This window comes from Albimonas pacifica, from assembly GCF_900113695.1.
GTDB lineage: Bacteria > Pseudomonadota > Alphaproteobacteria > Rhodobacterales > Rhodobacteraceae > Albimonas > Albimonas pacifica.
On record NZ_FOQH01000004.1, the window covers coordinates 218,908 to 581,268 of the forward strand.

Annotated in this window: 336 protein-coding genes, 2 tRNA genes, 1 pseudogene and 3 riboswitches (1 of these 342 only partly in view); of the genes and pseudogenes, 165 read left to right on the plus strand and 174 right to left on the minus strand. The window is 72.2% G+C overall.

What is annotated here, in order from left to right; translation table 11 throughout:
- Positions 1 to 411, plus strand: partial view of an AAA family ATPase gene (locus BM064_RS26835; RefSeq protein WP_143103294.1) — the final stretch only. It extends 2,175 nt beyond the left edge of the window; only the last 411 of its 2,586 coding nucleotides appear in the window; its start codon lies off the left edge, out of view; its stop codon occupies positions 409 to 411.
- A 318-nt stretch (positions 412 to 729) separates the two neighbouring features.
- Here BM064_RS26835 and BM064_RS09395 read toward each other — a convergent pair whose 3' ends face one another.
- Together BM064_RS09395 and BM064_RS09400 are read right to left on the minus strand one after the other, a co-directional pair.
- Entirely contained in the window at positions 730 to 1,707 is a 978-nt protein-coding gene (locus tag BM064_RS09395) for an MDR family NADPH-dependent oxidoreductase (RefSeq protein ID WP_092859507.1), read from the minus strand.
- Positions 1,708 to 1,790: 83 nt separating this feature from the next.
- The gene (locus BM064_RS09400) at positions 1,791 to 2,843 is read right to left on the minus strand and encodes an amidohydrolase family protein (RefSeq protein WP_218160991.1); all 1,053 of its coding nucleotides are present in this window, start codon (positions 2,841 to 2,843) and stop codon (positions 1,791 to 1,793) included.
- A 377-nt stretch (positions 2,844 to 3,220) separates the two neighbouring features.
- On the opposite strand from BM064_RS09400, the gene BM064_RS09405 reads away from it, so the two are divergent.
- A complete protein-coding gene (locus BM064_RS09405; RefSeq protein ID WP_092859509.1) occupies positions 3,221 to 4,012 on the plus strand; it encodes an IclR family transcriptional regulator in 792 nt (263 codons plus the stop codon).
- 83 nt (positions 4,013 to 4,095) lie between these two features.
- Here the strand turns inward: BM064_RS09405 and BM064_RS09410 are convergent, their stop codons facing one another.
- The 4 genes from BM064_RS09410 to BM064_RS09425 all read right to left on the minus strand — a co-directional run bounded on the left by BM064_RS09410 (position 4,096) and on the right by BM064_RS09425 (position 8,559).
- Positions 4,096 to 6,783 carry a sensor histidine kinase gene (locus BM064_RS09410; RefSeq protein ID WP_245779107.1) on the minus strand — a complete coding sequence of 896 codons (2,688 nt, stop codon included), beginning with the start codon at positions 6,781 to 6,783 and terminating at the stop codon, positions 4,096 to 4,098.
- Positions 6,784 to 6,793: 10 nt separating this feature from the next.
- Positions 6,794 to 7,195 carry a hypothetical protein gene (locus BM064_RS09415; RefSeq protein ID WP_092859510.1) on the minus strand — a complete coding sequence of 134 codons (402 nt, stop codon included), beginning with the start codon at positions 7,193 to 7,195 and terminating at the stop codon, positions 6,794 to 6,796.
- 24 nt (positions 7,196 to 7,219) lie between these two features.
- Positions 7,220 to 7,591, minus strand: a complete 372-nt coding sequence (locus BM064_RS09420) for a response regulator transcription factor (protein ID WP_092859511.1) — start codon at positions 7,589 to 7,591, stop codon at positions 7,220 to 7,222.
- Between the two features lie 314 nt (positions 7,592 to 7,905).
- A complete protein-coding gene (locus tag BM064_RS09425; protein ID WP_092859512.1) occupies positions 7,906 to 8,559 on the minus strand; it encodes a glutathione S-transferase in 654 nt (217 codons plus the stop codon).
- A 182-nt stretch (positions 8,560 to 8,741) separates the two neighbouring features.
- Between BM064_RS09425 and BM064_RS09430 the strand changes: the two genes are divergently transcribed.
- Positions 8,742 to 9,956, plus strand: coding sequence for a polyhydroxyalkanoate depolymerase (locus BM064_RS09430; RefSeq protein ID WP_092859513.1), 1,215 nt, complete (start codon positions 8,742 to 8,744; stop codon positions 9,954 to 9,956).
- A 719-nt stretch (positions 9,957 to 10,675) separates the two neighbouring features.
- On the opposite strand, the gene BM064_RS09440 is transcribed toward BM064_RS09430, so the two are convergent.
- From BM064_RS09440 to ubiE, 4 genes are all read right to left on the minus strand, one after another.
- Complete coding sequence (locus tag BM064_RS09440; protein ID WP_092859515.1) at positions 10,676 to 11,779, minus strand: alkene reductase; 1,104 nt, start codon at positions 11,777 to 11,779, stop codon at positions 10,676 to 10,678.
- Positions 11,780 to 11,857: 78 nt separating this feature from the next.
- Positions 11,858 to 12,487, minus strand: coding sequence for a TetR/AcrR family transcriptional regulator (locus BM064_RS09445; protein WP_092859516.1), 630 nt, complete (start codon positions 12,485 to 12,487; stop codon positions 11,858 to 11,860).
- Positions 12,488 to 12,906: 419 nt separating this feature from the next.
- The gene (gene ubiB, locus BM064_RS09450; RefSeq protein WP_092859517.1) at positions 12,907 to 14,451 is read right to left on the minus strand and encodes a 2-polyprenylphenol 6-hydroxylase; all 1,545 of its coding nucleotides are present in this window, start codon (positions 14,449 to 14,451) and stop codon (positions 12,907 to 12,909) included.
- A 2-nt stretch (positions 14,452 to 14,453) separates the two neighbouring features.
- Positions 14,454 to 15,260, minus strand: coding sequence for a bifunctional demethylmenaquinone methyltransferase/2-methoxy-6-polyprenyl-1,4-benzoquinol methylase UbiE (gene ubiE, locus BM064_RS09455; protein WP_092859518.1), 807 nt, complete (start codon positions 15,258 to 15,260; stop codon positions 14,454 to 14,456).
- 37 nt (positions 15,261 to 15,297) lie between these two features.
- Between ubiE and mutM the strand changes: the two genes are divergently transcribed.
- The 5 genes from mutM (at position 15,298) to dnaA (ending at position 20,137) form a co-directional block, all read left to right on the plus strand.
- Positions 15,298 to 16,158 carry a bifunctional DNA-formamidopyrimidine glycosylase/DNA-(apurinic or apyrimidinic site) lyase gene (gene mutM, locus BM064_RS09460; RefSeq protein ID WP_092859519.1) on the plus strand — a complete coding sequence of 287 codons (861 nt, stop codon included), beginning with the start codon at positions 15,298 to 15,300 and terminating at the stop codon, positions 16,156 to 16,158.
- 123 nt (positions 16,159 to 16,281) lie between these two features.
- Positions 16,282 to 17,058, plus strand: a complete 777-nt coding sequence (locus BM064_RS09465; protein ID WP_092859520.1) for an enoyl-CoA hydratase — start codon at positions 16,282 to 16,284, stop codon at positions 17,056 to 17,058.
- Positions 17,059 to 17,315: 257 nt separating this feature from the next.
- The gene (gene rpsT / locus BM064_RS09470) at positions 17,316 to 17,582 is read left to right on the plus strand and encodes a 30S ribosomal protein S20 (protein ID WP_092859521.1); all 267 of its coding nucleotides are present in this window, start codon (positions 17,316 to 17,318) and stop codon (positions 17,580 to 17,582) included.
- A 432-nt stretch (positions 17,583 to 18,014) separates the two neighbouring features.
- Positions 18,015 to 18,467 (plus strand): rhodanese-like domain-containing protein, encoded by a 453-nt coding sequence (locus BM064_RS09475; protein WP_245779108.1) that lies wholly within the window; start codon positions 18,015 to 18,017, stop codon positions 18,465 to 18,467.
- A 113-nt stretch (positions 18,468 to 18,580) separates the two neighbouring features.
- Positions 18,581 to 20,137: a chromosomal replication initiator protein DnaA gene (gene dnaA / locus BM064_RS09480; RefSeq protein WP_245779109.1), complete on the plus strand. Its 1,557-nt coding sequence runs from the start codon at positions 18,581 to 18,583 to the stop codon at positions 20,135 to 20,137.
- A gap of 342 nt (positions 20,138 to 20,479) precedes the next feature.
- On the opposite strand, the gene BM064_RS09485 is transcribed toward dnaA, so the two are convergent.
- Positions 20,480 to 22,738 carry a methyl-accepting chemotaxis protein gene (locus tag BM064_RS09485; RefSeq protein ID WP_177236199.1) on the minus strand — a complete coding sequence of 753 codons (2,259 nt, stop codon included), beginning with the start codon at positions 22,736 to 22,738 and terminating at the stop codon, positions 20,480 to 20,482.
- Positions 22,739 to 23,029: 291 nt separating this feature from the next.
- On the opposite strand from BM064_RS09485, the gene dnaN reads away from it, so the two are divergent.
- The 5 genes from dnaN (at position 23,030) to BM064_RS09510 (ending at position 30,839) form a co-directional block, all read left to right on the plus strand.
- Positions 23,030 to 24,148: a DNA polymerase III subunit beta gene (gene dnaN / locus BM064_RS09490; protein WP_092859523.1), complete on the plus strand. Its 1,119-nt coding sequence runs from the start codon at positions 23,030 to 23,032 to the stop codon at positions 24,146 to 24,148.
- Positions 24,149 to 24,278: 130 nt separating this feature from the next.
- The gene (recF, locus tag BM064_RS09495; RefSeq protein ID WP_092859524.1) at positions 24,279 to 25,427 is read left to right on the plus strand and encodes a DNA replication/repair protein RecF; all 1,149 of its coding nucleotides are present in this window, start codon (positions 24,279 to 24,281) and stop codon (positions 25,425 to 25,427) included.
- A 270-nt stretch (positions 25,428 to 25,697) separates the two neighbouring features.
- Positions 25,698 to 26,450, plus strand: a complete 753-nt coding sequence (locus tag BM064_RS09500) for an HpcH/HpaI aldolase family protein (RefSeq protein WP_092859525.1) — start codon at positions 25,698 to 25,700, stop codon at positions 26,448 to 26,450.
- A gap of 121 nt (positions 26,451 to 26,571) precedes the next feature.
- On the plus strand, positions 26,572 to 29,028 hold the full coding sequence (gyrB, locus tag BM064_RS09505; protein ID WP_092859526.1) for a DNA topoisomerase (ATP-hydrolyzing) subunit B: 2,457 nt from the start codon (positions 26,572 to 26,574) through the stop codon (positions 29,026 to 29,028).
- A gap of 317 nt (positions 29,029 to 29,345) precedes the next feature.
- Positions 29,346 to 30,839, plus strand: a complete 1,494-nt coding sequence (locus BM064_RS09510) for a carboxypeptidase M32 (RefSeq protein ID WP_092859527.1) — start codon at positions 29,346 to 29,348, stop codon at positions 30,837 to 30,839.
- A gap of 7 nt (positions 30,840 to 30,846) precedes the next feature.
- Here BM064_RS09510 and BM064_RS09515 read toward each other — a convergent pair whose 3' ends face one another.
- Positions 30,847 to 31,794, minus strand: coding sequence for a DMT family transporter (locus BM064_RS09515; protein ID WP_342741362.1), 948 nt, complete (start codon positions 31,792 to 31,794; stop codon positions 30,847 to 30,849).
- 451 nt (positions 31,795 to 32,245) lie between these two features.
- Here BM064_RS09515 and sucC point away from each other — a divergent pair, with 451 nt between their 5' ends.
- The 14 genes from sucC (at position 32,246) to BM064_RS09585 (ending at position 48,018) form a co-directional block, all read left to right on the plus strand.
- The gene (gene sucC, locus BM064_RS09520; RefSeq protein WP_092859528.1) at positions 32,246 to 33,439 is read left to right on the plus strand and encodes an ADP-forming succinate--CoA ligase subunit beta; all 1,194 of its coding nucleotides are present in this window, start codon (positions 32,246 to 32,248) and stop codon (positions 33,437 to 33,439) included.
- 34 nt (positions 33,440 to 33,473) lie between these two features.
- Positions 33,474 to 34,526, plus strand: a complete 1,053-nt coding sequence (locus BM064_RS09525) for a glycosyltransferase family protein (RefSeq protein ID WP_092859529.1) — start codon at positions 33,474 to 33,476, stop codon at positions 34,524 to 34,526.
- 51 nt (positions 34,527 to 34,577) lie between these two features.
- Complete coding sequence (gene sucD / locus BM064_RS09530) at positions 34,578 to 35,462, plus strand: succinate--CoA ligase subunit alpha (RefSeq protein WP_092859530.1); 885 nt, start codon at positions 34,578 to 34,580, stop codon at positions 35,460 to 35,462.
- Between the two features lie 55 nt (positions 35,463 to 35,517).
- Positions 35,518 to 36,300 (plus strand): sulfotransferase family 2 domain-containing protein, encoded by a 783-nt coding sequence (locus BM064_RS09535; protein ID WP_092859531.1) that lies wholly within the window; start codon positions 35,518 to 35,520, stop codon positions 36,298 to 36,300.
- Between the two features lie 187 nt (positions 36,301 to 36,487).
- On the plus strand, positions 36,488 to 39,445 hold the full coding sequence (locus BM064_RS09540) for a 2-oxoglutarate dehydrogenase E1 component (protein ID WP_092859532.1): 2,958 nt from the start codon (positions 36,488 to 36,490) through the stop codon (positions 39,443 to 39,445).
- Between the two features lie 15 nt (positions 39,446 to 39,460).
- The gene (gene odhB, locus BM064_RS09545; protein WP_092859533.1) at positions 39,461 to 41,002 is read left to right on the plus strand and encodes a 2-oxoglutarate dehydrogenase complex dihydrolipoyllysine-residue succinyltransferase; all 1,542 of its coding nucleotides are present in this window, start codon (positions 39,461 to 39,463) and stop codon (positions 41,000 to 41,002) included.
- Positions 41,003 to 41,012: 10 nt separating this feature from the next.
- On the plus strand, positions 41,013 to 41,507 hold the full coding sequence (locus BM064_RS09550) for a hypothetical protein (RefSeq protein WP_092859534.1): 495 nt from the start codon (positions 41,013 to 41,015) through the stop codon (positions 41,505 to 41,507).
- A gap of 16 nt (positions 41,508 to 41,523) precedes the next feature.
- Positions 41,524 to 41,937 carry an MAPEG family protein gene (locus BM064_RS09555; RefSeq protein ID WP_092859535.1) on the plus strand — a complete coding sequence of 138 codons (414 nt, stop codon included), beginning with the start codon at positions 41,524 to 41,526 and terminating at the stop codon, positions 41,935 to 41,937.
- A gap of 47 nt (positions 41,938 to 41,984) precedes the next feature.
- Positions 41,985 to 43,385: a dihydrolipoyl dehydrogenase gene (lpdA, locus tag BM064_RS09560; RefSeq protein ID WP_092859536.1), complete on the plus strand. Its 1,401-nt coding sequence runs from the start codon at positions 41,985 to 41,987 to the stop codon at positions 43,383 to 43,385.
- A 198-nt stretch (positions 43,386 to 43,583) separates the two neighbouring features.
- Entirely contained in the window at positions 43,584 to 43,970 is a 387-nt protein-coding gene (locus BM064_RS09565; RefSeq protein WP_143103295.1) for a PaaI family thioesterase, read from the plus strand.
- Positions 43,971 to 44,172: 202 nt separating this feature from the next.
- Positions 44,173 to 44,661, plus strand: coding sequence for a GNAT family N-acetyltransferase (locus BM064_RS09570; protein WP_092859537.1), 489 nt, complete (start codon positions 44,173 to 44,175; stop codon positions 44,659 to 44,661).
- Positions 44,658 to 45,608 carry an ABC transporter permease gene (locus tag BM064_RS09575; RefSeq protein WP_092859538.1) on the plus strand — a complete coding sequence of 317 codons (951 nt, stop codon included), beginning with the start codon at positions 44,658 to 44,660 and terminating at the stop codon, positions 45,606 to 45,608. The genes BM064_RS09570 and BM064_RS09575 overlap by 4 nt, the downstream gene beginning before the upstream one ends.
- Entirely contained in the window at positions 45,605 to 46,423 is an 819-nt protein-coding gene (locus BM064_RS09580; RefSeq protein ID WP_425426154.1) for an ABC transporter permease, read from the plus strand. Before BM064_RS09575 ends, BM064_RS09580 begins: the two co-directional genes overlap by 4 nt.
- Positions 46,420 to 48,018, plus strand: coding sequence for an ABC transporter ATP-binding protein (locus BM064_RS09585; RefSeq protein WP_092859539.1), 1,599 nt, complete (start codon positions 46,420 to 46,422; stop codon positions 48,016 to 48,018). The genes BM064_RS09580 and BM064_RS09585 overlap by 4 nt, the downstream gene beginning before the upstream one ends.
- Before the next feature lie 90 nt (positions 48,019 to 48,108).
- On the opposite strand, the gene BM064_RS09590 is transcribed toward BM064_RS09585, so the two are convergent.
- Positions 48,109 to 50,400, minus strand: a complete 2,292-nt coding sequence (locus BM064_RS09590; RefSeq protein WP_092859540.1) for a penicillin acylase family protein — start codon at positions 50,398 to 50,400, stop codon at positions 48,109 to 48,111.
- A gap of 115 nt (positions 50,401 to 50,515) precedes the next feature.
- Here BM064_RS09590 and BM064_RS09595 point away from each other — a divergent pair, with 115 nt between their 5' ends.
- On the plus strand, positions 50,516 to 51,349 hold the full coding sequence (locus BM064_RS09595) for a polysaccharide deacetylase family protein (RefSeq protein WP_218160993.1): 834 nt from the start codon (positions 50,516 to 50,518) through the stop codon (positions 51,347 to 51,349).
- Here the strand turns inward: BM064_RS09595 and BM064_RS09600 are convergent.
- The 3 genes from BM064_RS09600 to BM064_RS09610 all read right to left on the minus strand — a co-directional run bounded on the left by BM064_RS09600 (position 51,346) and on the right by BM064_RS09610 (position 55,759).
- Positions 51,346 to 52,020 carry an HAD family hydrolase gene (locus tag BM064_RS09600; RefSeq protein ID WP_092859542.1) on the minus strand — a complete coding sequence of 225 codons (675 nt, stop codon included), beginning with the start codon at positions 52,018 to 52,020 and terminating at the stop codon, positions 51,346 to 51,348. The genes BM064_RS09595 and BM064_RS09600 overlap by 4 nt on opposite strands.
- A gap of 49 nt (positions 52,021 to 52,069) precedes the next feature.
- A complete protein-coding gene (locus tag BM064_RS09605; RefSeq protein ID WP_177236200.1) occupies positions 52,070 to 53,284 on the minus strand; it encodes an MFS transporter in 1,215 nt (404 codons plus the stop codon).
- Positions 53,285 to 53,482: 198 nt separating this feature from the next.
- On the minus strand, positions 53,483 to 55,759 hold the full coding sequence (locus BM064_RS09610) for a primosomal protein N' (protein WP_092859544.1): 2,277 nt from the start codon (positions 55,757 to 55,759) through the stop codon (positions 53,483 to 53,485).
- Positions 55,760 to 55,909: 150 nt separating this feature from the next.
- Between BM064_RS09610 and fsa the strand changes: the two genes are divergently transcribed.
- Genes fsa through BM064_RS09625 form a run of 3 tightly spaced genes read left to right on the plus strand, consistent with a single transcriptional unit; the run spans position 55,910 to position 58,223 of the window.
- Complete coding sequence (gene fsa / locus BM064_RS09615) at positions 55,910 to 56,560, plus strand: fructose-6-phosphate aldolase (protein WP_092859545.1); 651 nt, start codon at positions 55,910 to 55,912, stop codon at positions 56,558 to 56,560.
- Positions 56,560 to 57,291: a DUF484 family protein gene (locus BM064_RS09620; protein WP_092859546.1), complete on the plus strand. Its 732-nt coding sequence runs from the start codon at positions 56,560 to 56,562 to the stop codon at positions 57,289 to 57,291. Before fsa ends, BM064_RS09620 begins: the two co-directional genes overlap by 1 nt.
- 41 nt (positions 57,292 to 57,332) lie before the next feature.
- On the plus strand, positions 57,333 to 58,223 hold the full coding sequence (locus tag BM064_RS09625; RefSeq protein WP_092859547.1) for a tyrosine recombinase XerC: 891 nt from the start codon (positions 57,333 to 57,335) through the stop codon (positions 58,221 to 58,223).
- Between the two features lie 354 nt (positions 58,224 to 58,577).
- Here BM064_RS09625 and rfbD read toward each other — a convergent pair whose 3' ends face one another.
- From rfbD to BM064_RS09655, 6 genes are all read right to left on the minus strand, one after another.
- The gene (gene rfbD, locus BM064_RS09630) at positions 58,578 to 59,462 is read right to left on the minus strand and encodes a dTDP-4-dehydrorhamnose reductase (RefSeq protein ID WP_092859548.1); all 885 of its coding nucleotides are present in this window, start codon (positions 59,460 to 59,462) and stop codon (positions 58,578 to 58,580) included.
- Positions 59,459 to 60,481: an NAD-dependent epimerase/dehydratase family protein gene (locus BM064_RS09635; protein WP_092859549.1), complete on the minus strand. Its 1,023-nt coding sequence runs from the start codon at positions 60,479 to 60,481 to the stop codon at positions 59,459 to 59,461. The genes rfbD and BM064_RS09635 overlap by 4 nt, the downstream gene beginning before the upstream one ends.
- A 78-nt stretch (positions 60,482 to 60,559) precedes the next feature.
- A complete protein-coding gene (gene rfbC / locus BM064_RS09640; protein WP_092859550.1) occupies positions 60,560 to 61,111 on the minus strand; it encodes a dTDP-4-dehydrorhamnose 3,5-epimerase in 552 nt (183 codons plus the stop codon).
- Positions 61,112 to 61,225: 114 nt separating this feature from the next.
- The gene (locus BM064_RS09645; RefSeq protein ID WP_092859551.1) at positions 61,226 to 61,642 is read right to left on the minus strand and encodes a globin domain-containing protein; all 417 of its coding nucleotides are present in this window, start codon (positions 61,640 to 61,642) and stop codon (positions 61,226 to 61,228) included.
- Between the two features lie 138 nt (positions 61,643 to 61,780).
- Entirely contained in the window at positions 61,781 to 62,476 is a 696-nt protein-coding gene (locus BM064_RS09650; protein ID WP_092859552.1) for a nitroreductase, read from the minus strand.
- 120 nt (positions 62,477 to 62,596) lie between these two features.
- Entirely contained in the window at positions 62,597 to 63,418 is an 822-nt protein-coding gene (locus BM064_RS09655) for a galactosyl transferase (RefSeq protein WP_143103296.1), read from the minus strand.
- Positions 63,419 to 63,661: 243 nt separating this feature from the next.
- On the opposite strand from BM064_RS09655, the gene lepA reads away from it, so the two are divergent.
- Positions 63,662 to 65,461 carry a translation elongation factor 4 gene (gene lepA, locus BM064_RS09660; RefSeq protein WP_092859554.1) on the plus strand — a complete coding sequence of 600 codons (1,800 nt, stop codon included), beginning with the start codon at positions 63,662 to 63,664 and terminating at the stop codon, positions 65,459 to 65,461.
- On the opposite strand, the gene BM064_RS09665 is transcribed toward lepA, so the two are convergent.
- Both BM064_RS09665 and BM064_RS09670 read right to left on the minus strand, forming a co-directional pair.
- Positions 65,458 to 66,039 (minus strand): ImmA/IrrE family metallo-endopeptidase, encoded by a 582-nt coding sequence (locus BM064_RS09665; protein WP_092859555.1) that lies wholly within the window; start codon positions 66,037 to 66,039, stop codon positions 65,458 to 65,460. The two genes, lepA and BM064_RS09665, sit on opposite strands and share 4 nt — an antisense overlap.
- Positions 66,029 to 66,400, minus strand: a complete 372-nt coding sequence (locus BM064_RS09670; protein WP_092859556.1) for a helix-turn-helix domain-containing protein — start codon at positions 66,398 to 66,400, stop codon at positions 66,029 to 66,031. Before BM064_RS09670 ends, BM064_RS09665 begins: the two co-directional genes overlap by 11 nt.
- A gap of 382 nt (positions 66,401 to 66,782) precedes the next feature.
- On the opposite strand from BM064_RS09670, the gene BM064_RS09675 reads away from it, so the two are divergent.
- The 3 genes from BM064_RS09675 to BM064_RS09685 all read left to right on the plus strand — a co-directional run bounded on the left by BM064_RS09675 (position 66,783) and on the right by BM064_RS09685 (position 69,969).
- Positions 66,783 to 68,381 carry a bifunctional metallophosphatase/5'-nucleotidase gene (locus BM064_RS09675; RefSeq protein ID WP_092859557.1) on the plus strand — a complete coding sequence of 533 codons (1,599 nt, stop codon included), beginning with the start codon at positions 66,783 to 66,785 and terminating at the stop codon, positions 68,379 to 68,381.
- Between the two features lie 109 nt (positions 68,382 to 68,490).
- Complete coding sequence (locus BM064_RS09680; RefSeq protein ID WP_092859558.1) at positions 68,491 to 69,030, plus strand: hypothetical protein; 540 nt, start codon at positions 68,491 to 68,493, stop codon at positions 69,028 to 69,030.
- Between the two features lie 408 nt (positions 69,031 to 69,438).
- On the plus strand, positions 69,439 to 69,969 hold the full coding sequence (locus BM064_RS09685; RefSeq protein WP_092859559.1) for a hypothetical protein: 531 nt from the start codon (positions 69,439 to 69,441) through the stop codon (positions 69,967 to 69,969).
- Between the two features lie 3 nt (positions 69,970 to 69,972).
- Here the strand turns inward: BM064_RS09685 and BM064_RS09690 are convergent, their stop codons facing one another.
- Complete coding sequence (locus tag BM064_RS09690; RefSeq protein ID WP_092859560.1) at positions 69,973 to 71,217, minus strand: MFS transporter; 1,245 nt, start codon at positions 71,215 to 71,217, stop codon at positions 69,973 to 69,975.
- 824 nt (positions 71,218 to 72,041) lie between these two features.
- On the opposite strand from BM064_RS09690, the gene BM064_RS09695 reads away from it, so the two are divergent.
- Positions 72,042 to 73,451, plus strand: coding sequence for a hypothetical protein (locus BM064_RS09695; RefSeq protein WP_245779110.1), 1,410 nt, complete (start codon positions 72,042 to 72,044; stop codon positions 73,449 to 73,451).
- A 221-nt stretch (positions 73,452 to 73,672) separates the two neighbouring features.
- Positions 73,673 to 74,245, plus strand: a complete 573-nt coding sequence (locus BM064_RS09700; RefSeq protein ID WP_177236201.1) for a GNAT family N-acetyltransferase — start codon at positions 73,673 to 73,675, stop codon at positions 74,243 to 74,245.
- A gap of 36 nt (positions 74,246 to 74,281) precedes the next feature.
- On the opposite strand, the gene BM064_RS09705 is transcribed toward BM064_RS09700, so the two are convergent.
- The 4 genes from BM064_RS09705 to BM064_RS09720 all read right to left on the minus strand — a co-directional run bounded on the left by BM064_RS09705 (position 74,282) and on the right by BM064_RS09720 (position 78,463).
- Positions 74,282 to 75,628 carry a sensor histidine kinase gene (locus BM064_RS09705; RefSeq protein WP_092859562.1) on the minus strand — a complete coding sequence of 449 codons (1,347 nt, stop codon included), beginning with the start codon at positions 75,626 to 75,628 and terminating at the stop codon, positions 74,282 to 74,284.
- Positions 75,629 to 75,631: 3 nt separating this feature from the next.
- Positions 75,632 to 76,291: a response regulator transcription factor gene (locus BM064_RS09710; RefSeq protein WP_092859563.1), complete on the minus strand. Its 660-nt coding sequence runs from the start codon at positions 76,289 to 76,291 to the stop codon at positions 75,632 to 75,634.
- Positions 76,292 to 76,869: 578 nt separating this feature from the next.
- Positions 76,870 to 77,157, minus strand: a complete 288-nt coding sequence (locus BM064_RS09715) for a DUF2842 domain-containing protein (protein ID WP_092859564.1) — start codon at positions 77,155 to 77,157, stop codon at positions 76,870 to 76,872.
- A 10-nt stretch (positions 77,158 to 77,167) separates the two neighbouring features.
- Positions 77,168 to 78,463 carry an adenylosuccinate synthase gene (locus tag BM064_RS09720; protein ID WP_092859565.1) on the minus strand — a complete coding sequence of 432 codons (1,296 nt, stop codon included), beginning with the start codon at positions 78,461 to 78,463 and terminating at the stop codon, positions 77,168 to 77,170.
- A gap of 152 nt (positions 78,464 to 78,615) precedes the next feature.
- Here BM064_RS09720 and BM064_RS09725 point away from each other — a divergent pair, with 152 nt between their 5' ends.
- Positions 78,616 to 80,124, plus strand: coding sequence for a DNA recombination protein RmuC (locus BM064_RS09725; protein ID WP_218160994.1), 1,509 nt, complete (start codon positions 78,616 to 78,618; stop codon positions 80,122 to 80,124).
- Between the two features lie 81 nt (positions 80,125 to 80,205).
- On the opposite strand, the gene BM064_RS09730 is transcribed toward BM064_RS09725, so the two are convergent.
- The 4 genes from BM064_RS09730 to BM064_RS09745 all read right to left on the minus strand — a co-directional run bounded on the left by BM064_RS09730 (position 80,206) and on the right by BM064_RS09745 (position 85,816).
- Positions 80,206 to 82,293, minus strand: coding sequence for a calcium-binding protein (locus BM064_RS09730; RefSeq protein WP_092859566.1), 2,088 nt, complete (start codon positions 82,291 to 82,293; stop codon positions 80,206 to 80,208).
- A 234-nt stretch (positions 82,294 to 82,527) separates the two neighbouring features.
- Positions 82,528 to 84,120 carry a phosphoglycerate dehydrogenase gene (serA, locus tag BM064_RS09735; protein ID WP_092859567.1) on the minus strand — a complete coding sequence of 531 codons (1,593 nt, stop codon included), beginning with the start codon at positions 84,118 to 84,120 and terminating at the stop codon, positions 82,528 to 82,530.
- Positions 84,121 to 84,130: 10 nt separating this feature from the next.
- Complete coding sequence (locus tag BM064_RS09740; protein ID WP_092859568.1) at positions 84,131 to 84,616, minus strand: hypothetical protein; 486 nt, start codon at positions 84,614 to 84,616, stop codon at positions 84,131 to 84,133.
- A 21-nt stretch (positions 84,617 to 84,637) separates the two neighbouring features.
- The gene (locus BM064_RS09745; protein ID WP_092859569.1) at positions 84,638 to 85,816 is read right to left on the minus strand and encodes a phosphoserine transaminase; all 1,179 of its coding nucleotides are present in this window, start codon (positions 85,814 to 85,816) and stop codon (positions 84,638 to 84,640) included.
- Positions 85,817 to 86,052: 236 nt separating this feature from the next.
- Here BM064_RS09745 and BM064_RS09750 point away from each other — a divergent pair, with 236 nt between their 5' ends.
- The gene (locus BM064_RS09750; protein WP_092859570.1) at positions 86,053 to 86,517 is read left to right on the plus strand and encodes a hypothetical protein; all 465 of its coding nucleotides are present in this window, start codon (positions 86,053 to 86,055) and stop codon (positions 86,515 to 86,517) included.
- A gap of 109 nt (positions 86,518 to 86,626) precedes the next feature.
- Positions 86,627 to 87,091 carry a YbaN family protein gene (locus BM064_RS09755; protein ID WP_218160995.1) on the plus strand — a complete coding sequence of 155 codons (465 nt, stop codon included), beginning with the start codon at positions 86,627 to 86,629 and terminating at the stop codon, positions 87,089 to 87,091.
- On the opposite strand, the gene BM064_RS09760 is transcribed toward BM064_RS09755, so the two are convergent.
- From BM064_RS09760 to rsmI, 6 genes are all read right to left on the minus strand, one after another.
- Positions 87,069 to 87,344, minus strand: coding sequence for an HU family DNA-binding protein (locus tag BM064_RS09760; protein WP_177236202.1), 276 nt, complete (start codon positions 87,342 to 87,344; stop codon positions 87,069 to 87,071). The genes BM064_RS09755 and BM064_RS09760 overlap by 23 nt on opposite strands.
- A 122-nt stretch (positions 87,345 to 87,466) precedes the next feature.
- Positions 87,467 to 90,124 (minus strand): DNA mismatch repair protein MutS, encoded by a 2,658-nt coding sequence (gene mutS, locus BM064_RS09765; RefSeq protein ID WP_092859573.1) that lies wholly within the window; start codon positions 90,122 to 90,124, stop codon positions 87,467 to 87,469.
- Between the two features lie 356 nt (positions 90,125 to 90,480).
- Positions 90,481 to 91,998 (minus strand): YifB family Mg chelatase-like AAA ATPase, encoded by a 1,518-nt coding sequence (locus tag BM064_RS09770; protein WP_092859574.1) that lies wholly within the window; start codon positions 91,996 to 91,998, stop codon positions 90,481 to 90,483.
- Positions 91,999 to 92,133: 135 nt separating this feature from the next.
- Positions 92,134 to 93,087: a glutathione synthase gene (gshB, locus tag BM064_RS09775; protein ID WP_092859575.1), complete on the minus strand. Its 954-nt coding sequence runs from the start codon at positions 93,085 to 93,087 to the stop codon at positions 92,134 to 92,136.
- 128 nt (positions 93,088 to 93,215) lie between these two features.
- Positions 93,216 to 93,617 carry a YraN family protein gene (locus tag BM064_RS09780; protein WP_092859576.1) on the minus strand — a complete coding sequence of 134 codons (402 nt, stop codon included), beginning with the start codon at positions 93,615 to 93,617 and terminating at the stop codon, positions 93,216 to 93,218.
- A gap of 54 nt (positions 93,618 to 93,671) precedes the next feature.
- The gene (rsmI, locus tag BM064_RS09785; RefSeq protein ID WP_425426161.1) at positions 93,672 to 94,493 is read right to left on the minus strand and encodes a 16S rRNA (cytidine(1402)-2'-O)-methyltransferase; all 822 of its coding nucleotides are present in this window, start codon (positions 94,491 to 94,493) and stop codon (positions 93,672 to 93,674) included.
- Between the two features lie 215 nt (positions 94,494 to 94,708).
- Here rsmI and BM064_RS09790 point away from each other — a divergent pair, with 215 nt between their 5' ends.
- From BM064_RS09790 to murJ, 3 genes are all read left to right on the plus strand, one after another.
- A complete protein-coding gene (locus BM064_RS09790; protein WP_092859578.1) occupies positions 94,709 to 95,986 on the plus strand; it encodes a penicillin-binding protein activator in 1,278 nt (425 codons plus the stop codon).
- Between the two features lie 87 nt (positions 95,987 to 96,073).
- Complete coding sequence (locus BM064_RS09795) at positions 96,074 to 98,899, plus strand: [protein-PII] uridylyltransferase (protein ID WP_092859840.1); 2,826 nt, start codon at positions 96,074 to 96,076, stop codon at positions 98,897 to 98,899.
- Between the two features lie 111 nt (positions 98,900 to 99,010).
- Positions 99,011 to 100,588: a murein biosynthesis integral membrane protein MurJ gene (gene murJ / locus BM064_RS09800; RefSeq protein ID WP_177236213.1), complete on the plus strand. Its 1,578-nt coding sequence runs from the start codon at positions 99,011 to 99,013 to the stop codon at positions 100,586 to 100,588.
- A gap of 13 nt (positions 100,589 to 100,601) precedes the next feature.
- Here the strand turns inward: murJ and BM064_RS09805 are convergent, their stop codons facing one another.
- Positions 100,602 to 101,255 carry a rhomboid family protein gene (locus BM064_RS09805; protein WP_092859580.1) on the minus strand — a complete coding sequence of 218 codons (654 nt, stop codon included), beginning with the start codon at positions 101,253 to 101,255 and terminating at the stop codon, positions 100,602 to 100,604.
- A 135-nt stretch (positions 101,256 to 101,390) separates the two neighbouring features.
- On the opposite strand from BM064_RS09805, the gene trpS reads away from it, so the two are divergent.
- Complete coding sequence (trpS, locus tag BM064_RS09810; protein WP_092859581.1) at positions 101,391 to 102,467, plus strand: tryptophan--tRNA ligase; 1,077 nt, start codon at positions 101,391 to 101,393, stop codon at positions 102,465 to 102,467.
- Positions 102,468 to 102,668: 201 nt separating this feature from the next.
- Positions 102,669 to 103,247, plus strand: a complete 579-nt coding sequence (locus BM064_RS09815; protein WP_092859582.1) for a septation protein A — start codon at positions 102,669 to 102,671, stop codon at positions 103,245 to 103,247.
- 27 nt (positions 103,248 to 103,274) lie between these two features.
- Here BM064_RS09815 and BM064_RS09820 read toward each other — a convergent pair whose 3' ends face one another.
- The 4 genes from BM064_RS09820 to ccmC form a co-directional block, all read right to left on the minus strand.
- Positions 103,275 to 103,517, minus strand: coding sequence for a hypothetical protein (locus BM064_RS09820; RefSeq protein WP_092859583.1), 243 nt, complete (start codon positions 103,515 to 103,517; stop codon positions 103,275 to 103,277).
- 95 nt (positions 103,518 to 103,612) lie between these two features.
- Positions 103,613 to 104,179, minus strand: a complete 567-nt coding sequence (locus BM064_RS09825) for a DsbE family thiol:disulfide interchange protein (RefSeq protein ID WP_092859584.1) — start codon at positions 104,177 to 104,179, stop codon at positions 103,613 to 103,615.
- Entirely contained in the window at positions 104,176 to 104,352 is a 177-nt protein-coding gene (gene ccmD, locus BM064_RS09830; protein WP_245779112.1) for a heme exporter protein CcmD, read from the minus strand. Before ccmD ends, BM064_RS09825 begins: the two co-directional genes overlap by 4 nt.
- The gene (gene ccmC, locus BM064_RS09835) at positions 104,352 to 105,119 is read right to left on the minus strand and encodes a heme ABC transporter permease CcmC (protein WP_092859585.1); all 768 of its coding nucleotides are present in this window, start codon (positions 105,117 to 105,119) and stop codon (positions 104,352 to 104,354) included. The genes ccmD and ccmC overlap by 1 nt, the downstream gene beginning before the upstream one ends.
- 175 nt (positions 105,120 to 105,294) lie before the next feature.
- On the opposite strand from ccmC, the gene BM064_RS09840 reads away from it, so the two are divergent.
- Positions 105,295 to 105,993, plus strand: coding sequence for an aspartate/glutamate racemase family protein (locus tag BM064_RS09840; protein ID WP_092859586.1), 699 nt, complete (start codon positions 105,295 to 105,297; stop codon positions 105,991 to 105,993).
- A 265-nt stretch (positions 105,994 to 106,258) separates the two neighbouring features.
- Positions 106,259 to 108,754, plus strand: coding sequence for a GcvT family protein (locus tag BM064_RS09845; protein WP_092859587.1), 2,496 nt, complete (start codon positions 106,259 to 106,261; stop codon positions 108,752 to 108,754).
- Positions 108,755 to 108,889: 135 nt separating this feature from the next.
- Here BM064_RS09845 and BM064_RS09850 read toward each other — a convergent pair whose 3' ends face one another.
- The 5 genes from BM064_RS09850 to BM064_RS09870 all read right to left on the minus strand — a co-directional run bounded on the left by BM064_RS09850 (position 108,890) and on the right by BM064_RS09870 (position 114,215).
- Positions 108,890 to 109,495: a pyridoxamine 5'-phosphate oxidase family protein gene (locus tag BM064_RS09850; protein ID WP_092859588.1), complete on the minus strand. Its 606-nt coding sequence runs from the start codon at positions 109,493 to 109,495 to the stop codon at positions 108,890 to 108,892.
- Between the two features lie 312 nt (positions 109,496 to 109,807).
- Complete coding sequence (locus BM064_RS09855; RefSeq protein WP_218160996.1) at positions 109,808 to 110,785, minus strand: threonine ammonia-lyase; 978 nt, start codon at positions 110,783 to 110,785, stop codon at positions 109,808 to 109,810.
- 28 nt (positions 110,786 to 110,813) lie between these two features.
- Positions 110,814 to 111,686, minus strand: a complete 873-nt coding sequence (locus BM064_RS09860; RefSeq protein ID WP_092859590.1) for an alpha/beta fold hydrolase — start codon at positions 111,684 to 111,686, stop codon at positions 110,814 to 110,816.
- Positions 111,680 to 112,366 (minus strand): haloacid dehalogenase type II, encoded by a 687-nt coding sequence (locus BM064_RS09865; protein ID WP_092859591.1) that lies wholly within the window; start codon positions 112,364 to 112,366, stop codon positions 111,680 to 111,682. Before BM064_RS09865 ends, BM064_RS09860 begins: the two co-directional genes overlap by 7 nt.
- Before the next feature lie 517 nt (positions 112,367 to 112,883).
- On the minus strand, positions 112,884 to 114,215 hold the full coding sequence (locus BM064_RS09870) for an ATP-binding protein (protein ID WP_092859592.1): 1,332 nt from the start codon (positions 114,213 to 114,215) through the stop codon (positions 112,884 to 112,886).
- An 88-nt stretch (positions 114,216 to 114,303) separates the two neighbouring features.
- Here BM064_RS09870 and BM064_RS09875 point away from each other — a divergent pair, with 88 nt between their 5' ends.
- From BM064_RS09875 to BM064_RS09895, 5 genes are all read left to right on the plus strand, one after another.
- Positions 114,304 to 115,266: an MBL fold metallo-hydrolase gene (locus BM064_RS09875; protein WP_092859593.1), complete on the plus strand. Its 963-nt coding sequence runs from the start codon at positions 114,304 to 114,306 to the stop codon at positions 115,264 to 115,266.
- 398 nt (positions 115,267 to 115,664) lie between these two features.
- Positions 115,665 to 117,209 (plus strand): 2,3-bisphosphoglycerate-independent phosphoglycerate mutase, encoded by a 1,545-nt coding sequence (gpmI, locus tag BM064_RS09880; protein ID WP_092859594.1) that lies wholly within the window; start codon positions 115,665 to 115,667, stop codon positions 117,207 to 117,209.
- 47 nt (positions 117,210 to 117,256) lie between these two features.
- Positions 117,257 to 118,420: a murein hydrolase activator EnvC family protein gene (locus tag BM064_RS09885; RefSeq protein ID WP_143103297.1), complete on the plus strand. Its 1,164-nt coding sequence runs from the start codon at positions 117,257 to 117,259 to the stop codon at positions 118,418 to 118,420.
- Positions 118,417 to 119,766: a S41 family peptidase gene (locus BM064_RS09890; protein ID WP_092859596.1), complete on the plus strand. Its 1,350-nt coding sequence runs from the start codon at positions 118,417 to 118,419 to the stop codon at positions 119,764 to 119,766. The genes BM064_RS09885 and BM064_RS09890 overlap by 4 nt, the downstream gene beginning before the upstream one ends.
- A 14-nt stretch (positions 119,767 to 119,780) precedes the next feature.
- Positions 119,781 to 120,290 carry an RNA pyrophosphohydrolase gene (locus BM064_RS09895; RefSeq protein WP_245779113.1) on the plus strand — a complete coding sequence of 170 codons (510 nt, stop codon included), beginning with the start codon at positions 119,781 to 119,783 and terminating at the stop codon, positions 120,288 to 120,290.
- A 94-nt stretch (positions 120,291 to 120,384) separates the two neighbouring features.
- Here BM064_RS09895 and BM064_RS09900 read toward each other — a convergent pair whose 3' ends face one another.
- Both BM064_RS09900 and BM064_RS09905 read right to left on the minus strand, forming a co-directional pair.
- Entirely contained in the window at positions 120,385 to 120,867 is a 483-nt protein-coding gene (locus tag BM064_RS09900; protein ID WP_092859597.1) for a GNAT family N-acetyltransferase, read from the minus strand.
- A gap of 60 nt (positions 120,868 to 120,927) precedes the next feature.
- Entirely contained in the window at positions 120,928 to 121,563 is a 636-nt protein-coding gene (locus BM064_RS09905) for a glutathione S-transferase family protein (RefSeq protein ID WP_092859598.1), read from the minus strand.
- 232 nt (positions 121,564 to 121,795) lie between these two features.
- Between BM064_RS09905 and BM064_RS09910 the strand changes: the two genes are divergently transcribed.
- Together BM064_RS09910 and BM064_RS09915 are read left to right on the plus strand one after the other, a co-directional pair.
- On the plus strand, positions 121,796 to 122,233 hold the full coding sequence (locus tag BM064_RS09910; RefSeq protein WP_092859599.1) for a DUF805 domain-containing protein: 438 nt from the start codon (positions 121,796 to 121,798) through the stop codon (positions 122,231 to 122,233).
- 5 nt (positions 122,234 to 122,238) lie between these two features.
- On the plus strand, positions 122,239 to 122,925 hold the full coding sequence (locus tag BM064_RS09915) for a VOC family protein (protein WP_143103298.1): 687 nt from the start codon (positions 122,239 to 122,241) through the stop codon (positions 122,923 to 122,925).
- An 82-nt stretch (positions 122,926 to 123,007) separates the two neighbouring features.
- Here BM064_RS09915 and atpC read toward each other — a convergent pair whose 3' ends face one another.
- The 8 genes from atpC to BM064_RS09955 form a co-directional block, all read right to left on the minus strand.
- Positions 123,008 to 123,403: an ATP synthase F1 subunit epsilon gene (gene atpC / locus BM064_RS09920; RefSeq protein ID WP_092859601.1), complete on the minus strand. Its 396-nt coding sequence runs from the start codon at positions 123,401 to 123,403 to the stop codon at positions 123,008 to 123,010.
- 21 nt (positions 123,404 to 123,424) lie between these two features.
- Positions 123,425 to 124,840 carry a F0F1 ATP synthase subunit beta gene (gene atpD / locus BM064_RS09925; RefSeq protein WP_092859602.1) on the minus strand — a complete coding sequence of 472 codons (1,416 nt, stop codon included), beginning with the start codon at positions 124,838 to 124,840 and terminating at the stop codon, positions 123,425 to 123,427.
- 15 nt (positions 124,841 to 124,855) lie between these two features.
- Positions 124,856 to 125,737, minus strand: a complete 882-nt coding sequence (locus tag BM064_RS09930; protein WP_092859603.1) for a F0F1 ATP synthase subunit gamma — start codon at positions 125,735 to 125,737, stop codon at positions 124,856 to 124,858.
- A 30-nt stretch (positions 125,738 to 125,767) separates the two neighbouring features.
- On the minus strand, positions 125,768 to 127,306 hold the full coding sequence (atpA, locus tag BM064_RS09935; RefSeq protein WP_092859604.1) for a F0F1 ATP synthase subunit alpha: 1,539 nt from the start codon (positions 127,304 to 127,306) through the stop codon (positions 125,768 to 125,770).
- Positions 127,306 to 127,866 carry a F0F1 ATP synthase subunit delta gene (locus BM064_RS09940; RefSeq protein ID WP_092859605.1) on the minus strand — a complete coding sequence of 187 codons (561 nt, stop codon included), beginning with the start codon at positions 127,864 to 127,866 and terminating at the stop codon, positions 127,306 to 127,308. The genes atpA and BM064_RS09940 overlap by 1 nt, the downstream gene beginning before the upstream one ends.
- 367 nt (positions 127,867 to 128,233) lie before the next feature.
- Positions 128,234 to 129,259 (minus strand): quinone-dependent dihydroorotate dehydrogenase, encoded by a 1,026-nt coding sequence (locus BM064_RS09945; RefSeq protein WP_092859606.1) that lies wholly within the window; start codon positions 129,257 to 129,259, stop codon positions 128,234 to 128,236.
- Entirely contained in the window at positions 129,256 to 129,636 is a 381-nt protein-coding gene (locus tag BM064_RS09950; protein WP_092859607.1) for a DUF952 domain-containing protein, read from the minus strand. Before BM064_RS09950 ends, BM064_RS09945 begins: the two co-directional genes overlap by 4 nt.
- A gap of 259 nt (positions 129,637 to 129,895) precedes the next feature.
- Entirely contained in the window at positions 129,896 to 131,275 is a 1,380-nt protein-coding gene (locus BM064_RS09955; protein ID WP_092859608.1) for an aminotransferase, read from the minus strand.
- Positions 131,276 to 131,559: 284 nt separating this feature from the next.
- On the opposite strand from BM064_RS09955, the gene BM064_RS09960 reads away from it, so the two are divergent.
- The 13 genes from BM064_RS09960 to moaE all read left to right on the plus strand — a co-directional run bounded on the left by BM064_RS09960 (position 131,560) and on the right by moaE (position 142,296).
- Positions 131,560 to 132,756: an MFS transporter gene (locus tag BM064_RS09960; RefSeq protein ID WP_092859609.1), complete on the plus strand. Its 1,197-nt coding sequence runs from the start codon at positions 131,560 to 131,562 to the stop codon at positions 132,754 to 132,756.
- Positions 132,757 to 132,847: 91 nt separating this feature from the next.
- Positions 132,848 to 134,050 (plus strand): MFS transporter, encoded by a 1,203-nt coding sequence (locus BM064_RS09965; protein ID WP_092859610.1) that lies wholly within the window; start codon positions 132,848 to 132,850, stop codon positions 134,048 to 134,050.
- Positions 134,051 to 134,153: 103 nt separating this feature from the next.
- Positions 134,154 to 135,410, plus strand: coding sequence for a bifunctional phosphopantothenoylcysteine decarboxylase/phosphopantothenate--cysteine ligase CoaBC (gene coaBC / locus BM064_RS09970; protein WP_092859611.1), 1,257 nt, complete (start codon positions 134,154 to 134,156; stop codon positions 135,408 to 135,410).
- Entirely contained in the window at positions 135,410 to 135,889 is a 480-nt protein-coding gene (gene dut, locus BM064_RS09975) for a dUTP diphosphatase (protein ID WP_092859612.1), read from the plus strand. Before coaBC ends, dut begins: the two co-directional genes overlap by 1 nt.
- Positions 135,889 to 136,338 carry an RrF2 family transcriptional regulator gene (locus BM064_RS09980; RefSeq protein WP_092859613.1) on the plus strand — a complete coding sequence of 150 codons (450 nt, stop codon included), beginning with the start codon at positions 135,889 to 135,891 and terminating at the stop codon, positions 136,336 to 136,338. The genes dut and BM064_RS09980 overlap by 1 nt, the downstream gene beginning before the upstream one ends.
- Positions 136,339 to 136,460: 122 nt before the next feature.
- Complete coding sequence (cysK, locus tag BM064_RS09985) at positions 136,461 to 137,471, plus strand: cysteine synthase A (protein ID WP_092859614.1); 1,011 nt, start codon at positions 136,461 to 136,463, stop codon at positions 137,469 to 137,471.
- Positions 137,472 to 137,705: 234 nt separating this feature from the next.
- Positions 137,706 to 138,257 carry an acyl-CoA thioesterase gene (locus BM064_RS09990; protein WP_092859615.1) on the plus strand — a complete coding sequence of 184 codons (552 nt, stop codon included), beginning with the start codon at positions 137,706 to 137,708 and terminating at the stop codon, positions 138,255 to 138,257.
- A gap of 137 nt (positions 138,258 to 138,394) precedes the next feature.
- Positions 138,395 to 139,588, plus strand: a complete 1,194-nt coding sequence (locus BM064_RS09995; protein ID WP_092859616.1) for an acetyl-CoA C-acyltransferase family protein — start codon at positions 138,395 to 138,397, stop codon at positions 139,586 to 139,588.
- A 236-nt stretch (positions 139,589 to 139,824) separates the two neighbouring features.
- Complete coding sequence (locus BM064_RS10000) at positions 139,825 to 140,139, plus strand: glycine zipper domain-containing protein (protein ID WP_092859617.1); 315 nt, start codon at positions 139,825 to 139,827, stop codon at positions 140,137 to 140,139.
- Positions 140,140 to 140,213: 74 nt separating this feature from the next.
- Positions 140,214 to 140,735 (plus strand): hypothetical protein, encoded by a 522-nt coding sequence (locus tag BM064_RS10005; RefSeq protein WP_092859618.1) that lies wholly within the window; start codon positions 140,214 to 140,216, stop codon positions 140,733 to 140,735.
- Positions 140,736 to 141,021: 286 nt separating this feature from the next.
- Positions 141,022 to 141,579 carry a CDP-diacylglycerol--glycerol-3-phosphate 3-phosphatidyltransferase gene (gene pgsA, locus BM064_RS10010; protein WP_092859619.1) on the plus strand — a complete coding sequence of 186 codons (558 nt, stop codon included), beginning with the start codon at positions 141,022 to 141,024 and terminating at the stop codon, positions 141,577 to 141,579.
- Positions 141,576 to 141,824, plus strand: a complete 249-nt coding sequence (gene moaD / locus BM064_RS10015; protein ID WP_177236214.1) for a molybdopterin converting factor subunit 1 — start codon at positions 141,576 to 141,578, stop codon at positions 141,822 to 141,824. Before pgsA ends, moaD begins: the two co-directional genes overlap by 4 nt.
- A gap of 1 nt (position 141,825) precedes the next feature.
- Positions 141,826 to 142,296, plus strand: coding sequence for a molybdopterin synthase catalytic subunit MoaE (moaE, locus tag BM064_RS10020; protein WP_092859621.1), 471 nt, complete (start codon positions 141,826 to 141,828; stop codon positions 142,294 to 142,296).
- Between the two features lie 147 nt (positions 142,297 to 142,443).
- On the opposite strand, the gene BM064_RS10025 is transcribed toward moaE, so the two are convergent.
- The 7 genes from BM064_RS10025 to BM064_RS10055 all read right to left on the minus strand — a co-directional run bounded on the left by BM064_RS10025 (position 142,444) and on the right by BM064_RS10055 (position 149,620).
- Entirely contained in the window at positions 142,444 to 143,415 is a 972-nt protein-coding gene (locus tag BM064_RS10025; protein WP_092859622.1) for an NAD(P)H-dependent flavin oxidoreductase, read from the minus strand.
- A gap of 16 nt (positions 143,416 to 143,431) precedes the next feature.
- Positions 143,432 to 145,042 carry a carboxyl transferase domain-containing protein gene (locus BM064_RS10030; protein ID WP_092859623.1) on the minus strand — a complete coding sequence of 537 codons (1,611 nt, stop codon included), beginning with the start codon at positions 145,040 to 145,042 and terminating at the stop codon, positions 143,432 to 143,434.
- A complete protein-coding gene (locus tag BM064_RS10035) occupies positions 145,042 to 145,599 on the minus strand; it encodes a lysozyme inhibitor LprI family protein (RefSeq protein WP_092859624.1) in 558 nt (185 codons plus the stop codon). Before BM064_RS10035 ends, BM064_RS10030 begins: the two co-directional genes overlap by 1 nt.
- Positions 145,600 to 145,732: 133 nt before the next feature.
- Positions 145,733 to 146,263 carry a lysozyme inhibitor LprI family protein gene (locus BM064_RS10040; RefSeq protein ID WP_092859625.1) on the minus strand — a complete coding sequence of 177 codons (531 nt, stop codon included), beginning with the start codon at positions 146,261 to 146,263 and terminating at the stop codon, positions 145,733 to 145,735.
- A 69-nt stretch (positions 146,264 to 146,332) separates the two neighbouring features.
- A complete protein-coding gene (locus tag BM064_RS10045; protein ID WP_092859626.1) occupies positions 146,333 to 147,103 on the minus strand; it encodes a MauE/DoxX family redox-associated membrane protein in 771 nt (256 codons plus the stop codon).
- A gap of 238 nt (positions 147,104 to 147,341) precedes the next feature.
- Entirely contained in the window at positions 147,342 to 148,505 is a 1,164-nt protein-coding gene (locus BM064_RS10050; protein WP_092859627.1) for an isovaleryl-CoA dehydrogenase, read from the minus strand.
- Positions 148,506 to 148,783: 278 nt separating this feature from the next.
- Positions 148,784 to 149,620: a flagellar motor protein MotB gene (locus BM064_RS10055; RefSeq protein WP_092859628.1), complete on the minus strand. Its 837-nt coding sequence runs from the start codon at positions 149,618 to 149,620 to the stop codon at positions 148,784 to 148,786.
- 308 nt (positions 149,621 to 149,928) lie between these two features.
- Between BM064_RS10055 and BM064_RS10060 the strand changes: the two genes are divergently transcribed.
- The 21 genes and pseudogenes from BM064_RS10060 to puuE form a co-directional block, all read left to right on the plus strand.
- Positions 149,929 to 150,897: a flagellar motor switch protein FliM gene (locus BM064_RS10060; RefSeq protein WP_092859629.1), complete on the plus strand. Its 969-nt coding sequence runs from the start codon at positions 149,929 to 149,931 to the stop codon at positions 150,895 to 150,897.
- A 100-nt stretch (positions 150,898 to 150,997) separates the two neighbouring features.
- Positions 150,998 to 151,594: an STAS domain-containing protein gene (locus tag BM064_RS10065; protein ID WP_092859630.1), complete on the plus strand. Its 597-nt coding sequence runs from the start codon at positions 150,998 to 151,000 to the stop codon at positions 151,592 to 151,594.
- Positions 151,591 to 151,950 carry a response regulator gene (locus BM064_RS10070; RefSeq protein WP_092859631.1) on the plus strand — a complete coding sequence of 120 codons (360 nt, stop codon included), beginning with the start codon at positions 151,591 to 151,593 and terminating at the stop codon, positions 151,948 to 151,950. The genes BM064_RS10065 and BM064_RS10070 overlap by 4 nt, the downstream gene beginning before the upstream one ends.
- A gap of 26 nt (positions 151,951 to 151,976) precedes the next feature.
- Entirely contained in the window at positions 151,977 to 154,103 is a 2,127-nt protein-coding gene (locus BM064_RS10075) for a chemotaxis protein CheA (RefSeq protein WP_092859632.1), read from the plus strand.
- A gap of 5 nt (positions 154,104 to 154,108) precedes the next feature.
- Positions 154,109 to 154,627 (plus strand): chemotaxis protein CheW, encoded by a 519-nt coding sequence (locus tag BM064_RS10080; RefSeq protein ID WP_245779127.1) that lies wholly within the window; start codon positions 154,109 to 154,111, stop codon positions 154,625 to 154,627.
- 145 nt (positions 154,628 to 154,772) lie between these two features.
- Positions 154,773 to 157,784 (plus strand): methyl-accepting chemotaxis protein, encoded by a 3,012-nt coding sequence (locus tag BM064_RS10085; protein ID WP_177236203.1) that lies wholly within the window; start codon positions 154,773 to 154,775, stop codon positions 157,782 to 157,784.
- A gap of 4 nt (positions 157,785 to 157,788) precedes the next feature.
- Positions 157,789 to 158,694, plus strand: coding sequence for a CheR family methyltransferase (locus tag BM064_RS10090; RefSeq protein ID WP_092859634.1), 906 nt, complete (start codon positions 157,789 to 157,791; stop codon positions 158,692 to 158,694).
- Positions 158,691 to 159,287: a hypothetical protein gene (locus BM064_RS10095; RefSeq protein ID WP_092859635.1), complete on the plus strand. Its 597-nt coding sequence runs from the start codon at positions 158,691 to 158,693 to the stop codon at positions 159,285 to 159,287. Before BM064_RS10090 ends, BM064_RS10095 begins: the two co-directional genes overlap by 4 nt.
- Positions 159,287 to 160,480, plus strand: a complete 1,194-nt coding sequence (gene cheB, locus BM064_RS10100) for a chemotaxis-specific protein-glutamate methyltransferase CheB (RefSeq protein WP_092859636.1) — start codon at positions 159,287 to 159,289, stop codon at positions 160,478 to 160,480. Before BM064_RS10095 ends, cheB begins: the two co-directional genes overlap by 1 nt.
- Before the next feature lie 11 nt (positions 160,481 to 160,491).
- On the plus strand, positions 160,492 to 160,872 hold the full coding sequence (locus BM064_RS10105) for a response regulator (protein WP_092859637.1): 381 nt from the start codon (positions 160,492 to 160,494) through the stop codon (positions 160,870 to 160,872).
- 412 nt (positions 160,873 to 161,284) lie between these two features.
- Positions 161,285 to 162,586 carry a flagellar hook protein FlgE gene (locus BM064_RS10110; RefSeq protein WP_092859638.1) on the plus strand — a complete coding sequence of 434 codons (1,302 nt, stop codon included), beginning with the start codon at positions 161,285 to 161,287 and terminating at the stop codon, positions 162,584 to 162,586.
- A 62-nt stretch (positions 162,587 to 162,648) separates the two neighbouring features.
- Entirely contained in the window at positions 162,649 to 164,109 is a 1,461-nt protein-coding gene (gene flgK, locus BM064_RS10115) for a flagellar hook-associated protein FlgK (protein WP_092859639.1), read from the plus strand.
- 55 nt (positions 164,110 to 164,164) lie between these two features.
- On the plus strand, positions 164,165 to 165,169 hold the full coding sequence (locus BM064_RS10120; RefSeq protein WP_092859640.1) for a flagellin: 1,005 nt from the start codon (positions 164,165 to 164,167) through the stop codon (positions 165,167 to 165,169).
- A 250-nt stretch (positions 165,170 to 165,419) separates the two neighbouring features.
- On the plus strand, positions 165,420 to 166,487 hold the full coding sequence (locus tag BM064_RS10125) for a flagellar basal body P-ring protein FlgI (RefSeq protein ID WP_092859844.1): 1,068 nt from the start codon (positions 165,420 to 165,422) through the stop codon (positions 166,485 to 166,487).
- Positions 166,488 to 166,899: 412 nt separating this feature from the next.
- Positions 166,900 to 167,907 (plus strand): ligase-associated DNA damage response exonuclease, encoded by a 1,008-nt coding sequence (locus BM064_RS10130; protein ID WP_092859641.1) that lies wholly within the window; start codon positions 166,900 to 166,902, stop codon positions 167,905 to 167,907.
- Positions 167,908 to 169,488, plus strand: a complete 1,581-nt coding sequence (locus BM064_RS10135) for a cisplatin damage response ATP-dependent DNA ligase (RefSeq protein WP_092859642.1) — start codon at positions 167,908 to 167,910, stop codon at positions 169,486 to 169,488.
- A gap of 259 nt (positions 169,489 to 169,747) precedes the next feature.
- A complete protein-coding gene (locus BM064_RS26840) occupies positions 169,748 to 170,521 on the plus strand; it encodes a PhnD/SsuA/transferrin family substrate-binding protein (protein ID WP_143103299.1) in 774 nt (257 codons plus the stop codon).
- Positions 170,522 to 170,628: 107 nt separating this feature from the next.
- Positions 170,629 to 171,612: a glutathione S-transferase family protein gene (locus BM064_RS10145; protein ID WP_092859643.1), complete on the plus strand. Its 984-nt coding sequence runs from the start codon at positions 170,629 to 170,631 to the stop codon at positions 171,610 to 171,612.
- Between the two features lie 130 nt (positions 171,613 to 171,742).
- Positions 171,743 to 172,447: an SOS response-associated peptidase gene (locus tag BM064_RS10150; protein WP_092859644.1), complete on the plus strand. Its 705-nt coding sequence runs from the start codon at positions 171,743 to 171,745 to the stop codon at positions 172,445 to 172,447.
- Positions 172,448 to 172,556: 109 nt separating this feature from the next.
- On the plus strand, positions 172,557 to 174,551 hold the full coding sequence (locus BM064_RS10155; RefSeq protein ID WP_092859645.1) for an acetyl-CoA carboxylase biotin carboxylase subunit: 1,995 nt from the start codon (positions 172,557 to 172,559) through the stop codon (positions 174,549 to 174,551).
- A gap of 352 nt (positions 174,552 to 174,903) precedes the next feature.
- Positions 174,904 to 175,809 (plus strand): annotated as a pseudogene (gene puuE / locus BM064_RS10160) (allantoinase PuuE); the annotation flags it as partial.
- Between the two features lie 92 nt (positions 175,810 to 175,901).
- On the opposite strand, the gene BM064_RS10165 reads toward puuE, so the two are convergent.
- On the minus strand, positions 175,902 to 177,236 hold the full coding sequence (locus tag BM064_RS10165) for an amidase (protein ID WP_092859647.1): 1,335 nt from the start codon (positions 177,234 to 177,236) through the stop codon (positions 175,902 to 175,904).
- A 103-nt stretch (positions 177,237 to 177,339) separates the two neighbouring features.
- On the opposite strand from BM064_RS10165, the gene BM064_RS10170 reads away from it, so the two are divergent.
- Positions 177,340 to 178,569 carry a UbiH/UbiF/VisC/COQ6 family ubiquinone biosynthesis hydroxylase gene (locus BM064_RS10170; protein ID WP_092859648.1) on the plus strand — a complete coding sequence of 410 codons (1,230 nt, stop codon included), beginning with the start codon at positions 177,340 to 177,342 and terminating at the stop codon, positions 178,567 to 178,569.
- On the opposite strand, the gene BM064_RS10175 is transcribed toward BM064_RS10170, so the two are convergent.
- From BM064_RS10175 to BM064_RS10190, 4 genes are all read right to left on the minus strand, one after another.
- Positions 178,505 to 179,083 (minus strand): response regulator, encoded by a 579-nt coding sequence (locus BM064_RS10175; RefSeq protein ID WP_092859649.1) that lies wholly within the window; start codon positions 179,081 to 179,083, stop codon positions 178,505 to 178,507. The genes BM064_RS10170 and BM064_RS10175 overlap by 65 nt on opposite strands.
- Before the next feature lie 147 nt (positions 179,084 to 179,230).
- Positions 179,231 to 180,619: a glutamine synthetase family protein gene (locus tag BM064_RS10180; protein ID WP_092859650.1), complete on the minus strand. Its 1,389-nt coding sequence runs from the start codon at positions 180,617 to 180,619 to the stop codon at positions 179,231 to 179,233.
- A gap of 79 nt (positions 180,620 to 180,698) precedes the next feature.
- Entirely contained in the window at positions 180,699 to 181,040 is a 342-nt protein-coding gene (locus BM064_RS10185) for a hypothetical protein (RefSeq protein WP_092859651.1), read from the minus strand.
- On the minus strand, positions 181,037 to 183,100 hold the full coding sequence (locus BM064_RS10190; RefSeq protein ID WP_092859652.1) for an OmpA family protein: 2,064 nt from the start codon (positions 183,098 to 183,100) through the stop codon (positions 181,037 to 181,039). Before BM064_RS10190 ends, BM064_RS10185 begins: the two co-directional genes overlap by 4 nt.
- 237 nt (positions 183,101 to 183,337) lie before the next feature.
- Here BM064_RS10190 and thrC point away from each other — a divergent pair, with 237 nt between their 5' ends.
- From thrC to BM064_RS10205, 3 genes are read left to right on the plus strand one after another with little or no spacing between them, the layout of a single operon-like run.
- A complete protein-coding gene (thrC, locus tag BM064_RS10195; protein ID WP_092859653.1) occupies positions 183,338 to 184,732 on the plus strand; it encodes a threonine synthase in 1,395 nt (464 codons plus the stop codon).
- Complete coding sequence (locus BM064_RS10200; protein ID WP_092859654.1) at positions 184,729 to 186,006, plus strand: M16 family metallopeptidase; 1,278 nt, start codon at positions 184,729 to 184,731, stop codon at positions 186,004 to 186,006. The genes thrC and BM064_RS10200 overlap by 4 nt, the downstream gene beginning before the upstream one ends.
- 7 nt (positions 186,007 to 186,013) lie before the next feature.
- The gene (locus BM064_RS10205; RefSeq protein ID WP_092859655.1) at positions 186,014 to 186,622 is read left to right on the plus strand and encodes a GNAT family N-acetyltransferase; all 609 of its coding nucleotides are present in this window, start codon (positions 186,014 to 186,016) and stop codon (positions 186,620 to 186,622) included.
- A 153-nt stretch (positions 186,623 to 186,775) separates the two neighbouring features.
- On the opposite strand, the gene BM064_RS10210 is transcribed toward BM064_RS10205, so the two are convergent.
- The 7 genes from BM064_RS10210 to ccrA all read right to left on the minus strand — a co-directional run bounded on the left by BM064_RS10210 (position 186,776) and on the right by ccrA (position 194,251).
- On the minus strand, positions 186,776 to 187,741 hold the full coding sequence (locus BM064_RS10210) for a cation diffusion facilitator family transporter (RefSeq protein ID WP_092859656.1): 966 nt from the start codon (positions 187,739 to 187,741) through the stop codon (positions 186,776 to 186,778).
- Positions 187,742 to 187,804: 63 nt separating this feature from the next.
- Positions 187,805 to 188,464, minus strand: coding sequence for an acyl-homoserine-lactone synthase (locus BM064_RS10215; protein ID WP_092859657.1), 660 nt, complete (start codon positions 188,462 to 188,464; stop codon positions 187,805 to 187,807).
- 95 nt (positions 188,465 to 188,559) lie between these two features.
- Positions 188,560 to 189,285 (minus strand): helix-turn-helix transcriptional regulator, encoded by a 726-nt coding sequence (locus BM064_RS26845; RefSeq protein WP_143103300.1) that lies wholly within the window; start codon positions 189,283 to 189,285, stop codon positions 188,560 to 188,562.
- 322 nt (positions 189,286 to 189,607) lie between these two features.
- Positions 189,608 to 189,850 (minus strand): hypothetical protein, encoded by a 243-nt coding sequence (locus BM064_RS26850; protein WP_143103301.1) that lies wholly within the window; start codon positions 189,848 to 189,850, stop codon positions 189,608 to 189,610.
- An 865-nt stretch (positions 189,851 to 190,715) separates the two neighbouring features.
- A complete protein-coding gene (locus tag BM064_RS10225; RefSeq protein ID WP_245779114.1) occupies positions 190,716 to 191,252 on the minus strand; it encodes an acyl-homoserine-lactone synthase in 537 nt (178 codons plus the stop codon).
- 186 nt (positions 191,253 to 191,438) lie between these two features.
- The gene (locus BM064_RS10230; RefSeq protein ID WP_092859660.1) at positions 191,439 to 192,170 is read right to left on the minus strand and encodes a helix-turn-helix transcriptional regulator; all 732 of its coding nucleotides are present in this window, start codon (positions 192,168 to 192,170) and stop codon (positions 191,439 to 191,441) included.
- A gap of 788 nt (positions 192,171 to 192,958) precedes the next feature.
- Positions 192,959 to 194,251: a crotonyl-CoA carboxylase/reductase gene (gene ccrA / locus BM064_RS10235; RefSeq protein WP_092859661.1), complete on the minus strand. Its 1,293-nt coding sequence runs from the start codon at positions 194,249 to 194,251 to the stop codon at positions 192,959 to 192,961.
- Between the two features lie 325 nt (positions 194,252 to 194,576).
- On the opposite strand from ccrA, the gene BM064_RS10240 reads away from it, so the two are divergent.
- Complete coding sequence (locus BM064_RS10240; RefSeq protein ID WP_092859662.1) at positions 194,577 to 195,635, plus strand: glycosyltransferase family protein; 1,059 nt, start codon at positions 194,577 to 194,579, stop codon at positions 195,633 to 195,635.
- Positions 195,636 to 195,778: 143 nt separating this feature from the next.
- On the plus strand, positions 195,779 to 197,761 hold the full coding sequence (locus BM064_RS10245; protein WP_092859663.1) for a protein meaA: 1,983 nt from the start codon (positions 195,779 to 195,781) through the stop codon (positions 197,759 to 197,761).
- Between the two features lie 45 nt (positions 197,762 to 197,806).
- Here the strand turns inward: BM064_RS10245 and BM064_RS10250 are convergent, their stop codons facing one another.
- The 7 genes from BM064_RS10250 to BM064_RS10280 form a co-directional block, all read right to left on the minus strand.
- On the minus strand, positions 197,807 to 198,868 hold the full coding sequence (locus BM064_RS10250; protein WP_092859664.1) for an endonuclease/exonuclease/phosphatase family protein: 1,062 nt from the start codon (positions 198,866 to 198,868) through the stop codon (positions 197,807 to 197,809).
- Positions 198,869 to 198,953: 85 nt separating this feature from the next.
- The gene (gene bluB / locus BM064_RS10255) at positions 198,954 to 199,631 is read right to left on the minus strand and encodes a 5,6-dimethylbenzimidazole synthase (protein WP_092859665.1); all 678 of its coding nucleotides are present in this window, start codon (positions 199,629 to 199,631) and stop codon (positions 198,954 to 198,956) included.
- 48 nt (positions 199,632 to 199,679) lie between these two features.
- A riboswitch (cobalamin riboswitch) is annotated at positions 199,680 to 199,856 on the minus strand.
- A gap of 24 nt (positions 199,857 to 199,880) precedes the next feature.
- Positions 199,881 to 200,678: an SHOCT domain-containing protein gene (locus BM064_RS10260; protein WP_092859666.1), complete on the minus strand. Its 798-nt coding sequence runs from the start codon at positions 200,676 to 200,678 to the stop codon at positions 199,881 to 199,883.
- A gap of 205 nt (positions 200,679 to 200,883) precedes the next feature.
- On the minus strand, positions 200,884 to 202,713 hold the full coding sequence (gene ilvD, locus BM064_RS10265; protein WP_092859667.1) for a dihydroxy-acid dehydratase: 1,830 nt from the start codon (positions 202,711 to 202,713) through the stop codon (positions 200,884 to 200,886).
- Positions 202,714 to 202,825: 112 nt separating this feature from the next.
- Positions 202,826 to 204,094: an MATE family efflux transporter gene (locus BM064_RS10270; protein ID WP_092859845.1), complete on the minus strand. Its 1,269-nt coding sequence runs from the start codon at positions 204,092 to 204,094 to the stop codon at positions 202,826 to 202,828.
- A 64-nt stretch (positions 204,095 to 204,158) separates the two neighbouring features.
- On the minus strand, positions 204,159 to 204,662 hold the full coding sequence (locus BM064_RS10275; protein WP_092859668.1) for a PaaI family thioesterase: 504 nt from the start codon (positions 204,660 to 204,662) through the stop codon (positions 204,159 to 204,161).
- Positions 204,659 to 205,105 (minus strand): PaaI family thioesterase, encoded by a 447-nt coding sequence (locus tag BM064_RS10280; RefSeq protein ID WP_092859669.1) that lies wholly within the window; start codon positions 205,103 to 205,105, stop codon positions 204,659 to 204,661. The genes BM064_RS10275 and BM064_RS10280 overlap by 4 nt, the downstream gene beginning before the upstream one ends.
- A gap of 283 nt (positions 205,106 to 205,388) precedes the next feature.
- Between BM064_RS10280 and BM064_RS10285 the strand changes: the two genes are divergently transcribed.
- On the plus strand, positions 205,389 to 205,790 hold the full coding sequence (locus BM064_RS10285) for a MerR family transcriptional regulator (protein WP_092859670.1): 402 nt from the start codon (positions 205,389 to 205,391) through the stop codon (positions 205,788 to 205,790).
- A gap of 80 nt (positions 205,791 to 205,870) precedes the next feature.
- On the opposite strand, the gene BM064_RS10290 is transcribed toward BM064_RS10285, so the two are convergent.
- On the minus strand, positions 205,871 to 206,473 hold the full coding sequence (locus tag BM064_RS10290) for a VPLPA-CTERM sorting domain-containing protein (RefSeq protein ID WP_143103303.1): 603 nt from the start codon (positions 206,471 to 206,473) through the stop codon (positions 205,871 to 205,873).
- Positions 206,474 to 206,751: 278 nt separating this feature from the next.
- On the opposite strand from BM064_RS10290, the gene BM064_RS10295 reads away from it, so the two are divergent.
- From BM064_RS10295 to BM064_RS10325, 7 genes are all read left to right on the plus strand, one after another.
- Positions 206,752 to 208,530 (plus strand): acyl-CoA dehydrogenase C-terminal domain-containing protein, encoded by a 1,779-nt coding sequence (locus BM064_RS10295; RefSeq protein ID WP_092859672.1) that lies wholly within the window; start codon positions 206,752 to 206,754, stop codon positions 208,528 to 208,530.
- 227 nt (positions 208,531 to 208,757) lie between these two features.
- Complete coding sequence (locus tag BM064_RS10300) at positions 208,758 to 209,912, plus strand: acyl-CoA dehydrogenase family protein (protein WP_092859673.1); 1,155 nt, start codon at positions 208,758 to 208,760, stop codon at positions 209,910 to 209,912.
- A gap of 70 nt (positions 209,913 to 209,982) precedes the next feature.
- Positions 209,983 to 210,609, plus strand: coding sequence for a glutathione S-transferase family protein (locus BM064_RS10305; RefSeq protein ID WP_092859674.1), 627 nt, complete (start codon positions 209,983 to 209,985; stop codon positions 210,607 to 210,609).
- 80 nt (positions 210,610 to 210,689) lie between these two features.
- Positions 210,690 to 211,901, plus strand: a complete 1,212-nt coding sequence (locus BM064_RS10310; protein ID WP_092859675.1) for an acetyl-CoA C-acetyltransferase — start codon at positions 210,690 to 210,692, stop codon at positions 211,899 to 211,901.
- Positions 211,901 to 212,377 (plus strand): cupin domain-containing protein, encoded by a 477-nt coding sequence (locus BM064_RS10315; protein ID WP_092859676.1) that lies wholly within the window; start codon positions 211,901 to 211,903, stop codon positions 212,375 to 212,377. Before BM064_RS10310 ends, BM064_RS10315 begins: the two co-directional genes overlap by 1 nt.
- Positions 212,378 to 212,379: 2 nt before the next feature.
- The gene (locus tag BM064_RS10320; protein WP_092859677.1) at positions 212,380 to 214,590 is read left to right on the plus strand and encodes a 3-hydroxyacyl-CoA dehydrogenase NAD-binding domain-containing protein; all 2,211 of its coding nucleotides are present in this window, start codon (positions 212,380 to 212,382) and stop codon (positions 214,588 to 214,590) included.
- A 184-nt stretch (positions 214,591 to 214,774) separates the two neighbouring features.
- Entirely contained in the window at positions 214,775 to 215,389 is a 615-nt protein-coding gene (locus BM064_RS10325) for a LolA family protein (protein ID WP_177236205.1), read from the plus strand.
- A gap of 42 nt (positions 215,390 to 215,431) precedes the next feature.
- On the opposite strand, the gene BM064_RS10330 is transcribed toward BM064_RS10325, so the two are convergent.
- Positions 215,432 to 216,208 carry an exodeoxyribonuclease III gene (locus BM064_RS10330; protein WP_092859679.1) on the minus strand — a complete coding sequence of 259 codons (777 nt, stop codon included), beginning with the start codon at positions 216,206 to 216,208 and terminating at the stop codon, positions 215,432 to 215,434.
- A 225-nt stretch (positions 216,209 to 216,433) separates the two neighbouring features.
- Positions 216,434 to 217,120, minus strand: a complete 687-nt coding sequence (locus BM064_RS10335) for a response regulator transcription factor (RefSeq protein ID WP_092859680.1) — start codon at positions 217,118 to 217,120, stop codon at positions 216,434 to 216,436.
- Positions 217,121 to 217,311: 191 nt separating this feature from the next.
- Between BM064_RS10335 and ribA the strand changes: the two genes are divergently transcribed.
- Complete coding sequence (gene ribA, locus BM064_RS10340; RefSeq protein WP_092859681.1) at positions 217,312 to 218,409, plus strand: GTP cyclohydrolase II; 1,098 nt, start codon at positions 217,312 to 217,314, stop codon at positions 218,407 to 218,409.
- Positions 218,410 to 218,459: 50 nt separating this feature from the next.
- On the plus strand, positions 218,460 to 218,945 hold the full coding sequence (locus BM064_RS10345; protein ID WP_092859846.1) for a L,D-transpeptidase family protein: 486 nt from the start codon (positions 218,460 to 218,462) through the stop codon (positions 218,943 to 218,945).
- Here BM064_RS10345 and BM064_RS10350 read toward each other — a convergent pair.
- Together BM064_RS10350 and BM064_RS10355 are read right to left on the minus strand one after the other, a co-directional pair.
- The gene (locus BM064_RS10350; protein WP_092859682.1) at positions 218,942 to 219,592 is read right to left on the minus strand and encodes a YggS family pyridoxal phosphate-dependent enzyme; all 651 of its coding nucleotides are present in this window, start codon (positions 219,590 to 219,592) and stop codon (positions 218,942 to 218,944) included. The two genes, BM064_RS10345 and BM064_RS10350, sit on opposite strands and share 4 nt — an antisense overlap.
- 121 nt (positions 219,593 to 219,713) lie before the next feature.
- Positions 219,714 to 220,742: a porin gene (locus BM064_RS10355; RefSeq protein WP_092859683.1), complete on the minus strand. Its 1,029-nt coding sequence runs from the start codon at positions 220,740 to 220,742 to the stop codon at positions 219,714 to 219,716.
- Between the two features lie 385 nt (positions 220,743 to 221,127).
- On the opposite strand from BM064_RS10355, the gene BM064_RS27415 reads away from it, so the two are divergent.
- The 4 genes from BM064_RS27415 (at position 221,128) to BM064_RS10375 (ending at position 225,848) form a co-directional block, all read left to right on the plus strand.
- Positions 221,128 to 221,649: a DUF3576 domain-containing protein gene (locus tag BM064_RS27415; RefSeq protein ID WP_177236206.1), complete on the plus strand. Its 522-nt coding sequence runs from the start codon at positions 221,128 to 221,130 to the stop codon at positions 221,647 to 221,649.
- A gap of 126 nt (positions 221,650 to 221,775) precedes the next feature.
- Complete coding sequence (leuS, locus tag BM064_RS10365) at positions 221,776 to 224,340, plus strand: leucine--tRNA ligase (RefSeq protein WP_092859685.1); 2,565 nt, start codon at positions 221,776 to 221,778, stop codon at positions 224,338 to 224,340.
- Positions 224,327 to 224,830: an LPS assembly lipoprotein LptE gene (lptE, locus tag BM064_RS10370; protein WP_092859686.1), complete on the plus strand. Its 504-nt coding sequence runs from the start codon at positions 224,327 to 224,329 to the stop codon at positions 224,828 to 224,830. Before leuS ends, lptE begins: the two co-directional genes overlap by 14 nt.
- Positions 224,831 to 224,834: 4 nt before the next feature.
- Entirely contained in the window at positions 224,835 to 225,848 is a 1,014-nt protein-coding gene (locus BM064_RS10375) for a DNA polymerase III subunit delta (protein ID WP_092859687.1), read from the plus strand.
- A 63-nt stretch (positions 225,849 to 225,911) separates the two neighbouring features.
- Here the strand turns inward: BM064_RS10375 and BM064_RS10380 are convergent, their stop codons facing one another.
- The 8 genes from BM064_RS10380 to hemE all read right to left on the minus strand — a co-directional run bounded on the left by BM064_RS10380 (position 225,912) and on the right by hemE (position 234,443).
- Entirely contained in the window at positions 225,912 to 226,775 is an 864-nt protein-coding gene (locus BM064_RS10380; RefSeq protein WP_092859688.1) for a ParB/RepB/Spo0J family partition protein, read from the minus strand.
- 29 nt (positions 226,776 to 226,804) lie between these two features.
- Complete coding sequence (locus BM064_RS10385) at positions 226,805 to 227,617, minus strand: ParA family protein (protein ID WP_092859689.1); 813 nt, start codon at positions 227,615 to 227,617, stop codon at positions 226,805 to 226,807.
- Entirely contained in the window at positions 227,595 to 228,233 is a 639-nt protein-coding gene (rsmG, locus tag BM064_RS10390) for a 16S rRNA (guanine(527)-N(7))-methyltransferase RsmG (RefSeq protein WP_092859690.1), read from the minus strand. The genes BM064_RS10385 and rsmG overlap by 23 nt, the downstream gene beginning before the upstream one ends.
- Positions 228,230 to 230,110 (minus strand): tRNA uridine-5-carboxymethylaminomethyl(34) synthesis enzyme MnmG, encoded by a 1,881-nt coding sequence (gene mnmG, locus BM064_RS10395; RefSeq protein WP_245779115.1) that lies wholly within the window; start codon positions 230,108 to 230,110, stop codon positions 228,230 to 228,232. The genes rsmG and mnmG overlap by 4 nt, the downstream gene beginning before the upstream one ends.
- A 43-nt stretch (positions 230,111 to 230,153) precedes the next feature.
- On the minus strand, positions 230,154 to 231,473 hold the full coding sequence (gene mnmE / locus BM064_RS10400) for a tRNA uridine-5-carboxymethylaminomethyl(34) synthesis GTPase MnmE (RefSeq protein ID WP_092859692.1): 1,320 nt from the start codon (positions 231,471 to 231,473) through the stop codon (positions 230,154 to 230,156).
- A 9-nt stretch (positions 231,474 to 231,482) separates the two neighbouring features.
- Complete coding sequence (gene rho, locus BM064_RS10405; protein WP_092859693.1) at positions 231,483 to 232,754, minus strand: transcription termination factor Rho; 1,272 nt, start codon at positions 232,752 to 232,754, stop codon at positions 231,483 to 231,485.
- 193 nt (positions 232,755 to 232,947) lie between these two features.
- Positions 232,948 to 233,403 carry a protoporphyrinogen oxidase HemJ gene (gene hemJ / locus BM064_RS10410; RefSeq protein WP_092859694.1) on the minus strand — a complete coding sequence of 152 codons (456 nt, stop codon included), beginning with the start codon at positions 233,401 to 233,403 and terminating at the stop codon, positions 232,948 to 232,950.
- Between the two features lie 5 nt (positions 233,404 to 233,408).
- Positions 233,409 to 234,443: a uroporphyrinogen decarboxylase gene (gene hemE, locus BM064_RS10415; protein ID WP_092859695.1), complete on the minus strand. Its 1,035-nt coding sequence runs from the start codon at positions 234,441 to 234,443 to the stop codon at positions 233,409 to 233,411.
- Positions 234,444 to 234,893: 450 nt separating this feature from the next.
- On the opposite strand from hemE, the gene BM064_RS10420 reads away from it, so the two are divergent.
- Genes BM064_RS10420 through dnaQ form a run of 5 tightly spaced genes read left to right on the plus strand, consistent with a single transcriptional unit; the run spans position 234,894 to position 238,502 of the window.
- Complete coding sequence (locus tag BM064_RS10420) at positions 234,894 to 235,763, plus strand: pyruvate, water dikinase regulatory protein (RefSeq protein ID WP_092859696.1); 870 nt, start codon at positions 234,894 to 234,896, stop codon at positions 235,761 to 235,763.
- Positions 235,760 to 236,359: a Maf family protein gene (locus tag BM064_RS10425; protein ID WP_092859697.1), complete on the plus strand. Its 600-nt coding sequence runs from the start codon at positions 235,760 to 235,762 to the stop codon at positions 236,357 to 236,359. Before BM064_RS10420 ends, BM064_RS10425 begins: the two co-directional genes overlap by 4 nt.
- Positions 236,356 to 237,192, plus strand: a complete 837-nt coding sequence (locus tag BM064_RS10430; protein WP_092859698.1) for a shikimate dehydrogenase — start codon at positions 236,356 to 236,358, stop codon at positions 237,190 to 237,192. Before BM064_RS10425 ends, BM064_RS10430 begins: the two co-directional genes overlap by 4 nt.
- 2 nt (positions 237,193 to 237,194) lie before the next feature.
- The gene (coaE, locus tag BM064_RS10435; protein WP_092859699.1) at positions 237,195 to 237,797 is read left to right on the plus strand and encodes a dephospho-CoA kinase; all 603 of its coding nucleotides are present in this window, start codon (positions 237,195 to 237,197) and stop codon (positions 237,795 to 237,797) included.
- Between the two features lie 3 nt (positions 237,798 to 237,800).
- Positions 237,801 to 238,502 (plus strand): DNA polymerase III subunit epsilon, encoded by a 702-nt coding sequence (dnaQ, locus tag BM064_RS10440; protein ID WP_092859700.1) that lies wholly within the window; start codon positions 237,801 to 237,803, stop codon positions 238,500 to 238,502.
- Positions 238,503 to 238,515: 13 nt separating this feature from the next.
- Here dnaQ and BM064_RS10445 read toward each other — a convergent pair whose 3' ends face one another.
- The 3 genes from BM064_RS10445 to BM064_RS10455 all read right to left on the minus strand — a co-directional run bounded on the left by BM064_RS10445 (position 238,516) and on the right by BM064_RS10455 (position 241,907).
- On the minus strand, positions 238,516 to 240,573 hold the full coding sequence (locus tag BM064_RS10445) for a putative bifunctional diguanylate cyclase/phosphodiesterase (RefSeq protein WP_092859701.1): 2,058 nt from the start codon (positions 240,571 to 240,573) through the stop codon (positions 238,516 to 238,518).
- A gap of 162 nt (positions 240,574 to 240,735) precedes the next feature.
- Positions 240,736 to 241,224, minus strand: coding sequence for a protein-export chaperone SecB (secB, locus tag BM064_RS10450; protein ID WP_092859702.1), 489 nt, complete (start codon positions 241,222 to 241,224; stop codon positions 240,736 to 240,738).
- 116 nt (positions 241,225 to 241,340) lie between these two features.
- Positions 241,341 to 241,907, minus strand: coding sequence for an FxsA family protein (locus tag BM064_RS10455; protein ID WP_177236207.1), 567 nt, complete (start codon positions 241,905 to 241,907; stop codon positions 241,341 to 241,343).
- 209 nt (positions 241,908 to 242,116) lie between these two features.
- Between BM064_RS10455 and BM064_RS10460 the strand changes: the two genes are divergently transcribed.
- Together BM064_RS10460 and BM064_RS10465 are read left to right on the plus strand one after the other, a co-directional pair.
- The gene (locus BM064_RS10460; RefSeq protein ID WP_245779117.1) at positions 242,117 to 242,815 is read left to right on the plus strand and encodes a Tim44/TimA family putative adaptor protein; all 699 of its coding nucleotides are present in this window, start codon (positions 242,117 to 242,119) and stop codon (positions 242,813 to 242,815) included.
- A 66-nt stretch (positions 242,816 to 242,881) separates the two neighbouring features.
- Positions 242,882 to 243,514, plus strand: coding sequence for a Smr/MutS family protein (locus BM064_RS10465; RefSeq protein ID WP_218161000.1), 633 nt, complete (start codon positions 242,882 to 242,884; stop codon positions 243,512 to 243,514).
- 329 nt (positions 243,515 to 243,843) lie between these two features.
- Here BM064_RS10465 and BM064_RS10470 read toward each other — a convergent pair whose 3' ends face one another.
- Entirely contained in the window at positions 243,844 to 245,316 is a 1,473-nt protein-coding gene (locus tag BM064_RS10470) for an ABC transporter substrate-binding protein (protein WP_092859704.1), read from the minus strand.
- Between the two features lie 267 nt (positions 245,317 to 245,583).
- Here BM064_RS10470 and dapB point away from each other — a divergent pair, with 267 nt between their 5' ends.
- Both dapB and BM064_RS10480 read left to right on the plus strand, forming a co-directional pair.
- The gene (dapB, locus tag BM064_RS10475; RefSeq protein ID WP_092859705.1) at positions 245,584 to 246,387 is read left to right on the plus strand and encodes a 4-hydroxy-tetrahydrodipicolinate reductase; all 804 of its coding nucleotides are present in this window, start codon (positions 245,584 to 245,586) and stop codon (positions 246,385 to 246,387) included.
- Between the two features lie 156 nt (positions 246,388 to 246,543).
- Complete coding sequence (locus BM064_RS10480; protein ID WP_177236208.1) at positions 246,544 to 247,146, plus strand: cobalamin biosynthesis protein CobQ; 603 nt, start codon at positions 246,544 to 246,546, stop codon at positions 247,144 to 247,146.
- Between the two features lie 7 nt (positions 247,147 to 247,153).
- Here BM064_RS10480 and BM064_RS10485 read toward each other — a convergent pair whose 3' ends face one another.
- Positions 247,154 to 247,486 (minus strand): DMT family transporter, encoded by a 333-nt coding sequence (locus BM064_RS10485; protein ID WP_092859706.1) that lies wholly within the window; start codon positions 247,484 to 247,486, stop codon positions 247,154 to 247,156.
- Between the two features lie 72 nt (positions 247,487 to 247,558).
- The gene (locus tag BM064_RS10490; protein ID WP_092859707.1) at positions 247,559 to 248,428 is read right to left on the minus strand and encodes a LysR family transcriptional regulator; all 870 of its coding nucleotides are present in this window, start codon (positions 248,426 to 248,428) and stop codon (positions 247,559 to 247,561) included.
- A gap of 120 nt (positions 248,429 to 248,548) precedes the next feature.
- Here BM064_RS10490 and BM064_RS10495 point away from each other — a divergent pair, with 120 nt between their 5' ends.
- Positions 248,549 to 250,051 (plus strand): CoA-acylating methylmalonate-semialdehyde dehydrogenase, encoded by a 1,503-nt coding sequence (locus tag BM064_RS10495; protein WP_092859708.1) that lies wholly within the window; start codon positions 248,549 to 248,551, stop codon positions 250,049 to 250,051.
- 13 nt (positions 250,052 to 250,064) lie between these two features.
- On the plus strand, positions 250,065 to 250,463 hold the full coding sequence (locus tag BM064_RS10500) for a RidA family protein (RefSeq protein ID WP_218161001.1): 399 nt from the start codon (positions 250,065 to 250,067) through the stop codon (positions 250,461 to 250,463).
- A gap of 24 nt (positions 250,464 to 250,487) precedes the next feature.
- On the opposite strand, the gene BM064_RS10505 is transcribed toward BM064_RS10500, so the two are convergent.
- The gene (locus BM064_RS10505; protein ID WP_092859709.1) at positions 250,488 to 250,679 is read right to left on the minus strand and encodes a hypothetical protein; all 192 of its coding nucleotides are present in this window, start codon (positions 250,677 to 250,679) and stop codon (positions 250,488 to 250,490) included.
- A 90-nt stretch (positions 250,680 to 250,769) separates the two neighbouring features.
- Here BM064_RS10505 and BM064_RS10510 point away from each other — a divergent pair, with 90 nt between their 5' ends.
- The 4 genes from BM064_RS10510 to mmsB are packed head-to-tail and all read left to right on the plus strand — an operon-like array spanning position 250,770 to position 254,509.
- The gene (locus tag BM064_RS10510; protein ID WP_092859710.1) at positions 250,770 to 251,915 is read left to right on the plus strand and encodes an acyl-CoA dehydrogenase family protein; all 1,146 of its coding nucleotides are present in this window, start codon (positions 250,770 to 250,772) and stop codon (positions 251,913 to 251,915) included.
- A 17-nt stretch (positions 251,916 to 251,932) separates the two neighbouring features.
- Positions 251,933 to 252,997, plus strand: coding sequence for an enoyl-CoA hydratase/isomerase family protein (locus BM064_RS10515; RefSeq protein WP_092859711.1), 1,065 nt, complete (start codon positions 251,933 to 251,935; stop codon positions 252,995 to 252,997).
- Complete coding sequence (locus BM064_RS10520; RefSeq protein ID WP_092859712.1) at positions 252,994 to 253,608, plus strand: glutathione S-transferase N-terminal domain-containing protein; 615 nt, start codon at positions 252,994 to 252,996, stop codon at positions 253,606 to 253,608. The genes BM064_RS10515 and BM064_RS10520 overlap by 4 nt, the downstream gene beginning before the upstream one ends.
- Positions 253,609 to 253,639: 31 nt before the next feature.
- Positions 253,640 to 254,509, plus strand: a complete 870-nt coding sequence (gene mmsB, locus BM064_RS10525) for a 3-hydroxyisobutyrate dehydrogenase (RefSeq protein ID WP_092859713.1) — start codon at positions 253,640 to 253,642, stop codon at positions 254,507 to 254,509.
- Positions 254,510 to 254,636: 127 nt separating this feature from the next.
- On the opposite strand, the gene BM064_RS10530 is transcribed toward mmsB, so the two are convergent.
- The gene (locus BM064_RS10530) at positions 254,637 to 255,107 is read right to left on the minus strand and encodes a cupin domain-containing protein (RefSeq protein WP_092859714.1); all 471 of its coding nucleotides are present in this window, start codon (positions 255,105 to 255,107) and stop codon (positions 254,637 to 254,639) included.
- 156 nt (positions 255,108 to 255,263) lie between these two features.
- Here BM064_RS10530 and BM064_RS10535 point away from each other — a divergent pair, with 156 nt between their 5' ends.
- The 4 genes from BM064_RS10535 to BM064_RS27765 all read left to right on the plus strand — a co-directional run bounded on the left by BM064_RS10535 (position 255,264) and on the right by BM064_RS27765 (position 258,014).
- Positions 255,264 to 255,824, plus strand: a complete 561-nt coding sequence (locus BM064_RS10535) for a prolyl-tRNA synthetase associated domain-containing protein (protein ID WP_092859715.1) — start codon at positions 255,264 to 255,266, stop codon at positions 255,822 to 255,824.
- Positions 255,825 to 256,130: 306 nt separating this feature from the next.
- Positions 256,131 to 257,054, plus strand: coding sequence for a thioredoxin (gene trxA / locus BM064_RS10540; protein WP_092859716.1), 924 nt, complete (start codon positions 256,131 to 256,133; stop codon positions 257,052 to 257,054).
- 4 nt (positions 257,055 to 257,058) lie between these two features.
- Positions 257,059 to 257,715: an LON peptidase substrate-binding domain-containing protein gene (locus tag BM064_RS10545; RefSeq protein WP_092859717.1), complete on the plus strand. Its 657-nt coding sequence runs from the start codon at positions 257,059 to 257,061 to the stop codon at positions 257,713 to 257,715.
- A 143-nt stretch (positions 257,716 to 257,858) separates the two neighbouring features.
- The gene (locus BM064_RS27765; protein ID WP_092859850.1) at positions 257,859 to 258,014 is read left to right on the plus strand and encodes a Trm112 family protein; all 156 of its coding nucleotides are present in this window, start codon (positions 257,859 to 257,861) and stop codon (positions 258,012 to 258,014) included.
- A 29-nt stretch (positions 258,015 to 258,043) separates the two neighbouring features.
- Here BM064_RS27765 and BM064_RS10555 read toward each other — a convergent pair whose 3' ends face one another.
- From BM064_RS10555 to fliF, 6 genes are all read right to left on the minus strand, one after another.
- On the minus strand, positions 258,044 to 259,624 hold the full coding sequence (locus tag BM064_RS10555; protein ID WP_092859718.1) for an OpgD/OpgG family glucan biosynthesis protein: 1,581 nt from the start codon (positions 259,622 to 259,624) through the stop codon (positions 258,044 to 258,046).
- A 368-nt stretch (positions 259,625 to 259,992) separates the two neighbouring features.
- On the minus strand, positions 259,993 to 261,087 hold the full coding sequence (locus tag BM064_RS10560; RefSeq protein WP_092859719.1) for a flagellar motor switch protein FliG: 1,095 nt from the start codon (positions 261,085 to 261,087) through the stop codon (positions 259,993 to 259,995).
- On the minus strand, positions 261,084 to 261,815 hold the full coding sequence (gene fliP / locus BM064_RS10565) for a flagellar type III secretion system pore protein FliP (protein WP_092859851.1): 732 nt from the start codon (positions 261,813 to 261,815) through the stop codon (positions 261,084 to 261,086). Before fliP ends, BM064_RS10560 begins: the two co-directional genes overlap by 4 nt.
- A 112-nt stretch (positions 261,816 to 261,927) precedes the next feature.
- The gene (locus BM064_RS10570) at positions 261,928 to 262,254 is read right to left on the minus strand and encodes a FliM/FliN family flagellar motor switch protein (protein WP_092859720.1); all 327 of its coding nucleotides are present in this window, start codon (positions 262,252 to 262,254) and stop codon (positions 261,928 to 261,930) included.
- Positions 262,247 to 262,975: a FliH/SctL family protein gene (locus BM064_RS10575; RefSeq protein ID WP_092859721.1), complete on the minus strand. Its 729-nt coding sequence runs from the start codon at positions 262,973 to 262,975 to the stop codon at positions 262,247 to 262,249. Before BM064_RS10575 ends, BM064_RS10570 begins: the two co-directional genes overlap by 8 nt.
- Entirely contained in the window at positions 262,972 to 264,543 is a 1,572-nt protein-coding gene (fliF, locus tag BM064_RS10580; protein ID WP_092859722.1) for a flagellar basal-body MS-ring/collar protein FliF, read from the minus strand. Before fliF ends, BM064_RS10575 begins: the two co-directional genes overlap by 4 nt.
- Positions 264,544 to 264,777: 234 nt before the next feature.
- On the opposite strand from fliF, the gene BM064_RS10585 reads away from it, so the two are divergent.
- From BM064_RS10585 to BM064_RS10645, 13 genes are all read left to right on the plus strand, one after another.
- Entirely contained in the window at positions 264,778 to 265,284 is a 507-nt protein-coding gene (locus tag BM064_RS10585) for a flagellar basal body-associated FliL family protein (protein WP_092859723.1), read from the plus strand.
- Positions 265,285 to 265,351: 67 nt separating this feature from the next.
- The gene (locus BM064_RS10590) at positions 265,352 to 266,119 is read left to right on the plus strand and encodes a hypothetical protein (protein ID WP_092859724.1); all 768 of its coding nucleotides are present in this window, start codon (positions 265,352 to 265,354) and stop codon (positions 266,117 to 266,119) included.
- Positions 266,116 to 266,820: a MotE family protein gene (locus BM064_RS10595; RefSeq protein WP_245779118.1), complete on the plus strand. Its 705-nt coding sequence runs from the start codon at positions 266,116 to 266,118 to the stop codon at positions 266,818 to 266,820. Before BM064_RS10590 ends, BM064_RS10595 begins: the two co-directional genes overlap by 4 nt.
- Before the next feature lie 259 nt (positions 266,821 to 267,079).
- Positions 267,080 to 267,943 (plus strand): flagellar motor stator protein MotA, encoded by an 864-nt coding sequence (motA, locus tag BM064_RS10600; RefSeq protein WP_092859725.1) that lies wholly within the window; start codon positions 267,080 to 267,082, stop codon positions 267,941 to 267,943.
- The gene (locus tag BM064_RS10605; protein WP_092859726.1) at positions 267,940 to 270,636 is read left to right on the plus strand and encodes a hypothetical protein; all 2,697 of its coding nucleotides are present in this window, start codon (positions 267,940 to 267,942) and stop codon (positions 270,634 to 270,636) included. The genes motA and BM064_RS10605 overlap by 4 nt, the downstream gene beginning before the upstream one ends.
- Positions 270,637 to 270,729: 93 nt before the next feature.
- A complete protein-coding gene (locus tag BM064_RS10610; RefSeq protein WP_092859727.1) occupies positions 270,730 to 271,446 on the plus strand; it encodes a flagellar hook-basal body complex protein in 717 nt (238 codons plus the stop codon).
- Between the two features lie 175 nt (positions 271,447 to 271,621).
- Entirely contained in the window at positions 271,622 to 272,407 is a 786-nt protein-coding gene (gene flgG / locus BM064_RS10615; RefSeq protein WP_092859728.1) for a flagellar basal-body rod protein FlgG, read from the plus strand.
- Positions 272,408 to 272,412: 5 nt separating this feature from the next.
- A complete protein-coding gene (flgA, locus tag BM064_RS10620) occupies positions 272,413 to 272,931 on the plus strand; it encodes a flagellar basal body P-ring formation chaperone FlgA (RefSeq protein ID WP_092859729.1) in 519 nt (172 codons plus the stop codon).
- A complete protein-coding gene (flgH, locus tag BM064_RS10625; RefSeq protein WP_092859730.1) occupies positions 272,928 to 273,671 on the plus strand; it encodes a flagellar basal body L-ring protein FlgH in 744 nt (247 codons plus the stop codon). Before flgA ends, flgH begins: the two co-directional genes overlap by 4 nt.
- A 16-nt stretch (positions 273,672 to 273,687) precedes the next feature.
- A complete protein-coding gene (locus BM064_RS10630) occupies positions 273,688 to 274,233 on the plus strand; it encodes a hypothetical protein (protein ID WP_092859731.1) in 546 nt (181 codons plus the stop codon).
- A 111-nt stretch (positions 274,234 to 274,344) separates the two neighbouring features.
- Positions 274,345 to 275,139 (plus strand): enoyl-CoA hydratase-related protein, encoded by a 795-nt coding sequence (locus BM064_RS10635; protein ID WP_092859732.1) that lies wholly within the window; start codon positions 274,345 to 274,347, stop codon positions 275,137 to 275,139.
- Positions 275,140 to 275,251: 112 nt separating this feature from the next.
- On the plus strand, positions 275,252 to 275,635 hold the full coding sequence (locus BM064_RS10640; RefSeq protein WP_092859733.1) for an MbcA/ParS/Xre antitoxin family protein: 384 nt from the start codon (positions 275,252 to 275,254) through the stop codon (positions 275,633 to 275,635).
- The gene (locus tag BM064_RS10645) at positions 275,595 to 276,353 is read left to right on the plus strand and encodes an RES family NAD+ phosphorylase (RefSeq protein ID WP_092859734.1); all 759 of its coding nucleotides are present in this window, start codon (positions 275,595 to 275,597) and stop codon (positions 276,351 to 276,353) included. Before BM064_RS10640 ends, BM064_RS10645 begins: the two co-directional genes overlap by 41 nt.
- A 34-nt stretch (positions 276,354 to 276,387) precedes the next feature.
- On the opposite strand, the gene BM064_RS10650 is transcribed toward BM064_RS10645, so the two are convergent.
- From BM064_RS10650 to BM064_RS10690, 8 genes are all read right to left on the minus strand, one after another.
- Positions 276,388 to 279,561 carry an efflux RND transporter permease subunit gene (locus BM064_RS10650; RefSeq protein ID WP_092859735.1) on the minus strand — a complete coding sequence of 1,058 codons (3,174 nt, stop codon included), beginning with the start codon at positions 279,559 to 279,561 and terminating at the stop codon, positions 276,388 to 276,390.
- 3 nt (positions 279,562 to 279,564) lie between these two features.
- Positions 279,565 to 280,716, minus strand: a complete 1,152-nt coding sequence (locus tag BM064_RS10655; RefSeq protein ID WP_092859736.1) for an efflux RND transporter periplasmic adaptor subunit — start codon at positions 280,714 to 280,716, stop codon at positions 279,565 to 279,567.
- Positions 280,717 to 280,876: 160 nt separating this feature from the next.
- A complete protein-coding gene (locus BM064_RS10660; RefSeq protein ID WP_245779119.1) occupies positions 280,877 to 281,872 on the minus strand; it encodes an alpha/beta fold hydrolase in 996 nt (331 codons plus the stop codon).
- A 57-nt stretch (positions 281,873 to 281,929) separates the two neighbouring features.
- On the minus strand, positions 281,930 to 282,817 hold the full coding sequence (locus BM064_RS10670) for an MBL fold metallo-hydrolase (RefSeq protein WP_092859739.1): 888 nt from the start codon (positions 282,815 to 282,817) through the stop codon (positions 281,930 to 281,932).
- Between the two features lie 66 nt (positions 282,818 to 282,883).
- Positions 282,884 to 283,867, minus strand: coding sequence for an alpha/beta fold hydrolase (locus BM064_RS10675; protein ID WP_218161002.1), 984 nt, complete (start codon positions 283,865 to 283,867; stop codon positions 282,884 to 282,886).
- Between the two features lie 256 nt (positions 283,868 to 284,123).
- Positions 284,124 to 285,737, minus strand: a complete 1,614-nt coding sequence (locus BM064_RS10680; protein WP_092859740.1) for a sensor histidine kinase — start codon at positions 285,735 to 285,737, stop codon at positions 284,124 to 284,126.
- 25 nt (positions 285,738 to 285,762) lie between these two features.
- Positions 285,763 to 286,134: a response regulator transcription factor gene (locus tag BM064_RS10685; RefSeq protein ID WP_218161003.1), complete on the minus strand. Its 372-nt coding sequence runs from the start codon at positions 286,132 to 286,134 to the stop codon at positions 285,763 to 285,765.
- A gap of 75 nt (positions 286,135 to 286,209) precedes the next feature.
- Positions 286,210 to 286,851 carry a response regulator transcription factor gene (locus BM064_RS10690; protein WP_092859741.1) on the minus strand — a complete coding sequence of 214 codons (642 nt, stop codon included), beginning with the start codon at positions 286,849 to 286,851 and terminating at the stop codon, positions 286,210 to 286,212.
- 256 nt (positions 286,852 to 287,107) lie between these two features.
- Here BM064_RS10690 and BM064_RS10695 point away from each other — a divergent pair, with 256 nt between their 5' ends.
- On the plus strand, positions 287,108 to 288,421 hold the full coding sequence (locus BM064_RS10695) for a replication-associated recombination protein A (RefSeq protein WP_092859742.1): 1,314 nt from the start codon (positions 287,108 to 287,110) through the stop codon (positions 288,419 to 288,421).
- Between the two features lie 16 nt (positions 288,422 to 288,437).
- On the opposite strand, the gene BM064_RS10700 is transcribed toward BM064_RS10695, so the two are convergent.
- Complete coding sequence (locus BM064_RS10700; protein ID WP_092859743.1) at positions 288,438 to 289,052, minus strand: TetR/AcrR family transcriptional regulator; 615 nt, start codon at positions 289,050 to 289,052, stop codon at positions 288,438 to 288,440.
- A gap of 147 nt (positions 289,053 to 289,199) precedes the next feature.
- Entirely contained in the window at positions 289,200 to 289,637 is a 438-nt protein-coding gene (locus tag BM064_RS10705) for a carboxymuconolactone decarboxylase family protein (protein ID WP_092859744.1), read from the minus strand.
- Positions 289,638 to 290,108: 471 nt separating this feature from the next.
- Between BM064_RS10705 and BM064_RS10710 the strand changes: the two genes are divergently transcribed.
- Entirely contained in the window at positions 290,109 to 291,074 is a 966-nt protein-coding gene (locus BM064_RS10710) for a homocysteine S-methyltransferase family protein (protein ID WP_092859745.1), read from the plus strand.
- 36 nt (positions 291,075 to 291,110) lie between these two features.
- Here the strand turns inward: BM064_RS10710 and BM064_RS28325 are convergent, their stop codons facing one another.
- The 6 genes from BM064_RS28325 to BM064_RS10740 all read right to left on the minus strand — a co-directional run bounded on the left by BM064_RS28325 (position 291,111) and on the right by BM064_RS10740 (position 300,525).
- The gene (locus tag BM064_RS28325; protein ID WP_281244859.1) at positions 291,111 to 291,923 is read right to left on the minus strand and encodes an ABC transporter ATP-binding protein; all 813 of its coding nucleotides are present in this window, start codon (positions 291,921 to 291,923) and stop codon (positions 291,111 to 291,113) included.
- Positions 291,920 to 292,933 (minus strand): FecCD family ABC transporter permease, encoded by a 1,014-nt coding sequence (locus tag BM064_RS10720; protein ID WP_092859746.1) that lies wholly within the window; start codon positions 292,931 to 292,933, stop codon positions 291,920 to 291,922. Before BM064_RS10720 ends, BM064_RS28325 begins: the two co-directional genes overlap by 4 nt.
- Positions 292,930 to 294,036 (minus strand): ABC transporter substrate-binding protein, encoded by a 1,107-nt coding sequence (locus BM064_RS10725; RefSeq protein WP_177236210.1) that lies wholly within the window; start codon positions 294,034 to 294,036, stop codon positions 292,930 to 292,932. Before BM064_RS10725 ends, BM064_RS10720 begins: the two co-directional genes overlap by 4 nt.
- A gap of 14 nt (positions 294,037 to 294,050) precedes the next feature.
- On the minus strand, positions 294,051 to 296,063 hold the full coding sequence (locus BM064_RS10730) for a TonB-dependent receptor plug domain-containing protein (RefSeq protein WP_092859748.1): 2,013 nt from the start codon (positions 296,061 to 296,063) through the stop codon (positions 294,051 to 294,053).
- Between the two features lie 185 nt (positions 296,064 to 296,248).
- Positions 296,249 to 296,453: riboswitch (cobalamin riboswitch) on the minus strand.
- Positions 296,454 to 296,750: 297 nt separating this feature from the next.
- Complete coding sequence (gene metH, locus BM064_RS10735) at positions 296,751 to 299,480, minus strand: methionine synthase (RefSeq protein WP_092859749.1); 2,730 nt, start codon at positions 299,478 to 299,480, stop codon at positions 296,751 to 296,753.
- Complete coding sequence (locus BM064_RS10740) at positions 299,473 to 300,525, minus strand: homocysteine S-methyltransferase family protein (RefSeq protein ID WP_092859750.1); 1,053 nt, start codon at positions 300,523 to 300,525, stop codon at positions 299,473 to 299,475. The genes metH and BM064_RS10740 overlap by 8 nt, the downstream gene beginning before the upstream one ends.
- Positions 300,526 to 300,665: 140 nt before the next feature.
- On the opposite strand from BM064_RS10740, the gene BM064_RS10745 reads away from it, so the two are divergent.
- From BM064_RS10745 to BM064_RS10770, 6 genes are all read left to right on the plus strand, one after another.
- Positions 300,666 to 301,559 (plus strand): LysR family transcriptional regulator, encoded by an 894-nt coding sequence (locus BM064_RS10745; RefSeq protein WP_092859751.1) that lies wholly within the window; start codon positions 300,666 to 300,668, stop codon positions 301,557 to 301,559.
- 49 nt (positions 301,560 to 301,608) lie between these two features.
- Positions 301,609 to 301,821: riboswitch (cobalamin riboswitch) on the plus strand.
- A 35-nt stretch (positions 301,822 to 301,856) separates the two neighbouring features.
- The gene (locus BM064_RS10750; RefSeq protein WP_143103304.1) at positions 301,857 to 302,285 is read left to right on the plus strand and encodes a hypothetical protein; all 429 of its coding nucleotides are present in this window, start codon (positions 301,857 to 301,859) and stop codon (positions 302,283 to 302,285) included.
- Positions 302,286 to 303,037: 752 nt separating this feature from the next.
- The gene (locus BM064_RS10755; RefSeq protein ID WP_245779120.1) at positions 303,038 to 304,756 is read left to right on the plus strand and encodes an FAD-dependent oxidoreductase; all 1,719 of its coding nucleotides are present in this window, start codon (positions 303,038 to 303,040) and stop codon (positions 304,754 to 304,756) included.
- On the plus strand, positions 304,753 to 306,531 hold the full coding sequence (locus tag BM064_RS10760; protein ID WP_092859754.1) for a thiamine pyrophosphate-binding protein: 1,779 nt from the start codon (positions 304,753 to 304,755) through the stop codon (positions 306,529 to 306,531). Before BM064_RS10755 ends, BM064_RS10760 begins: the two co-directional genes overlap by 4 nt.
- Before the next feature lie 20 nt (positions 306,532 to 306,551).
- Complete coding sequence (locus BM064_RS10765; RefSeq protein WP_092859755.1) at positions 306,552 to 306,917, plus strand: cupin domain-containing protein; 366 nt, start codon at positions 306,552 to 306,554, stop codon at positions 306,915 to 306,917.
- A gap of 11 nt (positions 306,918 to 306,928) precedes the next feature.
- A complete protein-coding gene (locus tag BM064_RS10770; protein WP_092859756.1) occupies positions 306,929 to 307,726 on the plus strand; it encodes an IclR family transcriptional regulator in 798 nt (265 codons plus the stop codon).
- Positions 307,727 to 307,747: 21 nt separating this feature from the next.
- Here the strand turns inward: BM064_RS10770 and BM064_RS10775 are convergent, their stop codons facing one another.
- On the minus strand, positions 307,748 to 308,734 hold the full coding sequence (locus BM064_RS10775; protein WP_092859757.1) for a LysR substrate-binding domain-containing protein: 987 nt from the start codon (positions 308,732 to 308,734) through the stop codon (positions 307,748 to 307,750).
- A 210-nt stretch (positions 308,735 to 308,944) separates the two neighbouring features.
- On the opposite strand from BM064_RS10775, the gene BM064_RS10780 reads away from it, so the two are divergent.
- The 5 genes from BM064_RS10780 to BM064_RS10800 all read left to right on the plus strand — a co-directional run bounded on the left by BM064_RS10780 (position 308,945) and on the right by BM064_RS10800 (position 315,973).
- Positions 308,945 to 310,210 (plus strand): ABC transporter substrate-binding protein, encoded by a 1,266-nt coding sequence (locus tag BM064_RS10780; RefSeq protein ID WP_092859758.1) that lies wholly within the window; start codon positions 308,945 to 308,947, stop codon positions 310,208 to 310,210.
- 113 nt (positions 310,211 to 310,323) lie between these two features.
- Positions 310,324 to 311,202, plus strand: a complete 879-nt coding sequence (locus BM064_RS10785) for a branched-chain amino acid ABC transporter permease (protein WP_092859759.1) — start codon at positions 310,324 to 310,326, stop codon at positions 311,200 to 311,202.
- A 5-nt stretch (positions 311,203 to 311,207) separates the two neighbouring features.
- Positions 311,208 to 313,751 carry a branched-chain amino acid ABC transporter ATP-binding protein/permease gene (locus BM064_RS10790; RefSeq protein ID WP_092859760.1) on the plus strand — a complete coding sequence of 848 codons (2,544 nt, stop codon included), beginning with the start codon at positions 311,208 to 311,210 and terminating at the stop codon, positions 313,749 to 313,751.
- Between the two features lie 13 nt (positions 313,752 to 313,764).
- Positions 313,765 to 315,225 carry an aldehyde dehydrogenase family protein gene (locus BM064_RS10795; RefSeq protein ID WP_218161004.1) on the plus strand — a complete coding sequence of 487 codons (1,461 nt, stop codon included), beginning with the start codon at positions 313,765 to 313,767 and terminating at the stop codon, positions 315,223 to 315,225.
- A gap of 37 nt (positions 315,226 to 315,262) precedes the next feature.
- Positions 315,263 to 315,973 (plus strand): SDR family NAD(P)-dependent oxidoreductase, encoded by a 711-nt coding sequence (locus BM064_RS10800; RefSeq protein ID WP_092859761.1) that lies wholly within the window; start codon positions 315,263 to 315,265, stop codon positions 315,971 to 315,973.
- 70 nt (positions 315,974 to 316,043) lie between these two features.
- On the opposite strand, the gene BM064_RS10805 is transcribed toward BM064_RS10800, so the two are convergent.
- The 5 genes from BM064_RS10805 to BM064_RS10825 all read right to left on the minus strand — a co-directional run bounded on the left by BM064_RS10805 (position 316,044) and on the right by BM064_RS10825 (position 320,079).
- Complete coding sequence (locus BM064_RS10805; RefSeq protein ID WP_092859762.1) at positions 316,044 to 317,126, minus strand: 4-oxalomesaconate tautomerase; 1,083 nt, start codon at positions 317,124 to 317,126, stop codon at positions 316,044 to 316,046.
- The gene (locus BM064_RS10810) at positions 317,119 to 317,805 is read right to left on the minus strand and encodes a 4-carboxy-4-hydroxy-2-oxoadipate aldolase/oxaloacetate decarboxylase (protein ID WP_092859763.1); all 687 of its coding nucleotides are present in this window, start codon (positions 317,803 to 317,805) and stop codon (positions 317,119 to 317,121) included. Before BM064_RS10810 ends, BM064_RS10805 begins: the two co-directional genes overlap by 8 nt.
- Complete coding sequence (locus BM064_RS10815; protein ID WP_092859764.1) at positions 317,805 to 318,812, minus strand: VOC family protein; 1,008 nt, start codon at positions 318,810 to 318,812, stop codon at positions 317,805 to 317,807. The genes BM064_RS10810 and BM064_RS10815 overlap by 1 nt, the downstream gene beginning before the upstream one ends.
- Before the next feature lie 82 nt (positions 318,813 to 318,894).
- On the minus strand, positions 318,895 to 319,302 hold the full coding sequence (locus tag BM064_RS10820) for a DoxX family protein (protein WP_092859765.1): 408 nt from the start codon (positions 319,300 to 319,302) through the stop codon (positions 318,895 to 318,897).
- Positions 319,303 to 319,332: 30 nt separating this feature from the next.
- A complete protein-coding gene (locus BM064_RS10825) occupies positions 319,333 to 320,079 on the minus strand; it encodes a PIG-L deacetylase family protein (protein ID WP_092859766.1) in 747 nt (248 codons plus the stop codon).
- A 206-nt stretch (positions 320,080 to 320,285) separates the two neighbouring features.
- Here BM064_RS10825 and BM064_RS10830 point away from each other — a divergent pair, with 206 nt between their 5' ends.
- From BM064_RS10830 to BM064_RS10850, 5 genes are all read left to right on the plus strand, one after another.
- Positions 320,286 to 321,176 carry a DUF1932 domain-containing protein gene (locus tag BM064_RS10830; RefSeq protein WP_092859767.1) on the plus strand — a complete coding sequence of 297 codons (891 nt, stop codon included), beginning with the start codon at positions 320,286 to 320,288 and terminating at the stop codon, positions 321,174 to 321,176.
- Between the two features lie 10 nt (positions 321,177 to 321,186).
- Positions 321,187 to 322,401, plus strand: coding sequence for a LysR family transcriptional regulator (locus BM064_RS10835; RefSeq protein WP_092859768.1), 1,215 nt, complete (start codon positions 321,187 to 321,189; stop codon positions 322,399 to 322,401).
- A 132-nt stretch (positions 322,402 to 322,533) separates the two neighbouring features.
- Positions 322,534 to 323,523, plus strand: coding sequence for a TRAP transporter substrate-binding protein (locus BM064_RS10840; RefSeq protein WP_245779121.1), 990 nt, complete (start codon positions 322,534 to 322,536; stop codon positions 323,521 to 323,523).
- Between the two features lie 5 nt (positions 323,524 to 323,528).
- Positions 323,529 to 324,041: a TRAP transporter small permease gene (locus tag BM064_RS10845; RefSeq protein ID WP_092859770.1), complete on the plus strand. Its 513-nt coding sequence runs from the start codon at positions 323,529 to 323,531 to the stop codon at positions 324,039 to 324,041.
- Positions 324,038 to 325,342, plus strand: a complete 1,305-nt coding sequence (locus BM064_RS10850; RefSeq protein WP_092859771.1) for a TRAP transporter large permease — start codon at positions 324,038 to 324,040, stop codon at positions 325,340 to 325,342. Before BM064_RS10845 ends, BM064_RS10850 begins: the two co-directional genes overlap by 4 nt.
- 97 nt (positions 325,343 to 325,439) lie before the next feature.
- Here BM064_RS10850 and BM064_RS10855 read toward each other — a convergent pair whose 3' ends face one another.
- The 4 genes from BM064_RS10855 to BM064_RS10870 form a co-directional block, all read right to left on the minus strand.
- A complete protein-coding gene (locus BM064_RS10855) occupies positions 325,440 to 326,096 on the minus strand; it encodes a dienelactone hydrolase family protein (protein ID WP_092859772.1) in 657 nt (218 codons plus the stop codon).
- A gap of 81 nt (positions 326,097 to 326,177) precedes the next feature.
- Positions 326,178 to 327,158, minus strand: coding sequence for a TAXI family TRAP transporter solute-binding subunit (locus BM064_RS10860; RefSeq protein ID WP_092859773.1), 981 nt, complete (start codon positions 327,156 to 327,158; stop codon positions 326,178 to 326,180).
- Between the two features lie 61 nt (positions 327,159 to 327,219).
- Positions 327,220 to 329,130 carry a TRAP transporter permease gene (locus BM064_RS10865; protein ID WP_092859774.1) on the minus strand — a complete coding sequence of 637 codons (1,911 nt, stop codon included), beginning with the start codon at positions 329,128 to 329,130 and terminating at the stop codon, positions 327,220 to 327,222.
- On the minus strand, positions 329,127 to 330,023 hold the full coding sequence (locus BM064_RS10870; protein WP_092859775.1) for an amidohydrolase family protein: 897 nt from the start codon (positions 330,021 to 330,023) through the stop codon (positions 329,127 to 329,129). The genes BM064_RS10865 and BM064_RS10870 overlap by 4 nt, the downstream gene beginning before the upstream one ends.
- Positions 330,024 to 330,206: 183 nt before the next feature.
- Here BM064_RS10870 and BM064_RS10875 point away from each other — a divergent pair, with 183 nt between their 5' ends.
- Positions 330,207 to 331,175, plus strand: a complete 969-nt coding sequence (locus BM064_RS10875) for a LysR family transcriptional regulator (RefSeq protein ID WP_092859776.1) — start codon at positions 330,207 to 330,209, stop codon at positions 331,173 to 331,175.
- Between the two features lie 369 nt (positions 331,176 to 331,544).
- Here BM064_RS10875 and BM064_RS10880 read toward each other — a convergent pair whose 3' ends face one another.
- From BM064_RS10880 to BM064_RS10910, 6 genes are all read right to left on the minus strand, one after another.
- Complete coding sequence (locus BM064_RS10880) at positions 331,545 to 331,847, minus strand: hypothetical protein (RefSeq protein WP_143103305.1); 303 nt, start codon at positions 331,845 to 331,847, stop codon at positions 331,545 to 331,547.
- A gap of 806 nt (positions 331,848 to 332,653) precedes the next feature.
- Positions 332,654 to 333,520: a class A beta-lactamase gene (gene bla / locus BM064_RS10890; protein ID WP_218161006.1), complete on the minus strand. Its 867-nt coding sequence runs from the start codon at positions 333,518 to 333,520 to the stop codon at positions 332,654 to 332,656.
- Positions 333,517 to 335,604, minus strand: a complete 2,088-nt coding sequence (locus BM064_RS10895; RefSeq protein ID WP_092859779.1) for a prolyl oligopeptidase family serine peptidase — start codon at positions 335,602 to 335,604, stop codon at positions 333,517 to 333,519. Before BM064_RS10895 ends, bla begins: the two co-directional genes overlap by 4 nt.
- 9 nt (positions 335,605 to 335,613) lie before the next feature.
- A complete protein-coding gene (locus BM064_RS10900) occupies positions 335,614 to 336,006 on the minus strand; it encodes a RidA family protein (RefSeq protein ID WP_092859780.1) in 393 nt (130 codons plus the stop codon).
- A gap of 164 nt (positions 336,007 to 336,170) precedes the next feature.
- Positions 336,171 to 337,061: a PhzF family phenazine biosynthesis protein gene (locus BM064_RS10905; protein ID WP_092859781.1), complete on the minus strand. Its 891-nt coding sequence runs from the start codon at positions 337,059 to 337,061 to the stop codon at positions 336,171 to 336,173.
- 84 nt (positions 337,062 to 337,145) lie between these two features.
- Complete coding sequence (locus BM064_RS10910) at positions 337,146 to 338,372, minus strand: MFS transporter (RefSeq protein ID WP_245779122.1); 1,227 nt, start codon at positions 338,370 to 338,372, stop codon at positions 337,146 to 337,148.
- 108 nt (positions 338,373 to 338,480) lie between these two features.
- Between BM064_RS10910 and BM064_RS10915 the strand changes: the two genes are divergently transcribed.
- Entirely contained in the window at positions 338,481 to 339,407 is a 927-nt protein-coding gene (locus BM064_RS10915; RefSeq protein WP_092859783.1) for a LysR family transcriptional regulator, read from the plus strand.
- Positions 339,408 to 339,442: 35 nt separating this feature from the next.
- On the opposite strand, the gene BM064_RS10920 is transcribed toward BM064_RS10915, so the two are convergent.
- Positions 339,443 to 340,414: an LLM class flavin-dependent oxidoreductase gene (locus BM064_RS10920; RefSeq protein ID WP_092859784.1), complete on the minus strand. Its 972-nt coding sequence runs from the start codon at positions 340,412 to 340,414 to the stop codon at positions 339,443 to 339,445.
- A 47-nt stretch (positions 340,415 to 340,461) separates the two neighbouring features.
- Positions 340,462 to 341,208, minus strand: coding sequence for an SDR family NAD(P)-dependent oxidoreductase (locus BM064_RS10925; RefSeq protein WP_092859785.1), 747 nt, complete (start codon positions 341,206 to 341,208; stop codon positions 340,462 to 340,464).
- Positions 341,209 to 341,307: 99 nt separating this feature from the next.
- Here BM064_RS10925 and BM064_RS10930 point away from each other — a divergent pair, with 99 nt between their 5' ends.
- Positions 341,308 to 341,673 (plus strand): winged helix-turn-helix transcriptional regulator, encoded by a 366-nt coding sequence (locus tag BM064_RS10930; RefSeq protein WP_092859786.1) that lies wholly within the window; start codon positions 341,308 to 341,310, stop codon positions 341,671 to 341,673.
- 26 nt (positions 341,674 to 341,699) lie between these two features.
- Here the strand turns inward: BM064_RS10930 and BM064_RS10935 are convergent, their stop codons facing one another.
- From BM064_RS10935 to BM064_RS10945, 3 genes are read right to left on the minus strand one after another with little or no spacing between them, the layout of a single operon-like run.
- Positions 341,700 to 342,083, minus strand: a complete 384-nt coding sequence (locus BM064_RS10935) for a nuclear transport factor 2 family protein (RefSeq protein WP_092859787.1) — start codon at positions 342,081 to 342,083, stop codon at positions 341,700 to 341,702.
- Positions 342,084 to 342,108: 25 nt separating this feature from the next.
- Positions 342,109 to 343,068, minus strand: coding sequence for a quinone oxidoreductase family protein (locus tag BM064_RS10940; RefSeq protein ID WP_092859788.1), 960 nt, complete (start codon positions 343,066 to 343,068; stop codon positions 342,109 to 342,111).
- A gap of 39 nt (positions 343,069 to 343,107) precedes the next feature.
- The gene (locus tag BM064_RS10945) at positions 343,108 to 343,572 is read right to left on the minus strand and encodes a nuclear transport factor 2 family protein (protein WP_092859789.1); all 465 of its coding nucleotides are present in this window, start codon (positions 343,570 to 343,572) and stop codon (positions 343,108 to 343,110) included.
- A 19-nt stretch (positions 343,573 to 343,591) separates the two neighbouring features.
- Here BM064_RS10945 and BM064_RS10950 point away from each other — a divergent pair, with 19 nt between their 5' ends.
- Positions 343,592 to 344,242, plus strand: a complete 651-nt coding sequence (locus BM064_RS10950) for a TetR-like C-terminal domain-containing protein (RefSeq protein WP_245779123.1) — start codon at positions 343,592 to 343,594, stop codon at positions 344,240 to 344,242.
- Positions 344,243 to 344,260: 18 nt separating this feature from the next.
- On the opposite strand, the gene BM064_RS10955 is transcribed toward BM064_RS10950, so the two are convergent.
- From BM064_RS10955 to BM064_RS10970, 4 genes are all read right to left on the minus strand, one after another.
- A complete protein-coding gene (locus BM064_RS10955) occupies positions 344,261 to 346,471 on the minus strand; it encodes a xanthine dehydrogenase family protein molybdopterin-binding subunit (RefSeq protein WP_092859791.1) in 2,211 nt (736 codons plus the stop codon).
- Positions 346,464 to 347,480: an FAD binding domain-containing protein gene (locus BM064_RS10960; RefSeq protein WP_092859792.1), complete on the minus strand. Its 1,017-nt coding sequence runs from the start codon at positions 347,478 to 347,480 to the stop codon at positions 346,464 to 346,466. The genes BM064_RS10955 and BM064_RS10960 overlap by 8 nt, the downstream gene beginning before the upstream one ends.
- A gap of 3 nt (positions 347,481 to 347,483) precedes the next feature.
- The gene (locus BM064_RS10965; protein WP_092859793.1) at positions 347,484 to 348,116 is read right to left on the minus strand and encodes a (2Fe-2S)-binding protein; all 633 of its coding nucleotides are present in this window, start codon (positions 348,114 to 348,116) and stop codon (positions 347,484 to 347,486) included.
- Between the two features lie 262 nt (positions 348,117 to 348,378).
- Positions 348,379 to 349,383, minus strand: coding sequence for an alpha/beta fold hydrolase (locus BM064_RS10970; RefSeq protein WP_218161007.1), 1,005 nt, complete (start codon positions 349,381 to 349,383; stop codon positions 348,379 to 348,381).
- Positions 349,384 to 349,627: 244 nt separating this feature from the next.
- Here BM064_RS10970 and BM064_RS10975 point away from each other — a divergent pair, with 244 nt between their 5' ends.
- On the plus strand, positions 349,628 to 350,260 hold the full coding sequence (locus BM064_RS10975; protein WP_218161008.1) for a TetR/AcrR family transcriptional regulator: 633 nt from the start codon (positions 349,628 to 349,630) through the stop codon (positions 350,258 to 350,260).
- A gap of 300 nt (positions 350,261 to 350,560) precedes the next feature.
- Positions 350,561 to 353,008 (plus strand): arylsulfatase, encoded by a 2,448-nt coding sequence (locus tag BM064_RS10980; protein ID WP_092859795.1) that lies wholly within the window; start codon positions 350,561 to 350,563, stop codon positions 353,006 to 353,008.
- 72 nt (positions 353,009 to 353,080) lie between these two features.
- Here the strand turns inward: BM064_RS10980 and BM064_RS10985 are convergent.
- Together BM064_RS10985 and BM064_RS10990 are read right to left on the minus strand one after the other, a co-directional pair.
- A protein-coding gene (locus BM064_RS10985) for an IS3 family transposase (RefSeq protein WP_092859796.1) occupies positions 353,081 to 354,183 on the minus strand; the annotation gives its coding sequence in 2 pieces (ribosomal slippage) (positions 353,081 to 353,922 and positions 353,922 to 354,183; 1,104 coding nt in all).
- Between the two features lie 237 nt (positions 354,184 to 354,420).
- A tRNA-Gln gene (locus BM064_RS10990) sits at positions 354,421 to 354,495 on the minus strand.
- A 162-nt stretch (positions 354,496 to 354,657) separates the two neighbouring features.
- On the opposite strand from BM064_RS10990, the gene BM064_RS10995 reads away from it, so the two are divergent.
- Positions 354,658 to 354,734 (plus strand) — tRNA-Pro (locus BM064_RS10995).
- A gap of 52 nt (positions 354,735 to 354,786) precedes the next feature.
- Here BM064_RS10995 and BM064_RS11000 read toward each other — a convergent pair.
- From BM064_RS11000 to BM064_RS27425, 19 genes are all read right to left on the minus strand, one after another.
- The gene (locus BM064_RS11000; protein WP_177236211.1) at positions 354,787 to 355,689 is read right to left on the minus strand and encodes a tyrosine-type recombinase/integrase; all 903 of its coding nucleotides are present in this window, start codon (positions 355,687 to 355,689) and stop codon (positions 354,787 to 354,789) included.
- Positions 355,690 to 355,691: 2 nt separating this feature from the next.
- Positions 355,692 to 356,054: a helix-turn-helix domain-containing protein gene (locus BM064_RS11005; RefSeq protein WP_092859798.1), complete on the minus strand. Its 363-nt coding sequence runs from the start codon at positions 356,052 to 356,054 to the stop codon at positions 355,692 to 355,694.
- Positions 356,054 to 356,461 carry a zinc-finger-containing protein gene (locus tag BM064_RS11010; protein WP_092859799.1) on the minus strand — a complete coding sequence of 136 codons (408 nt, stop codon included), beginning with the start codon at positions 356,459 to 356,461 and terminating at the stop codon, positions 356,054 to 356,056. Before BM064_RS11010 ends, BM064_RS11005 begins: the two co-directional genes overlap by 1 nt.
- Positions 356,462 to 356,463: 2 nt before the next feature.
- Positions 356,464 to 356,757, minus strand: a complete 294-nt coding sequence (locus BM064_RS11015) for a helix-turn-helix domain-containing protein (protein WP_092859800.1) — start codon at positions 356,755 to 356,757, stop codon at positions 356,464 to 356,466.
- Positions 356,754 to 356,939: a hypothetical protein gene (locus tag BM064_RS11020; RefSeq protein WP_092859801.1), complete on the minus strand. Its 186-nt coding sequence runs from the start codon at positions 356,937 to 356,939 to the stop codon at positions 356,754 to 356,756. Before BM064_RS11020 ends, BM064_RS11015 begins: the two co-directional genes overlap by 4 nt.
- Positions 356,929 to 357,459 carry a DUF1643 domain-containing protein gene (locus BM064_RS11025; RefSeq protein WP_092859802.1) on the minus strand — a complete coding sequence of 177 codons (531 nt, stop codon included), beginning with the start codon at positions 357,457 to 357,459 and terminating at the stop codon, positions 356,929 to 356,931. Before BM064_RS11025 ends, BM064_RS11020 begins: the two co-directional genes overlap by 11 nt.
- A complete protein-coding gene (locus tag BM064_RS11030; RefSeq protein ID WP_092859803.1) occupies positions 357,446 to 357,925 on the minus strand; it encodes a hypothetical protein in 480 nt (159 codons plus the stop codon). The genes BM064_RS11025 and BM064_RS11030 overlap by 14 nt, the downstream gene beginning before the upstream one ends.
- Positions 357,922 to 358,248: a hypothetical protein gene (locus BM064_RS11035; protein WP_092859804.1), complete on the minus strand. Its 327-nt coding sequence runs from the start codon at positions 358,246 to 358,248 to the stop codon at positions 357,922 to 357,924. Before BM064_RS11035 ends, BM064_RS11030 begins: the two co-directional genes overlap by 4 nt.
- Positions 358,245 to 358,715: a DUF5131 family protein gene (locus BM064_RS11040; RefSeq protein WP_092859805.1), complete on the minus strand. Its 471-nt coding sequence runs from the start codon at positions 358,713 to 358,715 to the stop codon at positions 358,245 to 358,247. Before BM064_RS11040 ends, BM064_RS11035 begins: the two co-directional genes overlap by 4 nt.
- Complete coding sequence (locus BM064_RS11045; RefSeq protein WP_092859806.1) at positions 358,708 to 359,298, minus strand: hypothetical protein; 591 nt, start codon at positions 359,296 to 359,298, stop codon at positions 358,708 to 358,710. Before BM064_RS11045 ends, BM064_RS11040 begins: the two co-directional genes overlap by 8 nt.
- Positions 359,295 to 359,774 (minus strand): hypothetical protein, encoded by a 480-nt coding sequence (locus BM064_RS11050; protein ID WP_092859807.1) that lies wholly within the window; start codon positions 359,772 to 359,774, stop codon positions 359,295 to 359,297. The genes BM064_RS11045 and BM064_RS11050 overlap by 4 nt, the downstream gene beginning before the upstream one ends.
- A gap of 3 nt (positions 359,775 to 359,777) precedes the next feature.
- Positions 359,778 to 359,975 carry a hypothetical protein gene (locus tag BM064_RS11055; RefSeq protein ID WP_092859808.1) on the minus strand — a complete coding sequence of 66 codons (198 nt, stop codon included), beginning with the start codon at positions 359,973 to 359,975 and terminating at the stop codon, positions 359,778 to 359,780.
- Positions 359,976 to 360,234: 259 nt separating this feature from the next.
- The gene (locus BM064_RS11065; protein ID WP_092859810.1) at positions 360,235 to 360,648 is read right to left on the minus strand and encodes a hypothetical protein; all 414 of its coding nucleotides are present in this window, start codon (positions 360,646 to 360,648) and stop codon (positions 360,235 to 360,237) included.
- Complete coding sequence (locus BM064_RS11070; RefSeq protein WP_092859811.1) at positions 360,641 to 360,829, minus strand: hypothetical protein; 189 nt, start codon at positions 360,827 to 360,829, stop codon at positions 360,641 to 360,643. Before BM064_RS11070 ends, BM064_RS11065 begins: the two co-directional genes overlap by 8 nt.
- Complete coding sequence (locus BM064_RS11075; protein WP_092859812.1) at positions 360,826 to 361,161, minus strand: hypothetical protein; 336 nt, start codon at positions 361,159 to 361,161, stop codon at positions 360,826 to 360,828. The genes BM064_RS11070 and BM064_RS11075 overlap by 4 nt, the downstream gene beginning before the upstream one ends.
- The gene (locus BM064_RS11080) at positions 361,158 to 361,556 is read right to left on the minus strand and encodes a hypothetical protein (protein ID WP_092859813.1); all 399 of its coding nucleotides are present in this window, start codon (positions 361,554 to 361,556) and stop codon (positions 361,158 to 361,160) included. Before BM064_RS11080 ends, BM064_RS11075 begins: the two co-directional genes overlap by 4 nt.
- A complete protein-coding gene (locus tag BM064_RS11085; protein WP_092859814.1) occupies positions 361,556 to 361,753 on the minus strand; it encodes a hypothetical protein in 198 nt (65 codons plus the stop codon). The genes BM064_RS11080 and BM064_RS11085 overlap by 1 nt, the downstream gene beginning before the upstream one ends.
- Positions 361,753 to 362,010 (minus strand): hypothetical protein, encoded by a 258-nt coding sequence (locus tag BM064_RS11090; RefSeq protein ID WP_092859815.1) that lies wholly within the window; start codon positions 362,008 to 362,010, stop codon positions 361,753 to 361,755. Before BM064_RS11090 ends, BM064_RS11085 begins: the two co-directional genes overlap by 1 nt.
- Positions 362,011 to 362,056: 46 nt before the next feature.
- Positions 362,057 to 362,361 (minus strand): hypothetical protein (locus BM064_RS27425; RefSeq protein ID WP_218161009.1); only part of this gene is annotated, 305 nt, incomplete at its 5' end.

Genomic DNA, 362,361 nt, shown 5'->3' on the forward strand with positions numbered 1-362,361 from the left:
CGCTCCGCCGCCCGCGACCGCTGGTTCGCCCCGGTGATGGCCGAGCTGCGCCCGCTGCTCTCCCTCCTCTGGGAGGATGCGGACCTGCGCTTCGACGAGGCCGAGGTGGCGCCCGCCGCCCTCCTGCGCCGGGGCGCCGACGAGCCCTTCGACAGCCTCTCGGGCGGCACGCAGGAACAGATCGCGATCCTGGTGCGGCTGGCCTTCGCGCGGATGCTCGCCACCGGCGGCCAGCCCGCCCCGGTGATCCTGGACGACGCCCTGGTCCACACCGACGACGACCGGATCGAGCGGATGTTCCGCGCCCTCCACCGCCAGGCCCGCGACATGCAGATCCTGGTCTTCAGCTGCCGCCAGCGCGCCTTCCGCGACCTCGGCGCCCGCACCCTCGCTTTCGTCGAGGACGCCTGACGCCCGCCCCGTAGCCCCCGCGACGCAGGCCCACCCGTGAGCGCCTGTTCTCCGGAGCCGTCCGTCGCTGATGCCGTAAGAGCGAGTCGGCCGGAGCGGTCAAGGATCGCGAAGCGACCCGCGCTTGTGCGGGCTCGTCCTTGACCGCTCCGGCCGACTCGCTCAGGCATCAACAGCGACGGACGGCTGCGGAGGACAGGCGCGGGCCTGTTCTTGGGTGAGTTCCAGAAGCGCCCCCGCAGGCGCCAGCCTGCGCGCGCGGAACGCGCGCAAGCCAGGCCCGCCCGCAGGGCGCCTCCGAACCCGGGAACCCGCCCCTCAGGCTTCGGGATGCGCCGAGGTGATCAGCAGCACCTTGCCGTCCCGCGCGTCGCGGGCCGCATGGGCCACCGCCTCGGCCGCCCGCTCCAGCGGATAGCGCGCCGCGACGGGCGCGCCGATCTCGCCGGTCTTCAGCCGCTCGACGAGATAGGCGTAGGTTTCGGCCACCTTCTCCTTCGGCTGCTCGCGGAACCACTTGGTCAGCCAGAAGCCCTTCAGCGTGATGTCCCGGAACACGAGATGCGAGGGGTCCATCCGGCAGGGCTCGCCCGACAGCAGCCCGTAGTTGGCGATCACCGCGCCCTCGTCGCACAGTTTCGCCAGCGCCTCGGTCCCCCAGCCGCCGACCGCGTCGAAGGCGAGCTTCGCGCGGCCCGGCGCGGCGGGGGGAAGCCCCTCGCCGTCATGGACCAGCACCGCGTCGGCGCCGAGCGCATAGAGCCGCTCCTCGGGCCCCGGGCGGCGGACGACGTTGATCGTCTTCAGGCCCAGCGCCCTGGCCAGCCGGATCACGTTCACGCCCACCGCCGAGTTGGCCGCGTTCTGCGCCACCCAGTCGCCGGGCTGCAGCCCCACGATGTCCTTGAGCATCGCCAGCGCGGTCGCCGGGTTCGCCTTCAGCATCGCCGCCTGGTCGAGGTCCGCATCCGGCGGGATCGGCACCACGGCGGCCCGCGGCAGGGTCATCCGCTCGACCCAGGCCGGGCCGGGGAGGGGGATGGCGAGGTCGCCGACGGCGAGGTCCGTGACGCCCTCGCCGATCTCCAGCACGCGGGCCACGCCCTCGGCGCCGGGGATGAAGGGGGGCTCGGGCTTCACGCCGTAGCGGCCTTCCAGCAGCAGCAGGTCGGCGGGGTTCACCGACATCGCCAGCATCTGCAGCTTCACCTCGCCCCGGCCGGGGGCAGGGGGCTCGGGCCGGTCGGCGGGGCCGACGGCGGCGAGGCCGTCTCCGGTGGCTTCCACGACGCGCATGGTCTCTCTCCTCCTGTTCGTTGCCGCGCAGGGAAGAGGGGATCGCGCCGCGGGTCAATCCCGCGGCGCGAGGGTCCGCAGCGTCACGCGGACGGCAGCGCCACCCGGTAGACCCGCGAGGCCGTGCCGTGGAACAGCGCCGCCTTCTCCGCCGCCGAGGCGCCCGAGGCGACGCGCTTCAGGGCGTTCCACAGGGTCGCATAGGTGCAGGCGCCGCGGTCGACGGGGAAATTGCTCTCCATCATGCAGCGCTCGGCCCCGAAGGCCTCGATCACAGGCTCGATCCAGGGGGCCCAGGCCCTGGCCAGCACCTCGGAGGAGGCCGCCGGCTCGGACAGGAAGCCCTCCAGGTTGCAGAAGGACATCGCGAGGCCGCCGAGCTTCACGGTCACGTTGGGGCACTCCGCCAGCGCCTTGATCGAGGCGAGCCAGTGGGGGCGGCGTTCGTCCAGCGTGCCGGCCCAGCGGCCGATGTTCACCGGAGTGCCGACGTGGTCGAGGATGATCGAGGTCTCGGGGAAGGCCCGCGCCAGGTCGATCACGTCGCCCAGCTGCGGCTCGAACACCCAGGCGTCGAAGCTGAGCCCGAGGCGCTGCAGATGCGCGAAGCCCTTGCGGAAGGTGGGGTCGAGGTAGAGCCCCGCCGGCGCCCGGCCGTGCATGGGGCCCGAGACCGCGCGGTCCTCGTCGTTGGCGCCGACGTTGCGGATGCCGCGGAAGCGGTCGGGGGCGCGGTGCATGTGCGCCTCGAGCACCGCGCCCGCGAGGTCGCCCAGCATCAGGTCGACGCGGCTGACGATGCCCGCGCACATGCGCTTCGGCCCGAACTGGCCGCTGGCCGCCAGCGCGCCTATGCCGTTGGCGAACTCGGTCTCGCCCAGGGTGTCGAAGCCCTCGGGCGCGTCCGCGCGGTAGAAGGCGCGGCAGTCCACGAACACCGTCGCCCGCACGTCGTGGCCCGAGTTCATGTCGGCGAGCATCTCGTCGAACATGTAGTCGGGGACCATCTCCAGCACCTTGTTGAACCCGTGCACGGGCGGCTGCTCGTGCGAGGCGCGGCCGCGCCACAGGTGGTGATGGGGGTCGATGATCGGCAGGTCGGGCTCGAGGATCTCCTCGCGCGGGGCGTCGGTCATGGGCATCTCCTGGCTCCTCCCGGCCGCGGTGGATAAGGCGGCCTTGGTTTTTGCGGACATGGAAGGCAGGGTGAAGGGCGCAGGGCAAGGAGTTTCTCTGCCGGCCGGTCGGAAGCTCCGGGAATTGCTGCGCTGCAAGAGACGCGCGCTTGACAATGCCCCGGCCCTGCAGAAGTCTGAAAACAAGTCGGCCGCATCGAAATTCGATATGGTCGGGACCTGCCGGAGCCTCCGCCTCCGGCCGCGCCCGGCCCCGGAGCGTCGGTCGGCGACCGCCCCCGTCTCGCCGCCCCGTTCCCGGGCCCAGAGGTTCCGCAGGGGGCTTCCGCCTGACCGGGGCGCCGCCGCGCGCCCGAGCTCCGAGCCCGAGGACGCGTATGAGCCAGCCGCACCGCTTTCCCACGATCGACGATCGCCTGTTCCTGCAGTCGGTCAGCCGTGCGCTGGACGTGATCGAGGCCTATGCCGCCTCGCCGCGCCCGATGTCGCTGGGCGAGATCGCGGAGGCCGCAGGCATCAACAAGTCCGCCGCCCAGCGCATCGGCCAGACCCTGCTCAGCCGCGGCTACCTCGAGCAGACCGAGACCGGGCGGCTGAAGCTGGGCCGGCTGTTCCTGGACCGCAGCTTCGACTACCTGCGCTCGAACGAGCTGATCGAGCGGGCGACGCCGGTGCTGACCGACCTTCGCAAGGCCGCCGAGGAGCGGGTGGACCTGTCGCTGTTCGATCCGGTGAACGACAGCCTGTCCATCGTCTACGCGACCCGGATGCAGTCGAAGCGCGAGACCTTCTACGCCACGCTGGCCGGGCGGCGGCAGCCGACCTATGCGACCTCGGGCGGGCGGGCGTGCCTGGCGCTGCTGCCGGACGAGGAGGTGGACGACATCCTCGCGCGGTCCGTGATCACCCGGCTGACGCCCAAGACCGAGACCGACCTCGAGACGATCCGCGCCGCGGTGATGCAGGCGCGCGCCGACGGCTACTGCCTGGGCGTCGAGCAGGCGCTGCTGGGCGAGATCGCCCTTGCGGCCGCGATCCGCGACCGCAACGGCCGGCCGATCGGCGCGGTGCATATCGCGGGCTCGCTCTCGGAGTGGACCGAGCCCGACTTCCGCCGCCGCTTCGCCCCCATGGCCATGGAGGCAGCCGGCGCGCTCAGCGGCGGCTGACCCCTCCGGGAGGGCCGCCCGCCCCGGGGGCGCCCCGGACCTGATCCGGGGCCCCCGGCGCCCGGCCGGCGGCAGGCGCGGCGCTACTCGGCCGCCGCAGCGTCCGCGGGGCGCTCGGCGGCGGTCAGGCGGCATTCGAAGCGGGCGCCGGTCTCGGGCCGGGCCAGCGTCAGGTCGCCCCCGAACCGGCGCAGGATCTCGCGGCTGATGGCGAGGCCCAGGCCCGCCCCGCCCGGATCCGTGCGGTCCCAGCCGCGGGAGAACTTCTGGAAGATCCGCTCGCGGTCGGCCTCGACCACGCCGGGGCCGTCGTCCTGGATGGCGATCACCACCTGGTCGCCCGCGCGCGCGGCCTCGACCCAGACGCGGGGGCGCTCGCGGTTCGAGTATTTCACCGCGTTCGACAGCAGGTTGATGAAGACCTGCGCCAGGCGGTCGGGCTCGCCCTGCACCCACAGCTCGGGCTCGTCGATGCGCAGGTCGATCTCGGCGCGGGCCTCGCGCGCCACGCCGCGCACGGTGTCCACCGCCCGGCGCAGGGCGTCGGCCGCGTCGGTCGGCGCGACGGGGAGCTGCACCTGCCCCCGCTCCAGCACGCTCAGGTCCAGGATCTGGTCCAGCAGGCGGGTCAGGCGCAGGCTCTCGTCATGGATGATGCGCAGGAAGCGCTGCGCCTCCGGCCGGTCCATGGCGTCGGCCTCGAGCAGGATCTCCGAGAAGCTGCGCACCGAGGTCATCGGCGTGCGCAGCTCGTGGCTGACCTGGCTGAGGAAGTCGTCCTTCTGGGCGTCGAGCTCCCGCAGGCGGGCGTTGGCCTCGCGAAGCTGGGCGAGCGCGCGCTCCAGCTCGCCAGACTTGCGCTCGACCTCCTGGGAATACTCCATGATCCGCACCGTCTCGTCGGCGATGCGCATCAGCTCCGAGAGCGAGATGGTCTCGTTCCCCGCGGCCTTGGTGACCATGGCGTGCGCGGTGGCGGCGCCGACCGAGCCCGCCAGCTCCCGCTCCAGCCGCTGCACGAAATGGTCGGTGGCGGCCGGCAGCCCCTCGTCCCGGCCCTGTTCGGCGGCGGCATCGACGAAGAGGCGCCGCGCGGGCTCGGCGCCCAGGATCCGCTGGGCGAGGACGAAGAGGTCCTCCGAGGCGGCGGAGCGGCGCAGGACGCCGGCGGTGTCCTCGTCCCCGGTGCGGAACACGTCGACGAAGATCGCCGACTGCAGCCACTCCAGCGGGCTCGGTTCGCGCAGCAGCGAGACGACGGTCAGCAGGGCGACGTTGGCCGACAGGCTCCAGAAGGTGGCGTGGACCAGCGGGTCCAACCCCTCCAGCCCCAGCAGCGCCTGCGGGCGGAGGAGGGCGATCCCCCAGGGGCCGGCCTCCATCACCTCCGGCGGCAGGCCGGTGGCGGGCAGCAGCAGGGTCCAGGCCCAGGCCGCGGCGCCGCCCGCCAGCCCCGCCAGCGCCCCCAGCCGCGTCGCCTGGCGGGTGTAGAGCCCCGCGAGCAGCGGCGGCAGGAACTGCGCCGCGCCGAGGAAGGCGATCAGGCCGATGGAGGCGAGCGCCGCGTTCCCCTCCGACAGCTGGTGCCACAGGAAGCCCAGCGTCAGCACGCCCACGATCGAGCCGCGCCGCCCCAGCAGCACGATGCGCCGCACGTCGCCCGAGAACGCCTCCGACTCCGCCCGCGCCCGCAGCGCCAGCGGCGTCACGATGTGGTTCGAGACCATGGTCGAGAGCGCGATGGACGACACGATCACCATCGAGGTGGCCGAGGAGAAGCCGCCGAGAAAGACGAAGATCGCCAGCGCCGTCTTGCCCTCGGCCAGCGGCAGGGAGAGCACGAAGAGGTCGGGGTTCGCCCCCTCGGGCAGCAGGCGCAGGCCGGCGGCGGCGATGGGCAGGACCGACAGGCACATCACCAGCAGGTAGAGCGGGAACAGCCACGAGGCGGTGGCGAGGCTGCGCTCGTCGTCGTTCTCGACCACCGTCACCTGGAACTGGCGGGGCAGGCAGAGGATCGCCGCGCCCGAGAGCATGGTGATCACCGCCCAGCGCGCGTCGAAGGTGGTCTCGACCTGCAGCAGCTCCGGCGTCATGTCGGCCATGGTCGCGCCGACCCCGCCGTAGAGGCCGAAGACCACGAAGGCCCCGACCGCGGTCAGGGCCGCGAGCTTGACCAGCGCCTCGACCGCGATGGCCGCGACGACGCCGAAGTGGCGCTCGTTCACGTCCGCGGAGCGGGTGCCGAAGAGGACGGTGAAGACGGCCATGCCGGCGGCCACCCAGAAGGCCGCGACGCCCCCCTCCTCGGCCCCGGGGACCGAGAACAGGGCGAAGCTCTCGGTCACGGCCTTGAGCTGGAGGGCGATGTAGGGCGTGCAGGCGACGACGGCGAGCAGGGTGACGAGCACGGCGATCGAGGGGCTCTTGCCGTAGCGCGAGGACAAGAGGTCCGCGATGGAGGTGATGCGCTGCGAGCGGCCGATGCGCACCATCTTGCGCAGCACCCACCACCAGCCGGCGAAGACCAGCGCGGGGCCGGTGTAGATCGCCACGAACTCCAGCCCCCCGCGGGCGGCGGAGCCGACGGCGCCGTAGAAGGTCCAGGAGGTGCAGTAGACCGAGATCGACAGCGTGTAGACCACCGGCGAGGCCAGCCAGTCCGCCCCCGGCCGCCGCATCCGCCGGTCGGCCCAGAAGGCCACGGCGAACAGCGCGACGACGTAGAGCAGGCAGACGCCCAGCAGCAGGTCGGTGGAGACGCCGCTCACCGCCCCGGCCTCACGGCTCGGGGTCGTGGCGCACCAGCCGGCGGGCCAGCAGCCGGGTGGCGAGGATCATCCCCGACCACAGCAGCATCAGGAACACCAGCGCCGCGGGCGCGCCGAACAACCGGCCGTCGTGGGCGAAGATCCACACGAAGGGCGGCATCAGCGCAAGGAAGGCGGCGATGGGCACGATGGCGGCCAGCGCCTCGGCCCGGCGCCGGCGCAGGAAGCGCGGGCGCGCGGAGAGGGCGCCGGGATCGGCCGGGTCGGCGGCCGGGCCCGGGGAAGACGCCGGGTTCGGAGCGGGGTTCGGCGCCGGGTTCGGGGCCGCAGCGGCGACGCCGGCCGCGGCCGCGCCTGGGGCCGGGGCGGCCGCCGGCTCGGGCGGCGCGGGGCGTCCGGGCGCGGGGCTCACGCCCGCCTCGCCGCGCGGGGGCGCTCAGCCGGCGATGAGGCGGTGCACATGATCCACCACGTCGCGGTTGGAGAAGGGCTTGGTGATGAAGGCGTCGGCGCCGATGTCCTCGGCGGTGCGCCGGTCCTGGGCCTGGCCCTTGGCGGTCAGCATGATCACCGGCAGGCCGGTGGTGGCGGGGTCGGCGCGCAGCCGGCGCAGGACCTCGAACCCGTTCAGCAGCGGCAGCATCACGTCGAGGATCACCAGGTCCGGCCGATCGGCGGCCAGGCTGCGGCAGGCGCTCTCCCCATCGCCGGCGTCGTCGACCGTGTAGCCTTCGCGAGACAGGATGAAGCGCAGGGACTCGACGATATGCGGCTCGTCTTCCGCGATCAGCACCCGCTTCGCGTTCATCCCTCGTCCTCCCCTGGCGGCCCTCGCACGGGGCCTCGACGCGGGCTTCGCGGCGGCCCGCCGTTGGGTTCAGATTAGGGCCAGATGCCAGGTGGGGAAAGCCCGGGAGTGGACTCGCACGTCAGGAGAGTCCGCGGCGGCCCGGGCGTCCCTCGGTCAGCTCCCCGTCAGAGCCTCGGCCCGCCCCTCCGACCGGGGCCCCCGGGCCGCCCGGCGCGACGCCCGCCCCGCGCCGCGGGCGCAGGAGCGGCCCCGGGCGCGCGGCCCGACGCGGCGCCCGCGCGGGGGGTCGGGAACGCAGGCTCAGGGGCGGATCAGAACTCCACTTCCAGCTCGACGATCTCGTCGGGCTCGGCCATGGCGCCCTCGGTCCATTCCTTCATCAGGTCCCACTCGAAGACCGTGTCGCAATAGGCCTGCAGCTTGGGCTCCAGCGGCACGGCGTAGGTGCGGAAGCGGGTGCAGACCGGGGCCCACATGGCGTCGGCCATGGTCGGGCGGCCGAACAGGAACGGGCCGCCGTAGGCGTCCAGGCACTCGGTCCAGATCTCCTTCACCCGCTCCACGTCGGGCCGCGCGCCGGAGAAGATCTTGAAGCTCTTGTGCTGCGCCTTGAGGTTCATCGGCAGGGCCGAGCGCAGGTTGTAGAAGCCCGAGTGGATCTCGCCCGAGACCGCGCGGCAGTGCGCGCGCTTGGCCTTGCCCTCGGGCAGCAGCTTCGCCTCGGGGTACTCCTCGTTAAGGTAGTTGGCGATGGCGAGCGTGTCCCAGACCGTCACCTCGCCGTCCACGAGGCGTGGCACCAGGACCGAGGGGCTGAGCAGCAGCAGCTCCTGGCGCTGGTCGGGGTCGTCCATGTCTACCGGGACCTCGTCGAAGTCGAGCCCCGCCATCTTGCACAGCAGCCAGCCGCGCAGCGACCAGGCGCCGTAGTTCTTCGAGGAGATGGTCAGCGTCGCCTTCGCCATTGCGGAAGTCCTCCTGATCGCCGTCCGGCGCAGCCCCCGCGCCGGCCCGCGCCGTTCTTGCGGCGCCGCTCCGCCTGCACCATACTCCCGGGAATGACGCAGTGCAGCACAATTGTCTCGCACGCCGCGGGGGCTTGCGCTAGCGTTTCGTGAAGCCGGGGATGCGGTCTGGAGTCTCGCCCATGCTCTACCAAGCCTACCAGTTCAGCGACGACGCGCTGGCGCCCCTGCGCCTGGCCGCGCGCTGGGGCCAGGTCTGGAGCGGGTTCGCGGGCGGAGCGGCGGGGGACGAGCTCTCCCGGCGTCTCGGCGCCTCGCTGGAGATGCTCTCGCGCTTCCAGCTCACCCACGCCCGCCCCGCCTGGGGGATCTCCGAGGTGCAGGTCGGCAACCGCGTGGTCCCGGTGACGGAGGAGATCACGCTCTCGCTGCCCTTCGGCGACCTGCTGCGCTTCGCCAAGGACGTGGACGCAGCCCAGCCCAAGGTGCTGATCGTGGCGCCGCTGTCGGGCCATTTCGCCACCCTGCTGGCGGGCACCGTGCAGACCATGCTGCAGGACCACGACGTCTACGTCACCGACTGGGCCAACGCCCGCGACGTGCCGATGCGGGAAGGGAAATTCGGGGTCGAGGACTACATCGACTACCTGATCCGCTTCCTCGAAGAGATGGGCCCCGGCGCCCACGTGCTGGCCGTCTGCCAGCCCTGCGTGCAGACGCTGGCCGCCGTCGCGATCATGTCGGAGCGCAGGAACAACTGCACGCCCCGCACCATGACCCTGATGGCCGGCCCCATCGACGTGCGCGAGAGCCCGACCTCGGTCAACGACCTCGCCAACGAGAAGACGCTGAGCTGGTTCAAGGAGCGGATGATCCAGACCGTCCCCTGGCGCCACAAGGGCGGCGGCCGGCGGGTCTACCCCGGCTTCGTGCAGCTGATCAGCTTCATGATGATGAACATGGAGCGCCACAAGACCACCCACAAGAAGCTCTACGACCATCTCGAGGCCGGCGAGCTCGCCGAGGCCGAGAAGATCAAGACCTTCTACGACGAGTATTTCGCGGTCCTCGACCTGACGGAAGAATTCTACATCGAGACCATCGACCGGATCTTCCAGAAGGCCCAGCTCGCCACCGGCGAGTTCACCTGGCGCGGCAAGCCGGTCGACCCCTCGAAGATCACCCGCACCGCGCTGCTGACGGTGGAGGGCGGGCGCGACGACATCTGCGCGCTGGGCCAGACCTCGGCCGCGCACGACCTGTGCTCGTCTCTGCGCCCGCATCTCAAGCGCCACCACCTGCAGGCCAACGTGGGCCACTACGGCGTGTTCAACGGCCGCCGCTGGGAGAACGAGATCTACCCGGTGGTGCGCAACATGATCCTCGCCATGGAGTGAGGCCCCCGTCTCGCCGCGCGGCCTTTCGCGCCTGCGGGACGGTCTCCGCGCCCCGTTGATCCGCCGGAAGCCCGGACCGGAGACATCCGCTCCACGCCTCGCGCGCCACGGGGCGACGGAAGGGAGACCGCGGCCGCGTGGCGGCCGCCGGCGGATCGCGCGCCCCCGCCGACCGGCGCCACGATCAGGCTGCGCCGCCTCGCCGACCTCGGGACCGGCGAGCCGCTCGACGGCATCGTCTCGTCGATCTCCCGGGGGGAGGCGGCGGTGCGCGAGGTCGAGGCCGCCAGCCGCGAGCCGTCGGCGGGGGTCTAGGAGATCCCCCTCGCGATCGGCCGCATGGACCAGATGACCCGGCAGAACGCCACGCTGGCGGAACGCACCGCCTCGGGCTCGCGCGACCTGCTGGCGGGGGCGCGGGAGCTGGCCGACCTGCGGTCGTTCTTCAGCCGCGTCGGCCGCGCGGATGCGCGCCGGGCGGTCGCGAAGAAGACCGCCGCCTGCCGCGCCCCACCCGGGCGGGCGCGCCGGAGACCCTCGCCCGGCCGAGCGGCGTCCCCGGCCCGGGCCGCCCGGGCGCCCCGCCGCCCGCGCGTCCGGCCGGGGTCGACGGCCTCCGCGCCGGACGGGCCCCGGGCATGGGAACGCCTGCCGGGAGGCGATCCCGGCAGGCGTCGAGACGGCGCATCGGCCGCGCCGCGGGGGCGCGGCCGGCAGGCTCAGGCGGCCCGGGTCTGCGCCAGCGTCGGGTAGTCGGTGTAGCCCTCGGCCCCGCCGCCGTAATAGGTGGCGGCGTCGCCCTCGTTCAGCGGCGCGTCCGCGGCCAGCCGCTCGACGAGGTCCGGGTTGGCGATAAAGGGGCGGCCGAAGGCCACCACGTCCGCCGCGCCGCTTTCGACCGTCTTCATCGCGAGATCCCGGTCATAGCCGTTGTTGGCCATGTAGGCCCCGTCGAACAGCTTGCGCAGCGCGGGGATCGAGCGCCCCTCGGCCAGCTCCCGCGGGCCGCCGGTCTGGCCCTCGACCAGGTGCAGATAGGCCATGCCGCGCCCCGCCAGATGCGTGCCGATGGCGTGGGAGAAAGTGGTCATCGGGTCCGAATCCAGCAGGTCGTTGGCGCCCGAGAAGGGCGACAGGCGGATGCCCACCCGCCCCGCCGGGATCGCCCCGGTCACCGCGTCCACCACCTCGCCCAGCAGCCGCGCCCGGTTCTCGACCGAGCCGCCGTAGGCGTCGTCGCGCCGGTTGATCCCGTCCTTGAGGAACTGGTCGATCAGGTAGCCGTTGGCGGCGTGGATCTCGACCCCGTCGAAGCCCGCCTCCATCGCCCGCTCCGCCGCGCGGGCGTAGTCGGCGACGACGCCGGGGATCTCGTCGGTGCGCAGGGCGCGCGGGGCCGAGGTCTCGACGAAGCCGCGGTCCTTGAGGAAGGTCTTCACCGCCGCCGGCGTGGCCGAGGACGACACCGGCGCCTCGCCCCCCGGCAGCAGCTCGGAATGCGAGATCCGGCCGACGTGCCAGAGCTGGATCACGATCCTGCCGCCGCGCGCGTGCACGGCCGAGGTGATCGCCTTCCAGCCCTCGACCTGCGCCGGCGTGTAGATGCCCGGCGTCATCGCATAGCCCTTGCCGCGCGGCGAGATCTGGCTCGCCTCGGTGATCAGCAGCCCGCCCGAGGCGCGCTGGGCGTAGTATTCGGCCGCAAGCGGGCTCGGCACGCCGGTCGCGTCGTCCGCCCGGTTGCGGGTCAGGGGCGCCAGCGCGATGCGGTTGGCGATCTCGATGTCGCCGAGGCGCGTCGGCGTGAAGAGGGGATGGGTCACGGGGGGATTCCTTTTATGGACCGGACATTCCAGAATTGAGCGCGACCCTTCGTCCGGGCGGATCGCGAGGGCGGGATTTCAGGCGCCGAGCAGCCTCCGCGCCTCCCGGCGCAGGCTCTCCACCGCCTCGTCGGAGGCGCCCGACTTGCGCATCACCCCGGCCCCCAGGGCCAGGGCGTAGGCGGCGCGGGCGCGCTCGGGGGCCTCGGCCTCGCCCACCAGGGGGGCTGCGAGGGCGGCGAAGTCGTCGACCAGGCGGTCCCGGTGGCCGGCGACGATGGCCAGGACGTCGGGGTCCCGCGCGCCGAGCTCGGCCGCCGCGTCGCCGATGAAGCAGCCGGTGGCGGCCACCTCGACGTCGAAATGCCCGTCGATCGCGGCCCGCGCCTGGGCCGCGGGCGGATCCCCGGGCCGGGCCAGCGCGCGCAGCGAGGCGCGATGGCCGTCGCACCACCGCTGCAGCACCGCCAGCATCGCGCCCCGCTTGGAGCCGTAGGCGTTGTAGAAGGAGGACCGGCTGAGGCCCGCGGCCGAGATCAGCTCCTCGACGCTGGTCGCCTCATAGCCCCGCTCGCGGAACACCTGCGTCAGGGCGGCGAGCACGCCGTCGGGATCGTAGCCGCGCGGCCGCCCCGGCCCGCAGCGCCGCTCGGCGCAGGCGGCCGGCCAGGCGGCCGGGAGGGGGGATATCGGGGGCGCGTCGCTCATGAGCGGGATATTGGAACGCCCGTTCCTCAATGCAAGGCGCCCGCGCCGCGCGCCCCCGAAATCCGCCCAGCGCCTCCCGATGAGATCGCCTCGCGCCGTCCGCCCCCGGCGCCCCGGCGCGACGTCGGCCCCCCGCGAGAGCGCCTGTTCTCCGGAGCCGTCCGTCGCTGATGCCGATCAGAGCGACTCGCCCGCCCCGGTCAAGGATCGCGCAGCGACCCGGCGAAGCCGGGCTTGTCCTTGACCGGCGCGGGCGAGTCGCTCAGGCATCTTCAGCGATGGACGGATCCGGAGGACAGGCGCGGGGCCTTGTTCTTGGGTGAGTTCAGAAGCGCCCTCCGCGGGCGCCAGCCCGCCGCGCGCCCCGCGCGCGCACGCCAGGCCCGCCCGCAGGGCGCCTCCGGCCCCTTTTCCCAGGATCAGAGCGCCAGCGCCACCAGCACCGCCCCCGCAAGCCCGCCCAGCAGCCCTGCGACCACGCCCACCGCGATCGCCCGGCGCAGTTCCAGCCCCTGGTCCGCGACCCGGATCGGCTCGTCCTCGGCGAGCTTGGTCAGCAGCTTCTCGGCCATCTCCGGCATCCGCGGGCCGAAACGCGAGAGGACCTTGAAGGTCGCCTCCAGGTCGCGCTTCACCGCCTTGGGACCGATGTTGGCCTTCATCCACTCCTCGACCACCGGCTGGGCGGCCTTCCACATGTTGAGGTTGGGGTCGAGCGTGCGCGACACCCCCTCGACCACCACCATGGTGCGCTGCAGGAGGATCAGCTCGGTCCGCGTCTCCATCCCGAAGCGCTCGGTCACCTCGAAGAGATGCGCCAGCAGCCGGGCCATGGAGATGCGCGAGGCGTCCTGCCCGAAGATCGGCTCGCCGATCGAGCGCAGGGCCTGGGCGAAGGTCTCGAGGTCCTGGTCGGCGGGGACGTAGCCGGCCTCGAAATGCACCTCGGCGACCCGGCGGTAGTCCTTCATCAGGAAGCCCAGCAGGATCTCGGCGTAGACCCGGCGGGTGTAGGGGTCGATCCGGCCCATGATGCCGAAGTCGAGCGCCACCAGCGTCCCGTCCTTCGCCACCTTCAGGTTTCCCTGGTGCATGTCGGCGTGGAAGAAGCCGTCGCGCAGGGCGTGGCGCAGGAAGCTGCGGATGATGAAGCGGCCCAGCTCCGGCAGGTCCAGGTCGCGGGTCGCCAGCAGGTCGACGTCGCCCAGCGGGTCGCCGTCGACCCACTCCAGCGTCATCATCCGCTTGGCCGACAGGCCCCACAGGACGGAGGGAACGCGGAAGCCCGCGTCGCCGGCGGTGTTGGCCTTGAACTCGGCCGCCGCCGAGGCCTCCAGCCGCAGGTCCAGCTCGGTGGTGACCACGCCCTCGAAATGCCGGGTGACGGCGGTGGGGCGCAGGCGGCGGGAGGAAGGGGCCAGGACCTCGATGGTCCGGGCGATGAAGTGGAAGGCCTCGACGTCCTTGCGGAAGGCCCGCTCCACCCCCGGCCGCAGGATCTTCACGGCGACGCGGCGGCCGGTCTCGCGTTCGATCGCCGGGTGCACCTGGGCGATGGAGGCGGCGGCGACCGGGGGGCCGAACTCCGAGAACGCCTCCTCGACCGGGCGGCCCAGCTCGTGCTCGACCGTGGCGCGGGCCTCGGCGTCGGGGAAGGGGGCGATGCGGTCCTGCAGCACGCGCAGCTCGCGCGCGAGCTTCGGCCCCGCCACGTCGGGCCGGGTCGAGAGGGTCTGGCCGAACTTCACGTAGGCCGGGCCCAGCGCGGTCAGCGCCCGGACCACCGGCGGCAGGGCCGGGTCGCCCTTCAGGCCCAGCGGGCCCAGCGGCCAGCCGAGGATGCGCGCCGCCACCCGGATAGAGCGCGGGGCGTCCAGCGCGGCCAGCGCCTCCTCCATCGCGCCGGTGCGCTGGAAGGTGGCGCCGGTGCGCGCCAGCCGCCAGAGATTGGCGAAGACGCCCATGCTCAGATGCGCCAGCCGGAGTGGATCGCCGCCACGCCCATCGTGTAGTTGCGGTAGCTGGCGCGCGAGAAGCCGGCCGCCTTCACCATCTCCAGGAAGGTGTCCTGATCGGGGAACCTGCGGATGGATTCCACCAGGTACTGGTAGCTGTCGCGATCCCCCGTCACCGCCTTGCCCATCGCCGGGATCACCGAGAAGGAGTAGGCGTCGTAGGCCTTCTGCAGCATCGCGTCGGTCATCTGGGAGAACTCGAGGCACAGCAGACGCCCGCCGGGCTTCAGCACCCGGTAGGCCTCGTTCAGCGCCTCCTGCGGGCGGGTCACGTTGCGGATGCCGAAGGCGATGGTGAAGGCGTCGAAGCTGCGGTCGGGGAACGGCAGGGCCATCGCGTCGCCGACCACCCAGTCGAGCTGCTCGGCGAAGCCCTGCGCGTCGGCGCGGCGGCGCCCCTCCTCCAGCATGTCGGCGGTCAGGTCGCAGACCGTGGCGTGCCCGTCGCCCTTCAGCCGCTTGAGAAAGCGGAAGGAGATGTCGCCCGTCCCCCCCGCCACGTCCAGCAACTTCATGCCCGGCCGCGGCGCCATCCAGTCGATCAGCGCGTCCTTCCACAGCCGGTGCACGCCCCCCGACATCAGGTCGTTCATCAGGTCGTAGCGCGCCGCGACCGAGGAGAAGACCCCCCGCACCAGCCCCGCCTTGTCGCCCTCGGGCACCTCGCGGTAGCCGAAATGCGTGGTGCCCTCTGCGGCCTCCCGGGCCGTCAGGGCGGGGGGCGTGGCCCCCTTGTCATTCTCGGTCGCGTCCGTCATGGCGTTTCCCTTAGCCGAAAGGAGCGCGCGCAGGAACATGCCCGAGCTGCCCGAAGTCGAGACGGTGCGTCGCGGGCTGGAGCCCGTGATGACCTCCGCCCGCCTGACCCGCGTCGAACAACGCCGCCCGGACCTGCGCTGGCCCCTGCCCGAGCGCTTCGTCGAGCGTCTGACGGGCGCCGAAATCCTGCGCCTGCGCCGCCGCTCCAAGTACATCCTCGCGGATCTTTCGACCGGCGAGACCCTGCTGATCCACCTCGGCATGACCGGCCGGATGCTGATCGGCCAGGAGGTGCAGGGCGAGTTCGTCCACGACCCCGGCCTGCATCCGCAGCACGACCATGTGGTCTTCCACCTGTCCCTCGGCGAGCGCGCGGCCCGCGTCACTTTCAACGACGTGCGCCGCTTCGGGGCCATGGACCTGGTGGCCGAGGGGGCGGAGGCGCAGCACTGGCTGCTCGCCTCGCTGGGGCCGGAGCCGCTGGGCAACGGCTTCGACGCGCAGCTCCTGCGGGAGAGGTTCGCGGGCCGCAAGGCGCCGGTGAAGGCGCTGCTGCTGGATCAGCGAATCGTCTGCGGCCTGGGCAACATCTACGTCTGCGAGGCGCTGTGGCGGGCCGGCATCGCCCCCGCCCGCGCCGCCGGGCGCATCTCCCGCGAGAGGCTCGAGCGCCTGGCGCAAGCGGTGCGCGAGGTGCTGGTCGAGGCGATCGAGGCGGGCGGCTCCAGCCTGCGGGACTATCGCCAGGCCTCCGGCGAATTGGGCTATTTCCAGCACGCCTTCGCGGTTTACGGTCGCGAGGGGGAGCCCTGCCGGCGCGAGGGCTGCCCCGGCGTCGTGGCCCGCATGGTGCAGTCGGGCCGCTCGACCTTCCACTGCCCGCGCTGCCAGACGTGACGTGACGACCCCCGGGGAAGACCCCGCCTTGAACGCCCGGCGGCGCTCCGTTAACACCCGCCGGCCGGCTTCAAGGAGGGCGAAGCCGCCCCGCCAGAGGGACCGCAGCAACGGGAGGGGCCGATGGCCTACGCCAACCTGATCGTAGAGACCCGGGACCACGTGGGTCTCGTGAAGCTCAACCGCCCCGACGCGCTGAACGCGCTGAACCAGGACCTGCTGACCGAGCTGGGCGAGGCGCTCGCCAAGTTCGACGCGGACGACAAGATCCGCTGCATCGTGCTGACCGGCTCGGCGAAGGCCTTCGCCGCCGGCGCCGACATCAAGGAGATGTCGGACAAGACCGCGCCCGAGATGTTCAAGCTCGACTTCTTCGCCGAGGGCTGCCGCGCGATCGAGCGCACGCGCACCCCGATCATCGCCGCGGTGGCCGGCTACGCGCTGGGCGGCGGCTGCGAGCTGGCGATGCTGTGCGACTTCATCCTCGCCGCCGACACCGCCAAGTTCGGCCAGCCCGAGATCAACCTGGGCGTCATCCCCGGCATGGGCGGCACCCAGCGCCTGACGCTGGCGGTGGGCAAGGCCAAGGCGATGGAGATGTGCCTGTCGGGCCGCTTCATGACCGCCGAGGAGGCCGAGCGCTCGGGGCTCGTCAGCCGGGTGATCCCCGCCGACAAGCTGCTGGACGAGGCGCTGGCCGTCGCCGCCAAGATCGCCGACAAGTCGCCCCTCGCCACGATGGCCGCGAAGGAGGCGGTGAACCGCGCCTTCGAGACCAACCTGACCGAGGGCGTGATGTTCGAGCGCCGCCTGTTCCACGGGCTGTTCGCCTCCGAGGACCAGAAGGAAGGCATGGCCGCCTTCATCGAGAAGCGCGAGCCGCAGTTCCGCGGCCGCTGACCCGGGCCCCGGGGGCGCCTTCGGGCAACCCCGGTCCGGACGAATCGCGGAGCGGATTCGGACGTGGGGGAAGAGGGCGAGTCGGCCCGTCCCGCTCCGGGCCGTTCCGCCAGCCCTCTCGCCGGGAATCGGCCTGTGGGAAAACAGCGACGGCGGAAGGGTTTGGCCGAAGGCCGCCGCTCCGCCGTTGACCCTTCGCGGGCCGACGTGTATACGCCGCGCCTCACGTTAGAACGAGCAGAACTCGGGAATCACAGATGGCCAATTCGCCGTCCGCACGCAAGCGCATTCGCCAGATCGAGCGCCGCACCGCGGTCAACAAGGCTCGCCGGAGCCGCATCCGCACTTTCCTCCGCAAGGTCGAGGAAGCGATCGCCAAGGGCGACGCGACCGTGGCCGCCGAGGCGCTGAAGAGCGCCCAGCCGGAAATCATGCGGGGCGTCACCAAGGGCGTGCTCCACAAGAACACCGCGTCGCGCAAGGTTTCGCGCCTGGCGTCGCGCGTGAAGGCCCTCTCGGCCTGATCGTCCGGCCGGGCCTCGCCCGGCCTCCCGGACAACGAGACGTAACCGATGCCCAGGCATCGCGCCGGTCGGCATGACCGACCGGCGCGTCTTGTCGTGGCGTCATGGTTTCGACGTCCCGATGTCATGTTCCTGATTTCGTCCTGTTGCCAGCGACGGGGCCTCGCGCCTAAAGTCTAGGGGCGCTGTTCGAGGGACAGGGAACAGCCTTCAAGCAAATTCGCAGAACTGAACGCTCGGGGCGAAAATATTCGCCACGGGATGGATTTGGTTTTGCTATGCTGCACTGCAGCGAGTATCGAGGGCCGGCCGTGATGACTCAATCACTTGAGCGAAAATCCGCCGCGCGACTTGCGAGCGCCTTGCGGGACTTCGGGACGGCCGCCTACCATACCGCCGATTCCACCGGGACGGCTTGAGGGAGACACCAAGGTGACGCAGGAAACGGGCTCGATCGCGGGCATTCCCCAGCTGGCTCCGGCGCAGGCCTACGAGGTCCTGTCCGGCGGCGACGCCGCGCTGGTGGACGTGCGGACGCGGGCGGAATGGGCCTGGGTCGGCCTGCCGGACCTGTCGCCCATCGGGGCGCAGCCGGTCCTGGTCGAATGGCAGCGCTACCCCGACATGACCCGCAACCCCGCCTTCGTCGAGCAGGTGCTGGGCGCGCTGGGCGACAAGGCCCCCGCGAAGCTCCTGTTCCTGTGCCGCTCCGGCGGCCGTTCCCAGCAGGCCGCGCTCTCCGTCGCCGCGGCGCTGGCCGAGAAGGGCGTCGCCTGCGAGTGCTGCAACGTCGCCGAAGGGTTCGAGGGCGACCTCGGCCCCGACAACCACCGCGGCGGCGTGAACGGCTGGAAGGTCCGCGGCCTTCCCTGGGTCCAGAGCTGACCTGACGCGGCGCCCGTCCCGGACGGCGCCCCAACGCCGTCCGGGGCGGCCCCAAGCCGCCCCGCCCGCCGCCTGACCGTCCAGGGCGCCCCCGCCGCCCCTGAGGAGACCGAATGCCCGCCATGACTTCCCCGGATGGCCCGGCGCACGGCCGCCCCGCATACCCGTCGTTCGAATCCCCCCGCTCCTGCCCGCCGGCGCTGGTCGCCGCCTGGGACCGGGCCAAGGGACGCGTGCGCGACGAGATCGGCGAGGCGTTGCACGACAGCTGGATCGCCAACCTCGAGATCGAGGGCGCCGGGCAGGGCGTGGCCAAACTGACCGCGCCGACCGGGTTCATCGCCGAATGGGTCGACCGCTACTACGCCGAGAGCCTTCTGCGCGCCCTGCGCGCCGAGCTGCCCAACCTCCAGCGCGTCGACCTGCGCGCCGCCCCGCGCGGCGCGGCGCCCGAGGCGTCCGAGGCCCCCGCCCCGCGCCGCGAGGCCTCGCGCCCCGCGCAGGCCGCGCCCGCGGTGCGCGACGCGCTCGCCTCCGCCACGGCCGCCCGGCGCGAGGCGGAGCCCGCGCCCGCCCCTGCGCCCAGGCCCGCCGAGGCCCGGACCGCCGCTACCACCGATCCGGGCGAGTCGCCCTCGATCCCGCTGGACCCGCGCTTCACCTTCGACCGCTTCGTGGTCGGCAAGCCCAACGAGCTCGCCCACGCCGCCGCGCGCCGCGTGGCCGAGGGCGGGGACGTGACCTTCAACCCGCTGTTCCTCTATTCCGCCTCGGGCCTGGGCAAGACCCACCTGATGCACGCCATGGCCTGGCGCCTGGCCGAGTCGCGCCCCGAGGCGAAGGTGGTCCTGCTGACCGCCGAGCAGTTCATGTACCGCTTCATCCAGGCGCTGCGCTCGAAGGACATGATCGGCTTCAAGCAGATCTTCCGCTCGGTCGACGTGCTGATGATCGACGACGTGCAGTTCATCGCCGGCAAGGACTCCACCCAGGAGGAATTCTTCCACACCTTCAACGCCCTGGTCGATCAGGGCAAGCAGGTGGTGATCTCCGGCGACCGCAACCCGGTGGACATGGAGCACCTGGAGGAGCGGATCCGCTCGCGCCTGCAGTGGGGCCTGGTCGTCGACCTGCACCCCACCGACTACGAGCTGCGGCTGGGCATCCTGCAGTCGAAGCTGGACCTGCTGCAGGCCTCGCACCCCGAGGTCGTCATCCAGCCCCGGGTGCTGGAGTTCCTGGCCCACCGCATCAGCTCCAACGTCCGCGTGCTGGAAGGCGCGCTGACCCGGCTGACCGCCTTCGCCTCGCTGGTGGGGCGTCCGGTGGACCTCGACATGGCGCAGGAGTGCCTGGCCGACATCCTGCGCGCCGCGGACCGCAAGGTCACGGTGGAGGAGATCCAGCGCAAGGTCGCGGCCCACTACAACGTGCGCCTGACCGACCTGCTCTCGCCCCGGCGCGCCCGGGTGGTGGCCCGACCGCGGCAGGTGGCGATGTGGCTCGCCAAGACCCTGACCTCGAAGAGCCTGCCCGACATCGGCCGGCGCTTCGGCGGGCGCGACCACACCACGGTGATCCACGCCTGCAAGACCATCGAGAAGCTCAAGGAAACCGACAGCCAGATGGCCGAGGACCTCGAGCTCCTGCGCCGCATGCTCGAGGGCTGAGGCCCGCCGCCTCCAGAGGCGCCGCGCCCGCCGGTCGCGACGGCCGGCGCCCGTGCCGCCCGCGCGAGGCCGCCTCCGTGCAGGGGAGAGCGTCTCCCTCGCGGAGGAAACCGCGACCGCCCCCGCGACGGGTCTCGCCTCCGTGGCGGAATCCGCTCCGGCGGCAGATCCTGCCTGAGCCGTCGAAGAGGCCGCCTCCTCGGCGGCCCTGGGCCGGGCCATCCCAACGAGAGCGACCGGGCCCGCTCGACGGATGGACCGGGTCCCGCCCCGCTCCCTCGGCCCGATCCGGCTCGCGGCCTCCGCCGACCGCTTCCGGCCGGGCGCCCCGCCCGGCGCGGCTCAGGCGGCCCGGCGGGCGCGCGGCGTCTCCCCGACCTTGAACTCGGCGACCCTCGCCTGCACGGCGCGGGCCGAGTCGGTCATCCGCTCGGTCCGGCGCACGGCGTCCTGGGCCATCTCGGCATTGCGCTGGGTGGCCTGGTCGAGGCTGGCGACCGCCTGGCTGATCTCCTCGATCCCGGAGGTCTGCTCGGCGCTGGCGGCGCTGATCTCGGCGATGGTGCGCTCCAGCGTCGAGACCGCGTCCACGATCTCGGTCAGCGAGCCGCCGGCGCGCTTGGCCGAGGCGACGCCCTCGGCGACCTGCTTCACGCTCGCCTCGATCAGCCCCTTGATGTCGGAGGCCGCGTCGCCCGAGCGCTGGGCGAGCTGGCGCACCTCCGCCGCGACCACCGCGAAGCCCTTGCCGGCCTCGCCCGCGCGGGCGGCCTCGACGGCGGCGTTCAGGGCCAGCAGGTTGGTCTGGAAGGCGATGCCGTCGATCACCGAGGTGATCTCGGCGATGCGGGCCGAGCTCGCCTCGATCCGCTCGATGATCGCGACGGTGTCGGCGACCACCCGGCTGCCCGCCGCGGCGCTGCCCGAGGCGCGGCGCGAGAGATCGGCCGCCGCGCCCGCGTTCTGGGCGTTGCCGCGCACCGTGGCCGCGATCTCCTCCATCGTCGCGGCGGTCTCCTCCAGCGAGGCGGCCTGCCCCTCGGCCCGGCCGGCGAGGTCGCCGGCGTCGCCCGCCATCTCGCGGGCCAGCGCCACGATCGCGCCGGTCCCGTCGCGGGTCTCGGCCACCAGCTGGGCGAGGCGGGTCGCGGCGGCGTCGAGGTCGTCGCGAAGCTCCGCGAAGGCGCCCGAGAAGCTGCCGGTCATGCGCGCGTCGAGATCGCCCTCGGCCACCCTGGCCAGCGTCGCGCGCGCCGCGCCGACGCCGGTCTCGACGCTTGCCAGCATCCGGTTCATGCCCGAGGCCAGCGCCTGCAGCTCGGCGTCGTCGAAGCGGGCGGAGACCCGGCGCGAGAAGTCGCCGGCCACCGCCGAATCGACCACCGCGCCGAAGCTCTCGCCCAGTTCGCGCATCATCTCCGCCCGGCGCCGCGCGGCCTCGGCGGTCTGCGCCGCCTGGGCGGCTTCGGTCTCGCGCAGGGCGCGCTGGGTGTCGCGGAACACGGCCAGGGCGCGGGCCATGGCCCCGATTTCGTGGCGATGCTCGGCGCCGCGGATCTCGACCGAGAGATCGCCGCCCGCCAGCCGCTCCATGTCCGAGGCGGCGCCGCGCACCGCCCGGCCGATCGAGCCGCCGACCGCGGCGGCCACCCCGATCGCGAGGACCAGCGCCACCGCCGCGCCGATCGCGACCGCGGACTTGCCCGCGGCGGCGGAATCGCTCGCGTCGACGGCGAGCCCGGTCTGCCGGTCGACCACGCGGCGCTTGAGCTCGGCGGTCACGTCCAGCAGGCCGGGGCCGGCGACGTTCAGGCGCTGCTCGAGGATCGCCCGGCGGGCCTGGGCGGCGGCCTCCACCGGGTCGATGGCGGCGGCGGCGGCCTGCACCGCGGCGACCCCGGCCTCGGCGTCGCCGGGCACGTCGGTCTGCGCGGCCACGTAGGCGGCCCGGCGAATGGCGCGCTCCGCCGCCTCGTAGCCGGCGCGGGCGGCGTCGAGCGCCGCGCCGTCGCCGGAGGCGCGGAAGGCCGTCAGCTCCACCTCGGCGGTCAGCAGCAGCCGGCGCACCTGCTCGGTCGCCAGCAGCACCTCGTTGGCGCGCGGCTCGAAGGCGGTGCGCCCCTCGGCGCGCACCGCCAGCCCCTCCATCTCCTGCGAGGCGGCCCGGCGCGCGGCCTCGGCCGCCTCCATCGCCTCGGTCCCGAGCTGGGTCTGCACCCGCAGGTCGGCGAAGCCCGCGCCGTATTCGCGCGACAGCCGCGCCGCCTCGCCGAGCAGGCGCGTCTCCTCCGGCCGGTCGGCGAGGGCGGTCGCCAGGGCGGCGATCACCTGTTGCTGCTCGGCCACGTGGGCGACGATCGTCTCCACGTCCCCGGGGTCGCCGAAGGCGAGGTAGCGGAAGGCCGCGACGCGCATGTCCGCCACCTCCCGCACCAGGAGGTCGAGGGCGAGGTTGCGCTCGCTCGCCGCCGCGACCGAGTCCACGGCGCGGTCGATGCGCTGCATCGTGAGCCCCGAAACGGCGGCCAGGGCCATGACGACGACGATGGTCGCGGCGAAGCCGCCTGCGATGCGCTGGAAGATGCTGAGGCGGGCGAGCATGGCTTGGCTCCGGTCCGGGATGCGGAAGGGCGGCGAGGTCCGTCGCCCAGCGCATAACCGCTCCTGGTTTCCGGAACCTGAACGCGGCGCCCCGGAACGCCTCCGCCGGGCGGTTTCCGCTGCGAATCCCCCGCCGGCGCCGCGACGCGGCGCCTCCGCGGGCGTCGCGACCGTTGCGCCCGCCGCGCCAGCCGCTAGTGTGACCCTCCGAACAATCCGCGCCCTCCCGCCCCGGCGCCGCGCGCCTCGCGCGCGTCCGGCGGAGAGGGCCATCCGACCCGGCGGGGGACCATGAAGATCAGCGTCGAAAGGGCGGCCCTCCTGAAGGCCATGAGCCGCGCACAGGGCGTCGTCGAGCGCCGCACCACCATCCCGATCCTGTCGAACGTGCTGCTGGAAGCCTCGGGCGACACGCTGTCGATCCGCGCGACCGACCTCGACGTCGAGGTGCTGGAGCAGATCCCGGCGCTGGTCGAGCAGGCGGGCGCCACCACCGCGCCGGCGCACATGCTCCACGACATCGTGCGCAAGCTGCCCGACGGGGCGCAGGCGAGCCTGATCGACGACCCGGCCTCGGGGCGTCTCGAGGTCCGCGCCGGCCGCTCGGACTTCAAGCTGGCGACGCTGCCGCGGGAGGATTTCCCGGTGATGGCGTCCGCCGACTACGCCTGCGATTTCGAGGCGCCGGCGAAGGTGCTGCGGCGGCTGTTCGACAAGGCCAAGTTCGCGATCTCGACCGAGGAGACGCGGTATTACCTCAACGGCGTCTACATGCATGTCGCCGACGGGGCCGAGGGCAAGGCGCTGCGCTGCGTGGCGACCGACGGACACCGGCTGGCGCGGGTCGACGCGCCCCTGCCGCCGGGCGCCGAGTCGATGCCCGGCGTGATCGTGCCCCGCAAGACGGTGGGCGAGCTGAACCGGCTGCTCTCGGACGACGAGGCGGTGATCCAGGTCGGCGTGTCGGAGACCAAGGTGCGGTTCCGGGCGAACGGCGTGTCGCTGATCTCGAAGGTCATCGACGGCTCCTTCCCCGACTACACCCGGGTGATCCCGCAGGGGAATCCCAAGCGGATGGAGGTGGACGCGGCGGAGTTCGCCTCGGCCGTCGACCGCGTGGCGACGGTGAGCTCGGAGCGCTCGCGCGCCGTGAAGCTGGCGCTGAGCGAGGACCGGCTGGTGTTGTCGGTGAACGCCCCCGACAGCGGCGCCGCGACCGAGGAGGTGGCCGTCGCCTATTCCGAGGACCCGCTCGAGATCGGCTTCAACGCCCGCTACCTGCTGGAGATCGCCGGCCAGGTGGACCGCGAGAACGCGGTGTTCCTGTTCAACAACTCCGGCGACCCGACCCTGGTGCGGGAGGGCGACGACGAGAGCGCCGTCTACGTCGTCATGCCGATGCGGGTCTGAGGACCCGGGGACTCCATACCGACGCGCGCCCGGCGGGGGCCGGGTTCCCCGGCCCGGAGGCGCCCTGCGGGCGGGCTCGGCTGCGTCCCGCCCGTGGCGGAGCGCGGGCTTTTCCCCTCGGGCGAGGCGCATGACCCACGTCTCCACGCTGGCGCTGTCGCACTTCCGATCCCACCGCCTGGCGCGGCTGGCGCCGGGCGGGCGCTCGGTGGCGCTGTTCGGACCCAACGGGGCCGGCAAGACCAACCTGCTGGAGGCGCTGTCGCTGCTCTCCCCCGGCCGCGGCCTGCGCCGGGCGGAGGGCGAGGCGCTGGCGCGGAGGCCGGAGTCGCTCGGCTGGCGGGTGCAGGCGGTGGTGGAGACCCCCGACGGCCCCCATGAGGTCGAGACCGGGGCCGAGGCGCCCGGCGCCTCGCGCCAGGTGCGCCTCGACGGCAAGCCCGCGCCGCAGGTGCGGCTGGGCTCGCTGCTGCGGATCGCCTGGCTGACCCCCTCGATGGACCGGCTGTGGACCGAGGGCGCGGCGGAGCGGCGGCGCTTCCTCGACCGCACCGCCATGGGCTTCGATCCGGACCACGCCGAGGCCGCGCTCGCCTACGAGAAGGCGATGCGCGAGCGCAACCGGCTGCTGAAGGACGACGTGCGCGACGCCCGCTGGCTGGACGCGCTGGAGGCGCGGATGGCCGCCTCGGGCGCCGCGGTGGCCCGGGCCCGGGCGGTGGCGCTGGCGCGCCTCGCGCAGGCGCAGGCCGGGGCCGAGACCGCCTTCCCCGCCGCCGAGCTCGCGCTGGAGGGCGACCCCGACGCCGCCGTCGCCGCGGCGCTGGCGGCGGGAGAGGCGCCCGAAGGGGCGCAGGCGGCGGCGGAAGCCTCGCTCCGCTCGGCCCTGGCCTCCGGCCGGGGGGCGGACTACGCCGCCGGCCGCACGCTGGCGGGGCCGCATCGCACGGACCTGAAGGCGGTCTATTCGGCCAAGGGGATCGAGGCGCGGCTCTGCTCGACCGGCGAGCAGAAGGCGCTGCTCATCTCCCTGATCCTCGCCACCGCCCGGGCGCTGGCGGCGCAGACCGGCACGCCCCCGGTGCTGCTGCTCGACGAGGTCGCGGCCCATCTCGACGAGGCCCGCCGGGCCGCGCTCTACGCCGAGATCCGGGCGCTCGGCGCCCAGGCCTGGATGACGGGGACCGAGGCGCATCTCTTCGACGCGCTCGGCGACGAGGCCCTGCGCGTCACGGTCGCCGAGGGTCCCGACGGCTCGCGCACCACGCTGCAGGACTGAAGCGCCGCCGCCCCGCGGCCGCGGGGTCACGACGCGAGACGCCGCGGGCTCGCGCCCCGGCGCCGCCCCCCCCCGACGCCTGCCGATCCCGCGCGCCCCTCCCGTTCCCCGGGGGCGAAGCCGTCGACGGGGACGCAGGGCGGGGCGGTCGCGGCCGCGCAGCGGACGCGCCGGGGCGCCCGCGTCCTGCACGCCTCGGCGCCGGCGCGAACACCGCTCGCCTCGCGCCCGCCGCGCGCCTATCCTCCGCCGGCAGCCAGGGAGGCCCCCATGAAGTTCCGCGACAAGCTGGCCGACCCGGCCCGCGCGCTCTCGATCCAGTTCGCCACCATTCCCAGCCCGGTGGTCACGCAGGCCATCGCCGCCGCCGGCGCCGACGGCGTGCTGATCGACATGGAGCACGGGGCCGTCGACTGGGCGACCTGCCATGCCATGATCGCCGCCACCCAGGGCTTCGACTGCTCCCCCGCCGTGCGGATCTCGAAGATCGACGAGGCCGAGTGCAAGCGCGCCCTGGACATGGGGGCCGAGGGCATCTGCTTCCCCTTCGTCAACACCCCCGAGGACGCCGCCCGCTGCGTCGCCGCCCTGCGCTATCCGCCCGAGGGAACCCGCGGCTGGGGCCCGTTCCTGGCGTCGTCGCGCTGGGACGCCCCGCTCTTCGACTACCAGCCCCGCTTCGGCGACCGCCCCTACGGCTACTTCACCCTGGAGACCGCGCAGGCCGCGGAGAACGCGCAAGCCATCCTCGCCACCCCCGGCGTCGACATCGCGGTGATGGCGGCCTTCGACCTTTCCTCCGACCTCGGCCTCGCCGGCCGGTTCGACCACCCCGACTTCCTGGCGGCGGCGAAGAAGATCGAGGACGCGGCGCTCGCCGCCGGCGTGCCCCTGGCGGGCGGCGCCCGCGACGAGGCCCAGATCCGCGCCATGAAGGCACGCGGCTACCGCATCTTCGCGAATTTCGACGTGCTGATGCTCAAGGCCGCCGCCGCCGCCCAGGCCGGCTGGGTCAGGGGCTGATCCCGCCCCGAGCCCCCGCGCGCATCCGCGCCCATATCTAAAGAACGCGCGCGCGTGCGCGCGTGGACTTCGCCCCCCGCCCCGGATAAGGTGCCCGCGCCTACCAGGGAACAGGACGAGCATGAGCGACGAGGCCCAGCCGGGCGCCGAATACGGCGCGGATTCCATCAAGGTGCTCAAGGGGCTGGACGCGGTACGCAAGCGCCCGGGCATGTACATCGGCGACACCGACGACGGGTCGGGCCTGCACCACATGATCTACGAGGTCGTGGACAACGCCATCGACGAGGCGCTGGCCGGCCACGCCGACCGGGTGACCGTCACGCTGCATGCCGACGACTCGGTCTCCGTCTCCGACAACGGCCGCGGCATCCCGGTGGAGATCCACAAGGAAGAGGGCGTCTCGGCGGCCGAGGTCATCATGACCCAGCTGCACGCGGGCGGGAAGTTCGACCAGAACTCCTACAAGGTCTCCGGCGGCCTGCACGGCGTGGGCGTCTCGGTGGTGAACGCCCTCTCGGACTGGCTGGAGCTGCGCATCTGGCGCAACGGCAAGGCCCACTACGCCAAGTTCGAGCATGGCGCGACCGTCGAGCCCCTGCGCGTCACCGGCGACGCCGAGGGCCGCAAGGGCACCGAGGTGCGCTTCCTCGCCAGCCTCGACACCTTCTCCAACCGCGACTTCGTGTGGAAGACGCTCGAGCATCGCCTGCGCGAGCTCGCCTTCCTCAACTCCGGCGTCCGGATCCTGCTGACCGACGAGCGCAGCGCGGAACCGCAGGTGGAGGAACTCTACTACGAAGGCGGGATCGAGGCCTTCGTGCGCTATCTCGACCGCTCCCGCACGCCGCTGATGACCGCCCCCGTGGTGGTCAAGGGCGAGCGCGACGGGATCGAGGTCGAAGCCGCCCTGTGGTGGAACGACGGCTACCACGAGACGGTGCTGCCCTTCACCAACAACATCCCTCAGCGCGACGGCGGCGCCCATCTCGCGGGCTTCCGCGGCGCGCTGACCCGCACGATCAACGCCTATGTCGCCTCCTCGGGCATCGCCAAGAAGGAGAAGGTCTCGCTCACCGGCGACGACGCCCGCGAGGGGCTGACCTGCGTGCTCTCGGTCAAGGTGCCCGACCCCAAGTTCTCCTCCCAGACCAAGGACAAGCTGGTCTCGTCGGAGGTGCGCCCGGCGGTCGAGAACCTGATGAACGAGAAGCTCGCCGAGTGGTTCGAGGAGAACCCCAAGGAGGCCCAGAACGTCGTCGGCAAGATCGTCGAGGCCGCGCTTGCGCGCGAGGCCGCCCGCAAGGCCCGCGAGCTGACCCGGCGCAAGACCGCGATGGACGTCGCCTCCCTGCCCGGCAAGCTCGCCGACTGCCAGGAGAAGGACCCCGCCAAGTCCGAGCTGTTCATCGTGGAGGGCGACTCGGCCGGCGGCTCGGCCAAGCAGGGCCGGCACCGCGGCAACCAGGCGGTGCTGCCGCTGCGCGGCAAGATCCTCAACGTCGAGCGCGCGCGCTTCGACAAGATGCTCGGCTCGGACCAGGTGGGCACGCTGATCACCGCGCTCGGCACCGGCATCGGGCGGGACGAGTTCAACCTCGACAAGCTGCGCTACCACAAGATCATCGTGATGACCGACGCCGACGTCGACGGCGCCCACATCCGCACCCTGCTGCTGACCTTCTTCTACCGGCAGATGCCCGAGCTGATCGAGGCCGGCTACCTCTACATCGCCCAGCCGCCCCTCTATAAGGTCACCCGCGGCAAGTCCGAGGTGTATCTGAAGGACGAGCGGGACCTGGAGAACTTCCTGATCCGCGAAGGCTCCGCCGACGCCTCGCTCGAGCTCGCGGGCGGCGAGGTGCGGGCCGGCCCCGACCTGCTGGCCGCGATCGACGAGGCGCGCGCCGCCCGGGCGATCCTCAACACCTTCCCGACCAACTACCCGCGCTTCATCCTCGAGCAGGCGGCGATCGCCGGCGCCTTCGCGCCCGAGGCTTCGGCCGACCCGCAGGGGACCGCGGCCCGGGTGGCGCAGCGCCTCGACTCCGTCGCCCCCGACACCGAGCGGGGCTGGCGCGGCGAAGCGATCGCCGACGGCGGCCTGCGTCTGGTGCGCACCCTGCGCGGCGTGACCGAGACCCGGACCCTCGACGGCCCGGTGTTCCGCGCCGCCGAGGCGCGCCGCCTCGCCTCCGTCGCGCCGAAGCTCGCGGAGGTCTACGGCGGCGGCGGCACCACCGATCCCGACGCCCCGGCGCCGGTGGTGGCCCCCGTCACCCTGCGCCGGAAGGAGCGCGGCTACCCGGTCCGCGGCCCGCTGGAGCTCCTGGACCTGGTGATGGCCGAGGGCGAGCGGGGCCTGTCGCTGCAGCGCTACAAGGGTCTGGGCGAGATGAACCCGGGCCAGCTGTGGGAGACGACGCTCGACCCCGACGCGCGCACCCTCCTCCAGGTCCGGATCGATGACATGGAGGACGCCAACGACATCTTCGCCCGCCTGATGGGCGACGTCGTCGAGCCGCGCCGCCAGTTCATCCAGGACAACGCCCTGAACGTCGCGAACCTCGACGTCTGAGGCGCCCCCGCACGACCGAGAGGCCCCGGTTCCGCGCCGGGGCCTTTCGCATTCCGGCGCCCCCGCGGGCGCCCGCGGCGACCCCGCCGATCCCGGGCCGCCGCCTGCCCCGCGCCCCTGACCCGCGCCCCTGACCCGCGCGACGTCGCCGCAGCCGCCGGCGGGCACGGGTTGCGTTCATTCGACCTGTGGCAGTGTCGCGATGTGAAATCGTGCCGCCGCGTTGCGCGGAGCGCGCCGATCCTGCCCGTCGTCCCGGCGATTTCGGCCCGGACGCCTCCGACGCCGCCGCCCGTGAACCGCCCCGAAAGGACACGATGACGCCCACCGAAGCCTATGACGCCCTGCTCTACCACGCCCGCCGCATCTCGGCGCTGGAACAGGCCGCGGGCCTGCTCGCCTGGGACCAGGAGACGATGATGCCCCCGCGCGGCGGCGCGCAACGGGCCGAACAGATGGGCGCGCTCGCCGCGGTGCTGCAGGAGCTGCGCACGGATCCCCGGCAGGAGGACTGGCTGGCGACGGCGGAGGGGCTCGACGACCCGGCGCCCGACGTGCGGGCCGACCTGCGCGAGATCCGCCGCGACCTGACCCGCGCCGCCCGCCTGCCCGCCGGCCTCGCCGAGGCGCTGGCGCGCGAGCGCTCGGCCAGCCACCAGATCTGGGCGCAGGCCCGCGCCGACCGCGACTTCGCCGCCTTCGCCCCCGCGCTCGGCCGCGTGCTGGCCCTGCGGCGGGAAGAGGCGCAGGCGGTGGCCGACCCGGGCCAGGACCTCTACGACGCGCTGCTCGACCACTACGAGCCGGGCGCCAGCGTCGCGCAGATGGAGCCGGTCTTCGCCCGCCTGCGCGAGGGGCTGACCGGGCTTCTGGACCGGATCCGCGGGTCCTCGGTGCGGATGCCCAAGATTTCGGGCGCCTTCCCCGAGACGGCGCAGATGGCGCTGGCGCACGAGCTGGCCGGGCACTGCGGCTACGACTTCGCCTCCGGACGGCTGGACCGGGCGGTGCATCCGTTCTCCTCCGGCTCGGGGGGCGACGTGCGCATCACCACCCGCGTCGATCCCGCCAATCCGACCGAATGCCTGTTCGCCACCCTGCACGAGACGGGCCACGCGCTCTACGAACAGGGCATCGCGGCGGAGCTGCACATGCGCCCCGCCGGCGGCCATGCCTCGATGGGCGTGCACGAGAGCCAGTCGCGGTTCTGGGAGAACCACGTCGGCCGCTCCGCCGCCTTCGCCCCGTTCCTGCGCGACCGCATGAAGATCGCCTTCGGCGGCCTCGGCCTGCGCTCGGCCGACGCGCTGTTCGCCTCCGTCAACGCGGTGGCCGCCGGCTTCATCCGCACCGCCTCGGACGAGGCGCAGTACGACCTGCACATCCTGATGCGCTTCGACCTGGAGCGGGCGCTGCTCTCGGGCGACCTGCCGGTCGAGGATCTGGAGATCGCCTGGGCCGACCGGTTCGAGGCGGACTTCGGCCGCCGCCCGCCCCACGCCGGCCTCGGCTGCCTGCAGGACGTGCATTGGTCGGAGGGGCTGATCGGCTACTTCCCGACCTACACGCTGGGCAACCTCAACGCCGCCGCGCTGGCCGCCGCCCTGCGTCGGGACCTGCCGGATTTCGACGAGATCCTGCACCGGGGGGACCTGGCCGAGCCGCTCGACTGGCTGCGCGAGAAGGTGCACCGCCACGGTCGGGTGATCCCGGCGGGCGAACTGATGGCGCAGGCCTGCGGCGGTCCGGTGGACGAGGCCCCGCTGCTCGCCCATCTGGAGGCGAAGTTCGGCGCGATCTACGCCCTCTAGCGGGGGCTCACCCCCTCGCCGGGCGGCGGGAGAGCTGCACCAGCAGGATGCCCACGGTGACGATCCCCACGCCCAGCAGGTCGCGGGGGCCCAGCGTCTCGCCCAGCAGCAGGGCGGCGACGGCGACGCCGAGGCAGGGGTTGAGGAAGTGGAAGGCGGCGGCGTTGGTCGGGCCGATGCGGCGCACCAGCAGGAACCAGACCAGCGTCGCCAGGATCCCCGAGAACAGGATCGAATAGCCCAGCCCCAGCAGCATCGGCAGCGACCAGGTCACGTCGGCCACGCTCTCGAACGCCAGCGCGAAGGGGGCGAGGCCGACGCCCCCCACCAGCATCTGCAGGCCCACGATCATCAGCACGTTGGGCCCCGGCGAGACGCCGCGCACCACCAGCGTGGCCACCGCCAGCGCCAGCGCGCCCAGGGCCGCGAGGCCGACGAAGAGCGGGTCGGCCCCGCCCTCGATCCGCGCGCCCATGATCACCGCGACGCCCGCGAAGCCCAGCGCGAGCCCGGCCGCGCCGAGGCGCGAGGGCCGCTCGGACAGGAAGGCCCAGGCGCCGGCCGCCACGAACAGCGGCAGGGTCGAGGCGATGATCGCCGCGAGCCCGCCGTCGATCCGGGTCATCGCCAGGAAGTTGAGCCCCAGGTAGAGGCTGTTCTGGCAGAGCCCGAAGACCACCACCAGGCCCCACTGCCGGCGGGTCAGCCGCGCCGACTGCCCCATGGCCGCGGCCAGCGCGCAGGCCAGCAGGCCCGCGACCGCGAAGCGCGCGGTCAGGGCCAGGAACGGCGGCGCGTCGGCCACCACGAACTTCGCCGCGGTGAAGGCCGAGGACCACAGCATCGCGAAGCCCAGCCCCATCAGCATCGCCAGCGGATCCAGCCCTGCCCAGCGGGTCTGCGGGGCGGCCTGGGCGGCGGCGGCTTCGGGGGCGGGAGCGGGGGCGTCGGTCATCCTCTCCGCCCTAGCACTTCCGCGACGCCGCCGCCAGCGAGAGCCCGTGCGGCCGCCCTGCGCGCCGCGCGGGCGCCGGGCCCCGCGCCGCCGCCCCGCACTCGCGCCGCGACCGCCTGCAGGCGAGGCCGGTTTCCCCCTGCAACCGCCGCGGGCGGGCCTTGCCGCGCCCCAGCATCGACAGGCGGGCGCGAATCGCCCGTCAGGCGCGTTTCCGCTGCGTCTGCGAAAAGCCGTCGCCCGTTGTGATCACAGCCCTTGAGCGTGTGATCACAGACGTCGGTTTTTCGGCTTTGCGCGAAAGAGTCGATTGCGGCGGGCGCTCGGGCGCGTCTAAAAGGCGCCGAAGGCCGGATCGCCGGCGACGGGGCCCGCCCCCTGCGGGGGCTCGACCCATGCGCGCCGCCGCGACCCGGCTCCCGAGGGAGAACCGCGGAAGGGTGCGATCGACATGAACATCCACGAATACCAGGCCAAGCAGCTCCTCAAGGAGTATGGCGCGCCGGTGGCCGACGGCCGGGCCGTGACCCGGGCCGAAGAGGCGAAGACCGCCGCAGGCGCCCTGGACGGCCCCCTGTGGGTGGTGAAGGCCCAGATCCACGCGGGCGGCCGCGGCAAGGGCAAGTTCAAGGAAGCCTCCGCCGGCGAGAAGGGCGGCGTGCGCCTCGCGAAGTCGGTCGAGGAAGCGGCGGAAGAGACCGCCCGCATGCTCGGCCGCACGCTGGTGACCCACCAGACCGGCCCGGCCGGCAAGCAGGTCAACCGCATCTACATCGAGGACGGCGCGGACATCGAGACCGAGCTCTACCTCGCGCTGCTCGTCGACCGCGACACCTCGCGCATCTCGTTCATCGCCTCCACCGAGGGCGGCATGGACATCGAGGAGGTGGCCGCCCACACGCCCGAGAAGATCGTCACCTTCTCGGTCGACCCGGCCTCGGGCGTCTCCGCCTTCCACGGCCGCAAGGTGGCCTTCGCGCTGGGCCTCAAGGGCCAGGCGTTCAAGGAGTGCGTGGCGCTGGTCTCCAAGCTCTACAAGCTGTTCGTCGAGAAGGACGTCAGCCTGCTGGAGATCAACCCGCTGATCGTGATGACGGACGGCCACATCCGTTGCCTCGACTGCAAGATGAACTTCGATTCCAACTCGCTCTACCGCCAGCCCGAGGTGTTCTCGCTGCGCGACGAGACCGAGGAGGATCCCAAGGAGCTCGAGGCCTCCAAGTACGACCTCAACTACATCGCGCTCGACGGCGAGATCGGCTGCATGGTCAACGGCGCCGGCCTCGCGATGGCGACGATGGACATCATCAAGCTCTACGGCTCCGAGCCCGCCAACTTCCTCGACGTGGGCGGCGGCGCGACCAAGGAGAAGGTGACCGAGGCCTTCAAGATCATCACCTCCGATCCGCAGGTGAAGGGCATCCTGGTCAACATCTTCGGCGGCATCATGCGCTGCGACGTCATCGCCGAGGGCGTGATCGCCGCGGTGAAGGAGGTCGGGCTGAAGGTTCCGCTGGTGGTCCGGCTCGAGGGCACCAACGTCGACCTCGGCAAGAAGATCATCGGCGAGAGCGGCCTGAACGTGATCGCGGCCGACAACCTGTCGGACGCGGCCGAGAAGATCGTCAAGGCGGTCAAGGGCTGAGGCCTCCGGGGCCTGCGGGAGACGCTTCACGGCGATGACGCTCGACGTCTGCACATACGAGAACCGGCCGAACGAACTCGTGGCCCTCAAGCTCCTGGTCCTGAGCCTCGCTCGCCAGGAGCCGGAGGCGCGGGTTCACGTTCCCACGGCCGGGATGCCGCAGGCGTCCCTCGACTGGCTTTCCGGCCAGGCGAACGTGGCGCTCCATCCGGAGATCGAGCTCGACGGCAAGGGCTGGGACGTCAAGCCGTCGATCCTGATCGGCCTTCTCGAGGGCGGTCTGGAGCAGGTCGTGTGGATGGACGCCGACATCATCGCGGCGCGGCCGCTGGGGGACCTGTTCTCCGGCATGGGCCCGGAGACGCTGGGCGTCGCGGACGAGGCCTGGCGGCCCCGCCGCGTCGGCACGCGGATCCGGGCGCAGGCCCATGGCCTGCCCGGCCTGACGGAGCTGGGGTTCACCGCGAACACCTGCATCGTCCGGGCGACCCGAAGCCATCTGAGGCTGCTCGAGGACTGGCTGGCCCTGCTGAAGGGGGACGCCTACCGCGCCGCCCAGGCGGGCCACTGGGCCGAGCGTCCGTTCCACCTTCTGGGCGACCAGGACCTGCTGAACGCCGTGCTCGGCGCCCGCCCAGGGGCGGAGCGTCAGGTGCGCCGGGTCCGGAGCGGGCGCGACATCGCGCACTGCTTCCTGGACATGGACTACACGTTCGGCGAGCGGGTGCGGGCCGCGGCGTCGGGGGGGCTCCGGCTCTACCACGCCCACCGGTCCAACCCGTGGCTGCGCAAGGCGGCGGGCGTCGCGCCCGATTTCTCGCGGGCGACCTCGCCCTACAGGATCGCGGCGAAACGCTACGCGGCCGAGCTGGAGCCCGAGGAGCGGACCTGGCTGGAGAACGACGGACCGTTCGCCGGCCTGGCGCAGCGCCTGTCCTTCGGCCGCCCCGACCTGGCGGGCCTTGCGCCCGCCGCCCGCGGGAGCTTCAGGCGGGCCCTGTCCCGCGCGAAATCGAACTGGGTCCGGGCGTGCCAGGCGCGTGCGCCTCGACCGGACGCGGCAATCGCCGAACAGAAACAGATCTAGACCGTCCGTCGGCGGCGCCGACGCGGTCCAGCTTGCGAGGAAGACACGAACATGGCCGTACTCGTCGATGAAAACACCAAGGTGATCTGCCAGGGCATCACCGGCTCGCAGGGCACCTTCCACACCGAGCAGGCGATCGCCTACGGCACCAAGATGGTCGGCGGCGTCACGCCGGGCAAAGGCGGGATGGACCATCTCGGCCTGCCCGTCTTCGACGGCGTGATCGAGGCCAAGGAGCGCACCGGCGCCAACGCCTCGGTGATCTACGTGCCGCCGCCCTTCGCCGCCGACTCGATCCTCGAGGCGATCGACGCCGAGATGGAGCTGATCGTGTGCATCACCGAGGGCATCCCGGTGCTGGACATGATGAAGGTGAAGCGCGCGCTGCAGGGCTCGTCCTCGATCCTGATCGGGCCGAACTGCCCCGGCGTGATCACCCCGGACGCCTGCAAGATCGGCATCATGCCCGGCCACATCCACAAGCGCGGCAAGGTCGGCGTCGTGTCCCGCTCGGGCACGCTGACCTATGAGGCGGTGCTGCAGACCACGGTGGCGGGCCTCGGCCAGTCGACCTGCATCGGCATCGGCGGCGACCCGATCAAGGGCACCGAGCACATCGACGCGCTGGAGTGGCTGCTGGGCGACCCCGAGACCGAGGCGATCATCATGATCGGCGAGATCGGCGGCGCCGCCGAGGAAGAGGCCGCGCAGTTCATCGCCGACGAGGCGAAGAAGGGCCGCGCCAAGCCGATCGCGGGCTTCATCGCCGGCCGCACGGCCCCTCCGGGCCGCCGCATGGGCCACGCGGGCGCGATCATCTCGGGCGGCAAGGGCGGCGCCGAGGACAAGATCGAGGCCATGAAGTCCGCCGGCTACGTGGTCGCCGACAGCCCCGCCGGTCTCGGCGAGGCGGTTCTCAAGGCCATGGGTCGCTGAGCGCAAGGCGACGGGGGGCGGGATCGCCGCCCCCCGTCCCCCTGGAGGTCGCGGGATGCCGATATTCAGGCACGACGGGAAGCTGCACTACTTCGCGCATGTGCCGAAGTGCGCCGGCATTTCCGTCGAGACATACCTGGAGGCGCGCTTCGGCCCGCTCGCCATGCTCGACAACGGATTCAACCCCCGTCCGCGCAACCGACGCTGGACCAGCAGCTCCGCGCAGCATGTGGCGGTCGCGGACCGCGACACGCTGTTTCCCGCGGACTGGTTCGCCTCGGCCTTCGCCGTGGTGCGCAACCCCGTGTCCCGCTTCGCCTCCGCCTACAACTTCAACGCGCTGCGGCTGAACTGGATGCCCCCGGGCATGAGCCCGCTGGAGTGGCTCGAGGAGCACGTGGCGTTCGAGCCGATCTGCCCGTTCTACAACGACAACCACCTCCGCCCGCAGAGCGCGCTGGTCCCGCAGGGCGCGCGCGTCTTCAAGCTGGAGGACGGGCTGGAGGCGATCCCCCCCTGGCTCGACGAGATCACCGGCGAAACGGCGCCGGAGCTGTCGATCCCGCGCACCAACGAGATCCTCGACGGCGCGTCCGACTATTTCGACAAGCAGCCCCTGCCCGAGGCGGCGATCGCCCGGATCGAGGCGCACTACGCCGAGGACTTCGAGCGCTTCGGCTACGGCCGGCCCGCGAAGACCCCCTCGGTCTACGTGCCGCGCAAGGCCGCGCCGGCGGGATCGCCGATGGCGCGCCGGGGCCGCGGCCGCTCGCTGATGAAGCGCCGGGCGTGGAAGCGCCTGGTGGTCGCCACCCAAAGACCCATCTTGCTGCCATGAGCCTTTCGGCGCTTCCCAACGCCCATGGCGGCGCATACGTGGGGGCCGCAGCCGCGCGCCCCGACGCACCCGCGCAAGGCGATCGCCCTATGCGGCGTTCGCGCGAGCTGCGATACGATCGTCCGGCCAGGGGCTCGCGCTCCTGTTCCAGAAACCCAAGGGAGGGCGCGCGCGCGCCTGCACAGCCATGACGGACCAGAGCCCCAACAAGGCGTTCCACTCCTCGTCGTTCCTCCAGGGCCACAACGCGGTCTTCGTCGAGCAGCTCTATGCGCGCTACGCGAAGGACCCGTCCTCGGTGGACGAGAGCTGGCGGAAGTATTTCGAGAGCCTGGGCGACGATCCCGCGGCCGTCGAGGCCGAGGCCGCCGGCCCGTCGTGGGAGCGCGCCGACTGGCCGCCGCAGGACTTCTCCGAGCTGACCGGCGCCCTGACCGGCGAATACGGCCCCCTGCTCGACCGCTCCCCCAGGGAGCTGGGCGAGAAGATCGCCGCCAAGGCCAAGGCCGACGGCAAGCCCGCCTCGGCCGCCGAGATCAAGCAGGCGGTGCTGGACTCGGTCCGCGCCATCATGCTGATCCGCAACTTCCGCATCCGCGGCCACCTCGCCGCCGACCTGGATCCGCTGGGCCTGACCGCCCGCACCCCGCACCCCGAGCTCGACCCGCGGACCTACGGCTTCGCCGAGGCCGACATGGACCGGCCGATCTTCCTCGATCAGGTGATGGGGCTCGAGACCGCCACGATGCGCGAGATCGTGGCGCTGGCCTCGCGCACCTACTGCGGCACCTTCGCGCTGCAGTACATGCACATCTCCAACGCCGAGGAAGCCGGCTGGCTGAAGGAGCGGATCGAGGGCTACGGCAAGGAGATCCAGTTCACCAAGCAGGGCCGCCGCGCGATCCTCAACAAACTGGTCGAGGCCGAGGGCTTCGAGAAGTTCCTCCATGTCAAATACATGGGCACCAAGCGCTTCGGCCTGGACGGCGGCGAGGCGCTGATCCCCGCCATGGAGCAGATCATCAAGCGCGGCGGCGCGCTGGGCGTGAAGGAAATCGTCATCGGCATGCCTCACCGAGGGCGTCTCAACGTCCTGGCGGCCGTGATGGGCAAACCCTACCGCGCGATCTTCCACGAGTTCCACGGCGGCTCGGTCACCCCGGACGAGGTCCAGGGTTCCGGAGATGTGAAGTATCACCTGGGCGCCAGCTCGGACCGCGCCTTCGACGGCAACTCGGTGCACATGTCGCTGACCGCCAACCCCTCGCACCTCGAGGCGGTGAACCCGGTCGTGCTCGGCAAGGTGCGCGCCAAGCAGTACCAGCTGCATGACGAGGACCGCATCGCCGTCCTGCCGATCCTGCTGCACGGCGACGCGGCCTTCGCCGGCCAGGGCGTGGTGGCGGAGTGCTTCGGCCTCTCGGGCTTGAAGGGCCACCGCACCGGCGGCACCATCCACATCGTGGTGAACAACCAGATCGGCTTCACCACGGCGCCCCACAACTCGCGCTCGTCCCCGTACCCGACGGACATCGCGCTGATGGTCGAGGCGCCGATCTTCCACGTGAACGGCGACGACCCCGAGGCGGTGGTCCACGCCGCCAAGGTCGCGACCGAGTATCGCCAGAAGTTCCACAAGGACGTGGTGCTGGACATCTTCTGCTACCGTCGCTTCGGTCACAACGAAGGCGACGAGCCGATGTTCACGCAGCCGCAGATGTACAACAACATCAAGCGGCACAAGACCACGCTGCAGCTCTATACGGACCGTCTGATCGCCGACGGCCTGATCCCCGAGGGCGAGATCGAGGACGAGAAGGCGCGCTTCCAGGCCTTCCTTTCCGAGGAGTTCGAGACCGCCAAGGAATACCGTCCCAACAAGGCCGACTGGCTGGACGGCAAGTGGTCGGGCATGGGCGCGGGCGAGGGCGAGTACCAGCGCGGCGCCACCGCCGTCCCGATCGAGCGCCTGCGCGAGGTCGGCGAGGCGCTGACCACGATCCCCGACAGCGTGAAGGCCCACAAGACCGTGGCCCGCGTCTACGAGGGCCGGCGCGAGATGCTGGAGTCGGGCAAGGGCATCGACTGGGCCTTCGCCGAGGCGATGGCCTTCGGCACCCTGCTGGCCGAGGGGCACCCGGTGCGCCTCGCCGGCCAGGACTCGACGCGCGGCACCTTCTCGCAGCGCCACTCGGGCATCGTCGACCAGCAGACCGAGGAGCGGTACTTCCCGCTCAACAACATCAAGTCCGGCCAGGCCCAGTACGAGGTCGTGGACTCGATGCTCTCGGAATACGCGGTGCTGGGCTACGAATACGGCTACTCGCTGGCCGAGCCCAACACGCTGACGCTCTGGGAGGCGCAGTTCGGCGACTTCGCCAACGGCGCCCAGATCATGATCGACCAGTTCGTGAGCTCCGGCGAGCGCAAGTGGCTGCGCATGTCCGGCCTGGTGATGCTGCTGCCCCATGGCTACGAGGGCCAGGGGCCGGAGCATTCCTCCGCCCGCCTCGAGCGGTTCCTGCAGATGTCGGCCGAGGACAACTGGATCGTCGCCAACTGCTCGACCCCGGCGAACTACTTCCACATCCTGCGCCGGCAGATCCACCGCACCTTCCGCAAGCCGCTGGTGATCATGACGCCGAAGTCGCTGCTGCGGCACAAGAAGGCGGTCTCGACGCTGGAGGATCTGGCGACCGGATCGTCCTTCCACCGGGTGCTGTGGGACGACGCCGAGATGGGCGGCGGCTCGGAGATCGCGCTGAAGCCGGATGCGGAGATCAAGCGCGTCGTGATCTGCTCGGGCAAGGTCTACTACGACCTGCTCGAGAAGCGCGACGCCGAGGGCCGCGACGACGTCTACCTGCTCCGGCTGGAGCAGTTCTATCCGTTCCCCGCGATCTCGCTGACCAAGGAGCTGTCGCGCTTCAAGGACGCCGAGATCGTCTGGTGCCAGGAGGAGCCCAAGAACCAGGGCGCCTGGACCTTCGTGGAACCGAACATCGAATGGGTGCTGGGCCGCATCGGCGCCGCCAGCGGACGGCCGCGCTATGCGGGTCGTCCGGCCTCGGCGTCGCCGGCGACCGGCCTCGCCTCGAAGCACAAGCAGGAGCAGGAGACGCTGGTCTCCGACGCGCTCGGCTGACGGGAGACTGAGAAGATGGCTGTTGAAGTGAGGGTCCCGACCCTCGGCGAGAGCGTCACCGAAGCGACCGTGGCGACCTGGTTCAAGAAACCGGGCGACGCCGTGGCGGTGGACGAAATGCTGTGCGAACTGGAGACCGACAAGGTCACCGTCGAGGTTCCCAGCCCCGCCGCCGGCGTGCTGGGCGAGATCGTCGCCGCCGAAGGCGACACCGTGGGCGTCGACGCCCTGCTCGCCACGGTCGAGGAAGGCGAGGGCAAGGCCCCCGCGCCGAAGAAGGCCGAGCCGAAGCCGGAGGCCAAGGCCGAGCCGAAGGCCGAGGAGGCGCCCGCCTCCGCCGACGCCGGCGGCGAGACCGTCGAGGTGAAGGTGCCCAGCCTGGGCGAGTCCGTCTCCGAGGCCACCGTCTCGACCTGGTTCAAGCAGGTCGGCGACGAGGTCGCGGCCGACGAGATGCTGTGCGAGCTCGAGACCGACAAGGTCTCGGTCGAGGCGCCGAGCCCCGCGGCCGGCGTCCTGGCCGAGATCCTGGTGGCCGAGGGCGACACGGTCCAGGCCGGCGGCGTGCTGGCCAGGATCACCGCCGGCGCCTCGGCGGGGGCCGCGAAGCCCGCGCCGAAGTCCGACGACGCGCCCGCGGCGGCCCCGGCCTCCGGCAAGAAGGACGTCGAGGACGCGCCGTCCGCCAAGAAGCTGATGGCCGAGAAGGGCCTGACCCCCGACCAGGTCAAGGGCACCGGCCGCGACGGGCGGATCATGAAGGAGGACGTCCAGAAGGCGGCCTCCGGCGCCTCCGCCCCGGCGCCCGCGCCGCAGCCCGCCCAGGCGCCCCGCGCGCCGGTCGCGGCCTCGGACGCGGACCGGGAGGAGCGGGTGCGCATGACGCGCCTGCGCCAGACCATCGCCCGCCGCCTGAAGGACGCGCAGAACACCGCCGCCATGCTGACCACCTACAACGAGGTGGACATGAAGGCGATCATGGAGCTGCGCGACGAGTACAAGGGCGTCTTCGAGAAGAAACACGGCGTGAAGCTCGGCTTCATGTCCTTCTTCGTGAAGGCCTGCGTGCACGCCCTGAAGGAGGTGCCCGAGGTCAACGCCGAGATCGACGGGACCGACGTCGTCTACAAGAACTACTACCACATGGGCGTCGCCGTCGGCACGCCCAACGGGCTGGTGGTTCCGGTGGTGCGCGACGCCGATCACATGGGCTTCGCCGACATCGAGAAGAAGATCGGCGAGCTGGGCGTGCGCGCCCGCGACGGCAAGCTGTCGATGGCCGAGATGCAGGGCGGCACGTTCACGATCTCGAACGGCGGCGTCTACGGCTCGCTGATGTCCTCGCCGATCCTCAACCCGCCGCAGTCGGGCATCCTCGGGATGCACAAGATCCAGGAGCGTCCGATGGTCGTCGGCGGCCAGATCGTCATCCGCCCGATGATGTACCTGGCGCTGAGCTACGACCACCGGATCGTCGACGGCAAGGGCGCCGTGACCTTCCTGGTGCGGGTCAAGGAGGCGCTGGAGGATCCCCGGCGCCTGCTGATGGACCTCTGAGGCCGACCCGATGCTCCAGCCCGTCCGCCGCGCGATCGTCGCCGCCATAGGCGGCGTCGCCATCGCCTCCGTGGCGGCGGGCTGGGGCCTCTGGCTTTCCTGGGGCGCGACCGGCTGGCCGGGCCTCGACGCTTGGGCGCAGGGCGTCGACCCGCGGGACGCGCTCCTGTTCTGCGCCAACCTGATGCTCGTGGGCGGGTCTCTCGCGACGCTCGCGCCGGGGCTGCTGCCGACGACGGCCGTCCCCCCGGCGGAGGCGGCGCCGGCCGGCCCGGTGGGGCGGCGGACCGCGCTCGGGCTTCAGCTCGGCGTGGGCGCCCTCCTGCTGGCCTGCATCCTGCCCTACGCCGTCGGCGCGCCCGCGTGGTCGCCGTTCGCGATGGTCCGCAGCGTCGCGCCCGACTGGGGCCTGCTGGCGGTCGGCTCGCTGATCGCGACGCTGTCCGGCGGCCAGTGCCTCCGCCGCGCGCTGCGCGCCCCGACCGCGACCGCGGCCGGGATCTGAGACGGGAGACGCAGCCATGCCCGAAACCGTCCCCCTCGGCGGCTCCGAAATCACTGTGCTCGCGCTGGGCGGCCTGCTGCTGTTCGTCCAGTTCGTGCTGATGGCGGTTCCGGCCAACCTCCAGCTCGGCCCGGGCAAGACCATGGGCCCGCGCGACAGGCCGCTGGAGCTGACCGGCAAGGCCGGGCGGCTGCACCGGGCGCTGTCGAACATGCATGAATCGCTGCTGTTCTACGCGGTGGCGGCGGTGTCGGTGACCCTGCTGGGCGCGGCCTCGCCGCTGACGGCGGCCTGCGCGTGGATCTGGCTCGCGGCCCGCGTGCTCTACGTCCCCGCCTACGCCTTCGGCTGGACCCCCGGCCGCTCCCTCATCTTCGCGGTGGGCAACGGCGCCGCGCTGCTTATGATCCTCGTCGCGCTGCTCGGCTGAGAGCGCGCGGCCCGAACCCGCGGGCGATGACCCGCAAGGAGGACCCAATGTCCGAGACCGAATTCGACCTGGTCGTCATCGGCGGCGGCCCCGGCGGCTACTACTGCGCGATCCGCGCCGCCCAGCTGGGCCTGAAGACCGCCTGCGTCGAGGGACGCGGCACGCTCGGCGGCACCTGCCTCAACGTGGGCTGCATCCCCTCCAAGGCGCTGCTGCACTCGTCCGAGCTGGTGCACGAGACCGGCGACAACTTCGCCAAGATGGGCATCTCGGTCGGCGAGGTCTCGGTCGATGTGGCCAAGATGCTCGAGTACAAGCAGGGCGTGATCGACTCCAACACCGGCGGGATCGAGTTCCTGTTCAAGAAGAACAAGGTCACCTGGCTGAAGGGCTACGGCAAGATCACCGGCAAGGGCCAGGTCGAGGTCTCGGGCGAGTCCGAGGGGACCTACAAGGCCAAGAACATCGTCATCGCCACCGGCTCCGACGTCGCCGTCCCCCCCTTCGTGGAGCTGGACGAGGAGCGCATCGTCTCCTCCACCGGCGCGCTGGAACTGAAGGAAGTCCCCAAGAAGATGGTCGTCATCGGCGCCGGCGTCATCGGGCTGGAGCTCGGCTCCGTCTGGCATCGGCTGGGCGCCGAGGTCTCGGTCATCGAGTATCTCGACCAGATCACCCCCGGCATGGACGGCGAGATCTGCAAGACCTTCCAGCGCACGCTGAAGAAGCAGGGCATCGACTTCACGCTCGGCGCCGCGGTGCAGTCGGTCGAGAAGGGCGAGCGCCTGACCGTGACCTACAAGCTGCGCAAGGACGACAGCGAGCACACGATGGAGGCCGACGTCGTCCTCGTCGCCACCGGCCGCAAGCCCTACACCGAGGGGCTCGGCCTCGACGACATGGGCATCGAGCTCGACAACCGCGGCCGCATCGTGGTGGATCAGCACTTCAAGACCCGGCTCGACGGCTGCTACGCCATCGGCGACGTGATCGCGGGCCCGATGCTCGCCCACAAGGCCGAGGACGAGGGCGGCGCGGTGGCCGAGATCATCGCCGGCCAGGCGGGCCACGTGAACTACGACGTGATCCCCTCGGTGATCTACACCAGCCCGGAGGTCGCAGCCGTCGGCAAGACCGAGGAGCAGCTGAAGGAAGAGGGCCGCGCCTACAAGGTCGGCAAGTTCCCCTTCATGGGCAACGGCCGCGCCAAGGCGAACCTGGTGGCCGACGGCTTCGTCAAGATCCTGGCGGACAAGGAGACGGACCGCATTCTCGGCTGCCACATCATGGGCCCCGCCGCCGGCGACCTGATCCACGAGGTCTGCGTGGCCATGGAGTTCGGCGCCGCGGCCGAGGACCTCGCCCGCACGTGCCACGCCCACCCCACCTTCTCCGAGGCGGTGCGCGAGGCGGCGCTCGCCTGCGGCGACGGCGCCATCCACGCCTGACGGCCGCCCCCCTCCGCTGATCCCACGCCCCGCCGCTCCACCGCGGCGGGGCGTCCGCATTCCCACCCCCCGCGATCCGGGTGGACAGCCGCCCCGCGGCGCCCGAGGCTTCGCCCGCTCGCCCGGCGCCCCGCCGGCCGGGCGTTGCGGAGGCCGGGCCCGCGCCGGCCCCCCTCCGCCTGGAGGGAGGACCGCGCGATGACCACCCCGATGCGGCTGGAGGGCGAGATCGCCTTCGAGGTGACCTCGGTCGGCCCCGAGCGTTCGCTCGGCGAGATGCCGGTGCAGCCCGGCATCCTCAACCCGTTCGGCACCGTCCATGCCGGCGCGCTGATCTGGTTCGCCGACGTGCTCGCCACCCGCCACGTCTTCGGCGCGGGCGAGGTCGAGGCGGGCATGGCCTCCTTCCCCGTGGCGGTGACGCTGAACGCGCAGCTTCTCTCGAACCGCTCCGACGGGGTGCTGAGCGGGGAGGCGCGATGGGTGAAGCAGGGCCGCCGCGTCTCGACCGTGCGCACGCTGGTCACGGGGCCCGACGGCAAGGTCCTGCTCGATCTCACCTCCACCCACGTCTCCGCGCGCTGAGCCGCGCCGGCGCTCCGGCCCGGGGTCGGCGGGGGTGGGCGGGCGGGAGCCGACGCCGGGTCGGAGCGCCGGCGCGGCGCCCCCGCCGCTACGTGGCGTCACAGCCGCTTTCGCGCCGCATCCACGCATCGACGCGCCCGGAATTCCCTGCCATTCTCGCGCCCCGAGGCCGCCGCGCGCGCGCCGACCCGGAGACCCCGCCATGCGCCTGCGCCACGAAACCGAGGCCGACCACGACACCGTGCGCCGCGTGATCGAGGCCGCCTTCGGCCGCGAGGACGAGGCGCATCTGGTCGACCGCCTGCGCGCGGAAGGCGACGCCGCGATCTCGCTGGTGGCCGAGGTCGACGGGCGCATCGCCGGCCACGTGATGTTCTCGCCCATGCGCAGCCCCGCGGGCGCGCTGGGCCTCGCCCCCGTCTCGGTGCGCCCGGACCTGCACGGGAACGGCATCGGCGGCGCCCTGATCCGGGAAGGGCTGGAGGAGGCGCGCAAGCGCGGCTTCACCGCCTGTTTCGTGCTCGGCGACCCGCCCTACTACACCCGCTTCGGCTTCACGCCCGAGCGCGCGCGCGGCTACGCCACGCCCTTCGCCGGCCCCTTCCTGATGGCCCTGGACCTGACCCCCGGCGCGCTTTCGGGCGAAGGCGAGCTCGCCTACGCCCGCGCCTTCGACGATCTCGCCGAATGACAGCCTTTCTCCTGCAGCGCGCCTTCACCCTCGCGCTGACGCTCCTCGCCGCCACCGTCGCCATCTTCCTGCTGCTCGAGGTCGTGCCCGGCGACCCGGCGCTGACCATGATGGGCATGAACGCCGATCCCGCCGCGGTCGAGGCGCTGCGCGAGCAGCTCGGCCTCAACGCGCCGCTGGTCGAGCGCTACCTGACCTGGATGGCCGACATGCTGCGGGGCGATTTCGGCACCTCCTACACCTACAAGACGCCCGTCACCGAGCTGGTGCTCGAGCGTCTGGTGGTCACCCTGCCGCTGACGATCTATGCGCTGACCCTCTCGACGCTGATCGCCATCCCGGCGGGCATCGCGGCGGCGGCGCGGCGCAACTCGCCGGCGGATCTCACGATCATGGGCATCACCCAGATCGGCATCGCGGTCCCGAACTTCTGGTTCGCGATGCTGCTGGTGATCCTGTTCGCCTCGGTCCTGCAGATGTTCCAGGCGGGCGGCTTCCCCGGCTGGGACGCGGGCTTCTGGGCCGCGATGAAGTCCCTCACCCTCCCCGCCATCGCCCTCGCCCTGCCGCAGGCGGCGATCCTGACGCGGATCATGCGCTCCTCGCTCCTCGACGCGATGGGCGAGGACTATGTGCGCACCGCCCGGGCCAAGGGCCTGACCCGCGCCCAGGCCCTGCGCCGCCACGCGCTTCGCAACGCGCTGATCCCGGTGCTGACCATCATCGGCATGCAGTTCAGCTTCCTGATCACCGGCGCGATCATCATCGAGAACGTGTTCTTCCTGCCCGGCCTCGGCCGGCTGGTCTTCCAGGGCGTCGCCCAGCGCGACCTGATCGTGGTGAAGTCGGTCATCGTGCTGATGGTCTTCGCCGTGGTCATCGTCACGCTGCTCGTCGACATGGCCTACGCCATCGTGGACCCGCGCCTGCGGGAGGGCCGGCGATGAGGATCTCCGCCTCGCTCCTGGTCGGGGGCCTCCTCTCGGCGATGTTCATCGTCGCTGCGCTCGTCAGCTACCTCTGGACCCCCTACGACGTCGAGAAGATGGCCGTCGTCGCCCGCCTGAAGCCCCCGGGGGCCGAGTTCTGGTTCGGCACCGACCATTTCGGCCGGGACATCTTCTCGATGGTCATGGTCGGCGCGCGCACCTCGATCGCGGTGGCGCTGGTGGCCGTCGGCATCGGCGCCGTCTTCGGCGTGCCGCTGGGCCTGCTGGCGGCGGCCAACCGCGGGGCCTGGTACGACGAGCTGATCATGCGCTTCAACGACCTGGTCTTCGCCTTCCCCGCCCTGCTGCTGGCGATCCTGTTCACCGCCACCCTCGGGCCCGGCGCCGTCAACGCGATCCTCGCCATCGGGATCTTCAACATCCCCGTCTTCGCCCGCCTCGCCCGCGGCGCGGCGCTCAGCCTGTGGACCCGCGAATACATCATGGCCGCCCGCGCGGCCGGCAAACGCTCGGCCCGGATCTCGGCCGAGCACATCCTTCCCAACATCCTCAACCTGCTGATCGTGCAGGCGACGATCCAGTTCAGCCTCGCGATCCTCGCCGAGGCGGGCCTGAGCTACCTCGGCCTCGGCGCCCAGCCGCCGATCCCGTCGTGGGGCCGGATGCTGTCCGAGGCGCAGACGATGATCTACGTGGCGCCCTGGTTCGCGATCTTCCCCGGCCTCGCCATCGTGCTGACCGTGCTGGGGCTGAACCTGATGGGCGACGGCCTGCGCGACTGGCTGGACCCCAAGCTGAGGCGCGCCCGATGAACCTTTTGGAGATCGACCGCCTGAGCCTCTCCATCGGCGGCGTCCCGATCCTGCGCGACGTCAGCCTCTCCATCGCGCCGGGCGAGTGCCTCGGCCTGGTGGGCGAGAGCGGCTCGGGCAAGTCCATGACCGCGCTGTCGATCATGAAGCTCCTGCCCGGCGGCTCCGAGATGTCCGGCGCCATCCGCCTCGACGGCGAGTTGATCTCCGCCTTCGGCGAGCGCGAGATGTGCAACCTCCGCGGCGCCCGCGTCGGCATGGTGTTCCAGGAGCCGATGACGGCCCTCAACCCCCTCAAGACCATCGGCGAGCAGGTGGCCGAGGTCATCCGCATCCACGGCCAGTCCCGCGACCCGCGCGAGGCCGCGAAGGAGGCCCTCGCCCGCGCCGGCCTGCCGCCCGAGCAGTTCCCGCTCGACCGCTACCCCCACGACCTCTCCGGCGGCCAGCGCCAGCGGGTGGTGATCGCCATGGCCGTCGCCCTGCGCCCGCGCCTGCTGATCGCCGACGAGCCGACCACCGCGCTGGACGTCACCACCCAGGCCGTGATCCTCGACCTGCTGAAGACCCTGGCGAAGGAGGACGGCGCCGGCCTGCTGATGATCACCCACGACCTCGCCGTCGTCGCCGACATGGCCGACCGCATCGCGATCATGAAGCACGGCGAGGTGGTCGAGCAGGGCGAGACCGCCCCCCTGTTCCGCGCCATGTCGCATCCCTACACCCGCGCCCTTTTCGCCGCCTCCACCCACCGCCCCGAGCGCCACGGCCGCGCGCCGGGCGCCGAGGTTCTGGGCGTGCGCCAGGTGGTCCGCGACTACCGCCTCCCCCGCAAGCGCATCTTCGAGGCCCGCCGCCTGTTCCGCGCCGTCGACGGCGTGGACCTGACCATCCGCGCCGGCGAGAACGTGGGCCTGGTCGGCGAGAGCGGCTGCGGAAAATCCACCCTCTCCCGCGCCATCCTGGGCCTCGAGGGCATCCAGTCCGGCGAGATCGCCCTCGTCGGCCGCCCCTTCGGCCCCGACGCCCCCTCGGCGTCGCGTCGCGACGTGCAGGTGGTGTTCCAGGACCCCTACGGCAGCTTCGACCCCCGCTGGAAGGTCGCCGACCTGGTCGCCGAGCCCTTCCACCTGGTCGACCCCAAGCCCCCTCGCGCCGAGCGCCGCCGCCGGGTCGAGGCCCTGCTGGAGCGCGTGGGCCTGAAAGCCTCCGACGCCGACAAGTTCCCCCACGAGTTCTCCGGCGGCCAGCGCCAGCGCATCGCCATCGCCCGCGCCCTGATCACCGAGCCCAAGCTGGTGGTGCTGGACGAGGCGGTCTCGGCGTTGGATGTCTCCGTCCGCGCGAGGATCCTGGACCTGCTGGCGGAGCTGTCGGAGACGCTGGACGTCTCCTATCTCTTCATCAGCCACGACCTGCACGTGGTCCGCGCGATCACCGACCGGGTGATGGTGATGCAGAAGGGCAGGATCGTGGAGGCCGGCGAGACCGAAGCCGTCTTCTCCGCCCCCCGGCACGCCTACACGCGCCAGCTCCTCGCCGCGACGCCCGACCTCGAGGCCGCCCTCGCCCGCCGAGAAGCCGCCGCGGGGTAGGGCGCATTTCAATGCGCCGTCTGCGGGCCGCGACCCGGATGGCGCATTGAAATGCGCCCTACGGCGGCGCCCACCGGCGTTGCGCCGGCATCAGGCGGGCGTCAGCTCCACCCGGAAATCCACCGCCGCCTCCACCGCCGCGTCGGAATAGAGGAACGGCACATACTCCCCCTTCGCCCACAGCGGCGCGAGGTCGCGGTAGTGGGCCGAGCTCGGGTCCCCCGACTGCCCCGGCGCATTGATGCACACCGAGGCGTCCCAGTTCCCCACGTCCACCACGAAGCGCACCGAGGCCCCCGCGATCACCCGGAAATCCGTCCCCCGGTAGGCCGCCATCATCACCGTCGTGTAGTCCCCGCCCTTCGCCAGCGGGCCGATGTTCAGCCCCTCGTCCATCCGCGCCAGCGGATGCTCGAAGAAGCCCTGATGCAGGTCGCCCCACCGCCAATCCGCCTCCGGCCCGTGGGATTTCAGAAGGTCCGCATGCGCCGCCGCCAGCGTCTCCGCCAGCAGCCGGTCGCGGGCGGCGACGGGGTCCGCGCCGAAGCGCCCATCGGGGCTTTCCAGCGCCTGCACGATGCCCTCCACGTCGCCGGGCGCGAAGAACACCGCCGGCACCTGCGGGGCGATCAGCGCGAAGAGCCCCGCCTTCAGCCGCTTTGTCCACCACCAGCCCATCAGCAGCGCCGCCGCCGAGTCCGCCCGGAAGCCCCCGTCCCAGCCGGCCAGCAGCGCCCGGCCCGGCGTGCCCCCGGGCAGGGCTCTCACCAATTCCAGCAACCGGCGCGTGGGGCGCGAGATCACGTCGGTCTGCAGCGCCTGGCTGGCGGCGATGGAGTGGGCGGCGTCCGCGGACAGCACCGCCTCGATGCGCGAGGCGCGCGTGTTCTCCAGCCACTCGAACCCGATCTGGGTCTCGGCCTGGTCGTAGTCGTCGGGCAGGTTGAACTCGTTGGCGGAGTGGACGAAGCCGCGCTCGGGGTTCACCTCGTGGGGGAGGGCGTCGAGGGGGTGGAAGCCCTCCCATTCATTGGACCCGTCGCCTTTCGCCGGCAGCAGCCCGGTCCAGCTGCGCCGCACCGGGACCATGCCGGCGGGCTGCCAGCAGATGTCGCCCCCCGCATCCGCCCAGACATGGTTCAGCGAGGGGGTCGCGAAGCGGCGCAGCGCCTCTCGGAATTCCGGAACCGACTTCGCCCGCATGGTCGACAGCCCGCCGAAATAGGCCGCCGAGCCCGGCTCGAACCACACCGAGCGCAAGGCGAACAGCCGCCCGCCGTCGCGCAGCAGCACCGGGCCGTGAGCGGTGAACTCCATGACATGGGTCTGGGGGGCGTGGCCGGCGATCTCGAAGACCGTCTCGACCTTTTCGATCTCGGTCCAGCCCTCGGGGCCGCGATAACGGTCGCCGTCCAGGTCGTAGACGTAGACGTCTTCTTGATCCGTGCCAAAGATCGTCTGGGTGAAGGCGCCCTGGCCGTTGTGGCCCATGGAGATGCCGGGCATCGAGGGCTCGCCCGCCCCGATCACGTCCAGCCCCGGCCCCGTCAGGTGCACGAGATACCGCAGCGAGGGCAGCCCGTGCGCGCGATGCGGATCGCCCGCGCAGATCGGCCGCCCGGTCGCGGTGCGCGCGGCCGAGACCGCCCAGTTGTTCGACCCGGTCCAGGCGGCGTCGGCGACCACCCCCTCCAGCTCGTCCACCTTGCGCCACTTGCAGGCCTGCTCCAGCGGGCAGTCCATGCGGTCCTCGGGGAAGGTGACGGGAGCGGTGGCGAGGCGGAACAGGTCCAGCGCCTCCAGCGGGATGTCGGCATAGGGCGCGGCGGGTTCGCCGGCGTCGACCGGGGGCTCCAGGTTCCGGCGCAGCAGGTCCGTCTCCGGCCCCGCCTTGGCGAGCACCTGGGCGCGCAGCACCTCCGACAGCGCATTGCGGGTCAGCGCGTGGGAGCGGACGCGGACCAGGTCCTCGGGCGCGAACTTCTCCGGGCGCGTGCCGGTCAGGGCGAATTCGGGGGGGAGGGGGGCCTCGCCCGCCTCGATGGCGTCGATCCAGGCGTTGATGCCGGCGGCGAAGCGGATGCAGATCATCTCGGCGTCGTCGCCGTAGGCGGCCCATTCCGCCGCCATGTCCCCGCGATACAGGAAGGCGCGCGCGGCGCGGTCCTGCTCCAGGAAGCCCGGCCCGAAGCTCGCCGCCAGCCGGCCGAGGCCGCGCTTGCGCCACAGGTCGATCTGCCAGAGCCGGTCGCGGGCCGCGTTCGCGCCCTGCGCGAAGAACAGGTCCTCGAGGCTCCCGGCCTTGATATGCGGGATGCCCCAGCGGTCGACGCGGATCTCGGCGCGGGCCGCGAGGCCGGCGAGGACGAGGCTCTGGCTCATGGGGAAGGCCTTTCGTGGTTGCGCGGCCAGCTTAGGAGTCGACATCCGCCCCCGCAATACGCCTGAATTGGCGAGAAGGCCGCGCGAGGACGGCCGCGACAAGGGGAGTTGCATGATGAAGCACGACACCTCCGTGCCCTGGCCGAACGGCGCCCGCTGCGCGGTGATGCTGACCTTCGACTTCGACGCCGAGACGCTGTGGACCTCGCGCGACGAGCGCAACTGGAACCGGCCCGGCGTCCTCTCCCAGGGTCGCTACGGCGCTAAGCTGGGCGTGCCCAAGCTGCTGGAAATGCTGTCGGAGGAGGGGCTGCCGGCCACCTTCTTCGTCCCCGGCTGGACGGTCGAGAACCACCGCGACCGCGTGGACATGATCCTCAAGGAGGGTCACGAGATCGGCCACCACTCCTATTCCCACAAGTGGGTCGCGGACGATCCGGCGGCGGAGGCGGAGGAGTTCGAGAGGGGGCTGGCGTCGCTCGCCGCCGCGGGGGTCGCGCCGAAGGGCTTCCGCTCGCCGGCGGGCGAGGTCTCGGCCGGGCTGCTGGCGACGCAGGCGCGCCACGGGCTGCTCTACGACAGCTCGCTGATGGACGACGTGAGCCCGTATCGGCATGTACTGGCGGACGGCTCGAAGGGCCCGATCGAGCTGCCCTGGCACTGGAGCCTCGACGACGCGCCCTTCGCGCTGTTCTCGGTCGCCTCGCCGCGGCCGATCTTCCCCAACTCCAACATGCTGGAGATCTGGAAGGCGGAGTTCCGCGAGATCTACCGCTGGGGCGGTCTGTTCGACCTGGTGATGCACCCGCAGATCACCGGCCGCCCCTCGCGCATCGCGCTGCTGCGGGAGATGGTGGCCTTCATCCGCACGTTCCCCAGCGTCTGGTTCGCCACCGGCGCGCAGGTCGCCGAGGCCTGGGCGGCGCTGGAGGCGGAGGGGAAGGTCTAGAGGCCCACCGCCCGCCGGGCCAGCGCCGGCAGCTCCGCGAAATCCGAGAAGGCGGCGTCGGGGGCCAGCGCCTCGGGCGGGGAATGGCGGTAGCCGTCGAGGTGCAGCAGGAACGGCAGGCCCGCGGCGCGGGCGGTCTCGGCGTCGGTCTCGCTGTCGCCGAGATAGGCCGCCGGGCCCTCGCCCAGCGGCGCCAGGGCGGCGGCGATCACGCGGGGGTCGGGCTTGAGCACCTCCAGCCCGTCCTCGCCGCGCACCGAGTCGCCGCCGACCACGTGCTCGACCGCAAAGCCGAGCCCCTCCAGCAGCCGGCGCGCCTTCGCCTCGGGCTTCTGGGTGCAGACGGCGAGGCGCCAGCCCTCGGCCGCCAGCGCCTCCAGCGCCGCGACGGCGCCCGGGTAGGCGGTGGAGGCCTCGAGCGGGTCGTAGCCCTCCCGGAAGGCGGCGAGGAAGGGGGTGACGTCCCCGCCCGGCACGCCGCCGGAGTGGGTCAGCAGCCGTTCGACCTGCACCCGCTGGCCGCGGCCGACGAAGGTCTTGTAGGTCTCGACCGTGACCGGGGGCCGGCCCAGCGCCGCCAGCAGGCGGTTGCCCGCCGCGCAGAGGCTGGGGGCGCTGTCGGCGAGCGTGCCGTCGAGGTCGCAGACCAGGCGGGGGGCGGCGGTGAGCATGGGGCCTCCGGATGCGGGCGCGTCACCCAACGCCGCCCGCTCCCGGCGGTCAACCGCGCCCGACGACGCGCCCGCCGGAGAAGGCCAGCAGCGCGATCGCGACCAGCATCGTCGCGGCCGAGCCGAAGGGCAGCACCTGGGGGCCGAACGCCTCGTAGACCGCGCCGGCCACCGTCGCGCCCACGGCCATCCCGAGATAGACGGCCGAACTGTTGAGCGCCAGCGACAGCGGCGCGCGCTCGGGGTCGAGGGCGACCAGCAGGCTCTGCACCGGGACCATGATCATCATGCCCGCGCCCGCCCAGACCACCATCAGCGCGATCGCGCCCCAGGTCGGCCAGCCCGCCGCGAAGGGCAGCGCCAGCATGGCGAACAGGCTCGCGCACATGCAGGCCAGCGCCGCCCCGCGCGCGCCCAGCGACGAGACGGCCCGCGCCGCGAGCGCGTTGCCCGCGATGCCGCCGAAGCCGAACATGAACAGCGCGGGGGGGATCATCGCCGCCTCGATCCCGCCGACCTCCGCGAGCCACACCGCGATCAGGGCGTAGGTGGAGAACATGCCGACGACCGAGGTCCCGCAGGCCGCCACGGTCATCGCCAGGGGCCGGTTGCGCAGCACCGCGACCAGCGTGGCGATGGAGGCGCGCGAGCCCTTGTTGGCCGCGGGCAGCAGCTGCCACACGATCACCGCGCAGATCACGGCGGCCAGCGCCAGCGCCCCCCAGGCCCAGCGCCAGCCCAGCGTCTGCGCGAGGAAGGAGGCGAGCGGCACGCCCAGCACCGAGGACGCCGTGACGCCGCCGAAAACCATGGCGAGCGCGCGGGCCCGGTCCTCGGGCGCGACCAGGGTGGCGGCGGCGGCGGTCAGGAACGGGCCGGTCATCGCGGCGCCCAGCCCCATCAGCAGGCGGGCGGCGATCAGCACCGGGTAGGAGGGCGCCGCGGCCGAGATCACGCAGCCCGCCGCGATCGCGGTGAGCCCCATGGCGATGGCGGCGCGGCGGCGCAGGTGGCCGGCGACGGCCTGGGCGGCGGGGGCGGTCAGGGCGTAGACGACGGAGAAGACGGTCACCAGGCTCGCCACCGCCGCGGCGGAGACGCCGAGGCCCGCCTGGATCTCCTCGACCATGCCGACGGCGCCCAGCGAGGCGCAGCCCAGCACGAAATAGGCCCCGCCCAGCGCGAACAGCGCCACGCGCGGGAAGCCGGGACGATGGGACGTGGATGCGTTGATCGCCTCGGAGGACGCGTCGCAGAGAGACATTCGGGAGCACCTGACCGGGCGGCAGGGAGGGCCGCGGTTGCGGTGCAACATGGCGCAGGAGCGCCCGAAAGGCAATAAGGCGACCGAAGTTTACCTTGCGGCGCGGGGGGGGGGGCGGCGCGGGGGCGACGCACGGGGCGACGCACGGGGCGGTGATCGGCGCGGGAGCGGAACGGCGAGGGTCGGGTTCCCCGGCCCTCAGAAGAAGCTCTGCGGGTCGATGTCGATGCGCACCATCACCTGCGGTTCGGGGCGCACCGCGGCGCGCCAGGCGCGCAGGGCGGGCTGCAGGGCCGGGCCGCGCGGCGCCTTGACCAGCAGGCGCACCCGGAACCGCCCGCGGACCCGGTAGATCGGAGCGGGGGCGGGGCCCAGCAGCTCCGCGCGGGCCGGGGCCAGCAGGTCCTGGGCGCGGGCCAGCGCCTCCGCCGTGCGCCAGACGCGGTCCTCGTGCGGGCCGGAGACGATGGCGGCGGCGTAGCGGCCGAAGGGCGGGGCGCCGGCCTCGCGCCGGGCGTCGGCCTCGGACTGCAGGAAGCTCTCCTCGTCGCCGGTCAGCAGGGCGTCGATGGCGGGGTGGTCGGGGGCGTAGGTCTGCAGCAGCGCCTCTCCGGGCCGGTCGGCGCGCCCGGCGCGCCCGGCCACCTGGCGCATCAGCTGGAAGGTGCGCTCGCCCGCCCGCAGGTCCCCGCCGCGCAGGCCGAGGTCGGCGTCGATCACACCGACCAGCGTCAGCAGCGGGAAGTTGTGGCCCTTGGCGACGAGCTGGGTGCCGATCACCAGGTCGGCCTCGCCCGCCGCGATCGCCTCGACCCGGGCCTTCACCACCGCCGCGCTCTCGGCCATGTCGGAGCTGAGGATCGCGATCCGGGCGTCGGGGAATCGCTCCTGCGCCTCCTCGGCCAGGCGCTCGACGCCGGGGCCGATCAGGGCGAGCTTGTCCTCGCGTTTGCACGACGGGCAGGCGGAGGGGATCGGCGCCTCGTGCCCGCACTGGTGGCAGACCATGCGGCCGCGCCGGCGGTGCTCGACCAGCCAGGCGTCGCAATGGGGGCACATCACCGGGTCCCCGCAGGCCCGGCACATGGTCAGGGGCGCGTAGCCGCGACGGTTGAGGAACAGGAGCGCCTGCTCCTTGCGCTGCAGCCGCTCCGCCACCGCCTGCGCCAGCGGGTCCGAGATCCAGCGCCCCGTCTCCGGCGCGCAGTCGCGCAGGTCCAGGGCCTTGATCTCGGGCAGCACCGCGGGGCCGAAGCGCTCGGGCAGGTCCACGCGGTCGTAGCGCCCCGCCTGCGCGTTCACCCAGGTCTCCAGCGAGGGCGTGGCCGAGGCCAGCACCACCGCCGCCCGCCCCAGCGAGCCGCGCAGCACCGCCATGTCGCGGGCGTGGTAAAGCACCCCCTCCTCCTGCTTGTAGGCGCCGTCGTGCTCCTCGTCGACGACGATCAGCCCGAGGTCCGCGAAGGGCAGGAACAGGGCCGAGCGGGCGCCGACCACCACCTGCGCCTCGCCGCTGGCGGCCGCGCGCCAGCACCGCCGGCGCTCGATCTCCGAGGCGGCCGAGTGCCATTCCGCCGGCGGCGCGCCGAAGCGCTCCCGGAAGCGGGCGAGGAAGGCCGAGGTCAGCGCGATTTCGGGCAGCAGCACCAGCGCCTGGCGGCCCTGGGCCAGGCACTCGGCCGCCGCCTCGAGATAGACCTCGGTCTTGCCCGAGCCGGTGACGCCGTGGAGCAGCGTGGCCGAGAACCGCCCTTCCCGCGCCGCCGCCGCCACCTTCGCGCGCATCGCCCGGGCGCCCTCCTCCTGCGCCTCGGACAGGGCGCGACGGGGGGCGGCGGGGTCGAGCGGCGCATAGGGCCGGTCGCGCGGCACCTCCAGCGACTCGAGCGCGCCGGCGGTCTCCAGCCCCTTGATCACGGCGGCGGAGACCCCGGCCTCGCGGGCGAGCTCGGTGGGCAGCCACAGGCGGTCGGGCTCCGCCTCGACCAGTTCCAGCACCTTTTCGCGGGCGGGGGTGAGGCGGGCGGGCGGCTCCCCGCCCCGGCGCAGGGCGCGGCGGGCGCCCGGCGCCTCGCGCAGGCCCGGCGCGCGGGAGGCGAGGCGGGCCATCATCCCGAAGTCGGTCAGGGTGTAGTCGGCGGCGCGCTCGAGAAACGCGCGCATCTCGGCGGAGACCGGCGGCAGGTCCAGCCGGCGCAGGGCCGGACGCAGCTTCGCCCGGTCGAAGTCGCCGGTTCCCGGCCCCCAGCAGACGCCCAGCATCACCCGCGGGCCGATCTCGACCTCCAGCCAGTCGCCGGGCGCGCAGCCGCCGACGGGCGCGAGGTAGTCCAGCGTGCGGTCCACCGGGATCGGGACCAGCACGGCGACGGCCGCGCCCTCGCCCCAGCCGCCCTCGGGCGCGGGTCCGATCTCGGGCCCGCCGAAGAGGTCGCCCACGGGGCCCGGCGCGGGACCTTCCCCTGAGTCCGTCATGCAACGCCTCCCGCCCGGGGGCTGCGGCGTTCCGCCCGGGCGCGTGGCCTCTCCCCCGCGTCTGGGATATGGTCGGCCCAGGCTCTCCCCCCGGGCCCGGGGCGGCGGGGACGAGCGACGCGAGCCCGGGACGGAATCAGGCGCGAGCACATGAAATTCTTCGTCGACACCGCCGATGTGGACGCGATCCGCGAACTGGCGGACAGCGGCCTCGTGGACGGCGTGACCACCAACCCCTCCCTGATCGCCAAGTCGGGCCGCGACATCCTCGAGGTCACGAAAGAGATCTGCGACATCGTCGAGGGCCCGGTCAGCGCCGAGGTCACGGCCCTGAAGGCCGACGAGATGATCGAGCAGGGCCGCAAGCTGGCCAAAATCGCCGAGAACATCGCGGTCAAGGTTCCTCTGACCATGGATGGGCTGAAGGCCTGCAAGGTCCTGACGGACGAAGGCAAGATGGTCAACGTGACCCTGTGCTTTTCGGCCAACCAGGCGCTGCTGGCGGCCAAGGTCGGGGCGACCTTCATCTCCCCCTTCATCGGCCGGCTGGACGACATCAACCTCGACGGCATGGAGCTGATCGCCGAGATCCGCCAGGTCTACGACAACTACGGTTTCGAGACCGAGATCCTGGCCGCCTCGATCCGCACCGCGAACCACGTCAAGCAGGCCGCCCTGATCGGCGCCGACGTGGGCACGATGCCGCCGAACGTGCTCAAGGGCCTGGCCCAGCATCCGCTGACCGACAAGGGTCTCGACGCGTTCATGGCCGACTGGGCCAAGACCGGGCAGACCCTCTGATGGGCGGGGAGGAGGGCAAGGCCGTCGCCCCCGCGGCCGCGACCGAGGCGGACGTCGAGGCGCTGCGCGAGGCGGTGCTGGCCGCGCCCGAGGCGGTGCTGGCCGACGAGGCGATGGTGCACGCCCTCCTCCGCGCGCACGAAGTCTCGGCGGGCAGCCGCCAGGTGGTCGACCTGCGCGGCGCGCTGGTCGACCGGCTGGAGAATCGCCTGGGCCGGCTGGAGGAGACGCACCGCTCGGTCGTCGCCGCCGCCTACGACAACCTCGCGGTCACCGAGTCGATCCACCGCGCCGCGCTCGCGGTGCTGGAGCCCGACGACCTCGAGGGCGTGCTGCACGTGCTGTCGCGGGTGCTGCCGCCGATCCTGGGCGTGGACCTGGTCCGCGTGGGGGTCGAGCGCGAGGGCGCGGGCGACCCGCCGCAGCCGCCGCTGACCGCGCTCGGCGTGGGGGGCGTCGCGCGCTACATGGGCGCGGACGAGGACGGGCCCTTCCGCCCGGTGGTGCTGCGCGCCACCGGCCCGGACTGCGCCCGGCTCTACGGACCCGAGGGGGTGCACATGGGCTCCGAGGCGCTGGTGCGGCTGGAGGTTTCGGGCGATTCCGCCCCGGGCCTGCTCGCCTTCGGCGCCCGCGACGCCCAGCGCTTCGGCCCCGACCAGGCCGGCGACCTGCTGGAATTCCTGGGCGCGGTGGTGGCCCGCGCCCTGCGTCCCTGGATCCAGAGCTGAGCGCGCCGGCGGAGCCCCCCCTCGACGCCGCCACGGCCCTGATGGTCCGCTGGCTGGCGCAGGCGAGCGCCGTGCGCGGCGCCGCCCCCGCCACGATCGAGGCCTACCGGCACGACGTCGCGGGCTTCCTCGCCTTCCTGCGCGACCACCGCGGCGGCCCGCTCACGGCCGCCGCCCTCGCGCAGACCGGCCAGCCGGAGCTGCGCGCCTGGATGGCGCGCGAGCGCGCCCGCGGCCTCTCCGCCCGCTCGCTGCGCCGGGCGCTGTCGGCGGTGCGCGGCTTCCACCGCTGGCTGGGCGACGCGGAAGGGATCGAGGCCCCCGCGGTGCTCGCCGCCCGCGGCCCCCGCGCCCCCGCCCGCCTGCCGCGCCCGGTCTCCGAGGACGCGGCCCGCGCGCTGATCGGCGACGCCGAGGCCTCCGACTCCCCCGACTGGATCGCGGCGCGCGACGCCGCGGTGCTGACGCTGCTCTACGGCTGCGGCCTGCGCATCTCCGAGGCGCTGTCGCTGCGCCGCGCCGACGCCCCGCTGCCCGACGTCCTGCGCATCCGCGGCAAGGGCGGGAAGGAGCGGCTGGTCCCCGTCCTCCCCGCCGCCCGCGCGGCGGTGGACTGGTATCTGGAGACGGTCCCCTGGCCGGAGACCGCCGGCGACGGCGCCCTGTTCCTGGGCGCGCGCGGCGGCCCGCTTTCGCCTCGGCTGATCCAGCTGCGCATGGCGCAGGCCCGCGCCCGGCTGGGTCTGCCGGCGACCGCCACCCCTCACGCGCTGCGCCACAGTTTTGCAACGCACCTCCTGAAGGCAGGCGGCGACCTTCGCGCGATCCAGGAGCTTCTCGGCCACGCCTCGCTCAGCACCACGCAGGTCTACACCGGCCTCGACGAGGCCCGGCTGATGGAGATCTACGAAAAGGCCCACCCCCGCGCCTGACCGCTCCGCCGCCCGCCGAGCGCGCCCCTGGCGCCGCGCCCGCCGCCCTCGCAAAGCGCCTGTTCCCCGGAGCCGTCCATCGCTGATGCCGCAAGAGCGACTCGCCCGGAGCGGTCAAGGATCGCGCAGCGACCGCGCCCCGCGCGGCTCGTCCTTGACCGCTCCGGGCGAGTCGCTCAGGCATCGTCGGCGATGGACGGATCCGGGGGACAGGCGCGGGGCTTGTTCCTCGGTGAGTCCGGAGCGGCCTTCCGCGGGCGCCAGCCCGCCCGCGCGCGAAGCGCGCGCATGCCAAGCCCGCCCGCAGGGCGCCTGTAGACCGCCGCTGGCCGCTTGCGGCCGGCTCCCGCGCCCTCAGACGTGCCCCTTGGCCTTGAGATACCGCGCGAGGCTCTCCCGCCAGTCCGGCATCGGCGCGAAGGCGGAGGCCAGCTTCGAGGTGTCCAGCACGGAATAGCCGGGCCGCAGCGCCCGGGTGGGGAACTCGGCGGAGGTGCAGGGCGTCATCTCGGCCTCGATCCCGGCCTGGCGGACGATCTCGCAGGCGAACTCGAACCAGGTGGCCTCGCCGCCGCCGGCGACATGCCACAGGCCCGGCTCCACGCCCTCGCGCAGCATCCGCAGGATCACCGCGGCGATGTCGGCGGTGGCGGTCGGCGACATCCGCTGGTCGTCGACCACCTTCAGCGCCCCGCGCTCGCGGCCGAAGCGGATCATCGTCTCGACGAAGTTGCCGCCCTTCCCGCTCGCCCCCGCCACGCCGTAGAGCGAGGCGACGCGCAGGATCGTGGGCTCCCCCGCCAGCGAGGCCAGCGTCTCGCCGAAAGCCTTAGAGGCGCCGTAGACGTTGACCGGCGCCGTCGGCGCGTCCTCGGGCAGCGGCGTCGTCCGCTCCCGGTCGCCGCCGAACACGTAGTCGGTCGAAATGTGGATGAACCGCGCGCCCCGGTCGGCGCAGAGCTTCGCCATCTGCTGGGGGGCATGGGCGTTGACCGCCATGGCGCGGGAGCCCGCGTCCTCCACCTCGTCGGTCTTGTGGTAGCTGGTGCAGTTGACCAGCGCGTCGAACTCGACCGCCGCCAGCGTCTCGGCGATCCCTGCGGGGGCCGAGACGTCGAGCTTGTCGCGCCCGAGGGGGATCAGCTCGATCCCCCCCGAAATCCGGTCAGGCGCGGCGGCATGGGCGGCGGTCAGGTCATGGCCGAGCTGGCCGTTCGCCCCCAGCAGCAGGACCTTCATATCTCGATGATCCCGCCGTGGAGCTCGACCTCCTTGATGCGGCGGTGCCAGTCGGCGAGGGTCTTGTACCAGTCGAGCGTGATGGTCTGGGTGGTCTTGTCCAGCGCGCCGGATTCCAGCGCCGCGCAGATCTCGATCACGCCGTCCTTGGCGGTGCGCTGCGCCTTCCAGCCCAGGCTCTCGATCTTCTCGAAGCCCACGCGGTAGGAGCGGACGTCCGCGTCGCCATACCACTCGATCGTCACCTCGCGCGGCACGTAGGATGCGACCAGCTCGCCCAGCGGGCCCAGCTGGTAGTTGTTCTCCTCGGAGCCGACGTTGAAGATCTGGCCGCCGACCGTCTCCGCCGGGGCGTCGAGCATGAAGATCTGCGCCGACGCCGTGTCGCGCACATGCACCATCGGGCGCCACTGCGAGCCGTCGCGCATCAGCGGCAGCTTGCCGGTCTTCCAGGCGCCGTAGGTCATGCCGTTGATCGCCAGATCGAAGCGCATCCGCGGGCTGAGCCCGTAGACGGTGGCCTGGCGCAGCACCACCGCGGTGAACCCGTCGCCGTTCAGCGGCAGGATCGCCTGCTCGGCCATCTCGTTGGCGCGCGCGTAGGTGGTCAGCGGGTTGGTGGGCGTCGCCTCGGTCGCGATCACGCCCGGCTCCTGGAAGCCGTAGATCGAGCAGGACGAGGGCAGGACGTAGCGTTTCACGCCGGCCTGTTTCGCCAGCTCGGCGGTGCGCACGCGGCTGTCGCGGTTGATCTGCATCGTGGCGTTCTGGAACAGCTCGCCCGACGGGTCGTTGGAGATCGCCACCAGGTCGATCACCGCCTCGATCCCCTCCAGCAGGCGCTCGGGCAGGACGCGGGTGTCCTCGACCACGATCTCGAGCCCCGGCTGCGGCGGCAGCAGCTCGCGCCCGAAGAAGAAGCGGTCGACGGCCCGGACGGTGTGCCCGGCCGCCAGCAGCATCGGAACGAGCGAGGTGCCGATGTAGCCCCCGGCCCCGGTCACCAGAACATGCGTCATCGCGGCGATATCCCCAGAAAGCGTTTCACGCGCGCGCCCGACGGGCGCGCCCTCGGCGCCCCGGCGCGCGTTTCCCCGTCAGAACGGGGCGTCGATCTCGGCCAGCGTGGGCTGGACCTTGTCCTTGTCCGACAGGATCGGCCCGCCCGGAGGCAGCGGCCAGTCGATGCCCAGCGCCGGGTCGGACCACAGCAGGCCCTTGTCGTGCGCCGGCGCATAATAATTCGTGACCTTGTAGATCACCTCGACGTCCGGCGTCAGGGTGACGAAGCCGTGGGCGAAGCCGACCGGCACCAGGATCTGGTTCCAGGCCTCGGCCGAGATCTCGGCCGCCACATGCCTGCCGTAGGTCGGCGAGCCCTTCCGCAGGTCCACCGCCACGTCCAGAATCGCGCCGCGCACCACGCGCACCAGCTTGTCCTGGCCGAAAGGCGGCGTCTGGAAGTGCAGGCCGCGGAGCGTGCCGACCTCGCCGGACAGCGAGTGGTTGTCCTGCACGAAGTCGAGGTCGATCCCCGCCTCGGCCAGCGCCTTGCGATTGTACGTCTCCGAGAAGAACCCGCGGTGATCGCCGAACTTCTTCGGCTTCAGGATCTTGACGTCCGGGATCTCCAGCGCCTCGACGTCCATGCCGTCCCCCTTCCTGAACGCAGGCGCGGCCCGGCCGGGCGCGCCGCGACCCGGTTTAGCGGGCCGCCGCGGGGGAATCCAGCGCCGCCCGGGGCGTGCGGCGTCAGGACCTGTTCATCTCCCGGGGGCGGCGATCATCTCGGCCGCGGCCCGGTCGTAGAGGGCGCGCCAGGCGTCCTCGGACTCCGCGTCGAAGGCCTCGCCCAGCGAGGCGCGCAGCGTCTCGATCAGCGCCTCGCGCATCGGCTCGAAGTGGCGGGGCTTCACGCCGTAGGCGGCATGGCCGCGGCCGAGCTCGACCAGCTCGGCATGCATCGCCTCGGGATGGGACAGGCGCGCGACCAGCAGGCCCAGGGTCGCCATGAACTTCGCGCCCTGCCCGCCGATGTCCTCGTCGCGGAACATCGGGCGCAGCTCCGGCGCGATCCTGAAGAGCGCGTGGTAGAACTCGGAGGGCGCGTCGGGCGCGTCCCGGCGCAGTGCGGCGAGCTGGTCGCGCAGCAGCGCGATGCGGTCGGCGTCGAAGGCCATGGCGCGGGTCCTTGCGTCTCGGGCCCCGGAGGAGGCCGGATCGGCCCGACCCTCGCCGACCCGACCCGCCCCCGCCTTGACCCCGATCAAGCCGCCCCGCGGCCGGCGGGCGCAGGCCGCCCGCCGCGCGGCCCGCGCTCAGGCGGTCTCGGCCGGCTCCTCCCAGCCCACGAAGCGGGCCACCTGCTCGGCCGAGCGGCGGCGCGAGACGACGGCGTTGGCGGGGAACGAGTCGTCCGGCCAGCCCAGCGCCACGCAGGTCAGGATCACCTGGTCCTCGGGGATCTTCGCGACCTCGCGCACCACCGGGCTCTGCATGATGCCCTGGCCGTTGATCACGCAGCCCAGCCCCCGGCTCCACGCCGCCAGAACCAGGCCGAAGGTGACGGCGCCGAGGTCGAAATGGGCGATGGTGCCGCCCGGCTCGAGGTCGCGGTCGTAGCAGACCACGATCGAGACCGGCGCGTCGAACTGGCGGAAGCCGCGCAGCACCCAGTCCTGGCGACGCTCGGCGTCGTGGCGCTCGATGCCCATCGCCTCGAACAGCTGGATGGCGATCTCGACCTGGCGGTCGCGGTGCACGCCCTCGTACTTGCCGTGGTCCTCGATCTCGCGCGTCACCGGGTGGCCGGCGAGCATCCGCTCGGTGTTGCCCTTGCGGACCCGCTCCAGCGGCTCGCCGGTCAGGACGTGCAGGTGCCAGGGCTGGGTGTTCATCGAGGACGGCGCGCGGTTCGCCAGCGCGATCACCTCCTCCACCAGGTCCCTCGGCACCGGCTTCTTCTTGAAGCCGCGGATGCTGCGCCGGCCGTTGATGACGTCGTCGAAATCCATCTCGTTCCTCCCGTTTCGACCTTGCACGGACCAGGGATCCGCGCGGAGTTAATCGCGAGATTAAACGATCGGAAGCGGGAGGTCATCTCCCTCGCGCGCGGCGGCGGCTCGGGGCGGAGCTCAGTCCGGCGCGCCCATGAACTCCTGCCGGAAGGCGGGGCCCACGCGGTGCAGGTGGCGCAGCTGGCCCAGCGTCGCCGCCGGCTGGCGCACCAGGTTCCCGTTGAGGAAATACCGCCGCAGCACGCCGCGCGACAGGCTGTGGGCGTTGGCGTGGCCCACCAGGTAGGCCGCCCCGGGGAAGGGCAGCGGCGCGATCGGCCGCCCCTCCTGCGCGACCTGGCCCGCGACGCGCACGTGGGAGCCGAGCATCAGCTCCACCCGCTCCCAGTAGCCCGGCGTCTCGGGCTCGGGCAGGGCGAAGAGGTCGGCGCGCAGGATGTGCGAAGTGCCGCAGACCTTCTCGAAGCGCTCGGTCAGCTTCATCGCGAAGCGGCCGTCGGCGTCCAGGCACCAGCCGCTCTCGAACACCCAGCCGTTGGCGCCGTCGTTCTCCAGCACGTGGGCGCTGAGCCGGTTGCTGACCAGGTCGTCCCCGTCGACGATCATGAAATAGCGCGACGCCCCCGCCGCCCGCAGCCCGTCTGCGACCCGCCGGCCCTTGTCGCGCCGGAACACCGCCCAGGCCGCCTGCCGGTCGGTCTTCACCAGGTCGTGGCCGGGGTTGGGCGGATGGTTCACCCGCGCCACCTCGAACCCCGCCGGCAGCGGCGGCAGGTCGGCGCCCTCGTTGGCCACCACCACCGCCCGCCAGCCGGGCGCGGTCTGCCCCGCGATCGAGCGGGCGGTGCGCGCGAGGTTGGCTTTCTCGAGCGCCCAGTCCCGCGCGTTCTGCGGATGGCGGATCGGCACGACGAAGGTCAGGTGCGGCGCGGTGCTCATGTCGACGTCGAGGCCCCCCGGGACGTGCGGCGCGGCCCCCCGGGCCCGCGACGGGACGAAACGCGCCCGCCGGGCGCGCGGCACAGGCTTCCGTCGGCGGAGCGATCCGGGTCAACCCTGCGGCTTGACGCACGGCCCGCGGGCCCCGGTTCGCGACATCGTGCGGAGCGGACCCCGCGCCCCGGGCGGCTTCGACGCTCACACCGCTTGACGCGCGTGCGAAGTGGCCGCAAATGGCGCCTCATGACCGAACTTTCGCGCATCCGCAACTTCTCCATCGTGGCTCACATCGACCACGGCAAATCCACCCTCGCCGACCGGCTGATCCAGATCACCGGCGGGCTGACGGACCGTGAGATGAAGGAGCAGGTCCTCGACTCGATGGAGCTCGAGCGCGAGCGCGGCATCACCATCAAGGCGCAGACCGTGCGCCTGAACTACACCGCGCAGGACGGGAACGACTACGTCCTCAACCTGATCGACACCCCCGGCCACGTCGACTTCGCCTACGAGGTCTCCCGCTCCATGCGCGCGGTCGAGGGCTCCCTGCTGGTGGTCGACGCATCGCAAGGGGTCGAGGCGCAGACGCTCGCCAACGTCTACCAGGCCATCGACGCCAACCACGAGATCGTGCCCGTCCTCAACAAGATCGACCTCCCCGCCGCCGAGCCGGACCGGGTGAAGGAGCAGATCGAGGACGTGATCGGCATCGACGCCTCCGAGGCGGTGCTGATCTCGGCCAAGTCCGGCCTCGGCATCCCCGACGTGCTGGAGGCCATCGTCAACCGCCTCCCCGCCCCCACCGGCGACCGCGAGGCGCCGCTGAAGGCGATGCTGGTCGATTCGTGGTACGACGCCTACCTGGGCGTCGTGGTGCTGGTGCGCATCCGCGACGGCGTCCTGAAGAAGGGCGACAAGATCCGGATGATGTCCACCAAGGCCGACTACCAGGTCGACCGGGTGGGCGTGTTCTCGCCCGTCATGAAGGACTGGCCGGAGCTGGGGCCGGGCGAGCTCGGCTTCCTCACCGCCTCGATCAAGCAGGTGCGCGACACCCGCGTGGGCGACACCATCACCCACGAGAAGCGGCCCTGCGCGCAGATGCTGCCGGGCTTCAAGCCCTCGATCCCCGTGGTGTTCTGCGGCCTGTTCCCGGTCGACGCCAACGACTTCGAGGACATGCGCGAGGCGATCGAGAAGCTGGCGCTCAACGACGCCTCCTTCACCTACGAGATGGAGACCTCGGCCGCGCTCGGCTTCGGCTTCCGCTGCGGGTTCCTGGGCCTCCTGCACCTCGAGGTGATCCGCGACCGGCTGGAGCGGGAGTACGACATCGACCTGGTGACCACCGCCCCCTCGGTGGTCTACCGCCTGCAGATGCGCGACGGCACGGTGCGTGAGCTGCACAACCCCGCCGACATGCCCGACCTGACCCATGTCGAGGAGATCGAGGAGCCCTGGATCAAGGCCACGATCCTGGTCCCCGACGACTACCTCGGCGCGGTGCTGAAGCTGTGCGAGGAGCGTCGCGGCCAGCAGCGCGACCTGACCTATGCGGGCAGCCGCGCGATGGTCGTGTATGATCTGCCGCTGAACGAGGTGGTCTTCGACTTCTACGACCGCCTGAAGTCGGTGACCAAGGGCTACGCGAGCTTCGACTACCAGATCGAGGGCTACCGGGCCGAGAACCTGGTGAAGATGCAGATCCTGGTGAACGACGAGCCGGTGGACGCGCTCTCGACCATGGTTCACCGCGACCGGGCGGAGATGCGGGGTCGTGCGATGTGCGAGAAGCTCAAGGAGCTGATCCCGCCCCACATGTTCAAGGTCCCGATCCAGGCGGCCATCGGCGGCCGGGTGATCGCCCGCGAGACGATCCGGGCGATGCGCAAGGACGTGACGGCCAAGTGCTACGGCGGCGACGTGACCCGCAAGCGCAAGCTGCTGGAGAAGCAGAAGGCCGGCAAGAAGAAGATGCGCCAGTTCGGGAAGGTGGACATCCCGCAGGAGGCGTTTATCAATGCGCTGAAGATGGATGGCTAACCCTTCTTTTTGGACCTCCTGATCCAGTCGGAATAGTAAATAATTAGGCCCGCCACGTCTGACTTTACCTTGTATCGCAATTTAAGGTCCCAGGCAGTAGTTTCTTCAGCCACTGCTGGCCAAGGTATTAGCAAAGCTGCTGCAAATAGATCAGCCTCAAATTCCTGCACCTCGGTGGTTTTGTAGTGAGCGTCAGTAACCGGGACGCCCTTGTGGAAATTACGGATCTCCATACGCTTAGCGACCAAGACATGGAGAACTATATGCCCGATTTCGTGCGCAACGATCTCGCGTGCTTTCGGGTGCATATCCGTAGCGTCGTCATAAGTGCGCTGATCGATCCTCATAAAGATCTTGTCACGAATATTGACATAGGCCGGCACCTGAACATTTCCGGAATACACTTTTTCTTCAACCATAAAGTCAAAGCTGTAAATTCCAGCGAAGGGCAGCCGCTCCTCAATGTAGCCAATCGAGTCGAATGGCTCGCTGTCGGAAGCGAACTGACGACGGATGCGAAGAGCTTCATTGAAGATCCGCTCGACTCTCTTGAGCGGGATCTTGGTGTTACGTCTCATGACCCTTTTCTCCTGCGCGTTTCAGCTCTTGCGTGAAGAGCTCAAGTTGGACCGGCGTCAACATCGGGCGAACCCTCTCGTAGGCAGCAATAAGACCTGACTCTTCTGGCGAGGCAGGCGTAATCGTCACAGAACCTTGCGCACGATCAATTAGTGCACTGAGCTTTTCAGTGTCGCCCTCCGAAAGCCCAAAGAACTTTACGATTGGCTCGCGCCAGTAGCGCGGCACAGGCTTCCTACCGAACTCTACAGCAGACAAAAACGCACTCGACACCTCCAGAGCATCCGCCAAGTGCTTCAGGCGGTAGCCTTTCTTCGCGCGCGTGACGCGCAAGAACTCGCCGATTTCACTTCGGTCCATGTCTCCCTCCTCGACTTGCAGGCACAGGTTAACCCAGCGCGGTTAAGATTTGAAGCCAAATCTGGTATCCATGACGGTGCCAGGCACCATTTCTGGGGCCAACCACGAGATCGTGCCGATCTGCCGTGGCAACAGACGACAAGCGCGAGCTCTCGGCTCCGGCTTGCAGTGCGGCAACTCATTGCAATCGCGTGCGGGGGGAGGGGGAGCGACCGCGCTCGCCGTCTAGCGAATTGAAGATCTGCGGGAGCGCACCCCCTCCCGTCGCACGGAATTCACACCCCCGCCCTATCCTCCCGCGTCGCCCCGCCCCCGCATCCCCCTTGCGCGGCGCATCAAAACCCGCTCACCTGAGCGTCACCTAACCGACATGGAGCGACCGATGACCCCCCGCACCTCCGCCGGCCTGCTCAGGTCCGCCGTGGCCTCGCTGGCGCTGCTCGCGCCCGTGGCCGCCTCGGCCGACTACGCGCTCACCGTTCTGCACACCAACGATTTCCACGCCCGCTTCGAGCCGATCTCGAAATACGACTCCGGCTGCTCGGCCGAGGACAACGCGGAGGGCAAGTGCTTCGGCGGCTCGGCCCGGCTCGCCACCGCCGTGGCGGCGGAGAAGGCGGCCTCGTCGAACCCGATCCTGCTCGACGGGGGCGACCAGTTCCAGGGCACGCTCTTCTACACCTACTACAAGGGCAAGGCCGCGGCCGAGATGATGAACGGCCTGGGCTACGACGCGATGACCGTGGGCAACCACGAATTCGACGACGGCCCCGAGGTGCTCAAGGGCTTCATGGAGGCCGTCGACTTCCCCGTGCTGATGTCCAACGCCGACGTCAGCCAGGAGCCGGCGCTCGCCGACGTCCTGCAGAAGTCCACCGTCGTCGAGAAGAACGGCGAGAAGATCGGCCTGATCGGCCTGACCCCGCAGGACACCGCCGAACTGGCCTCGCCGGGCAAGAACATCACCTTCGGCGACCCGGTGGAAGCCGTCCGCGCCGAGGTCGAGAAACTGACCGCCGAGGGCGTGAACAAGATCATCGTCCTCTCGCACTCGGGCTACGGCGTCGACCAGCGGGTGGCGGCGCAGGTGGCGGGGGTCGACATCATCGTCGGCGGCCACACCAACACGCTGCTCTCGAACACCAACGAGAAGGCCGAGGGCCCCTATCCCACCTGGATCGACGGCCCCGACGGCGGCCGCACCGCGATCCTCTCGGCCTACGCCTACGGCAAGTACCTCGGCAAGCTCGAGGCCGTCTTCGACGACGAGGGCAAGCTGACCGACGCGACCCAGGGCGAGCCGGTGCTGATGGACGCCTCCATCGCCGAGGACATGCAGGTCAAGGGCCGGATCGAGGAGCTGGCCGAGCCGCTCCAGCAGATCCGCGAGAAGGTGGTCGCCCAGACCGAGCAGCCCATCGGCGGCGACCGCGCGGTCTGCCGCTCGGAGGTCTGCGAGATGGGCGTGCTGGTCGCCGACGCGATGCTCGACCGGGTCAAGGACCAGGGCGTGGACGTCGCCATCGCCAACGGCGGCGGGCTTCGCGCCTCGATCGACGCGGGCGAGGTGACGATGGGCGAGGTGCTGACGGTGCTGCCGTTCCAGAACACGCTCGCCACCTTCCAGCTGACCGGCGCCGGCATCGTCGAGGCGCTGGAGAACGGCGTCAGCCAGGTCGAGGAAGGCGCCGGGCGCTTCCCGCAGATCTCGGGCATGCGCTTCGTGTGGGATCCCGCGCAGCCCGCCGGCTCGCGCATCGTCTCGGTGGAGATCGGCGGCGAGGCCCTGGATCCCGCCAAGACCTACGGGGTGGTGTCGAACAACTACATGCGCTCGGGCGGCGACGGCTACGCGGTCTTCGCCGAGAAGGGCGAGAACGCCTACGACTACGGCCCCGACCTCGCGGACGTGGTGGCCGAGTACCTGGCGGCCAACGCGCCCTACACGCCGCATGTGGACGACCGCATTTCGAAGAAGTGAGCGGGACGTCCCGCGGTCCGCGCCCGGTTGACGGGGCGCGGTCTTGCGGGCGATGGGGGGAGAGGGCCGGCCTTCGGGCCGGCCCTTCGCATTCGCAGGGAGGGCGGGCTTGCAGGGGACGAAGGGCGATCCAGCGCCGGCGGACCCGTTCGCCCCGGACTGCCCGCGCTGCGCGGCGCTGTGCTGCGTGGCGCTGGCCTTCGACCGCTCCGACCTCTTCGCCTTCGACAAGCCGGCGGGAGAGCCCTGCCGCCACCTCGCGGGCCACGCCTGCACGATCCACGACCGGCTGTCGGAGGCGGGCTTCGGCGGCTGCGTGCGCTACGACTGCCTGGGCGCCGGCCAGGCGACAGTGCAGGAGGTCTTCGGCGGCCGGAGCTGGCGCGACGATCCCGCGCTGCTGGCCCCGATGATGGAGGCGTTCCGCGCCCTGCGCCGGATCCGGGACCTGGCCCAGCTCCTCGACGCCGCCGCGGGCCTGCCCCTGCCGCCCCGGACCGCCGCCCGCCGCACGAGCCTCGCCGCCGCCCTCGCCCCGCCCGAGGGCTGGACCCGCGAGGCGCTCGCCGCCTTCGACGCCGGCCCCCTCCCTGCCGAGATCGCCGCCTTCCTGCGCACCCTGCGCGACGCCGTCCCCCGCCCCGCCTGATCCGCCGCCGCCCAGGCGCCCTGGCGCGCCGCCGGCCGGGCCGCGCAGAGCGCCTGTTCTCCGGAGCCGTCCATCGCGGATGCCGATCGGAGCGACTCGGGGGGAGGGGTCAAGGATCGCGCAGCGACCGCGCGAAGCGCGGCTTGTCCTTGACCCCTCCCCCCGAGTCGCTCAGGCATCGGACGCGATGGACGGCTCCGGAGGACAGGCGCGGGGCTTGTTCTCGGGTGAGTCCGGAGCCCGCCGGAGGCTCCCCCTTCTCCGATCGGCCGCCGCGGCCCACCAGCCGCGCGACGCAGCCAAGCCCGCCCGCAGGGCGCCTGCGGGCCGCTCCCGCCTCCGGGACGCGACATCGGTCCGCCTGGCGCCTATATCTCACGTGACAAGGGAAACCACAGAGCCCGCCGCATGATCATCCGCATCGCCCTCGCCGTCCTGTTCCTGTTCCTGTGCTGGCTCGTCTGGCGCAACCTCGGCGCGCGCGCGCGGTTCCGCGCCGACCAGCGCAAGGCCTGGGACGAGCCGCTGCGCGAGGGCTCGGCGGTGATCCTCTCGGCCGCGCCCTCGGCCTGGTGGTGGCTGCTGGCGCTGGCCGCGGTGGCGGCGCTGGTGGGGCGCTCCCTGTTCGAGCGCATGGCCGCGGGCGAGGGCGTGGGCCCCACCTTCTGGCACTGGATCATCTTCCTGGGCCTCGCCGGCGTCGCCGCGCGCCGGGCCGTGCAGCTCAGCGAGCGGGTCACCGTCACCTGGGACCGCATCGCCTCGCGCAACATTCTCGGGCCCCGCTACGCGCTGCCGCTCAAGGACGTCACCGGGGTGACCGAGGACGACCGCACGGCCCTGATCGCCTTCCGCGGCGGGCGGGTGCTGGAGCTCTCGCCCTGGCTCGAGGGCCGCTTCTGGCTGGCGCGGGAGCTTCGCGCCCGCGTCGCCCGCTAGGCCTCAGGCCGCGACCGCCCGCGTCCGCGCGTTGTTCGCCTTCAGGATCAGGAACGAGATCAGCGCGATGTTGACCGCGTTCCAGGCGACCCCGTTGAGGAACGCCATCTTGTAGGAGCCGGAGAGGTCGTGGATCCACCCGGCCATCCAGCCCCCCGCCGCCATCCCGAAGATCGTCGCCATGATCACCAGGCCGACGCGCGCCCCCGCCTCGCGCGCCGGCAGCATCTCGCGCACGATGATGGCGTAGGAGGGGATCACGCCCCCCTGGCTCAGCCCGAAGATCAGGCTGACGACATAGAGCGGGACCAGACCGTCGAACGGAAGATAGAGCGCCAGCGAGATCATCTGCCCGACCGAGCCGATCAGCAGCGTCGGCGCCCCCCCGATCCGGTCCGCGATCACCCCCGAAGCCAGGCGCGAGACGATCCCGCCGGCCAGCATCAGCGACAGCATCCCCGCCCCCGCCGTGGGCCCGTAGCCCAGGTCCACGCACATCGCGACCACGTGGATCTGCGGCGTCGCCATGGCGAGGCAGCAGGCGATCCCCGCGATGCAGAGCAGCGCCTGCAGCCCGCCGGGCGTGAACCCGGCCGAGCGCCGCGCCGCCTGGGCCGCGGCCGCCGCCTCGCCCTCGGCCTCTGCCGGGACGCGGGCGTGCAGCAGCAGGCTCAGCGGCCCCAGCAGCAGGACCATGGCCGCGGCCAGCGTCCAGGTCGCCTCTCGCCAGCCGTAGAGCTCGACCAGCGGCGCCAGCACCAGCGGCCAGATCACGCCGGCGAGGTAGTTGCCCGCCGCCACCACCGCCACCGCCAGCCCCCGCCTGCGCCCGAACCACAGCGAGATGTCGGCGACCAGCGGCCCGAAGGTGGCCGCGCCGCCGACGCCGATCAGGAACTGCAGCCCCGCCAGCACCAGGAAGTCGCCGGTCATCGCCGAGCCCGCATAGGCCGCCGCCGCCAGCAGCGCCGAGACCCCCATCGCCGGCCCGATCCCGAAGCGGTCGACCGAGCGTCCCACGCCCAGGCTGCCCAGCGCGAAGCCGATCATGGTGGCGGAATAGGCGAGCGAGGCCTCGCCCCGGTCGACGCCGAACTCGGCCTCCATCGCCGGCAGCAGCACCACGATGGACCACATCGCCCCGCCGCCGACGCCCGCCGCCAGCAGCGAGATCCCCAGCCGGATCCACGAGGCGCGCCCGTCCAGCGCGAAGCCGGGGGCGGCGGAGGGCTCGGTCGGGCGCGGCATGGGAGGCTCCGGGGCGGAGGACGAGGAGGGCCGGGCGCGGCCCGGACGAGGCGCCGCGAGGCGCCCGCCCCAGCGTCATAGACCGCCCGCCGCGGCAGCGTCCAGCCGGCTCGCGGCCTCCCGCCGCAGGTCGTCCGGGACGACCCCGCGCCGCGCGGCGTGCCGACCGGCGGCAGGCGGGACCCGCGTCGACCGGGTGCGGCAGGCGCGGCGGGCCGGCGACGCCGCCTGCGCGCGGAGCGGCGGGCGGACCGGCCCGCCGCTCCGCCCGCCCGACCGACCGACCGACCGCACGACGGCCGCGCGCTCGACGGCCGCGACCGCGACCCGGGACGTCCCGCGCCGGCCGCCTGTCCGGGCGCCCGTCTCCGCGCCCGCCGCCGGCGCGGCCCCCCGCCGCCGCGCGCGGCCCGCCCCGGGCGACGGTCGCCCGAGGCCCGTCGCCGGGCCCGCGCCGCGGGCGCGACGCCGGCCCCGGGCGAGACGCCCGACGCGGCGCCTCCGGCCTCGGCGCGGCGCAACGGCCGGCAGGACGCGGGCCTCGGGCGGCCGGCGCCGGTCGGCCCCGTCATGCCCCGGCGCGGCGTCCGTCGAGGACAGGCGCTCCCGGCGCGACCCTGCGGCGCCTGGGCGGCGGGCAGCCGGGCCATGGGCGCCTGCGCCATGAGCGCGCGGACCGCGGCGGGGCGAATGCCGCGCCGGGCGGCCTTCACCTCGCCGCCATCGAGGCGTATGCGGAGGGGACGCGCCGCTCCCGGCGGCGCCCGCCCCCCCTGTTCGCGGCCCGCTCGCGAGCGTTTTCCGGACCCTGGACGGAACGACCGTTGCTGCTCGCCTCCCGTATCGACCGCGCCGCCGGCCTGCTGATGATCCTCGATCTGGGCCTGGTGGCCCTGGGGCGCTGGGGGGCCGGGCCCTGGGTGGAGCCGCTGGAATACGCCTGCGCCGCCGCCATCGCGGGGCTGCTGGCGGCGCGGGCCTCCCGCCAGCCGAAGGTGTTCGTGGCCATCGGCCTCGCGCTCGCCGCGCTGGCGGCGGCGACGCTGCCGGCCGGGGCGGCGCTGGTCGCCGACGGCCTGGCGCAGGCGGCCTTCATCGCCGCCTTCTTCGCCGCGCTGACCACCCTGCGCCACGCGGCCGAGACCTCGCCCGCGATCCGCGACTGCGGCCTGTTCCTCGCCTCGCGCCCGCCGGGGCAGCGCTATGCGGCGCTGACGCTGGGCGGCGCGGCCTTCGGGACGGTGCTCAACTACGGGGCCATCGCGCTGCTGGGCTCGCTCGCCACCGCCTCCTCGGACGCCGAGCCCAACCCCGAGATCCGCGAGGTGCGCAAGCGGCGCATGCTGCTCGCCACCGCCCGCGGGCTGGTGGCGATGCTGCCCTGGTCGCCGCTGAGCTTCGCCATCGCCATCACCACCGCCCTGATCCCGGGCGCGAGCTGGACCGGCGTGTTCCCCTACGCCCTGGTCTCGGGCCTGCTGCTGGCGACCATCGGCTGGGCGATGGATTCGATCTTCAAGCCCCGCCTCTCCACCCCCGCCCCCGCGCGGGCCGAGCCGGAGCCCGGCGGCTGGTCCCGCGCCCTGCCGCTGGTGATCCTGCTGGCGGTGATCGGCGGCGGGGCGGCGGCGCTGCACCTCTCCACCGGGGTCTCGATCGTGGGGGTGGTGATGGTCTGGGCGCCGCTGGTCTCGGCCGTCTGGGTCTGGCTGCAGGGGCGGGGCGAGGGGCCGGGCGCGCGCTGGCGGCGCGTGGCCGCCCGCGCCGGCGCCTATGCGGTGCGCGACCTGCCCGGCTACCGGGCCGAGGTGGTGCTGCTGATGATGGCGGGCTTCATCGGGGCGGTGGGCTCGGGCCTGCTCGCCCCCGTGGTGCGCGGCGCGGGCCTGCATCTCGAGCTCGTGCCCGCCTGGGTTCTGCTGCTCTCGGCGCTGTGGCTGATGCCGCTGGCGGGGCAGATCGGCATGAACCCGATCCTGGCCGCCTCGCTGCTGGCGCCGCTGCTGCCCGCTCCGGAGGCGATGGGGGTCAGCGCCGAGGCGGTGGTCTGCGCCTTCACCGCCGGCTGGGCGGTGTCGGGGGCGTCCTCGCCCTACACCGCCTCGACGCTGATGCTCGGCGCGTTCAGCGGCACGACGGCCCGCCGGGTGGGGCTGGTGTGGAACGGCGCCTACGCGCTTGTGTGCGGCGCGGCATTGTCGGCCTGGGTGCTGGTCATCGCCTACCTGCTCTAGCCCGCCGATCCGGCCTTCGCGGGCGATCGGCGCCGAAAACGGGGCGAAACCGGGTCGATCCCGCCCGGAATCCCGCTTCGGCGCAGTTTACCTTAGGGTTCGGGCGCCGGCTTTCACCGCAGCGCATGGCTTTCTTCATGGCCTTTTCACCCCCGGCGCCCCATTTCTCCCGCATGGAACATGTTGCGCTGCACAAGAGCCCCGGGGACGTCCCTCCCCTGATGGCGATGCGGAGAGCGGGGCCCGACGATGCGGATCGCATCTACGAGCATCTGCTGCGTCTGTCGGTCGAAGACCGCTCGCTGCGGTTCTGCGGCGCCGTGCGCGAACCCACCCTGCGCCGCCAGGCCGAGAACGTCGCCGCCGGCTACCCCGCCGGCCTGATCGCCTGCTCGCCCGAGCCGGGCGAGCCCGTGCGCGGGATGATCGAGGCCGCCCGCATCGGCCAGTGGGCCGAGGTCGCCCTGTCGGTCGAGCCCGCCTGGCGCGGCGCCGGCCTTGCGCCGAAGATGATGCTCGCCGCCGCCCGCTGGGCGCGCCTGCGCGGGATCCACGTGCTCGAGGCGCTGACCCTGCCCGAGAACGGCGCCATGCGCGGCCTCGGCCGCAAGCTGGGCGCGCGCTCGCGCATGGACGACGGCATGATCCGCCAGAAGTTCGACGTCGACACCCTGCTGCGCGACGAGCCCGCGGCCCCGGCGCTGGAGGCCGGCGTGCCGCCGGTGGGCCCCGTGGCGCATCTCGCCTCGGTCACCAACCACCGCCCCGCCGACCTGCGCCGCGCCGCGGCCTGAGGGCCGCCGCGCCCGGACCGCCGGGGCCGGCGGGGCTCAGCTCTCGGCCTTCTCCTCGGTGCGGGCGATGGGCAGACGGACGCGGGCCAGCAGGCCGCCGAGCTCCGAATCCTCCAGCGTCAGCGTGCCGTCGTAGGCCTCCACGATGTCGGCGCAGATCGCGAGGCCCAGCCCCGTGCCCGGCACCGCCTCGTCCAGCCGCCCGCCCTCGCGCAGGGCGATGGCGCGGTTCTCGGGCGCGATGCCGGGGCCGTCGTCCTCGACCACGATCTCCACCACGCCCTTCTTGCGCTCCGCCGTCACCCGCACGGCGCCCTTCGCCCACTTGAAGGCGTTGTCGATCAGGTTGCCGGCGAGCTCCTCGAGGTCCTCGCCCTCGGCCTTCGCGCGCAGGCCCGCGGGGACGTCGAGGTCGAGGTCGATGAACTTGTCGGCGTGCACCCGCTCCATCACCCGCGCGAGCCCGCCCAGCAGCGGCCCCACCTCGGCCGAGGCGCCGGGCGCGTTGGCGCCGGCGAGCCGGGCGCGGGCGGTGTAGCGCACCATCAGCGCGTCGATCCGGTCCAGCGCCTCGCGCACCTCCGGGTGGGGGCGATCCATGGCGTCGAGCTCGTTGCGGATGATCGCCGCGGGGGTCTTGAGCGCGTGCGCGAGGTCCGCGGCCTGCCGCCGCGCCGCGCCGATGATCTTGGCGTTGCGCTCCAGCAGGTCGTTGAGGTCCTCGACCAGCGGCTCGATGTCGGAGGGGTAGCGCCCCTCGATCCGGTCGGTGATCCCCTCGCGGTAGTCGCCGAAGGCCGCGCGCAGGCCGACCAGCGGGCGCAGGGCCATGCCGGTCATCGCAGCCGCCGCCAGCGCCAGCGCGCCCCCCAGCCCGATCAGGGCCGAGAACAGCGAGCGTCGGAACTCCAGCTTGTCGAGGCTCAGGCGCACCACCGCCTCGGCCGCGTAGATGCGGAACACCTCGTCGTCCGCGTCGGGGCGCACCGCGCGCACGATCACCAGGATGCGGAAGCCCTCCGGCGCGCGGGCGAAGAAGGTCTCCTCCCCCACCGCGAGGTCCGAATGCGGCAGCACCTCGCCCCCGAGGGAGGGCGAGCGCACGACCCGTCCGTCCGGCAGCTCGACCTGCCAGTAGTAGCCCGAGCCCATCTGCAGGTAGCGCGGGTTGGCGAGCCGCGTCTGGGCGGCGTCGCGCTCCAGCGCTCCGGTCAGGATCAGAGTTTCGAGCTGGTCGAGCTGCGCGGAGAGATTACGCTGGAAGGCGCGCTCCGCGATCCCGTCGAAGGCGGTCAGCAGCAGCCAGCCGCTGACGCCCAGAGCGAAGAGGATCCAGAGGGCGCCGCCCAGAACCGCGCGCGCGCGGAGCGACAGCGCCCCCAAGGATCAACTTCCGTCGAACTGGTACCCGCGGCCGCGGATCGTGACGATGATCTTCTGGCCGAGCTTTTTCCGCAGACGACCGATGAACACCTCGATGGTGTTCGAGTCGCGCTCGGTGTCGTAGCCGTAGACGTGTTCCGAGAGCTCGGTGCGGGACACCACGCGATCCTTGTTCAGGATCAGGTAGCCCAGCACGTTGGTCTCCTGCGCCGTCAGCTGCACCTGCTGGCCGTCCACCGTCACCCGGCCGGAGCGGGTGTCGAACTCCAGCCCGCCCTGCTTGAAGACCGGGTTCGGCTGGCCGGAAGAGCGGCGGATCAGGGCGCGCAGGCGCGCCAGCAGCTCGTCCATCTGGAAGGGTTTGGTCAGGTAGTCGTCGGCGCCCGAGTCGAGCCCCGCCACCTTGTCGCGCCACGAATCGCGCGCCGTCAGCACCAGGACCGGGGCCTTGATGCCGCCTTCGCGCCAGTCGCGCAGGACGGCGTTGCCGTCCTTTTTCGGAAGGCCGAGATCGAGGACGATCGCGTCGTAGGGCTCCGTCGAGCCGAGGAAGCTGCCTTCCTCGCCATCGCGGGCGACGTCGACGACACGGCCCTCGCTTTCGAGCGCCCGCTGAACCTGACCGGCCAGCACCGCCTCATCTTCCACCAAGAGAACACGCATCCCTACCTCCGGTCATCACGCTCCGGCGTACACGCAAAACGCACGCCGGAGATTATCATCAAGCTGAACGCGATTTGCCAACTGAATTTCGTGTTTGATCCGACCGAGGGTCTCGCCTACGAATCTCCAAGAAATTTAACGCAAGATGAACGGAAACACAATCCATATTCGTGGTTCATTTCTTGTTCAGAGCACAATACCCAACGTCAGGCTCGATTGCGTCTATTTTGTGCCTCGCCATCGGTGAAGCCCGACCAGCGCCGCTGTAGCGGTTCTGGAGACGGTACGTGTTCAGCATCGATTAACACTTGCCAAACCTGCGGTATGTGGCACGATCCGGTCAATTCGAGGTCCCCCAACCTCGAAGCGAGGTTCCGGGCGGTCGCATCACCCCCAGCTTGTCTCGCGCTTGCAGCATCTTTGCAGTCGCTTGACCGGCACATCCCACACACACCCGCGGAAGCCCGGAACCTCACCCCTTCACAGGGGCTGATCGTCGCGAACCTGGGGAGAATTAAGGCAGGTTTGTGACGCGCTGCGGGGATGCAGGGACGGCCCTTCCCGCAGCCTGCGACGAATCACTCCGTCGAATTCTCATCCTTGCGGGTCGGTGTGCGCTCCGATTCCGGCGACACGGCGCCGGCTTCGGGGAGAGAATCGGGGTCCTCCCGCCCCACGCCGCGGAACACGGCGCGGAACGGAAGGGCCCAGACGATTCCCAGCGCCACGTAGATCGCCAGCTCCAGCCACAGGGGCGGCCGGTCGAACCAGCCGGTCACGGTGACGGCGGCCACCACGAACAGCGGCAGCCAGACCAGCAGCAGGACCAGCGACCAGCGCCGGCGGGCCTTGTAGCTGAGCGCCATGCCTCCCCCCTCAGCGATCCGCGAACGGGTCGGTCACCAGGATCGTGTCCTCCCGCTCGGGGCTCGTCGACAGCAGCGCCACGGGGCAGCCGATCAGCTCCTCGACCCGGCGCACGTATTTCACCGCGGCCGCGGGCAGCTCGGCCCAGGAGCGGGCGCCGGCGGTCGACTCCGACCAGCCCTCCATCTCCTCGTAGATCGGCTCGCAGCGGCGCTGCTGCTCCGAGGCGATGGGCAGGTGGTCGATGGTCTTCCCGTCCAGCTTGTAGCCGGTGCAGATCTTCAGCGTCTCGAACCCGTCGAGCACGTCGAGCTTGGTCAGCGCCACGCCGGTCACGCCCGAGGTGGTGCAGGTCTGGCGCACCAGGGCCGCGTCGAACCAGCCGCAGCGCCGCTTGCGCCCGGTGACGGTGCCGAACTCGTGCCCCCGCTCGCCCAGCCGCTGGCCGTCGGCGTCGTGCAGCTCGGTCGGGAACGGTCCCTCGCCCACGCGGGTGGTGTAGGCCTTCACGATGCCCAGCACGTAGTTCACCGCCGACGGGCCCATGCCCGAGCCGGTGGCCGCCATGCCCGCCAGCGTGTTCGAGCTGGTCACGTAGGGGTAGGTGCCGAAGTCGATGTCCAGCAGCGCGCCCTGCGCGCCCTCGAACAGGATCCGGTCGCCGGCGGCGCGACGCTCGGCCAGGATCTTCCAGACCGGCTGCGCGTAGGGGAGGATCTTCTCGGCGACCTCGAGCAGCTGCGCGGTCAGCGCGGCGCGGTCGATCTCCTCCAGCCCCAGGCCGCGGCGCAGGGCGTCGTGGTGGGTCAGCAGGCGGTCGATGCGCCCCTCGAGCGTCGCCTTGTCGGCGAGATCCGCCACCCGGATCGCCCGGCGGCCGACCTTGTCCTCATAGGCCGGGCCGATGCCCCGCCCGGTGGTTCCGATCTTGGCGGTGGAGTTCTGCGCCTCGCGCGCGCGGTCCAGCTCGCCATGGACGGGCAGGATCAGGGGCGTGTTCTCGGCCACCATCAGGTTCGACGGCTCGACCGTCACGCCCTGGCCGCGCAGCTTCTCGATCTCGGCGATCAGGGCCCAGGGGTCGAGCACCACGCCGTTGCCGATCACCGACAGCTTGCCCTCGCGCACGATGCCGGACGGCAGCAGCGACAGCTTGTAGGTGACCCCGTCGATCACCAGCGTGTGGCCGGCGTTATGGCCGCCCTGGAACCGGACGATCACGTCGGCCCGCTCGCTGAGCCAGTCGACGAGTTTTCCCTTCCCTTCGTCGCCCCACTGGGCGCCGACGACGACGACATTGGCCATGACGGCTGCTCCTGGTTCCGGGATCGCAAACGGGCGCGGTTCTAGCGCATCGCCGTCCCGGTTCCCATCCCCGGTTTCGTCGCGGGCACGGGCATTGCGTGCGACGCGTATCGGCTTCATCATGTGGTAGAGAAAAGCGGAAGGACCGCAAGATGATGGAGGACGCGGTGAACGCTGGATCGCAGCTTCTCGCCTCGCTGCAGGCCTGGGCGGGCGGACCGCCGGACGAGTCGCACCTTCTGTCGGCGCTGGCCCTGGGGCTCGCGGCGGGCGCGGGGGGGCTGTGGCTCGCCCTCCTCCGCCCCCTGCGCCGCCGCGCCGAGCGGGCCGAGGGCGCGCTGATCGAGGCGCGCGAGGACGCCGCCGCGCTCGACCGCGACCTGGCCGTCTCCGAGGCCCGCGCCGGCCGCCTCGACGCCGCCGAGGCCGAGATCCGCGCCCTGCGCGAGCGCCTGTCGGAGGCCGCCGAGGCCCGCGCCGAGCTGAAGTCGGCGCTGGAGACCGAGCGTCGCCAGCATGGCGCCCGCGTCGAGGAGCTGCGGCGGATGGAGGGCGAGGTCCAGCAGAAGTTCGCCGCGCTGGCCGCCGACGCGCTGGGGAAGAACGCCGAGAGCTTCCTGGGCCTGGTCTCCGAGCGCTTCGCACAGCACAAGCAGACCGCCGACGAGGACCTGGAGCGTCGCCAGAAGGCGATCGAGGGCCTGCTGGCGCCGATCCGCGACAACCTCGGCAAGTTCGAGAGCGCCGTGGGCGAGATCGAGAAGGCCCGCCACGACGCCTACGGCGCCATCCGCACCCAGGTGCAGGCGCTGACCGAGGGCCAGGCCCGCCTCACCTCCGAGACCGGGCGCCTGGTGCAGGCCCTGCGCGCCCCCAAGACCCGCGGCCGCTGGGGGGAATACCAGCTCCGCCAGGTGTTCGAGATGGCCGGCATGATGGAGCATGTCGACTTCCTCACCGAACGCAGCTTCGACACCGAGGACGGCCGCCGCCGCCCCGACGCCATGGTCCGCCTTCCGGGAGGCAAGTCGGTGGTGGTGGACGCCAAGACCCCGCTCGACGCCTACCTGACGGCGCTGGAGGCGACCGAGCCCGCCGCCCAGGCCGAGGCGCTCGCCAACCACGCCCGGCAGCTGAAGACCCATGTCCGCCAGCTCGGCGCCAAGGACTACTGGAACGCCCTGCCCGAGACGCCGGACTTCGTGGTGCTGTTCGTGCCGGGGGAGGCCTTCTACTCCGCCGCCATGGAGCAGGACCCGGAGATCTTCGAGACGGCGCTCGCCGCCCGGGTGCTGGTCTGCTCCCCCACCACGCTGATCGCGCTGGTGAAATCCATCGCTTACGGCTGGCAGCAGGAGGTGCTGGCGAAGAACGCCCGCGAGGTCGCCGACCAGGCGCGCGAGCTCTACGACCGGCTCAACACCTTCGGCGGCCACATGGACGGCGTCGGCCGCGGCCTGCGGCAGGCGGTCGAGCGCTACAACCGCGCCGTCGGCTCGCTGCAATCGCGCGTCCTGCCGGCCGCGCGGCGGTTCGAGGCGCTGGGCGTCACGCCCGAAGGCGCCGGCATGCCCGGGCCGCAGCCGGTCGAGCACGTCCCCGCCGGCGGGCGGGAGACGGAGGAGCCGGAGCTCCCCCGCGGGGTCGCCGCAGGCGCCTAGCGCCGAAAGCCCCGGGGGGCGCGGCCGGCTCGGGGGAGGGCGTCGCGCCCCCGAAACGGCCGCGCGGGATCGGGGCGGCCCTCAGAAGACGAAATCGTCCGCCGAGAGGCCGGCGAAGTCGCCCTCGATCCGCAGGCTGAAGCCGCCGGGGCCGGAGACGATCGCGTGGTCGGCGTTCTCGACGATCGCCAGCTCCGAGAAATCGGCGACGAAGCCGAGGGCCACCGTGTCGGCGCCCTGCTCGAAGTCCGTGATCGTGTCGGTCCCCAGATCGGCCGCGCGGATGCGGAACTCGTCCGCGCCGCCGCCGCCGGTCAGCAGGTCGTCGCCGCCCAGGCCCTCGAGCCGGTTGTCGCCGTCGTCGCCGATCAGCGTGTCGGCCTGGTCGGAGCCGCGCACCCGCTCGATCGCGATCAGCGTGTCCGTGTCGCCGAACCCGTCGGTGGCCGTGCCCAGCGCCAGGTTCACCGTCACCCCCGCCGTGCCGCCGCGGGAGGCGTCGCGGTCGTAGCGCACCTCGTCCATGCCGCCGCGGCCGTCGAGCGTGTCGTCGCCCTCCATGCCGCGGAACATGTTGGCGAGGGCGTCGCCGAAGATCCGGTCGTCGTAGTCCGAGCCCCGGATCGCCTCGATCCCCGCCAGCGTGTCCGTGTCGCCATAGGTGTCCGTCGCCGTTCCGGCGGCGAGATCCACGACCGCGCCGGCGCCCCCGGTCTCGTCCCCGTAGGAGACCTGGTCGAAGCCGCCCGCGCCGTCGACCGAGTCGTCGCCCGCGCCCAGCGCGAACCAGTTGTCGTATTCGTCGCCGACCAGCACGTCGTCGAAGTCGGTGGCGATCACCTCCTCGATCGAGATCAGCGTGTCCGAGTCGCCGAAGGTGTCGGTGGCGACCCCCGTGGCGAGGTTCACCGCGACCCCGGCGCCGCCGGTCTCCTGGCTGTAGTCGACCAGGTCGTATTCGTCCCAGGAATCCGCGCCGCCGTCGATCTCGTCGTTCCCGGCGCCGCCGACGAAGCGGTCGTCGCCGCCCTCGCCGCGCAGGCGGTTGTCGCCCGCGTCGCCCACGAGGACGTCGTCGAAGTCGGTGCCGCGCACCCGCTCGATGTCCACCAGCGTGTCGGTGTCGCCGAAGCCGTCGAAGGCGGTCCCCTCGGCGAGGTTCACGTAGACGCCCGAGTCGCCGCCGTAGGTAGCGTCACGGTCGTAGCGCGCCTCGTCCACGCCGCCCCGGCCGTCGAGCAGGTCGTCGCCGGCGAGCCCGCGGAAGGTCTCGTTCGCGTTCGAGCCGCGGATCACGTCGTCGCGCAGCGTGCCGCGGATGACGTTGATGTTCACCAGCGTGTCGGTGTCGCCGTAGGTGTCGACGGCGGTCCCGGCCGCGAGGTCGACCACGATCCCCGCGCCGCCCCGCTCCCACCGGTAGGAGACCTGGTTGAAGTCCGAGCCCTTGCCGTCGACGTAGTCGTCGCCGCGGCCGAGCTCGAAGTAGTTCTCGGCGTCGTCGCCGATGATCCGGTCGTCCTTGTTGGTCCCGATGACCTCTTCGATGTTGCGCAGGGTGTCCTGGTCGCCGTAGGTGTCGCGGGCCTTGCCGGTGGTCAGGTTGACCACCACGCCCTTGCGCCCGCCCTCGGAGCCGTAGTCCACCACGTCCTCGAGCCCGGCGCCGCCGTCGATCAGGTCGCGGCCCTTCTCGCCCGTCATCCAGTCGTCGCCGTCGCCGCCGAACAGCTTGTCCGCGTGCCGGGTCCCCACGATGCGGTCGTCCGCATCCGACCCCTCGACCCGGACCTGGGTGGCGTTGAGCAGCTTGTCGAGCGACTTCCACTTGCCCTTGTCGGCGAGGGTCACCGCCTTCTCGAGCTTGGTCACCGGGATCTTCAGGCCGGAGAAGGTGGCGAGCGTGCGCCCGTCGAGCGTGAACTCGAACTCGGTCGCCTTGCCGCCGACGAACTTGTCCTGGCGCGCGTTGTACTTGATGCCCGCGCCGGAGATCTCGAGCTCCAGCCCGTCGACCGTGCCGCTCTTGAGCAGCAGGGACTTCGCGGAGATGTCCTTGCGCTTCAGCTCGCCCTGGACAAGACCGTCCTCGATCAGGTCCGAGAGGCTCACGCCCTCGAACAGCTTGAGGACCGCCTGCTTCTTGCCCTTGCCATTGCCCTTGGCCATGTGCCTGGTCGCCTTCTGCTGAGCGCGGCGGCCGGGCGGTACGAACGGGCCCGGCGCGCCGCATTCGTACTCGTCGAATGACGGCGGCGAGGGACCGCCCGGGCCCCTCGCCGCGTCTGCGCACCGTGTCCTAGCACGAGATTTCCGTCGCGACAGCGGTTTCGTTGTTAACGAATGAGAAATTCATGCTGCGGAATGCGTCGGCGGGGAACGGCGCCCGCCGACGCGGTCGCCTCAGAACTTCAGCGCCTTGGCCTGGGTGACCTGCGGCAGCGCCAGGATCTGGGCGACCATGTCCGGCGTCACCTGCTCGTCCACGCCCAGCAGCGCGATCGCCTCGCCGCCCTTGTCCGCGCGGCCCAGCGCGAAGGTCGCGATGTTGATCCCCAGCTCCCCCAGCTTGGCGCCCAGCGAGCCGATGTAGCCCGGCTGGTCGTTGTTGGTGGTGTAGAGCATGAAGGGCTGCGGATCGGCCTCGAGGTCGATGCCCTTGATCTGGATGATCCGGGGCTTGTTGTCCGAGAACACCGTCCCCGCGACCGAGCGGGTCTGCTTCTCGGTCGTCACCACCAGCCGCACGTAGGAGCCGTAGGCGCCCTGCGCGTCCTTGCGGGTCTCGGCGATCTTGATGCCGCGCTCGCGCGCCACCACGGGGGCCGAGACCATGTTGACCCCGCCCTCGCCGACCAGCGGCTTCATCAGGCAGGCCACCAGCGTGGCGGTCAGGGGCTTGAGGTTGAGCTGGCCGACGCGGCCCACGTACTCGATCTCGAGCGAGGTGATCGCGTTCTCGGTCACCTGGCCGGCGAAGCCGCCCAGCGCCTCGCAGACCGCGATCCAGGGCTTGAGCAGCGGCGCCTCTTCGGCGGTGACCGACGGCGCGTTCAGGGCGTTGGAGATCGCGCCCTTGGTCAGGTAGTCCGACATCTGCTCGGCGACCTGCAGGGCGACGTTCTCCTGCGCCTCGGAGGTCGAGGCGCCCAGATGCGGCGTGCACACGCAGTTGGGGGCCGAGAACAGCACGTTCTCCTTGGCCGGCTCCTCGCCGAAGACGTCGAAGGCGGCGCCGGCGAGCCGGCCGTCCTTCAGCGCCTGCGCCACCGCGTCCTCGTCGACCAGGCCGCCGCGGGCGCAGTTGATCAGCCGCGCGCCGGGCTTCATCTTGGCGATGCGCTCGGCCGAGAGGATGTTGGCCGTCTGCGACGTCTTGGGCATGTGCAGCGTGACGAAATCGGCACGCGCCAGCAGCGCCTCGAGGTCGTCGAACTTCTCCACCCCCAGCTCCTGCGCGCGCTCATGGCTCAGGAACGGGTCGTAGGCGATGACCTTCATCTTCAGGCCGATGGCGCGCGAGGCGACGACCGAGCCGATGTTGCCGCAGCCGAGGATGCCCAGCGTCTTGCCGGTGATCTCGACGCCCATGAACTTCGACTTCTCCCACTTGCCGGCGCGGGTGGACGCGTCGGCCTCGGGGATCTGGCGGGCGCAGGCGAACATCATCGCGATGGCGTGCTCGGCGGTGGTGATCGAGTTGCCGAAGGGCGTGTTCATCACCACGATGCCCTTGGCCGAGGCCGCGGGGATGTCGACGTTGTCGACGCCGATGCCGGCGCGGCCGATGACCTTCAGGTTGTCGGCCTTCGCCAGCAGCTCCGCCGTCGCCTTGGTGGCCGAGCGGATCGCCAGCCCGTCGTAATCGCCGATGATCTCGGCGAGCTTCGCGGGGTCCTTGCCCAGCGCGGGCTGGAAGTCGACCTCGACCCCGTTGTCCTTGAAGATCTGGACGGCGGCGTCGGACAGGGCGTCGGAAATCAGAACCTTGGGCATCTGAGGGTCCTCAGGTTGGAAGGGCGCGGTCCACGGCCAGCGCGGCGGCGGTCGTGCCTGCGTCCATGTCGGGTCCGGTCGTCCAGGCGGCCCCGAAGGGGATGCGGACGACCTGGGTGCGAGGGGAGCGAAGGCGGAGCGTGGTGCCCGCCTTCGAGTTCGCGAAGGAGACCATCTCGACGTCGTGCTTGTGCTGCAGCCAGTCCACGTCGCGGAAGCCGAAGCAGCCCGCCACGCCCTTGGTCTCGACCAGCCAGGCGGCGAAGAACTCGCCGTCGTCGGTCGTGCAGCGCACGCCGCGCTCCAGTTCGGCGGCGAAGACGAGCTCGATCACCTCCCCCGCGCCGAAGGCGATCTCGATCTCGCCCGTCACGCAGGCGTCGACCGAGAGCCCCTCGGGCAGCTCGGGGTGGGCGGGACCGATCGGTCCCACCGCTCCGACCGGCGACGACAGGGTCACCGGCCCGAACGGCGCGTCGATGCGCGCTTCGGCCATCGGATGTCTCCTTTCAGGAGGTCAGGCCGCGGCCATCTCCGACTTCGCGGCGGCGAAGGCCCAGTCGAGCCAGGGGATCAGCGCCTCGACGTCGGCCGTGTCGACCGTCGCGCCGCACCAGATCCGCAGGCCCGCGGGAGCATCCCGGTAGCCGTTGACGTCGAGGGCGGCGCCCTCTTTCTCGAGCAGCGTGACCATCTTCTTGACGAAGGCCTTCTGGCCGGCGTCGTCGAGCGCGGCCACCGCCGGGTCCACCACCTTCAGGCAGACCGAGGTGTTGGAGCGCGCCTCGGGCGCGGCCACCAGGTTCTCGACCCAGGCGGTCGCGTCGACCCAGGCCTGCAGCGCGCCGAAGTTGGCGTTGGCGCGGGCCTGCACGGCCTCCGCCCCGCCGATCTCGGCGAACCACTCCAGCGCGTCCAGCGCGTCGGCCACGCAGAGCATCGAGGGCGTGTTGATCGTCTCGCCCTTGAAGATGCCCTCGATCAGCTTGCCGCCCTTGGTCATGCGGAAGATCTTCGGCAGCGGGCGGGGGGGCGTGTAGCTCTCCAGCCGCTCGACGGCGCGGGGGCTCAGCACCAGCACGCCATGGCCGCCCTCGCCGCCCATCACCTTCTGCCAGGAGAAGGTCAGGACGTCGATCTTGACCCAGTCGATCGGCTGCGCGAAGGCGGCCGAGGTGGCGTCCGAGAACACCAGCCCCTCGCGCTCCGCCGGGATCCAGTCGAGGTCGGGGAGCTTGGCGCCCGAGGTGGTGCCGTTCTGGGTGAACAGCACGTCGGCGGTCCCGGCGCGCACCTGCGCGAAGTCCGGCAGCTCGCCATACTCGGCGGTGATCACCCGGCAGTCGTCGAGCTTGAGCTGCTTGGTGGCGTCGGTGGCCCAGCCGGCGCCGAAGCTCTCCCAGGCGAGGATGTCGACGGGCTTGGCGCCCAGCATCGACCACATCGCCATCTCGAAGGCGCCGGTGTCGGAGGCGGGGACGATGCCCACCCGGAAGCCCGCGGGCACGCCCAGCAGCTCGGCGGTCAGGTCGATCACCTGCTTGAGCTGGGCCTTGGGGCCCGAGGCGCGGTGGGAGCGGCCCAGCCACGCCTTCGCGGCGACCGCTTCAAGCGACCAGCCGGGGCGTTTCGGACAGGGACCGGAAGAGAATTCAGCGCGCGCAGGCAGCGCCTGCGGCTTTTCGGGGAACGTCATGGGACGCGCTCCAACGTCAGGGCGAGGTCGCTGAGCCCGCCGCCGCTCGCCCATACCCGGCGACTTGCCCGCAGCCCCGATACGCCTGCGCCGAGATCCGGTCAAGCCGGAAAAGAGGCCCGATCCGTCGCATTCGCGCGACGCCTCGCGGCGCAATTCGGGGCGGCCCCGGCTGGGGGCTCGCCATCCGCCCTCGCGGCGTGTTTGCTGGGCCGGTCCTCGTGACGGAGCCCCGAATGACCCGCCCCACCCCCGCCCGCCTTCTCCTCGCCGCCCCCCTGCTGGCGCTCGTCGCCTGCGCCGCGCCCGAAGCGCCGCCGGCGCCCGACGGCGGGCCGCCCGCCTGGGCCGACTTCCGCGCCGAGGGCGCGCCGGTCGAATGGGACGACGTGCAGATCCTCTCGGCCACCACGCGCGACAGCATCGGGGGCCCCGAGGTGGTGCTGGACGTGCGCTTCGCGACCGCCTGCGACGCCTCCACCTACGCGGTGTTCTGGAACGGGGCCGCCGCCCGCTCGCTGCCCCCGCAGACGGTCTTCGTGCTGCGCCGGGACGGCCAGGGCGCCGACTGCGCCGCCCCCGGGACCGCCCGCGTCGCCTTCCCCATCGAGGAGCCGGCCGAGGCGCTGGGCCCCTTCATCGGCCGCGTCACCGCCGACGGAGAGACGGGGGTCGAGTTCCGCTGGCCGCCCGAGGCCTGAGGGCCGCGCCTCGCCCGCGGGCAGGGCCGCGGCGACGGCCGCCCCCCCGCGGCGACGCTGCGCGCAATGCGGGCTCGCCCGCCGCGCGCGGGCGCCCTACATCGGGGCGGTGAAGATCTTCTGGTTCTCTCTGGGCGCGCTCTGCGTCGCCGTCGGCGTCGCCGGCGTGATCCTTCCCGGCCTGCCGGGGACGGTGTTCCTGATCGCGGGCGCGTGGTGCTTCGCGCGCTCGTCGGACCGGGCCCACCGCTGGCTCGTGCATCACCGCTGGCTGGGGCCGCCGATCGTCGACTGGCAGGCGCATGGGGTCATCCGCCGGCGCGCCAAGTGGATGGCCTCGGCGGTGATGGCCGCCGCCGTGGTCGTCACGACGACCCTTGGCGTGGCCTGGTGGGCGGTCGGCCTGCAGGCGACGACGCTCGCCTGCGTGGCCCTGTTCCTGTGGACCCGACCGGAGGCGCCCGCCGCGGCGGAGGGCCTTGCGGGTCCCCCGACGGAGACGGTCCCGGCCCCCACCCGGGCCGGAGACGCGTCCGCCGAAGGATCCGGGGTCAGCCCCGGATCGCGGACTTGAAGGTCGTCGAGAACTTGAACTTCGGCGCGGTGTGCGCCTCGGCCATCTTCTTCTCGCCGGTCTGGGGGTTGCGCACTTCGCGCGCGGGCTTCTCGACCGCCTCGAGCTTGCCGACGCCCGGCAGGGTCACCGACTTGCCGCCCTTGAGCGCCGACTCCGAGACGCCGCCGAGCGCGCCGAGCACCGCCGTCACCGAGGCCTTCGTCTCGCCGCTCGCTTCCGCCAGCGCGGTCACCAGTTCATCTTTCTTCACGAAACGCCCTCCGCTGTTGTGGTCCGTGATCGTCGTTCGCGACGCCCCCACAACACCGTGCAGCGGGCGGATGTCAACCCGCAGCGAGCCGACGGCAGGCGGCCCGCGGCGGGGTTTTCCATTCAACCCCCGGTCTCGCCGCGGCGCAGCATGGCCGCCAGCTCGTAGACCAGGTCCAGCGCCTGCCGCGGAGTCATCTCGTCCGGCGAGATCGCCCCGAGGCGCGCCTCGACCCCCGACGGCGCGGCCGGCGCCGGGGCCTTGCGCGGCGCCGGCGCGGCCGAGAACAGGGGCAGGTCGTCGACCAGCGCGCGGGCCTTGCCGCCCCCCTGGCGGTCGCCCTCCTCGAGCGCGTCGAGCACCTCGCGCGCCCGGTCGATGACGCTCGGCGGCAGCCCCGCGAGCCGCGCCACCTGAACGCCGTAGGAGCGGTCCGCGGCGCCCGGCCGGACCTCATGGAGGAAGATCACCTCGCCCTGCCATTCGCGCACCGCCATGGTCGCGCAACGCAGACCCTTCAGACGGTCCGCAAGCGCGGTAAGTTCATGATAATGCGTGGCGAAAAGCGTCCGGCAGCGGTTCGCATCATGCAGGTGCTCGAGCGTCGCCCAGGCGATCGAGAGCCCGTCGTAGGTCGCCGTCCCGCGCCCGATCTCGTCGAGGATCACCAGCGCGCCCGGACCGGCCTGGTTCAGGATCGCGGCGGTCTCCACCATCTCGACCATGAAGGTCGAGCGGCCCCGCGCGAGATCGTCCGCCGCGCCGACGCGGGAGAACAGCTGATCGACCACCCCGATGCGCGCGCGGGCGGCCGGCACGTAGGCGCCCGCCTGCGCCAGCGCCGCGATCAGCGCGTTCTGGCGCAGGTAGGTCGACTTGCCCGCCATGTTCGGACCGGTCAGCAGCCAGACCGGCAGGGCGGGGGCGTCGTCGGCCCCCTCGGCGCTCAGGTCGCAGTCGTTGGGGACGAAGCTCTCGCCTTGTCGTCGCAGGGCCTGCTCGACCACCGGATGCCGGCCGCCCTCGATCACGAAGGCCCGTCCGGGCTCGATCTGGGGGCGGGTCCAGTCCAGCTCGACCGCGATCTCGGCGAAGCCGGCGGAGAGATCCAGCTCCGCCAGCGCCCGCGCGGCGGCGGCGAGCGCGGGGGCCTCGGCCAGCACCTGCTCGCGCAGCGCCTCGAAGATGCGCTTCTCCGCCTCCAGCGCGCGGGAGCCGGCGTTGAGGATCCGCGCCTCGAGGTCCGAGAGCTCGACGGTGGTGAAGCGCACCGCGCCGGCCATGGTCTGGCGGTGGATGAAATCCTCGGAATGGGGCGGCTTCAGCAGCTTGTCGGCGTGGGCGGCGGAGACCTCGATGAAGTAGCCCAGCACGTTGTTGTGCTTGATCTTCAGGGCGTTGATCCCGGCCTTCCCGGCGTATTTCGCCTGCAGCGAGGCGACGACCCCGCGGCCCTTGTCGCGAAGCTCGCGCGCCTCGTCGAGTTCCTCGTCCGCGCCGGGCGCGATGGCGCCGCCGTCGCGGATCAGGAACGGGGGCTCGGCGACCAGCGCGTCCTCCAGCGTGATCTGGAGCTCGTCGTGGCCCTCCAGCCCCTGGCGGGCGAGCTGCAGGCGTTCGGGCAGCTCCTCCTGCCCCAGGCGCTCGGCGAGCCGCCCGGCCTGGGCCAGCGCGTCGCGGATGGCGCCGAGGTCCCGGGGGCCGCCGCGGCCCAGCGCCAGGCGGGTCAGCGCGCGCTCCATCTCCGGCGCCTGGCGCAGGGCGTCGCGGAGGTCCTGGGCAAGGGTCCGGTCCTCGACCAGCGCCTGCACGGCGTCGAGGCGCGCCGCGATCTCCGCCCGGTCGGTGGAGGGCGCCGAGATCCGCGTCTCCAGCAGCCGCGCGCCGGCGGCGGTGACGGTGCGGTCGACGGCGGACAGAAGCGAGCCCTCGCGCCCGCCGGACATGGCCCGCGTCAGCTCCAGGTTCCGCCGCGTGGCGGCGTCGATGCGCATGGCGCCGCCGGCGGGCTCCTGCACCGGGGGCTTCACCAGGGGGAGCTGGCCGCGCTGGGTCAGCTCGACATAGGCGATGGCGGCGCCCATGGCCGAGAGCTGCGCCCGGCTGAAGCCGCCGAACGCGTCCAGAGCCTTGACGCCGAACAGGCGTTCCAGGCGCTGGCGGGCGCCCTCGCTGTCCCAGGCGGCCCGCGAGACGGGGGTGGCGGCGGCGCCGGTCTCGGCCACCTGGCCCTCCAGCGCGCGGTCCTCGTCGGTGGTCTCGGGGATCAGCACCTCGGAGGGCGCGAGGCGGGCCAGCATGGGCCCGAGGCCGCTGCGCGGGCAGTCGGCGACGTGGAAATCGCCGGTGGAGACGTCCAGCCAGGCCAGCGCCCCCTCGCCCCGGATCTCCCCGTAGGCGGCGAGGTGGTTGTGGCGGCGCGCGTCCAGCAGCGCGTCTTCCGTGAGCGTGCCGGGGGTGACCAGCCGCACCACGTCCCGCTTCACGACGGCCTTGTAGCCGCGCTTCTTGGCCTCCGCCGGGTCCTCCAGCTGCTCGCAGACGGCGACGCGGAAGCCTTTTCGGATCAACTGGGCGAGGTAGCCCTCGTGGCTGTGGGCGGGGACGCCGCACATCGAGATGTCTTCGCCCAGGTGTTTGCCGCGCTTGGTCAGGGCGATGTCGAGGGCGGCGGCGGCCTGCACGGCGTCCTCGAAGAACAGCTCGTAGAAGTCGCCCATGCGGTAGAACAGCAGGCTGTCGGGATGGCGCGACTTGATCTCGAGATACTGGGCCATCATCGGCGTGACCGCGCCCCCCGCCGAGGGGTCCGCGGATCGGGTCGGTGCGTCGGTCGCCTGCGTCTTGCTCGCCATGGGAGGGCGATAGCATGAGGCCCGCGGCAGGCGGAAGACCCGGCCGAGCGCACGGGCGCGAAGGCCGCGCCCCCGCCCGGCACGCCTCCCGCCCGCCCACCCCGGCGCGCCGGGCGGGGGCGCGGCGGCGGGCGTCGGGACGCGATGGCCCGCCGCCGGCGCCGCGGCCGGCGCGCAGGGCCCCACGGGCAGGTCCGCGCCCCCTGGCGGCGGGCGGGGGCGGGCGGGTGGGAGCCCGCCGGCAGGGGGCGCGGACCGCGCCGCGCGCGCGCCCTGTCCGGTCAGGCCGCCGCCAGCGTCCGGCGATAGCCGATCGCCTCGGCCACGTGGGGGCGCCGGACGCAGGGCGCCTCCTCCAGGTCGGCGATGGTGCGCGCGATGCGGATCGCGCGGGAATGGCCGCGGGCCGAGAGCTGCAGCTTCTCCGAGGCCCGCTCCAGCAGGTCCTGCGCCTCGGCGTCCATCCCGGCCGCCGTCTCCAGCGTCGAGCCCTCGGCCTGCGCGTTCAGCCGCACCGGCGCGCCGAGCACCTCGTAGCGCTCCGCCTGCACCCGCCGCGCCCGCGCCACCCGCTCGGCGACCGAGGCGCTCGGCTCGCCCTTCGGCAGGCGCATCAGGTCGGCGGCGGAAGTGGCGGGCGTCTCCACCACCAGGTCGATGCGGTCGAGCAGCGGCCCCGAGATCTTCGACTGGTAGTCCGCCCCGCATTTCGGCGCGCGCGAGCAGGCCTTGCCCGGCAGCGCCAGGTTCCCGCAGCGGCAGGGGTTCATCGCCGCGATCAGCTGCACCCGGCAGGGATAGCGCACATGCGCCGCCGCCCGGCTGACGGTGATCGTGCCGGACTCCAGCGGCTGACGCAGCTGGTCCAGCACGCCGCGGTCGAACTCCGCAATCTCGTCGAGGAACAGGACCCCGTTGTGCGCGAGGCTCACCTCCCCCGGCCCGGCCCTGCGGCCGCCCCCGGTCAGCGAGGCGGCCGAGGCCGAGTGATGCGGGTCCATGAACGGCCTGACCCGGCTCAGCCCCTCGTCGGCGAAGGCATGGGCGACCGAGCGGACCATGCTCACCTCCAGCGCCTCCTGCGCCGACATCGGCGGCAGGATCCCGGGCAGGCACTTGGCCAGCATGGATTTCCCGACGCCCGGCGGGCCGATCAGCAGCAGGTTGTGACCGCCGGCGGCGGCGATCTCCAGCGCGCGGCGGGCCTTCTCCTGGCCTTTCACCTCGACGAGGTCATGGGTGCGCAGGGCCTGCCGGGACATCTCGGCGGGGGTGGGGCGCGACAGGGCCTGGCGGCCGGTCATGTGGTTGACCAGAGCCACCAGGCTGGCGGGGGCGGCGATCTCGGCCGCGTCGACGATGGCGGCCTCGGGGCCGTTCGCGAGCGGGCAGATCAGCGTCTTGCCCCCGGCCGCGGCCTGCACCGCGGCGGGCAGCACGCCGGGGACCGAGGCGATGCGGCCGTCGAGACCGAGCTCCCCCATCGCCAGCATCTGGGCCGCGTCCTCGGCCGGGACCATGCCCATCTCCGCCAGCAGGGCGATGGCGATGGGCAGGTCGAAATGGGCGCCCTCCTTGGGCAGGTCGGCGGGGGCGAGGTTCACCACCACCCGCTTGGTGGGCATCGCCACGCCCATCGCGGTCAGGGCGGCGCGGACCCGCTCGCGCGACTCCGCCACCGCCTTGTCGGGCAGGCCCACGACCTGGAAGCTGGGGGTGCCGGCGGAGAGCTGGCACTGCACGTCGATCTCGCAGGCCTCCACGCCCTGGAAGGCCACGCTGTAGCACCTGGAAACCATCGTCGCGCTCCCGCTTGTCGGCGGGGGCGATCAGACAGGGACAAGGTTAATCGCCGCTTAATGGCGCCGGTCGCCGCTTAGGCGGGCTGAACGACGCCGCCCGCCCGCTCGCACTCGGGCGGGCGGATGCCGCGCTCAGCGGGCCTCGGCGGCGCGGCGGGCCTCGACGGCCTCCCAGAACTTCGCGGCGATGTTGACGCCGTCGAAGCGCTCCAGCTCCTGCATGCCGGTGGGGGAGGTGACGTTGATCTCGGTCAGCTTGCCGCCGATCACGTCGATTCCCACGAACAGCAGGCCGCGCTCGCGCAGGGTCGGCCCGATGCGGCGGGCGATCTCGAGATCCGCGTCGTCGAGCGCGCATTTCTCGGCCCGGCCGCCGACATGCATGTTCGAGCGGGTCTCGCCCTTCTGCGGCACGCGGTTGATCACGCCGACGGCCTCGCCCTCGATCAGGATCACGCGCTTGTCGCCCTTCTCGACCGCGGGCAGGAAGGCCTGGGCGATCAGCGGCTCGCGGTTGATGCCCGAGAACAGCTCGTGCAGCGAGGCCAGGTTTCGGTCCGAGTGGGGCAGGCGGAACACGCCGGCGCCGCCGTTGCCGTAGAGCGGCTTGAGGATGATCTCGCCATGCCGCTCCTTGAAGGCGCGCAGGTCGGCCAGCGACCGGGCGATCATCGTGGCCGGCGAGAGGTCGGCGAAATCGAGGACCAGCAGCTTCTCGGGGCAGTTGCGCACCCAGAACGGGTCGTTGATCACCAGCGCCGAGCCCTTCAGCCGCTCCAGCATGTGGGTGTTGGTGACGTAGGACATGTCGAAGGGCGGGTCCTGGCGCAGCAGGACGACGTCGTAGGTGGAGAGGTCGACGGTGCGCGCCTCGCCCAGTTCGAAGTGGTCGCCGCGCTCGCGCCGCACGACCAGGGGCCAGCCGGTGGCCTTCACCCGGCCCTCGTCCCAGGCCAGGCGGTCGGGGGTGTAGAAGAACAGCTCGTGTCCGCGGGCCTGCGCCTCCTCCGCCATGCGGAAGGTGGTGTCGGCGTCGATGTCGACGCCCTGGATCGGATCCATCTGGATCGCCACGGAAAGGCTCATGCCCGAAGTCTCCCGGCCGGCGCGCGAGGGAATTGCGCGGGCCGGACAGTCGCCCCGCCTCCGGGCGGCGTCAAGCGCCCCCGCAGCCGGATGCCGCGACGCTCGCGCAGGCGCGAGGGGAGGGCGGGTCAGAAGAAGGCGTTCTCCACGATCTCCATGCGGCCGTGGCGGTCGAAGGCGGCGAGGTCGAAGCGACGGTCGGCGTCCAGCGCCCCGGCGAGCTCCAGGAACCGGGTCGCGGCCATCTCCAGCCGGCGGACCTGCGCCGGGCGCACCGCTTCGCCGGCTTCCAGCAGGGTGCGCCGGGACTTGACCTCCACGAAGGCGAAGGTTCCGGCGCGCTCGAGCACAAGGTCGAGCTCCCCGTTGCCATGGACGCGGCCGGCGCGCCAGTTGCGCGCCGCCAGCCGCCAGCCGGCGGCGAGGTAGCGCCGCAGCGTCCGATCCTCGGCGGAGCGGCCGACAAGGCCGGAGGTCCGTCCGCGCAGGCGGCGGCGGTCGAGCGCGGGCAGGCTGGGGATCGGGGACATGACGGCTCTCCGTTCGGCTCGTCGGAGGCTTAGGGCAAAAGGGTTGCCGAAAGGTTAGCGGCCGCGCTCCAGGGCGCGGGCGTAGACCTCCTTGCGGGGCAGGCCGGTGGCCGACTGCACCTCGCGCACGGCGTCCTTCAGGCTCAGCCGCTCCAGGGCCGCGTCCAGCATCGCGTCCAGCGTCGCCCCGTCGGGACGCGCGGAGGCGGTGGGGGGGCCGATCACCAGCACCACCTCGCCCCGCGGATCGTCCTCGCCGGCCAGCGTCTCGGCCAGCTCGCCCAGCGGCGCGCGGCGGACCTCCTCGAAGCGCTTGGTCAGCTCGCGGCACAGGGCCGCCTCGCGGTCGGCGCCCAGCGTCAGGGCCATGTCGGCGAGCGCGGCGGCCGTGCGGCGGGGGCTCTCGAGGAACACCAGCGTGGCGGGGACCGGCGCCAGCTCCTCGAGGAAGGCGCGCCGGGCGGAGGCGCGGGGCGGCGGGAAGCCCGCGAAGAGGAACCGGTCGGTGGGCAGGCCCGCGAGGCTCAGGGCCGCGAGCACCGCGCTGGGGCCCGGCGCGGCGGTCACCGGCAGGCCGGCGCGGGCCGCGTCGCGGGCGAGCTTGTAGCCGGGATCGGCGATCAGCGGCGTGCCGGCGTCGGAGACCAGCGCCACGCTTTCGCCCTGCTCCAGCCGCGCCAGGATCGCAGGGCGCGCCGCGTCGCCGTTGCGGTCGTGGTAGGCCAGCAGCGGCCGGCCGCGCAGCGGCACGCCGTGGATCTCCATCAGCCGGCGCAGGCTGCGGGTGTCCTCGGCGGCCAGCGCGTCCGCCTTCGCCAGAACGTCCAGGGCGCGCAGGGTGATGTCGGCGGCGTTGCCGATCGGGGTCGCCACCAGATGCAGGCCGGGGGCGAGCCGCGGGCCGCCCTCGTCCCCGGATCCGTCGCCGCCGGACCCGGCGATTTCGCCCGGACCGCCCTCGGACCCTGCGTCGCCTCCTCGCCGAAGCTTCGCCTTTCTTGCGCCTGTGTTTGCGCTCATAGTCCCTCGCCGTCGCCCGGGTCCGCCGCCCGGGCTTCGCACGGACGAACGGAACATTGCAGGAGGTCAACATGGGCGAGGCGCTTCGGGAGCACAACGCAGGCCGCGCGCCGGACGCGGGACGGGGCCGCGTCGGGATCACGCTGACCCGGGCGCTGGCCGTCGCCGCGCTGGCCGCGCTGGCCGCCTGCTCGAGCAACGACCGGGGCGAGCGCGCCTCGGCTCCCGGCCCCTCCCGCACGCAGACCGCGTCCCCTGCCGGGCCGCAGCCGGGCGAGGGCGGGCGGGTGAGCCTCTCGGGACCCGCCCGCGTCGCCCTGCTCGCGCCGCTGACCGCGCCCGACGCCGGCGCCGCCGCGGCCGCGCGCGACATCGAGGACGCCGCCCGCCTGGCGATCGCCGAGGGCGCGGGCGACGTGGTGGCGCTGGACGTGCGCGACACCGCCGGCGACGCCGCCACCGCCGCCTCGGCCGCGCAGGCCGCCGCCGCGGCGGGCGACGCGCTGATCGTCGGGCCGCTCTACGGCGCCAACGCCGACGCCGTGGGCCGCGCGGTGGAGTCCGCGGGGCTGAACGTCATCGCCTTCTCCAACACCCCCTCCGCCGGCGGCGGCAACGTCTGGGTGGCCGGGCTGCTGGCGAGCTCGGAGACCGACCGCATCCTCTCCCACGCCGCCCAGCAGGGCTGGCGGGGCGTCGGCCTCTATTACCCCGAGACCCCGCTGGGCCGGGTCGCGCGCGCCGCGGCCGAGCAGTCCGCCTCCCGCCACGGCGTGGCTCTGAGCCCGGTCATGGCCTACCCGCGCAGCTTCGAGGGCATCCAGGACAGCTCCCAGGCCTTCGACGCCTCGTTCGAGGGGTCCGGCGCCGCCACCGTGCTGCTGCCGGACGAGGGCCAGGGCCTGCAGGCGGCGGCCTCGTTCATGCGCTACCACGGCATCGGCATGCGCACGCCGATCCTGGGCATGGGCGGGATGGCCGACCCCGAGCTGCAGCGCGACAGCTCGCTGTCGAACGCGCTCTACGCCGGGCCCGATCCGGTCGCGATGTCCGACTTCGCCGCCCGCTTCCAGGCCGCCTACGGCCGCGCCCCGGGCCGCTTCGCCTGGCTGGGCTACGACGCGGTCGCGGCGGCGGCGCAGATGATGCGCGCGGGCCGCGCCTCGGGCGACGACCGGCCCTTCGGCCTCGAGGAGATCACCGATCCCGGCGGCTTCCGCGGCGTGGCCGGCCCGTGGCGGCTGACCCGCGACGGGCTGAACATGCGCGCTCTCGCCGTGTTGACGCCGTCGCCTTCCGGCCCGCAGGTGGTGTCGCCTGCAACGATCCCCGGCGCGCCGGGTTCCTGACGAGAGACCATGGCCTCACGCAAGCCCGCCCCCGAACCAGGCCCCGCGCCCCGCGCGGCCGCCGCCCGCGGCGCCCCCCGGCGCCGCATGGCGCCGCCCTCGCCGGAAGACCAGGGCGGCGGAACGGACGGGATGCTGGTCAGACCCGCCGCGGAGATCCTCGATCCCGCGGCGGTCCTCGCCCGCCTGACCGAGGTGGCCGCCGCCGCACAGGCCGAGGGCAAGGGCCGCGACGGCGTCCGCGCCGCCTGCGCCGAGCCGCTGCGCGACGCGCTCGACGCCGGCCACGCCGCGATCCGCGAGGCGCTCGACGCCCGCCCCTGGGCCGGCGCCTCCACCTCCCGCTCCATCGCCTGGCTGACCGACGAGGTGGTGCGCCTGGCGCTGGAAGTCGGCCTGCGCTGGCTGCACCCCAACCCCAACCCGACCGAGGGCGAGCGGCTCGCCGTGCTCGCCGTCGGCGGCTACGGGCGGTTCGAGATGGCGCCCTACTCGGACGTCGACCTGCTGTTCCTCACCCACTGGAAGCAGACGCCTTGGGTGGAATCCCTCGTGGAATCCGTCCTCTACCTCTTGTGGGACCTGCGGATGAAGGTCGGCCACTCGACCCGCACCGCCGACGACTGCCTGCGGCTGGGCAAATCCGACGTGACCATCCGCACCTCCCTGCTGGAGCAGCGCTTCATCTCCGGGGACCGCCGCCTCGCCGAGGATCTGCAGGACCGGCTCTGGGACGAGCTGTTCTCCCGCACCGGCTCCGAGTTCGTGGAGGCCAAGCTCGACGAACGCGCCGTGCGCCACCAGCGCCACGGCGGCTCTCGCTATGTGGTCGAGCCGAACGTGAAGGAGGGCAAGGGCGGCCTGCGCGACCTGCAGACCCTGTGGTGGATCGCGAAATACCTCTACCACGCCCGCTCCCCCTCGGACCTGGTGGAGAAGGGCGTGTTCTCCCCCGACGAGATGGCGGTGTTCTCCGAGGCGGAGGCCTTCCTGTGGACGGTGCGCTGCCACCTCCACTACCTCTCGGGCCGCGCCAACGAGCAGCTCAGCTTCGACATGCAGGTCGAGGTCGCCCGCCGCCTGACCTTCGAGGACCGCCCCGGCCAGTCCGCGGTCGAGCGCTTCATGCAGCGCTATTTCCAGCACGCCACCGCGGTGGGCGAGCTGACCCGCGTGTTCCTGGCGGCGCTCGAGGCGCGCCACGTCAAGAAGCGCCCCAGCCTCGGCGGCATCGTAAAGGCGTTCCGCGGGGCGGGGGGGCGCAGCTCCTCGGGTCCGTTCCAGATGCTCGACGGCCGGCTGACCGTGCCGGACGAGAGCGTGATCGTGGACGACCCGCTCAACATCCTGCGCCTCTTCGACGAGGGGCTGCGCACCGGCGCCCTGATCCATCCCAACGCCATGCGGATGATCGCGGCGAACCTCGACCTCGTGGACGACACGCTGCGCGCCAACCCCATCGCCAACCGCATCTTCCTGCACATGCTGGTGGATTCGGGCGACCCGGAGCGCGCCCTGCGGCGGATGAACGAGCTCGGCGTGCTCGGCGCCTTCATCCCCGAATGGGGCCGCATCCACGCGATGATGCAGTTCAACATGTATCATCACTACACGGTCGACGAGCACACCATCCGCGCCGTCTCGATCCTCAACGGCATCGAGCGGGGCCGCCTGGTCGAGGACCTGCCGGTGGCCTCCGGCATCCTCGAGCAGGGGGTGGACCGCACCTCGCTCTACGTGGCCCTCCTGCTGCACGACATCGGCAAGGGGCAGGAGCGCGACCACTCCGAGGTCGGCGAGGAGATCGCGCGCGAGGTCTGCCCGCGGCTGGGCCTCGACGAGGCGCAGACCGACACGGTGGCCTGGCTGATCCGCCACCACCTGCTGATGTCGGACGTGGCGCAGAAGCGCGACATCTCCGACCCGGTGACGGTGCGCGCCTTCGCCGACGAGGTGCGCACGCCCTCGCGCCTGAACCTGCTGCTGGTGCTGACCGCCTGCGATATCATGGCCGTGGGCCCGGGCGTGTGGAACAACTGGAAGGCGCAGCTCCTGCGCACCCTCCACCGCCGCACGCGCGAGGCGCTGACCGGCGGGGCCGGCGGCCTCTCGGGCGTCGACCGCCTGCGCGAGGCGCAGGACGCCCTGCGCGCCGCCCTGACCGAGGACGGCTGGACCGAGGCCGAGATCGAGCGCGAGATCGACCGCCACTACGCGCCGTTCTTCCTGTCGACCACCACCGAGACGCAGCGGATCTTCGCGCGCCTTGCGCGCGAGACGCCCGACGACCCCTCGGCCTTCGGGGCCGACTTCACCCAGGACGAGAGCCGCGACGCCACCCGCGTGTGCTTCCACATCGCCGACCATCCGGGCCTGTTCTCGCGCCTCGCCGGCGCGCTGGCCCTGGCCGGGGCGGACGTGAAGGACGCGCGGATCACCACCACCTCGGACGGCTACGCGCATTCGGTGTTCTGGATCCAGGACGGCGACGGCTCGACCTACGAGACGGCGCGTCTCGACCGGCTGCAGACCATGGTGCGACGGGCCCTGATGGGCGAGGTGGTGGCGCGCGAGGCGCTGAAGCCCAAGCGCAAGGTCAAGAAGCGCGAGAGCAAGTTCAAGCTCGCCACCCACGTGATCTTCGACAACCACTCGTCGGACATCTACACGGTGATCGAGGTCGACACCCGCGACCGCGTCGGCCTGCTCTACGACCTCACGCGGGCGCTGGCCGCGGCCAACATCTCGATCCACTCCGCGATCATCGCCACCTACGGCGAGCAGGCGGTCGACGTGTTCTACGTCAAGGACCTGTTCGGCCTGAAGATCACCTCCGCCGGGAAGATGAAGACCATCGAGACCCGCCTGCGCGCCGCCATCGAGGCCGCCGCCCCCGAAGACGGCGAGGGCTGATCCATGCCCGACCAGCGCGAGGAGGGCGCGGCTCCGCCGTCGCCCCCGGGCCCCGAGTCCGACCCGTCCTCCGCCCCCCGCGCCGGCGCTCCGCGCCCCGCGGCGCGGCTGATGCGCAGCTTCGCGACCGTCGGCGGCTGGACCATGGCGAGCCGCATCCTCGGTCTGGTGCGCGACGTGATGATCGCCGCGGCGCTGGGCGCCGGCCCCGCGGCCGAGGCCTTCGTCGCGGCCTTCACGCTGCCCAACCTGTTCCGCCGCTTCTTCGCCGAGGGCGCGTTCAACACCGCCTTCATCCCGATGTTCGCCCGCCGGCACGAGACCGAGGGCCCCGACGCCGCCCGCGACTTCGCCGAGCAGGCGATGGCGGCCCTGACCACCGTGCTGCTGGTCTTCACCGCGCTCGCCCAGGTGGCGATGCCCTTCCTGGTGCTGGCCATCGCCTCGGGCTTCGCGGGGGACGAGCGCTTCGACCTGACGGTGGAATACGGGCGCATCACCTTCCCCTACATCCTGTTCATCTCGCTCGCCGCCCTGCTGTCGGGCGTGCTGAACTCGGTGGGCAGGTTCGCCGCCGCGGCGGCCGCGCCGACGCTGCTGAACGTGATCCTGATCGGGGCGATGATCGTGGCCCAGGCCGGCGTCTTCGCGGGCCTGGCCGGCCCCGACGATCCGCCGGGCTACGTCGAAGGGCTCTGCGCCTCCTGGGGCGCGGCGATCGCGGGCGTGGCGCAGCTGTGGCTGGTGTGGCGCGCGGCGAGCCGCGCGGGGATGCCGATCCGCCTGCGCCTGCCCCGCCTGACGCCCGAGGTGAAGCGGCTGGCGATCATCGCCTTCCCCGCGGCGCTCGCCGGCGGGGTCATGCAGATCAACCTGGTGGTGGGCCGGCAGGTCGCCTCCTGGTTCGACGGGGCGGTGGCCTGGCTCTACTACGCCGACCGGCTCTACCAGCTGCCGCTGGGCGTGATCGGGGTGGCCATCGGCGTGGTGCTGCTGCCCGAGCTCTCGCGCCGCCTGTCGGCCGGCGACGAGCCCGGGGTGCGCGAGGCGATGGGCCGCTCGACCGAGTTCGCGCTCGCCCTCACCCTGCCCGCCACCGCGGCGCTGGTGGCGATCCCCTGGCCGCTGGCCTCGGTGCTGTTCGGCCGCGGCGCGTTCGAGGCCGAGGACGTGGCCGCCACCGCGCTCGCCGTCGCGATCTACGGCGCGGGTCTGCCGGCCTTCGTGCTGCAGAAGATCGCCCAGCCGATGTTCTTCGCGCGCGAGGACACCCGCACGCCCTTCAACTACGCGCTCGTCGGCCTGGTGGTGAACGCGGCGGCGGCGGTGGGGCTCGCGCCCGTGATCGGCTTCACCTCCGCGGCCGTCGCCACCACGCTGGCGGCCTGGGTGAACGTGTTCCTGCTGTGGCGCGGCGCCCGCGCCCGCTTCGGCGAGGAGGCCCGGCCCGACGCCCGCCTGCGCCGGCGCACGCCGCGCATCCTGCTCGCCTCGGTCCTGATGGGCGGCGCGAGCTGGGCGGCGGCGCAGGCCATGGCCCCCTGGCTCGCCGCGCCGGGCCTGCGCTACCTGGCGCTGGCCGCGCTGGTGCTGGGGGCGATGGCGCTCTACGCCGCGCTGGTCGTGGCGCTGAAAGGGGTGGTCGTGGGCGACCTGAAGGCCGCGATGCGCCGGGGCGGCAGGCGCTGAGGCGCGGCCGCCCTCAGGCCCGGGGCACCACGATCCAGGCCGCGACCCAGCCGGCGACGAAGCCGCCGAGGTGGGTCTGCCAGGCCAGCATCCCCCCCATCGCCACCGCCAGGATCACGTTGATCAGCACCAGCGCCCCGATGGAGCCGAGGAACGAGCGCATCGACCCTGCGCCGGGCCGGCGGGTGATGAAGGCGAACTCGGCGTATTTCAGCACCCCGATCAGCCCGAAGACCACGCCCGAGGCCCCGACCATCGGCGCGTCGACCTCCGACAGCAGCCCATAGCCCAGCGAGCCGCCGATCGCCGTGACCGCGAAGAACATCAGGTAGAGCGGCGTCCCGAAGATCCGCAGCACCAGCAGGCTCAGCCCCAGGAAGGCGGCGGTGTTCATCAGCAGGTGGGTCATGCCCCCGTGCAGGAAGGCGTAGGTCAGAAAGCTCCACCACACGCGCGAGGGCGTGGGCTCGCCCGCGATCAGCCGGTCGAACCAGGGATCGAAGAACGAGAACATCGCGTAGGTTTCGTACCGAAGCTGCGGCCCCGAGATCAGGCCCAGTTCGGCGAGCTGGAACAGGAGCTCGATCGCCACGAACACGCCGGCGATGGCGAAGGCCACCTGACGGTGGATCTGCGTCACCGGCGGCAACGGGGGAAACTGGAACATCGAACCTCTTGCTCTCGCCCGAACGCACGGGCTGCAGGCGCGGCGATGACCCGCGCGGACGCCGCGGCGCGGCGTCTTGACCCTGTCCCGTCGCCGGCCGCATAAGGCCCGCGCCGCCGCAGGAGGACAGCAGATATGACCCCGACGCAAGAGGCGCAGGGCGCCGAGACCGAAGGCCGCGTGCACCCGCGCCGCGTCTTCTCGGGCGTTCAGCCCACCGGCAACCTGCACCTGGGCAACTACCTCGGCGCCGTGAAGCGCTTCGTCGAGATGCAGGACGAGGCCGCCGAGCTGGGCGGAGAGACCCTCTACTGCATGGTCGACCTGCACGCGCTGACCATCAACCCGGACCCCGCCGAGCTGCGCAAGTCCACGCGCGAGCTGGCGGCCGCCTTCATCGCCTGCGGCCTCGACCCGGAGAAGTCGATCCTCTTCAACCAGTCCCAGGTGCAGGCGCATGCCGAGCTCGCCTGGATCTTCAACTGCGTGGCGCGCGTGGGCTGGATGAACCGGATGACCCAGTTCAAGGAGAAGGCCGGCAAGAACCGCGAGGCGGCCTCGGTCGGCCTCTACGCCTATCCGGTCCTGATGGCGGCCGACATCCTCGCCTACCGCGCCACCCACGTCCCCGTGGGCGAGGACCAGAAGCAGCACCTGGAGCTGACCCGCGACATCGCCACCAAGTTCAACCTCGACTACGGGCAGCCCGGCTTCTTCCCGATGACCGAGCCGCTGATCGAGGGCGTGGCGACCCGGGTGATGTCGCTCCGCGACGGGTCCAAGAAGATGTCCAAGTCGGATGCGTCCGACATGAGCCGCATCAACCTGACCGACGACGCCGACGCCATCGCCCAGAAGATCCGCAAGGCCCGCACCGACCCCGAGCCCCTGCCCGAGACCCTCGACGGCCTCGCCGAGCGCCCCGAGGCGAAGAACCTGGTGGGCATCATGGCCGCGCTGTCCAACCGCACGACGGCCGAGGTGATCGGCGAGTGGGCCGGCAAGCCGTTCTCGGAGTTCAAGCCGGCGCTGGCCGACCTCGCGGTCGAGAGCCTGGCCCCGATCAACGCCCGCATGCGCGAGCTGAACGCCGACCCGGGCCACATCGACCAGGTGCTGGCGAAGGGCGCCGACAAGGCCGACGCCATCGCCGCCCCGATCATCGACGAGGTCTACGACGTCGTGGGCCTGCTGCGCTCGCGCGCGCGCTGAGACCCCGGGGCGGGCGCAGGACTGATTCTCCGCGCCCGCCCCGCGCCGTTCCGAAACGCGCCGAGCGGTTTCGTTTCAGGATGTTTCCGTAAGGTCATGTTGACGCGGTTCGGCATTCGCCATGGCAAATGCGGCCGCCGCCGCCGCAATCCGGCGGAGCGGCGCCTTCACCTCGCCTTCGCCATTCGCTAGATCGTATCCATGGACACGCAGACGAAGCCGCTGAACCCGCTGGTCAAGGCCGCGCTCGAATTCGGGCCGCTGGTGCTGTTCTTCGTGGTCTACCAACGCACCGACATCTTCACCGCCACGGCGGTGTTCATTCCCACCATCCTGGCCACGCTGGGCGTGTCGTGGTGGCTCAGCCGCGACGTGCCGCGCATGGCGGTGGTGACGGCGGTGGTGGTGGTGGTCTTCGGCGGGCTGACGCTGTGGCTGAAGGACGCCACCTTCATCAAGATGAAGCCGACCATCATCAACGTGCTGTTCGCCGCCGCCCTGGGCTGGGGACTGCTGCGGGGTCGGAGCTACCTCAAGGACCTGATCGGCGCGGCGATGCCGCTGACCGACGAGGGCTGGATGATCCTGACCCGGCGCTGGGCCCTGTTCTTCCTGTTCATGGCCGTGGTGAACGAGGCCGTCTGGCGCACCCAGACCGAGGAATTCTGGGTCACGTTCAAGACCTTCGCCTCGCCGGTCATCACCTTCCTGTTCGTGATCTCGCAGTTCGGCCTGATCAAGAAGCACGGCAGCGAGGGCAAGGGCGCCGACGGGACCTGATCCCCGGACGGGCCCGGCGCGCCGGGCTCAGGCGCCGAAGAAGAAGCTCCGCGAGGGCGCGATCGCCACGACCCTGCGGGGCTCGACGGCGACGTCCCGGACGTCGCGCCGACGCCCGAAGAACAGCGTGTCGGTCCCGTTCGAGATCGCCGGCAGGTCGCCGCAGCCGTCGCCGCGCACCCCGTCGTCGCCCCCGCCCCCGCCGTCGAGCGGACCGTCGCCGCCCCCGCCCTCGGGCTTGTCGTCGCCGAACCCCGATGCGTCCGGCATCGCCGCCGGGGCGACGCCACGGCAGTCGTGCGGAGGTCGAGGTCTGCGGATCAAAAGCCGGGCCGTCGCGCGGACGTGCCGGCGGGCGGGGGAGATCAGCCCTCGGGCGGGGTCCAGCCGGCCTCGCGCATCGCGGGGAGGATCCGCTGCTCGAGGTCGTTGTTCTGGATCGGGCCGACGTGCTTGTGGACGATGCGGCCCTCGCCGTCGACGACGAAGGTCTCGGGCACGCCGTAGACGCCCCACTCGATGCCTGCGCGGCCGGTGGTGTCGGCGCCGACATGGGCGAAGGGGTCGCCCAGCTCCTGCAGGAAGCCCAGCGCCGCGTCGCGGTCGTCCTTGTAGTTGATCGAGTCGATCTCGACCCCCATCGCCTGCAGCTTCATCAGCTCGGGGTGTTCGACCCGGCAGGGGCCGCACCAGCTCGCCCAGATGTTCACCAGCTTCACGCCGGGACGCTTGAGCAGCTCGGTCGTCAGGCGCGGCTCGCCGGGGCGGAGGCTGGCGAGGTCGGTCTGGGGCACCGACTTCTCGATCAGGGCGGAGGGCAGCGCGTCCTGGTCGCGGCCCAGCATCGACCAGGCGAGCCCCGCCAGCGCCAGGAAGGCGATCAGCGGGATCAGGGCCCAGAGGCGGCGGCGCTTCGGCGCGGGATCGGTCATGGGGCGCTCCGGCGACGATGCGAGGGGCGGGAATGGCGGGCCTCCAGCCGCTCGAGCTCGCGCTTGGCGCGGCGGGAGGCGCGGATCGAGGCCCCCACCAGCAGCGCCACGATGGCCAGCGTGCCGAGGTAGGACCCCAGGATATAGGGCGCGTAGGAGCCGAGATCGGGCATCAGGCGGCCTCCCCCGGGGGCTCGGCGCCCTCGCCGGCGGCGAGGCGGATGGCGCGGGCGCGGCGCAGGCGGATCTCGGTCCGGGTGCGCAGCAGCAGCAGCGCCAGGAACAGCAGGAAGAAGCCGGCGAGCGACAGGACCAGCGGGCGCCAGAACACGTCGGCGACGTTGGTCTCCCGGTCCATCGACAGCGAGGCGCCCTGGTGCAGGCCCTGCGCCCAGAAGATCACCGCGTAGCGCGAGACGATGGCGAAGACCGAGCCGACCAGGCACAGCACCGCGGTCAGGTCGGCGGCGGCGTCCGGATCCTCGATCGCGGCCCACAGCGCGATGTAGCCGGCATAGAAGAACAGCATGATCAGGAAGGCGGTCAGCCGCGGGTCCCAGGCCCACCAGGTCCCCCACATCGGCTGGCCCCACAGCGCGCCGGTGACGATGGCGGCGAGCGTCATGCCGGCGCCGATGGGGGCCGCCGCCTTGGCGGCCAGCGCCGAGACATGGTGGCGGCGGATCAGCCAGATCAGGCTCATGATCCCCATGAAGGCGTAGACGTTGATCGCCAGCGTCGCCGCGGGGACGTGGATGTAGATGATCTTGACGGTCGAGCCCTGCTGGTAGTCGTCCGGGGTGAAGAAGAACCCCCAGACCAGCCCGCCCCCCAGCGCCAGCGCCGCGGCGGCCGAGACCCAGGGCAGCAGCGCCCCGCTCAGCCGCATGAAGCGGGCGGGGTTCGCGACGTCCCAGATCGATTTCGGCCAGATCGACATGGGGGAGTCGTTAGCCGGTCCCGGCCCTTCGGGCAATGCGGCCATGGCGCCGGACCGCTCACGAACCCGCGGGGGCCAGGTCGCCGCAGCCCGCCCCGGGTCGCCCCGCCGCGCTTGCAAGTTTGTCCGGACATGACATCGTGCCGGGACGGCGGAGCGGAGGGAGGAGCGGGGCATGGCGCGCATCGCGGTGCTGGGCGTGGGCGACGGCGGACAGGGCGGCGAGGGCGTGCCCGAGCCGATCCGGGAGCTCGCCTCGCCGGGGGTGGAGCCGGTTCTGGTGGAGCTGAAGGGCTCCGCCTTCCCCGGCACGCCCGAGGGGCGCGCCATCGCCGAACGCGCCTATGTCGCGGCGGGGATCGAGGCGGCGCGGGCGGGCTGCGACGCGATCCTGGTGAACACCGTGGGCGACTACGGCCTCGCGGCGCTGCGCGCTCAGGTTCCGGTGCCGGTGGTCGGCTGCGGCGAGGCGGCGGTGCGCGCGGCGCAGGCGCGGGGCGGGGTGCAGGGAGGGGGCTTCGCCATCGTCACCCTGTGGCCGCCGCGGATGGGCTTCATCTACCGCCACGTGCTCGCCGACGCGGGCGCGCAGGACGATTGCCGGGCGATCCGGTTCCTCTCGCGCGACGAGGACCTCGAGACCCTGCACCAGGGCGGCGACCCGATCTCGGAGTTCATGACCTGCGGCTTCGCCCCGATGCAGGAGGTGCGGAGGGTCTGCGAGGCGACGCTGGCCGAGACGGGCGCCGACGCGCTGATCACCGGCTGCACCTGCATGGCCGGGATGCTGCCGATCCTCGAAGGCTGGGGCCTGCCCGTGGTCGAGCCGATGCGCGCCGGCTGGCGCGCCGCCGAGGCGCTGGCGCGGCGCTGAGCCCCGCCCGCGCAGGCGCCGCGTCGACCCTCGCGCCCGTGTCCGCCCTTCGCCCGCGGCGCAGGGCCGGCGTCGCGCCGCCGTCCCGGGGGCCCGGGGCGCAGGGCGCTCGCCTTCACGCCCCGGTCCGCGGCGCCTGGCGACCCGCGACCCGGCCGCGCGCGTCGCGATCCGACCGGCTTGCGTCGCCCCTTCGCCCTCCCGCCCCGCGCGGGGGCGCTAGACGTGGGCGCCAGTGCAGGTCGGGCGCGAGGAGATCCCAGGCATGAAGACGCAGGCGCGGGCGGTCGTGGTCGGCGGCGGAGCGGTCGGGGTCTCGATCGCCTACCACCTGGCGAAGGCGGGGTGGGAGACGATCCTGCTGGAGCGCGACGAGCTGACGGCGGGCTCCACCTGGCATGCCGCCGGGCTGCTGCCGCTGTTCAACATGAGCTACGCGACCAGCCACATCCACAAGTACTCGGTCGAGTTCTACAAGGGGCTGGAGGCCGAGACCGGCCTGAACCCCGGCTTCTACCAGGTCGGCAACCTGCGCATGGCCCAGACCGACGCGCGGATGGACGAATACCGCCTCTACGCCTCCACCGCCGAGACCGTGGGCGTCGAGGTGGAGTGGATGACGCCGAAGCAGATCGCCGACCGCTGGCCGCTGGTGCGCGCCGACGACCTGAAGGGCGCGATCCTCCACCCCGGCGACGGCTACATCAACCCCGCCGACGTGACGCAGGCGATGGCCAAGGGCGCCCGGCAGCTGGGCTGCACCATCATCCGCAAGGTCCAGGTCGACGGGTTCGAGCGGCGCAACGGCGAGTGGGTGGTGAAGGTCGCCCACATGGTCGAGAAGGGCGGCAACCTCGTCCCCTCGGGCGAGACTTCCGAGATCACCTGCGAGCACGTGGTCACCGCCACTGGCAACCACGCCCAGCGCACCGCCGCGATGATCGGCTGCTACATCCCCGCGATGCCGGTCGAGCACCAGTACATCGTCACCGAGCCCGACCCCGCGCTCGTCGACTACCGCAAGACCGCGCCCGAGCACCCGGTCCTGCGCGACGCCGACGCCAAGTGGTACGTGCGCGAGGAGCGCGGCGGCTGGATCCTGGGCCCCTACGAGCGCAACGCCCCCGCCTGGGCCAAGTTCGGCGTGCCCGACACCTTCCGCGCCGACCTCCTGAAGCTCGACCTCGAGCGGATCGAGGAAGAGTACATGTCGATGATCCACCGCATTCCGTCCTCGGAGTCGGTGGGGCTGAAGGACGACTACAACGGCCCGATCTGCTACACGCCCGACGGCAACCCGCTGGTCGGCCCCGCGCCGGGTGTGCCGAACTTCTGGTTCGCCGAGGGCTTCTCCTTCGGCATCACGGCGGCCGGCGGCACCGGCCACTACCTCGCGCAGATGATGACCGAGGGCGAGGCCGAGATCGACATGTGGTCGCTCGACCCCCGCCGCTACGGCCGTTGGGTGAACCGCGAATACGCCGCCACCAAGAACGAGGAGTGCTACGAGCACGTCTACGTCCTCCACCACCCCGACGAGGAGCGCGAGGCCGCCCGCCCCCTGCGCACCACGCCCGCCTACGAGAAGCTGAAGGCCGCCGGCGCCCAGTTCGGCCAGGTCAACGGGTTCGAGCGGCCCAACTACTTCGCGCCCGCCGGCTTCGACGACCACGGCGCGCGGTCCTTCCGCCGCGGCGGCTGGTGGAAATACGCGGAAGCCGAAGCGAAGCTGGTGCGCGAGGGCGTGGGCCTGTTCGACGCCTCGCCCTTCGCCAAGACCCGGATCAAGGGTCCGGGGGCGGCGGCCTTCCTCGACTGGCTGACCTGCAACAAGCTGCCGAAGGTGGGGCGCATCAACCTGACCTACGCGCTGACCGACGCGGGCACCGTGCGCACCGAGGCGACCATCGTGCGCCTCGCCGAGGACGACTTCTACGTGGTCACCGCCGGCGCCGCCCAGGCCTACGACTTCGACTTCTTCGAGAAGGAAGCGGCGGCGAAGCGCGACGTGCTCGGCTGGATCGAGGTGCAGGACGTCACCACCCAGTGGGGCGTGCTCGCCATCGCCGGTCCGAAGTCGCGCGAGGTGCTGCGCGCGCTGATCGTGGACGCGGACCCCGCCACGGCGCTGTCGAACAAGCGCTTCCCGTGGCTGTCGATGCGCAAGATCGATCTGGGCATGTGCCCGACCATGGCGATCCGCGTCGCCTACACCGGCGAGCTCGGCTACGAGCTGCATCACCCGATCGAGATGCAGGCCTATCTCTTCGACGCCCTGGTCAAGGCCGGCGAGCCGCATGGCATGGGCTTCTTCGGCGCCCGCGCCCAGAACTGGATGCGGCTGGAAAAGAGCTACCGCGCCTTCGGCTCCGACCTCGGCCGGGACGCCTCGCCGCTGGAATCGGGGCTCGAGCGCTTCATCGACATGGGGAAGGACTTCAAGGGCAAGGCGGCGATGGAGGCCCGCGGCGTGCGCGCGAAATGCGTCACGATCCTGATGGACGGCCCCGAGGGCGCCCTCGCCGCCGACCCCTGGGGGCGCGAGGCGCTCTACTCCAACGGCAGGATGGTGGGCCGCCTGACCTCCGGCGGCTGGTCGGTCGCCACCGGCCGGCGCATCGGCCTGGGCTACCTGCCGCCCGAGCTCGCGGTCCCCGGCACGAAGCTCGAGGTCCTGATCATGGACGACCGTTACCCGGCGGAGGTGGTCGAGGACTCCCCCCACGACCCCGAGAACGCCCGCCTGCGCCTCGACGGCTGAGCCGGCGGCCCCGGGCCGCCCCCTCCGACCTGCAAGGCCCCGGGCGCCCCCCGGGGCCTTCGCCGCTCCGCCCCCCGGCCTCCCGGCCGGACCACCGTCGCGCCGCCCGCGGGGCGGAGGGAGCGCACCTCCGGCTCAGGGCGTCTCGCCCAGCGCCGCGAGGCGGGCTTCCAGCTCCCGGATCCGGGCGTGCAGCTTGCCGATGGCGGGGGCCAGCTCCGCCTCCGTCCAGCGGGGCGTGATGTGCTGGTTGCAGTTCCAGTCGAAGGCCTCGAGGTGGAGGATCATCAGCCGCTCGGCCTTCTCCCGCAGGGGGCCAGGGGCCAGCGCGTCGGCGAGCGCCGGCTCGGCCTCCAGCGCCACGACCTCGATCCGGGCCAGCGCCTTCAGCCGGCCCTGGCGGGCGTAGTCCATGAAGAACAGCGCCGCGCGCGCGTCCCCCGCGACGTTGCCCAGGCTGATGTACTGCCGGTTCCCGCGCAGGTCCACGAAGGCCAGCCGCCCCGGGTCCAGCGCCTGCACGAAGCCCGGCGGCCCGCCGCGGTGCTGCACGTAAGGCCAGCCCGAGGCGGAGACCGTCGCCATGTAGAAGCTCTCGCGCGAGGCGATGAAGGCGGCCTCGTCCGGGCCCAGCCGGTCGGGGGCCGAGGCCCCCGCCGACCCGAAGGCCCGGCCGTTGAGGGCGGCCTGCGCCTCGCGCACGGCGTCGGTGAACAGCAGGTCGCGGTAGCGCGCGGTCATCGGGGGTCTCCTGCGTCGATCGGAAGGGACCCTCCCGACATGAAGAAGGGACCGCGTCCCCCCAAGGACGCCGCCCCTCCTCCCTGTCCGTCCCGGTCCCCAAGACCGGGCGAACCCGCCGGATCCGCTTCCGCGCCGCCTCCGGATGCGAGGCGAAAGCGGACCCGACGCCGCCGCGTCGCCGGTCCCCGCGCCATTCCTGACTGTCTTCCCCTTGGAAAGACGCGGGCCCCGGTTCCGCCGCGAGAGCCACACACTCACCGCGTTCCGTGATCAGAGGGATGCGCGATTCGGCGTGACACGGCCGTGACTTTACCCTGCGGCCGTCTGCAGGGCGCGCAGGAACACATCGCGGTCGACGTTGCCCCCGGTGGCGAGCACCAGGACCGCGTCGCCCTCGATCTCGGCCCCCCGATGGAGCGCCGCCGCCAGCGCCGCCGCGCCGCCCGGCTCGACCACGATCTTCAACCGTTCAAAGGCTTGCGCCATGGCCCCCAGGCACTCGTCGTCCGAGACCGCCAGCCCCGGCCCGGCCAGCTTCGACAGGATCGGCCAGGTGATCTCGCCCGGCGCCGGGGTGACGATCGCGTCGCAGAGCGTGGCGCGACCTCCCGCCGCAGGGGTGCGCTCGCCGCTGGCGAGCGAGACCTGCCAGTCGTTCCAGCCTTCCGGCTCGGCCGGGCGCACGCGCAGCCCCGGCGCCTCGGCCGCCAGCGCCAGCGCGACGCCCGAGGCGAGGCCCCCGCCCCCGGTGCAGACCAGCACGTCGGCGGCGCTCACCCCCGCCTCGGCCGCCTGCTCGGCCAGCTCCAGCCCCACCGTGCCCTGGCCGGCGATCACCATCGGCTCGTCGTAGGGGCGCACCAGGGTCAGGCCGCGTTCGGCGGCGAGGCGGGCGCCGATCTCCTCACGGCTCTCGGAATAGCGGTCGTAGGTGATCACCTCCGCCCCGTAGGCGGCGGTGTTGGCGAGCTTCAGCTTCGGCGCGTCCGCCGGCATCAGGATCGTCGCCGGGATCCCGTGCAGCTTCGCGGCATAGGCCACCCCCTGGGCGTGATTGCCAGAGGAGAAGGCGAAGACCCCGCGGGCGCGGGTCTCCGGGTCCAGCGCCGAGATCGCCGACCAGGCGCCGCGGAACTTGAAGCTGCCGGTGTGCTGCAGGCACTCGGCCTTCACCAGCACGCGCCGACCGGCGAGGTCGTTGAGGAAGGGGCTTTCCAGCAGCGGCGTGCGGCGCACCACGGGGGCGAGCCGCTCGGCGGCGGCCCGGATGTCGGAGATGTCGACCAACGGGGGTTCCTTCGGCGTGTTCTGGAGCTCAGCCGGCCTTCGCCAGCAGCGCGTCGATCGCCTCGACGCATTCGGGCTCGTCCAGCAGGGGAACATGGGCGCGGTCGGGGACCGTGACCAGCGTGACGTTCGGCGAGACGGCGGCCATCTTCGCCGCGGTCTCGGCCGAGAGGATGTCCGAATTCGCCCCCCGCAGCACCAGCACCGGGACCTGCGCCAGCGCCTGGAACAGGGGCCAGAGGTCCGGCGCGGCGCCGCCCTCGGCGAGACGCGCCTCCAGCGCGGCGTTCTGGGCGGCCATCGCCTCGCCGAGCCGCAGGTCGTACTTGAAGGCGACGCCGTCGGGGGTCTCCTCGGCGACGGCCTCGGCGATGCGCGTCCAGTCGGCGCGGGTCAGCGTCGGCGCGCCCGCCCGCCCGTCTGCCTCCAGCGCGACGGCGAGCTCGTCGAGCGTCCGCGCCGCGGGCGCCTTGCCCACGTAGCCCTTGATGCGGTCGAGCCCGGCCTGGTCGATCTCCGGCCCGATGTCGTTGAGCACGGCCGCCGCGATCCGCCCCGGCGCCGTCACCGCGGCGAGCATCGTGATCATCCCCCCGCGCGAGGTTCCCACGAACACCGCCTTCTCGATCCCGAGATGATCGAGCAGCGCCACCGCGTCCGCGGTCTCGGTCGGCAGGTCGTAGGTGGCGGGATCGGCATGGTCCGAGACGCCCCGCCCGCGGCTGTCGAGGCGGATCACCCGGCGCGAGGGGCTCAGCCGCTCGGCCACCGCGGCGAAATCGGCGTGGTTGCGGGTCAGGCCCGGCAGGCACAGCACCGGCAGGGGCCCCTCGCGCGGGCCCTCGTCGATGAAGCCCAGGCGGGTTCCGTCGGGGGCGTCGAACGACTCCACTTTCACCATGAGGCGGCAAGCTCCGGGATTTCGGTCAGGTCGGAGGCGACCCTGTGGGGCCGCCAGGGCAGTCGGTCCATCGGGTCGCCGGCGCGGTTCACCCAGACGGTGCGGAAGCCATAGCCCGCCGCCGCCGCCGCGTCCCATCCGTTCGACGAGACGAACAGCACCTCGCGCGGGGTGCGCCCGAAGGCATGGCCCACCAGGTCGTAGACGACGCGCGCCGGCTTGAACACGCCCACGCTCTCGACCGAGAGCATCTCGTCGAGCAGGTCGCGGATCCCGGCCGAGGCCGCGGCCCCCTCCAGCATCGCGGGCGAGCCGTTGGACAGGATCGCCGTCTCCCGCCCGGCCTCTTTCAGGGCGCGCAGCATGGCGGGAACCTCCGGATAGGCCTCGAGCCCGAAGTAGAGCTCGAGCAGCGCCGCCCGCTCCCCTTCCGCCACGCCGCCCACGGCCTCGATGGCGAAGTCGAGCCCATCCTGGGTGACCTGCCAGAAATCCGTGTGCACGCCGGCGGTGGCGCGCAGCCAGGAATACTGCAGCTGCTTGAGCCGCCAGATCTCGGCGATGCGCGGCCACTTGGCGGCGAAGTCCTCGTGCCCCGGCCGCTCCGCCAGCCGGCGCGTGGCGGCCGCGACGTCGAACAGGGTGCCGTAGGCGTCGAAGACGCAGGTGGCGATGGCCATGGTTCTCCTCCCACCCCGCGACTGCGGGCGGCGGAGCATCGCCCGCCCCGCCCTCGCAGGCAAGCCGCCCCGCCGCCCCCCGCGCGCGCGCGTCGCCGTGGCCAGGGCCGAGTTGACAGCTGTCAACTCGGTCCCCTCCGCCCCACGCCACGCCACGCCACGCCACGCCGCGTCCCGCGCCCGGCTCCCCGCGCCCGTCCAGCGCCCGTGGCCGCCAGGCTCCCCGGGGAGCGCCTGTTCTCCGGAGCCGTCCGTCGCGGGCGCCGATCGGAGCGGCTCGCCCCCTCCGGTCAAGGATCGCGAAGCGACCGCGCGAAGCGCGGCTTGTCCTTGACCGGAGGGGGCGAGCCGCTCAGGCAGCCAAGCGACGGACGGCTCCGGAGGACAGGCGCGGGCGTCTTGTTCTTGGGTGAGTCAGGAGCCCGCCGGAGGCTCCCCTCTCCCCCATCCCTCGCCCCCCTGCCGACCGGCGCGACCCCGCCAAGCCCGCCCGCAGGGCGCCTGTAGACCGCTCGCCCTACCGCGGGATGCGCAGCACCACCCTCAGCCCGCCCAGCGTCTCCGAGCTTTCCAGCGTCAGCGCCCCGCCATGGGCCCGCGCGATGTCGAGCGCGATGGCGAGACCCAGCCCGACGCCGCCGCCCTCGTTCTGGTTGCGGCTCTCGTCCAGCCGCGCGAAGGGGCGGAGCGCGGTGTCGCGCATTTCCTCGGGGATGCCGGGGCCGTCGTCCTCGACCGACCATTCCACGAACATCCGGCCCAGCCGCAGGCGGGCCTCGACGCGGTCGCCGTAGCGGGCGGCGTTGGCGATCAGGTTGCCCAGCGCCCGGCCGATGGCGCCGGGGCGCAGGGTCACCGGCTCGGGCGCGCGCGAGTCCTCGGTCAGGGACACCGCCACCTCGGCGCCGGCGCGCCGCGCGTCGGCGGCGGCGGTCTCCAGCAGGGCCAGCGGGTCGGCCTCGACCGCGCTTTCGCCCGCCCCGCCGCGGGCGAAGTCGAGGAAGGCCGAGAGCATCCGCTCCATCTCCACGATGTCGCGCGCGAGGTCGTCGCGGTCGGGCGAGGGGTCCAGCATCTCGACCGCCAGCCGCATCCGCGTCAGCGGCGTGCGCAGGTCGTGGCTGACGCCGTAGAGCATGTTGGTGCGCTGCTCCATCGCCCGTTCGACCCGCCGGCGCATGTCGAGGAAGGCGGCGCCGGCGCGGCGCACCTCCTCGGCGCCGGCGGGGCGGAAGGGGACCACCCGGCCGCGCCCGAAGGCCTCGGCGGCGTTGGCGAGCGAGCGGATCGGGCGCACCTGGTTGCGCAGGAACAGCACCGCCACCACCGCCAGCAGGAAGGCCGTCGCCACCATCCACACCAGCAGGATGTGGGGGTTCGAGGCGATGGTCCGCTTGCGCGGGATCAGCGCGCGCAGCACGCCCTTCTCTGTCTGGATCTTCACCTCGACGTCGCGGTTGTAGCGCACCAGGTCGATGGACATCGGCCGGGCGATGTCGGCGCGCAGCCGATCGGCCAGCGCGTTGCCAGAGACGTCGTAGAACAGCTGCGCATTGTCCGGCGGCACCGCGGCGCCGGCGTCGAGCGCGAGCGTCATGCCCAGCGGCCGCGCGATGTTCTCGAGCCGGATGCGGGCGTCCTCGACGGTCTCGGCGGTCTCGACCGCGTTGACGGCGTAGATCAGCTCCAGCGCGACCGAGCCCGCCATCTGCTGGGTGACGCCGGCATAGTGGTTCTGGATGAACAGGCCCGCGACCACCAGCTGCAGCAGCACGATGGGCGCCAGCAGGATCACCAGCGCCCGCCCGAACAGGCTGCGCGGCAGGTATTTCTTGTATGCCCTCGCCATGGCGGCCAAGTTGCGCGCGACGAGGCCCCGAAGCAATGGGCCCGCACGCCCCGGGCGCGCTTTCGCGCCCGCTGGAGGAGGATCCCCGATGAGCGCAGGCCCCACCCCCGCCGACCCGTTCGACCGCCGCCCCGACGCCGACGGGCCGGTCGTCGCGCTGGAGCCCGGCCTGCGCCGCGTGACCTGCCCCAATCCCTCGCCCATGACCTTCACCGGCACCCGCACCTACATCGTCGGCCGGGGCGAGGTCGCCGTCATCGACCCCGGCCCCGAGCATCCCGGCCACCTCGAAACGATCCTGTCGGCGCTGGAGCCGGGGGAGCGCGTCTCGCACATCGTGCTCACTCACACGCACATCGACCATTCTCCCGGCGTTCCGGCGCTGAAGGCGCGCACCGGGGCGCAGACCTGGGCCTTCGGCGCGCACGGCGCCGGGCGCAGCGAGCGGATGCAGGCGCTGGCGGCCTCGGGCGCCGAGCTGGGCGGAGGCGAGGGCGGGGACCGCAGCTTCGTTCCCGATCACCTGCTGGCGGACGGCGAGCGGCTGGAGGGGAACGGCTGGGCGCTGACCGCGATCCACACGCCGGGGCATATCTCGAACCACCTCGCCTTCGCGGTGGAGGCCGAGGGGATGACGCCGGGCGCGGTGCTGTCGGGGGATCACGTGATGGGCTGGGCGACCTCGATCGTCTCGCCGCCCGACGGGGACATGGCGGCCTACATGGCGAGCCTTCGCAAGCTGCAGGGGCGCGGCGACCGGGTCTACTATCCCGGCCACGGCCACCCGATCGCGGACCCAGAGGCGATGCTCGCCCACCTGATCGCCCACCGCGAGAGCCGCGTGCGGCAGGTGCTGGCGGCCCTGCCCTCGCCGGGGATGCCGGGCAAGGACGCGCTGGAGATGGCGCGGGGGATCTACACCGACGTGGACCCGGCGCTGCTGGGAGCGGCGGCGCGCAACGTGTTCTCGGTGCTGATCGGGCTGGTCGAGGACGGGCGCGCGGAACACGAGGGGGTGCTGTCGGACAAGGCGAAGTTCCGGCATCGGTGAGAGGACCGGACTACAGGCGCCCTGCGGGCGGGCTTGGCTGGGTCCGTTCGGTGGGGGGGCTGGGGGAAGAAACTTCTGGCGGGGAAGCCTCCGGCGGGCTCCTGACTCACCAAAGAACAAAGCGCCCGCGCCTGTTCTCCGGAGCCGTCCATCGCTTCTGGCCTGCCTGAGCGACTCGCCCCCGCCGGTCAAGGACAAGCCCCCTTCGGGGGTCGCTGCGCGATCCTTGACCGGCGGGGGCGAGTCGCTCCGTTGGCCGCCAGCGACGGACGGCTCCGGAGAACAGGCGCTCTCGGGGGCGCGTGGGGCCAGGGGCGGGCGGACGGCGGGTCGCGTTTCGTTGCGCGGGCGGGGAGCCTAGGTAAGAGGGCACGTCCGACAACCGCAGGAGAGATCCGATGAGCCGAACTCCCAAGCCCGTGGTGCTGGTGATCCTCGACGGCTGGGGCCTGCGGGAGGAGGTCGAGGGCAATGCGGTCGCCCAGGCGCGCACGCCCACCTTCGATGCGCTGATGGCGGGGCTGCCGAACGCCACGCTGAAGGCCTGCGGCAATGCCGTGGGGCTGCCGGAAGGGCAGATGGGCAACTCCGAGGTCGGGCACACCAACATCGGCGCGGGGCGGATCGTGTGGATGGACCTGCCCAGGATCGACCGGGCCATCGAGGACGGGTCCTTCGCGAAGAACGAGGTGCTGCAGGGCTTCGTCAACAAGGTGCAGGCCGCCGGCGGGGTCGCGCATGTGGCGGGGCTGGTCTCGCCGGGCGGGGTGCACTCGCACCAGCGCCACATGGCGGAGGCGGCGAAGGTCCTCGCCAAGGCCGGGCTGGAGGTGAAGCTGCACGCCTATCTCGACGGGCGCGACACGCCGCCGAAGGCGGCGCCGGGCTATCTGCAGACGCTGGAGGACGACATCGCGGGGGTCGAGGGCGTGTCCGTCGCCACCGTGGTGGGGCGGTTCTTCGCCATGGACCGCGACAACCGCTGGGATCGCGTCGCGCAGGCCTATGAGCTGATGGTGCGGGCGAAGGGCGAGACGGCCGAGAGCGCGGTCGCCGCGGCCGAGGCCGGACATGCGGCGGGGGAGACGGACGAGTTCGTCTCGCCCCACGTCATCGGCGACTACGCGGGGATCCGGGAGGGCGACGGCCTGCTTTTCATCAACTTCCGCGCCGATCGCGCGCGGGAGATCCTCTCGGCCCTGGCGGCGCCGGAGTTCGACGGGTTCGACCGGGGCGAGGCGCCGAAGTTCTCGGCCGTCGCGGGGATGGTGGAGTATTCCTCCGAGCACGCGACGTTCATGCCGGCGATGTTCCCGCCGGAGGAGATCGTCAACACGCTGGGCGAGTGGGTCGCCAAGCACGGCAAGGCGCAGATGCGGCTGGCCGAGACCGAGAAATATCCCCACGTGACCTTCTTCCTCAACGGCGGGGAGGAGGTCCCGAACCCGGCCGAGGACCGCCACATGGCGCCCTCGCCCTACGTCAAGACCTACGACCAGCAGCCGGAGATGGCCGAGCCGGAGGTGACCCACCGGCTGGTGGAGGCGATCCGGCGCGGGAAACACGACCTGATCGTGTGCAACTTCGCCAACCCGGACATGGTGGGGCATACCGGGGACCTCGGCGCCGCCATCGCGGCCTGCGAGGCGGTGGACGCGGGGCTGGGCAAGGCGATCAAGGCGCTGGAGCAGGTCGGCGGCGCGATGATCGTCACCGCCGACCACGGCAACTGCGAGACGATGATCGACCCCGACACGGGCGGCCCCCACACCGCCCATACGCTCAACCCCGTGCCGGTGATCCTGGTCGGCGGGCCCGAGGGCGCGCGGCTGCGCGAGGACGGGGTGCTGGGCGATCTCGCCCCCACCCTGCTGGAGCTGATGCGGCTCGCCCAGCCGGAGGAGATGACCGGCCGCTCGCTCCTGATCCGCGCCAACGACTGATGCGGCGCGCCGGGGCCTCCACGCGCGTCCTGGGGGCGACGCTGCTCATGCTCGCCACGCCGGCGGCGGCCCAGCAGAGCGCCGCTCCGTCGGCTGCACGGCAGAGCGCCGCGCCGGCGGCGACGCAGGAGAGCGCCGCTCCGACGGCGGCGCAGGCGCTGGGAATGCGCGTGTCGGAAGCCCCGGCCGCCGAGGCGCGCGACGCGCTGGAGGCCGCCGACCGGGCGCTCGCCGAGGCCGCGGACGATTCCGCCCGCCGCGCCGCCGCCACCCGCGCCGGCGCCGCGGTGGAGGCGACGCTGGAGGCGATGCGCGAGAGCCTGCGCGGGGCCGCCCGCCTGATCGCCGCGCTGGAGGTCCGGGCGGAAACCGCGCGCGACGCCGGCCAGGCCTCGGTCGCGCGGCTCGCCTCGCTGGCGCGCGCGCCGCTGGCCGCGCAGGCGGCGCAGCCCGCGGGGCCGCTGGCGGCGGCGCGCGGAGCCTGGCTCGCCGCCGCCATGGGGCCGGACCGGGCGGGCGTCGCCGCGCTTCGCCGGCAGGAGCTGTCCGAGGCGCAGGAGCGCGACCGCGAGCGGCGCGCCGCCTGGTCGCTGGCCCGCGGCGCCGCGCTGGACCTGCGCAACGCGCGCGAGGACGTGCTGGCCCCCGGCGGCGTGGGCGCGCTGCGCGCCAGCCTGCGCGAGACGCGCCGCGCGCTCGACGCCTTCACGGCCGTGCCCGCACCCGCCGATCCGCTGGGCCTGCCGCCGCCGCGCCCGGTCCTGCCGGGGAATTGGCCGCCGCCCGCCCCGGGACCGATCGTCACGCCCTTCGGCGCGCGCGACCCCCTCGGCCAGGCGCAGACCGGCATCGAGATCGCGGTCCCCGGATGGGCCGCGCCGCGCACGCCGGCGCTGGCCTCGGTGCGCTACGCGGGCCCGCTGGGCGGGCGCGGACAGGCCGTGGTGCTGGAGACGGCGCCCGGCCGGCTGCTGATTCTCGGCGGCCTCGAAAGCCTCGCCGTCGGGGAGGGAGAGATCCTCCCGGCCGGGGCGCCGGTCGGTCAATTGCACGTCATCGACCCCGCCGCCCCGGAAATTCTCGTCGCCGCGCCCTTCCCCCGGGCGGCGTTTTCCGCTGCAATGCTTTATGTGGAAGCGAGGGAGGCCGGGATCCCCGTGGATCCCGCCCGCTGGTTCGCGCTCCCGAAAGGAGAGTCAGAGACGCCATGAAAAATATCGCCGTCGCCGCGTTGGGGGGCGCCGTCGCGGGCGCCCTGCTGACCGCGCCGCTCGTCGCGCCGCTGAGCGCGCAGGAGAACGACGCGCGCACCACCTACGAATACCTCGACCTGTTCGGCGACATCTTCGAGCGCGTCCGGACCGCCTATGTCGAGAAGGTGGATGAGAAGCAGCTGATCGAGAGCGCCATCAACGGCATGCTCACCTCGCTCGATCCCCACTCCAGCTACATGCCCCCGACGGCCTTCGACGACATGAAGGTGCAGACGCGGGGCGAGTTCGGGGGCCTCGGGATCGAGGTGACCATGGAGAACGGCTTCGTGAAAGTCGTCTCGCCCATCGACGACACGCCCGCCGCCGAGGCCGGCGTCGAGGCCAACGACTTCATCACCCACATCGACGGCGAGTCGGTGCTGGGCCTGACGCTGGCCGACGCGGTGGACAAGATGCGCGGGCCGGTCGGCTCGGACATCGTGATCACCGTGGTGCGCGAGGGGGTCGACGAGCCCTTCGACCTCACCATCACCCGCGCCAACATCAAGATCGCCGCCGCCAAGGGCCGCGTCGAGGGCGACGTGGGCGTGCTGCGCGTGACCCAGTTCACGGAGCAGACCTTCGAGAACCTCAAGGACGAGATCGAGAAGGTGCAGGAGGAGCTGGGCGGCGCGGACAACGTGAAGGGCTACGTGCTCGACCTGCGCAACAACCCCGGCGGCCTCCTGAACCAGGCGGTGGCGGTGTCGGACGCGTTCCTCGAGTCGGGGGAGATCGTCTCGACCCGCGGGCGCGATTCCAACGACATGGACCGCTACAACGCCGAGGCCGGCGACCTGACCGGCGGCAAGCCGATCGTGGTGCTGATCAACGGCGGCTCCGCTTCGGCCTCCGAGATCGTGGCCGGCGCGCTGCAGGATCATCACCGGGCCATCGTCGTGGGCGCCAAGTCCTTCGGCAAGGGCTCGGTCCAGACGATCATGCCGCTGTCGGGCAAGGGCGCGATCCGGCTGACCACGGCGCGCTACTACACGCCGTCCGGCCGCTCGATCCAGGCGCTGGGCATCGAGCCCGACATCCTGATCGAACAGGCCAAGCTCGCCGTCGAGGAGGGCGAGGTTCCGCCCCGCATGCGCTCGGAGGCCGACCTGCGCGGCAGCCTCGAGAACTCGCTCAGCGAGGACGAGCGCGAGCAGATCCAGCAGGAGCGCGCCCGCCACGAGGCGACCGCCAAGCTCCGCCAGGAGGATCTGCAGCTCGCCTATGCGCTGGACGTGCTGACGGGCCTGTCGGTCTACGGCATGGGCGCGATGCAGGCGACGCCCCCGGCCTCGAACGAGTGACGGAGGAGGGCGGCGTGGCGAAGGAGCTGAAGAGGGAGCTCTCCGAGGCGGAGATCGCCGCGCTGCCCTATCGCCCCTGCGTGGGGCTGGTGATCCTGAACCGCTCGGCCGAGATCTTCGTCGGCCAGCGGCTGGATTTCCGCTCCGACGCCTGGCAGATGCCGCAGGGCGGCGTGGACGAGGGCGAGGCGCCGCTGGAGGCGGCGCTTCGCGAGCTGTGGGAAGAGACCGGGATCACCCGCGACAAGGTCACCCTGCTGGCCGAGAGCCGCGAGTGGATTCCCTATGACCTGCCCGCGACCCTGATCCCCAAGCTGTGGAAGGGCCGCTACCGCGGCCAGACCCAGAAGTGGTTCGCCTTCCGCTTCCACGGCTCGGACGCGGACGTGAACATCGCGACCGAGCACCCCGAGTTCTCCCGCTGGGCCTGGTCCCCGCACGCCGAGGTGCTGGAGCGCATCGTCCCCTTCAAGCGCGCCACCTACCGCAAGGTGCTGGCCGAGTTCGACCGGCTGTTCGCCTGAGCGCGCCTGCGGGCCGGCGTCGGCGCGCAGACGCCCCGCGCGACGACGCTTCGCGGCCGACCTGCACGCCTCCGGGAGCGGCGCGGCGGGTCGCTCAGCCCCCGCGCAGCGCAAGGCGCCGGCTGATCCGGTCCACGGGCGTGCCGTCCTTGAGGGGCACGCCGGGGGCCACCGCGACGTCCACGAAGCCCTGCCGCGCGTAGTAGGCGAGCCCGCCGGCGTTGTCGGCGCGGATGGTGGCGTCGATCTCGCGATACCCCCGCCGCACGGCCTCGGCCCGCGTGTGGGGGAACAGCGCCGAGCCGACACCCCTTTGCGCCGTGCCGGGGGCCACGAAGCTCGCGATGATCGCGAGGTCGGGGTCCGCGTCGTCGGGCTCGATCCACTGGAAGCCGATCACCGCGCCGGCGGGGTCCAGCGCCACGTGGGCGAAGGCCGGGTCCCGGGTCTTGCCGGCGAGATAGGCCGCGTCGAGCGGATCCTCGTAGGCCGTGGTCCCGCCGATTCGGATCAGGGCGTTGAGGATCGCGGCCATGGCCGGCGCATCCTCAGGCGTGGCGCGGCGGACGTCGATCATGCGCGGGCTCCGGGCGGCGGGGGGGGGCGGCGTCTCCCGGCCCTGTCGGCCGGGCGAGCCTCACCAGGGACGGGTGGCGCGGAAGGCGGGGCGGGCCTGCATCGTCTCGAGCCAGGCGCGCAGCCGCCGACGACCGGCGAGCAGCGCGCCGCCCTCCGGCGCCTCGGCGAAGGCCGCCAGCATCGGCGCGAGGTGCAGGTCGGCGAGCGAGGGCGCCTGCCCCCCGAAATACGGCCCCTCGCCGGTCAGCCCCTCCAGCGCGTCGAGCACCGGGCGGGCGCGCGACAGGCCCTCGCGCGCCTCGGCGCGGTCGGCCTCCTCGCCCTGGCGGGGCAGGAAGACGCGGTGGGAATAGAGCATCCGCACCATCGGCCAGTAGGCGTAGGCGTCGGCGATGGCCTGCACCTGGCGCATCCGGGCGCGCGGCTGCGGGGCCGAGGGCTGCAGGGCCGGCCCTTCGAAGGCCTCGTCGACATACTGGAGGATCGCCACCGTCTCGTAGACCGCGAAGGAGCCGTGCACCAGCACCGGGACCTTGGCGAAGGGGTGGCGGCGGGCGGCGCGCTCGGGCTCGAGGAAGGGGTCGACCTCGGCCCAGTCCCAGTCGACGCCCTTCTCCGAGAGGGTCAGGCGCACCGCCCAGGAATAGATGCTGTGCTGGTAGCCATGCAGCGTCACGCGCGGGGGCGAAGTCATGCGGGGTCTCCTGGCTCGGGGCGCCGAACCCTGCCGTCCCCGCCGCCCCGACGCAACCGGGCGCCGGGCGCGACGCCGCGTCCGCCCGCCGCGGCCGGGGGGCGAGGCGCGCGCAACCCGGGGCGCGCGGGGCCTGAGGACCCGGGGGGCTCTGGCCGCGAAGCGCCGTGGGCGCCATGATGCGCCCGCCGACGCCTGCGCCGGCCCGAGGACCCCGACAGGAGCGCCCCGCATGACCATCGACGCGTCGATCTCCACCTGCTTTCGCAAGTTCGCGACCTTCTCCGGCCGCGCCCCGCGCTCCGAGCTGTGGTGGTTCGTGCTGTTCGTGGCCGTGATCCATGTCCTGCTCGCCTTCATCGAGGCGCGCCTGCTGCCCGGCCTCACGGACCCCGAGACCGGCTTGGGCCCGCTGTCGGGCCTGTGGTCGCTGGTCACCTTCCTGCCCTCGATCTCGGTCAACGTGCGCCGGCTGCACGACCGCGGCCGCAGCGGCTGGTGGTGGTGGCTGTGGCTGGTTCCGCTGGTCGGTTCGATCGTCCTGCTGGTCTGGTTCTGCCTGCGCGGGACCGAGGGGCCCAACCGCTTCGGCCCCGACCCGCTGGCGCCCGACCTGCCCCCCTCCGAGCGGCCGTGGGAGGTTCCCTCGGTCGGCCGCGACCGGGGGTGAGCGCGGTGCCCGCCCCCGCCTTCGACAGACCCGCCTTCGCCAAGCCCGCCTTCGACGTCGGCATGGCCACCAACGCGCTGGAGGCGCACCAGCGCTTCTGGAGGGAGGAGGCGGGGCTCGCCTACGACCACCTCGCCCGGCTGGGCGGGGGCTTCCACCAGCATCGCTGGCGGCAGGGCGCCTCGATCGTCAAGGTCAACCACAGCCGGGCGGCGCTGGCCGACGAGCCGCCGGGCGGCTACGTGGGCCTGACGCTCGCCGCGCCGCGGAGTGCGACGCTGGTCTCGCCCGACGGGCTGCCGGTGACGCTGGCGCCCGGGGCCCCGGCCTCGCTGCACCTGCATGTGCGGACCGCCGATCTCGACGGGTTCCGGCGCTTCTACGGCGAGGTGCTGGGCCTGGAGCCGTCCGGCGCGGACGCCTTCCGGCTGGGCGAGAGCCTGATCTCGGCGACGCCCGGCGCGGCGCCGCCCCGCGCTGACCGCTTCGCCCGCGGGCTTCGCTACATGACGGTGCAGATCTTCGACTGCGACGCCGCAACCGCCGCGGCCGAGCGGCTGGGCGCCGAGGTCGGCCAGCCGCCGCGCACCCTCGGCGCGGTGCGCTTCAGCTTCCTGCGCGACCCGGACGGAAACTGGATCGAGCTGTCGGAGCGCGGCTCGCTCACCGGGCGCGACCCGCGGCCGGACTGAGGCCGCCCCCCGGGCCCGGACGCGAAAAGGCCCCGCGCGATCGCTCGCGCGGGGCCTTTCTTCAGTCCGGGCGTCGACAGGCTCAGAAGCCGAGCGACGAGGCCAGGAACTTCATGTCGTTCAGACGCAGCGCGGCGAGGGTCTTGGCGTCGCCGGTGGCGATCTCGTGCGCCTTCTCGGCCTCGGCCATGCGGGCGGAGAACCACTCGGCCGAGACCTCCTCCTTCTTCACCGCCTCCTCGGCCAGCACCGCGGCGCCGGCCGGAGAGATCTCGGCGAAGCCGCCGGTGACCACGTACGAGGTCTCCGAGCCGCCGTCCCGCACCGTCACCACGCCGGGGCGCAGGGGGGTGAGGAAGGGCGCATGCTCGGGCATCGCCGTCAGGTCGCCCTCGGCGCCCGGGATCTGGATCGCGTCGGCCTCGCCGGAGGCGAGCTTGCGCTCCGGCGAGACGAGATCGTAGGCGAGCTTGGCCATCGGGCTACTCCAGAGTCAGGATCAGGCCGCGGCGGCCAGCTTCTCGGCCTTCGCGATCACCTCGTCGATGCCGCCGACCATGTAGAAGGCGGCCTCCGGCAGGTGGTCGAACTCGCCCTCGCAGACCCGCTTGAACGAGGAGATGGTCTCCTCGAGCGGAACCTGCACGCCCGGCGAGCCGGTGAAGACCTCGGCCACGTCGAAGGGCTGCGACAGGAAGCGCTGGATCTTGCGCGCCCGCTGCACGGTCAGCTTGTCCTCTTCCGACAGCTCGTCCATGCCCAGGATCGCGATGATGTCCTGCAGGGCCTTGTAGCGCTGCAGGGTCTCCTGGACCATGCGGGCCACCTGGTAGTGCTCCTCGCCGACCACGGCCGGGTCGAGGATGCGCGAGGTGGAGTCGAGCGGGTCCACGGCCGGGTAGATGCCCAGCTCGGAGATGGCGCGCGACAGCACGGTCGTGGCGTCGAGGTGGGCGAAGGACGTGGCCGGCGCGGGGTCGGTCAGGTCGTCCGCGGGCACGTAGATCGCCTGCACCGAGGTGATCGAGCCGTTGCGGGTCGAGGTGATCCGCTCCTGCAGCTGGCCCATGTCGGTGGCCAGCGTCGGCTGGTAGCCCACCGCCGAGGGGATGCGGCCCAGAAGCGCCGACACCTCGGAGCCCGCCTGCGTGAAGCGGAAGATGTTGTCCACGAAGAACAGCACGTCGGCGCCGGACTGGTCGCGGAACTGCTCGGCGATGGTCAGGCCGGTCAGCGCGACGCGGGCGCGGGCGCCCGGCGGCTCGTTCATCTGGCCGTAGACCAGGGCCACCTTGGACTTGGTCAGGTCGTCCATGTTGATGACGCCGGACTCGATGAACTCGTGATAGAGGTCGTTGCCCTCACGCGTCCGCTCGCCCACGCCGGCGAACACGGAATAGCCCGAGTGCACCTTGGCGATGTTGTTGATCAGCTCCTGGATGAGCACGGTCTTGCCCACGCCGGCGCCGCCGAACAGGCCGATCTTGCCGCCCTTGGAGTAGGGGGCGAGCAGGTCGACGACCTTGATGCCGGTGACCAGGATCTCCGACTCCGTCGCCTGGTCGGCGAAGGAGGGGGCGGGCTGGTGGATGGCGCGGGTCTCGGTCGCCTCGACCGGGCCGCGCTCGTCGATGGGCTCGCCCACGACGTTGAGGATGCGGCCCAGGGTGCCGTCGCCGACGGGCACCGCGATGGGCGACTCGGTGTCGGTGACTTCCTGGCCGCGGGTCAGACCCTCGGTCGAGTCCATGGCGATGGTGCGCACGGAGGACTCGCCGAGGTGCTGGGCGACCTCGAGAACCAGGCGCGTGCCGTTGTTGTCGGTCACGAGCGCGTTGAGAATGGCGGGCAGATGGCCGTCGAAGGCGACGTCCACGACCGCGCCGATGACCTGGGTGATCTTTCCGGTGGGCATGGGGGTCTCCGTCCCTTACAGCGCTTCCGCGCCGGAGATGATTTCGATGAGCTCCTTGGTGATCGCGGCCTGGCGGGAGCGGTTGTACTCCAGCGTCAGTCGGTCGATCAGGTCGCCCGCGTTCCGGGTCGCGTTGTCCATGGCGGACATCCGCGCGCCCTGTTCGGAGGCGGCGTTTTCCAGAAGAGCCGTGAAGATCTGCGTGGCGACGCCCCGCGGCAGCAGCTCGGCCAGGATCGCTTCCTCGTCGGGCTCGTATTCGTAGAGCGCCGAGACGTTGTTCTCCTCAGCGGTCTCCGGCGCCTCGAACGAGGCGGGGATCAGCTGCTGCGCGGTCGGGACCTGGGAGATCACAGACTCGAACTTGTTGAAGAACAGCGTGGCGACGTCGAACTCGCCCTCGGAGAAGCGGCCCAGCACGTCGGTCGCGATGTTCAGCGCGGTGGCGTAGTCCACCCGCTTCATGCCCGACAGGTCCACGTGGCCCACGAACAGCTCGGCGTAGTCGCGGCGAAGCTGGTCGCGGCCCTTGCGGCCCACGGTCAGGATCTTGACCGTCTTGCCCGCGGCCAGCAGCTCGCGGATGCGGATGCGGGCCAGGCGGACGATCGTGCTGTTGAAGCCGCCGCACAGGCCGCGCTCGGCGGTGGCGACGATCAGCAGGTGCGTCTGGTCGGACCCCGTCCCGGTGAGGAGACGGGGGGCCGTGGCGGGGTTGGCCCCCGCGGCGAGGTTCGCGAGAACCGCGGTGAGGCGCTCTGCATAGGGGCGGCCGGCCTCGGCCGCCTCCTGGGCGCGACGGAGCTTCGCCGCCGCGACCATCTGCATGGCCTTCGTGATCTTCCGGGTCGATTTGACCGAGTTGATCCGGTTTTTCAGGTCCTTGAGGCTGGGCATTTATGCGTCCCTGTCCTGGGCCCCCGGGGCTCAGGCGAAGCCCTTGGAGAAGTCCTCGATCGCGGCCTTGATCTTGTCCGCCAGCTCGCCCGCGACCTTGCGGTCGTTGGTCTCGATGTCGTCCAGCAGGTCCTTGCAGGAGGACCGCAGGTGGGTGACGAAACCGCGCTCGAACTTGGTGACCTGGTTCACCGGGATCTTGTCGAGGTAGCCCTCGGTCCCGGCGTAGATCACGCAGACCTGCTCGGCGTTGGTCAGCGGCGAGTACTGCGGCTGCTTGAGCAGCTCGGTCAGACGCGCGCCGCGGTTCAGCAGGCGCTGGGTGGCCGCGTCGAGGTCCGAGCCGAACTGCGCGAAGGCCGCCATCTCGCGGTACTGCGCCAGCTCGAGCTTGATCGAGCCCGCGACCGACTTCATCGCCTTCGTCTGGGCCGAGGAGCCCACGCGCGACACCGACAGGCCGGTGTTCACGGCGGGGCGGATGCCCTGGAAGAACAGCTCGGTCTCGAGGAAGATCTGGCCGTCGGTGATCGAGATCACGTTGGTCGGGATGTAGGCGGACACGTCGCCGGCCTGCGTCTCGATGACGGGCAGGGCGGTCATCGAGCCCGACCCGAAGTCCTCGTTCAGCTTCGCGGCGCGCTCCAGCAGGCGGGAGTGCAGGTAGAACACGTCGCCCGGGTAGGCCTCGCGCCCCGGCGGACGGCGCAGCAGCAGCGACATCTGGCGGTAGGCGACGGCCTGCTTGGAGAGATCGTCGTAGATGATCAGGGCGTGCATGCCGTTGTCGCGGAAGTACTCCGCGATGGCGCAGGCCGCGTAGGGGGCCAGGTACTGCATCGGCGCGGGATCGGAGGCGGTGGCCGCCACGATCACCGAGTAGTCCATGGCGCCCGTCTCTTCCAGCTTCTTCACCAGCTGGGCGACGGTCGAGCGCTTCTGGCCGACGGCGCAGTAGATGCAGTAGAGCTTCTTGGACTCGTCGTCGCCGGCGGCCGCGTTGTAGCTCTTCTGGTTCAGGATCGCGTCGAGCGCGACGGCGGTCTTGCCGGTCTGGCGGTCGCCGATGATCAGCTCGCGCTGGCCGCGGCCGATCGGGATCAGGGCGTCGATCGCCTTCAGGCCGGTCGCCATCGGCTCATGCACCGACTTGCGGGGGATGATGCCGGGGGCCTTCACGTCGGCGCGGCGACGCTCGGAGCCGTCGACGGCGCCCTTGCCGTCCAGCGGGTTGCCCAGCGCGTCGACGACGCGGCCCAGCAGGCCCTTGCCCGCCGGCACGTCCACGATCGAGCCGGTGCGCTTGACGGTGTCGCCCTCGCGGATGCCGCGGTCGTCGCCGAAGATCACCGCGCCGACCGAGTCCGCCTCGAGGTTCAGCGCCATGCCCATCAGGCCGCCGGGGAATTCCACCAGCTCGCCCATCTGCACGGAGTCGAGGCCGTAGATGCGGGCGATGCCGTCGCCGACGGACAGCACGGTGCCGACCTCGGAGACTTCCGCTTCCTGACCGAAGTTCTTGATCTGCTCCTTGAGGATAGCAGAAATCTCGGCTGCCTGGATGCTCATCACCCGACCTCTCTCATGGCGTTCTGCAGGGCGGCGAGTTTCGAGCGGATCGAGGTGTCGATCAGCTTGGACCCGACCTTGACGACCAGACCGCCGATGAGGGACTCATCGACCGTCTCGTCCAGATTGACTTCGCGGCCGAAGGCCGCCTTGAGCGCGTCGGCGAGGGACGCGCGCTGTTCGTCGCTGAGCGGGGCGGCGACCTTGACCTCGGCGGTCAGCTCGCCGCGACGCTCGGCCATCCGCGCCGCGTAGGCGTCGCAGACGTCGCCGAGCGCGAACAGGCGCCGCTTCTGCGCCATCAGCCCGATGATGTTCTTGGTCATCGCCGAGACGCCGAGCGCGTCGGCGACGGCGGCCATCGCGGCGGCCAGCTCGTCACGCTTGTAGAGCGGGCTGCTGACGGCCGTGCGCAGGTCCGCGCTGTCGTTCAGCGCCTGGCGGACGGCCTTGAGATCCGCCTCGACCTGCTCGAGGGCGCCCTGCTCCTCGGCGAGCTCCAGCAGGGCGGTCGCGTAGCGTCCCGCGATGCCGGTGGTGAGCGTTGCTGATACTGCCACGGGTCCCCTTCCGAATTCGGCTGGACATGCCAAAAGCCGGCGCGGGGCGGCTTCCTGACGGATGCCGTCCGCCCCCTCTCTCGAACCGAGGGCTAGCTAGCATAGGGGGTGGAGGCGCGCAATATCGTGACAGGCGCCCGAGGCATGGGGCGAAGTCATTGATATTTCGTGAACTCAGGGCCCGGCGACCGGCCCTGCGGCCCTGTGCAGCGTCGCCCTGCCGCGGGCGGAACCGCGGGGTTGATGAGGATTCGCATCGGATTGGAGGGATTCCCTGCCGCGCGGCCGGGATTTCCGCCCTGCGGCGCCGGCGCCGGGGCCGTCGCGGGGCCGCCCGGGCGGGCCGCGGCCGGCCCGGGCGAATCCCTCAGCCGCGGTCCAGGCCGCGCGCGATCTCGCCCGCCAGCGCCAGCCCGCCGTAGACCAGACCCGAGTAGAGCTGCACCAGCGACGCCCCCGCCGCGAGCTTGGCCTGCGCCTGCTCGACCGAGGCGACGCCGCCCACGCCGACCAGCGGCAGCGCCCCCTGGGTCAGGCGCGACAGCTCCCCCAGCACCTCGGTCGAGCGCGCGAAGAGCGGCTGGCCCGAGAGCCCGCCCGCCTCGTGCGCGTGGGCGCTGCGCAGCCCCTCGCGCGAGAGCGTGGTGTTGGTGGCCACGATCCCGTCGATCCCCTGGGCGAGGCAGACCTCGGCCACGTCCGAGAGCTCGCCCGCGTCGAGATCGGGGGCGATCTTGACCAGCAGCGGCGCGCCGGGGGCCTTCGCCTCGCGCGCCTCGAGGCTGCGGGCCAGCGCGGCGGCCAGCGCCTCGCGCCCCTGCAGGTCGCGCAGCCGCTCGGTGTTGGGGGACGAGACGTTGACCACGAAGAAGTCGACCAGCCCGGCGAAGCGGCCCAGCACCGCCACGTAGTCGGCGACCTTGTCCTCGCTGTCCTTGTTGGCGCCCAGGTTCAGGCCCAGCGGCGCGGGCAGGGGCGCGGCGGCGCGGGTCGCCTCCAGCCGCGCGGCCACGACCTCCATCCCTTCGGTGTTGAAGCCGAAGCGGTTGATGACGCCCCGGTCCTCGGTCAGGCGGAACAGGCGCGGGCGGGGGTTGCCCGGCTGCGGGCGCGGCGCCACGCCCCCGATCTCGAGAAAGCCGGGGCCGGAGGCGAGCGTCGCCGCCACCGCCTCGGCGTTCTTGTCGAAGCCCGCGGCGACGCCGACGGGGTTGGGAAAGTCGAGGTTCCAGACCCGCCGCGCCAGGCGCGGCGAGGTCACGGGCCCGCCCGGCGACAGTCCCATCGCGTGGCGCAGGTTCAGGGCCTGGATCGCCCGGCGGTGAGCCTCCTCGGGCTCGAGGCTGCGCAGCAGGGCGAGGCCCGCGCGCTCGGCGGCGACGGCGAAGCTCATGCGTCCGGCTCCCCCCAGGCGACGCCTTCGGGGAAGGCGTGGCGCCCCTCCGCGTCCCGCGGCAGGGGCCGGATCCAGCCGACGTCGGAGGCCCGGATTTCTCGGTAGAGATGGGGGAACAGGGCCCCGCCGCGGCTTTCTTCCCAGTGAAGTGATTCTCCCAGCACGGCGGTCCTCAGGCTCGCGATCCACAGATCGCCGTCCTGCGCGAAGTGCTTCGCAGCGGTGCCCGGCGCCTGGGCCGCGGTGGAGAGATGAACGAACCCGTCCCGCAGATCATGCTCCGATCCTGAAAAAACAAGAGTTTGCACCAGTCGGGAGCATTCATCCGGTCGGAGTATCTTGAACACGTCTAGAACACGCACGGCGTCGTTCATCCTGTCGTTGACATGAGCGCGCAGTTAAGGATTCCTTAACCCGTAGCCGACGTCACGTCGACGTCGGGCGTAGCGTACCAGGTGGCTCTATGATCCGAGTGGCGTTCGCAGGGTGAAGTGACTGGGGGTGGCCAAGTCTGCCGCCTACGGCCACCCCCCCTCCATCAGCACCGAGACGACCCCAGCCCCCGGCGCCGAGCCTCGGGCGAACGAAAACGGGCCGCGACGCCGTCGCGGCCCGTTTCGCTTTCGGAACGGCTCAGACGAGCCCTTCGGCCTTGGCGAAGGCGAGGGTGGCGTCGAGGCACTCCTCCATCGGCGCGAACAGGGCGTCGATCTCCTCCTCGGTGATGATCATCGGCGGGCAGAAGCCCAGCGAGTCGCCCATGGCGCGCAGGATCACGCCGCGCGCGACCAGCTCGCCCATCAGCTTCGCGCCCAGCTTGCCGGCGGGGTCGAAGGTCTTCTTGCCGGACTTGTCGGGCGACAGCTCCAGCGCGCCGATCAGGCCGACGCCGCGCGCCTCGCCGACCAGCGGGTGATCCTTCAGGCGCTGCAGGTGGCCCTGGAACTTCGGCGCGACCTTGCGCACGTGGTCGAGGATCTTGCGCTCCTGGTAGATGCGGATCGCGGCCACGCCCGCGGCGCAGCCCACCGGGTGGCCGCCGTAGGTGAAGCCGTGGCCCAGGGTGCCGATCTTGCCGGTGTGCTGCTCGATCACCTCGGCCTGCTCGCGGCACAGCGCGACGGCCGACAGCGGCGCGTAGCCGCCGGTCAGCTGCTTGGCCAGCGACATCGATGTCGGGTTCACGTTGTAGGTGTCGGCGCCGAACCACTCGCCCGTGCGGCAGAAGCCGTTGATGACCTCGTCCGAGATCATCAGCACGTCGTATTTCTCCAGCACCGGGCGGATCGCCTCGAAGTAGCCGGCGGGGGGCACGATCACGCCGCCGGCGCCCATCACCGGCTCGGCGATGAAGGCGGCGACCGTCTCGGGGCCCTCGCGCTCGATCAGCTCCTCGAGCTCATGGGCGAGGCGGGCGGAGAACTCCTGCTCGGTCTCGCCGTCGAGCGCCTCGCGCCAGTGGTGGGGAGTGCCGGTGGAGATGAAGCGGTCCAGCGGCAGGTCCCAGTCGATGTGGTTGTAGGGCAGCCCGGTCATCGAGGCCGAGGCGATGGTCACCCCGTGGTAGCCCTTCTTGCGGGAGATGATCTTCTTCTTCTCCGGCCGGCCGAGCGCGTTGTTGTAGTACCAGGCGAGCTTCACCTGGGTGTCGTTGGCCTCCGAGCCCGAGGACTGGAAGATCACGCGGGCCATGCCGGGGGCCAGCTCCTTGATCTTCTCGGCGAGCTCGATCGCGGGCTCGTGGGAGCGGCCGGCGAACAGGTGGTAGTAGGGCAGCTTGTGCACCTGCTCGGCCACCGCGTCGGCCAGCTCCTTGTCGCCGAAGCCCAGGCCCGCGCACCACAGGCCCGCCATGCCCTCGAGATACTCGCGGCCATGCTCGTCGTAGACGTAGACTCCCTTGCCGGTCTCGATGACATGGGCGCCCACCTGACGATGGGCCGCGGCGTTCGTGTAGGGATGCAGCAGCGCTTCGACGTCGCGCGTCTGCATGTTGGTGAGCTGGACGTTCATCGGAGGGCCTCGTGTCGCAAGGGATGAAAAGGGCTACGCCCGCCCCCGGGGGCGCGTCAATGGTCCGGATGATGCGGCGCGGCATGGGTTTCGCGGGCGCGCGGGCCGCCAGAGACGGCCGGGCGCGCGGGGGCGTGTGAAGGTCCCCCGGCAAGCCTTTGTCCGGACAGAGATAGGCCCGTATCGCAGACCGCCATGGACGCCGCGTCGGCGCGCCGATAAGGTCGCCGAACTTTCCGCACCCCGCGCGCCAGCGGGGGCGTTATCCTGGGAGGGTCGCGTCCATGCCCGGCATTCTCGCGCTGGGGCTCGGCTATGTGTTCAGCCAGTTCTACCGGGCCTGCCTGGCCGTTCTCGCGCCTTACCTGACCGCCGACCTCGGCCTCGACGCCGCCGACCTGGGGCGCGCGTCGGGGGCCTGGTTCCTGGCCTTCGCGCTGATGCAGATCCCGGTCGGCGTGGGGCTGGACCGGCTGGGGCCGCGGCGCACCGCGGGGCTGCTGTTCGGGATCTGCGCGGCGGGGGGCTCGGCGATCTTCGCGCTGGCCCAGGGGCCGGCGATGATCACGGTGGCGATGACCCTGATCGGGGCCGGCTGCGCGCCCGCGCTGATGGCGCTGTTCTACATCTACGCGCGCGAGTTCGACATGGCGCGCTTCGCCTTCCTCACCTCCTGCACCGTGGGCATCGGCACGCTGGGCAACATCGCGGGGACCGAGCCCTTCGCCGTCCTGATCGAGGCGGTGGGCTGGCGTGCGGCGATGGGCGGGTTCGCCGCCGTCTCGGCGTTGTCGGCGGTCGCCTCGCTGGTGCTGGTCAAGGACCCGGTGCGGGTCGACCCCGCGGCGGGCGAGGGCCGCGACCGCGGCTTCCTGGAGTATTTCGAGCTGCTGCGGATGCCGGTGTTCTGGGCGCTGATCCCCATGGCGATCGTGAACTACGCCCCCGCCGCGGGGATCCGCGGCCTGTGGGCGGGACCTTACCTGTCGGAGGTCTTCGCCCTGCCCCCGGTCGAGGTCGGCCGCGCCGTCCTGTGGATGGCCGTCGCCATGTCGCTGGGCGCCTTCTGCTACGGCCCGCTGGACCGGATCTTCCGCACCCGCAAGTGGATCGTGGCGCCGGGCAACCTGGCGGCGGCGGGCCTGTGCCTGGCGCTGGGGCTGTGGGCGGACGGCTCGGCGGCGCTGGCCACCGCGCTGCTCGCCGCCATCGGCTTCATCTCCGCCACCTACACCATCGTCATGGCCCACGCCCGGGGCCTCGCGCCGCTGCGGCTGGTGGGGCGGACGGTGACGATGATGAATTTCTTCGTGATGGCGGGCGTCGGCCTCGCCCAGCCGATCACCGGCGAGGTGGTCGAGGCCGCCCGCGCCGCCGGCGCCCCCCCGGCCGAGGCCTACGCCCAGGTCTTCATGCTCTACGCCGCCGCGATGGTCTTCGCGACGGCGGTCTACCTGTTCAGCCGCGACGCCAAGCCCTGAGACGCGGCCCCCCGCCGCCGGGGCCCCGAGGTCGCGCAGACGACCCGGTCCCGGCGCGCGCAACGACGAAAAGGGTCTCGGGAGGACCTCCATGGATCTCGCCGCGCTGATGGCGATCTACATCCTCAGCCAGTTCTACCGCACCTTCCTCGCGGTGCTGGCGCCGGCGCTGACCGCCGACCTCGGGGTCACGGCGGCCGAGCTCTCGCACGCCGCCGGCTCGTGGTATCTGTTCTTCTCGCTGGCGCAGCTTCCCACAGGGGTGCTGCTCGACAGGTTCGGGCCGCGGCGGGTGGTGGGGACCTTCCTGTGCGGACCGGCCTTCGTGGGGGCGCTGGTGTTCTCGCAGGCCCACGACGCCTTCCAGCTGACGCTGGGGGTGGCGCTGATCGGGGTCGGCTGCGCGCCGATCCTGATGAGCGGCATGTTCCTCTTCGCCCGCCGCTACCCCCCCGCCCGCTTCGCCACGCTGTCGGGGCTGATGATCGGGGTCGGGGGCCTGGGCAACATCCTGGGCGCCGCCCCCTTCGCGCTGGCGGTCGAGGCCTTCGGCTGGCGCGAGATGATGCTGTTCCTGGCCGGCACCGGCCTCGTCTGCGGCGGCGTCGCCTTCGCGGTGCTGCGCGACCCGCCGCCCCTGCCGCCGACGCCCGGGGCGAAGGACGCGGGCTTCCGCGGCTTCCTCGAGCTCTTGCGCATGCCGCTGCTGCTGGCGATGCTGCCGCTGGCGCTGACCAACTACGCGGTGGCCGGCGGCATCCGGGGGCTGTGGGCGGGGCCGTACCTCGCGGACATCCACGGCTTCGACGCGGCGGCCATCGGCATGGCGACGCTGTGCATCGCGGTGGCGATGATGTCGGGCAACTTCGTCTACGCGCCGCTCGACCGGGTGTTCGGCTCGCGCAAGCCGCTGATCCTGTCGGCGAACGTGGCGGGGTTCGTCTGCGTGGCCTGGCTGGCCTTCGGCTCGCCCGGCGCCTGGACGGCGGTGGCGCTGATGACCGCCTGCGGCTTCTTCGGGGCGACCTACGCGGTGCTGATCGCCCACTGGCGCAGCTTCGTGCCCCTGCGCCTGACCGGGCGGGGGGTCACGCTGATCAACGTCACCGGCATGATGGGCACGGCGCTCGGCCAGTTCGCCACCGGCGCGCTCTCGGACGCGCCGCTCTCGGCAGGGGACTTCGCGGCCGGCTACCACCGGGTGTTCCTGTGGTATGCCGTGACCCTGCTGATCGGGCTGACGGTCTACGCCCTCTTCGCGCGCGACGCCCGGCCCGACCAGGTGGCCGACTAGGCGCTCCGCTCGTGAAAATGGGCGATCCCCCATCTTGCGGCGGGGATGCGCGGTAATTACGCTCCGCGCACGGGAAATGGCCCCGGATCCGGGTGGAGCCGACATGCTGCACGCAAAGCGCATCCTGCTGGTCGTCGGCGGCGGGATCGCCGCCTACAAGACCCCCGAGCTGGTCCGCCAGTTCCGCAAGCGCGGCGCGGCCGTCACCTGCGTGATGACCCGCGCGGCGGAGGAGTTCGTGGCCCCGCTGGCGCTCGGCTCCGTCTCCGGCGCCAAGGTCTATCGCGAGCTGTTCGACCTGACCGACGAGGCGGAGATGGGGCATATCCAGCTCTCCCGCTCCGCCGATCTCGTCGTCGTCGCTCCGGCCACCGCCGACCTGATGGCGAAGATGGCGAACGGGCACGCGGACGACCTCGCCTCGACGCTGCTGATGGCGACCGACAAGCGGGTGCTGATCGCGCCCGCCATGAACGTGCGGATGTGGGAGCATCCGGCGACCCGGCGGAACCTGCGCACGCTGGAGAAGGACGGCGTTCTGGTCGTGGGCCCGGACGAGGGCGACATGGCCTGCGGCGAGTACGGCCCCGGCCGCATGTCCGAGCCGCCGGCCATCGTCGAGGCCGCCGCCGCCGCGCTGGGCGGCGGGCCGCTCGCCGGGCGGCGCATCCTGGTCACCTCCGGCCCGACGCACGAGCCCATCGACCCGGTGCGCTACATCGCCAACCGCTCCTCCGGCGCGCAGGGCACGGCGCTGGCGAACGCGCTGCGCGACCTCGGCGCGGAAGTGATCTTCGTCACCGGCCCCGCCGACGCGCCCCGCCCGCAGGGCGTGCAGGTCGTGGAGGTGGAGAGCGCGCGCGAGATGCTCGCCGCGGTCGAGGCCGCCCTCCCCCCGCAGGGTCCCGCCGCCGACGCCGCCGTCTTCGCCGCCGCGGTGGCGGACTGGCGGGTGGCGAGCGCCTCGACCTCCAAGATCAAGAAGCAGGCCGGCGCCCCTGCCCCGGCGCTGGAGTTCGCCGAGAACCCCGACATCCTCAAGACCGTCTCCCGCTGGAGCGAGGGCCGCCCACCCCTGGTGATCGGCTTCGCCGCCGAGACCGACGACGTCGAGGCCCACGCCTCCGCCAAGCGCCTGCGCAAGGGCTGCGACTGGATCGTGGCCAACGACGTCTCGCCCGCCACCGGCATCATGGGGGGCACGGAGAACGCCGTGATCCTGATCACCGCCGAAGGGGCCGAGCCCTGGCCCCGCCTGACCAAGACCGAGACCGCCCAGCGCCTCGCCCGCCGCATCGCCGACCATTTCGCCGGGCCGGGACGCGAGGACCGGGGGGCCGAGGACCGGGGGGCCGCGTGATGGAGATCGAGATCGCGCTGACCCGCCTGCCCCACCACGACCCCGCCCTGCCCCTGCCGGCCTACGAGACGGCGGGCGCCGCCGGCATGGACCTGCGCGCGAGCTTCCCCGACCGCGGAACCGTGAGCCTGGCGCCCGGGGCCCGGACGCTGGTCCCCACCGGCCTCGCCATCGCGCTGCCCGCGGGATTCGAGGCGCAGGTGCGCCCCCGCTCCGGCCTCGCGCTGAAGAAGGGGCTGACGGTGGCGAACGCGCCCGGGACCGTGGACAGCGACTATCGCGGCGAAGTCGGGGTGATCCTGGTGAACCTCGGCGACGCGGCGGTCGAGATCGCCCATGGCGACCGCATCGCCCAGATGGTGATCGCGCCCGTGACCCGCGGCCTGTGGCGCGAGGTCGAGACCCTGGACGAGACCGCCCGCGGCGCCGGCGGCTTCGGCTCCACCGGCGTGGGCGCGGCCGAAAGGACCTCCGGCTGATGCTGAAGCTGACCCGCAAGACCCTGCTGGCGATCGAGGCGGTGGTCGACATCGCCTACAACGCCCGCCCCGACCCCGTGCAGGCCCGCGACGTGACCGAGCGCCAGGGCATCCCCCAGCGCTACCTCGAGCAGGTGATGCAGGCGCTGGTGCGCGCGGGCGTCCTGAAGGGCGTGCGCGGGCCCCGCGGCGGCTACACGCTGGCGCGCGAGCGGCGGCGGGTGACGGTGGGCGACGTGGTGCGCGTGGTCTCGACGCTCGACGCCGAGGAGGGCGAGGCCGGCCCCGCCAGCCCGCTGGGCGTCTCGGTCGTCTCGCCGCTGTGGGAGGAGATGCAGCGCGATCTCCTCGACCGGCTCGACCGGATCACCATGGAGGACCTCTGCCGCGAGGCCCAGCGCCAGGACGTTCCGCGCGCCGACGAGACGCGCCCCGACTTCACGATCTGAACGCGGCGGGCGCGCGCGACTCGTCCCCCCCGCCGCTTGCGCGTATATAGATGCCAACCGCGCCGCGGGCCGGGCCTCCCCCCGCCCCCGCAGGCGCAGACCCCAGCGAGGGAGGACCCCGCATGACCGCCGACAGGCACGCCGCCGCCGTCCCGGAGCCCAGCCACGAACCGAACCCCGGCCGCTTCACGCCGCCGCGGGGCCGGATCTACGACGACATCACCCAGACCATCGGCTCGACGCCGCTGGTGCGGCTGTCGCGTCTGGCGGTGGAGCGGGACCTGAAGGCCGAGATCCTCGCCAAGCTGGAGTTCTTCAACCCGATCTCCTCGGTGAAGGACCGCATCGGCGTGGCGATGATCGACAGCCTGGAGCGGACCGGGCGGCTGAACCACGACACCACGGTGATCGAGCCGACCTCGGGCAACACCGGCATCGCGCTGGCCTTCGCCTGCGCGGCGCGGGGCTACAAGCTGATCCTGTGCATGCCCGAGAGCATGTCGATCGAGCGGCGCAAGATGCTGGCCCTGCTGGGCGCGCGGCTGGAGCTGACCGACCCCGCCCGCGGCATGCGCGGCGCCATCGAGCGGGCCGAGGAGCTGGCCGCCGAGATCGGCGACGCCGTGATCCCCCAGCAGTTCGAGAACACCGCCAACCCCGCGATCCACGAGGCGACGACGGCCGAGGAGATCTGGGCCGACACCGACGGCCATCTCGACGTCTTCGTGGCCGGCGTGGGCACCGGCGGCACCCTGACCGGCGTCGGCCGGGTGCTGAAGCACCGCGCGCCCCACGTGAAGATCGTGGCGGTGGAGCCCGAGGACAGCCCGATCCTCTCGGGCGGCGAGGCCGGCCCCCACAAGATCCAGGGCATCGGGGCGGGCTTCGTGCCCGGCAACCTCGACCGCGCCCTGATCGACGAGGTGCTGACCATCGGCAACGAGACCGCCTTCGACATGGCCCGCAAGCTGGCGCGCCTGGAAGGCATCCCCGGCGGCATCTCCTCCGGCGCCGCGGTCGCCGCGGCCCTGGAGCTCGCCGAGCGCGAGGACATGGCCGGCAAGCGCATCGTGGTGATCCTGCCCAGCTTCGCCGAGCGCTACCTGTCCACGCCCCTCTTCGAAGGCCTCTGAAGGGCCCGTCGACGCCTGCGGACGGCGGACGCAGGGCGGCGCCCCGGGCTTGACCCGGGGCCTCTCGCCGTCCGCCGCACGTGCGAGGCCCGGGGCCAGTCCCGCGGCGCGCAGCCGGCGCGACCGTGGATCCCCGTCTCCGGTCGCCTCCAGCCCCGGGATCCGGCGGCCCTTGCGGCCGCCGCCTCTCTCGGCCTAGGCTGACATACCCATCGGTATGTCGTGGAGCCGCCCATGTATCCCGTCGTCCGCGTGATGCGAGAAATGCGCCGCGCCGGCCGCCTGCCCGCGCTCGCCCCCGGCGAGACGCATGTGACCCGCACCCGCTGCTGGCCGCAGGACCTCGACACGGCCTGGGAGCTGAACAACGGCCGCTCGCTGACCCTGTTCGACATGGCCCGCATGGCGGTCCTGCGCCGCTGCGGCGTGGTCGAGCTGATGAAGGCCCGCGGGCTCTCGGTCGCCGTCGCGGGCTCGGCGGTCACCTATCGCAAGCGGGTGCGCCTGATGGACCGGATCGAGCTGCACGCCACCATCGTGGGCTGCGACGCGCGCTTCACCTATGTCGATCACGTGCTCTACGCCAACGGGGTCCCGGCGCACGGGCTTTATGCGCGGATGGCGCTGTTCGACGGCTCCGGCATCCGCCCGACGGCCGAGCTCTTCGCCGACCGGCTGGAGCCGGGCTGGCGCGCGCCGCTGCCCGAGCCGATCGCGGCCTGGGCGGACTCGGAGGCGCATCGCGCCTGGCCGCCGGCCGCCGCGGCCGCGCGGGCGGCCGCCTGAAGCCCGGCCCCTGACCGCTCGGTCAGGGACCATTGGACAAGCCCGGCGTCGGGCGTATGGTGCGGCGCCGCAGGGGCGGCCCCGCGGCCTTCCGCGCCGCCGCCCGCGAGACAGAACAAAACGGGAGAGACCAAGCCATGCCCAGAGACGCGCTTCCCAGGGAGATCGTGATCCTCTCCGGCGCCCGCACCGCCATCGGCACCTTCGGCGGCTCGCTGGCCGGCACGCCCCCGACCGAAACCGGCGCCCTGGTCGCGAAGACCGCGATGGAGCGGGCCGGGGTCGAGCCGGCGCAGATCGGCCACGTCGCCTACGGCCACGTGATCAACACCGAGCCGAAGGACATGTACCTCAGCCGCGTGTCGGCGATCGGCGCGGGCATCCCGGACTCGGTTCCGGCGATGAACGTGAACCGGCTCTGCGGCTCGGGCGCCCAGGCCATCGTCTCGGCGGCGCAGTCGCTGCTGCTGGGCGACGCCGACTTCGCCCTCGCCGGCGGCGCCGAGGCGATGTCGCGCGGCCCCTACATCCTGCCCGCCGCCCGCTTCGGCCAGAAGATGGGCGACATCAAGGGCATCGACATGATGGTCGGCGCGCTGAACGACCCGTTCGGCCACGGCCACATGGGCATCACCGCCGAGAACGTGGCGGCCGAGCACCAGATCTCCCGCGAGGAGATGGACGCCTTCGCGCTCGAGTCCCAGACCCGCGCCAAGGCCGCCATCGAGGCCGGCCGCTTCGACGAGCAGATCGTGCCGGTCGAGGTGAAGAAGGGCCGCGACATGGTCGCCTTCGCCACCGACGAGCATCCCCGGATGACCTCGGCCGAGGCGCTGGCGGGCCTGCGCCCGGCCTTCCGCAAGGACGGCATGGTCACCGCCGGCAACGCCTCGGGCATCAACGACGGCGCCGCCGCCCTGGTGCTGGCCGACGCCGAGGCCGCGCAGAAGGCCGGGCTGAAGCCCCGCGCCCGGATCCTGGGCTACGCCCACGCCGGCGTGCGCCCCGAGGTGATGGGCATCGGGCCAGTCCCCGCCGTCCAGACGCTGATGGAGCGCACCGGCCTGACCGTCGAGGATTTCGACGTGATCGAGTCGAACGAGGCCTTCGCCGCCCAGGCCTGCGCGGTGAACAAGGGCCTGGGGCTCGACCCGAAGAAGGTGAACCCCAACGGCGGCGCCATCGCCCTGGGCCACCCGGTCGGCGCCACCGGCGCGATCATCACCGTCAAGTGCCTCTACGAACTGGAGCGCATCGGCGGCCGCTACGGTCTGGTGACCATGTGCATCGGCGGCGGCCAGGGCATCGCGCTGGCGATCGAGCGGCTCTGAGCCCGGGCGGCCCCGGAGAGGGCGGTCCTGCGGCCGCCCGTCCGGGGCGGCCGTCAGGCGCAGGTCCGTTCCGGGGCGACCGTCATGCGCGAGTTCTTTCCCGGGCGACCGTCATGCGCTCGACGCATCCGTGACCATTTGCGGGCGGCGGTGGATGTTCCTCGCCGCTCCATTACATTTGTGGGCGTGGAATCGAGCGCCGCGGAACCGGCGCGCCTGAGTGAGGAGACCCGGCCATGGCCACCGCCCCGACCGACGACAAGTATGCGGAGCTCTCTAAGCAGATCGACGCGCTGCGCGCGGACCTGTCCAGGATCACCGAGACCATGGGCGACGTCGCCCGGATGGAGGTCGAGGACGCCAAGGGCCGCGTGAACGGCGCCGCCCGCGAGGCGCAGGCCCGCGGCCGCCGCGCCGCCCGCCGCGCCCGCGCCGAGGCCGAGCGCGACATCGAGGTCGCCCAGGACTACGTGCGCGAACGGCCCCTGACCGCCGTGGCCGGCGCCGCGGCCCTGGGCCTGGTGTTCGGCTTCCTGACCGCGCGCCGCTGACGCCGGCTGCAGGACGCCCGGGCGGAGAGGGGGAGACGATGAGGCCGAGACGCGCACCACCCGCCGCTGGCGGCATGAGCGGCATGATCCGCGGCCTGGGCGACCAGGTCGCGCTCGAGGCCGGCCGCGCGGCGAGCGTCGGCGCGGCCTCGGTGGTGGCGACGGCGAGCCCGCCGCTCGCCTTCGCCTTCTTCGCCGCGGGCGCCTGCATCTGCCTGACGGTCGCCGGCCTGATCTGGCTGGCGACGCTCTACGGCTGGGTCACGGCCCTGGCCATCGCCGGCGGCGTCTACGCCTTCGTCGCCGCGGCGATCTTCGCGGCCAACGGCTGGCGCCTGTCGGCGCCCACCATCCCGGCCGCGGCGGTGGCCCCGGTGGTGGCCGCCGCCGAGGCCCAGGGCATGGCCGAGGGCGCGGCAGGCCTGCCGCCCGGCGCGGCGCCCGCGCCGGGCCGGGGCGTGCCGCCGGACCCCGCGGTCTCTCAGTTCGAGCGGGACCTGGAGCTCGCGATGATGGCCGCCCACGCCTTCCGCGACGCCGCCGACATCGGCCGCACCCTGCGCGGCCCCGGCCGCCGCCGCCGCCGCCGCATCTGATCCGCAGGCGATCCGACGAGGGCGCCTCCGCCGACGGCGGGGGCGCCTTTCCGCGTCCCGCGCGCCCAGCCGGCGCGACGATCCCAAGGACAGCGCCGCCCGGACCGTCGCGCCGGCCGTCGCGCCGACCCCGCGCGCCGCGCGGGCCGGCGCTTCGCCGGGGCCTCTTCCCCTGGGGAAGCTGCGCGGTCCGCGGGCGCTCTCCGGGGCCTGCGCGCCGCCGCATCTCCGCCCGCCGACCTTCGCGCCGCTTGACTGTCCGCCCCGCCCGTCCGAAAGAGCGCACATGCCGTTGACCATCCCCAACCTGCTCACGCTCCTGCGCCTCTTCGCGGCGCCGGCCGTCGCGCTGGTCTTCGTCGTCCTGCCACGGCCCCTGGCGGACGCGGTCGCGGTGACGCTGTTCCTGGGCGCCTCGCTGACCGACTTCCTCGACGGCTGGATCGCCCGGCGCTGGAACCAGCAGAGCGAGTTCGGCCGCATGCTCGATCCCATCGCCGACAAGGCCATGGTGACCATCGCGCTGGCGGTGCTGATGATGCTGTTCGGCCTCGACCCCTGGCTTCTGGTCCCCGCCGCCGCCATCTTCCTGCGCGAGACCGCCGTCTCGGGCCTGCGCGAGCATCTGGCGGGGCGGGTGACGATCCACGTGACCCAGCTGGCGAAGTGGAAGACCACGGTGCAGATGATCGCCATCGGCGCGCTGTTCCTGGCGCCCTGGGGCGACTGGGCGCGCGTGGGGGGCCTGGCGCTGATCTGGCTCGCCGCGGCGCTGACGGTGATCACGGGCGTGGAATACTTCCGCAAGGCCCTCGCCAGCCCGACGATGAAGGAGGGAAGCTGATGCGGGTTCTCTATTTCGCCTGGCTGCGCGAGCGGATCGGCGCGGGCCGCGAGGAGGTCGAGACCTCCGCCCCCACCCTCGCCGCCCTGGTCGAGGAGCTGCGCGCCCGATCCGAGGGTCACGCGCTCGCCTTCGACGACCTGAGCGCGGTGCGCGCGGCGGTGGACCAGGAGGCGGCCGAGCTCGACGCCCCGCTGCGAAACGCCCGCGAGGTGGCCTTCTTCCCCCCTGTCACCGGCGGCTGAGATGGCCGCGCCGGTCCTGCACGTCTCGGTCCAGGAAGCGGATTTCGACGTCGCCGCCGAATGCGCCCGCCTGACCGAGGGCCGGGCCGACGTCGGCGCGCTGGTCACCTTCACCGGCCTGGTGCGCGACCGCGGCGGCGACGTCCCGGTCTCGGCGATGGAGCTCGAGCACTATCCCGGCATGACCGAGAAGGCCCTGACCGAGATCGCCGAGCAGGCCCTCGCCCGCTGGCCCCTGCAGGGCGCGGTGGTGATCCACCGCTACGGCCTGCTTCTGCCCGCCGACCGCATCGTGCTGGTCGCCACCGCCTCCCCCCACCGGCAGGCGGCCTTCGAGTCGGCCGAGTTCCTGATGGACTGGCTGAAGACGAGGGCCCCCTTCTGGAAGAAGGAGACGACCCCCGACGGCGCCCGCTGGGTCGACGCGCGCGAAAGCGACGACGCCGCCGCGGCCCGCTGGGGACGCGGCTGAGGATCGCCCCTTCACGGTCCCCCACACGGTTTCCTGCCTGCGCCGACGCTGGCGGCCCCGCGTGCCCCGGGCTTGACCCGGGGCCTCCTGCGGCCGGCGGCGAGCGGACCCGGCCCAACCCCGGCGCGCGCGTCGCCGCCGGCGCCCTCAGGCCCTGAGCGCAGCGGTCCGGGCGAGGACCGCCTCGGTCTCGGCGATCAGGCGCTCCAGGATCTCCGCGGCGGGCGGGAGGTCATGCAGCAGGCCGGTCGCCTCGCCGACGATGGGATTGGCGAGGGTGGCGTCGCCGGCGGCCGCGGCCTTTCCCCAGGCCTCGGCGACCTCGCCGGCCTGCGCCTTCAGGCCGGCGAGGTCGCCGTGCCAGCGGTCGGTGAAGGCGTTGCGGATCACGCGGATGTCGAAGCGGTCCGGCCAGTCGCGGCCGCGCACCACGTCCACCGTCCTGGTGCGCAGGGTGTCGTCGCCGGTCGCCTCCAGCGCGGCCTGCTTCAGGCCGGGGGCGGCGAGGGCTTCCTCGGAGGCCCAGAACCGCGTCCCGATCACCGCCCCGTCTGCGCCCAGCGACAGGGCCGCGGCGAGGCCCCGGCCGTCGGCGATCCCCCCCGCGGCGCAGAGCAGGACCTCCGGCGCGCGTCGCGCCAGCAGGTCGGCGACCTCGGGGACCAGGGTCATCGTGGCCCGCCGCTCGCCATGGCCGCCGGCCTCGGAGCCCTGGGCGACCAGGACCGAGGCGCCGGCGTCGAGCGCGGCTTTCGCGTCGGCCAGCGTCTGCACCTGGCAGATCAGGGGCACGCCCGCGGCCTCGATCGCCGGGGCGAAGGGCGCCGGGTCGCCGAAGGAGAGGAACAGGGCGCGCGGGGCGCGGGAGAGGGCGATCTCCAGCGCCTCGGGGTTCCGGGCGAGGCTCCAGGTGATGAAGCCGCAGCCGATCCCTTCGTTGCCGGCCTCGGCGAATTCGCGGGCGGTCCAGTCGGGGTCGGCGTAGCCGCCGCCGATCATGCCCAGCCCCCCGGCGCGGGAGACGGCGGCGGCGAGGCGCCCTCCCGCGGCCAGCGCCATGGGGGCGGAGATCACCGGGTGGCGAAGGCCGAACGCCTCGGTCAGGCGGGTGCGCAGCATGCGGGCCCCCTTGCGATCACATCCGGAACACGCCGAAGCGCGGGGCCTCGGGGATCGGGGCGTTGAGGGCGGCCGACAGCGACAGGGCCAGCGTGCGGCGGGTCTGGCGGGGGTCGACGATGCCGTCGTCCCACAGCCGCGCCGAGGCGTAGAGGGGGTGGGACTGCCGCTCGAACAGCTCGATGGTGGGGCGCTTGAACTCGGCCTCCTCCTCGGCCGACCAGGAGCCGCCCTTGCGCTCGATGCCCTCGCGGCGGACGGTGGCCAGCACGCCCGCGGCCTGCTCGCCGCCCATCACGGAGATGCGCGACGACGGCCAGCTCCACATGAAGCGGGGGGAGTAGGCGCGCCCGCACATGCCGTAGTTGCCGGCGCCGAAGCTGCCGCCGACGATCATGGTGACCTTGGGGACCTGGGTGGTGGAGACCGCGGTCACCAGCTTGGCGCCGTGGCGGGCGATGCCCTCGGCCTCGTATTTCTTGCCGACCATGAAGCCGGTGATGTTCTGCAGGAACACCAGCGGGATGCGGCGCTGGCTGCACAGCTCGACGAAATGCGCGCCCTTGGAGGCCGAATCCGAGAACAGGATGCCGTTGTTGGCGATGATGCCGACGGGGATCCCCTCGAGATGCGCGAAGCCGGTGACCAGCGAGGTGCCGAACCGCGGCTTGAACTCGTCGAAGCGGGAGCCGTCGATCACCCGCATGATCAGCTCGCGCACGTCCCAGGGCTGCTTCCAGTCGGTGGGCACGACGTCGAGGATTTCCTCGGGGTCGTAGGCGGGCGGCTCGGGCGTGCGCAGCTCCACCGTCGGGTGCTTGGGGCGGTTGAGGTTCGACACGATCCGGCGGGCGAGGGCCAGGGCGTGGGCGTCGCTCTCGGCCAGGTGGTCGGCCACGCCGGAGAGGCGGGTGTGCACGTCGCCGCCGCCCAGCTCCTCGGCGGTGACGACCTCGCCGGTGGCGGCCTTCACCAGGGGGGGGCCGGCGAGGAAAATCGTGCCCTGCTCGCGCACGATGATGGTCTCGTCCGACATCGCCGGCACATAGGCGCCGCCGGCGGTGCAGGAGCCGAGCACGGCGGCGATCTGGGGGATGCCCTTCGCGGACATCTGGGCCTGGTTGTAGAAGATGCGGCCGAAGTGCTCGCGATCCGGGAAGACCTCGTCCTGCTGGGGCAGGTTCGCGCCGCCGCTGTCGACCAGGTAGATGCAGGGCAGGTTGTTCTGCTCGGCGATCTCCTGGGCGCGGAGGTGCTTCTTCACCGTCATCGGGTAGTAGGTGCCGCCCTTCACGGTGGCGTCGTTGCACACCACCATGACCTCGCGCCCCTCGACCCGGCCGACGCCGGTGATGATCCCGGCGCAGGGGGAGGCGCCGTCGTACATCTCGTGCGCCGCGGTCATCCCGCATTCCAGGAACGGCGCGCCGGGGTCCAGCAGGCCCGCCACCCGGTCGCGCGGCAGCATCTTGCCGCGGCTTTCGTGGCGCTTGCGGGCGACCTCGCCGCCGCCGGCGAGCGCCGCCTGGGCGGCGGCCTTCACCACCTCGATGGCCGCCTCATGGGCGGCCCGGTTCGCCTTCGCCTCGTCGGAGGCCGGGGAGAGAGCGGAGGCGAGAACCGTCATCAGCTGTCCAATCCTGTCTGGGCGCGCAGCTGGATGGCGCGGCGCGCGAGGGTGCGCATCTCGCAGTCGGCCCGCGAGACCTCGCGGTAGGTGGAGCGGCCCCACAGCGCGGCGGCATAGGCGCATTCGGCCTGGGCGAAGCTCTCCCACGCCCGGTGGGCCTGGCGGAGCGCGTCGGCGGAGGCGGACTGGCGGTCGTCGCGCGCGTCCAGCGTCACGGTCGCGGCCAGCAGGTCGGGCCACCATTCGTCCACGGCGACCTGCCAGGCGGCGGTCTCGCGGCTGAGGCAGGCGATCTCGTGCTTCTCCTGCGCCTGGACGTCGTCGGCCGAGGGGCCGGCGTCGGTGCAGGGCAGGGCGATCAGACCGAGGCAGACCGACTCGGCCCTGGCGGTGCCGGACGCGAGCTGCGTCTCGACGCACTGGGTGAGGAACCGGGCGTCGTCCAGCTCGTCCGCCGCGGCGGCGGTCGGCGCGGACCAGGAGAGCAGCGCCGACAGCACGACGACGGCGGAGGCGGCGGCGGAAGCGAGGAGGTGAAGCGGCGCTCGGATCATGGCGGGCTCCTTTGTGACGCGGCGCGGGCGGGGCGCCAAGAGGGACGCGGAACAGGTTTCTACGGGGCGGGGGCGAGGGACGGGCGGGGATGGGGCGGCAAGGTGGCGGCGCGCGCCGCCCGCCGCGGCCCGCTCAGGGCGGCGCGCGCAGCCAGGCGCGGAACTCCAGCGCCCGCTCCGCCGTCTCCTCGAGCTGGCAGGAGGCGCCGTAAAGCGTTCGGATCGTGCCCATTCCGCCCTGGGCGTAGGCGTGCAGGCACTCGGCGTCGCGGAAGGCGATCCAGGCGCGCTGGGCGGCGAGCAGGCTGTCCGCCCGCGTCGGCAGGCCCGCCGCCTGCGGCGATTCGGCGGCGTCGGATTCGGCCGCGTCGGCCTTCAGCCGGGGCCAGAGGGCGTTGAGGAGCGAATCCCACGCCTCGGTCTCGGCGCCGAGGCAGCCGGCCATGCCGACCGTGGTCTGGCCGCCCGGCGCCTCCATGCAGGCGCCGGAGGTCCGGCCGATGCAGGCCTCCTCCCCCGCCCGGTCCGCGGCGGCGTCGAGGCAGCGCTCGATCTGCGCGCGCATCTCCGCGGCCGACGGCCCGGCCGCCTGCGCCGCGGCGGGGGCAGGGGCGGCGATCAGGGCGATCAGGGACGCGATCGCGAGGGAGGCGGCGCGGGGCATCGGGGCTCCGTTAATCTACATGATGATCTTGCCCCGAGTCGCATCGTCTCCGCAACGGCGACGATCGCGTCAAATCCCGAGGTAGAGCCGCAGCGGCATCCAGACGCCCATGGCGATCATCGCCAGGTTCTCGGTCAGCGAGACGAAGCCCAGCGGCACGTTCGAGCCGCCGCCCACGCAGGCGCATTTCAGCTCCCGCCGGTCGATGTAGACCGCCTTGAAGACCGAGACCGCGCCGATCAGGCCGATGACCAGCGCCACCGGGGCCGAGAGCCAGGTGAGCGTGCCTGCGACCATCAGAAGGCCGGCCCCCGTCTCGAGCCAGGGGTAGATGTAGCCGTAGCGGACCCAGCGCCGCGCCAGCAGGTCGTAGTTGAGGAACATGGTCGAGAAGGACTCGACGTCCTGCAGCTTCTGCAGGCCCAACAGGGTCATGGCGATGGCGACGAAGATCTCGACCGTGCGCAGGGCGACGATCTCGCCCAGCATCCAGCCGACGCCGACGGCCAGCAGGGCGGCCACGGCGAAGATCATCAGCACGGGGCGGTAGGTGGTCGCGTCCTCGTCCGGCAGCGGGTCGCCGAAATGGGCGCGCAGGTCGGAATAGCCGCCGATCCGCTCGCCGCCGATGAAGGTCTGGGGGGTGGTCTTCACGCCGTGCTTCGCCATGAAGGCGTCGACCTCGTCGCGGCGGGTCAGCAGGTGGTCGTCGACCTCGTATCCCTCGCGCTCCAGCAGGGCCTTGGACTTCAGGCCGAAGGGGCAGAGGTGGTCGGGCATCGCCATGCGGTGCAGTTCGGCGCGTTTCGCCGCGTCGGTCCGGGTCTCGTCGAAGGGCATGTCGGGCTCCTCTCGCGCGGTTCGCGAGGGCGCGGCGGAGCGCAGGGCTCTTCCGGCCGGGCCGGGCTCCGGCGCCGCGGCGCGCCCCCTTCCTGAAGGAAAGATGGGGCGATCGCGGCCCGCTTCGACCCCCCGCCCCCGACCTTCCACCCGCTGGAGCGTCGAGACGCCGCGTCCCCTCGCGCCGACGAGGGCGGGCGGGCGCCGCCCGGGCCGCCGGCGCCGCCGCGCCCTTGCGTCACGCGGTGGCCTTCAGCAACTCCCGCCCGCAGAGCATCCGCCGGATCTCGGAGGTGCCGGCCCCGATCTCCATCAGCTTGGCGTCCCGGAAGATCCGCGCCACGGGCGAGTCGTTGAGATAGCCCGCGCCCCCGAAGGCCTGCACCGCCTGCACCGCCTGCTGCATCGCCACCTCGGAGCAATAGAGCACGCAGGCCGCCGCATCCTGGCGGGTGACCTCGCCCCGGTCGCAGGCGCCGGCGACGGCGTAGAGGTAGGCGCGCGCGGTGTTCATGGCCGTGTACATGTCCGCGAGCTTGGCCTGCATCAGCTGATTCTCGCCGATCGGCCTGCCGAACTGCTCGCGCTCGTGGAGGTAGGGGACCACCTCGTCGAGCATCGCGTGCATCAGCCCGGTGCCGATGCCCGACAGCACCACGCGCTCGTAATCCAGCCCCGACATCAGCACGTTGACGCCGCGGCCCTCCTCGCGCAGGACGTTCTCGAAGGGGACTTCCACGTCCTCGAAGATCAGCTCGCCGGTGTTCGAGCCGCGCATGCCGAGCTTGTCGAAATGGGGCGAGGTCGAGAAGCCGGTCATCTCCTTCTCGATCAGGAACGCCGTCATGCCCCGGGCCCCCGCCTCGGGGTCGGTCTTGGCGTAGACCACCAGCACGTCGGCGTCCGGCCCGTTGGTGATCCAGTACTTGGTCCCGTTCAGCACGTAGCGGTCGTTGCGCTTCTCGGCGCGCAGCTTCATCGAGACCACGTCGGAGCCCGCCGTCGCCTCCGACATCGCCAGCGCGCCGACATGCTCGCCCGAGACCAGCCTGGGCAGGTATTTCGCCTTCTGCTCCTCCGACCCGTTGAGCTTGATCTGGTTGACGCAGAGGTTCGAGTGCGCCCCGTAGCTGAGGCTGACCGAGGCCGAGGCGCGCGCCACCTCCTCCACCGCCACGCAATGGGCGAGGTAGCCCATGCCGAGCCCGCCGTATTCCTCGGGCACGGTGATCCCCAGCAGACCGAGGTCGCCCATCTGCTTCCACAGCTGCGCGGGGAAGGCGTTGGAGCGGTCGATCTCGGCCGCGATCGGCTTGACCTGCTCCTGCGCCCAACGATGGGCGGCGTCGCGGATCGCCTCGATGTCCTCGCCGAGCGGGAATTTCAGGGTGGCGTGGAACATGGCGCGTCCTCCCTTGGCCGGTTCCGGGGCCACGGCTCCTGCGCGGCGCTCCGGGGGCCAAGTGGTATCCGACGGGCGGCGTCGCGCAAGGGGAGGCGGGGGCCTCGCGCGCCGTCTCCCCGGCCCGGAGGCGCCCTGCGGGCGGGCTCGGGCCTGCGGCGTCGGCCGCGCCTGGACGCCCGGCCGGAGCGCTCGCGACGCGAAACGGGCCCCGGAGCGGATCCGGGGCCCGTTCGATCGCCCGGGGGAGGCGGGGCCCGCGCCGCGGGCCCCGGGCCTCAGCGGCCGGTGCGCAGCAGGGTGATCTGCACCCGGCGGTTGCGCGGATCGTCGGCGGCGGCGTTCGCCGCCGGCTCGGTGTCGGCCTTGCCGGTGACGCGGGCCATGCGCTCGGCCTCGATCCCGGCCTCGGCCAGCGCCCGGCGGGAGACCTGGGCGCGGTCGGTCGACAGCTCCCAGTTGCCGTAGGACGCGCCGGCGGCGAAGGGGCTGGCGTCGGTGTGGCCGGTGATCGCGATCCGGTTGGTCACCAGGCGCGCCACCCCGCCCACCATCGCCAGCAGCGCCTCCATCTGCGGGGTCGGCTCGGCCGAGCCCGTGCGGAACAGCGGCTGGCCGTCGACGTCGAACAGCTCGATCACCAGGCCCTCGTCGGTGACGCGGGTCTTGATGTGCTGGAGCAGGGCGTCGGCGGCCTCGCTCTCGCCGGTCATGCCGCGGAACAGGTTGTCGAGCTCGGTCAGCTCCTGGGCCTGGCCCTCGTCGGCCTGGCGGTCCATCGAGCCGGTGTCGCCCTTGGCCTGCTCGTTGTCCATCGGCGTGTTGGCCGAGGCGCCGGTGCCGTTCTGGGACATCGTGCTCTCGGAGAACATCGAATCGCCCCCGAAGGCGCCGGTGCCCCCGCCCGAGATCTTGGCGATCGGCACGCGGGGGTCGAAATACTCCGCCAGGCCCGCCCTCTGCTCCTCGCTGGTGGCGTTGAGCAGCCACATCAGCAGGAAGAAGGCCATCATCGCGGTCACGAAGTCCGCGTAGGCCACCTTCCACGCGCCGCCGTGGTGGCCGTCGCCGCCCACCACCTTCTTGCGCTTCACGATCATCGCAGCGTCGGCCATGGCCTCGCTCCCTTGCATCCGGTTTCATCCACCCGGGATGCTGGATACGCCCTGGCCCTTGCGGCGTGGTTTCGGAACTAGGTTGCTCGAAAGTAACAGGGTTTCCACTTTGACAACGCCGCGGCCGCGGCGCGGGAGGACGGCGCGGCCCGCGCCTCTCCCGCGCGCGCGAAGATCCGGGGGACGCGCCCTGGCGGCGCGGCGGCCGCGCCGATCGCGGCTGCGTTCACGGCTTTCTAACTCTTCCCGCCGACTTTCCGCGTCGCCGGCCCTTCTGGTCGGTTCTGGCACACGGAGATTCTGGCCGCATGGACGCCGCCGCAGACAGCGCGATCCGCCGCAAGGTGGCCGGCAACCGGGTCGGCCGCGCGCCCTTCCGCGGGATCGAGGAGATCGGCGAGAACTTCGCCAAGCTCCTCGACGAGCGTCTGCGCGGCCTGATGCGCACCCTGACCTCGGCCATCGTCATCGACTGCGAGGTCAAGAAGCTCTCCTCGGTGCTGGAGGAGATCCCGGTCCCCGCGATGATCGCGGTGATCGACGTGAAGGGCTCGCAGAACTCGGCGCTGATGAACGTGGGGATGGATCTGATCTACCACGTGGTCGACCTGCGCATGGGCGGCGACCCGGCCGCCGCGCCGATGTCCGTGGCCCGCTCGGTCACCGCCATCGACTGCGCCCTGTGCGAGGAGTTCATCCGCCTGGCGCTCGAGGCGTTCGAGGCGGCGCTGCGGGTGCATCTCGGCCCCGGCATCCGGGCGGCGATGAAGCTCGACCATTTCGAGCAGCACGTGACCATGGTGCGCATCGCGCCCGAGCATTCCGACGTGCTGGTCCTGCGGCTCAGCCTCGACATGGGCGAGGCGGCGCGCTCGGGCGAGTTCGACCTGGTGCTGCCGCTGGCGGTGCTCGATTCCTACCGCGCCGCGGCGCCCGGCAAGCAGGCCGACAACCGCGCGCGCTCCGACATCTGGTCCCGGCACATGGCCAAGGCGGCCTCCGATTCGCCGGTGCGGCTGCGGGCGGTCCTGCACCGCCAGAAGCTGCGCCTGGCGGAGCTGGAGGACCTGGAGCCCGGGATGCTGCTCCCGATCCCGCGCGAATCGCGCGAGGCGGTGGAGCTGATCGTCGACGGCGACCCCGAGTCCGCGACCCTCGCGGTCGGCCGCCTCGGCGCGATCGACGGCGGCAAGGCCGTGAAGCTGACCCAGAGCCCCGACGCCGGCCTGATCGAGGGGCTGGAGCGGATGATGGCGATGGCGGAGGGCAAGGCGTGACCCGCCCCGCCCCCCCGCATGCCGCCCGGCATGCCCCGATTCGTCCCGCCGCGTGCGCCTGCCGCGCGGCCCCGTCGGTTTTCGTGGGAAGGAGCGATAGATGACCGCGAAACGCACGTCCGGCGGCAGGGCCGCCTCCGCCGAAGCGACGGAGGCCGAGCCCGGCCCGGACCTCGACCTGGCCGCGGAGGCGCCTGCCGAGGCGGCCGAAGACGCCCTCGCCGAGGACCTCTCCGCGGACGCCGCGGAGACGCTCGCAGCCGAGGACGAAGACGTCGGAGAGGCGGCGGAGAACGGGGACGCCCCCGCCCTCGCCGCCGCCGAAGCGGGCGACGCCGAGGGCGAGGATCCGTCCGCCGCGGGCGACGCCGACGCGCCGGCCGCGGACGACGCCGACGCGCCGGCCGCGGACGTCGCGGGCGAACCGATCCGCCTGCACCGCCGCGCGCGCCATGACGAGACGCAGGAGCTGCTGGACTGGCTGCTGGCCGCGCCGGCCGGGGCTCCGCTGACGCTCGACGCGTCGGAGGTCGACAACATCTCGACCCCCTACGTGCTCGCCATCGTCGCCGCCGCCCGCGCCCGCGCGGAGGCCGGCTCCCCCGCCGTCGTGACCAGCCCGTCCCCGGCCTTCGTGGACGCGTTTTCGGACCTCGGGCTCTTCGGAGACCTGATGAAGATGGAGATCCGCGCATGAGCCGCATTCTCGCCGTGGACGACACCCGTGCGCTCCTGAACATGCTCAAGGCCTGTCTGGAACGGGGCGGCCACGAGGTGTTCACCGCCAAGGACGGGGTCGAGGCGCTCGACAAGCTGCGCGAGCACCGGCCGGACCTGGTGATCACCGACCTCAACATGCCGAAGATGAACGGCCTCGAGTTCATCGCCGCCGCCCGGCGCGAGCCCGAGGGCCGGTCGCTCCCGATCCTGCTGCTGACCACCGAGACGGCGCAGGAGCTCAAGGACCGCGCGCGCGAGGTCAAGGCCACCGGCTGGCTGACCAAGCCCTTCGACCCCGACCAGATCCTGGGCCTCGTGGCCCGCCTGGCCTGACCCCGGCCGGCTCAGGAGAGCATCGAATGGACGATTCCGAAGACTATCTCGCGCTGTTCTTCACCGAATGCGGGGAGCTGCTGGGCGACCTGCAGGAGCAGCTCGACCGCCTGATGGACGGCGACCGCGACCCCGAGCTGGTGAACGCGGCCTTCCGCGCGGTGCATTCCGTGAAGGGCGGCGCCGCGGCCTTCGGCTTCGACGCCCTGATCGGCTTCGCCCACGTGTTCGAGACGGTGATGGACGGCCTGCGCTCCGGCCGTCTGGCGCTGAACTCGGAGGTGGTGAACCTGCTGATGCGCGCCGGCGACATCATGGAAGTGCTGATCGAGCAGGCCCGCGACGGCGCCCAGGTCGACGAGGGCGCCGTGGCCCGCGTCCGCCAGGAGCTGGAGGAGATGACCGGCCGCTCCCCCGCCGACGAGACCGACGACGACGGGCCCGCCCCCTCGGCCGGCGCCGCCCCGGCGCCCGCGCCCGCCGCGGCCGAGCCCGAGGCGCTCGAGCCGCGGGAGGTGGTGATCTCGCTGCGGCCGCACGACGATTTCGTCCACGCCGGCCATGACCCGCTGCGCATGATCCGCGCCGCGCGCGAGCTGGACCTGGTGGCCGCCGAGCCCTTCGGCGACCTGCCCCCCCTGTCCGACCTCACGCCCGAGGGCTGCCCGATCGGCTGGCGACTGCGCTTCGAGACCGACCGTCCCGTGGCCGAGCTGCGCGACTTCTTCATGGTCTACGAGCACATCGCCGACCTCGAGGTCGACGATCCCTGGATCGCCAATCCGCCCGCAGCCGCCCCTGCAGCCGCCGCGCCGGCCGAGACGCCCGCCTCCGGCCCCGCGCTGGAGGCCTTCGATGCGCCCCCCGCGGCCGCGGCGCCGCCTGCCGCCGCCTCGGGCGGCGGCGGAGGCGGCGCCGCGGCCGCCGGCGGCGAGGGCAAGGAAGGCGGCCGCCACGGCCCCTCCAAGACCCTGCGCGTCGAGCTGACCCGCATCGACCGCCTGGTGAACCTGGTCGGCGAGATCGTGATCACCCAGGCGGTGCTGGCCCAGAAGCTCTCCGAGACCGACGCCCACACGGCGCTGGAGGTCGGCCACTCGGTCGAGGCGATGTCGCGTCAGACGCGCGAGCTTCAGGAATCGGTGATGGCGATCCGCGCCCAGCCGGTGAAATCGGTGTTCTCGCGCATGCCTCGCGTGGTCCGCGACCTCGCCGAGAAGCTCAACAAGGAGGCCCGCCTGGTCCTCGCCGGCGAGCACACGGAGGTCGACACCACCGTGATCGAGGAGCTCGCCGAGCCCCTGACCCACATGCTGCGCAACTCGATGGACCACGGGCTGGAAAGCCCCGACGAGCGCGAGCAGCTGGGCAAGCCCCGCACCGGCACCATCCGGCTCGCCGCCGAGCATCGCGGCGAACGCGTGATCATCATCGTCGAGGACGACGGCCGCGGCGTGAACCGCGAGCGGGTGATGGAGAAGGCCGTCGAGAACGGCCTGATCGGGCCCGAGGACAACCTCCCCCCCGAGGAGATCGACCAGCTGATCTTCCACCCCGGCTTCTCGACCGCGAAGGAGATCAGCTCGGTCTCCGGCCGCGGGGTCGGCATGGACGTGGTGAAGAAGAAGATCCAGGCGCTGGGCGGGCGCATCCACATGCGCTCGGACCCCGGCAAGGGCACGCGCTTCCAGATCACCCTGCCGCTGACGCTGGCGGTGCTGGACGGGATGACCGTCTGCGTGGGCGACGAACGCTTCATCCTGCCGCTGAGCTCGGTGGTGGAGGCGCTGAGGATCGAGGGCGAGCGGGTCGAGATCCTGCCCGACCGCTCCCAGGTCCTCGCGCGCCGCGGCGAATATCTGCGTCTGATCTCGCTGCGCGACACGCTGGGCATCGGCGACGCCGCGAAGCGCGAGGAAATGGCGATCGTGGTCGACACCGAGACGCGGGGCCTCGTCGCCCTGCTGGTCGACGAGCTGATCGGCCAGCGGCAGGTGGTGCTCAAGAGCCTCGAGGCGAACTTCCAGCGGGTCGAGGGCGTCTCCGGCGCCACGATCCTGGGCGACGGACGGGTGGCGCTGATCCTCGACGTGCCGTCGCTGGTGTCCATGGGCGGGCTCGCGCGGGCCCCGATGCAGGAGATGATCCATTGAGCGACATGATGCAGACCCAGCCCGCCGCCAACGGCCTGGCCGGCCAGCTCGGCGCCCCCTCGCCGGAGGAGGCGCCGGCCGCGGGCGGACGGCTGAAGCAGTACGTCACGTTCCTGGTGGGCGACCGGGCCTACGGCGTCGACATCGTGCTGGTGCGCGAAATCAAGCAGTGGACCCCGACGACGGCCCTGCCCAACCAGCCCCACTACATGCGCGGCGTGCTCAACCTGCGCGGCACCATCGTGCCGGTGCACGACCTGCGCGCCCGCTTCGGCGGACCGCTGACCGAGGCGACCGAGACCCATGTGGTCGTCATCGTCTGGATCGGCGAGCAGACGGTCGGCGTGCTGGTGGACGCGGTCAGCGACATCATCAGCGTCGCCTCCGACGACATCCGCCCGGTCCCGCCTTCGGAGGCGGACCTGGACCAGTCGGCGATCAACGGCCTGGTGAACGCCGAATCCGGAATGGTGGCGCTGCTGGACCTGAAGTCGCTGTTCGGCGCCGTCCGCGGCATCGCCTGAGGCGCCCCGACCGGCCGCCCCACCGGGCCGGCCGCACCGAACCCGCCTTCCGGCCGCCGCGCCGGACGGATCGAACACGCGCGCCGCGATGCGCCGCGCGACCGCAGGCCGGGAACCGGCCGCGCCACGGCGAACGGAGAGCCGGATGAGCACCAGCGAGAAGACCCGGGTCCGCAGAGGCCTGTCGATCGGCCTGAAGCTGACCCTTGCGGCCGGCGGCGCCGCGCTGCTGACCGGGCTCGCGGTCGGGGCGGTGAACCTGGCCCGCTCCGACGGGGAGCTTCGCGCGCAGGCCGGCCAGCAGGTCTCCGACGGCGCGCAGCTCGCCGCGAACCGCATCGCCGCCTACCTGCGGGAGGTCGAGAACGACCTCGCCTTCATCCAGCGCTCCGAGCTCGGGACCGACGATTTCGAGGATTTCCTGAACCCCTGGGGCGCCGACGGGGAGGCCGCGACGCGGCTCTACGGGACGGGATCGACCCTGCCCGCCGGCCGCCGGGCCGAGCTCGACGACGCCGGCGACGGCTCCGAGTGGTCGGATGCGCATTCCCGCCATCACCGCACCTACCGCGGCTTCCAGGAGGAGCGCGGCTACTACGACCTGTTCCTGATCTCGACCGAGGGCGAAGTGGTCTACACCGTCGCCAAGGAAGCGGACTTCGGCCAGAACCTGCTGACCGGACCGCTGCGGGACTCGGGCCTCGCCGAGGCCTTTCGCCGGGCCCGCGCCCTGAAGCCGGACGAGACCGCCTTCGTCGACTTCTCCGCCTACGCGCCCAGCGCCGGCGCTCCCGCGGCCTTCGCCGCGACCCCGGCCATCGCCCCGGACGGGCGGGTCCTGGGCGTGCTGGCGCTGCAGCTGCCGGTCAACGAGTTCGCCTACATCCTGTCCACCGTCCGCCTTGCCCAGGACGCGACGCTGTACCTCGCCGGACGCGACGGGTTGGTGCGCTCCGACCTGCGCCAGACGCCGGCCAACGACACGCTGCTGACCCGCGCGTCCCTGCCCGACGGCGCCGCCGAGGGCTCGGTCGAGGCCACGGGCGTGCTGGGCGAGGAGGCGATCGTCTCGTTCCATCCGATCGATGCGGCGGGCCTCGACTGGGTCGCCGTGGCCGAGTCGCCCACGAGCCTGCTCGCGGCCGCCCGGGTCGACCATATGCAGGTCTCGATGCTCGCCTCGCTGCCGGCGCTGCTGGTGGCGCTGGGCCTGGGCTGGCTGGTGGCGCGCAGCTTCGCGACCCCCGTGCAGCGGATGACCGAGGCCGTGGGCGAGCTGCTGGCCGGCCGCGCCGCCGAGGTTCCCGGCGACCGGCGCGCCGACGAGCTCGGCGACCTCGCGTGCGCCCTGTCGGAGATCCACCACGCCTCCGTCGCCTCGCGCCGGATCGCCACCGCGCTGACCGCGTCGAGCGAGATGGTGATGATCCTCGACACCGAGCAGCGCGTGGTCTTCGCCAACGCCGCCATGGAGGAGGGCTTCCGCGAGATCCGCGGCGCCATGCCCGGCGTGCCCCCGGGAGCGCGCTCGATCGTGGGGCTGGAGGCGCGGATGCTCAATCAGGACGCGTCGGTGTTCCTCAGCACCGACCGCCGCGGCGCGCCGCTGCTGCGCTTCGGCGACAGGCTCTACGGCCTGGTGGTGGTCGAGATGCGCGACGACGCCGACGAGCTGATCGGCCGGGCGATCACCTGGCGCGACCGCTCCACCGCGCTGACCGTCGAGCAGCAGGTGAACGACGTGCTCGAGGCGGTCGCCATGGGCGATTTCACCAAGAAGCTCGACGAGGACGCCGAGGACCGGTTCGCGCGGCTGGTGGCCCGCTCGATCAACAAGATGGGCGATCTCTCCGGCGGCTTCTTCGCCGAGCTCGAGAAGATGGTCGAGGCGCTGGCCTCCGGCCGCCTCGTCCACCGGATGACCGAGACCCACGACGGCCGCTTCGGCGAGGCCGCGGCCAACCTCAACCGCGCCGTGGAGCGGCTGGCGGAGACCATCTCCGACATCGCCCGCTCCGCCGACGGCATGCGGGAGACGGCCGACACGATCTCCACGGACGCCTCCGACCTGTCCTCGCGGACCGAGTCGCAGGCCTCTTCGCTGGAGCAGACGGCGGCGACGATGGAGGAGATGGCCGCCAACGTGAAGACCACCGCCGACAACGCGGATTCGGCCGAGACGCTGGCCCGCGACGCCGCCGCCCGCGCGGAGGCCGGGCGCGGAGTGATGTCGAACGCCGTCTCGGCGATGGGCCGGATCGAGGAGAGCTCGGCCAAGATCTCCGACATCATCTCGGTGATCGATTCGATCGCCTTCCAGACCAACCTGCTGGCCCTGAACGCGGCGGTCGAGGCGGCGCGCGCAGGCGAGGCCGGCAAGGGCTTCGCCGTGGTCGCGGCCGAGGTGCGCACGCTCGCCCAGCGCTCCAGCCAGGCGGCGAAGGACATCTCGGCGCTGATCGAGGCCTCGTCGAGCCATGTCGGCGAGGGCGTGCGCCTGGTGCAGTCCACCGGCGATGCGCTGGAGGAGATCGCCGAAGGCATCGCCCGCACCGCCGCCACCATCGAGGACATCTCGTCGGCCGTGCGCGAGCAGAGCTCGGGCGTGCAGGAGACCTCGCAGGCCGTGTCCCACATGGACGACGCGACCCAGCGCAACTCGGCGATGGCCGAGCAGAGCGCGGCCGCCGCCCGGCGGCTGCAGAACGAGGCGCGCTGGCTGATCGAGCGGGTGGGCTTCTTCGAAACCGGCGTGAAGCAGTCCGCGCGTGCGGCCGCGACCGGCGCCGCGGCCGTCGCGCCGGCGCGCGCGGCGACCGGCGGCGGCCACGCGTCGGCCGGCCCCGCGCCGCGCCCCTCGGCCCTGACGAAGCCCGCCGCGGCCCCGCGCCCGCCGGTTGCGGCGAGCGCCGCTCGCCCGGCTCCTGCGAAACCCGTCGCCGCCCGGCCCGTCGCGCCGAAGCCGGCCGCCCCCAAGCCCACGCCGTCTGCGCCGGCCCCCGCCGCCGCGAGGCCTGCCGCCGCGAAGCCAGCGGCCGCGAAGCCCGTCGTCGCCAAGCCGGCGCCCGAGCGCGCCGCGACCGCCCGCCCCGAGCCGCAGCCTGCGGCGCGGCCCGCCGCCGCGGTCGTCGACGACCAGGACTGGTCGGAGTTCTGAGCCGATGAGCCGAACCCTCCTGCCCGGGTCCGACGGCCCGCCGCGTTCCGCCCCGCCGCCGGCCTCCGCCGCGCGCGGCAAGGATTCCGACAGCTACGGCGGCGAGTTCGTCATGTCGGATGCGGAGTTCACCCGCATCACCGCCAAGGTCTTCGACATCGCCGGCATCGTGCTGAAGGACCACAAGCGCCAGATGGTCTACACGCGCCTGTCGCGCCGCCTGCGCGCCACCGGCCTGACCTCCTTCGGCGCCTACATGGACCTGATCGAGCGGCCCGAGGGCAAGGGCGAGATGGTGCAGTTCACCAACGCGGTGACCACCAACCTCACCTCCTTCTTCCGCGAGGGCCACCACTTCGCGCACCTGCGCGAACAGGTGCTGGAGCCGCTGGCGAAATCGGGCAAGACCCGGATCCGGGTCTGGTCCGCCGGCTGCTCGACGGGGGAGGAGCCCTATTCGATCGCCCTGACGGCCCGCGCCGCGGCCCGGGCGTTGGCCAGCGTCGACTTCCGGATCCTGGCGACCGACCTCGACACCAACGTCCTCGCCACCGGCAAGGCGGGCGTCTACCCGGAGGCGCGCGCCGCCGACATCCCGGCGGAGCTGCGCTCGGGCGCCCTTGCGCGCAGCGGCGACAAGGTGGAGTTTTCCAGCCAGGTCAAGGCGATGATCGCCTTCAGACAGCTCAACCTGCTGCATCCCTGGCCGTTCCGTGGCCCGTTCGACGCGATCTTCTGCCGGAACGTGCTGATCTATTTCGACGCCGAGACCAAGGCCGAGCTCGTGCGCCGCTACGCCGAGGCGCTGACCGACGACGGCGTCCTCTACCTCGGCCACTCGGAATCCCTGCTGGGGGAGCATCCGCTGCTCCGCTCCGAGGGCCGCACCATCTACAGGAGGCGGAGATGAGCGCGCTGAACGGGCGCGCGGCCGCCCCCTATTTCGATCCCAAGATCGGGGCCCAGGCGATCTCGGTCCTGCCCGGCCACCACGCGGTGACCGACCTGCCCGAGACCGCGGTGACCACCCTGCTCGGCTCCTGCGTCGCGGCCTGCATCCGCGACGTCGACAAGGGGATCGGCGGACTGAACCACTTTCTCCTGCCGGGCGAGGACCGCAGCGACGGCGCCCGCTCGGCCCGCTACGGGGTCCACGCGATGGAGGTGCTGATCAACGACATCCTCAAGCGCGGCGGCCGCAAGGACCGGATGGAGGCCAAGGTGTTCGGCGGCGCCAACGTCATCGACGTCAGCTCCAAGGACACGGTCGGCGTGCGCAACGCCCAGTTCGTGAAGGATTACCTGCGGATGGAGGGGATCCGCCTCGCCGCCTCCGATTGCGGGGGGGAGCGGGCGCGCCGCGTCTATTTCTTCCCCGCCACCGGCCGCGCCTCGGTGCTGCGGCTGCCGGCCTCCGAGTCCCGGGTCATGCGCCGGTCCGAGACCCAGCTCGCCCAGCAGGCCGTCAAGGCGCCCGCCGCCGGCGGCGTGGAGCTGTTCTGATGACCGCCCCGGGCCTCCCCCCGTCCCGCGCCCCCGGCGCCCGCGTGCGCGCCGTGGTGGTCGACGACAGCCGGCTGATGCGCGGCATCATCAAGGCCGCCCTGGAGGCGGAGGGCGACGTCGAGACGGTCGGCCTCGCCGGCAACGTCGCCGAGGGCCGCCGCCTGATCAAGGAGACCGACCCCGACGTCGTCACCCTCGACGTCGAGATGCCGGGCATGAACGGGCTGGAATTTCTGGAGAAGATCATGACGCTGCGGCCGACGCCGGTGGTCATGGTCTCGACCCTCACCGCGGCGGGGGCGGACGCGACGCTCGCGGCGCTCTCGATCGGCGCCGTGGACGTGGTGCGCAAGCCGAACGGCCCCGACCCGATGGGCGCCTTCGGCCGCGAGTTGCGCGACAAGGTGCGCATGGCCGCCCGCGCCCAGGTCCGCCGGACCGGCCTGCGGCCGCCCCCCGCCCCGGCGATGCGCCCGGCGGAGCCGCCGCCGGCGCAGCCGCGCCGCATCGCCGCCGCCCCGCTCGATCCCGTTCCCCCGACGCCGGCTCCTGCCGCGTCGCCCCCGGCCGAGCCGTCGCCCGGCGGCTGGAAACGCGCGCTGATCGCCATCGGCTCGTCCACCGGCGGCGTCGGCGCCATCGCCGAGCTGATCGAGGGCCTGCCCCCCGACCTGCCCCCGGTGGTGATCACTCAGCACATGCCCGAGGGCTACACCGCCCGCTTCGCCCGGCGGCTGTGCGAGAAATACGGTCGCGACGTGGCCGAGGCCCGCGACGGCGAGGGGCTGCGCGCGGGCATGGTCCGCATCGCCCCCGGCGCGCGCCACCTGGAGATCCAGGCCGCCTCCGGCCGGCTGGCCACCCGCCTGGGCGGATCCGAGACGGTCTCGGGGCACTGTCCCTCGGTGGACGTGCTGTTCGGCTCGGTGGCGCGCGCGGCCGGCCCCTCCGCCGTCGGGGTGATCCTGACCGGCATGGGCCGCGACGGCGCCGCCGGCCTGCGCGCCATGCGCGGCGCCGGCGCCGCCACCCTGGGGCAGTCCGAGCGTACCTGCGTCGTCTACGGCATGCCCCGCGCCGCCCGCGACCTCGGCGCGGTCGAGGAGGAGCACGACCTCGACCGTCTCGCCGCCCGCATCGTCGATTTCGCCCGTACCGCGCCGTCCCGGCGCGCCGCCCTCGGAAGCTGAGGAGAGCCCGAATGCCCGCAGCCAAGTCCCTGAAGGTGCTGGTCGTGGACGACCAGCAGACCATGCGCGGCCTCGCCCGCCAGTGTCTCAAGCGCCTCGGCGTCGTCGACGTGACGCTCGCCGCCGCAGGCGATCAGGCGCTGGAGGCGATGATGGCCAAGAAGTTCGACGTGGTCATCTCCGACCTCAACATGCCCGGTCTTTCGGGCGTGGAGCTGGCCCGCAAGATCAAGGAGCACCCGGTGTTCAAGTCGATCCCGGTGTTCCTGGCCACCTCCGACGCCTACCGAGACCAGGCGGTGGAGGGGACGGTGGACCACTTCGTGGCCAAGCCGTTCTCGGTGGCCGACATGCGCACCGCGATCGAGACCCACCTCGGCGCCCTGACCTGAGGCCGGCGGACCCGGTCCGCCGCCCCGATCCGCGACGGCAGGACGCGCGCGCCCCGGCGCGTCGCGCCGTGCGCACGCGAACCCGCTGCCTCCGCAACGGGACGCGCTCCGGCCGTCGCCGGCCGCCCCGGCGTGCCGGGACGGGGGCGCGGGGGCGTGCCGGGACGGCTGGCGAAGGCGCCGGGACCTGCGCCGCGATCCCTAGAATGCCCGGCATCCCGCTCCGTCGGATTCACTTCCTGGAAACGAAGCCTGCGCATTTTTCACTCCGGCGACCCCGCCCGGACCGCCGGAAGCCCTCCGGGCACGACCCTGACCAGACCCAGACCGGACGACCCTGGATCAAGACCGTGGACCTCGACCGCAGAACGTGGCGCCGGCCTCGCCGGACGTCCGCCCAGAAGGACAGACGATGACGATCTCCTCCTCGCTCAACGCCTCCGTCGCAGGCCTGAACGTGAACGCCTCGCGCCTGGCGGCGATCTCGGACAACATCGCCAACGCAGGCACTTACGGCTACAAGCGCGCGCAGACCGAGTTCTCGTCGCTGGTCGTCGCCTCGGGCAACGGCAAGTATTCCGCCGGCGGCGTCACCTCGACCACCACCCGCGCCATCTCGGCCGAGGGCTCGATCGTCTCGACCGAGAACTCGCTGGACATGGCCGTGGTGGGCCGCGGCATGTTGCCGGTGACCCCGATCGACGAGATCGACGCGGCCTCGCCGGAACTGCGCCTGAAGCCCACCGACAGCTTCACGCCGGACCAGAACGGGGTGCTGATCTCCTCCTCCGGCTTCGCCCTGCTGGGCTGGCCGCTCGACCAGAACGAGGAGCCGATCACCCAGCTGCGCGACTCGGTGACCGGGCTCGAGCCGGTGTCCGTCGCGGCCTCGCGATTCGTGGCCAACGCGACGACCTTCATGGACTTCGGCATCAACCTTTCGGCGGAGGACACCCGCGCCGGCGCCTCGGGCGACCCGCTGTCGGTTCCGATCGAGTATTTCGACAATTTCGGCGCGTCCGAGACGCTGACCGCCACCTTCACGCCGACGGTCCCCGCCTCCGGCGCCTCGAACGAGTGGACCCTGACGCTGGACGACAGCGCCACCGCCGCGGGCCTGAACCCGATCGCCGAGTTCACCCTGACCTTCGACGACACCCGCGGCCTCGGCGGCGCGCTGCTGGACGTGACCGTGGTCTCCGGCGCGAGCTACGACGCCGCCAGCGGACTGGCCTCGATCAACCTCGAGGGCGGGCCGATGGACATCCAGCTCGGGCCGTACGGCGCCAACTCCTCCCTGACCCAGCTGTCGGCGGAGTTCGCGCCCTCCTCGATCACCAAGAACGGCAACCGCGCCGGCATCCTGACCTCGATCGAGGTCGACGCGGACGGCTACCTGGTGGGGATCTACGACACCGGCCTCAGCCGCAAGCTGTTCCAGATCCCGGTCGTCGACGTGCCGAACCCCGACGGGCTGGCGGTGAAGGACGGGCAGACCTTCACGGTGACGCCGCAGTCGGGCGCCTTCTACCTGTGGGATTCGGGCTCCGGACCCGCCGGCATCCTCACCGGCTACGCGCTGGAGGGGTCGACCACCGACATCGCGGCCGAGCTGACCAGCCTGATCGAGACGCAGCGCGCCTACTCGTCCAACGCCAAGGTCGTGCAGACCGTGGACGAGATGCTGCAGGAAACCACCAACATCAAGCGATGACCCCCGGCCGGCCGCGCGCCCGCCGCGCGGCCGGCCTCCCTTCGCACTGACCGGACCAGATCATGAGCATCGGCGTCGCGCTATCCAACGCCCTCAGCGGCCTCACCGCCTCGACGAAGCGGGCGGAAGTGATTTCCGACAACGTGGCCAATGCGTTGACGCCCGGCTATGCGCGCCGGTCGCTGACCGTATCGGCCGCCGTGGCGGCCGGCGAGGGCCGCGGCGTGCGGATGCACGAGGTGGTCCGCGCCGTCGATCCCCGCGCGACGTTCGAACGTCGCGCGGCCCAGTCGACCCTCGGCCGCGAGCAGGCCTTCGCCGGCCCGCAGTCGGTGCTGGCCGACGCCATCGGCGCCGCCGACCAGGTCGGCTCCCTGTCCTCGCGCGCCATCGCGCTGGAGGACGCGATCGCCCGCCTCGCCGAGACGCCGGAGGCGCCCTCTCTCCAGCAGGGCGCGGTCACCGCCGCCGGCGACCTCGCCCGGGCGCTGGTCTCGGCTTCGCGGGACGTGCAGTCGACCCGGATGGACGCCGAGACCGCGATCACGCGCATGGTCGAGCAGGCCAACGACTCGCTCGCGCGCATCGACGCGCTGAACGAGGACATCGCCACCGCCACCGCCGGCGGCCGCTCCACCGCCGCGCTCGAGGAGGCGCGGGGCGAGGAGATCGATCGCCTCGCCGAGATCATCCCGGTGCGCACCGCCCGCCGCGACCAGGGGGTGCTGGCGATCTACACCCCCGGCGGCGCCGTCCTGCTCGAGGGCCGGCCCGCGCTGCTGGAATTCGACGCCAAAAGCCTGATCACCGCGGACATGACCCTCGCCTCCACGGGCCTCAACGCGTTGATCCTAGACGGCGAACCGATCGCTGCGGGAACCGGGGACGGCCCGCTCGACGGCGGCGCGCTGGGGGCGCAGTTCGCCATCCGCGACGTCGCCGCGCCCGAGGCGCAGGCCCAGCTCGACGCCATCGCCCAGGACCTGATCCTGCGGTTCGAGGACCCGGCGGTCGACCCGACCCTGGCCCCCGGCGACCCTGGCCTGTTCACCGACGAGGGCGGCGCCTTCGATCCGCTGGACGTCGTCGGCCTCGCCGCGCGGATCGAGATCAACGCGGCCGTCGACCCCGCGCAGGGCGGCGCCGCCTGGCGGATGCGCGACGGGATCAACGCGGTCGTCGAGGGACCGGCGGGCCTCGACACCCTGTCGCGCGCCCATCTGGCGGCGATGCGCGAGCCGATGGCCACGCCCGCCGGCTCCGGAGTCAGCGGCTCGCGCAGCTTCATGGACCTGGTCGACTCGGTCGCCTCGCTGCGCGCGCGCGCCGCAGCGGACGCCGAGGCGGCCGCCGCCTTCGCCGACGGGCGCTACGCCATCAAGGCGGAGGCCGAAGCCAGCTCCACCGGCGTCGATTCCGACCGCGAGATGTCCGACCTGCTGCTGGTCGAACAGGCCTATGCCGCCAACGCCCGCGTGCTGCAGACGCTCGACGGCCTGCTGCGCCGCCTGCTCGACATCTGACGCTGCGCGCCGCCGCCGGCCCTGACCCGGCCGATGCATCCTGGGGAGACGAGGCATGATCACCGGACCGCTGCCCGACCTGGCCGCCACCCTTCGCCTGCAACGCGACGCGGGGCAGGTGCGGGCGTCCCTGGAACGCTCCGGACGCGAGCTGAACACCGGCATGAAGGCGGATCTCTTCGCCGCGTCCGGCGGCGACCCGCGCCGTCTGCTCGCGATCGAGGGCTCGCAGGCCCGCGCCTTGCGCGAAGCCGAGTCGATCACGCTCGCCCAGGGCCGCCTCGACCTCACCCAGACGGTGATGGCGGGGTTGCAGGACCTCGCCGACGGCATCGGGCCCGAGCTCGCCGCCGCCGTGGCGCGCGACGACATGAGCTCCGCCCGCATCCATGCCGCGGGGGCCGGGGACGCGTTCCGCAACGCGGTGCAGAACCTCAACACCACCTACGCCGGGCGCACGCTGTTCTCCGGCGCAGCCGTGGACCGGCCGGCGCTTGAGCATCCCGACGTGATCCTCGCCGATGTCGCCGCGGCGGTCGCGGGCGCCGCCGACGCGGCCGACGCCATCGCCCAGGTCGAGACCTATTTCGACGTCGGCGGCGGCTTCGACGCGCGCTACCTTGGCGCCGCCGAGGACGCCCCCCGCGCGGGCATCGACTCCGGGGACGACGTCGCCATCTCGCGCCGCGCCGACGACCCGGAGGTGCGCGAACTGCTCCGCGGGCTCGCCCTGGCCGCGGTCGCCGTCGATCCGGCCTATGCCGGTCCCGCCGGCGCCGAGGGGGAGCTGTTCGAAGAAGCCGCCGCCGTCACCATGTCCGCCCGCGAATCCCTGGTGCAGTCGCGCGCCCTCCTCGGCCTGTCGGAGCAGGCGCTCGAGGACGCCTCCGTCCGCATCGCGGCGCGCAAGGACGCCCTCGACCTCGCCTGGAACGCCGCCACGTCGAAGGATCCCTACGACGCCGCCGCCGAGTTCCAGGCCATCGAGCAGCAGCTGGAGCGGATCTTCCTGATCACCTCCCGCCTCTCGCGCCTCAACCTGACCGATTTCCTGAGGTGACCCCCGGCCCCCGAAGAGACGGACACGCAGAATGACCCTTCCCGCGACGACGCAGAATGCGACGACGCCCCCGGCCGGATCCCGGCGAACGCCTGCGGAGGGCGCGTCGGTCGCCCTCCGCCTTCTCGCCATCCTGGCCTGGCTCCTCGCCGCTCTGTGGGGCGGGCCGGTCGCGGCGGACGGCGGACCCGGCTCGGACAACGAGTACGCCCGCCTCGGCCCCTCCGGCGGTCCGCTCGCCCTCGGCGTGATGGAGGCGGCGCCCGACGCCCTGCGCGTGCGCCTGAAGGACCTGGTGGAGTTCGACGGCGTGCGCGGCAACGACCTGGTGGGCTACGGCCTGGTCGTGGGCCTCAACGGCACCGGCGACGGGCTGCGCAACGCGCCCTTCACCGAGGACGCGCTGACCAACCTGCTGGAGCGCCTCGGCGTCAACATCACCGGCGAACAGTTCCGCCCCAACAACGTCGCCGCGGTGCTGGTCACCGGCGTGCTGCCCCCATTCGCGCGCGCCGGCAGCCAGATCGACGTCACCGTCTCGGCCATCGGCGACGCCGACAGCCTGCAGGGCGGCACCCTGATCATGACCCCGCTCAACGCCGCCGACGGCGAGATCTACGCCGTCGCGCAGGGCTCGGTCCTCGCCGGCGGCGTCACCGTCCAGGGCCAGGCCGAGACGATCACGCAGGGCGTCCCCACCGCCGGCGTGATCCCCAACGGCGCCCGGGTGGAGCGGGAGATCGAGTTCTCCTTCGACGCCCTGGGCTCCCTCCGCCTCGCCCTGCGCGAGCCGGATTTCACCACCGCCGCCCGCATCGCCGGGCGCATCAACGAGGCCGCCGGCAGGCCCATCGCCCGGATGACCGACGCCGGCACCGTGCAGCTCGACCTCGCCCGCGCCGGCATGCCGCCCGCCCAGCTGATGTCGGTGCTCGAGAACCTCGAGGTCGCGCCCGCCCGCCGCGCCCGCGTCGTCGTCGACCAGCGCTCGGGCACCATCGTGCTGGGCGACGACGTCCGCGTCAGCCGCGTGGCGATCAGCCAGGGCAACCTGACGCTGCGCATCCGCGAGACGCCCATCGTCTCGCAACCCAATCCTTTCGCCCCGCGGGGCGCCGAGACCATCGTCGTCCCCCGCACCGACGCCGCCATCGAGGAGGACCCGGGCACGCCCCTCGCGGTGGTGGGCAACGAAGTCACCCTCTCCCAACTCGTCGAGGGTCTGAACGCCCTCGGCGTCAGCCCCCGCGACCTGATGGAGATCCTCAAGACCGTGAAGGCCGCCGGCGCCTTGCACGCCGAGTTCATCGTGCAGTAGCGCCCGGCCGAAAGCGCCGCCGGCGCGTCCAGAAGCCCGTCGCGAAAGCGCTCGCGCCGGACCGCGCGATGACGACGGGGCGTCCACGATCCCCTGCGCCCCGGGCCCGCAGGAGACGCGGGCCCCACGAAACCCGATGCGTCATGGGTCGCGACCGAAACCCGGGCCCCTTCGACGCCCGTCCCTCCTGCGGCGGGCGGCCGACGCGCCCCAGGCCTCGCCCGGGGCCAGGCGCCCGCCCGCAAGGCGCAGCGCCCTTCTCCCCGCTGCAAGTCCAGGGACGGCTCGCGCCGCCGACCGCCCCGGCGACCCGGGGTGGGCGGGCGGGAGGGTCGCCGGGGCGGGCGGCGGCCGCCCCGCGCGCGACGCCCGCCGCCTTGCCGAACCGCCTCCCGCGCGCCAGTTTCCCGCCATGCGCGCCGCGACCGACCTCCTGGAGCTCCGCCCCGAGGGCCTCTACTGCCCCCCGGCCGGGGTCTACATCGACCCCCACCGCCCGGTCGCCCGGGCGGTCGTCACCCATGGGCACGGGGACCACTGCCGCCCCGGCTCCCGCGCCCTGCTGGCCACGCCCGAAACCGTCGCCATCGCCGCCGCCCGCTACGGCCGCGACGCCTTCGCCCGCGCCCAGGCCCTCGCCCCGGGCGAGACCCTGCAGCTGGGCGACGCCACGATCCGCCTGGTCCCGGCAGGCCACGTGCTCGGCTCAGCCCAGGTGGTGATCGAGGCGCATGGCCGCCGCGCCGTCGTCTCGGGCGACTACAAGCGCGCCCCCGACCCCACCTGCGCCCCGTTCGAGCCGGTCCCCTGCGACCTCTTCGTCACCGAGGCCACCTTCGGCCTGCCGGTCTTCCGTCACCCGCCCGTGGCCGAGGAGATCGCCCGCCTGCTCGCCTCCGTCGCCGCCCACCCGGAGCGTTGCCACGCCATCGGCGCCTATGCGCTGGGCAAGGCCCAGCGGCTGATCGCGGAACTGCGCGCCGCCGGCTGGGACCGCCCGATCTTCCTGCATGGCGCCCTCGTCGGCCTCTGCCGCGTCTACGAGCGGGAGGGCGTGCCCCTCGGCCCGCTGGAGCAGGTCGGCTCCCAGGGCAAGGCGCTGGCGGGCGAGATCGTGCTGGCCCCGCCCGGCGCGCTCAACGACCGCTGGGCGCGGCGGCTGCCGGACCCGGTGATCTGCGCCGCCTCCGGCTGGATGCGCGTGCGCCAGCGCGCCAAGCAGCGCGGCGTCGAGCTGCCGCTGGTCGTCTCCGACCACGCCGACTGGGAGGAGCTGACCGCCACCATCCTCGAGACGCAGGCCGAGACCGTCTGGGTCACGCATGGCGCCGAGGAGGCCCTGTGCCACTGGTGCGCCGGGCGCGGCATCGACGCCCGCCCCCTCGCCCTCGCCGGCCGCGGCGAGGAGGAGGCGATGTAGATGCAGCCCTTCGCCCACCTGCTCGAGGCGCTGGTCCACACCCCGCGCCGCACGGCCAAGCTCGAGCTTCTTAAGGATTATTTCCGCGACACGCCGGACCCCGACCGGGGCTGGGCGCTGGCCGCGCTGGCCGGCGGGCTGGAGCTTCCGAACCTCACCCCGTCGGTGATCCGGGGGGTGGCGGAGGCGCGGGTGGACCCGGTGCTGTTCCGCCTGTCCTACGATTTCGTCGGCGACCTGGCCGAGACCACCGCCCTGATCTGGCCCGAGCCGCCGACCCCGCCCGGCCCCGCGCCGGGCCTCGACGAGGTCGTGCAGACCCTGCAGTCGGCCACCCGCAGCGACCGCCCCGGGCTGCTGTCGGCGTTGTTCGACCGGCTCGACGCCTCCGCCCGCTTCGCCCTCATAAAACTCTGCACCGGGGGGATGCGGGTCGGCGTCTCGGCCCGCCTCGCCCGCACGGCGCTGGCCGAGGGCTTCGGCCGGCCGCTGGAGCGGATCGAGGAGCTGTGGTTCGTCCTCGAACCGCCCTACGCCGACCTGTTCCGCTGGCTGGAAGGCGGGCCGGAGCCGGAGGCGGACCTCTCCCTCGCCTTCCGCCCGATGATGCTGGCGAACCCGATCGAGGGCGAGCGGCTGACCACGCTGGCCCCCGCGGACTTCGCCGCCGAGACCAAGTGGGACGGCATCCGCGTGCAGGCGGTGGCGACCGAAACCGGGCGGCGGCTCTATTCCCGCACCGGCGAGGACCTGGGCCCGGCCTTTCCCGACCTGCTCGACGCGATGAGCTGGCGCGGCTGCGTGGACGGCGAGCTGCTGATCGTCGAGGGCGGCGAGGTCCGCCCCTTCGCCGACCTGCAGACCCGGCTCGGCCGCAAGAAGGTGACCGCGAAGATGCTGGCGGAGCTGCCGGCGCATATCCGCGCCTACGATCTGCTGCACGACGGGCGGAGGGACCTGCGCGCGCTGCCCTACGACGCCCGCCGCGCGCGCCTCGCCCGCTGGGCGCAGGCGCATGGGGCCCCGCGCCTCGACCTTTCCGCCGAGATCCCCTTCGAGGACTGGCCCGAGCTCGCCGCCCGCCGCGACGCCCAGCGCGACGAGGGCGAGGAGGGGCTGATGCTCAAGCGCCGCGACGCGCCCTATACCGGCGGGCGGCCCATCGGCCCGTGGTGGAAGTGGAAGCGCGATCCGCTGACCGCCGACTGCGTGCTGATGTACGCCCAGCGGGGGCACGGCAAGCGCTCCTCCTACTACTCGGACTACACTTTCGGCGCGTGGGAGGAGACGGAGGACGGCCCCCGCCTCGCCCCTGTCGGGAAGGCCTATTCGGGGTTCACGGACGAGGAGCTGATCGAGCTCGACCGCTGGGTGCGCGCCAACATGACCGAGCGCTTCGGCCCGGTGCGCGCCGTGAAGCCCGGCCTGGTGCTGGAGGTCGCTTTCGATGCGCTGCAGGCCTCGGCCCGCCACCGCTCGGGCCTCGCCATGCGTTTCCCGCGGATCAAGCGCATCCGCTGGGACAAGCCGATCGAGGAGGCCGACCGGCTGGAGACGCTGCGCGCGATGATCCCGGGATGACGCCGCCGCCCCTCGCCGCGCGCCGCAGCCCCGGGCCGAACGCACGCGCATACGCCGTCGCGTCTTGTCCCTGCCGCCGAATTTCCGTTAGCGTCGACGGAGCAAATCGAGAAGACGGCAGGGTCCGCGCAGGGCCCTTTTCACGGAGCGGGACCAGCGTGACGCGATCCAGCCTGCCCCCGGAACCGGAGCGGCGACCGCGACCGGCCTCCGGGCTCACCCGCTCGTCCGGCGTGGCCCCCGTCGCGTCGCGCCGGCCATGACCGCAGCCGCGGCGCTGCCGCTCTTCGACTGGCCGGAACTGCGCGAGGCCACCGACGGCCTGTGGGCCGCCGTTTCCCAACAGCTTGAAAAGGCAGGGATCGAGGCGCCGCCGCTGGATCGCGAGCGGCGGCCGGAGGCGCTCTGGGCGGACCCGTCGCTGCTGCTCTCGCAGGTCGACGCGCAGGCCCATGTGGCGGGCGCCGCGGCCGCGACGCGGCTGATCTGCGCCCCCGTCTACGACGCCGAGGGCTGCGGCGCCGGCCGCGTGGCGGCGGTGTTCCTCGTGCCCCGGGCGCAGGCCGACCGGGGCGGGGCGCCGGGGCTCGCCGCGCTTTCGGGCGAGCCCTTCGCGGTCGCCGCCGGCAGCCTGTGCGGGGAGCCGGCGCTGGTCGACGCGCTGGGCCGGGCCGCGGTGGGCGAGCTGGTCGCCTGCCCCGACGCCCGCGCCGCGATCCGGGCGCTGGCCGAGGGCCGGGCGAGGGGCGCCGCGGTCGACGCGCTGAGCTGGGCGCTGGCCCGCACGCACGAGCCCGCGGCCGCCGAGCTGACCGCGATCGGCTGGTCCGACCCGCTGCCGGCGCCGCCCTTCGTGACCTCGGCCCTGACCGAGACCGGAACCCGCGCCCGCCTGCGCGCCGCCCTGGTCGAGGCGCTGGTCGATCCCGCGACAGAGCCCTTCCGCCGCGCCCTGCACCTGGCGCGCATCGTGGCCTTCGCCGATCCCGACTACGATCCCGCCCGGCGGCTGGCGACGCTGGCCCGGCTCTGACCGCGGCGTCGCCGTCCCGGCCACGGACCGTTGACGAAACCGGGGTGGGCCGGGGCCGGCCAGCGCCCTAGGTTTGGATCAGGAAACGATCAACGGAGGCGCGACCCATGGGAATGCTGGTCGAGGGCGAGTGGACGACGGGCAGGCTGACCGGCGACGACGGCGCCTTCAAGCGCTCGGAGTCGAGCTTCCGCAACTGGGTCACCGCCGACGGCGCCCCCGGCCCCTCGGGCGAGGGCGGCTTCAAGGCCGAGAGCGGGCGCTACCACCTCTATGTCTCGCTGGCCTGCCCCTGGGCGCATCGCGCGCTGATCCTGCGCGAGGCGAAGGGGCTGGCGGCGCATATCGACGTCTCGGTGGTGCATCCGGACATGCTCGAGGACGGCTGGACCTTCGCGACCGACTTCCCCGGGGCCACCGGCGACCGGCTGATGGGCAAGGCGTTCCTGCGCGAGATCTACCTGGCCTCCGACCCCAAGGCGACGACGCGGGCGACCGTGCCGATCCTGTGGGACAAGGAGCGGGGGACGATCGTCTCGAACGAGAGCGCCGAGATCATCCGCATGTTCGACCAGGCCTTCGACGCGGTGGCGGGCGAAACCCCGCGCCTGTGGCCCGAGGACCTGCGCGAGGCGATCGAGCCGGTGAACGCGCGGATCTACGAGACGCTCAACAACGGCGTCTACAAGTCGGGCTTCGCCACCACGCAGACGGCCTATGAGGACGCCGTGGTCCCGCTGTTCGAGACGCTCGACTGGCTGGAGGACCGTCTGTCGCGGTCGCGCTACCTGATGGGCGAGCGGCTGACGGAGGCGGACTGGCGGCTCTACACGACGCTGGCGCGGTTCGACGCGGTCTATTTCGGGCACTTCAAGTGCAACATCCGCCGGCTGTGCGACATGCCGGCGCTGTGGGGCTATGCCCGCGAGCTCTACCAGCGGCCCGAGGCCCGCTCGACCACCGATTTCGCGCATATCAAGCGGCACTACCACTACAGCCACGAGTCGATAAATCCCCACCGGATCGTCCCCCTCGGCCCCGTGCTGGACTGGGACGCCCCCCATGGGCGCGAGCGTCTGGAGGCCGCCTGAGGAGGCGCCGCGACGGCCGTTGCGCCCGGGGCCCGGCCCCGCCCGCGGCGCGGGGCCGGCGCGGCGCATGGGGGCCATGGGGCGGGCGGGGCGCTTTTCCGGCGGGCGGAGGCGCGGTAGGTAGACGTCCATGTGCGGACGCTTCGCCCTGACCACCCCCCAGGACTCGGTCCTGGCGACCTTCGCGGCCGAGCCCTCGCCGCGGCTGGCGGAGCGGCTTGGGAATCTCGGCCCTCGCTGGAACGTCTGCCCCACGACCGACATCCCCGTGGTGCTGAGCCACGAGGGCAGGCGCCTGCTGGCGCCGCTGCGCTGGGGCTTCATCCCGCGATGGTACAAGACCCCCTCGGGCGGGCCGCTGCTGATCAACGCCCGCGCCGAGACGATCGCCGAGAAGCCCGCCTTTCGCGACGCCTGCCGCGAGCGGCGCTGCCTGATCCCCGCCGACGGCTTCTACGAATGGACCAGGGCCGGCGAGCGCAAGCAGCCGCACTGGATCCGCCCGGCCGCCGGCGGGCCCGAAGGCTCGCTCTTCGCCTTCGCCGGCGTCTGGCAGAGCTGGAAGAACCCCGAGGACGGCCAGGTGCTGGCGGCCTGCGCCATCGTCACCACCGGCGCCGGCCCGGACCTCGAGGGTCTGCACCACCGCGAGCCGGTGGTGATCGCCCCCGACGACGTCGCCCTGTGGCTGGGCGAGGCCGGCCGCGGCGCCGCGGCGCTGATGACGCCCGCGCCGGAGGGGTTCTGGGCCCACCACACCGTCCATCCCCGGGTCAACGGCATCAAGGACGACGACCCCGAGCTGATCGCGCCCTGGGAGCCGGAGGACGCCTGACGGCGGGGACCGGCCGCAGGCCGGCGCCCTCGCCCTTGCGCGCCGCCGCGCGCCCGGCGACAACGGTCTCCGGCCGCGGGAGACGGCGTCGACACCGGGAGGACGAGCCATGTTCGCGAAGATCCTGATCGCCAACCGCGGCGAGATCGCCTGCCGCGTGATCCGCACCGCCCGCCGCCTGGGCGTGCGCACCGTCGCCGTCTATTCCGACGCCGACGCCCGCGCCCTGCACGTGGCTGAGGCCGACGAGGCGGTGCGCATCGGCCCCGCTCCCGTCGGCGAGAGCTACCTGCGCGGCGACCGCATCCTCGAGGCCGCGAAAGCCGCCGGCGCCGAGGCGATCCACCCCGGCTACGGCTTCCTGTCCGAGAACCCCGACTTCGCCGAGGCGGTGGCCGCGGCCGGGCTGACGTTCATCGGCCCCTCCGCCGCCTCGATCCGCGCCATGGGGCTGAAGGACGCCGCCAAGGCCCTGATGGAGAAGGCCGGCGTCCCCGTGGTGCCCGGCTACCACGGCGCCGAGCAGGACCCCGCCTTTCTGGCCGAGCGCGCCGCCGAGATCGGTTTTCCAGTTCTGATCAAGGCCCGCGCCGGCGGCGGCGGCAAGGGCATGCGCCGCGTCGACCGGGCCGAGGATTTCGCCGAGGCACTGCAGGGCGCCCAGCGGGAGGGCGCCTCCGCCTTCGGCGATCCCGCCGTCCTGATCGAGAAATACGTGACCCACCCGCGCCATATCGAGGTGCAGGTCTTCGGCGACGCCCACGGTGCCGCCGTGCACCTGTTCGAGCGGGACTGCTCCCTCCAGCGCCGCCACCAGAAGGTGATCGAGGAGGCGCCCGCCCCCGGCATGTCCGAGGAGACCCGGGCCGAGATCGGCGCGGCGGCCGTGCGCGCCGCCCGCGCCGTCGACTACGCCGGCGCCGGCACCGTCGAGTTCATCGCCGACGCCTCCGAGGGCCTGCGCGCCGACCGGATCTGGTTCATGGAAATGAACACTCGTCTGCAGGTCGAGCACCCGGTGACCGAGGCGATCACCGGCCTCGACCTGGTGGAGTGGCAGCTTCGCGTCGCCGCCGGCGACCCGCTGCCGCTGCGCCAGGAGGAGCTGCGCATCCGGGGCGCGGCGATGGAGGCGCGGCTCTATGCCGAGGATGCGCCGCGGGGCTTCCTCCCCCAGATCGGCCGCCTCGCCCGCCTGCGCCTGCCGCAGGAGCTGGCGCGGATCGACTCGGGCGTGCGCGAGGGGGACGAGGTGACCCCCCACTACGACCCGATGATCGCCAAGGTGATCGCCCACGGCAAGGACCGGGCCGAGGCGCTGGCGCGCCTGCGCACGGCGCTGGCGGCCTCCGAGATCGCCGGCCTGACCACCAACGTGGCCTTCCTGCGCGCGCTGCTGGCCCATGACGGTTTCGCGAAGGGCGAGATGGACACCGGCCTGATCGACCGGGAGCTTTCCGCCCTGACCGCCCCCGCGCCGGTCGCGCCGGAGGCCGCGGCGCTGGCCGCCGTCGCCTCGCTGGGCCTCGACGCGCCCGCTGCGGACCCCGCGCCCTTCGCCGTCGCCGACGGCTGGCGGCTGTGGTCGCCCGAGCGGCGCACGGTGGAGCTGACCGGGCCCGAGGGCGAGACCCGCGTCGACCTCGCCATCCTCGGTCCCGGCCGGTTCGCCTGGGCGACCGAGGCCGGCGACGTCCCCCTGCGCCTCGCCCCCGCCGGCGAGGGGCTACGCGTCACGGTCGCGGATGGGCCGGCCCGCCCCGTCTCGCTGGTGCGCCACGAGCGCAAGGTGACGGTGATCCTCGACGGCGAGGCCACCGCCTGGACGCCCCCCGACCCGATCGCCGCGGCGACCGAGGCCGGCGGTTCGGGCGACGCGCTGGCCGCGCCGATGCCGGGGCTGGTGAAGGTCGTCTCCGCGGCGCCCGGGGACCGGGTGGTCGAGGGGCAGACGCTGATCGTCTTGGAAGCGATGAAGATGGAGCATCGGCTGACCGCGCCGCGGGACGGAGAGGTCGCCGAACTGCTCTGCGCCGAGGGCGCGCAGGTCTCGGAAGGGGCGATCCTGCTGCGGCTGGCGGATCCGGAGGCCGAGGCGGCCTGAGGGGCCGCTGGCGGGGGAGCCTCGCGAGGCGGGGCTCGCTCGGCCTGCGCGCTTCGCGCGGGAAGGGGCTCGGGACTCACCAAGGAACAAGGGCGCGCCTGTTCCCCGGAGCCGTCCATCGCGTCTGATGCCTGAGCGAGTCGGCCGGAGCGGTCAAGGACAAGCCGCGCAAGCGCGGTCGCTTCGCGATCCTTGACCGCTCCGGCCGACTCGCTCTGATCGGCATCCGCGACGGACGGCTCCGGGGAACAGGCGCTCGAGCCCGAACTCCGGCGGTGCGCCGCCGCGCCGCTTCCCAACGGGGGGCGGGGCGCGTCAATATCGGGGCGAACGAGCTGCGGAGGCGCGCCCCATGTACGATCCCGACTATCCCCGCGACCTGATCGGCTACGGCGCGAAGACGCCCGATCCGGAATGGCCGGGGGGCGCCAAGCTCGCGGTCAGTTTCGTGATCAACTACGAGGAAGGCGGCGAGAACTGCCTGCTGCACGGGGATGCACAGTCGGAGGCGTTTCTCTCCGAGGTGACGGCGGCGACCAACTGGCCGGGCCAGCGCCACTGGAACATGGAGACGATGTACGAATACGGCTCGCGCGCCGGGTTCTGGCGGCTGCATCGGCTGTTCACGGAGCGGAGCCTGCCGGTCACCGTCTACGGGGTCGCCATGGCGCTGGCGCGCAACCCCGACGCGGTGGCGGCGATGAAGGCGGCGGGGTGGGAGATCGCCTCCCACGGGCTGCGCTGGATCGAATACAAGGATTTCTCGCGCGCGGACGAGAAGGCCCATCTCGACGAGGCGATCCGCCTGCATACGGAAGTCGTGGGCGAGCGGCCGCTGGGCTGGTATCTCGGGCGCTGCTCGATGAACACCGTCGACCTGGTGGCCGAGGAGGGCGGCTTCGCCTGGTGCGCCGACACCTATGCCGACGACCTGCCCTATTGGCACAGGGCGGCCTCGGGCTGGCAGCTGATGCTGCCCTACACGCTGGATGCCAACGACGCGCGCTTCATCTCCTCGCAGGGCTGGGGCAGCCCGTCCGCCTTCCACGAGTATCTGTCGAACTCGGTCGAGATCCTGCTGGAGGAGGGCCGCGCCGGCGCGCCGAAGATGTTCTCGGTGGGCATCCACTGCCGGCTGCTGGGCAAGCCGGGCCGCGCGGCGGCGTTGAAGCGGTTCCTCGACGAAGTGAGCGCCAACCCCGAGATCTGGGTCGCCACCCGCACCCAGATCGCCCGCCACTGGGAGGCGCGGTTTCCGAAACCGGAGTGAGGGCGGCCGCTCCCCCCCCTCGGGCGCAGGGGTGGGCGGGCGGGGCGACCGAGGGGGGGCGCGGCCGCCCGCCGCCTGCTTCAGGCCAGGGCCTTTTCCGCCGCGGCGCCCAGGCGGCACAGCTCGCCCTCGCCGAAGGGCTTGCCGAACAGCATCAACCCGCAGCCGGGCTCGGGCAGCGGCAGGGTCAGGGAGCTGAGGCCCAGCAGGTTGCCGATGCGGGTGTTGCGCAGCGCCATCAGGTTGATGCGCTTGTAGTATTCGTCGTCCGACAGCAGGCGCGAGACCGAGGGCGGCAGGATCGGCGCGGTGGGCATCGCCGCGGCGTCGAAGCCGGCGGCGCGCAGGGCCCATTTCGCGCGGACCTGCATCATCTTCGCCTGCGCCCGCAGGTAGGCGGCCGAGGAGATGTCGCGCCCCGGCTCGGTGCGCTGGCGGACCTGGTGGAACATGCGGTCGCCGACCGTCTCGATCTTCTCCCCCCACTCGGCCCAGGCCTCGGCGACGATCAGCGGGGCGGCGACGGTCAGGATCTCGGCGAACTCGGGGACGTCGGCCCAGGCGAGCTCGGCGCCGGCGGCCTCCAGCTTCGCGATCCCGGCCTCGAAGGCGGCCACCGGCTCGGGGTCGGCGCCGTCGTACATGGTGGCGCGGTCGATCAGGATGCGCTTGCCCTTCAGCGAGGCGCCCGAGAGATCCGGCGCCGGCGTGCCGGCCATGATCGAGGTCAGCAGGGCCGCGTCCTCGACCGAGCGGCAGAGCGGCCCCACCGTGTCGAAGCCCGCCGCCAGCGCGCGCGAGCCCTCGACCGGGATCAGCCCCAGCGTGGTCTTCAGCCCGGTGATGTTCTGCCAGCCGGACGGGATGCGGACCGAACCGCCGGTGTCCGACCCGATCCCCGCCGCCGCCAGCCCCTGCGTGACCGAGGCGGCGGCCCCCGACGAGGACCCCCCCGGCGCCCAGTCCGGATCGTGCGGGTTCGGCGAGGTCGCCGTCACCGGGTTCACGCCGAGGCCGGAGAAGGCGATCTCGGTCATATGCGTCTTGCCCAGGCAGACCAGGCCGGCCTGCGTGCCTCGGGCGAGGCAGACGGCGTCGACCGTCGCGGGCGGCGCCTCGTCCAGCATCGCGGTGCCGGCGCGGGTCTTCGTCCCGGCGAGGTCGTAGAGGTCCTTCCAGGAGATCGGCACGCCGTCCAGCAGGTGACGCCGCGTGCGGGTCCTGGCGCGCTGGGAGGCCGCCTTCGCCTCGGCGCGGGCGCGCTCGGGCGTGGTCAGCTGGTAGACGCGGTCGCGCAGGGGGTGGGCCTCGATGGCGGCGAGGAAGGTCTCGGCCAGATCCACCGGGTCGATCTCGCCCGCCCCGATGCCGCGGCCCAGGTCCGCCGCCGTCATGCTCCGCCAGCTCTCGCTCATTGGGGTCCCTCCCACCGTCCGCGCGTTCCGGCCGCACGGTAGCCGCCGCCCCGCGACGCGGCAATCCATGGACATCCGTCCCGGGCGGCGCAATTACAGGGGCATGACACAGGATGCCGACGCGCTGATCGTAGGCGGCGGGCTGAACGGGCCCGCCACGGCCCTGGCGCTGGCCGGCGCCGAGCTGCGCGTGGCGCTGATCGACGCGGCAGAGCCGGACGTCCGCATGGACCCGGGCTTCGACGGTCGCGCCTACAACCTGGGGCTGGCCTCGCGGCGCTTCCTGACCGTGGTCGGCGTCTGGGACGAGATCGGCCCCCAGTCCCAGCCGGTGCGCGAGGTGGTGCTCGAGGACGCGCGCCCCGGCGAGCGGGCCGTCGCGGCGCTGGCCCATTTCGACCATGACGAGATCGACGAGGGCCCCGCCGCCCAGATCGTCGAGGACCGGGTGCTCCGCCCCGCCCTGCTGCGGGCCTGCCAGGCGCATCCGCGGATCGCGATCCATGCGCCGGCGACCGTTCTGGCGACCCGGCGCGACGACGCGGGCGCCGAGGCGGACCTGTCGACCGGCGAGACCCTGCGCGCGCCGCTGCTGATCGCCTGCGACGGGCGCGACAGCCCGCTCGCCCGCGCCGCCGGCATCCGGCGCACGGGCTGGGGCTACGACCAGACCGGGCTGGTCTGCGCGGTGGAGCACGAGAAGGATCACCAGGGCGTCGCGCGCCAGCGCTTCCTGCCCGGCGGCCCCTTCGCGGTGCTGCCGCTGCCCGGCGGCCGGCGGTCCTCGCTGGTCTGGACCGAGCGCACGGCCGAAGCGCGGCGCATCCACGCCCTGCCCGACGCCGACTATCGCGCCGAGGTCGAGGCCCGCATGGGCGGCGCGCTGGGCGCGGTGACGCTGGCGGGCAAGCGCTGGATGTATCCGCTGAAACTCTCGGTCGCGCAGAGCTGGATCGCCCCGCGCCTGGCGCTGGTGGGCGACGCGGCCCATGCGGTGCACCCGATCGCGGGGCAGGGCCTGAACCTGGGCCTGCGCGACGCCGCGGCGCTGGCCGAGGTGCTGGCCGAGGCGAAGCGGCGCGGCGAGGACATCGGCGCGAGCCTCGTGCTCGAGCGTTACCAGACCTGGCGGCGCTTCGACGGGGTGTCGCTGGCGCTGGGGATGGACGCGGTCAACCGCCTGTTCTCTTCCGACGATCCGGCGCTGCGGCTGATCCGGGACGCGGGCGTGCGGCTCGCCACCGCGCTGCGTCCGGCGCGGCGCGCCTTCATGCGCGAAGCCGCGGGGGTCTCGGGCGACCTTCCGAAGATGCTGCGGGGCGAACGGGTCTGAGCGGCGTCGCCGGCGGCCGCCCCTCGGCCGCCTTGCGAAGCGTCGCCTGCATCGCCGCCCGCCGGGCCTGAAGCTCGGGCGAGGGGCCGGCGCGGCCGGTCCCGCCCGGGAAGCCGCGCGCGAGGCCCGGGCAGGGCGCGTCGCTGCCGCGGATCATGCTGGCCAGGCTGCGGGCCAGGGCGCCGACCTCGTCCCCGTCCTCGACCCGCTTGGCGACCACGGCCCGCACGTTGGCGTGGCTGCGGAAGATCGCCAGCGCGTCGGCTTCCTCCGAACCGGTGAAGATCAGCGCCGGGGCCTGCGGGCACAGGCGCCGGGCCTCCGCCGCGACCTCGAGGCCGCAGCCGTCGGGCAGCGTCAGGTCGATGACCAGCGCGTCCGGCGGCGCCTCCTTCATCGCGGCGATGGCCGCGGCGATCGAGGGCATGCAGACCCCCTCCACGTCATGATCCCCGATTTCGAGCCGAACCAGCTCCGCCAGAGACGTGTCGTCCTCGACGATCAGACAGCGCATGCCGCCCCTCCCGCTTCTCTCGGCCTCACCCCGTTCGCCCCCCGCGTCCCGTTGCGTGCCCGAACTCTTTACCTCGCCGAACCCCCATGGTTGAAGATTCGTAAAGTTAAAATTCTTGAAGTTGATCTTCACCCCCGGCGGAGGGGGTCACATCACCTCGAGGTAGCGGGCGAGTTCGAGGGGGGTGACCTCGCTCTCGACGATCTCCAGCTCGCGTTCGGCGTTGCGGATCAGCAGGTCGACCATCATCGGGCCCAGCGCCTCCTCGAGGAAGGCCGAGGCGCGGGCGGCCTCCATCGCCTCGTGCAGGTCGGTGGGCAGGCGGCGACGGTTGTCGGCGGCGTAGGCGTCGCCCTCGGTGGGGCGGGTGGGCTCGATCTGCTGCTCGATGCCCTTCAGGCCGGCCGCGAGCTGCACGGCCATCAGCAGGTAGGGGTTGCAGTCGGCCGCGGCCTCGCGGCTCTCGATGCGCACGATGGGGTCGTCGGCGGCGTCCTCGCCGTCGATCACCCGCAGCGCCACGGTGCGGTTGTCCACGCCCCACGACGCCGAGGTCGGCGCGTAGGAATAGAGCTTCCGGCGCCGGTAGGCGTTGGGGTGGGTGGAGCCCACCAGGCTCGATTCCCGCATCGCCGCCTGCAGCCCGCCGAGGAACCACCGCCCTTCGTCCGACAACCCGCCGTCGGTCGCGAAGGCGTTGCGCCCATCGCGCCACAGCGAGTGGTGCACGTGGAACCCGTTGCCGGAGCGGTCGTGGAAGGGCTTGGCCATGAAGCTGGCGACCAGGCCCATCGGGCGGACCATCTGCTTGATCATGCCGCGCAGCAGCAGGGTGTGGTCGGCGGCCTCCAGGGTCGGCGCATGGCGCAGGTTCACCTCCACCTGGCCGGCGGAGAATTCAGGGTTCGACTGCTCCACCGGCACGCCCATGGCGGCCAGGTTGCGGCGCACGGGGCCCAGCACCGGCTCCAGCTCCGCCGCGCGGGCGAGGCCGTAGCATTCCGGCCGGTTCTCGCGCGGGCGGCCGGTGGCGGGGTCGAGGAGGTAGAACTCCAGCTCGCCCGCCGCGCGGGGCTCGAGGCCCATCGACCGCGCCTTCTCGACCGCGCGCAGCAGCGGCTGGCGGGGGTCAAGGGGAATCGGCTCCCCGGTCTTCTCCTGCGCGCGGCCCAGGCACATCCACACGCCGTCTTCCCAGGGGATCGGGCGCAGGGGGCCGCGGGGCAGGATGTTGAGGTCGGGATAGCCGCTGTCGGCGGCGGAATAGTCGTTGGGCACCAGCAGGCTGCCCACGTCCATGGCGAAGAAGGTGTTGTCGAGGCTGATCCCCCGCCGGCGGACCGAGCGCCAGTGCTCGGCCGTCACCCGCTTGCCGCGCAGGATGCCGTTCAGGTCGCCGACGCCCAGCACGATGGTATGGCAGCCCTCGGGCAGGACCTCGGAGGGCATGTCGTCGGTGGGCTCGGGCCCCTCGATCACGCCATATCCCGCGCGCACGCCGCCCGTTTCCGTCATGCTGGTCCCCGTGAGTGCCATGTCCTGCCTCCGGGATAGCCCGGCGATGACGGGCGGGGCAAGCGCACGCTGCGGTGCAGCGAGGGGCCCGGGGGCGGCCTCAGCCCTCGCCCGTCAGCTCCGCGATCTCGCGGCGCAGGGCGCCGATGGCGTCCATCGCCGCCTCCAGCTCCGCCTCGCGCTCGTGCAGGGCGCGGGTGAGCTCGGTCTCGACCTCCTCCAGCCGCGCGGCGAGCCCGGCGCTGCGGGCTTCGGCCTCGGCGACCAGCGCATCGCGGCGCTCCTCGGCGTCGGCGAGGCGGCGGGAGAGGTCCTGGAGGCGGGCGTCCTCGGCGCCGGGGCGGCGCACGAGGCGGGCCCAGAGGGCGTGGAGCGCCCAGCCCAGCGCCGCGGACAGGGTCATCGCGGCGCCCAGCGCCAGGGCCAGCTCCAGCCGGGTCATTCGTCGAGGTCCTCCGGCGGGTCGGCCAGGGCCGCGTCCTGGAAGGCGATGCGGCGGTTGAGGGCGCGGCCCTCCTCCGAGCCGTTGTCGGCGATCGGCCGGCTCTCGCCATAGCCGCGCGCCAGCATCCGCCCGGACGGGACCCCGCGGGCGAACAGCCCCTCCAGCACCGCCTCGGCGCGGGAGCGGGACAGGGCCTGGTTGGTGGACTCGCGGCCCTGGCTGTCGGTGTGGCCGCCGATCTCGACGGTCAGGCCCCGGCAGCGCTCGAGGATCGAGGCGAGCTCGTCGAGCGTGCCCAGGCTCTCGCGCGCCACGCGGGCGGCGCCGGGGTCGAACTGGATCGGGGCGGCGTCCACCGCGCCCTGCAGGTCCTCGATGCAGGCCGAGGGCGCCAGCGGCAGGCGGCGGGCGAGCGCGGGCAGGTCCACGGTGACCTCGACCGTCGCGGGCACGCCGATCTCCCCGAAGCGGGCGGCGGCGAGCGCGGCTTCGCGCGCGGCCATCGGGCGGGTGGAGGCGCCGCGGACCCGCGCCGCCTCGCCGTCGAAGGCGAGCGTGCCGCGCTCCAGCGTGCGCATCACGTCGATGCCGGCCAGCGCCGCGCGCCGCCAGGCGGGGGGCGGGGCGGCGTCGGTCAGCTCCATCGCGTCCTGCACGCCGCCGATGCCGAAGCGGGCGCGGGCGAAGGCCGCGACCGCGTCGCGGGTGGCGGCGTCGGGGGCCGCGCCCTGCAGCGTCACGGTCTCGGGGTCGAGGCGCATGGCGAACCAGCGGGGCGGGGCGGGCTCCCCCTGCTCGGTCTGCTCGGGGCCCGGGCGCCAGGCGGGCGCGGGCGGGGGCGAGAGGCGCAGCACGAACCCCTCCGGCATCCGCTCGGCCAGCGCGCGGGCGGTCTTGCCGAACGGGTAGGAGGGGGTCTGCGGCGCGGCGACGAGGCGGGCGTCGGAGTCGATCATCTCGAACCGGCCGGAGCCGAGCTCGCCCAGCGCCTCGATCCCCGCCACGGCGGCCGCGCCCCAGCGGTCCGAGGGGGCCCCGACGCCGATCCGGCACAGCGCCCCCTCCCGCGCGGGGCCGCCCGGCAGGGCGTCGACGGCGGCCAGCACCACCGCGCGCTCGGCCGCGTCGCGCAGGTCGCAGCCCAGCAGGGTCGGCCCGTCGGGCCCCAGCGTCACCACGAAGCGGAACGGGCTGAAGGCCGGCGGCGGGCGGGAGATGTCGAGCAGAAGCGTCGCCCCCGGCGGCGCGGCGGCGCGCAGCGCCTGCTCCACGGCCTCGGCGGATTCGCCCGGTTCGGCCCCGGCGGCCGCGGTCAGCGGCGCGCCGCTCAGCGACAGCACGCCCGGCGCGATCTCGGCCCGGGCCGAGGCCAGCCGGGCCAGCGCCAGCGCCGCGGCGCGGGCCAGCGCCAGGTCCTCGGGCGAGGGCGGGCGGGTGGCGGTCAGGGTGGCGTCGTGCAGGTCCGGCGGCTCCGGCAGCTCGGCCAGCGCCGCGCGCAGCGCCTCCAGCAGGTCGGGATGCACGGCGCCGGCGACGGTGATCCCGTCGCCGTCGCGGGCCAGCGTCAGGGGCACGTCCGGGTCGGGCGGCGGCGAGATCGCGGGGCGCGCCGGCTCCGGATCGCCGGCGGCGGCGAGCAGCACCGGGGCGGCGGGGCCGGGTGCCTGGGCGCGCTCGGCGGGGCGGGCGTGGTCCTCGATCCGGGCGATGGGCGCGGCCTGGGCCAGCGCGGCGAGCGCGAGCTGGCGCGCGGCGGCCTGGGGGAACGTCCCCTCCAGCCGCAGCGCCAGGCCGTCGGCCGCGGCCCAGGCCCAGTCGGCGCCCGCGGCGGCGAGCGCGGCGTTGGCCCGCGCGCCGGTCAGCGCCTGCGCCTGGCCGGCCGCCACCCAGGCGCCGGGCCCGACGAGGACGGCGAGCCCCGCCAGCCCCATCGCGAACACCGACCAGCCTCCACGGGGCGAGACCTTCGCCGCGGGCGGCCTCGCCCGCGGGTCCTGCGCCGGCGGGCGGCGCCCGTCGGGGGTCTCCTTGCGGTCATCGTCGCGGTTCTGGGCCATGCGCGTCGCCGTCTCCGTCTCCGCCCCCCGCACGCGGCCCCTGCCGCGTCCCGCCTCTTCCTAGGACCCGGCGCGCGCAGGGGGCAAGGGGCCTCGCCGCCGCCCTCGCGCTCCTGCGCGCGTGCGCGCGCGCCCTCGGACCGCCCGGTTTTCCCTACGCCACGTTGTTCTCGGGCCCGCCATGCGCTAGGGCGGAGCGCCGATTCCGGCAGGGCGCGCAACGAGGGACCGATACCCGTGAGATACGTCAGCACCCGCGGCCAGGCCCCGGTCCTGGGCTTCGACGACGCCATGCTGGCGGGCCTCGCCCGCGACGGCGGCCTCTACGTGCCCGAGACCGTGCCGCAGATCCCGGCGCACGAGATCGCCGACCTCGCCGGCATCGGCTACGAGCGGACCGCCTTCGCGGTGATGCAGCCCTTCGTGGGCGGCACGATCTCCGACGCCGAGCTCTACGGCGCCATCGAGCGCGCCTATGCGGGCTTCGCCCATGCCGCCCGCGCGCCGCTGGTGCAGATCGGCGAGAACGACTGGATCCTGGAGCTTCACCACGGCCCGACGCTGGCGTTCAAGGACTTCGCCATGCAGCTCATCGGCCAGCTGTTCGAGCTGGTGCTCGGGCGCCGTGGGCAACGCGTCACCATCGTCGGCGCCACCTCGGGCGACACCGGCTCGGCGGCCATCGAGGCTTTCCGGGGGCTGGACGCGGTCGACGTCTTCATCCTCTACCCCCATGGCCGGGTCTCCGAGATCCAGCGCCGGCAGATGACCACGCCGACCGAGGCCAACGTCCACGCCATCGCGGTCGAGGGCGACTTCGACGACTGCCAGGCGCTGGTCAAGGCGATGTTCAACGACCACGCCTTCCGCGACGAGATGAGCCTCGCGGCCGTCAACTCGATCAACTGGGCCCGCGTGCTGGCGCAGGTGGTCTACTACTTCACCGCCGCCGTCTCGCTGGGCGCGCCGCATCGGCCGGTCAGCTTCTCGGTCCCCACCGGCAACTTCGGGGACATCTTCGCGGGACATGTGGCGAAACGCATGGGCCTGCCCATCGACCGGCTGGTGATCGCCACCAACCGCAACGACATCCTGCACCGCACGGTGACGACGGGGATGCACGTCAAGGAAGGCGTGCAGCCGACGATCTCGCCCAGCATGGACATCCAGATCTCCTCGAATTTCGAGAGGTTGCTGTTCGAACTGCTGGACCGCGACGGGCAGGCCGTGATCAACCTCATGGAATCGCTGCGCCAGCAGGGCGGCTTCGCGCTGCCCGAGACTGCGCTCGCGCGGCTTCGCCAGGAGTTCGACAGCGGCATGGCCACCGAGGACGAGACCCGCGCCACCATCGCCGCCATGCGCGAGGTGACCGGCCAGGTGATCGACCCGCACACCGCCGTGGGCGTGAAGGCCGCCGCAGACGTGCGCGGCAATGCCGGCACGCCGATGGTGGTTCTGGGCACCGCCCACGCCGCCAAGTTCCCCGACGCGGTCGGCCAGGCCTGCGGCGTGCGCCCGGTCCTGCCCGCCCGCCTCGCCCATATCGAACTCGCGCGTGAGCGCACCACCGTCGTTCCCAACGACCTCGCCGCACTGCAGGCGCTTCTGCGCCAGGAGGCCCGCCGATGAGCCGAGACGGCTCGACCCTTCGAATCGACACGCTGCCCAACGGCCTGCGCATCGCCACCGAGCGGATGGAGGGCCTCGCCTCCGCCGCGCTGGGCGTCTGGATCGGCGTCGGCGGGCGGCATGAGTCGGTGAAAGAGACCGGCGTCGCCCATTTCCTCGAGCACATGGCCTTCAAGGGCACCGCGACGCGCTCGGCGCTCGACATCGCGGTCGCGATCGAGGACGTGGGCGGGTATCTGAACGCCTACACCTCCCGCGAAGCGACCGCCTACTACGCCCGCGTGCTGGGCGAGGACGTGCCGCTGGCCATGGACCTGCTGGCCGACATCCTCACCAAGCCCCGCTTCGCGGCCGAGGACATCGAGCTCGAGCGCGGCGTGATCCTGCAGGAGATCGGCCAGGCGCTGGACACGCCCGACGACATCATCTTCGACTGGCTGCAGGAAACCGCCTATCCCGACCAGGCCTTCGGCCGCCCGATCCTCGGCGAGACCCATCACGTGAAGGGCATCGGCGAGGCGGAGCTGCGCGGCTTCGTCGAACGCTGCTATGCCCCCGAGCGCATGGTCATCGCCGCCGCCGGCGACGTCGACCACGACGCGCTGGTCAAGCAGATCGAGGGCCTCTTCGGCCACCTGAAACGCCGCGACCTCGCCCCCGCCGAGCCGGCGAAGTTCATCGGCGGCGAGAAGCGCTTCGTGAAGGACCTCGAGCAGGCCCACTTCACCCTGGCGCTGGAGGCCCCCGGCTGGAACGCCGACGACCTCTATTCCGGCCAGGTGCTGTCGGTGCTGCTGGGCGGGGGCATGTCCTCGCGCCTGTTCCAGGAGGCGCGGGAGAAGCGCGGCCTGTGCTACACGATCTTCGCTCAGGCCTCGGCCCATGAGGACACCGGGCTGATGACCATCTACGCCGGCACCGGCGCCGGCGAGATCAAGGGCCTGGCGGAACTGGTGGCCGACGAGCTGCACCGCGCCGCCTCCGAGACCACCGAGGAAGAGACCGCGCGCGCCCGCGCCCAGCTGAAGGCCGGGCTGCTGATGGGCCTCGAAAGCCCGTTCGGGCGGTGCGAGCGGCTGGCCCGCTCCCTGCTGATCTGGGACCGGGTCTGGCCGCAGGAAGAGACGGTGGCCCGGATCGAGGCCGTAGACGCCGCCGCCGCCCGCGACGCCGCGGCGCGGATGGCGGGCTCGGGCAAGCTGGCGCTGGCGCTCTACGGTCCGGTGGCGACGACGCCGGACCCGGACGCGCTGCTCGCCCGTCTCGCGGGGTGATGGGGCGGTGCTCCTGCGGCGGCGAGAGACGCTGCGGCTGGTCACGCCGCGCCTCGTCCTGCGGCCGCCGGAGATGGCCGACCAGATCCCCTGGGCGCGCCTGCGCCGCGAGAGCGAGCCGTTCCTGAAGGACTGGGAACCGATCTGGGCGCGCGACCACCTGACCCGGAGCGCCTTCCGCAACCGCGTGGTCTGGGCGAAACGGATGATCGAGGACGGCCGCGGCGCGCCGCTTTTCATCTTCGCCAACGGGGCCGACGACCTGCCCGCGGGCACGCTGGTCGGGGCCATCACGCTCGACAACATCCGCCGCGGCCCCGCCCAGGCCGGCACGGTGGGCTACTGGATCGGCGAGCCCTTCGCCCGGCGCGGCTACATGACCGAGGGGCTCGCCGCCACCCGCGACCACGCCTTCGGGACCCTCGACCTCAGCCGCATCGAGGCCGCCTGCCTGCCGGAGAACGCCCCCTCCCGCGCGCTGCTGGAACGCTGCGGGTTCAAGTACGAGGGCGTGGCCCAGAGCTACCTGCAGATCGCGGGCCGCTGGCGGAGCCACGTGCTCTACGCCGCGCTCCGCTCCGACCGCCGCGGCCGCACGGAGCCGGCCCGAGGCTGACCCCGGCCGCGCCCCAAGCTCCTGATTTCATTTGTGTTCCGCCGCCCGCCCCACGAGCGCCCCGGGCTTGACCCGGGGCCTCCGGCGCCGCGGCTGCCGCCTGTGATCACAGCCGCCGCAAGGGCGTCGATCCCTGCGGCGGACGCCTTGTGATCACACCGCCGGCCGGCCCTCCGCCGCCGAGGGCGCGCCGCCCTCGCGCGCCTCGCAGGCGTCGTCGACGTGCTCGATCTCCAGCGTCGCGTGCTTGATCCCGTGGCGTTCGTCGAGCGCCGCGCGGGCGGCCTGGCGCAGGGCCGCGAGCTCTCCCGGCGTCGCCGCATGGCTGACCAGGTGCGCCTCCAGCGACAGGCGGCGCTCGTCGAGGCGCCACAGGTGCAGGTGGTGGACGCTCGCCACCGCCTCGATCTCCGCCAGCGTGTCGCGCGCCTCCTCGGCCGAGGGGCTGTCGGGGGCGGCGTTCATCAGGATGCGCACCGTCTCGCCCATCTCCAGCAGCGCGTGCCGCAGCACCCAGGCCGAGATCAGCAGCGTCAGCAGCGGGTCGACCATGCGCCAGTCCCAGACGATCACCACGATCCCGCCCAGGATCACCGCCACCGAGGCGCCGGCGTCGGCGAGGTTGTGCAGAAAGGCCGCGCGCATGTTCAGGCTGTCCTTGGCCTGCGCGTAAACCAGCGCGGCGGTGATCGCGTCGATCACCAGCGCCACGCCGGCCACGATCACCACCGTCCAGCCCTCGATCGGCTGCGGATCGAACATCCGCGCGATCGCCTCCCAGGCGAGGTAAAGGCCCACGACGATCAGCGTGGTGAAGTTGATCAGGGCGGCGACCACCTCGGCCCGCGCGTAGCCGAAGGTCATCCGGTCGTCCGCGGGACGCCGCGCGATGCGCCGCGCCGCCCAGGCGATGATCAGCGACATCGCGTCGGAGAGGTTGTGCAGCGCATCCGCGATCAGCATCAGGCTGCCCGAGAGCATCCCGGCCACGATCTGGACGACCGTCAGCCCGATGTTCACCGCCGCCGCCCAGCCGATCCGGCCGTCGCCGGCGTGAAGGTGGCCATGGGCATGTCCATGCCCGTGGCCCTGTGAGGAATGCGCGTGATCGTGTGCCATGCCAGGCACCCTAGCGCGCCCGACCTCCCGCCGTCCCGGCGGCGCAAGGTCCCGCCCGGCGACTCAGGCGGCCGTCGCGCGCCGCGCCGGCGCCGTCGCCGGCACGGGCAGCGGCAGCGGCGCCGGGATCGGCCCCAGGTCGAGGCCCTTCGGCGCGCGGTCCAGGATCGCCCGGCGGGCCGCCTCGGAGACCTCCCACAGGCCCAGGCACAGCTTGCGTCGTCCTTCGCCCTGCTCGGCCAGGATCTCGGGCGGCCAGCCGGTGGCGCGGTAGATGCGCCGCATCGGGCTGTCGAACACCGCCACGAAATGGCTCAGGCCGAAACGAAGCGCCACCTCGCAGCCCGCCAGCATCAGCGCGGTCGAGATGCGCGAGGCCGCCGCCGCCCCCCCGGTCAGCCGGGGCGAGACGCAGAAGCGCGTGCTCTCCCACACCAGCGGCGAGGTGATCTCGCCCCCCGCGAGATGGGCGAAATGCTCGTTGACCATCGTCGGCCCGGTGGTCGGCATCAGCCGGCCGGAGCCGCCATGGCTGCCGTCGGGCAGCTCGTAGATGCAGTAGAGCGCGCGGTCGACGTCGTACTGGTCGCGCTCGCGCCCCGCGGCGTCCACATGCACCGCCCAGTCGAGGCGGGTGCGGAACTGGCCCGCGCGGTCGCGGAACATGCTGTCGGTCAGGCGGGGGAAGGACGCGAGGTCCTTTCCGTAGATGAAACGGATCATGACGACGCTCCTTGTCGGGATGCAACAAGTAAATGCGTCGATATTACTAAAACTGAGTTATAACATTTAGGCAGCGCGCGCTGCTCAAGTATTCATCATATCTTAACCGCGCCGCTTTTCACCGCCAGCGCCACCGCATGGACCGCGTTCAGCCCGCCCAGCTTGTGCCGCGCGCTGTCGAGGTAGACCCGCAGCGTGCTCTCCGAGATCTTGAGCTTGTGCGCCACCTGCGCGCGAGAGCGTCCCTCGGCCATCAGCGCCAGCGCGTCCCGCTCGCGCGGGGAGAGCGCGGGCGGCGGCTGGATCTCGGCCGCGCCGGTCATCTCGAGGGCCTGGCGGTGGACGTGGTGGGCGATGATCAGCAGATCCTGCGCGCTCTCTGCGAGCAGCAGGTTCCAGCGCCGCTCGGCGCATTGCTTGGAGACGGAGAACATCGCGAACTGGCCGTTGGGGCCGTGGATCGGAATCGTGTAGCCGTGGTTGCCGACCCGGAACTCGTTCGCCTCGGACAGCAGGCGGCGCACGGGGCGGCCGGACCAGTCCAGCGTCTGCCAGTCGATCGGGGCGAAGCCGCCGAGCGCCGCGGCGACGACGGGGTCGAAGTCGCGGTAGCGGACCTCCTCGTAGCGCTGGTGCCAGGCCTCCTGGTAGGTCATCGCGCCGAATTCCTCGCCGCCGCGCGGACCGCCGAGGTTCAACGCATAGTAGATGCAGTTGTCGAGGTCGTAGACCCGCCGCACGTGGCGGAGCAGCCTGGACAGGTCCGGCTGCGTGGTCACCGCCAGGATCCGCTCGACGATCTCGTTCAGCCTGTCCGTCATGGGTTGGGCGCCGCCCTCTCCCGGGCCGGCCTCCGGGGACACGCCTCCGCGAGGCGCGTGGGCGCGGGATCGTCCCGCGGCGCCTGCCTCCTGCGGATCCGGAGGCGCGGCCAGCCCCGCCGCTCTCTTGTCCGTCCTCCACGGTAGCGAGGCGCGCGAACTTCTCAACTTAAAATTGCATTCATCCACGCGGAAAGGCCCCGCGCCCTCTCCCGGAGCGCGGGGCTCGCCGCCGGCCTGTCCCGGGCCGGGGCAAGTAACGGCGTCGTCGCGCAAGTAACGCGCGCGGCGCCCTCCGGCGGGCCTGCCCGCCGCCGGAGCCTCAGACGGGGCCGAGAATTTTTTCTCCGCGCCCTCCGGAAAGGGGTCCGAACAGGGGAATCGGGTTCTCCGAAGCCCCCTGGAGCCGATTCGAATCGGGTTCCAGCGCCGAATCAGCCGCCCGCAGCTCGGTCGCCGCGACCAGAATCGCGTCGTCGAGCTGCTCTGCCAGGCGCATGTGGTAGTGCCGAATCGCGTACTGCCGCAGGTCGGCGAGCACGTCGATGATCCAGTCCTGAGCCATGGTCCGTCCCCTATGCTGATCCCCATCCGGGCCGCCGCCCCGGCCCTCTGAGGGGCTGTGGAGGGGCGGCGGGGATCAGAGTGCCCCTGGGGCGCCGGGGACGGCAGTCGCCATTTCCTCCTCCCCCGATCCGGCGAGGGGGACTCGTCCATCCTCCTGGCGCAGCTGAGGAATTTCTCCGCCGTTTTGCGGCCGGAGCGGCGCGGCGGGCGAGTCGCCCCGGCCTCTTTCGGGGACCGCGGGGCCCTTCGTGCAGGAAGGACCCCGCGCCCCTCGGTCGCCGCGCGGGCCATCGTGCAGGACGGCTCGCGCAGGGACCGGCCGCCGCGCGCCCCCGCCGTGCAGGGCGGAGGAGGCGACGGCGTCGTCCGGGCCGAAACGTGCAGAACGGCGCTCGGACGGTCGCCCGATCCGCCGGGGACATGGCGGGTTTCGGGCGGCTCCGGCCCCTGGAGAGACCGGAGAAGGGGGATCGCGGCGGCGGGGGCGGCGCGCGTCGCGCCGGGGTCCGCGATCCATTCACGGAATTCATTGACGTTTCACTGCGGGGGAGAGGCCGCCGAAGGGGGCGGCGGCCGGGTCCCGCGGGCTCCCGGCCCGACGCGAAGGGAACGCCGGAACCGGAGGTCTGGGCGCGCCGCGCGGATCGCGGCGCCGGGGGCGGGGTCCTGAACGGCCAGGGGGAGCCGCGTCGGACGAAGCTCGGGCGACGATCGGATCGCCCGCGCGGTCGACGGATCCGTCCGGGGGCGCCCCTCGCGGCCAGGACCCGTTGGGGCGGGTCGGCGCGGGCGGGGTTCCCGCCCCGGTCCGCGGGCGCATGCCGTCGCGGACCGGGGGGACTGTCTTCCGTCGGGGGTCCGGGTCAGGCGCCGACGGCGAACTCCACGACCTGGGCAGCCTCGGCGATCTGGGCGTGCTCCTCGACCTTGCGGGCCATGTTGTCCCGCACCTCCTGGGTGCACGGCCACAGGCCGGCGCAGATCGCGCGGCGCTCCTCGCCGGACTTGCCCATCACGTCGGGCGTGAAGTCCAGGCCCTTGTAGACGCGCAGCATCGGCTCGTCGAAAACGCCCACGTAGAACTCCAGGCCGAAGCGCAGGCCGACGTCGATGCCGGCGAGCAGCAGCGAGGAAGTGACCGTCATCGCCTCGCGGCGCGACTTCACGCTGGGCGAGATGCACAGGCGGGTGATCTCCCAGATCGTCGGCGACTGAATGACGACGCCGTCGGTCAGGTGGGAGAAGTGCTCGCCGATCATGGTGCGGCCGGTGGTGGGCATCAGCCGGCCCGAGCCGGCGTGGCTCCCGTCCTCGCGCTCATAGATGATGTAGAGCGGGGCCAGGTCATCGTACTGATCACGCTCCCAACCGTTTGCGTCGACGGAGACGTCCCACTTCATACGGTCCCTGAATTGGGCGGACCGATCGCGGAACATTTCGTCCACGAGGGAGGGATACTTGTGCAGTTCGTGAGCGTAGACGTAGCGGATCATGAGTTGGGCACTCCTCGGAAAGACAGTGCCCAATGAATTGTCATCGCCTACCTGAATAGACGATGAACGAAATTCACGATTTCTATGAAAGCATCAAATATTGATGATGCCTGTTCTTACTGCAATTGCGACAGCGTGGGGCATGTTCAGACCGCCAAGCTTGTTCCTGGCACTGTCTAAATAAACCCTCAGGGTGTTTTCAGATATTTTAAGGTTCTCCGCGATCTGATTACGGCTCATGCCGGACGAGATCATCGCCAGGGCGTCCCGTTCCCTGGGCGACAACGCGGCGAATTCCTGCTCGTTGCGAACGTCGAAAATCTCCAGCACCTTCTGGTGCATGAAGTTGGCGACGAGCAGCCAGTCGCTCGCGGTCTCGGCGATGTAGCGTTCCCAGACGCGATCGGTGCACGTTTTGTTGATGGTCAGGACCGCGAACTGTCCGTTGGGTCCCCTCACGGGAACCGTGTAGCCCTGGTTTCCAACGCCGGCGTCCACTGCTTCGAGGATCAGCTTCCGGCGTTTCTTGGGGCTCCAGTCGAGCCGCTTCCAATCAAGCGGCGTGAAGCTCTGCACAGCTCCGACGACCGTGGGGTCCGCTTCCTTGTAGTTCTCCTCCAGGTAGCGCTGCGACCAGTCCGCCCGATAGGTGATTTCGGCGAACTGATAGTCCCCGAACGTGGCGCCTCCCCCGAACGAGACGACCACGTACACGACATGGTCGACGTCATAGACGTCCCGGACAAGATCGGCGAAAAGCCGGATGTCCTCAACTTTCCGGAACTCCGGAAGGCCCTCGATGATGGATTTTATTCGGTCAGTCATCCGCGGAGTCGGCCATATCGGGCGTCAAGGCGCCGGTTTGGGGCGTTCGCCCGACCATAGCCGCGCCGCTCGCCGGACGCCATGGCATCCGCACGCTGCGAGTCGACTCGCGCGCCGACAGGCGATTCGCCCTCGGCAGAGAGGAGATGACGGCCGGGACGCGTTCACCGGATGCCGGACTTATGAAACGCTTCCCCTGGGTCAGGAGCCCCCCGGGGATTGTCCGACGAGAGAGACGCCACGCATGACGCATCCCGGCCGTAGTATGTAAATCCGACTGCGCGCGCCGGCGGGCGACGGTCCCGTCATGGGGTTGACGGTCGCCGCCAGGGCCCGATGGAGCGAAACCTGGGCGCTGGGGATCGCCCTTGGTTCCTTCGCCGGCTGGGGAATCCCGGCGTCCATCCTGACGGGGTGGGGTGCCCCCGTCCGCCCCTTGCCGGTCGCGGCCTGCAGCTCGGACCTGGCACGCTTTTCTTGTTCGGTTCGAACCCTCTCATGGTTGCGCCATGTCGCCCTTTCTAGGCGATCTGGGCGAAACCGAAATTCCCCTGAAATGGTGGGGAGGCGATTTTCAAGTCATTGATTTCGTTGAAAGTGAACATTTTCTGAATCAACCGAGCGGCTCGAATCGCGTGAATCGGGCCCCGAATCCGGCCTCCGAGTCGCCCTTTTCGGCCGGCCCCGCACCCCGCCGACTCGCCTTCCCCGCGAACGCGAAGCGCCCGGCGGAGGGGTCCGCCGGGCGCCGGGAGCTCGGGTCGAGACGGGGCCGGAGCCCCGGGGCGTCAGCCGCGCGAGGCCTCGAGCGCGTCCTCGAAGGTGCGGAGGCCGGTGGTCCTGGCGCTGACCAGCACCGCCATGTTCCCCGGCTTGTGCTCGTTGCGCAGCATCTTCATGTGCGACTCGGGGATCTGGTCCCAGGGGAACACCTCGGACATGCAGGGATCGAGGCGCCGCTCGATCATCAGCTTGTTCGCGGCGGAAGCCTGCTTGAGGTTGGCGAAATGCGAGCCCTGCACGCGCTTCTGGTGCATCCACAGATAGCGGGCGTCCATGGTCAGGTTGTAGCCGGTGGTCCCGGCGCAGATCACCACCATGCCGCCGCGCTTCACCACGAAGACCGAGGTCGGGAAGGTCGACTCGCCGGGGTGCTCGAACACCATGTCGACGTTGTTGCCCTTGCCGGTGATCTCCCAGATCGCCGCGCCGAACTTGCGCACCTCCTTGAACCAGGCCTTGTACTCGTCCGAGTTCACGGTCGGCATCTGGCCCCAGCAGTTGAAGTCCTTGCGGTTCAGGACGCCCTTGGCGCCCAGGTCCAGCACGAACTGCCGCTTGCTCTCGTCCGAGATCACGCCGATGGCGTTGGCGCCGGCGGTGTTGATCAGCTGGATCGCATAGGACCCAAGTCCGCCCGAGGCGCCCCAGACCAGCACGTTGTCGCCGGGCTTGAGGATGTGCGGCCGGTGGCCGAACAGCATCCGGTAGGCGGTGGCGAGGGTCAGCGTGTAGCAGGCCGACTCCTCCCAGGTCAGGTGCTGGGGACGCGGCATCAGCTGCTGGCTCTGCACCCGGCAGAACTGGGCGAAGGAGCCGTCCGGCGTCTCGTAGCCCCAGATGCGCTGGGTGGGCGAGAACATCGGATCGCCGCCGTTGCACTCCTCGTCGTCGCCGTCGTCCTGGTTGCAATGCACCACGACCTGGTCGCCGACCTTCCAGCGCTTCACCTTGTCCCCGACCGCCCAGACGATGCCCGAGGCGTCGGAGCCCGCGACGTGGAAGTCGGCCTTGTGGACGTCGAAGGGCGAGATCGGGGTGCCCAGCGCGGCCCAGACGCCGTTGTAGTTGACGCCGGCGGCCATCACGAAGATCAGCACCTCGTTGGAGTCGAGCTTCGGCGTCTCGACCACCTCGAGCTGCATGGCGGTGTCGGGCTTGCCGTGGCGCTCGCGCCGGATCGCCCAGGCGTACATCTTCGCGGGCACGTGCCCGAGGGGCGGGATCTCTCCCACCTCGTAGAGGTCCTTAACCGGAGCCTCGTAATCGGTGATCGTCTCGGGGGCGTCGAGCGGGGCCATGTGCGGTCTCCTTGGCGCTTGGCGAGCGGGGCGCGAAAAACGGTCGCGCAAGATTGTTGCGGATTTCGGCCGCGGCGATGCATGACATTGCTCGCCCGTCTGCGCAACCCCCGCAATGCGGCGTAGGTGTGCGCCGCATCATTTTCGCCGAATCCGGGCCCCGGGCGAAGCGAATTCGCCTGACCGGCCGGCCGGCCGCGCCGGCGTCGCGGGGCCTGCGCCGCTGGGTCGCTGGCGCGCGGGATGCGCCGCCGGCCGGCCCGCGCCATCATGCGCGCCGCGCCGACCCGACGCCGGGAGGCCGACCGCAAGGGGGGGAGCCTGCATGACCAGCCATGTCTACACGTTGCTCGTGGGGCCGGAGCGCAGGGAGACCCTCTCCCGCCCCGAGCCGCTGGCCTTCCTCGACGACGGCGACACGAAGTTCCACCGGATCACCCTCAAGGCCGGCGGCGGCTTCGGCCGTCTGCGCCAGGTTCTGGGCCTGCTGCCGCGCCTGCGCCGCGCGAAGCTGGTGGTGACGACGGAGTACATCGTCGCCTGGTCGGTGGGGCTGCTGTTCTTCCTGACCCGCGCGCCGGCGAAGCACGTGGTTGTGGGGCTCAACATCTCCGGCCGCCCGATCCAGCCGCGGCGGCGCTGGATGCGCTGGCTGGCGAATCTCGCCTTCCGCCGGGTGGACCTCGCCATCGTCGCCTCGCGGCCCGAGGCGCGGATCTTCCACCGGATGCACGACATCCCCATGCAGCGCTTCGCCTTCGCGCTGTGGTCCTTCGACCTGCCCTCGGACGAGGGATCGGCCTTCCGGCGCCCCGACCGCCCCTATTTCTGCCTGATCGGCCGCAACAACCGCGACCACGAGACCTTCTGCAAGGCGCTCGAGGGGCTGGACGCCGAGGGGGTGATCGTCTCCTCCGCGCCGCCGGCGATCCCGTTGCCGGCGAACGTGCGGGCGCTGACCAACATCCCCTTCGCGGACTGCATCGACTGCATCAAGGGCTCGGTCGCCAACGTGATCCTGGTCAACGACGCGAACCGCGGCGCCGGGCACATCACCATCGTCACCGCCATGCACTGCGCCCGCCCGCAGATCATCTCCGACGTCGACACCGCCACGGACTATTTCATCGAGGACGAGCACGTGCTGACCGTGCCGCTGGCCGACGCCGAGGCGACCCGCGCCGCCATGGCCGGCCTGCTGGCGGACCCGGCCCGCGCCGACCGCATGGGCGCGGCCTCCGCCGCCTACGCCCTGCGCTGGCTGACCCACGAGAAGCGCGAGCAGCGCCTGGCCGAGATCCAGCGCGACTGGTGGACCGGGGGCGGCTTCGCCCCGATCGACCCCGACTGGGCGGCCGAGCGGGGCGTCTCCGCGCAGCTCTGAGGCCGGGAGCCTGCCGCGGCTGGAAAAATCACCGCGATACTTTATTCTCTCCCGAACACCTCTTGCGCAATTTCATGTCGCATGACATTTCCGCGGCAGCGCAGCAAACTGCCCCGAATCCCCTGTCCGACCGGAGGCTCGTCATGACCGCCAAGGCCCAAGGCTCCAAGGATCGTCCCTGGATCTTCCGCACCTACGCGGGCCATTCCACGGCCGCGGCGTCCAACGCGCTCTACCGCTCGAACCTGGCGAAGGGGCAGACGGGGCTCTCGGTCGCCTTCGACCTGCCCACGCAGACCGGCTACGACAGCGACCATGCGCTGGCCCGCGGCGAGGTCGGCAAGGTCGGCGTGCCGGTCAGCCACATCGGCGACATGCGGGCGCTGTTCGACGCCATCCCGCTCGACCAGATGAACACCTCGATGACGATCAACGCGACGGCGGCCTGGCTGCTGGCGCTCTACATCGCGGTCGCCGAGGAGCAGGGGGCGGACGTCGCCAAGCTCCAGGGCACGGTGCAGAACGACATCATCAAGGAATACCTCAGCCGCGGCACCTACGTGTTCCCGCCGGCGCCCAGCCTGCGCCTGATCGGCGACATCGCCGCCTACACCTACCGCGAGGTTCCCAAGTGGAACCCGATGAACGTGTGCAGCTACCACCTGCAGGAGGCCGGCGCGACGCCGGCGCAGGAGCTGGCCTACGCGCTCGCCACGGGCATCGCGGTGCTGGACACGGTGAAGGCGCAGGGCGCGGTCTCGGACGAGGATTTCCCCCAGGTCGTCGGCCGCATCAGCTTCTTCGTCAACGCCGGCATCAAGTTCGTCGCCGAGATCTGCAAGATGCGCGCGTTCACCGACCTGTGGGACGAGATCTGCGCCGAGCGTTACGGCGTCGAGGAGGAGAAGTTCCGCCGCTTCCGCTACGGCGTGCAGGTGAACAGCCTCGGCCTGACCGAGCAGCAGCCGGAGAACAACGTCTACCGCATCCTGCTGGAGATGCTGGCGGTGACGCTGTCGAAGAAGGCCCGCGCCCGCGCCGTGCAGCTGCCGGCCTGGAACGAGGCGCTGGGGCTCCCCCGCCCCTGGGACCAGCAGTGGTCCCTGCGCATGCAGCAGATCCTGGCCTACGAGACCGACCTGCTGGAGTACGACGACCTCTTCGACGGCAACCCCGCCGTTCAGGCCAAGGTCGACGAACTCAAGGCGCTCGCCCGCGCCGAGCTCGCCAGGATCGACGACATGGGCGGCGCCGTGCAGGCGATCGACTACATGAAGGCGCAACTGGTCGAGGCGAATTCCGCCCGCCTGCGCGCCATCGAGGCCGGCGAGACCGTCGTGGTCGGCGTCAACAAGTTCACCTCGACCGAGCCCTCCCCCCTGACCGCCGCCGACGGCGGCATCCTGGTGGTGGACCACGGCGTCGAGGCCGCCCAGGTCGACGCCCTGAAGTCCTGGCGCGAGACCCGCGACGCCGCGGCGGTCGACGCAGCCCTGGCGGACCTCAAGGCCGCCGCCTCCGAGGGCCGCAACATCATGCCCCCCTCGATCGCCGCCGCGAAGGCCGGCGTCACCACCGGCGAGTGGGGCGCCGCGATGCGCGAGGTCTTCGGCGAATACCGCGCCCCCACCGGCGTGGCGAAATCCGCCGCCGACAACGTGCAGGGCCTCGAGACGGTGCGCGAGGCGGTCGAGGCGGTCTCGTCGCGCATGGGCCGGCGGATCAAGTTCCTGGTGGGCAAGCCGGGGCTCGACGGCCATTCCAACGGCGCCGAGCAGATCGCCGTGCGCGCCCGCGACTGCGGGATGGAGGTGGTCTACGAGGGCATCCGCCTGACCCCCGCCCAGATCGTCAACGCGGCGCTGGAGGAATCCGCCCATGTGGTGGGCCTCTCGATCCTCTCGGGCTCGCACCTGCCGCTGGTCAAGGAGGTGGTGGACCGCATGAAGGCCTCGGGCCTCGACGACGTCCCCCTGGTGGTCGGCGGCATCATCCCCGAGGCCGACGCGACCGAGCTGCGCGCCTACGGCGTCGCCCGGGTCTACACGCCCAAGGACTTCGAGCTGAACAAGATCATGACCGACATCGTCGACCTGGTCGCCGCCGAAAGCGCCGAGGCCGCCTGAGGCCGTCCCGGCCCGCCGCAGCGGCGGGCCGGCGCCCTCGGGCGTCTATCCCCGGCCGCCCGCCTGGTTGCGCGCCGCCTCGATCGTGCGCTGCGCCTCCTCGAGGTCGTCGTCCTCCAGCCGCGACGGCGTGCGCTCGGCCTCGTCGAGGCAAAGCTCGGCCAGCACCGGGTAGTGGTCCGAGCCGAAGCCCGGCAGCACCGTGAACGCGACCGTCCGCGCCCCGGACTGGTGCAGCACCTGGTCGAGCGGCCAGCGCATCCACCACGACGTCGCGTCGTAGGTCGGCTTGAAGCCCAGCGCGTCGCGCGGGTCGAGCAGGGCGCCGATGCGCTGGGCGCGCTCCATCGACCGCTCCCAGGGCACGGCGTTCAGGTCCCCCGCCAGAACCGCCGGCGCCTCGGCCTCGCGCGCCTGCAGGGCGGCCCACATCAACTGCGCGTCCCGCCCCCGGGCCGACTGGCCGGGATGCGGCGGGCGCGGGTGCAGGCCGAGGAAGCGCACCGCCTCGCCCGAGGGCAGGCGAACCGTCGCCCGGATCGCCGGCGCGTCCTGGCCGACGGGAAACAGCGCCTCGGCGTGCTCCAGCGGCAGGGTCGAGAACAGGTGCATGCCGAAATGGCCGCCGGTGATCTCGGATACGACGTGCGGCATCTCCTGCGTCAGGGGAGAGAGGCGCGCGTCCCACCAGGCGTTGGTCTCCAGCGCCAGCAGCAGGTCGGGGTTGCGCGCGCGCACCATCGCCAGCAGCGGCTCGGCGTGGCGGTTCTCCAGCCGGACGTTGGCGACCATCACCGTCAGCCGGCGGTCCGGGGCGCAGACCGCGGCGGTCTCGCTGCGGGCGCCCCAAAGATAGGGGCCGATCTTGGTCAGGTTGTAGCCCAGCGCCGCCAGCGCCAGCGCCGCGAGCCCGATGCGCAGCCCCCGCCCCGCCGGCCGCGCCGCCGCCAGCAGCGCCAGCAGAGCGGCCAGCGCGACCGCGTACTGCAGGCGCGGGAAGTCGGTCATCCGCACCCACCACGCATCGGTCTCGACCAGCGCGAGGAAGCTCGCCCCCGCCAGCGCCACGGCGACGAGCCCCAGCACGACCCTCAGCAGAACCCGCATCGACCCTCCTTCCCGGCCTCTCGCGGCCGGACCGTCGCGGCCGCCCGGGCCCACCTGTGGCGCGCGGCCGGGATGTCCAGACGGATCAGGGCCGCGCGCCCCAGCGGTCCTCGAACACCAGGTCGTCGAGGGGCAGACGCGCGCCCCAGCCGCGCACCGCCAGCTCCGGCCGGTCGTAGAGCTCGCGGACGTGGCCCAGGCACAGGTAGGCCACCGGGACCACGCGCTCGGGCAGGGCGAAGATCGCGCGCAGGTCGGCGTCGCGGAAGATCGACACCCAGCCGACCCCGATCCCCTCGGCCCGCGCCGCCAGCCACAGGTTCTGCACCGCGCAGACGGTGGAATAGAGGTCGGTGTCCAGCTGGTGCGTGCGCCCCAGCACGACCGGCCCGCCGCGCTCGCGGTCGCAGGTCACCAGCAGGTTCAGCGGCGCCTCGGCGATGCCCTGCAGCTTGAGCTCGGAATAGAGGCGCCGGCGCTCGCCCTCGAACCGCGCCTGCGCCTCGGCGTCGGCGCGCTCGAAGGCGGCGCGCACACGGGCCTTGGTCTCGGCCGAGCGCACCAGCAGGAAGTTCCAGGGCTGCGAGAGGCCGACCGAGGGCGCGGCATGGGCCGCCTCGAGGATCCGGCGCAGCACGGCGGGGTCGATGGGGTCGGGCAGAAACTGGCCGCGGACGTCGCGTCGCTCGTGGATGGCGCGGTAGACCGCGTCCCGCTCGGACGCGGCGAAGGGCCCGGCGGGGCCGGGTCGGGTGGGCTGCATGACATCTCCCCTGTCGCGAAGCCGGCGGCCCCGCCGCCGTCCGCGCGAGGGGGCCCATGTCGTCCGGCCGGTCTTCTGACTGGGCTTCCTCCCGCAACGGCGCCTTCCCGGCCTCACGCCAGTGGCATTCGCCGCCCGGTCCACCTCACAGCGTTGGGCACGTCACGGAGTTTCACCGTGTTCCCGGCCCGCCTCGCGACGGGCGCCGGACGGGCGAGAGCTACCCGAGGGCGCGACCCCCGCGCAAGCTCAGATGCGGGCGAGGAGCTCCGCCTTCTTGGCCGCGAACTCCTCGTCCGACAGCGCGCCCGCGTCGCGCAGCTTCGCCAGCCGTCCGATGGTCTCGAGGATGTCGTCGGCCGAGGCGCGCCCGCCCTCGGCCCCGCCCTGCGCCGGCTGCGCGAACGGCTGCGGCTCGGGCGCCCATTGCGGCTCGGGCTGGGGGGCGGGCTGCGCCTGGCGCATCGGCCCCGTACCGTCGGCGAAGGGGAAGGAGGACAGCGCGAACTGCCCGAACTGGCTGGAGACGGAGACGCCCAGGAACGGATCCCCCGGCCCCGACTGCTGCTGGCTGAAGCCGCCGATATGGTGCTCGCCCGTGTCCAGCAGCGCCACGGGCCGCCCGTCGCCGAAGTCGAAGGCCAGCCGCCGGGCGTGGGGGAAATACGCATAGCGCGCCTGGTTCTGCCCGCCGGTCGAGGCCGGCTGGCCGAGCCAGTCCGGCCACCAGCCGCCGGAGAAACCGCCGCCCATGCCGCTCGCCTGCGGCCGCTCGAAGAACGCGGCGCCGGCCATGGCGCTCGACAGCTCGCCGCACAGGTTCGAGACGGTCGCCTGGAGGCCATGGTTGAACATGTCGCCCACCATGGTCATGCCGCCGGCCATCCACTGGCCGGAGCCGCCCAGCTCGGGCACGTTGAACTGCGCCATGCTCCCGCCGCCGTTGGCGACCGCATGGGCCATGTGCTCGACGGCGGCCTCGGACAGCCCGTAGCGGCGCGAAAGATCGCCGATTGCGGCGCGACCGGCGGCGGTCAGGTTCGACATCGGGCTCTCCTGGCGGATATCGCAGCGGCAACGGGAACGCCGCCCTGCTCGGCGATGCGGGGCGGCGAGTCAACCTCGCCCCCTCCGCGCTCCGATCATTCCGCCGCAATCGCCCCGAAAGCGCAACGCCCCGCCGGCAGGCGGGCGGCCAGGGCGGGCGATGCCGGGGCGCAGCCCCGGCGAGTCCCGTCCCGGCCGCCGCCCGTCACAGCTTGCGCACGGCCCCCTGGGCGGCCGAGGTGGTCAGCGCCGCATAGGCCTTGAGGGCGGTCGTCACCTTGCGCTTGCGCGGCTTCGCCGGCGCCCATCCGGTCGCCTCCTTCGCCGCGCGCCGCTCGGCCAGCACCGCGTCGTCCACCGCCAGCCGGATCGAGCGGTTGGGGATGTCGATCTCGATCCGATCCCCTTCCTCGACCAGTCCGATCGCCCCGCCCTCGGCGGCCTCCGGGCTGACATGCCCGATCGACAGCCCCGAGGACCCGCCCGAGAAGCGCCCGTCCGTCACCAGCGCGCAGGCTTTCCCCAGCCCCTTCGACTTGAGGTAGGAGGTCGGATACAGCATCTCCTGCATCCCCGGCCCGCCGCGCGGCCCCTCGTAGCGGATCAGCACCACGTCGCCGGGGTTCACCTTGCCGGTCAGGATCGCGGACACGGAATCGTCCTGGCTCTCGAAGATCCGCGCGGGCCCCGAGAACGTCAGGATGCTCTCGTCCACGCCCGCGGTCTTCACGATGCAGCCGTCCTCGGCGAGGTTGCCGTAGAGCACCGCCAGACCGCCGTCCTTCGAGAAGGCGTGCGCCGCGCTGCGGATCACCCCGCCCTCGCGGTCGAGATCCACGTCGTCCCAGCGCCGGTCCTGGCTGAAGGCGGTCTGCGTCGGCACCCCGCCCGGCGCGGCGCGGTAGAAGTCGTGCACCGCCTCGGACTTCGTCTGCACCACGTCCCAGCGCGCCAGCGCCTCCTTCATCGAGGCGGAGTGCACGGTCGGCGAGGAGGCGTCGATCAGCCCCGCCCGGTCCAGCTCGCCCAGGATCGCCATGATCCCGCCCGCGCGGTGCACGTCCTCCATGTGGACGTCGCTCTTGGCCGGCGCGACCTTGCACAGCACCGGCACCCGGCGCGACAGCCGGTCGATGTCGGCCATGGTGAAATCCACCTCGCCCTCGTGCGCCGCGGCCAGCAGGTGCAGCACCGTGTTGGTCGAGCCGCCCATGGCGATGTCCAGCGTCATCGCGTTCTCGAAGGCCGCGAAGGAGGCGATGGAGCGCGGCAGCACCGAGGCGTCGTCGCCCTCGTAATACCGCCGCGCCAGGTCCACGATCAGGTGCCCCGCCTCGACGAACAGCCGCTTGCGGTCGGCATGGGTCGCCAGCGTCGAGCCGTTGCCCGGCAGCGACAGCCCCAGCGCCTCGGTCAGGCAGTTCATCGAGTTCGCGGTGAACATCCCCGAGCACGACCCGCAGGTCGGGCAGGCCGAGCGCTCGATGGTCTGCACGTCCTCCTCGGAGTAGGACTCGTCGGCGGCGGCGACCATGGCGTCGACCAGGTCCAGCGCCTGGGTCTTGCCGTTCAGCACCACCTTGCCGGCCTCCATCGGCCCGCCGGAGACGAAGACCACCGGAATGTTCAGCCGCAGCGCGGCCATCAGCATGCCGGGGGTGATCTTGTCGCAATTCGAGATGCAGACCATGGCGTCCGCGCAATGCGCGTTGACCATGTATTCCACGCTGTCGGCGATCAGCTCGCGCGAGGGCAGGGAATACAGCATCCCGTCGTGGCCCATGGCGATGCCGTCGTCGACGGCGATGGTGTTGAATTCCTTGGCGACGCCCCCCGCCGCCTCGACCTCCCGCGCCACCAGCTGGCCGAGGTCCTTGAGGTGCACGTGCCCCGGCACGAACTGGGTGAAGGAGTTGACGATGGCGATGATCGGCTTGCCGAAATCGTCGTCCGTCATCCCCGTGGCGCGCCAGAGGCCGCGCGCCCCGGCCATGTTGCGTCCATGCGTCGTCGTGCGGGAGCGGTAGGCGGGCATTCGAAAATCCTCGTTGCAGGCCGCGACGTCCTAGCGCGCCCCGCCCCCGAGTCCAAGCCCGGGATTCGCAGAAACGTCTCCGCGACGCCCCGGGCCGCAATTTTCTTTCGCGTCAGGACCCGCCCGCGACCGCCGCCCGCTCCAGCGACGGGTAGCGCAGGAACAGGGTCACCCCGCGGGCCACGAAGAACACCATCAGCGCCGCCCACAGACCGTGCGTGCCCATCAGGCCGGTCAGCACCCACCAGGCGGCGAGGTAGACCGCCAGCGACCAGGCCATGGCGTTGCGCATGTCGCGCGAGCGGGTGGCGCCGATGAAGATCCCGTCGAGCATGAAGGCCGGCAGGCCGACCACGGGGGCGAGGGCGCACCAGGGCAGGAACTCGCGCGCGGCGGCGCGGACCTCTTCGGAGGTGGTCATCAGGTCGATGACCGCGCCGCCGGCCAGCCAGAAGGCCGCCGCCAGCGTCGCCACGCAGCCCAGGCCCCAGGCCGAGCTCATCACCGCCGCGCGCCTCAGCGCCTCGGGCCGGCGGGCCCCGAAGGCGCCGCCCACCAGCGCCTCGGCCGCGAAGGCGAAACCGTCGAGCGCATAGGCCGAGATCTCCAGGAACTGCATCAGCACCTGGTTCGCCGCCAGCGCCACGTCGCCATGGTCGGCCGAGCGGAACATGAAGAAGGCGAAACCGAACTGCAGCATCAGCGAGCGCAGCAGGATGTCCCCGTTCACCTGCGCCATGCGCTTCAGGCGGACGGGGTCGAGGATCCGGGCGAAATCCCGCCACTGCTCGCCCGCGAAGGCCTCCCGGCACATCCACAGGCCCAGGCCCACGCCAGTGGCCTCGGCGACCAGGGTGGCGATGGCGACGCCCTCGACCCCCCAGCCCAGGCCCAGCACGAACCACAGGTCCAGCCCCATGTTGACCGCGTTCATGACGAGCTGGAGGACCATCACCCCGCGGGTGCGCTCCATCGCGATCAGCCAGCCGTTCAGGGCGAAGGTGGCGATGGCGAAGGGCGCGCCCCAGACCCGGATGGCGAGGTAGTCGCGCGCCAGCGCCTCGACCTCGGCCGAGGCGGGGGACATCTGGAAGGCCAGCCAGAAGATCGGGACCTGGAACAGGATGAAGCAGGCGCCCGCCGTGCCGGCGATCATCAGGGCGCGCATCAGCAGGGCCCCGGTCTCGGCCACGTCGCCGGCGCCGCGCGCCTGGGCGACGAGGCCGGTGGTCCCCATCCGCAGGAAGCCGAAGATCCAGTAGACGAAGGCGAGGATGATCGCCCCCATCCCCACCGCGCCGATCGGCTGGGGCAGGCCGATCTGGCCCACCACGCCGGTGTCCACCGCGCCCAGGATCGGCACGGTGGCGTTCGAGACCATGATCGGGATCGCGATGCGCAGCACCCGACGGTGGGTCAGCGGGACCGCCGCCTCGGTCGCCACCTCAGCCTTCCGGCATCAGGAAATGGCCGACCGCCGAGATGAAGGGACGCGAGCGCTCCTCCTGCCAGGCCTCGACCGAGACGGAGGCGTAGCGCCGCCCGGCCCGGCGGATGGTCGCGCGGGCGTAGGAATCCCGCGCCCCGCCCGGCCGCAGGTAGTCGAGACTGAAGTCGATGGTCTTGGGCAGGGCCGGATAGTCGCCCCGGTCGATGGCGGCGGCGGCGTCGCCGCCGGCCTCCATCATCTCCCACACCCGGGTCCAGCCCAGCGTCACCTGCGCGGTGATCTCGAGAAAGGCGCCCGTGGCGCCGCCGTGCAGGGCGCCCAGCACCGGGTTGCCGATCAGCTTCTCCTGGTAGGAGAGCTTGCCGGTCAGCTCGTCGCCCAGACGCTCGAAGCTCACGCCCAGCTCGTTGACGAAGGGGACGGCGTGGCTCAGCCCCGCCAGCGCCGCGTCGCGGCGCGCCTCGACCACGTGGGCCGGCTCTCGCCTCGGGGCCATCAGGCGGTCTCCTTCTTCGGGCGGGGCCGCTCGATGGTGAAGCTGCCGGTGGCGGTGGCCACGGGCTCGGGCCGGGCGCCGTCATGGGCCTCGACGCGCACGAAGGCGACGTGGCGGGTGGCGCGGTGGCACTCGGCGGTGGCGACCACGTCGCGCCCGGGCTCGGCGCCGCGCATGTAGTCGATGCGCAGGCTGATCGTGGCGGTGGCGATCGCGCCCGTGGGATGGGACATCACCGCGGCGCCCCCGCAGGCGTCCAGCAGCGCCGTCAGCACCCCGCCATGCAGCACGCCGGTGGAAGGGTCTCCCACCCAGCGGGAATCATACGGCAGTCGAAGGGTCGCTCGTCCGGGCTCGATATGCTCCAGCGCGATGCCGAGTTCGGCGTTCCAGCGCACCTGGGCCATGAAATGGCGCCCGAGTTCGAGCTTTTGGGCCTCCGTCATGCCGCTGACGTCGGGTCGCTCATCGGGTGGTCGGGTCATTCGGTGCGCCCCTCCCCAAAGGTGCGGCGGTTGCGCGCGTCGCAGTTGCATCGCATTCAGGAGTAACGACCTAGCCCGGGCCGACGCAGCGGTAAATGGCGCCGCTGCGGCGCCCGGACGCGGCGTCGCCGTGCCATCTTGAAAATGAATGGCAACCTTATTACGTCTGCGTCAACTCGGGCCGATCCAAGGGCTTATGCGGCGTTCCTGTGCCGAGGACCGTCGTATCGAGTGGAGAGAAAACGTGAGCGAAGAAACCTACACCACCATATCCGAAATGTGCGCCGAGTTCGGCGTCACCCCCCGCACCCTGCGCTTCTATGAGTACAAGGAGCTGCTGCAGCCGAAGCGGGAGGGTCAGAAGCGCCTGTTCACCAAACGCGACAAGGGCCGGCTCAAGCTGATCCTGCAGGGCAAGCGCTTCGGTTTCTCGCTCGACGAGATCCGTGAGCTGCTGGACCTGTACTACATCGGCGACCAGCGCGTGACCCAGGTCGCCCGCACCTACGAGCGCGCCGAGATCCGTCTCGCCGCGATGAAGGAGCAGCGCGCCGAGCTCGACCTCGCGATCTCGGACCTCGAGGCCGAGATGGAGAAGTCCCGCTCCTATCTCGCCCAGCACGGCGCGCGCGAAGCCGCCGAGTAAGCCGATCCGTCACGGCCGAAACAGTCAGGCCCGGGGGCGCGTCCCCCGGGCCTTTTTCAGTTCGCGGCCGGTGCAGGCGCTCAACCGCGGCGGCGCGACCGCCGAAGGCCGGCCAGCGCGACGAGGCCGCTCGCCAGCAGCGGGATCGAGGCGGGAACGGGCGTCGCGACGGGGGGCGTGTCGGCGAAGGCGACGCTCCACGAAGAGGCAAGCTGGTTCTGTTCCACGTCCTCCAACCGGACGCAGCTGGCCGGGACGGACACGCAGAAGACCTCGTTGCTCCCGTTGTTCCAGAAGCCGCCCTGCGCGTCGCCCGTCCAGGACGTCGAGACGGCGCCGGAGGGATAGCCGCCATAGACGGTCGCCGCGGTCTCGACCTCGCCCAGGGCGTTGGTGACGAAATCGCCTCCGCTGGTGACGACCGAGGTCTCGGCCCACCAGCCGTTGGCGCCCTCCACCCTGTAGAGGACGAAGTCGGCGAGCGTGAAGGTCTGCGACGCGAGGCTGGTCCCCCCGTTGTCGTAGACGAGCGTGGTCGTCACCGTCTCTCCGACGACGCCGCCGGGGACCGAAGAATCGATGAGGGTCGTGATCCAGGTGAATTCGACCGGCAGAGCGGCGGCGGCCGAGACCGAGGTCAGAACCGCCGCGGCCGAGGCGGCGGAGAGAAGAGCCATACGCATGGGGTGTTCCTGAGAGGCGCTGACTGCGAATACGCTATTCAGTCATATGAACGCGCCCTTCCGTCAAGATGGTCGCTCGGCGGGGCGTTGGGCGACCCCTCGAATGGCTCTGTCGTCGCCCTGGCCGAGGCGCCGCGTCGCCTGACGCCACGACCCCCCTTTACGCGCACGTCAACTTCCCCCATATCCCTCGCGACAGGGGCCCTCGCCCCTATATGGTTTCGAGGACGACGGCGCCGCTGCTGCGCCGGGCCCGCTCGCCTAGGGAGGACGAACGCATGCCCACCTACACTCCGCCGCTCCGCGACATGGAATTCGTGCTCCACGAGGCGCTGAAGGTGCAGGACCAGCCGGTCGAGGGCTATTCGGAGCTCGACCGCGACTTCACCGCCGCGATCCTCGAGGAAGCCGGCAAGATCGCGCGCGACGTGCTGGCGCCGCTGAACCTGAGCGGCGACCGGCAGGGCTGCACGCTCGAGAACGGCGTCGTGCGCACGCCCGAGGGCTTCAAGGCCGCCTTCGACACCCTGCGCGAGGGGGGCTGGACCGGCCTCGACTGCGATCCGGAGTTCGGCGGCCAGGGCATGCCCTACGTGCTCGCCACCGCGGTCGGCGAGATGCATTGCGCGGCCAACATGGCGCTGATGATGTATCCGGGCCTGACGCATGGCGCCTATTCCGCGATCCACGCCCACGGCTCGGACGAGCAGAAGGCGACCTACCTGCCGAAGATGGTGAGCGGCGAGTGGACCGGCACCATGAACCTGACCGAGCCGCATTGCGGCACCGACCTCGGCCTGCTGCGCACCAAGGCGGAGCCGCAGGACGACGGCAGCTACAAGATCTCCGGCCAGAAGATCTTCATCTCGGCCGGCGAGCATGACATGGCCGACAACATCGTCCACCTGGTGCTGGCCAAGATCCCCGGCGGGCCCGAGGGCGTGAAGGGCATCAGCCTCTTCATCGTGCCCAAGTTCATGGTCAACGAGGACGGCTCGCTGGGCGCCCGCAACGGCGTCTCCTGCGGGAACCTCGAAGAGAAGATGGGCATCCACGGCAACGCCACCTGCGTGATGAACTACGACGAGGCGACCGGCTTCCTCGTGGGCGAGGCGCACAAGGGCCTGCGGGCGATGTTCACGATGATGAACGAGGCCCGCATCGGCGTCGGCCTGCAGGGACTTTCGCAGGCCGTGGTCGCCTACCAGAACGCCGCCGAGTACGCCCGCGACCGCATCCAGGGCCGCGCGATCACCGGCGCGGCGGCGCCCGAGAAGGCCGCCGACCCGATCATCGTGCACCCCGACGTGCGCCGGATGCTGATGGACCAGAAGGCCTTCCTCGAGGGCGGCCGGATGTTCGTCCTGTGGGCCGCCAACCTGATCGACCGTTCGCACCGCGCCGGCGATGCGGAGGCCGAGGGGCTGGTCTCGCTGCTGACCCCCGTCGTGAAGGGTTTTCTCACGGACAAGGGCTACGCCTGCGCCACCCAGGCCCAGCAGGTCTATGGCGGGCATGGCTACATCGAGGAATGGGGCATGTCGCAGTTCGTGCGCGACGCCCGCATCGCCATGATCTACGAGGGCGCCAACGGCGTGCAGGCGCTGGACCTCGTGGGCCGCAAGCTGGCGGCGAACGGCGGCAAGCCGGCGATGGCCTTCTTCGAGATGGTGAAGACCTTCTGCAAGGCCGAGGAAGGCAACGAGGAGCTGAAGAAGGACTTCCTCGATCCGCTGAAAGCGGCGTCCAAGGACCTTCAGACGGCGGCGATGTATTTCATGCAGGCCGGCATGAAGAACCCCAACGCGGCGCTGGCCGGCTCGACCGACTTCATGCACCTCTTCGGCCACGTCTGCCTCGGCTTCGCCTGGGCGCAGATGGCCAAGGCCTCGCATGAGGCGCTGGCGGCGGGGACCTCGGAGGAGGAGTTCTACCGCAACAAGATCCGCACCGGCCGCTACTACATGAGCCGCCTGCTGCCGGAGACCGCGCTGAACCTCGCCCGCATCCAGTCCGGCCCCGAGCCGGTGATGGACCTCGCCGCCGAGGCGTTCTGAGGCGAAACGCCCGCCCCAAGGGCGCCCCGGACTTGATCCGGGGCCTCTCGCGGCCGGCCCCAGGAGGCCCCGGATCAGGTCCGGGGCCCGCCCGGCGCGATCCGCGCCAGACCCTCCCGGCCGAGGGCGCTTGACGCGAACCGCCCCCGGCCCAAGCATCCCCGCGCCCCGACCCGGACCTGACGGCCGGTCGGCAACGACGATGCGGGACGATTAGGGAGACCCGAATGACCGCCCCCATGCTGAAATCCGCCTGGATGACCGAAGAGCACGAGATGCTCGAGGACATGACCGAGCGCTATGCCGCCGACCGGTGGACCCCCAACCTCGCCCGCTGGCGCGAGCAGGGGATGATCGACCGCAAGGCCTGGAACGAGGCCGGCGAGGCCGGGCTGCTGCTCGCCTCGATCCCCGAGGAATACGGCGGCGCCGGCGGCGACTTCGGGCATGAGGCGGTGATCCACATGGTCGCCGCGAAGCGCAATTTCGCGAGCTGGGGCATCGGCGTGCACTCGGCCATCGTCGCCCACTACATCCTCTCCTACGGGTCCGAGGAGCAGAAGGCGAAGTGGCTGCCGAAGATGGCCACCGGCGAGATGGTCGCCGCCATCGGCATGACCGAGCCGGGCACGGGCTCGGACCTCCAGCGCATCCGCACCCGGGCCGACAAGGACGGCAACGGCTACAGGATCAACGGCTCCAAGACCTTCATCACCAACGGTCAGCACGCCGACCTGATCCTGCTGGCCTGCAAGACCGACGTGACCCAGGGCGCCAAGGGCGTCTCGCTGATCGTGGTGGAGACGGAAGGCGCCGAGGGCTTCCGCCGCGGCCGCAACCTCGACAAGGCCGGGATGCACGCCGCGGACACCTCGGAGCTGTTCTTCGACGACGTCTCCGTGCCGCCCGAGAACCTCCTCGGCGGGCAGGAGGGCCGCGGCTTCTACCAGATGATGGAGCAGCTCCCGCAGGAGCGTCTGTCGATCGGCGCCACCGCCATCGGCGCCATCGAGGGCGCGGTCGAGCTCGCCATCGCCTACGCCAAGGAGCGCGAGGCCTTCGGCCGTCCGATCATCAAGAACCAGGCGCTCGCCCACAAGCTGGCCGAGTGCAAGACCGAAGCGGTCGTCGCCCGCGCCTTCTTCGACAGCTGCACGGTCGCGCATCTGAACGGCGCCCTCACCGTCGAGACGGCGGCGATGCAGAAATACTGGCTGACCGACCTGCAGGGGAAGGTGATCGACGCCTGCCAGCAGGTCTTCGGCGGCTACGGCTACATGATGGAATATCCCATCGCCGAGATGTGGCAGGACGCCCGCGTCCAGCGGATCTACGGCGGCACCAACGAAATCATGAAGGAGCTGATCTCGCGGTCCCTCTAAGGTTCCGCGCACGCCCCTTCGCGACCCCCGGGCCAACCGGGGGCGCCCCCCCTCAGGAAGGAATTCGCAGATGCCCGCCTACAAGCTCACCTGCTTCGGCCAGTCCGGCAACGCCTTCAAGCCCGCCCTCTACTTCGCCCTCTCGGGGACCGAGTGGGAGCCGGCCTGGATCAACTTCTTCAAGGGCGAGCACAAGGACGCCGCCTACACCTCGAAGAACGACCAGGCCCAGGTGCCGATCCTGGAGCATGGCGACGTCACCATCGCCCAGTCCGCGGTGATCCTCGACTATCTCGTCGGCCAGATCGGCCAGTTCGGCTGGTCCTCGGAAGAGGAGCGCCGCGAGATCTGGAAGTGGGTGATGTGGGACAACTACTCCTTCACCTCGATGTTCGCCCCCTACCGGTTCTTCGCGAACTTCGTGCCGGAGGAGAAGCGCGACCCCGGCGCCATGGCCTTCATGGACATGCGCATGAAGAACGCGCTCAAGACCCTGGAATCGCACATGCAGGGCCGCGAGTGGGTGGCGCTGGACCGGCCCACGATCGCCGACATCTCCATCGCCGGCTACTGCTACTACGGCGACGAGGTGCCCTTCGACTTCGCCGACTACCCGGCGATCTCCGCCTGGAAGGACCGGCTCGCGGCCCTTCCCGGCTTCGTTCCCCCTTACGAGCTGATGCCGACCTCGGCCTGAGGCTCCGGGCCGCGCGCCCGGGCGCGCGGCCCCGCTCCACCCCCCCTCAAGCGGACGACAGGCCGCGAAAGGACCCCACGATGACCGAAGCCTACATCTACGACGCCGTGCGCACCCCCCGAGGCAAGGGCCGCAAGGACGGGGCGCTGCACGAGGTGACCTCGGTGCGTCTCTCGGCCGAGACGCTCAACGAGCTCAAGCGCCGCAACGACCTCGACACGACGCTGGTCGAGGACGTGATCTGGGGCAACGTCACCCAGGTGATGGAGCAGGGCGCCTGCCTCGCCCGCTCCGCGGTCCTCTACGCGGGCTGGGACGAGCGGACGCCCGGCCTCGCCATCAACCGCTTCTGCGCGAGCGGGATGGAGGCGGTGAATCTCGCCGCCAACCAGGTGAAGGGCGGCGCGGGGGACCTCTACGTGGCCGGCGGGGTCGAGATGATGTCGCGCGTGCCGATGGGCTCCGACGGCGCGGCGATCGCCGCCGACCCGACGCTGGCGATGCAGTCCTACTTCGTGCCCCAGGGCATCGGCGCGGACATCATCGCCACGAAATACGGCTTCTCGCGCGACGACGTCGACGCCTATGCGGTCGAGTCCCAGAAGCGCGCCGCCCAGGCGATGGCCGAGGGCCGCTTCGACCGCTCGGTGATGACGGTGCGCGACCAGAACGGTCTGCCGATCCTCGAGAAGGACGAATACCCCCGCCCCGGCACCGACATGCAGTCGCTGGGCGCCCTGCGCGCGGCCTTCGAGGCGATGGGCACGATGATGCCCGGCTTCGACAACGTGGCGAAGCTGAAATACCCCGAGCTGGAGCGCATCGACCACGTCCACCACGCCGGCAACTCCTCGGGCATCGTGGACGGCGCGACGGCCGTCCTGATCGGCTCGAAGGAGGCCGGCGAGATGCTGGGGCTGAAGCCGCGCGCCAAGATCCGCACGGCGGTGAAGGTCGGCTCCGATCCCACCATCATGCTCACCGGCCCGGTGCCGGCGACCGAGAAGGCGCTGAAGGCGGCGGGGATGTCGATCTCCGACATCGACCTGTTCGAGGTGAACGAGGCCTTCGCCTCGGTCGTTCTGCGCTTCATGCAGGCCTTCGACGTCGATCATTCCAAGGTCAACGTCAACGGCGGCGCCATCGCACTGGGCCACCCGCTGGGCGCCACCGGGGCGATGATCATCGGCACCGCGCTCGACGAGCTGGAGCGCACCGGCCAGGGCACGGCGCTCGCCACCCTCTGCGTCGCCTCGGGCATGGGCGCCGCGACGATCATCGAGCGGGTCTGATGCCGAAGGTCGACCTCTCCGCCATCCCCGAGCGCATCGGCTCGGACTACCCCCCGCCGCATGACGTCGAGGTGGGAACCCGCCGGCAGCGCGCCGTGGGCGTGGCGGGCGGTCTGACCCAGTTCGGGGTCCAGCACGTGACGCTGCCGCCCGGCGCCCTCTCCTCGCTGCGTCACTGGCACGAGGAGCAGGACGAGTTCGCCGTGGTGCTCAGCGGTCATCCGACCCTGATCGAGGACGACGGCGAGACCCAGCTCGCCCCCGGCGACTGCCTCTGCTGGCCCAAGGGCCGGGAGAACGGCCACCACCTGATCAACCGCACCGACGCACCCGTGGTGTTCGTCGCGGTCGGCACGCGCACCCCCACCGAGGTCTGCTGGTACTCCGACCACGACCTCGTGGTGCGCGACGTCGCGGACGTCGGCGACTTCACCCGAAAGGACGGCCGCCCGCTGGGCGCGCCCGAGGGAGACTGAGAATGACCGAGATCTTCCACTACTCCGTCGACGCCGACGGCGTCGCCACCATCGCCTGGGACCTGCCGGGCCGCTCGATGAACGTGATGACGCTCGAGGGGCTGGCTGAGCTCGACGCCTGCATCGACAAGGCGCTGGGGGACGAGGCGGTGAAGGGCATCGTCCTGACCTCCGCCAAGGCCGATTTCGCGGGGGGGATGGACCTCAACATCCTCGCCGGGATGAAGGCGAGCGCCGGGGACGATCCCGCCAAGGGGCTGTTCGAGGGCGTGATGCAGATGCACGCGCTCCTGCGCAAGCTGGAGCGGGCGGGCATGGACCCCAAGACCAACAAGGGCGGCAAGCCCGTGGCCTGGGCCTGCCCGGGCACGGCGGCCGGCATCGGGCTGGAGCTGGGCCTCGCCTGCCACCGCCGCTTCGTGGCGGACAATCCCAAGGCCAAGATCGGCCTGCCGGAGATCATGGTCGGCATCTTCCCCGGCGCCGGCGGCGCCACCCGCGTCTCGCGGATGCTGGGCGCCATGGCCTCGGCCCCCTTCCTGCTGGAAGGCAAGATGATGGCCCCCGCCAAGGTGAAGGCCGCGGGCCTGGTGGACGAGGTCGTCCCGGCCGACGAGCTGCAGGCCGCCGCCAAGGCCTGGGTGCTGTCCGCCAAGGACGCCGACATCGTGAAACCCTGGGACGCCAAGGGCTGGAAGATGCCCGGCGGCGCGCCCTATTCCCCGCAGGGGTTCGAGACCTTCGTGGGCGCCTCTGCGATGATCAACGGCAAGACGCAGGGGGCCTATCCCGCCCCCAAGGCGCTGCTCGCCGCGATCTATGAAGGCGCGATGGTCGACTTCGACACCGCCCTGCGGATCGAGGCCCGCTGGTTCACCCACATCCTGATGAACCCGTCCTCGGGGGCGATGATCCGCTCCCTCTTCCTCAACAAGGAGGCGCTGGAGAAGGGCGCCAACCGCCCGGACCAGCCGGACGCGCGGGTGAAGAAGCTCGGCATTCTCGGCGGCGGCGGCTTCATGGGGGCCGGCATCGGCTACGTCTCGGCCATGGCGGGGATCGAGGTCGTGCTGATCGACCGCGACGACGCCTCGGCCGCCAAGGGGGTCGAGTTCATCACCGGCCTGCTGGACGACAGCCTGAAGAAGAAGCGCATCGCCGAGGACAAGAAGGCCGCGATCCTGGGCCAGGTCACCGCCACCGGCGACTACGCCGCGCTGAAGGGCTGCGACCTGGTGATCGAGGCGGTGTTCGAGGACCCGGGCGTCAAGAAGACCGTCACCGAGGCGGCCCAACAGCACCTCGGCGAAGGCGCGATCTTCGCCTCCAACACCTCGACCCTGCCGATCACGGGGCTGGCCGAGAACTACAAGGATCCCGAGACCTTCATCGGCATCCACTTCTTCTCGCCCGTCCACAAGATGATGCTGGTGGAGATCATCAAGGGCAGGAAGACCGGCGACGCGGCCGTGGCCAAGGCGCTCGATTTCGTGCGCCAGATCCGCAAGACCCCGATCGTGGTCAACGACGCCCGCTTCTTCTACGCCAACCGCTGCATCATCCCCTATTTCAACGAGGGCGCGCGGATGGTGACCGAGGGCGTGACCCCCGCCCTGATCGAGAACGCCGCCAAGCAGCTCGGCATGCCGCTGGGCCCGCTGCAGCTGGTGGACGAGACCGCGCTCGACCTCGGCCAGAAGATCGCCAAGGCGACCAAGGCGGCGATGGGCGACGCCTATCCCGACAGCCCCTCCGACGACCTGATCGACTGGATGGTCGAGCAGGGGCGCCTGGGCCGCAAGGCCATGGCCGGCTTCTACGCCTATGACGAGAAGGGCAAGCGCCAGGGCCTGTGGGAGGGTCTAGCCGGCAAATACCCGCTGGCCGACGACCAGCCCGAGTTCGCCGAGGTCCAGCACCGCCTGGCCTTCGCCCAGGTGCTCGAGGCCGTGCGCGCGCTGGAGGAAGGCGTGCTGATGGACATCCGCGAGGGCGACGTGGGCGCGATCCTCGGCTGGGGCTTCATGCCCTGGTCGGGGGGCCCGTTCTCCTGGCTCGACATCCTCGGCGCCGGCAAGGCGGTGGAGATCTGCGACGCCCTGACCGCGAAGCATGGCGAGCGCTTCACCACCCCCGCGCTGCTGCGCGAGATGGCGCAGAAGGGCGAGACCTTCTACGGCCGCTTCGGGCCCGAGGCGAAGGCCGCCGCCTGACCGTGCGGCCCGCGCCCCCCGGTCCGGGGGGCGCGGCGGCTCACGCGACGCTCGCATTCGGGCGCCGCGATTGTTCCCCGGGGGGCCGCGGAATCGCCCTGATCGCCGCCTACCTCGACGCTGCGCGGCGACGTGCGCGAAAGCGACGTTTGGCGGCGCGCCCGAAACGGTTTATCAGGACGACATGACCCGACGCCCGATCGCAGCCCTCGCCGCCCTGGCGCTCTCCGCCGCCGCCCTGTTCGCGTCCGACGCGCAGGCGCAGAGCGGTCGCGACCTTGCGCGAATCTCCACCTATCTCAACGCCTTGAAGACCGCCGAGGGCACGTTCGTGCAGATCGCGCCGAACGGCGAGACCTCGGACGGGCAGTTCTTCATCTCGCGTCCCGGCAAGATCCGTTTCGAGTATACGCCCCCCAACCCCGCCCTGGTGATGTCCGACGGCGTGTGGGTGGTGGTGTTCGACATGCGCGACTGCTCCAAGCAGACCGCGCCCCTGTCCTCGACGCCGCTGAACATGCTGCTGCAGGAGAACGTGGACCTGCGCGCGAACGGGGCCGTCACCTCGGTCGACGACCGTCCCGGGCAGCTCCGGGTCACGGCGCAGAACCCGGACGATCCGGGCTCGGGCTCGATCACCCTGATCTTCAACGACAATCCGCTGGAGCTTCGCCAGTGGATCATCACCGACGCCGAGGGCTCGCAGACCACGGTCGCGCTGTCCGAGGTGCGGCGGGGCGTGGACATCCCGGTCCACAAGTTCCTGCCCGCCCGCGTCGAGTGCGATCCTCGTCGCTGAGATCGCCTGCGTCGGCCCCGGGTCGCCCCGGGGCCTGACCGCTCAGCCCAGCGTGGCGAAGACCGGCGCGTGGTCGGAGGGCTGTTCCCAGCCCCGCGCCGCGCGCAGCACCCGGGCGCCGTGGATCTTCAGGTCCGGCGTGGTCCAGACGTGGTCCAGCCGGCGGCCCTTGTCGGCGGCGTCCCAGTCCTTGGCGCGGTAGCTCCACCAGGAATAGAGCAGCCCCTCGGGGATCACCTCGCGCACCGCGTCGACCCAGCCGCCGGCGGCCTGCGCGGCGTTGAGCTTCTCGGTCTCCACCGGCGTGTGCGAGACGATCTTCAGAAGCTGCTTGTGGTTCCACACGTCGTCTTCGCGCGGCGCGATGTTGAGGTCGCCGACCAGCACCGCGGGCCCGTCGTGGGAGCGGAAGCACGCGGCCATTTCGTCCACGAAATCAAGCTTGTGGGCGAACTTGGGATTCGTCTCGACATTCGGCTCGTCGCCGCCCGCGGGGACGTAGAGGTTGTGGATCTGGGTGCCGTCCGGGAGCTTCGCGGTGACGTGGCGGCTGTCGCCCTTCAGGCAGAAGTCGCGATGCTCGACCGGCGTCAGCGGCAGGCGCGAGAGGATCGCGACGCCGTTGTAGCCCTTGTCGCCGCGCACCGCGAGATGCTCCCACCCCAGCTCGGCGAAGGTCTCCAGCGGGAACTTCTCGGCCGGGCACTTGGTCTCCTGCAGGCACAGGACGTCGGGGGCCTCCTCCTCCAGCAGGCGGCGCACGATGGGGGCGCGCAGGCGGACGGAGTTGATGTTCCAGGTGCAGATCGTGAAGGGCATGGGAAGCTCCGGGCGCGGACGGGAGCCGCACCATGAAGCCCGCGCCGGGCGGCTGCAACCCGAAGCCTGACCCCCGAAATACGAGCGCCCGGCGGGAGGGGTTCCGCCGGGCGCCACCTTGTTCCAAGACCTCCGCCGCGAGGGGTGACGGCGATCGCCGGAGCGATGCGGGCCTTCCAAGGTTCAACACTAGATGGGAACCCGGGGACGCCGTTCAAGACGCCCCTAGATCACCAGCCGATAGCCTCCCGATTCCGTGACCAGCAGGCGCGCTTCCGAGGGGTTGGGTTCGATCTTCTGACGAAGCCGATAGATGTGCGTTTCCAACGTGTGAGTCGTCACGCCCGCGTTATAGCCCCAGACCTCATGCAGCAGAGTATCCCGCGCCACCACCGAGTCGTTGGCCCGATAGAGAAACTTCAGGATATTCGTCTCCTTCTCGGTGAGGCGGATCTTCTTCTCCGCCTCGTCGATCAGCATCTTCATCGCCGGCTTGAACGTGTAGGGGCCGACGGCGAAGACCGCGTCCTCCGACTGCTCGTGCTGGCGGAGCTGGGCGCGGATGCGGGCCAGAAGCACGGGGAACTTGAAGGGCTTGGGGATGTAGTCGTTGGCGCCCGCGTCGAGGCCGAGGATCGTGTCCGCGTCGGTGGCGTGGCCGGTCAGCATGATGATCGGGCACTTCACGCCCTGCTTGCGCATCAGGCGGCAGACCTCGCGCCCGTCCATGTCGGGCAGGCCGACGTCGAGGATCACCAGGTCGTGGGGATTGGCCTTGGCCTTCTCGATGCCGTCCGCGCCGGTCTCGGCCTCGAACACGTCGTAGTCCTCGGTCAGGACGAGCTGGTCGGCCAGCGCGTCGCGCAGGTCGGGGTCGTCGTCCACCAGCAGGATGCGTTTCAGCGTCGCCATGGGCCTCGTGTCCTCCGTTCTCGCCCGCTCCGGGCCTGTCACGCAGATGCGAGCGGACGACGGTCGCGGAAACCGCTTCGCAATGTTTCTCACGCAGTCGTCACCCCCGGCGCCCCTTTGTTTCAATTTTCCGCCGGGCGCCCTATCTGTCGCGTGGGCCCGATCGGCCCGCGTGACGTCGGAGCCGCGCCATGGGCCTGAAGCTGAGCATCTGGGAGAACGCCGCCCGCATCCGGGCCGAGCTGCGCATCGGCGCGGCGGTGGTTCTGGTGCGCGGACAGGCCGGCGTGCTGGCCGGCGCGGCCGAGTCCCTGACCGCCGAGCGGCTGGAGGATTTCCGCGCCGCCGGCCCCACCGACATGGTCATCACCTCCCGCCGCGCGACCACGCTGAAGGCGCGCGCCTACGACGGGGACGTGGCCCGGATCATCCTGACGCCGGACTTCGACCTCGGCCGGGTGCGCGCCACCGCCGATCCGGCGAAGGACCTGGAATCGCCCCTCAAGGGCCCCTACCAGACCCGGCGCGACGGCGACGCCGGCCTGCACCGGGCGGCCGTGCGGCTGGCCAAGCAGGCGCAGCTCCTGCCCGCGGCGCTGGTCGCCGCCCTGCCCTCGCGCCGCGAGGCGGAGGCGCTGGCGCGGGAGAACGGGCTCTCGATCCTCGACACGGATGCGCTGCTGGCCGCCGAGGCCGAGGCGATCGGCATGCGCCCCGTCTCGGCCGCCCGCGTGCCGCTGGAGGCCTCCGCCGCCTCCCGCGTCCACGTGTTCCGCCCCGACGACGGGTCGGAGGAGCATTACGCCATCGAGATCGGCGCCCCCAAGCGTTCGGAGCCGGTGCTGGCGCGGCTGCATTCGGCCTGCTTCACGGGCGACGTGCTGGGGTCGCTGAAATGCGACTGCGGGCCCCAGCTTCGCGCGGCCCTGGCGGCGATGGCGGCCGAGGGCGCGGGCGTGCTGCTCTATCTCAATCAGGAGGGGCGGGGCATCGGGCTCGCGAACAAGATGCGGGCCTACTCGCTGCAGGACCAGGGCTTCGACACGGTCGAGGCGAACCACCGCCTGGGATTCGAGGACGACGAGCGCGACTTCCGCATCGGCGCCACGATCCTTCGGCGGCTGGGCTTCCGCTCGGTGCGGCTGCTGACCAACAACCCCCGGAAGATCGGGATGATGTCGAACTCCGGCCTCCAGGTCGCCGAGCGGGTGCCCCTGAAGGTCGGCGAGAACCCGCTGAACGCCGCCTACCTCGCCACCAAGGCCTCGAAGAGCGGCCACCTGCTGTGAGGGCGGGGGTGGCGCGGGGGCCTCAGGCCGCGGTCCCGCGGCCCGGCGACCTGCTGGTGACGCGCTGGGAAGCCCGGTTCCTCGGGCGCCGATTCCCCTGCGCCGTCGGCTTCGGCGGCATCGGCCCGAAGCGCGGCGAGGGCGACGGGATCACCCCGCAAGGGGTTCATTCACTTGAGTTCACCCTGTGGAGAGCGGACCGGCGCCTCCGGCCCTCCGGCCGCCTGCCGGCGCGGCCCATCGGCCCGCGGGACGGCTGGTCGGACGACCCCGCGGACCCGTTGTACAATCGCCGCGTCCCGTGGCCCTCGCGCCACAGCGCCGAGCGTCTGCGGCGGGCGGACCGGCTCTACGACCTGGTGGCGGTGGTGGACTTCAACCGCGCTCCGCCCGTGGCCGGCGCCGGCAGCGCGATCTTCCTGCACGTGTGGAAGCGGCCGCGGAAGTGGACGGCGGGCTGCGTGGCGTTCCGGGCCCCGGACCTCGCCTGGATCCTCGAGCGCTGGGGGCCCCGCAGCCGGCTGATCGTGCGCTAGTCGTAGGCGCGTTCGCCGAAGATGGCGGAACCGACGCGCACGTGGGTGGCGCCGAACTCGACCGCCGTCTCGAAATCCGAGCTCATGCCCATCGAGAGGCCCGCGAGCCCGTTGCGCTCGGCCAGTTTCGCCAGCAGGGCGAAGTGCATGGCGGGCGATTCCTCGACCGGCGGGATGCACATCAGGCCCTCGACCGTCAGGTCCATCGCCCGGCAGTCGGCAAGGAAGGCGTCGGTGTCGGCAGGGGCGATTCCGGCCTTCTGCGGCTCCTCCCCGGTGTTCACCTGCACGAAGAGGCGCGGGCAGCGGCCGGCGCTCTGCGCGGCGTCTGCGATCTTGCGGGCGAGCTTCGGTCGGTCGACGGACTGGATCACGTCGAAGAGCTCGAAGGCCTTGTTGACCTTGTTGGTCTGCAACGGGCCGATCAGGTGAAGCTCGAGGCCTTCGAGGTCGCGGCGCGGGCCCCAGCGGGTCTCGGCCTCCTGCACGCGGTTTTCGCCGAAGATGCGCTGGCCGGCGTCGATCACGGCCTGCACGCGGTCCTCGGGCTGCACTTTCGAGACCGCCACCAGGGTCACGGATCCGGGCGCGCGCCCGGCCTTCGCCTCGGCCTCCGCCAGCTGGCGCTTCACGCTGTCCAGGCTCATGCCGTCCTCCGTCGTGGTCCGGGGAATGGGTCGGGCTCGAATGGGTAGAGCGAGGCGGCGCAAAAGAAAAGAGCGGGCCAGGGCCCGCTCTTTCCGGATTTCAGATGGCTGACGCCGTCGATCAGAAGGAGACCGACATGTAGGCGCCGGCGATCAGGTTGTCGTCGACGGGGCCGGTGTCGAACTCGGTGTACTCCACGGCCAGGGTGCCGGTCACGCCGGGGGCGATCGCGTAGGTCACCCAGCCCGAGAAGGTGTCCGAGTCGTTGGCGCCGCCGGCCTTGGTGTCGAACACGCCGGCCCAGCCGCCCGCGAAGGTCCAGGGGCCGGTCTCGTAGGAGGCGCCGACCGCGATGTCGTAGCCGCCGGTGGCCAAGCCGCCCACGCCGGGGTTGTCCTTGTAGAAGGCCGCCAGGGTGAAGCCGGCGTAGCCGATGTAGCCGCCGGTGGTCCAGGTGTCCGGATCGGCGTTGGTGCCGCCGATCACGTCGGTGTCGGCGGTCTGGTAGCCGCCCGAGATGCCGAGCGAGACGCCCGAGAACTCACCCATCCACTGGGCGCCGATCGACAGGATGTCGTCGGTGGCCGAGCCGTTGTTGACCTTGAACGCCGGGGTGGCGCCGTGGCCGCCGTTGTCCGTGCCGCCCTCGGGCTGGAACGAGATCGCGGCGGTGAAGCCGGAGATCGCCGGGGTGATGTAGTAGATGCCCAGGTCGTCGCGGGCCGTGTCGGTGGCGTTGGTGGCGCCGGTGTACCTGAAGGCGTCGTAGTAGCCGACCTTGGCGTAGGGCGCGTAGATGATGCCCAGCTCCATGTACTCGGCCGCGGTGTCGTCCGCACCGATGCGGAAGTCACCGAACGAGCCGGACACCGAGGTCCAGTACTCGTCGATCTGGTCGCCGGTCGAGAAACCCTCGAGCTCGACTTCGCCCTTGAAGGTCAGGCCGTTGTCGGAGGAACCGGACCAGCGGAAGTGGATTTCGGAGTCGTGCTCGACGCCGAAGTCGCCGGAGGTGCCGGCCAGGTCGCCGTAGTACATGCCGGCGTTGACGTAGCCGCGCACGGTGGCGGTGGGCGCCTCGGCGGCGAGCAGCGGCGTGACGACGAGGCCAGCGGCCAGCGCGGTCGTCGCGAACAGCGTCTTTTTCATGGTGTCCCTCGCAGTTGAGCTCTCAGTGGAACAGGTCTTTGTCCGGCCCACCGGCGCGAACCCGATGAACCCTGATCGCGTTTCACCCGAACCCACCTTTCCGGTCAATCGACTTGGCCGGGCCCCTGCGCCCTACCGGCAAGGTTGTAGCAATTGCGCCACAAGACGGACGGCCTTCGGCGGGCCAAAGGCTTGCAAGGCGGCCTTCAGGGCGATGGAGGGCCGCGCGGCTCGCGCCCCGCGCGCGTTCCTGCATTCGCTTTGCATCGCTGCCGTGCAGCGTTTACAGATTGGCGCCGAGCAGGAAGGGCCCCGCGCGGGCCCCGATCCAAAGAGCATGAAGGCCGTCTCGACGGCGGATGAATCAGGTCCAAGGCCGACACGCATGAAACTCAGCGTCCGAATCCTCTCGGTGGTCGCGGCTGCGGCGCTTCTGGCCGCCTGCGAGAACGCCCAGCCCCCGGCGGAGCCCGTCGACCCCTTCGACTCCCAGAACTTCCGCACCCGGCCCGAGGGGTCGATCATGGACATCTTCTCCGGCGGCCCGGACAACCAGGCGCTGGACGGCGGGGCGATCCCGGTGAACGCCTACCTGTGGCGCGCCTCGCTCGACACGCTGGAGTTCCTGCCGCTGACCTCGACCGATCCGTTCTCGGGCGTCATCGTCACCGACTGGTCGACCAACGCCGCCACCCCGAACGAGCGCTTCAAGGTCACCGTCTACATCGACAGCCCCAAGCTGGAGGCGACCGCGCTGCGCGTCGCCGTCTACCGCGAGCTGCAGGGCCAGGGCGGCGCCTGGACCTCCGCCGAGGTCTCCGACGCCACGCCCCGGCGGATCGAGGACGCGATCCTGACCCGCGCCCGGCAGCTGCGCGTCGCGGCCCTGCAGGCCGAGGAAGGCTGAGCGCGCGCGGGCCCGCGGGTCCCGCGCATTGAAAACCCCGTCCCGGCGCCCTAGACGGATCGCGACCGTTGCGCGCCGGGGCCCTGCGTCCCCAGGCGCGCCAGGATTTCTTCGCCGGGGACGAGAATGACCACGCGTTACGATCACAGCGCGGCCGAAGCGAAATGGCGCAAGGCCTGGGCCGAGGCCGACCTGTTCCGCGCGAAGGTCGATCACGACAAGCCGAAATACTACGTGCTGGAGATGTTCCCCTATCCCTCGGGGAAGATCCACATGGGCCACGTGCGCAACTACGTCATGGGCGACGTGGTGGCGCGCTACAAGATGGCGAAGGGCTTCAACGTCCTGCACCCGATGGGCTGGGACGCCTTCGGCATGCCCGCCGAGAACGCGGCGATGGAGCGGGGCATCCACCCCGGCGAGTGGACCTACGCCAACATCGCCACGATGAAGGAGCAGCTGGCCCCGATGGGTCTGTCGCTCGACTGGACGCGGGAGTTCGCGACCTGCGATCCCGAGTACTACGCCCAGCAGCAGGCCCTGTTCCTCGACTTCCTCGAGGCGGGCCTCGTCTACCGCCGCAAGTCGGTGGTGAACTGGGATCCGGTCGACATGACCGTGCTCGCGAACGAGCAGGTCGAGAACGGCCGCGGCTGGCGCTCCGGCGCGCCGGTGGAGCGGCGCGAGCTGGTGCAGTGGTTCTTCAAAATCACCGCCTTCTCGGACGACCTGCTCTCGGCCATCGACGGGCTGGACCAGTGGCCCGACAAGGTCCGCCTGATGCAGCGCAACTGGATCGGCAAGTCGGAGGGCCTGCAGTTCACCTGGAAGACCCACGGCGCGCCCGAGGGATTCGAGGCGCTGGAGGTCTACACCACCCGCCCCGACACGATCTTCGGCGCGGGCTTCTGCGCCATCGCCGCCGACCACCCGCTGGCCCGCAGGCTCGCCGAGGACGACCCGAAGGTCGCCGCCTTCTGCGACGAGTGCCGCAAGGGCGGCACCTCGGAGGAAGAGATCCAGAAGGCCCCCAAGCTCGGCCTCGACACCGGCATCACCGTCGACCACCCGTTCGACGGCCGCAAGCTGCCGGTCTGGATCGCGAACTTCATCCTGATGGACTACGGCACCGGCGCGATCTTCGGCTGCGCCGCCCATGACCAGCGCGACCTCGACTTCGCCCGCAAGTTCGACCTGGCGGTGATCCCCGTCGTTGCGCCCTCGGACGCCGACCCGGCGACCTTCCAGGTCGACGACGAGGCCTATCTGGGCCCGGGCCGGATCATCAACTCCGACTTCCTCGACGGCATGACCATCGAGCAGGCCAAGGCCGAGGTCGGCCGCCGCATGGAGGAAGCCGGCCAGGGCGAGCGCAAGACCAACTACCGCCTGCGCGACTGGGGCGTCAGCCGCCAGCGCTACTGGGGCTGCCCGATCCCGGTGGTCCATTGCGGAAGATGCGGCACCGTCCCGGAGAAGAAGGAGAACCTGCCGGTTCGCCTGCCCGACGACGTCGACATCTCCAAGCCCGGCAACCCGCTGGACCGGCACCCGACCTGGCGCAACGTCCCGTGCCCCGTCTGCGGCGCGCCCGCCCGGCGCGAGACGGACACGATGGACACGTTCGTCGATTCCTCGTGGTATTTCGCCCGCTTCACCGCCCCCCGGGCGAAGACGCCGACGGACCTCGAGGCCGCCAGCTACTGGATGAACGTCGACCAGTATATCGGCGGCGTCGAGCATGCGATCCTGCACCTGCTCTATTCCCGCTTCTTCGCCCGCGCGATGGCGAAGACCGGCCACCTGCCCGAGAGCGCGATCGAGCCGTTCACCGCGCTCTTCACCCAGGGCATGGTCTGCCACGAGACCTACCAGGGCCCTGACGGCAAGTGGCTGAGCCCCGACGAGATCAAGCCCGCCGACGGCGGGTTCACGACGCTCGACGGCCAGCCGGTGACGGTCGGGCCGTCCATCAAGATGTCGAAGTCGAAGAAGAACGTGGTCGCCCCCGACGACGTCTTCGAGAAATACGGCGCCGACACCGCCCGCTGGTTCATCATGTCCGACAGCCCGCCGGAGCGGGACGTCGAATGGACCGCCGCCGGGGCCGAGGCCGCCTCGCGCTTCCTGCAGCGCGTCTGGCGCCTGCGCTCGGAGGCCTCGCTGGCGGCCCCCGGGACGCCCGAGCCGGCCGAGTGGACCCCGGAGGCGCTGGCGATCCGCCAGGCCGCCCACAGGGCCGTGCAAGGCGTCTCCGACGATATCGAGGGCTTCGCCTTCAACAAGTCGATCGCCCGCCTCTACGAGCTGGTCGGCGCCCTGTCGAAGGCCGAGGCCGCGCCCGACATGCCGCTGGCCCTGCGCGAGGCCTACGGCATCCTCGCCCGCCTGATGTCGCCCTTCGTCCCCCACTTCGCCGAGGAGCTCTGGTCCTCGCTGGGCGAGACCGGCCTGCTGACCGGCGCGCCCTGGCCCGTGGCCGACCCGGCGCTGCTGGTGGACGACACCGTGCTGATGCCGGTGCAGGTCAACGGCAAGCGGCGCGCCGAGATCCGCGTCGCCAAGGACGCCTCCAAGGAGGCGATCGAGGCGATGGCGCTGGCCGAAGAGTCCGTGAAGAAGCATCTTGGCGAGGCCGGCCCCCGCAAGGTCATCGTCGTGCCCGGACGGATCGTGAATGTCGTCGCCTGATCGCCGCCTCATCCTCCGCGCCGGCCTCGGGCTGGGCGCGGGCCTCGCCCTCTCGGCCTGCGGCTTCCGCCCGGCGCTGAAGGCGGGAACCGAGCAGCGGGCCCTGCGCGGCGACGTGGCCCTGTCGGTCCCCGAGGGCCGGCTGGGCTTCGCCCTGCGCGAGGCGCTGGAGGGCCGCCTGGGCCGCCCCGAGGGGGCCCCGGCCTACCTGCTGACCGCGGATCTGGTGATGGCCGACTCCGGCCTCGCCATCACTCAGGACAGCTCGATCACCCGCTACGTGGTCACCGGCACCTCCCGCTGGGCGCTGACCGGCCCCGAGGGCTTCCGCCCCATCGAGGGGGTGTCCGAGGGCATGTCCGCCTATTCCGCCACCGCCTCGCTGTTCGCCACCCGCCAGGCGCGGCGCGACACCGAATCCCGCGTGGCCCGCGAGCTGGGAGAGCGGATCTGGACCCGAATCCTCGCCGAGCTGGAAGCGCGGGCCTGAGGCCATGAAGGTGCCCGCCGCCCGCGTCCGCGCCTTCGCCGACCGGCCGGACGCCCGCACCGCCGGGGCTCTGATCTTCGGCGACGACGCGCTGGAGGTCGACCAGCTGCGCCTGCGCCTCTCCGCGGTCTTCCTGAAGGCCGCCGGCGAGGGCGCCGAGATCACCCGCATGACCGCGGACGAGGCGCGCCGCGACCCCGCCTCGCTGACCGACGCGGTGCGCGCCGGCGGCCTCTTCGGCGGCCAGCCCGTGGTGCTGATCGACGGCGCCGCCGACGGCTCGGCCGACGCCCTGCGCATCGCCTGCGAGGAGCTGGAGCCCGAGACGGGCCGCCTGATCGTCACCGCCGGCCGCCTCAACGCCCGCTCCAAGCTGCGCAAGCTGTTCGAGGACGCGCCGAACCTCGCCGCCCTCGCCGTCTACCCCCGCGCCCTGGACGCCGAGGGCATCGCCGCCCTGCTGTCCGAGGCCGGCAACCCGCCCCTCTCCGCCCCCGCCATGGACGCGCTGGTGGCCTTCGCCGCCATCGCGGAGCCGGCGGAGGTGCGCGGCGTGATATCCTCCCTCGCGCTCTATGCCGTGAACGCCCCCGCGCCGCTGGAGGCCGCCGAGGTCCAGGCCCTGCTCCCCGCCGCCGTCGAGGGCGATGCGGACGCCGTGGCGGACGCCACGGTGGCCCGCCGGCCGGGCGACGCGCTCGCCGCCTACGCCCGCGTGGCCGGCAAGGGCGGCGGCCCGGGCGGCGTCGCCATGGCGCTCGGGCGGGCCTTCCGCCAGCTCCACGCGCTCGCCGCCGCCCCCGACGGACCCGAGGCGGCGATGGCCCGCATGCGCCCCCCGATCTTCGGCCCCCGCCGCGACGCGCTGGCGCGGGCCGCGCGGCAGTGGAAGGGCATGGCGCTGGAGCGGGCGCTGGAACACATCCTCGACGCCGAACTCTCGCTTCGCGCCACCAACGAGATCCCGGATCGCGCGTTGGTGGAACGCCTGGTGGTCCGCCTCAGCACCCTGCGCTGACCACCGAAACCACGACGCCCCGGGCAGGACCCGGGGCGCTGTCTTCCGTAGAGTAAGCTGCGCTCAGCGCGTGATCGCCTGGCAGATCTTGTCGAGCTGATCGAGGTCCGCATAGGCGATCCGAAGCTCCCCCCCGCTCTCGCCCTTGTGCTCGATGCGCACCTTCATGCCGAGGTTCGCCGACAGGTCCGCCTCCAGCGCCACGGTGTCCGCATCCTTGCGCGGCGCGGGCGGCGCCTTGCGGGCCGGCGCGGCCTTGGCGTTGCGCACCAGCGCCTCGGTTTCGCGGACCGAGAGGCCGCGGCGGATCACCTGCTCAGCCAGCGCCGCGGGATCGTCGGCCACCACCAGCGCCCGGGCGTGACCAGCGCTCAGCCGCCCCTCCTCCAGGTGCTTGAGCACCGAGACCGGCAGGGTCAGCAGCCTCAGCGCGTTGGCGATGTGGCTGCGCGACTTGCCCACGATGGCGCCCAGACGCTCCTGCGTGTGACTGAACTCGTCGATCAGGCGCGAGTAGCCCCGCGCCTCCTCGACCGGGGTCAGGTCCGCGCGCTGGATGTTCTCGACGATGGCGAATTCCAGCACCGTCGCGTCGTCCAGCTCGCGCACCACCGCGGGCAGCTCATGGAGCTGGGCGCGCTGGGCGGCGCGCCAGCGACGCTCGCCCGCGACGATCTCATAGCCCTCGCCGGAGGGGTGCGGGCGCAGGATCAGCGGCTGGATCACCCCATGCTCGCGGATCGAGGCGGCCAGCTCCTCGATCTCCTCCTCGCCGAACCGGCGGCGCGGCTGGTCGGGGTTGGGGCGGATCAGGTCGATGGCGATGGCCTCGGCCGCGGCCTTCGCCTCGCCCTTCTCGACCTCCTCGAGGTCGCCCATCAGCGCGGACAGGCCGCGCCCCAGTCCTCTGCCCTGCTGTTTCTTCATGGTTTTTCCTTTGCCCTCAACAGGATGCCTCAAGCCGCCGCGCGGGCCCCGCGCTCCAGCAGCTCCCGCGCCAGCGCCCGGTAGGCGAGGCTCCCGGTGGAATTCGAGTCGTAGACGATGGCCGGCAGCGCATAGCTCGGCGCCTCGCTGAGCCGCACGTTGCGCGGGATCACCGTGCGATAGACCACGTCGCCCAGGTTCGCCCGCACGTCACGCGCCACCAGGTCCGAGAGGTTGTTGCGCCGGTCGTACATGGTCAGCACCACGCCCTCGATCGCCAGCCCCGGGTTCAGCCCGCGCCGGATCTCCTTGATCGTGGTCAGGAGCTGGCTGAGCCCCTCCATCGCGAAGAACTCGCACTGCAACGGGACCAGCACGGCGTCCGCGGCCGCCATCGCATTCACCGTCAGCAGGTTCAGCGAGGGCGGGCAGTCGATGACGATGTAATCCCAGTCCGCCAGCAGCCCGGGATCGCGCAGCGAGCGCTGCAGCCGCCGGGCCCGGCTGGGATCGTCGACCAGCTCGACGTCCGCCGAGGCCAGGTCTCCGGTAGCCGGGATCACGCTGAGGTTCGCCTGCGCGGTCGGCTGCACAAGTCCCGCGGCCTCTTCCTGGCCGACGAGCAGGTCGTAGGAACTGCGTTCCCGTCGCGCCGCCTCGATCCCCAGCCCGGTCGAGGCGTTGCCCTGCGGGTCGAGGTCGACGATCAGCACCCGCCGGCCCTGTTCGGCCAGCGCGGCGGCGAGATTGATGGTGGTCGTCGTCTTTCCGACGCCGCCCTTCTGGTTGGCGACGGCGAGGATGCGGCGTCGAGCGCCGTCAGGTCCGGTGGAGGGGGCCACGCGAGAACTCCTGTATCTCCAGAATGACGGCGTCAGGATCCGTCCCGGAGGGGTGAGCGCGGTGTCGAATATGCCAATTCGCAGCCGCCTCGGTCAATTCTCCAGCGGCCCCTGCGCCCTTGGGAAACAGGCAGATCGTCTCCGGTCCGGCCAGGGGCACGGCGAATCCCAGCAGTTTGTCCAGCGAGGCGAGCGCGCGGGCGGAAATCACATCGCGCGGGCCTGGCTCCACCGCCTCGATCCGGCGGGCGAGCACGCGCAGCTTCACCCCCATCTCGCCCGCCGCCGTGCTGAGAAAGGCGCATTTGCGCACGTCGCTTTCGACCAGCGTCAGGTCCAGCGCGGGGTTCTTCTCGGCCGCGATGGCCCCGATCACCAACCCCGGAAAGCCGCCGCCGGAGCCGAGGTCGATCCAGCTCCGCGCCTGCGGCGGCGCCAGCGCATAGAGCTGCGCCGAATCCGCAATATGGCGGGTCCACACCGCTTGGACCGTGCCGCGGGCGACGAGGTTGATCTTGGGGTTCCATTTGGCGAGCAGGGCGGCCAGAACCTCCAGCCGCCCGCGTGTTTCACGTGAAACACCGTAGGGGGCGAGCGCCGCCTCCGCCCCGGTCATGCGCCCGCAACCTGCGCGGCGCCCGCGCGATCCAGCCGGCGGGCATGGATCAGCAGCAGCGTGAGGGCGGCGGGGGTCATGCCCTCGATCCGCCCAGCCTGGCCCAGGGTCGCCGGGCGAATGCGCGCCAGCTTGCCACGCAGCTCGTTCGACAGCCCCGCGATGGCGTCGAAATCGAGGTCCCGGGGGAGGACCTGCGCCTCCTCCCGCCGCAGATCGGCGATGTCGCGGGCCTGACGCTCCTCGTATCGAGCGTAACGAGCGTCGATCTCGACCTGGCGAGCGATGGGCTCCGGCAGCGCCGCCAGCTCCGGCCAGATGCGGGCGAGGGCGCCAAGGCTCTCCTCTCCATGTGCGAGCAACTGCAAGGCGGTGCGGTGCTGGCCGTCCTGGGAGACGCCGATGCCATGGGCGCGGGCCTCGGTCGGCGTCAGGCTGAGGGAGTCGCCCAGGGTCCGGGCCGCCTCCAGCGCATCCAGCTTGCGGGCGAAGGCTTCGGCGCGCGTCGCCCCCACGCAGCCGGCCGCGAGGCCCTTTGGCGTCAGGCGCTGGTCCGCGTTGTCGGCGCGCAGCGTCAGACGGTACTCGGCGCGGGAGGTGAACATGCGGTAGGGCTCGGCCACGCCCCGCGTCACCAGGTCGTCGATCATCACGCCCAGGTAGCCCTCGGCCCGGTCGAAAATCACCGGCGCCTCGTCCGCCGCAAGCCGGGCCGCGTTCAGGCCGGCCACGAGACCCTGCGCGCCGGCCTCCTCATAGCCGGTCGTGCCGTTGATCTGGCCCGCCAGGAACAGACCCGGCACGTCCTTCACCGCCAGCGTCGCGGTAAGTGCGCGTGGATCGACGTAATCGTACTCGATGGCATAGCCGGGCTGGAGGATCACGACGCGCTCCAGCCCCGGGATCGAGCGGACGTAGTCATGCTGAACCTCCTCGGGCAGCGAGGTCGAGATGCCGTTCGGGTAGACGGTCGCGTCGTCCAGCCCTTCCGGCTCGAGGAACACCTGGTGGGAGGTCTTCTCGGCGAAGCGCACCACCTTGTCCTCGATCGAGGGGCAGTAGCGGGGCCCGACGCCCTCGATATGCCCACCGTACATGGCGGAGCGCGAAAGGTTCGCGCGGATGATCTCGTGCGTCCGCTCGGTGGTGCGGGTGATGTGGCAAGGGACCTGGCGGGCCTCCGGCGCGCGGGAGAGGAAGGAGAAGACCTCCGGGCTCTCGTCTCCGGGCTGCTCCTCGAGCTGCGTCCAGTCAATCGTGCGGCCGTCGAGGCGCGGCGGCGTGCCAGTCTTGAGACGGCCGAGGGGCAGGGCGAACTCGTCGATCCGGCGGGCGAGCCGGACGGAGGCTTCGTCGCCCATCCGCCCGCCCTCGATCCGTCGCTCGCCGATGTGGATGACCCCGCGCAGGAAGGTGCCCGTGGTCAGAACGACCGCCGCGGCGGCGAGCTCGGTCCCGTCGGCGAGCACCACGCCGGTCACGGCGCCTCCGGACATCCGCAGGTCGACCGCCTCGCCGGGGATCAGGGTCAGGCCCTGGCGCGCGGTCAGCGCCTCGCGGATCGCCTTGCGGTAGAGCTTCCGGTCGCACTGCGCCCGCGGGCCCTGAACCGCGGGGCCCTTGCGGCGGTTCAGCAGGCGGAACTGGATGCCGGCGCGGTCGGCGGCGCGGCCCATCAGCCCGTCCAGCGCGTCGATCTCGCGGACCAGGTGGCCCTTGCCGAGGCCGCCGATCGCCGGGTTGCAGGACATCTCGCCCAGTCGAGCGAGGTCGTGCGTGACAAGGGCGACCGCGGCGCCGGTGCGGGCGGCCGCGTCGGCGGCCTCGGCGCCGGCATGGCCGCCGCCGATCACGATGACGTCGAAGCGGTGTTTCACGTGAAACGCTCCCGGCCGTGTCCCAGAGGGGCGCCCGGCGGAGTCATTTCCCCAGGCAGAACTCGGCGAAGATATCGTCCAGAACGCGCTCGGCATCAACCCGGCCCAGGAGGATCTCCAGCGCGCGGGTGGAAAGGCGCAATTCCTCCGCCGCCACGTCCAGCGCCTCCTCCCCACGGGCGAGCCAACGGGCGGCGGCGGAGAGGTGGGTCGCGCCCTCCTCCAGCGCTCGCCGATGCCGGGCCCGGACCACGGAGGAGGCGCCGGCCGCCCGCTCGGCGAGCCGATCGCCGATGGCGGCGGTCAGCACCTCGACCCCGTCGCCCGTGGCAGCTGAGATCCGCAGGTCGGCCCGGACCGGCGCGCCGGGAAGGTCGGACTTGCTGGCGACGAGAAGGTCGTCGGGCTGCAAGAGGTCGCCCGGCGGCCCCTCGCCGCCGGGGGCCTGGAGGAAGATGCGCAGGTCCGCGTCCTCGGCCCGGCGGCGGGCGCGGGCGACGCCCATCGCCTCGACCGGGTCCTGGGTCTCGCGCAATCCGGCGGTGTCCAGCAGGGTCACGGGGAGTCCGGCGAGGTCCATGTGGACTTCGATCACATCGCGGGTGGTGCCGGCGATCTCCGAGGTCAGGGCCGCGTCGCGGCGTGCCAGGGCATTGAGAAGCGTGGATTTTCCGGCGTTCGGGGCGCCGATCAGCGCCACTTCGAACCCGTCGCGGATGCGCTCGGCGGCGGCGGCGCCGGCCAGCGCCTCGGCGATCTCGGCGGAGACGGAGGCGATCAGGGCCGAGACCTCAGGGGTCACGTCCGTCGGAACCTCCTCGTCGGCGAAGTCCATCACCGCCTCGACCAGCGCGCGGGCCCGGATCAGGCGCTTTCGCCAGCCGGCGGCGGCGTCGCCGAGCGCACCGCGCATCGAGCGCAGGGCCTGGCGGCGCTGCGCCTCGGTCTCCGCCCCGACGAGGTCGGCGAGGCCCTCGGCCTCCAGCAGGTCGATGCGGCCGGCCTCGAGCGCACGGCGGGTGAACTCTCCGGGTTCTGCAAGGCGCAGCCCGGGCAGGGCGCCCAGCGCGTTCAGCAGGGCGGAGACCGTCGCCGGTCCGCCATGTCCCTGAATTTCAAAAGTGTCCTCGCCGGTGAAGGACGCGCCGGCGGCGAAACGGATCACCAGCGCCTGATCGAGGAGCTCGCCCCCGCAGGACAGGTCCCGCAGCACCGCGCGTCGCGGTTCGGGCAGGTCTCCGGCGAGGGACAGGAGGGCGGCGTCCGCCGCAGGCCCCGAGACGCGGATCACCGCGATGGCGGCGCGGCCCCGACCGGTGGCCGGGGCGAAGATCGTGTCGCGGGGGGGAGGGACGGGGGGCATGAGCCCCCGTCAGGCGTTCATCGAGTCGAAGAACTCGGAGTTCGTCTTGGTCTGCTTCAGTTTGCCGAGCAGGAACTCGATCGCGTCGGCCGGGCCCATCGGGTTGAGGATGCGGCGCAGGACGAAGACCTTCGCCAGCTCCGACTTCTCGACCAGCAGGTCCTCCTTGCGGGTGCCCGACTTGAGGATGTCGATGGCCGGGTAGACGCGCTTGTCGGAGACCTTGCGGTCGAGCACGATCTCGGAGTTGCCGGTGCCCTTGAACTCCTCGAAGATCACCTCGTCCATGCGGCTGCCGGTGTCGATCAGCGCGGTGGCGATGATGGTCAGCGAGCCGCCTTCCTCGATGTTGCGCGCCGCGCCGAAGAAACGCTTGGGGCGCTGCAGGGCGTTGGCGTCGACGCCGCCGGTCAGCACCTTGCCCGAGGAGGGCACGACGGTGTTGTAGGCGCGGCCGAGGCGGGTGATCGAGTCCAGCAGGATGACCACGTCGCGGCCATGCTCGGTCAGGCGCTTGGCCTTCTCGATCACCATCTCGGAGACGGCGACGTGGCGCGTCGCGGGCTCGTCGAAGGTGGAGGCGACGACCTCGCCCTTCACCGAGCGCTGCATGTCCGTGACCTCCTCCGGCCGCTCGTCGATGAGCAGCACGATCAGGTAGACCTCGGGGTGGTTCTTCTCGATCGAGTTGGCGATGTTCTGCAGGATCACGGTCTTACCCGTGCGCGGCGGCGCCACGATCAGGCAGCGCTGGCCCTTGCCGATCGGGCTGACCAGGTCGATGACCCGCGCCGTCTTGTCCTTGATGGTGGGATCCTCGATCTCCATCTTCAGGCGCTGATCGGGATAGAGCGGCGTCAGGTTGTCGAAGTGAACCTTGTGACGCGCGTTCTCGGGATCGTCGAAGTTGAGCTTGTTGACCTTCACCAGGGCGAAGTAGCGCTCGCCCTCTTTCGGCGCGCGGATCAGACCTTCGACGGTGTCGCCGGTGCGCAGAGCGAATTTGCGGATCTGGTTGGGGGAAACGTAGATGTCGTCGGGACCGGGGAGGTAGTTCGCCTCGGGGCTGCGCAGGAAGCCGAACCCGTCCTGAAGCACTTCGAGCACGCCGTCGCCCGAGATCTCCACATCGCGGTCCGCCAGTTCCTTGAGGATGGCGAACATCATGTCCTGGCGGCGCAGGGTGGAGGCGCCCTCCACCTCCAGCTCTTCCGCGAAGGTGAGCAATGCGGTGGGAGACTTCGCCTTGAGCTCGGCGAGCTTCAGTTCTGAGATATCCATCTGGCGCCTGTGTGAGCCCGCTGATCGAACAAAAAGTGGGTGCCGGCGGGATAGGGGGGAAGGTGCGGGCGCGCTGAACGCGCGCCACGGTTGCAGCGTCATACGCGCAACCGATGTGAAATGTCAAACGACCTTCACGTGATGCAGCTTCTTTTCGCCGCCGGAGAGCGGGACGGCCGGGGAGTGGAGCCCTTCAGAAGGGCTCCACGATCGCCATGATGACGATGCCGACCATCAGGACGGCCGGGATCTCGTTCACCATCCGGAAGAAGCGGCCGGACCTGCGGGCAGGGTCGACGGCGAGCTCCTTCCGCCAGCGTGCGCACAGCATGTGGTAGACGGTCAGCAGGATCACAAGGGTCAGCTTCACATGCAGCCAGCCCGCCGTGGCCAGGACGTCGAAGCCGAGCGCCGTCAGCGTCAGCAGCCCGAACAACCAGGAGGAGATCATCGCGGGATTCATGATCCCGCGAAGCAGCTTGCGCTCCATCACCTCGAAGGTCGCGGCCTGTGGAGAACCCTGTGGAGCCGTCTCGGCGTGATATACGTAGAGCCTTGGCAGATAGAGCAAAGCGGCCATCCACGCGATGACGGAAATCACGTGGACAGCTTTCCACCAGGCGTAGTTCACCACGATCCAGTCCATCATCGCGTTCAACCCCTGATTGCATCCAGCAGGACGTGGACGTTTTCAGGGTCCGCGTCGGGCGTGATGCCGTGCCCGAGGTTGAACACGTGCGGCCCGCCGGCGAGATCGTCGCGGATCCGGCGCGCGGCGGCCTTCAGCGGCTCGCCGCCGGCCACCATCAGCAGCGGATCGAGGTTCCCCTGCACGCAGACACGGGGCTGGAGCCGCTCGGCGGCCCATTTCGTGGGAACATGCTGGTCGATGGCGACGCAATCGGCGCCGCAGGCGGCCGTGAAACCCTCGAGCCAGGCGCCCGCGCCCCGCGGGAACGCGATCACCGGCAGACCGGGGAAGCGGGATTTCAACTCCGCGGCGATCTTGCGGTTCGGCTCCAGGCACACCCGCTCGAAATCCAGCGCGCTGAGCGAGCCGGCCCAGCTGTCGAAGAGCTTCACGGCCTCGGCGCCGGCCTCCACCTGCCGGGCCAGATACTCGATGGTCGCGTCGGTGATGCGGTCGAGCAGCGCCTGGAAGGCCTCGGGCTGCTCGAGCATCATCTTGCGGGCCGGCTCCTGGCTGGGCGTGCCGCGCCCGGCGATCATGTAGGTCGCCACGGTCCACGGGGCGCCCGCGAAGCCGATCAGCGCGACCTCGGGGGGGAGCGCTTCGGCAAGGATCCTCACCGTCTCATAGACGGGTCCCACGGTCTCGTGGATCGCCTCGGTGGGGCGCAGGGCGGCGACGTCGGCCATGGTTCCCACGGTCGACAGGCGCGGGCCCTCGCCCTGCACGAAGCTCAGGTCGGCCCCGAGGCCCTGGGGAACCAGGAGGATGTCCGCGAACAGGATCGCCGCGTCGAAGCCGAAGCGGCGGATCGGCTGCAGCGTGACCTCGGCCGCGAGTTCGGGCGTGTAGCAGAGGTCCAGGAACGAGCCGGCCTTTTCGCGCGTCGCCCGATACTCGGGCAGATAGCGCCCCGCCTGGCGCATGAGCCAGACGGGGGGGACCGGGAGGGTCTCGCCGGCCAGCGCGCGGAGCAGCGGTTTCGCGTGTGGGCTCATGGGACCTCGAACAAGGAAGAAGGGTAGATAGGATGTGGTTAGGTGTTGGGCGGTGGATAACGGGGATCACCGCTCAGCGCGAGGGAATCCACAACTTAATCCACGGTTATCGACATCCATCCCCAGCCCGGGAAAACTGTTTGGGGACAATGTTCACAAATCTGCCGTATTTTCACGTAGCGATATCAGTAGTTTGCGAGCGTCTCTTGCGGCGGGGACTCCGATCCGTTCCGGAACGTTCCGCAGCCTGTGAAAGACGCCGAAGTTATCCACAGGCTCTGTGAGGAATCCTCGGAGTCGGTTTCCACAGTTGGATGGAATGGCGAGTTATACCGCAGGGTCTGAGGCGCCGGCGCCACAACCCCCGTTTGGAGCCGGTTATCCCCGACATCCCCCCTTATCCCCATACGTACCCCTCCCTAGAGTGCCTTCAAAACCGAATGTTCACCAATGAGGGAGGGGCGGTCCGAGGTGACGCAGCGGTCGGCTCGTCACGTTCTGCACCTTCTGTCGGATTCGACGGGAGAGACGGTGTCGGCCGCGGCCGGCGCCGTGATCAGCCAGTTCGAGGGGCTGGAGCTGACCCGGCGCATCCACGTCTTCGCCCGCTCGCGGCGCGAGATCGACCAGGCGCTCGACGCCATCGCGGCCGAGCCGGGGCTGGTCGCCTACACGCTGCTCGACGAGAAGCTCGCCGATCATCTGCGCGCGGGCTGCGAGCGGATCGGGGTGCCAGCCGTCGCCCTGCTCGACCCGTTCTTCCGCGCCCTGACCGACTATGTCGGCGCCCAGCGGGGCAAGAAGCGGCCCGGGCGGCAGCACGACGTGGACCTGAGCTATTTCGACCGCGTCTCGGCCATCGACTACGCCATGGCCCATGACGACGGCGCGACCTCCGACCGGCTGAAGAAGGCGGACGTGATCCTGGTGGGGGTCTCGCGCACCTCCAAGACGCCGACCTGCCTCTATCTCGCGGTGCGCGGCGTGAAGGCGGCGAACGTGCCGCTGGTGCCCGGCGCCTCGCTGCCCAAGGGGCTCGAGGCCGCCATCGCCCAGGGCATCCCGACCGTGGGCCTGATCGCCTCGCCCTCGCGGCTGGTGCAGGTGCGCGGCCAGCGGCTGGAGGCGATCGGCGCCGCGCCGGGCATGAACTCCGACGCCTACGCCGACCCCGAGCGGGTGCGCGAGGAAGTCTCTCAGGCGCGCCTGCTGTTCGACCGGCTGGGCCTGCCGGTGATCGACGTCACCCGGCGCTCGATCGAGGAGACCGCCGCCTCGATCCTCGCCATCCTCCGCGCCCATGGCGAGAGCCCTTCATGACCGACCCCCTCGTCCTCGCCTCCGCCAGCACGGCCCGCGCCGAGATGCTGCGCGCCGCCGGGGTGGAGATAGAGATCCTCCCCGCCCGCATCGACGAGGAGGAAATCCGCCTCGCCTTCCGCGCCGAGGGCGCCAGCGCGCGCGACCTCGCCGATGCGCTGGCCGAGCTGAAGGCGAAGAAGATCTCCGCGAAGCTCCCCGGCGCGCTGGTGCTGGGGGCCGACCAGACGCTGGCGGCGGGCGAGGCGCAGTTCGACAAGCCCCGCGACCGGGCCGAGGCGCGCGCGCAGCTCCTGACGTTGCGGGGGCGCACGCACCATCTCCACTCGGCCGCGGTCATCGCACTGGACGGCAAGCCGATCTTCCGTCATGTCGGGACCGCGCGGCTTTCGATGCGTCCATTCTCCGACAGGTTTGTCGACGACTATCTCGAGCGTCTGGGCGATGCCGTCCTGACCACGGTCGGCGGCTATCACCTGGAGGGGCTGGGGGCGCAGCTTTTCGCCCGCGTGGACGGCGATCACTTCACGGTCCGGGGGCTGCCTTTGCTGGAGGTCCTGGGCTTTCTGCGGGCGAGAGGGCGTCTGATCGAATGAGTGCGAACCGACTGCCGCTCGCCGGGGTTCTGGGCTGGCCGATCGCGCATTCGCGCTCGCCGCGGCTGCATCGCCACTGGCTCGCCCGCTACGGGATCGAGGGCGATTACATCACCCTGGGCGTCGAGCCCCGCGACTTCGAGGCCGCCTTCCGCGCCCTGCCCCTGCTGGGATTCCGGGGCGTGAACGTCACCATCCCCCACAAGGAGACGGTGCTGCGGCTGGCGACCAAGGTGTCGGACCGCGCGGCCCTGATCGGGGCGGCCAACACGATCACCTTCCGCGAGGACGGCTCGATCTACGCCGACAACACCGACGGCTACGGGTTCCTCGAGAACCTGCGCGCCGGGGCGGCCGGCTGGAAGGCCTCCGAGGGGCCGGCGCTGGTGCTTGGGGCTGGGGGAGCTTCCCGCGCGATCATCTCGGCGCTGCTGTCGGACGGCGCGCCGGAGATCCGGCTGGCGAACCGCACGCGCTCGCGCGCAGAGTTCCTTGCGGGAGAGTTCGGCGGCCGGGTGAAGGTCGTCGACTGGCTGCATATCGAGGACGCGCTCGACGGGGTGGCGACGGTGGTCAACACCACCTCGCTGGGCATGACCGGCCAGCCGCCGCTGCAGATCTCGCTGAAGCGCGCGCCCAAGACCGCGCTGGTCAACGACATCGTCTATTCCCCCCTGATGACCCCCCTGCTGGAGGAGGCGCAGAGCCGCCGGATGCGCTGGGTCGACGGCATCGGGATGCTGCTGCATCAGGGCCGTCCGGGATTCGAGGCCTGGTTCGGCGTGGCGCCGGAGGTCGACGCCGACCTGCGCGCGGCCGTGCTGGCGGAGTGAGCATGAAACTGATCGCGCTGACCGGCTCCATCGGCATGGGCAAGAGCACCACGGCGAAGATGTTCGCCGAGGAGGGCGTGCCGGTCTGGGACGCCGACGCCGCGGTCGCCCGCGTCTACGGCCCCGGCGGCGCCGCGGTGCCGATGATCGCCGAGCTGCTCCCCCACGCCGTGACCGGCGAGGGAGAGGCGAGGCACGTCGACCGCGCCGCCCTGCGCGCCGCCGCCACCGCCGACCCAACGCTGATCCCGAAGCTGGAAAAGATCGCCCACCCGCTGGTCGGCGTGGATCGCCAGGCGTTCCTGGCGAAGGCCGAGGCCGAGGGTCACGACCTCGCGCTCTGCGACATCCCCTTGCTGTTCGAGACCGGCGGCGAAAAGCGCTTCGATGCGGTCGTCGTGGTCACCGCCCCCGCCGAGGTGCAGCGCGCGCGGGTGCTGGAGCGGCCGGGGATGAGCGAGGCGACGTTCCTCACGATCCTCGCCAAGCAAACCCCCGACGCTGAAAAGCGCGCCCGCGCGGACTACATCGTGGACACCTCGCAGGGGCTGGAGCCCGCCCGCGCCCAGGTGCGCGAGGCTCTGGCGAAAATCCGGGAGAGCTGAGCCATGCGCGAGCTGGTGATGGACACCGAGACCACCGGCTTTGAGCCGAAGGAGGGTCACCGCCTGGTCGAGCTCGGCGCGGTGGAGCTGTTCAACCACGTGCCCACCGGCCGCTTCTACCACCAGTACATCAACCCCGAGCGCGACGTGCCGATCGAGGCGTTCAACGTCCACGGCCTCAGCCAGGACTTCCTGTCGAAATACCCGACTTTCGACCGGGTGGCGGATGCGTTCCTGGAGTTCCTCGGCGACGCCAAGCTGGTGATCCACAACGCCGAATTCGACATGCGGTTCATCAACGCCGAGCTCGGCTGGCTGCAGAAGCCGCCGCTGCCGATGGACCGCGCCATCGATACGCTCGCCATCGCGCGCAAGCGCTACCCGGGCTCGCCCAACACGCTGGACGCGCTGTGCCGGCGCTTCGGGATCGACAACTCGGGGCGCGAGAAGCACGGGGCGCTGCTCGACTCCGAGCTGCTGGCCGAGGTCTACCTCGAGCTGATCGGCGGCCGGCAGCCGGACTTCGGCCTCGCCGCCGCCGGCGGCGGGTCGAACCAGAACGCGGCCAACCGGGCCTACACGCCCCCGCCCCGTCCCCGCCCCCTGCGCCCCCGCCTGACCGAGGCCGAGGCCGCCGCCCATGCCGCCTTCGTGGCCGAGATGGGCGACGCGGCGCTGTGGACCAAGCTCTCCGGCGGCTCCTGATCCCGGCGCCCGCTCAGCCCGCGGCCGAGAGCCTGGCGTCGGCCTCCGCCTGCGCGCGGATCATCGCCTCGGTCGCGGCCCGGTCCGCGGGGCGGCCGAACAGCCAGCCCTGGGACGAGGCGCAGCCGGCCCGGCGCAGGAAGGCGAGCTGCGCCTCGGTCTCCACCCCCTCGGCCAGCACCGGGATCTCCAGCGCCTCGCCCAGGATCAGGGTGGAGCGGACGATCGCCGCCCCCTGCCGGTCGTCGGGCAGGTTCTGGATGAAGCTGCGGTCGATCTTGATCTTGTCGAAGGGGAACGCCTTCAGCGTGGCGAGCGACGCGTAGCCGGTCCCGTAGTCGTCCATCGCCACCCGCACGCCCGCCCGTTTCAGCGCCCCGATCACCCGTCGCGCCCGCTCGTGGTCCGCGATCAGGCTCGCCTCGGTGATCTCCAGCTCCAGCCGGCCGGCGTCGAGGCCGGTGACCAGCAGCGCGTCCATCACCGTCTCGGCGAAGTCGGGCCGGGCGAGCTGGCGCGGGGCCACGTTCACCGCGATCGAGATCGCGGCTGGCCAGCCGGCGGCGATGCGGCAGGCCTCCTGCAGGGCCCAGTCGCCGATCTCGCCGATCAGGCCGGTGCTCTCGGCCAGGGGCACGAACTCGTCCGGGCCGACCAGGCCGCGGACCGGGTGGCGCCAGCGCAACAGCGCCTCGAACCCCACGATGCGGCGGGTCTCGTTGTCGTTCTGGGGCTGGAAGAACAGCTCCAGCTCGCGGTTCGCCAGGGCCGCCTTCAGCTCCATGGTCAGGGCCGAGCGTCCGCGGCTCGCCTCGTCCATGCGGGCGTCGTAGACCATCACGGGCTCGTCCGGCGCGGCCTTGGCGCGATGCATGGCGAGGTCGGCGCGCACCAGCAGCGCCTCGACGTCGCGGCCATGCTCGGGCGCCAGCGCCACGCCCACGCTGGCCCCGACCGAAAGGCGGGCGTCGGGCCACTCCACCTCCCCGGTCATCGCCTGGTGCAGGCGGCGGGCGAAGTCGACCGCCTCGGTCCGCGCCGCGCCGACCTTGAGCGCGATGAACTCGTCCGCCCCGGCGCGGCCGAGGATCTCCCCCGGCTCCAGCCGGGCCGAGGCGCGGTCGGCCAGCCGCGCCAGCAGGTGATCGCCGGCGTCGTGGCCGTGGACGTCGTTGATCGGCTTGAAGCGGTCGAGGTCGACGACCACCACCGCGATCCCCGCCTCCAGCGCGGAAGCCGAGCGCAGCAGACGCGCGAGCGAGCGGCGCAGGTTGGCGCGGTTGGGCAGGCCGGTCAGCGCGTCGTGCAGGGCGGCGTGGGTCATCCGCTCCCCATGCTCGCGGCGGCCGGCCTCGTCGATCATGAAGCTGGTGGCGCCGACCAGCAGGATCAGCGCGGTGACGCAGACCACCATCGCCGCCAGCAGCGAGTCCGGGATCAGCTCCACCCCCGCGGGCGGCGCCTCGCCCGTGGAGACGACGGTCAGCGCGCCCATGGCGGTGAAATGCGCGACGCAGATCGCCAGCATGAACAGGCCCGCGCCCGTGCACCAGCACAGGCGCGTCCGCGGCCGCGCCACGCGGTTCGCGGCCAGCGCCCCCAGCAGCGGCCCCGCCGCCGCCGAGGCCGCCACGAGGTCGAGGTCCCAGCGCATCTCCGCCGCCATCTGCAGAGAGGCCATGCCGACGAAATGCATCGCGACGATCGCCCCGCCCATCACGGCGCCCCCGGCCTCGGCCAGGCGCGAGCCGTCGGCGACGCGGATCATCAGCTGGCCCAGCAGCACGCCCGTCATGGCGATGCCCAGCGACAGCAGGGTCAGGCCGGGATCGTAGCCATGGGGCACGCCGGGGTCGAAGCCCAGCATGGCGACGAAATGGGTGGTCCAGATCGTGGCTCCGCCGACCACCGCCGACTGCACCACGAACCAGGCGCCGCGGCGCCCCCGCTCCCGCGGGACCATGCGGAACAGGCGCGCGGAGACGACCGACCCGATCAGCGCCGTCGCCCCCGCGAGGATCACCAGGCGCAGGTCATGGCCGTCCTGGAGGCAGGCGAGGATGCGGATCACGCTGGGCCCGTCGGGAAGCTCTGTTTCTGAGCTTCGGACCCTGCCACGATTCGCTTTATGGAGCGTTTCGCCCCCGTCGGGGCCAGGCGCGGGGCGAGGCCGCCGCGCGGGACGGGACGGCGCGTCGCCGTCCCGTCCGATCAGGCGTGGATCAGGCGCGGATCAGGCGGTGCCGACCGGCTGGCCGCCCTGCGCCGCCTGGCGGCGGGCGACTTCCTGGCGGTAGATCGAGACGAAGTCGACCATGTCCAGCATCAGCGGCGGGTAGCCGCCGTCGCGGGTCACGTCGGCCACGATGCGGCGCGCGAAGGGGAACAGCTGGCGCGGGCACTCGATCAGCAGCAGCGGGTGCAGATGCTCCTGCGGGACGTTCTTGATCGAGAACAGGCCGGCGTAGTCCAGCTCGGCGATGAACACGGTCTTGTCGCCCGCCTTCGAGGTCGCCGACAGCTTCAGCGAGACCTCGTAGCGGTCGTCGCCCCGCGGCTTGGCGTCGAGGTTCACCGAGACCTGGATCTCCGGCTTGTCCTCGGGCAGCGCGCCCGACTGGGCGGCGACGTTCTCGAACGACAGGTCGCGCACGTACTGAGAAAGGATCTGGACCTGCGGCGGCGACTGCGGCTGCTGCGGCGGGGTCTGGGCGTCGGCCATTGGCGCGAACTCCGGGTGTTCCGTGGGTCGGACAGGCGAAAATTTCCGGTCGCAGCGCTAGCACGCAGGGCCCGGGGCCGCAACGTGGCCGGACGCGGCGGCGCCGGGGGCCGGGCTCAGGGCTCGCGGGTCCAGCCGCTGGCGCCCGGCGACGGGTCGCGCCGGTCCGAGGCGTCGTCGTCGGCCGTCTCGAACTCGCCGTCGATCACGTCTCCGCCAGCGGGACCGGGGCGCGGACCCGGTCGCGGACCGCCGTGGGGCCCCGCGAACGGGTCGCCGCCGGCGCGGTAGCCGCCCGAGGAGGAGGTCATCACCACCCGCCCGCTGCGCACCCCGGCGGCGAGCCGCGCGGCCCCCCAGCGGATCAGCGCCGCGCGCACCGGCGGCAGCAGCAGCGCCAGCCCGCAGGCGTCGGTGAAGAAGCCCGGCGTCAGCAGCAGCACGCCCGCCACCAGGATCATCGCCCCATGGGCGATGGGACCCGAGGGATCTCCGCCCCGCGAAAGGCTTTCCTGCAGGCGCATCATCGCGCCGCGGCCCTGCTTGCGCAGCAGCCAGCTTCCGGCGAGCGCGGTGGCGATCACGGTCGCCAGGGTCGGCCAGAGGCCGATGGCGCCGCCCACCTGGATGAACAGCGCGATCTCGATGATCGGCACCACCGCGAGCAGGATGAACAGGGGCATGTCGGCGGGTCTCCTCCGTCGAAGTCTTGGCCGTCTCGGTCCGGGCGGTCCGTCCTGGGGATCGCCCGCGCGCAGCCCCGGGTTGCGCGGCCGCGTCGCAGGCGTCTGCCCGTTGGACAGGGGCCGCCGCTGACCTTACATAGGCACACGGACGCCCGCCCGCCACGCCAGCCGCCCTCCGGACCGCAAGCCGGGGGAGCGGCGCCTGCATGAAGACGCTCGAGATGGACGACATGACCCAGCTCATCATCCTCGCCGCCATCGCGATCTTCGTGCTGTGGCGGCTGAAGAACGTGCTGGGCACGCGCACCGGCTACGAACGCATGCCCGGCGAGCGGCCGGAGCCCGCCGCGACCCCCTCCCGCCGCAAGAGCGGCTTCGAGGTGATCGAGGGCACGGCCAACGCGGACGCCGCCATCGACGCCGACATCGCCCGCGTCGCCGACGTCGACGGCGAGACCGGCGAATCCCTGCGCCGCATGGCCCGCGCCGAGCCGGGCTTCCGCCCCTCCGAGTTCGTGGACGGCGCCAAGCAGGCCTACGAGATGATCCTGATGGCCTTCGAGACCGGCGACACCCGCGCCCTGCGCCCGCTGCTCTCGGACGAGGTCTACCAGAGCTTCGTCGCCGCAATCCGCCAGCGCGAGACCGAGGGCCTGACGGTCGAGGCCCGCTTCGTGGGCGTGAAGGAGGCGCGGATCTTCTCGGCCATGTTCTCGGACGAGGACCGCGAGGCCGACATCGAGGTGCGCTTCGTGGGCGAGCTGGTCTCGGTCGTGCGCAACGCCGAGCATCAGGTGGTCGAGGGCGATCCCAACGAGATCCGCCGCCAGACCGACCTTTGGACCTTCACCCGCAAGATGGGGTCGAACGACCCGAACTGGGTCCTCACCGCGACCGGCGGCTGAGCGCGCGCGCGGGGTCCCGGCATGGCCTCCCGCCGTCGCCGCCGCCCGCGCCTGAGCGAGGCCGACTTGGGACTGTGGCGCGCCGCCATGCGCGACGCGACCCCGCTGGAGGGGCGCGACCGCGCCCCCGGCGACCTGCCGACCGAGACCTCGCCCGCCGCCATGGCCGCGGGCAAGGTCCGCCCCGCCGACCCCTCCGAGGGCCGGAGCGAGGCTCCGCCCCCCGATCCCGCGCCCCTGCCAGCGCCGCCGCCGCGCACGGTCCTGCGTCCCGTCGGCCGGCCGCGCCCGCAGACCACCGCCACCTTCCACCCGCCGGCGCTGGACACGTTCGACCCGGCCGCGGGGCTCGACCGCCGCACGGCCGACCGCCTGAAGCGCGGCCGCCGCCCGCCCGAGGCGCGGCTCGACCTGCACGGCATGACCGCCGACCGGGCGCATGCGTCGCTGTCGAGCTTCATCCGCTCGACCCGCGCCCAGGGCCTGCGCTGCGTGCTGGTGGTGACCGGCAAGGGCGGCCGCAAGCCGGTCGAGGACGCCCCCTTCATGCCCGAGCGCACCGGCGTCCTGCGCCACGCCGTGCCCCTGTGGCTCGGCCAGGCGCCGCTCGCCCACATGATCGTCGGCATCTACCCCGCCCACCGCAGCCACGGCGGCGAGGGCGCGCTCTACGTCTACCTGCGCAAGATCCGGGGCTGAGCAGGCGAGCCTCGCGCCGCCCCGGTGCTCCGGGCGCCCGGCCCGCGAAGCGCGCGCCCCGGGCTTGACCCGGGGCCGCGTGTTACAGGCGCTGCTTCCGGGCGTTGCGCGGGCGGGCGGCGTCGGGCCGCGATCATCCACGCGGCGTCCGCGGCTCCGGTCGGGGAGAGGCCCCGGATCAAGTCCGGGGCGCCCGTGGCACGCCGTCTTCCAGGCGCAGGCGCGGGGGGGACGTGGCGGCCCTCCAGACGCGAAGCGGCGGCGAGGCTTTCGCGCCCGCCGCCGCTTCGGGTGGGTGGCGGGAGGGGCCGGCCCCTCCCGCAGCCCGATCACTCGACCCAGCGGACCTCGCGCAGGTCGTTGGCCTGGGTGGGCTGGTTCTGCCACAGGCCCTCGAGGCCCTTTTTGGCCACCACGGTCTTGCCGAGCTGGAACAGGAAGCCGTTGACCGCGTCCTCGGCGATCTTGGTCTGAACCGCCTTCTGCAGTTCGATCCGCTTCTCCGGGTCGGCCTCGGCGGCGAGCTGGGTCATCAACTCGCGGACCTCGGTCCCCGGATAATTGAAGTAGTAGTTGTCGCGGGTGTAGATCTGCAGGTCGTCGGGCTCGGTGTGGGCCACGATCGTCAGGTCGTAGTCGCCGCCCTTGTAGACCTGGTCCAGCCACTGCGCCCACTCGACCGGGATGATCTCGAGCTTGATCCCGGCCTCGGCCAGCTGGGCCGCCACGATCTCGCCGCCGCGGCGGGCGTAGACCGGGGGCGGCAGCTTCAGCGTGGCCGAGAAGCCGTCGGGGAAGCCCGCCTCGGCCAGCAGGGCCTTGGCCTTCTCGAGGTCGTGGGGGTAGAGGCCCGACAGGTCCACGAAGGCGGGGCCGGAGGGCGGATAGTGGGTGTAGATCGGCTCGCCCGAGCCGAACATCGCCCCGTCGATGATCGCCTGCCTGTCGAGCGCGTGGGCGATCGCCTGGCGGACCTTCAGCTGGTCGAAGGGCGGCTTGGCGTTGTTGGTCGAGAGAATCGTCTCGCCCTCGGTCGTGCCGCGCACCACGGTGAAGCGGGGGTCGGCCTCGATCTGGGGCAGGGTCTCGGGCGACGGCCAGTTGGGGAAGGCGTCCACGTCGCCGGCCATCAGCGCGGCCAGCGCCGCGGTCGGGTCGGAGATGAACTTGAAGGTCGCCGAGTCGAGCGGCGCCGGCTCCCCCCAGTAGTCCGGGTTCTTCTCCAGCGTCACGGACGAGCCCTTGGCCCAGTCCTTGAACTTGAACGGCCCGGTGCCGACGGGGTTGGTGGCGTTGTCCGCGGCCGAGGCCTCGTCCACGATCACCGCATCGCCCCAGCCCATCTTGTAGGGGAAGTTGCCGGTGGGGCGCTTGAGGGTGATCTTCACCGTGGCGGGGTCGACCACCTCGATGCTCTCGATCGGCTCGAACAGGCCCTTCTGCGCGTTCTGGCTGTCGGGGCCCATGGCGCGCTCGTAGGAGAACTTCACGTCGTCGGCGGTGAAGTCGGCCCCGTCGTGGTACTTGGCGCCCTCGACCAGGTGGAAGGTGTAGACCAGCCCGTCCTCGGAGATGTCCCAGGACGTCGCCAGCGAGGGCTGGACCTGCCCCTCCTTGTCGATGCGGGTCAGGCCCTGCAGGACGTTCTGGTAGACGATCTCGTCGATCGCCGCGGCGGCGCCGGCGGTGGGATCGAGGTTCGGCGGCTCGAGCGCGACGCCCAGGTTCACATGCGTCTGCGCGGCGAACGCGGGGCCGGCCATCAGGGCGACCGTCGCGGCGCCCAGAAGGAAGCGTTTCATTCGTCTCTCCCGGTCGGAGGCTATGTCGGCGTCCGGCCCCGCTCTCGTCGTGTCGCGCGCTTTCCCGGGAGGGGGGTCGCGCCGCCGGCGGGGTCCCGACGGCGGCATATTCATCGCCTTGGCCCGCGACGTCCAGCGTCGCGGCGCGCCCCGGGGGCATGACCTGAGCGTCACGGGGGCCGCCGGGGGCCGTTGCCGCGGCGCGGGCGGCGATGCTATGCCCGCGCCGGGCCGCGCAAGGCCCCCGCAGCCGGAAGGAGCGCCGCCATGACCATTCCCGCGACCGTCACCGGAGTCTCCGGCCGCATGGGCCGGATGCTGGTCGAGGCGGCGAAGGAGCATCCCGAGATCCACCTGACCGGCGCCACCGAGCGTCCCGGCCACGACTGGATCGGCCGCGACCTGGGCGAGTGCCTGGGCGGCGCGCCGCTGGGCGTGATCGTCGAGGACGACCCGCTGGAGGCCTTCGCCCGCTCCCGCGCGGTGTTCGACTTCACCTCGCCCGCGGGCTCGGTCGCCCATGCCGCGCTCGCCGCGCAGGCGCGCTGCGTGCACGTGATCGGCACCACCGGCTTCGAGGACGCGCACCTGGCGAAGCTGGAGGCGGCCGCGCGCCACTCGGTCCAGATCCGGGCGGGCAACTTCTCGCTGGGCGTGAACCTGCTGTGCGTGATGACCGAGAAGGTGGCGAAGGCCTTCGGGCCGGGCTGGGACGTCGAGATCGTCGAGATGCACCACCGCCACAAGGTCGACGCGCCCTCGGGCACCGCGCTGATGCTGGGGGAGGCGGCGGCGAAGGGGCACGACTCCAACCTGTCCGAGGTGATGGACTCCGGCCGCCACGGGCAGACCGGCGCCCGGAAGGACGGGGCCATCGGCTTCGCCGCCCTGCGCGGCGGCGACGTGGTGGGCGAGCACGAGGTGATCTTCGCCAACGCCGGCGAGCGGGTGATCCTCAAGCACATCGCCACCGACCGGATGATCTTCTCGCGCGGCGCGATGACCGCCGGGGTCTGGGGGCAGGAGAAGAAGCCCGGCCAGTACACGATGACCGACGTCCTCGGCTTGTGAGCCGGCCGGTCGCCGGGCGTCGCCCGGCGCTCGCCCCTGCGGGGCGGAGAGCAGAGATGTTGCGCGAGGCCGCCCTTCGGGCGGCTTTCGTCCCTTCGGGACCCGGTCGCGCGATCAAGGATTGAGTTCCGCGGGCGGAGCGCGGAGACAGGACGGGTGAACACGCCCGCGCACCTGATCTTCGCCGCCGCCGCCTTCGCGCGTCCTGTCCCGCCGGGGCCCGGGGCTGCGGCCGCGCGCCGGCGCAACCTGGCGGCGCTGGCCGGGGGGATCGCGCCGGACCTGGGGCTCTTCGCGCTGTTCGCCTGGGCGCGCTGGGTGCAGGGCCACGACCTGCCGACGATCTTCGGGCAGGACTACGGCTCTCCCCTCTGGCAGGGGATGTTCCGGGTCGACAACTCGATCGTCCTGTGGGGCGCGCTGGCGCTGGCGGCGCTGGCCCTGCGCCGACCGACGCCGGCGGTCTTCGCGGGGGCGGCGCTGCTGCATCTCGCCTTCGACCTGCCGCTGCACCACTCCGACGCCCGGCCGCATTTCTGGCCCGTGACCGACTGGGTGTTCCGCAGCCCGCTCAGCTACTGGAACCCCGCCCGCCACGGGCACGAGGTGGCGCTGGCCGAGGGCGCGCTGTGCCTCCTGCTGGCGGTCGTGCTGTGGCGACGCTTCCGCGGGGCCTGGACCCACGCGGCGATCCTGATCCTGCTGGCGGTGGAGGCGGCGCCGACCGTGGTCTGGCCCTGGCTGCTAGCCCCGGGCTGAACCCCGCTCAGTGCTTCACCGAGCCGGAGAACAGGTTCATCACCACCACGCCTGCGATGATCAGGCTGATGCCGATCAGCGCCGGCAGGTCCAGCCGCTGGCCCATGAACACCCAGCCGACCAGCGTGATCATCACCGTGCCCACGCCCGACCAGATCGCATAGGCGATGCCCGTGGGGATCGTCTTCAGCGTCAGCGACAGGAAAAAGAAGGCGATGGCGTAGCCGATCACCACCAGCACCGTCGGCCCCAGCTTCGTGAACCCGTCGGAGGCCTTGAGGAAGGTGGTGCCGAACACCTCGCCGGTGATCGCGATCAGAAGGTAGATCCAGACCTGCATCGCCCCGTCTCCTCTGCCGGCGTCCGCCGCCCTCAGACCACGGAGGGCGGGCGAGAGGCAAGAGCGGGCGCCTCAGAGCCGCGCGCGCATCGCATCCGCGAAGGCGCGCGCCACCCGGCGGATGCGGGCGAGCTCGGCCGTGTCCTGGTGCATCACCAGCCAGTAGGCGCGGGTGATCCGCGTGACCTCTGGCATCACCGGCACGAGGCCGGGACGGCGACGGGCCATGAACTCGGGCAGCATCCCGAGCCCCGCCCCCGCCGCCACCATCTCGAGCTGCACCAGCAGCGAGGTCGAGGCGACCGCGGGCGTCGGCGCGCCCGGGATCTCGGTCAGGTAGTCGAGCCCCTTGTCGAAGATCAGGTCGGGCACGTAGCCCACCAGCCGCCAGCGGCGCAGCTCCTCGGGCGTGCGCGGGGGCCGGTCGCCCAGCAGCTCGGCCGATCCGTAGAGCTGCAGGCGATAATCCGCGATCTTGCGAATCCTGAGCCGGCCCGCGGCGGGGGGCGTGACGACGATGGCGAAATCCGCCTCGCGCTGGGACAACGAGAAGGTCCGCGGCAGGGCGACGATCTGGATCTCGAGCCGCGGATAGCTCTCCACCAGGTCGGCGACGGCGGCGGGGGCGAGGTGGCTCGCCGCCCCCTCCGGCATGCCGATGCGCACGGCGCCCGACAGCTCGTCCTGCCGGCCCCCCACCTCGGCGGCGGCGAGCATGGACGCGCTCTCCATCGCCTCGGCCGTGGGCAGCAGGGCGCGACCGGCCTCGGTCAGCGCATAGCCCCGGGGCGAGCGGTCGAAGAGCCTCGCCGACAGCGCCCGCTCCAGCGCCCCGACCCTGCGCGAGACGGTGGCGTGGTCCACGCCCAGCGCGCGGGCGGCCTCGGTCAGGCGCCCGGTGCGGGCCACCTGCAGAAAAAAGCGCATGTCGTCCCAGTTCATCGGGCCATTGTGCAGGAATGCACATCCAAAGTGGAGATTCTCCCATTGCCCTGCGTGAAATTTCGTGGAGGGTGGCGTCCGACTGATCGACAGGTCGACAAACGCGGGAGGAAACACGCGATGGTCACCGAGCTCACCCACTGGATCGACGGCAAGCACGTCAAGGGAACCTCCGGGCGGTTCGCGGACGTCTACAACCCCGCGACCGGCGAAGTGCAGGCCAAGGCGCCGCTCGCCACGGTCGAGGAGATCGACGCGGCCGTGCAGTCCGCCAAGGCCGCCCAGCCCGCCTGGGCCGCGGTCAACCCGCAGCGCCGCGCCCGCGTGCTGATGAAGTTCGTCGAGCTTCTGCACCGCGACATGGACAAGCTGGCCGAGGCCCTCAGCCGCGAACACGGCAAGACCCTGCCCGACGCCAAGGGCGACGTGATCCGCGGGCTGGAAGTGGCCGAGTTCTGCATCGGCGCCCCCCACCTGCTGAAGGGCGAGTTCACCGACGGCGCCGGCCCGGGCATCGACATCTACTCGATGCGCCAGCCGCTGGGCGTGGCCGCGGGCATCACGCCCTTCAACTTCCCCGCCATGATCCCGATGTGGAAGTTCTGCCCCGCGATCGTGTGCGGCAACGCCTTCATCCTGAAGCCGTCCGAGCGCGACCCCTCCGTCCCCCTGATGCTCGCCGAGCTGATGAAGGAGGCGGGGCTGCCCGACGGCATCCTCCAGGTGATCAACGGCGACAAGGTTGCGGTGGACGCGATCCTCGACCATGAGGACATCGGCGGCGTGGGCTTCGTCGGCTCGACCGCGATCGCGCATTACGTCTATTCGCGCGGCACCGCGGCCGGCAAGCGCGTGCAGTGCTTCGGCGGCGCCAAGAACCACATGATCATCATGCCCGACGCGGACCTCGACCAGGCCGCCGACGCGCTGGTGGGCGCGGGCTACGGCGCCGCCGGCGAGCGCTGCATGGCGATCTCGGTCGCCGTGCCGGTCGGCGAGAAGACCGCCGACCTGCTGATCGAGAAGCTGATCCCCAAGATCGAGGCGCTCAAGGTCGGCCCCTACACCGCCGGCGACGACGTGGACTACGGCCCCGTGGTGACCGCGGCCGCGCGCGAAAAGATCCTGGGCCTCGTGGACCAGGGCGTGAAGGAGGGCGCGACGCTCGCCGTCGACGGCCGCGACTTCAAGATGCAGGGCTACGAGAACGGCTACTTCATCGGCCCGTGCCTGTTCGACAACGTCACCAAGGACATGTCGATCTACAAGGAGGAGATCTTCGGCCCGGTCCTCTCGACCGTGCGCGCGAAGACCTATGAGGAGGCGCTGAGCCTCGCCATGGACCACGAGTACGGCAACGGCGTCGCGATGTTCACCCGCGACGGCGACGCGGCGCGCGACTTCGTCAACCGCATCAACGTGGGCATGGTGGGCGTGAACGTGCCGATCCCGGTGCCGCTGGCCTACCACACCTTCGGCGGCTGGAAGAAGTCCGTGTTCGGCGACCTGAACCAGCACGGGCCCGACGCCTTCCGCTTCTACACCCGCACCAAGACGGTCACCTCGCGCTGGCCGTCGGGCGTCAAGGAAGGGGCCGAGTTCGTCATCCCGACGATGGCCTGACCCAGGAGAGAGCATGAGCGACGAGCCCCTGAAGCGGCGGGAGATCGCCGCCCCCGACGCGCCCCCCGCCCCGGCGGGCTACGCCCAGGCGCTGGAGGTGACGGGCGCCACGCGAACGCTGTGGATCAGCGGCCAGGTGCCGCTGGACGCAGCCCGCAAGGCGCCCGAGGGATTCGACGCCCAGGCTCGCCAGGTCTGGTCGAACGTCGAGGCGCAGCTGCGCGCCGCGGGCTACACGCTCGACCACCTGGTGAAGGTCACCACCTGGCTCGCCGACCGCTCGCTGGCCGGCGAATACCGGGCGATCCGGGCCGAGGTGCTGGGCGACCGCCGCCCCACGATGACCACGCTGGTCGCCGAGATGTTCGATCCCGGCTGGCTGCTGGAAGTCGAGGCGGTGGCCCAGGCCTGAGCCCCGCGATGCGCGGAGGGGCGGTCAGCCGCCCTTCCGTCTCTGGTGGAACAGCCCGCCGACGAAGCCGCCCAGGCCCAGTCCGACGATGGTGGCGAGCGGCTCCGGCGGCGGGAATCCCGCCAGGATCATGAGAAGGTTGGCCGCGAAGCCGCCCACGGCGCCCACAAGCGCGTATTTCACCGGCGTCTCGAACCGGCCGAGAAACGAGAACATGCCGCGCCCCCTGCGCCCCGTTGCGTGTCGGCGGACCCTATCCGCCCCGCGACCCCGGCCGCAAGGAACCGCCCGGCGGGAGGAGGACCAATGGATTTCGCGCTGAGCGAGGAGAGCCAGGCGCTCTACGACATGGCCCTGTCCTTCGGGCAGGACCGCATCGCCCCCCACGCCGCCGAATGGGAGGCCGCCGGCACGATCCCGCGCGAGCTGCTGCGCGAGGTCGGCGCGCTGGGCCTCGGCGCCATCTACTGCTCGGAAGAGCATGGGGGGTCGGAGCTGTCGCGCCTCGACGCCACCCTGATCTTCGAGGCGCTGGCGCAGGCCTGCCCCTCGGTCGCGGCCTTCATCTCGATCCACAACATGTGCGCGAAGATGATCGACACCTTCGCCAGCGACGAGATGCGGGCGGAATGGATCCCCCGGCTCGCCAGCTTCGAGAAGGTGGCGAGCTACTGCCTGACCGAGCCGGGCTCCGGCTCCGACGCCTCCGCGCTGAAGACCAAGGCCGAGAAGACCAACGAGGGCTACGCCCTGACCGGCAACAAGGCTTTCATCTCCGGCGGCGGGTTCTCCGACGTCTACCTGGTGATGTGCCGGACCGGGGACGCGGGGCCCAAGGGCATCTCCTGCGTGCTGGTCGAGGACGGGGCCGAGGGGCTCAGCTTCGGGGCCCAGGAGAAGAAGATGGGCTGGAAGGCCCAGCCCACCGCGCAGGTGCAGTTCGACGATTGCCATATCCCCGCGAAGAACCTGCTGGGCGAGGAGGGGCGCGGCTTCGTCTACGCCATGAACGGGCTCGACGGCGGCCGGCTGAACATCTCCGCCTCGGCGCTGGGCGGCGCGCAGGCGGCGCTGTCGAAGGCGGTCGCCTACATGGGCGAGCGCAAGGCCTTCGGGCAGACGCTGGACCAGTTCCAGGCCCTTCAGTTCCGCCTCGCGGACATGGAGATCGAGCTGCAGGCCGCGCGCACCTTCCTGCGCCAGGCGGCCTGGAAGCTCGACCAGGGCGCGCCGGACGCGACCAAGTTCTGCGCCATGGCCAAGCGCTTCGTCACCGACACCGCCTTCGAGGTCGCCAACCAGTCGCTGCAGCTTCACGGCGGCTACGGCTATCTCGAGGACTACGGCATCGAGAAGATCGTGCGGGATCTGCGGGTTCACCAGATCCTCGAAGGCACCAACGAGATCATGCGCCTGATCACCGCGCGGGCGCTGCTCGCCGAGCGCGGCTGAGGGCTGAGGGAGAGACCATGACCGACCTTATCGTCACCACCGAGGGCCGCGCCGGCCGGATCACCATGAACCGCCCCAAGGCGCTGAACGCGCTGAGCTGGGAGATGTCGCTGGCGCTGGAGGCGGGCTTGAACGCCTGGAAGGACGACCCCGCGATCGACCTGGTGGTGATCGACGCCTGCGAGGGCCGCGCCTTCGGCGCCGGCGGCGACATCCGCAACATGTGGGAGCATGGCTCGAAGGGCGACTACGCCTACTCGCGCGGGTTCTGGTCCGACGAATACCGGATGAACGCGCTGCTGCGGAACTACCCCAAGCCGGTGGTCTCCTTCGTGGACGGCATCGTGATGGGCGGCGGCGTCGGCATCGCCTCCAACTGCTCGCACCGCTGCTTCTCGGAGAAGACGCTGCTGGCGATGCCCGAGACCGGGATCGGCCTGCTGCCCGACGTCGGCGGCACCTTCATCCTGTCGCGCTCTCCCGGCCGCACGGGCGAGTTCCTGGGCCTGACCGGCACCCGCATCGGCGTCGCCGACGCGATCTTCGCGGGCTTTGCGGACCACTTCGTCCCCTCCGCCGACCACGCCGCCCTGAAGGCCGAGCTGTGCGAGAGCGGCGACGTCCTGGCCATCGGCCGCTACGCCCGCGACCCGCAGACGGCGCAGGAGCCGGAGGTCGCCCCGATGCTCGTCGACCTGCAGGACGAGATCGAGGACATCTTCAACGACACCACGCCCATGGCCATCGTCGAGAACCTGCAGGCCTCGAAGGCCGACTGGGCGCAGGCCGCGGCCAAGGCGATCCTGCGGGCCTGTCCGCTGTCCGTCGCCTCGACCCTGATCGCCATCCGCAACGCCCGCGAGATGTCCACGATCGAGGAGGCGCTGGCCGAGGAATACCGCTTCACCTACCGCTCCCAGGAGTTCGGCGAGCTGAACGAGGGCGTGCGCGCCCAGATCGTCGACAAGGACCGCAACCCGCAGTGGGCCTCGCCGCGGCTCGAGGACGTGTGGCCGGACCGGGCGATGTTCATGCTCTCCGACCTCGGCGAAAACGAGTGGAAGCACGGTAAGCGGGCATGATCCTCACGGGGCTTTACGACTCCCCCTTCGCGCGGCGCGTGGCGCTGGCGCTGCATGTCCACGGGGTCGCCTTCGAGCGGGCGGCCCTGTCGGTCTTCGGCGACTTCGAGGCGGTGATGCGCGCCAACCCGCTGGGCCGCGCGCCGGCCCTGCAGCTCGACGACGGGCGCATCGTCTCCGACAGCCGGGCGATCATCGAGTGGATCGAGGACCCGGAGGCGGGCTTCGGCGGCCCGATGCTGGCCCCCGAAGGCGCCCACGCCCGCTTCGCGATGCTCGAGGCCGAAGGTCTGGCGATCGGCCTCGCCGACAAGGCGGTGGCGCGCTCGGCGGAGAACCGCCGGCCCGCGCAGCTGCAGGACCGCGAGCAGATCCTGCGGCTGGAGAAGCAGATGACCTCCGGCCTCGACTGGCTGGAGCGCTGGGCGGACCGGCGCTCCACCTCGGGGGAGCCGGACCGGGCGGATCTCGCCGCGGTCTGCGCGGCCACGTATCTCGCGCAGAAATGGCCGGGGGTGTTCGACGCCGACGCCCGCCCGGCGCTGGAGCACTACCGGGCCGGGTGGGAGGCGCGCGCGCCCTTCACCCTCGCCCCGTTCCCGGTCGACTGACCGGGACGACCACGACACGGGAGGAGACGACATGAAGATCGGGTTCATCGGCCTGGGCAACATGGGCGCGCCCATGGCCGCCAATCTCGCCAAGGCGGGTCACGAGGTGACGGGCTTCGACGTCGCCGGGACGACGGCCGAGGGCGTGACCAGCGCCGCCAGCGCGGTCGAGGCGGTGCAGGGCAAGGACGCCGTCATCACCATGCTGCCCAACGGCGACATCCTGCGCACGGTGGCGGCCGAGATCATCCCCGCCATGCGCAAGGGCGCGGTCTTCATCGACTGCTCGACCGTCGACGTGGACAGCGCGCGGGCCGCCCACGACCTTGCGGCCGAGGCCGGGCTGCTGTCGGTCGACGCCCCCGTCTCGGGCGGCATCGGGGGCGCGGCCGCGGGGACGCTGACCTTCATGGCCGGCGGGTCCGAGGCCTCGTTCGAGGCGGCCAAGCCCCTTTTCGACATCATGGGCCAGAAGGCCGTGCATTGCGGCGAGGGCGGCGCCGGGCAGGCGGCGAAGATCTGCAACAACATGATCCTCGGCATCTCGATGATCGGCGTGTGCGAGGCCTTCAACCTCGCCGACAAGCTGGGCCTGTCGCGCCAGTCGGTGTTCGACGTGGTCTCCACCTCCTCGGGCTACTGCTGGTCGATGAACGCCTATTGCCCCGCCCCGGGCGTCGGGCCGCAGAGCCCCGCGGACAACGACTACAAGCCCGGCTTCGCGGCCGAGCTGATGCTCAAGGACCTGCGGCTGAGCCAGCAGGCCGCGGATTCGGTCGGGGCCCCCACCCCGATGGGCGCGCGGGCGATGGAGCTCTACGAGGCGTTCGTGGGCGAGGACGGCAAGGGCAAGGACTTCTCCGCCATGCTCCCGCGCCTCTCGAAGATGGCCCGCCGCTGAGGCCGCCGGGCGCGGCGCCCGGCGCACGGGCGCCCCGGACCTGATCCGGGGCCTCCGGCGCCACGCCTGCCGCAGGCGAAACGGCCGCCGGGGGGATCCTCCGGCGGCCGTTCGCATGTCCGGCGGCTTATTCCGGGTGGTTGGGGTCGATCCAGCGCACCGGCTCGGGGTTCTCCACCGGGTCGATGTCGAGGTTCACCACCACCGGCTCCTGGTCGGAGCGGACCAGCACGCACTCGAGGCTCTGATCGTCGGCGGCGTTGATCTCCTGGTGGGGGACGTAGGGGGGGACGTAGATGAAGTCGCCCGCCTCGGCCTCGGCCACGTACTGCAGCTTGTCGCCCCAGCGCATCCGGGCGCGGCCGCGCACCACGTAGATCACCGACTCGAGGTGGCCGTGGTGGTGGGCGCCGGTCTTGGCGTCGGGGTGGATCGAGACGGTGCCCGCCCAGATCTTCTGCGCCCCCGCCGTGGCGTGGGTGATGGCGGCCGCGCGGTTCATGCCGGGCGTCTGGGCGGTGTTCGCGTCCAGTTCGCCGGCCTTCACGATGCGGATGCCGTTCAGGCGCCAGTGATCGGTTTCGGCGGGGTCGGACATCGGCGTTTCTCCAGAATCCTTGTGTCGTTCGGCGGCCACCCTAGGCCGGCTCCGCGCCGGACCCAAGCGTGGACGCGGACGTCAAGCGCGGGAACTTGACCCCCGCGCCGCGCCGCGCTTGAACGCGCAGGCCTGATCCCGCGCCCGGAGCCGCCCATGACCGCCCTGCCCTGCGACGCCGTCGCCGATCCGTTCGCAGCCGAGGCCGCGCTGCTGGCCCGGCTCGACGCCCTCGGCATCGCCTACGTGCGCCACGCCCACCCGCCCCTGCGCACGGTCGAGGAGAGCCGCGAGCTGCGCGGGACGATGCCCGGCGCGCATTGCAAGAACCTGTTCCTGAAGGAGAAGAAGGGCGGCTTCTGGCTCGCGGTCTGCGAGGAGGACCGCGCGATCCGGATCCCCGACCTCGCCAAGGCCCTGGGCGCCAGGCGCTTCAGCTTCGGCTCGCCCGAGGACATGGGCCGCCTGCTGGGGGTGCGGCCGGGGGCGGTGACCTCGCTGGGGCTGATCAACGACCTAGGGGGCGAGCTGCGCCTCGCGCTCGACGCGCAGATGATGGCCGCCGAGGTGCTGAACGTGCACCCGCTTCACAACGAGGCGACCGTGGCCGTCGCCACCGCCGACCTGCGGCGGTTCTTCGCGGCGACCGGTCACGATCCCGTGGACGTGGATTTCGACGCGCTGGAGGCGCTCGCCCGGGCGTCGGCCGAGGGCTGAACGGCGCCCCCGCCCCCCTGGCGGAGCCTCCCGCCCGCCCTCCCCGGCCCCGCCAGGGGGGCGGGCGCGCCTCCGGCCCCGGAGGCGCGGCGGGGCCGGCGGGGCGGGCCCCGGACGGCCCCGGCCGGACGGCGCGAAGGAATCGACTTGTCCTCGGCGCATCGGGCCCCACCTTCCGGAACTGAGATCACCGCGACCGGGAGCGCTGCCTTGCCTTGCCGCTCGGTTGCGGCCCGGGCGCGCGGCCTCTACTTAGGGGTCGACATCCGGCGGGGCGTCCGCCGGCGCGACGGAGGGACCCGAGCGATGCTGGAACTGGGCCAGGGACAGGCCGCCGCCCCCGCGGGGGGCGATGTGATCAAGGACGTGAGCGAGGCGACCTTCATGACCGACGTCGTGGAGGCGTCGCGTCAGGTTCCCGTGATCGTGGACTTCTGGGCCCCATGGTGCGGCCCGTGCAAGCAGCTGACCCCGGCGCTGGAGCAGGCCGTGCGGGCCGCGAACGGCAAGGTGCGCCTGGTCAAGGTCAACGTCGACGAGAACCAGATGATCGCCGGCCAGCTGCGCGTGCAGTCGATCCCCACGGTCTACGCCTTCGTCGACGGCCAGCCCGTCGACGGCTTCATGGGGGCGGTGCCGCCCTCCGAGCTGAAGGCCTTCATCGACAAGCTGATCGGCATGGCGGGGGGCGAGACGCTCGCCGACGCCGTCGCCGCGGCCGAGGAGATGCTCGAGCAGGGCCAGCCCGAGGACGCCGTGCAGGTCTTCGCCGCCGTGCTCGAGGAGGACCCAGAGAACCTGCCGGCCATCGGCGGCCTCGCCCGCGCCTTCGTGGCGCTGGGCCGGCTGGACGAGGCGGAGGCCGCGCTGACCCGGGTGCATCCCGCCAAGGCGCAGGACGCCGCCATCGCCCACGCCCGCGCCCAGATCGAACTGGCGCGGATGTCGGCCGAGGGCGCCGCCGACGCCGGCGAGGCCGAGGCCCTGCGCGCCCGGCTCGACGCCGACCCGAACGACCACGAGGCCCGGCTGGAGCTGGCGCAGGCGCTGATCGCGTCCCGCGACCACGAGGGCGCCGTCGAGCAGCTGCTGGAGCTGTTCCGCCGCGACCGCGAGTGGAACGAGGGCGCCGCCAAGGCGCAGCTCACCCAGCTCTTCGAAAGCCTGGGGCCGAAGGATCCGCTGGTCGGCAAGGGCCGCCGGCGCCTCGCCTCGATGATCTTCGCCTGACGCCATGGGACGCAGGTTCAGCCAGGCCGACCTTCCGGAGACGGTGCCGGTGTTTCCCCTTCCCGGGGCGCTCCTGCTGCCGCGCGGTCGGCTGCCGCTGAACATCTTCGAACCGCGGTATCTGGCGATGATGGACGACGTCCTGCGCTCGGACCATCGCCTGATCGGCATGGTCCAGCCGTTCGAGAGCGAGGAGGGCGAGGAGCCCCGCCTGCACTCGATCGGCTGCGCGGGACGGGTCATCGCCTTCTCCGAGGCCGAGGACGGGCGCTACCTGATCACGCTGGCGGGCGTCTCCCGGTTCCGCCTGCGCGGCGAGGTGCAGGGCTTCCAGCCCTATCGCCGCGTGAAGGCCGAATGGGCCGACTTCGCCCGCGACCTGGGCGGGGCCGAGAAGGACCCCGGCTTCAACCGCGACCGCTTCCTCAAGACGCTGGGCAAGTTCTTCTCGGTGGCGCAGCTCAGCTCCGACTGGGACACGCTGAAGGAGGCGGACGCGGAGATGCTGATCAACTCGCTGTCCATGCTCTGCCCCTTCGAGGTGGAGGAGAAGCAGGCGCTGCTGGAGGCCCCCACGCTCGCCACCCGGCGCGAGACCCTGGCCGCCCTGATGCAGTTCGCCATCGCCTCGGGCGGCGAGGACGGGACCACCCTGCAATGAGCGGGCCCGAGGGCGCCGAGACCCCGGGTCCCGAACGGGCCCCCGAGGCGGGCCCGGACGAGGACCTCGCGCCCGCCGCCGGGCCCGGCGCGGCCGCCCCGGCGCCGGCGGGCGCCTCGTCCCGGCTGGCGGTCGACCGGCGGATGCTGGAGGCGCTGGTCTGCCCCGCCACCCAGTCGGCGCTGGACTACGACCGCGAGGCGCAGGAGCTGATCTCGCGCCAGGCGGGGCTCGCCTACCCGATCCGCGAGGGCATCCCGATCCTGCTGGTCGGCGAGGCGCGCCGGCTGGAGGGCTGAGCGGCCCGCAGGCGCGGGCCGATCCGCGCTCAGATGCCCTGAACCAGGGTTCCCCGTTCGAAGCGGTAGGTCCAGGTCTCGGTCAGCGGCTCGCCGTTCAGGGCGAGGTAGAGGCGCAGTTCCGCGACCTGCGCGGGATCGTCGAGCTGCAGGTCGAAGAAGGCGCGCCAGACGTTGCCGCCGGGCACCGGCTCGACCAGCGTGCGGGCGATCCGGCCGGCGGAGGTCGAGGCGACCACCTCCGGCATCACGCCATAGGGGATCTTGCGCATCACCTCGGGACGGTCGAACTCCACCGCCACCTTCCAGGCGTCGTCGGGGCGCGCGTGGCCCGGCTGGCCGCCGCGGCCGAAGCGGGTGGCGACGGTCTGGGCGATGTTGGTCGCGGGATAGGGCTCGCCGTCCAGCCAGTGCATCCGGTAGCGCATCCGGTAGGCGTTGCCGGCCCGCGCCGGCGCCTCCGGCACCCAGAAGACGCCGATGTTGTCGTGGATCTCGTCGTTGGTCGGGATCTCGAGCAGCTGCACCGCGCCGCGGCCGAAGGGGCTCAGCGGCTCGATCCACAGGCTGGGGCGGCGGTCGTAGAACACGCCGTCGCGGTAATGGTCGAACTCCCGGTCGCGCTGCAGCAGGCCGAAGCCGCGCGGGTTCTCGTCGAGGAAGGCCGAGACCTGGGTGTAGCGCGGGTTGTTCAGCGGCCGCCACAGCCGCTCCCCCGAGGAGGTCCACAGCGCGAGGCCGTCGGAATCGTGCACCTCGGGGCGCCAGTCGAAGGGCCGCTCGCGCCCGTACTCGCCATACCAGAACATCGAGGTCAGCGGCGTCAGGCCCAGGCGTTCCACGTCGCGGCGCAGGAACAGGTTGGCGTCGACCTCGATGATCACCCCGCGCGCGCGGTCGGGCGTGCGCAGCGCCTGGAAGCGGAAGGCGCCCGAGATCGAGGGGCCGTCGAGCCGGGCGTAGACCGTGCAGGGATCCTCTGCGCCGCCGCCCTGCTCGATCCAGAACTCGGTGAAGTCGGGGAACTCCTCCGGCCGGTCGGGCAGAGCCGGGTCCACCGCCACGCCGCGGGCCGAGAGCCCGTACTGCCCCGAGGCGCCGATGGCGCGCAGGTAGGAGGCGCCGAGGAAGGCGAGCCAGTCCTGGGTCGGCCAGTCCTGCGCGCCGTTCCATTCCTGGAAGCGGAAGCCCGCGAAGCCGCTGTCGGCGGGAAGCCGGCGGGCGGGATGGTCGGCGGGCATGTCGAACAGCGCCGGGTCGTAGGCGAATTCCTGCGCCTGGCCGTCGGCGACCGTGTGCATGCGGACCGACTTCTGGAAGTACTGGCCGAGGTGGAAGAAGGTGACCGGGTAGCCGTCCTGGAAGGGGGCGCGGTCGGTGCGGAAGCGGATCTCGCCCCAGCGCTGGTAGTCGATGATCGAGGTGACCTCGGGCATCGGGCGGTAGGGCTCGCGCCAGGGCTCGGCTGCGGCGCGTTCGGCCTGGCTCACCAGCTGGTCCCAGGAGAAGGGTCGACGCTCGCCCTGGGCGCGGGCCGGCCCCAGGCCGGCTGCGGAGAGGGCGCCGAGGGCGGCGACGGATCCGAGAACGGCGCGGCGGGTGGCGGTCATGCGGCTCCTCGCGATATGCGGTCGGGCGGTGGAACTGAAATGCGCGGGCCGCCCGTATCCTGGCCCATATGGCGCCTCGGCCGGCCCGCGCCAACGACGCGTCGCGGCGCCGCCCCGCCGGACGCTGCGACCCAGCGTCGCCGAAGGGCCGGCGGGCGCGGCGCCCGCGGCACCCGTCGCCGCGCCGGCGCACGCCCCGCCCGCCCACCCGCGCGCGCCGGCGCGGCGACGGGGGCCGCCCGCCTCCCGGGGGGCCGGGGCGGCGTGGCCAGGGGGGCTTGCCCGGCCGGCGCCCGATCGTCGTCCGGGGGGCCCGACGGCAGCCCGGTCGTCGTCTTGGCGCGGCTTCGTCGTCGTCGGGCCGCGGCTCAGTCGTCGCCGAGGTCGATCTCGATCAGCTTGATCTCGCCGCGGCGGGCGAGGGTCTGGATGGCGTTGACGAGCTCGGCCTGGGCGGCCTCGCCCTCCTTCTGGCGGACGTCGGGCATGCCGGCGAGATCCTCGCGCATGCGGTCGGAGAGGCGCTTGGCGATGTTGCCCAGGATGAACTCGGCCGAGGGATTCTCCTGCGCCTGGGCGAGCTTGAGCGCCGCCATCAGCACCGGCTCGTCCACCCCGCGGATCACCTTGGCGATGTCGCGCGGGTTCACGCGGCTGGCGACGTCGGCGAAGGTGAACATCACCCGCTGCACCTCCTGCGCCAGCTTGGGATCGTCCTGCTCCATCTGGCTCAGGAAGGTCTCGCGCGCGGCGTTGGAGACGTGGTTCATCAGGCTCGCGATCAGCTCCGCGGGCTTGGCCGCGCCCTGGGTGCGTTCGATCGCCGAGACGAAATCGTGCTCGATCGCGGACTTGAGCATCTCCAGCGCGGCGACGTCGGGGGTGGGCACGCGGGCCATGCGCAGCACCACGTCATGGGCGAAGGCGGGCTCGAACCGCTCCAGCAGGCGGGCGGCCTGGTCGGCGCGCAGCTTGGCGAGCACCAGGCAGGCGACCTGGGGATGCTCGGCCGACAGCCAGTTGGACAGCGCGGCGTCCGAGGCGTCGGCCAGCCGCAGCCAGATCGAGCGGGTGGAGCGGGCGTCGATCTCCTCCATCACCCGGGCGAGCTGGTCCTCGTCCAGGACCTGGCCGAGGAACTTGCGCGCCTCGTCGATGCCGCCGCGCACCGAGAGCTCGTCGCCCATGGCGCCCAGGAATTCCGACACCACGGCGTCGACCGTGTGGTGGGGGACGCCCTTGAGCTTGGCGACCGCGGTGGCGAAGCGGCGGATGTTGGTCTCGCCCAGCGAGCGCAGGATCTCGGTCGCGGCCTCGGGGCCGAGGGCGACGATCACGATCGCGGCCTTCTGGGCGGGGGTCAGCGAGTCGGGCGAGGGGCCGGCCTTCTCCCGCCCCGCGGGATGGGCGGGGGCGGGCAGGTTGGCCTGCGCGGGGACCAGGGCGTCGGCGGCGGGGCTCATGCCGCGTAGCCCCGCACCAGGGCGCCGGCCAGCAGCGACCAGCCGTCGGCGGCGACGAAGAAGGCGAGCTTGAAGGGCAGCGAGACCACCGCGGGCGGCACCATCATCATGCCCATCGACATCAGGACCGAGGCGACCACGAGGTCGATCAGGAGGAACGGCAGGTAGACGAGGAAGCCGATCTCGAAGGCCCGCTGCACCTCCGACAGCAGGAAGGCGGGGACCAGCAGGCGGGTCTCGGCCGTGGCGGGGGTCAGGGGGGCGTCCGCGGACGGCGCCTCGGGGACGGGCGCCGGCAGGGCCGCGGCGGGCACGGCGGAGGCCAGCGCGTCGAGCGCGTCGGCGTCGACGCGCGCGGCCATGAACTCGCGGAACGGGGCGATGACCAGGGGGGCGGCCTCCTCGATCCCGATCTCGTCGTCAAGCAGCGGGCGGATGCCCGTGGCCCAGGCGACGTCGAACACGGGCGCCATCACGAACCAGCTGAGAAACAGCGCGAGGCTGACGATCAGCATGTTCGGCGGCGACTGCTGCAGGCCGATGGCGGAGCGCAGGATGGACAGGACGGTGACCATGAACGGGAAGCAGGTGACGGTGACCGCCAGCGCCGGGGCGAGGCTGAGCAGGGTGATGACGACGAAGAGCTGGATGGCGCGCAGGGTCAGGCTCTCCTGACCGCCGAGATCGAGGGTGATCGCCTGCGCCGCCGCGGCGGCGGGGAGCAGCAGGGCGAGGGCTGTGAGGGCGGCGACGCGCGCCGCCCCGGCGCGCCTCCCGCCCGCCCTCCCCGGCGCGCCGGGGCGGCGCGCGGCGCCTATGACCGTCGTCGCGGCCAAGGGCTCAGACGCCCTGGGACAGGTCGGCGACCTCGGTCAGGCGGACGGCGAGGCGGCCGCTGTCGTCGTCCATCTCCTGCAGCTCGCCGCGGGCGATCAGGCGGTCCCCGATCAGGATCTCCACCGGGTCGTCGATGCGGCTGTCGAGGGGCAGCACCGAGTCGCGGCGCAGGTTCACCAGGTCGGAGACCAGCGGGCGGGCGCGCCCGACCGAGATCACCACCTCGATCGGCACGCCCAGGACGGCGGAGCCGCGCTTGCTCTTGCCGGACTCGAGCGCCTCGGCGCGGGCGGGGACGGGGGCGTCGTCGTCGTCGAGATCGTCAGCCATTCGCGGCTCTCCTCTCCGGGGCGGGCAGGTGGCGGTCGAGGGCGGCGCGCGCGGCGGCGAGGGCGGCCTCGAGGTCGATGTCGTCCTCTCCGTCCGCCCAGTCGAGGCGGGCGGAGAGATCGCCGAGTTCGGGGTCGGCGTCGACCTGCGTGCCGAGCCCCCCCTCGGCGAGGGCGGCGCGCACCGCCTCGACCTGGCCGGGGCCGACGCGCACCCGCAGGGGCGCGGCGTCGGGGGAGGCGCGGGCGACGCGCAGGGCCTCGGTCACCGCGGCGGCGACCTCCGCGGCGAGGCCCTGGCGTGCGAGCGCGGGCGCGACGCCGGCGAGCAGCGCCTCGGCCAGGTCGCGGGCGGCGCGGTCGAGCGCCTGCTCCTGCTCCACCCGGGCGTGGAGCGCGTCGGCGAGCTGCTCCGAGAGGTCCGAGAGGATCATGCGCAGCGCCGCCTGGCCCTGGGCCTCGGCATGGGCGACGCCTTCCTCGAAGCCGGCGGCGCGGCCCTCGCCGCGGGCGCGGGCGAGCAGGGTCTCGATCGGTTCGGCCGGGGGCGGCGGCGCGGCCGGGGGGGCGGCGTCCGGGGCGGCCTTGCGCGGGGCGCCGGCCGGGGCGGGCTTGCGGCCCGCCGGCTTGTCGGCGGCCTCGGACTTGCGCTCGCCGCGCGGGGGGGCGCCGATCACCTTCGCCTCGTCCGCTTCGAAACTTTCCCATTTCATCGTCATCATGCGGTCTCGCGCGCCGGCTCGCCCTGCTCGAGCCACAGGCCCAGCAGCGCGGCCGCGTCATCCTTGCGTTCGCCGGTCAGGTCGCGCAGGGCGCGCAGCCGGTCGGCGGTGATCTGGCCGGCGTCGATCACCTCGCCGGCGAGGGCGACGGCGGCCTCCGCCTGCTCCCGGGCGCCGGCGCCGGCGGGCAGGGCCTCGAGCTCGAGGGTGCGGGCGTCCTCCACCCGGCGGGTGATCATCGGGCGGAGCACGAAGAGCCCGAGCAGCAGCGCCACCAGGCTCAGCGCGCCGAGCTGGATCAGGGTCATCGCGTTGGCCGCGAGGAAATCCGCCGCGCCCGAGGCGCTGGCCGAGGTCCCCAGGTCGGCGGGCGCGGTGAATTCCAGCGTGCGGATCGTCACCACGTCGCCCCGGGCCGGGTCGAAGCCGATCGCGGATTCCACCAGCTCCCGCAGGGCCTGGAGCTCCTGCTCCGGGCGGGGGGTCCAGTCGACCTCGCCGGCGTCGTTCACCGTGCGCACGCCGTCGACCAGCACCGCGACGGAGATCTTGCGCACCTCTCCGGGGCGGCGGATGCGCTCGCGCAGCACCTCGGAGACCTCGTAGTTCACCCGCTCGCGCGTCTCGTTGGCCGTGCTCGAGGAGCCGCCGGCGCCCTGCTGGCCGCCGTCGGGAAGGTTCGAGGCGACGGTGACGCCGCCGGCCTCGCCGCCCTGCGACTGCTCGGAGGTCTCCTGCGTGTCGGTGTGGATGGCGACGCGGCCCTGGGGGTCGAGCACCCGCTCGGTCACCGTCTCGGAGTTCATGTCGGCGTCGACCATCACCTCGACCACCGCAGCGCCGCGGCCGACGCGGGCCTCCAGCAGGCGCTCGACATTGGCCTTCAGGCGGGCGGCGCGATCCTCCACCGCCTGGGGGGATTCGGGGCCGCCTTCCTCGGTCAGGACCGTGCCGTTCTCGGCGTCGACCACGGTCACCTGGGCCGCGGTCAGGCCGGGCACGGCGGAGGAGACCAGGTGGCGGATCGCGCTCGCCTGCGCCTCGCCCAGGGCGCCGGAGCCGACGCTGACCGAGACCGAGGCCGAGGGCGTCGGCGCCTGCTCGAAGGGCCGACGGGGCGGGTTGGCGATATGCACGCGCGCCTGGCGGATCGACGGCAGGGCGAGGATGGTGCGGGCCAGCTCGCCTTCCTTCGCGCGCCAGTAGGCGGCGTCGAACATCTGGGCGGTGGTGCCGAACCCGGAGAGATCGTCCAGCAGCTCGTAGCCGCGCGCGCCGGCCTGGGGCAGGCCGTCTGCAGCCAGCGCCATGCGCAGCGCGTCGCGCTGGCCCTCGGGCGCCCAGATCGAATCGCCGCGCGCCTCGTAGGGGATGCCGCGCGCCTCCAGCGCCGAGATCACCTCCCCCGAGGCGGCCGGATCCAGCCCGGCGTAAAGCAGGCTCATCGACGGTTCGGTCGCCATGCGCGCCAGGCCCCAGACGGCCAGCATCGCCGCGGCGGCGGCAAGCAGGGCCACGATCCGGCGCCGGGCGTCCAGCCCGTTCCACAGGGACGACAAGCGGTCCACGCTGATCCTCTCGCGCTGGGTCCCCCGCCGGTTCACGGGCGAGGGGCGGGCCGTTCTGGCCGCTCCCCTCCCTTGCCGTCCGCGCACTTAAGATTCGGTTAGCCCCTGACGGTTACCTCATGCCCTGCGCCGCTCCGGTCCGACCGGGACCGGCGCGGATGCAGAACGTGCAGATCCCCGGCGCCGGGCCGGCGCCCCGGACGCGCCGCGGGGCGCGGGAAACGGGACCGAACGATGGCTGAAGCCGCCGATGTCGACGTCGCCGACGCGCCGCCCAGGAAGAAGGGCGGCAAGGGAATGCTGATCGGCCTCGCGGCGATGCTGCTGCTGGGGGGCGGCGGCTTCTTCGCGACCTTCTCCGGCATGTTCGCCCTGCCCTTCGGCGGCGGCGGCGAGGAGCAGGCGCATCAGGAGGCGCAGGAGGATCCCGGCGAATCGGCCGCCGTCGCCTTCGTCGAGATCCCGCAGATGCTGGTCTCGCTGGGGCCCTCCGCGCGCAGCCGCCACCTGCGCCTCTCCGCCACGCTCGAGATCGAGCCGGGGCGGGAGGAGGCGGTGGCGGCGCTGATGCCGCGGGTGATGGACGTGATCAATTCCTACCTGCAGGCGCTGGACGAGGCGGATGTGGAGCGGCCGGCCGCCATGGCCCGGATGCGCGCCCACCTGCTGCGCCGGATCCGCATCGTCGCCGGCGAGGATGCGGTGCGCGACCTGCTGATCACCGAGTTCGTGCTGCAATGACGCGCCCGCGATCGAGATCGACCGCGGTCCGCGGACCGGCGGGACGACGAACTGGAAGGAGGGTCGGATGGGCCTGATCGCCGATGGACTGATGATCGCCGCCGCGCTGACCGCAGCGATCTACTGCCACGTGCTGGCCGGGCGGCTGCGCAGCCTGCGGCGGCTGGACGGCGGCGTCGGCCAGGCGGTGGCCGCCATGGCCGCCCAGACCGACGAGCTGCGCCAGGCGCTGCGCGCCGCCCGGGCCGCAGCGGGCGAATCGACCCGCACGCTGGCCGAGCGCACCGCCCGCGCCGAGATGGCGGCCGGCCGGCTGGAGCTGCTGCTCGCCGCGATCCACGACAACGAGGGCGGCGCCGCGCCGGCCAACGTCGCCGCCCGGCGCGAGGCCCGGCAGGCCGCCGCGTTCTCGCCCCGCCCGCGCCCGCAGGTGGTCGGCGGCTCCGCCGCCGCCCGCGCCGCCGGACCGCTCGAGGCGCCCTTCGTCGCGGACCCCGACGAGGCGCCCGATCCCGACCTTGCCGAGGCGGGGGCGCCCCCCGACGTCGAACCCGACCCCGACGAGGCGCCGGCGGAGGCCGCGGACGATGCGGCGGAGGCAGGAGACGCGCCGCCGACCGACGCCGCGGCGCCTCCCGCCACGCGCCGCCTGTTCCGGATCGAGGTCGATCCGGCCGACCCGGACGACGACCCGGCGGTCGAGAGCGTGGCGCGCACCGCCCGCGCCGCCCCCCGCGCCCGGCCCGCCCGCGGCCGGGGCCTGGGCGACTCCGCCGAAGGGACCGATGCGCTGCGCGCCGCCATCGAGGCGCTGGCGAGGGAGAGCGGCGAATGATCGACCTCCGCGCGCTGCTCCGCTCGCGCCGGACGCCGCGGCCGCCGGCCCCGGCGCCCCGCTCCGCCGCCTTTCCCGCCGGCCCGGCCCCGCGCCGCAGGCCGCCGGCGGAGGAGAGCGGGAGCCGGGGCGCCCGCCGCGCGCCGGGCGCCCTTCTGCTGCTGGGCCTGTGCTTCCTCGGCTCGGCCGGCCTGCGCCTCCTCGACCCGGAGGGCGCGCTCGCCAAGGAGGCCGCCGCGACCCTTTCCGGCGGCGGCGCCCAGACGGCGGCCGCCGATCCCTGCACGCCGGGCGGGGACCCCGCCGGCCTGCTCGCCGCGCTGAAGCAGCGCGAGACCCAGCTCGACGCCCGCGCCGCCGAGATCGCCGACCGCGAGCGCCTGCTCCAGGTCGCCGAGGCCAAGTACAAGGAGCAGCTCGAGGCGCTGCGCACGGCCGAGGAGCGGCTCGCCGCCACCCTCGCCGTGGCCGACGAGGCCGCCGAGCAGGACATCGAGCGGCTGACCGCGGTCTACGAGAACATGAACCCCAAGAACGCGGCGCGGATCTTCGAATCGATGGACGTGACTTTCGCCGCCGGCTTCCTCGCGCGGATGCGGAAGGACACCGCCGCCAAGATCATGGGGGGGATGAGCGCCGAGCGCGCCTACGCCATCTCCGCCGTGATCGCCGGCCGCAACGCCCGCGCCCCGCGCGAGTGAAGCGCCCTCCCGCGGCCCTGCGCCGCGCGCCGCCCGACCCTGCGTGGCCCGGCGTCGTCGCCCCGGCGGCGGGGCGTGGAGGCGCGCCTTTGCGGGACCTGCGCGGCTTGCCTCGCATTGTCGGTTTTCACCCTCGCCCGACCGCTCCTGCGTCCGTCGTTCTCAGCGGTTTCTTAACCTCGCGGGGCCACCTTCCGCCTCGGGTCGGACGGGTCCAGCAGGGGCCCGATGTCCGGAGCGCGAGGAACGGGGACGCGGAATGTTCGGATTCGTTGGAATTGCGGTGACCTTCGTCATGGTCTTCGGCGGCTACATGGCCGCCGGCGGCAAGCTGGGGATCATCCTCCACTCGTTGCCGTTCGAGATGATGATGATCGGCGGCGCCGCCGTCGGCGCCTTCCTGCTCTCGAACGACATGCACACCGTCAAGCACACGCTCGGCGACGTCGGGAAGGTGTTCAAGGGCGCGAAGTGGAAGCCGCAGGACTATCGCGACCTGCTGTGCCTGCTGTTCGAACTTATCCGCATCGGCCGCGCCAACCCGATGGACCTCGAGGGGCATGTCGAGAATCCGCAGGAATCGGCGGTGTTCTCCCGTTATCCCAAGATCCAGTCCGACGCCGGCGCCGTGGACCTGATCTGCGACACGCTGCGCGCCAGCTCGATGAACTACGACGACCCCCACCAGGTCGAGGAGGTGCTGGAGAAGCAGCTCGAGACGCGCAAGCATCACGCGCTGCACTCCTCCCACGCCCTGCAGAACATGGCCGACGGCCTGCCCGCGCTGGGCATCGTGGCGGCGGTGCTGGGCGTGATCAAGACCATGGCCGCCATCGACCAGCCGCCCTCGGTGCTGGGCGGCATGATCGGCGGCGCGCTGGTGGGCACCTTCCTGGGCGTGTTCCTGGCCTACGGCTTCGTCGGCCCCTTCGCCTCCCGCGTGAAGGGCGTGATCGAGGAGGACCACCAGTTCTACCTCCTGATCCGCGAGGTGCTGGTGGCGGCGCTGCACAACCATTCGCCCGACATCTGCGTCGAGGTCGGCCGGCAGAACACGCCGCGCAGCCTGCGCCCCAGCTTCTCCGACCTCTCCGACGCGCTGCGCGAGGCGAAGGCGGCATGATGCAGGGCGAGCTCCAGGGTCGGGCGATCGCGGGCGGGCCCAGGGCTCGCCCGGCGACCATGCGGCGCGCGCTGCGGCTGCTGGCCGTCGTCGCGCTGCTGCTGGCGGCCTTCGCCCCGGGCGCCTCGGCGCAGGAGCGGATCCGCCTGCGCGCCGGCGAGCATGCCGAGTTCAGCCGCATCGCCCTCGACGTCCCGCAGCTCGGCGAATGGTCGATCGAGCGCAACGGCCGCCTGGTGACCGTGCTCTTCTCCGACCGCGAGCTGCTGTTCGCCACGGAGCAGATCTTCCCACAGCGCCGCATCTCCCGCGTCACCAGCGCGCGGAGCGAACGGGCGCGCGACGGCACCCGCCTGATCCTGTCGATGTCGTGCAACTGCGTGGCCGAGGCCTATGAATTCCGCCCGGGCATGCTGGTGATGGACATCCGCGCCCAACCCGAGGAGACCGAGGCCGCGGCGGTGCAGGACCAGGCCGGCGCCGGCCCCGACGGCCGCCCGCAGGATCCGCAGCAGGACGGCTCCGGTTCCGGCGGCGGCTCGGGCGGGGACGGGGGCGGCGGCCAGAACGCCGCCTCGGGCTCGATGGAGGCGTTGGCGATCCATCGCCCGGAGCCGCCGCCGGCCACCTCCGGCAGCGTGCTGAGCCAGCCCGTCGCGCGCGCCGACGCAGGGTCCGAGACCGAGACCCGCGCCGCCCCCGACCCGGCCCCGACCGCGGCGCCTGCGCCGCCGGCGGAGGATGGCCCGAGCGACGCCGCCTCGATCACAGAGGCGCAGCGCCGGCTGCTCGAGCAGCTCGCGCGCGCCGCCGACCAGGGGCTGGTGCAGTTCCGCGATCCGGGCGGACCCGACGATCCGCGCATCCCGCAGGAGGAGGTCGCCGCGACCGAACCCGCCGCCCGGCCGCAGGACGCGCCCGCCCCCCACGCCGCCGCCGATCCGCACGCCCCGGGAGACCGCCGTCCCCAGGGGCCCCAGGACCGGCAGGCGACGGATCCTTCCGAGGGCGGCGCGGCGCCGCCGCCGCCGGCCCCCCAGGTGCAGCTCGATGCGCAGACCGTCTGGGACCGCGACCGCCGCCCGGCGACGCCCCGCCCGGCGACCTGTCCAGACGACGCCCTGCTCGACCCTGCGCCGTGGCGTCGTTCGGCCGAATTCTACGATCGGATGGGCGAGATCCGCGCCCGCATGATGCTCGAATTCGACAAGGCCGACCCGCGCGCGGCGCTCGATCTCGCCTGGCTTCAGGTCGGTTTCGGCTTCGGGGCGGAGGCGCGCCAGACCCTCGACCAGTTCGTCCCCGAGGTGCGGGAGGCGGCGCTGCTGCGCGACCTCGCGCGGGTGATGGACGACGATCCCCCGGCGCCGGACGGGCCGCTTTCGCAGGGCGCCGAATGTCCCGGGCGCGCGGGCATGTGGCGGCTGGCGTCGCGGATGACGCCCTCGCCCGCGGTCCTCAAGGAACCGGCCTGGCGGGCGTCGGTGCTCGATGCGTTCGCCGAGCTGCCGATCCGCCTGCGCCGCCGCGCCGGCCCGCCGCTGGTGGAGCATCTCACGGCGTTGGGGGAGCTCGACTTCGCCGACGCCGCCCGCCTGCGCCTCGACCGCGCGCCCGGCGACCATGGCGCGCCTTGGCTGCTGGCGATCGGCCGCCTCGCCCTCGCCCGCGGCGAGGTCGAGCGGGGGGAGACGTTGCTGCGCGACGTGTCGCTGACCGACGGGCCCGAGGCGGCGGAGGCGATGCTCGCGCTCGCCGACAGCCTGCTCGGCCGCCGCGACACCCTGCCCGGCGACCTGGTCGAGGACATCGCCCTCAAGGCCTTCGAGCACCAGGGGACGGAGCTCGGACGCCGCCTGCTGGTGGCCGAGATCCTCGGCCGCGCCGGCCGCGACCAGCTCGGCGAGGCGCTGCAGGTGATCGAGACCGAGCTGTTCGCCGGCGGCGCCCGGGCCGCGGACCTGGAGGCCGCGCTGCGCGCGATTCTCGAGCGCGCCCGCGCCGCCGACGTCGGCGAGTACGCCTATGCCGAGGCGATCATGCGCCACCGCGGCCTGATCCGAGAGCCGGAGGTCTTCGATCCCGCCCGCATCCGCGTGGCGCGGGAGATGACCGGGATCGGCCTCGCCAACGTGGCCATCGACCTGCTGGGTCCCGCGCTGAGCCGCGGGGGGAGCGAGGCGCGGCTCGCCGCCGCCGCGGCCGAGGTGACGCTGGACCTGCCGCTCGACGCCCTGCGGCGGCTGGAGGGGCTGGAGGGCGACGACGCCGCCCGCCTGCGGGCCCGGGCGCTGCTGGCGCTGGGCCGCGACGCGGAGGCCTTCGCCGAGGTCGCCGGCGCCCTGCCCGAGGGCTCGCCCGAACGCGCTCGGCTGGCCTGGCGCGCGGCGATCTGGCCCGACGCCGCGCGTCTGCCGGGCGAGGATCCGCGCCGCCTGCTCGCCGCCTGGATGGCGGGCGAGCCGCCGCCGGACCCTGGCGAGGTCATCGCCCGTGCGCTCGACGCCCGCCCGGAGAGCGCGGGCGCCGCCGACGCGGCGCCCGACCCGATGGTCGAGGCCGCGGCGCGCGAGGCGATGTTCCTGTCCCCGCCCGCGGTGGCGGAGCCGCCCTCGCTGGCCGCCGCCCGCCGCCTGATCGAAGCCTCCGAAGCCGCCCGCGCCCGCATAGAGGAGGCCCTGGGCGGGGTCTGACCTGCCCGCCGTCACGCCCGCCGACGCCCAGGCGACCGCCCCGGCCGCGCCGAACGAGACCGACCCCTTGAGACGACCCGAGGAGAACCCCGGATGGACAACCCCACCTACCTGGCGCTGAGCCGCCAGTCCGGCCTGCTCAAGGAAATGCAGGTCGTCGCCAACAACATCGCCAATGTCTCCACCGCCGGCTACCGGCGCGAGGGGGTGATCTTCGCCGAGATGATCGAGCCGCTGCCCGACGGGGCCGACTCGCTCTCGATGACCGAGGCGCGGGTGCGGCGCACCGATTTTTCCCAGGGCGCGATGACCCGCACCGGCGGCGCGCTGGACGTGGCCATCGAGGGCGACGGCTTCTTCATGGTGCAGACCCCGCAGGGCCCGACCCTGACCCGCAACGGCGCCTTCGCCCGCGACGCGGCCGGCGCGCTGGTGACGATGGACGGCTACCCGGTGCTCGACCAGGGGGGCGCGGCGCTGTTCGTGCCCCCGGGCGGCGAGGTGGTGATCGCCACCGACGGCGCCGTCTCGGTCGACGGCGAGGTGCAGGGCACGCTCGCCGTCGTCGCCGTGCCCGAACCCGACAAGCTGATCCGCGAGGGCGGCGTGATGTTCCGCGCCGACCAGCCGCTGGAGCCCGCCGACGGCGTCGTCTTCCAGGGCTTCGTCGAGGGCGGCAACGTCCAGCCGGTCGTCGAGCTCGCCCGCATGATCGAGGTGCAGCGCGCCTACGAGCTGGGCCAGGCGATGCTGGAACGCGAGGACGAGCGCATCCGCGCCGCCGTCCGCCAGCTCGGCGGCCAGTCGTGACCCTCTCGCCCCGCCCCCGACCGTCCGGCCGCCTCCCCGCCTTGGGGGGCGTCCGGCGCGGGGCCGCCGCTCCGCCCGAGCGGCGGAGAGGCGACGCTCCCGCGCGCCGCCCGTCCCGCCCCCGCGCGGCGTCCCGCCGCCGTCCCGTCGTCGTCCAGTCCAGGAGGATCCCGCCATGCGCGCGCTGAAGATCGCCGCCACGGGGATGGAAGCCCAGCAGCTTCGGGTCGAGGTGATTTCCAACAACCTCGCCAACATGTCGACCACCGCCTACAACCCCCGCCGGGCGGAGTTCGCGGACCTGCACTACCAGCAGGCCCAGCGCGCCGGCACGGTGAACGCCGCCGACGGCACGGTGCTGCCCGCGGGCGTGCAGCTGGGGCTCGGCGTGCGCACCTCGGCGGTGTCGATGGACGTCGAGCAGGGCTCGCTGCGCGCCACCGGCGGCGAGCTCGACATCGCCATCGAGGGGAACGGCTACCTGGAGGTGATCCTGCCCGACGGCGCCTCCGCCTACACTCGCGACGGCACGCTGAAACGCAACGGCGACGGGCTGATCGTGACCTCCGACGGCTTCCCCGTGGCGCCCGAGATCACCATCCCGGCCGACGCCGTCTCCGTCTCGATCAACGCCGAGGGCGAGGTCTACGCCTATTTCCGCGACGAGGTGGGGGGGCAGCTCCTGGACCGTTTCAACCTGGTCGGCTTCGTCAACGAGAAGGGGCTCGAGGCGATCGGCGGCAATCTCTACCTCGAGACGGAGGCCTCGGGCCCGGCCGAGGTCGGCGACGCGGGCGTGGACGGCCGCGGCATCTTCCGCGCCGGCTACCTCGAGGACAGCGCCGTCGACCCGGTGCGCGAGATCACCCGGCTGATCGAGGCGCAGCGCGGCTACGAGCTGAACGCCAAGGTGATCACGGCGGTGGACCAGATGATGGCCGCCACCGCGCAGGTCCGGTGAGCGCGATGGCCGATCCCGCCTCCGGCCCGCCGCGTCGCCGCGCTTCGCTGCCGCTCGCCGCGCTGCTGTGGATCCTCGGCGCCGCGGCGGCGGCGGCGCAGGCGACCTGGGGGCCGCCCGGGTGGTCGCCGGGCGGCGTCGCCGCCGGCGCGGCCGAGCCCGCGGTCGTCGCCACCCGCCCGATCCCCAGCCGCACGGTCCTGACCGAGAGCGACGTGGCCCTGCGCCCCAGCCCCTTCGGCGCCGGGCTGACCGACCCCGCCGAGGCGGTGGGGATGGAGACCCGCGTCGCCCTCTACGCCGGCCGCCCGATCCGGGCCGAGGATCTCGGCCCCCCTGCGCTGGTCGAGCGCAACGCGCTGGTATTGCTCAGGTATCAGCGCGGCGCGCTGTTCATCGCCGCCGAGGGGCGGGCGCTCGACCGCGGCGCCGTCGGCGACCGCATCCGCGTCACCAACCTGTCGTCCCGCCAGACCGTCTTCGGCCGCGTCGCCGCGGACGGGGCGGTGGAGGTCAGACCATGAGCCTCGCCCGATCCTGCCTGATCCTCGCTGCGCTGACGCTGGCGGGATGCGCCGACCGGCTGAACAACGTCGGCAAGGAGCCCGAGTTCACCGCCCCCGGCAACGCCGTGCGCCCGGCCCCGCCGGTCACCGCGCAGCGCCGCGCCATCGCGACGCCCCCCCAGCCGACGCCGCCGCCGGGCTATGCGGTCGCCTCGCTGTGGCGCTCGGGGCCGGATTCGCTGTTCGGCGACCGCCGCGCCCAGTCGGTCGGCGACATCCTGACCGTGGTGATCGAGATCGACGACGAGGCCAGCATCTCCAACGCCACCGAGCGCAACCGCTCCGCCTCCGAGGACGTCTCGGTCAGCGCGCTGGTGGGCCTGCCCTCGCTCGTCGACGACGTCTTCGGGATCGACACCGATCCGGCGGCGGGGATCGGCTCGTCCTCGGCCTCCTCGGGCGACGGCAAGGTCACGCGGAACGAGCAGATCACCCTGCGCATCGCCGTCACCGTCGTCGACCAGCTGCCCAACGGCCACCTCGTCGTCGCCGGCAACCAGGAGGTGCGGGTGAACTACGAGCTGCGCGACCTGCAGGTGGCCGGGATCGTGCGGCCGGAGGACATCTCCCGGCGCAACGAGATCACCTACGACAAGATGGCCGAGGCGCGGATCGCCTACGGCGGCCGCGGTCAGATCTACGACGTGCAGCAGCCCCGCTACGGCCAGCAGGTGGTCGACATCCTGATGCCGTTCTGAGCGCGGAGGCCCCTCGATGAAGAAGCTGATACCCGTGATCCTCGCGCTGATCGGCCTGGGCGGCGGCCTGTTCGCCGGCCAGATGCTGCGCCCGCCGCCGGAGCCGGAGGCGGGGGCGGACCCTGCCGCCGCCGCCTCGACGGAGGGCGGGGAGCCTGCGGCCGCCGGCGACCACGGCGGCGGCGGCGCGGCCCCGGCCCATTCCGACGGGCCGCCGCCCCCCTACGATCCGGACCTGCAGAGGGAGTACGCCAAGCTCGACCGCCAGTTCATCGCCCCGATCGTCGAGCATGAGGAGGTGGCGGCGCTGCTGATCCTCACCCTCTCGATCGAAGTCGACGCCGGCCAGACCGCGGTGGTCTTCGAACGGGAGCCGAAGCTGCGCGACCGGTTCCTCAAGGTGCTGTTCCGCCACGCCCAGTCGGGCGCCTTCAATGGCGCCTTCACCGCCGCGCCGGTGATGGACGACCTGCGCGGCTCGTTGCTGGAGGCGGCGCGGAGCGTGCTGGGGCCCATGGCCCATGACGTGCTGGTGACCGACATCATCCGCCAGGACCTGTAGCGCGCGCCCGGCCGGGCGGCGAAAACCGTCGACCGGCCGGCAGGTTCATGTCACCAATGTCCCCCGCAGCGACAGGCGCCCGCCCGAGGCGCCGCGCGATGGGAGGATCCGATGACCGACGTGCTCAAGCGCGAGCTGAAGGACGGCCTGCTCGTCCTGACCATGAACCGCCCCAAGCGGAAGAACGCCCTGAACCCCGACCTGACGCTGGCCCTGCGCGACGCCACCGCGGCGGCGGCGATGGACCCGGAGGTGCGTGCGGTGCTGCTGACCGGCGCCGGCGGGGCCTTCTGCGTGGGCGGCGACGTGAAGGCGATGAACGAGGGCCAGGGCCGCGACGCCCCGGTCGGGGAGCGGATGCACGCGCTTCGCGACCGCATGAACGCGTCCCGCTACCTGCATGAGATGGAGAAGCCGACCATCGCCGCGATCGAGGGCGCCGCCGCCGGCGCCGGCCTGTCGCTGGCGCTGGCCTGCGACTTCCGGATCTGCGCCGAGGACGCCAAGATCACCACCGCCTTCGCCAAGGTCGGCCTCTCGGGCGACTACGGCGGCACCTTCTTCCTGACCCACCTGCTGGGCGCGGCGAAGGCCCGCGAGCTCTACCTGCTGTCGCCGGTGCTCTCGGGGGCCGAGGCGGCGCAGATGGGGCTGGTCACGCGCGCGGTCCCCGCCGCCGCGCTGATGCAGGAGGCGACCGCCTTCGCCGCCCGCCTCGCCGCCGGTCCGACGCTGACCTACGGCCGGGTGAAGCGGAACATCGCCGCGGCCGAGGCCGGCGGCAGCCTCGGCGAGTGCTTCGACGAGGAGGCGCGCAACCACACGCTCTCCGCCCAGACCCACGACCACCGCGAGGCCGCCGCCGCCTTCGTCGAGAAACGCGCGCCGGCCTTCACCGGGACCTGAGGCGGGACGTGAGGTCGGCTTTTCTTGCCATCTGCAAGAAAATCACCATATGATGTCAGGTGAAAGACCGCCGCCCCCGCGGCGGTCGCCCCGCAACCCCGGGAGGGCCGCCATGACGCTCCTGCGCGACGCCGCCTCCACGGCGCCGGATCCCGGCGCGGTGCTGGCCCGGGCCGCCCTGCGCGCGGCGGGCCGGCTGGGGGTGACCCATGACCAGCTCGCCCGGGTGATCGGCGTCTCGCCCTCCACCGTCTCGCGCCTGAAATCGGGCGCGGCGCGGCTGGAGCGGGACCAGAAGTCCTTCGAGCTCGCGGCGCTGTTCGTGCGCCTGTTCCGTTCGCTCGACGCCATCGCCGGGGGCGACGAGCGCACCGCGCGCGCCTGGATGAAGGCGCAGAACCTGGCGCTGGGCCGTCCGCCGATCGAGCGCATCCAGACCGTCGCGGGCCTCGTCGATGTCGTCGACTACCTGGACGCCCGCCGCGCTCCGCTCTGAGGCGCGGCCGCTCGCGGCCGACGCCTGGCGGATGGTCGAGGCGCAGCATGTCGTCTCGACCCTGAAGCTCGTCGACACGCTGGCCGAGCAGGCGATCCTCGAGTCCCTGCTCGACGAGACCAAGCCCCCGCTGCCGGACCCCTGCGCGGGGCTCGACTACCTCCTCGCCACGCCGTTCCGCTACAAGAGCTATCCCCACGGCTCGCGCTTCCGCCGGGCGGGGCGCACGCCGGGGGTGTTCTACGCGGCGGAGCGGCCGGAGACGGCGATGGCCGAGATGGCCTTCTACCGCCTGCTGTTCTTCCTGGTGGAAAGCCCCGGAACGCCCCTGCCCGACGCGCCGGCCGACTACACGGCCTTCGCGGCGGCGGTCGCCACGCCCCTGGCGCTGGACCTGACCGCGGGAGCGCTCGGCGAGGATCCGCGCTGGAGCGATCCGGTCGACTACGCCCCCTGCCAGGCCCTGGCGGAGGCGGCGCGGGAGGCGGGGGCGGAGGCGATCCGCTACGCCTCGGTCCGCGACCCGGCCGGGGGCGCCAACCTCGCGGTGCTGACCTGCGCGGCCTTCGCCCGGCCGGCCCCCACCAAGCGCCAGAGCTGGAAGATCCGCGTCGCCCGCCACGGCGTGCAGGCGCTGCGCGAAAGCCCGCGCCTGCGCCTCGACCTGCCGCTGTCGGCGTTCCTGGACGACCCGCGGCTCGCGGCCGCCGCGGGGTGACGCCCCCTCCCCCGCGGGGGGAGGGGGCCGCGGCTCACTCGGCCGGGACGACCGCCTCCTGCGTCGGCTCGCGCCGGCCCGGGAACAGGCGGCGCAGCGCGACGTAGAAGACCGGGGTCAGGATCAGGCCGAAGAGCGTGACGCCCAGCATGCCCGAGAAGACCGCGGTGCCGAGCGCCTGGCGCATCTCGGCGCCGGGGCCCGAGGCGATGACCAGCGGGACCACGCCCAGGATGAAGGCGAAGGCCGTCATCAGGATCGGGCGCAGGCGCAGGCGGGCGGCCTCGACCGCGGCCTCGACCGGGGTCAGGCCGCGGTCGCGCTCGGCCTGGCGGGCGAATTCCACGATCAGGATCGCGTTCTTCGCCGCCAGGCCCGCCAGCACGATCAGCCCCACCTGGGTCAGGACGTTGTTGTCCATCCCCCGCAGGTCCACCCCGATCAGCGCCGAGAGCACCGCCAGCGGCACGATCAGCACGATCGCCAGCGGCAGCGCCCAGCTTTCGTAGAGCGCGGCCAGCGCCAGGAAGGCGAACAGCACCGACAGGCCGAAGATCGCCGCGGTGGCGGAGCCGGACTGCCGGCTTTCCTGCAACGCAAGCTCGGTCCACTCGAAGCCGACGCCGCGCGGCGCGGCCTCGGTCGCCATCGCCTCCATCGCCGCCAGCGCCTCGCCGGTCGACCGCCCGGGCGCGGCCGAGCCCTGCACCGGCACCGAGACCTGCATGTTGTAGCGCTGCACGAGCTGCGGGCCGGCCGCGTCGCGGATCTCGACCAGCGTGCCGAGCGGCACGAGGTCGCCCGACGCGGAGCGGACCTTGAGGGCGGAGATGTCCTCCCGCTCCAGCCGGAATCGCCCCTCGGCCTGGGCGCGGACCTGGTAGAGCCGGCCGTAGGCGTTGAAGTCGTTGACGTAAGTGGAGCCGAGGTTGACCGCCAGCGTCTCGAAGATGTTGCCGATCGGCACGTTGAGGATCTGCGCCCGCACCCGGTCGATGGCCAGGAACACCTGCGGCGCGCCGGTGGAGAAGGTGGTGAACACCCCCGTCACGTCCGGCGAGGCCGCGGCCGCCCCCATCACCGCGCGCGCCGTCTCCAGCGCGCGGCGCATGTCGTCGCTCTCGCGGTCCTGGATCTGCAGCTTGAAGCCGCCGCCGTTGCCGACGCCCTGAACCGAGGGCGGCGCGACCACGATCACGAAGGCCTCGCGCAGGGACTGCATCCGGCCGTAGAGGTCGCCGATGATCGCCGACGCGCTCAGGCCCTGCTCGCCCCGCTCCTCGAAGGAGGTGAAGGGGGTGAAGATCACCCCCTGGTTGGAGGCGTTGGTGAAGGTGGCGCCCGAGAAGCCCGCGAAGGCGACCGCGTTCGCCACCCCGGGGGTTTCGCGCGCGATCTCCGAGGCCTCGCGCACCACGGCGTCGGTGCGCTCCAGCGAGGCGCCGTCGGGCAGCTGCACCACCACGATGGCGTAGCCCTGGTCCATCGGCGGGATGAAGCCGGTGGGCACCTCGCGGCCCATCCAGACGGTCGCGCCGATCAGGCCCGCGAAGATCGCCAGCATCGCCGCCAGCGCGGCGACGGATCCGGTCAGCCGCCGCACCAGGGCCGCATAGCCCTCCGACATCCGGTCGAACCCGCGGTTGAACCCGCCCGCGAGCCCGGCGCCGGCGCGCGAGACGATCCCGCGCGGCGCGTCATGGGCCGCGTGGGGCTTCAGCAGCAGGGCGGCGAGCGCGGGCGACAGGCTCAGCGAGTTGATCGCCGATATCACCGTCGCCACCGCGATCACGGTGGCGAACTGGGCGTAGAACTGCCCGGTGATGCCGGGCACGAACAGCGTGGGCAGGAACACCGCGATCAGCACCGCCGAGATGCCGATCACCGCGCCCTGCACCTCGTCCATCGTGCGCCGCGCCGCCTGGCGCGGGGTCTGGCCGAGCGCGATGTTGCGCTCGACGTTCTCGACCACGACGATGGCGTCGTCGACCACGATGCCGATGGCGAGCACCAGCCCGAACAGGGTCAGAAGGTTCAGCGAGTAGCCGAAGGCCTGCATCGCGGCGAAGGTCCCGATCAGCGACACCGGGATCGCGATCAGCGGAATGATCGCCGAGCGCCAGGACTGCAGGAACATGATCACCACCAGCACCACCAGCGCCGCGGCCTCGAAGATCGTGTGGTAGACCGCCTCGACCGAGGCGTCGATGAAGCGGGTGGGGTCGTAGACCACCTCGTATTCCAGGCCCAGGGGGAAGTCCTTCGCGGCCTCCTCCATCACCGAGCGGATCGCGGCCGCCGTCTCCAGCGCGTTGGAGCCCGGGCGCTGGAAGATCCCCAGCGCCACCGCCGGCTTGTTGTCGAGATAGGCGTTCGAGACGTAGCTGCGCGCCCCGATCTCGACCCGCGCCACGTCGCGCACCCGGATGAAGCGGCCGTCATCGGTGGCGCGCACGATCACCTGCTCGAACTCCTTGGGTTCGCTCAGGCGGCCCTTGGCGGTGACCGCGACCTCGAAGTCCGAGCCGGTTTGGTTGGGCGGCCCGCCCAGCGACCCGCCCGAGACCTGCACGTTCTGCTCGCGCAGGGCGGCGACCACGTCGCCCGCGGTCAGGCCCAGCACCGCCAGCCGGTCGGGATCGAGCCAGACGCGGGCGGCGTATTCCCGCTCGCCGAAGATCTGCACGTCGCCGACGCCGTCGAGGCGCACCAGCGCGTCGCGGATCCGGGCGCGGGCGTAGTTGGAGACGTAGAGCTGCCCCAGGCTCTCGTCGGGCGAGAGCAGGTGCACGACCATCATCAGGTCGGGCGAGGACTTGGTGGTGGTCACGCCCTGGCGGCGCACCTCCTCGGGCAGGCGCGGCTCGGCCACCGCGACGCGGTTCTGGACCAGCACCTGCGCCGCATCCAGATCGGTGCCCAGCTCGAAGGTCACGGTCAGCGCCATGGCGCCGTCGGCGGTGGAATAGGAGGACATGTAGAGCATGTCCTCGACCCCGTTCACCTCCTGCTCCAGCGGGGTGGCGACGGTGCGGGCCACCGTCTCGGCGTCGGCGCCGGGATAGGCCGCGCGCACCACGATCGAGGGCGGCGCGATGGAGGGATACTGCTCCACCGGCAGGCGCAGGTAGGCGAGCGCGCCCAGCAGCACCAGCACGATGGACAGCACCGAGGCGAAGATCGGGCGGTCGACGAAGAAGCGGCCCATGGCTCAGCCCTCCTGGCCGGCGACGGGCGGCAGCGTGACGGCCTCGGGCGTGACCTTCATGCCCGGACGGGCGCGCAGCAGCCCCTCGACGACGATGGTCTCGGAGCCGTCGAGCCCCTCGCGGATCACCCGGTAGCCGTCGATGCGGGGCCCGGGGCGCACCAGGCGGGGGGCGACGGTCCCGTCCTCCTGCACGGTCATCACCATGCGGCGGTCCTGGTCGGCGACCACGGCCGCGTCGGGGATCAGCACGCCGGGATGGGGCAGCGAGCCGGGCACGTTCACCCGCCCGAACAGGCCCGGCGTCAGCACCCCGTCGGGATTGGCCAGCACCGCGCGCATCCGCATCGTGCCGGTGCGCGGGTCGATCCGGTTCTCGGAGAAGTCGAGCACGCCGTCCCGCGGCTCGATGTTGCGGTCCGACAGGGTGACGCGCACCTTCAGGCCGCCGCCGCCCTCCTGCAGGCTCTCGCCGCGGGCGCGGGCGTCGCGGGCGTAGGCGAGGAAATAGCGCTCGTCGATGTCGAAGTAGAAGTGGATCGGGTCGGTGGCGACGATGGTGGTCAGCACCGTCTCGTTCTCGCGCACCAGGTTGCCGGGCGTGACCCGCTTGCGGTCGATGCGCCCCGAGATCGGGGCGGTCACGCGGGAGAACTCGAGGTCGATCCGCGCCTGTTCGACCGCCTGGCGGGCGTGCTCCAGGTCGCCCATCGCGGCGATCCGGCGTTCCATCCGCTCGTCGACCGAAGCCTGGGAGATGTTGCCGTTGCGGACCAGCGACTGGGCGCGGCCGAGCTGGTCGTCGGCGAAGGCATAGGCGGCCTCGGCCGCCTCGACCCGCGCTTCGGCCTGGGCGAGGTAGGTGCGGAACAGGCGCTGGTCGATGGTGAACAGCGGATCGCCCGCGGTCACCCGCTGGCCGTCCTCGAAATGCACCTGCTCGAGGTAGCCGGAGACGCGGGCGCGCACCTCCACCGCCTCGGCGGCCTCGAAGCGGCCGATGAATTCGTCGTCCTCGATGATGTCGCGCACCACCGGCTGGGCGACGGTCACCACGGGCGGGGCCTGGGTCTGGGCCGGAGCCGCGGCCGGCGCGGTCAGGGCGGCGGCAAGCAGCAGGGCCAGGGCGGGACGGGAGGTCGTGGGGGGCGTCATCGCAACTCTCCTGCGATCGAACAGGGGGGTGATCTGGGGAGCCGACGGCGCAGCGCACGGTAAGCGAGACGAATGAAACCGTTTCCGTTGCATGAAAGCCGCAGGCGCCGTGGGGCGCGACGGCGCGTCCGAGCGCGCCGCCGCGCCCCACGGGACCGCCTCAGGCCAGCGTCCGCACGAAGGTCAGAAGGTCCGCGTTCACCGTCTCGGCATGGGTGGTGCACAGGCCGTGGGGCAGGCCCGCATAGACCTTCAGCTCGCCGCGCTTGAGCAGCTTCGCCGACAGCAGGGCCGAGTCCGCGATCGGCACCACCTGGTCGTCGTCGCCGTGCAGCACCAGCGTGGGGACCGTGACGGTCTTCAGATCCTCGGTGAAATCGGTCTCCGAGAAGGCCTTGATGCCGTCGTAGTGGGCCTTGGCCCCGCCCATCATGCCCTGCCGCCACCAGTTGGCGATCACCGCCTCCGACACCTCGGCGCCGGGGCGGTTGTAGCCGTAGAACGGCCCCTCGGCGACGGCGCGGTAGAAGGCGCTGCGGTTGCCGGCGAGCGCGGCGCGGAAGCCGTCGAAGACCTCCCGCGGCAGGCCGCCGGGGTTGGCCTCGGTCTTGAGCATCAGCGGCGGCACGGCGCCGATCAGCACCAGGCCCGCGACCCGGCCCTCGGGCTCGCCGTGGCGCACCACGTAGTGCAGCGCCTCGCCGCCGCCGGTGGAATGGCCGACGTGCACGGCGCCCTTCAGGTCCAGCTTGCGCACGACCGCGGCCGCGTCGGCGGCGTAGTGGTCCATGTCGTGCCCGTCGGAGACCTGGGCCGAGCGGCCGTGCCCGCGCCGGTCATGGGCGATCACCCGGTAGCCGTGGGACAGGAAGAACAGCATCTGCGCGTCCCAGTCGTCCGCGCTCAGCGGCCAGCCGTGGTGGAACATCACCGGCTGGGCGTCGCGCGGCCCCCAGTCCTTGAAGAAGATCTCGACGCCGTCGTCGGAGGTCGCATAGCTCATGGTCGTGTCCTGGGTTCGGGGAGCGGAAGAAGAGGCGGCGGTCTGCGCCGGCGCGTCGGAGGCCGCTAAGGCCGCCAGCGCCATGCCGGCGCCGCCGGCGAGCATCGCGTCGCGGCGCGAGAGGCCGCGGGGGGTGGGGGTCGGGGAGGTCATGGTCGTCCTTTCGGGGTCGGGGTCGGGGTCGGGGTCGGGAGGCGGGGAGGCGGGGGATCAGGCGGGCGCGAGCCGGTAGGCGGCGCCCCGACGCTCGACCCGTCCCGGCAGGGGGCGGGTCCAGTGGCAGCCCAGCACCAGCAGCCGGTCGGCCGCGGCGCGGTCCAGCAGGCGGCGGCGGGTGGCCAGCGCCAGGTCCGGGTCCGTGTCGAAGCCGAAGCGCCAGCCCGGGTTCTCGAAGAACACGACGTCGTGGGTGCAGGCGTCGCCGACCAGCAGCAGCGGCTCCGGCCCGTCGAGCTCCACCGACATGTGCCCCGGCGTATGCCCCGGGGTGGCGAGCAGGCGCAGGCCCGGCACCACCTCGTCGCCCGGGGCGTGCAGGTGCAGCCGCTCCGCCACGGCGTCGAGGGCGCGCGCGGCGGTGCGCGCGAAGCCGTGCAGGGCGGGGGGGCGGCGCTCCTCGAACCGGGGGTCGGTCCAGAAGTCCCATTCCACCCGCCCGACGTGGTGGTCGGCGTTGGGGAACAGCAGCTCGCCGTCGGGCTGGATCACGCCGCCGACATGGTCGGGATGGGCGTGGGTCAGGATCACCCGGGTCACCGCCCGGCGGTCGATCCCGGCCGCGGCGAGGTTGCGCGCCAGCCGCCCGGCGCTCGCCTGGAAGGCGTCGCCGGCGCCGGCGTCGATGGCGATCAGCTCGTCCCCCGCCCGGATCAGCGGCAGGTTCATGCGCACCGGCGCGCCGGCCGCGTCGCCGCCCAGACGCGCCAGCAGGGCGGCGCGCGCGGGCGGGGCGGCGTCGGGGGCCAGGATCTCGCCCCCCAGCGTCAGCGCGCCGTCGCTGAGGATCGAGAGGGCGAAGCGCCCGTGCCGGAAGGCGGGCGGCGGGGGCGCGGTCCTGCGCCGGGGAAAGATCGCGTCGCGCGTCGCGGCGAGGGTCATGGCGGCCTCCGGGAAGGGGCCCGGCGGCGGCGGGGCGGATCGCTCCGCCGCGCCGCCGCGGGGGGATCAGAGCGGGGTGGCGCGGACGAAGCCCGCGATCAGGCCGGCGACGAATTCCGGCATCTGGTGCTGGGGGCCGTGGCCGGCCTGGGGGATCGTGACCAGGTGCAGCGACGGCCAGACCCGGTTCAGCGCCTGCCAGTTGGCGACGGGGAACACGATCTCGTGGTCGCCCGAGATCGCCAGCACCGGGACCGAGCCCTGGCGGAAGAACGCCTCGAAGCGGCCGTCGGGGTCGGGGAACACCGCGTCGGGGTCGTGGCTCTCCTGCAGGATGCGCAGGTAGGTTTCGGGCGGGATCGGGGGGCTGACGTCGCCCTGACGTGCGGCGATGCGCGCGTGGGAGGCGCGGGCGGCCGCGCGGCTGCTCTCGGAGGCGGGCTCGAAGAACAGCACCGTCTCGTCCTCGATGTCGTAGTCCGGCTTCAGCGCGGTCTCGAGGAAGATCGGCTCGGCGGCGTGGGGCTGGGGACCGGGCGGGACCGTGCCCAGCAGCACCAGCTGGCGCACCCGGTCCGGGTTCTGCGCGGCGAAGATCTGGGCGGCGACGCCCCCCAGCGACCAGCCGCCCACCACGAAACGGCCCAGCCCGAGCCCGTCGGCGAGGTCGAGGATGTCCTGCGCCATTGCCGCGCGCTGGTAGGAGGGCTCGCCGGTCGAGAGGCCGAGCCCCGTGTAGTCGAAGATCACCACCGTGAAGCTGGCGGCGAGCGCGTCGAGGAAGGCCGGGTCCCAGCTGTCCATCACGCCGCGGAAGCGCAGGGCGAGCACCAGCGTCGGCCCGGCGCCGAACATCCGGTAGGCGAGCCGGCGTCCCCGGCTCTCGATGACCTGGGTGGGGGCGGCGCGGGCGCCCTCCCGCGCCTCTATCCGGCCGCGGGCGAGCGGCAGCGTCGGCTCCGCCCCCGAGGCGCGCCCGGCGCGGGCCATGGCGGAGATCACCGAGGAGAGCGGCGGGGCGAGGCTGATGCGGGTCGCGTAGAAGTCCATGACGTATCTCCCTTTTCGACAGGCCGCCGGCGCTGGGCCGGGGCGCAGCTCCCGCGCGGCCCGGAACCGGGTCGCGCGTCAGGGGGAGGCTCCGTCGGGCGCCGCCCACGTCGGGCGGCCTGCGGCTCGGATCCGGATCCCGGGCGGTGTCGTCGGCCCTCGCTCCGTCTCCCCTCGGCGGTCCGTCTCCGGTCGCCATGGGGTCAGGATGTCCGCTGGAGGGGCGTCGGCCTATTCTACGGCGGGGCGGATCGGATCAGACGATGGTGTTAACCGCGTCATGCGCCGCGGCCGCGACGGGGCCCTCGGCGGCGGGCAGGGCCACGGTGAAGCAGGCGCCGCCCTCGGGCCGGTTGGCCGCGCGCACGCTGCCGCCGAAGGTCTCGACGATGCCCCGCACGATGGCGAGCCCCATGCCCATGCCCTCGGCGCGGGTGGTGAAGAAGCTCTCGAACAGGCGCGGCAGGTGATCGGGGGCGATGCCGGGGCCGGTGTCCGCCACCTCGATCGCCACGGCGTCGCCCTCGCGGCGCACGGCGAGGTCGAGCCGCGGCGCGGGCCGCCCCGCCATCGCCTGCAGCTCGTTCAGGGCCAGGTTCGCGACCACCTGCTGAAGCTGCACCCGGTCGGCGGCCACGGCCGGGTCGGAGGGGTCGAGGCGCAGGGCCACCCGCGCCCCGTCGCGCCGGATCTCGGGTTCGAGCAGCGCCGCCGCGTCGCGCAGCGCCGCGTTGGCCGAGCACGGCCCGGCCGAGGGCGCGGCCCCCGTCACCATCCCCCGGATGCGGTCGATGATCTCCGCCGCCCGGCGCGCGTCGTCGGCGATGCGCCCGGTCAGCAGGCGGGCCTCGGCGACCTCGGGCGCGGGGCGGTCCAGCCAGCGGATCCCGGCGGCGGCGTTGGCGGCTATGGCCGCGAGCGGCTGCTTGACCTCGTGGGCGATCGAGGCGGTCAGCTCCCCCAGCATCGAGACCCGGGCCGCCCGCGCCATCTCCGCCCGCATCCCCGCCAGCGCCGTCTCGGCCGCGACCCGGGCGGAGAGGTCGATCACCCCCACCAGCAGCGTGCCCTTGTTCATCGTGTCCGGCGGGAAGCAGGCGGTGAACAGCGCCGGGAATTCGCGCCCGTCGATCGCGCGCAGCCGGGTCTCGGCGGCGTAGCTCGGCCGCCCCGACACCGCCGCCACCACCGAGGCCGCGAAGACGCCCGAGCTCGCCTCCGGCCAGAACGGCTCGACCGTGGTCAGCAGCTCCGCCTTGGGGTCGGGCGCGTCGGGGCGGCCGAACAGCGTCACGGTCTGCTCGTTGACGTCGATCACCCGTGTCGCGCGCATCATCTCGCGCACGAATTCGGGGCGGGCCTCGAAATAGGCGGGGTAGCTGGCGATCTCGCCGGCCTTGCGCAGGGCGTGCAGACGGGCGCCGACGGGGAAGAAGTCCAGCTCCCAGAAGCTGGCGGCCATCGCCTGGAAGAGGTTGCGGTAGCGGTGCTCGGACTTGCGCAGCGCGGCCTCGTCGCGGCGGGCGTCGGTGACGTCGCGCCCCGTCTCCAGGATCGCCTCGCCCCCCCAGGCGGCCCGGCGCAGGCGCCAGGCGAGCGCCACGCACCGCCGCTCGCCGCCCGCGCCGCGCCGCGTGCGCTCCCCCGCCCAGGCGCCCTCGGCGCGCAGGATCGCCAGCGCCGCGGCGTCCTCCTCCGGGGTCTCCTCGGCGAAGAGCTCGGCGGCGTAGCGGCCGGCGGCGCGGGCGGGGCGGGCGCCGTAGAGCGCCTCGGCGGCCGCGTTCCACCACAGGATGCGGCCGTCGGCGGTGCGCAGCACCACGCTTTCCTGCACCAGGTCGAGGACGCCGGCCTCGGCCGCGCTCAGCATGGCGCGGGCTTCCGCGGACGCGGGCTCAGGCGGCGTCGAGCGCGCGGGAGACGCAGTCGATCAGCGCCTGCGGCTCCACCGGCTTGCGCAGCAGGCACAGGGCCCCGCCGGCGCGGGCCTCCTCGTCCAGCCGCGCCTCGGTGCGGGCGGTCACCAGGATCACCGGGGCCCCGCCGCCCTCCGCCGCCAGCCGGCGCATCAGCTCCATCCCGCCCATCCCGGGCATCTGCACGTCCGAGACGATGCAGGCCGCCTCCGTCCGCGCGGTCGAGCCCAGGAACCCCTCGGCCGACGAGAATCCCTCCGCCCGCCAGCCGAGCGCGCGCATCAGGCTTTCCATGGCGCGCAGGAACGGCGCGTCGTCGTCCACCAGGGCGATGAGCGGGATGGGGGTCACGGGAACTCCTGGCCTGGCGCAGGAGAGGGCCCGGCGCCGGATCGTCCCTGTGACACGGACGGGCGGGCGCGGGAATCATACGAACGTGTCATCCGCCGGCCGCGACAGGGCGGCCGACAGCGCGTCCTGCATGCGCACCAGGTCCGGCAGGGTCCGCGCGCCCATCTTGCGCATCGCGGCGCCGCGGTGGATCTTCACCGTGATCTCGCTGATCCCCAGCTCCCCGGCCACCTGCTTGTTCAGGAGCCCTGCGGCGACCAGCGCCATCACCTGCCGCTCCCGCGGGGAGAGCCCGGCGTAGCGGGCGCGCAGGCCGTCGAGGCCCATCCGCTCGGACCGGCGGGCGCGGTCGATCTCGATGGCGCGGGCCACGGCGTCGAGCAGGTCCTGCTCGCGGAACGGCTTGGGCAGGAAGTCCACGGCGCCGGCCTTCATGCCCCGCACGCTCATCGGGATGTCGCCGTGGCCGGTGATCAGGATCACCGGCAGCTCCACCCCCCGCTCGACCAGCTGGGCCTGGAGGTCGAGCCCGCTCGCCCCCGGCAGCCGCACGTCCAGCACCAGGCAGCCCTCGACGTCCGGACGCTCCGCCGACAGGAATTCGTGGGTCGAGCCATGGGTGCGCGCCTGCAGGCCGACGGAGGCCAGCAGGCTGGCGATGGCCAGCCTGACGGCTTCGTCGTCGTCCAGCACATGCACCACGGGCCCGGTCGTCATGAAGCGAAACTATCTCCACGTCAGGCTGCCTTGGCAATCGAGACTTTCCCCCGCCGCAGGGCCTTTCCGCCGCGCCTCCCCCGGGGGCCATCCGGGCCCGCCCCCGGGCCCGCTTCCGGGGGCGCTTCCCCTCGACAACGCCCGCCGCCTCGCCGAAGAAGCCGGGGCCGGACCGGGGCCGCCCTCGCCCGGACGGCGACAGGGGCGCAGAGACAGGGGCGCAGAGGCCGGGGCGCAGAGACCGGAGAGCGAGCCGATGACCAGCCTTTTCGACGCCGCGCGCGATCCCGGCGACCGCCCCCTGGCGGCGGCGCTGCGGCCGCAGACGCTCGACGACGTCGTCGGGCAGGAGGCGCTGACCGCCCCCGGCTCGGTCCTGCGGCGGCGGATCGCGGCGCGGACGCTGGGCAGCCTCGTGCTCTACGGCCCGCCCGGGGTCGGCAAGACCTCGATCGCGCGGGCCGTCGGGGGGATGCTGGGCAAGGACTTCCGCCCCCTCCACGCCACCCGCGCCGGGGTGAAGGAGATCCGGGCGCTGGCCGACGAGGCCAGGCTGCGTCCGATCCTGATCTTCGTGGACGAGGTGCACCGCTTCTCCGCCACCCAGGCCGACGACCTGCTGGCGATCTGCGAGGACGGGATCGCCGACTTCATCGGCGCCACCACCCAGAACCCCTACCACGCCCTGCCGCCGGCGCTGATCTCACGTTCCACCATCCTCAAGCTCGAGCCGCTGTCGATCGAGGACATGGAGCGGGTGGTCCGCCGCGGGATCGAGCACCTGGCCCGCGCCGGCGTCGCGGTGGCGATGACGCCCGCCCAGACGCGGCTGATCGCCGGCCGCTCGGGCGGCGACGCGCGCCGGGCGCTGACCACGCTCGAAAGCCTCGCGGTCGGCCACGGCGCCGGCGGGCCGGTCGAGATCACCGAGGCGATGCTGGAAGAGGTCTACCGCGCCGCGGCCGTGAACCACGACCGCTCCGGCGACATGCATTACGACGTGGTCTCGGCCTTCGTGAAGTCGATGCGCGGCTCGGACCCCGACGCCACGCTCTACTGGCTGGCCCGGCTGATCCATGCGGGCGAAGACCCCCGCTACATCGCCCGCCGGATCATGATCCACGCCTCCGAGGACGTGGGGCTGGCGGACAACGGCGTGCTCCAGACCGCGGTGGCCGCGGCCCAGGCGGTGGCGATGATCGGCTATCCCGAGGCGCAGATCATCCTCGCCCATGCCGCCCTGCACGTGGCGCGGGCGCCGAAGTCGAACTCGGCCTGCCGGGGGATCTCGCTGGCGATGCAGGCCGTGGCCTCCGAGCCGCCGATCCCGGTGCCGCCCCATCTGCGCGACGCCCACTACAAGGGCGCCGAGGCGCTGGGCCACGTGGGCTACGTCTTCCCCCACGACGATCCGCGCGGCTGGAGCGAACAGCCCTACGCCCCCGGCATCGCCGCCGGACGCCTCTACCAGAGCGACGCCCGCCAGGCCGGCACCTTCGAGAAACGCGCCGACGAGCATTGGGAGCGCCTGTCGGGCCGCCTCGCCCCCCGCCGCTTCGGCGACGACTGAGCGCGGCGGCCCCGGCTCAGGCGGAGGCGTCGAACAGCAGGCGCACGAAGGTGCGCACCAGCAGGATCTGCTCGGACAGCAGCTTCGGCTCGCGCATCGCCTTGGACAGGATGATGCCGCCCTCGACCGTCCCCGAGATCATGTCGGCGAGCGCGCGCAGCTCCACCGGCTCGCGCGGGGGGTGGCGGGCGGCGATCTCCTCGAGCATGGCGAGGAACCGCTCCCGCCAGACCACCACCGCCTGCCGGTTCAGCTCGCGCACCTTGTCGTCGAACATCCGCTCGGCATAGGCCGAGGTGGCGACCAGGCAGCCGGGGTGGCCGTTGGGCAGGTCGGCCATCATCTCGGCCAGCAGCTTCAGGCCGATCAGGAAGGCGTGCAGCGGGTCCTCGTGCAGCTCCCGCGCGCGGGCGAAGACCTGGTCGAGCAGCGCCTCCTCGGTGTCGAGGTAGCGCTGGATCAGGGCGCGGGCGAGCTCGTTCTTGTCCCGGAAATGGTAGAAGAACCCGGACTTGGTGATCTCGGCCTCGGCGATGATCTCGTCGATCGAGGTGCCCGCGAAGCCCTTGGCGAGCACCCCCGCCTCGGCGATGTCGAGCAGTCTCTCGCGCGTCGCGCCGCCACGTGCCACCGGCCGTCTCCCTCGCGGATGCGGGACGCCCGGCCGACGCGGACGGGCATCGCTCCGGCTTGGGTAGCCCGGGGGGTGGGGGAAGTCCATCGACAGGGCGACGCGGCGGAAGGAAAGGGCCGCCGGGGAGGGGTCCCCGGCGGCGCCTCATTGCGCGAACTCGGCCTTGAAGGCCTCGAAGTCGATCTGCAGGCCGTTCATCATCGTGCTCCAGTGCCGCGTCAGGGCGGCCTGGGCCACGGCCTCGGCGATTTCGCGGTCGCTGGCGCCGTGGGCGCGGGCGGCGAGCGTGTCGGCGTGCACGCAGTAGCGGCACGGGATCTGCGCCCCCACCGCCACGTTGATCAGCGCCTTCACCTTGGGCGAGAGCGCGGTGTCCTCGGCCAGCTCCAGGTCGCGGGTCAGCCGCCAGGCGGCGGCCACCCCGTGCTCGGGATAGGCGCGGATGAAGCCGGGCACGAAGCCCCAGGCCTTCTCGACCTCGGCGTAGGCCTCCTGCGCCGTCTCCTGGGCGGTCGAGGGCAGGGGCAGGGCCGCGGCCACGAGGACCACGCCAAGGGCAGCGAAAACGGTTCTGAAATACATCGGATCGTCCTTTCGTTGGAGGAGCCGGGCAGGGTCGCCCGGCAGGGCCGCTGTGTGGCGCCGCCCGGCCGGCGCGCCTACGCAACGCGTGGTGCAGCCGTGGGCGGTCCGAAGAATTCCTGATCTGTCCCAATGGCTTGCGTGTCCCTCTCCGGCCCGCGTCCTGCCGTCCGCCGCAGCGCGCGGGCGGAGCTTCCGTACCGAAGGTGCAGCGTTCGCGGCCGCTCCGACGCGGCGGGGCGGAGTCGCGGGCCCGTCCGCGGCCCCCAGGCTCCGGATCGCTGCACCTTCGGTACGGTTTCGCGCCTTCGCGGCGACGGCCGCCCGCCCCCGGATCCCGCCAAGCCACTAGCCGAGAACGTCTTTCCCCGACCGCACCGCGCGTCGGCTGGTCCGCGGGCCGGCCGCGGCGCCAGAACGGGGCCAGCCAGACCCGGCCATCCCGGCCGGCGCGCGCAGGGAGACAGGACCATGCCGGCGACCGCAACCGAGACGCCGCCCCGGCGGCCGGGGCTCGACTACCTCACCGAGGGCGGAATCGAAACCGAGATCATGTACCGCTGGGGCTACGAGCTGCCCCATTTCGCGATGTTCCCGCTGCTCGAGCGGGCCGACGCCCGCGCCACGCTGCGCGGCCTCTACCGCCGCTGGCTGGACGTGGCGGCCCGGCACGGGATGGGGGCGCTGATCGGCGGCTTCGACTACCGCGCCAGCCCCGACTGGGGCGCGCGGCTGGGCTATTCCCCCGCCGCCCTGGCCGAGGCCAACCTCGCCGCCATCGACTTCCTCGCCGCGATGCGCCGCGAGTATGACGGCCAGCTCCCGCAGGCGAAGCTGGTGGGCTACGTCGGCCCGCGCGGCGACGCCTACCGGCTGAACGGCACGATGAGCGTCGAGGCGGCGGAGGCCTATCACGCCGTGCAGCTCGAGACCCTGCGCCGCTCGTCGGCCGACCTCGCCTGGGCGGTGACCTTCAACGACCCGGTCGAGGCGGTGGGCGTGGCGCGCGCCGCGCGCCGCGTGGGGATGCCGCTGGCGATGAGCTTCTCGCTGGGCTCGGACTCCCGCCTCGCCTCGGGCCTGACGCTGGCCGAGGCGGTGGAGCGGGTCGACGCCGAGACCGGGGGCTCCATCGCGTTCTTCGCCCTCAACTGCTCGCATCCGCAGGAGTTCGCGCCGGCCCTGACCCCCGGCGCCTGGTCGGAGCGGCTGCGCTGCATCCGGCCCAACGCCGCGGCGATGGACAAGATCGCCCTGTGCAAGCTCGGCCGGCTGGAGGAGGGCGACCCCGACGCGCTCGGCCGGCAGATGGGCGAGGTGGCGCGGCGGTTCCCGGCGATGGATATCTGGGGCGGCTGCTGCGGCACGAGCCACGTCCACCTCGACCGCATCGCCGGCGCCCTCGCCGAGGTCCGCCGGGCCCGCGCGACCGCCTGACGGGGCCAGGCCCGGCCGCGGGAGGGGCGGGGCCGCCTAGGACCCGGCCCGCTCCGCGCCGTCGATGCGCCGCCAGGGCAGCACGAAGCGCTCGCCGTCCCGCTCCCCGTGAAGGGCGCCGATCCGGTAAGCCTCGGCCAGGCGGTCGGGGGAGAGCGCCGCCTCGGGCGGGCCGAAAGCGAGAAGGCGCCCCGCGCCCATCACCGCCAGCCGGTCGCAGAAGCGCGCGGCCAGCGCCAGGTCGTGCAGCACCACGATCACCAGGTCCCCCGCCGCCGCCGTCTCGCGCATCAGCTCCATCACCCGGAGCTGGTGGTAGGGGTCGAGCGAGGCCACCGGCTCGTCGGCCAGCAGCATCGGCGCCTCGACCGCCAGCGCCCGGGCCAGCAGCGCGCGCGCCCGTTCGCCCCCCGAGAGGCCGGAGGCGGGCCGGTCGCGGAAGCCCTTCACGCCTGCGCGGCGCATCGCCCGCTCGGTCGCCTCACGGTCGGCGGGGGAGGGCGCGGCCAGCGGCCCGCGGTGGGGCAGGCGGCCCAGCCCCGCCAGCCGCTCGACCGAGATCGGCCAGTTCACCTCGTGGCCCTGGGGCAGGAAGGCCAGCCGCCGGGCCCGCTCCCGGGGCGACAGGGCGGCCAGGTCCTCGCCGTCGACGCGCGCCCGCCCGGCGGCCCGCGGGACGAGGCAGGCGATGGCGCGCAGCAGGCTCGACTTGCCGGCGCCGTTGGGCCCGACCAGGCCCAGCACCTCGCCGCCCCGCGCCTCGAAGGAGACGTCCTCCACCACCCGCCGCGCGCCCCGCGCGACCGAGATCCCCTCGACCGAGAGACATCCGATGCGGCCTGCGGTCATCCCGGACGCCCCTTCATGCGGTGGATCAGCCAGAAGAAGAACGGCGCCCCGACCAGCGAGGTGACCACGCCGAGCTGCAGCTCCGGCCCCACCGCGATCAGGCGCACCAGGATGTCGGCGGCGAGGATCAGCGCCGCCCCGCCCAGCGCGCTGGGGATCAGCAGGCGGGCGGGCGCGTGGCCCACGACGGGACGCAGCAGGTGCGGGACCACGAGGCCCACGAAGCCCACCACGCCCGCCACCGCCACCGTCGCCCCCACCGCCAGGCTGACCCCCAGGATCACCTGCGCCCGCGCCCGGCCGAGCGCCACGCCCAGCGAGCGCGCCGCCTCCTCGCCCAGGCTCATCGCCTCCAGCGCCGAGCCGGAGGCGACCAGCAGCGCCAGCCCCGCCAAGACGAAGGGCGCGGCGAGGCCGACCTCCTCGAAGGTGCGGTCGCGCACCGAGCCCATCAGCCAGAACACGATCTCCGACACCGCCCAGGGGTTGGGCGAGAGATTCATCGCCAGCGAGGTGAGCGAGATCGCGAGCCCCCCGATCGCCACCCCCGCCAGGATCAGCGTCAGGGTCGAGGCGTTGCGCGCCGCCAGCAGGTAGAGCGCCCCCGTCGCCAGCCCCGCCCCCGCCATCGCCGAGGCGGGCAGCACGTAGGGCGAGAGGCTCATCCACCCGAAATAGAGCGCCAGCACCGCGCCGAGCCCGCCCGAGGCGCTGATCCCGATCACCCCCGGCTCGGCCAGCGGGTTCAGCAGCAGCCCCTGCAGCGCCGCCCCCGAGGCGCCCATGGCGGCGCCGATCATCAGCGCCAGCAGCGTGCGCGGCAGGCGCAGCTCCTGCACGATCAGGGCGACGGGCGCGTCGGCCAGCCCGAAGACGCCGCGCAGCACCTCGGCGGCGCCCAGCTCGACGTAGCCCAGCGTCAGCGAGACCGTCGCCAGACCCAGGCAGGCCGCGGCGAGCGCCAGGCACAGGATCAGCGTCGGGCGGTGGATCAAGGAAGCCGCGCTCATCGCCGCGCCTCCCCGGCCGGAACGGCGTCCGCGGCCCGGCCCGCCTGCTCCGGACCCTCCGGCCCCGCCGCGGCGGCCCGGCCGCCCGGCGCCGGCCCCGCACCCCCGTTTTCCGGCCGCGCCGCGGCCGCGGCGGCGAAGCGCGGGCGGGCGGCGGCCAGGATCTCGACCGCCTCGACCAGCATCGGGCCGGAGCAGGCCCACAGCGCGCCGGGCACGGCGACGGTCACGGCCTCGCGCCGCGCCCGCTCAAGGATCGGGTTGCGCCGCAGGACCGAGGCGGCGCTGGCCCGCGCCGCGTCGAAATACGAGATCACGTAGCCGTCGGGCGGATCGACGGCCAGCGCCTCGGCCGGCAGGCCGACCCAGCCGGCCTGGCCCGCCTCGACCTGCAGGTTGACGTAGCCCGCCGCCTCCAGCGCGGCGGTCACGAAGGTCCCGGCCGCGGCGCCGCCGCCGTCGGGGCGGTAGTAGACCACTCGCGGGCGCGGCTCGCCCGGGCCCGGCGCCGCGGCCGCCAGCCGGGCGCGCAGGTCGGCGACCGCCGCCTCCCCCCGCTCGGGGCGGCCCAGCGCGGCGGCGAGCACGCGCAGGTTCTCGAACACGCCCTCGAAGTCCTCGCGCAGCGGCAGGGGGATCGGCGTCACCCCGAAGGCGTCGAGGATCCGGCGCATCTGCGGCGCGACCTCGCGGTCCACGATCAGCAGCCCGGCGCGGGCGGCGATCAGCTCCTCCATGCTTCCGCGGTTGCGGGGCAGGCCCTCGGCCTCGGCGGCCTTCCAGGAATGCGGGCCCGTCGCGTGCTGGGAGAGGCTCGCGATCCGCTCGCGGTCCGCCAGCGTCAGCAGGTACTGGTCCCCGCACAGCGAGACCGAGGCGACGCGCGGCGCCGCCCCGCTCCCCGGCGGGACGGGCGCCGCCCCCTCCGCCAGCGCCGCCCCGGCGGCGATGGCGAGGACCGCGGCCGTCGCGAGCCGCCGCCGCACGGCGCCGCGGCCCCGTGCGCGGCCCCGTGCGCGGCCCGGTCGCGCCCCGGGGGCGGGGCGCGGGATCCGGAAGCCCGGGCGCGCGTCGGTCTCGGGGGTCTCCCGGGTCAGGGGCATGCCGGCGCCTCCGCTCATCGGCTTCCGAAGGCGGCGCGGACGCCGGCGTAGACGCCGAAGCCCGGCGTCGCCCGGCCGTAGGATTCCTGGTAGCGGCGGTCGAAGAGGTTCTCGACCCGCCCGAACAGCTCCACCTCCTCCGTCGCCCGCCAGGCGGCGGCGAGGTCGAAGACCACGTAGCCCGGGACCCGCCCGGCGGCCGAGACCGCGTCCCCCGAGGCGTAGCGCGCCACCGCCGTCAGCGAGACGTCCGCGTGGGGGAAGACCGTCGCCGCGGTCGTTCCCCGGTGGCGGGAGCGTCCGCGCCAGGCCCCCGTGACCCCGTCCCGCGACAGCAGCCAGGTGTAGCTCTGGCTCGCCTCCAGCCAGTCCAGCGGCGCCCAGGAGAGGCCGGTCTCCACCCCCTCGATCCGGGTCTCGCCGAACTGGACGTAGCCCGCGCCGCCGTCCGCCCGCGTGCCGAAGCCGATCTCGTTCTCGACCCGGTTGCGGAAGTAGGTCGCCTCCAGCGCCAGCCCCTGCCCGGCCCAGTGCAGGTCGAGGCCGATGTCCCAGCCCCGGCTCTCCTCGACCTCCAGCCGCCGGTCGCCGTAGGTGGGATCGAACAGCTGGTAGAGCCCCGGCGCCTTGGCGCCCGTGCCCCAGCTCGCCCGCAGCTTGCCGTCCAGCGCCTCGGTCAGCGGCGTGAACCAGGCGGCGGTGGCCCGCCAGGTGGCGAAGGTCCCGAAGCGGCTGTTGTCGTCCAGCCGGCCGGCGCCGGTCAGGGTCAGCCCCTCCAGCGGCTCCAGCGCCAGCTCGCCGAACAGCGAGTCGGTGGCGATCTCCGCCCCGAAGCCGCCGGTGTAGGCGGTGTGCTGGTCGGTGCGCTCGCGCTCCAGGTCCACGCCCGCGACCAGCGTCGCCTGCTCCACGGGGCGCAGGGCGAGGGTGTAGCCGAGGTTGGTCTTGGTCCCGTCGTAGACGTCCCCCGCAGGCCGCGACCAGGCGGTATGATACTCCCGCCGGGCGTTGTAGACCGAGGCCGAGGCCTGGTGCGTCAGCCGCCCCTCCAGCATCTCCCAGGTCAGCCGGCCGCCGAGGGCGTATTCGTCCTTGTCCACGTCGTCGAAGGAGTCCTGCGTCGCGTCGTCGTAGTCAAGGCGCGTCAGGCTCCAGAACCCGCCCAGCGACAGCTCCGCCGCGTCGGTCAGGCGCAGGACGGCGCGCCCGCTCAGCCCCTTCGCCGCGTAGGCGTCGTCCTCGTCCGCGGGGCCCGTCGCGGTGCGCGGATCGACGATCGAGGGCCCGTCGAAGCGCCGCCCGAAGGCCGTCAGCCGCAGGTCCGCCCGGTCCGAGCCGTAGTGGAGCGAGGCGCCGCCGTCGACGGTCCCGTAGGGCCCGGCCTCGACCTCGACCGTCGCCAGCGTCCCGTCGCGCGGCGCGTGGCGGGTGACGATGTTGATCACCCCGCCGATGGCGTCGGAGCCGTAGAGCGAGCTCTGGTTGCCCCGCAGCACCTCGATCCGCTCGATGTCGAGCGAGGCGAGGTGGTCGAACTGGTAGGCGGTGGAGGTCGAGGACGGGTCGCCCAGCTCCATCCCGTCGATCAGCACCAGCACCTGGTCGCCGTCCGAGCCGCGGATCGAGACCGGGGTCCAGGCGCCGGGCCGGGTCTGGGCGATCTCCACCCCCGGCACGTCCTGCAGGACCTCGGCGACGGTGCGCGACTGCCGGCGCTCGATCTGCGCGCGCGTGACCACGGTGACCGCGCTGCCCACGGCCGAGGCCGGCAGGCCGGCGCGCGAGGCGCTCTGCACCCGCACCGCCTCCAGCCGCACGGGCGCGTCGGGCTCGGCGGGGTCCAGGCCGGTCAGGACCTGCGCGCCGGCCGGCGCGGCGGCGACCAGGCCCGCCGCCGGCAGGGCGGGGACGACGGCGCGGACCAGGGCGGGGAAGAGCGCGCCGGCGAGGGCCCGGGACAGGGCGCGGCGGGGCCGTCGTCGGCGGCGAGGGGCGGCGGGGACGGGCGGGACTGCGTCATGCGGCAAGGTCGTCTTCTCCGGTCGTTCGGCCCGCGGGCCGGAAAACGCACGGAGGGCGGGACCGGGACGGCGCAGCGCCCCCGGGACCGACGAGACATGACTGTCGCAGGATGAGACCCATCCCGGCGCGCCCTCCAGACTTCAGGCGTCGCCGCGACGGCTTTCCGCCCCCTCGGCACATCCCGACCGTGGGGTGGGCGACAGCGACGGCAGGTCTCCTGACTCGGGTCTCGACGCGCGCTCCAGCCTTCCCGGACCTTCGGCCCAGTGGCGCGATGCGGAGCGCGCTCCTCCCTCACAGTTGCGGGCGCAGTCGCGGACTCGGCGTCCCTTGCGGGCGGCCTCACCGCGTTCCCTTTTCACCTCTTGCGAGGCACCGTCGCCCCCCGCTTAGCCCGCGCCCGCAGCCCCGCGCAAGCGCCCTGTCGCCCCCCTGCCGCGACGTCCTGCGGGGCCGCCGAACGGCCCGCCGCGCCACGCGAAACGGCCCGGCGCGGAGGCGGTCCGACCGGGCAGGAATGTCCAGGAAAAGCGCCGCAGCCCAGAGAGTTGGGCGGTCCGCCGCGCCCCGCCGACGGTCTCGCGCACGAGGGTCGGTCAGGGGGCTTGGCGGGGATCCCGGCGTCGGGGTCGGCGGGCGGGCGCCTCCCGCGCCGCAGGCGCGGGACAGAGCCGCTCCGCCGACCCCGACGCTCAGGCGGCCGTCTCGATCCCGCGGTCGGCGGGACGGTAGTTCAGCACCGGCGCCAGCCAGCGCTCGGCCTCCTCCAGCGTCATGCCCTTGCGCGCGGCGTAGTCGGCGACCTGGTCCTCCTCGACCTTCGCGACGCCGAAGTAATAGGCCTCCGGATGCCCGATATAGAGGCCCGAGACCGAGGAGCCGGGCCACATCGCCATGCTCTCGGTCAGCTCCACCCCCGTGGCCGCGGTGGCGTCCAGCAGGCGGAACAGGGTGGTCTTCTCGGTATGGTCGGGCTGGGCGGGATAACCCGGCGCCGGGCGGATGCCGGCGTAGGGCTCGCCGATCAGCTCGCGCGGCGTGAACGCCTCGTCGGGGGCGTAGCCCCACAGCTCGCGCCGCACGCGCTGGTGCAGCATCTCGGCCATCGCCTCGGCGAAGCGGTCGGCCAGCGCCTTGACCATGATCGCGGCGTAGTCGTCGCCCGCCGCCTCGAAGCGGGCCGCGCGCTCGGCCTCCTGCGGGCCCGCGGTGACCACGAAGCCGCCCACGTAGTCCGGCGTCCCCTCCGGCGCCACGAAGTCGGCCAGCGCCAGGTTCGGCCGGTCGCCGCGCTTCGAGGTCTGCTGGCGCAGCGTGTGCAGCGCCGCCAGCGGCGCCTCGCGCCCGGCGTCGGTCCACAGCTGGATGTCGTCGCCCCGCCGGTTGGCGGGCCAGAAGCCCACCACCGCCCGCGGCTCGAACCAGCGCTCGGCCACGATCGTCTCCAGCATCGCCTCGGCGTCGGCCAGCAGGTTGCGCGCCGCCTCGCCGTAGGTCTCGTCCTCCAGGATCCGCGGGTGGACGCCCTTCAGCTCCCAGGTCTGGAAGAACGGGGTCCAGTCGATGTAGCGCGCGATCTCCGCCAGGTCCCAGTCCCCGATCGTCCGGGTCCCCAGGAAGGCGGGCTCGGTCGCCGCGTAGCCCGTCCAGTCGATCTTCATCGCGTTGGCCCGCGCGGCGGCCAGCGGCAGGCGGCGCTTGGCGCGCTCGGCCCGCTCGTGGCGCTCGGCCACCTCGGAATATTCCGCCCGCACGCCTTCGATGTAGCGCTCCCGCTGCCCGTCGCTGAGCAGGGACGAGACCACGCCCACCGCCCGGCTCGCGTCCGTCACGTAGATCGCCTGGTTGCGGGTGTAGCGCGGCGAGATCTTCACCGCCGTATGCACCTTCGAGGTCGTCGCCCCCCCGATCAGCAGCGGCACGTCGAAGCCCTCGCGCTCCAGCTCGCCGGCGAGATGCACCATCTCGTCGAGCGAGGGCGTGATCAGCCCCGACAGGCCGATGACGTCGACCCGGTGCTCCCGCGCCGCCTCGAGGATCTTCTGCGGCGGGACCATCACGCCCAGGTCGATGATCTCGTAGTTGTTGCAGGCCAGCACGACGCCGACGATGTTCTTGCCGATGTCGTGGACGTCGCCCTTCACGGTGGCCATCAGCACCTTGCCGGCCGCCTGCCGCTCCGTTCCGCCCGAGAGGCGCTTCTCCTCCTCCATCCAGGGGAGCAGCACCGCCACCGCCTGCTTCATCACCCGGGCCGACTTCACCACCTGGGGCAGGAACATCTTGCCCGCGCCGAACAGGTCGCCGACCACGTTCATCCCGTCCATCAGCGGACCCTCGATGACGTGCAGCGGACGCTCGGCGGCCAGCCGCGCCTCCTCGGTGTCCTCCTCGACGAACTCGGCGATGCCGTTGACCAGCGCGTGCTCCAGGCGCTTTTCCACCGGCCACTCCCGCCAGGCGAGGTCGCGCACCTTCGCCTCGCGCTTGTCGCCCTTGAAGCGCTCGGCGAGGTCCAGGAGGTTCTCGGTCGCCGTGCCGCCGTTCGCGGGCCTGCGGTTGAGCACCACGTCCTCGCAGGCCTCGCGCAGGGCCGGGTCGATCTGGTCGTAGACCGCGAGCTGGCCGGCGTTGACGATGCCCATGTCCATCCCCGCCGCGATGGCGTGGTAGAGGAACACCGCGTGCATCGCCTCGCGCACCGGCTCGTTGCCGCGGAACGAGAAGCTCAGGTTCGACACCCCGCCCGAGACATGGGCGTGGGGCAGGTTCCGCCGGATCCAGCGCGTCGCCTCGATGAAGTCGACGCCGTAGTTGTCATGCTCCTCGATGCCGGTGGCCACCGCGAAGACGTTGGGATCGAAGATGATGTCCTCGGGCGGGAAGCCCACCCGCTCGGTCAGGATGCGGTAGGCGCGCGCGCAGATCTCGGTCTTGCGCGCGAAGCTGTCGGCCTGGCCCTGCTCGTCGAAGGCCATCACCACGACCGCGGCCCCGTAGGCGAGGCACAGGCCCGCGTGGTGCAGGAACTGCTCCTCGCCTTCCTTCAGCGAGATCGAGTTCACCACCGGCTTGCCCTGCACGCATTGCAGGCCGGCCTCGATCACCTCCCACTTGGAGCTGTCGATCATGATCGGCACGCGGGCGATGTCGGGCTCGGCGGCGACCAGGTTCAGGAAATCGACCATCGCCTGCTTCGAGTCGATCAGCCCCTCGTCCATGTTGACGTCGATGATCTGGGCGCCGTTCTCGACCTGGTCGCGCGCCACCTCCAGCGCCGCGGCGTAGTCGCGGTTGGTGATCAGCTTGCGGAACCGGGCCGAGCCGGTGACGTTGGTCCGCTCGCCGACGTTCACGAAGGGAATGTCGGCGGTCAGCACGAAGGGCTCGAGGCCCGAGAGGCGCAGCAGGGGCTCACGCATCGGCGGTCTCCTCCAGTCGGCGGGGGGCGTGGCCGGCGACGGCGGCGGCGATCTCGCGGATATGCTCGGGCGTGGTGCCGCAGCAGCCGCCGACCACGTTGACCAGGCCCTCGCGGGCGAAGACCTCGACCTTGGCGGCGGTCTGGGCGGGGGCCTCGTCATACTCCCCGAAAGCGTTGGGCAGGCCCGCGTTGGGATAGGCGCAGACCAGCGTGTCGGCGACGCCCGCGAGCTCGGCCAGATGCGGGCGCATCGCGTCCGCCCCCAGCGCGCAGTTCAGCCCCACGGTGAACGGCCGCGCGTGGCGGACCGAGTGCCAGAACGCCGTCGGCGTCTGCCCCGAGAGCGTGCGCCCCGAGGCGTCGGTGATCGTGCCCGAGATCATGATCGGCAGCCGGCGGCCATGCTCGGCGAAGGCCTCGAAACAGGCGAAGACCGCGGCCTTGGCGTTCAGCGTGTCGAAGATCGTCTCGATCAGGATCAGGTCGACGCCGCCCTCGATCAGGGCGCGGATCTGCTCGCCGTAGGCGCGGCGCAGGTCGTCGAAGGTCACCGCGCGGTAGCCGGGATCGTTCACGTCCGGGCTGATCGAGGCGGTGCGGTTCGTCGGCCCCACCGCGCCGGCCACCCAGCGCCGGCGCCCGTCCTGCGCCGTCGCCCGGTCCATCGCCCGCCGCGCCGCCTGCGCCGCGGCGACGTTCAGCGCCTGCACCTGGTGGGTCAGCGCATAGTCCGCCTGGGCGATGACGGTCGAGGAGAAGGTGTTCGTCTCCACGATGTCGGCGCCGGCCATGGCGAAGGCGTAGTGGATCTCCTCGATCGCCTCGGGCTGGGTCAGCGACAGGAGGTCGTTGTTGCCCTGCTGGGGGTGATCGGAGTGGATCGCGCAGGAATGCCCGCCCCCGCCGCCCAGGAAGGCGTCCTCGTCCAGGCCCAGGGTCTGGATCATGGTGCCCATCGCCCCGTCGAGGATCAGGATCCGCTCGCGCGCGGCCCGGGTCAGCTCGGCGAAGGTCTCGCTCGGCGGAAGCATGAAGCTGTGCATCTCGGTCCTTCCTGGCATCCGGGCGCGCCACGCCCGACGGGTCCCGCCGCGGGGGGCGGGGGAGTCGGGGGACTGATAGGGCTGGTCATCGATGAAGGGAAATGGCAATTCTTTCATCTCGAATGACAGGATGTCATGCCATGCTCGACCGCCAGCACCTCGCCATCCTGCGCGAGGTCGACCGCCAGGGGGGCGTCACCGCCGCCGCCGATCGTCTCAACCTGACCCAGTCCGCCGTCAGCCACGCCATGCGCCGGCTGGAGAAGGAGCTCGAGGTCCCCCTGTGGGAGCGCGACGGCCGCCGCCTGCGCCTGACCCGCGCCGGCCGCCGCCTGCTGGCGCTGGCCAACCGGGTGCTGCCGCAGATCGAGCAGGCCGAGGCCGAGATCGCCGACTACGCGCTCGGCCGCCGGGGCGAGCTGCGCATCGGGATGGAGTGCCACCCCTGCTACCGCTGGCTGCTGCGGGTGGTGGAGCCGTTCCTCTCGGCCTGGCCCGACGTCGACCTGGACGTGAAGCAGGCCTTCCAGTTCGGGGGCCTGGGCGCGCTGCTGGGCCACGAGATCGACCTGCTGATCACCCCCGACCCGGTGGAGCGACCGGCCCTGACCTGGACCCCGGTCTTCGACTACGAGCTGGTGCTGGCGGTGGCCGCCGACCACCGCCTCGCCGGCCGGACCGAGGCGACGCCCGAGGACCTGGAGCGCGAGCTGCTGATCACCTACCCCGTCGAGACCGAGCGCCTCGACGTGTTCACCCGTTTCCTGCTGCCCGCACGCCGCCTGCCTCGCGCTCACCGCGCCGTGGAGACGACGGACGTGATGCTGCAGATGGTGGCGGCCGGGCGCGGCGTGGCCCCGCTGCCCGACTGGCTGCTGGCCGAGTCCTCGCTGCCGCTCGTGCCCCTGCGGCTCGGCCCGACGGGCATCGCCAAGTCGATCCATGTCGGCCAGCGCCGCGACGACGCGGGCGTCGAGTTCCTCGGCGGCTTCATGGAGATCGCGCGGGGCGTCGCGGCGGCGCCGGCGTCCTGAGCCGGGCCCCCTGCGCCCCCGCGCGCCGGTTGACCCCCGCCCCCCGGCGCCGCACTCTGACCGGGTCGGTTCCCGCAAGGGATCAAGAGGGAATCCGGTGCGCCCCGGGGGGAGACCCCGCCAGGCAAGTCCGGAGCTGACCCCGCAACTGTAGGCGGAGAGCGTCCCCCGATCGCGCCACTGGAGGCCCCAGGCCCCCGGGAAGGCCGGCGGGACGCGGAGACCCGCGAGCCAGGAGACCTGCCGACGCCGTGAAACCCCTTTCCCGGGCGGGGCGCCCCGGAGATGGAGGACGCCATGACCGACTCCCATCGTCCCACCGGCGACGCGCCGGCCCCGGAGGCGACCCTGCGCGATGGGACCCCCGCCGCGGCCGGCCCTTGCTCGCGCCCCTCGCTGCGCCTGATCCAGGGCGGCCGCGCCGCCGCGGCCCCGCCCGCGCGCGCCGCCGGCCGCGCCGCTTGCGACCTCTCGCCCTCGCCGTCCGCCCCGCGCCGCCGCCGCCGTCGTCGCCCCGCTCCTCCGCCCGAGGTCGAGCCCGAGGATCTGGCGGACGCCGCCCTGCTCCTGCTGACCTCGGTGCGCGAGGCGCAGGACGCCCGCCGCGTCATCGAGCGTCTCTCGGCGGAGGTGGACGCGGACGCGCTCGAGGCGATGCTCGAGGCCGTCGCCGCCCGCCTCGCCCTGCTCGCCCGCGCCGCCCACGCCCGCCCCCGCCCTGTCTGAGCGAACGCCGGCGGCCCGAAGCGACCGGCGCGGCGCGAAAGCGCCGCGCGGCGGTCGCCCAGGGGGTGCGGAGCGGAGACGATGTCGGAACGGAAGGGCTCTGGCTGGGGCGGAGAAGTTACAAGTTAAGTAACTGATTTAAAAATATTTTAGATCCTGGGACATTGGATCAGATCGGTTTCTGCGAGAGTCGTCGATGGTGCGGCGAACTGGCCGCCGATGGCGCCACGACATGGCGCCGGTTCGGTCCGGCCACAGGGCTTGTTCAACCGCAAGTTCGTTGCCTCGCATGGCTGATCAAGCGTCGCCCGCACGCTCGGCGCCGGGGGGGCGCCCGTCGGTCCGATTCCGCTCCGGCAGGATCGTCGCTTGAAGCCGCCGTGCCCGGAAGCAGTGCTCGTGAACACGACCGGCCGCCGCCACGAACACGTCCTCAAGGCGTCGGGACCGACGCTGGCGATGGCAGGTCATCTTTCCGAGAACGCCTCGACCTCCGTCCGATGGTCGTGGAGGGCCGGCCCAGGGCGAGTCCTTCGGGCGGCCGGCCGGCTGGACCTCGCTTCAGTTTCGGTGGGCGCCGCCGTTCCACAGCCGGGCGGCTTTCGCGCCTCGCGGCGATCGATCCTGGCCGGGCGCCGGCTCCCATGTTGGCCGAATGAGCTTGGGCGCGCCGTTCGGGCAGGGCGCAATATCCAGTTGCTCGGACGGAAAATTCCAGCATAGTCAAAACAACTTTGACAATGTTGAGAATCATGCCGCCGGGAAGCGATCCGACCGAGACCTTCGACCTGATCGTGCTGGGCAGCGGCGCGGCGGGGCTGACGGCCGCGCTGACCGCCGCGCTCGAGGGCGGGTCCGTCCTGGTGGTCGAGCATGCCGCGGTCTGGGGCGGGACGACGGCGCGCTCCTCGGGGACGGTCTGGATTCCGGACAACCGGGCGATGCGCGCGGCGGGGCGCGACGACCGCGATGCGGCCGAGGCCTATCTGGACGGTCTGGTCGGCGACCTGGCCCCGCGGGAGATGCGGCGCGCCTTTCTGGACGCGGCGCCGGCGATGGAGGCGGACCTGACGGCGCGGAGCGGGCTGGCGCTGAGCCCGATGCCGGCTGCGCCGGACTATCGCCAGGACGTTCCGGGCGCGGCCGAGGGCTGGCGGGCGATGGCGCCCGGCGCCTTCGACGGACGGCGGCTGGGGCCCGATTTCGCGACCATGGCGGCGCCCCTGCCCGAGCTGATGCTGTTCGGAGGCATGATGCTCACACGGCCCGAGGCGGCGCGGCTGGTCCGGGCGGACCGTTCGATCTCCGCAGCGTTGCACGGAGCCCGGCTGACCGCGCGATTTCTTGCGGACAGGGCGACGGGCCACGCCCGCGGCACGCGGCTGGTGCTGGGCAATGCGCTGGCCGCGCATCTGTTTCACGCGGCGCGCGTGCGCGGGGTCACGCTGCGCACCGGCGTAGAGACGCTCGGCCTTCTGCGCGAGGGCGGCGCGGTCGTCGGCGTCGCGGTGCGCGACGGCGCGGGCGAGCGGCGGATCCTCGCCCGTCGAGGTGTGGTTCTGGCAGGCGGCGGCTTTCCTGCCAGTCCAGAATGGCGCGCGCGGGAGCTGCCGAACCCGACGCCCGAGTGGACCCCGGCCGCGCCCGGCGCGGTGGGGCGGACGATCGAGCTGGGGCTGGAGGCCGGCGGCGCGCTGGGGCCGGCGGGGCGGGACAACGCGCTGTGGTTCCCTTCCTCGATCCGGCGGCGGGCGGACGGCTCGACCGCGGTCTATCCGCATATCGTGCTGGATCGCTCGAAGCCGGGGGGGATCGCGGTCGACGCCTCTGGGCGGCGCTTCGTGAACGAGGCGGTCAGCTACCACGAGTTCGTGCGGGCGATGTACGCGGCGAACTCGGAGCGCGCCTCGGTCCCGGCCTGGCTGGTCTGTGGGCGCGAGTTCATCCGCCGCTACGGCCTGGGGCTGATCCGGCCGCGGCCGCCCTCGCTGCGGGCCTGCCTGGCGGACGGCTATCTGATCGAGGGGCGCGACGCGCGGGACCTGGCGAAGCGCGCCGGCATCGACCCCGAGGGACTGGCGGCGACGCTGGGCGCCTTCGACGCCGCGGCCGCGCGCGGCGAGGATCCGGAATTCGGGCGCGGAAGCACGATCTACGATCGCTCGAACGGCGATCCGGAGCATGGGCCGAACCCCTGCCTGGGGCCGGTGGGGGCGGGGCCGCTCTATGCCGTGAAGCTGTGGCCGACGCCCCTGGGGACCAGCCGGGGGTTGGCCACGGATGTCGCGGGGCGGGCGCTGGACGGGGCCGGGGCGCCGATTCCGGGCCTCTATGTCTGCGGCAACGACATGCAGTCGGCCTTCGGCGGCGAATATCCCGGCGCGGGCGCGCAGCTGGGGCAGGGAATGACCTTCGGCTGGCTGGCCGCGCGCCACGCCATGACCGGGGGCGCAACGGGAGGGAAGACATGACCAGGACAGGCGGCGAGATCATCGTCGAGGGGCTGCTGCGCGAAGGCATCGACCATGTCTTCGGCATCTGCGGACATGGCAACGTCGGGTTGCTGGACCCGCTCTACGAACGGCGGGACGAGATCGCCTTCATCTCGCCCCGGCACGAGCAGACGGCGGTGCACATGGCCGACGGCTTCTTCCGGGTCAGCCACAGGCCGGCGGCGACGCTGACCTCGACCGGGCCGGGGTCGTGCAACCAGGTGATGGGGCTGGCGGTGGCGCAGACCGACAGCTCGGCCGTGTTCTCGATCACCGCCAACGTGCCGACCCAGCAGTTCAACCGCGGACCCTTCCAGGAGCTGAACCAGCACGGGCAGGCCGACTTCGACGCGGTGATCAAGCCGGTGGTGAAACGCAGCTTCCAGCCCTCGCGCGTCGAGATGCTGCCGCTGGCGATCCGCCAGGCGGCGCAGGCGATGACCACCGGCCGCCCCGGCCCGGTGAACCTGGACGTGCCCTACAACCTGTTCGTCGAGGAATCGGACGTCGCCGACGAGGCGCCCGGCGCGGCCTTCGGCGCGCGGCGCTCGGGCGCCGACCCTGCGGACGTGGCCGCGGCCGCGGACCGGCTGCTGGCCGCCGAGCGCCCGGTCCTGTTCATCGGCCACGGCGTCGCCCTGTCGGGCGCATCCGAGGAACTGACGGCGTTGGCCCATCGCCTGGGCGTGCCGGTGATCTCGAGCCCCAACGGCATGGGCTGCCTGGACATGGAGGACCCGCTGTCGCTGGGCTTCATCGGCCGCAACGGCGCCTACCAGGCGAACCAGGCGGGGCGGCATGCGGACCTGGTGCTGGCGGTGGGGGTGCGGTTCGACGACCGCTCGGCCTCGTCCTGGAAGCCGGGCTATTCGTGGAACTTCCCGGCGACGACCCTGATCCACGTGGACGTGGATCATGCCGAGATGGGGCGGAACTACGCCCCCGACCTCGCCATCCTGGCCGATGCCCGCACCTTCCTGCGCCAGCTGCTGGCCGGGATCGAGACCCGCGCCGTCCCCCCGGGACCCGAGCGGCTGACGGCCTGGAAGGCCGACATCGCCGGCTGGCGGGCGGAATGGGAACGATTCGTGGCGCCCGGCTTCGCCGAGCACGCCTCGCCGATCCGGCCAGAGCGGATCGTCGCCGACTGCCAGAAGGTGCTGCCGGCGGACGCCATCCTCAGCCTCGACAGCGGGGTGCACCACAACTGGTACATGCAGTTCTGGAAGGCCCGCGGCCCGCGCTCGATGCTCAACACCTGGGGGTATTCGGGGATGGGGTTCGGGCCGTCCTCGATCCTTGGCGCGAAGCTGGCGGCGCCGGATCGGGTCTGCGTCTCGGTCTGCGGGGACGGGGGCTTCACGATGGTGCCGCATGTGCTGTGCACGGCGGTGGAATACTCGATCCCCGTGGTCTGGGTGGTGTGGAACAACTTCGCCTGGGGCGCGATCCGGGACCTTCAATACGGCTACTTCGGCGGCCGCGAATACCGCACCGCCTTCTACAACGGCGACAACAACCAGCCCTACAACCCCGACTTCGCCGCCTGGGCGAAGGCCGCGGGCGTGGCCGGGTTCACCGTCACCCGCTCCCAGGACTTCGCGGCGACGCTCGAGGAGGCGGTCCGCCTGAACCGCCCCGCCCTGATCGACGTGCATGTGGACGCCGACGTGCGCCCCCCCGCGACCGGCACATGGGAGCTGCCGCCCCTGACGCCCAAGGAGCCCGCCTTCGGCGGCCCGTGGCGGCCCTGAAAAGACCAAGGGAGGAACCGATGACCGAACCGAAGTCCGTGATCCGCAACATCGCCGAGGAGCCGTGGCAGGAGTTCCCCGACCATTTCGGCGGGGCGCTGTCGAAGGCGCTGGTGCACCCGACCACCACCGGCGCGCAGAAGATCGACTATCGCATCTCCACCTACCAGCCGATGGCCTACGTGAAGCGCCACGTCCACAAGGTTCAGGAGCAGGTCTACCACGTGCTGGACGGCGAGGGGCTGATGGAGATCGACGGCGTCACCCGCGTGGTGCGCAAGCACGACGTCGTCTTCCTCGCGCCCGGGTCCTGGCACTCGATCCAGAACAGCGGTCTGGGCGACCTGACGTTCATCGTGGTAACGACCCCCGTCACGGACGAATAGGCGGAGGCGGGATGGGCGGCGACATGGGCGGCGAGGACGGCAAGGCCCCGCGCGGCGGCGTCCAGTCGATCGAGCGCGCCGCGGCGCTGCTGGACGGGGTCGCCGCGGCAGGGCCGCGGGGCGCCTCGTTGAGCGCGCTCGCCGAGCGCACGGGCCTGAACGTCTCGACCGCCCATCACCTTTGCCGGACGCTGGAGGCCGAGGGCTTCCTGGCCCGGGTCGGGGACAGCAAGCGCTACCGGATCGGCGGCCGGGTCTTCGCGCTGGCCGCCGGCGCCCTGGACGAGAGCGCGCTGCTGAGCCTGGGCACGCCGGTGCTGGAGCGGCTGAGCGCCGACACCGGCGAGGCGGCGCACCTGGCGGTGCGCTCCGGCGCCGACATCGTGCTGGTGGCGCGCACCGCGGCGACGGGGATGCTGCAGCTGTCGGAGCGGGCCGGCGTGATCCGCCCCGCCCATGCCACGGCCATCGGCAAGATGCTGCTGGCGGCCTGCGCGCCCGAGGACCGGGCCCGGATCCTCGCCGGGCTCGACCTGCCGCGCTTCACCGAGGCGACGATCACCGACCGCGCCCGCCTGGCCGCCGAGCTGGAGACGGTCCGCGCCGAGGGCGTCGCCCACGACCGGCAGGAGCTGGACGCCGAGGTCCGCTGCGTCGCCGTCGCGGTGACCGATTTCGCCGGGCGGACGGCGGCGGCGATGGGCATCTCGGGGCCGGTCTGGCGGATGCAGGACGCGGCGCTGGAGGCCAAGATCGCCCGCCTGAAGAGCGCCGCCGCCGAGCTGTCGGAACGACTGGGCGCCCGCTAGGGCGTCGTCCGCCCGGGGCGTTCAGGCCACCCGGACGTCGGCCGGCCGCGGCGGGCGGGCGGGGCGCGCGCCCGGCGCAGGCTCGAATCCCTGCCAGCGCGCGTCGCGGATCAGGGCGTTCACCGTCTCGCGCACCTCCTCGCCGATGATGGCGGCGGCGGGCGACAGATGCTCGGCCGGCAGGGAATAGAGGAAGTTCGAGCGCCGCATCTGCGCGTCGGAGATGCGCAGCCAGCGCCAGTCCCGCTCCTGCCCGCGCTGCTGCATGATCGCGCCCATCGGCTTGATCGTGGCCCCGATCCCCTCCTGAACGCAGTTCATCAGCAGGGACAGGCTGTCGATCTCGGCCACCACGTTCATGCTCAGCGCCCGGCTCTCGAACTCGATCGCCACCCGCTTGCGCAGTCCGTGCACCGAGGTCGGCATGATCAGCGGAAAGCGGGAGACCTCCTCGATCGTCAGGGTCTCGCGCCCCGGGGGAACGAGGTCGCCGTCGGCGGCGACGATCACGAACAGCTCCTCGACCATCAGCGGCGAGACCGCGAACTCCGAGGACAGGTCGGCCGAGAACAGCACCGCAAGGTCCAGCTGGCGCTGGCGGATCATCTGGTCGATATGGCCGCTCATCGCCTCGACCACGTTGAGCAGGATGCCGGGGAACCGCGCCCGCACCCGCTGCACCAGCGGCAGGCCGATCGAGGCGACCGTGGTCGCAGGCAGGCCGATGGTGACCACCCCCTTCACCGCCCCGTCCGGGGCCTGGGCGATCATCAGCGCCTGCTCCATCTGCCGGATCAGCAGGCGGGCGTGGTGATACAGCGCCAGCCCGTTCTCGGTCGGCGTCACGCCCTTGGTGGAGCGCACCAGCAGCGCCCGCCCCACCTGGTCCTCGAGCTTGGCGACCTGCTGGCTCAGCGCCGGCTGGGCGACATGCAGCGCGCGGCTGGCGCGCGACAGGCTGCCGTCCTCGACGATCTGCACGAAATACTTCAGCGCCCGGATGTCCATCGCGCCGTCCTCCCCTGTTTTGGACAGGGTCGGCGCGAAATCCTCTCGCGTAAAGGCGCTATAAGCCCAGCTTATGCCGGATGACGGAATTCGGTATTTTTGCCCGTCGACGATCCCGCCTAGCGTCACGGAAGCGGGAGATCAGAACGCGACGCGCCCCGGTCACGGCGGCGACGCGCGCGGCTCCCGACGCAAAGGGAGGAACGACCGATGTCCAACGACAGGACGGTCCCGGCGCGCGCCGCCGGGACGCTCTCGAGACGTGCCGCGTTGAAGCTGGGGGCGGCGGCGGGCGTCGCCTCGCTGGGCGCGCCCGCGATCCTGCGCGCGCAGGGCGCCGGGCCGATCCGCATCGGCCACCTGACGCCGATGACCGGCTTCCTGGGCACGCTCGGCCAATGGGCGGTCGAGGGGATCCAGATGGCGGCCGAGGAGATCAACGCCGCCGGCGGCGTGAACGGACGCATGATCGAGGTGACCTCGGAGGACTCGATCAACCCCGAGAACGCCTCGACCAAGGCCCAGCGGATGCTGGAGCGCGACGGCATGGATTTCCTGATGGGGGAGATCAGCTCGGCCTCCGCCCTGGCGATCTCGGAGGTGGCGACGCGCAACAAGCGGCTGTTCATGGCGCTGGGCCCACGGTCGGACGTGCTGCGGGGCGGGCGATGCTCGCGCTACATGTTCTGCACGGACATCCCCAATACGGTGATGGTCAACGCGGTGGGCAGCGCGCTGAAGCGCGACGGGATGGTGGAGAACAAGACGTTCTTCACGCTGACCGCCGACTACATCTTCGGCCATGACCTGCTGAAGGCGGCGAAGGCCTTCTTCGACGCAAACGGGGGCGAGCTGATCGGGGACGAGCTGATCGCGACCGACGTCACCGACTTCTCGGCCTTCATCCTCAAGATCCGGCAGGCGCGCCCCGACGTGGTGTGCCTGAACCTCGCCGGCAACCAGGTGACCAACTTCGTCAAGCAGTACGCCGAGTTCGGGCTGCCCTATCCCACCGTGGGCTTCAACCTGAACACCGCCGACGCCTGGGCGGCCGGCGCGGGCAACCTGACGGGGACCTGGCCGACGGTCTGGTATCACACGCTGGACACCCCCGGATCGCAGAAGTTCGTCGCCGATTTCCAGGCGAAGTACGGGAAGATCCCCGAGAACCACGCCTGGATCGAATACATCGCCCTCAAGATCGCCGCGGCCGGCCTGGCCGAGACCGGCGGGGCCGACAGCGACGCCCTGGTCGAGTTCTTCGAGACCGAGGCCGAGTTCGACATCCTCAAGGCCCGCAAGGCGTATTTCCGCAAGGGCGATCACCAGCTGATCCAGGAGGCCTACCCGTTCTCGGTCAAGGAGACGGGCAGCTACTCGGACGTCCACGAGATGATGGCGCTGGGGCCGGCGGTGCCGGGCGCGGACCAGGATCTGACGGCGATCTACCCCACGGGCGCGGAGTGCACGCTCTGAGCTGAAAGGACGGCGCGCGGTCGTCTCCCGCGCGCCGATCCGCCTCCGGGACGGCCATGCGCCGTCCCGGTTCCTCGGGGCGGGGCGCGCGGCGCCCCTGACGGGAACTCGGCATGGAATGGGTCTTTCTGCTCGAGCAGGTCGTGAACGGCCTGGTCCTGGGCGGCTACTACCTTCTGATCGCGCTGGGCCTGTCGCTGATCTTCAGCGTGGGCGGCATCGTGAACCTCAGCCACGGGGCGTTCTACGCGCTGGGGGCCTACCTGGCGGTCAGCCTCGGCCCGCACCTGGGCTTCCTGGGTGCGGCGGCGATCTCTCCGGTGATGGTGGCGATCCTGGGCATCGCCTTCGAACGCTTCGTGCTGCGCCGCTTCTACCGCGAGGATCCGATCCTCAGCCTGCTGGTGACCTTCGGGCTGGCCATGGTGGCCGAGCAGGCGATCCGGATGATCTGGGGCGCGGCGCCGCTGCCCGCCAGCCTGCCGCAGGCGGTGCGCGGGCCGGTGATCCTGGGGGACCTGCTGTTCTCGAAGTACCGGCTGATGATGCTGGGGGTGGTCGTCTGCGTGCTGGCCGGGCTGTGGCTGCTGCTGAACCGCACCAGCTTCGGCCGCGTGGTCCGCGCCGGCATCCAGGAGCCGGACATGGTCGCGGCCCTGGGCATCCGCCTTCAGCCCTACATGACCGCGGTGGTGATGCTGGGCGTGGGGCTGGCCGCGCTGGGCGGCGCGCTGTTCGCCCCGATCACCACCGTCCACCCCGCCATGGGGGCCGAGATCATCACCATCGCCTTCGTCGTCGTGATCATCGGCGGCCTCGGGAGCTTCTGGGGCGTCGTCTGCGCCGCCCTTCTGGTGGGCGTGGTGCGCGGGATCACCGTCCATTTCCTCCCGTCGGCCTCCGAGGCGTCGATGTACGTGCTGATGTTCCTCGTCCTGCTGCTTCGCCCGCGCGGCCTGCTGGGCGAGCCGATCCAGAAATTCGAGCGGTGAGCCGGATGACCTCGCGTTCCGTGATCCTTCTGGCGACGCTCGCCGCCCTGGTCCTGCTGCCGGTCGTCGTGCCCCTGCTGGGGCTGACCGTCTCGACGGCGGCGATGATCGTCACCCTGTCGCTGGCCGCCATCGGGCTGAACATGATGATGGGCGAGGCGGGCCTCGTCTCTTTCGGGCACGGGGCCTGGTTCGGGGTCGGGGGCTATGCCGCCGCCCTGTCGCAGAAGGCCTGGTTCCCCGATCAGGTGATCCTGCCGCTGCTGTTCGGGATGGTCTTCGTGGGCCTCGCCGCCACCGTGATCGGCGCGCTGATGCTGCGCCGGCGCGGCGTCTACTTCGCCCTGATGACCCTGGCGCTCTCGGCCCTGACCTACTCCGTCGCCTTCCGCTGGACCGAGGTCACCGGCGGCGAGGATGGCCTGGGCGGGCTGACCCGCGGCACGATCCTGGGCGTCGATCTGGCCGACAACCTGACCTACTACGTGTTCACCGCGGTGGTGGCCTTCGCCGCCTTCTACGCCCTGCTGCGGGTCAAGCGCTCCTCCTTCGGCCACGCTCTCAACGCGATCCGGGAGAACCAGCCGCGAGCCGAGTTCCAGGGCTGGCGCGTCGACCGTCTGAAGCTGGCGGTGTTCGCGCTGTCGGCCTCGATCACCGCGCTGGCAGGGGGCCTCGCCGGCTTCCAGCACTACATCGTCACCGCCGAGTCCACGCATCCCGAATTCGGGGGCGAGCTGCTGGCCATGGTCGTCATCGGCGGCATGCACGGCAACATCCTGGGCCCGGCCGTCGGCGCCGTCTTCTACATCCTGTTCCGCGAGGTGCTGTCGAGCTGGACCGGCGACTGGCTGTTCTGGTTCGGCCTGATCTTCGTGGCCTTCGTGATGTACCTGCCCGGCGGTCTGATGGGCCTCTACGCCGCCCTGCGCCGCCGCATCTCCCCGCCCCCGGCCGAGGCCGCCGCCATGGCCTCGCGCAAGATCTACAAGGACCTGCCCCTCCCCGACTTCCTGCGCCCCGCGGCCTGCGAGGGCCAGGTTCTGACGGTCGAGGGCGTGTCGAAGAACTTCGGCGGCATCCAGGCCGTGCGCGGAGCGGAACTGCAGGTCGAGGCCGGCTCGATCCACGCCCTGATCGGCCCCAACGGCGCCGGCAAGACCACGCTGTTCAACCTGATCTCGGGCCGCTTCCGTCCTACCGCGGGCAAGATCCGCCTGCTGGGCCAGGACGTCACCGGCCTCGACCCCGCCTCGATCTGCCACGCCGGCCTTGGCCGCTCCTTCCAGATCACCTCGCTGCACGAGGGGCTGACGATCGAGGAGAACATCCGCCTCTCGATCCGCGCCAAGTCTCCGCGCCGCCACGACGCCTGGCGCGACGTGGAGAAGCTGGACGAGGTCAACGCGAAGGCCGCCGAGCTGATCCGCTTCCTCGGCCTCGAGGGCATCGAGAAGGCCAGGGGCGGCGACCTCTCCTATGGCGGCCAGCGCCTGGTGGACCTGGGCATCGCGCTCGCCTCGGCGCCCCGCGTCCTGCTGCTGGACGAACCGCTGGCCGGCCTCGCCGCGGCGGAGCGGGAGCGGGTCGGGGCGCTGATCGAGCGCGTCTCGAAGACCATCCCGATCCTGATCGTGGAGCACGACATCGACCGCGTGCTGGGCTTCTCCAAGGTGGTGACGGTGATGAACGACGGCGCGGTGCTGGTCTCTGCCGACCCGGACGCGATCCGCACCGACCGGCGGGTGCAGGAGATCTACACCGGCTCCGGCGCCCCCGCCGCCCAGGTGCGCCGCCGCCCGGCCATCGCCATGCCGGACTTCGCGCCCCCGGCCGAGCCCCTGTTGAAGGTCGAGGGCGTGAACGCCTTCTACGGCAAGAGCCACATCCTCGACGACGCGCGGCTGGAGGTGCGCCCGGGCGAGATCGTCGCCCTGCTGGGCCATAACGGCGCCGGCAAGTCGACCTTCCTGAAGACGATCGCGGGTCTGGTTCCCGCCCGCTCCGGCTCGATCCGTTTCGCGGGGCGCGAGCTTGCGGGCCTCCCCGCCCCCGACATCGCGCGCGCCGGCATCGGCTACGTGCCCCAGGGGCGCGGGCTGTTCGCGGGGATGAGCGTGCGCGACAACCTCTCGCTCGGTCGCCTCGCCCGCCCCGCCGGCGCCGCCGACGCCGTGCGCTGGAGCGAGGAGGAGATCTTCGCCTTCTTCCCCCGCCTGGCCGAGCGCATCGACAGCCACGCCGATTTCCTCTCGGGCGGGGAGCAGCAGATGCTGGCCGTGGCCCGCGCCCTCTCCGCCGACGTGCGCCTGCTGCTGCTGGACGAGCCGTTCGAGGGCCTGGCGCCGGCGGTGGTGGAAGACCTGTTCAAGGTGCTCGACGCCCTGCGCGATCGCCTCGGCGTGGTGATCGTCGAGCACAATCTCGACCAGGTGCTGGCCCTCTCGGACCGGGTCTTCGCGCTGGAGAACGGGGCGGTGTTCCACGAAGGGCCGGCGGTCGAGCTGCTCTGCGATCTCGACCGCCGCAAGCAGGTGCTGTGGCTGTGACGGAGGACCGGCGATGACCCACGATGACATGACCGCGGGGGCCGAACTGCGCCGCGACCTGACCCCCACCCTGCTGATCGGGGGCGAACCCGAGATGGGCGAGGGCCGCGCCGCCCCGCTGCTCGACCGCTACACCGGCGCGCCCATCGCGGATCTCGTCGCCGCCACGCCGGCGCAGGCCGCCCGCATGGTCGACGCCGCCTGGGCCGCCTTCCGCCGCGGCGCGCCGGGCCCGTGGGATCGAGGCGCGATCCTCGATCGCGCCGCCCTGCAGGTGGAGGCGGCGCGCGGAGATTTCATCGCGATCATGCAGGCCGAGGCCGGTTTCACCGCCGCCGACGCAGGCGGCGAGGTCACGCGCTGCGTGCAGACGCTGCGCCTGTCGGCGGAGGAGGCGCGGCGTCTCTCGGGCGACGTGATCCCGCTGGAGGGCGCGCCCGGACAGGCCGGGCGCACCGCCTTCACCCTGCGGGTTCCGCTGGGCCCGGTGCTGGCGATCACGCCCTTCAACTCGCCCCTCAACACCGTGTGCCACAAGATCGCGCCCGCCTTCGCCGCCGGCAATCCCGCGATCCTGAAGCCCGCCTCGGCCACGCCGGCCACCGCCTGCCTGCTGGCCCGGATCCTGGTCGGCGCCGGCCTGCCTGAGGGGTTCCTCTCGGTGCTGCTGGGCGGCCCGGCCGAGGCCGGTCTGGCAATGGCCGATCCGCGCGTCCGCTTCATCGCCTTCACCGGCTCGACCGAGGCCGGCCGCGCCATCCAGACCCAGGCCGGCCTGCGCCGCACGCAGATGGAGCTCGGCTCCATCGCCTTCACGATCCTCGCCGCGGACGCCGACCTCGACCGCGCCCTGCCCAAGATCGTGGGCGCCGGCTATCGCAAGGCGGGGCAGGTCTGCACCTCGGTCCAGATCGTGCTGGCCCACGAGAGCCTGCGCGCCGAGGCCGCCGCACGGCTGGCCGAGCTGGTCGCGGCCCTGCCCTACGGCGACCCGCGGGCCGAGGGGACCGTCACCGGCCCGATGATCTCGCGCCCGGAGGCCGAGCGGGTCGAGCGCTGGATCGCCGAGGCCGAGGCCGCGGGCGCGGTTCGTCTCGCCGGCGGCGGCCGCGAGGGCGCCGTGGTCGCGCCGACGCTGCTCGACGGGATCACGCCCGCGATGAAGGCGGGCTGCGAGGAGCTGTTCGGCCCCGTGGTCGGCGTCGCCCCCTTCGCCACGCTGGACGAGGCGATCGCCCGGGTGAACGCCACGCCCTACGGGCTGGCCACCGGCGCCTTCACCAACCGGCTCGACGACGCCTTCGCGCTGGCCCGGCGCCTGGAGGTCGGGGGCGTGCACATCAACGAGACCTCGTCGTCGCGCGTCGACCTGATGCCCTACGGCGGATCGAAGGACAGCGGCTTCGGCCGCGAGGGCCCGCATTACGCGGTCCGCGAGATGACCGAGGAACGGATCCTGACCCTGACCGCATGAGCGGCGACGGGCGACAGGACGGACGACAGGAGGCGACATGAGCGGCAGGACGGCGATCGTGTTCGGAGGCTCGCGCGGGATCGGCGCGGCCATCGTGAAGGCGCTGGCGGCGGACGGCTGGACCGTGGGCGGCACCCACCAGGGCGCGTCGCCGGGCGAGGCGGGCGCCGGGGGCCTCGCGCTCCGCTGCGACATCCGCGAGGCGGCGCAGGTCGAGGCGGTCTTCGCGCGCGTCGCCGCCGAGACGGGCGGCGCGCCTGCCTGCATCGTGGCGAACGCCGGAATCAACGTGCCGCCCGGCCCGGTCTCGGCCTTCGATCCCGACAGCTTCCGCAAGCTGGTCGAGACCAACATCGTCGGCGCCTTCAACGTGCTTCAGCACGCGGCGAGGAACGTGATGGACGGCGGCTCGATCATCGGGCTGACCACCTCGATGGTGCGGGTCGCCGTGCCCGGCGGCGGGCCCTACACCGCCTCGAAGGCGGCGGTCGAAAGCCTGCTGCGCTCGATGCAGAAGGAGCTGGCGCCGCGCGGCGTGCGGGTCAACGGCGTGGCGCCCGGTCCGGTCGACACGGACCTGTTCCGCGCCGGCAAGGACGAGGCGGCCGTCGCCCGCTCGGCCGGGATGAGCCCGTTCAACCGCGTCGGCCGCCCCGACGAGGTCGCTGCCGTGGTCCGCTTCCTCGCGTCGGGGGAGGCGAGCTGGGTTGCGGGCCAGATCGTGCAGCCGAACGGCGCGATGGTCTGACCCCGATCCGCGTCGCCGGGGCGCGGCAGTCCGGGGCGCCCGCGCTCCGGCCTGCCGCGCCCCGGCCGCGTCACCGCTCCGGCGCCGGAAACACCCGTCCGTCGAACAGTTTCCGCGCGGTCCGCAGCGTGCCTGCAGCCACCACGACGCCGTCGGCGTCCTGCTCGAGAAGCACCTCGGCGGCGCCCGAGGGATGCTCGATGGCGAAGCGCCCGTCGGACGGCAGGCGCGCGACCGATGCGGCGGGCGACCCCGGCAGGGTGCAGGCGGTCGCCACGCTGACCGCGGCGAAGACGCCGATCGAGGCGTGGCACCGATGCGGGATGAAGCTGCGGGTCGACGCGGCGCCGCCCGCGGCGGGCGGCGAGACCAGGGTCATCTTGGGGACCGACTTCTCTGTCACGTCGCCCAGGTTCATCAGCGGTCCGGCGGCGAGGCGGATGCGTTCGAGCCGGGCCTTGAGCTCGGTCATCGCCTCCATCTCCTCGCGCGTTTCGGTCCCCGCGACGCCGAGGTCCGCGGCCCGCATCACCACGCAGGGCATGCCGTTGTCGATCAGGGTGCACTCGATCCCGTCGATCACGTCCACCGGGTTTCCAGTCGGCAGCAGGGCGCCGCACATCGACCCGGCGATGCCGGTGAACATCAGCGGGACGGCGGCGTGGGCGCCCGGCACGCCGTCGATGGAGGCGGCGCCGCGATAGCCGACCCGGCCGCCCGGCGTGGCGATCCTGGCCACCGCCACCTCGCGGGTGTTGAGCATGTGGATGCGCACCGGCGTCTCGTCGCCCTGAGCGGCGAGCAGGCCGCGCTCGATCGCGGCGGGGCCGACGCCGGCCAGGATGTTCCCGCACCCCTGCGCGTCGGAAACCAGCGCCTGGTCCACGAAGACCTGCAGGAACAGGTAGTCGACGTCGGCGTCCTCGCGCGAAGGCGGGGACAGGATCGCGACCTTGGAGGTCAATGGATCCGCCCCGCCGATCCCGTCGATCTGCCGCGGATCGGGCGAGCCCATGATCCGCAGCAGCAGCGCGTCGCGCGCGGCCGGGTCGGAGGGCAGGTCCGACGCCAGGAAATACGCGCCCTTCGAGGTCCCGCCCCGCATCCACAGGCAGGGGATGCCGTCGATCTCGGGGTCGGGCGCCTCAGACATATTTCAGGCCCTTCTCCGCCAGCCGCGGCCGCATGTCGTAGAGGTCGAGCCCCAGCGTCCCCGCCGCCAGCTTCGCGCGCTTGGTCTCCTCGTTCGCCAGCCGCGCCTGCGCCTTGGCAAGCACCGCCTCGGCGTCGGCGCGGCGGACCACGCAGACCCCGTCGTCGTCGGCCACGATCACGTCGCCCGCCTCGATCGCCTGGCCGGCGACCACGACGGGCACGTTCACCGAGCCCAGCGTCTCCTTCACCGTGCCCTGCGCGCTGATCGCCTTTGACCAGACCGGGAAGCCCATCGCGGTCAGGTCGCGCACGTCGCGCACGCCGGCCTCGATCACCAGCCCGCGGCAGCCCCGCGCCATGGCCGAAGTCGCCAGCAGGTCGCCGAAGTAGCCGTCGGTGCAGGGGCTGGTCGGGGCCAGCACCAGGATGTCGCCCTCCTTCAGCTGCTCGATGGCGACATGCACCATCCAGTTGTCCCCCGGGGGCGCCGAGATCGTCACCGCCGAGCCTGCGATCTGCGCGCCCGCCCAGATCGGGCGCATGTGGGGGGCGAGGCAGCCGGTCCGCCCCTGCGCCTCGTGCACCGTGGCGACGCCGGCCTCGCCCAACGCCCGGATCGTGGCGGGATCCGCGCGCTCGACGTGCTGGACCACGACGTTCTGACCGATGGCGGACATCACTCGGTCTCCTCTTTCTTGACCGGCCTCTGCGCCGTCACGGGAGGCGTGCCGTGGGTGTGGAAGGTGTCGATGGTCTTCAGCCCCCAGGCCTGGCCTTTCAGCCGCTCCTTCTGGGTCCAGACCACGGGCTGCCAGTCGGGGGCGAGGATCAGCCGGGCGCCGGCGTTGGCCAGTTCCACCCGATTGCCCGCCGGCTCCCAGACGTAGAGGAAGAAGGTCCCCTGCACGGCGTGCTTGTGGGGGCCCGTCTCGATATGCACGCCGTTCTGCAGGAACAGGTCGGCGGCGCGCAGGATGTCCTCGCGCTGGTCGGCGGCGTAGGTGACGTGATGCAGGCGGCCCCCCATGTCCTTGAACTGGCCGCCGCCATGCTCCTCGGTGCAGGCGAGATCGTAGGTCTTGTTGTTGATCGTGAACCAGCAACCGCCGAGGCGGCCGTTGTCCAGCTGGATCATCTCGGTCACCCGCGCGCCCAGGCAGGTCTCCATGAAGCGGCGGAACTCGGTCACGTCCGAGCTGAGCAGGTTCAGGTGGTCGATCCGGCGCGGAGCGGCGCCGGTGAAGGCGGAGGCGGTGTTCTTCAGGGCGGCCTTCTCGGCCTCCTCCTGCGGCTCCCACCAGCGGGTTTCGTAGTAGATCTCGAAGACGTGGCCGAAGGGGTCCTCGAAGCGGAAGGCCGGGCCGTGGCCGGGGTCGTCGTCCACCCAGCCGTGGGTCTTGAAGCCCGAGGCCTCGATCGCCGCCGCCCGGCGCGCCAGCGCTTCGGGGCTGGCGGCGCGGTAGGCGACGTGGCCGACGCCGGTGGTGTCGGCGCGGGTCAGCTTGAGGGAGTGGAACTCGTAATCGTCCCAGGCCCGCAGCCAGGCGGAGCGGCCGTCCTGGTGCGAGAGCTTCAGACCGAAAACCCGCGTGAAGAAGTCGAGGCTGTCTTCGAACCGGTCCGTCAGCATCTCGACATGGCCCAGGTGGGCGAGATCGAAGGACGGGTTGGTGGGGGCGGCCATGGCGTCTCCTGTCGGTTGTCTGGTCCGCCGGGGCGCGGCGGAAGCCGGCCCCGACGGCGAACGGGTCCTGGGATCCCGCGCGTCAGCCGCGGCCCTTGCGCAGGGCGTCCACCGCCAGCGCGCCGGGCCCGACCGCGGCGAGCATCAGCAGCGCGAAGCAGTAGATCACCGCGGACTCGCCGCCGTTGACGAAGGGATAGAAGCCCTTCGGCGCATACATGATGAAGTAGGCGAAGGCGGACAGGCCGCTGAGGATGAAGGCCGAGAACCGCGCGTAGAGGCCGATGGCCAGCAGCGTGCCGAAGATCAGCTCCAGCACCCCCGCGACGCCGGAGAGCTGGAACAGCCCGACCGCGTTCATCGGATGCTCGGGGAAGCCCAGGTGCTTGATCGTGCCATGCTCGAGCAGCAGCAGGCCCAGGACGATCCGCGTCGCCCCAACGATCCAGGGGCGCAGGGGATCGAGGAACTTCAGGTCGAGGAACGACATGGACGTCTCCTTCTTTGCGGCGCTGTGCGATCAGAGCTCGTCGACGGTGCGGGGGAAGATCGACTCGAACCCCTCCGCATACTTGCAGTCGCGCCCGCCGGACTGGCCGCCCGAGTTGCGCTTGAAGTGGTTGGCCCGGTTGATCGCGACGCGGGTGTAGTACTCCCACAGGTGCTCCTGGCCCTGCATGCACTCGATGGCGGCGCGCTTCTTCTCCCACACCGGGGTGATGTCGAGGAAGGTGTCGGGCTTCCAGCCCATCTGCTCGGTCTGATGCGGCTCGAACAGGTAGAGCTGCGGAGCGCCGAGGACCTTCTCGCCCGGATTGTGCCCCCAGGCCTGGGCGATCATCCGGCACTCCAGCGCCACCTGCGTCGCGTACATGTGGTCGGTGTTGTAGGGGTCGTACTTGGAGTGGGAGAGCATGAAGCTCGGCTGCACCTTGCGGATCACCTCGACCACGCGGTCCTTGTCCGCGCGGCCCAGCTCCAGCGGGTAGTCGCCGAGGTCGAGGCACACCAGGTCATGGACGCCCAGCGCCTCGGCCGCCTGCTCGGCCTCCGCCCGGCGGGCGTCCTTCACACGCTGGAGGGTCATCCCCTCCTGCTTCCACAGCTTGGCGCTCTCGCCGCGCTCGCCGAAGGACAGGCACAGGACCGTGACCTCGTAGCCCTTCGCCGCGTGCAGCGCGATGGCGCCGCCGCAGCGCCAGACGAAGTCGGCGGCATGAGCGGAGATCACGAGGGCGGACCTGGGGGCGGTCTTGGGGGCGGTCATGGCGGTCCTCCTCGGGGCGCGCGGGGTCGTTTCGATGCCGCGGTGATCCCATGGCGACGCGGCGGGCGACAATTCGGAAGAGGGGTCGTCAGCATAAGTTTCCGCTATATGGGCTGGAGACAGCCCGCGCGCGCGCCTAGCGTCCGGGCGCCGCGCGGAGGCGATTCCGCCGCCGCCCGCCCGTGCCGCCAGCAAGGAGACGCGCCATGTCCGATGCATCCGACAACAAGCCCGCCGTGGCCTTCGTGGGCTTCGGCGAGGCCGCGCTGGCGTTCCTCTCGGGCTGGGCCGAGGACCGGCCGGCCCATGTCGCGGCCTACGACGTGAAGACGGAAGATCCCGCGGCGGCGGCGGCGATGCGCGCCCGCTATGCCGAGGCCGGGGCGACCGGCGCCGACACGCCGGCGCAGGCGCTGGCCGGCGCGCAGGCCGCGTTCTGCGTGGTGACCGCGGATCGGGCGCTCGAGGCCGCGCAGGCGGCCGCCGCGGCCGGGATCCCGCCCGGCCTGCTTTGGTTCGACTGCAATTCCTGCGCGCCCGACACCAAGCGGGCCGCTGCGGAGGTCGTCGAGGCGGCGGGCGGGCGCTATGTCGACGTCGCCGTCATGGCGCCGGTGCATCCCAAGAGGCATCGCGTGCCGCTGCTGGTCTCGGGGCCCCATGCGGCCGAGGCGGTCGCCGTGCTGGAGGCGCTGGGAATGAACCCGGCCATCGCCGGCGAGGGGGTGGGCGAGGCCTCGGCGATCAAAATGGTGCGCTCGGTGATGATCAAGGGGATGGAGGCGCTGACGACCGAATGCTTCCTCGCCGCCCGCAGGGCAGGGGTGGAGGAGCGGGTGATCGCCTCGCTGCTGGCCTCGGACCCCGAGGTGAACTGGCCGAAGCGCGGCGCCTACAACCTGGAGCGCATGATGGTCCACGGCGCCCGCCGCGCGGCCGAGATGCGCGAGGTCGCCCTCACCGTGCAGGCGCTTGGCCTGCCCCCGCGGATGGCCGCCGCCACCGCGGAATGGCAGGACGACGTGGCCCGGCTGGGCGCGGAACCGGGGGAGGAGGACCTGATCGCCCGCGTGGACGCGGTGCTGGCCAGGCTGTGAGCCGCGCCCGATGACGCCCTCCGCCTCGCCTGACGCGCTCGAGATCTCGCGCAACCTGCGCCACCTGCGGGTGTTCCTCGAGGTGGCGGACGCCGGCTCGCTGACCCTGGCGGCGGAGCGGGCGCATGTCTCCCAACCCGCGGTCACCCAGGCGATCAACAAGCTGGAGCGCCAGGCGGGCGGCGACCTGTTCCGCCGCACCCGCCAGGGGTTCTTCCTGACCGAGCGCGGCGAGGTGCTGGCCCTGCGGGTGCGCCGGGCGCTGGCGCGGCTGGATCCGGCGCTGGTCGAGGTCTCGCCCCGGCTGCGCCTGACCGCCTCGGCCGCGCAGCTCCACGCGCTGATCGGGGTCTGCGAGGCGGAGAACTTCACCCTCGCGGCCCGCAAGCTGGGCCTGGCGCAGCCCACCGTGCACCGGGCGGTGACCCAGTTGGAGCAGGAGGCGGCCCGCGCGCTGTTCGAACGAACGAGCTTCGGCATCGTCCCCACGCGCCCCTGCCAGGCGCTGGCGCAGGCCGCGCGTCTGGCGTTTTCCGAGCTGGACCAGGCGGATGCGGACCTCGCCGAGCATGACGGACGCGAGGGGGGGCGGGTGGTCGTGGGCGCCCTGCCGCTGTCGCGCTCGGTGATCCTGCCGCGCGCGCTGGCGGAGTTCCGCCGCCGTCGTCCGGTGCAGCCGATCACCGTGCACGACGGGCTCTACGAGGACCTGCTGGCGGGGCTGCGACGAGGCGAGATCGACTTCATCCTCGGCGCCCTGCGCCAACCCGCCCCTATCGCCGACGTGCGCCAGGAACCGCTGTTCGAGGACCGGCTGGCGGTGCTCGCCCGCAGGGACCACCCGCTGGCGGGACGCCGCGGCCTGACCATGGCCGACCTCGCCGGCGAGGGCTGGGTGGTGACCCGGCGCGGCGTTCCCTCCCGCGACCAGTTCGACGCGGCCTTCGCCAGCCGGGGCCTGCCCGCCCCCGAGCGGCTGCTGGAGACCGGTTCGATCCTGCTGATGCGCGAGATCCTGTCGGCTTCCGACGACCTCGGCTGCATCTCCGGCGTGCAGGCGGAGGCGGAGGTCTCGAAAGGGCTGCTGGCGCGGCTGGACGTGGCCGAGGACTGGCCCGGCCGCCCCATCGGCCTGACCCTGCGCCGCGACTGGCAGCCGACGCGGGCCCAGGACGAACTGATGGCGCTTATCCGGAAACACGCGTCGGAGGCGGCCCCGCGCTAGCCGGATCTTATGCCGGGGGCGCGGCTTCGAATTGGCCGTGGCGCGCGCCCGGGGCGATGAATGCCCCCCGTCGGTCCGCGGCGACCCGCGGCGCCCGGCGCCCTGCAGCCTCATCGTTTGGGAGGAACGAGCGTGCGTTTCGCAGTCCCCGTCGCCACCGCCGCGGTCCTGGGCCTCCAGGCCCTCGCCGCCGCCCCCGCCGTCGCCGCCGAGGAGCTGAAGTTCGCCAACTTCATGCCCGCCGGCCATCCCTACGTCGCCTCGACCTTCCAGCCCTTCGCCGACGCCGTCGCCGAGGCCACCGGCGGCGAGGTCACCGTCACGCTCTACAACGGCGGCGAACTGGGCGGCGGCCCGGTCGAGCAGTATTCCCGCGTCGTCGACGGCGTGACCGAGCTCGCCATCGGCCTGCCGGGCTACACCGCCTCCAGCTTTCCGCTGACGCTGACCACCGAGCTGCCGGGCCTGATCGAGGAGAAGACCGGCACCGAGGAGATCTGGTCGAACATCGACCTGTTCCTGCCCGAGTATCGCCGCGTGGTCCTCGTGGCGCTGTGGTCGTCGGCCGAGAACGTGCTCTACACCCGCGACAAGGCCGTCCACAGCCCCGACGACATCAAGGGCCTGAAGATCCGCGTCCCCTCCCGCAACGCCGGCCTGCTGGTCGAGGCCTGGGGCGGGGTCCCCGTCTCGATGCCGGTGCCGGAGATCTACAACGCGATGCAGACCGGCGTGATCGACGGCGCGATGATCGACGGCACCGCCACCAAGGCCTTCAAGCTGGGCGAGGTCGCGAACTTCCTGACCGTGGGCATGGAGACCACCAACTCGCCCTTCTTCATCCTGATGAACCGCGACGTGGCCGACGAGCTCTCGGGCGAGCAGCTCGAGGCGATCGAGGCGGCCGGCAAGCAGGCCTCGCTGAACGGCTCGGCCATGCAGCAGAAGGTCGCCGCCGACGGGATCGAGAGCTTCGCCGCCATGGAGGGCAAGACCCTGATCCGGCTCAGCGACGCGGAGGCCGCGAAGTTCGACGCGCTGGCCGAAGGGATGATGGAGACGCTCGTGGCCGGCATGGACGCGAAGCAGAAAGCCGTCGTCGACGCGCTGAAGGCGAACTGAGGGCCATGGCCCCCGGATCTTCGGACAGGAACGTCGCCCGGTCGAACTGGTTCGACCGGGCGACGCTCGGCCTCGCCTGGGTCGGCGTGGGCTGCATGCTGTTCCTCGCCGCGGTGATCTTCGTCAGCGTGGTGATGCGCTACCTGCTGGACGCGCCGATGCTGGGGGCGAACGAGATCATCCAGCTGACCGCCGTGGCGCTGGTGATGGCGGGCCTGCCCTGGTGCACCGCGCAGGGCGCCCATGTCGGCGTCGACGTCTTCGACCGCGCGCTGGGGCGCGCAGGGCGGATGTTCGGAGACCTGCTCTGCGCCGCGCTGGCGATCGTCGTGCTGGGGATGCTGGCGCGCCGGGCGGTCTGGAAGGCGCTGGACGCCCTGGAGTTCGAGGACGCCACCAACATGCTGGGCCTGCCGATCTGGCCGTTCTACGCGGTGCTGGCGGCGGGCGCCGCGCTGTCCGCGCTGGCCTTCGCGATGCGGGCCTGGGCGCTGATTTCGGGGAAGGTCGAGCCATGACGCCTGTCGCCGCAGGCCTGTGGGGCATCGCCGCCCTCTTCGCGCTGATGGCGCTGCGCACGCCGGTCGCCTTCGCGATGCTGTTCGTGGGCTTCTTCGGCATGTGGGCGCTGGAGGGCGAGCGCGCCGCCACCGCCCTGATCCTGACCGAGAGCTATTCCGCGGTCTCCGGCTACACCCTGGTCGTGGTCCCGATGTTCGTGCTGCTGGGCAACGTGGCCTCGGCCGCGGGCTTCTCCCGCGGGCTCTACGACGCGGCCAACGCCTGGGTGGGGCGGTTCCGCGGGGGGCTGGCCTCGGCGTCGGTGATCGGCTGCGCGGCGTTCTCGGCGGTGTCGGGATCGTCGGTGGCCACGGCCGTCACCCTGGGGAAGGTGGCGCTGCCGGAGATGCGGCGGCTGGGCTACGGGGATGGGCTCGCCACCGGGGCCGTGGCGGCGGGAGGGACGCTGGGGTTCCTGATCCCGCCGTCCACCGGCTTCGTCCTCTACGCGATCCTGACCGAGGAATCGATCGGCCGCCTGTTCATGGCCGGCATCCTGCCGGGCCTGCTGATGTCCGCGCTGTTCATCGCCGCCGTCTGGCTGGTGGTGCTGCGCCGGCCCGAGATCGGCCCGCGGGGCGAGGCGGCCTCGTTCGCCGAGCGCCTGCGGCTGCTGGCCCGCGCCGCGCCGCTGCTGGCGATCATCGTGATCTCGATCGGGGGCATCTACATCGGCGCCTTCACGCCGGTCGAGGCCTCGGGCATCGGCGCGGTCCTGGTGATCGCGCTGGCCTTCGCGAGCCGGGCGATGAGCGGGGCGGCGTTCCGGGCCGCGCTGCTCGACACGCTGAAGACCTCGGCGATGCTCTACATGATCGTGATCGGGGCGAACGTGCTGAACCCGTTCCTGGCCGTCACCCGCATCCCCGCCACGCTGGGCGAGGGGCTGGGCGGCCTCGGGCTGGGGCCCTACGGCATGCTCGCCGTCATCATCCTGGCCTACGTGGTGATGGGGATGTTCATGGACGGGCTGTCGATGCTGGTGATCTCGATCCCCATCGTCTACCCGATGATCGTCGGCGCCGGCTTCGACCCGATCTGGTTCGGCGTGGTGGCCGTGATCGTGATCGAGATGGGCATGATCACCCCGCCGGTGGGACTGAACGTCTTCGTGGTCCGAGGGGTCGCGGGCGACGTGCCCCTGACCACGATCTTCCGGGGGATCATGCCGTTCCTCGCCGCGATGCTCCTGACGCTGCTGCTGATCATCGCTTTCCCCGACATCGCGCTGCTGATCCCGAACTCGATGTTCGACTGATCCCGCGCGGGGCGCGAAACGCAAAGGGCGGGTCCGAGGACCCGCCCTTCTTCGTTCCGCCCTGCACCACGCCCGGCCCGAGAGCCGGCGCCGGCGATCAGCCGAGATGCCCGCGCAGGAACGCCAGGCTGCGCTCATGCGCCAGCGCCGCGGCGTCGGGCGCGTAGCTGGGCCGGGCGTCGTTGGCGAAGGCGTGGCCGGCCTCGTACATGTGGATCTCCCACTCCGGCAGGGCGGCCTTGGCCTCCTCCAGCATCGCGGGGGGGACATGGTCGTCGGTCGTGCCGAAATGGCCCAGCATCGGGGCCTTCAGCGGCGCGTCGAGATACTGGGGAAGGCGGGTGCCGTAGAAGGCGATCCCCCCGGCCACGTCCAGCTTCTGCGCGGCGCGCAGCGCGAGGCCCCCGCCCCAGCAGAAGCCCATCACGGCCGTCTTCAGACCGCGCGCCGACAGCGCCTGCACGGCGGCGTCCATGTCGAGCATGGTCTTGTCGAGATCCGCGGCCAGCATCAGGTCGCGCCCGATCGGGCCCTTGTCGAAGGGCACCACCGTGCCCGGCGCCTGGCGGTCGAACAGGGCGGGGATCGCCACGACGTAGCCTTCGGCCGCGTATTTCGCGGCGACGCCCTTCAGCTGGTCGGTGACCCCGAAGATCTCCTGCAGGATCACCAGCCCGCCGCGCGGGGCGCCCGCGGGCTCCTCGATCCAGCAGTCCAGGACCTGGCCGTCGGCGGCGGTCAGTTTCGTCATCATCTCGGGTCGCTCCGATGCGTATCGATGAGGGGAAAACGCGACGGGGGCCCCGCCCTGCGGGACCCCCGGGTCAGGCGGCGATCACTCCCCGACGGGGATGCCGGCCTCCTCGTAGTAGCGCAGCGCGCCGGGGTGGTAGGGCATGGCGTTGGCCGGGGCCATCGCCTGCGCATCGGCCAGCCCGAAGGCGCCGAAGCTGGCCTTCAGGTCGTCCTTGTGCTCGGCGATCGCCTTGGTCATCGCGTAGACCAGGTCCTCGTCCACATCGGCGTTGACCATCAGCACCCAGGGGATCGAGACGATGTTCGCCGGCTTCTTCAGCCCGGGGATCGAGTCGTTGGCCTTCATCGCGATGATCGCGCCCTCGGGCAGGAACGCCTTGAAGGCCTTCACCCCCTCCGGGCTGTCGTCGAGCGAGATGTACTGGAGGCCGCCGCGGTCCTGCAGCTTGACCTCGGCCTCCTTGCCCGCGCCGGCGTTCAGCGACACCAGCGCCACGTCCACCAGCCCGTCGCCCAGCGCGTTGATGCCGGCCACGAAGCTTGCGACCGGGACCTGCTGGAAGTCGGAATACTCCATCCCGCCGTTCTTCAGCGAGCCCTCGATGTAGTAGGGGATGATGGTCGACGAGGTGTATTCCGAGGCGATCTTCAGATCGCCCGCCTTCGCCTTCAGGTCGGCGACGGTGTCCAGCCCCAGGTCCGCCGGCGCCATGATGCCGGTCCGCAGCGGGAACATCACGCCCACCAGGCGGATGTCGGGATGTTCGCGGTCGTAGTTTCCGGTCCCCTTGAAGGCGAACGAGGCCTCGACCGCGTTGGAGAAGCCGAAGTCGACCTCGCCCGCGTTCAGCAGGGGCATGTAGCCGACATAGGGCTGGGTGCGGGCGTTGATGCCGGCCTCGTTCGCCACCTTGGCGACCGCCTGGCCGGAGTTGTAGGCCAGCGAGCCCTGGGCCCCGGTGGCGATGGTCACCACCTGGGCCGAGGCCGCGCCGGCCGCGACGCTCAGGGTCAGGCCGGCCGCCATCCCCAGGATGCGGCGGGTCGGGTCGAGTTTCATGGTCGTGTCCTCCCTTTCTTTTTCAGGATCGGCGCCTCCCCGCGCCGAGGTCTCTCGGTGGTCAGGCGGTCCTCCGCCGTCGGGCCGTCACGGTCAGGCCGCCCAGCGCCAGCACGCTCGCGGCGGCGGCGGCGGCGTGCACCAGGTCGGAGATCGGCAGGAAGCCCAGCGGCAGGGACAGCGCGCCCAAGACCAGCAGCAGGCCGCGCAGGGCCGGGTTCAGCCGTCGCCCGGCGAAGCCGACCACCGCGGCGGTCACCGCCAGGATGCCGGCGGCGGCCAGGCAGAAGACCAGCAGGCTCTCGGTCCAGGTCCCCTCCATCAGCAGGGCGGGCGAGGCGACGAAGACGAAGGGCAGGATGAAGCTGGCCCAGCCGATGCGCATCGCCGCGACGCCGGTGGCCAGCGGGTCGGCCTTGGTGATCGTGGCCGCCGCGAAGGCCGCCAGCGCGACCGGGGGCGTGATCATCGACATCATCCCGAAGTAGAGGATGAAGAGATGCGCCGCGATCGGCGTTACCCCCGCTTCGACCAGCGAGGGCGCGACCAGGGCCGCCAGCAGCACGTAGACGCCCGAGGTCGGCATCCCCATGCCCAGCACGATGCAGATGATCGCCGAGATGCCCAGCAGCAGGATCACGTTCGAGCCCACCGCGTCGACCAGCGCCAGCGTCAGCGCGAAGCCGAGGCCGGTGACGTTCAGCACCCCGATGACGAAGCCGGCGGCGGCCACCACCAGGATCAGGTTGACCATCTGCACGCCGGTGTCGACGAAGACCCGGCCCAGCGCGGGCAGGGTCAGGCGCTCGCCCCGGTAGCCGCGCAGGAAGCCCACCGCGACGATCGCCACCGAGGACAGGAGCGCGCTGTCCTCGGGGTCCATGCGCCACCAGAACAGGGCGACCAGCAGCAGGCCGAAGGGGATCGCGAAGTGCCAGCCGTCGGCGAGCACCTGGCGGGCCGAGCGGCCTTCGACCCCGCCGCCCTGGATGCCGTCGCGTCCGGCGATCAGGTCGACCTGCACGAAGACCGAGACGTAGTAGAGGATCGCCGGCAGCAGCGCCGCGGCGGCGACGGCGAGGTAGTTCACCTCCAGGAACTCGGCCATCAGGAAGGCGGCCGCGCCCATGATCGGCGGCGTCAGCTGGCCGCCGGTCGAGGCCACCGCCTCGATCGCGCCCGCATCCTTGTCCCGGTAGCCGGCGCGCTGCATCAGCGGGATGGTGACGATCCCGGTCGTGACCACGTTCGACACCGCCGAGCCGGAGATCGAGCCGAACAGCGCCGAGCCCATCACCGCGATCTTCGCGGGCCCCCCGCGCGAGCGCCCGGTCGCCGCCATGGCGAGGTCGGTGAAGAACGCCCCGCCGCCCGCCGCGAACAGCAGCTGGCCGAAGAACACGAACAGCAGCACCACGATCGTGCCCACCGCCAGCGGGGTCGAGAACACGGCGTTCGGGTCGAAGCCCACGTATTCCACCAGGCGCTGGGGCGACATCTCCTTGCCCGCCAGGCGGCCCGGGACCAGGTCGGCGAACAGCGCGTAGACCAGGAAGGCCGCGACGATGCCGAACAGCATCCAGCCGGCGCGGCGGCGCACGCCCTCCATCACCGCGACGGTGACCACGGCGCCGATGACGGTGATCTGCCAGGGGCGGTAGAACTGCTCCTTCAGCAGCCACTTGAAGTCCGCCGCCGCGTAGATGAGGACCGCGAAGGCGGCGAGCGCCAGCGCGCCGTCGATCCAGCCCACGCGGGTCTTGGCCTCGCCCTTCGGGCCGTAGAGCAGGAAGGCCATGGCCAGCGCCAGGGCCAGCTGGAAGGCCATGTATTGCTGGGTCAGGATGGCGACGCCCAGGCGGGTGGGCGCCTCGAGGTTCCAGGCGATGTTGGCCACGCACATCAGCGTCGCCATCGCCGCCACGGCCATGCCGCGCGGCGTGAACCCGGGGATGCCGCCGCCTTCGCTCATCGCCCGCCCTCCGCGGTTTCCCCGGGCCAGTAGAGGCGCATGGGATTGTCCACCAGCAGCTTGCGCTGCAGCTCCGCCGTGGGCGCGATGCGCGGGATCACGTCGACCAGCGCGCCGTCGTCGGGCATGTGGCTGCGCATGTTGGGATGCGGCCAGTCCGTGCCCCACAGCACCCGGTCGGGAAAGCGCTCGACCAGCGTCCGGCCGAAGGGGACCACGTCGTCGTAGGGCGGACCGGCGACGGTCAGCCGCTCGGGGCAGGAGACCTTGATCCAGGCGTCGGGCCGGCCCTCCATGAAGGCGAGCACCCGGGCGAAGCTCGGGCCGCCGACCCCCTCGGCCACGTCGGGGCGGCCCATGTGGTCGACCACCAGCACGCCGGGGATCTTCGACAGGAACGGCTCCAGGTCGGCGAGCTCGTGGGCCTCGAAATAGACCACCACGTGCCAGCCCAGCGCTTCGATCCGTTCGGCCGTGCGGGCGTAGCGCTCCAGCGGGGCGTTCCCCACCAGCCGCTTGAGGAAATTGAAGCGCACGCCGCGGACGCCGGCGGCGTGCAGCGCCTCCAGCTCGGCGTCGGCGACGTCCATGTCCACGATCGCGACGCCGCGGGCGCGGCCGGGGCCGGCGTCCAGCAGGGCGTCGACCATGGCGGCGTTGTCCTTGCCGTGGCAGGTCGCCTGCACGATGACGTTGCGCGCGAAGCCCAGGTGGTCGCGCAGGGCGAACAGCCGCTCCTTCGGGGCGTCGACGGGGGTGTACTTGCGCTCCGGCGCGAAGGGGAATTTCGCGGCCGGGCCGAAGATGTGGCAATGCGCGTCGACCGCGCCGACGGGGGGGCGGAACTCCGGAACCTTCGGGGCCGGGTGGAATTCGAGGTGGTCTTCGCTCATGCGCTGTCCGCGCGGCGCAACCCTGCGCCGGACCTCGCGGGCCCGGCGGCGGACGCCGCGGCGTCGCCTCCCTGTCTGAGTTCTTCTCGTTGAAGGAAGGCTAGAAAGCGCATCGACATTTTGCAAATTGATGTTGTTTCTGATCTACATCATTCCGGTGAATGTTGGCGCCAGGAGGGAGCCATGCTGAAGACCTTCGACATGAACCTGTTCCTGGTCTTCCACGTGTTGATGGAGGAGCGCAGCGTCACCCGCGCCGGCGACCGCCTGGGACGCACGCAGTCCGCGATCTCGAACGCGCTCAAGCGCCTGCGCCTGCGCTTCGACGATCCGCTGTTCGTGCGGACCCCCGACGGCCTCGCCCCCACGCCCCGCGCCGAGGAGCTGCATCGCGACGTCGAGCGCCTGATCGGCTTCGGCGAGACCTGCCTGGAGCGCGCCTCCGAGTTCGATCCGATGACCTCGACCCGGGTGTTCCGGCTGGGCGCGCCCGACCGGCTGGGCCTGCCGGTGTTCCTGCCCTTCCTCGAGACCATGCGCCGCCTCGCGCCCGGGCTCGAGTTCGACATCCGCGCCACCGACCAGGACCACGCCCTGCGGCTGGTCGAGAGCCAGGAGATCGACGCCGCCCTGGGCACCTTCGCCAGCCTGCCCTCGGTGGTGAACCGGCGCGGTCTCTACGAGGAGAAGCTGGTCTGCCTGGTCCGACCCGGCCATCCAGTGACCCAGCCGCCGCAGCCGGTCGACCTGCACCGGCTCCTGGACTTCCACCACGTCGTCGTGCGTTCAGGCGGCGCGCGCATCGCGGTGTTCGACGCCAACCTCGAGCGCCTGGGACTGGAGCGCAAGCTGGCCGCGGCGCTGGGCAGCTTCACGCTGGTTCCCAGCCTGCTGCGCGACAGCGACCTGGTCGGGGTCTTCACCATGCGCACGGCGACCTACATGGCGGAGAATTACGGCCTGGTGACGCTGCCCCTGCCCATCGAGATCGAACCGATCCCGCATGGGTTGATCTGGCACCGGCGCATGGACGCCGATCGGGGGCATGCGTGGGTGCGCGAACAGCTGCTGGCCCATTGCGCCGGCCCCTCGATCGACCCGGTCGAGCCGCCGACCGGATCGCCGCGCGCCCGTCGCCTCGACCCCGCATGACGCCTCGTCGTCGCGTGACCGAAAAAGCTCCGTCGCTGGAGCCTGCCGCCGCCCGGCCGCCCTGGCGCAGCTCGATATGCCCGCCGCGGCCATGTTTCCAGTCCGCGACTGGCGCGTATGAGGCGGGTTTGACCCGAGAGTGGCGCGGCACGCCTGCTGGAACCGGCTGACGAAGCTGCGCTCCCGGCCGGTGAAGATCGCCTCCGCCGTGGTCATCGCTCGGCGGGCGATTGTGCTCCTGCAAGGCGGCCGATCCGCTTCGTCGCCGTCGATCCCGCGTCCGCAGGACTCGCCGAAGACGGCGAACACCTTGTCGCGGGCGTCGAGCGCAATCCGCCTCGCATCTGGCGGGGCTGGGCCGCTCGAGCGTCACCTGGCCGTGGCGGAGCCGGACATGTCCGACCTCAACCGTGTCGCGGCGCCCTCGATCAGCGCGCACGCGCGGCGCCAGTCGGCTGCGCAGCCGCGCACGGCGTCGCCGCCGCCGTCACGACCGAGCCCGTGCAGCTCCGCGAAGATCCGCGTCCGCGTCCGCCGCTCACGGTTCGGCCGCACCGCATTCGCGGCGGCGAGGATGGCCGTATCGCCCCACCGGGGGCCGATCTTCGGATGGGGCTCGAAGCTCTGCTCCAGAGCGAACCCCGTTTCGTCCGAGCGGATCGCCTCGCGCACTGGCTTCCGGGACGCCCGCGGCGCCCGGAACATCGCCTCGAACCATGTCCCTGGACGAACGACGCGCCTGTCTCCGCCACCAGGATCCAGACGCCGGCCCCGAGCGATCGCGAAGGCATTCTGGAGCCTAGTTCCGGGGGGGCGACGGGACGCCGATCAGAGTGGATTGCACCGAACGGATCGCCTCCGTCGCCAAGCTCAAGTCGCAGCGTGACATCCTGAAAACGGGTCGCCATTGGCGCGCCATGGGTCCGCGCGGCAATGGCGACGCGGTCTTCGCGCGGGAAACGACATGCCGTTCGTCTTCATCGCGAGCCGAACCCCTCCGTCACGACATCGACTCGGATGTCTCATGGGCGCTGGCGACGGACAGCATCCAGATCGCGGCCCCCGGCGGGGCGACGGCCATGCGGGGACGACGTCCGCCCCCGTGGGCTCCGCGCGAGGCGTCGCCCGGGACCTGCGCCGCCGCAAGAGCATGGGCGACGTCGTCCCGCCCGGCGCGACGCCGACCGAGATGCCGGCGGCGGCGCTCGGCGTGGATGGCCCGCCGGCTGCGGGTCCCGACCTGCATCCATCCGCCGGAGTCGACGCTGGGGGCGTCTCCGCGCGCGTGCGCCGCGTGGCCTGGCCCGACGGCGGCCATGTCGCCGGCCGCGCGATCGACATGGCGGTCGGACTGAACGCATGGCGTGACGGCCGGGCGCGCTCGCCCATCTGCGAGCCTGCCGAAGGATCCGGTGGACTCGCCGGGGCGATACGACGATGCGCGAGGCAGGACCCGAGCGCGCAGGCCGAACAACGCGCTACGGCCTCCTGGACACGACCTCGGCGATCGTCGCGCCTATGGACGCGATCGCCGCGTTGCGCGCGTCCATCGAGGCGTCGGTCTCCGTGATGAAGACGACGGCGATCAGCGGGGCGCGGTTCGGCGGCCACAGGACCGCGACGATGCCGCGCGTGCCGTGCCCGCCCGCTCCGGTCCGATCCCCGACGCGCCAGTCGGCGGGCAAGCCGGCCCTCAGCAGCGGTCCGCCGACCTCGTTGCCGACGAGCCATTCGACGAGCTGCGCGCGCGAACCGTCCGAAAGGGCGTCGCCCAGGACGAGGGTCTCGAAGGTCGCCGCCATCGCCGCCGGCGTGCTGGTGTCGCGCGGATCGCCCGGCGCGCCCTCGTTGAGGCTCGGTTCGCGGCGGTCGAGGCGGGTGACGTCGTCGCCCAGCCCACGGGCGAGGCGTGCGACGGCAGGCGGACCGCCGAGAGCGTCGATGATCATGTTCGCGGCCGTGTTGTCGCTGGTGCTCATCGTGGCCTCGCACAGGGCATGAAGGCTCATCTCGCCCCCCACCCGACGCTCGGTGACCGGCGCGTAGCTCAGGAGGTCGCTCTGCCGGATCGCGACGGTCCGCCGGGGGTCGATCGCGCCGGCATCCGCGCGCGACAGCAACGCGGCGCAGGCGAGAACCTTGAACGTGCTTGCCATCGGAAACCGTTCGTCGGCGCGATGCTCCCAGCGATCGCCGCGGCCCGTGTCGTGGATCGACAGCCCGACGCGGGCGCCGAGATCGGCCTCGATCCGGCGGACCGTGTCGAGGATCGGATCGCCCTCGGCATGCGCGAGGTCGGCGGAGGCGAGCGCGAACAGCATGAAAAGCGCGGTGAGGATCTTCATCTTGCGTCCTGACTTGAGATGCGGGCCTGGCGCGGCCAACCGACCGCGAGGCCGGTCCAGCGGGCGGCGAACGTCCACATGTCGGCGTAGAGGGCGATGGTCCTGTCATGGGGCAGGCCCGCTCCGTGACCGGCGCGGCTCTCGACGCGGACGAGGCGAGGCTTCGGACCAAGGTCGCTCGCCTGCAGCGCCGCGACATACTTGAACGTGTGCCCGGGGACGACGCGGTCGTCGCCGTCGGCGGTGGTCGCCAGGATCGCCGGATAGTCCGCGCCCGGGCGGATGTTGTGGTAGGGCGAGTAGCTGAGGAGGCTGGCGAAGTGCCTCTCCTCTTCGGGACTGCCGAAATCGCCGGCCCACAGCATCCCGCCGGTGAAGCGGTGATAACGCAGCATGTCCATGACGCCGACTCCGGGCAGCGCCGCCGCGAAGAGGTCCGGCCGCTGGTTGACGACGGCGCCGACGAGGAGACCGCCGTTGGACTCGCCGTGGATCGCGAGCCCGTCCTGCGGGGCGATCCCCTCGGCCTTGAGGAACTCGGCGGCGGCGATGAAGTCGTCGAACGCGTTCTGGCGGTTCTCGAACTGCCCCGCCCGATGCCAGGCCCGGCCATACTCGCCGCCGCCGCGGATGTTGGCGGTGGCGACGGCGCCGCCCTGTTCGATCCACGCCATGTGCGCGGGGTTGTAGACCGGGATCATGCTGATCCCGAAGCCGCCGTAGCCGGTGAGCAGGGTCGGCGTCGGGCCCGTCGCGTCCCGCCGCCGGACGATGAAGACCGGCACGCGGGCGCCGTCCTTCGACGTGACGAAGCGCTGCTCGACCGCGATCCGCTCGCGGTCGACGCGCAGCTCCGGCTCGGCCCAGATCTCGAGCCTGTCGGCGGCCACATCGTAGCGGCAGACCGTGATCGGGGTGTCGAAGCTCGAAAACAGGAAGAAGGCATGGGTGTCGGCGGCCCGGCCCTGGAAGCCGCCGGCGCTGCCGATGCCGGGCAGCTGCACCACGCCGTCAGGCGTTCCGTCGGGCGCGAAGCGGCGCAGCTCCGTTTGGGCGTCGACGAGGCAGGTCGCCAGGATGCGGCCCCCGATGAGCGCCGCGCTGGTGAGGACGGCCGCATCCTCGGCGACGATCTGCCTGGGGCTCGGCTGCGGATCGTCGAGGTCGAGCGTGACGATCCGGCGACGCTCGGCCGCGTCGCTGGTCACGAGAAGGAGCCGCGCTCCCTCGCTGCCGATCACCGACCACTCGGCATCGAACCCTGTCACGACAGGGCGCACGATCCAGTCGGGATCCGTGAGGTCCACCACGGCGAGCGCGTTCACGCCGGGCCCCGGCGTGGTCGTGATGACGAGGAATCGCCCGTCGTCGGTCCGGTCGGCGAGATTGAGCGCGAAGGGGTGCTCGGCATCCGCGTGGACGAGGCGATCCGCGGACTGGTCGGCGCCGAGGCGATGGAACCAGACCGCGTGACCGGAAAGGCCGGCCGGGTCGGCCGCTCCGCCGGCGGGTTCGGGGTAGCGCGAATAGAAGAAGCCGGAACCGTCCGCCGCCCAGGCGATCAGGGTGAAGCGCGCCCACCGGACCTCGTCGGCCAGCACGGCGCCGTCGCAGACGTCGACGACCCTGATCGTCCGCCAGTCCGTTCCGCTGTCCTGGACCCCGAGGGCGACGAAGCGACCGTCATCCGATGGGGCCCATTCGCCGAGCGCGACGGACCCGTCGTCGGACCAGCGGTTCGGGTCGAACAGGGTTCGGTCACGCCCGCCCTCCCTCACGATCAGCGACGGCTGGTCGTCCGCCCCGGACCGGCGCGTGAAGAAGAGGCGATCTCCGCGCCCGATCGGGGCGCCGAGCTGTTCAAAGTCGAGCGCCGCGGCGAGACGCTCGGCGAAAACCGCGCGGCCGGGCAAGGCCGCGAGGCAGGCTTCGGTCACGGCGTTCTGCGCCGCGATCCAGTCTGCGACCCGCGGATCATCGCGCATGTCGCTCTCGAGCCAGCGGTATGGGTCGCTGACCCGGCGCCCGAAATGCTCCTCGACGACGTCGATCGCCTCGGTGACGGGATAGGTGGGGGATGGCATCGGGCGCGATCAGCCCGGGACGCGGGCGACGACCTTGATCTCGAAGTCGAAACCGGCGAGCCAGGTCACGCCGATCGCCGTCCAGTTGGGAAACGGCGCCTCGGGGAAGTGCCGATCCTTGGCCGCGAGGAACGTCTCGAACTGAGTTTCGGGGTCGGTGTGGAACGAGGTCACGTCGACGACGTCGTCGAGGCTGCAGCCTCCCGCCTCGAGCACGGCCTTCAGGTTGGCGAAGGCCTGCTCGACCTGGTCCGTGTAGTCGGGCTCGGGCGACCCGTCCTCGCGGCTGCCGACCTGCCCGGAGACGAACAGGAGGTCGCCGGACCGGATCGCGGCGGAGTAGCGGTGCTTCTCGTAGACCGCGGTGCGGGCCGCGGGGAAGATGGCCTGGTTGGCGCTCATGGAGGCCTTCCTTTGCGTCGGTCGGCCGGTCCCGGCGTGGGGGGCTCCGGCCTCCGTGGAGGCTTCGTCGGTCGATACGGCAGCGTTCCGACCATATGGGATCGCCCTGGGCGGAACGCAAGCGTCTCGGCGAGACGGGCGCCGGGGCGTCGGCGGGAGCGCGCTCACACCTCGAACGTCCCCTCGAACATCGCCGCGCACCGTCCCCCGACCGTTGCGCGGGTCGTGGACCCGTCGCGGAACGCCCGGGCGACGAGTCGGCTCGGCCGGCCCATGTCCTCGCCCTGCGAGGCGTGAACGGCGACGTCGCGTCCGGCGAGTTCGGCGATCAGTCCGGCCACGGCGGCGGTGGCGCTGCCGGTCGCCGGATCCTCGACAAGGCGCGGCGTGAACATGCGGGCGTGGATGGCGACGGCCGCCTCGCCCGGCGCCGCGTCGTCGCGCACGTAGGCATAGACGGATCGCGCGCCATCGAGCGGCAGCAGGGCGTCGCCGGCCTGTCGGCTTGCGCGCCGAAGCGCCTCGCGCGACTGCAGTTCGACCACGAGGAAGGCGAGGCCGACCGAAGCGACCTGCGGCTGATGACGGTCGGTGCGCACGTCGGCGGCATCAAGGCCGAGAAGGCGGGCCGCAGCGCCTGCGCCTGCCGTCGCGCCCCGCGACAGCGGCTGCGGAGAAAGAAGCTCGGCCCCGCAGACCCGGTCGCCGTCTTTGGCGAGCGTGATCTCGACGGGGCCGGCCAGCTCCTCGAACACGAAGCGGCCGGGAACCTCCGCCCCCGCGGCCGCCATCGAGCGCGCGAGGAGGAACGCGGTCCCGATGTTGGGATGCCCCGCGAACGGGATTTCGCGGTCGGGGGTGAAGATGCGCAGCCGGGCGGTGTTGCGGGCGTCCGCCGGCGGGAGCAGGAACGTGCTTTCGATATAGTTGAACTCGACCGCCAGGGCCTGCATCTCGTCGGTGCTCAGTCCCTCGGCGTCGAAGACCGTCGCGACCGGGTTCCCTCCGAGCGGCGCGTCGGTGAAGACATCGGCGGTGGCGTAACGTCGGATCATCGGGGTCTCCTTCCGATGGGCGGCGCGCCGCGGCGGCGCGGCGGGATCTGCCGGGCGGCGCGCTGCGAAAGCCGGGAACGACGCTCAGGCATTGCCGGCGACCGGCGCGGGCGACGGCGCGCGCGGCCCGAGGAGCCCGCAGGCGAGCGCGAGCCCGAGCGCCGCGAAGGACAGGACCGCGCCCGCCCAGTTCGGCGCGGCGAAACCGTAGCCCTGCGCGATGACCGCGCCGCCCAACCCCGCGCCGATCGCATTGCCGAGGTTGAACAGCCCGATGTTGACGGAAGCCGCGAGGTTCGGGGCGCCGGCGGCCCTGGCGCTGTCGGTCACCAGCTTCTGGATCGGCGCGACGGTGGCGAAGCCGAAGGCGGACATCAGGAAGATCGCGATCGCCGAGGCGATCTGGCTCTCGGCAAGCGCGTAGAAGGCCAGGAGCACGATCCCCTGCGCGCTCAGCGTCACGTAGAGCAGCGGCATCAGCGCCCTGTCCGCGAACCGCCCGCCGAGCACGTTGCCGACGAAGAGGCCCAGGCCGAAGAGGGACAGGAGCCACGTCACCGCGCCCTCGTCGAAGCCGGCGACCTCGGTCGCCATCGGCGCGACATAGGTGATGGAGGTGAAGAAGGCGGCCGGGCCGAGGATGGTGATCCCCATCGCGAGAAGGCAGCGCAGGTCGGCGAAGGCCGCGAGCTCCTCGCCCAGCCGCGGCGGGACCTGCCGCTTCGTGCGGGGCACCCAGGCGACCACGCCGACGATGGCGACGACCCCGACCGCGGCGATCGCCGCGAAGGTCGCGCGCCACGACGCCGTCTGCGCGAGCCAGGTCCCGGCCGGTATCCCGATCAGCGTCGCGACGGTGAGGCCCATGAACATGAAGGCGATGGCGCTGGTTCGGCGCTGCGGCGCGACGAGGTCCGCCGCCATCAGCGACCCTATGCCGAAGAAGGCGCCGTGCGTCAGCGAGGTGATCACCCGTCCGGCGATCGCGACGGCGTAGGTCGGCGCGATCGCCGTGACGATGTTGCCGACGATGAAGAGCACGAGCAGACCCGTCAGCATCGTCTTGCGGGGAAGCCGCGCCCCCAGGATGATGGTGATCGGCGCGCCGACGAAGACGCCGAGCGCATAGCTCGTCGCCATGTGCCCGGCGACGGGTATCGTGATGTCGAAGGTCTCGGCGACCTCGGGAAGCAGACCCGAGACGACGAATTCGGTGGTTCCGATTCCGAACGCTGCGATGGCGAGCGCCCACAGGGCGAGAGGCATGTCTGACACCTGTCTTGTTGTGCTGTGCGGGGAGCCGCCGCGCATCGGGCCGATGGGCAGGCGCGCTCCACTTGATGCTTTGGCACATAGGTGCTGATGTGAATTGCCAGGTAGTGGGGCGTCGGGACCGACAGCTTTGCGTTGGAAGCACGAATGAAGCGCGACAGGATCGACCAGACAGGCGAGATGACCGCCTTCGTCGCGGCCGCGCAGGAGGGGAGCCTGTCGGCCGCGGCGCGTCGGCTCGACCTGACGCCGTCGGCCGTCAGCCGGATCGTCCAGCGGCTGGAGGCGCGGCTCGGCGTGCAGCTCGTCGTCCGCACGACCCGCCGCTTTCGCCTGACGGCCGAGGGGGTGGCCTATGCGCGTTCGGCCCGGCGCATTCTCGCCGACATCGCGGAGGTGGAGCGTTCGGTCGCCGACCAGGGATCCCCGCGCGGACGGGTGCGGATCACGATGCCCGCGGCCTACGCCCGGCTGGTCCTGCTGCCGCTGCTGGCGGAATTCGTGACGCTTTATCCCGAGATCTCGCTCGACCTCGACGTCGGCGACGAGCTTGCCGACGTCATGGGGGGCGAGGTGGACGTCGCGATCCGGTCCGGGCCGCTCGCCGACAGTCCGCTGACCGCGCGGCGCCTGTGCGAGACCGGGCGGTCGGTGGTCGCGTCTCCGGCGTATCTCGCGCGGGTGGGCGCGCCGGCGGCGCCGGCCGACCTCGCCCGGCACAACTGTCTCGACTTCGGCTTCCGGCGCGCCGAGGCGGGATGGCCGTTTCGCGAAGGCGAGCGCACCGTCGTCCGCCAGGTCGGCGGCACGATGACCGCCAACAGCGGCGAGACCCTCGTGCAGCTCGCGCTCGGCGGCCACGGCATCACGCGGGTCGCCGACTTCCACGTCGCCGAGCACCTCGCGAGCGGTCGGCTGACGACCCTGCTCGACGACTTCAATCCCCGCGACCGGGAGCCGCTTCACGCCGTGTATATCGGCGGCGCGATGATGCCGGCGCGCAACCGTGCGCTTGTCGATTTCCTTGCAGAGCGGATGTCCAGGCGGCGCGCGCAAGGCGCGTTCGACGGCTGATCCCCGATGCCGCCGCCAGAGGCGCTGGGCCGCGTTCAAGGCGCGGCCCGCGCCGATCCGGCCCCGGCGACGCCTGCCGCAGGAGGCGCCATGGCGCCGGCACGTCGCGCCGCCTCGGCGACGCCGGCGAGCGCGTCTCGCGGGCTCATCGCCGTCGGGCGGAGGCTCGCGATGAGATGATGGACGCCGAGGTCCCGCTGCTCCTCGATGATCTCGGCCAGACCCTGGGGACCGGTGCGGTAGCCGAGTTCGACCGGCGTCGCGGGGCCGCCGTCGTCGGTAAGCTCGATCTGGATGGCGACGCCGAAGGCGCGGAAGGCATCCGGCGCGTGCCGCCCCACGGCCGACCTCCAGGTGGCGTGCCGCTCGCGCTGGCGGGCAGGTTCGCGATGATAGGTGAACCAGCCGCTGGCGTTCCGGGCGATCCAGTCGACGGTCTGTCCGCCGGACCCGATCGCGTAGAGCGGCGGCGGCGCGAAGGGCGCCGGCCGCAGCTCGAAGTCGCCCCCCGGCATCGAGAGGGCGCCCGGAGCGCGGAGCGCCGCTTCGAGCACGGCCCACCGCTCGCGGAACGTGGCTCCGCGGCGCTCGTGGCTCTCGCCGAAGGCGCCGAATTCCTGCGGCCGGTCCCCGGCGCCGAGACCCAGAAGCAGGCGATCGCCGGAGAGCGCCTGGAGCGACGCCGCGGCTTTCGCCACATGCAGCGGGTGGCGCAGCGGCAGCACCGTGGCGGCGGTGCCGAGCGCGATCCGGCGGGTCCGCGCCGCGACGGCGCCGAGGGCGACGAACGGGTCGAGATGACCGAACGTCTCCGGATACCAGGCGCCGTTGAGCGGCACGTCCCGGACCCACCAGGCGGCGAACCCGAGCGCGTCGGCCTCTGCGGCCAGGCCGACCTGTTGGGCATGGTCGATCTCCGCCCCGCCCGAGGGGCGGACGGGCGCGACGATGCCGACCGACAGGTCGCGGTCGCGGAAAGTCAGGCTGGGCGAGGCGCTTGCCGACATGGGAGAGCCGTCCTTCGTTGCGGGTCCGGGGGTCACGCCGACGGGCCTCAGATCTGGGCCGATCCGCCATCGACGAAGACTTCGCCGCCGGTCATGAAGCTGCTGTCGTCCGAGGCGAGGAACAGCGCCGCCGCCGCCGTCTCTTCAGGACGCCCGACGCGCCCGAGCGGAATCTGCGCGGCGAAATCGGCGAGCAGCGCCTCCTCCTCGCCGGGCGCAGCCAGGCCCTTCAGTCCGGGCGTTTCGGTCGAGCCGGGCGAGAGCACGTTGACCCGGATGCCGGTTCCTTTCAGATCCAGCGCCCAGGACCGCGCGAAGTTGCGGACCGCCGCCTTGGTCGCGCTGTAGACGCTGAACGCGGCCGTCCCCGTCGAGCCCGTGGTCGAGCCCGTGAGGATGATGGACCCGCCGGCCTGCATCAGCGGCAGCGCCTTCTGCACCGTGAACAGCGTTCCCTTCACGTTGACCCCGAAGGTCAGGTCGAAGGTCGCTTCGTCGATGGCGCCGAGCGGCTCGATCTTTCCAAGGCCCGCGTTGGCGAAGAGCACGTCCACGCGCCCGCTCGTCTCGCGCACGGCCGCGAACAGCCGGTCGAGATCGCCCGGGCGCGACACGTCCCCCTGGATTGCGGTCACGCCGGCGCCGATCGCCTCGACCGCCCTGTCCAGCTCCTCCTGGCGGCGACCGGTGATGAACACCTTGGCGCCTTCCGTCACGAACCGCCTTGCCGTCGCCAGCCCGATGCCGCTGCTGCCGCCGGTTATGACGGCCACTTTTCCTCTAAGCCTGGCCATGTCGTCCTCCTGGCATTGCTGTCTCGCTCCGAGATGGGAGGTTGCTTTCCTGGGTTCCAGTATGCACCTTCTGGTAAGTGCCTAGCGGAGCCCCAGACCATGACCCGCCCCTCCTTCACCTGCGGACTGGACGCCGCGCTCGCCGTCATCGGCGGCAAATGGAAGCCGTTGATCCTCTTCCATCTCGCTCACGAAACCCGGCGTTACGGGGAGTTGAGGCGCGCCATCGGCAAGGTCAGCGACAAGGTGCTTATCCAGCAGCTCAAGGAACTGGAGGCCGACGGGATCGTCGACCGGCGGGATTTCCAGGAGATCCCCCCGAAGGTCGAGTATTCGCTGACCCGCTTCGGCGGGACGCTCGCGGAGGCGCTCGGCCCGCTCTGCGCCTGGGGAACGGACCACATGACCGAGGTCGAAAGGCTGATGTCGCGACGCGAGGCGCCCGGCCCCGGGACGGCGGCCTGAGGACAGGGCCGACGGCGGCTGGCGCCTCAGAACATGCCGTTGGGGTTGGCCGACGTTTCCGGCATCGCCTGCAGCACGTCCCAGTGTTCGACGATCCTGCCCTGCGCATCGAGCCTGAAGATGTCGATCCCGGCGTAGTCCCGGCTCCCAGGCCAGTGCTGGAAGCAGTGCAGGACCACGAGGTCTCCCTCCGCAACGGCGCGTTTCACCTCGACCCGCTTGCCGGGCCACTCGCGCGCCATGCGCTCGAAATAGGCGATGAATCCGGCCCTGCCCGTCTCGACATGCGGGTTATGCTGGATGTAATCGTCGCCGGCGTATCTTTCGATCGCCTCGCGCGGGCGGCAGGCGTTGAACATCAGCTCGTAGAAGGCGATCACGTTCGCCTTGTTCCGTGCGGGATCGGGCATCTCGGTCTCCGGTCATGCGCAAGGGTCAGGGCCGCATGACGACGCGGCCGAACGGGCGTCCCCGTTCGGCATGGTCGTGCGCCTCGGCCGCCGCCTCGAGGGCGAACTCGCGGTCGATCGCCACGTCGAGCACGCCGTCGGCGACGTCGGCGAGCATGCGGTCCACCGTTGCGGCGACCTCCGGGCGGGTGAAAAGCGGCCCCATGAAGACGCCGAGGAGCGACTGATTGGCGGCCATGGCGGGCCACAGGTCCGGGTTCGACGTCCCGCCGCCGGCGTTGCCGACGAAGACCAGCCGCCCCTCCGGCCGGAGCGCGCGAAGCGAGGTCTGCAACGTCGCGCCCACGGGATCGACGACGAGATCGGCGCCCTTGCCGCCCGTCGCGGCGGCGACCGCGGCGACGACGTCCTCGCTGCGGCGGTCGACGACGTGATCGGCCCCGAGCGCGGTCAGCTTCGCCAGCCGCTCGGCGCCGCTGGCGACGGCGACGACGGTCGCTCCGGCCCGCCTGGCGAGCTGGATCGCCGCGGTCCCGACGCCGCCTGCGCCGGCCTGGACCAGAACCGTCTCCCCGGCCTTCAGCGCGCCACGGGCGAAGAGGCAGTGGTGGGCGGTCCCGAACGAGATCGGCAGCGCCGAGGCCCGCGCGAAGTCGAGACCGTCCGGAATGCGCCAGGTCTGCGCCTCCGGGACGGCGCGCAAGGCGGCGTGCGATCCCTCGTCCGCGAAGACCGTCACCCTGTCGCCGACGGCGCGCCTCGTCGCCGCCGATCCGACGGCGACGACGGTTCCCGCCGACGCATAACCGACGACGTAGCCCCGCCGCGGCGGCGTCGTCGTCCGCCGCCGGATGAGGTCGCCGCCCTCGATCGAGATCGCGGCGACGTCGATCAGGACCTCGTCCGGGCCGGGCGCGGGGTCGGCGATCTCGGCGCTGCGCAGAACGGCGGGCGGGCCGAAATCGTCGTAGACGGCCGCTTTCACGAGAGCCTCCGATCGGTGTCGCGTCGCGCGGTGCGAAGGTCACGCATCCGCGGCCGCGCCTTTGAGCGCGCTGTTCACCGCATCCGCGCCACCGGTCGCGGACAGCACGACGAGCGGGTTCCAATAGTCGCGATAGCGCGAGATCAGCCCGTCTCTCAGGTCGACGACCGAGACGTAGGTCTGGTCGTAGCGCGCCCCGGTCGCGGTGGCGTGAGCCTTGCCGGTGAACTCGAGCACGCCGCTGCGCCGGTCGGTCGCAAGGAACGCGCGATCGAGCGTGAGCGACTCGATCGTGAAAAGCTCGCCGACTTTCGGCAGGTAAGCGGCCAGGGCCGCCTTGCCGTCGATGACCTCGATGCCGTCCGGAAGGGCGAAGGGGAACTCGAACGACACATCGTCGGTCATCATCTCGAGCAACGTCTCCGCGTCCGGCGCCAGCGCGTCGCCGAGGCCCTCGCGCAGCAGAGCCGACAGGCTGGGGAACTGGTCTTGCGTCGAGGTCATGCGGGTTTCCTTTTTCTGGATGGAACGTTACCGTTCCGCGTCACATGGGGCCGCTTGGATGGAACGCAAGAGTATCGACGGCAAGGAGCGGCGAACGCCCAGCGGCGCCGCGGTCATCCGTCCCGATCTGACCGAGGCGCTGTTCCGCGCCCTGTTCGAGGAGTGGGCGGATGTCGGCTACGCGGCCATCAGCCTCGAGCGCGTGGCGGCGCGGGCCGGCGCCGGCAAGGCGGCGATCTACCGGCGCTGGCCGGGAAAGCTCCAGTTCGCATCCGACGCGATCGAGCGCGTCGGGGTCGATCTGGGCGAGTTTTCCGATCATGGGTCGCTGGAAGCGGACATCATCGCCTACCTTGCGAAGACGCGGCGCGCCCTGCGTCACCCGCTGGTGCGGCGCATCGTGCCGGACCTCGCCGCCGAACGCGCGCGGTCCGGCGACCTCGCCGCGGCGCTCGACCGCGTCGCCGCGGCGCGACGCGCGCTCGGCGAGGCGCTGCTCGACCGCGCCGTGGCGCGGGGCGAGATCTCGGCCGGGATCGATCGCGAGCTCGCGCTCGATTTCATCCCCTCGCCGCTCTACTGGCGCATGATCGTGCGCGGCAGGCCGGCCGGGCGGGCGGACATCGCGCGGCACGCGGCTGCGCTCGTCGCGGCGCTGAAGGCCTGTTGAGCCGCGGCCCACCGGGCTTCATCCGCCGTCCGCGAGGAGATGCTCGAGCCGCAGCGGCAGGCTGCGCAGGCGCGTCCCGGTCGCATGGTGGACGGCGTTCGCCACGGCCGCCGCGGCGCCGACGGTTCCGAGCTCGCCCACGCCTTTCACGCCGGCCGCGTTGACGCGTCGGTCCTCCTCCGGGACGAGGATCGCCTCGACCTCGCCGATGTCGGCGTTCACCGGAACCAGGTAGTCGGCCAGGTTCGCGTTCATGTAGCTGCCGTTGCGGCCGTCGATCTCCGTTGCGTCGTGCAAGGCCGAGGCGAGGCCCCAGATCATTCCGCCGACGAGCTGGGAATGGACCATGCGCGGGTTGATGATGCGCCCTGCCGCGAAGGCCCCGACCGCGCGGGGCACGCGAATCTCGCGGGTGCGCGAATGCACGCGGACCTCGACGAAATGGGCGCCGAAGGCGAACTGCACCCGATCCGGCAGATGAACGCCGCCCGCCGGGAAGGCGGCCCCGCGGGAGAGGGCGCCGATGGTCTCGGGGGTGACGCCGTGCGGACGCGTCTCGGCATACTCCTCGACGGCGCCTTGTCCCGAGGCGGCCAGCGCGGCCAGCGCATCGGAGGCCGGCGCGCCGTCCGAGCCGAGGCGCCGCAGGATGGCGTCGCAGGCCGCCATCACCGCCGGAGCGAGACTGGCGGCGCCGACCGAGCCGCCCGTCACCGGGGCCGGCGGCAGGTCGGTGTCGCCGAGCGACACCGTGACGGCCTCGATCGGCACGCCCAAGCGCTCCGCGGCGACCTGCGCCATCATCGTGTAGTTTCCCTGACCCAGTTCGTGGGTCGCGCTCGCCACGTGGACGCGTCCGTCGGCCGACAGGCGCACCCGCGCCGCGGCGTCGGCGGCGTAGGTGGGATAGAAGGCGGCCGCGCAGCCCCAGCCGACCAGCCAGTCGCCGTCCCTCATCGAGCCGGGTTCCGGCGTGCGGTCGCGCCATCCGAACGCGTCGCTCGCCGCGTCGAAGCAGGGCATCAGCGAGCGGCTCGTGTAGGGCCTGCCGCCGAAGGGCTCGACCTCGGTGTCGTTGACCCGCCGCAGCTCGACGGGATCCATGTTCAGGGCATGGGCGAGCTCGTCGAGCGCGCTCTCCAGCGCGAACGGATAGGGCATCTCGGCCGGCGCGCGCATGAAGCCGGGCGTGGAGCGGTCCGCGCGGACGACGTTCACCCGGCGATGGATGTTGGGGCAGGCGTAGAGCCGCGTCGTCATCTCCGAGCCGCCGAAGGCCAGCACGTCCGCCCGCGAGGTCAGCTCCCACCCCTCCTGGGCATGCGCCAGAAGCCTGCCGTTGCGGCTTGCCGCCAGGCGGACGTCGTGCCGGGTCTCCGCGCGATAGGTCGACAGGGTGAAGCCCTGCTCGCGCGTCGCGACCAGCTTGACCGGCCGGCCCAGCCTTCTCGCGGCGATGGCGATCAGCGCCGTGCGCTGCGTCAGGAAGCCCTTCCCGCCGAAGCCGCCGCCGACATAGGGGCTGACGACGCGGATGCGCGCCGGGTCGATGCCAAGCTGCTGCGCCAGGCCATGCTTGACGTTGTTCACGTACTGGCTCGGCTCGTAGACCGTCAGCCGGTCGCCGTCCCATCGGCACTGGGTTGCGAGCAGCTCCATGGCGTTGTGGTGCTGCGGCGGCGTCGTGTATCGCGCCTCGATCCTCACCGGCGCATCCGCGAAGGCGGCGGCGAAGTCGCCGACGCTCTCCTCCAGGGACTCGAGCGGCAGCGTCTCGGCCGCATCCGCGTCGATGTCGGCGGCGGGCGGCTTCACGTCGCGATAGGCGACCGTGATCAGGCCGGCCGCCTCGCGCGCGATCTCCTCGCGCTCGGCGAGGACGAGCGCGATCGGCTGGCCCCAGTGGGCGACGTCGGCGGTCGCCATCGGCCGCAGCGTATCGGCGACGTAACCGCCTTCGAAGACGAAGGGGACGGGACGGACCTCGTCGGCAAGCTCCTCGAAGGTCAGAATGTCGATGACGCCCGGAAGGGCGGCGGCTTCGGCGCGATCGAAGGCGGCGATGGCGCCGCGTCCGATCCGGCTCGTGAGAAGGAAGGCGTAGGCGGTCCCGGCAAGCCGCATGTCGGCGGCGAAGCTCGCCCGGCCGGTGACCTTCTCGCGCGCCTCGTGGCGGGGGAAGGGCCGCCCGCCCGCGCCGGACGCCTGCGGAAAGAGAGCGTCAGCCATGGTCGACCTCCATCGCGGCTGCGGCGAGAAGCGCCCGGACGATCGTCCGCCGACCAAGCTCGATCTTGAACGCGTTGTGGGATTGCGCCACGGCCCCCGCGAAGGCGGCGCGGCCGGCCTCCGCGGCGCGCGCCTCGGTGAGAACCGCGCCGCGCAGCGTCTCTTCGGCCGTCGTGGCGCGCCAGGGGCGCGTGGCGACCCCGCCGAGGGCGATGCGCGCTTCGCCGACGACGCCGTCTTCGATGTCCAGAGCGACCGCGGCGGAGGTGACCGCGAACTCATAGGACTGCCGATCGCGTATCTTGAGGTAGAGCGAGCGACGGGCCCATCGCGCGGCCGGCACGACGAACTCCGTGACGATCTCCCCCGGCTTCAGCGTCGTCTCGAGATGCGGGGCGCCTTTCGGGTCGCGGTGCAGGTCCGAGAACGCGATCGAGCGCGCGCCCTCCGGGCCGACGAGGCGGACGGTGGCGTCGAGCGCGATCAGGGCCTGGGCGAAGTCGCCCGGATAGGCGGCGATGCAGTCCGCGCCGGCGCCGAGCACCGCATGCTGGCGGTTCGCCCCTCCGACCGCCGCGCAGCCGCTGCCCGGGCGGCGCTTGTTGCAGGCCGCCCACGACGGATCGCGGAAATAGGCGCAACGGGTGCGTTGCAGGACGTTGCCGCCGAGGGTCGCCATGTTCCGCAGCTGCGCGCTGGCGGCCAGCGACAGGCTCTGGGCGATGACCGGGGCGCGTTCGCGGACGTCGGGGTGATCGGCGGCGGCGGCCATCGACGCGAAGGCGCCGAGCCGCAAAGCGTCTCCGTCGACCCGGATCGTCCCGTGCTCCGAGGCGAGGGCGCGAAGATCGATCAACCGCGTCGGCCCGATCACGTCGAGCTTCATCAGGTCGAGAAGCGTCGTCCCCCCGGCCAGATATGCGGTCGCCGAGGGGTCGTCGGAGGCGTCCCTGCCGGCCCTCAGCGCGCCGGCGACGTTCGTCGCCTTCAAGTACTGGAAGGGGCGCATCGCTTATCCCTCCATCCTGGCGCGCGCGTCGGCGACGGCGGCGACGATGTTGGGATACGCCGCGCACCGGCAGATGTTGCCGCTCATGTACTCGCGGATGTCGTCCGCCGTTTCGGCGTGGCCTTCCTGCACGCAGCCGATGGCGGACAGGATCTGCCCCGGCGTGCAGTAGCCGCATTGCAGGGCGTCGTGGTCGATGAACGCCTGCTGCATGGGGTGCAGCGTCCCATCCGCTGCGGCGAGGCCCTCGACGGTGACGACCTCGCGGCCCTCGGCTGCGGCGGCGAGCGTCAGGCACGAGAGTTCGCGGCGCCCGTCGATCAGGACGGTGCAGGCGCCGCACTGTCCATGATCGCACCCCTTCTTGACCCCGGTGAGGCCGATCTCTTCGCGCAGGCCGTCGAGCAGCGTCTTGCGCGGGTCGAGATCGAGTCGGTGCGTCCGGCCGTTCACCGTCAGGCTGATCGCCATCGTCGGCATCGCCCCGGGCGTTACGGCGGGCGGGGCGCCGGTCTCGGCGGCCTCGGCCGGTCCGATCCGGCCCATCATCGGCGCGGCGCCGCTCAACGCGGTGCTGATGAGGAAGCGCCGCCGCCCCGGAGAGGTCGGCTCGCGGGATCCTGTTCCATCGTTCATCGATCAGCCTCGCATCTCGCGGTCGCGACGGCGCGTCCGGCAGAACGGTCGCCGCGGTCGACATCGCCAGTAGCCTTGCGGCGCGTGGGCCGCAGCGGGGGGCGGCCGGCGGTCAGCCTGCCGGCGGAACGGCCGCGCCCGACTCTTTGTGTATCGAGCAATACAAAAAAGTAGAGGCGCCGAACCGCCCCGTCAACGAATTATCTGTCGATCGCCACAGAAAATCCGACGGGGCGGTCCTCCGCCGAGGCGGCGCCTTCGCTCAACGGTTCTCGACGCCGTCGATGAAGCCCAGGATCAGCCGGGTCACCTCGTCCGGGGCTTCCTCGGCGACGTAGTGGCCGCTCTCCTGAAGGTGGACCAGTTCCGGATCGACGTGACGCTTTTCCATGAAGTCGGCCAGAATGACGTGGCCAAGGCCGCCGATGCCAAGGGTCGGGCCCTCGATCCGCTCGGGGTATGCGGCGTTGTCCACGAGATCCTGCGGGTACGCCTTGTACCAGCCGTTGCCGCCGCGGATGCCGCCGGCCGAGTTGTAGGCGTTGGCGTAGACGGCCCGATCGCGCGTCGTGATCGCGTCGCTGTCGTAAAGAAGGTTGTCCCAGAACCACTCCTGGTAGATGTGAGCCCTCCCCTCGATCAGCTTCTCCGGCATTCCGTTCACCTGGTGAAAGGCGAACCACCACAGGAAGAAGGTGTCGGCGAAATCGCCCGAGGAACCCGGTTCGGGAAGGAGCTTCAGGTCCTTGATGCTCGCGGGCAGGCCGGCCACGTCGAGATACGTCGTCGACCATGCGGCCTCGGGATGGTTGGCCGCGAACGCGTAGGCGACATGCGAACCGATGTCGTGCCCGACGATGTGCGCCTTCTCGTAGCCGAGGGCGTGGATCAGCTCCTGGATGTCGCGCGCCATCGTCTTCTTGTCGTACCCGCCTTCGGGCTTCTCCGAGGCGCCCATGCCGCGGATGTCGACGGCGACGACATGGTGCTTCTGCGCGAGCGCCGGCATGATCTTGTGGAATGCCCACCACGTCTGCGGCCAGCCGGGCATCAGGATGATCGGCGTGCCTTCGCCGCCTTCCACATAGTGCAGGCGGACGCCGTTCACCTCCGCGAAGCCGCGCTCGAAGCCGGCGAGCTCGCTGACCAGGGTCTCATCGGAGACGTCGATGCCCTGGTACGGATTCTCGGGTTCCGCCGCCGGCGTCGGCATCGCGAACGCCAGGGAAAGGACCGCCGCGGCGATCGTGGACCTCATCGGCATCATGGGAGCTCCGTTCATTGCGGGTCGTCTGGAGAGGAGGGCCCGACGGGCGGAGACGCTCTCGGCCTCCGGCGTCGCCGGACATTTGTGTGGTGATCACTACATATATCTATGGCCGTTGCCGGCTGTGGTCAATCTTGATATGTATCGATCGATGCAGAACTCAGGGAAAACACCGGAGGCCGCAACGACCCGTCGCCGCGGTCGTCCGCGGTCCTTCGACCGGGGCGCGGCGCTGGAGCAGGCGATGATCCTGTTCTGGCGCAAGGGCTTCGAGGCCACCTCGATCAGCGACCTGACGCAGGCGATGGGGATCGGATCGCCGAGCCTCTACGCGGCCTTCGGTTCGAAAGAGGCGCTCTACGTCGAGGCGCTGCGACATTATCGGGACAGCTTCGACCCGTCCGCGTGGGACCGGCTGGAGGGAACCCGCCCGGTTCGCGCGGCCATCGAGCGCTACCTGAACTGGTCCGCGGATCGACTGACGGGCGCTGCGGAAGAGCGTCCGTCGGGATGCATGGTGACGTTGTCCTCGGTGAGCCGCGACGAGCATCCGGAGCTGCACGACCTGATGCGGTCGGAGCGCGAGGTGAACCTCACGCGGCTGAAGGCGCGCCTCGAGGAAGCCGTGTCGAGCGGCGAGCTCCCCCGGGCGATCGACGTTCACGGGCTCGCGCGTTTCGTGCAGACCGTCCAGTTCGGCATGTCGATCCTCGCCCGCGACGGGGCGACGCGCGACGAACTCCGGGCCGTGGTGCAGCACGCCATGGGCGGGTGGGATGCCCGCGTCGCCGAAGCTGGCCAGCTGCCCGAACGCATTCCCCCAGCGCCCGGGCCGAACCCTGGATCGAAGAGACGAGCGGGGCCCGACGTCGCCTGACGGCCACCCGTTCCCGGCGGCACGCCCGGCGCTGCGGAGGCCGGCTCGGCGGACCTTGCCGTCCATATGCAAAGTCGGCGCGAAAAACAGCAGCCTGGACAAGTCGATGGCTGGATCGGGCTTCCTGAAGGCCCGCAGCCCTAAATCGATCCTGCATTTCAGCTTAAGTGCATTCGGTTTCGGCGGTATGATTGCTTGAGCATGACTGAGTCGGCAACCGTTGGTCTTTTGCAACGTTCGTTTCGTGCAGGCGGGCCGCGGGCCAAGGAAGGTCTGTCACCCCTTGCGGAAGGGACCAACATGCACATCCCCAGGTCATCGCGTATCGCTGGTCCGGCCATGGTGCTCGCCGCGTCCATTGTTCTGCTGGCGCCAGGTCAGGGCTCCGCGCAGGATGCCGGGACGAAGGACCCGTTCGTCCGCAACGCGCTTCCAATCCCCGACTCTCCGTTCAAAGGCAAAATCGGGCTGCGGCCGGAGGACTCTGAGAAAGATTTCCCGGTGGAGGTCAGCGCCCCTCCCGACGCACCGAACGTCCTGCTGATCCTGACCGACGATGTCGGGTTCGGCGCCAGCAGCACCTTCGGCGGCCCGATCCCGACAGAGACGTTCGACCGGCTTGCCGCCGAGGGGCTGCGCTTCACGCAGTTCCACACGACGGCGCTGTGCTCTCCGACCCGAGCCGCCCTTCTGACCGGTCGCAACCACCACAGCGTCTCGACCGGCGGCATCATGGAAATCGGAGTCGGATATCCCGGCTACAACACGCTGATCTCGCAGTCCAAGCGGGGTCTCGGCGATATCCTGAAACTCAACGGCTATAACACGGCCTGGTTCGGCAAGAACCACAACGTGCCTGACTGGCACACAAGCCAGGCCGGCCCGTTCGATCTGTGGCCTGTCGGGCTCGGGTTCGAATACTTCTATGGTTTCGTCGGCGGCGACACGAGCCAGTGGGCGCCGGCGATCGTCGAGAATACGCGCCCGGTCGAACCGCCTCACGCCGATTCGGACTACAACTTCGACAAAGACATGGCCGACAGGGCCATCAACTGGGTGCGGATGCAGAAGGCCGTCGCGCCGGACAAGCCGTTCTTCGTCTACTATGCGCCGGGGACGGCGCATGCGCCGCACCATGCGCCGAAGGACTGGATCGAGAAGTTCGCGGGCAAGTTCGATCACGGCTGGGACGAACAGAGGGAAATGACCTTCGCCCGCCAGAAAGAGATCGGCGTCGTTCCGGAAAACACGGAACTGACCGCGCGTTCCGCAGGCATCGAACCCTGGGAGGACCAGACCGACGACCAGAAGAAGGTCTTCGCACGGATGATGGAGGTCTACGCGGCCGCGCTGTCGCATGCCGATCACCAGATCGGCCGGCTGGTCGAGGCCATCGACGATCTGGGCGAACTCGACGACACGATCGTGATCTACATCATGGGGGACAACGGCGCCTCGGCCGAGGGCAGCCCGCAGGGCCTGCTCAACGAGATGACCTTCTTCAACAACATCCCGGAGGATTTCGACGAACTCCTCGCCCGCATCGACGAGCTCGGCGGGCCGATGACCTTCAACCACTATCCGGTCGGATGGGCCCACGCGATGGACACCCCGTTCCAGTGGACCAAGCAGGTCGCCTCGCATTTCGGCGGCACCCGCAACGGCATGGTCGTTCACTGGCCGGCTGGCATCAGGGCCAAGGGCGAGGTGCGCAGCCAGTTTCACCACGTCATCGACGTGTTGCCGACGGTCCTGGAAGCGACAGGCATCGTCGAGCCGAACCGGGTCTATGGCGTCGATCAGGCGCCCGTCGAGGGCGTCAGCATGGCCTATGCCTTCGACGATGGCGCGGCGGACAGCGCCCGCAAGACCCAGTATTTCGAGATGTTCGCAAACCGGGCGATCTACAACGACGGCTGGGTCGCGACGACGACGCCGACGTCGCCGCCCTGGGTCAGCCTCGTGCAGGCGGTCGATCCCATCGACGGCTACGAGTGGGAGCTCTACAACATCAGGGAGGACTTCTCGCAGGCCGAGAATCTAGCGGCCGACGAGCCCGAAAAACTTCGGGAACTTCAGCGTCTGTTCTACATGGAGGCCGTCAAATACAACGTTCTGCCGCTGGATGGCACCAAGGTCGAGCGCCTGGACGTCAGCAACCGTCCCAGCAACATCCGTCATCTCAACGCGTTCACATACTATGACGGCATGATCCGAATTCCGGAAGGATCGGCGCCCGATCTGAAGAACAAGTCCTTCGGCATCAAGGCGGCGATCGGGATACCGGACGGCGGGGCCGAAGGCGTGCTCATGACCCAGGGCGGTCGGTTCGCCGGACCGGGCCTCTATCTTCTCGAAGGCAAGCCGGTGTTCCATTACAACCTGGCCGGCGTCGAGCGCTATCAGGTCGAAGGTCCCGACGCGCTCCCGCCCGGAAGCCACACGGTGACGGTCGATTTCGTCTACGACGGCGACGGGGTCGGCAAGGGGGGCGTTGCGACGCTCTCGGTCGATGGGGTCGTCGTCGCCAGCGAGAGGTTGCCCCGAACGATCGGGTATCGCATGTCGCTGGACGAGACGCTCGACATCGGCTCCGACACCGGCACGCCGATCAGCGAGGACTACCAGGTTCCGTTCGAGTTCACCGGTGACCTCGACAGCGTGGTGATCAGCATCACGGAGCACGCACTGTCCGAGGAGCAACTGAGGGCGTATCGGGAAAATCAGACAAGAGCCTATTCGCAGTAGCCAGACGACGCTGAAGCAATTGCTCTGAGACCGTTCTCTGGATCGCCCGGGCTTGGAGTCTCCCGGCTCTGATCAGGGTGACAGGCTGGCGGCGTCACCGGGATTGTGCACGTCGCTCGGGACCTTGTACCCGATGGCGCTGTGCGGTCTGACCTCGTTGTCGTCTCTGCGCCAAGCGTCCAGCTTTTCGCGGGCGTCGGCAAGCCCCATGAACCAGTGCGTGTTCAGGCACTCCGCCCGGAGCTTGCTGTTGAACGCCTCGATGAAGCCGTTGTCGGTGGGCTTGCCGGGCCGGGAGAACTCCTGGGTCACGTCGTTGGCGTAGGCCCACAGATCCAGGTCGCGGGAGATGAACTCGCTGCCGTTGTCGACCCGGATGGTCTTCGGATAGCCGAGCTGGCCGCACACCCGTTCCAGCGTCTGCACCACGTCCTCGCCGCGATAGGTGAACCTCGGATCGACCGCGGGACAGAGCCGGGAATGGGTGTCGACCACCGTCAGGATCCGCAGCTTGCGGCCCGTGGCGAGCTGATCGTGCACGAAGTCCATCGCCCAGACGTCGTTCGGGCCGATGGCCTCCTGGCGGTCCTCGCGCAGCTTCGCCTTCACCCGGCGCTTCGGGTGCTTGTTGCGTAGCTGCAGGCCCAACTCGGTGTAAATCCTGCGGGTCTTCTTCATGTTCACCCCCCAGCCCTCGCGCCGCAGCAGCACATGCACCCGGCGATAGCCGTAACGCACGCGCGTCTCGCAGATCTCCCTGATCCGGCGTTCCAGTCCGGCCTGCCCGGTTCGGCGTGACTTGCAGTGGCAGCTGGACGTGTCGAAATCCAGGATCCGGCAACCCCGCCGGATCGACACGCCCCAGTCCGCCATCAGCCCGCCGACCAGTTCCCGCAAACGGGCAGGCCTCAGAGCTTTCGGCGGATGACGTCCTGGAGCATCTCCCGGTCCAGCGTGAGGTCCGCCACGATCTTCTTCAGCCGTGCGTTCTCGTCCTCGAGCGCCTTCAGCCGCCGCATCTCGTCAGGCAGCCGACCGGCGTACTTCTTGCGCCGGTTGAAGCAGGTCGCCTGGCTGATCCCAGCCTTGCGGCAGATCTCCGCCACCGGCGTCCCTTCTTCGCCCTGCTTCAGGATGAACGCCTTCTGCGCCTCCGAAAACCGCGATGCCTTCATCGTCTCCGCTCCTCTCCCAGCCAGGGAAATCGTAGCGGGAAACTCAAGCCATCCGCGATCCAGTTTCCAGGGGGCAGAGCAGCCAGAGCGCCGCTCTCGAGTCGGTGGGCGCGAGCGCGGCCAACTCGCATGCGATCAGGGCGCTTGCCATCGAAGTCTTCAGTGTCACGAGCAGGTGTTACGAGCGGAAGCTGCGTTCTTGATGCATGTTATTCAAATGCATGAGAGCGGACTGGATGGCTGGGGCGGCAGGATTCGAACCTGCGAATGGCGGTACCAAAAACCGCTGCCTTACCACTTGGCGACGCCCCAATGCGCGGCGGAACCTAGCCCTGCGCGCCGCGGGCGGCAAGCCCCGCGCGAGGCGGCGGAGGGGCGCTCCCCTGCGACCAAGGAAACGCCTTGCGCCCCGCCCGGCGCCCTGCTAGTTCCAGCGCCGCAACGGGGAGACGCCGAGTCCCCCGGAGCTCGGTCCGGAGTGTAGCTCAGCCTGGTAGAGCACTGTCTTCGGGAGGCAGGGGTCGGAGGTTCGAATCCTCTCACTCCGACCAGCACTTAGCTGGTCTTTCCGGACCGACCCGCCCAGATATTCGCTCGGATTGATCATCGGCCGCGGCGCTCCATGATGGACACAGCCCGCCCCTGATGGTCCGGCGAATGCGCCCGGTAGACCGCTTCCAGCGTCGCCGCGGTCGTGTCGAAGTAGTCCGCCGCATCCTCTCGGGTGATCCCGCCCTGAAACGCCCAGGTGACGGCCGTGTGCTTAAGCGTGTGGGGCGTGACGTCCCTGCCTAGCCCGGCCCGGGCGCGCGCCTCGCCCCACGCTCGCTTCACGGACTTGATGGGCTCCCCGTCCCACATGACGACATGAGAGGCCCCGGCGTGGTCCATGGCCTGCCAGCGGCGCATGTGCGCGGCTAGCTGGCGCGGCATCGCCACCGATCCCCGGCGCTTCTTGGTCTGCCGCTCGGCCGCGCCGCGGAAGTGGATCACGCCCCGGCGCAGATCCACATGCCCGGCGCTCCGGTCGATGGGCTCCACCCATCTCAGGCCGAGGATCGCGTCATGCCGCCGCCCGGTGTAGAGCGCGATCAGGATGAAGCGGCGCAGGTGCGGGCTCGCGGCGCGCAGGAGGGCAGCCGCCTCGTCCCGCGTCAGCCAGCGGTCGCGGGCAGGGGGCTTCGCCGGCAGCGTGACGGTCGGGGCCGCCACCAGCTTGCCGTCGCCCACGCACCAGCGGAGCGCGGCTTGCAGCGTTCCCAACTCCCGCCGAGCCGTGGCTTCGGAGGCCGGCGCGAAGGCTCGCTCGCGTCCCTTGGCGTCCTTGATCGTGCGGCCGGTCGTGGTCCGCCACCGGACGTAGGCGAGGCACGTCGCGCGCTTCACCGTGTCCACGGTCTTCTCCGCCCAGAACGGGAGAAGCGCCTGCGCGGCGTAGGCTAGCCGCTCGGGGTCGGCGACCTCCGGCCCGCGCCCGTCCAGGTATGTCGCGATGACCTCGCCCAACTTCATCTCCCCCGGCTGTGCGGGGCCGATGCGCGTCGGCCGGCGGCTTGCGATGTAGGCGGCGAGGGCTGCTTCAGCCTCGCGATGCTGTCCAGCGCCATAGCCTGTCCGCTGGTAGACGTCTCCGTCTCGGATGACCCACGATCCGTCTGAACGTTGAGCGAGGCGGGCTGGCTTGCGGCGTCGGGGCATCGGATGAACCTCTGGAGATCGCGGGGAGCGATGAAGTATCGCTTTCCGATCTTGACCGCGGCAAGCCGGCCTTCGCGGATGGCCTGCCGAACGGTGTTCGGGCTGACGCTGGCGTGGATTGCCTGTGCGGCTTCTTCGACCGTGAGCATCTGCGGGGCGGGCGCGCGGGGCATCAGGCGATCTCCTGTGCGATCTCACGAACGGCACGGTAGACGCGGCGCGCCTCCTCCACGCTCCGGATCTCGGCGGTGTGGTACTCCTCAACCCCGAGGCGAGACGCGATCTGCGCATAGACCTTTCCGCGAGGCATCCTGCCCGCTTTCCAAATCGGATCGAGAATGCGGTGAATGTGCTGGCGGGCGTTTTTGACTTCAGGCGTCGGGATGCACCCGAGAGGTCGGGTCCGATCCTTGGTCTTGTGATGGCACCCGACGAAGTTCCGGCAGGCGTCGCAGCGCCAGAACGGAAGGCTCGCGAGGTCGTCGCGATGCGGGTAGATCTCGCGCCCGTCGGTCAGGCGCGGGGCGACCTCGGCATTGCAGCCGCAGCACCAGAGGCGGAGGGCGGGCGCGCGGGGCATGGTCAGAGGGGCTCCTGCGCGAGGTAAAGCTGTCGAGGAGTCATGCGCGGCCGGCGGTCGTTCAGAACGTCCTCGATCTGGTCCAGAGCCTCGGGCGTCATCAGGGTTTCGACGCTGACGTCCAAAGACTTCGACAAGTCGATAAGCCGGCGGCTGTTCAGAAACTTCCCGCGAGCCTCATAGGCCCGAAGGTGCTGCTGAGAGACACCCAAGTCTCGGGCGACATCCGCCATTGTCTTCCCTCGGAAAGCGGCGGCGGTGCGGATGATCCGCCAGAAGAACGCAGCATCAGTCATTCGTTACCCTCCCCGTCCTTGGTGGCGCGGCGGCGGGCCTCCTCCTCCTCCTGGAGGAAATGGGCCCGCGTCGCGATAGCGTCGTCCAGGTGAAGATCCCACACCTCGTCTGCGGACAGTCGAACGCCCTTGCCTGCCTTGGCCGCCCTCATGATGCGGTTGTAGGGATCGTTAAGGCGCATCGCTCTCCCCCTCCTTCTCGGCGGCGAGGGCGCGGAGGATGGCGTCACCCTTGAGGTAAAGCGGGTGGCGCGGCTCCCCAGCGGCCGTGAGGCCTAGGTGCGAGATCCGGCCGGAGAGCATCCGTCGAACCACCGCGGCCCGCCCCATGAAGGACCCGTGGGTGCCCCATCCAGCGATCACAGGACCGGTCGCCAGATCGGCGCACCAACGCAGGTGCTCGTCGTTCTTCGGGCCGACCGGATCGCTCGCGGCCTTCATGTCCTTCGGCGACGTGGCGCGGTAGGCGAAAAGGTTCGCCACCACGAGCCCGCCGCATCCCTCGCGCTTCGCGAAGCCGATGCAACGGCGGATCGTCGGGTCATCCTGCTTCGCGTCCGCCGTGCTCGGGTTGAGCATGATGAAGACGCAGGTCGGCCCAGCACCCCACCGGCGCCACAGGCGGTAGCGGTAGAGCCCGCAGTCCGAGATCACCGCACCGGAGGCGGGCTCCAGCGCCCGCAGTTCCTCAGCCCTCGCCATCGGTGGCCTCCGTGTTGGCGCGCTTGTTCCATGCATCCCGAAGGGCCGCCGCACTCGTCCACCCGAGGCTTTTCACAAGGTGGGATCGCAGGCCGATCCACTCCGTGCGATTGGGGGGCGCGCCGATCCACCGTCCGAGGTATTCAACCGTCGGCTCTTTCCCTGTGAAGGGGCATGGGAGCAGGCCAAGCCCATGCCAGACGACCCCCTCTGAGTCTTCGTCGTGTGACGGGCTCCACTCGTACTCCGAGATGAAGGTTCTGCGGTATCCGTCCCAATTGGTCGCCCCTTGCGGCCAATACTCGCTTGCGAAATGCCCCATTCCAACCAGTTGCATTTCGGCGGTCCACTCCGGGGTCATCACCAGACCCAAGATTTTTTCTGTGATGCGCAGGCGGACCTTCCCCGGCTTGTTCGGCGGGCGCTGTTCGCTAACGCTTGTCCAAATTCGCGGCTTGTCCATCATTCCCCCGCCTCCCCGCTCTCGTCGGCCCCGCCAGGGGAAAGGGCGGCCCAGCCGGCGACAGCCTCGCACAGCCCCTCATCGCGTCCCGCAACCCCGCCGGTGGTCTGCGCGGCAATGCTCATCTTGTTGCCAGCCTCCAGCAGCGCCTCGATCTCCTTCTCCAGGCGCGCGATCTCGTCCCGGCCCGCCGCGGCGATGTCGCAGATGACGTCCTCCCGCGGCATCCCGCCGAACTTCGTCCCGTGCAGGATCACGGTGGCGGACCGCTCGACGAGCGCGTTCAGGCGATCTCGGGGCGTGCCCGTCTTGAAGGGGTCGATCATCGGGAGGCCTCCGGCATCTCGTCCCAGGTGCGGCCGTCGAGAAGGCGGCCGGCGGCGGCCTTGCTGACGAGGTTCATCGTATCGGGGGCCGAGCACTCAACCGGGCTGATCGCAGCCCCAGTCCACTCACCGTCCCGCCAGACCCGCTCCTGTTGCGAGGCGCGCGCGATGTCGGGACCGAGTGAAGATGGCGCCCACGCTCCCCACTGCTTGAAGAAGAACGGCACGCCCGCCGCCTGGCACTGGTCCCGCAGGCTCCGCGCCCATTCGGGGTGCATAGGCCGGGCGCCGGGGCCGGACTCGCCGCCGACGATGACCCAGTCGAGCGCCGGCTGATCGGCCTGCAGGCCGCACTCCTCGTCGAAGCCGGCGCCCCAGTCTTCGCGCGCCTGGGCGACGAAATCGGGGTCGACCGGCTGCGGAACATCGTCCCATTCGTCGGCCGGCACTTCCGCTGCCTCACGCATCCCCCGCCTCCAGCTTGTCGATGTTGCATCGGTGGACCTCGAAGGTAAGCGCCGCCACCCAGGGGTTTGCCTCCCAGCCGAGGCCGCGCTTGGCGTTGAGGCTGTCCCAGAGTTCCCGGAACCAGTCTCGGGGATCTGGGCCGTCCGCCATGTTCGGGAACGGGCACCCTTCCTCCATCGCGTCGCCGCGGATGATCTCCTGCACCCGCTGCACGCGGACGTCGGTGACGGTCAGGGTCAGGCGGGACAGGCGGCGAGGCATGAAGAGGGGCGACGTCCACCCGAGGCTCTCGCCGTCGGCGCGGTAGGCGCAGCCAACGCCGTCGCAGTCGTGGGCGAAGGTCTCCCTCACCCATAGGCGGTTGCTGGGAGCATAGGGCAGGCGATAGCTTGCGCCCACGCGGTCGTGAACCCCATCCCAATACCAGACCTCCAGAGGGTCGGTCAGCGCCTCAGGGTCCAAGACGCCGTGGTTGGCGAACTTCGGATGCGCTGTCGGAAGGGCCCGTCGCGTTTGGGTCTTCCGCCCCTCCAGGAGCGCACGGACCATGGGGCCGCTGAAGATGATCGGTCGGTCGGTCATGCCGCCTCCCCGCTCTCGTCGGCCGCGGCAGGGGCCAGGGTGGCGCGGGCGAACTCGACAGCGGCATCGGCGCCGGGGTCCCCCGCCTTGATGATCCAAGGCCCGTAGCGGCTTGGGCCGTCATCGAACCAAGAGGTCAGGTCTGCCAGCGCCACCCGCAGCCTGTCCCGCTCCCCCCGCACCTGCGCCAGCTCGGCGGCCTGGGCTTCGAGGGCGTCGGCGGCTTCGAGAAGAATGGACTGCCCCGTCGGGAACGTGCCAGTCTTGGCGAGGGCTTGCGCCGCATCGCGGCAGTCCTTGGCGAGGCGGCCAGCGCGAGCCCCCACGTCCCCCGCCTCGGCGCGCAGGACGGAGAGGGCGGCGTCGGCGCGGCGGAGATACCAATTGTGAAAACCACTCGACGCCCCTTTCCATTCGTAATCGTCGTAGCCATCCTCTTTGGCGATCTTCCGCGCCATCTTCTCGCGCAGATCCATCTCTCAATCCCCCATCCAGAAAGGCGCGCTCAGCGCCGCCAGGGTCAGCGCGATCACGACCCACAGGGCCACGCGCTCGGCCTTCGTCTCAGGGCGCTCACGTCGGGCGCAGTCGTCGCAGAGCGAGATTCCGCCCTCGCCCTCGTGCAGGGCGTCCTCCGGAAAGAGCTTGCGGCAGGAGTCGCAGGGGTAGAGGCTCATCCCCAAATCCCCCATGCAATCAGAGCGGCGACGGCGATCCAGAACGCCACGCCTGCGACGAACACCCACCTCCAAGGGCTCGGCCGGAGAGGCAGGCGGTTGCTGCGGTGCGTCCTGCGCTTGCAGGGCTGCTTCCACGGGTTGGGCTTGGGCGCGGCGGCCTGCCCGAGGGCGATCCGGGCGAGGGGCTGCGGGTCAGAGCGGCCATTGGTGGCGGAGCCCCATGCGCAGCCGAAGCGGTCGTCGTGAGGGTCGGGCATCACCGGGGCTCCTTGTGGAGGCGGTAGGCGATCAGATCGTAAAACGCTGGCTTTCGGCCTCGCCCCCAAAACCAGTTCGCGGCTTCCGCAATGTCTTCGCCTTCACTCGGCGGGCCCGCAGACCTGCACCGAATTTGCACCAGCGTCTCCGGCGGAACCGGGCACTCCCCGCCCTCCCACGGAATCCACCCGTCCTCCTCCGGCATCGCCTCCGCGGTCAGCACCGGGATGACGTCGGCGCGGGCGGCGGCATGGGCGGCGAGGGCGGCGCGGGCCTCTCGGCATTCGCCTACGTGAAAGCGCTCGGGACGCCTCGCATCACGGCTGTTCGGACAGACGCAGAAGCCTTCCGGCAGCGCTCCGATAGCAGCCAGCGCCTCGGCCAGCATGTCGGCGAGATTGTCGTCAGCCATGGGGGGTCTCCTGCGATCGATGCCAGCACTCGATCAGCGTGGCGGTGTAGAGAGACGACTGCGCGGCTTCCTCCGGGGTCAGGCCTGTTTCGGCGTAGACCAGGGCCGCGAAGGACGGGGCAGCAGGCTTTGGAACCCGCTCGACGTAGGCGAAGAAACCTTCGGGGGCGTGGTGGGTCACGGCTGGTCCTCCGCTCCGATGAAGAAGCGCCATTCGTATTGAGGGTTCTCGGTCTTAAGCCGTGGCGCATCGTTGCAGGCGTACGTGAACTCGACCGCCCGATCCGTCGCTTGGTTCCACAGCACCCACACGCCGCGGCGGGGAGGGAGGATGTCGCCCGGGCAATCAACGCCCACATGGAATTTCCCATCTCTTCGGCGCACTCCGACTTCCCACGCATTGCCGGCGATCAGCACAGCGAACACAGGCGTTCCATCCGGAGACAAGCCCACGAAGCGAGCCACCCGCCCGTCCCGCGTCCGATACTCGGTCTCGGTGTTCCACTCGGTCACTGGCTCACCCTCCCTTCCTGCATCAGCGCCTCGGCGCCGGTAAGCCAGCGGGCCGCGGCGGCTGCCGGGTCCGGGCCATCCATGAGCGGAGCCAGGGCCTCCACGTCATCCGGCGTGCTCTCGAAGATCGTCCCGGCACGAACCGCCGTGCGCAGGGCCAGAGAAGCGCGCTCGCGGGCAGTCTTGGCGACGGGAGCCAGAGCCAGAGCCTCGCGGATGCGGCTCTCCAGACCCCATTCGGACGGGGCGGGCGGAGCCTTGCGGACGATGGTCACGAACACGAAGCCGCCAGCGGCGAAGATCGCATCGGATACGGCCTCGCGGCGCTCGAAGGGGACCCGCTTGGACAGGGCCGCGCGGTCACGGTCGAAGTAGACGAACAGGACTTCGCGCATCACGCGGCCCCCATCATCTCGACGTGGTGCGCGTTCCGCCGATGCTCCACGATCAGGTCGTAGATCTTGCGGGCCAGGGGCGCTTCATCGCCCGCGAAGGTCAGGCGCACACCATCGAGGTCCACAGTTCTGGTGCTGTCGATGTAACGGACGTCGGCGCGGTGCTCGATGAAAGCGTGGGTGTAGATCTGGGCCATCAGACTTCCTCTCCGATTTCCCGGCGCTCGAACTCGGCGGCGCGGGCGTTGCTGGCGTGGCGGTCGGCGGGGTGGCTTCCGTCGTCGTGGGCGGCGGTGAAGCCGTAGGGGATGGGCGTCGCCTCGAAGGCGGCCTCCTCCTTGCGGATCACCTCGTTCAGCCACTTCTCCGTTGCGGTGTCCGGCGCGGCGGCGGCGGCCTGGCTGAGCCCGGCAATGAACCGCTCGTGGCGCTCGTGCTCTCGGGGAGTGCGCATCTCGGCCTCCGTGCTGGCGCGCACCCTCGGCGGCGCGGGGGTGGGGTCAGGCGGCGACAGGCTTGCCGTCACGCAGGGTGTAGAAGACGTCGGGCTCGATGCCGTCACGACCGGCGATGCCGGAGAAGACGTGCAGGATCGCGCCGAAGTCGCCGAACGCTTCGCTGCGCTCCACCAGGAAGATCGCAGAGCCTTCAGAAGCTTTCGCCCGGCCGGAAAAGCCCGAAGCCACGGCGACAGAGTGCTTGCCCGTGGCGGAGGCAGCGCCGCTGTAGCCCGTGGCAGAGGCCGCGCCGCTGGAGCCCGTGGCGGAGGCCGCGCCCCTGGAGCCCGTGGCGGAGGCCGCGCCCC

Coding starts and splice junctions, on each gene's coding strand:
- BM064_RS10710 (WP_092859745.1), top strand. CDS start 290,109: ATGCCGGCGACCGCAACCGAGACGCCGCCCCGGCGGCCGGGGCTCGAC.
- BM064_RS09685 (WP_092859559.1), top strand. CDS start 69,439: ATGATCATCCGCATCGCCCTCGCCGTCCTGTTCCTGTTCCTGTGCTGG.
- ilvD (WP_092859667.1), bottom strand. CDS start 202,713: ATGCCCGCCTACCGCTCCCGCACGACGACGCATGGACGCAACATGGCC.
- BM064_RS10245 (WP_092859663.1), top strand. CDS start 195,779: ATGACCGCCAAGGCCCAAGGCTCCAAGGATCGTCCCTGGATCTTCCGC.
- BM064_RS10535 (WP_092859715.1), top strand. CDS start 255,264: ATGACCGCCCTGCCCTGCGACGCCGTCGCCGATCCGTTCGCAGCCGAG.
- BM064_RS09670 (WP_092859556.1), bottom strand. CDS start 66,400: ATGGACCGAAGTGAAATCGGCGAGTTCTTGCGCGTCACGCGCGCGAAG.
- BM064_RS10800 (WP_092859761.1), top strand. CDS start 315,263: ATGAGCGGCAGGACGGCGATCGTGTTCGGAGGCTCGCGCGGGATCGGC.
- rsmG (WP_092859690.1), bottom strand. CDS start 228,233: ATGACCGGGGCGGAGGCGGCGCTCGCCCCCTACGGTGTTTCACGTGAA.
- BM064_RS09570 (WP_092859537.1), top strand. CDS start 44,173: ATGCGCCTGCGCCACGAAACCGAGGCCGACCACGACACCGTGCGCCGC.
- mutM (WP_092859519.1), top strand. CDS start 15,298: ATGCCCGAGCTGCCCGAAGTCGAGACGGTGCGTCGCGGGCTGGAGCCC.
- BM064_RS10945 (WP_092859789.1), bottom strand. CDS start 343,572: ATGACCTCGACGCAAGACCAGTTCCCCAGCCTGTCGGCTCTGCTGCGC.
- BM064_RS10960 (WP_092859792.1), bottom strand. CDS start 347,480: ATGCGCCCCTTCCAGTACTTGAAGGCGACGAACGTCGCCGGCGCGCTG.
- BM064_RS09405 (WP_092859509.1), top strand. CDS start 3,221: ATGAGCCAGCCGCACCGCTTTCCCACGATCGACGATCGCCTGTTCCTG.
- BM064_RS10825 (WP_092859766.1), bottom strand. CDS start 320,079: ATGACCGCCCCCAAGACCGCCCCCAGGTCCGCCCTCGTGATCTCCGCT.
- BM064_RS09770 (WP_092859574.1), bottom strand. CDS start 91,998: ATGGTTTCCAGGTGCTACAGCGTGGCCTTCCAGGGCGTGGAGGCCTGC.
- BM064_RS11090 (WP_092859815.1), bottom strand. CDS start 362,010: ATGCGCACTCCCCGAGAGCACGAGCGCCACGAGCGGTTCATTGCCGGG.
- BM064_RS10790 (WP_092859760.1), top strand. CDS start 311,208: ATGACCTCGCGTTCCGTGATCCTTCTGGCGACGCTCGCCGCCCTGGTC.
- BM064_RS09595 (WP_218160993.1), top strand. CDS start 50,516: ATGAAGCACGACACCTCCGTGCCCTGGCCGAACGGCGCCCGCTGCGCG.
- BM064_RS10660 (WP_245779119.1), bottom strand. CDS start 281,872: ATGACCTCCCCGACCCCCACCCCCCGCGGCCTCTCGCGCCGCGACGCG.
- BM064_RS09715 (WP_092859564.1), bottom strand. CDS start 77,157: ATGGCGCTCAGCTACAAGGCCCGCCGGCGCTGGTCGCTGGTCCTGCTG.
- BM064_RS10510 (WP_092859710.1), top strand. CDS start 250,770: ATGGATTTCGCGCTGAGCGAGGAGAGCCAGGCGCTCTACGACATGGCC.
- BM064_RS09780 (WP_092859576.1), bottom strand. CDS start 93,617: ATGTCCCCGATCCCCAGCCTGCCCGCGCTCGACCGCCGCCGCCTGCGC.
- BM064_RS10740 (WP_092859750.1), bottom strand. CDS start 300,525: ATGCACAGCTTCATGCTTCCGCCGAGCGAGACCTTCGCCGAGCTGACC.
- BM064_RS11040 (WP_092859805.1), bottom strand. CDS start 358,715: ATGCGTGAGGCAGCGGAAGTGCCGGCCGACGAATGGGACGATGTTCCG.
- BM064_RS09635 (WP_092859549.1), bottom strand. CDS start 60,481: ATGACGCATGTTCTGGTGACCGGGGCCGGGGGCTACATCGGCACCTCG.
- BM064_RS09515 (WP_342741362.1), bottom strand. CDS start 31,794: ATGACCGACGCCCCCGCTCCCGCCCCCGAAGCCGCCGCCGCCCAGGCC.
- BM064_RS09645 (WP_092859551.1), bottom strand. CDS start 61,642: ATGGCCTTCGACGCCGACCGCATCGCGCTGCTGCGCGACCAGCTCGCC.
- hemE (WP_092859695.1), bottom strand. CDS start 234,443: ATGAGCCCACACGCGAAACCGCTGCTCCGCGCGCTGGCCGGCGAGACC.
- BM064_RS09995 (WP_092859616.1), top strand. CDS start 138,395: ATGCCCAGAGACGCGCTTCCCAGGGAGATCGTGATCCTCTCCGGCGCC.
- dapB (WP_092859705.1), top strand. CDS start 245,584: ATGACCATTCCCGCGACCGTCACCGGAGTCTCCGGCCGCATGGGCCGG.
- BM064_RS09430 (WP_092859513.1), top strand. CDS start 8,742: ATGCTCTACCAAGCCTACCAGTTCAGCGACGACGCGCTGGCGCCCCTG.
- BM064_RS09395 (WP_092859507.1), bottom strand. CDS start 1,707: ATGCGCGTCGTGGAAGCCACCGGAGACGGCCTCGCCGCCGTCGGCCCC.
- BM064_RS09965 (WP_092859610.1), top strand. CDS start 132,848: ATGGATCTCGCCGCGCTGATGGCGATCTACATCCTCAGCCAGTTCTAC.
- BM064_RS09745 (WP_092859569.1), bottom strand. CDS start 85,816: ATGACGTTCCCCGAAAAGCCGCAGGCGCTGCCTGCGCGCGCTGAATTC.
- BM064_RS09840 (WP_092859586.1), top strand. CDS start 105,295: ATGGCGCGCATCGCGGTGCTGGGCGTGGGCGACGGCGGACAGGGCGGC.
- BM064_RS10470 (WP_092859704.1), bottom strand. CDS start 245,316: ATGAAACGCTTCCTTCTGGGCGCCGCGACGGTCGCCCTGATGGCCGGC.
- BM064_RS10190 (WP_092859652.1), bottom strand. CDS start 183,100: ATGGCCCAGAACCGCGACGATGACCGCAAGGAGACCCCCGACGGGCGC.
- BM064_RS10065 (WP_092859630.1), top strand. CDS start 150,998: ATGACCGCGAAACGCACGTCCGGCGGCAGGGCCGCCTCCGCCGAAGCG.
- BM064_RS09850 (WP_092859588.1), bottom strand. CDS start 109,495: ATGACCGCGCGCTACCGCGACCTGCTGTTCACCGACGCCGTGCGCGAG.
- BM064_RS10315 (WP_092859676.1), top strand. CDS start 211,901: ATGCCGAAGGTCGACCTCTCCGCCATCCCCGAGCGCATCGGCTCGGAC.
- BM064_RS09400 (WP_218160991.1), bottom strand. CDS start 2,843: ATGACCGACGCCCCGCGCGAGGAGATCCTCGAGCCCGACCTGCCGATC.
- BM064_RS10295 (WP_092859672.1), top strand. CDS start 206,752: ATGCCCACCTACACTCCGCCGCTCCGCGACATGGAATTCGTGCTCCAC.
- BM064_RS10425 (WP_092859697.1), top strand. CDS start 235,760: ATGACCGACCCCCTCGTCCTCGCCTCCGCCAGCACGGCCCGCGCCGAG.
- BM064_RS09870 (WP_092859592.1), bottom strand. CDS start 114,215: ATGGCGAGGGCATACAAGAAATACCTGCCGCGCAGCCTGTTCGGGCGG.
- BM064_RS10930 (WP_092859786.1), top strand. CDS start 341,308: ATGACCCGCCCCTCCTTCACCTGCGGACTGGACGCCGCGCTCGCCGTC.
- serA (WP_092859567.1), bottom strand. CDS start 84,120: ATGCCCAAGGTTCTGATTTCCGACGCCCTGTCCGACGCCGCCGTCCAG.
- BM064_RS10300 (WP_092859673.1), top strand. CDS start 208,758: ATGACCGCCCCCATGCTGAAATCCGCCTGGATGACCGAAGAGCACGAG.
- rfbC (WP_092859550.1), bottom strand. CDS start 61,111: ATGGACGTCGAGGCGCTGGAGATCCCGGACGTCAAGATCCTGAAGCCG.
- BM064_RS10850 (WP_092859771.1), top strand. CDS start 324,038: ATGACGCCTGTCGCCGCAGGCCTGTGGGGCATCGCCGCCCTCTTCGCG.
- BM064_RS10570 (WP_092859720.1), bottom strand. CDS start 262,254: ATGGCTGACGATCTCGACGACGACGACGCCCCCGTCCCCGCCCGCGCC.
- dnaA (WP_245779109.1), top strand. CDS start 18,581: ATGCCCGCCATGACTTCCCCGGATGGCCCGGCGCACGGCCGCCCCGCA.
- BM064_RS10060 (WP_092859629.1), top strand. CDS start 149,929: ATGGACGCCGCCGCAGACAGCGCGATCCGCCGCAAGGTGGCCGGCAAC.
- BM064_RS10165 (WP_092859647.1), bottom strand. CDS start 177,236: ATGAGCGAGAGCTGGCGGAGCATGACGGCGGCGGACCTGGGCCGCGGC.
- BM064_RS10830 (WP_092859767.1), top strand. CDS start 320,286: ATGTCCGATGCATCCGACAACAAGCCCGCCGTGGCCTTCGTGGGCTTC.
- BM064_RS11020 (WP_092859801.1), bottom strand. CDS start 356,939: ATGCGCCTTAACGATCCCTACAACCGCATCATGAGGGCGGCCAAGGCA.
- motA (WP_092859725.1), top strand. CDS start 267,080: ATGTTCGGATTCGTTGGAATTGCGGTGACCTTCGTCATGGTCTTCGGC.
- BM064_RS10155 (WP_092859645.1), top strand. CDS start 172,557: ATGTTCGCGAAGATCCTGATCGCCAACCGCGGCGAGATCGCCTGCCGC.
- BM064_RS10725 (WP_177236210.1), bottom strand. CDS start 294,036: ATGCCCCTGACCCGGGAGACCCCCGAGACCGACGCGCGCCCGGGCTTC.
- BM064_RS10870 (WP_092859775.1), bottom strand. CDS start 330,023: ATGAGCGAAGACCACCTCGAATTCCACCCGGCCCCGAAGGTTCCGGAG.
- BM064_RS11015 (WP_092859800.1), bottom strand. CDS start 356,757: ATGACTGATGCTGCGTTCTTCTGGCGGATCATCCGCACCGCCGCCGCT.
- BM064_RS10110 (WP_092859638.1), top strand. CDS start 161,285: ATGACGATCTCCTCCTCGCTCAACGCCTCCGTCGCAGGCCTGAACGTG.
- BM064_RS10785 (WP_092859759.1), top strand. CDS start 310,324: ATGGAATGGGTCTTTCTGCTCGAGCAGGTCGTGAACGGCCTGGTCCTG.
- BM064_RS10135 (WP_092859642.1), top strand. CDS start 167,908: ATGCAGCCCTTCGCCCACCTGCTCGAGGCGCTGGTCCACACCCCGCGC.
- BM064_RS09620 (WP_092859546.1), top strand. CDS start 56,560: ATGGGCGGGGAGGAGGGCAAGGCCGTCGCCCCCGCGGCCGCGACCGAG.
- BM064_RS10555 (WP_092859718.1), bottom strand. CDS start 259,624: ATGACCGCCACCCGCCGCGCCGTTCTCGGATCCGTCGCCGCCCTCGGC.
- rho (WP_092859693.1), bottom strand. CDS start 232,754: ATGGATATCTCAGAACTGAAGCTCGCCGAGCTCAAGGCGAAGTCTCCC.
- mnmE (WP_092859692.1), bottom strand. CDS start 231,473: ATGCCCCCCGTCCCTCCCCCCCGCGACACGATCTTCGCCCCGGCCACC.
- trpS (WP_092859581.1), top strand. CDS start 101,391: ATGACCCCGACGCAAGAGGCGCAGGGCGCCGAGACCGAAGGCCGCGTG.
- BM064_RS10635 (WP_092859732.1), top strand. CDS start 274,345: ATGACCGACGTGCTCAAGCGCGAGCTGAAGGACGGCCTGCTCGTCCTG.
- BM064_RS10810 (WP_092859763.1), bottom strand. CDS start 317,805: ATGTCCGCCATCGGTCAGAACGTCGTGGTCCAGCACGTCGAGCGCGCG.
- lpdA (WP_092859536.1), top strand. CDS start 41,985: ATGTCCGAGACCGAATTCGACCTGGTCGTCATCGGCGGCGGCCCCGGC.
- BM064_RS10640 (WP_092859733.1), top strand. CDS start 275,252: ATGACGCTCCTGCGCGACGCCGCCTCCACGGCGCCGGATCCCGGCGCG.
- BM064_RS10095 (WP_092859635.1), top strand. CDS start 158,691: ATGAGCGCGCTGAACGGGCGCGCGGCCGCCCCCTATTTCGATCCCAAG.
- BM064_RS09535 (WP_092859531.1), top strand. CDS start 35,518: ATGCCGATATTCAGGCACGACGGGAAGCTGCACTACTTCGCGCATGTG.
- BM064_RS10330 (WP_092859679.1), bottom strand. CDS start 216,208: ATGCCCTTCACGATCTGCACCTGGAACATCAACTCCGTCCGCCTGCGC.
- BM064_RS10210 (WP_092859656.1), bottom strand. CDS start 187,741: ATGGCACACGATCACGCGCATTCCTCACAGGGCCACGGGCATGGACAT.
- dnaQ (WP_092859700.1), top strand. CDS start 237,801: ATGCGCGAGCTGGTGATGGACACCGAGACCACCGGCTTTGAGCCGAAG.
- BM064_RS10310 (WP_092859675.1), top strand. CDS start 210,690: ATGACCGAAGCCTACATCTACGACGCCGTGCGCACCCCCCGAGGCAAG.
- BM064_RS10035 (WP_092859624.1), bottom strand. CDS start 145,599: ATGATCCGAGCGCCGCTTCACCTCCTCGCTTCCGCCGCCGCCTCCGCC.
- BM064_RS10695 (WP_092859742.1), top strand. CDS start 287,108: ATGACCAGCCTTTTCGACGCCGCGCGCGATCCCGGCGACCGCCCCCTG.
- BM064_RS09590 (WP_092859540.1), bottom strand. CDS start 50,400: ATGAGCCAGAGCCTCGTCCTCGCCGGCCTCGCGGCCCGCGCCGAGATC.
- BM064_RS11035 (WP_092859804.1), bottom strand. CDS start 358,248: ATGATCGACCCCTTCAAGACGGGCACGCCCCGAGATCGCCTGAACGCG.
- BM064_RS10150 (WP_092859644.1), top strand. CDS start 171,743: ATGTGCGGACGCTTCGCCCTGACCACCCCCCAGGACTCGGTCCTGGCG.
- BM064_RS10515 (WP_092859711.1), top strand. CDS start 251,933: ATGACCGACCTTATCGTCACCACCGAGGGCCGCGCCGGCCGGATCACC.
- BM064_RS10750 (WP_143103304.1), top strand. CDS start 301,857: ATGACCGACTCCCATCGTCCCACCGGCGACGCGCCGGCCCCGGAGGCG.
- BM064_RS09740 (WP_092859568.1), bottom strand. CDS start 84,616: ATGGCCGAAGCGCGCATCGACGCGCCGTTCGGGCCGGTGACCCTGTCG.
- BM064_RS09890 (WP_092859596.1), top strand. CDS start 118,417: ATGAAAAATATCGCCGTCGCCGCGTTGGGGGGCGCCGTCGCGGGCGCC.
- BM064_RS10855 (WP_092859772.1), bottom strand. CDS start 326,096: ATGATGACGAAACTGACCGCCGCCGACGGCCAGGTCCTGGACTGCTGG.
- cysK (WP_092859614.1), top strand. CDS start 136,461: ATGACCGCCGACAGGCACGCCGCCGCCGTCCCGGAGCCCAGCCACGAA.
- BM064_RS09950 (WP_092859607.1), bottom strand. CDS start 129,636: ATGAACGACGCCGTGCGTGTTCTAGACGTGTTCAAGATACTCCGACCG.
- BM064_RS10005 (WP_092859618.1), top strand. CDS start 140,214: ATGAGCGGCATGATCCGCGGCCTGGGCGACCAGGTCGCGCTCGAGGCC.
- ubiE (WP_092859518.1), bottom strand. CDS start 15,260: ATGACGGACGCGACCGAGAATGACAAGGGGGCCACGCCCCCCGCCCTG.
- BM064_RS10815 (WP_092859764.1), bottom strand. CDS start 318,812: ATGGCCGCCCCCACCAACCCGTCCTTCGATCTCGCCCACCTGGGCCAT.
- BM064_RS09815 (WP_092859582.1), top strand. CDS start 102,669: ATGGACACGCAGACGAAGCCGCTGAACCCGCTGGTCAAGGCCGCGCTC.
- BM064_RS28325 (WP_281244859.1), bottom strand. CDS start 291,923: ATGACCGCAGGCCGCATCGGATGTCTCTCGGTCGAGGGGATCTCGGTC.
- BM064_RS09445 (WP_092859516.1), bottom strand. CDS start 12,487: ATGAGCGACGCGCCCCCGATATCCCCCCTCCCGGCCGCCTGGCCGGCC.
- BM064_RS09675 (WP_092859557.1), top strand. CDS start 66,783: ATGACCCCCCGCACCTCCGCCGGCCTGCTCAGGTCCGCCGTGGCCTCG.
- BM064_RS10865 (WP_092859774.1), bottom strand. CDS start 329,130: ATGAGCGAAGGCGGCGGCATCCCCGGGTTCACGCCGCGCGGCATGGCC.
- BM064_RS10670 (WP_092859739.1), bottom strand. CDS start 282,817: ATGACCCTCGCCGCGACGCGCGACGCGATCTTTCCCCGGCGCAGGACC.
- BM064_RS10080 (WP_245779127.1), top strand. CDS start 154,109: ATGATGCAGACCCAGCCCGCCGCCAACGGCCTGGCCGGCCAGCTCGGC.
- BM064_RS10490 (WP_092859707.1), bottom strand. CDS start 248,428: ATGAACTGGGACGACATGCGCTTTTTTCTGCAGGTGGCCCGCACCGGG.
- BM064_RS10045 (WP_092859626.1), bottom strand. CDS start 147,103: ATGCCCTTCGACGAGACCCGGACCGACGCGGCGAAACGCGCCGAACTG.
- BM064_RS10925 (WP_092859785.1), bottom strand. CDS start 341,208: ATGGCCAGGCTTAGAGGAAAAGTGGCCGTCATAACCGGCGGCAGCAGC.
- BM064_RS10560 (WP_092859719.1), bottom strand. CDS start 261,087: ATGAGCCCCGCCGCCGACGCCCTGGTCCCCGCGCAGGCCAACCTGCCC.
- BM064_RS10075 (WP_092859632.1), top strand. CDS start 151,977: ATGGACGATTCCGAAGACTATCTCGCGCTGTTCTTCACCGAATGCGGG.
- BM064_RS09900 (WP_092859597.1), bottom strand. CDS start 120,867: ATGATCGACGTCCGCCGCGCCACGCCTGAGGATGCGCCGGCCATGGCC.
- BM064_RS10955 (WP_092859791.1), bottom strand. CDS start 346,471: ATGGCTGACGCTCTCTTTCCGCAGGCGTCCGGCGCGGGCGGGCGGCCC.
- sucD (WP_092859530.1), top strand. CDS start 34,578: ATGGCCGTACTCGTCGATGAAAACACCAAGGTGATCTGCCAGGGCATC.
- BM064_RS10970 (WP_218161007.1), bottom strand. CDS start 349,383: ATGATGCCGATGAGGTCCACGATCGCCGCGGCGGTCCTTTCCCTGGCG.
- BM064_RS09485 (WP_177236199.1), bottom strand. CDS start 22,738: ATGCTCGCCCGCCTCAGCATCTTCCAGCGCATCGCAGGCGGCTTCGCC.
- gpmI (WP_092859594.1), top strand. CDS start 115,665: ATGAGCCGAACTCCCAAGCCCGTGGTGCTGGTGATCCTCGACGGCTGG.
- BM064_RS10575 (WP_092859721.1), bottom strand. CDS start 262,975: ATGATGACGATGAAATGGGAAAGTTTCGAAGCGGACGAGGCGAAGGTG.
- BM064_RS10860 (WP_092859773.1), bottom strand. CDS start 327,158: ATGAAACTCGACCCGACCCGCCGCATCCTGGGGATGGCGGCCGGCCTG.
- leuS (WP_092859685.1), top strand. CDS start 221,776: ATGACCACGCGTTACGATCACAGCGCGGCCGAAGCGAAATGGCGCAAG.
- BM064_RS10225 (WP_245779114.1), bottom strand. CDS start 191,252: ATGAAGTGGGACGTCTCCGTCGACGCAAACGGTTGGGAGCGTGATCAG.
- secB (WP_092859702.1), bottom strand. CDS start 241,224: ATGGCCGACGCCCAGACCCCGCCGCAGCAGCCGCAGTCGCCGCCGCAG.
- flgH (WP_092859730.1), top strand. CDS start 272,928: ATGAGCCTCGCCCGATCCTGCCTGATCCTCGCTGCGCTGACGCTGGCG.
- BM064_RS10595 (WP_245779118.1), top strand. CDS start 266,116: ATGATCGACCTCCGCGCGCTGCTCCGCTCGCGCCGGACGCCGCGGCCG.
- BM064_RS27415 (WP_177236206.1), top strand. CDS start 221,128: ATGAAACTCAGCGTCCGAATCCTCTCGGTGGTCGCGGCTGCGGCGCTT.
- BM064_RS10950 (WP_245779123.1), top strand. CDS start 343,592: ATGGAACGTTACCGTTCCGCGTCACATGGGGCCGCTTGGATGGAACGC.
- BM064_RS10280 (WP_092859669.1), bottom strand. CDS start 205,105: ATGACGGAGGCCCAAAAGCTCGAACTCGGGCGCCATTTCATGGCCCAG.
- BM064_RS10250 (WP_092859664.1), bottom strand. CDS start 198,868: ATGCGGGTTCTGCTGAGGGTCGTGCTGGGGCTCGTCGCCGTGGCGCTG.
- trxA (WP_092859716.1), top strand. CDS start 256,131: ATGCTGGAACTGGGCCAGGGACAGGCCGCCGCCCCCGCGGGGGGCGAT.
- flgK (WP_092859639.1), top strand. CDS start 162,649: ATGAGCATCGGCGTCGCGCTATCCAACGCCCTCAGCGGCCTCACCGCC.
- BM064_RS10290 (WP_143103303.1), bottom strand. CDS start 206,473: ATGCGTATGGCTCTTCTCTCCGCCGCCTCGGCCGCGGCGGTTCTGACC.
- BM064_RS09550 (WP_092859534.1), top strand. CDS start 41,013: ATGCTCCAGCCCGTCCGCCGCGCGATCGTCGCCGCCATAGGCGGCGTC.
- BM064_RS09580 (WP_425426154.1), top strand. CDS start 45,605: ATGAGGATCTCCGCCTCGCTCCTGGTCGGGGGCCTCCTCTCGGCGATG.
- BM064_RS09750 (WP_092859570.1), top strand. CDS start 86,053: ATGACCCGCCCCACCCCCGCCCGCCTTCTCCTCGCCGCCCCCCTGCTG.
- BM064_RS09730 (WP_092859566.1), bottom strand. CDS start 82,293: ATGGCCAAGGGCAATGGCAAGGGCAAGAAGCAGGCGGTCCTCAAGCTG.
- BM064_RS09575 (WP_092859538.1), top strand. CDS start 44,658: ATGACAGCCTTTCTCCTGCAGCGCGCCTTCACCCTCGCGCTGACGCTC.
- BM064_RS10530 (WP_092859714.1), bottom strand. CDS start 255,107: ATGTCCGACCCCGCCGAAACCGATCACTGGCGCCTGAACGGCATCCGC.
- BM064_RS09565 (WP_143103295.1), top strand. CDS start 43,584: ATGACCACCCCGATGCGGCTGGAGGGCGAGATCGCCTTCGAGGTGACC.
- BM064_RS09650 (WP_092859552.1), bottom strand. CDS start 62,476: ATGGATTTCGACGACGTCATCAACGGCCGGCGCAGCATCCGCGGCTTC.
- BM064_RS26845 (WP_143103300.1), bottom strand. CDS start 189,285: ATGACGGACAGGCTGAACGAGATCGTCGAGCGGATCCTGGCGGTGACC.
- BM064_RS09960 (WP_092859609.1), top strand. CDS start 131,560: ATGCCCGGCATTCTCGCGCTGGGGCTCGGCTATGTGTTCAGCCAGTTC.
- rfbD (WP_092859548.1), bottom strand. CDS start 59,462: ATGAAGGTCCTGCTGCTGGGGGCGAACGGCCAGCTCGGCCATGACCTG.
- BM064_RS11050 (WP_092859807.1), bottom strand. CDS start 359,774: ATGGATCTGCGCGAGAAGATGGCGCGGAAGATCGCCAAAGAGGATGGC.
- rpsT (WP_092859521.1), top strand. CDS start 17,316: ATGGCCAATTCGCCGTCCGCACGCAAGCGCATTCGCCAGATCGAGCGC.
- metH (WP_092859749.1), bottom strand. CDS start 299,480: ATGCGTGAGCCCCTGCTGCGCCTCTCGGGCCTCGAGCCCTTCGTGCTG.
- BM064_RS09865 (WP_092859591.1), bottom strand. CDS start 112,366: ATGGCCATCGCCACCTGCGTCTTCGACGCCTACGGCACCCTGTTCGAC.
- BM064_RS10335 (WP_092859680.1), bottom strand. CDS start 217,120: ATGGCGACGCTGAAACGCATCCTGCTGGTGGACGACGACCCCGACCTG.
- BM064_RS10895 (WP_092859779.1), bottom strand. CDS start 335,604: ATGCCATCCCCCACCTATCCCGTCACCGAGGCGATCGACGTCGTCGAG.
- BM064_RS10495 (WP_092859708.1), top strand. CDS start 248,549: ATGGTCACCGAGCTCACCCACTGGATCGACGGCAAGCACGTCAAGGGA.
- BM064_RS09725 (WP_218160994.1), top strand. CDS start 78,616: ATGATGGAGGACGCGGTGAACGCTGGATCGCAGCTTCTCGCCTCGCTG.
- BM064_RS09510 (WP_092859527.1), top strand. CDS start 29,346: ATGACGCCCACCGAAGCCTATGACGCCCTGCTCTACCACGCCCGCCGC.
- BM064_RS10000 (WP_092859617.1), top strand. CDS start 139,825: ATGGCCACCGCCCCGACCGACGACAAGTATGCGGAGCTCTCTAAGCAG.
- flgA (WP_092859729.1), top strand. CDS start 272,413: ATGGCCGATCCCGCCTCCGGCCCGCCGCGTCGCCGCGCTTCGCTGCCG.
- cheB (WP_092859636.1), top strand. CDS start 159,287: ATGACCGCCCCGGGCCTCCCCCCGTCCCGCGCCCCCGGCGCCCGCGTG.
- BM064_RS09655 (WP_143103296.1), bottom strand. CDS start 63,418: ATGAGCACCGCGCCGCACCTGACCTTCGTCGTGCCGATCCGCCATCCG.
- BM064_RS10320 (WP_092859677.1), top strand. CDS start 212,380: ATGACCGAGATCTTCCACTACTCCGTCGACGCCGACGGCGTCGCCACC.
- BM064_RS10215 (WP_092859657.1), bottom strand. CDS start 188,464: ATGATCCGTTTCATCTACGGAAAGGACCTCGCGTCCTTCCCCCGCCTG.
- BM064_RS10820 (WP_092859765.1), bottom strand. CDS start 319,302: ATGTCGTTCCTCGACCTGAAGTTCCTCGATCCCCTGCGCCCCTGGATC.
- BM064_RS11080 (WP_092859813.1), bottom strand. CDS start 361,556: ATGCGCGAAGTCCTGTTCGTCTACTTCGACCGTGACCGCGCGGCCCTG.
- BM064_RS10980 (WP_092859795.1), top strand. CDS start 350,561: ATGCACATCCCCAGGTCATCGCGTATCGCTGGTCCGGCCATGGTGCTC.
- BM064_RS10645 (WP_092859734.1), top strand. CDS start 275,595: ATGTCGTCGACTACCTGGACGCCCGCCGCGCTCCGCTCTGAGGCGCGG.
- dut (WP_092859612.1), top strand. CDS start 135,410: ATGGAGATCGAGATCGCGCTGACCCGCCTGCCCCACCACGACCCCGCC.
- BM064_RS10030 (WP_092859623.1), bottom strand. CDS start 145,042: ATGACGGTTCTCGCCTCCGCTCTCTCCCCGGCCTCCGACGAGGCGAAG.
- BM064_RS09690 (WP_092859560.1), bottom strand. CDS start 71,217: ATGCCGCGCCCGACCGAGCCCTCCGCCGCCCCCGGCTTCGCGCTGGAC.
- ccrA (WP_092859661.1), bottom strand. CDS start 194,251: ATGGCCCCGCTCGACGCCCCCGAGACGATCACCGATTACGAGGCTCCG.
- BM064_RS09910 (WP_092859599.1), top strand. CDS start 121,796: ATGACCATCGACGCGTCGATCTCCACCTGCTTTCGCAAGTTCGCGACC.
- BM064_RS10630 (WP_092859731.1), top strand. CDS start 273,688: ATGAAGAAGCTGATACCCGTGATCCTCGCGCTGATCGGCCTGGGCGGC.
- BM064_RS10270 (WP_092859845.1), bottom strand. CDS start 204,094: ATGGTCTCGAACGCCACCGTGCCGATCCTGGGCGCGGTGGACACCGGC.
- BM064_RS26840 (WP_143103299.1), top strand. CDS start 169,748: ATGACCGCAGCCGCGGCGCTGCCGCTCTTCGACTGGCCGGAACTGCGC.
- fsa (WP_092859545.1), top strand. CDS start 55,910: ATGAAATTCTTCGTCGACACCGCCGATGTGGACGCGATCCGCGAACTG.
- BM064_RS10505 (WP_092859709.1), bottom strand. CDS start 250,679: ATGTTCTCGTTTCTCGGCCGGTTCGAGACGCCGGTGAAATACGCGCTT.
- BM064_RS09605 (WP_177236200.1), bottom strand. CDS start 53,284: ATGTCTCTCTGCGACGCGTCCTCCGAGGCGATCAACGCATCCACGTCC.
- BM064_RS26850 (WP_143103301.1), bottom strand. CDS start 189,850: ATGGCTCAGGACTGGATCATCGACGTGCTCGCCGACCTGCGGCAGTAC.
- BM064_RS09790 (WP_092859578.1), top strand. CDS start 94,709: ATGGGCGAGGCGCTTCGGGAGCACAACGCAGGCCGCGCGCCGGACGCG.
- atpD (WP_092859602.1), bottom strand. CDS start 124,840: ATGCCCACCGGAAAGATCACCCAGGTCATCGGCGCGGTCGTGGACGTC.
- bluB (WP_092859665.1), bottom strand. CDS start 199,631: ATGCAGCCCACCCGACCCGGCCCCGCCGGGCCCTTCGCCGCGTCCGAG.
- BM064_RS09425 (WP_092859512.1), bottom strand. CDS start 8,559: ATGGCGAAGGCGACGCTGACCATCTCCTCGAAGAACTACGGCGCCTGG.
- BM064_RS09525 (WP_092859529.1), top strand. CDS start 33,474: ATGACGCTCGACGTCTGCACATACGAGAACCGGCCGAACGAACTCGTG.
- odhB (WP_092859533.1), top strand. CDS start 39,461: ATGGCTGTTGAAGTGAGGGTCCCGACCCTCGGCGAGAGCGTCACCGAA.
- BM064_RS10760 (WP_092859754.1), top strand. CDS start 304,753: ATGACCAGGACAGGCGGCGAGATCATCGTCGAGGGGCTGCTGCGCGAA.
- BM064_RS11010 (WP_092859799.1), bottom strand. CDS start 356,461: ATGCCCCGCGCGCCCGCCCTCCGCCTCTGGTGCTGCGGCTGCAATGCC.
- BM064_RS10260 (WP_092859666.1), bottom strand. CDS start 200,678: ATGTCGAACCTGACCGCCGCCGGTCGCGCCGCAATCGGCGATCTTTCG.
- ribA (WP_092859681.1), top strand. CDS start 217,312: ATGGGCCTGAAGCTGAGCATCTGGGAGAACGCCGCCCGCATCCGGGCC.
- recF (WP_092859524.1), top strand. CDS start 24,279: ATGACCCACGTCTCCACGCTGGCGCTGTCGCACTTCCGATCCCACCGC.
- BM064_RS10805 (WP_092859762.1), bottom strand. CDS start 317,126: ATGTCTGAGGCGCCCGACCCCGAGATCGACGGCATCCCCTGCCTGTGG.
- lepA (WP_092859554.1), top strand. CDS start 63,662: ATGACCGAACTTTCGCGCATCCGCAACTTCTCCATCGTGGCTCACATC.
- BM064_RS10090 (WP_092859634.1), top strand. CDS start 157,789: ATGAGCCGAACCCTCCTGCCCGGGTCCGACGGCCCGCCGCGTTCCGCC.
- BM064_RS10105 (WP_092859637.1), top strand. CDS start 160,492: ATGCCCGCAGCCAAGTCCCTGAAGGTGCTGGTCGTGGACGACCAGCAG.
- BM064_RS10455 (WP_177236207.1), bottom strand. CDS start 241,907: ATGCCCCTGTTCATCCTGCTCGCGGTGGTGCCGATCATCGAGATCGCG.
- BM064_RS10795 (WP_218161004.1), top strand. CDS start 313,765: ATGACCCACGATGACATGACCGCGGGGGCCGAACTGCGCCGCGACCTG.
- BM064_RS10915 (WP_092859783.1), top strand. CDS start 338,481: ATGAAGCGCGACAGGATCGACCAGACAGGCGAGATGACCGCCTTCGTC.
- BM064_RS09885 (WP_143103297.1), top strand. CDS start 117,257: ATGCTCGCCACGCCGGCGGCGGCCCAGCAGAGCGCCGCTCCGTCGGCT.
- mutS (WP_092859573.1), bottom strand. CDS start 90,124: ATGATGGCCCAGTATCTCGAGATCAAGTCGCGCCATCCCGACAGCCTG.
- BM064_RS10905 (WP_092859781.1), bottom strand. CDS start 337,061: ATGATCCGACGTTACGCCACCGCCGATGTCTTCACCGACGCGCCGCTC.
- BM064_RS09420 (WP_092859511.1), bottom strand. CDS start 7,591: ATGAACGCGAAGCGGGTGCTGATCGCGGAAGACGAGCCGCATATCGTC.
- BM064_RS10765 (WP_092859755.1), top strand. CDS start 306,552: ATGACCGAACCGAAGTCCGTGATCCGCAACATCGCCGAGGAGCCGTGG.
- BM064_RS10185 (WP_092859651.1), bottom strand. CDS start 181,040: ATGACCCGGCTGGAGCTGGCCCTGGCGCTGGGCGCCGCGATGACCCTG.
- BM064_RS10485 (WP_092859706.1), bottom strand. CDS start 247,486: ATGCAGGTCTGGATCTACCTTCTGATCGCGATCACCGGCGAGGTGTTC.
- BM064_RS10305 (WP_092859674.1), top strand. CDS start 209,983: ATGCCCGCCTACAAGCTCACCTGCTTCGGCCAGTCCGGCAACGCCTTC.
- BM064_RS10085 (WP_177236203.1), top strand. CDS start 154,773: ATGAGCACCAGCGAGAAGACCCGGGTCCGCAGAGGCCTGTCGATCGGC.
- BM064_RS09955 (WP_092859608.1), bottom strand. CDS start 131,275: ATGAACGTCCAGCTCACCAACATGCAGACGCGCGACGTCGAAGCGCTG.
- BM064_RS10965 (WP_092859793.1), bottom strand. CDS start 348,116: ATGAACGATGGAACAGGATCCCGCGAGCCGACCTCTCCGGGGCGGCGG.
- BM064_RS10680 (WP_092859740.1), bottom strand. CDS start 285,737: ATGCTGAGCGCGGCCGAGGCCGGCGTCCTCGACCTGGTGCAGGAAAGC.
- BM064_RS09720 (WP_092859565.1), bottom strand. CDS start 78,463: ATGGCCAATGTCGTCGTCGTCGGCGCCCAGTGGGGCGACGAAGGGAAG.
- BM064_RS10780 (WP_092859758.1), top strand. CDS start 308,945: ATGTCCAACGACAGGACGGTCCCGGCGCGCGCCGCCGGGACGCTCTCG.
- BM064_RS09500 (WP_092859525.1), top strand. CDS start 25,698: ATGAAGTTCCGCGACAAGCTGGCCGACCCGGCCCGCGCGCTCTCGATC.
- BM064_RS10130 (WP_092859641.1), top strand. CDS start 166,900: ATGCGCGCCGCGACCGACCTCCTGGAGCTCCGCCCCGAGGGCCTCTAC.
- BM064_RS10875 (WP_092859776.1), top strand. CDS start 330,207: ATGCTGAAGACCTTCGACATGAACCTGTTCCTGGTCTTCCACGTGTTG.
- BM064_RS09980 (WP_092859613.1), top strand. CDS start 135,889: ATGCTGAAGCTGACCCGCAAGACCCTGCTGGCGATCGAGGCGGTGGTC.
- BM064_RS10975 (WP_218161008.1), top strand. CDS start 349,628: ATGATCCTGTTCTGGCGCAAGGGCTTCGAGGCCACCTCGATCAGCGAC.
- BM064_RS09795 (WP_092859840.1), top strand. CDS start 96,074: ATGGCGCCGCCCTCGCCGGAAGACCAGGGCGGCGGAACGGACGGGATG.
- BM064_RS09860 (WP_092859590.1), bottom strand. CDS start 111,686: ATGGTGAAAGTGGAGTCGTTCGACGCCCCCGACGGAACCCGCCTGGGC.
- BM064_RS09610 (WP_092859544.1), bottom strand. CDS start 55,759: ATGACGGACTCAGGGGAAGGTCCCGCGCCGGGCCCCGTGGGCGACCTC.
- BM064_RS11005 (WP_092859798.1), bottom strand. CDS start 356,054: ATGCCCCGCGCGCCCGCCCCGCAGATGCTCACGGTCGAAGAAGCCGCA.
- pgsA (WP_092859619.1), top strand. CDS start 141,022: ATGCCGTTGACCATCCCCAACCTGCTCACGCTCCTGCGCCTCTTCGCG.
- BM064_RS10200 (WP_092859654.1), top strand. CDS start 184,729: ATGAGCCGAGACGGCTCGACCCTTCGAATCGACACGCTGCCCAACGGC.
- BM064_RS09825 (WP_092859584.1), bottom strand. CDS start 104,179: ATGACCGATCCCGCGCCGAAGCGCCGCCGCCTCTGGGCCCTGATCCCG.
- BM064_RS10520 (WP_092859712.1), top strand. CDS start 252,994: ATGATCCTCACGGGGCTTTACGACTCCCCCTTCGCGCGGCGCGTGGCG.
- atpC (WP_092859601.1), bottom strand. CDS start 123,403: ATGGCCAAGCTCGCCTACGATCTCGTCTCGCCGGAGCGCAAGCTCGCC.
- BM064_RS10240 (WP_092859662.1), top strand. CDS start 194,577: ATGACCAGCCATGTCTACACGTTGCTCGTGGGGCCGGAGCGCAGGGAG.
- BM064_RS11055 (WP_092859808.1), bottom strand. CDS start 359,975: ATGAGCCTCTACCCCTGCGACTCCTGCCGCAAGCTCTTTCCGGAGGAC.
- coaBC (WP_092859611.1), top strand. CDS start 134,154: ATGCTGCACGCAAAGCGCATCCTGCTGGTCGTCGGCGGCGGGATCGCC.
- BM064_RS09465 (WP_092859520.1), top strand. CDS start 16,282: ATGGCCTACGCCAACCTGATCGTAGAGACCCGGGACCACGTGGGTCTC.
- BM064_RS10500 (WP_218161001.1), top strand. CDS start 250,065: ATGAGCGACGAGCCCCTGAAGCGGCGGGAGATCGCCGCCCCCGACGCG.
- BM064_RS10900 (WP_092859780.1), bottom strand. CDS start 336,006: ATGAGCGCCAACCAGGCCATCTTCCCCGCGGCCCGCACCGCGGTCTAC.
- BM064_RS10055 (WP_092859628.1), bottom strand. CDS start 149,620: ATGGCCGACGCTGCGATGATCGTGAAGCGCAAGAAGGTGGTGGGCGGC.
- BM064_RS10230 (WP_092859660.1), bottom strand. CDS start 192,170: ATGACTGACCGAATAAAATCCATCATCGAGGGCCTTCCGGAGTTCCGG.
- BM064_RS09665 (WP_092859555.1), bottom strand. CDS start 66,039: ATGAGACGTAACACCAAGATCCCGCTCAAGAGAGTCGAGCGGATCTTC.
- BM064_RS09930 (WP_092859603.1), bottom strand. CDS start 125,737: ATGCCCAGCCTCAAGGACCTGAAAAACCGGATCAACTCGGTCAAATCG.
- ccmC (WP_092859585.1), bottom strand. CDS start 105,119: ATGTCGATCTGGCCGAAATCGATCTGGGACGTCGCGAACCCCGCCCGC.
- sucC (WP_092859528.1), top strand. CDS start 32,246: ATGAACATCCACGAATACCAGGCCAAGCAGCTCCTCAAGGAGTATGGC.
- BM064_RS10605 (WP_092859726.1), top strand. CDS start 267,940: ATGATGCAGGGCGAGCTCCAGGGTCGGGCGATCGCGGGCGGGCCCAGG.
- BM064_RS09990 (WP_092859615.1), top strand. CDS start 137,706: ATGTATCCCGTCGTCCGCGTGATGCGAGAAATGCGCCGCGCCGGCCGC.
- BM064_RS10845 (WP_092859770.1), top strand. CDS start 323,529: ATGGCCCCCGGATCTTCGGACAGGAACGTCGCCCGGTCGAACTGGTTC.
- ubiB (WP_092859517.1), bottom strand. CDS start 14,451: ATGGGCGTCTTCGCCAATCTCTGGCGGCTGGCGCGCACCGGCGCCACC.
- BM064_RS09700 (WP_177236201.1), top strand. CDS start 73,673: ATGGCGATGCGGAGAGCGGGGCCCGACGATGCGGATCGCATCTACGAG.
- BM064_RS10355 (WP_092859683.1), bottom strand. CDS start 220,742: ATGAAAAAGACGCTGTTCGCGACGACCGCGCTGGCCGCTGGCCTCGTC.
- ccmD (WP_245779112.1), bottom strand. CDS start 104,352: ATGCCCGATCTCGGCTCCTACGCGCCCTATATCCTGGGGTCCTACCTC.
- BM064_RS10755 (WP_245779120.1), top strand. CDS start 303,038: ATGCCGCCGGGAAGCGATCCGACCGAGACCTTCGACCTGATCGTGCTG.
- BM064_RS10180 (WP_092859650.1), bottom strand. CDS start 180,619: ATGGCACTCACGGGGACCAGCATGACGGAAACGGGCGGCGTGCGCGCG.
- BM064_RS10720 (WP_092859746.1), bottom strand. CDS start 292,933: ATGAGCGCGGCTTCCTTGATCCACCGCCCGACGCTGATCCTGTGCCTG.
- BM064_RS09805 (WP_092859580.1), bottom strand. CDS start 101,255: ATGTTCCAGTTTCCCCCGTTGCCGCCGGTGACGCAGATCCACCGTCAG.
- BM064_RS09820 (WP_092859583.1), bottom strand. CDS start 103,517: ATGCCGGACGCATCGGGGTTCGGCGACGACAAGCCCGAGGGCGGGGGC.
- BM064_RS10690 (WP_092859741.1), bottom strand. CDS start 286,851: ATGACGACCGGGCCCGTGGTGCATGTGCTGGACGACGACGAAGCCGTC.
- BM064_RS10325 (WP_177236205.1), top strand. CDS start 214,775: ATGACCCGACGCCCGATCGCAGCCCTCGCCGCCCTGGCGCTCTCCGCC.
- BM064_RS11045 (WP_092859806.1), bottom strand. CDS start 359,298: ATGACCGACCGACCGATCATCTTCAGCGGCCCCATGGTCCGTGCGCTC.
- BM064_RS10175 (WP_092859649.1), bottom strand. CDS start 179,083: ATGCGCTGTCTGATCGTCGAGGACGACACGTCTCTGGCGGAGCTGGTT.
- BM064_RS10120 (WP_092859640.1), top strand. CDS start 164,165: ATGATCACCGGACCGCTGCCCGACCTGGCCGCCACCCTTCGCCTGCAA.
- BM064_RS10545 (WP_092859717.1), top strand. CDS start 257,059: ATGGGACGCAGGTTCAGCCAGGCCGACCTTCCGGAGACGGTGCCGGTG.
- hemJ (WP_092859694.1), bottom strand. CDS start 233,403: ATGATGGACTGGATCGTGGTGAACTACGCCTGGTGGAAAGCTGTCCAC.
- BM064_RS10125 (WP_092859844.1), top strand. CDS start 165,420: ATGGAGGCGGCGCCCGACGCCCTGCGCGTGCGCCTGAAGGACCTGGTG.
- BM064_RS09585 (WP_092859539.1), top strand. CDS start 46,420: ATGAACCTTTTGGAGATCGACCGCCTGAGCCTCTCCATCGGCGGCGTC.
- BM064_RS10375 (WP_092859687.1), top strand. CDS start 224,835: ATGAAGGTGCCCGCCGCCCGCGTCCGCGCCTTCGCCGACCGGCCGGAC.
- bla (WP_218161006.1), bottom strand. CDS start 333,520: ATGAAGATCCTCACCGCGCTTTTCATGCTGTTCGCGCTCGCCTCCGCC.
- BM064_RS09555 (WP_092859535.1), top strand. CDS start 41,524: ATGCCCGAAACCGTCCCCCTCGGCGGCTCCGAAATCACTGTGCTCGCG.
- BM064_RS10655 (WP_092859736.1), bottom strand. CDS start 280,716: ATGACGCCCCCCACGACCTCCCGTCCCGCCCTGGCCCTGCTGCTTGCC.
- murJ (WP_177236213.1), top strand. CDS start 99,011: ATGCGCAGCTTCGCGACCGTCGGCGGCTGGACCATGGCGAGCCGCATC.
- BM064_RS09945 (WP_092859606.1), bottom strand. CDS start 129,259: ATGAGCTTCGCCGTCGCCGCCGAGCGCGCGGGCCTCGCCCTGCTGCGC.
- BM064_RS09905 (WP_092859598.1), bottom strand. CDS start 121,563: ATGACTTCGCCCCCGCGCGTGACGCTGCATGGCTACCAGCACAGCATC.
- BM064_RS10650 (WP_092859735.1), bottom strand. CDS start 279,561: ATGGGCCGCTTCTTCGTCGACCGCCCGATCTTCGCCTCGGTGCTGTCC.
- BM064_RS10705 (WP_092859744.1), bottom strand. CDS start 289,637: ATGTATTTCAGAACCGTTTTCGCTGCCCTTGGCGTGGTCCTCGTGGCC.
- BM064_RS10610 (WP_092859727.1), top strand. CDS start 270,730: ATGGACAACCCCACCTACCTGGCGCTGAGCCGCCAGTCCGGCCTGCTC.
- BM064_RS10050 (WP_092859627.1), bottom strand. CDS start 148,505: ATGTTCCACGCCACCCTGAAATTCCCGCTCGGCGAGGACATCGAGGCG.
- BM064_RS10590 (WP_092859724.1), top strand. CDS start 265,352: ATGGGCCTGATCGCCGATGGACTGATGATCGCCGCCGCGCTGACCGCA.
- mmsB (WP_092859713.1), top strand. CDS start 253,640: ATGAAGATCGGGTTCATCGGCCTGGGCAACATGGGCGCGCCCATGGCC.
- BM064_RS11030 (WP_092859803.1), bottom strand. CDS start 357,925: ATGATGGACAAGCCGCGAATTTGGACAAGCGTTAGCGAACAGCGCCCG.
- gshB (WP_092859575.1), bottom strand. CDS start 93,087: ATGAGCCTTTCCGTGGCGATCCAGATGGATCCGATCCAGGGCGTCGAC.
- BM064_RS10910 (WP_245779122.1), bottom strand. CDS start 338,372: ATGCGCGGCGGCTCCCCGCACAGCACAACAAGACAGGTGTCAGACATG.
- BM064_RS10040 (WP_092859625.1), bottom strand. CDS start 146,263: ATGCCCCGCGCCGCCTCCCTCGCGATCGCGTCCCTGATCGCCCTGATC.
- BM064_RS10675 (WP_218161002.1), bottom strand. CDS start 283,867: ATGGACTTCTACGCGACCCGCATCAGCCTCGCCCCGCCGCTCTCCTCG.
- gyrB (WP_092859526.1), top strand. CDS start 26,572: ATGAGCGACGAGGCCCAGCCGGGCGCCGAATACGGCGCGGATTCCATC.
- BM064_RS09600 (WP_092859542.1), bottom strand. CDS start 52,020: ATGCTCACCGCCGCCCCCCGCCTGGTCTGCGACCTCGACGGCACGCTC.
- moaE (WP_092859621.1), top strand. CDS start 141,826: ATGGCCGCGCCGGTCCTGCACGTCTCGGTCCAGGAAGCGGATTTCGAC.
- BM064_RS10835 (WP_092859768.1), top strand. CDS start 321,187: ATGACGCCCTCCGCCTCGCCTGACGCGCTCGAGATCTCGCGCAACCTG.
- BM064_RS10170 (WP_092859648.1), top strand. CDS start 177,340: ATGACACAGGATGCCGACGCGCTGATCGTAGGCGGCGGGCTGAACGGG.
- BM064_RS10070 (WP_092859631.1), top strand. CDS start 151,591: ATGAGCCGCATTCTCGCCGTGGACGACACCCGTGCGCTCCTGAACATG.
- BM064_RS10770 (WP_092859756.1), top strand. CDS start 306,929: ATGGGCGGCGACATGGGCGGCGAGGACGGCAAGGCCCCGCGCGGCGGC.
- BM064_RS10460 (WP_245779117.1), top strand. CDS start 242,117: ATGAAGACGCTCGAGATGGACGACATGACCCAGCTCATCATCCTCGCC.
- BM064_RS09875 (WP_092859593.1), top strand. CDS start 114,304: ATGAGCGCAGGCCCCACCCCCGCCGACCCGTTCGACCGCCGCCCCGAC.
- BM064_RS11065 (WP_092859810.1), bottom strand. CDS start 360,648: ATGGCTGACGACAATCTCGCCGACATGCTGGCCGAGGCGCTGGCTGCT.
- coaE (WP_092859699.1), top strand. CDS start 237,195: ATGAAACTGATCGCGCTGACCGGCTCCATCGGCATGGGCAAGAGCACC.
- BM064_RS10420 (WP_092859696.1), top strand. CDS start 234,894: ATGAGGGAGGGGCGGTCCGAGGTGACGCAGCGGTCGGCTCGTCACGTT.
- BM064_RS09710 (WP_092859563.1), bottom strand. CDS start 76,291: ATGCGTGTTCTCTTGGTGGAAGATGAGGCGGTGCTGGCCGGTCAGGTT.
- BM064_RS10745 (WP_092859751.1), top strand. CDS start 300,666: ATGCTCGACCGCCAGCACCTCGCCATCCTGCGCGAGGTCGACCGCCAG.
- BM064_RS09845 (WP_092859587.1), top strand. CDS start 106,259: ATGAAGACGCAGGCGCGGGCGGTCGTGGTCGGCGGCGGAGCGGTCGGG.
- BM064_RS11085 (WP_092859814.1), bottom strand. CDS start 361,753: ATGGCCCAGATCTACACCCACGCTTTCATCGAGCACCGCGCCGACGTC.
- BM064_RS09625 (WP_092859547.1), top strand. CDS start 57,333: ATGGTCCGCTGGCTGGCGCAGGCGAGCGCCGTGCGCGGCGCCGCCCCC.
- atpA (WP_092859604.1), bottom strand. CDS start 127,306: ATGAGCATCCAGGCAGCCGAGATTTCTGCTATCCTCAAGGAGCAGATC.
- BM064_RS10025 (WP_092859622.1), bottom strand. CDS start 143,415: ATGCTGCGCACCCGCCTGACCGAGGCGTTCGGCCTTCGCCACCCGGTG.
- BM064_RS10775 (WP_092859757.1), bottom strand. CDS start 308,734: ATGGACATCCGGGCGCTGAAGTATTTCGTGCAGATCGTCGAGGACGGC.
- dnaN (WP_092859523.1), top strand. CDS start 23,030: ATGAAGATCAGCGTCGAAAGGGCGGCCCTCCTGAAGGCCATGAGCCGC.
- BM064_RS10380 (WP_092859688.1), bottom strand. CDS start 226,775: ATGAAGAAACAGCAGGGCAGAGGACTGGGGCGCGGCCTGTCCGCGCTG.
- lptE (WP_092859686.1), top strand. CDS start 224,327: ATGTCGTCGCCTGATCGCCGCCTCATCCTCCGCGCCGGCCTCGGGCTG.
- BM064_RS27765 (WP_092859850.1), top strand. CDS start 257,859: ATGCTGGAGGCGCTGGTCTGCCCCGCCACCCAGTCGGCGCTGGACTAC.
- BM064_RS10585 (WP_092859723.1), top strand. CDS start 264,778: ATGGCTGAAGCCGCCGATGTCGACGTCGCCGACGCGCCGCCCAGGAAG.
- BM064_RS10920 (WP_092859784.1), bottom strand. CDS start 340,414: ATGTCGGCAAGCGCCTCGCCCAGCCTGACTTTCCGCGACCGCGACCTG.
- BM064_RS10350 (WP_092859682.1), bottom strand. CDS start 219,592: ATGAGCCTGGACAGCGTGAAGCGCCAGCTGGCGGAGGCCGAGGCGAAG.
- BM064_RS10145 (WP_092859643.1), top strand. CDS start 170,629: ATGGGAATGCTGGTCGAGGGCGAGTGGACGACGGGCAGGCTGACCGGC.
- flgG (WP_092859728.1), top strand. CDS start 271,622: ATGCGCGCGCTGAAGATCGCCGCCACGGGGATGGAAGCCCAGCAGCTT.
- BM064_RS10935 (WP_092859787.1), bottom strand. CDS start 342,083: ATGCCCGATCCCGCACGGAACAAGGCGAACGTGATCGCCTTCTACGAG.
- BM064_RS09540 (WP_092859532.1), top strand. CDS start 36,488: ATGACGGACCAGAGCCCCAACAAGGCGTTCCACTCCTCGTCGTTCCTC.
- BM064_RS11025 (WP_092859802.1), bottom strand. CDS start 357,459: ATGGCGAGGGCTGAGGAACTGCGGGCGCTGGAGCCCGCCTCCGGTGCG.
- BM064_RS10430 (WP_092859698.1), top strand. CDS start 236,356: ATGAGTGCGAACCGACTGCCGCTCGCCGGGGTTCTGGGCTGGCCGATC.